The 456492-nt window shown below is 56.7% G+C and carries 425 protein-coding genes, 12 tRNA genes, 2 other RNA genes, 9 pseudogenes, 2 riboswitches and 1 other annotated feature (1 of these 451 only partly in view); of the genes and pseudogenes, 162 read left to right on the top strand and 286 right to left on the bottom strand.

Annotated features, from left to right (window positions below):
* The first annotated feature begins 55 nt into the window (after nt 1–55).
* The gene (locus ACNQFG_RS08830) at nt 56–1273 is read left to right on the top strand and encodes an MFS transporter (RefSeq protein WP_423404609.1); all 1218 of its coding nucleotides are present in this window, start codon (nt 56–58) and stop codon (nt 1271–1273) included.
* Between the two features lie 50 nt (nt 1274–1323).
* Here ACNQFG_RS08830 and ACNQFG_RS08825 read toward each other — a convergent pair whose 3' ends face one another.
* From ACNQFG_RS08825 to ACNQFG_RS08795, 7 genes are all read right to left on the bottom strand, one after another.
* Entirely contained in the window at nt 1324–2643 is a 1320-nt protein-coding gene (locus tag ACNQFG_RS08825) for a thymidine phosphorylase (RefSeq protein ID WP_423404608.1), read from the bottom strand.
* A gap of 172 nt (nt 2644–2815) precedes the next feature.
* Nucleotides 2816–3733 (bottom strand): ABC transporter permease, encoded by a 918-nt coding sequence (locus tag ACNQFG_RS08820; RefSeq protein ID WP_097774807.1) that lies wholly within the window; start codon nt 3731–3733, stop codon nt 2816–2818.
* 1 nt (nt 3734) lies between these two features.
* Nucleotides 3735–4904: an ABC transporter permease gene (locus ACNQFG_RS08815; RefSeq protein ID WP_005940077.1), complete on the bottom strand. Its 1170-nt coding sequence runs from the start codon at nt 4902–4904 to the stop codon at nt 3735–3737.
* Nucleotides 4905–4907: 3 nt separating this feature from the next.
* On the bottom strand, nt 4908–6422 hold the full coding sequence (locus tag ACNQFG_RS08810) for an ABC transporter ATP-binding protein (RefSeq protein WP_044953477.1): 1515 nt from the start codon (nt 6420–6422) through the stop codon (nt 4908–4910).
* A 373-nt stretch (nt 6423–6795) separates the two neighbouring features.
* Nucleotides 6796–7971 (bottom strand): BMP family lipoprotein, encoded by a 1176-nt coding sequence (locus tag ACNQFG_RS08805; protein WP_423404607.1) that lies wholly within the window; start codon nt 7969–7971, stop codon nt 6796–6798.
* A gap of 208 nt (nt 7972–8179) precedes the next feature.
* Nucleotides 8180–8629, bottom strand: coding sequence for a cytidine deaminase (locus tag ACNQFG_RS08800; protein ID WP_423404606.1), 450 nt, complete (start codon nt 8627–8629; stop codon nt 8180–8182).
* Between the two features lie 16 nt (nt 8630–8645).
* Nucleotides 8646–9104: a GNAT family N-acetyltransferase gene (locus tag ACNQFG_RS08795; RefSeq protein ID WP_423404605.1), complete on the bottom strand. Its 459-nt coding sequence runs from the start codon at nt 9102–9104 to the stop codon at nt 8646–8648.
* Between the two features lie 150 nt (nt 9105–9254).
* Here ACNQFG_RS08795 and ACNQFG_RS08790 point away from each other — a divergent pair, with 150 nt between their 5' ends.
* The gene (locus ACNQFG_RS08790; RefSeq protein ID WP_097792575.1) at nt 9255–9521 is read left to right on the top strand and encodes a type II toxin-antitoxin system RelB/DinJ family antitoxin; all 267 of its coding nucleotides are present in this window, start codon (nt 9255–9257) and stop codon (nt 9519–9521) included.
* A complete protein-coding gene (locus tag ACNQFG_RS08785) occupies nt 9522–9785 on the top strand; it encodes a Txe/YoeB family addiction module toxin (RefSeq protein ID WP_097792576.1) in 264 nt (87 codons plus the stop codon).
* Nucleotides 9786–9840: 55 nt separating this feature from the next.
* On the opposite strand, the gene deoD is transcribed toward ACNQFG_RS08785, so the two are convergent.
* The 3 genes from deoD to ACNQFG_RS08770 form a co-directional block, all read right to left on the bottom strand.
* Nucleotides 9841–10560, bottom strand: a complete 720-nt coding sequence (gene deoD, locus ACNQFG_RS08780; RefSeq protein WP_423404604.1) for a purine-nucleoside phosphorylase — start codon at nt 10558–10560, stop codon at nt 9841–9843.
* A 77-nt stretch (nt 10561–10637) separates the two neighbouring features.
* On the bottom strand, nt 10638–12527 hold the full coding sequence (locus ACNQFG_RS08775) for a peptidoglycan DD-metalloendopeptidase family protein (protein ID WP_423404603.1): 1890 nt from the start codon (nt 12525–12527) through the stop codon (nt 10638–10640).
* A gap of 130 nt (nt 12528–12657) precedes the next feature.
* Nucleotides 12658–13584: an RluA family pseudouridine synthase gene (locus tag ACNQFG_RS08770; protein ID WP_423404602.1), complete on the bottom strand. Its 927-nt coding sequence runs from the start codon at nt 13582–13584 to the stop codon at nt 12658–12660.
* Between the two features lie 107 nt (nt 13585–13691).
* Between ACNQFG_RS08770 and rnpB the strand changes: the two genes are divergently transcribed.
* From rnpB to ACNQFG_RS08750, 4 genes are all read left to right on the top strand, one after another.
* Nucleotides 13692–14029: RNase P RNA component class A (rnpB, locus tag ACNQFG_RS08765), an RNA gene on the top strand.
* A gap of 216 nt (nt 14030–14245) precedes the next feature.
* Nucleotides 14246–16174: an NAD(+) synthase gene (locus ACNQFG_RS08760; RefSeq protein WP_423404601.1), complete on the top strand. Its 1929-nt coding sequence runs from the start codon at nt 14246–14248 to the stop codon at nt 16172–16174.
* Nucleotides 16175–16177: 3 nt separating this feature from the next.
* Nucleotides 16178–16534, top strand: coding sequence for a NusG domain II-containing protein (locus ACNQFG_RS08755; protein ID WP_423404600.1), 357 nt, complete (start codon nt 16178–16180; stop codon nt 16532–16534).
* Between the two features lie 25 nt (nt 16535–16559).
* Nucleotides 16560–18251: an LCP family protein gene (locus ACNQFG_RS08750; RefSeq protein ID WP_423404599.1), complete on the top strand. Its 1692-nt coding sequence runs from the start codon at nt 16560–16562 to the stop codon at nt 18249–18251.
* Nucleotides 18252–18318: 67 nt separating this feature from the next.
* Here the strand turns inward: ACNQFG_RS08750 and ACNQFG_RS08745 are convergent, their stop codons facing one another.
* Nucleotides 18319–18807: a hypothetical protein gene (locus tag ACNQFG_RS08745; protein ID WP_423404598.1), complete on the bottom strand. Its 489-nt coding sequence runs from the start codon at nt 18805–18807 to the stop codon at nt 18319–18321.
* Between the two features lie 152 nt (nt 18808–18959).
* Entirely contained in the window at nt 18960–20138 is a 1179-nt protein-coding gene (locus tag ACNQFG_RS08740) for a phosphopentomutase (protein ID WP_423404597.1), read from the bottom strand.
* A gap of 323 nt (nt 20139–20461) precedes the next feature.
* Between ACNQFG_RS08740 and pyk the strand changes: the two are divergent.
* The 4 genes and pseudogenes from pyk (at nt 20462) to ACNQFG_RS08720 (ending at nt 24885) form a co-directional block, all read left to right on the top strand.
* Nucleotides 20462–22217: pseudogene (gene pyk, locus ACNQFG_RS08735) on the top strand (pyruvate kinase).
* A gap of 12 nt (nt 22218–22229) precedes the next feature.
* Nucleotides 22230–22682 (top strand): S-ribosylhomocysteine lyase, encoded by a 453-nt coding sequence (locus ACNQFG_RS08730; RefSeq protein ID WP_423404596.1) that lies wholly within the window; start codon nt 22230–22232, stop codon nt 22680–22682.
* Nucleotides 22683–23022: 340 nt separating this feature from the next.
* A complete protein-coding gene (locus ACNQFG_RS08725) occupies nt 23023–23877 on the top strand; it encodes a glycosyltransferase (protein ID WP_423404595.1) in 855 nt (284 codons plus the stop codon).
* Nucleotides 23878–24885, top strand: a complete 1008-nt coding sequence (locus tag ACNQFG_RS08720) for a glycosyltransferase family 2 protein (RefSeq protein ID WP_423404594.1) — start codon at nt 23878–23880, stop codon at nt 24883–24885.
* Here the strand turns inward: ACNQFG_RS08720 and ACNQFG_RS08715 are convergent.
* The 12 genes from ACNQFG_RS08715 to ACNQFG_RS08660 all read right to left on the bottom strand — a co-directional run bounded on the left by ACNQFG_RS08715 (nt 24878) and on the right by ACNQFG_RS08660 (nt 38917).
* Nucleotides 24878–25723, bottom strand: coding sequence for an HAD family hydrolase (locus ACNQFG_RS08715; protein WP_423404593.1), 846 nt, complete (start codon nt 25721–25723; stop codon nt 24878–24880). The genes ACNQFG_RS08720 and ACNQFG_RS08715 overlap by 8 nt on opposite strands.
* Nucleotides 25720–26532: a hypothetical protein gene (locus ACNQFG_RS08710; protein ID WP_423404592.1), complete on the bottom strand. Its 813-nt coding sequence runs from the start codon at nt 26530–26532 to the stop codon at nt 25720–25722. Before ACNQFG_RS08710 ends, ACNQFG_RS08715 begins: the two co-directional genes overlap by 4 nt.
* 60 nt (nt 26533–26592) lie before the next feature.
* Entirely contained in the window at nt 26593–27717 is a 1125-nt protein-coding gene (locus tag ACNQFG_RS08705; RefSeq protein WP_423404591.1) for a hypothetical protein, read from the bottom strand.
* 21 nt (nt 27718–27738) lie between these two features.
* Nucleotides 27739–29811: an ATP-dependent zinc metalloprotease FtsH gene (gene ftsH, locus ACNQFG_RS08700; protein WP_423406572.1), complete on the bottom strand. Its 2073-nt coding sequence runs from the start codon at nt 29809–29811 to the stop codon at nt 27739–27741.
* A 91-nt stretch (nt 29812–29902) separates the two neighbouring features.
* Nucleotides 29903–30451: a hypoxanthine phosphoribosyltransferase gene (hpt, locus tag ACNQFG_RS08695; RefSeq protein ID WP_423404590.1), complete on the bottom strand. Its 549-nt coding sequence runs from the start codon at nt 30449–30451 to the stop codon at nt 29903–29905.
* Nucleotides 30448–31902, bottom strand: a complete 1455-nt coding sequence (gene tilS, locus ACNQFG_RS08690; protein WP_423404589.1) for a tRNA lysidine(34) synthetase TilS — start codon at nt 31900–31902, stop codon at nt 30448–30450. The genes hpt and tilS overlap by 4 nt, the downstream gene beginning before the upstream one ends.
* Nucleotides 31902–33302: a replicative DNA helicase gene (gene dnaB, locus ACNQFG_RS08685; protein ID WP_005939997.1), complete on the bottom strand. Its 1401-nt coding sequence runs from the start codon at nt 33300–33302 to the stop codon at nt 31902–31904. The genes tilS and dnaB overlap by 1 nt, the downstream gene beginning before the upstream one ends.
* A gap of 71 nt (nt 33303–33373) precedes the next feature.
* On the bottom strand, nt 33374–33829 hold the full coding sequence (rplI, locus tag ACNQFG_RS08680; RefSeq protein ID WP_005939994.1) for a 50S ribosomal protein L9: 456 nt from the start codon (nt 33827–33829) through the stop codon (nt 33374–33376).
* A 139-nt stretch (nt 33830–33968) separates the two neighbouring features.
* Nucleotides 33969–35072 carry a UDP-galactopyranose mutase gene (glf, locus tag ACNQFG_RS08675; RefSeq protein WP_423404588.1) on the bottom strand — a complete coding sequence of 368 codons (1104 nt, stop codon included), beginning with the start codon at nt 35070–35072 and terminating at the stop codon, nt 33969–33971.
* 18 nt (nt 35073–35090) lie between these two features.
* Nucleotides 35091–35825, bottom strand: a complete 735-nt coding sequence (locus tag ACNQFG_RS08670; protein WP_423404587.1) for a DHHA1 domain-containing protein — start codon at nt 35823–35825, stop codon at nt 35091–35093.
* The gene (locus ACNQFG_RS08665; protein WP_423404586.1) at nt 35762–37075 is read right to left on the bottom strand and encodes a signaling protein consisting of a modified GGDEF domain and a DHH domain protein; all 1314 of its coding nucleotides are present in this window, start codon (nt 37073–37075) and stop codon (nt 35762–35764) included. Before ACNQFG_RS08665 ends, ACNQFG_RS08670 begins: the two co-directional genes overlap by 64 nt.
* A 42-nt stretch (nt 37076–37117) precedes the next feature.
* Nucleotides 37118–38917, bottom strand: a complete 1800-nt coding sequence (locus ACNQFG_RS08660; protein ID WP_423404585.1) for a ribonuclease J — start codon at nt 38915–38917, stop codon at nt 37118–37120.
* Between the two features lie 400 nt (nt 38918–39317).
* On the opposite strand from ACNQFG_RS08660, the gene rnhA reads away from it, so the two are divergent.
* Nucleotides 39318–39782, top strand: a complete 465-nt coding sequence (gene rnhA, locus ACNQFG_RS08655) for a ribonuclease HI (RefSeq protein WP_005939979.1) — start codon at nt 39318–39320, stop codon at nt 39780–39782.
* Entirely contained in the window at nt 39779–40303 is a 525-nt protein-coding gene (locus tag ACNQFG_RS08650; RefSeq protein WP_118551775.1) for a hypothetical protein, read from the top strand. Before rnhA ends, ACNQFG_RS08650 begins: the two co-directional genes overlap by 4 nt.
* 63 nt (nt 40304–40366) lie before the next feature.
* Here ACNQFG_RS08650 and mgsA read toward each other — a convergent pair whose 3' ends face one another.
* The 10 genes from mgsA to ACNQFG_RS08600 form a co-directional block, all read right to left on the bottom strand.
* Nucleotides 40367–40774: a methylglyoxal synthase gene (gene mgsA / locus ACNQFG_RS08645; RefSeq protein WP_423404584.1), complete on the bottom strand. Its 408-nt coding sequence runs from the start codon at nt 40772–40774 to the stop codon at nt 40367–40369.
* Between the two features lie 155 nt (nt 40775–40929).
* The gene (locus tag ACNQFG_RS08640; RefSeq protein ID WP_423404583.1) at nt 40930–43149 is read right to left on the bottom strand and encodes a peptidoglycan D,D-transpeptidase FtsI family protein; all 2220 of its coding nucleotides are present in this window, start codon (nt 43147–43149) and stop codon (nt 40930–40932) included.
* 25 nt (nt 43150–43174) lie between these two features.
* A complete protein-coding gene (gene mreD, locus ACNQFG_RS08635; RefSeq protein ID WP_423404582.1) occupies nt 43175–43708 on the bottom strand; it encodes a rod shape-determining protein MreD in 534 nt (177 codons plus the stop codon).
* A 12-nt stretch (nt 43709–43720) separates the two neighbouring features.
* A complete protein-coding gene (mreC, locus tag ACNQFG_RS08630; RefSeq protein WP_423404581.1) occupies nt 43721–44551 on the bottom strand; it encodes a rod shape-determining protein MreC in 831 nt (276 codons plus the stop codon).
* Between the two features lie 57 nt (nt 44552–44608).
* Nucleotides 44609–45631 carry a rod shape-determining protein gene (locus ACNQFG_RS08625; protein ID WP_423404580.1) on the bottom strand — a complete coding sequence of 341 codons (1023 nt, stop codon included), beginning with the start codon at nt 45629–45631 and terminating at the stop codon, nt 44609–44611.
* 169 nt (nt 45632–45800) lie between these two features.
* Nucleotides 45801–46355: a Maf family protein gene (locus ACNQFG_RS08620; protein ID WP_423404579.1), complete on the bottom strand. Its 555-nt coding sequence runs from the start codon at nt 46353–46355 to the stop codon at nt 45801–45803.
* 1 nt (nt 46356) lies between these two features.
* Nucleotides 46357–46803, bottom strand: a complete 447-nt coding sequence (gene dut / locus ACNQFG_RS08615) for a dUTP diphosphatase (RefSeq protein ID WP_423404578.1) — start codon at nt 46801–46803, stop codon at nt 46357–46359.
* A gap of 8 nt (nt 46804–46811) precedes the next feature.
* The gene (locus ACNQFG_RS08610; protein ID WP_423406571.1) at nt 46812–48839 is read right to left on the bottom strand and encodes a DUF3656 domain-containing U32 family peptidase; all 2028 of its coding nucleotides are present in this window, start codon (nt 48837–48839) and stop codon (nt 46812–46814) included.
* Nucleotides 48751–49293, bottom strand: a complete 543-nt coding sequence (gene zapA, locus ACNQFG_RS08605) for a cell division protein ZapA (RefSeq protein WP_423404577.1) — start codon at nt 49291–49293, stop codon at nt 48751–48753. Before zapA ends, ACNQFG_RS08610 begins: the two co-directional genes overlap by 89 nt.
* A 7-nt stretch (nt 49294–49300) precedes the next feature.
* Nucleotides 49301–49624, bottom strand: a complete 324-nt coding sequence (locus ACNQFG_RS08600) for a hypothetical protein (RefSeq protein ID WP_423404576.1) — start codon at nt 49622–49624, stop codon at nt 49301–49303.
* A 118-nt stretch (nt 49625–49742) separates the two neighbouring features.
* Between ACNQFG_RS08600 and ACNQFG_RS08595 the strand changes: the two genes are divergently transcribed.
* From ACNQFG_RS08595 to ACNQFG_RS08570, 6 genes are all read left to right on the top strand, one after another.
* Entirely contained in the window at nt 49743–52148 is a 2406-nt protein-coding gene (locus tag ACNQFG_RS08595; RefSeq protein WP_423404575.1) for a glycogen/starch/alpha-glucan phosphorylase, read from the top strand.
* A 75-nt stretch (nt 52149–52223) separates the two neighbouring features.
* Nucleotides 52224–54122 carry a glycoside hydrolase family 13 protein gene (locus ACNQFG_RS08590; protein ID WP_423404574.1) on the top strand — a complete coding sequence of 633 codons (1899 nt, stop codon included), beginning with the start codon at nt 52224–52226 and terminating at the stop codon, nt 54120–54122.
* Nucleotides 54123–54268: 146 nt separating this feature from the next.
* On the top strand, nt 54269–54718 hold the full coding sequence (locus tag ACNQFG_RS08585) for an NfeD family protein (protein ID WP_423404573.1): 450 nt from the start codon (nt 54269–54271) through the stop codon (nt 54716–54718).
* Nucleotides 54719–54734: 16 nt separating this feature from the next.
* Nucleotides 54735–55643, top strand: a complete 909-nt coding sequence (locus tag ACNQFG_RS08580) for an SPFH domain-containing protein (RefSeq protein ID WP_423404572.1) — start codon at nt 54735–54737, stop codon at nt 55641–55643.
* A gap of 11 nt (nt 55644–55654) precedes the next feature.
* The gene (locus tag ACNQFG_RS08575; protein WP_423404571.1) at nt 55655–56131 is read left to right on the top strand and encodes a YhcH/YjgK/YiaL family protein; all 477 of its coding nucleotides are present in this window, start codon (nt 55655–55657) and stop codon (nt 56129–56131) included.
* 88 nt (nt 56132–56219) lie between these two features.
* Nucleotides 56220–57365, top strand: a complete 1146-nt coding sequence (locus ACNQFG_RS08570) for a GNAT family N-acetyltransferase (RefSeq protein WP_423404570.1) — start codon at nt 56220–56222, stop codon at nt 57363–57365.
* A 97-nt stretch (nt 57366–57462) separates the two neighbouring features.
* On the opposite strand, the gene mgtE is transcribed toward ACNQFG_RS08570, so the two are convergent.
* The 6 genes from mgtE to acpP form a co-directional block, all read right to left on the bottom strand.
* Complete coding sequence (gene mgtE / locus ACNQFG_RS08565) at nt 57463–58842, bottom strand: magnesium transporter (RefSeq protein WP_423404569.1); 1380 nt, start codon at nt 58840–58842, stop codon at nt 57463–57465.
* Between the two features lie 334 nt (nt 58843–59176).
* Nucleotides 59177–59803, bottom strand: a complete 627-nt coding sequence (locus ACNQFG_RS08560; protein ID WP_207685489.1) for an ABC-2 transporter permease — start codon at nt 59801–59803, stop codon at nt 59177–59179.
* Entirely contained in the window at nt 59800–60648 is an 849-nt protein-coding gene (locus tag ACNQFG_RS08555; RefSeq protein WP_423404568.1) for an ABC transporter ATP-binding protein, read from the bottom strand. Before ACNQFG_RS08555 ends, ACNQFG_RS08560 begins: the two co-directional genes overlap by 4 nt.
* Nucleotides 60649–60650: 2 nt before the next feature.
* Entirely contained in the window at nt 60651–61022 is a 372-nt protein-coding gene (locus ACNQFG_RS08550; RefSeq protein WP_423404567.1) for a GntR family transcriptional regulator, read from the bottom strand.
* Nucleotides 61023–61162: 140 nt separating this feature from the next.
* Nucleotides 61163–62602 (bottom strand): proline--tRNA ligase, encoded by a 1440-nt coding sequence (gene proS / locus ACNQFG_RS08545; RefSeq protein WP_332376162.1) that lies wholly within the window; start codon nt 62600–62602, stop codon nt 61163–61165.
* Nucleotides 62603–62726: 124 nt separating this feature from the next.
* Nucleotides 62727–62960 (bottom strand): acyl carrier protein, encoded by a 234-nt coding sequence (gene acpP, locus ACNQFG_RS08540; protein ID WP_423404566.1) that lies wholly within the window; start codon nt 62958–62960, stop codon nt 62727–62729.
* A gap of 248 nt (nt 62961–63208) precedes the next feature.
* Between acpP and dapF the strand changes: the two genes are divergently transcribed.
* Nucleotides 63209–64057: a diaminopimelate epimerase gene (gene dapF, locus ACNQFG_RS08535; RefSeq protein ID WP_423404565.1), complete on the top strand. Its 849-nt coding sequence runs from the start codon at nt 63209–63211 to the stop codon at nt 64055–64057.
* A gap of 27 nt (nt 64058–64084) precedes the next feature.
* The gene (locus ACNQFG_RS08530; protein WP_423404564.1) at nt 64085–65272 is read left to right on the top strand and encodes an LL-diaminopimelate aminotransferase; all 1188 of its coding nucleotides are present in this window, start codon (nt 64085–64087) and stop codon (nt 65270–65272) included.
* Nucleotides 65273–65342: 70 nt separating this feature from the next.
* On the opposite strand, the gene ACNQFG_RS08525 is transcribed toward ACNQFG_RS08530, so the two are convergent.
* The 9 genes from ACNQFG_RS08525 to ACNQFG_RS08485 form a co-directional block, all read right to left on the bottom strand.
* Nucleotides 65343–65471, bottom strand: a complete 129-nt coding sequence (locus ACNQFG_RS08525; protein ID WP_423404563.1) for an oxaloacetate decarboxylase — start codon at nt 65469–65471, stop codon at nt 65343–65345.
* Between the two features lie 13 nt (nt 65472–65484).
* Nucleotides 65485–66615: a sodium ion-translocating decarboxylase subunit beta gene (locus tag ACNQFG_RS08520; protein ID WP_005939727.1), complete on the bottom strand. Its 1131-nt coding sequence runs from the start codon at nt 66613–66615 to the stop codon at nt 65485–65487.
* A 242-nt stretch (nt 66616–66857) separates the two neighbouring features.
* On the bottom strand, nt 66858–67739 hold the full coding sequence (locus tag ACNQFG_RS08515) for an aldose 1-epimerase family protein (protein WP_423404562.1): 882 nt from the start codon (nt 67737–67739) through the stop codon (nt 66858–66860).
* A 22-nt stretch (nt 67740–67761) separates the two neighbouring features.
* Nucleotides 67762–68724, bottom strand: a complete 963-nt coding sequence (locus tag ACNQFG_RS08510; protein WP_423404561.1) for a D-2-hydroxyacid dehydrogenase — start codon at nt 68722–68724, stop codon at nt 67762–67764.
* Complete coding sequence (locus tag ACNQFG_RS08505) at nt 68721–69452, bottom strand: NAD-dependent protein deacylase (RefSeq protein WP_423404560.1); 732 nt, start codon at nt 69450–69452, stop codon at nt 68721–68723. The genes ACNQFG_RS08510 and ACNQFG_RS08505 overlap by 4 nt, the downstream gene beginning before the upstream one ends.
* 91 nt (nt 69453–69543) lie before the next feature.
* Entirely contained in the window at nt 69544–70434 is an 891-nt protein-coding gene (locus ACNQFG_RS08500; RefSeq protein WP_423404559.1) for an NAD(P)H-hydrate dehydratase, read from the bottom strand.
* Nucleotides 70435–70439: 5 nt separating this feature from the next.
* On the bottom strand, nt 70440–73037 hold the full coding sequence (locus ACNQFG_RS08495; RefSeq protein ID WP_423404558.1) for an NYN domain-containing protein: 2598 nt from the start codon (nt 73035–73037) through the stop codon (nt 70440–70442).
* 15 nt (nt 73038–73052) lie between these two features.
* On the bottom strand, nt 73053–73472 hold the full coding sequence (locus tag ACNQFG_RS08490; RefSeq protein ID WP_097792631.1) for a hypothetical protein: 420 nt from the start codon (nt 73470–73472) through the stop codon (nt 73053–73055).
* Between the two features lie 31 nt (nt 73473–73503).
* Nucleotides 73504–73683, bottom strand: a complete 180-nt coding sequence (locus tag ACNQFG_RS08485; RefSeq protein ID WP_423404557.1) for a hypothetical protein — start codon at nt 73681–73683, stop codon at nt 73504–73506.
* 165 nt (nt 73684–73848) lie between these two features.
* Between ACNQFG_RS08485 and ACNQFG_RS08480 the strand changes: the two genes are divergently transcribed.
* The 6 genes from ACNQFG_RS08480 (at nt 73849) to ACNQFG_RS08455 (ending at nt 82324) form a co-directional block, all read left to right on the top strand.
* On the top strand, nt 73849–75879 hold the full coding sequence (locus ACNQFG_RS08480; protein ID WP_423404556.1) for a peptide ABC transporter substrate-binding protein: 2031 nt from the start codon (nt 73849–73851) through the stop codon (nt 75877–75879).
* 464 nt (nt 75880–76343) lie between these two features.
* Nucleotides 76344–78377, top strand: coding sequence for an ABC transporter substrate-binding protein (locus ACNQFG_RS08475; RefSeq protein ID WP_423404555.1), 2034 nt, complete (start codon nt 76344–76346; stop codon nt 78375–78377).
* Between the two features lie 118 nt (nt 78378–78495).
* On the top strand, nt 78496–79371 hold the full coding sequence (locus ACNQFG_RS08470) for an ABC transporter permease (protein WP_242960708.1): 876 nt from the start codon (nt 78496–78498) through the stop codon (nt 79369–79371).
* Nucleotides 79371–80312 (top strand): ABC transporter permease, encoded by a 942-nt coding sequence (locus ACNQFG_RS08465; protein ID WP_423404554.1) that lies wholly within the window; start codon nt 79371–79373, stop codon nt 80310–80312. The genes ACNQFG_RS08470 and ACNQFG_RS08465 overlap by 1 nt, the downstream gene beginning before the upstream one ends.
* A gap of 22 nt (nt 80313–80334) precedes the next feature.
* Nucleotides 80335–81390: an ABC transporter ATP-binding protein gene (locus ACNQFG_RS08460; protein WP_097792636.1), complete on the top strand. Its 1056-nt coding sequence runs from the start codon at nt 80335–80337 to the stop codon at nt 81388–81390.
* Nucleotides 81383–82324, top strand: a complete 942-nt coding sequence (locus ACNQFG_RS08455; RefSeq protein WP_423404553.1) for an ATP-binding cassette domain-containing protein — start codon at nt 81383–81385, stop codon at nt 82322–82324. The genes ACNQFG_RS08460 and ACNQFG_RS08455 overlap by 8 nt, the downstream gene beginning before the upstream one ends.
* 278 nt (nt 82325–82602) lie before the next feature.
* Here ACNQFG_RS08455 and gpmI read toward each other — a convergent pair whose 3' ends face one another.
* From gpmI to rpmG, 12 genes are all read right to left on the bottom strand, one after another.
* Entirely contained in the window at nt 82603–84129 is a 1527-nt protein-coding gene (gpmI, locus tag ACNQFG_RS08450) for a 2,3-bisphosphoglycerate-independent phosphoglycerate mutase (RefSeq protein ID WP_423404552.1), read from the bottom strand.
* A 120-nt stretch (nt 84130–84249) separates the two neighbouring features.
* Nucleotides 84250–85020, bottom strand: coding sequence for a triose-phosphate isomerase (gene tpiA, locus ACNQFG_RS08445; protein WP_005945612.1), 771 nt, complete (start codon nt 85018–85020; stop codon nt 84250–84252).
* A 104-nt stretch (nt 85021–85124) separates the two neighbouring features.
* Nucleotides 85125–86333 carry a phosphoglycerate kinase gene (locus ACNQFG_RS08440; RefSeq protein ID WP_005945608.1) on the bottom strand — a complete coding sequence of 403 codons (1209 nt, stop codon included), beginning with the start codon at nt 86331–86333 and terminating at the stop codon, nt 85125–85127.
* A gap of 251 nt (nt 86334–86584) precedes the next feature.
* Nucleotides 86585–86785 carry a PTS ascorbate transporter subunit IIC gene (locus ACNQFG_RS08435; protein ID WP_005940562.1) on the bottom strand — a complete coding sequence of 67 codons (201 nt, stop codon included), beginning with the start codon at nt 86783–86785 and terminating at the stop codon, nt 86585–86587.
* Nucleotides 86785–87786 carry an SPFH domain-containing protein gene (locus tag ACNQFG_RS08430; protein WP_423404551.1) on the bottom strand — a complete coding sequence of 334 codons (1002 nt, stop codon included), beginning with the start codon at nt 87784–87786 and terminating at the stop codon, nt 86785–86787. Before ACNQFG_RS08430 ends, ACNQFG_RS08435 begins: the two co-directional genes overlap by 1 nt.
* 171 nt (nt 87787–87957) lie before the next feature.
* Nucleotides 87958–88332, bottom strand: coding sequence for a 50S ribosomal protein L7/L12 (gene rplL / locus ACNQFG_RS08425; RefSeq protein WP_154255606.1), 375 nt, complete (start codon nt 88330–88332; stop codon nt 87958–87960).
* A 73-nt stretch (nt 88333–88405) separates the two neighbouring features.
* Complete coding sequence (gene rplJ, locus ACNQFG_RS08420; RefSeq protein WP_005944524.1) at nt 88406–88921, bottom strand: 50S ribosomal protein L10; 516 nt, start codon at nt 88919–88921, stop codon at nt 88406–88408.
* 277 nt (nt 88922–89198) lie between these two features.
* Nucleotides 89199–89891, bottom strand: coding sequence for a 50S ribosomal protein L1 (gene rplA / locus ACNQFG_RS08415; RefSeq protein ID WP_005920494.1), 693 nt, complete (start codon nt 89889–89891; stop codon nt 89199–89201).
* Nucleotides 89892–89948: 57 nt separating this feature from the next.
* Nucleotides 89949–90374, bottom strand: a complete 426-nt coding sequence (gene rplK / locus ACNQFG_RS08410) for a 50S ribosomal protein L11 (protein ID WP_005920496.1) — start codon at nt 90372–90374, stop codon at nt 89949–89951.
* A 136-nt stretch (nt 90375–90510) separates the two neighbouring features.
* Entirely contained in the window at nt 90511–91044 is a 534-nt protein-coding gene (gene nusG / locus ACNQFG_RS08405) for a transcription termination/antitermination protein NusG (RefSeq protein ID WP_005944521.1), read from the bottom strand.
* A gap of 30 nt (nt 91045–91074) precedes the next feature.
* Nucleotides 91075–91326 carry a preprotein translocase subunit SecE gene (gene secE / locus ACNQFG_RS08400; protein ID WP_005944520.1) on the bottom strand — a complete coding sequence of 84 codons (252 nt, stop codon included), beginning with the start codon at nt 91324–91326 and terminating at the stop codon, nt 91075–91077.
* Between the two features lie 16 nt (nt 91327–91342).
* A complete protein-coding gene (rpmG, locus tag ACNQFG_RS08395) occupies nt 91343–91492 on the bottom strand; it encodes a 50S ribosomal protein L33 (protein WP_005920501.1) in 150 nt (49 codons plus the stop codon).
* Between the two features lie 293 nt (nt 91493–91785).
* On the opposite strand from rpmG, the gene ACNQFG_RS08390 reads away from it, so the two are divergent.
* From ACNQFG_RS08390 to argS, 4 genes are all read left to right on the top strand, one after another.
* A complete protein-coding gene (locus ACNQFG_RS08390) occupies nt 91786–92880 on the top strand; it encodes a D-alanine--D-alanine ligase family protein (protein WP_423406570.1) in 1095 nt (364 codons plus the stop codon).
* Nucleotides 92873–93697 carry a glutamate racemase gene (gene murI / locus ACNQFG_RS08385; RefSeq protein ID WP_423404550.1) on the top strand — a complete coding sequence of 275 codons (825 nt, stop codon included), beginning with the start codon at nt 92873–92875 and terminating at the stop codon, nt 93695–93697. Before ACNQFG_RS08390 ends, murI begins: the two co-directional genes overlap by 8 nt.
* A gap of 18 nt (nt 93698–93715) precedes the next feature.
* A complete protein-coding gene (locus ACNQFG_RS08380) occupies nt 93716–94174 on the top strand; it encodes a DUF1934 domain-containing protein (RefSeq protein WP_423404549.1) in 459 nt (152 codons plus the stop codon).
* A 126-nt stretch (nt 94175–94300) separates the two neighbouring features.
* Nucleotides 94301–96115, top strand: a complete 1815-nt coding sequence (gene argS / locus ACNQFG_RS08375) for an arginine--tRNA ligase (RefSeq protein WP_005944513.1) — start codon at nt 94301–94303, stop codon at nt 96113–96115.
* A gap of 94 nt (nt 96116–96209) precedes the next feature.
* Here the strand turns inward: argS and ACNQFG_RS08370 are convergent, their stop codons facing one another.
* The 3 genes from ACNQFG_RS08370 to ACNQFG_RS08360 form a co-directional block, all read right to left on the bottom strand.
* Nucleotides 96210–97016 carry a lysostaphin resistance A-like protein gene (locus ACNQFG_RS08370; protein WP_423404548.1) on the bottom strand — a complete coding sequence of 269 codons (807 nt, stop codon included), beginning with the start codon at nt 97014–97016 and terminating at the stop codon, nt 96210–96212.
* Between the two features lie 249 nt (nt 97017–97265).
* A tRNA-Pro gene (locus ACNQFG_RS08365) sits at nt 97266–97341 on the bottom strand.
* 34 nt (nt 97342–97375) lie between these two features.
* Nucleotides 97376–97449: transfer RNA gene (locus ACNQFG_RS08360), tRNA-Gln, on the bottom strand.
* A gap of 241 nt (nt 97450–97690) precedes the next feature.
* On the opposite strand from ACNQFG_RS08360, the gene ACNQFG_RS08355 reads away from it, so the two are divergent.
* Nucleotides 97691–98770: a 6-phosphofructokinase gene (locus ACNQFG_RS08355; protein WP_423404547.1), complete on the top strand. Its 1080-nt coding sequence runs from the start codon at nt 97691–97693 to the stop codon at nt 98768–98770.
* Nucleotides 98771–98863: 93 nt separating this feature from the next.
* Here ACNQFG_RS08355 and rfbB read toward each other — a convergent pair whose 3' ends face one another.
* The 16 genes from rfbB to ACNQFG_RS08275 all read right to left on the bottom strand — a co-directional run bounded on the left by rfbB (nt 98864) and on the right by ACNQFG_RS08275 (nt 114747).
* Nucleotides 98864–99928 carry a dTDP-glucose 4,6-dehydratase gene (rfbB, locus tag ACNQFG_RS08350; protein WP_154259028.1) on the bottom strand — a complete coding sequence of 355 codons (1065 nt, stop codon included), beginning with the start codon at nt 99926–99928 and terminating at the stop codon, nt 98864–98866.
* An 18-nt stretch (nt 99929–99946) separates the two neighbouring features.
* On the bottom strand, nt 99947–100864 hold the full coding sequence (gene rfbD, locus ACNQFG_RS08345) for a dTDP-4-dehydrorhamnose reductase (protein ID WP_097775168.1): 918 nt from the start codon (nt 100862–100864) through the stop codon (nt 99947–99949).
* A 21-nt stretch (nt 100865–100885) separates the two neighbouring features.
* Nucleotides 100886–101773, bottom strand: coding sequence for a glucose-1-phosphate thymidylyltransferase RfbA (rfbA, locus tag ACNQFG_RS08340; RefSeq protein WP_005944568.1), 888 nt, complete (start codon nt 101771–101773; stop codon nt 100886–100888).
* A gap of 407 nt (nt 101774–102180) precedes the next feature.
* Complete coding sequence (locus tag ACNQFG_RS08335) at nt 102181–102972, bottom strand: glycosyltransferase family 2 protein (RefSeq protein WP_423404546.1); 792 nt, start codon at nt 102970–102972, stop codon at nt 102181–102183.
* A 105-nt stretch (nt 102973–103077) separates the two neighbouring features.
* Nucleotides 103078–105516: a glycosyltransferase family 2 protein gene (locus ACNQFG_RS08330; RefSeq protein ID WP_423404545.1), complete on the bottom strand. Its 2439-nt coding sequence runs from the start codon at nt 105514–105516 to the stop codon at nt 103078–103080.
* A gap of 128 nt (nt 105517–105644) precedes the next feature.
* Nucleotides 105645–106706: a SpoIID/LytB domain-containing protein gene (locus ACNQFG_RS08325; protein WP_423404544.1), complete on the bottom strand. Its 1062-nt coding sequence runs from the start codon at nt 106704–106706 to the stop codon at nt 105645–105647.
* Between the two features lie 294 nt (nt 106707–107000).
* Complete coding sequence (locus tag ACNQFG_RS08320; RefSeq protein WP_423404543.1) at nt 107001–108533, bottom strand: recombinase family protein; 1533 nt, start codon at nt 108531–108533, stop codon at nt 107001–107003.
* A 12-nt stretch (nt 108534–108545) separates the two neighbouring features.
* Complete coding sequence (locus ACNQFG_RS08315) at nt 108546–108866, bottom strand: type II toxin-antitoxin system RelE/ParE family toxin (protein ID WP_423404542.1); 321 nt, start codon at nt 108864–108866, stop codon at nt 108546–108548.
* Nucleotides 108863–109168, bottom strand: a complete 306-nt coding sequence (locus ACNQFG_RS08310; protein WP_035393314.1) for a type II toxin-antitoxin system RelB/DinJ family antitoxin — start codon at nt 109166–109168, stop codon at nt 108863–108865. Before ACNQFG_RS08310 ends, ACNQFG_RS08315 begins: the two co-directional genes overlap by 4 nt.
* Before the next feature lie 168 nt (nt 109169–109336).
* Nucleotides 109337–110077, bottom strand: coding sequence for a carbohydrate ABC transporter permease (locus ACNQFG_RS08305; protein ID WP_423404541.1), 741 nt, complete (start codon nt 110075–110077; stop codon nt 109337–109339).
* The gene (locus ACNQFG_RS08300) at nt 110077–110874 is read right to left on the bottom strand and encodes a carbohydrate ABC transporter permease (RefSeq protein ID WP_157774374.1); all 798 of its coding nucleotides are present in this window, start codon (nt 110872–110874) and stop codon (nt 110077–110079) included. Before ACNQFG_RS08300 ends, ACNQFG_RS08305 begins: the two co-directional genes overlap by 1 nt.
* A gap of 1 nt (nt 110875) precedes the next feature.
* Nucleotides 110876–112342, bottom strand: coding sequence for an ABC transporter substrate-binding protein (locus ACNQFG_RS08295; RefSeq protein WP_097786451.1), 1467 nt, complete (start codon nt 112340–112342; stop codon nt 110876–110878).
* 20 nt (nt 112343–112362) lie between these two features.
* The gene (locus ACNQFG_RS08290) at nt 112363–112794 is read right to left on the bottom strand and encodes a hypothetical protein (protein WP_143405465.1); all 432 of its coding nucleotides are present in this window, start codon (nt 112792–112794) and stop codon (nt 112363–112365) included.
* A 58-nt stretch (nt 112795–112852) separates the two neighbouring features.
* Nucleotides 112853–113101: a hypothetical protein gene (locus ACNQFG_RS08285; RefSeq protein WP_423404540.1), complete on the bottom strand. Its 249-nt coding sequence runs from the start codon at nt 113099–113101 to the stop codon at nt 112853–112855.
* Between the two features lie 166 nt (nt 113102–113267).
* Nucleotides 113268–113933: a sigma-70 family RNA polymerase sigma factor gene (locus ACNQFG_RS08280; protein WP_423404539.1), complete on the bottom strand. Its 666-nt coding sequence runs from the start codon at nt 113931–113933 to the stop codon at nt 113268–113270.
* Nucleotides 113917–114747 (bottom strand): helix-turn-helix domain-containing protein, encoded by an 831-nt coding sequence (locus ACNQFG_RS08275; protein ID WP_423404538.1) that lies wholly within the window; start codon nt 114745–114747, stop codon nt 113917–113919. The genes ACNQFG_RS08280 and ACNQFG_RS08275 overlap by 17 nt, the downstream gene beginning before the upstream one ends.
* A 250-nt stretch (nt 114748–114997) precedes the next feature.
* Between ACNQFG_RS08275 and ACNQFG_RS08270 the strand changes: the two genes are divergently transcribed.
* The 4 genes from ACNQFG_RS08270 (at nt 114998) to ACNQFG_RS08255 (ending at nt 118820) form a co-directional block, all read left to right on the top strand.
* Nucleotides 114998–115606, top strand: coding sequence for a CHC2 zinc finger domain-containing protein (locus ACNQFG_RS08270; protein WP_423404537.1), 609 nt, complete (start codon nt 114998–115000; stop codon nt 115604–115606).
* Between the two features lie 73 nt (nt 115607–115679).
* Entirely contained in the window at nt 115680–116996 is a 1317-nt protein-coding gene (locus tag ACNQFG_RS08265) for a DNA primase family protein (RefSeq protein ID WP_207685517.1), read from the top strand.
* Between the two features lie 364 nt (nt 116997–117360).
* Nucleotides 117361–118626: a plasmid recombination protein gene (locus tag ACNQFG_RS08260; RefSeq protein WP_423404536.1), complete on the top strand. Its 1266-nt coding sequence runs from the start codon at nt 117361–117363 to the stop codon at nt 118624–118626.
* 17 nt (nt 118627–118643) lie between these two features.
* A complete protein-coding gene (locus tag ACNQFG_RS08255) occupies nt 118644–118820 on the top strand; it encodes a hypothetical protein (protein ID WP_423404535.1) in 177 nt (58 codons plus the stop codon).
* A gap of 98 nt (nt 118821–118918) precedes the next feature.
* Here the strand turns inward: ACNQFG_RS08255 and ACNQFG_RS08250 are convergent, their stop codons facing one another.
* The 13 genes from ACNQFG_RS08250 to purD form a co-directional block, all read right to left on the bottom strand.
* Nucleotides 118919–119170: a DUF6061 family protein gene (locus tag ACNQFG_RS08250; RefSeq protein ID WP_423404534.1), complete on the bottom strand. Its 252-nt coding sequence runs from the start codon at nt 119168–119170 to the stop codon at nt 118919–118921.
* Nucleotides 119171–119322: 152 nt separating this feature from the next.
* Nucleotides 119323–119407 (bottom strand) — tRNA-Tyr (locus ACNQFG_RS08245).
* A 310-nt stretch (nt 119408–119717) separates the two neighbouring features.
* Nucleotides 119718–119792 (bottom strand) — tRNA-Thr (locus ACNQFG_RS08240).
* Between the two features lie 109 nt (nt 119793–119901).
* Nucleotides 119902–120759 carry a 16S rRNA (adenine(1518)-N(6)/adenine(1519)-N(6))-dimethyltransferase RsmA gene (gene rsmA / locus ACNQFG_RS08235; protein ID WP_423406569.1) on the bottom strand — a complete coding sequence of 286 codons (858 nt, stop codon included), beginning with the start codon at nt 120757–120759 and terminating at the stop codon, nt 119902–119904.
* Between the two features lie 73 nt (nt 120760–120832).
* The gene (locus ACNQFG_RS08230) at nt 120833–122212 is read right to left on the bottom strand and encodes a S41 family peptidase (RefSeq protein WP_423404533.1); all 1380 of its coding nucleotides are present in this window, start codon (nt 122210–122212) and stop codon (nt 120833–120835) included.
* Between the two features lie 161 nt (nt 122213–122373).
* Nucleotides 122374–123711, bottom strand: coding sequence for a murein hydrolase activator EnvC family protein (locus tag ACNQFG_RS08225; RefSeq protein WP_423404532.1), 1338 nt, complete (start codon nt 123709–123711; stop codon nt 122374–122376).
* An 18-nt stretch (nt 123712–123729) separates the two neighbouring features.
* Nucleotides 123730–124635: a cell division protein FtsX gene (locus ACNQFG_RS08220; RefSeq protein ID WP_423404531.1), complete on the bottom strand. Its 906-nt coding sequence runs from the start codon at nt 124633–124635 to the stop codon at nt 123730–123732.
* The gene (gene ftsE, locus ACNQFG_RS08215) at nt 124632–125393 is read right to left on the bottom strand and encodes a cell division ATP-binding protein FtsE (protein WP_423404530.1); all 762 of its coding nucleotides are present in this window, start codon (nt 125391–125393) and stop codon (nt 124632–124634) included. The genes ACNQFG_RS08220 and ftsE overlap by 4 nt, the downstream gene beginning before the upstream one ends.
* 112 nt (nt 125394–125505) lie before the next feature.
* A complete protein-coding gene (locus tag ACNQFG_RS08210) occupies nt 125506–126591 on the bottom strand; it encodes a PucR family transcriptional regulator (RefSeq protein WP_005944450.1) in 1086 nt (361 codons plus the stop codon).
* Nucleotides 126592–126856: 265 nt separating this feature from the next.
* Entirely contained in the window at nt 126857–127558 is a 702-nt protein-coding gene (locus ACNQFG_RS08205) for a pseudouridine synthase (RefSeq protein ID WP_423404529.1), read from the bottom strand.
* Nucleotides 127559–127682: 124 nt separating this feature from the next.
* Nucleotides 127683–129128, bottom strand: a complete 1446-nt coding sequence (purB, locus tag ACNQFG_RS08200) for an adenylosuccinate lyase (protein WP_423404528.1) — start codon at nt 129126–129128, stop codon at nt 127683–127685.
* A gap of 140 nt (nt 129129–129268) precedes the next feature.
* A complete protein-coding gene (locus ACNQFG_RS08195) occupies nt 129269–132961 on the bottom strand; it encodes a phosphoribosylformylglycinamidine synthase (protein ID WP_423404527.1) in 3693 nt (1230 codons plus the stop codon).
* A 281-nt stretch (nt 132962–133242) separates the two neighbouring features.
* Complete coding sequence (gene purD / locus ACNQFG_RS08190; RefSeq protein ID WP_423404526.1) at nt 133243–134544, bottom strand: phosphoribosylamine--glycine ligase; 1302 nt, start codon at nt 134542–134544, stop codon at nt 133243–133245.
* Between the two features lie 15 nt (nt 134545–134559).
* Between purD and ACNQFG_RS08185 the strand changes: the two genes are divergently transcribed.
* Entirely contained in the window at nt 134560–134697 is a 138-nt protein-coding gene (locus tag ACNQFG_RS08185) for a hypothetical protein (protein WP_005944458.1), read from the top strand.
* On the opposite strand, the gene ACNQFG_RS08180 is transcribed toward ACNQFG_RS08185, so the two are convergent.
* The 8 genes and pseudogenes from ACNQFG_RS08180 to ybaK all read right to left on the bottom strand — a co-directional run bounded on the left by ACNQFG_RS08180 (nt 134691) and on the right by ybaK (nt 141614).
* On the bottom strand, nt 134691–135872 hold the full coding sequence (locus tag ACNQFG_RS08180) for a phosphoribosylaminoimidazolecarboxamide formyltransferase (RefSeq protein ID WP_097775217.1): 1182 nt from the start codon (nt 135870–135872) through the stop codon (nt 134691–134693). The two genes, ACNQFG_RS08185 and ACNQFG_RS08180, sit on opposite strands and share 7 nt — an antisense overlap.
* A gap of 29 nt (nt 135873–135901) precedes the next feature.
* Nucleotides 135902–136710, bottom strand: a pseudogene (locus ACNQFG_RS08175) (IMP cyclohydrolase).
* Between the two features lie 120 nt (nt 136711–136830).
* Nucleotides 136831–137427 carry a phosphoribosylglycinamide formyltransferase gene (gene purN, locus ACNQFG_RS08170; RefSeq protein ID WP_423404525.1) on the bottom strand — a complete coding sequence of 199 codons (597 nt, stop codon included), beginning with the start codon at nt 137425–137427 and terminating at the stop codon, nt 136831–136833.
* Nucleotides 137421–138467, bottom strand: a complete 1047-nt coding sequence (gene purM, locus ACNQFG_RS08165) for a phosphoribosylformylglycinamidine cyclo-ligase (protein WP_423404524.1) — start codon at nt 138465–138467, stop codon at nt 137421–137423. The genes purN and purM overlap by 7 nt, the downstream gene beginning before the upstream one ends.
* Nucleotides 138468–138471: 4 nt before the next feature.
* Nucleotides 138472–139950 (bottom strand): amidophosphoribosyltransferase, encoded by a 1479-nt coding sequence (purF, locus tag ACNQFG_RS08160; protein ID WP_423404523.1) that lies wholly within the window; start codon nt 139948–139950, stop codon nt 138472–138474.
* On the bottom strand, nt 139950–140450 hold the full coding sequence (gene purE / locus ACNQFG_RS08155; protein ID WP_423404522.1) for a 5-(carboxyamino)imidazole ribonucleotide mutase: 501 nt from the start codon (nt 140448–140450) through the stop codon (nt 139950–139952). The genes purF and purE overlap by 1 nt, the downstream gene beginning before the upstream one ends.
* 83 nt (nt 140451–140533) lie before the next feature.
* Nucleotides 140534–140824: a hypothetical protein gene (locus ACNQFG_RS08150; protein ID WP_097792673.1), complete on the bottom strand. Its 291-nt coding sequence runs from the start codon at nt 140822–140824 to the stop codon at nt 140534–140536.
* Nucleotides 140825–141131: 307 nt separating this feature from the next.
* A complete protein-coding gene (gene ybaK, locus ACNQFG_RS08145) occupies nt 141132–141614 on the bottom strand; it encodes a Cys-tRNA(Pro) deacylase (protein ID WP_423404521.1) in 483 nt (160 codons plus the stop codon).
* A 461-nt stretch (nt 141615–142075) separates the two neighbouring features.
* Here ybaK and aroF point away from each other — a divergent pair, with 461 nt between their 5' ends.
* From aroF to ACNQFG_RS08130, 3 genes are all read left to right on the top strand, one after another.
* Nucleotides 142076–143089, top strand: a complete 1014-nt coding sequence (aroF, locus tag ACNQFG_RS08140; protein WP_097775212.1) for a 3-deoxy-7-phosphoheptulonate synthase — start codon at nt 142076–142078, stop codon at nt 143087–143089.
* Nucleotides 143090–143180: 91 nt separating this feature from the next.
* A complete protein-coding gene (locus ACNQFG_RS08135) occupies nt 143181–143603 on the top strand; it encodes a DUF3783 domain-containing protein (protein ID WP_423404520.1) in 423 nt (140 codons plus the stop codon).
* Nucleotides 143600–144697: an FAD:protein FMN transferase gene (locus tag ACNQFG_RS08130; RefSeq protein ID WP_423404519.1), complete on the top strand. Its 1098-nt coding sequence runs from the start codon at nt 143600–143602 to the stop codon at nt 144695–144697. The genes ACNQFG_RS08135 and ACNQFG_RS08130 overlap by 4 nt, the downstream gene beginning before the upstream one ends.
* 484 nt (nt 144698–145181) lie before the next feature.
* Here ACNQFG_RS08130 and ACNQFG_RS08125 read toward each other — a convergent pair whose 3' ends face one another.
* From ACNQFG_RS08125 to ACNQFG_RS08100, 6 genes and pseudogenes are all read right to left on the bottom strand, one after another.
* Complete coding sequence (locus ACNQFG_RS08125; RefSeq protein ID WP_423404518.1) at nt 145182–145616, bottom strand: hypothetical protein; 435 nt, start codon at nt 145614–145616, stop codon at nt 145182–145184.
* A 58-nt stretch (nt 145617–145674) separates the two neighbouring features.
* Nucleotides 145675–146358: a hypothetical protein gene (locus ACNQFG_RS08120; RefSeq protein WP_302275170.1), complete on the bottom strand. Its 684-nt coding sequence runs from the start codon at nt 146356–146358 to the stop codon at nt 145675–145677.
* Nucleotides 146300–147142 carry a hypothetical protein gene (locus tag ACNQFG_RS08115; protein ID WP_423404517.1) on the bottom strand — a complete coding sequence of 281 codons (843 nt, stop codon included), beginning with the start codon at nt 147140–147142 and terminating at the stop codon, nt 146300–146302. Before ACNQFG_RS08115 ends, ACNQFG_RS08120 begins: the two co-directional genes overlap by 59 nt.
* Nucleotides 147143–147194: 52 nt before the next feature.
* Nucleotides 147195–148250 (bottom strand): recombinase family protein, encoded by a 1056-nt coding sequence (locus tag ACNQFG_RS08110; RefSeq protein ID WP_423404516.1) that lies wholly within the window; start codon nt 148248–148250, stop codon nt 147195–147197.
* A gap of 9 nt (nt 148251–148259) precedes the next feature.
* Nucleotides 148260–149213 carry an AAA family ATPase gene (locus ACNQFG_RS08105; RefSeq protein WP_423404515.1) on the bottom strand — a complete coding sequence of 318 codons (954 nt, stop codon included), beginning with the start codon at nt 149211–149213 and terminating at the stop codon, nt 148260–148262.
* A gap of 386 nt (nt 149214–149599) precedes the next feature.
* Nucleotides 149600–150916, bottom strand: a pseudogene (locus ACNQFG_RS08100) (phage tail tape measure protein); the annotation flags it as partial.
* Nucleotides 150917–151118: 202 nt separating this feature from the next.
* Between ACNQFG_RS08100 and ACNQFG_RS08095 the strand changes: the two are divergent.
* From ACNQFG_RS08095 to ACNQFG_RS08080, 4 genes are read left to right on the top strand one after another with little or no spacing between them, the layout of a single operon-like run.
* Nucleotides 151119–151340, top strand: coding sequence for a DUF3791 domain-containing protein (locus ACNQFG_RS08095; RefSeq protein ID WP_302275165.1), 222 nt, complete (start codon nt 151119–151121; stop codon nt 151338–151340).
* The gene (locus ACNQFG_RS08090; RefSeq protein WP_302275164.1) at nt 151337–151921 is read left to right on the top strand and encodes a DUF3990 domain-containing protein; all 585 of its coding nucleotides are present in this window, start codon (nt 151337–151339) and stop codon (nt 151919–151921) included. Before ACNQFG_RS08095 ends, ACNQFG_RS08090 begins: the two co-directional genes overlap by 4 nt.
* Nucleotides 151922–151976: 55 nt before the next feature.
* Nucleotides 151977–152159, top strand: coding sequence for a hypothetical protein (locus ACNQFG_RS08085; protein WP_423404514.1), 183 nt, complete (start codon nt 151977–151979; stop codon nt 152157–152159).
* A 33-nt stretch (nt 152160–152192) separates the two neighbouring features.
* On the top strand, nt 152193–152438 hold the full coding sequence (locus ACNQFG_RS08080; RefSeq protein WP_302275161.1) for a hypothetical protein: 246 nt from the start codon (nt 152193–152195) through the stop codon (nt 152436–152438).
* 200 nt (nt 152439–152638) lie between these two features.
* Here the strand turns inward: ACNQFG_RS08080 and ACNQFG_RS08075 are convergent, their stop codons facing one another.
* The 38 genes from ACNQFG_RS08075 to ACNQFG_RS07890 form a co-directional block, all read right to left on the bottom strand.
* Nucleotides 152639–152803, bottom strand: a complete 165-nt coding sequence (locus ACNQFG_RS08075; protein ID WP_423404513.1) for a hypothetical protein — start codon at nt 152801–152803, stop codon at nt 152639–152641.
* Nucleotides 152803–153180 (bottom strand): hypothetical protein, encoded by a 378-nt coding sequence (locus ACNQFG_RS08070; RefSeq protein ID WP_423404512.1) that lies wholly within the window; start codon nt 153178–153180, stop codon nt 152803–152805. Before ACNQFG_RS08070 ends, ACNQFG_RS08075 begins: the two co-directional genes overlap by 1 nt.
* Nucleotides 153181–153247: 67 nt before the next feature.
* The gene (locus ACNQFG_RS08065) at nt 153248–154039 is read right to left on the bottom strand and encodes an SPFH domain-containing protein (RefSeq protein ID WP_423404511.1); all 792 of its coding nucleotides are present in this window, start codon (nt 154037–154039) and stop codon (nt 153248–153250) included.
* Nucleotides 153936–154496: a phage major capsid protein gene (locus tag ACNQFG_RS08060; RefSeq protein WP_423404510.1), complete on the bottom strand. Its 561-nt coding sequence runs from the start codon at nt 154494–154496 to the stop codon at nt 153936–153938. The genes ACNQFG_RS08065 and ACNQFG_RS08060 overlap by 104 nt, the downstream gene beginning before the upstream one ends.
* 52 nt (nt 154497–154548) lie before the next feature.
* Nucleotides 154549–155379, bottom strand: a complete 831-nt coding sequence (locus ACNQFG_RS08055) for a head maturation protease, ClpP-related (protein ID WP_423404509.1) — start codon at nt 155377–155379, stop codon at nt 154549–154551.
* A complete protein-coding gene (locus tag ACNQFG_RS08050) occupies nt 155376–155696 on the bottom strand; it encodes a hypothetical protein (protein ID WP_423404508.1) in 321 nt (106 codons plus the stop codon). Before ACNQFG_RS08050 ends, ACNQFG_RS08055 begins: the two co-directional genes overlap by 4 nt.
* Nucleotides 155674–156162, bottom strand: a complete 489-nt coding sequence (locus tag ACNQFG_RS08045) for a DUF2800 domain-containing protein (RefSeq protein WP_423404507.1) — start codon at nt 156160–156162, stop codon at nt 155674–155676. The genes ACNQFG_RS08050 and ACNQFG_RS08045 overlap by 23 nt, the downstream gene beginning before the upstream one ends.
* Before the next feature lie 12 nt (nt 156163–156174).
* Complete coding sequence (locus ACNQFG_RS08040) at nt 156175–156768, bottom strand: hypothetical protein (RefSeq protein ID WP_400246372.1); 594 nt, start codon at nt 156766–156768, stop codon at nt 156175–156177.
* Entirely contained in the window at nt 156761–157054 is a 294-nt protein-coding gene (locus tag ACNQFG_RS08035; protein ID WP_302275149.1) for a hypothetical protein, read from the bottom strand. The genes ACNQFG_RS08040 and ACNQFG_RS08035 overlap by 8 nt, the downstream gene beginning before the upstream one ends.
* On the bottom strand, nt 157041–157574 hold the full coding sequence (locus ACNQFG_RS08030) for a hypothetical protein (protein ID WP_423404506.1): 534 nt from the start codon (nt 157572–157574) through the stop codon (nt 157041–157043). Before ACNQFG_RS08030 ends, ACNQFG_RS08035 begins: the two co-directional genes overlap by 14 nt.
* 82 nt (nt 157575–157656) lie before the next feature.
* Entirely contained in the window at nt 157657–157986 is a 330-nt protein-coding gene (locus ACNQFG_RS08025) for a sigma-70 family RNA polymerase sigma factor (protein WP_423404505.1), read from the bottom strand.
* Between the two features lie 15 nt (nt 157987–158001).
* Nucleotides 158002–158394, bottom strand: coding sequence for a hypothetical protein (locus tag ACNQFG_RS08020; RefSeq protein ID WP_423404504.1), 393 nt, complete (start codon nt 158392–158394; stop codon nt 158002–158004).
* A gap of 544 nt (nt 158395–158938) precedes the next feature.
* The gene (locus tag ACNQFG_RS08015; protein WP_302275144.1) at nt 158939–159436 is read right to left on the bottom strand and encodes a helix-turn-helix domain-containing protein; all 498 of its coding nucleotides are present in this window, start codon (nt 159434–159436) and stop codon (nt 158939–158941) included.
* A 459-nt stretch (nt 159437–159895) separates the two neighbouring features.
* Nucleotides 159896–160117 carry a hypothetical protein gene (locus tag ACNQFG_RS08010; RefSeq protein ID WP_423404503.1) on the bottom strand — a complete coding sequence of 74 codons (222 nt, stop codon included), beginning with the start codon at nt 160115–160117 and terminating at the stop codon, nt 159896–159898.
* A gap of 405 nt (nt 160118–160522) precedes the next feature.
* Entirely contained in the window at nt 160523–160885 is a 363-nt protein-coding gene (locus ACNQFG_RS08005; RefSeq protein WP_302275141.1) for a helix-turn-helix domain-containing protein, read from the bottom strand.
* Between the two features lie 596 nt (nt 160886–161481).
* On the bottom strand, nt 161482–162246 hold the full coding sequence (locus ACNQFG_RS08000) for a hypothetical protein (RefSeq protein WP_302275138.1): 765 nt from the start codon (nt 162244–162246) through the stop codon (nt 161482–161484).
* A 104-nt stretch (nt 162247–162350) separates the two neighbouring features.
* The gene (locus ACNQFG_RS07995; RefSeq protein ID WP_423406568.1) at nt 162351–162743 is read right to left on the bottom strand and encodes a pyridoxamine 5'-phosphate oxidase family protein; all 393 of its coding nucleotides are present in this window, start codon (nt 162741–162743) and stop codon (nt 162351–162353) included.
* A gap of 773 nt (nt 162744–163516) precedes the next feature.
* The gene (locus tag ACNQFG_RS07990; RefSeq protein WP_302275137.1) at nt 163517–164053 is read right to left on the bottom strand and encodes a hypothetical protein; all 537 of its coding nucleotides are present in this window, start codon (nt 164051–164053) and stop codon (nt 163517–163519) included.
* Between the two features lie 467 nt (nt 164054–164520).
* Nucleotides 164521–165942: a VanZ family protein gene (locus ACNQFG_RS07985; protein ID WP_423404502.1), complete on the bottom strand. Its 1422-nt coding sequence runs from the start codon at nt 165940–165942 to the stop codon at nt 164521–164523.
* Nucleotides 165939–167324, bottom strand: coding sequence for a phosphoglucosamine mutase (gene glmM / locus ACNQFG_RS07980; protein WP_423404501.1), 1386 nt, complete (start codon nt 167322–167324; stop codon nt 165939–165941). The genes ACNQFG_RS07985 and glmM overlap by 4 nt, the downstream gene beginning before the upstream one ends.
* 148 nt (nt 167325–167472) lie before the next feature.
* Complete coding sequence (locus ACNQFG_RS07975) at nt 167473–168660, bottom strand: UDP-N-acetyl glucosamine 2-epimerase (RefSeq protein WP_423404500.1); 1188 nt, start codon at nt 168658–168660, stop codon at nt 167473–167475.
* Between the two features lie 32 nt (nt 168661–168692).
* Entirely contained in the window at nt 168693–169889 is a 1197-nt protein-coding gene (locus ACNQFG_RS07970) for an NAD-dependent epimerase/dehydratase family protein (protein ID WP_423404499.1), read from the bottom strand.
* An 11-nt stretch (nt 169890–169900) separates the two neighbouring features.
* Entirely contained in the window at nt 169901–170467 is a 567-nt protein-coding gene (locus tag ACNQFG_RS07965) for a lipid carrier--UDP-N-acetylgalactosaminyltransferase (RefSeq protein ID WP_302275132.1), read from the bottom strand.
* Nucleotides 170460–171506, bottom strand: a complete 1047-nt coding sequence (locus tag ACNQFG_RS07960; RefSeq protein WP_302275130.1) for a polysaccharide biosynthesis protein — start codon at nt 171504–171506, stop codon at nt 170460–170462. The genes ACNQFG_RS07965 and ACNQFG_RS07960 overlap by 8 nt, the downstream gene beginning before the upstream one ends.
* 2 nt (nt 171507–171508) lie before the next feature.
* The gene (locus ACNQFG_RS07955; RefSeq protein ID WP_302275128.1) at nt 171509–172921 is read right to left on the bottom strand and encodes an oligosaccharide flippase family protein; all 1413 of its coding nucleotides are present in this window, start codon (nt 172919–172921) and stop codon (nt 171509–171511) included.
* The gene (locus ACNQFG_RS07950) at nt 172918–174027 is read right to left on the bottom strand and encodes a polysaccharide pyruvyl transferase family protein (RefSeq protein WP_302275127.1); all 1110 of its coding nucleotides are present in this window, start codon (nt 174025–174027) and stop codon (nt 172918–172920) included. Before ACNQFG_RS07950 ends, ACNQFG_RS07955 begins: the two co-directional genes overlap by 4 nt.
* Nucleotides 174024–175211 carry a glycosyltransferase gene (locus ACNQFG_RS07945; RefSeq protein WP_423404498.1) on the bottom strand — a complete coding sequence of 396 codons (1188 nt, stop codon included), beginning with the start codon at nt 175209–175211 and terminating at the stop codon, nt 174024–174026. Before ACNQFG_RS07945 ends, ACNQFG_RS07950 begins: the two co-directional genes overlap by 4 nt.
* The gene (locus tag ACNQFG_RS07940; protein ID WP_423404497.1) at nt 175208–175864 is read right to left on the bottom strand and encodes an O-antigen ligase family protein; all 657 of its coding nucleotides are present in this window, start codon (nt 175862–175864) and stop codon (nt 175208–175210) included. Before ACNQFG_RS07940 ends, ACNQFG_RS07945 begins: the two co-directional genes overlap by 4 nt.
* Before the next feature lie 570 nt (nt 175865–176434).
* The gene (locus tag ACNQFG_RS07935) at nt 176435–177595 is read right to left on the bottom strand and encodes a glycosyltransferase (protein ID WP_302275123.1); all 1161 of its coding nucleotides are present in this window, start codon (nt 177593–177595) and stop codon (nt 176435–176437) included.
* 17 nt (nt 177596–177612) lie between these two features.
* Nucleotides 177613–178704, bottom strand: coding sequence for a hypothetical protein (locus ACNQFG_RS07930; protein ID WP_423404496.1), 1092 nt, complete (start codon nt 178702–178704; stop codon nt 177613–177615).
* Nucleotides 178701–179474, bottom strand: coding sequence for a glycosyltransferase family 4 protein (locus ACNQFG_RS07925; protein WP_423404495.1), 774 nt, complete (start codon nt 179472–179474; stop codon nt 178701–178703). Before ACNQFG_RS07925 ends, ACNQFG_RS07930 begins: the two co-directional genes overlap by 4 nt.
* Before the next feature lie 11 nt (nt 179475–179485).
* Complete coding sequence (locus ACNQFG_RS07920; protein WP_423404494.1) at nt 179486–179893, bottom strand: hypothetical protein; 408 nt, start codon at nt 179891–179893, stop codon at nt 179486–179488.
* A 42-nt stretch (nt 179894–179935) separates the two neighbouring features.
* A complete protein-coding gene (locus ACNQFG_RS07915; protein WP_423404493.1) occupies nt 179936–180994 on the bottom strand; it encodes a polysaccharide pyruvyl transferase family protein in 1059 nt (352 codons plus the stop codon).
* Between the two features lie 757 nt (nt 180995–181751).
* On the bottom strand, nt 181752–183110 hold the full coding sequence (locus ACNQFG_RS07910) for a sugar transferase (RefSeq protein WP_423404492.1): 1359 nt from the start codon (nt 183108–183110) through the stop codon (nt 181752–181754).
* Between the two features lie 265 nt (nt 183111–183375).
* Nucleotides 183376–184125 carry a DEAD/DEAH box helicase gene (locus ACNQFG_RS07905; protein ID WP_423404491.1) on the bottom strand — a complete coding sequence of 250 codons (750 nt, stop codon included), beginning with the start codon at nt 184123–184125 and terminating at the stop codon, nt 183376–183378.
* A gap of 1004 nt (nt 184126–185129) precedes the next feature.
* On the bottom strand, nt 185130–186161 hold the full coding sequence (gap, locus tag ACNQFG_RS07900; RefSeq protein ID WP_005945602.1) for a type I glyceraldehyde-3-phosphate dehydrogenase: 1032 nt from the start codon (nt 186159–186161) through the stop codon (nt 185130–185132).
* Nucleotides 186162–186354: 193 nt separating this feature from the next.
* Nucleotides 186355–187140, bottom strand: coding sequence for a hypothetical protein (locus tag ACNQFG_RS07895; RefSeq protein WP_423404490.1), 786 nt, complete (start codon nt 187138–187140; stop codon nt 186355–186357).
* On the bottom strand, nt 187140–188510 hold the full coding sequence (locus ACNQFG_RS07890; RefSeq protein WP_423404489.1) for a citrate synthase: 1371 nt from the start codon (nt 188508–188510) through the stop codon (nt 187140–187142). Before ACNQFG_RS07890 ends, ACNQFG_RS07895 begins: the two co-directional genes overlap by 1 nt.
* A gap of 182 nt (nt 188511–188692) precedes the next feature.
* Between ACNQFG_RS07890 and ACNQFG_RS07885 the strand changes: the two genes are divergently transcribed.
* A complete protein-coding gene (locus ACNQFG_RS07885; RefSeq protein ID WP_423404488.1) occupies nt 188693–189700 on the top strand; it encodes a SpoIID/LytB domain-containing protein in 1008 nt (335 codons plus the stop codon).
* 62 nt (nt 189701–189762) lie between these two features.
* Here ACNQFG_RS07885 and ACNQFG_RS07880 read toward each other — a convergent pair whose 3' ends face one another.
* The gene (locus tag ACNQFG_RS07880; RefSeq protein WP_423404487.1) at nt 189763–190473 is read right to left on the bottom strand and encodes a hypothetical protein; all 711 of its coding nucleotides are present in this window, start codon (nt 190471–190473) and stop codon (nt 189763–189765) included.
* Nucleotides 190474–190739: 266 nt separating this feature from the next.
* On the opposite strand from ACNQFG_RS07880, the gene ACNQFG_RS07875 reads away from it, so the two are divergent.
* Entirely contained in the window at nt 190740–191738 is a 999-nt protein-coding gene (locus ACNQFG_RS07875; protein WP_423404486.1) for a glycosyltransferase family 2 protein, read from the top strand.
* A gap of 69 nt (nt 191739–191807) precedes the next feature.
* On the opposite strand, the gene ACNQFG_RS07870 is transcribed toward ACNQFG_RS07875, so the two are convergent.
* A complete protein-coding gene (locus ACNQFG_RS07870; RefSeq protein ID WP_423404485.1) occupies nt 191808–193181 on the bottom strand; it encodes a leucine-rich repeat domain-containing protein in 1374 nt (457 codons plus the stop codon).
* A 176-nt stretch (nt 193182–193357) separates the two neighbouring features.
* On the opposite strand from ACNQFG_RS07870, the gene ACNQFG_RS07865 reads away from it, so the two are divergent.
* A complete protein-coding gene (locus ACNQFG_RS07865; protein ID WP_423404484.1) occupies nt 193358–193678 on the top strand; it encodes a helix-turn-helix domain-containing protein in 321 nt (106 codons plus the stop codon).
* 80 nt (nt 193679–193758) lie between these two features.
* On the opposite strand, the gene ACNQFG_RS07860 is transcribed toward ACNQFG_RS07865, so the two are convergent.
* Nucleotides 193759–194685 (bottom strand): Ice-structuring protein, encoded by a 927-nt coding sequence (locus tag ACNQFG_RS07860; protein ID WP_423404483.1) that lies wholly within the window; start codon nt 194683–194685, stop codon nt 193759–193761.
* A 111-nt stretch (nt 194686–194796) separates the two neighbouring features.
* Nucleotides 194797–195138 carry an arsenate reductase family protein gene (locus ACNQFG_RS07855; protein ID WP_005945436.1) on the bottom strand — a complete coding sequence of 114 codons (342 nt, stop codon included), beginning with the start codon at nt 195136–195138 and terminating at the stop codon, nt 194797–194799.
* 121 nt (nt 195139–195259) lie between these two features.
* Between ACNQFG_RS07855 and ACNQFG_RS07850 the strand changes: the two genes are divergently transcribed.
* The 3 genes from ACNQFG_RS07850 (at nt 195260) to tsaD (ending at nt 199249) form a co-directional block, all read left to right on the top strand.
* Nucleotides 195260–195448 carry a ferredoxin gene (locus ACNQFG_RS07850; RefSeq protein WP_423404482.1) on the top strand — a complete coding sequence of 63 codons (189 nt, stop codon included), beginning with the start codon at nt 195260–195262 and terminating at the stop codon, nt 195446–195448.
* A gap of 222 nt (nt 195449–195670) precedes the next feature.
* Nucleotides 195671–198238, top strand: a complete 2568-nt coding sequence (polA, locus tag ACNQFG_RS07845) for a DNA polymerase I (RefSeq protein WP_423404481.1) — start codon at nt 195671–195673, stop codon at nt 198236–198238.
* Nucleotides 198239–198241: 3 nt separating this feature from the next.
* Nucleotides 198242–199249, top strand: a complete 1008-nt coding sequence (gene tsaD / locus ACNQFG_RS07840; RefSeq protein WP_207699032.1) for a tRNA (adenosine(37)-N6)-threonylcarbamoyltransferase complex transferase subunit TsaD — start codon at nt 198242–198244, stop codon at nt 199247–199249.
* Between the two features lie 210 nt (nt 199250–199459).
* Here the strand turns inward: tsaD and ACNQFG_RS07835 are convergent.
* The 9 genes from ACNQFG_RS07835 to ACNQFG_RS07795 form a co-directional block, all read right to left on the bottom strand.
* Nucleotides 199460–199535, bottom strand: a tRNA-Ala gene (locus ACNQFG_RS07835).
* Nucleotides 199536–199616: 81 nt separating this feature from the next.
* Nucleotides 199617–200276 (bottom strand): glycerol-3-phosphate 1-O-acyltransferase PlsY, encoded by a 660-nt coding sequence (gene plsY, locus ACNQFG_RS07830; protein WP_423406567.1) that lies wholly within the window; start codon nt 200274–200276, stop codon nt 199617–199619.
* 15 nt (nt 200277–200291) lie between these two features.
* On the bottom strand, nt 200292–201635 hold the full coding sequence (gene der / locus ACNQFG_RS07825) for a ribosome biogenesis GTPase Der (RefSeq protein ID WP_423404480.1): 1344 nt from the start codon (nt 201633–201635) through the stop codon (nt 200292–200294).
* Nucleotides 201636–201791: 156 nt separating this feature from the next.
* Entirely contained in the window at nt 201792–203117 is a 1326-nt protein-coding gene (locus ACNQFG_RS07820) for a DUF512 domain-containing protein (protein ID WP_005944258.1), read from the bottom strand.
* Between the two features lie 98 nt (nt 203118–203215).
* The gene (gene rpmF / locus ACNQFG_RS07815; RefSeq protein ID WP_005920250.1) at nt 203216–203395 is read right to left on the bottom strand and encodes a 50S ribosomal protein L32; all 180 of its coding nucleotides are present in this window, start codon (nt 203393–203395) and stop codon (nt 203216–203218) included.
* Between the two features lie 26 nt (nt 203396–203421).
* A complete protein-coding gene (locus ACNQFG_RS07810) occupies nt 203422–203922 on the bottom strand; it encodes a YceD family protein (RefSeq protein ID WP_097781644.1) in 501 nt (166 codons plus the stop codon).
* A 141-nt stretch (nt 203923–204063) separates the two neighbouring features.
* Nucleotides 204064–204468 carry a hypothetical protein gene (locus ACNQFG_RS07805; protein WP_005944262.1) on the bottom strand — a complete coding sequence of 135 codons (405 nt, stop codon included), beginning with the start codon at nt 204466–204468 and terminating at the stop codon, nt 204064–204066.
* Nucleotides 204469–204519: 51 nt separating this feature from the next.
* Complete coding sequence (locus tag ACNQFG_RS07800) at nt 204520–205851, bottom strand: glucose-6-phosphate isomerase (protein WP_423404479.1); 1332 nt, start codon at nt 205849–205851, stop codon at nt 204520–204522.
* Nucleotides 205852–206073: 222 nt separating this feature from the next.
* Nucleotides 206074–207312 carry a D-alanyl-D-alanine carboxypeptidase family protein gene (locus tag ACNQFG_RS07795; RefSeq protein WP_423406527.1) on the bottom strand — a complete coding sequence of 413 codons (1239 nt, stop codon included), beginning with the start codon at nt 207310–207312 and terminating at the stop codon, nt 206074–206076.
* Between the two features lie 420 nt (nt 207313–207732).
* Here ACNQFG_RS07795 and mtaB point away from each other — a divergent pair, with 420 nt between their 5' ends.
* From mtaB to ACNQFG_RS07780, 3 genes are all read left to right on the top strand, one after another.
* Nucleotides 207733–209028 carry a tRNA (N(6)-L-threonylcarbamoyladenosine(37)-C(2))-methylthiotransferase MtaB gene (mtaB, locus tag ACNQFG_RS07790; protein WP_423406526.1) on the top strand — a complete coding sequence of 432 codons (1296 nt, stop codon included), beginning with the start codon at nt 207733–207735 and terminating at the stop codon, nt 209026–209028.
* A gap of 232 nt (nt 209029–209260) precedes the next feature.
* Nucleotides 209261–210811 carry a 4Fe-4S dicluster domain-containing protein gene (locus tag ACNQFG_RS07785; protein WP_005944276.1) on the top strand — a complete coding sequence of 517 codons (1551 nt, stop codon included), beginning with the start codon at nt 209261–209263 and terminating at the stop codon, nt 210809–210811.
* 241 nt (nt 210812–211052) lie between these two features.
* Nucleotides 211053–211529, top strand: a complete 477-nt coding sequence (locus ACNQFG_RS07780; RefSeq protein WP_423406525.1) for a pilin — start codon at nt 211053–211055, stop codon at nt 211527–211529.
* 63 nt (nt 211530–211592) lie between these two features.
* Here ACNQFG_RS07780 and ACNQFG_RS07775 read toward each other — a convergent pair whose 3' ends face one another.
* Nucleotides 211593–211805, bottom strand: coding sequence for a hypothetical protein (locus tag ACNQFG_RS07775; protein ID WP_097792699.1), 213 nt, complete (start codon nt 211803–211805; stop codon nt 211593–211595).
* Nucleotides 211806–211974: 169 nt separating this feature from the next.
* Here ACNQFG_RS07775 and ACNQFG_RS07770 point away from each other — a divergent pair, with 169 nt between their 5' ends.
* The 5 genes from ACNQFG_RS07770 (at nt 211975) to ACNQFG_RS07750 (ending at nt 215822) form a co-directional block, all read left to right on the top strand.
* Entirely contained in the window at nt 211975–212823 is an 849-nt protein-coding gene (locus ACNQFG_RS07770) for a bifunctional hydroxymethylpyrimidine kinase/phosphomethylpyrimidine kinase (RefSeq protein WP_423406524.1), read from the top strand.
* Nucleotides 212820–213326 carry a tRNA (cytidine(34)-2'-O)-methyltransferase gene (locus ACNQFG_RS07765; RefSeq protein WP_005944287.1) on the top strand — a complete coding sequence of 169 codons (507 nt, stop codon included), beginning with the start codon at nt 212820–212822 and terminating at the stop codon, nt 213324–213326. The genes ACNQFG_RS07770 and ACNQFG_RS07765 overlap by 4 nt, the downstream gene beginning before the upstream one ends.
* A complete protein-coding gene (locus tag ACNQFG_RS07760) occupies nt 213317–214207 on the top strand; it encodes a DegV family protein (protein ID WP_423406523.1) in 891 nt (296 codons plus the stop codon). Before ACNQFG_RS07765 ends, ACNQFG_RS07760 begins: the two co-directional genes overlap by 10 nt.
* A 158-nt stretch (nt 214208–214365) precedes the next feature.
* Nucleotides 214366–214468, top strand: a riboswitch (PreQ1-III riboswitch).
* A 9-nt stretch (nt 214469–214477) separates the two neighbouring features.
* A complete protein-coding gene (locus ACNQFG_RS07755; RefSeq protein WP_423406522.1) occupies nt 214478–215005 on the top strand; it encodes a QueT transporter family protein in 528 nt (175 codons plus the stop codon).
* Nucleotides 215006–215219: 214 nt separating this feature from the next.
* Nucleotides 215220–215822, top strand: a complete 603-nt coding sequence (locus tag ACNQFG_RS07750; RefSeq protein ID WP_015563755.1) for a Type 1 glutamine amidotransferase-like domain-containing protein — start codon at nt 215220–215222, stop codon at nt 215820–215822.
* 129 nt (nt 215823–215951) lie between these two features.
* Here the strand turns inward: ACNQFG_RS07750 and ACNQFG_RS07745 are convergent, their stop codons facing one another.
* From ACNQFG_RS07745 to ACNQFG_RS07710, 8 genes are all read right to left on the bottom strand, one after another.
* Complete coding sequence (locus ACNQFG_RS07745) at nt 215952–217166, bottom strand: M20 metallopeptidase family protein (RefSeq protein ID WP_423406566.1); 1215 nt, start codon at nt 217164–217166, stop codon at nt 215952–215954.
* A 22-nt stretch (nt 217167–217188) separates the two neighbouring features.
* The gene (locus ACNQFG_RS07740) at nt 217189–217527 is read right to left on the bottom strand and encodes a type II toxin-antitoxin system HicB family antitoxin (protein WP_097792707.1); all 339 of its coding nucleotides are present in this window, start codon (nt 217525–217527) and stop codon (nt 217189–217191) included.
* The gene (locus ACNQFG_RS07735; RefSeq protein ID WP_097792708.1) at nt 217524–217778 is read right to left on the bottom strand and encodes a type II toxin-antitoxin system HicA family toxin; all 255 of its coding nucleotides are present in this window, start codon (nt 217776–217778) and stop codon (nt 217524–217526) included. The genes ACNQFG_RS07740 and ACNQFG_RS07735 overlap by 4 nt, the downstream gene beginning before the upstream one ends.
* Before the next feature lie 80 nt (nt 217779–217858).
* Nucleotides 217859–220699, bottom strand: coding sequence for a preprotein translocase subunit SecA (secA, locus tag ACNQFG_RS07730; RefSeq protein ID WP_423406521.1), 2841 nt, complete (start codon nt 220697–220699; stop codon nt 217859–217861).
* Nucleotides 220700–221003: 304 nt separating this feature from the next.
* On the bottom strand, nt 221004–221909 hold the full coding sequence (locus ACNQFG_RS07725) for a hypothetical protein (RefSeq protein ID WP_423406520.1): 906 nt from the start codon (nt 221907–221909) through the stop codon (nt 221004–221006).
* Between the two features lie 21 nt (nt 221910–221930).
* Nucleotides 221931–223250 (bottom strand): competence/damage-inducible protein A, encoded by a 1320-nt coding sequence (locus ACNQFG_RS07720; RefSeq protein ID WP_423406519.1) that lies wholly within the window; start codon nt 223248–223250, stop codon nt 221931–221933.
* A gap of 5 nt (nt 223251–223255) precedes the next feature.
* Complete coding sequence (gene thiI, locus ACNQFG_RS07715) at nt 223256–224455, bottom strand: tRNA uracil 4-sulfurtransferase ThiI (protein WP_423406518.1); 1200 nt, start codon at nt 224453–224455, stop codon at nt 223256–223258.
* A 3-nt stretch (nt 224456–224458) separates the two neighbouring features.
* Nucleotides 224459–225610, bottom strand: a complete 1152-nt coding sequence (locus tag ACNQFG_RS07710; RefSeq protein WP_423406517.1) for a cysteine desulfurase family protein — start codon at nt 225608–225610, stop codon at nt 224459–224461.
* Nucleotides 225611–225801: 191 nt separating this feature from the next.
* Here ACNQFG_RS07710 and ACNQFG_RS07705 point away from each other — a divergent pair, with 191 nt between their 5' ends.
* The gene (locus ACNQFG_RS07705; RefSeq protein ID WP_423406516.1) at nt 225802–226716 is read left to right on the top strand and encodes a GDSL-type esterase/lipase family protein; all 915 of its coding nucleotides are present in this window, start codon (nt 225802–225804) and stop codon (nt 226714–226716) included.
* 64 nt (nt 226717–226780) lie between these two features.
* Here ACNQFG_RS07705 and ACNQFG_RS07700 read toward each other — a convergent pair whose 3' ends face one another.
* Complete coding sequence (locus ACNQFG_RS07700) at nt 226781–228442, bottom strand: formate--tetrahydrofolate ligase (protein ID WP_423406515.1); 1662 nt, start codon at nt 228440–228442, stop codon at nt 226781–226783.
* A 49-nt stretch (nt 228443–228491) separates the two neighbouring features.
* A riboswitch (ZMP/ZTP riboswitch) is annotated at nt 228492–228582 on the bottom strand.
* Between the two features lie 150 nt (nt 228583–228732).
* Between ACNQFG_RS07700 and ACNQFG_RS07695 the strand changes: the two genes are divergently transcribed.
* Nucleotides 228733–229020: a hypothetical protein gene (locus ACNQFG_RS07695; RefSeq protein ID WP_423406514.1), complete on the top strand. Its 288-nt coding sequence runs from the start codon at nt 228733–228735 to the stop codon at nt 229018–229020.
* 63 nt (nt 229021–229083) lie between these two features.
* Here ACNQFG_RS07695 and ACNQFG_RS07690 read toward each other — a convergent pair whose 3' ends face one another.
* From ACNQFG_RS07690 to ACNQFG_RS07560, 27 genes and pseudogenes are all read right to left on the bottom strand, one after another.
* Entirely contained in the window at nt 229084–229662 is a 579-nt protein-coding gene (locus tag ACNQFG_RS07690; RefSeq protein ID WP_423406513.1) for a CD1247 N-terminal domain-containing protein, read from the bottom strand.
* 206 nt (nt 229663–229868) lie between these two features.
* Entirely contained in the window at nt 229869–230426 is a 558-nt protein-coding gene (gene efp / locus ACNQFG_RS07685; RefSeq protein ID WP_005928281.1) for an elongation factor P, read from the bottom strand.
* Nucleotides 230427–230545: 119 nt separating this feature from the next.
* Entirely contained in the window at nt 230546–231412 is an 867-nt protein-coding gene (locus ACNQFG_RS07680; protein WP_097775265.1) for a TIM barrel protein, read from the bottom strand.
* Entirely contained in the window at nt 231409–231912 is a 504-nt protein-coding gene (locus ACNQFG_RS07675) for a YqeG family HAD IIIA-type phosphatase (RefSeq protein ID WP_097775264.1), read from the bottom strand. The genes ACNQFG_RS07680 and ACNQFG_RS07675 overlap by 4 nt, the downstream gene beginning before the upstream one ends.
* 108 nt (nt 231913–232020) lie before the next feature.
* Nucleotides 232021–232197, bottom strand: coding sequence for a 30S ribosomal protein S21 (rpsU, locus tag ACNQFG_RS07670; protein WP_005928271.1), 177 nt, complete (start codon nt 232195–232197; stop codon nt 232021–232023).
* Between the two features lie 221 nt (nt 232198–232418).
* Nucleotides 232419–234968 (bottom strand): leucine--tRNA ligase, encoded by a 2550-nt coding sequence (gene leuS / locus ACNQFG_RS07665; protein WP_423406565.1) that lies wholly within the window; start codon nt 234966–234968, stop codon nt 232419–232421.
* 247 nt (nt 234969–235215) lie between these two features.
* The gene (gene rsfS / locus ACNQFG_RS07660) at nt 235216–235596 is read right to left on the bottom strand and encodes a ribosome silencing factor (protein WP_423406512.1); all 381 of its coding nucleotides are present in this window, start codon (nt 235594–235596) and stop codon (nt 235216–235218) included.
* A gap of 26 nt (nt 235597–235622) precedes the next feature.
* On the bottom strand, nt 235623–236786 hold the full coding sequence (locus tag ACNQFG_RS07655) for an LCP family protein (protein ID WP_423406511.1): 1164 nt from the start codon (nt 236784–236786) through the stop codon (nt 235623–235625).
* Nucleotides 236765–237097 (bottom strand): hypothetical protein, encoded by a 333-nt coding sequence (locus tag ACNQFG_RS07650; RefSeq protein ID WP_423406510.1) that lies wholly within the window; start codon nt 237095–237097, stop codon nt 236765–236767. The genes ACNQFG_RS07655 and ACNQFG_RS07650 overlap by 22 nt, the downstream gene beginning before the upstream one ends.
* Before the next feature lie 103 nt (nt 237098–237200).
* Nucleotides 237201–237800 (bottom strand): bis(5'-nucleosyl)-tetraphosphatase (symmetrical) YqeK, encoded by a 600-nt coding sequence (yqeK, locus tag ACNQFG_RS07645; RefSeq protein ID WP_423406509.1) that lies wholly within the window; start codon nt 237798–237800, stop codon nt 237201–237203.
* Nucleotides 237751–238440 (bottom strand): nicotinate (nicotinamide) nucleotide adenylyltransferase, encoded by a 690-nt coding sequence (nadD, locus tag ACNQFG_RS07640; protein ID WP_423406508.1) that lies wholly within the window; start codon nt 238438–238440, stop codon nt 237751–237753. The genes yqeK and nadD overlap by 50 nt, the downstream gene beginning before the upstream one ends.
* Nucleotides 238437–238733, bottom strand: a complete 297-nt coding sequence (locus ACNQFG_RS07635) for a YhbY family RNA-binding protein (protein ID WP_005944364.1) — start codon at nt 238731–238733, stop codon at nt 238437–238439. Before ACNQFG_RS07635 ends, nadD begins: the two co-directional genes overlap by 4 nt.
* Nucleotides 238734–238885: 152 nt before the next feature.
* Nucleotides 238886–239521, bottom strand: a complete 636-nt coding sequence (gene rdgB / locus ACNQFG_RS07630; protein WP_332376488.1) for an RdgB/HAM1 family non-canonical purine NTP pyrophosphatase — start codon at nt 239519–239521, stop codon at nt 238886–238888.
* A 12-nt stretch (nt 239522–239533) separates the two neighbouring features.
* The gene (gene ftsY, locus ACNQFG_RS07625) at nt 239534–240475 is read right to left on the bottom strand and encodes a signal recognition particle-docking protein FtsY (protein WP_423406507.1); all 942 of its coding nucleotides are present in this window, start codon (nt 240473–240475) and stop codon (nt 239534–239536) included.
* 104 nt (nt 240476–240579) lie between these two features.
* Nucleotides 240580–244137 (bottom strand): chromosome segregation protein SMC, encoded by a 3558-nt coding sequence (gene smc, locus ACNQFG_RS07620; RefSeq protein ID WP_423406506.1) that lies wholly within the window; start codon nt 244135–244137, stop codon nt 240580–240582.
* Nucleotides 244138–244812: a ribonuclease III gene (gene rnc / locus ACNQFG_RS07615; RefSeq protein WP_423406505.1), complete on the bottom strand. Its 675-nt coding sequence runs from the start codon at nt 244810–244812 to the stop codon at nt 244138–244140.
* 18 nt (nt 244813–244830) lie between these two features.
* Entirely contained in the window at nt 244831–245283 is a 453-nt protein-coding gene (locus tag ACNQFG_RS07610; protein WP_423406504.1) for a hypothetical protein, read from the bottom strand.
* On the bottom strand, nt 245229–245843 hold the full coding sequence (locus ACNQFG_RS07605; protein ID WP_423406503.1) for a hypothetical protein: 615 nt from the start codon (nt 245841–245843) through the stop codon (nt 245229–245231). The genes ACNQFG_RS07610 and ACNQFG_RS07605 overlap by 55 nt, the downstream gene beginning before the upstream one ends.
* Nucleotides 245844–245858: 15 nt before the next feature.
* The gene (gene trmFO, locus ACNQFG_RS07600) at nt 245859–247232 is read right to left on the bottom strand and encodes a methylenetetrahydrofolate--tRNA-(uracil(54)-C(5))-methyltransferase (FADH(2)-oxidizing) TrmFO (protein ID WP_423406502.1); all 1374 of its coding nucleotides are present in this window, start codon (nt 247230–247232) and stop codon (nt 245859–245861) included.
* A gap of 12 nt (nt 247233–247244) precedes the next feature.
* Nucleotides 247245–249330 (bottom strand): annotated as a pseudogene (topA, locus tag ACNQFG_RS07595) (type I DNA topoisomerase).
* 127 nt (nt 249331–249457) lie between these two features.
* On the bottom strand, nt 249458–250612 hold the full coding sequence (gene dprA, locus ACNQFG_RS07590) for a DNA-processing protein DprA (RefSeq protein ID WP_423406501.1): 1155 nt from the start codon (nt 250610–250612) through the stop codon (nt 249458–249460).
* Entirely contained in the window at nt 250609–251391 is a 783-nt protein-coding gene (locus ACNQFG_RS07585) for a TrmH family RNA methyltransferase (protein ID WP_423406500.1), read from the bottom strand. Before ACNQFG_RS07585 ends, dprA begins: the two co-directional genes overlap by 4 nt.
* A gap of 75 nt (nt 251392–251466) precedes the next feature.
* On the bottom strand, nt 251467–251817 hold the full coding sequence (rplT, locus tag ACNQFG_RS07580; protein ID WP_005928218.1) for a 50S ribosomal protein L20: 351 nt from the start codon (nt 251815–251817) through the stop codon (nt 251467–251469).
* A 54-nt stretch (nt 251818–251871) separates the two neighbouring features.
* The gene (rpmI, locus tag ACNQFG_RS07575; protein WP_005928215.1) at nt 251872–252075 is read right to left on the bottom strand and encodes a 50S ribosomal protein L35; all 204 of its coding nucleotides are present in this window, start codon (nt 252073–252075) and stop codon (nt 251872–251874) included.
* Nucleotides 252076–252093: 18 nt separating this feature from the next.
* A complete protein-coding gene (gene infC, locus ACNQFG_RS07570; protein WP_101956507.1) occupies nt 252094–252645 on the bottom strand; it encodes a translation initiation factor IF-3 in 552 nt (183 codons plus the stop codon).
* 236 nt (nt 252646–252881) lie between these two features.
* The gene (locus ACNQFG_RS07565) at nt 252882–256628 is read right to left on the bottom strand and encodes a UvrD-helicase domain-containing protein (protein WP_423406499.1); all 3747 of its coding nucleotides are present in this window, start codon (nt 256626–256628) and stop codon (nt 252882–252884) included.
* On the bottom strand, nt 256625–259987 hold the full coding sequence (locus ACNQFG_RS07560) for a PD-(D/E)XK nuclease family protein (RefSeq protein ID WP_423406498.1): 3363 nt from the start codon (nt 259985–259987) through the stop codon (nt 256625–256627). Before ACNQFG_RS07560 ends, ACNQFG_RS07565 begins: the two co-directional genes overlap by 4 nt.
* Nucleotides 259988–260125: 138 nt before the next feature.
* Here ACNQFG_RS07560 and ruvX point away from each other — a divergent pair, with 138 nt between their 5' ends.
* A complete protein-coding gene (gene ruvX, locus ACNQFG_RS07555) occupies nt 260126–260557 on the top strand; it encodes a Holliday junction resolvase RuvX (protein ID WP_423406497.1) in 432 nt (143 codons plus the stop codon).
* A 51-nt stretch (nt 260558–260608) separates the two neighbouring features.
* On the opposite strand, the gene ACNQFG_RS07550 is transcribed toward ruvX, so the two are convergent.
* Nucleotides 260609–261343: a peptidylprolyl isomerase gene (locus ACNQFG_RS07550; RefSeq protein WP_423406496.1), complete on the bottom strand. Its 735-nt coding sequence runs from the start codon at nt 261341–261343 to the stop codon at nt 260609–260611.
* 269 nt (nt 261344–261612) lie between these two features.
* Here ACNQFG_RS07550 and ACNQFG_RS07545 point away from each other — a divergent pair, with 269 nt between their 5' ends.
* The 3 genes from ACNQFG_RS07545 to ACNQFG_RS07535 all read left to right on the top strand — a co-directional run bounded on the left by ACNQFG_RS07545 (nt 261613) and on the right by ACNQFG_RS07535 (nt 263049).
* The gene (locus ACNQFG_RS07545; protein ID WP_423406495.1) at nt 261613–261927 is read left to right on the top strand and encodes a DUF1292 domain-containing protein; all 315 of its coding nucleotides are present in this window, start codon (nt 261613–261615) and stop codon (nt 261925–261927) included.
* Between the two features lie 26 nt (nt 261928–261953).
* Nucleotides 261954–262158, top strand: a non-coding RNA gene (ssrS, locus tag ACNQFG_RS07540) — 6S RNA.
* 255 nt (nt 262159–262413) lie between these two features.
* Complete coding sequence (locus ACNQFG_RS07535) at nt 262414–263049, top strand: hypothetical protein (RefSeq protein ID WP_423406494.1); 636 nt, start codon at nt 262414–262416, stop codon at nt 263047–263049.
* A 47-nt stretch (nt 263050–263096) separates the two neighbouring features.
* On the opposite strand, the gene ACNQFG_RS07530 is transcribed toward ACNQFG_RS07535, so the two are convergent.
* The 5 genes from ACNQFG_RS07530 to ACNQFG_RS07510 form a co-directional block, all read right to left on the bottom strand.
* A complete protein-coding gene (locus ACNQFG_RS07530) occupies nt 263097–263300 on the bottom strand; it encodes a DUF378 domain-containing protein (protein WP_423406493.1) in 204 nt (67 codons plus the stop codon).
* Nucleotides 263301–263364: 64 nt separating this feature from the next.
* The gene (locus ACNQFG_RS07525; protein WP_423406492.1) at nt 263365–263967 is read right to left on the bottom strand and encodes a 4-(cytidine 5'-diphospho)-2-C-methyl-D-erythritol kinase; all 603 of its coding nucleotides are present in this window, start codon (nt 263965–263967) and stop codon (nt 263365–263367) included.
* Nucleotides 263910–264257: a hypothetical protein gene (locus ACNQFG_RS07520; protein WP_423406491.1), complete on the bottom strand. Its 348-nt coding sequence runs from the start codon at nt 264255–264257 to the stop codon at nt 263910–263912. Before ACNQFG_RS07520 ends, ACNQFG_RS07525 begins: the two co-directional genes overlap by 58 nt.
* 12 nt (nt 264258–264269) lie before the next feature.
* Nucleotides 264270–265454, bottom strand: a complete 1185-nt coding sequence (locus ACNQFG_RS07515) for a pyridoxal phosphate-dependent aminotransferase (RefSeq protein WP_423406490.1) — start codon at nt 265452–265454, stop codon at nt 264270–264272.
* On the bottom strand, nt 265454–265933 hold the full coding sequence (locus tag ACNQFG_RS07510) for an Lrp/AsnC family transcriptional regulator (RefSeq protein ID WP_005935606.1): 480 nt from the start codon (nt 265931–265933) through the stop codon (nt 265454–265456). The genes ACNQFG_RS07515 and ACNQFG_RS07510 overlap by 1 nt, the downstream gene beginning before the upstream one ends.
* 487 nt (nt 265934–266420) lie before the next feature.
* Between ACNQFG_RS07510 and ACNQFG_RS07505 the strand changes: the two genes are divergently transcribed.
* From ACNQFG_RS07505 to ACNQFG_RS07475, 7 genes are all read left to right on the top strand, one after another.
* The gene (locus ACNQFG_RS07505) at nt 266421–266690 is read left to right on the top strand and encodes an ACT domain-containing protein (RefSeq protein ID WP_423406489.1); all 270 of its coding nucleotides are present in this window, start codon (nt 266421–266423) and stop codon (nt 266688–266690) included.
* Between the two features lie 160 nt (nt 266691–266850).
* On the top strand, nt 266851–268212 hold the full coding sequence (locus tag ACNQFG_RS07500) for a PFL family protein (RefSeq protein ID WP_423406564.1): 1362 nt from the start codon (nt 266851–266853) through the stop codon (nt 268210–268212).
* A gap of 83 nt (nt 268213–268295) precedes the next feature.
* On the top strand, nt 268296–268661 hold the full coding sequence (locus tag ACNQFG_RS07495) for an endonuclease domain-containing protein (RefSeq protein WP_207685570.1): 366 nt from the start codon (nt 268296–268298) through the stop codon (nt 268659–268661).
* 135 nt (nt 268662–268796) lie between these two features.
* A complete protein-coding gene (locus ACNQFG_RS07490) occupies nt 268797–269432 on the top strand; it encodes a stage II sporulation protein R (RefSeq protein ID WP_423406488.1) in 636 nt (211 codons plus the stop codon).
* A 149-nt stretch (nt 269433–269581) separates the two neighbouring features.
* Nucleotides 269582–270052, top strand: coding sequence for a peptidoglycan-binding domain-containing protein (locus ACNQFG_RS07485; RefSeq protein ID WP_423406563.1), 471 nt, complete (start codon nt 269582–269584; stop codon nt 270050–270052).
* A gap of 167 nt (nt 270053–270219) precedes the next feature.
* The gene (locus ACNQFG_RS07480; RefSeq protein ID WP_423406487.1) at nt 270220–271362 is read left to right on the top strand and encodes an exonuclease SbcCD subunit D; all 1143 of its coding nucleotides are present in this window, start codon (nt 270220–270222) and stop codon (nt 271360–271362) included.
* Nucleotides 271359–274286, top strand: a complete 2928-nt coding sequence (locus ACNQFG_RS07475) for an AAA family ATPase (protein ID WP_423406486.1) — start codon at nt 271359–271361, stop codon at nt 274284–274286. The genes ACNQFG_RS07480 and ACNQFG_RS07475 overlap by 4 nt, the downstream gene beginning before the upstream one ends.
* On the opposite strand, the gene dnaK is transcribed toward ACNQFG_RS07475, so the two are convergent.
* Together dnaK and ACNQFG_RS07465 are read right to left on the bottom strand one after the other, a co-directional pair.
* Nucleotides 274233–276032: a molecular chaperone DnaK gene (gene dnaK, locus ACNQFG_RS07470; RefSeq protein ID WP_423406485.1), complete on the bottom strand. Its 1800-nt coding sequence runs from the start codon at nt 276030–276032 to the stop codon at nt 274233–274235. The two genes, ACNQFG_RS07475 and dnaK, sit on opposite strands and share 54 nt — an antisense overlap.
* Nucleotides 276033–276141: 109 nt before the next feature.
* Entirely contained in the window at nt 276142–277206 is a 1065-nt protein-coding gene (locus ACNQFG_RS07465) for an SseB family protein (RefSeq protein ID WP_118551563.1), read from the bottom strand.
* A 198-nt stretch (nt 277207–277404) separates the two neighbouring features.
* Between ACNQFG_RS07465 and ACNQFG_RS07460 the strand changes: the two genes are divergently transcribed.
* Together ACNQFG_RS07460 and ACNQFG_RS07455 are read left to right on the top strand one after the other, a co-directional pair.
* Nucleotides 277405–279144 (top strand): ABC transporter ATP-binding protein, encoded by a 1740-nt coding sequence (locus ACNQFG_RS07460; RefSeq protein ID WP_423406484.1) that lies wholly within the window; start codon nt 277405–277407, stop codon nt 279142–279144.
* A complete protein-coding gene (locus ACNQFG_RS07455; protein WP_423406483.1) occupies nt 279141–280916 on the top strand; it encodes an ABC transporter ATP-binding protein in 1776 nt (591 codons plus the stop codon). The genes ACNQFG_RS07460 and ACNQFG_RS07455 overlap by 4 nt, the downstream gene beginning before the upstream one ends.
* Nucleotides 280917–280991: 75 nt before the next feature.
* On the opposite strand, the gene ACNQFG_RS07450 is transcribed toward ACNQFG_RS07455, so the two are convergent.
* Together ACNQFG_RS07450 and ACNQFG_RS07445 are read right to left on the bottom strand one after the other, a co-directional pair.
* The gene (locus ACNQFG_RS07450) at nt 280992–281927 is read right to left on the bottom strand and encodes an FKBP-type peptidylprolyl isomerase (protein ID WP_423406482.1); all 936 of its coding nucleotides are present in this window, start codon (nt 281925–281927) and stop codon (nt 280992–280994) included.
* 12 nt (nt 281928–281939) lie between these two features.
* Nucleotides 281940–282329, bottom strand: coding sequence for a DUF3592 domain-containing protein (locus ACNQFG_RS07445; protein WP_423406481.1), 390 nt, complete (start codon nt 282327–282329; stop codon nt 281940–281942).
* Nucleotides 282330–282548: 219 nt separating this feature from the next.
* On the opposite strand from ACNQFG_RS07445, the gene ACNQFG_RS07440 reads away from it, so the two are divergent.
* The 4 genes from ACNQFG_RS07440 to ACNQFG_RS07425 all read left to right on the top strand — a co-directional run bounded on the left by ACNQFG_RS07440 (nt 282549) and on the right by ACNQFG_RS07425 (nt 284410).
* Nucleotides 282549–282632 (top strand) — tRNA-Leu (locus ACNQFG_RS07440).
* Nucleotides 282633–283102: 470 nt separating this feature from the next.
* Complete coding sequence (locus ACNQFG_RS07435) at nt 283103–283504, top strand: hypothetical protein (protein ID WP_423406480.1); 402 nt, start codon at nt 283103–283105, stop codon at nt 283502–283504.
* Between the two features lie 100 nt (nt 283505–283604).
* Complete coding sequence (locus tag ACNQFG_RS07430) at nt 283605–283826, top strand: YdbC family protein (RefSeq protein WP_120079997.1); 222 nt, start codon at nt 283605–283607, stop codon at nt 283824–283826.
* Between the two features lie 2 nt (nt 283827–283828).
* Nucleotides 283829–284410, top strand: coding sequence for a hydrolase (locus ACNQFG_RS07425; RefSeq protein WP_423406479.1), 582 nt, complete (start codon nt 283829–283831; stop codon nt 284408–284410).
* A gap of 60 nt (nt 284411–284470) precedes the next feature.
* On the opposite strand, the gene ACNQFG_RS07420 is transcribed toward ACNQFG_RS07425, so the two are convergent.
* From ACNQFG_RS07420 to ACNQFG_RS07400, 5 genes are all read right to left on the bottom strand, one after another.
* The gene (locus ACNQFG_RS07420; RefSeq protein WP_423406478.1) at nt 284471–284953 is read right to left on the bottom strand and encodes a hypothetical protein; all 483 of its coding nucleotides are present in this window, start codon (nt 284951–284953) and stop codon (nt 284471–284473) included.
* Nucleotides 284910–285128: a hypothetical protein gene (locus ACNQFG_RS07415; protein WP_423406477.1), complete on the bottom strand. Its 219-nt coding sequence runs from the start codon at nt 285126–285128 to the stop codon at nt 284910–284912. Before ACNQFG_RS07415 ends, ACNQFG_RS07420 begins: the two co-directional genes overlap by 44 nt.
* A gap of 52 nt (nt 285129–285180) precedes the next feature.
* On the bottom strand, nt 285181–286353 hold the full coding sequence (gene ftsZ, locus ACNQFG_RS07410) for a cell division protein FtsZ (protein WP_423406476.1): 1173 nt from the start codon (nt 286351–286353) through the stop codon (nt 285181–285183).
* Nucleotides 286354–286439: 86 nt separating this feature from the next.
* The gene (locus tag ACNQFG_RS07405; RefSeq protein WP_423406475.1) at nt 286440–287768 is read right to left on the bottom strand and encodes a UDP-N-acetylglucosamine 1-carboxyvinyltransferase; all 1329 of its coding nucleotides are present in this window, start codon (nt 287766–287768) and stop codon (nt 286440–286442) included.
* A 188-nt stretch (nt 287769–287956) separates the two neighbouring features.
* Nucleotides 287957–289105 carry an FtsW/RodA/SpoVE family cell cycle protein gene (locus tag ACNQFG_RS07400; RefSeq protein ID WP_423406474.1) on the bottom strand — a complete coding sequence of 383 codons (1149 nt, stop codon included), beginning with the start codon at nt 289103–289105 and terminating at the stop codon, nt 287957–287959.
* 98 nt (nt 289106–289203) lie between these two features.
* Here ACNQFG_RS07400 and ACNQFG_RS07395 point away from each other — a divergent pair, with 98 nt between their 5' ends.
* The gene (locus ACNQFG_RS07395; RefSeq protein WP_423406473.1) at nt 289204–291069 is read left to right on the top strand and encodes a peptidoglycan D,D-transpeptidase FtsI family protein; all 1866 of its coding nucleotides are present in this window, start codon (nt 289204–289206) and stop codon (nt 291067–291069) included.
* A gap of 202 nt (nt 291070–291271) precedes the next feature.
* Here ACNQFG_RS07395 and ACNQFG_RS07390 read toward each other — a convergent pair whose 3' ends face one another.
* Nucleotides 291272–291865: a xanthine phosphoribosyltransferase gene (locus tag ACNQFG_RS07390; protein WP_423406472.1), complete on the bottom strand. Its 594-nt coding sequence runs from the start codon at nt 291863–291865 to the stop codon at nt 291272–291274.
* Between the two features lie 223 nt (nt 291866–292088).
* Here ACNQFG_RS07390 and ACNQFG_RS07385 point away from each other — a divergent pair, with 223 nt between their 5' ends.
* Complete coding sequence (locus ACNQFG_RS07385) at nt 292089–292958, top strand: patatin-like phospholipase family protein (RefSeq protein WP_423406471.1); 870 nt, start codon at nt 292089–292091, stop codon at nt 292956–292958.
* A gap of 94 nt (nt 292959–293052) precedes the next feature.
* Here ACNQFG_RS07385 and ACNQFG_RS07380 read toward each other — a convergent pair whose 3' ends face one another.
* From ACNQFG_RS07380 to ACNQFG_RS07345, 8 genes are all read right to left on the bottom strand, one after another.
* Nucleotides 293053–293727 (bottom strand): recombinase zinc beta ribbon domain-containing protein, encoded by a 675-nt coding sequence (locus tag ACNQFG_RS07380; protein WP_423406470.1) that lies wholly within the window; start codon nt 293725–293727, stop codon nt 293053–293055.
* A 24-nt stretch (nt 293728–293751) separates the two neighbouring features.
* Nucleotides 293752–294057: a DUF6036 family nucleotidyltransferase gene (locus ACNQFG_RS07375; protein ID WP_423406562.1), complete on the bottom strand. Its 306-nt coding sequence runs from the start codon at nt 294055–294057 to the stop codon at nt 293752–293754.
* Between the two features lie 224 nt (nt 294058–294281).
* On the bottom strand, nt 294282–296441 hold the full coding sequence (gene gnpA / locus ACNQFG_RS07370; RefSeq protein ID WP_154258517.1) for a 1,3-beta-galactosyl-N-acetylhexosamine phosphorylase: 2160 nt from the start codon (nt 296439–296441) through the stop codon (nt 294282–294284).
* Nucleotides 296442–296480: 39 nt separating this feature from the next.
* Nucleotides 296481–296669 carry a DUF6903 family protein gene (locus tag ACNQFG_RS07365; protein WP_005946255.1) on the bottom strand — a complete coding sequence of 63 codons (189 nt, stop codon included), beginning with the start codon at nt 296667–296669 and terminating at the stop codon, nt 296481–296483.
* An 11-nt stretch (nt 296670–296680) separates the two neighbouring features.
* Nucleotides 296681–297577 (bottom strand): carbohydrate ABC transporter permease, encoded by an 897-nt coding sequence (locus tag ACNQFG_RS07360; RefSeq protein ID WP_005946252.1) that lies wholly within the window; start codon nt 297575–297577, stop codon nt 296681–296683.
* A 12-nt stretch (nt 297578–297589) separates the two neighbouring features.
* Nucleotides 297590–298474: a carbohydrate ABC transporter permease gene (locus ACNQFG_RS07355; RefSeq protein WP_005926926.1), complete on the bottom strand. Its 885-nt coding sequence runs from the start codon at nt 298472–298474 to the stop codon at nt 297590–297592.
* A gap of 87 nt (nt 298475–298561) precedes the next feature.
* On the bottom strand, nt 298562–299932 hold the full coding sequence (locus tag ACNQFG_RS07350; RefSeq protein ID WP_423406469.1) for a carbohydrate ABC transporter substrate-binding protein: 1371 nt from the start codon (nt 299930–299932) through the stop codon (nt 298562–298564).
* Nucleotides 299929–300156, bottom strand: coding sequence for a hypothetical protein (locus tag ACNQFG_RS07345; RefSeq protein WP_423406468.1), 228 nt, complete (start codon nt 300154–300156; stop codon nt 299929–299931). Before ACNQFG_RS07345 ends, ACNQFG_RS07350 begins: the two co-directional genes overlap by 4 nt.
* Nucleotides 300157–300347: 191 nt before the next feature.
* Here ACNQFG_RS07345 and ACNQFG_RS07340 point away from each other — a divergent pair, with 191 nt between their 5' ends.
* The 3 genes from ACNQFG_RS07340 (at nt 300348) to ACNQFG_RS07330 (ending at nt 302581) form a co-directional block, all read left to right on the top strand.
* A complete protein-coding gene (locus tag ACNQFG_RS07340) occupies nt 300348–301214 on the top strand; it encodes a helix-turn-helix domain-containing protein (RefSeq protein WP_423406467.1) in 867 nt (288 codons plus the stop codon).
* The gene (locus ACNQFG_RS07335) at nt 301204–302343 is read left to right on the top strand and encodes a phosphotransferase enzyme family protein (RefSeq protein ID WP_423406466.1); all 1140 of its coding nucleotides are present in this window, start codon (nt 301204–301206) and stop codon (nt 302341–302343) included. The genes ACNQFG_RS07340 and ACNQFG_RS07335 overlap by 11 nt, the downstream gene beginning before the upstream one ends.
* Nucleotides 302344–302407: 64 nt before the next feature.
* Complete coding sequence (locus ACNQFG_RS07330; RefSeq protein ID WP_423406465.1) at nt 302408–302581, top strand: hypothetical protein; 174 nt, start codon at nt 302408–302410, stop codon at nt 302579–302581.
* A gap of 98 nt (nt 302582–302679) precedes the next feature.
* On the opposite strand, the gene ACNQFG_RS07325 is transcribed toward ACNQFG_RS07330, so the two are convergent.
* The 6 genes from ACNQFG_RS07325 to ACNQFG_RS07300 all read right to left on the bottom strand — a co-directional run bounded on the left by ACNQFG_RS07325 (nt 302680) and on the right by ACNQFG_RS07300 (nt 308977).
* A complete protein-coding gene (locus ACNQFG_RS07325; protein ID WP_423406464.1) occupies nt 302680–303495 on the bottom strand; it encodes an alpha/beta fold hydrolase in 816 nt (271 codons plus the stop codon).
* A 201-nt stretch (nt 303496–303696) separates the two neighbouring features.
* Nucleotides 303697–304407, bottom strand: a complete 711-nt coding sequence (locus ACNQFG_RS07320; RefSeq protein ID WP_005943328.1) for a response regulator — start codon at nt 304405–304407, stop codon at nt 303697–303699.
* Nucleotides 304400–306283, bottom strand: a complete 1884-nt coding sequence (locus ACNQFG_RS07315; protein WP_337679439.1) for a DUF4118 domain-containing protein — start codon at nt 306281–306283, stop codon at nt 304400–304402. The genes ACNQFG_RS07320 and ACNQFG_RS07315 overlap by 8 nt, the downstream gene beginning before the upstream one ends.
* Before the next feature lie 279 nt (nt 306284–306562).
* The gene (locus ACNQFG_RS07310) at nt 306563–307210 is read right to left on the bottom strand and encodes a potassium channel family protein (protein ID WP_298638328.1); all 648 of its coding nucleotides are present in this window, start codon (nt 307208–307210) and stop codon (nt 306563–306565) included.
* Between the two features lie 11 nt (nt 307211–307221).
* Nucleotides 307222–308559: a TrkH family potassium uptake protein gene (locus tag ACNQFG_RS07305; protein WP_207698417.1), complete on the bottom strand. Its 1338-nt coding sequence runs from the start codon at nt 308557–308559 to the stop codon at nt 307222–307224.
* 166 nt (nt 308560–308725) lie between these two features.
* Complete coding sequence (locus ACNQFG_RS07300) at nt 308726–308977, bottom strand: DUF6061 family protein (RefSeq protein ID WP_423406463.1); 252 nt, start codon at nt 308975–308977, stop codon at nt 308726–308728.
* Between the two features lie 587 nt (nt 308978–309564).
* Between ACNQFG_RS07300 and ACNQFG_RS07295 the strand changes: the two genes are divergently transcribed.
* The 19 genes and pseudogenes from ACNQFG_RS07295 to ACNQFG_RS07205 all read left to right on the top strand — a co-directional run bounded on the left by ACNQFG_RS07295 (nt 309565) and on the right by ACNQFG_RS07205 (nt 326061).
* Nucleotides 309565–310434 (top strand): DUF6017 domain-containing protein, encoded by an 870-nt coding sequence (locus ACNQFG_RS07295; RefSeq protein WP_423406462.1) that lies wholly within the window; start codon nt 309565–309567, stop codon nt 310432–310434.
* Nucleotides 310434–311267 (top strand): ParA family protein, encoded by an 834-nt coding sequence (locus ACNQFG_RS07290; RefSeq protein WP_423406461.1) that lies wholly within the window; start codon nt 310434–310436, stop codon nt 311265–311267. Before ACNQFG_RS07295 ends, ACNQFG_RS07290 begins: the two co-directional genes overlap by 1 nt.
* On the top strand, nt 311224–312258 hold the full coding sequence (locus ACNQFG_RS07285; RefSeq protein ID WP_423406460.1) for a ParB/RepB/Spo0J family partition protein: 1035 nt from the start codon (nt 311224–311226) through the stop codon (nt 312256–312258). The genes ACNQFG_RS07290 and ACNQFG_RS07285 overlap by 44 nt, the downstream gene beginning before the upstream one ends.
* Before the next feature lie 65 nt (nt 312259–312323).
* Nucleotides 312324–312749, top strand: coding sequence for a hypothetical protein (locus ACNQFG_RS07280; protein WP_015565006.1), 426 nt, complete (start codon nt 312324–312326; stop codon nt 312747–312749).
* Nucleotides 312750–312857: 108 nt separating this feature from the next.
* Nucleotides 312858–313328: a PcfB family protein gene (locus ACNQFG_RS07275; RefSeq protein WP_373423749.1), complete on the top strand. Its 471-nt coding sequence runs from the start codon at nt 312858–312860 to the stop codon at nt 313326–313328.
* Nucleotides 313325–315091, top strand: coding sequence for a VirD4-like conjugal transfer protein, CD1115 family (locus ACNQFG_RS07270; protein ID WP_423406459.1), 1767 nt, complete (start codon nt 313325–313327; stop codon nt 315089–315091). Before ACNQFG_RS07275 ends, ACNQFG_RS07270 begins: the two co-directional genes overlap by 4 nt.
* 141 nt (nt 315092–315232) lie before the next feature.
* Nucleotides 315233–315448, top strand: coding sequence for a Maff2 family mobile element protein (locus ACNQFG_RS07265; protein WP_055186938.1), 216 nt, complete (start codon nt 315233–315235; stop codon nt 315446–315448).
* 84 nt (nt 315449–315532) lie between these two features.
* Nucleotides 315533–316015, top strand: coding sequence for a DUF3990 domain-containing protein (locus ACNQFG_RS07260; RefSeq protein ID WP_423406458.1), 483 nt, complete (start codon nt 315533–315535; stop codon nt 316013–316015).
* Nucleotides 315993–316436 (top strand): hypothetical protein, encoded by a 444-nt coding sequence (locus ACNQFG_RS07255; RefSeq protein ID WP_423406457.1) that lies wholly within the window; start codon nt 315993–315995, stop codon nt 316434–316436. The genes ACNQFG_RS07260 and ACNQFG_RS07255 overlap by 23 nt, the downstream gene beginning before the upstream one ends.
* Nucleotides 316437–316680: 244 nt before the next feature.
* Nucleotides 316681–317547: a VirB6/TrbL-like conjugal transfer protein, CD1112 family gene (locus ACNQFG_RS07250; protein ID WP_423405845.1), complete on the top strand. Its 867-nt coding sequence runs from the start codon at nt 316681–316683 to the stop codon at nt 317545–317547.
* Between the two features lie 13 nt (nt 317548–317560).
* A complete protein-coding gene (locus ACNQFG_RS07245; protein ID WP_423406456.1) occupies nt 317561–317926 on the top strand; it encodes a PrgI family protein in 366 nt (121 codons plus the stop codon).
* A pseudogene (locus ACNQFG_RS07240) lies at nt 317898–319346 on the top strand (VirB4-like conjugal transfer ATPase, CD1110 family); the annotation flags it as partial. The gene ACNQFG_RS07245 and the pseudogene ACNQFG_RS07240, both read left to right, overlap by 29 nt.
* Nucleotides 319347–319893: 547 nt before the next feature.
* Entirely contained in the window at nt 319894–321576 is a 1683-nt protein-coding gene (ltrA, locus tag ACNQFG_RS07235; RefSeq protein WP_149795379.1) for a group II intron reverse transcriptase/maturase, read from the top strand.
* Nucleotides 321577–321649: 73 nt separating this feature from the next.
* Nucleotides 321650–322582, top strand: a pseudogene (locus ACNQFG_RS07230) (VirB4-like conjugal transfer ATPase, CD1110 family); the annotation flags it as partial.
* Entirely contained in the window at nt 322579–324312 is a 1734-nt protein-coding gene (locus tag ACNQFG_RS07225) for a C40 family peptidase (RefSeq protein WP_423406455.1), read from the top strand. The pseudogene ACNQFG_RS07230 and the gene ACNQFG_RS07225, both read left to right, overlap by 4 nt.
* Nucleotides 324313–324328: 16 nt before the next feature.
* A complete protein-coding gene (locus ACNQFG_RS07220) occupies nt 324329–324595 on the top strand; it encodes a DUF4315 family protein (RefSeq protein ID WP_423406454.1) in 267 nt (88 codons plus the stop codon).
* Nucleotides 324579–325310, top strand: a complete 732-nt coding sequence (locus tag ACNQFG_RS07215) for a DUF4366 domain-containing protein (RefSeq protein ID WP_423406453.1) — start codon at nt 324579–324581, stop codon at nt 325308–325310. Before ACNQFG_RS07220 ends, ACNQFG_RS07215 begins: the two co-directional genes overlap by 17 nt.
* 62 nt (nt 325311–325372) lie before the next feature.
* A pseudogene (locus ACNQFG_RS07210) lies at nt 325373–325690 on the top strand (DNA topoisomerase III); the annotation flags it as partial.
* 89 nt (nt 325691–325779) lie between these two features.
* The gene (locus tag ACNQFG_RS07205) at nt 325780–326061 is read left to right on the top strand and encodes a DUF6061 family protein (protein WP_423406561.1); all 282 of its coding nucleotides are present in this window, start codon (nt 325780–325782) and stop codon (nt 326059–326061) included.
* 91 nt (nt 326062–326152) lie between these two features.
* Here the strand turns inward: ACNQFG_RS07205 and ACNQFG_RS07200 are convergent, their stop codons facing one another.
* The 7 genes from ACNQFG_RS07200 to ACNQFG_RS07170 all read right to left on the bottom strand — a co-directional run bounded on the left by ACNQFG_RS07200 (nt 326153) and on the right by ACNQFG_RS07170 (nt 331386).
* The gene (locus tag ACNQFG_RS07200) at nt 326153–327817 is read right to left on the bottom strand and encodes an ATP-binding cassette domain-containing protein (protein WP_423406452.1); all 1665 of its coding nucleotides are present in this window, start codon (nt 327815–327817) and stop codon (nt 326153–326155) included.
* Between the two features lie 4 nt (nt 327818–327821).
* Complete coding sequence (locus ACNQFG_RS07195) at nt 327822–328409, bottom strand: SdpI family protein (RefSeq protein ID WP_423406451.1); 588 nt, start codon at nt 328407–328409, stop codon at nt 327822–327824.
* A 23-nt stretch (nt 328410–328432) separates the two neighbouring features.
* Nucleotides 328433–329491 carry a radical SAM/SPASM domain-containing protein gene (locus ACNQFG_RS07190; protein ID WP_423406450.1) on the bottom strand — a complete coding sequence of 353 codons (1059 nt, stop codon included), beginning with the start codon at nt 329489–329491 and terminating at the stop codon, nt 328433–328435.
* A gap of 10 nt (nt 329492–329501) precedes the next feature.
* Nucleotides 329502–330299: a PqqD family peptide modification chaperone gene (locus ACNQFG_RS07185; RefSeq protein ID WP_278734205.1), complete on the bottom strand. Its 798-nt coding sequence runs from the start codon at nt 330297–330299 to the stop codon at nt 329502–329504.
* A 118-nt stretch (nt 330300–330417) separates the two neighbouring features.
* Nucleotides 330418–330600, bottom strand: coding sequence for a hypothetical protein (locus tag ACNQFG_RS07180; protein WP_423406449.1), 183 nt, complete (start codon nt 330598–330600; stop codon nt 330418–330420).
* Between the two features lie 19 nt (nt 330601–330619).
* Nucleotides 330620–330748 (bottom strand): cyclic lactone autoinducer peptide, encoded by a 129-nt coding sequence (locus ACNQFG_RS07175; protein ID WP_278251144.1) that lies wholly within the window; start codon nt 330746–330748, stop codon nt 330620–330622.
* A 62-nt stretch (nt 330749–330810) separates the two neighbouring features.
* Nucleotides 330811–331386 (bottom strand): accessory gene regulator B family protein, encoded by a 576-nt coding sequence (locus ACNQFG_RS07170; protein WP_350339873.1) that lies wholly within the window; start codon nt 331384–331386, stop codon nt 330811–330813.
* A gap of 171 nt (nt 331387–331557) precedes the next feature.
* Between ACNQFG_RS07170 and ACNQFG_RS07165 the strand changes: the two genes are divergently transcribed.
* The gene (locus tag ACNQFG_RS07165; protein WP_423406448.1) at nt 331558–331719 is read left to right on the top strand and encodes a hypothetical protein; all 162 of its coding nucleotides are present in this window, start codon (nt 331558–331560) and stop codon (nt 331717–331719) included.
* 2 nt (nt 331720–331721) lie between these two features.
* On the opposite strand, the gene ACNQFG_RS07160 is transcribed toward ACNQFG_RS07165, so the two are convergent.
* Nucleotides 331722–332219, bottom strand: coding sequence for a DUF5626 family protein (locus ACNQFG_RS07160; RefSeq protein WP_242915952.1), 498 nt, complete (start codon nt 332217–332219; stop codon nt 331722–331724).
* A 220-nt stretch (nt 332220–332439) separates the two neighbouring features.
* Between ACNQFG_RS07160 and ACNQFG_RS07155 the strand changes: the two genes are divergently transcribed.
* The 28 genes and pseudogenes from ACNQFG_RS07155 to ACNQFG_RS07020 all read left to right on the top strand — a co-directional run bounded on the left by ACNQFG_RS07155 (nt 332440) and on the right by ACNQFG_RS07020 (nt 361785).
* Entirely contained in the window at nt 332440–333138 is a 699-nt protein-coding gene (locus ACNQFG_RS07155) for a LytR/AlgR family response regulator transcription factor (protein WP_371293035.1), read from the top strand.
* Between the two features lies 1 nt (nt 333139).
* Nucleotides 333140–334402: an ATP-binding protein gene (locus ACNQFG_RS07150; protein ID WP_423406447.1), complete on the top strand. Its 1263-nt coding sequence runs from the start codon at nt 333140–333142 to the stop codon at nt 334400–334402.
* A 78-nt stretch (nt 334403–334480) separates the two neighbouring features.
* Nucleotides 334481–334798: a DUF3847 domain-containing protein gene (locus ACNQFG_RS07145; RefSeq protein ID WP_423406446.1), complete on the top strand. Its 318-nt coding sequence runs from the start codon at nt 334481–334483 to the stop codon at nt 334796–334798.
* 268 nt (nt 334799–335066) lie between these two features.
* Entirely contained in the window at nt 335067–336644 is a 1578-nt protein-coding gene (mobQ, locus tag ACNQFG_RS07140; protein WP_423406560.1) for a MobQ family relaxase, read from the top strand.
* A gap of 796 nt (nt 336645–337440) precedes the next feature.
* Nucleotides 337441–337782, top strand: a complete 342-nt coding sequence (locus tag ACNQFG_RS07135; RefSeq protein ID WP_097786354.1) for a replication initiator protein A — start codon at nt 337441–337443, stop codon at nt 337780–337782.
* A 223-nt stretch (nt 337783–338005) separates the two neighbouring features.
* Nucleotides 338006–338188 (top strand): hypothetical protein, encoded by a 183-nt coding sequence (locus ACNQFG_RS07130; RefSeq protein WP_005924684.1) that lies wholly within the window; start codon nt 338006–338008, stop codon nt 338186–338188.
* A gap of 81 nt (nt 338189–338269) precedes the next feature.
* Nucleotides 338270–339907: a recombinase family protein gene (locus ACNQFG_RS07125; protein WP_423406445.1), complete on the top strand. Its 1638-nt coding sequence runs from the start codon at nt 338270–338272 to the stop codon at nt 339905–339907.
* A complete protein-coding gene (locus ACNQFG_RS07120; RefSeq protein ID WP_423406444.1) occupies nt 339894–341696 on the top strand; it encodes a DNA topoisomerase in 1803 nt (600 codons plus the stop codon). Before ACNQFG_RS07125 ends, ACNQFG_RS07120 begins: the two co-directional genes overlap by 14 nt.
* Complete coding sequence (locus ACNQFG_RS07115) at nt 341696–342583, top strand: LPD16 domain-containing protein (RefSeq protein WP_423406443.1); 888 nt, start codon at nt 341696–341698, stop codon at nt 342581–342583. Before ACNQFG_RS07120 ends, ACNQFG_RS07115 begins: the two co-directional genes overlap by 1 nt.
* A gap of 8 nt (nt 342584–342591) precedes the next feature.
* A complete protein-coding gene (locus ACNQFG_RS07110; protein WP_423406442.1) occupies nt 342592–343107 on the top strand; it encodes a YodL domain-containing protein in 516 nt (171 codons plus the stop codon).
* On the top strand, nt 343097–343300 hold the full coding sequence (locus tag ACNQFG_RS07105) for a transposon-transfer assisting family protein (RefSeq protein ID WP_154244646.1): 204 nt from the start codon (nt 343097–343099) through the stop codon (nt 343298–343300). Before ACNQFG_RS07110 ends, ACNQFG_RS07105 begins: the two co-directional genes overlap by 11 nt.
* Before the next feature lie 103 nt (nt 343301–343403).
* Nucleotides 343404–343856, top strand: a complete 453-nt coding sequence (locus ACNQFG_RS07100; RefSeq protein ID WP_005945543.1) for a VOC family protein — start codon at nt 343404–343406, stop codon at nt 343854–343856.
* Nucleotides 343857–343910: 54 nt separating this feature from the next.
* On the top strand, nt 343911–345437 hold the full coding sequence (locus ACNQFG_RS07095; protein WP_217298113.1) for a sodium ion-translocating decarboxylase subunit beta: 1527 nt from the start codon (nt 343911–343913) through the stop codon (nt 345435–345437).
* A 213-nt stretch (nt 345438–345650) separates the two neighbouring features.
* Nucleotides 345651–352883: a DEAD/DEAH box helicase family protein gene (locus ACNQFG_RS07090; RefSeq protein ID WP_423406441.1), complete on the top strand. Its 7233-nt coding sequence runs from the start codon at nt 345651–345653 to the stop codon at nt 352881–352883.
* Nucleotides 352880–353212 carry a plasmid mobilization protein gene (locus ACNQFG_RS07085; RefSeq protein WP_097801784.1) on the top strand — a complete coding sequence of 111 codons (333 nt, stop codon included), beginning with the start codon at nt 352880–352882 and terminating at the stop codon, nt 353210–353212. Before ACNQFG_RS07090 ends, ACNQFG_RS07085 begins: the two co-directional genes overlap by 4 nt.
* A gap of 110 nt (nt 353213–353322) precedes the next feature.
* Nucleotides 353323–353598, top strand: coding sequence for a hypothetical protein (locus ACNQFG_RS07080; RefSeq protein ID WP_423406440.1), 276 nt, complete (start codon nt 353323–353325; stop codon nt 353596–353598).
* A 53-nt stretch (nt 353599–353651) separates the two neighbouring features.
* Nucleotides 353652–355036 (top strand): annotated as a pseudogene (locus tag ACNQFG_RS07075) (relaxase/mobilization nuclease domain-containing protein).
* 242 nt (nt 355037–355278) lie between these two features.
* Nucleotides 355279–355491: pseudogene (locus ACNQFG_RS07070) on the top strand (site-specific DNA-methyltransferase); the annotation flags it as partial.
* 131 nt (nt 355492–355622) lie between these two features.
* Nucleotides 355623–355811, top strand: coding sequence for a helix-turn-helix domain-containing protein (locus tag ACNQFG_RS07065; RefSeq protein ID WP_055186323.1), 189 nt, complete (start codon nt 355623–355625; stop codon nt 355809–355811).
* The gene (locus tag ACNQFG_RS07060; RefSeq protein WP_097773625.1) at nt 355804–356496 is read left to right on the top strand and encodes a response regulator transcription factor; all 693 of its coding nucleotides are present in this window, start codon (nt 355804–355806) and stop codon (nt 356494–356496) included. Before ACNQFG_RS07065 ends, ACNQFG_RS07060 begins: the two co-directional genes overlap by 8 nt.
* A gap of 5 nt (nt 356497–356501) precedes the next feature.
* Nucleotides 356502–357419 carry a sensor histidine kinase gene (locus ACNQFG_RS07055; protein WP_055186325.1) on the top strand — a complete coding sequence of 306 codons (918 nt, stop codon included), beginning with the start codon at nt 356502–356504 and terminating at the stop codon, nt 357417–357419.
* A gap of 134 nt (nt 357420–357553) precedes the next feature.
* Nucleotides 357554–358480, top strand: a complete 927-nt coding sequence (locus tag ACNQFG_RS07050; RefSeq protein WP_097773624.1) for an ABC transporter ATP-binding protein — start codon at nt 357554–357556, stop codon at nt 358478–358480.
* Nucleotides 358473–359258: an ABC transporter permease gene (locus ACNQFG_RS07045; protein WP_024738632.1), complete on the top strand. Its 786-nt coding sequence runs from the start codon at nt 358473–358475 to the stop codon at nt 359256–359258. Before ACNQFG_RS07050 ends, ACNQFG_RS07045 begins: the two co-directional genes overlap by 8 nt.
* Before the next feature lie 2 nt (nt 359259–359260).
* Nucleotides 359261–360040 carry an ABC transporter permease gene (locus tag ACNQFG_RS07040; RefSeq protein ID WP_097773623.1) on the top strand — a complete coding sequence of 260 codons (780 nt, stop codon included), beginning with the start codon at nt 359261–359263 and terminating at the stop codon, nt 360038–360040.
* Nucleotides 360041–360047: 7 nt separating this feature from the next.
* Nucleotides 360048–360509, top strand: a complete 462-nt coding sequence (locus ACNQFG_RS07035) for a hypothetical protein (RefSeq protein ID WP_055186328.1) — start codon at nt 360048–360050, stop codon at nt 360507–360509.
* Between the two features lie 207 nt (nt 360510–360716).
* Entirely contained in the window at nt 360717–360890 is a 174-nt protein-coding gene (locus ACNQFG_RS07030) for a hypothetical protein (protein WP_179859180.1), read from the top strand.
* Between the two features lie 105 nt (nt 360891–360995).
* Complete coding sequence (locus ACNQFG_RS07025; protein ID WP_005946641.1) at nt 360996–361427, top strand: winged helix-turn-helix domain-containing protein; 432 nt, start codon at nt 360996–360998, stop codon at nt 361425–361427.
* A 139-nt stretch (nt 361428–361566) separates the two neighbouring features.
* Nucleotides 361567–361785, top strand: a complete 219-nt coding sequence (locus tag ACNQFG_RS07020) for a hypothetical protein (protein WP_097773622.1) — start codon at nt 361567–361569, stop codon at nt 361783–361785.
* An 87-nt stretch (nt 361786–361872) separates the two neighbouring features.
* On the opposite strand, the gene ACNQFG_RS07015 is transcribed toward ACNQFG_RS07020, so the two are convergent.
* Nucleotides 361873–362232 carry a helix-turn-helix domain-containing protein gene (locus ACNQFG_RS07015; RefSeq protein WP_418268279.1) on the bottom strand — a complete coding sequence of 120 codons (360 nt, stop codon included), beginning with the start codon at nt 362230–362232 and terminating at the stop codon, nt 361873–361875.
* A gap of 889 nt (nt 362233–363121) precedes the next feature.
* On the opposite strand from ACNQFG_RS07015, the gene ACNQFG_RS07010 reads away from it, so the two are divergent.
* The 6 genes from ACNQFG_RS07010 (at nt 363122) to ACNQFG_RS06985 (ending at nt 367248) form a co-directional block, all read left to right on the top strand.
* Nucleotides 363122–363613: a sigma-70 family RNA polymerase sigma factor gene (locus ACNQFG_RS07010; protein WP_423406439.1), complete on the top strand. Its 492-nt coding sequence runs from the start codon at nt 363122–363124 to the stop codon at nt 363611–363613.
* Nucleotides 363614–363968: 355 nt separating this feature from the next.
* Nucleotides 363969–364196 carry a hypothetical protein gene (locus tag ACNQFG_RS07005; RefSeq protein ID WP_173015354.1) on the top strand — a complete coding sequence of 76 codons (228 nt, stop codon included), beginning with the start codon at nt 363969–363971 and terminating at the stop codon, nt 364194–364196.
* A 68-nt stretch (nt 364197–364264) separates the two neighbouring features.
* Nucleotides 364265–364939 carry a type II toxin-antitoxin system PemK/MazF family toxin gene (locus ACNQFG_RS07000; protein WP_423406438.1) on the top strand — a complete coding sequence of 225 codons (675 nt, stop codon included), beginning with the start codon at nt 364265–364267 and terminating at the stop codon, nt 364937–364939.
* The gene (locus ACNQFG_RS06995) at nt 364930–365742 is read left to right on the top strand and encodes a DUF6551 family protein (RefSeq protein ID WP_423406437.1); all 813 of its coding nucleotides are present in this window, start codon (nt 364930–364932) and stop codon (nt 365740–365742) included. The genes ACNQFG_RS07000 and ACNQFG_RS06995 overlap by 10 nt, the downstream gene beginning before the upstream one ends.
* Before the next feature lie 132 nt (nt 365743–365874).
* Nucleotides 365875–366075, top strand: coding sequence for a helix-turn-helix domain-containing protein (locus tag ACNQFG_RS06990; protein ID WP_223387377.1), 201 nt, complete (start codon nt 365875–365877; stop codon nt 366073–366075).
* 75 nt (nt 366076–366150) lie between these two features.
* Nucleotides 366151–367248 (top strand): tyrosine-type recombinase/integrase, encoded by a 1098-nt coding sequence (locus tag ACNQFG_RS06985; protein ID WP_227611936.1) that lies wholly within the window; start codon nt 366151–366153, stop codon nt 367246–367248.
* Between the two features lie 134 nt (nt 367249–367382).
* On the opposite strand, the gene ACNQFG_RS06980 is transcribed toward ACNQFG_RS06985, so the two are convergent.
* From ACNQFG_RS06980 to ACNQFG_RS06940, 9 genes are all read right to left on the bottom strand, one after another.
* A tRNA-Pro gene (locus tag ACNQFG_RS06980) sits at nt 367383–367460 on the bottom strand.
* Between the two features lie 72 nt (nt 367461–367532).
* Nucleotides 367533–368318: a ComF family protein gene (locus tag ACNQFG_RS06975; RefSeq protein ID WP_423406559.1), complete on the bottom strand. Its 786-nt coding sequence runs from the start codon at nt 368316–368318 to the stop codon at nt 367533–367535.
* Nucleotides 368318–370486: an S-layer homology domain-containing protein gene (locus tag ACNQFG_RS06970; RefSeq protein ID WP_423406436.1), complete on the bottom strand. Its 2169-nt coding sequence runs from the start codon at nt 370484–370486 to the stop codon at nt 368318–368320. The genes ACNQFG_RS06975 and ACNQFG_RS06970 overlap by 1 nt, the downstream gene beginning before the upstream one ends.
* Before the next feature lie 13 nt (nt 370487–370499).
* On the bottom strand, nt 370500–371705 hold the full coding sequence (locus ACNQFG_RS06965; protein ID WP_423406435.1) for an ABC transporter permease: 1206 nt from the start codon (nt 371703–371705) through the stop codon (nt 370500–370502).
* Complete coding sequence (locus tag ACNQFG_RS06960) at nt 371702–372463, bottom strand: ABC transporter ATP-binding protein (RefSeq protein ID WP_423406434.1); 762 nt, start codon at nt 372461–372463, stop codon at nt 371702–371704. Before ACNQFG_RS06960 ends, ACNQFG_RS06965 begins: the two co-directional genes overlap by 4 nt.
* A gap of 11 nt (nt 372464–372474) precedes the next feature.
* Complete coding sequence (locus ACNQFG_RS06955) at nt 372475–374106, bottom strand: efflux RND transporter periplasmic adaptor subunit (protein WP_423406433.1); 1632 nt, start codon at nt 374104–374106, stop codon at nt 372475–372477.
* Nucleotides 374107–374331: 225 nt separating this feature from the next.
* The gene (locus ACNQFG_RS06950) at nt 374332–375330 is read right to left on the bottom strand and encodes a GGGtGRT protein (protein WP_005935035.1); all 999 of its coding nucleotides are present in this window, start codon (nt 375328–375330) and stop codon (nt 374332–374334) included.
* Nucleotides 375331–375347: 17 nt separating this feature from the next.
* Entirely contained in the window at nt 375348–376049 is a 702-nt protein-coding gene (locus tag ACNQFG_RS06945) for an iron-sulfur cluster assembly scaffold protein (protein WP_044953520.1), read from the bottom strand.
* A 259-nt stretch (nt 376050–376308) separates the two neighbouring features.
* Nucleotides 376309–377529, bottom strand: coding sequence for an MFS transporter (locus ACNQFG_RS06940; RefSeq protein ID WP_423406432.1), 1221 nt, complete (start codon nt 377527–377529; stop codon nt 376309–376311).
* Nucleotides 377530–377885: 356 nt separating this feature from the next.
* Between ACNQFG_RS06940 and hisS the strand changes: the two genes are divergently transcribed.
* Nucleotides 377886–379127: a histidine--tRNA ligase gene (gene hisS, locus ACNQFG_RS06935; protein ID WP_423406431.1), complete on the top strand. Its 1242-nt coding sequence runs from the start codon at nt 377886–377888 to the stop codon at nt 379125–379127.
* 113 nt (nt 379128–379240) lie between these two features.
* Here the strand turns inward: hisS and ACNQFG_RS06930 are convergent, their stop codons facing one another.
* From ACNQFG_RS06930 to ACNQFG_RS06920, 3 genes are all read right to left on the bottom strand, one after another.
* Nucleotides 379241–380533 carry a putative ABC transporter permease gene (locus tag ACNQFG_RS06930; RefSeq protein ID WP_423406430.1) on the bottom strand — a complete coding sequence of 431 codons (1293 nt, stop codon included), beginning with the start codon at nt 380531–380533 and terminating at the stop codon, nt 379241–379243.
* Between the two features lie 153 nt (nt 380534–380686).
* Nucleotides 380687–381835 (bottom strand): lactaldehyde reductase, encoded by a 1149-nt coding sequence (gene fucO / locus ACNQFG_RS06925; protein WP_005944478.1) that lies wholly within the window; start codon nt 381833–381835, stop codon nt 380687–380689.
* A gap of 473 nt (nt 381836–382308) precedes the next feature.
* Nucleotides 382309–382968: a GntR family transcriptional regulator gene (locus ACNQFG_RS06920; RefSeq protein WP_423406429.1), complete on the bottom strand. Its 660-nt coding sequence runs from the start codon at nt 382966–382968 to the stop codon at nt 382309–382311.
* A 318-nt stretch (nt 382969–383286) separates the two neighbouring features.
* On the opposite strand from ACNQFG_RS06920, the gene ACNQFG_RS06915 reads away from it, so the two are divergent.
* Together ACNQFG_RS06915 and asnB are read left to right on the top strand one after the other, a co-directional pair.
* Nucleotides 383287–383772, top strand: coding sequence for a Fur family transcriptional regulator (locus tag ACNQFG_RS06915; protein ID WP_423406428.1), 486 nt, complete (start codon nt 383287–383289; stop codon nt 383770–383772).
* 14 nt (nt 383773–383786) lie between these two features.
* Nucleotides 383787–384049: a binding site (T-box leader), on the top strand.
* Between the two features lie 64 nt (nt 384050–384113).
* On the top strand, nt 384114–385688 hold the full coding sequence (asnB, locus tag ACNQFG_RS06910) for an asparagine synthase B (RefSeq protein WP_005944530.1): 1575 nt from the start codon (nt 384114–384116) through the stop codon (nt 385686–385688).
* A 62-nt stretch (nt 385689–385750) separates the two neighbouring features.
* Here the strand turns inward: asnB and ACNQFG_RS06905 are convergent, their stop codons facing one another.
* The 5 genes from ACNQFG_RS06905 to ACNQFG_RS06885 all read right to left on the bottom strand — a co-directional run bounded on the left by ACNQFG_RS06905 (nt 385751) and on the right by ACNQFG_RS06885 (nt 391178).
* On the bottom strand, nt 385751–387502 hold the full coding sequence (locus ACNQFG_RS06905) for a hypothetical protein (RefSeq protein WP_423406427.1): 1752 nt from the start codon (nt 387500–387502) through the stop codon (nt 385751–385753).
* A 17-nt stretch (nt 387503–387519) separates the two neighbouring features.
* Entirely contained in the window at nt 387520–388188 is a 669-nt protein-coding gene (locus tag ACNQFG_RS06900) for a hypothetical protein (protein ID WP_423406426.1), read from the bottom strand.
* Nucleotides 388189–388619: 431 nt separating this feature from the next.
* Entirely contained in the window at nt 388620–389156 is a 537-nt protein-coding gene (locus tag ACNQFG_RS06895; RefSeq protein ID WP_423406425.1) for a TetR/AcrR family transcriptional regulator, read from the bottom strand.
* A gap of 81 nt (nt 389157–389237) precedes the next feature.
* Nucleotides 389238–389756: a transcription repressor NadR gene (locus ACNQFG_RS06890; protein ID WP_423406424.1), complete on the bottom strand. Its 519-nt coding sequence runs from the start codon at nt 389754–389756 to the stop codon at nt 389238–389240.
* A 63-nt stretch (nt 389757–389819) separates the two neighbouring features.
* On the bottom strand, nt 389820–391178 hold the full coding sequence (locus ACNQFG_RS06885) for an alpha-amylase family glycosyl hydrolase (RefSeq protein WP_423406423.1): 1359 nt from the start codon (nt 391176–391178) through the stop codon (nt 389820–389822).
* Between the two features lie 310 nt (nt 391179–391488).
* Between ACNQFG_RS06885 and glgB the strand changes: the two genes are divergently transcribed.
* The 5 genes from glgB to ACNQFG_RS06860 all read left to right on the top strand — a co-directional run bounded on the left by glgB (nt 391489) and on the right by ACNQFG_RS06860 (nt 400009).
* Nucleotides 391489–393417: a 1,4-alpha-glucan branching protein GlgB gene (gene glgB, locus ACNQFG_RS06880; protein WP_423406422.1), complete on the top strand. Its 1929-nt coding sequence runs from the start codon at nt 391489–391491 to the stop codon at nt 393415–393417.
* Between the two features lie 138 nt (nt 393418–393555).
* Nucleotides 393556–395481 (top strand): hypothetical protein, encoded by a 1926-nt coding sequence (locus ACNQFG_RS06875; RefSeq protein WP_423406421.1) that lies wholly within the window; start codon nt 393556–393558, stop codon nt 395479–395481.
* A gap of 57 nt (nt 395482–395538) precedes the next feature.
* Entirely contained in the window at nt 395539–396519 is a 981-nt protein-coding gene (gene tig / locus ACNQFG_RS06870) for a trigger factor (RefSeq protein ID WP_423406420.1), read from the top strand.
* A gap of 4 nt (nt 396520–396523) precedes the next feature.
* Nucleotides 396524–397777: a 4Fe-4S dicluster domain-containing protein gene (locus tag ACNQFG_RS06865; RefSeq protein ID WP_423406419.1), complete on the top strand. Its 1254-nt coding sequence runs from the start codon at nt 396524–396526 to the stop codon at nt 397775–397777.
* Between the two features lie 192 nt (nt 397778–397969).
* Entirely contained in the window at nt 397970–400009 is a 2040-nt protein-coding gene (locus tag ACNQFG_RS06860; RefSeq protein WP_423406418.1) for an ABC transporter substrate-binding protein, read from the top strand.
* 60 nt (nt 400010–400069) lie between these two features.
* On the opposite strand, the gene ACNQFG_RS06855 is transcribed toward ACNQFG_RS06860, so the two are convergent.
* The 19 genes from ACNQFG_RS06855 to ACNQFG_RS06765 form a co-directional block, all read right to left on the bottom strand.
* On the bottom strand, nt 400070–400939 hold the full coding sequence (locus tag ACNQFG_RS06855; protein WP_423406417.1) for a hypothetical protein: 870 nt from the start codon (nt 400937–400939) through the stop codon (nt 400070–400072).
* Nucleotides 400933–401661 carry an ABC transporter ATP-binding protein gene (locus ACNQFG_RS06850; protein WP_423406416.1) on the bottom strand — a complete coding sequence of 243 codons (729 nt, stop codon included), beginning with the start codon at nt 401659–401661 and terminating at the stop codon, nt 400933–400935. The genes ACNQFG_RS06855 and ACNQFG_RS06850 overlap by 7 nt, the downstream gene beginning before the upstream one ends.
* Complete coding sequence (locus ACNQFG_RS06845; RefSeq protein WP_097792772.1) at nt 401654–402034, bottom strand: GntR family transcriptional regulator; 381 nt, start codon at nt 402032–402034, stop codon at nt 401654–401656. The genes ACNQFG_RS06850 and ACNQFG_RS06845 overlap by 8 nt, the downstream gene beginning before the upstream one ends.
* A 179-nt stretch (nt 402035–402213) precedes the next feature.
* Nucleotides 402214–404358, bottom strand: coding sequence for a polyribonucleotide nucleotidyltransferase (locus ACNQFG_RS06840; RefSeq protein ID WP_423406415.1), 2145 nt, complete (start codon nt 404356–404358; stop codon nt 402214–402216).
* Nucleotides 404359–404547: 189 nt separating this feature from the next.
* Entirely contained in the window at nt 404548–404802 is a 255-nt protein-coding gene (gene rpsO / locus ACNQFG_RS06835; protein WP_005933138.1) for a 30S ribosomal protein S15, read from the bottom strand.
* A 179-nt stretch (nt 404803–404981) separates the two neighbouring features.
* Nucleotides 404982–405905, bottom strand: coding sequence for a riboflavin biosynthesis protein RibF (gene ribF / locus ACNQFG_RS06830; protein ID WP_423406558.1), 924 nt, complete (start codon nt 405903–405905; stop codon nt 404982–404984).
* Nucleotides 405906–405926: 21 nt separating this feature from the next.
* Nucleotides 405927–406811 carry a tRNA pseudouridine(55) synthase TruB gene (gene truB, locus ACNQFG_RS06825; protein WP_423406414.1) on the bottom strand — a complete coding sequence of 295 codons (885 nt, stop codon included), beginning with the start codon at nt 406809–406811 and terminating at the stop codon, nt 405927–405929.
* Entirely contained in the window at nt 406812–407801 is a 990-nt protein-coding gene (locus tag ACNQFG_RS06820; protein ID WP_423406413.1) for a DHH family phosphoesterase, read from the bottom strand. It abuts the gene before it with no gap.
* A 16-nt stretch (nt 407802–407817) separates the two neighbouring features.
* On the bottom strand, nt 407818–408198 hold the full coding sequence (gene rbfA, locus ACNQFG_RS06815) for a 30S ribosome-binding factor RbfA (RefSeq protein WP_423406412.1): 381 nt from the start codon (nt 408196–408198) through the stop codon (nt 407818–407820).
* A 15-nt stretch (nt 408199–408213) separates the two neighbouring features.
* Entirely contained in the window at nt 408214–410673 is a 2460-nt protein-coding gene (infB, locus tag ACNQFG_RS06810; RefSeq protein WP_423406411.1) for a translation initiation factor IF-2, read from the bottom strand.
* Nucleotides 410670–411047 (bottom strand): L7Ae/L30e/S12e/Gadd45 family ribosomal protein, encoded by a 378-nt coding sequence (locus tag ACNQFG_RS06805; RefSeq protein ID WP_005945406.1) that lies wholly within the window; start codon nt 411045–411047, stop codon nt 410670–410672. Before ACNQFG_RS06805 ends, infB begins: the two co-directional genes overlap by 4 nt.
* Nucleotides 411031–411330, bottom strand: coding sequence for an RNase P modulator RnpM (gene rnpM / locus ACNQFG_RS06800; protein ID WP_005945403.1), 300 nt, complete (start codon nt 411328–411330; stop codon nt 411031–411033). The genes ACNQFG_RS06805 and rnpM overlap by 17 nt, the downstream gene beginning before the upstream one ends.
* Before the next feature lie 33 nt (nt 411331–411363).
* On the bottom strand, nt 411364–412470 hold the full coding sequence (gene nusA / locus ACNQFG_RS06795) for a transcription termination factor NusA (RefSeq protein ID WP_423406410.1): 1107 nt from the start codon (nt 412468–412470) through the stop codon (nt 411364–411366).
* Nucleotides 412471–412501: 31 nt separating this feature from the next.
* Nucleotides 412502–412987 carry a ribosome maturation factor RimP gene (gene rimP, locus ACNQFG_RS06790; protein WP_423406409.1) on the bottom strand — a complete coding sequence of 162 codons (486 nt, stop codon included), beginning with the start codon at nt 412985–412987 and terminating at the stop codon, nt 412502–412504.
* A 123-nt stretch (nt 412988–413110) separates the two neighbouring features.
* Nucleotides 413111–414352 (bottom strand): aminopeptidase, encoded by a 1242-nt coding sequence (locus tag ACNQFG_RS06785; protein ID WP_423406408.1) that lies wholly within the window; start codon nt 414350–414352, stop codon nt 413111–413113.
* Nucleotides 414353–414869: 517 nt separating this feature from the next.
* Nucleotides 414870–416291, bottom strand: coding sequence for a glycine--tRNA ligase (locus ACNQFG_RS06780; RefSeq protein WP_154256666.1), 1422 nt, complete (start codon nt 416289–416291; stop codon nt 414870–414872).
* Between the two features lie 156 nt (nt 416292–416447).
* Nucleotides 416448–416933 (bottom strand): 23S rRNA (pseudouridine(1915)-N(3))-methyltransferase RlmH, encoded by a 486-nt coding sequence (gene rlmH, locus ACNQFG_RS06775; RefSeq protein ID WP_423406407.1) that lies wholly within the window; start codon nt 416931–416933, stop codon nt 416448–416450.
* Nucleotides 416934–416946: 13 nt separating this feature from the next.
* Nucleotides 416947–419196, bottom strand: a complete 2250-nt coding sequence (locus ACNQFG_RS06770; protein ID WP_423406406.1) for a DNA gyrase subunit A — start codon at nt 419194–419196, stop codon at nt 416947–416949.
* A 95-nt stretch (nt 419197–419291) separates the two neighbouring features.
* Nucleotides 419292–421283 carry a DNA gyrase/topoisomerase IV subunit B gene (locus ACNQFG_RS06765; protein WP_423406405.1) on the bottom strand — a complete coding sequence of 664 codons (1992 nt, stop codon included), beginning with the start codon at nt 421281–421283 and terminating at the stop codon, nt 419292–419294.
* 272 nt (nt 421284–421555) lie between these two features.
* Here ACNQFG_RS06765 and ACNQFG_RS06760 point away from each other — a divergent pair.
* The 6 genes from ACNQFG_RS06760 (at nt 421556) to recG (ending at nt 424230) form a co-directional block, all read left to right on the top strand.
* Nucleotides 421556–421631 (top strand) — tRNA-Phe (locus ACNQFG_RS06760).
* A gap of 30 nt (nt 421632–421661) precedes the next feature.
* Nucleotides 421662–421737 (top strand) — tRNA-Gly (locus tag ACNQFG_RS06755).
* A 29-nt stretch (nt 421738–421766) separates the two neighbouring features.
* Nucleotides 421767–421840, top strand: a tRNA-Asp gene (locus tag ACNQFG_RS06750).
* Between the two features lie 37 nt (nt 421841–421877).
* Nucleotides 421878–421953: transfer RNA gene (locus tag ACNQFG_RS06745), tRNA-Gly, on the top strand.
* A 28-nt stretch (nt 421954–421981) separates the two neighbouring features.
* Nucleotides 421982–422056 (top strand) — tRNA-Cys (locus tag ACNQFG_RS06740).
* A gap of 104 nt (nt 422057–422160) precedes the next feature.
* Nucleotides 422161–424230 (top strand): ATP-dependent DNA helicase RecG, encoded by a 2070-nt coding sequence (gene recG, locus ACNQFG_RS06735; RefSeq protein WP_423406404.1) that lies wholly within the window; start codon nt 422161–422163, stop codon nt 424228–424230.
* Between the two features lie 54 nt (nt 424231–424284).
* Here recG and ACNQFG_RS06730 read toward each other — a convergent pair whose 3' ends face one another.
* A complete protein-coding gene (locus ACNQFG_RS06730) occupies nt 424285–424950 on the bottom strand; it encodes a calcineurin-like phosphoesterase (protein WP_423406403.1) in 666 nt (221 codons plus the stop codon).
* A gap of 163 nt (nt 424951–425113) precedes the next feature.
* Between ACNQFG_RS06730 and ACNQFG_RS06725 the strand changes: the two genes are divergently transcribed.
* The gene (locus ACNQFG_RS06725; RefSeq protein WP_423406402.1) at nt 425114–426454 is read left to right on the top strand and encodes a D-alanyl-D-alanine carboxypeptidase family protein; all 1341 of its coding nucleotides are present in this window, start codon (nt 425114–425116) and stop codon (nt 426452–426454) included.
* 44 nt (nt 426455–426498) lie between these two features.
* On the opposite strand, the gene ACNQFG_RS06720 is transcribed toward ACNQFG_RS06725, so the two are convergent.
* From ACNQFG_RS06720 to ACNQFG_RS06675, 10 genes are all read right to left on the bottom strand, one after another.
* Nucleotides 426499–427191, bottom strand: a complete 693-nt coding sequence (locus tag ACNQFG_RS06720; RefSeq protein WP_423406401.1) for a peptidoglycan-binding domain-containing protein — start codon at nt 427189–427191, stop codon at nt 426499–426501.
* Between the two features lie 4 nt (nt 427192–427195).
* Nucleotides 427196–429799: a peptidoglycan-binding protein gene (locus ACNQFG_RS06715; RefSeq protein ID WP_423406400.1), complete on the bottom strand. Its 2604-nt coding sequence runs from the start codon at nt 429797–429799 to the stop codon at nt 427196–427198.
* Nucleotides 429800–429976: 177 nt separating this feature from the next.
* On the bottom strand, nt 429977–430384 hold the full coding sequence (atpC, locus tag ACNQFG_RS06710; protein WP_423406399.1) for an ATP synthase F1 subunit epsilon: 408 nt from the start codon (nt 430382–430384) through the stop codon (nt 429977–429979).
* Nucleotides 430384–431796 (bottom strand): F0F1 ATP synthase subunit beta, encoded by a 1413-nt coding sequence (gene atpD / locus ACNQFG_RS06705; RefSeq protein ID WP_097775203.1) that lies wholly within the window; start codon nt 431794–431796, stop codon nt 430384–430386. Before atpD ends, atpC begins: the two co-directional genes overlap by 1 nt.
* 161 nt (nt 431797–431957) lie before the next feature.
* Nucleotides 431958–432842 (bottom strand): ATP synthase F1 subunit gamma, encoded by an 885-nt coding sequence (gene atpG / locus ACNQFG_RS06700; protein ID WP_423406398.1) that lies wholly within the window; start codon nt 432840–432842, stop codon nt 431958–431960.
* Nucleotides 432829–434583: a F0F1 ATP synthase subunit alpha gene (gene atpA, locus ACNQFG_RS06695; RefSeq protein ID WP_423406397.1), complete on the bottom strand. Its 1755-nt coding sequence runs from the start codon at nt 434581–434583 to the stop codon at nt 432829–432831. The genes atpG and atpA overlap by 14 nt, the downstream gene beginning before the upstream one ends.
* Nucleotides 434573–435064, bottom strand: a complete 492-nt coding sequence (locus tag ACNQFG_RS06690) for an ATP synthase F0 subunit B (protein WP_423406396.1) — start codon at nt 435062–435064, stop codon at nt 434573–434575. The genes atpA and ACNQFG_RS06690 overlap by 11 nt, the downstream gene beginning before the upstream one ends.
* 14 nt (nt 435065–435078) lie before the next feature.
* Nucleotides 435079–435306 (bottom strand): ATP synthase F0 subunit C, encoded by a 228-nt coding sequence (gene atpE, locus ACNQFG_RS06685; protein ID WP_423406395.1) that lies wholly within the window; start codon nt 435304–435306, stop codon nt 435079–435081.
* A gap of 96 nt (nt 435307–435402) precedes the next feature.
* Nucleotides 435403–436086 carry a F0F1 ATP synthase subunit A gene (locus tag ACNQFG_RS06680; protein WP_423406394.1) on the bottom strand — a complete coding sequence of 228 codons (684 nt, stop codon included), beginning with the start codon at nt 436084–436086 and terminating at the stop codon, nt 435403–435405.
* A gap of 462 nt (nt 436087–436548) precedes the next feature.
* The gene (locus tag ACNQFG_RS06675) at nt 436549–437007 is read right to left on the bottom strand and encodes a DUF2798 domain-containing protein (protein ID WP_423406393.1); all 459 of its coding nucleotides are present in this window, start codon (nt 437005–437007) and stop codon (nt 436549–436551) included.
* A 1071-nt stretch (nt 437008–438078) separates the two neighbouring features.
* On the opposite strand from ACNQFG_RS06675, the gene ACNQFG_RS06670 reads away from it, so the two are divergent.
* The 7 genes from ACNQFG_RS06670 to ACNQFG_RS06640 all read left to right on the top strand — a co-directional run bounded on the left by ACNQFG_RS06670 (nt 438079) and on the right by ACNQFG_RS06640 (nt 444397).
* Entirely contained in the window at nt 438079–438396 is a 318-nt protein-coding gene (locus ACNQFG_RS06670) for a hypothetical protein (RefSeq protein ID WP_423406392.1), read from the top strand.
* 92 nt (nt 438397–438488) lie between these two features.
* Nucleotides 438489–438791 (top strand): Dabb family protein, encoded by a 303-nt coding sequence (locus tag ACNQFG_RS06665; RefSeq protein ID WP_423406391.1) that lies wholly within the window; start codon nt 438489–438491, stop codon nt 438789–438791.
* 62 nt (nt 438792–438853) lie between these two features.
* Entirely contained in the window at nt 438854–439816 is a 963-nt protein-coding gene (locus ACNQFG_RS06660; protein ID WP_207685601.1) for a transglutaminase domain-containing protein, read from the top strand.
* Between the two features lie 385 nt (nt 439817–440201).
* Entirely contained in the window at nt 440202–442199 is a 1998-nt protein-coding gene (metG, locus tag ACNQFG_RS06655) for a methionine--tRNA ligase (RefSeq protein ID WP_005944502.1), read from the top strand.
* A gap of 6 nt (nt 442200–442205) precedes the next feature.
* The gene (locus ACNQFG_RS06650) at nt 442206–443171 is read left to right on the top strand and encodes a DMT family transporter (RefSeq protein WP_423406390.1); all 966 of its coding nucleotides are present in this window, start codon (nt 442206–442208) and stop codon (nt 443169–443171) included.
* Entirely contained in the window at nt 443168–443983 is an 816-nt protein-coding gene (locus ACNQFG_RS06645; RefSeq protein WP_423406389.1) for a TatD family hydrolase, read from the top strand. Before ACNQFG_RS06650 ends, ACNQFG_RS06645 begins: the two co-directional genes overlap by 4 nt.
* Nucleotides 443984–444163: 180 nt before the next feature.
* Nucleotides 444164–444397, top strand: a complete 234-nt coding sequence (locus ACNQFG_RS06640) for a methylenetetrahydrofolate dehydrogenase (RefSeq protein ID WP_423406388.1) — start codon at nt 444164–444166, stop codon at nt 444395–444397.
* Nucleotides 444398–444478: 81 nt separating this feature from the next.
* Here ACNQFG_RS06640 and ACNQFG_RS06635 read toward each other — a convergent pair whose 3' ends face one another.
* The 4 genes from ACNQFG_RS06635 to ACNQFG_RS06620 form a co-directional block, all read right to left on the bottom strand.
* Nucleotides 444479–444940 carry a GNAT family N-acetyltransferase gene (locus tag ACNQFG_RS06635; protein WP_223382087.1) on the bottom strand — a complete coding sequence of 154 codons (462 nt, stop codon included), beginning with the start codon at nt 444938–444940 and terminating at the stop codon, nt 444479–444481.
* A 78-nt stretch (nt 444941–445018) separates the two neighbouring features.
* Nucleotides 445019–445837, bottom strand: a complete 819-nt coding sequence (locus ACNQFG_RS06630; protein WP_423406557.1) for an ABC transporter ATP-binding protein — start codon at nt 445835–445837, stop codon at nt 445019–445021.
* Nucleotides 445838–445844: 7 nt separating this feature from the next.
* Nucleotides 445845–446771 (bottom strand): ABC transporter permease, encoded by a 927-nt coding sequence (locus ACNQFG_RS06625; protein WP_423406387.1) that lies wholly within the window; start codon nt 446769–446771, stop codon nt 445845–445847.
* 90 nt (nt 446772–446861) lie between these two features.
* Nucleotides 446862–447968, bottom strand: coding sequence for an ABC transporter substrate-binding protein (locus ACNQFG_RS06620; RefSeq protein ID WP_423406386.1), 1107 nt, complete (start codon nt 447966–447968; stop codon nt 446862–446864).
* Nucleotides 447969–448469: 501 nt separating this feature from the next.
* On the opposite strand from ACNQFG_RS06620, the gene ACNQFG_RS06615 reads away from it, so the two are divergent.
* The 4 genes from ACNQFG_RS06615 to ACNQFG_RS06600 all read left to right on the top strand — a co-directional run bounded on the left by ACNQFG_RS06615 (nt 448470) and on the right by ACNQFG_RS06600 (nt 454814).
* A complete protein-coding gene (locus ACNQFG_RS06615) occupies nt 448470–449795 on the top strand; it encodes an MATE family efflux transporter (RefSeq protein WP_423406385.1) in 1326 nt (441 codons plus the stop codon).
* Between the two features lie 421 nt (nt 449796–450216).
* Nucleotides 450217–451236, top strand: coding sequence for a tRNA dihydrouridine synthase DusB (dusB, locus tag ACNQFG_RS06610; protein ID WP_423406384.1), 1020 nt, complete (start codon nt 450217–450219; stop codon nt 451234–451236).
* Between the two features lie 47 nt (nt 451237–451283).
* Nucleotides 451284–453659, top strand: a complete 2376-nt coding sequence (locus ACNQFG_RS06605) for a YfhO family protein (protein ID WP_423406383.1) — start codon at nt 451284–451286, stop codon at nt 453657–453659.
* 18 nt (nt 453660–453677) lie between these two features.
* Nucleotides 453678–454814, top strand: coding sequence for an aldo/keto reductase (locus tag ACNQFG_RS06600; protein ID WP_423406382.1), 1137 nt, complete (start codon nt 453678–453680; stop codon nt 454812–454814).
* Nucleotides 454815–454877: 63 nt separating this feature from the next.
* Here ACNQFG_RS06600 and ACNQFG_RS06595 read toward each other — a convergent pair whose 3' ends face one another.
* Nucleotides 454878–456492 carry the 3' portion of a Helicase associated domain protein gene (locus ACNQFG_RS06595; protein WP_423406381.1) on the bottom strand. It continues 1130 nt past the right edge of the window, so the window shows 1615 of its 2745 coding nt (coding positions 1131–2745); the start codon falls outside the window, past its right edge — the gene reads right to left on this strand; its stop codon occupies nt 454878–454880.

Below are 456492 nucleotides of genomic sequence, written 5' to 3'. Positions count from 1 at the left end.
TGAGAGGTTGTACGAAGGATCATCAAAAAGGCGCACTTTCTATTTTGAAATCGATTTGTTCAATAGAAAGGGTGTTCCCATGAACCATCCGCTCAACCTGAAAAGACAGCTCCGTTGTATTTATCTTTCCGATTTCTTCTCCGGCCTGCGCATCACGGATGCGGTCTGGGTGGCCCTGCTGGCCGCGCGGGGCTTCTCACTGCTAGAGATCGGTCTTGCCAAAAGCATCTATTATACGGTCAGTCTGCTGGCCGAGATTCCCAGCGGGATGGCCGCTGACCTGTTCGGCCGTAAGCGCGCCCTCGTCTTGGGCGGTGTCCTGGTCGTGGCCTACAACTTATTGATAGCCTTTGCCCCGAACCTGTTTGTCATCTGCCTTGCTATGGCGTTGAACGCACTGTCCAACGCCCTGTTCTCCGGCACCAGTTCTGCACTGACCTACGACAGCTTGAAGCAAGCGGGCCGCGAACAAGATTACATTCAAGTGTCGGCCAATGAGTACCAGATCACAAATGTTACCAATGCCCTCGGTTCACTGACCAGTCTTCTGCACAAATTTCTGGGCTTTTCCGGATTTTATCTTCTGAGCGCCGCTTTTGAGAGCATTTCTACCCTTGCCATCACACGTTTAGAGGAACCCATCGTCACCGAAACGCAGGCCAGCCGGAAGCAGCATCCTCTGCGGGAGCTGCCCGCCCAATTTGCTCAGCTGATCCAGGACAGCCTGCGGGTTCTCCGCTCCTGCCCGTCAGTCGGGAGACTCATTCTGTCCAGCGCCGTCATCAGCGGCTCCAACTATCTGAGCATCATGTTCTTTCAACAGCGTCTGGTAGAACTGGGATATCCCACTTCGCTGCTGTTTCTTCCGTTACTGTTCAGCAATCTGGCTGCTATGCTGGGTACGGAATGGGGTCGTCGAATCCACTTGCACAGTTTCCGGCGGTTTTATACCCTCTGTGCCCTGCTCTGCGGCATCGGATGCCTCTGCGTGGGTGCCGCGCCTGCACTGGTGGGCATTTTGGGTTGTATGCTGGCCGAAGGCGTATTGGGTGCCTGGCTCCTGCACGAGAACCGACGGATGAACGATGCCATCCCCAGTGACCAGCGGGCCACTCTCATCAGCATGGACAACATAGCCTACAGTCTGCTGATGATTCCCGCCAGCCCGCTCGTGGGTGCAATCGGGGACATTTTCGGGCAGGCCGGAGCTGGACTCGTTCTTCTGGGGCTTGCCGTTGCCCTCAGTGGGCTGATCGTACAAAAGCAGAACTGACACAAAAGGCAGAGCCGGGATTTCTCCCGGCCCTGCCTTTTTTTGATCTCTTAATACCGTTCCACACCATCTTTGGTGACGAGGGCATACACCAGCGGGGCTTCCTCCGGCTTCTCAGGGCCGTATCCAAGGCCGCTGCGGTACTCGGCGGCGGCAGCGTCAAACTTATCGGCTGCGCCGTAGAAGGTAGCCAGACTCTCGCCCTTCTTTACGTAGTCGCCGCGCTTTTTATGCAGGGTGATGCCGGCGGCAAAATCCAGCGGGTCGCCCTTTTTCTGTCGGCCCGCACCCAGCAGTACGCTGGCAGAGCCGATCTTCTCGGCGTCATTGGCCGTGATGTAGCCATCCTGTTCGGCCAGCAGCTCATAGCGGGCAGCGGGCTTCTCGAACCGGTCGTAATCGTCCAGCACGCGGGTATCGCCGCCCTGCGCCGCAAACATCTCCTTGCACTTAGCAAAGGCAGAGCCATCGGCGATCGCCGTCTCGGCCATGGCGCGGCACTCGGCAGGAGTGCCCTTATCGGCCAGCACCAGCATGTTCGCCGCCAGCTGCAGGCAGACCTCGGTCAGGTCGGCGGGGCCATGGCCCTTGAGCACATCCATGCTTTCCATGACTTCCAGACTGTTGCCAATGTTATGGCCCAGCGGGGTGTCCATATCGGTGATCATGGCAGCCACCCGGCGGCCGTGATGGGTGCCAATGGATACCATCAGCTTGGCCAGCTCAATGCTCTGGTCTACCGTTTTCATAAAAGCTCCGGTGCCGGTGGTCACATCCAGCAGGATGGCATCCGAGCCGGAAGCCAGTTTCTTGGACATGATGCTGGATGCGATGAGTGGGATGCAGCTGACGGTTGCGGTCACATCCCGCAGGGCATACATTTTTTTATCTGCAATGGCAATGCCCTCGCTCTGGCCAATGACCGACAGACCGATCCTGTTCACCTGCGCAAAGAACTCCTCCTGTGAGAGGGCAGTTCTGGTGCCGGGCACGCTCTCCATCTTATCGATGGTGCCGCCGGTATGGCCAAGGCCCCGGCCGCTCATCTTGGCGATCTTCACGCCGCAGGCCGCCACGATGGGGGCAATGACCAGCGTGGTCTTGTCACCTACGCCGCCGGTGGAGTGCTTGTCCACCTTGATGCCCGGAATGGGCGAAAGATCCACCATCACACCGCTGTGAGCCATCACATCGGTCAGCTCTGCGGTCTCCTCATCGGTCATGCCGCGCAGATAGACAGCCATCATCCATGCAGCCATCTGGTAATCAGTCACTTCTCCGCTGACATAGCCATTGACGATCTGCTCCAGCTCCTCACGGCTGTGCGTACCGCCGTCACGCTTTTTTGCAATCAGATCATAAACGCGCATCGTATCACGCTCCTCGTTTTTTCAATAGTACGACATTGTAAGATATAGTATAGCAAAATTCCAAACAAAAGCAAGTATCATTCTGTAAACTTTGCCCAATTTCAAGCCAAAAAGGGCGCAGCCGCCCGGAAAAAGCAGCTGCGCCCTTGTTTTGGGAACACAAATCGTCGTTTTAGCGGGATCCCTTGTCGTAGGGGATGCCCTCTGCCTTGGGTGCCATGCTGTTCTTGGAGGTAAACGCCAGAATGATCATGGACGCCACGAACGGCATCATGTTGTAGATGTTGCTGGACCAGTGCAGCTGTGCCAGGAAGGTGGAGTCTGCAATGTTTGCCAGACTCTTGAACACAGCAAAGAACATGGCTGCGCCAAAGATGTTGAAGGGCTTCCACTGGCCAAAGATCATAACAGCCATGGCAAGGAAGCCTGCACCGGCCACGCCCACCTCAAAGTTCCAGGTCTGCACCGGGGGCACGATGTAGGCCATGCCGCCGATCGCGCCCAGTGCACCGGAAATGACAACACCGGCATAGCGCATCTTGTAGACATTGATGCCCACAGAGTCCGCTGCCTGCGGATGCTCGCCGCAGGCACGCAGGCGCAGGCCAAAGCGGGTCTTGTACAGCACCACATAGCTGATGATCAGCAGAATGATGCCCAGCGGCACAAAAATGCTCAGCTCCAGCCCGCCGATGCTGAACAGGAAGGGCCTGTTGGTGTAGTTCAGCTTTGCACTGCCGCTATCGCTGAAATTCTTGGCAAGGACCACCGCGATGGCCGTGGCCAGCAGGTTCAGGGCCGTGCCGCCGATAGTCTGATCCGCCTTCAGGTTGATGGAGGCAAAGGCCAGCAGCAGACTGTACACCATACCGGCCAGTGCCGCCACCAGAACAGAGATCAGCACCACGAGGAATACCGGCATTTCGGCAGGCAGCATGGTCAGGGTGAGAACACCCGCCACACCGCCAATGACCATGATGCCTTCCAGTGCGATGTTGATGATGCCGGAGTGCTCACTGAACATACCGCCCAGTGCCACCAGCATCAGAACGATGCCATACAGCAGCGTATATTTGATCAGAAGCAGCATATCACTTGCCCTCCTTTTCGGTTGCAGATTTTGCAGGAGCAGCAGGCTCTGCGTTCACATTGGTTTTATCGGCATTCTTGAACAGCAGTGCGTGGATCTTGCCGCGGAACAGCATGGAGAATGCACACAGGTAGATGATGATACCGCTGATCAAGTCCGAGATCTCAGTGGGGTAATACTTGGTGGAAAGGAAGGAGCCGCCCACCGAAATATGGGAAATGAAGATTGCCGAGAAAATGGTGCCAATGGGGTTGGAGCTTGCCAGCAGTGCAACGGAAATGCCGTTGAAGCCCATTGTCGGCAGGCTGGTGGAGTTCAGCGGGTTCCACTGGGACACATTGGACAGATAGTACAGGCCCGCACCAAAACCGGCCAGCGCACCGGCAATGGCCATGGAGAGGATGATGTTCTTCTTCTCGTTGATACCGGCGTAGCGGGCAGCGCTCTTGTTCAGGCCGACTGCCTTGAGCTCGTAGCCGAAGGTGGTCTTGTTCAGCACCACCCAGATCAGAACTGCCACTGCTGCCGCCAGGAAGATGGCAATGGTGGTGCTGTTGGTCTGGAACAGCTTGTTCAGGCCGAAATCCGGGATGATGGACTGAGCGTAATCGGCGTTCTTGCTGATGTTGATGGTACGGGTGTTGCGCACATCGTACATGGGGCCGGTGCCGTTCTGGTAAATGAGCTCATTGACCAGATACAGGCCGATCCAGTTGAACATGATGGAGGTAATGACCTCGTTGATGTTGAAGTAGGCCTTGAAGAAGCCGGGGATCGCACCCCAGATGCCGCCCAGAATGGTGGCTGCGATCAGACAGACGAACCACGGCAGCTTGAGCATGATGGCGCAGTACAGAGCGCCGTAAGCGCCCAGCGTATACTGACCCGCCGCACCGATGTTGAACAGGCCGGTCTTGAAGGCAAACGCCACAGACAGACCGGTCATAATGAGGGGAGCCGCATTTGCCAGCTCCTTGCCGACACCGTAGGGTGCGTCATGGAAGCCGCCCTTCAGGATGCGCACAAAGCCGTCGCCCCATGCGTGAGCCGGGTTGATGGCCAGCAGCACCAGAAAACCAACCACAAGGCCGATCAGGATGCACAGCAGAGCAGCCAGCACACTGGTGATGGAGCTGTTCAGACTGCTGTGGGAAAGTTTTTTCTTGTTCATGTGTTATTTGCTCTCCTTTCCCTGCTTGCGTGCGCCTGCCATATACAGGCCCAGCTCCTGCACGGTGGTGGTCTTGGGGTCAAATTCGCCCACGACCTCGCCCTCGTACATCACAAGGATGCGGTCGGACAGGTTCATCACCTCGTCCAGCTCCAGACTGACCAGCAGCACAGCCGTGCCCTTATCGCGCTCGGCCACGATCTGACGGTGGATGTATTCAATTGCACCAACGTCCAGACCGCGGGTTGGCTGGACTGCCACCAAGAGCTTTGGGTCCTTATCGATCTCACGGGCAATGATGGCCTTCTGCTGGTTGCCGCCGGACATGCTGCGCACGGTGGTCAGGCTGCCCTGACCGCTGCGCACATCATACTGCGCGATCAGCTTATCAGAGTATTCGCGCACCTTATCGCTGCGGATAAAGCCGCCCTTCTGGAACTCGGGCTGCCAGTAGCGCTGCAGCACCATGTTGTTTTCCAGACTGTAGTCCAGCACCAAACCGTGCTTGTGACGGTCCTCCGGGATGTGGCTCATGCCGTCCTTGGAACGCTGACGGATGGACTCGTTGGTGATGTCCTTGCCGTCCAGTGTGATCTTGCCGCTGCTGATCTTTTCCAGACCGGTCAGGCCGTAGACGAACTCGGTCTGACCGTTGCCCTCGATACCGGCAAGACAGACGATCTCACCGGCGTGCACCTGAAAAGAGACATTCCGGACTGCATCCTTCTTGTGCTGGGCGCTGTGCATGGTAACGTTTTCCACATCCAGCACCACTTCGCCGGGGTTGGCAGGCTTTTTGTCCACCTGCAGCTGCACATCACGGCCAACCATCATGCGGGAAAGCTCTTCCTTGGTGGTGTCCTTGATGTCCACGGTGCCCATATACTTGCCCTTGCGCAGAACAGTGCAGCGGTCTGCCACCGCCATGATCTCGTTGAGCTTGTGGGTAATGAACAGGATGGACTTGCCTTCCTTCTTGAACCCGCGCATGATCTCCATCAGTTCGTCGATCTCCTGCGGGGTCAGCACTGCGGTAGGCTCGTCGAAGATCAGGATCTCGTTGTCGCGGTACAGCATCTTCAGGATCTCAACACGCTGCTGCATACCAACAGAGATATCGCTGATCAGTGCATCCGGATCCACGCGCAGGCCGTACTTTTCGCTCAGGGCCATCACCTTTTTGCGTGCCTCGGCCTTCTGCAAAAAGCCCATCTTGTTGGGTTCCACCCCCAGAATGATGTTGTCCAGCACGCTGAAGCATTCCACCAGCTTGAAGTGCTGGTGCACCATGCCGATGCCCAGTGCGTTTGCATCATTGGGGTTGCGGATGACAACCTCCTTGCCGTTTTTGCGGATCTGACCAGCTTCCGGTTGGTACAGGCCAAACAGCACGCTCATCAGCGTACTTTTGCCGGCGCCGTTCTCGCCCAGCAGGGCATGTACCTCGCCTTTGCGCAGCTGCAGGGTGATATCGTCGTTTGCCTTGATTCCAGGGAACTCCTTGGTAATGTGGAGCATTTCGATCACAAAATCCTCTGCCAATCTGCTCACTCTCCTTTCGTGTCGTTTCGACACCGATACTATTCTGTCTCTCATTATACCGTATTTTTGCCGGTTTGCACACTTCTTTTTGAATTTTTAAGGATTTGTCCTGTCAAAAGTATGACTTTTGTGCAACCTGAACAGTTTTCTGCGAGACGTTTTTTCCAGAAATTGCAAAAAGAGGCTGCTGCACCCACTCCCTCCGTCACAGCCCCGCCGCGTCTGCTCCCTCTGGGAGGGAGCCTGAACGTGACGGCCCGCAATCAAAGCCTCCCTCATTGAGGGAAGTGGCATTGCGCAAGCAATGCCGGAAAGAGTGATGCAGGCAGCCTCGCAGACTACAGAAAAATTACTGGATGTAGTTGACGGTGGTGAACTCGCTGACGGTGGGCTTGGTAGCGTCGTCGGAGCTGTTATCAACAGTGATCTCGCCGCTCTTGATCTTGCCCTTGACTTCCTCGTACTCGTCGGTGGTGAAGGACTCGAAGTTCCAGCTGTCTGCATCGGTGGGCAGGCCGATATAATCGCCGTCCTCCAGACCGAAGTTGCCGTTGGTGGCAGCGATCTCGCTCCACTCGCCGCCCTCGATGTCGGTCAGAGCAGTCTCGACCGCAGCGGACAGGCCCTTCATAGCAGAGGTGATGAACGGGTTATAAGCGTAGGTGCCATCTGCAACGCCGTTTGCACCGATGTAGTTCTGGTCAACGTCAACGCCGATGACGTAGCCATTGTTCTTCAGAGCAGCCTCAACAGCGGAGGTGTAGATGCCGCCGCAGGCAAAGACGACCTGAGTGCCGTTGGAGTACCAGCCCTCCATACGGGAGGTGATGTTTGCATCGCCGTAGAACTGGCCGCCATAGAAGTAGTTGATCTCGATGTTCTGACCCAGCTCAGCAGCAGCAGCGTCAGCGCCCTGCACGAAGCCGTAGCCGTAACGGATAACAGCGGGAACAGCCATGCCGCCCAGGAAGCCCAGCTTGGTCTTGCCGTCCTTTGCGATGGCGTAGCCTGCCAGATAGCCTGCCTGCTCCTCCTTGAAGGTGATGCAGTAGCAGTTAGCAGGGATAGCGTCGGTGCCGATATCGCCCTGAGTCACATCGATGGCGATGAACTTGACATCGGGATACTGGTCAGCAGCCCATGCCAGAGAAGCGCCGTACAGGTAGCCGACGCAGACGATCACATCAGCGCCGTCGTTGACAGCCTGACGGATCATGGTCTCGCGGTCCTCATCGGAAGCGTCAGCCTCGGGAATGTAGTACTGGCAGTCATCGCCCATGTAGCCGGAAACAGCAGTCCAGCATGCCTGGTTGAAGCTCTCATCATCGATCGTGCCAGTATCGCAGGTCAGAGCGACCTTCGTGATCTTACCAGCAGCCTCAGAGCCAGCAGATGCTGCGGAAGAAGCAGCAGCGGAAGAAGCGGTGCTGGTGGAAGAAGCGGAAGAACCACCGCAAGCGGTCAGAGCAGCGGCAGCGGCAGCGGCACCAGCCACAGCCAGGAAATTACGACGAGAAATCATCATAATCAAACTCTCCTTTTATGTGATTTGAAAACTTTCGTTTTACGTTCCAAATGTGCACACTGGCACATTTATTGAACCAAGTATAGCCGGGATCTGTGACGAAAGCAAGGAATTTCTGATTACAAAATATTTACAGATTTTTTGTAAAATTCGCGTAAAAGTCTTGCTTTTTGTCCAATTTTGCGCTTTTCCTGCCCGGTCTGCGGCCTCATTCCTCCACCGCTTTGTTGCCCGCCACATTGGAGGGGCCAAAGCCGAAGGGCAGCAGTTCGTCCATGCTGCGCTCGATAAAGTCTTCCGGTGTCTTTGCCATGATAACGTTCAGTTCCGGCCCGCCGAATTCAAACAGAGCCTGGCGGCACACCCCGCAGGGAGAAGTGATCTGCTCGTTCACCTCGCCGCGGCGGGCCCCCACGACGGCAATGTCGGTGAACCGGGTCACGCCCTCACTCACTGCCTTGAACAGAGCCGTGCGCTCTGCACAGCTGGTGGGGGTAAAGGCAGCGTTCTCCACGTTGCAGCCGGTGAAGACGCGGCCGTCCTCCGCCCGCAGCGCCGCGCCGACCAGAAAGTCCGAATAGGGCGCATAGGCCCCCTCGCGGGCCTTCAGCGCCATGCGGATGAGCTCCTTCTTTTCTTCCAGGGTCAGATTCGTCATGGTGTAGTCCTCCTTTTTATCTCAGCGGATAAACAAACATTTCTGCATCCTTCTGCACAAATCCTATTGAGCGGAACATTGCCTGGGACTGTGCATTGAACGAATAGATCTCCGCAAAGCACTCCGGGTAGCCCTTTTCCCGTGCCAGCTCCAAGATCTTTTCTACCACAGCCCGCCCGATGTGCCGGTTCTGGTATGCCTTGCAGATCACAATGGCAATTTCTCCGCTGGTCTGTAAACAAACATCGCCGCAGAGGATTCCTTCATACTCGATGTAAAACAGATCGCCATGGGCGTTCAGATACTCATACATGTTTTTCAGAATGGATAGATCATAAACGCGTTCCTGATTATCCACCTGGTGGCACAGCTCTGCATCCTGATACCACGGAAGCGTAGTCTCGTAGGCTGGGTAATAGGGAACGAGGCGGAGCGATGGGGTGATGGGAATAGTTTTCCTTCCCTGCTTTTCCATTGTCCTTCCTCCTTTTTCATATCAATTAAAGTATACCCCATTCCTTCTTTTCCCGCAAGCGTTCCGTTTTTTTCACATTTTCTGTAATGAAATTTCTTGTATTTTTCATTACAAGTGCTTATAATAGGTTTAAGAAGGAGGCTGAGATATATGGCAAACGCAGTCAACGTGAATTTTCGAATGGACCCGGATCTGAAGCGCAGTATGGAAGAGGTCTGCGCCGAGATGGGCCTTTCCATGACGACCGCTTTCACGATCTTTGCAAAGAAAGTCTCGCGCGAGCACCGCATTCCGTTTGAGGTCTCTGCTGACCCGTTCTACGCAGAGAGCAACATCAATCACCTGCGTCAGATCGTACACGATATTGATACCGGAAAAGCCAAGCTGACCGAACATGACCTGATCGAGGTAGATTAAATGAGACTGCTTTGGGAAGAGGAAGCCTGGGAGGATTACTGTCTTTGGCAGACGCGGGACAAAAAGCTGCTGAAACGGATCAATACTCTATTGAAGGACATCCAGCGGAACACCTATGAGGGTATCGGAAAACCCGAACCGTTGAAGGGCGATCTGAGCGGCTGGTGGAGCCGCCGAATCGACGACACACACCGAATCGTTTATAAAGAGCAGGACGGAAACATCATCATCGCGTCCTGCTTCGGGCATTATGATGACACCTGAAAAGAGGGGCAGCTACCGTGTGGCAGCCGTCCCCCTCTTTCTTTTCAACCCATAATCAGTATTCTGCACCCAGTGCTACCTTCATCATATCGGTAAAGCTCTTCTGGCGCTGTTCTGCCGTGGTGATTTCCGGCGAAACAAAGCTGTCGGAAATGGTCAGCAGGCAGGCAGCGTTCTTGCCCAGCACCTGTGCATTGGCAAACAGGGCAAAGCTCTCCATCTCCACGCACAGGCAGCCGCGCTCGTCGCGCAGCTTTTCCCAGTAGGTGGGCTTTGCATCGGAGGGCTGACGGTAGAACACATCCGAAGAGTGGATGTTTCCCTCGATGAGGGGGATGCCCTGCTTTGCGGCAGAAGCGCGCAGCTTGTCGTTCAGGCTCTGGCTGGGCAGCGTGATGTCCCCTTCAAAGCCGCTCTGCACACGGGCATAGTTGCTTTCACTCACAGCACCGGCGGCCAGCACCACGTCAAACAGCTTGGCCTTGTCGGTATAGCTGCCGGCAGAGCCGATGCGGATGATGTTCTCTACATCGTAGAACTTGAACAGCTCATAGGAATAAATGCCAATGGACGGCATGCCCATGCCGCTGCCCATCACGCTGATGGGACGGCCCTCGTAAGTGCCGGTAAAGCCAAGCATGCCGCGCACGCCGGTCACCTGACGCACATCCTTGAGGAAGGTGTCCGCAATGAATTTTGCACGCAGAGGATCGCCCGGCATCAGGACGGTCTTTGCAAAATCGCCTTTTTCGGCGCCGATGTGGGGAGTTGCCATAGTAATCGTCTCCTTTTCTTTGGTTATGTTATAATGAACCTCTCAGGCATCACGCAGCAGAACGAGAGGTTTTTTCCTTATCTTTTGCCGGGGAAGAAGTTCTGCGGTGCCAGATACGAGCCGCTGCGGCGGATCTCAAAGTGGCAGTGGTTGCCGCTGGAGCGTCCGGTGCTGCCCACATAGCCGATCAGCTGGCCCTGACGGACTCTCTGGCCTGCACTGACGGTCAGCGACAGACAGTGCGCATACACCGTGGTGTAGCCGCTGCCGTGGCTGATGATGATGGAGTAGCCATAACCCGTACCGGCACCGGCCTTGTTGTAGCCGGCCTTGGTCACGGTGCCGCCCGCCGATGCGTAGATGGGCGTACCGGCAGCCGCACAGATATCCACACCCTTGTGGCTGCCGCCGTACCAGCGCGAGCAGTTCCGGTAGCCGGGCACCGGCCAGATGAACTGACCGCTGCCGGTGATGTAGGCGGTCTTGTTCGTCACCTTCTTGGTGCCGACGACCACCTTCTTGGGCACGGCCTCCTTGAGGGTCTGGGTGGAAACGACGGTCTGTTCCAACAGGGTGCCGTTCGCGTCGTAGACGTTTTGCAGCGTCACAAGACGCAGACCGTTCTCGCCCTCCTGCAAGGTTTTGGTCGTGCCCTTGGTATATTCGTTCGACTGGGTGGTCTCGGTGGTATAGGGGATCTCCTCCTGCCAGGTCTCCACCTTGGTGATGCGCACTTCCAGCGTAGCTTCCTGCTTGGTCACGATGAGGGTGTCGCCCTCCTGGATGTTGGAGCCTTCGGTCAGAGCTGCGCCCTTGAAGTTCGGATTCAGCGCACACAGCTCACGGAAGGTGAGGTCGTTTTTCTGGGCGATGGACCACAGGGTATCGCCGGTCTGGACCGTGTAGGTCTTCTCCTGCTGGCGGACGCCGGAGATCATATCCTCGATGGAATTGTCGTCCTCGAAGCTGTCGTTGAAGTAGATGCCGTCTTCGAGCAGAACGGTCTTGTTGAAGCCGACGGTGACGTTCCCGTCGTTCTTGTACTCTTCCTCGTAGGGGGCCAGCAGGCTGTTCAGGTAGCTGCGCAGAGCGTCGCCGTCTGCGCACACGGCCGTCAGCTCACCATCCAGATACAGGGCCGTGCCCTCGCTGATCTCGTCGCTGGCGCTCTTCAGGATCGCGTCGGCGGTCTCGCTCTCGTCCATGACCTGATGCGCCACCGTGATGGTATAGCTCGGCTCGATGGTCCAGTCGGTCTTGTCCGTACCGGCGTAATTGATACGCTCCATCACGTCCTCACGGGCAAGGTTGAAGACTTCTTCGTTGGCCACATAGCCGACGGTCTTCCCGTTGACCTGAACCGCCAAGGCATAGGGCTGCTGGATGGTGCGGTCAAACACCGTCACGAACACCGCCAGCATACACACCGGCAGGATGTACATGGCCATCCGGGGCAGCAGCCGAAGGTTGCGCCGGATGCCGCTGGTGAGATAATGGACGCTGGCTTTGACGGCCGTGCCGAAGCCTTTCTCCTTCCGGACCGCGCGGGCATGCACCAGCAGTGCCCCCATGCCCCGGAAAAAGAGGATCACCGGGCCGAACAGGTCCCGGAACATCTGGGCAGCGCCGGGGAACGCCAGCGCTGCCAGCTCATAGAACACATTGCGGATGCCGTGCGCCAGCCACCGCGCGACGGCGGAGATATTCCGGCACGTGCGCACCACAGCATATTCGGCGGCAAAGCCCAACGCATACAGGGTCTCGCCCACCCGCAGCACCAAAGCGCTCCCCCGCAGCTTCTGCGAAAGGTCGTTCATGCGGCGCTGCGTCTTCCGGCGGAAGCGGTGTTTCTGCAGCAGCCGGCTGCACTGGAGCTGTGCCCAGAGGGACCGCAGCGTCCGCTTGTGCTTCACCGGCGGTGCTGACGGAACCTCCTGCATCGGCTCCTTTGTCTTTTCATCAATCAAAAGGGGTTGCTCCTTCCTGACTGTAAGGATCAAAAATCACAAATTTATTTCAATTATACACGCCGTCCGCGCTGAAACAAGGTCCCTCACAAAAATTGGGCAGACCTTTCACGGACTTTTCACTTAGTTTTCATATTTCCAGGGGGTCTTCCCCGAAAAGTGCCCGCAGATCGGGCGGGAGCGGGCTTTTCACGGTGACGGCCCGGCTCTGTTCCAGAGGCGGCACCGTGATGCGGATGCCCTCCGGCGTCATCTCGTATTCCGGCACCCGGAAGCTCTGCCTTGCACAGTGCAGCGCCTGCCGCCCAATGCGCTTCCGGCTCCCGCCGTAAAGGTCATCCCCAGCCAGCGGGTGGCCGATGGACGCAAAATGCACCCGGATCTGATGGGTGCGGCCCGTTACCGGCACACAGGCTGCAAGGCTCAGGCCGTTTTCTGCTTTTAATATGGTATACTCGGTACGGCTGGGCTTGCCGTCCGGGGTCACGCAGCGGCCAATGATGCTCTCCGTCTGGCGGCCAATGGGCGCGTCGATCACGCCCGGACCCAGCGGCAGCTCTCCCTCCACAACGGCATAGTAGAGTTTTTCCACATTCCGGGCCAGCAGCGGCGCAGCGTAGGCGTGCTTTGCAGCCAGAACAAGGCCGCTGGTGTCCTTATCGATACGGTTCACCGGGCGGAACACCGGGCTCTCGCCCCGCGCCTCCATCCGGGCCGCATAGCCGTTGGCCAGCGTATCCAGCGGATAGTTCAGGGTGGGGTGCACGGCCAGATGCGGCGGCTTTTCCAGCACCACTGCAAAGGCATCCTCATAGACCACGTTTACCGGGATCTCCGGCTGCGGGGCCACACCGGCCCCGTCAGCAGGCAGCTCGAACCAAATGTCCTGCCCGGCTTCGACCCGGCGGTTCGCCAGGATGGGCTGTCCACCAGCCCAGAAGCCGCTGCCCCGGAACTTGACTGCACGGGCAAGGTCGGTAGAAACGGCACACTGGCGCAGAAAATTGCGCAGCAGCGCGCCGTCAGCTTCGGGCGGCACCGGAAAGATCAGTTTCATCCCTGTGCCACCTCCCCGAAATCTTTACGCCATATATAAATTATTATAACAAATTTTGCCTCCACTTGCAATTCTTGTTTTTTTATGGTATCATGAGGAGCGGAAAACGAGTGGAACATACGGCGGCGGGGCGGCTTTGACCGCTCTGAGGAAAGTCCGGGCCTCACAGAGCACGGTAACTGCTAACGGCAGCCGAGGGTGACCTTAGGGAAAGTGCAACAGAAAACAAACCGCCGCAGCAATGCGGTAAGGATGAAACGGCGAGGTAAGAGCTCACCAGCGCATGGGTGACCATGCGGCTTTGTAAACCCTACCGGAAGCAACGCCTATATGGGACGTACAGCGCTGCTCGCGTGTCCCGAAGGCGGCACGAACCTGTCAGCAATGGCAGGTCTAGACAGATCGTCGTTTAATACAGAACCCGGCTTACGGTCTATCTCGTTTTCCATTTTTCAGTCTTTGATTCCCGCACATTTTTGTGTGGGATTTTTTATTTTTTGTCTTGTCCGCTTTCTCCGTCGGGCAGTGCGAGATGGAGAGAGCGCGGCTGTTTTGTTTTTGTCATTGTTCTTTTACTTCCCGTTTGGGTCTGTTTGTGGTATACTATGTGCACTGCAGGAAATTGCAGTCAACTAAGAAAGACAGGATGTGAAATCCTCCGATGAAAGATGGTTTTTTGAAAGCAGCCGCCCTTTCTCCCGCACTGCGGGTGGCCGACTGCGCCTATAATGTCCGGCAGATCACGGATGCTTTGCACAAAGCTGCAGCCCGCGGCGTAAAGCTGGCCGTGTTCCCCGAGTTCTGCCTGACCGGCTATACCTGCGGCGACCTGTTTCTGCAGCGCACGCTGCAGACCGGTGCACTGGATGCCCTGAGCACCCTGCTTGATGAAACAAAAGCACTGGACGTTGTCACGCTGGTGGGCCTGCCGCTGCTGGTGCACGGCAAGCTGTACAACTGCGCCGCCGTGCTATGCCATGGCCGCATTCTGGGTCTTGTGCCCAAGACCTATTTGCCCAACTACGGCGAGTTCTACGAGAAGCGCCAGTTCACCTCGGGCAGCACCGAGGTGGAGCTGGTGGAGGTGTGTGGTCAGCAGGTGCCCTTTGGCACCTCCCTGCTGTTCCGCTGCCGCCAGATGCCCAGCTTTGTGCTGGGTGTGGAGATCTGCGAGGATCTGTGGAGCGCCCTGCCGCCCTCCACCTTCCACGCGCTGGCCGGTGCGACCGTGATCGCAAATCTTTCCGCCAGCGATGAGACCGTCGGCAAGGCCGAGTACCGCCGGGCGCTGGTGTCCAACCAGTCTGCCCGCCTGCTGTGCGGCTACCTGTATGCTTCCGCCGGGCACGGTGAGAGCACGCAGGACATGGTGTTCGCCGGCCACGACCTGATCGCCGAGAACGGCACCATCCTCTCTGAGAACGCCCCCTTTGACGGCGGCTGTGCTGAGACCGAGATCGACTGCCAGCGCATGGAAGCCGAGCGTGCCCGCAACACCAGTTTTGAGCTGAGCGGCGAGGGCTACCAGACCGTGGAGTTCGATCTGGAACCGGCAGAGACCACGCTGACCCGCTGGATCGATCCCGCGCCCTTTGTGCCCGGCGACCCCAAGCGCCGCGCCGAGCGCTGTGAGCTGATTCTGAAAATGCAGGCCGACGGCCTTGCAAAGCGGCTGGAACACGCCCACGCAAAGACCGCCGTTATCGGCATTTCCGGCGGCTTGGACAGCTGTCTTGCGCTGCTGGTGGCCGTGCGTGCCATGAAGCAGCTGGGCCGCCCCGCCCGGGATGTGCTGGCTGTGACCATGCCCTGCTTTGGCACCACGAAGCGCACCCGCAGCAATGCAGAGATCCTGTGCGATGAGCTGCAGGTCTCCTTTAAAGAGATCGATATCGCCAACACCGTGCACAGCCATTTTGCGGACATCGGTCAGGACGAGAGCGTGCTGGATGTCACCTTTGAAAACGGTCAGGCCCGCGTGCGCACGCTGGAGCTGATGGACACCGCCAACCGCACCGGAGGCCTTGTAGTGGGCACCGGCGACCTTTCGGAGCTGGCGCTGGGCTGGGCCACCTACAACGGCGACCACATGAGCATGTACGGTGTGAACGCCGGTGTGCCCAAAACGCTGGTGCGCCACCTTGTGCGCTACGAAGCCGACATTGCCGCCACCGATGCTCTGCGCACGGTGCTGCTGGATATTCTGGATACGCCCGTCTCCCCGGAGCTGCTGCCTGCCAAGGACGGCGAGATCGCGCAGAAGACCGAGGACCTTGTGGGACCCTACGAGCTGCACGATTTCTACCTGTATCAGGTGCTGCGCTTCGGCTTTGGCCCGGCCAAGATCTTCCGGCTGGCAAAGACTGCATTCGCAGGCCGGCCGGAGTACCCGGACAGCGTGCTGTACAAGTGGCTGCGCAACTTCTACTGGCGGTTCTTTGCCCAACAGTTCAAGCGCAGCTGCCTGCCCGACGGCCCCAAGGTGGGCAGCGTGACCCTTTCGCCCCGCGGCGACTGGCGGATGCCCAGCGATGCGGCGGCAGCGCTCTGGCTGGCCGAACTCGAACAACTGTTTCCGCACAAAGGATGACCCATGAACCAACATTCCAAGCTTTTCGTCAACCTGATCTTTGTTCTGGCCGTGCTGGCCATTGCGGGCGTTCTGTTCGCCCTGCGGGCCGCACACGCCACCGGCAGCACTCTGGAGGCCGAGCTCATTTACGGCGACGCCAACACGGTGCAGAAGTTTTCTCTGGACAACGACGCCACCTATGATGTGGACACCGGTTACTATACCGTCCACATTCAGATCAAGGACGGTGCAGCCCGGTTCGTGGATTCGCCCTGCCCGGATCACATCTGTGAAGGCTTTGGCTGGCTTTCCAACGAAGATCAGACCGCCACCTGCCTGCCCGCTCGCGCCGTGCTGACCATCGCGCCGCTGTCCTGAGGGCACAGTCAAAAGGAGAGTTCCCATGTTCGATGAAAAAGACACCACCCGGCACATCCACCGGGGCGCACGGAAGGACCCGGACCGCACCGTTGAGGTGGACAGCTCCGCATTTTTTGCGCCGGAGACTGCCCAGCCGGTGACGCCGCCGCCCTCCAAAAAGCCGCCCCGGCAGAACAGCTCCCCGGCCCGGCCGCCCCAAAAGCCTGGCAAAAAGAAAGGCTCCGGCTCGAAATTCGGGTCGTTCCTGCTGGTCTTGCAGGCCGTTCTCAGCGTGGCCGCCTTCGTGCAGCTCTGCCGCACCCGGATGCTCCCCGCGCTCTACCTCGTCATCATTGCAGCGCTGCTGGCGCTTTTGTGGCTGCTGGTAAAGCGCTGTCAGGAGTACAGGACCCCCGGCAGAGTCTCCCGCGTCTTCTCGGTCTTCCTGTGCGCGGCGCTGGCCCTCGGCTGCTTCTGGGCCCAGCAGGGCCTTTCTGCCCTGGGCAGCATGACCTCTGGCCTGCTCACCGGTGCCGAGGCCAACAAGATCACCAAGGAGCCGTTTGTGATCTACCTCAGCGGCGTGGACACCCGCGGCGAGCTGACCGAAAATGCCCGCAGCGACGTGAATATCCTTGCTGCCGTGAACCCTGTCACCAAGAGGGTGGCCCTGATCAACACCCCGCGCGACTACTACGTAGACCTTGCCGGCACTGACAGCAAGGATAAACTGACTCACGCCGGTCTGTACGGCGTGGAAACCAGCATGGCCACACTGGGCAATCTGTACGGCGTCAATGTGGACCATTACATCCGCATCAACTTTGCGGGCTTCATCAGCATCATCGATGCGCTGGGCGGCGTGGATGTCTACTCCGATCAGGCGTTCACCTCGGTGGGCAGCCCCGGCTACTATGACCCCACCACCTTTGTGGAGGGCTGGAACCATCTGGACGGCAAGGCCGCTCTGGCCTTTGCCCGTGAGCGTCACGCCTTTGCATCCGGCGATATCCAGCGCGGCATCAACCAGATGAAGGTGATCGATGCCATGCTGAACAAGATCAAGTCCCCTGCCCTGCTGATGGGCTTTTCCAAGATGATGGACGCCGTGTCGGACTGCTTCGTCACCAGCCTGTCGCAGGAGCAGATCTCCGCGCTGGTCCGGATGCAGCTGAGCGACCTCGCCAACTGGGATATCCAGAGCTACTCCGTCACCGGTTCCAGCGGCAAGAGCTCCCAGTGCTACTCTGCCAAGGGACAGAAGCTCTACGTCATGAAACCGGACGAAAGCTCGGTGGCGCAGGCCAAGGAGCTGATTGCCTCCGTGCTGGGCGGTGAGGGCACGGTCAGCGACACCCAGCAGACTCCGGAGAAGACCGAAGTCCACACGCCGACGGCAGACCCCAACGCCGCCGTTTCCGTGCCGGAGACCCCGGCGGACAGCGTCGTCCTGGATGAGCCTGCGGAGAGCGTCCCGGAAGAGACCCCTGCCAGCAGCGAGCAGCCCGCAGAGGCTCCGGCTGAGACCCCTGCCGAAACCCCGGCCGGCAACGAACCGTCGGCCTCCACCGAAGTGCCCGCCGAGGAGCCCCCTGCCGAGAGCAGCAGCTCCACCGAAGCACCGTCCATCTCCCTGCCCACACAGGAGCAGGTCGAGCAGGCCGCCTCCTCGCTCCATCAGGCGGCGTCCACCGTTCTGGATGCCCTGTTCGGTTCCAGCAGCTCCGCAGAATAAGACCCAGTTACAAAAAAAGTCCCGACCAGACCGGTCGGGACTTTTTCTTGTTTCATGTTGGAGCGAATTATTCAGCGGACTCCAGCTCGAAGGTCTTGACGGAGGCGGTGCCGTTGCGGCCAGCCTTGTCGGCGCGCAGATACTGGCGGGTGGTCTCGCCGTTTGCGGTCACGTCTGCCACATACACGGTGTTCTCCTCAGCCTCGATGGGGAACTCCTCAACCATGCCCTTCATGGGCAGGGCGCTCAGGTCGTCGTATGCGCCGTTCAGCTTCCACAGCTTCATGGTGTCGCCGTTGGAGAGGGTGAACTCGCCGTAGCAGTCGGCATCGTAGGTCTTGCCGTTCACTTCGAGGGACTCGGTGCTGACCACGCTGGCGGCGGCAGCCTCGCCGGATGCGGCCTCCGAAGTAGCCACAGAAGAGGCAGCCTCACTGGAAGCAGCAGAGGAAGCGGTGGAGGAAGCGGTGGAAGATGCGGTGCTGGAGCAGCCGGTCACAGCAAAAGCCAGAACAGCAGCGGCCAGTGCCAGACCCATTGCACGATTCAGTTTCATTGTATGATCTCCTTTGTTTGAACCAATCCTTTTTCTGTCCGGAAGCAGGAGCAGTTCTGCTCTTCCCTCACGAACAGGCACAGGGCCTAGTCTACCACAACCCCAACCATACTTCAAGCACCTTTGGCGTTTTTGTTTTCAAACTGTGACTTTTACTTCCGGATCTTCTCCCATACGCTCTGGCCGTCCAGGGTCGAAGCGTCTACACCGAGGTACTCGCAGATGGTCTGGGCGATGGTGCCAAAGCACAGACGGGTGCCAAGGTCAACGCCAGGCTTCACGCCCTTGCCGCAGATCAGGTACGGCACATACTCGCGGGTGTGGTCGGTGGTCTTGGTATAGGACGGGTCGCAGCCATGGTCAGCGGTGACCATGAGGAGATCGCCCTCCCGCATTCCGGGGATGAAGTCGGCCACGAACTTGTCAAACTCGGTGGCAGCGGCAGCATAGCCTGCTACATCGCGGCGGTGGCCGTAGAGCATATCGAAGTCCACCAGATTCACAAAGGCAAGGCCCTCAAAGTCGCGGGTCTGCAGCGCCTTGGTGAAGGCGATGCCATTGGTGTTGCCAGTGGTCTTGATCTTTTCGGTCACACCCTCACCGTCGAAGATGTCAAAGATCTTACCCACAGCGATCACATCCCTGCCAGCATCTTTCAGCAGATCCAGCATGGTAGCGCGGGGCGGCTTGAGGCTCAGGTCGTGGCGATTGGTGGTGCGGTAGAAGGTATCCGCAGTGTGGCCCAGGAAGGGGCGTGCGATCACGCGGCCCACGCCGTACTCGCCCTTGAGCATCTCGCGGGCGATCTCGCAGTAGCGGTACAGCTCATGCACCGGCACCAGCTCTTCGTTGGCGGCCACCTGAAATACACTGTCGGCACTGGTGTAGACGATAAGGGCATTTTCTTTCATGGCCTGCTCGCCGTAATCCTTCAGCACCTGCGTGCCGGAGTAAGGCTTGTTGCACAGCACCTTGTGGCCGGTCTTTTCCTCAAACTCGTGGATCAGCTCATCCGGGAAGCCGTTCGGGAAGGTGGGCAGCGGTTTGGGGCTTACCACACCGGCGATCTCCCAGTGACCAATGGTGGTATCCTTGCCCATGCTCTGCTCCTGCAGGCGGGCAAAGGCCCCTGCCGGGGCAGCGGTCTTCTCCCCTGCCGTCACACCGTCGATGTTAAACAGGCCGAGCTTCTGCAGATTGGGGCAGTGAAAGTTCGGGTGCTTTGCAATGGCACCCAGGGTGTTGGTGCCCTCATCGCCAAAGGCGGCGGCATCCGGCTCTGCGCCAATGCCAAAGCTGTCGAGGACGATCAGAAAAACACGCTTTTCCATATCGTTTTTTCTCCATTTCATTTCCAGAGCGTCCCACCCGAAAGTGAGACTTTTTCTGGTTCCATTATAAGCAGTTCCGCTCCCGGATGCAAGGGCTTTCCGGATGCAGGCATTCCTTACGAAATTTTAACCAATTCTTTGCCAACTCCCTCTTGCCCTATTGTATCCAAGCGTTTATAATATACTATGGTATGGTTTTGAGAACGACCATATTGGCGTCTTTCGCCGCGGCAGGCCCCGAATGCCGGAGCCTGCCAAATGCAGCCGATCGGGCTGCTGCGTTAAGATAGAGAGTAGCATAGAGAAAGTTCGAGGTAATCAACATGAGAAAAACAAAGATCATCTGCACTCTGGGCCCTTCCACCGACAAAGGGGATGTCCTGCGCGAGCTGGTCGCCAACGGCATGAATGTTGCCCGTTTTAATTTTTCCCACGGCTCCTATGAGGAGCACGGCGGCCGCCTGGCCAATCTGAAGGCACTGCGCGAGGAGCTGGGCAAGCCGGTCGCCGCCCTGCTGGACACCAAAGGCCCCGAGATCCGCCTGAAGGACTTCAAGAACGGCACTGAAATGCTGGAAGCCGGCCAGACCTTCACCCTGACCACCCGCGAGGTGGAAGGCACCAAGGAGATCTGCTCCATCACCTATAAGGACCTGCCGCAGGACGTGCAGCCTGGCGGCACCATCATGCTGGACGACGGCCTGATCAAGCTGCAGATCGTCACCGTGAACGACACCGACATCGTGTGCAAGGTGCTGAACAACGGCAAGATCAAGAACAAGAAGGGTGTCAATGTGCCCGGCGTGCATCTGTCCATGCCGTATATGAGCCAGCGCGACCGCGACGATATCATCTTTGGCGCACAGCAGGGCTTTGACTTCATCGCTGCTTCCTTCGTGCGCACCGCACAGGATGTGTACGATATCCGCAACCTGCTCAACGAGTATGATTCCGATATCCGCATCATCGCCAAGATCGAGAACCGTGAGGGCGTGAACAACATCGACAGCATTCTGGCTGCAGCCGATGCTGTCATGGTGGCCCGCGGCGATCTGGGCGTTGAGATCGACTTTACCGAGCTGCCCGGCATTCAGAAGAATATCATCGAGCGCTCCTTCTCCTTTGGCAAGCCCATCGTCACCGCTACCCAGATGCTGGACAGCATGATCGTGAACCCCCGCCCCACCCGCGCCGAGATCTCTGACGTGGCAAATGCCATCTACGACGGCACCTCTGCCATCATGCTTTCCGGCGAGACTGCTGCCCGGTGCTTACCCCGTGGAGGCCCTCAAGACCATGTCTGCCATTGCTGAGCGCACCGAGCAGGAGAATCACTCCCGCTTTGCGCCCCTCGCCGAGAACACCGGCAAGATCAGCGTGAGCGATGCAACTGCACATGCTGCCTGCCTGACCGCCAAGGACGTGAATGCTGCCGCCATCGTCACCGTGTCCGAGTCCGGCAACACCGCCCGTCTGCTGAGCAAGTACCGCCCGGAGCAGCCCATCATCGCCTGCGTGATGAAGGAGCAGGTGCAGCGTCAGCTGGCCCTGAGCTGGGGCATCACCCCGCTGATGATGCCTCTGGCACACAGCACCGATGAGCTGATCGAGATGTCCACCTCTCTGGCCAAGGAGAACGGCTACCTGCACAACGGCGAGCTGGCCGTTGTGACCGCAGGCGTGCCTGTGGGCGTGTCCGGCACCACCAACATGATCAAGATCCACATGGTGGGCAACTGTCTGGCTACCGGTGTGGGCGTTGGCCGCGAGAATGCCGACGTGACCAGCGCCACCGGCAAGGCCTGCGTCTGCCGCACGCTGGAAGAGGTGCGTGCAAAGTTCAAGCCCGGCATGGTTCTGGTGGTGCCCTCCACCAGCAACGAAATGCTGAGTTACGTGCGTGATGCCGCCGCTCTGGTGGTGGAAGAGCCGGGCCTGAACAGCCATGCCGCCATTGCCGGCAAGGCCCTGCTCAAGCCTACCGTTGTGGGTGCCGCCGGTGCTACCAGCCACATCCGCGACGGTCTGATGATCGCTGTAGACTGCGCTCACGGCAGCGTGCAGCGCCTGCAGGCCTGAGAGGTGCACGAGATGGAACGGATCTCAAGTTTCTGCGTGGACCATACCAAACTGGACCGCGGCATGTATCTGAGCCGTCAGGACGGCGATGTTCTCACATGGGACATCCGCATGAAAAGGCCCAATCACGGCGATTACCTGTCCACCGGTGCCGCCCACACGCTGGAGCATCTGTTTGCCACCTATGCACGCAACAGCGCCTTTCAGGACAACGTGATCTACGTTGGCCCCATGGGCTGCCGCACCGGCTTCTATCTGCTCACCCGCGGCCTGACTCCCGCCGAGGCACTGGAGCTGACGGTGGAATCCTTCCGCTTCATGGCTGGCTTTGAGGGCGCTGTGCCCGGGGCCAGCGAAGTGGAGTGCGGCAACTACCGCGATATGGATCTGCCCGCCGCCAAGGCCGAGGCCGCTGCCATGCTGCCGGTGCTGGAAGCACTGACCGCTGACCAGCTGCACTACTAATTTCAATCAAACCAACGACCGGGAAGTCTCTCACCAAAGAGGCTTCCCGGTTTTTTGATAAAAAGATGGATTTTTATGTGCAAATCCTTTATAATGATTTTAGTCTAATTTCCTCTTTTCACGGAGATCCCGATTCTGCGAGGAGCTGACAAGATCACATTGCGGAGGTTCAGGATATGGCAGAATACATTTTGCTGATCGACAGTAACCATGAGGAGGCCGAGGGCTTTGTGCGCGGGCTGGAAGAAGCGACCGCTTCCCCTGGGAAGTCGAGCTTTATCCCAACAACACGACCTACGGTCTGCGCCGCTACCTCAAGTTTTTCACGGTGGCGCTCCATGTGGTCACCCACCCGGCCCGGTATTCCGGCAAGACCCTGCTCTGCTGGCAGCAGTTCTACGGCATCGCCATCGCGTTTTTCTGCCGGTTGTTCCACCTCAAAAAGCGGTTCCGGCTCGTCATCATGACCTTTATCTACAAGCCGCGGTCCGGCTTTGCCGGGAGGCTGTTCGAGCGCTTTGTGCGGTACGCCGTCACTTCCGACGCAGTGGACCGCATCCTGCTGACCACCCGCGCCGAGGCCCCGCGCTACGCCGAGACCTTCGGTCTGCCCCTTTCCCGATTCGGTTTTGCCCACTGCGGCTCGATCCCGCACGACCCCGCCGCCTACGACGACCCGGCACTGAAAGCGCAGGGCTACTATTTTGCCACCGGCCGCAGCAACCGCGACTATGACTTCCTCATCCGGGCGTTCCGGGGCCGCCCGGAAACGCTCTGCATCGCCTGCGATGTCCTCGCCCCCTGCCCGGAACCCAACATCCAGGTCGAACAGAACCTGTTCGGCGAGGCCATGCTGCGCCGGATGCGGAACGCCAGAGCCGTTCTCTTCGCCTTTGAAAACGACCAGGTCGCCTCCGGGCAGCTGACCTTCCTCACGGCCATGGATCTCGGTGTACCCGTCATCGTGACCCAGACACAGGGCCTGACAGACGACTATCTCACCGATGGCGTCACCGGCCTTGTGGTGCCCAAGGAGGAAGCGGCTCTGCACGAGGCGATGGACCGGCTGGCCGCAGACCCTGCCTTTGCCGCCCGGCTCAGCGCCAACGCAGAGCAGGCGTTCCGCACCCGGTTCACCTATTACCATGCCGGCAAAGAAGTCGGCGCACAAGTTTCCGAAAGCGAGGTGGTCTGAATGCCCTGCATCAGCGTGATCGTCCCGACCTACAATGTTCTGCCCTATCTGGACCGCAGCATGACGTCCCTGCTGGGGCAGACCCACCGGGACCTTGATATCCTTCTCATCGACGATGGTGCCACCGACGGCTGCGCCGCCCGCTGCGACGCCTATGCCCGGCAGGACTCGCGCGTTCGGGTCGTCCACCAGCCCAACGGCGGCCTCAGTGCAGCCCGCAACACCGGGCTGGACCATGCAGTCGGCGATTTTGTCGCCTTCCTTGACCCGGATGACTACGCCGACCCCCACATGCTGGAACGGCTTCTGACCACGCTCACCCAGGCACAGGCCGACACCTGCTTCTGCCGCTATTACGATGTCTCCGCCGACGGCAGCGTCCGCCTTGCCCCGGAGGACTATGCGCGTTCCCTCTACACCGGTGCTGCGATCGACCAGCTCCTTCTCGGCATGGTCGGCTCCCGGCCGCACCATCCCCACGACGTGGAGATCGGAATGTCGGTCTGGAAGGGGCTCTACTCCCTGCCCATCCTCCGGGCGCACCACATCCGGTTCCTCTCCGAGCGGGAGTACCTGTCCGAAGATCTGCTGTTCCATCTGGACTATCTTGCCCACGCCGGGGCAGTCGCCATCGTACCGGAGCCTCTCTATTATTACTGCCAGAACCCTGCCTCCCTCACCGGTGTATACCGGGCCGACCGCTTTGCGCGGGAAAAGCGGTTCTACGAGAAGGTTTCGGCAGAGCTTGCCCTGCGCTTCCCGCCCGAAGTCTACCGTCCGCGGCTCGACAAGGCCTTTTTAGGCCGGGTCCGCCGCTGCATCGCGCAGGAGGCCGCACACAACAAAAACAGCCTGCGGAACATCGCGGCCATCTGCCGGGATCCTCTTGTGCAGGCTGTTCTCCGGGAGCTGGATGAGAGCCAGCTGCCCCGGCTCAAGCGGGTGCTCCACTGGGCTATCCAGCACCATTGTGCGCTCTTTTTGTATGGGGCATTCCGGCTCAGATAAGCCCCAGCGCCGCAAATTCCCGCGCAATGCCGTCGTCGGTGACGGCGGGGCAGATGCGGTCACAGAGTTTTTTCAGGTTTTCGGAGCCATTGGCCATGCACACACTGATGCCGACAACATCGGTCATCTGCAGGTCATTATCGCTGTCACCAAAGCCGATGGTATCCGCCAGCGTGCAGCCCAGGTGATTGCAAATGGCCCGGATGCCGCTGCCCTTGTTGAATTTGCGGTTGATGAGCTCTCCGTTCACGATGCCGCCGCCCTCGTCGCCAAGGCGAGATTCGCAGAAGACGAACTGGTCTTCGTACTGCCGCTTCACCTCCGTCAGGCAGGCTTCGTTGGGCGCAATGAAAACGATCTTGTAGACCGGCTCGCCGTGGTATTCCTCGATGGGTCGGATGGTCATCCCGAACTCCATCATCTTCCGCCAGCGCTCGGCCTCGCTGTTGGTCTGACCCGGCTTTTTGGGGAAGAGGTTGGCGAACCGCTCGATCATTTTGATGCCGCCATAAGTATCGTCCCGCACTTCCAGTGTGCACTCGGCCCCGCATGCTTGCAGCGCCGCCCGCAGGCCGCGCACCTGCTCCGGCTCCATGGGGAGGTCCACCAGGACCTTTCCCTCACAGCCCACATAGCCGCCTGCCGAGCAGACGAAGCCGTCGAACCCGTAGTGGAAGAGCGGTGCGGTCATCCGGAGGTTCCGTCCGGTGCAGAGAAAGAGCTTGTGCCCGTTGGCGCGGGCACGGCGGAGGGCCTCCACCGCGCTGTCCGGCACGGTCATCTCACCCGGCGGCAGCAGGGTGCCGTCGATATCCAGAAAGATCAGTTTTTGTTTCATTTTCCCATCCCCATCCAGCGGAAGATCAGGCCCAGCACCAGCATAGCCAGCAGCAGGCCCAGCACCGCGTAATTCGTGCGGGGCGTCCGGCTGCGTCTGCCGCCCCCCTGTTTGCGATTCGTCGTGTTTTTGCGGGCCGTGCCGTTCCGGCTGCCCGAAGTGCGGCCCGCGCTGCCGGAACGCGGTCTGCGGTTGGCCGCAGTGCCCGAACCCGACCCGTTCCGCTGGCTGGCGTTCCGGACTTTTCCGGTGCTGCGCGTCTCCTGTCCCTCCGGCTGCGATGCCCTGGCGACGGGCTTTCTTGCCCCGCAGCGGTCCAGAAATGCCTCCGCCTGCCGATAATACTGCTCCAGCTCACTGGTGCGCAGGGCTGTGCCCGCATAGCCCTCTTCCAGCGCCTCCACGGCTTCGTTGAAGAGGATGGCCGCCTGAGTCCCGGCGGTGCGGTCCGATGCGTGGGCGGCTTCGTTGCGGGCGGTGCGCACAGCATTGCAGGCGCGGCGGGCCGCACCCGGATTGCTGGTATTGCCCAGCAGGTCCAGCGGTTTGGCGGCATCCTTTTCCGGGTCCAGCAGAACCCGCATACAAATGGTGGTATCCAGCTGGCTCCAGCTCGTCTTGCCCGAAAGGTCGGGCATCCGCTCGTAATACTCCGGGCTCTCCTGCTGGCGCTGGGCGATGTGTTCCAGCAGGGCGTTCAGGCTGTGGGCACCGGGCTTTTGCTCCCAGTGCCAGCGCAGCAGGCGGCGGCTGATCTCATCGCAGGCCGTTTTGATTTCAAATGCCACTTGCAGTGTTTCGTCTGGCATAGTATCCTCCCTTGAGAAAACCAAAAACGGAGGAAGCGTTGGGCCTCCTCCGTTCGTTTTTTACATCATGAACTGATAGTACACAAAGCCCCACAGCGCGATGCCGGCGCAGATGATGGCCGTGAGCGGTGGCACCCAGCGGATCAGCGCTTCGGCCACGCCGTCGTGGGCTTCGGTCTGCTCTTCCTCTTCGGCGTCCTCCGGCTCGGCCGGGCGAACGTTCTCCCGCCCTCTGGCCGGGATGACGCGGGTCCCCTCGTCGTCCGCATGGGCCGGGCTGGTTTTGCCGGGAAATGCCGCACGGGTGGAAGCATCCAGCACACGGGTGCTCTCTGCATCCGGCGCGGTCTCCAGCGGCGGCGCAAAGGAAGCAGGCCTGTCCATTTCCTCAGCCGAAGGCCGCAGGGTCGTGCGCGGCGGCATCACGCGGGTGGCCTCCGCATCCGGTTCTGTCCGGGGCGGCACACTGCCCACGATGCGGGTCGGCTCTTCCGGCGGGACCGGGGCAGCGCCCACAACGCGGGTGCGCTCATCCGGCTCCGTCTGCACAGGCCGCACCGGCTCGGCGGCGGGCACAGGCTCCTTCTTTTCCGGCTGCAGCAGGGTGTTCAGCGCGTTCTGCAGCAGGATGCGGTCGCAGCCGCACTCCGAGCAGTACACGGTATCCTCCTCCTTCGGGTGGAAGGCACCGCAGGCGCAGTACCAACCGTTCTCGAAGACCTGGGGCATATACTTGAGGCCCTGACGGTTCATCCGGGCTTCCAGCGCCTTTTGCAGCTCCGGGCTCAGGCGGCGCGGGGCAGGCAGGCGCACGCGCTTGATGCCGTCCAGATGCACCACCCGCTTGCCGTTGTACACGTTGCACAGCGAAACATCCACGCTGGTGATGGCCTTTGCGGTAACGAACACCGCATCGTCCATGCCAAACAGTTCGCCGGGCTTTACTTCCAAGTCACGGTACTCGAACCGGTCCTCGCACAGGATCACGCCGTCCACGCCCTTGCACTTGAAGTGGATCTCCAGCGCGGTCAGGGTCACCTTGGAAATATTCTTGAAGGTCAGGCAGACCGCGTGCTCCCCGCTGACATCACCCTTGAGCAGCTCCACGCAGACGAACTGCACCGGGCTGCCGGGGGTGTAATAGTTTGCGCGGGTCCGTGCGACCGGGTTAAAATTTTCCTCCACGACACTCGCTCCCTTCGTGGTTTATTCTTCGCTCGTCGGAGCATCCTGCTCCGGGATGAATGCTTCGCCGAGCTGGGCATTCTCGGCATTCTCGGCAGGTTCTGCCGGTTCGGCCGACTCAGCAGGCTCCACCGGGGCCGTCTCGACCGGAGCCGCTGCCTCCGCCTTGGGTTCGTCCCCGTCACGCGGGGACAGCTTGCCGCCCGCCATAATGGTGTTGAACTCCTGCTCGTTGAGCTTCTCGCGTTCCATCAGGGCCTGTGCCAGCGCGTGCAGCTGATCGATGTGCTCGGTCAGGGTGCGGCGGCAGGTCTCGTAGGCTTCATCGATGATATCCCGCATCTCGCCGTCGATCTCGGCAGCGGTGGTCTCGCTGTAGCCCTTGCCCTGACCCAGATCGCGGCCCAGGAAGGTCTCCTCCTGCGAGGTACCGTACACCACAGGGCCAAGCCGCTCCGAGAAGCCGTACTTGGTAATCATCTGGCGGGCAATGTTGGTGGCCTGCTGCAGATCATTGGAAGCACCGGTGGAGATATCCTCCAGGATCAGCTGTTCGGCCACGCGGCCGCCCAGACTGGAAACGATATCCTCGAACATTTCGCCCTTTGTCACGTAACTGCGGTCTTTCTCGGGCAGGTACATGGTGTAGCCGCCAGCCTGACCACGCGGGATAATGGTGATCTCGTGCACACGGGGGTGATGCTTGCAGTAGAAGCCCGCCACAGCGTGGCCTGCCTCGTGGTAAGCAGTCAGCTTCTTTTCCTCCGGGGTCACAACGCGGCTCTTCTTCTCCGGGCCAGCCATCACCTTCATGGAAGCTTCCTCGATATCCTCCATGGTAATGGCCTTGCGGTTGCGGCGTGCAGCCAGCAGAGCCGCTTCGTTGACAAGGTTCTCAAGGTCTGCGCCCGCAAAGCCTGCGGTGCGCTGTGCAATGACCCTGAGAGAGACATCCGGGGCCAGCGGCTTCTTTTTGGTGTGGACCTTGAGGATCTCTTCACGGCCCTTGACATCCGGCAGGCCCACATAGACCTGACGGTCAAAACGGCCCGGACGCAGCAGGGCCTTATCCAGAATGTCGGCACGGTTGGTGGCCGCCATGACGATGATGCCGTCGTTGGCCTCAAAGCCGTCCATTTCCACCAGCAGCTGATTCAGGGTCTGCTCGCGTTCATCGTGGCCGCCGCCCAGACCGGCACCGCGCTGACGGCCCACAGCATCGATCTCGTCAATGAAGATGATGCAGGGCATGGACTTCTTGGCCTTATCGAACAGGTCACGCACGCGGGATGCACCCACGCCGACGTACATTTCCACAAAGTCAGAGCCGGAAATGGAATAGAAGGGCACACCGGCCTCGCCTGCGCAGGCGCGGGCCAGCAGGGTCTTGCCGGTGCCCGGAGGGCCTACCAGCAGCACGCCGTGGGGGATGCGGGCACCCAAAGTGTTGAACTTCTCCGGGCTTTTCAGGAACTCCACGACCTCTTTCAGCTCTTCCTTTTCCTCGTCCTCACCGGCAACATCGGCAAAGGTGGCTGTCTTTTGGTTCTCGTGCTCGTCCTTCACCTTGGCTTTGCCAACGTTCATGATCCCGCCGCCGCCAGCACCGCCGCGCATCATGGAGAACAGCAGGAAGCCGGTGCAGCCCAGCATTGCCAGATAGAACAGGATCTCCATCCATGGGATGGTCTCCTTGAGGGTGGTATAGTCGTAGGTCATCGGTGCGTCGGGGTTCGCCGCATCGTAGGAAGCAATATATTTGTCCACATTCTCAATGAAAACGTAGGCATAGGGCAGCTTGTAGCGCACAGTCACAGTGCCGTCGTCGTTCTTCACCGCGCCGACGGAAGCCGCCGAGGAGGTGGAGAACATCCCGCTGAGCAGGCCGCCGGTAGCCTGCGTGGTGCCGGCTGCGGACGCGGTGTCCGGCAGGGCCAGGTCGCCCTCCTTCAGCGTCAGGGTGATGATGCTGGTGTTCCGGTCCAGCGTGAAGTCCGTGACCTGATTGTGCTCAAAGTAATGCACCACGGTGGAGTAGCTCATGGTCGAGCCGCTCGTGCTGCCGCCGCTGGTGCCCAGCACCGACCAAACCATCAGCACCGCTGCCAGCGCCAGAGCAAGGATCAGGGGGTTAAAGCGAGGTCGTTTCGGTTGCAAAAGGGATCAACTCCAGTTCTATTCTTACTTATTTTTCGTAGACAGCGGGCTTGAGCACACCCACATAAGGCAGGTTGCGGTATTTTTCATCGTAGTCCAGACCGTAGCCCACCACGAACTCGTCCGGCACCTGGAAGCCCTCGTAGTCAGGCTGGATATCGGCCTTGCGGCGGCTGGGCTTGTCCAGAATGGTGCAGATCTTTACCGAGTTGGGGTTGCGCATCTTGAGCATGGGCACCAGATTCGAGAGGGTGACGCCGGTATCCAGAATATCCTCCACGATCAGCACATCCTTGCCGGACAGATCACCGTCCAGATCCTTGATGATCTTTACAAGGCCGCTGGTAACAGTGTTGCTGCCGCCGTAGCTGGACACCACCATAAAATCGATGCTGCAGGGAATGCTCACCGCACGCATCAGGTCGGCCATAAACACCACCGAGCCCTTGAGGATGGACACCAGAACAAGGTTCTTGCCCTCGTAATCCTTGCTGATCTGGGCACCCAGTTCCGCGACCTTGGCCTTCAGCTGTTCTTCGCTGACCAGGACTTTCTCGATATCGTCGTGCATACTCATTGTTGTTCCTCCATTTTTTGCGCTTCCATCTGCAAGACGTTTTCACTGTCCGCCGTGGGAGCCAGCCCGTCGGCAAAGCCCGCACCGCAGACCCACAGTACTTCGCTGCCCGCCGCCAGCAGCGGCAGACGGTCTCGTTCTTCGGGCGGGATGCCCGTTTCGTTCATCCACTTGCGCAGCTCTTTGCGGATGCCGCGTCCCGCCGGGCGGAACGTATCCCCCGGCTGGCGGCAGCGCAGCGTGAGCGCAGAATATAACATTATTATTCTAGCATAATCCGCCTGATTTTTTAAGTCTTTTTTATGAACACCCTGTGTTTTTTCTTGAAAACCGCCCGGAATCTGCCGGGCTGCGAGCATCCAGCCCCCCGGAAGGGCAATTTCCAGCGGTCCTGCCGGGTCAAACGGCAGCGGGAGCACCGCAGCCGCCGGGTCGTCCGGGGCTGCCGCGGTGGGCATTTTCTCCACCCAGAGCACCCCGCCGCCCGCACAGAAGCGGACGCTTCCGGTCAGCTGGACGGCCCCACTCCCCTGCTCCACCAGAGTGCTGAGCAGGCGGATGTATTTTTCCTCCGCGTCCCGCACCGGGGCCACCAGACTGTGCAGGGCAGCTTCCAGGATCAGCGGGTCGGCCTCCTGCAGCCCTTCCAGCCCCCAGACGGGCCGGCCGCTCTGCAGCGCATACCGCGCCCCTGCCGGGAGGGCGGGCGGCAGCAGGACTTCCGCGTCTTCCAGCAGCTCTTCCGCCCGCTGTGCAAAGTAGGCATCCGCGCGGGCGGCCTTTTCGCAGAAGCGGGCGAAATTCTCCTCCGCTGCCTCGTTCACCGAGCGCAGGGCCGGGAGCGCCGCGTGGCGCAGCCGGTTGCGGGCGTAGGCATCGGAGGCGTTCGTCTCGTCCGTCACCCAGCGCTGGCCGCATGCCGTGCAGACCTGCTCGGTCTCCGCGCGGGTCAGGCAGAGCAGCGGGCGGCAGAAACCAGGGCGGCTGGGCCGGATGCCCGCTGCGCCGTGGAGACCGGCCCCCCGCGCCAGCCGGAACAGCAGCGTCTCGGTCTGGTCAGTAGCAGTATGGGCGGTGGCGACCGCATCTATCCCACCGGCCCGCAGAGCATCGAAGCAGGCATAGCGGAGCTTCCGCGCCCAGTCCTCCCCCGGATGCGCCGGAACGGCAGCGCCCACGTCAGCCGGGTGGAACACCCGCAGCGGCACACCCAGCCGGGCGCATTCCGCCCGCACAAAAGCTTCGTCCCGGTCGGCGGTCTCGCCGCGCAGGCCGTGGTTCACATGGCAGGCCGTCAGCTCGTAGCCGAACACTGGCTGGACCCGCAGCAGCAGCCGGAGCAGCGCCATGCTGTCGGCCCCGCCCGAAACGGCGGCGCACAGCCGCTGCCCCGGCGCGAACAGCTCGTTTTCCTGCGCGAAGGCGCGCACTTTTTCCACGATCTCGTTCATCAGCGTTTAAAGTCCACATCCATAAAGCGGGTGTGGGCGCCATCCCAGCCCAGCGGCACCGTGCTGGTCTCGCCGTGACGGTTCTTCGCCACGATGCACTCTGCCGTATCGGCATCCACCTCAGCGCCGTCCGGGTTCTGGCTGGCATAGTAGGAATCGCGGTACAGGAACAGAACGCAGTCGGCATCCTGCTCGATGGAACCAGAATCGCGCAGGTCGGAAAGCTGGGGCCGGTGGCTGGAATTGTTGCCCTGCTTTTCCACCGCACGGGACAGCTGAGAAAGTGCGATGATGGGCACATTCATTTCCTTTGCCATGATCTTGAGGTTTCGGGTGATGGAGCTGATCTCCTGCACGCGGTTCTCGCTGCGCTGGCCGGTGGTCATCAGCTGCAGATAGTCGATGACGATGAGGCCCACATTCGGGCGGGTGGGATCCTGATTCACCCGGCGGATCTTCGCCTTCATTTCGGTGATGGTGATGCCGGAGGTGTCGTCCATATAGATGGGTGCATCGTGCAGCTTTTCGGTGGCAAGGGCCAGATATTCCCAGTCCTCGGCGCGCAGGGCACCGGTGCGGAAGGCCTGGCTGTCGATGCCGGCCTCGGCAGAAAGGATGCGGTTCGTAAGCTGTTCCTTGGTCATTTCCAAGCTGAAAATGGCCACCGGCACCTTCTGCTGCATGGCCACGCGGGTGGCGATGTTCAGCGCAAAGCTGGTCTTGCCCATACCGGGGCGGGCCGCAAGGATGATGAGGTCGCCGCGGCCAAGACCGGTGAGCACCGTATCCAGCAGGCGGAAACCTGTGGGGATGCCCTTGTATTTGTCCGCATCCGGGCCGCTGATCTTCTGCAGGTTGGTCAGGGTCTCCACCATGCTGGAGGAAAGCGGTGTCAGTGCGCTGGAATCGCGGCCGGAGCGGATCTCATAAATGCGCTGCTCCGCGTTTTCCAGCAGCAGGTCTGCATCCGGCTCATCTCCGGCATCCTGCAGGATGTCCTTTGCCACCCCCATCAGCTGGCGCACCAGATACTTTTCCTGCACGATCTGGGCATAGGCCTTCACATTGGAGATGCTGGGCACCGTCTCGGCAAGGCCGGTCAGGTACACCTTTGCTTCGTCGGCACTGGGGAACACGCCGTCCGAGATAACAGCGTCCAGCAACGTTACAAAGTCGATGGTCTGGTCGGCGGTGAACAGGCGCAGCATTTCGGAGTAGATCTGCGCGTTCTGCCGGGTGTAGAACATCTCCGGCCGGATGATCTCCACCAAGTCGGTGAGCGTTTCCGGTTTGAGCAGCACCGCACCCAGCACGCTCTGCTCTGCCTGCATGTTGTAGGGCAGGTTGATGCCCACGCTTTCCAGATTCAGTTCATTGGAATAATGTCGTTCGTTCGGCATGGTATCGTTTTCCTCTCAGAAACCCAAAAAGCGCCCCCTGCACTGAGGGGGCGCTGACAGGCATTTTGGAATTAGGCCTGTTCCACTTCCACCATGATCTTGAAAGAAGCGACCACACCAACGTGCAGACGGACCTTGCCGTTGAACACACCGGCATCCTTGATGTCCTTGGTCTCCAGCTCGATCTTCTTCTTATCGATGGGTGCGCCTGCCAGCTGAGCCAAAGCATCGGCAACTTCCTTGCCGGTGACTTTGCCGTGCAGACGGCCGGATGCACCGCCCTTGGCCTTGATGGTCACGGTCTTGCCCTCGATCTTTGCGGCCAGATCCTTGGCAGCAGCTACGGTCTCAGCCTCGTGGAAATCGGCAGCAGCTTCCTTGCTGCGGGCAACGTTCACAGCGCTGGCATCTGCCACAGCGGCCAGCTTGCGCGGGAACAGATAGTTGCGGGCGTAGCCGTCGGAGACCTCGTGGATCTCGTCCTTCTTTCCAATGCCCTTGATATCCTGCTTGAGAATCACTTTCATGATGTTATCCCTCACTTCTCACCGGAAAAACCGGTGCCGTTCTTGTAAGTTCTAGTATACAGCAATTGACCGCTTCCGTCAACTTGATATCAGGCCGCATCGCCGGGTGCTTTTCCCTCGTGCGGCCGGGAACCTGCTGTTATGCCAGTTCGTTTTCCGCCACCGACAGTGCCACCTCAATGACCTTGTCCATGTCGTAATACTTGTACTCACCCAGACGGCCGCCAAAGATTACGTCCGGCTCTGCATCGGCCAGCTTCTTGTACTCGGCATACAGGGCACCGTTCTTCTCGTCATTGACGGGGTAGTACGGCTCGTCGCCCTTCTTCCACTCAGCGCTGTACTCGCGGCTGATGACCGTTTTGGGCTGGGTGCCGAACTCAAAGTGCTTGTGCTCGATGATGCGGGTGTAGGGAGTTTCCGCATCGGTATAGTTGACCACTGCGTTGCCCTGATAGTTGTCGGTGTCCATCACCTCGGTCTCAAAGCGGACGCTGCGGTACTGCAGAGCACCCAGCTTGTAACCAAAGTAGGCATCCACCGGGCCGGTGTAGACCACCTTCTCGGCCAGCTTGTCCAGAGACGCCTTCTCGGCCAGATAGTCCACGTTCAGGCGGACTTCCACGCCGTCCAGCATTTTTTCCACCATGGCAGTGTAGCCGCCATTGGGAATGCCCTGATACAGTGCGTTGAAGTAGTTGTCGTCGTAGGTGAAGCGCACCGGCAGACGCTTGATAATGAAGGCCGGCAGTTCGGTGCAGGGGCGGCCCCACTGCTTGCCAGTGTAGCCCTTGATAAGCTTTTCGTAGATATCGGTGCCCACAAGGCTGATGGCCTGCTCTTCCAGATTCTGCGGGTCGGTGATGCCTGCTTCCTTCTTCTGCTCTTCGATCTTGGCCTTGGCTTCAGCAGGGGTAACAACGCCCCACATCTTATTAAAGGTGTTCATATTGAAGGGCAGGTTGTAGATCTCGCCGTGGTAGTTTGCCACCGGGCTGTTGGTGTAGCGGTTGAACTCTGCAAACTGGTTCACATACTGCCACACAGCCTTGTTGTTGGTGTGGAAGATATGTGCACCGTAGCGGTGGACGTTGATGCCCTCCACCGGCTCCGTGTAGATATTGCCTGCAATGTGGCTGCGCTTATCGATGACGAGGCAGCGCTTGCCGGCCTTCTTCGCCTCATGGGCAAACACCGCGCCGTACAGACCGGCACCCACGATGAGATAATCATATTGCTTCATGGGAAGATTCCCCTTTCCTCATTTTTTCGTATCCGGGGCGCTCTTTTTCTGCGACTCCCGGTACTGGTCGATGGCGGTCTGGATGCGCGCCCGCGCCGCCTCCGGCGTGATATGCTTGAGCTGTGCTGCTGCCATGGTCTGGTGGCCGCCGCCGCCCAAAGATTCCATGATCACCTGCACGTTCACGGCACCCAGACTGCGGGCCGAGATGTTCACGCCTGTGCCCACCTGCACTGCCACAAAGCTGGCATCCACGCCCTGAATGGTCAGCAGATCGTTTGCCGCCTGTGCAATGGCCACGCGGGCTTCCGGGGCGAGCTCGCCGCCCACCGAGATGGCACAGCCTTTGTACATCTGGGCGGCTTCCACCAGCGCAGCCTTGGCATTGTACTCCACCATGGTCACATCGAACAGTTGGCGCACCCGCTCCGTCTCCGCGCCATAGCGGCGCAGCGCAGCGGCAGCTTCAAAGGTACGCACACCGGTGTGCAGGGTAAAATCGCGGGTATCCAGCATGATGCCGGACAAAAGGCCCTCGGCCTCCACACGGTTGGGCTTGTCGTCGCGCTCGCCCACGTACTGCAAAAGCTCCGTGACCAGCTCACTGGCCGAGGAAGAATACGGCTCATGGCAGACCAGCGCCGGGTTCTCGATGTAGCCCACACCCTTGCGGTGGTGGTCGATCACGGCTACCTTGCCGCATTTTTCCAGAATATCCTTGCTTTCCACAAGGCCCACCTGATATGTATCCACCACGATGCAGAGCGTTTTTTCGAGACGATGGGCAGCGCCCCCTTGGGGTCGATGAAATCATCCTCCTGCCCGGCCCGGACCAGAGCGTCGATGAGGGAGCCTGCCAGCGTGGCGTCCCGGCGGACGGCGATGACGGCGGGCACATCGCATATTTTGCAGATGCGCAGCACGCCCTCGGCGGAGCCGATGGCATCCAGATCGCTCATGCGGTGGCCCATAATGACTACATGATCTGCTTCCTTGATCAGCTTCACCAGCTGATCGGCCACGATGCGGCTGCGCACCTTGCTGCGCTTTTCCACGCCGTGGCTCACGCCGCCGTAGAACGTAAAGCCGTCCGGTGTCATTTCAGCGGCCTGATCGCCGCCGCGGCCCTGCGCCATATCCAGCGCCTGCACGGCCATATCCTGGGCTTCCCGCAGAGTCTTGGCCCCGCGGCCAATGCCGATGGACAACGAAAGGTTCACGCTGGGATCCAGCGCACGGATCTTGTCCAGCACATCGTAGCCGCGGTTTGCGAACTGCTCCATCTGGCGCTCTTCCACCACAGCGATATAGCGGCCGCTGGCCACACGGCGCAAAAAGCCGCTGCCCCGGCCGATCATATCCTCCAGCGTGCGGTTGATGCCTTCCAGCAGGCGGGCACGCTCGCTGTCCAGCATGTCACCGAACACATCGTCGTAGCCGTCCACCAGAAAGACCATGTAGCCAGGGCGGCTGGCCTTGTACTCGGCCTCCACCCGGCGCAGCGCGGTCTCTTCGTTGAAGATCAGGAGCGTGACGCTCTCGCTCTGGCCCGGCACCGTGGAGCTGTGTACGCTCCACATGCCGTCGGCCAGGTTGAGCTGCTGGCCGTCCGCCGTGCGGCAGAGCTGCAGGTCCAGGCCGGGCAGCAGTTTCTGCGCCCGGCTGGCCAGACGGTCTTCGCCGCCCAGCAGCCGCTGGCGGAATGCGGTGTTGTACCACAGCACCGTCTCACCGGAAAGCAGCGCGGCCGGCTGAGACAGGGATTCCAGACTGTACTGGGTCTTGGAGTTTTCAAAGCTCCCGCCCGTTACCCAGCGCGCAAGCCAGCTGCGCAGCCGGTAACGGAAAAGCCCCATCCCGATGCCCCACAGCACCACCAGCACCGCCAGCACCGGCCAGCCCGCCGGGCGCTGGACGAGCAGCACCAGCACCAGCAGGCCGCACAGCACGGCCAGCGCGCCGGTCAGTATCTCAAGCGTCCATCTCGGTTTTCGTTTCATCAAATCTTCTGCCTCCTGATCTGCCGCCGCGTCGGGCGGCCTCTATCAGACCTCCATCAGGATGGGAAGGATCATCGGGCTGCGCTTGGTGCGCCGATAGATATAGCTGCTCAGTGCCTCGCGCACGCGGGTCTTGACGCTGTTCCAGTCGCGCACATGTTCATCCACGCAGCGGTCCAGCGCATTTTCCACGATGCTCTGTGCACCGTCCATCAGGCTCTCATTCTCGCGCACATACACAAAGCCGCGGCTCACAAGGTCCGGGCCGGCCAGCACCTTGCCGGTCTTGCTGTCCACGGTGGCCACAATGATCACCAGACCGTCCTCGGACAGGTGCTTGCGGTCGCGCAGGACCACATTTCCCACATCGCCCACGCCCAGACCGTCCACCATGACGGCACCGGCAGTCACCGGCTCGCCCAGCTTCATCTCATCCCTGAGGACGACATTGGAGCCATTCTCCGCAATGAGGATGTTGCTGGTGGGGATGCCGAGGCTTGCAGCGGTGAGGGCATGCTTTTTGAGCTGCTTGTACTCGCCGTGCACCGGCAGGAAATACTTGGGCTTCGTCAGGGTGAGCATGAGCTTCTGCTCTTCCTGACAGGCGTGGCCGGAAACATGCACATCGTACATGCTCTCGTAGATGACCTCTGCCCCCAGCAGCAGCAGACCGTTGACGATCTTGGTCACGCTCTTCTCGTTGCCGGGAATGGGATTTGCCGAAATGATAATGAAGTCGCCGGGGCCCACGCGCACCTGACGGTGGCTGCAGGATGCCATACGGGAAAGGGCACTCAAGGGTTCGCCCTGGCTGCCGGTGGTAATGAGCACTACCTGCTCCGGGGGATACTGGTTCAGCTCATCCACGCTGATGAGGGTGCCCTCCGGGATGTGCATATAGCCCAGCTCCTGCGCCATGGCGGTGTTGTTCACCATGCTGCGGCCGCTGAATGCCACCTTGCGGCCATCCTCCACGGCCAGATCGATGATCTGCTGCACGCGGTAGATGTTGGAAGCAAAGGTGGCAATGATGATCCGCTTGTTGCGGGCACGGGCGAACAGATTGCGCACGCCTGCAGCCACCTTCTGCTCGGTGGCGGTAAAGCCCGGACGCTCGGAGTTGGTGGAATCGCTCAGCAGGGCCAGCACGCCGTGCTGACCGTACTCGGCCAGCGTGGACAGGTCGGTGACGCCGCAGGCCAGCGGAGTGTAATCGATCTTGAAGTCACCGGTCTGGATGATGGTGCCCGCCGGACTGTCGATGGCAAAGGCCACCGCATCCGGGATGGAGTGGTTCACATGGATGGGCTCAATGGTAAAGCAGCCCAGCTTGATCTTCTGTCTGGGGGTGATCTCCACGAACTTGGTCTTGCCTGCCAGACCGAACTCTTCCAGCTTGTTGCGGATCAGGCCGCAGGTCAGGCGGGTGCCATAGATGGGCAGGTCAAGTTTCTGCAGCAGATACGGGATGCTGCCGATGTGGTCTTCGTGGCCGTGAGTGATGAGCAGGCCCTTGATCTTATCCTTGTTCTGCACCACAAAGGTGAAGTCCGGGATGACCATGTCCACGCCGTACATGTCGCTGTCCGGGAACACAAGGCCGCAGTCCACGATGATCATGTCGCCGTTGCACTCGTACACGGTCATGTTCTTGCCCACTTCGCCCAGACCGCCCAGCGGGTAGATGTGGATGGGCACAGCGGCCTCTCTGGGCTGCTGCGGGCGGCGGGGCCGACGGTTATAATAAGGGCGGCGGGTGGTGCGGGGGCGCTTTTCGCCGGTGGATTCCGTGTTTCTGTTCTGAGCCTGTGCCATGGTCTGGCTCTGTTCCTTTGCCTGTGCCATTCGTACCTCCAAAAATCAATCACAAAACGCAGGCTCGCTCGTTCTGCGGGCGGCCTGTCCTCACAAAGAAGCGGGCAAGCTCTGCCGCTTCCATCAAACCATCGTATAGAATTTATCGTTTCAGCGCCGTTTCACGAGCGCAGAGTCGGGTCTGCGCAGCACATTGCAGCCTGTCAGTCCATCTGTTCGATGCGACCGCGGCGCAGCCGTGCAGCCCCCTGAGCGCACCCCTCCGGTGCGCCCCTATACGCATTTTGTTAGGATAAGTATAGTATTTCCCGGCGTTTTTGTCAATTCCAAGGTTGGGCTGCGCGACAGCAAATTATGCGTCCCCCTCTTGACAGAAACGGAAAAATGGCTCTAAATAGAAGCATCTACAACAACACACCGGGAGAACCGCATGAAGCAGGTCGAAGTGTACACCGACGGCGCATGCAGCGGCAATCCCGGCCCGGGCGGCTGGGGTGCCGTGCTGCGCTACCGTTTTAACGGCAAAGTTTACGAAAAAGAGCTGAGCGGCGGCGACGACAGCACCACCAACAACCGCATGGAGCTGACAGCCTTTATCGAAGCACTGCGCCAGCTCAAGGAGCCGTGCGAGGTACGGCTGTGCTCCGACAGCCAGTATGTCATCAACGGGCTTCAGAAGGGCTGGGCCAAAAACTGGCAGCGCCGGGGCTGGAAAAAAGCAGATGGCTCCCCTGCCCTGAACCCGGACCTCTGGGCACAGGCACTGGAGCAGGAAGCCCGGCACAAGATCACCTACGTCTGGGTCAAGGGCCACGCAGGCCACCCGGAGAACGAACGCTGCGACCAGCTGGCCGTGGCCCAAAGCAAAGCACATGGCGGGAGGCAGGGAACATGAGCGACACATTTTTGCCCGGCAGTGGGTTCGACACCTACGAAGAACAGGATAAGGTCCTGGTGGGCCTGTGCGGCGGCAGAGGCTGCCGGGCCGCCGTCCGCATTTTACAGCAGCAGGGCTTTGCCGTGGCGGGCGCAGTGGTCCGCCTGACCGACGCCGACGACACCGTGCAGGCCGCAAAGGACGCGGCCAAGGCCCTCGGCATCGAGTGCGTCACCCTGAACGCTTCTGAGCTGGCAAGCCAGCTGGCCGAAGAAGCGCTGCCCGGCGATCTGCGCTTCCCTGCCCTGCTGGCCGCTGCCGACCGGCTGGGCATCCAGTACATCGCCACCGGCCACCATGCGCGGGTGGAGACGGATGCAGACGGCGTGAGCCACCTGCTGCCCGCCGCCGATGCAGCCAGCGACGAGAGCGCTGCTCTGGCCGCTCTGCCGCAGCAGACGCTGGCCCGGCTCATCCTGCCGCTGGGCGATTTCTCGCCCGATGAGCTTTCCGACCTGGCCGAAGAGCTCCAGTTCTGATCCTGCCCGAAAATGCACAAGAGGCCCTGGACCGTTCGGTCCAGAGCCTCTTTCTTTTTGATTTCAGCTGTTCTGGGGATGCACGATATCGCGCCAATCCAGATCGCCGCGCTCCAAGCCATGGATGAGCACTTCTGCAGTGGCAATGTTGGTGGCCATGGGGATATTGTGCACATCGCACAGGCGCAGCAGCGTCATTTCGTTGGGTTCGCTGGGCTTTGCGTTGATGGGATCACGAAAGAACAGCAACAGGTCGATCTCATTGCAGGCGATGCGGGATGCGATCTGCTGGTCGCCGCCCTGGATGCCCGCCAGGAATCGCTGGACCTGCAGGCCCGTTGCCTCGGCGATCATCTTGCCGGTGGTACCGGTCGCTACCAGTTTATGCTGGCTCAGGATGCGGCAGTACGCCGTACAAAACTGAACCATCAGCTCCTTTTTGGAGTCATGCGCAATGAGTGCAATCGTCATCGGTCAACCTCTCCTTTACGTTCCCCATGTGCTGGGCCATTTCCTTGCACATATCATAGTATCATAATTTCTCTCTTTTTACAACAGGTTTTTGGACAAAAGCGCCGATTTTTTCGGGAGTTTCTCCAATTTCCACCGAAATCCGCGCATTATCGTCACGCACCTGCCGTGGCTGCGGCATCCGCCGGAGCCGCAGCTGCGTCGTTCTGCCCGGCATCCTCTGCCTCCCCGGCGGCAGGGTCGGCTGTGCCGTCCGCAGGGGCCTCGGCCGCATCGGCTGCCGTTTCGGGCTGCGCCAGCGACTCTGCTGCCGCCTCGTCCACGGTCAGGGTGCCGTCCTTCATCGCATAGTAGGCGTTGAAGATATCCGCCACCAGTGTGCCGGTACGGGCACCGGCACCGCCGTATTCCACCACGATGCCGATGGCGATCTCCGGGTCTTCCGCCGGGCCATAGGCGATCATGGCGGCGTTGGTGTAGTGCTTGTAGGTGCTGCCCGCATAGTAACCCTCGCTGCGCTGGGGGCTGCCGGTCTTGCAGGCGATGGTGTGGGGGTAGCTGGCCAATGCCGGGATGGTCTGGGCCACCCCCAGCATTCCTTCCCTGACCAGGTCGAAGGTCTCTCCCTTGTCCTCGACGACATCCATGACCTCCGGCTGGGTCTCTTCCAGCGTCTTGCCGGTGTTGGTGTCCAGAATGGCCTTGACGAAATGGGTGCGGTAACGGGTGCCGTTGTTGGCCAGCGTTGCCGCGTAGGTAGCCAGCTGGATGGGCGAGACCACCGTGTTGCCCTGACCGATGGCGGCCTGCACATCCAGCGATGCCGTATAGTTGGAGTCGCTCTTGGTGGTCAGACGGCCCACGGCCTCGCCCACCTCCACACCGGTGCGCTGGCCAAGACCCAGCTTGTAGGCATAGGCATCGTACACATCGCTGGTCAGGCGGCGGCCAACATCATAGAAGAAGATGTTGCAGCTCCACTTGATGGCCGTTACCACATCGATGTTGCCGCTGTGGCCATGGCGGGTGCATTTGGGGTGATAATCCTTATAATAGGTATAGACGCCGTTGCACAGCACCGTGGAATACCGGTTGATCAGCCCCGTATCCAGCGCCGCCACCGCCACGCTGGGCTTGAAGGTAGAACCCGGCGTATACAGGCCCTGCAATGCGCGGTTGAACAGGGGCATGTTCTCGTCCTCGCTGTATGCGCTGTAATTGGCGGCATACAGGTTCTGGTCATAGCTGGGATAGTTGGAAGCAGCCAGCACACCGCCGGTCTTGACGTCGATGACGACGACCGCACCGGCGCTGGCCTGCTTGCTGTCCCCATAGCTGTTCCGGATCCACTCCACGTTCTTTGCCAGCGCCTGATCGACGGCCTTCTGGAACTCGCTGTCAATGGTCAGCTGCACGGTATGGCCCGGCTCCGGCACAGTGGTCAGGGCCGTGTTCACGATCACGCCGTCCGAATTGCGGGTGATGGTCTTCACGCCGTCCTTGCCGCGCAGCTCGTCCTCATAAACGGATTCCAGACCAGAAATGCCCAGAACATCGTTCATGTTATAGCCTTTTTCCCGCAGCGGATAGGTCACCTGACCGTTGGAATCGGTCACCTTCCACTTTTCCGCCGTGATCTTGCCCACACGGCCCAGCACATGGGGCAGAACCGTGCCCTGCTCGTAGCTGCGGGCGCTGGTCTCCACGATTTCCACACCTGGCAGCTGCAGGCTGTGCTCCTTGATGGTGGCCACGGTGGCCTCGCTGACGTTTTCCGCCAGAATGAAGTTGTTGACGTTGGAAAACGCCTGCCGGTCCATCTCGTAGTGGATGCCGCCCAGGATGCGCTGCCAGTAGAAAGAGAAATCGGCAAGGTCATAGTCCTCCACCAGCATTTCCATTACATCGTTGGCGGTGGCGTACTGCTGCAGGCCCAGGTTCTCCTTCATTGCGGCAAGGGAGCGCTGCTCGGCGGCGTTGTCGCTCTCCGCCGTGTACGCATAGTGCCCGGCGGCATCTGCCTGCCCGATGAGCAGGCTGTCGTTCCAGCTCTCGCCGTTCTCGCCCAGCAGGCCGACCAGCTTCTGGAGCAGGGCGTCCAGATCTTCGTCGCCCATCAGCAGCTTGTTCAGCACCACGTTGTAGCCCGTCACGCTGGAAGCGATGCGCTCGCCCTTGCTGTCCACGATATCGCCGCGGGCCGCCGTGACCGTAAAGTTATAGTCGGTGGTATTGGTGGCCTTGGCCTTGAAGTCGTCGCCGTTGACCAGCTGCAGAAAGATCAGCCGGAAGCCGTACAGCCCGATGATCACACCTGCGGCGGCGATGAGGAGCATCATCCGCCGCGCGGCCGTTTTGCGTTCGTCTTGGTTCATCCGTTCTCCTTTTGGCGCAGCCGGTTCAGACTACGCCGTTGTCGATTTTGAATTCCGCATGGATGCGGCGCACTGCCCCGAACAGCACCAGACAGACCGGGATGGTCAGCGCCGCCGTGGGCAGCACGAACCACAGATACCGCTCCACTGCCCCGCTGTAGCCGGGCATGTAGTAGAAGAACAGCCAGTCCAGCGAGAGCACCAGCAGCACCGCCGCCGTTTCCAGCAGGACAACATTCGCCGCCGAGGTCTTGAAGTAGAGCTGCATGACCGCCGAGAGCAGAAAGCAGAGCAGCAGCAGCTCAAAGGCCAGCAGCCCGGCGGTGCGGCCTGCGGTGTAGTCCCACATCAGGCCGCAGACGGCACCGAAGATGCCCCCCGCGAACTCGCCCTCCTCCACCGCGACGGCCAGCGCCAGCGGCAGCAGCCAGAGGGGCTTTGCCTCCCCCAGCCGGAACAGCCCCGGCAGGGTCTGCAAGACCGTGCACAGCAGCATCAGCAGCGCATAGCTGACCCATTTGGTGATCTGGCTGCGCTTACGCTTGCGGCGTGATTCCATGGCAGGGCCTCCTCAGAAATTGGTGATGATGAATGCGTGGCGCACCGTGCGCGGGTCTGCGCCCGGCTCGATGACCGCGATGGACGATTTGCCGCTGACCTCCGGCACCACTTCCCGGACCACGCCCACCAGCACATCCGCTGGGAAAACGCCGCCCAGCCCCGTGGTGATGACCTGGTCGCTCTTCTGCGTCAAGGTGTTGCGGTTCAGGTTGGTCAGCACACACAGGCCGTCGGCCGCATAGTCCGAGCTGCCGGTGATGATGCCGTTTTCCCGCGTGCGGGATACCACGCCCGCAGCGCTGAAGCTGGGGTGCAGAATGGTCATCACCTTGCAGCTGGTGGTGTCGGCTTCCACCACCATGCCGATCAGATAGCCCTCGTCGCTGACGACGGTGTCGTTCACCTCCACGCCGTCCACCGAGCCCTGATCCAGCGTGAAGCCGTAAAAGGCATCCAGCGGGTCGCGGCCGATCACAAAGGCTGAGACGCAGCTCATCTCCGGGCGGGTGTTCTGGATGTTGGCCAGTGCCTTGTAGGCTTCGTTCTCCGCCTTGATGCGGTCGTAGTCCACGATCTGCTGGCGCAGCTCGGCGTTTTCGGCCGTGAGCTGCTCATTCTCGTCCAGAATGGCCCCGATGTTGGTGTAGTTCTCCCACAGGGAGGCCACGCGGTCGCCCACCATGGCAGCCGCCTTCTGGAACGGGGCCACGGCCACGCCCAGCAGTTCCTGCGGGGCAGCAGTCAGCCGTCCGTTGGCACCGGCATAGGCCATAATGCCCACCAGAAACACCGCGATGCCGATGAGGATCTTAAATTTCCAGGTTTCGAAAAAATCTTTCAAGGGAACTTCCTCCGGTTGCAAAAAAGCGCGGACAGCCAGAGCCGTCCGCACTCTCTGTTACATATGGGGCCCGTCGGTGTCCAGCACGTCATGCAGGACATCCACATGATCCAGCACCGCACCGGCACCCTTGGCCACGCAGTCCAGCGGGTCTTCCGCAATGTGTACGTCGATGCCGGTCTCGCTTTGGATCAGCTGATCCAGACCGCGCAGCAGTGCGCCGCCGCCGGTCAGGGTGATGCCGCGGTCGATGATATCCGCACTCAGCTCCGGCGGGGTGCGCTCCAGCGTTTCCTTGATGGCGCTGGTGATCTTGACCAGACATTCCAGCAGAGCTTCGCGCACATCCTCCGAGTGGACGACGATGTTCTTGGGCAGGCCGTCCACGAGGTTACGGCCCTTGATCTCCATGGTCATTTCGGGGTCCAGCGCATAGGCGGAGCCGATCTCGATCTTGATCTGCTCTGCGGTGCGCTCACCGATCAGCAGGTTGTACTTGCGCTTGATGAAGGCGATGATGGCCTGATCGAACATATCGCCTGCCATGCGCACGCTGCGGGAGGCCACGATGCCGCCCAGAGAGATCACAGCGATCTCAGCCGTGCCGCCGCCGATATCCACGATCATGCTGCCGGTAGGCTCGCTGATGGGCAGGCCCGCACCGATGGCTGCTGCCATGGGTTCCTCAATGACGGACACCTGACGGGCACCGGCCTTCAGGGTAGCCTCGCGCACAGCGCGGCGCTCCACCTCGGTAACGCCGGACGGGATGCAGATGACCACGCGGGGGCGGGAGAACATGCTGTTGCCGCATGCCTTCTTGAGGAAATTTTCCAGCATGTTGGTGGTGATGTCAAAGTCAGCGATCACGCCATCCTTCAGCGGACGCACAGCCACGATGCTGCCGGGGGTACGGCCAATGACAGCCTTTGCCTCGGCACCCACACAGCGTACCTCGTCGGTCTTGGTATCCACAGCCACGACCGAAGGCTCCCGCATGATGATGCCCTTGCCCTTCATGTAAACCAGGGTGTTGGCTGTACCCAGATCAATGCCAACGTCTTTTGAAAACAAACTCATAATGAAGCTCTCCTTCGTATTTCCGGTCTATCCAAAACGCAGGGCGGCGCAAACCAGTCTGCCGCCGATCGCAGAATAACACGACTATATTATAGCCGCAAGCAGAAGTTTTCTCAAGCGTTTTTACAGGTTTTTCCGGATTTTTTCATAAATCTCCGCGCCAAGCCGCTCAAAATCGCTCCAGCAGCCGGATGGTGCGGCTCACCGGCAGACCCATGATGGTGTAGTAGTCGCCCTCAATACGGTCCAGCCAGAGGGCCGCCCGTCCCTGAATGGCATAGGCACCGGCTTTATCGTAGGGTTCTTCGGTGGCGGCATAGCGCTCGATCTCCGCTTCGGAGATGGGGAAGAACTTCACACGGCAGGTGTCCACGAAGCTCTCGGTGCGGGTGCCGTCCGAGATGCACACGCCGGTGTGCACCTCGTGGGTGGCACCGGAAAGGGCGCGCAGCATCCGCTTTGCGTCCTCTTCGCTGTGGGGCTTGCCAAACACCTCGCCGTTCACATCCACCACCGTATCACAGCCGATGACCACAGCGCCCGGGTGCTGGGCCGAAACGGCAAGGCACTTGCCCCGGGCCAGCTGTTCCACCAGCTCAGCAGGGGTGTCGGCGGTCACGGCACTTTCGTCAAAGTCACTGACGCAGACGGTGAAATTGGTGGTGTACAGGCTCAGCAGCTCTCTGCGCCGGGGGCTGCCGGAGGCCAAAATCAGTTGTTTCATTTTATTTTCCCGTCGAGCCAAAGCCGCCCTCGCCGCGCTGGGTATCGCCCAGCTCTTCGGCAGGCACAAAGGCAGCGGTGTACACCGGTGCGATGCACAGCTGGGCCACACGCTCACCGGGCTGAATGGTGTAGGCTTCCCTGCCCAGATTGACCATGGGCACCTTCAGCTCGCCGCGGTAATCGCTGTCCACCACGCCCACGCCGTTGGCCATGCACAGGCCGTGCTTGATGGAAAGGCCGCTGCGTGCGTACACCAGTGCCACGCTGTGGGGGCCGGGCAGCTCGATGGCAAGGCCAGTGGGCACCAGTGCCCGCTCCATGGGGGCCACGGTCAGGGGTTCATCCAGCACAGCGCACAGGTCGGCTGCGGCCGCGCCCGGCGTCGCGTAGGCGGGCACCTTCGCCCGCGTATCCAATACCTTATATTTTACTGTGATGGGTTCCATAGTATACCTCAATTCGTTCCTTTGAAATACAGCCCGCGGGTGAACTCGCCCTCGAACGGGGCATGCTGGCGGATGCTGTCCAGAATGGCGGCGGCTTCCTCGCGGGTCTCCAGCGTGAAATAGGCCACGCCGTAGTCCACTGTCAGGGCACCGGGCTTGTCGCCCATGTAGATGGGCACCGGATTATAAATAGTACGCACCCCCATGCCGCACCGCACCGGGAACTTCTTTGCCTTGCGGTCGGTCAGCACACCGGTCTTATCGCAGTGGGCGCAGTCGTGGATGTTCTGCAGCGGGCAGGCACGGGTGACCATCAGCGGCATGTGACCGTAGACGATCACGCCCGTGGGCACCGGCTGGCCGTTCTGCGCCGGGGCAATGGACGCGATGTCGCTGTCCTTCACCTCGGGCAGGATGAGGATGGCGTTCAGGCCGTGGTCGGCATAGAACTGAGCCGACAGCTGGTTGGTCACATTCAGGCCGAATCCGCCGGAGAGCGGCAGGCCCCGGCACAGGCGCAGGTGGGCGATATTGCTCACCTCATAGCCTGCAAAACCGGCATCCTGCGTGGCCGCGATGCGGCGGGCGGTATCCTCTTCCAGCTTGCCAAACATGACCCGGGGCAGTTCGAGGATGGTCTTGCTGCGCCACGCACGGGGGACGCGGTCTGCCTGTGCGATGGGCAGGATGAGCGCTTCGAGGCCGGAGAGTGCCTGTTCCGGCACCTGCTCCCAGCTCTCAAACCGGGCACGCAGGGTACGGTGGGGCGGCAAAGTGCGCAGCGGCAGCGGAGGCAGCTCCACCTCGTGCATCGGCCAGGGGCGCAGGGTCTCGCGCTTCTGCTGCAGGCCCTCCAGCGCGGTGCGGCGCAGCTCATTGACGGCGCTGCCCGGCACGAACCACGGCCCGCCGTCCATCTCCACGTCGATCTTTTCCACCGCGAACGGTGTGCCGCCCGTCTTGGACAGGCTGCGCTGCAAGCTCTCGGTGGGGTCGGTGCGGGCGGGCTGGGGTTCGGCGTCGCCGTAGGCAAAGGCACGGTTGCCGTCTGCATCGGTGACAGTGAGCTTTTCGCCGCCCTCTTCAATTTCCAGCTTCATCTTTACCGGCACGCGGCTGCGCTCACGGCGGTAAAGCTCCCGCAGGGCGGGCAGGGTCTTCCGGGTCAGTTCCGCGTCGGCCTCACTGCGCACGCCGAACATGGTGCCGTCGATCTTTCCATCCAGATAGCCGGAGGTGAAGCCGGAACGGCTGAAAGCATTCTTCAACAGGTCGCGGTCGTAGGCGCGGCCCTCGCGGCCTGCAAGACAGGCGCTGACTGCCGCCGCCACATACTCCGGCGTGCGCAGACGGCCCTCGATTTTTGCCGATGCCACGCCAAGCGTCTGCAGCTTGTCCAGCTTATCAATGACCGAATTATCCTTTAAGGACAGGTGGTGCAGGCGGCCCGGCTTGCCCTCCGGCAGGGCATTTGCCTCAAACGGCAGGCGGCACGGGCCGGCACAGGAACCTCGGTTGCCGCTGCGTCCGCCCAGAAAGGCCGACATGTAGCACTGGCCGCTGACGCACATGCACAGCGCGCCGTGCACGAAGCACTCGGTCTCGATGCCGCAATGCTTTGTGATATGCTCCACCTCGGGCATGCTCAGCTCACGGGCCAGCACCACGCGGGTGAAGCCCAGCTCCTTGAGCTCCAGCGCACCCTGCAGGCTGTGCACGCTCATCTGGGTGGAGCCGTGGCGCGGCAGTTCCGGGGCGATCTCCCCGATGAGCTTTGCCACCGCCAGGTCCTGGCAGATGACGGCATCCGCGCCGCTGGCGGCCACGGCCCGCACGGCATCCGCCAGTTGGGCCAGTTCGGTGCCGTAAACGGTGGTGTTCAGCGCCACATGCACCTTGACCCCGCGCACATGGCAGAAGCGGACGGCCTCCTTCAGGCTGTCCGCATCAAAGTTTCCCGCACTGGTGCGGGCATTGAAACCCGAAAAACCCAGATACACTGCGTCGGCACCGCTGAACACAGCGGCACGCAGCATTTCTTCGTTGCCCACCGGGGCAAGGATCTCGATCTTTGACATTCTGTTCCCTCTGTTTTTCCTGTTCCTGCTCGGTCTGCGCGGCCTTTTCGCGGTCCTGTTTTGCCTTCAGGCGGGCCAGCTGCTCCCGCAAGGCTGCATTTTCGCGCCGGAGCGTCTCATTCTCAGCTTTTGCCTTATCCTCCGCGAGCTTCGCATGGGCTGCATCCGCGATATAGCTCTGGATCTGGCTGCGCATATTCTCAGCACTGCCGGTGCTCTTGCGGTATTCGTCCAGATAATCCATGGCGCAGAACACCGCCGCCTTAGTCACCGAAAGATTTTCGTTTCCGTCCAGCAGCTTTGCGATATCCTCGTCCAGCTTTTTGGCCAGAGAGGTGATATACTTTTCCGAATCCGTCGTTGCGATCGCATAGGGCGCGCCCGCAATGTTCACTCGCACTTTATTAACCATCGTATCCTCACTTTGCACGCCGCGCGGCTTCTGCACGGCGGGAGCGGTTCCGAGTTTCCCGGTTTTTCGGACTCATTTTCGGGATTTTCGGGCACAAACCCGCCTGCGCCCGAAAACCGGGGCGCGGCTTTTTCGTTCTGAGCGGAATTTCTCTCCGAATTGCCGGGGTGCCGCCGTTCTCCTGCAGCAGCTCCCGGCCCGCTGTACCCTTATTATAATATAAATGGAGCGCAAGAAAAAGTGCTAAATCTGAATTTTTAGCAGATTTGTCAGAAAGACGGGTCCAAAAATAGCAGTAACGGCAAAAATTGGCTCTTTTCCTTGCATTCATGCGCAGAACTGATTATAATATCATTGTTGTGTAGCAGGGCTGAGGGAAAGAGGAGAGTTTCCCTGCTGCGTTCAAATTCAGAAAAAGCACCCGTGAGTGTGCGGATAGGAGTACCTTTATGACATCGAAAGAATTCGGTAAACTTCTTCAGGACAAGCTCACCAGCGAGTACGGCGTAGAGCTGAGCGTTGCTTCCAACCAGCAGATCTACCGCTCTCTGGCTCTGATCTGCCGCCAGATGATGAGTGAGAACCACAAGAAGTTCCAGTCCAAGGCCATTGGCACCGGCACCAAGCAGGTGTATTATCTGTGCATGGAGTTCCTGATGGGCCGCAGCCTGAAGACCAGCCTGCTGAACCTGGGTCTGGACGAGGTGGCAAAAAAGGCCCTGTCCGATGCTGATATCAATATTGACAGCATCTTTGAGGAAGAGCCGGATGCAGGTCTGGGCAACGGCGGTCTGGGCCGTCTGGCTGCCTGCTATCTGGACGGCATGGCCACCACCGGCATCTGCGGCACCGGCTACTCCATCCTGTACGAGTACGGCATCTTCAAGCAGAAGATCGTGGATGGCTGGCAGCAGGAGCGTGCCGACAACTGGCTGCCCGGCGGTCAGGTCTGGCTGAAGAGCCACCCCGATCAGGCTGTGGAAGTGCGCTTTGACGGCGAGATCCACGAGAACTGGGACAACGGCTTCCATTATATCCAGCACACCAACTACAACAGCGTCATGGCTGTTCCCTCTGATATGTATGTGCAGGGCTACGACGGCAAGGGCGTTGCAAAGCTGCGCCTGTGGCAGGCAAAGGCCCCGGACTTTGATATGTCCAGCTTCTCTCTTGGCAACTACAACACTGCAATGAGCAAGAACGCCAATGCAGAGCTGATCTCCAAGGTGCTGTACCCCAACGATAACCATGTTGAGGGCAAGATCCTGCGCCTGCGCCAGCAGTACTTCCTGTCTGCCGCATCCATCGGCGATATCGTCCAGAACCACCTGTCCAGCTATGCGACCCTCGAGAACCTGCCTGACAAGGTCGCCATCCAGCTGAACGACACCCACCCCACCCTCGCCATCCCCGAGATGATGCGCATTCTGCTGGATGAGTGCGGCTTTGGCTGGGACAAGGCATTCGACATCTGCCAGAAGGTCTTCTCCTACACCAACCACACCGTCATGGCTGAGGCTCTGGAAAAGTGGAACGTGGACATCTTCAAGATGACCCTGCCCCGCATCTACCAGATCGTGGTGGAGATGGACCGCCGCGCCCGCGCAGAGCTGGAGAAGGTCTTCCCCGGCGACAAGGGCAAGATTGACTATATGGCACTGATCGGCGACAATCAGGTGCGCATGGCAAACATCTGCGCCTACACCGCCAACAGCATCAACGGCGTGTCCAAGCTGCACAGCCAGATCATCAAAGACAGCGTCTTCCACGATTACTACCTGTTCAAGCCGCAGGCCTTCAAGAACGTGACCAACGGCATCGCTTACCGCCGCTGGCTGCTGGCCTCTAACCCCGGCCTGTGCAAGCTGCTGGACGAGACCATCGGCGACGGCTACAAGCATGATGCTTCCGATCTGTCCAAGCTGAACAAGTTCGAGAACGACAAAACCGTTCTCAAGCGCCTGAACGAGATCAAGCTGACGAACAAGACCAGCTTTGCCAACTATCTGGCAAAGAGCACCGGTCAGGTCATCGACCCGAACTCCATTTTTGACTGTCAGGTCAAGCGTATGCACGAGTATAAGCGCCAGCACCTGAACGCGCTGAACATTGCTGCCCAGTACCTGTACCTGAAGGAGAACCCCAACGCCGACTTCATCCCCAAGACCTATATCTTCGGTGCAAAGGCTGCTCCCGGCTACTACATGGCAAAGCAGATGATCCGCATGATCTGCAAGCTGGGCGACCTCATTAACAACGACCCCGCTGTGCGCGACAAGCTGCGCGTGGTCTATCTGGAAGAGTACTGCGTCTCTTTGAGCGAGCACCTGATGCCCGCCGCTGAGGTCTCTGAGCAGATCTCTCTGGCCGGCACCGAGGCTTCCGGTACCGGTAACATGAAGTTCATGCTGAACGGCGCTATCACTCTGGGCACTCTGGACGGCGCAAACGTGGAGATCGCAGACGCTGCCGGCAAGGAGAACGAGCTGATCTTCGGTATGCTGACCCCCGAGGTGAACAACCTCAAGCAGGTGGGCTACCATCCCAACGCTTTCATCATGGGCGACGATGTTGCCAACAACGCTCTGAACTTCCTGGAGCGCGGCTGGAACGGCGAGAACTTCCACGAAGTGACCGAGAACCTGCGCAGCAGCGACCCGTATATGGTCATGGCCGACTTCAAGGATTACCGCCGCGCACAGGCCGACCTGCAGAAGCTGTATGCCGACCGCGAAAAGTGGGCACACATGAGCCTGAAGAACATTGCCAACAGCGGCATCTTCAGCGCCGACCGCTCTGTGCTGGATTACGCACACGACATCTGGTACGCTTCCCCGGTGCCCATGGGCAAGTAATTTTCCCTTAAAAAATCCATCTGCCCCGGCGGCGTTTGGCCCGCCGGGGCTTTTTTGAGAAAGGACGACCCTGCTTTGTCTTGTCTGTTCAATAGCTACGACCCCTATTTCAAGCAGCCCTTTGGCGCACTGCGGGCCGGTCAGACCGTACGCCTGACCCTTTGCATCCCGGAAGAGCTGGGCTATGTCGATCCTCATCTGGTGCTCCAGAAGGAGGGAAAATATGACGTGCCGGTGCACTACCGCATGAAGTTCGACGGCCAGACCCCCCAGCAGAACCACTTTTCCGTAGAGCTGCCGCTGAATGACCCGGGCCTGTACTTCTACTACTTCGACCTCTACACCGACTTCCGCCGCATCTACCGCGGGCCGGACAACTGCGGCGTTGTCAGCTGGCAGGAAGGCGAAAAGTGGCAGATCACCGTCTACGATGCCGGTTTCCAGACCCCGGAGTGCATCAAGGGCAAGGTGTTCTATCAGATCTTCCCGGACCGGTTCTGCGAGGGCATTGAGAACAAGCCCATGCCTTTCCCGGACCGGCTGTATCAGGCCGACAAACACGCCGAACCCTTCTGGCAGCCCAACGAGACCGGCGGCCACCTGAACGAGGACTATTTCGGCGGCGACTTGGAAGGCATCCGCATCAAGCTGCCCTATCTGCGGGAGATGGGGGTGGACTACCTTTACCTCAACCCCATCTTTGAGGCGCACTCCAACCACCGCTACAACACCGCCGACTATCTCAACGTAGACCCGCTGCTGGGCACCAACGAGGAGTTCGAGGTGCTCTGCCGCGAGGCCGCCAAGTACGGCATCGGCATCGTGCTGGACGGTGTGTTCAGCCACACCGGTTCCGACAGCCGCTATTTCAACCGCGAAGGCCGCTATGGTGACGGCGGCGCTTACCGCGACCCCAACTCCCCCTACCGCAGCTGGTACGATTTTGACCCCAAGTATAAGGGCGGCTACCGCAGCTGGTACGATTTTGACCCCAAGTATAAGGGCGGCTACCGCAGCTGGTGGGGCTTCGAGACCCTGCCCGAGGTGAACGAAGAGAACCCATCCTATGTGGAGTTCATCACCGGCGAGGGCGGTGTCATTGACACATGGCTGCGGCGCGGTGCCGCAGGCTTCCGTCTGGATGTGGCCGACGAGCTGCCGGACGATTTTATTGAAAAGATCCGCGCCGCTGTCAAGCGGGTCAGCCCGGAGAAGTTCCTGCTGGGCGAGGTGTGGGAGGATGCCACCACCAAATACGGCTTTGGCCAGCGCCGCACCTATCTGCTGGGCAAGGGGCTGGACAGCGTGATGAATTACCCCTTCAAAAACGCTGTGCTGGACTTTGTAAAGGGTAAGCCCGCCGAGCAGGCCAAGGGCGAAATTCTGTCCATCTGTGAGCACTACCCCGCCCCTGCCATGGACACTGCGCTGAACTTTCTCTCCACCCACGACACCGAACGCGCCCTCACCGTGATCGCAGACGAGCCCGCCAACGGCCGGGGCCGCGAGTGGCAGAGCGGCCGCTGTGTGGCCGGCGAAGCCTACGAGGAAGGGATGCTGCGCCTGCGCATGGCATACGCCATCATCTACACGCTGCCCGGCGTGCCCTGCCTGTACTACGGCGATGAGATCGGGATGCAGGGCTACCGCGACCCCTTCAACCGTGCCTTCTTCTGCTGGGACAGCCACGAAAAGCGCCTGAAGCCGGTGCTGGCACAGCTGGCGCAGCTGCGCCACAGCTGCGAGGCCTTCCGCACCGGCAAGCTCAACGTCCTGCGGGCGCAGGACGGCATCCTGCACTACCAGCGCGTAGGCGAAGCGGAAACCGCCGAGATCATCGTGAACCGCTCGGAGCACATCATCGTGGAGCCGCTGGCTTCCGGCAAGCACACGGAGGTGAACCCCATGGGCTTTACCATCGTGGTGGAGGAGAACGGGCATAACCCGAACCACAGCTATTACGATTATATCTGACCCTCAACGAACAAGGCCCGTGGGATCGCAAGACCGCGGGCCTTGTTTTCTTAAATCAGGACATCTTGTAATCCCGCCCTCGTTATTATATAATAAACGAAAAGAGGCCCTTCGTCTCGTTTCCATCTGCAAGGGAGGGAGTATCTATGCCCATCGACCCCATCTTCTGGCTCATCGCAGCCATCGGCTTTCTGGTGCTGGAGGGAATGACCTTCAGCATGGTATCCATCTGGTTTGCGGCGGGCAGCGCGGCTGCTCTGCTGAGCTGCCTGTTCTGGCCGTCGTTCCGGGCGCAGGCCCTGGTGTTCATCGTGGTAAGCATCCTCTGCCTGGCGGCGTTCAAGCCGCTGGCCGACAAGCTGCGCCGGAAGCACACCCCCACCAATGGCGACCGAAACCTTGGCCGGGAGGCAAAGGTTCTGACCCCGGTCTCCGCCGGGAAGACCGGCCGTGTGCGACTGGACGGCGTGGACTGGAATGCCCGCTGCGCCACCCCTGGCGACGCACTGGAGCCGGGCCAGACCTGCCGTGTGACCGAACTGCACAGCACCCTGCTCATCGTGGAGCCTGTCCTGACCGAATCATCCACCCACTGAAAAAAGGAGCGTTCCTATGCCCATCATGCTGTTTGTGATCCTTGCACTGGTCTTCGTCATCCTTCTCATCGTCATCACCAATATCGTCATCGTGCCCCAGTCCAAGGTGTATGTCGTTGAGCGGCTGGGCAGCTACTCCGACAGCTGGAGCGCCGGCCTGCACGTCAAGATCCCGTTCGTGGAGCGGGTGGCCAAAAAGGTGAGCCTGAAGGAGCAGGTGGCAGACTTTCCCCCTCAGCCGGTCATCACCCGCGATAACGTTACCATGCAGATCGATACCGTGGTGTTCTTTCAGGTGATGGATGCCAAGCTCTACACCTACGGTGTCAACCAGCCCATTGCGGCAATCGAAAGCCTGTCCGCCACCACCCTGCGCAACATCATCGGCGAAATGGAGCTGGACCACACCCTGACCAGCCGCGATGTCATCAACGGCAAGATCACCGCCATCCTGGACGAAGCCACCGACAAGTGGGGCATCAAGGTGAACCGCGTGGAAGTGAAGAACATCATCCCGCCGCGTGAAATTCAGGAAGCCATGGAAAAACAGATGAAGGCTGAGCGCGAGAAGCGCGCCGTGATCCTGAAGGCCGACGGTGAAAAGCAGGCCGCCATTACCGCCGCTGAGGGCGAAAAGGAAGCCGCCATCCTGCGTGCAGATGCTGTGAAGCAGCAGCGCATTCTGGAAGCCGAGGGCGAAGCACAGGCCATTCTGGCCGTTCAGAAGGCCAATGCCGATGCCATCCATCTGCTGAACGAGGCCATGCCCAGCGATAAGGTTCTGGCCATCCGCAGTCTGGAAGCTCTGGCCAAGGTGGCCAACGGCAAGGCAACCAAGATCATCATTCCTTCGGAGCTTCAGAATCTGGGCGGCGTGGTGCCCAGCATCAAAGAGCTGATGACCGACCCGAAGGACGCAGAATAAGGAGCCTGTTTATGATCTACGATACCCTGAACAACCTGCCCAACTATCTGGGCGTGAGCGACAACCTCGACACCGTCATTGAGTATATCATGGCGCGGGACATCACCACCCTGCCCGCCGGACGGACCCGCATCCTCGGCGAGAAGGCCGTCGTCACGGTCAGCACCGTGACCCCGCAGCCCGGCGACAAGGCCCCCTTCGTCCGCCGGGACACCCACCTGACGCTGGAGACCGATCTGGACGGCAGCGAGCTGTTTGAAGTCTCGCTGGGTGAGTTCAGCCCCACCAAACCCACCGACGAGGCTGCTGACATCACGGTCGGCAGTGCAGGCACCAGCATTGCCGGAATGCTGTGCGAGGGGCGGTTTGCCCTGTATCTGGCCGGAGAGCCCTATAAATCCGGCCTGAAGGCGCAGGGCTGCGGCAAACTGAAGAAAGCCGTGTTCAGCATCGAGCTGGACGAGGACGCCGAAGAAACCGAAGCATAAACCAAGACCCCTCTACGCAGCGTAGGTTGCGCAGAGGGGTTTTCTATGCTATCCTGTCTGCAACGCAAACGAACAGGAGGAATCCATTATGAATACCTATGTGACCGGAAGCACCATCCGGCTGCTGCGGGAAGCCAAAGGCCTGACGCAGGCAGAGCTTGCCCGCCAGCTCCTGGTCAGCGCCAAAACGGTCTCCAAATGGGAGACCGCCAAGGGCCTGCCCGACATCTCCCTGCTGGAACCGCTGGCCGCTGCACTGGGCGTGTCGGTGCTGGAACTGATGCAGGGCGAACCGGTGGTCAACCGAAACCGTGCCGCCAATCTGCTGCGTTCCAAGCTCTACGTCTGCCCCCTCTGCGGGAACGTGCTCCACTCCACCGGTCAGGCCGTGGTGAGCTGCTGCGGCATCACGCTGCCCGCGTTGGATATCGCGGAGGCCGATGATGCCGACGAGAAGCACCAGCTGACCATTGAACGGGTGGAAGATGAACTTTTCGTTACCCTGCACCACCCCATGGAGAAGGGCCACTTCATTTCCTTCATCGCCTATCTCACCGGCGACAAGCTCCAGCTCGTCAAGCTCTACCCGGAGGGCGAAGCCAGCTGCCGGTTCCCGCTGCGGGGCGCCGGGGTGCTCTATTTTTACTGCAACCGCCACGGCCTGATGAAAGCCCCAGACCTCCGCACGGCCACCCGCTGCACCCCGCCCCAGAAGATCCACCTGCGGGAGCCGGACGAGCGCGACCGCGAACAGGTCATGGCTTATCGGGAGGAATTTCTCGCCCTCGGCTCCCGGATGGACGGCACCTCGGCGCTGGACCAGTTCGACGATTTCGACGCCTGGCTGGCCCAGATTCGGAAACTGACCGACCCCCGCACGACGCCCGCCGGGCTTGTTCCTGCCACCGAATATCTGGCGCTGGACGAGCACGAACGCCTTGTGGGCATGACCAACCTGCGCCATCACCTGAACGACTATCTGCTCACCTACGGCGGGCACATCGGCTACAGCGTCCGCCCCTCCGAGCGGCAGAACGGCTATGCCACCCAGATGCTCCGCCTGACGCTGGAACAGGCCAGAGCGCGCGGCATCGGGAAGGTGCGCATCTGCTGCGACCACTACAACGTCGCTTCCGCCAAAACCATCCGCGCCAACGGCGGCGTCCTCGAAGACGAACAGTTTGACCCGCAGGATGGAACCCTGACCCAGCGGTACTGGATCTCCAACCATTAAGAAACCCTCTCCGTCATTGCTTTTCGCAATGCCAGCTCGCCCTTCGGGAGAGGTGGCAAAGCCGACAGGCTTCGACGGAGAGGGTTTTGTATTGTGATCAACCCAGATGGAACAGATCAATGAGAACGACCATGGCAAGGCCGTAGTAGACCACGACGGCCACCAGATCGTTGATGGTGGTGATGAGCGGGCCGGAGGCCACAGCGGGGTCGATGTGGATCTTGTGGAACAGCATGGGGATGACCGTGCCCACCAGGCTGGAAACGACCATGGCGATGATCAGCGCCACGCCGACACAGCCGGACAGCAGGAAGGCTTCGCCCCAAGCATACGCCTTGAAGAAATGGATGTAGCAGCCCAGGAAGCCCAGCGCCATCACAGCCAGCAGTGCGCCGTTCACCAGACCGACCCGCATCTCCTTCCAGAGCAGCTGGAGCTTTTTGGCGGTGGTCAGGTTCTCGTCCACCAGCACACGGATGGTCACGGCCAGCGACTGGGTGCCCACGTTGCCGGCCATGTCCAGCACCATGGACTGGAAGCAGATGACGATGGGCAGCACCGCCACCACCGACTCGAACGCACCGACGACCGAGGAAACGAGCATTCCGAGGAAGAGCAGGGCGACCAGCCAGGGCAGGCGCTTCTTCACGCTCTCGAAGACGCCCTCGTTCAGGTCCTCTTCGCTGGTCAGACCGCCCAGTTTTGCGTAATCGTCGCCCATCTCGTCATCGACCAGTTCGACCACGTCGGACGAGGTGATGATGCCGACCAGCTTACCCGCATCGTTCAGCACCGGGAGCGAGCGCTCGGCGTAGTCCACGATGCGGTCGATGCAGTCGCTGATCTTCTCGTGGTCGGTCACATAGGGGTACGACCGCGCGATGAGCTTTTCGAGCTGGTCGTCCGCGCGGGCAATGATGAGGTCTTTCAGGTCGATGGCACCATAGAACTTGTCGTTCTCGTCCACGACGTACAGGGTGGAGATGTTGTCGTTCTCGCCCGCCTGCTTCACCAGCTCGCTCATCGCCTGCCGGATGGTCATATCCTTCCGGATGGAGATGTAGTTGGTGGTCATGCTGCTGCCGATCTCATCCTCGCCGTAGGAGAGCAGCATCCGGACGTCCTCAGCGGAGTCCCGGTCCAGCTGGCCGACGATCTTGGCCTTGTCCTCTTCTTCGAGGTCATCCAGCGCGTCCACCGCATCGTCCGAGTCCATATTGGAGACGACTTTCGCCGCCTTTTCCGAGGGCAGCTCTTTCAGATACGGCTCTGCATCGTCGAGGTAGGAGAAGATCTCCGCCACCCGCTCGATGCCCAGCACCGGGTACAGCTTCTGGCGCTCGTCCGGCGTCAGCGCCGTCAGCGCATCGGCCAGGTCGTTTTCGTGGTAGTCGGAAAGCTTTTCCGCCAGCTCTGCCTGCGGCAGACCGCTGTGGATGAGGTTCAGGATCTCTTCCTGGTAATTCTTCTTCTGCATCTTGGTTCCCTTCCTGCCCATTCCGGGCATAAAAAATACACCGCGTCGGTCATGCTTGACTCCTGCGGTGTATCATGGGCACATGCAGTTCAGGACGCGGCAGACTCATTCGCCTGGCCCGCATCGCAGGAGAAGCGTTGTTTGGGGTGATCCGTATGGTCACTGGACATGGAAATCAAACGCCTCCTGAAACTGAGATTTGCCGTTCGGCCTCGTTATGATACTACGGCCGGGCGGATTTTTCAAGCCCTTTTACAAAACTTTTACCGATTCTGAGCCGGATTTCAAGACATGATAAAACCGGAACGTATCGAAAGATACGTTCCGGTTTTTGTCACTTTTTGTATTTTCCGTACCACGCCACCGATACCCGCCACGACACGGCATACAGCACCAGTGCCGCCGCCAGCAGCCCGCTCACAAGAACCGTCGCACTGGCACCGGAAAAGGCATCCATCAGGGCAATTCCTCCGCCCAGCATGGCCCCCATTCCTGCAAACATCAGCATGTACAGCATTCGGGCTTTTTCCGGACCAAAACGATAATACAGCGGAAGCATAATGCCATTCATCAGCAGTATCGCCAGCACGCCAAACTCCATCCAGATGCTAACCGGGGCATCTGGAAGCGGTTTTCCGAGCAGAACAATCACGCCGCATGACACGCCGCTCAGCCCAACGGAGACCGCTGCACAGATCACCCCGATAAGATATTTTTCCGCGACCTGAATTTTTCTGCTCATTGGCAAGGTCAGGCCGTACTCTGTCCACCCGCTGGAATGATCATATGCCAACAGGGAGACCGGCAGGATGCCCAGAAAAATGGCCGCATAGTTCATGGCAAAGGTAGACGCTCCCGATGCGCTCAGAGTCCAGATCACCAGAACAGCCAGAACTGTAAGGTACATCGTCTTCATGTTGCTTTTTATCTGGTACCAATCTTTTAATAATAAGCCCTTCATGCGTTCTTCTCCCCTTTCACCATCAACACAAACAATTCCTCGATACTCACGGGCGTCAGGGCGCTTCCAGTGGGCACCCCGTCCCGTTTGACCAGCGCTTCGGCCCCGTAGGGTGTGACCCGCTGGCTGACCACGACGTCCGGAGCCAGCTCTTCCAGTTGAGCGGCGGTGCCGTGCCAGAGGGCGTATTCTTCCCGCAAGGTGTCCTTGTCCTCGCAGAGTAGGAGCCTGCCCTTGTGCAGGAATGCAATGGTATCGCACAGCTTTTCCAAGTCGCTGACGATGTGGGAGGAGATAAGGATGGAGTGGTTTTCGTCCCGGGCAAAATCCAGCAGGATATCCACCACCTCATCCCGCACCACCGGGTCCAGCCCATTGGTGGCTTCATCCAGCAGCAGCAGCTTCGGATGGTGGGACAGTGCCACTGCAAGGCAGAGTTTCATCTTCATGCCGGTGGAGTATTCGTTATACTTTTTCTTAGCAGGCAGTTCAAAGCGCTTGCAAAATCCGGCATAGACCCCGGCGTCCCAGTTGCGGTAGATGCCCGCCATCACCTTTCCCATCTGTTCGGCGGTCAGGCAGGTGGGAATACCATCGCCGCTCAGCACCACGCCGATGTCCTCCTTGGTGCAGGGGGATGCTTCCAGGTCATCTTTCCCCAGCACCCGGATGGTGCCGGACTCCGGTGGAAGTATTCCCAAAATCAGCTTCAGGGTCGTGCTTTTGCCTGCGCCGTTTTCACCGATCAGGCCGCAGATGGTGCCGCCGGGCAGGGTCAAATCGATAGGCCCCAGAGTGAAACCCGGATACGTTTTCTGTACGCCGTGCAGTTCCAGTGCGTTCATGTTCAGCCCTCCCACAGCAGTTCCAGCATTTCGACAAGGTCGTTCTTTGCCAGCCCGCAGGACGCCGCCAGCCGGACGGCCTCCGTCAGGTGCGATTCAATTTGCTTCAGATTCTCCTCCCGGAGCAGTTCCGTGTTTTTCGCCGCCACGAAGAAGCCTTTGGCCGGGATGGCATACAGAAAGCCCTCTTTTTCCAGTTCATCGTAGGCGCGTTTGGTCGTGATGACGCTGATGCGCAGATCCCGTGCCAGCCCCCGGATGGAGGGCATGGCCTCGTCCGGCTGCAGATTACCGTTCAATATCTCATTTTTGATCTGGGTATAGATCTGGTCATAGATCGGTGCTCCGCTTTTGTTGTCGATAAAAAGATTCACGTCGCTCCCCCCTCCGTTTCGTCTGTGCATATACAGTATATACAGTTGACACAGAGTTGTCAAGAGGTAACTGTAAAAAGCAGCCGCTCCCAACGGGAACGGCTGCTTTTGGTTTTTCTTATGCAGTTCCTGCGAACGGCTCAGTAGGCCACGCCCCAGTAGACCATGGTCTTGGCGGGCTTGCCGCAGCAGGGGCATACATCGCTCAGGTGTTCCTGCTCAAACGGCATGCAGCGGCTGGACAGGCCGACTTCTTCCTTCATCTTCATTTCGCAGGCAAGGTCGCCGCACCACATGGTCTTGATGTAGCCGGTGTTTGCCTTGGCCAGCTCCTTCACCTGGTCCATGGTGGTGGCAGCCCAGGTGCGCTTCTCGCGGTTGGCAAGAGCACGCTCGTACAGGTCCTTGCGCAGGGCCTCCAGCTGTGCGGGGATCGCAGTCTCCAGCTCGTCCAGAGAGACGAAGACTTTTTCGCGGGTATCGCGGCGCACCAGCACGCACTGGTTCTTTTCCAGATCCTTGGGGCCGATCTCCAGACGCAGAGGCACGCCCTTCATCTCCCACTGGGAGAACTTCCAGCCCGGGGCATTGTCGCTGTCGTCCAGCTTCACGCGGGCATACTTGCTGATCTTCTCGGCCAGCTCAGCAGCCTTCTCGGAAACGCCGGGCTTGTGGGCTGCGATGGGCACTACGACCACCTGAATGGGGGCCACTGCCGGGGGCAGGATCAGGCCGTCGTCGTCGCCGTGGGTCATGATGATAGCGCCCACCAGACGGGTGGAAACGCCCCAGCTGGTCTGGAACGGATGATGCAGCTGGTTGTCGCGGCCGGTAAAGGTCACGTCATAAGCCTTGCTGAACTTATCGCCAAAGTAGTGGCTGGTGCCGCTCTGCAGGGCCTTGCCGTCCTTCATCATGGCCTCGATGGTATAGGTGGCCTCGGCACCGGCAAACTTTTCCTTGTCGGTCTTGCGGCCCTTCACCACGGGGATGGCCAGATCCTGCTCGCAGACATCTGCGTAGCAGTTCAGCTGCTGCTGGGTCTCAGCCTCAGCCTCGGCGGCAGTCTCGTGGATGGTGTGGCCTTCCTGCCACCAGAACTCGCGGCTGCGCAGGAAGGGGCGGGTGGTCTTTTCCCAGCGGACAACGCTGCACCACTGGTTGTACTTCATGGGAAGCTCACGGTAGCTGTGCAGCACGCGGGACCAGTGGTCGCAGAACATGGTCTCGCTGGTGGGACGCACGGCCAGACGCTCTTCCAGCTTGTCGGAACCGCCCATCGTGACCCACGCCACCTCCGGCGCGAAGCCATTGACCAGTTCGCCTTCCTTCTGCAGCAGGCTTTCCGGGATCAGCACGGGCATTGCCACGTTCTCATGGCCGGTGGCCTTGAAGCGGGCATCCATGTCCTTCTGGATCAGCTCCCAGATGGCCTGACCGTAGGGGCGCAGGATGATGAAACCCTTCACGCTGGAGTACTCCACCAGCTCTGCCTTCACGCAGATATCGGTGTACCACTGTGCGAAGTTCTCTTCCTGGCTGGTGATCGCCTGTACGAGCTTCTTTGAATCTTTTGCCATTTTTGCTTTTTCCTCCTAAGGCCGTGCGCCAAACGGCTTGCGTTCCGCACGAACCATATTAAAAGCCCCGCCGCAGCACCGCCGTGTGCAGCGCCGGGAAACGGGGCCTTTTGCAATGTCCGGATCAGCCCTGATGGCTGTCCACAAAGTTTACCACATCGCCCACGGTGCGCAGGGACTCGATGGCATCGTCCGGCACCTCAATGCCAAACTCATCCTCCAGCGTCATCACCATATCCACGATATCCAGACTGTCGGCCTCAAAATCGCTCATGATGTCACTGTCCATCGTGATCTTTGCCGGGTCAACATCCAGCTGCTCCGCCAGCAATGCACGGATTTTTTCAAAAGTATCCATTGTCACGGTCTCCTTTTGTCATCGATTCTTTGTTGTCCGCCCCGCGCAGCTGACCGGCCGCGCAAAGCACTCTCTATTTTTTATATCCCATGGGCCGCATCTTGTCAAGCCCTGTTTTGGATTCCGGCACGGATGCGGCGGAAATTTCCGATAAAAATTGCGGAAAGCACAGTTTTCCGCTTGACAGAATCCCGTTTGCTTCTTATGATAATAAGAGGTTCGTTATAACTACCGAAAGGATGAACGCGATGAAGTTCTCATTTACCAAAATGCAGGGCTGCGCCAACGATTATATCTATCTGGACTGCCGGGCCTCCGGTGTGCCGGAGAACATCGTTCCGCTGGCCCGGAAGCTCTCGGCGCGGCACTTCTCGGTGGGTGCGGACGGCATCATCTGCATCTGTGCTGCGCAGACGGCGGGTGCGGACGGCATGATGCGCATTTTCAACGCCGATGGCAGTGAGGGCAGGATGTGCGGCAACGGCATCCGCTGCGTGGCCGAGTGGCTGCATGTGCATGAACCGACCTGCGCAGCAAAGCCCGTGCTGAAGATCGACACCCGCAGCGGCCAAAAGACGCTGACCCGGATGGGCGAGGAGCTGTGGCAGGTGGAGATGGGGGCCTATTCCACCCGCGCCGCCGACCTGCCCGCCGTGAACATGGGCGAAGGGCCGCTGGTCCGCTGCCCGCTGACGGTGGACGGCAAGACCTGGGAGGTCACCTGCATCAGTGTGGGCAACCCCCACTGCGTCACCCTTGTGCCGGAGGTGGACGGCCTCAAGCTGGAGGCCATCGGCCCGGCGTTCGAGTCCCACCCGAACTTCCCGGAGCGCATCAACACCGAGTTCGTGCAGGTGGTGGATGCCACCCATCTGAAGATGCGGGTGTGGGAGCGCGGCAGCGGCGAGACATGGGCCTGCGGCACCGGCACCTGCGCCACCGTGGCGGCCCTGACCGAGCTTGGCATCTGCCCGGCAGGCGAGGACATCCATGTGCAGCTGCGCGGCGGTGTGCTGACCATCCGGGTATTGCCCGGCAGACAGCTGCTGATGACCGGCGCGGCCTCCACCGTTTACGAAGCTGTGATCGAAGTCTAACGTTAGAAAGAATCGAGGGAACATACAATGAAAATGAATCATCATTACGGTGAGCTGAAGGCAAGCTACCTGTTTGTGGACATTGCCCACAAGGTGGCCGCTTATCAGGAGGCACACCCGGAGAAGGAGATCATCCGTCTGGGCATTGGCGATGTGACCCAGCCGCTGGCAAAGTGTGTGGTCAAGGCCATGCACGATGCAGCCGATGAGATGGGTACCAAGGAAGGCTTCCACGGCTATGGCCCGGAGCAGGGCTACCCCTTCCTCAAGCAGGCCATTCAGGGCTACTATGCAGGCCGCGGCACCCAGCTGGCAGAGGATGAAATTTTCATCTCTGATGGTGCAAAGAGCGATCTGGCCAACGTACTGGGCCTGTTCGATGTGGACAACACCGTGCTGGTGCCGGACCCCGTTTATCCCACCTACGTGGACGATAACGTGACCGATGGCCGCAAGATCATCTACAGCCGCACCAGTCAGGAGAACGGCTTCTTGGGAATGCCGGATGAGAATGTGAAGGCTGACATCATCTATATCTGCAGCCCCAATAACCCCACCGGTGCCGCCTACACCCGCGACCAGCTCAAGGCATGGGTGGACTACGCCAAGAAGAACGATGCCATCATCCTGTACGATGCTGCATACGAGTGCTTCATCTCCGACGAGAACCTCGCCCGCAGCATCTTCGAGATCGAGGGTGCACGGGAGTGTGCCATTGAAATTTGCTCCTTCTCCAAGATCGCAGGCTTCACCGGCACCCGCTGCGGCTACACCGTGGTGCCCAAGGAGCTGGAGCGCGAGGGAATGAACATCAATAAGCTGTGGCTGCGCCGCCAGACCACCAAGTTCAACGGTGTGCCTTACGTGGTGCAGCGCGCCGCCGCTGCGGTGTTCACCGAGAGCGGCATGGCCGAGATCCAGCAGAATTTGGACTACTACCGCAAGAATGCCAAGGTCATCGCGGACGCACTGGATGAGTGCGGCGTGTGGTACTGCGGCGGCAAGAACAGCCCCTACATCTGGCTGCGCTGCCCCGGTAACATGAAGAGCTGGGAGTTCTTCGACTGGCTGCTGGAAAACTGCGGCGTGGTCGGTACCCCGGGCGTGGGCTTCGGCGAGTGCGGCGAGGGCTACTTCCGCCTGACCGCTTTCGGTGACGCCGAAAAGACCAAGATGGCCGCCGAGCGCATCAAGACCGCCATCAAGGCACTGTAATTTCAGCAAGCAAAAAGGCGATGCAGTTTTTGTACGACTGCATCGCCTTTTCTGTTTTTCCGGTCCGGTCTTATTTCCGGCCCGTCAGCCGGTTGAGCAGCATCACAGCCAGGACAATGACACCAATGACGAGAAGAATGCCGACCATGCCGATGAGCATCATGGGCAGGGTGGTCATCCACGAAGAAAGATGAAGCATAAGTGTACCTCCGTTAAGCCATCAGGGTCAGAATTAGGCCGCCTGCAATGACGGATGCGATCTGCCCCGAAACGTTGACGCTGATGGAGTACATCAGCAGGAAATTCTGGTTATCTTCTTCCAATCCCATCTTGTTGACCACACGGCCGCTCATGGGGAAGGCGGAGATGCCGGCTGCACCGATCATCGGGTTCAGTTTTTTGCCTTCGGGCAGGAACAGGTTCAGCAGCTTTGCAAACAGCACGCCGCCTGCGGTATCAAAAACGAAGGCTACCAGACCCAGTGCAAGGATGAGCAGGGTATCGGGCCGGACAAACTTGTCAGCGGTCATCTGTCCGGCCACGGTCAGGCCCAGCACGATGGTGATGAGGTTTGCCAGCACATTCTGCGCGGTTTCGCTGAGGGCGTTCAGTACGCCGCACTCCCGCAGCAGGTTGCCGAACATCAGAAAACCAACTAGAGCTACACTGGCAGGAGCTACCATACCGGCAATGATGGTTACAACAATGGGGAACAGAATCTTCGTCAGCTGGCTGACATTGCCCTTTTCATAGGGCATCCGGATGCGGCGGTCCTTCTGAGTGGTCAGCAGTTTAATGACCGGCGGCTGCACGATGGGCACCAGAGCCATGTAACTGTACGCTGCCACCATGATGGCACCAAGGTACTGGGAGTTGAGGGTGTTAGCTACAAAAATGGCGGTGGGACCGTCCGCTGCACCAATGACAGCGATGGAAGCAGCATCCTTCAAATCAAAGAAGAAGCCTGCCAGAAACAGGGTGAAGAAAATACCAAACTGCGCTGCGGCACCAAAGAGCATGAGCCACGGTTTTTCCAGCAGGGGGCCAAAGTCGATCATAGCACCAATGCCGATGAAAAGCAGCAGGGGAAACAGCTCGTTGGACATGCCTGCTTCAAACAGGGCAGAAATGGGGCCTACGGTATCGCCCTGCGTGATGGCACCGGACAGCGGCAGATTGACCAGAATGGCACCAAAGCCCATGGGTAAAAGCAGGCTCGGCTCCATTTTTTTGGCGATGGCAAGGTAGATGAGCAATGCACCAATGCCCCACATCACCACCATCTGCCAAGTCAGGTTTCCAAAATTGGAAAACAGACTTGCGAATGTGTTCAGAAAGTTCATAGTTTTACCTCCTCGTGTTCCGGTGCCAAAGGCAAGAAAAAGAGACTCCTGCCACAGCACCTTGTCTGTGACAAAAGTCTCAAGCGAACACATGACATCGGGCATTTCTGCCGTGATGACGCTGCCATGCAGCACCCCGCAGACCCTGCGGAGCGCCCTTTACTCCCTTTTATCGGGCCTTATTAAATCAGACTGCGTCCCCGCTGTCAAGAGGTTTTCCGGATTCTTTGCCAAATTTTGCTTCAGCGCTCGAATGTCGTGCTCAGGGTCGTGGCCCAGTGCTGGCCGGGGGCGAGGCAGGCGGCGGCAGCGCGTTCGGTCCAGGCCTGCGGGTCGTTCTCGGCACCGGGCAGGGACTGCCACGGCTCAATGCACACAAACCGCACCGGCTTTGCAGGGGCCGACCAGATGAGCGCGTAGGGGTAGCCTTCCACATTGCAGGTGATCTTGCGGCCGGTGCCCTTCTCATAGATGCCAATGGTCTTGGTGCGCAGGCCCGCCATGCAGAAGCTGTCGTTTGCGAAGAGGTCGTCCGTGAGCGGGATGGCGGAGACGTTCTTCCACCGGTAGCCGCACCTGCCGGTCAGCAGGCCATTGGGGTAAGCATCCAAAATCATCGGGCTTTCCGGCTGGTCGAACCGGAACTCGTAATCCGTGGTGGTGTGCTGTGCATCAAAGGGGATGTTGAACGCCGGGTGATAGCCGATGCCAAAGCGCAGCTCTTCGGTGCCGGGGTTGCGCACCGTCAGCGTATGGTGCACGGTCTTGCCGTCCAGACGGAAGGTGCTGGTGAGCACAAAATCGAAGGGGAAGCGTTCGGCTTTGATGGCATCATCCGAGCGCAGCTCCAACTGGATGGTATCGCCCTCGGCCTTGAGCAGGGTGTGCTCCATGTCGCGGGCAAAACCGTGCTGACCGCCCTTGTAGGTCTTGCCGCCATGGGTGAAGGTACCGCCGGGCAGCTTGCCCGTCCACGGGAACAGAATGGGAGCGTGGCGCTTCCACACAGCCGGGTCGGCCTGCCAGAGCAGCTCTTCCCCCGCCGCATTTTTCAGGCTGACTGCTTCGGCACCGTGGGTGTCCACGGTCAAGGTCAAAAATTCGTTGTGAATGGTTGCCTGCATGATTCGTTCTCCTTTTTCATTGTTATCGGTTGACGATGTGCTCGCCGTTTCCGTCCAGGAAGGTGCGCAGGTTCCGGGTGGTGATGTCCATCAGGTTCTGCAGCGCTTCCTTTGTCGTCCATGCAATGTGCGGGGTGAGGAGGGCGTGGGGCTCCTTCCGGAGCGGGCTGTCCGCCGGGAGGGGTTCGGTGGCAAAGGCATCGGCCCCGTAAAAGCCCAGCTGCCCGCTGCGGAGCGCCGCCGTGACCGCTGTTTCGTCCACAAGGGCACCACGCGCGGTGTTCAGCAGGATGGCACCGGGCTTCATCTGCGCCAGTGCCTCCGCACCGATGAGCCCCCGCGTCTGGGGCGTGGCCGGGCAGTGCAGGCTGAGCACATCGCTCTCCTTCAGCAGGTCGGCAAATGGCACGAACTCCACACCGTCGGCGGCATATTCCGGCCGGACAGTCCGAGTGCAGACGAGCACCCGCATCCCGAATGCTCTGGCGATGCGGGCGGTCTGCCGGCCAATGCTGCCGTAGCCATAGATGCCAAAGGTCTTGCCGTACAGCTCCATCTGGGGCAGCAGGCCGTAGCCTGCCGGGATGTCCAGCTGCCACAGGCCGTCCTTGACGGCGCGGTCATACCGCTCGGCACACTGGACGATGGCCAGCAGCAGGCTGAAAGTCATCTGTGCCACACTGTAAGTAGAATAGCCCGGCACGTTGGCTACCGGCACGCCATGGCGGCGGCAGGCCTTCAGATCAAGGTTATCCGTGCCGGTGGCAATGATGCCCACCCACCTGAGCTTCGGGCACTGGGCCAGGATGGCTTCATCCATCCGGCATTTGTTGAGGAAGACGACCTCGGCATCCCCGATGCGGGGCGCGATCTCCTCGTAGGCCGTGCGGACGTAGCTGGTGGTATCCGGAATGAGGGCCTTGACCCCCGACCAGTCGAGGTCGCCCTCGTGCATGACATAGCGTTCCAGAATGACGGCTTTCATCGCTTCTCCTCCAAGTCCACGTCCTCGCGGAGCACCTGCCCGATGGGCTGGGCGATGCACAGGTCTGCGCTTTCGTCCGCCGGGGTGGGCTGCATGTTGATGACGACGAGATGCCGGCCCCGGAAATACCGCAGCAGCCCCGCCGCCGGGTAGACCACCAGACTGGTGCCGCCCACGATGAGGGTATCGGCCCGGCGGATGGCCTGCACGGCCCCGGAGACGACCTCCTCGTCCAGCCCTTCTTCATACAGCACCACATCCGGCTTGACGATGCCGCCGCACTCGATGCAGCGGGGCACGCCGGTGCTGTTGGCAATGAAATCCACATCGTAGAACTTACCGCAGCGGGTGCAGTAGTTGCGCAGGGTGCTGCCATGCAGCTCGTACACCGTGCGGCTGCCCGCCGCCTGATGCAGGCCGTCGATGTTCTGGGTGACGACCGCTTTCAGCCTGCCCTCCCGTTCCAGCTTTGCCAGCCGCAGGTGGGCCGCGTTGGGCTTTGCCCCCTTCACGATGAGCTTATCGCGGTAAAAACGGTAAAACTCCTCCGGATTCTCCTCCCAGAAAGTATGGCTCAGGATCGTTTCCGGCGGGTAGGCGTACTTCTGATGATAAAGTCCGTCCACACTGCGGAAGTCCGGGATGCCGCTCTCGGTGGAAACGCCCGCCCCGCCAAAGAACACGATGCTGTCGCTCTCCTGGATGATCTTTTCCAGCGCAGGAACCATAACAAAAAACGCCCCTTTCCAGCAGATTTGGTTACACGTCCAGTATAACACAAATCCGGCGGAAAGGAAGCGTTTCTTTTGGTTCTCTGGTTCAGCGGCCGTTCTCGGCAAACAGGGTGCCGAGGGCCGCAAAGAGGTCGTGCGGGAGCATCCCGGCTTCGCCGTGCACGGCGGCGGCGCGGTCGGCAGCGGCCCCGTGGAGGTAGACCGCGCAGACGGCAGCCTCAAAGGCAGGCAGCCCACAGGCCAGCAGAGCGCTGGTCATACCGGCCAGCACATCTCCGCTGCCGCCCCGGGCAAGGCCGGGGTTGCCGGTGGGATTCACCCGGCACCGGCCATCCGGGGCCGCAATGACCGTCTGCGCCCCCTTGAGCACGACCACGGCGTTCCATGCTCTGGCAAACCGCAGGGCGGTGCCCTCCCGGTCGGCGTGGGTGGCCGCAGCGGACAGCCCGGTGAGCCGGGCCATCTCGCCGGGGTGGGGTGTTAAAATCAGTTCACCCATCGGATGAAGCGTTTTTCCAGCTTGCAGCAGGTCGGCGGCGGCGTTCAGGCCGTCCGCATCCAGCACCGCGCTGCCTGCAAAGCCGGGCAGCAGCTTCTGCACCAGCGTGCGTGTCTCTGCCGCGCGGGCTGCACTCTGGGCCGTACCGCCAAGGCCCGGGCCCAGCAGCAGCACCGTCGCCTTCTGGCGCTGGAGCTGTGGAATGCTCTCCGGCGAGATGCCACCTTCGGCCCCCGCCACGCAGGGACACAGGCAGCATTCCGGCAGGCGGGCCACCGCAGCTGCCAATACCGGCTCCACGCTGGCCAGCGTTACAATGCCCGCACCGGTGCGCAGAGCTCCCTCCACCGCCAGCGCTGCCGCGCCCCGGTAGCTGGCGCTGCCTGCCACGGCCAGCACAGCCCCGAAGGTGCCCTTGTGGCTGTCGCGCGGGCGGGGGCGAAGACACGCCCAAACATACGCGGCATCTGTTTTCATAAGGTTTACACCTCTCCCTGCAAATAGTTCCGGATCTCCTTCTCGACCTCCTGCACTTCCTCATGGAACATGCGGGCGGAGACACGCAGCGCGCCGTGGCCCAGAATGATGATCTGCTCCATGCCGTCGGAAGTAGCCACACGCACTCGCCGCCCCTTGCCGATCTCATGAGTAACGTGCTCGATGAACATATCGGCGGTTTCGGCTTCCTTGGTGTAGACCACATGGATGTTATGGTACTGCTCAATGCTGCCGGGGCTGCCCGGCACACGATAGGCATCGAACACGAGGATGAGTACACACTTTTTGAACCCCTGATAGTTGCACAGGATGTCCATCAGCTTCTTGCGGGCGGCATCAAGGCTCTGTTTGGAGAGCTCGTTCAGCTCATCCCACGCAAAGATGATATTGTAGCCGTCCACCAGCAGATATTCGGGCAGGATCTCCCACTGCTGGGCATCAAAATCCGGGCGTTCCCGCTTTTGCACCGGGCGGAATGCCGCCAGCGGGTCCCGTTTGATGGGGCCATAGGTGCGCTCGAAGATTTTGAGCAGCTCGGCATCCTCTTCCAGTGTTGCGCGGTAGGCGGCCATCCGGCGGGGCCGGGTGGCGACCTCTTCCGCCGGGCGGGCGGTCTTGCCCCAGCCGCTGTCCACATGCATGTGGCTGCGCACCTGATCCCAAGGCACCACAAAGCCCGCGCCATGGGCACAGAACACCGAATCTGCCGGGTTGTCAAGGTCGTGCTCCGGCTCGTAGCCAATGGCCGCCAGCACCTCGTCGGTGTTGTGGCAGGGCCGGTAGCCGTCCAGCGTCAGGGTCAGGTGTCCCCGGCCCCGGGTATAGCCCACCACCTCCATGGGGTAGCTGCGCATCGTGGAGGCCGGGGCTGTGCCGGTCAGGGTGGCCGTCTGACCATCCGGAGCCGTCTGGGGCGGGTCGAAGCTGCCACCCATCTGCTGGACGTCGTTCATCGCGCGGCCCACATTCTCGGCCGGAAGTTCCAGCCGGAAAGCGTACCACGGCTCCAGCAGCTGTACTTTGTGGATCTGCGCGGCCAGCATCAGACCCTGCCGCACCGCGCGATAGGTGGCCTGCCGAAAATCTCCGCCCTCCGTGTGTTTAAGATGGGCGCGGCCCGCAATGAGGGTGATCTTCACGTCCGTCAGCGGCGCACCGGTCAGCACACCAAGGTGCTGCTTTTCTTCCAGATGGGTCAGCACAAGGCGCTGCCAGTTCTTGTCCAGCACTTCTTCCCGGCAGTCGGCGGCAAACTGCATCCCGCTGCCGCGGGGCAGGGGCTCCAGCTTGACATGCACCTCCGCATAGTGGCGCAGCGGCTCATAGTGGCCCACGCCCTCCATAGGCTCCGTGATGGTCTCCTTGTACAGAATGCCGCCGGGGCCGAAGCACACCTCCAGCCCATAGCGCTCTGCCAACAAACTGCGCAGCACTTCCAGCTGCACCTCGCCCATGAGCTGCACATGGATTTCGCCCAAAGTCTCGTTCCATACCACATGGAGCTGCGGCTCCTCTTCTTCCAGCCGGTGCAGCTTGCCCAGTGCCGCGTGCACATCAGCCCCCTCCGGCAGCAGCACCTGATAGCTCAGCACCGGTTCCAGAACCGGCACATCGCTGTCGCGTTCCGCGCCAAGGCCCTCGCCCGGGCGCGCCTTAGTCAGGCCGGTGACGGCGCACACCTGCCCCGGGCCGATGGCTTCCGCCAGCGTATACTTTACGCCGGAGTACAGCCGCAGCTGGTTTGCCTTTTCCTCCCACGGCTCACCATCTGCTTCGCCGGAGAGCTGGGCCTTTACCTTCAGTTCGCCGCCAGTCACGCGCAGCCATGTCAGGCGCGTGCCCTGCTCATCCTGCGACACCTTAAACACCTTGGCGCCAAAGGCATCCAGCGCGGGAGCCGGACGGGTGAAGCGGTCCAGCCCGGCCAGAAGTTCGTCCACCCCCTCCAGCCTGAGCGCTGCACCGAACCAGCACGGGAAGACATGCCGCCGGGCGATGGCCGGGAGAATGTCGGCATCGGTCAGCTCCCCTTTGTCGAGGACGGTTTCCATCAGCCGCTCATCGCAGAGGGCCAGCGCTTCGTCGCGGGCGGACGCATCGGCCCCGAAATCCACAAAGCCGTCCCCCAGCCGATGGTTGAGCTGTTCCAGCAGCGCCTCCCGGCCGGGGCCGGGCAGGTCCATCTTATTGAGGAAAACGAAGGTCGGGATGTGATACCGCCGCAGCAGCCGCCAGAGCGTCTCGGTGTGGCTCTGCACGCCGTCGGTGCCGCTTACCACCAGCACAGCATAGTCCAGCACCTGCAGGGTGCGCTCTGTCTCGGTGGAAAAATCCACATGTCCGGGGGTGTCCAACAATGTGATATCCGTATTGCCCGCCGTCAACAGGGCCTGCTTGGAAAAGATGGTGATGCCGCGCGCTTTTTCAAGCGTGTCGGTATCCAGAAAGGCATCCTTGTGATCCACACGGCCCAGCTTGCGGATCGCGCCGGAGCGGTAGAGCATGGCTTCCGAAAGGGTGGTCTTGCCGGAGTCCACATGGGCAAGGATGCCCACCACCAGCTGCTTGTGCGGGTTCTCCATGGTCTGCACCCTTCCTTATAAAAAGCTGATGCAGAGTGCCACCACCACCAGCGGCACCCCCAGCACCAGATTGGAGAGCATACTGCAATAGGTGCGCTCCTCCGGCTCCAGCTCCTCAAAGGAGACGATCTTCTCGTCAGCATAGTCCATGATGGAGCGGGTGGCGTGGAACTTTTTCTGCGGCTTGATCCCCTTGAACTCTTCGAGCAGATGGTGGATGGTCAGGCCGTCCAGCCGCATATAGTCCACCCACGCCCAGATGAGCAGCACCACGCCGCACAGAAAGCCCGGTGCCTCCCACATGGAGAAGGTGCCGTCGCTGACATACCGCTCCCACAGCAGCATCAGCACAGCCACGATGGAAGTGCGGGTCACAGTTTTATATAAGATGGGATGAAGCATATAGCCTTTGTACATCGCGCGTAGTTTTTTCATGGTTTGCTCCTTATTCCGATACAGATACATTTTATTGTAGCATGTTTTTATGAAAAAAGATAGCAGAATCGTCCGTGGTGAAAAAACAGTCCACTTTTTTCTTTTGAAGCCTGCCGCTTCCCGCAGCCACCCGGTGCTTTGGATTCTTTTGCATTTTTCCGCAGCTGCTTTTCATACAAAAGCAGCTGTCACCATTTTGTTTCCAATTCATTGCTTTAATCCATTGACTTCTTTTCAATACAGTGCTAAAATATCCGAAGTGCGACGTTTGCCCTTCCTGTGCATTTTTTCGTGGAGGACAGGCCACACTCGTTCAGGAATAGGAAAAAACGGCGCAGGCAGACCGCCTGTGCCAGAGATCTGGGAGGATCCATCCATGAGTATCAATTTTGAGTCTCACAAGCTCGACCGCCGCAGCTTCCTCAAGGGCGCAGGCATGGTCGGCGCAGCCAGCCTGCTGGCCGCATGCGGCGGCAAGTCCGACAACGGCAGCAGCGCTGCTTCCACCAGCGGTGCCGCAGCCCCCAACACCACCGGTGCCACCCCGCTGAAGGAGTTCATCTCCTTTGAGAGCGGCAACCGCGAGCTGGAGAGCTGGAACATGCTGTACACCCAGCAGGCTTCCGACGCCAACGTCATCACCAACCTGTGGGACGGCCTGCTGAGCTTCGACTGCTACGGCAAGGTCGTGCCCGCCATCGCTTCAACCTGGGAGCACAACGACGATTCCACCGTCTGGACCTTCCACCTGCGCGATGACGTCGATTGGGTCGATGCCAACGGCGAGGTGAAGGACCACCTGACCAGCAAGGATTTCCTGGTCGGCTTCGAGTGGGTCATGAACTCCTACAAGAATGAGGCCAACAACACCTCCATGCCCAACGATACCGTCGTGGGCGCTGCCGATTACTACGAGCAGACCAAGGCAGCCGGCGACGCTGCCGCCGACATGACCTATGAGGACATGCTGGCTGCTGGTGTCGGCATCGAGGCTCCCGATGACTACACTCTGGTCTTCACCTGCAAGGATCCCTGCCCGTACTTCGACACCGTGGCGGCTTACAACAGCTTCTACCCCGTCGCTCCCGCCCTGCTCGACGAGCTGGGCATCGAGGGCTTCCGCGGCTGTGACAACACCACCATGTGGTACAATGGCCCGTACGTCGTCGAGGAGTATATCCAGGGCAACACCAAGAGCTATATCCCCAACCCCAGCTACTACGATGCAGCCAACGTCAGCCGCTTTGAGCGCCTGACCATCACCATGATCTCCGATGGCTCCATCAGCCTGCAGCTGTACGAGAACCGTGAGCTGGACGAGGTCGATCTGGGCGAGAGCAGCATCGCCACCATCCAGGCCGATCCTTCCAACGTGTTCAACCAGCAGCTGTGCGAGAAGCGCCCCAAGAAGTTCAGCTACTGCTTTATCTTCAACTACGACAAGCGCAAGGCCGACGGCACCGCCGATGAGAACTGGAACAAGGCCATCGCCAACAAGGCATTCCGCCAGTGCTTCTCCAAGGGTCTGGAGCTGTCCAAGTTCTACGCTCGCTACAACCCCATCAACCCGCTGAAGTGCGAGAACGACTTCTTTACCATGAGCGGCCTGTGCTACACCACCGACGGCACCGATTACACCAGCCTGGTCGCCAAGGAGCTGGGTCTGGACGGCGAGAAGTATGATGGCAAGACCATGAAGCGTCTGCGCGCCAACAACGGCGACATCCCCGACCTGAAGAAGCAGGCCATGGACGAGCTGAGCGCCATCGGCGTCACCTTCCCGGTGCACTGCTCTTACTATATCCTGGCCGGTTCCACCACCGCTCTGGACAGCGCGACCGTCCTGAAGCAGTGCTTCACCGACAGCTTCGGCGATGACTTCATCGTGCTGGACATCGAGACCTTCGTCTCCTCCACCATGAAGGAGGTCGTGGCACCCAAGCTGCAGAGCTTCGTCCACATGGGCTGGGGCGCTGACTTCGGCGATCCCATCAACTTCCTGACCCAGATCATCGTCCACGACGACAACGCTTACTACAGCTGCAACATGACCAACATCGAGGGCATCGCCGAGAACGGTGCCGCCGATTACCAGAAGGATCTGGTGGCTGCCTACGAGCAGTTCACCGACCTGGTCAACGAGGGCCGCGTCATCGTCAACGACACCGATGCACGCTACGCTGCCTTCGCAAAGGCTGAGGCCTACTTCCTGGAGGAGAACCTGATCTTCCCCACCGTCTACGATGTGACCTGGTGCCTGACCCACGCCAACGAGTACAGCAAGATCAACGCCATGTACGGCCCCTGCAACTACAAGGCTGTCAACTGGGAGACCAGCGAAGAGGCTTACACCACCGAGCAGTACGAGGAGTTCGCCGCTGCTTTCGATGCAGCCACCCAGGCCTGATCGGTTTTTGAGCGCATTCTAAGTTAAGCACTTTTCCCCCGGCGGGAGCTGTTCGCAAAGCGGATGGCTCCCGCTCTTTTATTATGTAAAGCGTTTTGCACCTGTTCGTTTGTGAAGAACAATTTCGGTTGTTTTGTGTTTCAAAAACAGTGTTAAACTTTTTGCATCCTTAATCAGGCAAAAACAAATATATTTCATCATTTTCCACAGTCTGTCTTTCTTTTTTGAAGAGGTTCCTGTCCATGCTCCATTGACAGCTTATTCTTTTAATGGTATAATAATCAGCGTGTTAAGGTTTTGCGGGAGGAGCACAGGCACAGACAGAGGGGTCTGTATCTGCGCTCTTTTGTATTCCTCAGCAGTACAGGAGATGCGAAGCTCCCGCAAAGGAGTGGGAAACAAGCAGGACAACGCGCCCTGCACCATGCACCGAAGCACGGAAAAATTTTAGGGAGGATAACACAATGAACATCAATCACGAGTCTCATGCAATCAGCCGCCGCAGCTTTCTGAAGGCTTCCGGCGTTGTTGGTGCCGCCGGCATCCTGGCAGCCTGCGGCGGCGGCTCCAGCAGCTCCACCGCTGCTTCTGCTTCTTCCGGCGCAACCAGCGCCCCCAACACCACCGGCGCTGCCCCGCTGAAGGAGTTCATTTCCTGGGAGGCCACCAACCGTGAGCTGGAGAGCTGGAACATGCTGTACAGCCAGATGGCTTCCGACATGAATGTCACCACCAACCTGTGGGAGGGCCTGCTGAGCTTTGACTGCTACGGCAAGGCTGTGCCTTCCGTGGCCAAGGAGTGGAGCCACAACGAGGACTCCTCCGTCTGGACCTTCAACCTGCGCGACGATGTCGACTGGGTGGACGTCAACGGCGAGGTCAAGGCTCACCTGACCAGCAAGGACTTCCTCGTGGGTCTGGAGTGGGTGCTGAACGCAGCCAAGAACCAGGCCAACAACACCTCCATGCCCAACGAGACCCTGGTGGGCGCTGCGGACTACTACCAGAAGACCAGCGACATGGGCGACGCTGCTGCCGACCTGACCTACGAAGATATGCTGGCCGCCGGTGTGGGCGTTGAGGCTACCGATGATTACACCCTGGTCTTCACCTGCAAGGCTCCCTGCCCGTACTTCGATACCGTGGCTGCTTACACCAGCTTCTACCCCGTCTCTGAGGACCTGATCACCGAGCTGGGCATCGAGGGCTTCCGTGCCTGCGATTACACCAACATGTGGTACAACGGCCCGTATGTGGTGGAGGAGTTCATCAGCCAGAACACCAAGAGCTACATCCCCAACCCCAACTACTTTGGTGCAAACGATGTGTCCCGCTTCGACCGCTTCACCGTTACCATGATCAGCGACGGCACCGTTACCTTCCAGCTGTATCAGAACCGTGAGCTGGACGAGATGGATGTGGGCGAGAGCACCCTGACCACCATCCAGGCCGATCCCAACAGCGAGTACAATGCTCAGCTGTGTGAGAAGCGTCCCAAGAAGTACAGCTACCAGATGCACTTCAACTACCAGAAGAACAACGAGGACGGCACCCCCGACGACAACTGGAACAAGGCCATCGCCAACACCGCCTTCCGTCAGTGCTTCTACAAGGGCCTGGAGCTGACCAACTGGTATGCCCGCACCAACAAGATCAACCCCCTGAAGTGCGAGAACGACTACTACACCATGCCGGGCGTCTGCTACAACACCAAGGGCGAGGAGTACTCCACCCTGGTCGCCAAGGAGATGGGCTTCGACAAGGAGTCTTATGACGGCAAGACCATGATCCGCCTGCGCTCCAACAACGGCGACATCGCGGACCTGAAGAAGCAGGCTATGGACGAGCTGAGCGCCATCGGCGTCACCTTCCCCGTCCACGCTGCTTACCACATCATCGCCGGCAACTCCACCGCTCTGGACAGCGCAACCGTCCTGAAGCAGTGCTTCACCGACAGCTTCGGCGATGACTTCATCGTGCTGGACATCAAGACCTACGTTTCCTCCATCACCCAGGAAGTCCGCAATCCTCAGCTGCAGAGCTTCGTCATCAACGGCTGGGGCGCTGACTTCGGTGACCCCGTCAACTTCGTTGGTCAGGAGATCCTGCACGACGACAACGCCTACTACAGCTGGTACTACTCCAACATCGCCAAGGTCGTCGAGGCCGGCCCCGCTGACTGGCAGAAGGATCTGGTCGCTGCTTACGAGGAGTTCACCGATCTGGTCAACACCGCAAAGGCCATCGTCGATGATACCGATGCCCGCTATGCTGCCTTCGCAAAGGCTGAGGCCTGCATGCTGAACAACGTTCTGGCCTGCCCCTGCTACTTCGATGTGGCCTGGACTCTGACCCACGCCAACGAGTACAGCAAGATCAACGCCATGTACGGCCCCTGCAACTACAAGGCTGTCAACTGGGAGACCAGCGAAGAGGCTTACACCACCGAGCAGTACGAGGAGTTCGCTGCTGCATTCGATGCTGCCACCAAGGCCTGAGTTTTTCACCGCACCCCAAAATAAAAGTTAAAGGTTCGATAACATGTTAAAATACACGGTTAAGCGGCTGCTCCAGTCGCTTGTCACAATCTTTTTGATCGCAACAGCCGTCTTTTTGATGATGCGCTGTCTGCCGACGGACTACTACTTCACTGAGGAACAGCTCATGAAGTTCACCGATCAGCAGAAGACCGCTGCTCTGGAAGCAGCTGGCCTGACCGACCCCATCCCCACCCAGCTGATCAAGTTCTACAACGATCTGCTGCACCTGGACTTCGGCACATCCCGCCGCATCCAGAACGGTGCATCGGTGGTCAAGGTCATCGGCAAAAAGTTCGGCGTCTCGATGCGCCTGGGCCTCACCGCCTCCGGCATCTCTCTGGTGCTGGGTGTGCTGATGGGCATTCTGCAGGCCGCATTCAAGGACAAAGTGTTCGACTGGATCGGCACGGCTTACACCGTGTTCGTCAATGCAGTTCCTTCTCTGGTCTCGTATTCGCTGGTCCTGGTCTTCGGCTCCAAGTACCTGGGCTTCCCCACGCTGTACTCCACCCGCAATGTGAGTGCGTCCAGTGTGCTGCCCATCACCTGCCTGTCGCTGGCTTCCATTGCAGGCTATGCCCTGTGGACCCGCCGCTACATGGTCGATGAGCTCACCCGCGACTACATCAAACTGGCGCGTGTCAAGGGCCTGAGCTCCCGCGAGATCATGTTCAAGCACGTGCTGCGCAACGCCATGGTCCCCATGGTGCAGTATATCCCCCAGTCCATCCTGCTGACGGTCGGCGGCTCTCTGCTGATGGAGCGCTTCTTCTCCGTCCCCGGCATGGGCCCCCTGCTGACCGACGCCATCCAGCGTTATGACCTGAACGTCGTGCAGACGCTGGTCATCCTGTATGCCGTTCTGGGCATCGTGGGTGTTTTCCTGGGCGACGTGCTGATGATGGTGGTCGACCCGCGTATTACTCTGACCGGAAAGGAGGAAGCTCGCTGATGGCTAAGGCATCGGATTTTGAGGGCAAGAAGCAGGACGAACTGTTCTACTTCGTCGAATACTCTCCGGAAGAAGCCGAGCGCATCGGCTATTCCAACTATTCCTACTGGGGTTCCGTCATCCAGAACTTCCTCAAGCAGAAGGTTGCTGTCTTCTGCCTGATCCTGTTCCTGGCACTGAGCGTGTTCTCCTTCATCGCACTGGCCATTGGCAAGTACGATTACACCACCCTGATCTCGGATACGAGCAAGGCATTCATCACGCCGAACAGCGAATACTGGTTCGGTACCGACAACCTTGGCCGTGACTACTGGTGCCAGGTGTGGTACGCCACCCAGATCTCCATCCGTCTGGCTCTGGTCGTTGCCGTTGGCGAGAGCATCGTCGGCGTCATCTTCGGCCTGATCTGGGGCTACGTCCGCAGCCTGGACCGCTTCTTCACGGAGCTGTACAACCTGATCGACAATGTGCCCTATATCATCTATATGACCCTGATCGCCCTGATGGTCGGTCAGAGCTTCTGGATCATGGCCATCTCGATGATCGCCATCAACTGGCTGTCCATGGCGCGCCGTGTCCGCAACATGGTCTTCATGTACCGTGACCGCGAGTACAACCTCGCTTCCCGCTGCCTTGGCACCCCGCTGTGGCGTGTTCTGACCAAGAACATCCTGCCGTATCTGGTCTCTGTCATCATCCTGCGCATGGCGCTTTCCATCCCCGCCACCATCAACCTGGAGTCTACGCTGTCCTACCTGGGCCTGGGCCTGGGCATCGACACCCCGTCTTTGGGCCTGCTCCTGAGCAAGGTGCGCGGCTTCTTCCTGGATTACCCGTACCTGCTGGTCTTCCCTGCATCCATCGTGTCCATCATTTCGATTTCGTTCTACATCATGGGCAACGCTTTGTCGGATGCGGCAGACCCGCGCAACCACGTTTGATAGATTGGAGAGAGAAACGTAAATGGATAGAAAACCGATTATCTCTGCCAAAGACGTGGAGATCACTTTTAGCCTGCGCGGCCGCAAACTGAACGCCATCCGCAAGTGCTCGCTGGACCTGTATGAAGGCGAGACCCTCGCCATCGTCGGCGAGTCCGGCTCTGGCAAGTCCGTGTTCACCAAGACCTTTGTGGGTATGCTGGATGCCAACGGTACCATCACCGGCGGCTCCATCCTGTACGAAGGCCGCGATATGACCAAGTTCACCGAAAAGGACTGGCTTGGTGTCCGCGGTAAGAAGATCGCCATGGTCATGCAGGACCCGATGACCAGCCTGAACCCGCTGAAGAAGATCGGCAAGCAGATCCAGGAGAGCATCGAGCATCACCAGGGCCTGAAAGGCGAAGCCGCCAAGAAGGCCGCCATCGAGATGCTGGGCAAGGTCGGCATCCCCGACCCGGAGCGCCGCTACGAGCAGTATCCGCACGAGTTTTCCGGCGGTATGCGCCAGCGTGTCGTCATCGCCATTGCAGCGGCCTGCCGCCCGCAGATCCTGATCTGCGACGAGCCCACCACGGCACTGGATGTGACCATTCAGGCGCAGATCCTGCAGCTCATCCGCGATCTGCAGAAAGAGCTGGGCATGTCCGTCATCTACATCACCCATGACCTGGGTGTTGTGGCCAACGTGGCAGACCGCGTGGCCGTCATGTATGCCGGCCAGATCGTGGAATACGGCACCGTTCAGGAGATCTTCTACGACGCATGGCATCCCTACACCTGGGCGCTGCTGCAGGCTCTGCCGCAGCTGGGCACCAAGGGTGAGAGCCTGCCCACCGTGGATGGTACTCCCCCGAACCTGTTCAACGAGATTCATGGCGATGCTTTCGCCCCCCGCAACAAACACGCGCTGGCTATCGACTTCGTGGCAGAACCTCCGTTCTTCCAGGTGTCCGAGACCCATGCAGCAAAGACCTGGTATCTGGACCCGCGCGCGCCCAAGATCGAGCGCCCGCACTCCATCCAGAACCTTCGTGAGAAAATGGGAAAGATGGGAGGTTCCAACTTAAATGGCTGAGCGTGAAAAGCTGATTGAGCTGAAAGACCTTCAGATCACCTTTGGCTCTGGCAAAAAGAAATTTGTGGCTGTGGACCATGTCAATTTTGACATCTACAAGGGCGAGACCTTCTCGCTGGTGGGCGAGTCCGGCTCCGGCAAGTCCACCATTGGCCGTGCCATCTGCCGCATCAACCCGACCTCCGGCGGCGACATCTTCTTCAAAGGCCAGAAGATCAACGGCAAGATCTCCAAAGAGCTGGACCAGGAGGTCATCCGCAAGATCCAGATGATCTTTCAGGACCCCATGGCGTCCCTGAACGAGCGCGCCAAGGTCGAGTACATCGTGGCCGAAGGTCTGCTGAACCACCACCTGTACAAAGACCAGGACGACCTGCACAACAAGGTCATGGACGCGTTGCACGAAGTCGGCCTGCTGCCGGAGTTCGCTTCCCGCTTCCCGCACGAGTTCTCCGGCGGCCAGCGTCAGCGCATCGGCATCGCCCGTGCTCTGGTCATGCAGCCGGAGTTCATCGTGGCCGATGAGCCCATCTCGGCTCTGGACGTCTCCATCCGCGCACAGGTGCTGAACCTGCTGAACGAGATGAAGAAGAGCCGCGGCCTGACCTACCTGTTCATCGCACATGACCTGTCGGTCGTCCGGTTCATCTCGGACCGCATCGCCGTCATCAGCAAGGGCCGTATCGTGGAGCTGGCCGAGGCGGAGGAGCTGTTCCTCCATCCGCTGCACCCCTACACCAAAGCCCTGCTGAGTGCCGTTCCCATCCCCGACCCCGCTCTGGAGAAGAACAAGAAGCTGCTTGTTTATGATCCGTCCATCCACGATTACAGCGTGGAGAAGCCGGTCTGGGAAGAGATCGCCAACGGTCACTTCGTCTATGGCAACCAGCGCGAGCTGGAAGGCTACCGCAAGGAGTACGAAAGCCAGCTTTAAGCTGAACCGCTTTCCGGTATTTTAACACAAATGCCCCGCCGTTTGAGGGAGACCTCAGCGGCGGGGTTTTGTGCTGTTATCACCTCTCCGTCATCACTGCACGATGCCACCTCTCCTGGTAGGAGAGGCCTTGGCAGGCCGGGTAACCCCTGCTGGACGATGAAAGTCGTTTTCTATCGAAAACAGAAATGCTCCGCTGTCGAGACCAGCGGCATCTATACGATGCTGTGGATCTTAACAGCGGAGCACTCTATTTTATGAACGAGACGGAGAGGTTCTTACTCCACAATGATGCTCTTGCCGGTCATTTCAGCAGGCACGGGCAGACCGATATACGGCAGCATGGTGGGAGCGATATCGGCAAGGCAGCCGCCCTCACGCAGCTTCACATCGCCGCAGCCAACAGCCACAAAGGGCACCACATTGGTGGTGTGTGCGGTGAAGGGGGTGCCGTCCGGGTTCATCATCTTCTCGGCGTTGCCGTGGTCGGCGGTGATGAAGGCGCAGCCGCCTGCCTTCAGCACAGCGGACACCACCTGATCCACAGCGGTATCCACAGCCTCAACGGCCTTGACCGCAGCATCGAACACGCCGGTGTGGCCCACCATATCGCAGTTTGCGAAGTTCAGGATCACCACATCGTACTTGCCGCTCTCGATGCGCTTGACGCACTCGGCAGCAACCTCGGGGGCGCTCATCTCGGGCTTCAGGTCATAGGTGGCGACCTTCGGGCTGGGGATCACGCAGCGGTCCTCGCCCTCGTAGGGAGCCTCCACGCCGCCGTTGAAGAAGAAGGTGACATGAGCGTACTTCTCGGTCTCGGCAATGCGCAGCTGAGTCTTGCCATTCTCGGACAGGTACTGGCCCAGAACGTTCTTCAGCTCCACAGGCGGATAGGCGACCTCGCAGTTGGGCATGGTGGCATCGTATTCAGCCATGCAGACATAGTTCACCTGCTTGCGGCCGCCGCGGCGCTCAAAGCCGGTGAACGCATCGTCGCAGAAGATGCGGGTCATCTGGCGGGCACGATCGGGACGGAAGTTCATGAAGATCACAGTGTCGCCATCCTGCACGCGGCCACCCTCACAGGTGACGCAGGGCAGAACGAACTCGTCGGTCTTGTCTGCTGCATAGGATGCCTCGATGGCCTCGGCAGCGTTGGCGGCATGATTGCCCTCGCCGTAGACAAAGGCAGCATATGCCTTCTCTTCACGATCCCAGTTGTTATCGCGATCCATGGCGTAGTAACGGCCGGAGACGCTGGCGATCTTGCCGATGCCCAGCTCGTCCAGCTTGGCCTGCAGGTCGGCCAGGAAGCCCTTGCCGGAGTGCGGGTCGGTATCGCGGCCATCGGTGATGCAGTGCAGGTAAACGTTCTTTGCGCCCAGATGTTTTGCCATTTCCAGCACGCCGAACCAGTGGTCTGCGTGGCTGTGCACATCGCCGGTGCCCACCAGACCCATCAGATGGATGGCCTTGCCGGCATCGATGGCAGCCTTCATGTTCTTAACCAGAACCGGGTTCTGGAGCATCTCGCCGTCCTTGATGGACTTGGTAATGAGGGTGAGCTGCTGGTACACGATGCGGCCAGCGCCCATGTTGGTGTGGCCAACCTCAGAGTTGCCCATCTGGCCCTCGGGCAGACCGACGGCCATGCCGGAAGCGTTGATGGTGGTCATGGGATATTTTTCCATCAGAGAGTCGATAAACGGCTTGTTTGCGGCGGCCACAGCGTTGCCATAGGTCTCGTTGGGGGTCCAGCCAAAGCCGTCCATGATGCAGAGCATTACGGGTTTCTTGGACATAAATGGTATCTCCTTTGATTTTGAACTAAAAAGCGCCCGGCTTCAGCGCTTGCAAACGGCGCGGCCGGGCGCTGGGGTGATTTGCAAAAGGCAGTGTGCGACGCGGGGAAGCTCTGTTTCTCAGCCCTTGGTGGCTGCGTTGACGATCACTGCAAAGTCGGGAGCCTTCAGGGATGCGCCGCCGATCAGGCCGCCGTCCACATCCTTTTTGCTCAGCAGCTCCTCGCAGTTCTTGGCGTTCATACTGCCGCCGTACTGGACAGTGGTAGCCTCGGCAACTGCCTCGCCGTACACCTCGCCGATCACCTTGCGGATCTGGCCGCAGACTTCCTCAGCCTGATCGGCGGTAGCGGTCTTGCCGGTGCCGATGGCCCAGATGGGCTCGTAAGCGATCACGACATTTGCCATCTGCTCAGCGGTCACATCACGCAGAGCGATCTTGGTCTGCATACGCACCAGCTCTTCGGTCACGCCCTCTTCGCGCTGCTGCAGGCTCTCGCCCACGCAGATGATGACCTTCAGGCCGGCGTTCAGAGCAGCCAGAGCGCGCTTGTTCACGGTCTGGTCGGTCTCGGCGAAGTACTGGCGGCGCTCAGAGTGGCCCACAATGACGTACTCCACTCCCAGATCTACCAGCATGTCAGCGCTGATCTCGCCGGTGAAAGCGCCGGACTTCTCAAAGTGAACATTCTCAGCACCCACATGGATGTTGGTGCCCTTGGTCTTTTCCACAGCGGTGACCAGATCGGTATACGGGGTGCAGATAACCACCTCGCAGCCTGCGTCCTGCACGGCGGGGACCAGCTCATCCACCAGAACAGCAGCCTCGGAGGCAGTCTTGTTCATCTTCCAGTTGCCTGCAATGATAGCCTTACGCTTTGCCTTATCCATGATACTCTATCTCCTTTATTTACCTTCTATATGTGCAGTCTGTGCACAAACAAAAAGGTGCGGCGGCGCTGAAGCCGCCGCACCCATTTACGATGCCGGAAAAATTATGCGTTCTGAATAACTGCGATGCCGGGCAGCTCCTTGCCCTCCAGATACTCCAGAGAAGCGCCGCCGCCGGTGGAAATGTGGGTCATCTTGTCGCCCAGACCCATCTGCTGCACAGCTGCTGCGCTGTCGCCGCCGCCGATCACGGTGGTAGCGTCGCTCTCAGCCATAGCCTTAGCAACTGCCAGAGTGCCAGCTGCCAGAGTGGGGTTCTCGAACACGCCCATGGGGCCGTTCCACACAACGGTCTTGGATGCCTTGACAGCATCGGCAAACAGCTTCATGGTCTCGGGGCCGATGTCGCAGCCTTCCATGTCAGCCGGGATCGCGGTGACGGGAACAACAGTGGTCTCAACCGGAGCGTCGATGGGATCGGGGAAGTCCTTGATGCAGACAGCATCAACGGGCAGCAGCAGCTTCACGCCCTTCTCCTGAGCCTTGGCCATCATCTCCTTGCAGTAATCCAGCTTGGAATCGTCGCACAGGCTCTTGCCGACCTCGTAGCCCTGAGCCTTGACGAAGGTGTAAGCCATGCCGCCGCCGATGATCAGGGTATCGACCTTCTCCAGCAGGTTGGAGATAACATTCAGCTTGTCTGCGACCTTTGCGCCGCCCAGAATAGCGGTGAAGGGACGAACGGGATCGTTCACAGCGTTGCCCAGATACTTGATCTCCTTCTCCATCAGGTAGCCGACAGCGGTATCCTTGATGAAGTCGGTGACACCTGCAGTGGAGCAGTGTGCACGGTGGCAGCTGCCGAATGCATCGTCAACATATGCATCAGCCAGAGAAGCCAGCTCTTCGCTGAACTCAGGCATGTTCTTGGTCTCTTCCTTGCGGAAACGGGTGTTCTGCAGCAGAACGACATCGCCGTTGTTCATGGCAGCAACAGCAGCCTTTGCGTTCTCGCCCACAACGTTGTCGTCGTCAGCAAACACAACGGTCTTGCCCAGCTTTGCGCTCAGAGCCACAGCAACGGGTGCCAGGCTGAACTTTGCCTCGGGGCCGTTCTTGGGCTTGCCCAGATGGCTGCACAGGATGACCTTTGCGCCATCGTTGACCAGCTTCTGGATGGTGGGCAGAGCCGCGTTGATGCGGTTCTCGTTGGTGATCACGCCGTCCTTCATCGGGACGTTGAAATCGCAACGGACAAGCACCTTCTTGCCGCAGTAGTTCTGATCGTCGATCGTCTTCTTACCTAAACCCATGGTAATAAACTCCTCTCAAATTCTTTTCATCGGAATCGAATTTCACTCGTTATCGGGGCTTGCCTCCCCGTACACTCCTATTATAAACAAAAACTGTGTGGTTTGCAAGGACAGTCAATAGATAATTTATTAACAAACTTTCCCCGTATCCCGGTGGAAATGTGTCTATTTTGACTGAAAGGCGGAGCAACTCCCCTTTTTCATGAAAAAAAGAACCTCTGAAAAGCATTTTTTCCAAAGGTTCCCTTCTCTTATTTGATATCCAGTTCAGGCGGCACATCGATCTGGTCCGAGACATACTTGCCGTTCTTTTTGCGCTGCCGCACGCACTCCGTCAGCAGATATTCGATCTGCCCGTTCACCGAGCGGAAGTCATCTTCGGCCCAGGCGGCAAGGGCATCGTAGAGCTTCGCGTTCAGGCGCAGGGGCACCTGCTTTTTTGGTTCTGCCATCAGTACAGGCTGCCGCTGTTCACGATGGGCTGGGCATCACGGTTGCCGCACAGCACCACCAGCAGGTTGGAGACCATTGCCGCCTTGCGCTCGTCGTCCAGCTCCACTACCTTGTTCTCATTCAGGCGTTCAAGGGCCATTTCCACCATGCCCACAGCACCGTCCACGATCATCTTGCGGGCATCGATGATGGCACTTGCCTGCTGGCGCTGCAGCATCACGGCTGCGATCTCCGGCGCATAGGCCAGATAGGTGATGCGGGCTTCCACTACCTCGATGCCGGCCTCGGCTACATTCTTCTGGATCTCGTCCCGGATGCGGGCGGCTACCACCTCCGAGGAGCCGCGCAGACTGCCCTCATCGGCTACGCCGTCGCCGGTGGTGTCCACATTGGGAGCCACATCATAGGGGTAAACGCGCACCACATTGCGCAGAGCGCTGTCGCACTGCAGGGAGAGGTACTCCTTGTAGTTGTCCACATTGAATACGGCCTTTGCGGTATCGGTCACGCGCCAGATGACCGCAATGCCGATCTCCACCGGGTTGCCCAGACAATCGTTGATCTTCTGGCGGGAGTTGTTGAGGGTCATCATCTTGAGGGAGATTTTTTTGCCATCCTGCTCCCGGCTCGCCTGCACGACAGGCATCTTCTGGACGTCGCCGCTCTGGCTCAGCACTGTGCCCGCGGCGGGGTTGACGGAGGTGCAGAAGGGGTTCACCCAGTAAAACCCCTGTCCCTTCAGGGTGCCGATGTAATCGCCGAACAGGGTAAGCACCAGTGCTTCCTGGGGCTTTAACACCTTCAGGCCGCAGAGCAGGAAGATGCCGACGATGCCATAGACGATGCTCAGCACCAGCAAAATCACGCCCGGCACGTTATGTTCTGCCGTGAGCAGTATCCCACCCAGCACGAACACGATGATGGCCGCAACATAGCCGAGCAAGGTCAGCAGCAGCATCGTCATTCCGTTCTTCTTCGTTTGCAAGATCTTCTCTTCCATGTGAGATCCCTCCTTATCGGGTCTGGAAGTGTTTCTATCTGATATCAAAATCATATCATGTTGTGTTTCATCTGTCAAGAGGAAACAACAAAAAAGGCACCCTCGCCTTTCGACGAGAGTGCCTTCATTTCAAGAATCGAAATTCAAGAAAGAACGTTCAAGGGGATCAAATTACTTGATCTCGACCTTAGCGCCAGCCTCGGTCAGCTTCTTCTGGATGTCCTCAGCCTCAGCCTTGGAGACCTTCTCCTTGACAGCCTTGGGAGCGCCATCGACGATAGCCTTAGCTTCCTTCAGGCCCAGACCGGTGATCTCCTTCACCAGCTTGATGACCTGCATCTTGGTAGCGCCAGCCTCAGCCAGGATGACGTCGAACTCGGTCTTCTCTTCCTCAGCGGCAGCAGCAGCGCCAGCAGCAGCGGGAGCAGCAGCAGCAACAGCGGAAACACCGAACTCTTCGCAGTAAGCGTCGATCAGTTCCTTCAGCTCCAGAACGGACAGCTCCTTAACGGAGTCGATGATGGCAGTAATCTTCTCAGAAGCCATAGTAGTAACCCTCCAATATCAATGGTTTTGTTTGTTAGTTTCTTGTTTTGTTTAAGCAGCGGTCACGCGGCCATCAGGCAGCGGGCTCCTCCTGCTTGTCGGCATAAGCCTGCATTGCAACGGCCAGACCAGACAGAGTGCTGGTGAGGGCGCCTGCGAACATGGACAGCATGCCTTCGCGGTTGGGCAGCTTTGCGATTGCGTTGGTCTCGGCAGCGTCCATGACCTTGCCTTCCATGAAGCCAGCCTTCACGACGAACTTCTTGGACTTATCGCCATCCTGATACTTGCACAGGATGCGGGCAGCGGACATGGGATCCGCTTCGTGAGCAAAAGCGATAGCGGTATCGCCCTTGAACTGCTCAGCCAGGCCCTCCAGAGAGGTACCCTTGACAGCCAGACGCAGCATGGTGTTCTTCACGACCATGTAATCGACGCCTGCCTCACGCAGCTCCTTACGGAGCTTGGTGTCGTTCTCGACGTTAATGCCGCCGTAAGCGACGACGCAGCCGGAAACCGCACTCTCAAACTTTGCCTTCAGATCAGCGACATAAGCCTGCTTTTCAGAAAGAATCTTTGCACTGGGCATTCGGTTTCACCTCGTTTCAAAAACTTGTATCGAAAACCGGAGCAAGTATGAAAAAAGCCTCTTTCCCGCACTTGGCCGAGAAAGAAGCATAAAACAACTTTACGCACGTTTCTCGGCAGGCGGCATAGCCTTACACTGGACTCCAGTACCTGCTGTCTCAAAAACAGCATGATTATTTTACCGCAAACGTGCGGAGTTGTCAAGTCTTTTTTGAAATTTTCTGACAAAATTTTTCTGCCGCTCATACGAACGGCAGAAAAACGATCAGAACTTCAAATCAGACACCGTACTTCAGGGTGTTCAGACGGATGCCAGGGCCCATGGTGGTGGCGATGGTAGCGCTCTTGAAGTAGGTACCCTTTGCTGCAGCAGGCTTTGCCTTGGCAATAGCCTCCATCACAGTGTCCAGGTTGGTGTACAGCTTCTCTGCACCGAAAGAAGCCTTGCCCACGGGCACATGGATGATGTTCTGCTTGTCCAGACGGTACTCGATCTTACCAGCCTTGGCCTCGGAAACAGCCTTGCCCAGGTCGGGAGCAACGGTGCCGGCCTTGGGGTTCGGCATCAGGCCGCGGGGGCCCAGGACCTTACCGAGACGGCCAACGCGGCCCATCATATCGGGAGTGGTCACGACAACGTCGAAATCCATGAAGCCGCCGGCGATCTTTGCGATCAGCTCGTCATCACCGACGATATCAGCGCCAGCAGCCTCAGCAGCGGCAGCTGCGGGACCCTTGGCGATTGCGCAGACGCGGACGGTCTTGCCGGTGCCGTTGGGCAGAACGACAGCGCCGCGGACCTGCTGGTCAGCGTGACGGCCGTCAACGCCCAGACGGACGTGCAGCTCAACGGTCTCGTCGAACTTGGCAGAAGCGGTCTTGCAAGCCAGCTCCAGAGCCTCGTTCACATCATATGCCTTAGTAGAATCGACCAGCTTTGCAGCGTCGACATAGTGCTTGCCATGTTTCATTGTATATCCTCCTGTGTGGTCATGCGGGCAGTTTTATGCCCTCCCACTGTTTATGTCTCAGCCCTCGACGGTGACACCCATGGAACGGCAGGTGCCGCGAACCATGCTGCATGCAGCTTCCAGAGAAGCAGCGTTCAGGTCGGGCATCTTGGTCTTGGCAATCTCTTCCACCTGAGCGGCGGTCAGAGAAGCGACCTTTTCCTTGTTGGGCTTGCCGGAAGCGGTGTTGATGCCAGCTGCCTTCTTGATCAGAACGGCTGCCGGAGGAGTCTTGGTGATGAAGCTGAAGGAGCGGTCAGCATACACAGTGATGACGACGGGGATCACATAACCCATCTGGTTCTTGGTACGCTCGTTGAACTCCTTGGTGAATGCCATGATGTTGACACCCTTCTGACCCAGAGCAGGGCCAACAGGGGGAGCCGGAGTTGCCTTGCCGGCCTCGATCTGCAGCTTAATGTAGCCAGTAACTTTCTGTGCCATAATAAATGCACCTCCAAAAATCTGTGGTGAGTTGCGGCACGGTGTCTCCGTGCCTCCCACGAGCATGTGCACAGTGCACACGCTCTATAAGAACCGCACTGCGGTCTTACCTTGGTAAACGATTTGTGCCGGTTGGTTACGGCAGCTCGACCTGACCGATCTCCACCTCTGCGGGGGTCTCGCGGCCGAACATGTTGACCTTGAGCTTCACTTTGAAGTTCTCGGTATCGATCTCCTCCACAAGGCCCATAAAGCCTTCCAGAGGACCGGCGGTGATCTGCACGGTGTCGCCGACGTTGAAGTCGACTGCCAGAGGTGCAGCCTTTTCCACGCCCATCTTCTCTACTTCTTCAGCAGAGAGGGGAACGGGCTTGGATGCGGGGCCGACGAAGCCGGTGCAGCCGCGCGTATTGCGCACCACGTACCAGGTATCGTCGTTCATCACCATTTTGACCAGAACGTAGCCGGGGAAGAGCTTGTGCTCCACCATCTTCTGCTTGCCGTTCTTGTCAATTTCGGGAACCATCTCGACGGGAACCTTGATATCGCAGATCAGATCCTGCAGATGACGGTTCTCCACCATGGTCTGCAGGTCGTTCGCGACCTTGTTCTCATAGCCGGAATAGGTATGCACTACATACCAAAGTGCCTCATTGGATTGTTCTTCCATTTTGGTCTGCCCTCCGTTTCAAGATGATTCTCAGGCGCCGATGATCAGGCCCAGGATGCCGCCGAAGATGGCATCCAGCAGGATCATCACGACCGCTGCGATGGCGACGGTCACGAGCACGACGACGGTGTTGGTCTTAACGTCCTCTTTGGACGGCCACACCACCTTCTTCAGCTCGCTCTTGGTGTCGCGGAAGAACTTGGCACACTTGCCAAAGAAGTTCTTCACAGCGGCCTTTGCTCTGGCCACAAAGCCCGGCTTGTTCTCGGTTTTGTCTGCCATGATGCGTCCGCCTTTCTTACTTGGTTTCGCGATGAACGGTGTGCTTCTTGCAGAAACGGCAATACTTCTTCATCTCGAGACGATCGGGGTTGTTCTTCTTGTTCTTCGTGGTGTTGTAGTTGCGCTGCTTGCACTCGGTGCAGGCCAGAGTGATTTTAACGGTCATTTGTTGACACCTCCATTATAACGGTTGTTTTGAACCTCCCTCGGGTTGCGGGTGGTACCTGTAAAACAGGCGCACTTAATAACCCCGCAAAAGAGGTGATATCATTGTACCACGCACTTTTCCATCCGTCAAGCGGATTTTCTGCGGTTTTTCAACTTTTTTGAAAAATTTTTCTTTTGCTTCTTTCTGGTTCTGCCCGCTTGCATCGCGCGCATAGATATTGTATAATAACAGCGTCTATACCTATATAGAGAAATTCCGGCCTTCCGGCCGTACGATCAGGAGAGATCATGATGCAATCTGAAGAGAAACTCTGTGTCGTCGTGTTGTTCGGCGGTATGTCCAGCGAGCACGAGGTCAGCTGCGTGTCCGCCGGGACCTTCGTTGACAACCTCGACCCCAGCCGCTACGAAGTGCTGACCGTGGGCATCACCAAGGAGGGCCGTTGGCTGTACACCGAGGCCACGGCCGCCCAGATGGCCGATGGCAGCTGGGAAGATCTGGCAGGCAACATGGCCTGCGTCATCAGTCCGGACCGCGCCGACCACGGCATGATCCTGTTCACCCCGGAAGGCCATGTGGAAAAAGTGCATGTGGATGTGGTCATCCCGGTGCTGCACGGCCTGTGGGGCGAGGATGGCACGGTGCAGGGCCTGCTGGAGCTGGCCGGCATCCCCTACGTGGGCTGCGGCGTGCTGGCAAGCGCGGTGTGCATGGACAAAGCCGTGGCCAATGCTCTGTTCGAGGCCAACGGTGTGCCCCACACCAGATGGCTGGCTGCCGACCGCTGGGAAATCGAGTCCGATCTGGAAGGCGTGTGCGACGGTGTGGAAAGGAAGCTGGGCTGGCCCGTGTTCGTCAAGCCCGCAAACGCCGGTTCCAGCGTGGGCATCTCCAAGGCCCACGACCGTGCCGAGCTGAAGGACGCCATCCGGCTGGCTCTGGAAAACGACCGCAAGGTGGTGTTTGAAGCCTTTGTGGACGGTCAGGAAGTGGAGTGCGCCGTGATCGGCTCCGACCCCGCCGTGGCTACCCGTCCGGGCGAGATCCTTGCCGGTGCCGAGTTCTATACCTACGACGACAAGTACAAGAACGGCGTGAGCCAGACCGTCATCCCGGCTCACCTGCCGGAAGCAAAGCTGGACGAGGTGAAGACCTACGCCGCCATGGCCTACACTGCCCTGAACTGCGAGGGCCTTGCCCGCTGCGATTTCTTTGTGGAAAAGGGTACTGGCCGGGTGCTGATCAACGAGATCAACACCTTCCCGGGCTTCACGTCCATCAGCATGTACCCCAAGCTGATGGAGCACGAGGGCCTGCCGGTGCCGCAGCTCATCGACCGGCTGATCGCGCTGGCGCTGGAAAGGAAGGAAAAGCAGCATGGATAACCGCCCGATCGGCGTATTCGACAGCGGCCTTGGCGGCCTGACCGGTGTGCGGGAGCTGCGCAAGCGCCTGCCCCACGAGGAGATCATCTATTTTGGCGATACCGGCCGCGTGCCCTATGGCAGCCGCAGCCCGGAGACCATCCTGCAGTATGCCCGTCAGGACGTGGCATTCCTGCTTTCTAAAAATGTAAAGTGCATCATGGCGGCCTGCGGCACTGTGTCCAGTACCTACCCGGCTGCAGAAGCGGCAAAGCTGCCGGTGCCCTATCTGGGCGTGGTGGATGCTGCCGCCCGGGAAGCAGCCTTTGCTACCCGCAACCGCCGCATCGGCGTGATCGGCACCGCTGCCACCATCCGCTCCCGCAGCTACGAAAAGTTGCTGCGTCAGCTGGTACCGGGGGTGGAGATCACCGCGCAGGCCTGCCCGCTGTTCGTGCCGCTGGTGGAGGCCGGTTATGTGGACCACAGCGCGGAAGACAAGCAGGAAGTGACCCGGCTCGTCATCGCCCAGTATCTCACCGAGGTGCGTGAGGCCGGTGTGGACACCCTGATTTTGGGCTGCACCCACTACCCGCTGCTCAAGACCATGATCGGCGAGTTCATGGGCCAGAGCGTGACGCTGGTGGATCCGGCCAAGACCGCCGCCCACCATCTGGAACGCACCCTCAGCGAGCACGGCCTGCGGGCCAACCACCCCGCCGGGCAGGCGCATTTCTACGTGAGCGATGTGCCGGACAGCTTTGTGCAGACGGCAGACCTGTTCCTGGGTGAGTACAAGGGCGGCCCGGTGGATCAGATCGCCATCGACAAATACTAAAGCGAAGGACAAACGAACGTGAAGGAAGATTATATCATCCGCATCAAGAGCCGCTCGGAGCAGTTCGAGCACACCCAGCCCGTCCGGGTGGACGAGGATGACCGCATCGAACTGATGACCTACGGCAGCTTCGTGAAAAAGGGCGACACCTACTATATCACTTATAAAGAGACCGAGACCACCGGCTTTGCCGGCTGTACCACCACCATCAAGATCGCAGCCGACGGCAGCCGGGTGGGCCTGCTCCGGTTCGGCCCGGCCAACGCCCAGCTCATCATCGAGCGGGACCGCCGGAGCATCTGCCACTATGAGACCGAGGTCGGCTCCATGACGCTGGGCGTGACCGCCGACGAGATCGAGTGCGGCCTGACCGAGAAGGGCGGCACGGCCCGATTCAGCTATCTGCTGGACGCCGACGACCCTATCTCCATCATCAACCGCAACACGCTGGAAATTTCCGTGCAAAAGCCAAATTAAAGCGGTTCACCCTCTCCGTCCGTGCTTTCGAGTGCAAAGTTTCTCTCGTTTGCTAAAAGCGTTCCCCCTTTGGAAGAGCTGGACGCGAAGCGGCCTGAGAGGGTCAGCCCGTGAAAGGATAAAACAATGACTGAATTTGAAAAGATCTACCAGAACTATAACCCCCGTCAGGCTGCGCTGGACGAGGCACGCGCTCTGCTGACCGCTGCTGCCAAGGCCGCCATGGCCGATGGTGCTCTGCCGGAAGCTGAGCTGCCCGCCTTCATCGTGGAGATCCCCGCCGATACCAAGAACGGCGATATCGCCTCCAACATCGCCATGGCCGGTGCACGCAGCTGGCGCAAGGCTCCCAAGATGATCGCGGATGCGCTGCTGGCACATCTGCCCTCCATCGAGAACAGTGTGTTTGCCAAGGTGGAAGTGGCCGGCCCCGGCTTCATCAACCTGTTTTTGGCTCCGTCCTTCTGGGCCAGTGTGGTGCTGGGTGCCTGCTCCAACAAGGAGTATGGCCGCACCGATCACGGCAAGGGCGCCAAGTACAATGTGGAATTCGTTTCCGCCAACCCCACCGGCCCCATGCACATGGGCAACGCCCGCGGCGGTGCTCTGGGCGACTGTCTGTCCGCTGTGCTGGACTGGTCCGGCTATGATGTGACCCGTGAGTTCTATATCAACGATGCCGGCAACCAGATCCAGAAGTTCGGCAAGAGCCTTGCCGTGCGCTACCTGCAGAAGTACTGCGGCGAGGAAGCCTATCCGCTGCCCGCCGAGTGCTATCAGGGCGGCGACATCAAGGTGCTGGCCGGTGAGTTTGCCGAGCTGAACGGCGACAAGTACGTTGCCGCTTGCAAGGGGATGGACGAGGAGACTCTGTTCGAGAGCGAGGCCTTTGCCGCCCTGAAGGACGCACTGGTGGCCTACGCTCTGCCCAAGAACATTGCTGCCCTCAAGCGCGATCTGGGCAAGTACCGCATCGACTACGATGTGTGGTTCCATGAGAGCACCCTGCACGAGTCCGGCGCGGTGAAGGCCGTGGTGGATAAGCTGCTGGAGCTGGGCGCATGCTATAAGGCAGAGGACGGTGCCATCATGTACCGCAGCGCCCAGTACGCTGCCAAGTACGGCACGGTGAACAAGAAAAAGACCGAGGACGGAACCGAGGAGGAAGCCAAGGACGAAGTGCTCGTCCGTGCCAACGGCATCCCCACCTACTTTGCCGCCGATATCGCCTACCACTACAATAAGCTGGCCACCCGTGGCTTTGCCAAGGCCATCGATGTCTGGGGTGCAGACCATCACGGCCATGTGGCCCGCATGAAGGGTGCCATGGATGCCATCGGCCTGAACGGCGAAGATCTGGACGTTGTGCTGATGCAGATGGTCAACCTGATGCGCGACGGCCAGCCTGTGCGGATGTCCAAGCGCACCGGCAATGCCATCACTCTGACCGACCTGCTGGAAGAGGTGCCCATCGACAGCGCACGCTTCCTGTTCAATATGCACGACGCAGGCAGCGGCATCGATTTTGACCTCGATCAGGCTGTCAAGACCGACAACGATAACCCGGTGTACTATGTGCAGTATGCCCATGCCCGCATCTGCTCCATCCTGAAAAAGATGGAGAGCGAGGGCGTGCAGTTTGCCGGTGCCGAGAAGGTGGATGCCACCCTGCTCACCGAGCCTTCCGAGATGGATCTGATCCGGATGCTGGCAGCCTTCCCGCAGGAGATCGTCATGGCGGCCGAGAAGTACGACCCCAGCCGCATCAACCGCTTTGTCATTGATCTGGCCAGCGCCTTCCACCGCTTCTACGGCAGCTGCCGCATTCAGGGTGCAGACCCCGCTGTGCAGCAGGCACGTCTGGCTCTGTGCATCGGCGTGAAGAATGCCATCTTCAACGTGCTGACCATGTTCAAGATCAACGTGCCGGAGAAGATGTAACCGGAAGTTTTCCCGCATACGAAAAGACCCGCTCATCCGACACTTCATCGGGTGGGCGGGTCTTCGTTTGTCCCTTAATATTGGAAGTAGAGCTTCACTTCGCCGATCTTCTTTTCCGCAGCAGGATCGCCGCCGGGATGAGGTAGACCAGCACCGAAAGCAGCATGGATGCATCGTAGCCGCTCACGCTCTCGGCCACACTCTCGGTGCCGTAGAGCCCGCCGACGAGCATGGAGATGATGTCCATGCCGCCATGTAAGAACACCGTGACCCAGAGGTTGCCGGTGCGGAAGTAGATCGCCGCATACAGCACCCCCAGCGACGCTGCGAAGATACACTGCATCAGCACCCCCAGCGGCGCACTGGACAGCAGATTCGTCAGGTGGGCGCAGCCGAACAGCAGACCCGACAGCAGGCAGGCTTTCCAGATGCCGCCCCGGCTCGTGCCGAAGTGCTCCAGCAGCGTCTCCGCGATGACGCCACGGAACAAAAACTCCTCCGCGACGCCCACCAGCATCATATTGGCCAGAAAGCTCAGGATGCGCCAGAGCGGCAGCAGCGTGCCGTCTTCCGGCAGGCCGAACAGAATCTTTGTGTAGAGCGTGTACGCCAGCAGGGCCAGCGGATACATTCCCACCAGCAGGCCGTTGAAGAAGCCGCAGCCCCGCTTTCGCAGCAGCTGCGCCTTGCCGGTGCGCTTCAGCAGCAGCACGGCCACGCCGACGCCGACCAGCTCCTGGATGCAGCCCAGCAGATAGTCGTCCGCATAGGCCAGATCAAAGCGGAACAGCATCAGCAAAAACACCACAAGGATCGACGTTAGGATCAGACTTCCCAGAAACAGCACCTCCGCCCCGATACAGTAACCGAGCGGATGGTTTTTGCGCAGACGTTTGAGCATCGAATTTTCCTCCGTTGCAGATAGTGACTCTATTGTAACATATTGGGGGAAATTGTTCAAATCCCGCTTGCGGAGGCGGAAATACAGCAGCAGTCCCCTTGTTCGACATTCCTACTGGTCCAGGACCCGCGGGCTAAGCAACAGCCCTCAGGGCTGATTGCTTGCCTTGCTTTGCAAGGCCGCCCTGTTCAAATCCCGCTGCGAAGATGAAAAAAGACCAGACGGATTTTTATCCGTCTGGTCTTTTTTTGGTCGGAGCAGCGGGATTTGAACCCACGGCCTCCTCGTCCCGAACGAGGCGCGCTACCAACTGCGCTATGCCCCGAAAATACCGCAGCTAGTTGAGACTGCGGTTTTCTTGGTTGGGGATGAGAGAATCGAACTCCCACAAGTAGAGTCAGAGTCTACCGCACTACCACTATGCAAATCCCCAATATTTTGTTTTGTCAGGAGCGTTGCTCGCTGCTGACAAGGGATATTATACTATCAAACCACCTTCTTGTCAACACTTTTTCAGAACTTTTTTGCCGAAGTTTTTCCGGTAAATTCTCTGCGCGATTTCACGTGATTTTTACGTTCCAACTCTTGACACCGCCCCGCTTTGGGAATACTCTTATAGTACAAACTTCTCCTGCACGAGTGGGAAATTCAGAGAAAACGAGGGATATTACGAGATGAAAAAACGTGTTGGAATCCTGACTTCCGGCGGCGACTGTCCGGGTCTGAACGCCACCATCCGCGGCGTAGCAAAAGCACTGTATGCCCGCATGGGCGATAACGTGGAGATCGTTGGCATCCTGAACGGATACAGCGGCCTGATCAACGGCGACTACAAGGAGATGTGCGAGGACGATTTCCGCGGCATCCTGACGCTGGGCGGCACCATTCTGGGCACCAAGCGCACCCCCTTTAAAATGATGCGTGTGGTGGAGGACGACAACATTGATAAAGTTGCCGCCATGAAAAAGACCTACAAGGAAGCCAAGCTGGACTGCCTGCTGTGCCTGGGCGGCAATGGCACCCACAAAACCGCAAACCTGCTCTCGCAGGAGGGTCTGAACATCATCGGCCTGCCCAAGACCATTGATAACGATATCTATGGTACCGACGTAACCTTCGGCTTCCACACCGCCGTGGACATTGCCACCGATGTGATCGACCGCATTCACACCACCGCAGGCAGCCACAGCCGCGTGATGTGCATTGAGATCATGGGCAACAAGGCCGGCTGGCTGACGCTCTATTCCGGCATCGCCGGCGGCGCAGACATCATCCTTCTGCCCGAAATGCCCTACGACATCGACCGCGTCTGCGGTGCGGTGGAACGCCGCGCAAAGAAGGGTTCCAACTTTTCCATCATCGCTGTGGCCGAGGGTGCCCTGAACGAGGAAGAGGCCAAGCTGAAGCGCAAGGAATGGATGGCAAAGCGCGCCGAGGCAGGCTATGGCACCACCGCCACCAACCGCATTGCACAGGCCGTGCAGAAAAAAACCGGCATGGAGACCCGTGTGTGCATCCCGGGCCACATGCAGCGCGGCGGCAGCCCCAGCGCCTACGACCGTGTGCTGGCCACCCAGTTCGGCAGCTATGCGGCAAAGCTAGTGGAGATCGAGCGCTACGGCGTGACCGTTGCCATGGTGAACCGCCATGTCACCGAGAACCGTCTGGCCGACATTGCAGGCAAGACCCGCAACGTGCCGGAGAACTGCGACCTGCTCACCGTCGCCCGCCGCATGGGCGTGAGCCTGGGCTGAGATTTTCCTGAACCAACCAAAAAAGGAGCACTCCCCTGCATCATGCAGAGGGGTGCTCCTTTTGGTTTTGCGATTCCGAGGTCTTACAAGCGCTTACTTATTCTTGTACATATCCTGATAGTAGTTCTGGTAATCACCGCTGGTGACATGGTCCATCCACTCCTGATGGTTCAGGTACCAGTCGATGGTCAGCACGATGCCCTTTTCAAAGGGGGTCTCGGGGTACCAGCCCAGATCGTTCTTGATCTTGGTGGGGTCGATGCCGTAGCGGCGGTCGTGGCCCAAACGGTCGGCCACGTGCTTGATGAGGTCCTCGCTGATGCCCTCGTCCTGCAGGCGGTCGTGGAGCTGGTTGATGATGGTCTTGACGATGAAGATGTTGGGGCGCTCGTTGTGGCCGCCCACGTTGTACACCTCACCGATCTTGCCGCCGTTGGCTACCATGTCGATGGCCTTGCAGTGATCTTCCACATACAGCCAGTCGCGGATCTGCATACCGTCGCCGTAGATGGGCAGCTGCTTGTGGTGCTTGACGTTGTTGATCATCAGGGGGATCAGCTTCTCCGGGAACTGGTAGGGGCCGTAGTTGTTGGAGCAGCGGGTGATGTTCACGGGCATGCCGTAGGTATCGTGGAATGCCATAACGAACATATCGGCGCTGGCCTTGGAGGAAGAATAGGGGCTGTGGGGGCACAGGGGGGTGGTCTCCATAAAGTAGCCGTCCGCACCCAGTGCGCCGTACACCTCATCGGTGGACACCTGCAGGTACTTCTTGCCCTCTTTCCAAGTCTTGGCATCGGCATCATACCATGCTTCCTTGGCGCGCTGCAGCAGGTTGACGGTGCCCATCACGTTGCTCTGCACAAAAATTTCGGGGTTCTTGATGGAGCGGTCCACGTGGCTCTCGGCGGCAAAGTTGATGACGTAATCGAAATCGTACTTCTGGAACAGGCCTTCCACCAGCTCCTTGTCGCAGATATCGCCCTGCACGAACACATGGCGGGGGTCGCCCTCCACATCCTTCAGGTTTTCCAGATTGCCGGCGTAGGTCAGCTTATCCAGATTGACCAGCAGGATCTCCGGGTATTTCTTGAGCATATAATGCACAAAGTTGGAGCCAATAAAACCGGCGCAGCCGGTGATCAGATAGGTTTTCATAGGTTCAATTTCCTCTTTTCAGTCTTTCATCCCGTTGTCGCCGTCCCAGTGGGCGAAGAAGCAGGCCAGAGCGTCTCTCCAGTCGCGCACATCGTTGCCCACGGTGCAGCGCAGCATCCGGTTGTCCAGTGCGCTCCACTTGGGGCGGTCGGCGCTTTCCGGGTGCTTTGCCTTGTATTCCTCGCTGGTGCAGGGTGCCACAGCGGCATCCACGCCGGACAGGCGGATGATCTCGGACGCAAAATCATACCACGAGCAGATGCCCTCGCCGGTGCAGTGATACAGGCCGTACTCGTGGGTCACACACAGCTGCAGGATCTCGTGGGCCAGATCCACCGCATTGGTGGGGTTGCCGCACTGGTCATTGACCACTTCCAGCTTGCCAAACTTCTTGCCTGCGTTCACAATGGTCTTGACGAAGTTTTTGCCGTAGTAGCTGTAGAGCCACGCGGTGCGCACGATGAAGTGACGGTGGCAGAACTGCTCCACATACTTTTCGCCCATGAGCTTGGTAGAGCCATAGGCGCTGATGGGGCCGGGAATGGTGGCTTCGTCCTGTGCAACGCCGCCGTTCTCACGGCCGGAGAACACATAATCGGTGGAGACGTGTACCAGTCGTGCACCGGTCTTTTCCGCTGCCTGTGCCAGATTGCGGGGGCCGAGGGCGTTTGCCTTGAAGGCGGCATCATGGTTCACTTCGCAGCCGTCCACATTGGTGTAGGCAGCGCAGTTGATGATGACATCCGGGCGGTTGCGGCGGATGAACTCGTCCACCATTTTGTAGTTGGAGATATCCAGATCCGGCAGGTCCACGGCGATCACCGTGGCATTGAGCAGCTTTTCGGGGATGGGGCCGATCTCGCTGCGGCCTTCGCGCAGCTGCTTGAGGATCTCGGTGCCCAGCTGACCCTTGCAGCCGGTAACAATGATTTTCATATGGGTATGCCTTTCTTTTACTTAATAGCGCAGCTTGCCGTCTGCAACGTTCTTCAGGTGCTGGCCGTAAGGACTCTTGCCGTAGCGCTCAGCGCTTTCCAGCAGGGTGTCGCGGTCGATCCAGCCGTACTTGAAGGCGATCTCTTCCGGCGCACTGATCTTGATGCCCTGGCGCTTCTCGATCATGCGCACAAAGTCGGCTGCTTCCACCAGACTGTCCATGGTGCCGGTGTCCAGCCATGCAAAACCGCGGCCCAGCAGCTGAACATCCAGCTCGTCCTTCTTCAGATACATGTCGTTCAGGGTGGTGATCTCCAGCTCGCCGCGGGCAGAGGGCTTGACCTGCTTTGCCATCTTCACGACCTCTTTGTTATAGAAGTACAGGCCGGTGATGGCGTAGTTGGACTTGGGATGCTGAGGCTTTTCCTCCACGCTGAGCACCTTGCCGTCCTTGTCGAACTCCACGATGCCAAAGCGCTCCGGGTCCTGCACATAGTAGCCAAACACGGTGCAGCGGCCTTTGTTTTCCGCATTGGCGGCGGCGGTCTTGAGGATCTTGGAGAAGCCGTTGCCGTAGAAGATGTTATCGCCCAGGATCATGGCGCAGCAGTCGTCGCCAATGAACTCTTCGCCCAGAATGAAGGCCTGTGCCAGACCGTCCGGGGAGGGCTGAACTTTATACTGCAGATGGATGCCGTACTGGCTGCCATCACCCAGCAGCGCCTCAAAGCGAGGCGTATCGGTCGGGGTGGAGATGATCAGGATGTCCTGAATGCCTGCCAGCATCAGCGTGGACAGGGGGTAATAGATCATCGGCTTGTCGTAGACCGGCAGCAGCTGCTTGCTGGTGACCATGGTCAGCGGGTAAAGCCGGGTGCCGGCACCGCCGGCAAGAATGATACCTTTCATATTTGTGCACTCCTTTAATTAAAATGAAAAAAGTTGTGCAGCTATACGAAGCCTTCGTTTCCTCCGGCCTCGTAATATTCAAAGCGGAGCTGCGTCCGCTGTAAACAAAGTTGCAGAAAAACCGCTCTGCCGGGGGCATTCTGGCCACCGCAGATAGTTTTACACTTTATTTTACTATCAAATCACACAAAAAGCAAGAAAGAACGGCCCTTTACAGAAATTTTTCTGCAAAGGGACCGTTCTCCTGATGTCATTTGCGGGATGAACCTCTCAGTTACCGCGTAAGCGCTGGCGGAGAAGCTGTCCTTCGTACAACCTCTCAGTCATTGCTTCGCAATGCCAGCTCCCCTGGTAGGGGAGCCATTGGCAGGCCGGGCCAGCCCTGCTGTTCGCGTAGGTCCGAGGGTTCACCACCGGAATCCCCACTTGGAGAAGTACCGCAGCAGGTTGCTGGTCTGCCAGAGAGCAGGCTTCAGGCTGCGGTGCGCGGCGCGGTGCCATGCATGGATGGCCGTATACTGGGGCACCAGATACGCTTTGCCCCGGGTGCGCATCTTCTGGGTGAGGTCGGCATCCTCCACATACATGAAGTAGTCCTCGTCAAAGCCGCCCACTGCCCGGAAAGTGCGGGTGCGCACCGCCGAGAAGCTGCCAGTGCAGAACTCGATCTCGGTGGGTTTTGTCAGGTCTTTGTCCGCCATGAGATAGCGCTCGTTGTACTTTGCCCAGAACCTGAGCGCCGGCAGCTGACGGTAGACCATGGGGCGGAGCGCACACCGGCGCAGCGGCAGCTGCTGGGGGCGGCCATCCGGGAAGACAAGCGCAGGCCGGGCCATGACGACGTCCGGGTGCTGCTCCATCCAGTCGGCCAGGTCGCTCAGGGTGTCCGCCGTCAGCTGGATGTCCGGGTTGAGGATGAAGTGATAGTCGCTGTCCAGTTCCGGCAGGACCATATTGTGGCCGGTGCCAAAGCCGCCGTTCTCTGTGCGGCAGCGGACAACGACCTGCTGCCCCTCCCCTGCTGCCAGCAGGCCGCTGTGCAGCGCTGCTTCCAGCTTTTGGCCGCTGCCGTCCGGGCTGGCGTTGTCCACCAGATACAGTGTCAGCGGGTGGCGGCGGGTGAACCGCAAAACGGTCTGTGCCGCTTTCAGCGCCTCATCGTACCCGTTATAGACTACAATACAAGCTGATAGTTTCAAATGGATTCTCCTCTTCTCTGTCGCGGCGCTCGACACGTTCCGAACGGAACGGCCTGCGCCATCCCGCTCCGGCCTTGGCGGACACGCGAAGCATGACCGGGAGGGTCATTCCAGCGGCAGGATCTTCAGCGCGAAATCTTCCCGCTGGATGTCAAAGTTGGGGTTGGTGCAGGGGTCGCCCTTGGCCAGCAGATCACCCCAGCGGGCCTGGAAGCGGAGCACCTCGCCCTGGAAGCGCTTCTGCTTTTCGGGGTTGTCCTCCATGCCGCGGCTCTTGCTCTCGTAGTGGTACAGCTGTGCAAACGGGGTGAACACGTTGGTATAGCCCGCTTCACGCACGCGCACGCAGAAGTCCACATCGTTGAAGGCCACAGCAAAGCTCTCGTCCAGACCGTTCAGCTCCTGATAGATCTCACGGCGGATGAGCAGACAGGCAGCGGTGTCGCCGTAGACGTCCTGCACATAGTTCAGGCGGCCCATATAGCCATCGGATGCCGCCGGGAAGTATTTGTGCAGGTGGCCCGCCACGCCGCCGATGCCAAAGCCGATACCGGCATGCTGGATGGTGTTGTCCGGATAAAGCAGCTTTGCGCCCACGCAGCCCACACGGTCCTGCTGGGCGTACATGACCATCTCTTCCAGCCAGTTGGGGGTGATGACCTCGGTATCGTTGTTGAGCAGCAGCAGGTATTCGCCGGTGGCTTCCTTTGCGCCAAAGTTGTTCAGGGCGCTGTAGTTGAAGCCGGTGCCCTGCCAGGTGACGACGTGCAGGTTGGCATGCTCCTGCTCCATCCGCTTGTAAGCACGGAACGTCTCCGGCTGCCTGCTGTTGTTCTCGATGACGATGAGTTCAAAATCCGGGTAGGTGGTGCGGTCGTAGATGGATTCCACGCACAGCTCCAGATCCTTGATGTGGTCACAGGTGGGGATCAGGATGCTTACCCGGCCCGGATGCGCGATGGTGTAATCGGTCTTGTAATAGCCAGGTGTACCGGGGATGAGGGTCACATCATCCACCGCCACGCCGCAGCGCTCGTAATGCGCCTTGAGCGCCGCAATACCCGCCTCAATGCAGTAGGTCTTGGCGGAGATGTCCGCCGCCGTGCTGCCGGGACTGGAGCGCCAGTAGTACAGCAGATGCGGGATATGCACGATCTTGTGCGCCTTTTCGGTCAGGCGCAGGTAGAGGTCATAGTCCTGACTGCCGTTGTATTCCATCCGCTCACCGCCGCCGCTGCGCTCCATCAGGACGCGGCTGAAGACGGAAAGATGACAGATATAGTTGTTGGAGCGCAGATTATCCAGCATATAATCCGGCTTGAAATGGTAAAGCACCACATTCTCCACCTTGCCCTCAAAGGTGGCCTCGTCGGTATAGACGAAGTCTGCCTTCTGCTCGGCGATGGCTTTGGCCGCATACCACAGAGCACAGGGGTGCAGGATATCATCGTGGTCCAGCAGGGCGATGAACTCGCCCGTTGCCAGCGCAAAGCCCTGATTGGTGTTGCCCGCAATGCCCTCGTTCTTTTCCAGCTTCTGGTAGCGGATGCGCGGATCGGACGCAGCGCGGGCCTGGACCTTCTGGCCCACGGCGGGGTCCTGCCCAGCGTCCACGCAGCACAGCTCCCAGTTGCGGTAGGTCTGGTTCACGACGGAATCCAGCAGCTCTTCCAGAAAGTTCAGCGGGGTGTTGTACAGTGGCACCACGATGCTGATGCGCGGCGCGGCGGGCTGGTCGTTTGCCTGCCGGACCAGCAGCTCCACCGGGGCGAAGCGGTCGGCCCGCATCGTCATGCCGGGGAAGAGCGCCGCATACACACGGCGGGCACGGGCCTTTTCCAGCATACCGGAAACGCCCTCGGCGCGCAGCTCGTGCAGGAAGACAAAGAGCGGGAAGGTGTGCCAGAGCTGGCGGCTCTTGCTGACCGCATAGCGGGCGGGCCAGGTCATCTTCCAGAAGGTGGAGCCTGTGACCTCGTTCAGGGTCTGCTCCAGCTGCTTTTCGTGGCTGCGGCTCAGGGAGAGGTCGCTGCGCAGCCGCTCGATGAGCGCCGCTTCCTCGCCGCAGGTGCGCTCTGCACGGACCATCCGGTCCCGCAGGATGTCGAGTTCTTCCTCGTAACCGCGGACCATCCCCATGGCGCTGGGCTGGACAGTGCAGAACAGCGCCGCCTGCTGGGCACGGCCCCGGCTGCGCCACTGCAGATCACGGTAGTAGCCGCGCTCGGCCAGCTTTTCCGCCCATGCGGACAGGGCGGTGGTATCGGTGCACACCAGCAGGACCTGTTCGGCCAGTCGGGCGGGCAGTTCGACCCAGGCCGGGTCTTCCACCACCAGCAGCTCCGGCTGGGCCGTGGCGGCCGCCGTCCAGGGGTTGGCTCGGATGCCCGCACGGCGCAGCGCCTTTTCCAGCAGCGCACCGGACTCCTCATCGGCTGCAAGCACCGCAGCCGCCTCCGGTGCCAGCTCCTCCGCGATGCGCTGTGCCAGCAGGCGGCAGCGCTCTGCAGCCTCTCTCGTTTCCTTTTCTTTCTCCAACTGCATTTCTGATTTCTCCACTTCTCCGCAGGACGCAGATCCCGCGCTTCGCTTTCCTACAAACTAATATAGTATACCAGATTCCGCCCCGTTTGAGAAGCGCTTTTGCCCATTTTCCTGCGGATGCCAGTTCTTTAGCCGAACAGACTGCTCAGCCAGCCGAACAGGCCGGAAGTGCCGCGGCCTGCCTTGCCGATGGAGGTGCCGGGATAATAGTGCTTGAGGATCTTTTTATAATTCATTCCACGCTCGTTGGCATAGCCCACCGCGCCGCACTGGCTCATGCCAACGCCGTGGCCGTAGCCGTAGTAGTACATCACCGGGGTGCCGTTGGCATCGGTACCGAAATCGAAGCAGTAACGGGAGGAAACGAACTGGCCGATATAGCGGTAGCTGCGGCCATCGACCGTCAGGGTGTTGTACTGCACAAAGCCGCCCAGATCCTTGTGGGTGGTGTCTGCGCTCTGGTAAGCCTGCCCTGTCTTGCTGTTGGTGTATTCGGTGTAGCGGTAATCCCGGCCGATGATGCGGCGCATCAGGTTATGATACTGCTCCTCGTAGGGGCTCTCCACGCTCTGCAGATACGGCACATCGGTGCCCCAGGCATCCTGACCGGAACAGGTGCCATAGGTACCGGTCTGGGTGTTATAGCCCGCACTGGCCGACCACACCGCATCGATGACTGACCCATTGTAGGTCACGACCTCGTCTTTGACCGGCTCGATGGCCTTGCGCAGAGCCTCCCGCGTGGAGGACGGGATCTGATCCACCGGAGTATAGATGAGCGCATTGGCAGAGGAGCCGTACTGCTTGTGGTATTCCAGATAGGAATGGATGGCCACCGCCTGTGCCTTCCACGCCTGCTGGGCGGCGCTGGCGCTGACATAGCTGCCAATGGAGCCAAGCTCCGTGTAGGTAACGCCCACAAGGCAGTCCACCAGATCGAGCGTCACGTTCCGGCGCAGGCCTTTTCCCTTGATGTTGAGGTAAGGCATGGTGATCTTATTCCGCGAGCCGAACAGCCAGCTCAGGCAGTTTTCCTCCTCGGCAGGGATCAGGGTCGTGTCCGCGCCGCCCATAGTGGTGGGGTGGGCCGTCTCGCCCTCGGCAAATGCGGCGGGGGCCGCCGTGCACAGCAGCACCACTGCCAGTACCAGCGCCGCAATGCGGCGTGCAACCATCGAAATACGCTTCAAAGTCGGTTTCCTCCCAGAATGCACCTCATCAGTGCAATTTTTCTTCCAGTTTAACACACCCGGCGGGCCTGGGCAAGAACCGGACTTTGGTTTTCACATTTGCCTTCTTCCCGCCCGGCCCTGAAAAAGTTTCTACAAAACAGAAGATCCAGCACCCGGTTCGGATACTGGATTTTTGGTGGGCGCGGGTGGATGTCGCGAGCCGCGCATCTAAAAAAGCCCCGCAGGGGCTTTTTTGCCCGCCGGACTATTCGGCGGGCCGATGCTGTTCGAATCCACCCGCATTTGTGAGCCTCACGCACAAGCAAAACAAAAAGCTCCAACGTAGTAGTTACGTTGAAGCTTTTTTGGTGGAGCGAAGCAACCTAAATCCGAACCATTGCCCTCTGGGGCATCTTTCGCGGCGATCTCATCGAAAGTGATGGTTTTTGTGCCGTCTTTGTAGTTGAATGTAATCAAAACTTTTTCATCATAGAGATAAACAGCATTCACGAATGTATTGATAAGCGTTTCCCGGTGGCTTTTCACGTTCGGGTCGAGCTTGCGGAACCGGGTCAGCCAGAACCGAACCTGATTTTCGCTTAACCGAGGCCGAGCGATTTTTTCTTCGGCAATCCGAACTTCAAGTTCTTTCTGCTGGGCTTCCAGCTTTTCCAAACGCGATTTGGTGGAGTTGGTCAGCACACCTGCTTGAATGGCGTTCAGCATATTTTCAATGCCGTTCTCTACCTCGCGCATCTGCTTTTCCAGCAAAGGGAGCGTGGTGTTTTCCTGATCCTGCAACTCCATCACTTCCGCAACGATGGCATCAATCACGGCATCGTCCTGAATCAGCTTCATGGTTTCAGCTATGACCAAATCTTCCAGCCACTCTTTACGGACGGTCTTTTTCTTGCAGGTCTTGAAACGCTTCGCGGTGGCGCACTTATAATAATGATGAACGACCTTGTTTCTACCCGTACCGCACTCGCCGAACATCATCGCGCCGCACATTCCGCAGAACAGCTTGGTGGTGAGCAAGTAATCGTCCTCGGCCTTGTGACGGGCAGGAGCGCGGCTGTTCTTCTTGATTTTTTGCTGTACTTCTTCAAACAAGTCCTTGTCCACGATGGCCGGGATGCTGTCGGGCATCACGATATCCTTGAAGTGGTTTTCTCCGATGTACCGTTTGTTCGTCAGCAGCGTCTGAACACTGTTGTAGGTAAACTTCTGGTTGCGGTTGGTGGTCACGCCACTATCGTTCAGCCAGTTCATCAGCTCTTTCATGGTAGCACCATCGTTGTACCGCTGAAAGGCTTCCACCACAAAGGGGGCTTTCAGCGGGTCGATTTGAAAGAACTTCTCCTCATCCACCTTAAAACCAATGGGAATCGTGCCGCCGTTGTACTTGCCCTTCAGAACATTCTCGGTCATGCCGCGCACGACTTTTTCAGAAAGTTCTGCTGAATAGTATTCAGCCATGCCGGTGAGCATACTCTTGACCATAATACCCGCAGGGCTGTCAGAGATGGGCTCCGTGGCAGACACCAGCTTGACATGATTGCGCTCCAACTGGTACTCATAGTGCGCTGAATCGTAACGGTTTCGGGCAAAGCGGTCGAGTTTCCAGACCAGCACGATGTCAAACAGCCGTTTTTCGCTGTCCTTGATCATCTGCTGGAAGTCCGGGCGGTTATCGGTTTTGGCGGAAAGGGCACGGTCAATGTAGTGTTTGACCACGGTAATGCCGTTCTTTTCGGCGTAGGCCGTACATTCACGAATCTGCCCTTCGATGGATTCTTCGCGCTGGTTATCGCTGGAATAGCGGGCGTAAATCACGGCGGTCATGGCTGCACCTCCTTACTTCATTTTCCGCAGACGGCGCACAAGGTCGGATGCGCTGTACAGCACACGAGCCACCGAAACAGCATCCCCGCCCACAATGTAGAACACCGAGTAGTTGTCCACCAGCATCTGCCGCAGCCCTTGAGTGCGCTCCGGCTCACTTTCCACTAGCGCACAGCGCTCTGGCAGGATGTTCAGGGATTGGATGGCTTCTGCAATACGATTATACTGCCCCATAGCCGTGTCAGGCTCCAGCAGACGGTCAGCAATATAGCTGTAAATCTGCTCCATATCGCTGAGGGCTGCACGAGAAATTTTCACGTCATACTGCTTCATCTGTGCTGTTCCCTGAACTGTGCGAATGCGCTTGCCGCATCCACGGTATCACCGTTCTGAATTTCCTTAATGCCTACCTGCAAGGCTGCATGAAGCTGATCATCGGTCATGGTGTCAGCATTCAGAGCCGCAGGAGCTTTCGGCAGGGACAGAGAAAAGGGGATGCCGCCAGTCAGGGTGATCTGGCGCAGGTACATATCAATGGCAGTTGCCATCGGGATGCCGAGCTGCTTCAGCACATCCTCGGCTTGCTGCTTGACAGTAGGGTTCACACGGAGATTGAGTGTCATCGTTTTTTCCATGGTTATCACCTCGGATTTATTGTAACGTATTTTGCGTTGCAAATCAACAACTTCCAAACTTATAATTAAATTTCTCCATATTGCACAACATATTTATTGCAGAATTGTTCAAAGATCAAAATATCCACCCTGTTGCTGAAATGAAATCAAGCTAGTCATTCTTATTTTTCATGTATCGATTATCTTTTTTACCATTGTACCGAACAAAATCATCAGCGGAATCGCAAAAAGCAAACATAGGACATTTTTTAATTCAGCATTATCCGTTGAAAGCTGCATCAAAATCATAGAGAGCGGATACTTTTCTTTGCTCTGCAAAAATGTCATGGGTTGTTCCAAAAGATTCCAGCTCTCAGCGATAGAAAGGAATGCCGCAATCATAACATACGGTCGTACAATTGGAGCATAAATTTTCCTAAAAAGCCCCCAGTTGCTTGCGCCGTCACAAATTGCTGAATCGAACAGGCTACTGTCAATTCTTTTTGCTGCGAACCAAAAGAGTAAAATCATCCAAGGCTGGAAAGCCGTCATTATCAATAGCCCTTTCAGAGAATCCAACCATCCAATGTTCATCAGAACCAGATATTGAGGGAGCATAAGTGCTTGCTGTGGCAAAAGCAAAAAGAAAACACAGGTCAAAAGAAAAAATGTCTGCGCTTTCGGAGATGGGATTCTGGCAATCGCATAACCTGCAGGCAGTGCAATCACAATTTGAATAAGCACTCCGACAATTGCAAGAATCGCGGTATTTTTATAGGCGCAAATGAATTCCATCAGAGAATCCATCTGCCACAAGTCATCTGGGTTTATATCAAATATCGGGAAAACAAGAAATACGCATGGCAGCACAAAAATCACAGCAACTATCAAAGATAACATCCTATATGTAGCTTCTTTTCGTGGGTTCATCAGTTATTCCTCTTTTTTCTTGCCAAGTACATTCCGATCAGCACAACGGCCCCAACAAAAAGCACAACCAAAACAGATGCCGCTTCCAGTCGTGCATAGTTCATATTCATAAAATTGTTTTGTAGAAAGTGCTGAATACTATATAATTGTTCATTCGGATGACTTCCTCCAATCAAATAGGCTTCACGGAAACATCGAAAGCTATTGTAAATCGTCAAGATTCCACAAATCAATAAAGAACTCTTTATTATTGGAAGCTTTATGTACCAAAAACATTGTAAAGGGTTGACTCCATCCAGCATGGCGGCATCTATGATCTCAGATTCAATGGATTTCATAGCAACCATAAAAATTAAAATTGAGAATCCCAGCGTTTTCCATAACACAATTACAAGGAACACATAAAATGCAAATGGTGTTTCACCCCACTGGCTAGGAGATTTTCGTAAGATGCTTGATGCGATTGTCACAACACAAGCTGCCGGAAGTATTGAAGGAACAAGGAAGAACAGACAAAGTTTTTCTTGTCGGAACTTTATATAAACTTCCGCAATGAAAATGCCAATAACCAAATTGACGGGTATAATAATAGCCCACAAATGAAACAGATTTCTAACGGCAAGTGAAAATGCCTCATTTTCAAAAAGATCCACATAATTTTGTATGCCGACAAAATCAGTTCCTGTTCCAAGAAAGAGACTTTTCCAAAAAGCAATCAAGATTGGAAACAGATAGCAAAAAAATCCGGCAATAAGTGCCGGCAGAAGAAGGATATTGCTCTGAAGATTCTTTTTCATTTTATTCATCAAGGTACAATTTGAGCCGCGGAGTAAGTCGATCAACAAGCTCATCAAGGGTAATTTCATCATTCCAATACTGAACCATCGTTTCGCTTAGAAGATTTCCGCCATCCTCACTTTGATCAAGCTGCAAGGCACGGTACCAAATTGTGTGATATTGCGCTGCATTGATCTTGTCACATATTGTTTCAAGTTGATCTAGCTGTGCATCAGTCAAATTGTCACCATACATCTCTTTTCGGTTTTCAATATCTTCTTGCCCTATTTTTTCATGGGATGCATCATAGACACTGAATTGATATTGTGCTTCCATACATTTTTTAAGACATCCACGTCGGACAGGAAACATATCTTTATCTGCAAACGCCGAACTCGACTGGCATTCTTCACTAAGAAGATAAGCTAAAAGTGCTTTTACCTCTGCTGGATGCTTTGTGTTTCGATTTCCCATTGCGTAAGAACCGATTTCAGCAGTAACACCGCCTAGCTCATTGGGAATGGGAAGTGTTACGGTTTTGATTCCAAGAGCTGCACACTGCCGAAGAAGTCCCACCGTCATATAGCTTGGGTCAAGACTAGCAAAAGGTTCACCGTTTGCAAAATAATCTTGGACTACTTCTGGATTGAAACTGTCAAACAAACCATTTTGCATCTCATAAGAAATTTCACCCGTACGGAATTCTTTCTCGTATGCTAATGTTTGCCGACAACTAACTGTATCCAAGTTAATAGTGTGATTCTTGTAATCGATAATTGGCTGCGATAACGCGCTTGTCATGCTAAAGTCCATCACAACCAGCATTGGTTTTTCCTTGTAGACGCGCAGCAGTTCATCCATCGTGGCCGCAAGGCTTTTTGATGCGGCTTGCATATCAAATCCGCTGTCTTTCAGAACGCTTTCTGCACTTGTCAGAGCTGGAACTGAAAAGCACAAAGGTAAAATATACTGTTTTCCTTTTAGTTTTCCAGCATCTAAAAGAGGCATATAAAAATTCTCTGCTGTGAATTCGTTTGAATCCATTACATCGGTAAGATCGAGAAAAGCTCCATTCATCATACTCTTTTCAATATCTGGAAATAGATTAACATTCGTCAATCGGTTTCCTTCCATAATAAAAAGGTCGGGACCCTTGCCTGAAAGGATTTCCGTATTTAGCTGATGAATCTCTGCCTCACGCTCTGCGGTATCACCCTCTTTTGGCGATACGAATTGTATTGTGATATTCGGGTTCTCTTTTTGATAATCTAGCAGTTTTTCATAGATAGGACAATGTGTATCAGGATTTGCATAGTGAGCGGTAAGGTAGACTGTTAAAGTGACTGGATTTGAGCTATCCTCTGCAACGGGCTTAGCTAAATCAGTTTCCTTCTTGGTAGATGCGCATCCTGTGAGAAGAACCAGCAGGCTTACAATAATAGCGGCAATAAATATACTAAATCGGTTATTTCGTCTATTGTTATACATAACTTCAGGTTCTCCGACTTCTAAAATTTTGCTTCATACCAATACCAATGTGCTGCAATTCGTTCAGTATATTGTGTATTATCACCTTCTGATTCTGCCCACGACCATCCATTTCCACTTTTTACAAACTCAACCGGAACATCTTGAAAGCCATGTGGTTCATCATCTTCAGAATAGTAAAAGCCCTTATATGTAGTACTCGGAATGAGCCCGAAAGAGCCTGTACAAAATTCCACCATATCATCTGCGTAATAATATACTTTCCATCCATTCCACTCTAGCGGTCCCATTGGATGTTCTTCTATCACTTTCCGCGCATAGTTTGTCAGCTCATCCTGATTTCGCAGTACATAAGACTGGATGGATTTTTTGCTAAATGGCCGAACAATCAACGCCGTAGCTACAGCAATACACCCTAGTGCGGTCAAAAGTCCAATGCAAATTCTTTTCATGTTTTTCTCCAGTCAACTGAAAACATATCACGCTGTAAGAACTATGATATCGCAGACTTTACTTTAGCGTGTGTACAATATGCAGAGCCATATCAGCATTTTCTTTGTCCACAAACACCTCTGTGACATACTGCGGTTTTATGCCGAGGGTTCCAATTCTTGCTTGATCAAATGTGTTATGCCGATTGACATCTTTGGATTTACAATAGAATTTAATTCCAGCTGCCGCCAACGCATCCGTGATGCGATTGCATTGGTAAGGGTCAGAAACTGTTGCAACTAGCGATTTGAAAAAATGCTCTAACATAAAAAGGCCTCCTATATACGTTCTAAAAGAAGTTCTTACAAATCCTTTTTAAAACAACGAAATTTAAGCCCGCTTTATTTCATCCGTCCACAATTTTTTTCAAAATCGTATAGCTGCACATAAATTTCCAGAAAACTTGTAGCACAATCACGATTTTTCTTTTCACTCAGATAAACCACCACGGCAGTTCCAGCCAAAGGTTATCCATGGCCTGTTTCTCCGTCTTTTTTGCGCGGCCTTTTGTCAGGTGAAAGTATATCGCCGTGCCGATCAGAGGATGCTCCTCGCCATCGGTGAAGCCATAGCGGTACAGAAGATAGGTCTGCTCCCGCTGGCTCAGCCGTTTCAGAGCATCGTACAGTTCCCGGCGCGATTCCTGTTCTTCCATAATACTCTGCGGCTGCATGGCGTAGGGGTCGGCTATGGCTTCAATACGCCGCAGCTGCTCTTCTCCCGGCAGAACCTCATCCAGCGAAACGCGCTGGTAGCAGACGCCGTCCTTGTCTTCTGTCACCATCCGCTGCTCAAAAGCGGCAAAGGCATCCCGCACCATGTCCATCATGGCGTTGCGGATGGCCGGAGCTGCGTAGGTCAGGAACTTCATGCCGCGCGCCGCATCGAACTTCGGCACAGCTTTCCATAAGCCCAGATTGCCCGCTTGTTTCAAATCGTTCGTGTCAAGGTTCAGGCCAGACTGTGCCAGATTCATGCTGCGGAAGAGGTCATTTGCCACCTTGCCAATAAAGGACTTGTTGTTGTCGATCAGGCTGTCCAGCGCGGCAGCATCGCCTTTCTGTGCCAGCGCACAAAGCCGTTCATTCGTCTGCTTCATGGGCGTTTTCCTGCTCTGCGGCAGACTGCAAGATTCCCAACAGACCGCTTCGCAGCTGTTCCAGTGCTTCCGGCGTGGCTCCTTCCATACCCGAAACGCTGTCCAACATTGCATCCGTCAACTGCTCTGCCGTAATCGTTGGGTGCTGCACATCCTGCCCTTTGGTCAATTCGGTGAACATCTTCTCTGCCACTTTCTTGCTCATGGCTTCCTGTTCAGCGTAGTGGCTCCCGATGCCCTTTTTAATTTCCTTGACCGTTGCCATGAAGTACGTCTCAATATCATCAAGGTCGCCTTGGTACACCGGTTTTCTCCGAAGGCTGATGTCCTTTGCGGCTTTGGCTGCTTCCGGGGTCTTGACCTTTGTGCGCAGCAGGGTGCTCAATGTCGTGAGCATGGCATTCTGTGCTGCGATGCCAGACGCAAAAGTATCATCAAAATACTGCGCTATGCGGTAAGTAAGCTCTGCGAAACGGGCATTTTCCAGCAGCAGATTGACCACCTCTGTATTGACACGCCCTGTGTAGAGGTTCTTTGCGGCTTCTACGGACAAGCCCAGCTCGGCAATGTCGTAGTTCTTGCGGTCAGGGATGTTGGTTTCTCCCAGCAGGAAATCCGTGGACACTTTGAACAGCCTTGCAATCTTTAGCACCTGCTCATGGGTCAGGGTTCCTTTCGCGCCACTAATAAAACGGCTGATGGTGCTCTTGGAGCAGCCGATTTCCTTGGCAAGTTCTGGTTGGCTGATGTTGTGCTCTTTCATCAAGTCCGCAAGACGGATGTTGGATGGTGCGGGCAGATATTCCTGTGCCATGTGGTCGGCCCTCCTTTTTGAGCTTTTTCCTCATTATAATACGCTCTGCCGTTTTGTTCAATATACGGTTTCCTCTCTGCCCTTGCTGTTGCAGCCCTGCAACCAGTAAGGGCATTTTTCTTTTTCCGTTGCAGTTCTGCCGCTTTTTCGCCTTTCCTGCAAAATTTTCCGTATATTCAGGCAGGAAGCAAAAAACACCAGAGTTCCCACTTTGGGGATACTCTGGTGCAACACACGAAACAAAGGAGAAATGCCCTTGAGCCTGTATCAAACTGTCAAGTCCGCCATCACCGTTCGGCAGGTGGGAGAAATGTATGGTATGGAGCCAGACCGCCATGGCATGGTGTGCTGTCCGTTCCATTCCGACAGCGACCCCAGCATGAAGCTGAACGACACCTATTATTACTGTTTCGCTTGCGGGGCCAATGGAGATGCCATCGACCTCACCGCCAAGCTGTTCGACCTGAACCCCCGGCAAGCCGCCGAGAAGCTCGCAAGTGACTTCGGGCTTGACCCGGATAAGCCGCCCGCCAATGCCATCGCCCTGCCGCCGCCCAAGCGTGGCCTGACGGACGAGCAGTGGGCAGACATCGCCTACTGTCTGCGGGTGCTGACCGATTATCTCGACCTGCTGCACGACTGGCGAGAGCGTTACAAGCCCGCCAGCCCGGAAGAACCGCTGGACGAGCGGTTCGTGGAAGCCCTCCACATGACCGAAACCATCGAGCACCTGACGGACTGCGTTGCATTTGGGACGCCCCAGCAGAAGGCCGCTGCCGCCGCACAGCTGCTGTCCGGGTCGTACCTGCTGATGCTGGAGGAGCGCACCGACCGCCTTGCTCTGGCAAAGTGCGCCTGACGATTCATTCACCTAAAGTGGTGCTTATCATTATGATAATCACCACTTTACTTTTTTAAAGGAGAACCACCACATGAAGAAAAACATTTCCCGCAACCCCTTATGGCCGGACTGGTACAACGGCAAGAAGATCGATGAAGTCCAGTTTGGCCGCGCCTTTCTGGAACAGTGGCCGCTGAAATGCGTCAACGGTACGCTGTACACGCTGGACGGTCCGGTGGAGGACGAGAGCGAGATCAAGCAGCGCATCTTGGAGAACATCGAGGAATATGTCACCTCCGGCCTGTCCAAAAAGGTCACCAACATTCTGGAGACCATCAAGCTGCTGGCCTTTTCCGACCCGTTCCCCATCGAGCAGGACTGCATCCACCTCCAGAACGGCGTGTACCATCTGCCGGACGGCTCTTTTCAGGAGAGCCGCCTGTTCTGCCAGAACCGCCTGCCTGTGAAGTACGACCCGAAAGCACCCAGCCCTGACCGCTGGCTGACCTTTCTGCACGAGCTGCTGGACGATGCCGACATCCCCACCTTGCAGGAATATCTGGGCTATTGCCTTATCCCCAGCACCAAAGGCCAAAAGATGATGCTCATCGTTGGCAAGGGCGGCGAGGGTAAATCCAGAATCGGGCTGGTACTGAAACGGCTCATGGGGGATGCCGCCAGCAACGGCAGTGTCCAGAAAGTGGAGAACAATCGCTTTGCCCGTGCCGATCTGGAACGCCGCCTGCTGATGATCGACGATGACATGGACATGAACGCCCTGCCCAAGACCAATTATATCAAGACCATCGTGACCGCCGAAGCCAAGCTGGACTTGGAGCGCAAAGGTGTCCAGAGCTACCAGCGGGACATCTACGCCCGGTTCCTCTGCTTCGGCAACGGTGCGCTGACTTCGCTGTACGACCATTCGGACGGTTTCTTTCGCCGCCAGCTCATCCTGACCACCAAGGACAAGCCTGCTGACCGCACGGATGACCCTTTCCTTGTGGAGAAGATGTGCGCCGAGTTGGAGGGCATCCTGCTCTGGTGTCTGGAAGGGCTGCATCGGCTGGTGCAGAACGATTTCCGTTTCACGGTCAGCGAACGAGCCGCTGCCAACGTGGACACCATCAAGCGCAGCAGCAACAATGTCATCGACTTCATGGAGTCCGAGGGCTATTTCCGCTTCAAGGCGGACTACTCCATCAGCTCCAAGGAGTTCTACGACATTTATAAGCAGTGGTGCGAGGACAACGCCTGCCACAGCGTATCGGCGATCCGTTTCAGCGCGGAACTGCGCCAGAATGACCGCCGCTATAACCTTGAAGCCACCAACAACATCTACCTGCCCGGTGGCCGCAGGGTGCGGGGTTTTGTAGGCATCGAGCCGCTTGTCCACCCCTGCCCGTAAAAAGTGCATTTTTCACGGAAGAAGTTCGTACAACCTGTACGGTCTGTACTTGTACGCACCCGTACGGCAAATCGAGATAAATTAAGGCGTGTTATCGTTCATATTTCAGGTTTCCGTACACCGTACAGACCGTACAGGTTATTTGAAGTCCGTACGCAATTTTTTCAGATGCGTACGGAGCAATCAAGTTCGCATTGTGCGAACTTGATCGTAGCTCTCCCGCAGGAGACGTTCCCCCTCGGAGAGCCCACTACACTTTGCAGACCATAGGGATGAAAGTGTCATAGTGGGTTATTACACTTCCGCAGAAGTGCATCTCCGTTCCCCGTCACCTCCCGATGAACCCCGAAAGGAGGGATGCCCTTTGGCAAGAAATGATGGCATTGACCGCACCAGTGTCCGAAATCTCGCCGTTTCGGACAAGGCCGTTGGCAACACCCAGCAGCACAATGAACGTGAAAAGGACAGCTATCGGAACCCCGATATTATCCCCCAGCGCACCGCATGGAACGTCCATTTCAAAAAGCCTACCGCCAGCTACACCGACCTGTTCGCCCAACTGGAAGCCGCCGGAACCATCTCCACGCGCGGCCTGAAACCGGATGCCACCCACTACTGTGAGCTTGTCTTTGATGTCAACTCGGCCTACTTTGACAACCACGGCGGCTATGAGTTCGCCAAGCAGTTCTATGAGGATGCCTACAAAGCAGCCGTTCAGATCGTGGGTGGTGAGCAGTATATCCTCTCGGCAGTCATGCACGCCGATGAGATCAACCGCGCCATGACCGAAGCATTAGGCCGGGAGGTCTACCACTACCATCTTCATGTGGTCTATGTGCCTGTGGTGGAAAAGCAGATCCTCTGGTCGAAACGCTGCAAGGACAAGGCACTGGTCGGCACCGTCAAGGAGACTGTCATGCAGGTCAGCCGGAGCAAGAAGTGGGCATCCAAACCTCTGCTGGATGATGCCGGAAAACCGATCCTGCAAAAGAGCGGCAAGCCTATCCTGAAGAAGTCGTACAGCGTCTTGCAGGACAACTTCTTCAATTTTATGCGCGCTGCCGGGTACACCGATATAGAGCGCGGCGAGCGTGGCAGCACTGAAGAACACCTGACCGTCACCCAATTCAAAGTCCAGCGGGAGCAGGAGCGACTGGACACTCTGACCGCCCAGATTGACCAGAAAAAGCAGCACCTCACCCAAACCAACAAAACCCTCTCCAAGACCGAAAAGGAACTTGCCGCTGTGCAGAAAAAGGCCACGCTCACAAAAGAAGCCCTCATTCATGCGCGCGATCTGGATTATATCGGCAAGCGCACCTTTCTCGGTAACTACTCGCTGACCGAAGAAGAATTCTCCAAGCTGAAAAAACAGGCCGACCACGGCTATATGATGGATGTGGAGAACCGCCGCTTGAAAGAAGAACTTTCCACCGCCAAGAAAGAGGCCGTTCGTTGGAGCAACAAGTACCACGACCTGTGGTACGACGTGAAACCCTATCTGGATGCTCTCCACCGTGCGCCTGAACTGGTGCGCAGCTTTTTGGAAAAGATTCTTGCCCCCAAGCAGGAGCGCATCATGAATGTGCCGCAGCAAAACCGCAAGCATGGGCAAGATATGGAACTTTGATTTTCGGAGGATACCATTTGAACAAAAAGAAGAAGTTAAACAAATCCGGCTACCCGGATGAAGCAATCAAGACCCTTGCACGTTGCTTTTATCCCTCCATGGTTGAGTTTTTCAACAGCGAGGAAGGCCAGCGTGAATACGAGGAATGGCTGAAAGAGCAGGAAGCTTCACAAGCCTTGCCTGTTGCCGCATAAAAACAGCAGGACGCTCCCAGAAAAGGGAACGCCCTGCCTTACATAGATGTATCTCACCGAGGTGTGTCCAGTTGGGCACACCTCTTATTTTTTTGCCCTTAATCTTCTAGCCCATGGCTCCCGGCCACATTCTTCAAATATTCCTCCGGGTCACCGTTCAGAATCAAATCCGCATAGCCCAGCGGGTCATTGTAGATGAGGTAATCCAACTCCGACCTCTGCGCCATGGTCACGTCCAATTCATCCTCGACCCCGGTGCAGTCGATGGAAATTTTTCTTCCATCCCGGAGCAGCAGCTCCACGCAGCCGGTGTCCATGTTGAACTTGCAGGCTCTTTCATCGTACTTCATAATCATACCCTCCAAATCTTGTTATTGGCTTACGCTCTACGACAAGGCATCGGAGGTTTGCGCCGTCCACGGGAGCCTTCATTGTTGTACCCGAAGAAAACGAAAAATCCGAACCCTTCTCCAATCGGAAACAGGTTCGGATTTTTCTTGTTTGGTGGGCGCGGGTGGATTCGAACCACCGAAGCTGAAAGCAGCAGATTTACAGTCTGTCCCCATTGGCCACTCGGGAACACGCCCATATTCACTTTTTACAGCCACAGCTGACTGCCTGTATATCTTACCATCTCGCCTCGATTTTGTCAACCGATTTCTGAAAAAGATTTCTATAAAAGTACAACTTTTTCGCAAAACGCTGCGTTAGCATGGTTTTTGTTTCCTTCTCGCAAGCCCCATTCCTCTGATCGTATGCCGTTTTTCTCCATGTGTGTGCTTTATCATCACGGCCTCTTCAAATTTGTCGCACTTTCTGGGCATTTCACAACGCATACAAAAGCAAAAATCCCACGATACGCGCCGTTGCTTTAACGGTATATCGCAGGATTTTTCTTGGAGCTGGTGACAGGAGTTGAACCTGCAACCCACTGATTACAAATCAGTTGCGCTGCCATTGCGCCACACTAGCGAACATTACCAGATTAGTATACCACCAGCGGGCGGGTTTGGCAAGGCTGATTTTTTGATTTCCGGGTTTGTTTGCGGGCCGGTGTTCCCGCCGCAGACAAACGGTCTGCTCACTGCGCCGCAAGGGCCTGCTGGATCTTTGCAAAATCCTCCAGTGTGAGGGCTTCCGGGCGGATGCGGGCATCAAAACCGGCGGCTTCAATGGCGGCGATGACTGTCTCTTTGGAGCGGCCGAGGCCGCTGGCAATGGCGTTTGCAGCCGTTTTGCGGCGCTGTCCGAAGGCCGCGCGGATGAGGGCAAAGTAGCCGTCCTCATCTTCCACCTGCACTGCGGGGGTGGGGCGGATGTCCATCCGGACCACGGCGCTGGTCACCTTGGGGGCCGGGTAAAAACTGCCGGGCGCAGCGGTGAACATCATTTTGGAGGTGGCATAGTAGCTCACCGCGCAGCTGATGGCGCTGGATGCACGGGTGCCGGGCGCAGCAGCCAGACGGTCGGCAGCTTCCTTCTGTACCATGACGGTCAGGCTTTCAATGGGCAGGCGGTCGCCCAGCAGCTTCATGACAATGGGACTGGTGATGTAGTAGGGCAGGTTGGCGCACACAGCCACCGGCATACCGGGGAACTCCTCCTCGATGAGGGCGCGGAGGTCCACCTTGAGCACATCGTTCATGACCAGCTTGAAGTTGTCCACTCCGGCCATCGTTTCGGCCAGCAACGGCGGCAGGCGTTCGTCCACTTCAATGGACACCACCTTGGCGGCGCGCTTTGCCAGTTCCCGAGTCAGCACACCGATGCCGGGGCCGATTTCAATGACACCATAGCGCTTATCCACGCCGCTGGCATCCACGATCTTGGGCGGCAGACCCGGGTTGATGATAAAGTTCTGTCCAAAACCCTTGGAGAGTGCAAAATCGTATTTTTCACACAGGGCACGGACGTAAGACAGGTCGGTCAGCTCCGGCATAAGTTCCATCCTTTCTTCGGGCAAAAAGGCCTCCGGCAGGAGCGCCGGGGGCCTTTGCGGTATCTGGTTTCGTTTATTCTGCGGTGGAAGAGGCCGTTTCCTCGCTGGAAGCGGCACTTTCGGCAGCGGTCTCACTGGACGCAGCGGCCTCCGAAGAAGCTGCCTCGGCCGCCGCGCTGTCGGCTGCGGTGCTGTCGGAAGCAGCTTCGCTGGAAGCCGCCTCGTTGACACCGCTGACGGTGGTGGTGCCGCTCATCTGCTGCGCCGTGCTGACAGCGCGCTGGATCTGCGGATCGTTCTCAACGGTGTAGTCGTAATACGCGGTCTGCTCATCCGCCGTCAGCGGGCGGTCCACATCCACGCTCAGGCCGGTGCCATCAAAGCAGGAGCCGTCGCCGCAGATGAGCTTTGCCACCGTGATGCTCACGGCGCTGCCATCCGAAAGGCGCTGCGGGCTGCTCTGGATGGTTCCCTTGCCCATGGTGGTGGTGCCCACCAGACGTGCGCCGTTCATGGTGCGCAGGCTGGCAGCAAACAGCTCTGCTGCGCTGGCAGTGTTGCCGTTGACCAGACAGACGATGGGCAGGCTGACATACGAGTCGCCGGTGCTGCTGCCCAGCACGGTGCGGGTGCCGTTCCGATCCTCGGCATAGGCCAGCGTCCCTTCCGGGGCCACGAGGTCGATGCAGCTGAGGGCATCGTCCAGCAGGCCACCGCCGTTGTCGCGGAGGTCGAAGACCAGGCTCAGGGCATTGTTGGCGCTCAGGCTGCGGATGGCGTAGTCCAGCTCACTGGGGGTAGAGGCATCGAACTGACGGATCTTGATATACCCCACATTGCCCTGCAGCATCTGGAAATCCACCGTTGTGGTCGAGTAGCCGGAATGGGTCAGGTCTACGGTGTGCTCGGTCGCCTCGCTGTCCAGCCAGGTCACATTGACGCTCGTGCCGGACTCGCCGCGCAGGCGGGTCTGGATGGCATCCACACCGCTCAGGCTCTTGACATCGGTGCCGTCCACAGCGGTGATGTAGCAGCCCACCGTGATGCCAGCCTCCTTGGCCGGGGATTCGTCGTAGACCTTGGTCACCTTGGCGTAGCCGGACTGGTCCACGGCCAGCTCCACGCCGATGCCCAGCAGGGTGCCGTTCTGGGCGTTCATCAGGTCCGTGTATGCGGAGGCTGTATAATACCGGGCGTACTTGTCGCCGGTGCCCAGCAGATAGCCTGCGGTCAGGCGGTCGTACAGCACCGTTTCATCAATGGTGTAGTAGTCGTTGCTGCGCACATAGCGGTCCACCTCGGCCACTTTGTTGTACATGCTCTCCTTTTCCTTCACGCTGCTCACCGTGCTGTCAAACAGACGCATGGCAATGAGCATGGTAATGGAAAAGGTCACGGTCATGGCAAGGATCACAATAGTGACAGCCATGCCCACAGAGATTTTGCGATTCATTGTGTGGTTTCCTCCTCGGTCAGACCAGCAGCATCACGACCACGCTGCCCAGCAGAGAGAGGGTGAACACCCCTGCCAGGATCAGGCAGCCCCAGCGCAGGATGCGCTTGCGTTTTTCTTCGTTCATAGGACCGAACGGCCTCCTTTGATACCATCAGGAATTATCTCATGGGAATATAACTTCTAGGATTCACAGCATTGGCCTTGGAACCGCCCTTCCAGACCTCCAGATGCAGGTGGTTGCCGGTAGAGTTGCCGGTAGAGCCAACGTAGCCGATCAACTCGCCCTGCTTGACATACTTGCCTGCGCTGGTGGCGACCGACCTCATGTGGCCGTACAGGGTGCTGTAGGCATTGCCGTCCGACATGCTGCCGTGGTAGATGATGACATAGTTGCCATAGCCGCCGCTGGACCAGCCTGCCACCTGCACATAGCCACTGGCGGCTGCATAGATAGGCGTACCGCCCGGGGCCGCCAGATCGATGCCGGCATGCAGCCTGTTGACGCCGGACACCGGATTCTTACGCCAGCCGTACTCGCTGGAAACGCGGGTATAGCTCTTCAGCGGGCAGGCAAAGCCGGTAAAGCTCAGCTGCGGCTTGGATGCAGCCGCCGCGATCAGCTTCTGGATCTCTTTCTTGACGGCCTCATAGTTCATCTCATCCGACTCGATGGCTGCCTGCGCATCCTTCTGGGCCTGCTGAGCCTCGGCTGCGCTCATCTTGGCGGCAGCGACGCTGGAGTTCAGCTCCTTCTGCTTTGCGCTCATCTGGTTGTTCTGTGCATCCAGATCTGCCTTTTTGCTCTGCAGGTCTGCCTTCTGCGTCTTCAGCTCCGCTCTCTGTTCTTCGAGCTGGAGCTTGTCGTTTTCCAGCGCTTCCTTCGCGTTGCGCATATTGGTCAGGATCTCGGTATCCTTGACCGAGATGTCCTGCAATGCTTCATTGAAGGTCAACAGCTCATACAGGTTGGTGACCGAGGAGAGCATCGCCACGCTGCCGCCCTCCCGCAGCTCCTGCATGGCGGCCATGTGGCCCTTGAAGGCACTCCACTGGGCGTCGATCTCGCCCTGCTTGGCGGCGATCTCCTCCTGCTTGGCGGTGATCTCCTGCTCCTTGGCGGCGATCTCCTGCTCCTTGAGGCCGATGCTGTTCTGCACCTGGGCGATCTGCGTTTTGAGCACACTGATCTGCCCCTGGACCACCGTGACCTTTTCCTTCAGTTCGGATTCCAGAGCCTTGGCGGCCTGTTCTTTCTTTTTGGCGTCGGACAGTTCTTTTTTGTGTTGCTCGATGGATTGGCTCAGCTTGTTCAGCTTGTTCTGCAGGCTGGCCATGCTGGTCGCCGCCGCGGCCGGGTAGACCGAAACGGTCAGCAGCAGGCAGGCCATGGCCAGAAACAGGCTGGCCGCCCGCATCGCGCGGCCGGGGTAGCGGCTGGGTCTTGCGTGGGCGGGGCGGTGATACAGCCGGAACCCGGCCGAATGTTTTGCTTTCATCGCGGTCTCCCCCTTCGCTTACACATTCAGGTGCTTGCGGATGGAGAACATACTGCCCAAACCGCCGATGAGCGCACCCGCCGCCAGACTGTAGAGCAGGATCGTCTGCCAGACGTTCTCCACCGGAACGAGGGCCGCACCCATGAGCATCTCCCACAGGCCGCCGAAAGTGCCGGATACCTGCACGATGTAATAGTAGCCGCCGATACTCGCCGCCGAGGTGATCGCGCCGGAGATAAGGCCCATGGTCAGGCCCTCGATGAAGAAGGGCAGCGTGACCATGGCGTTGGTGGCGCCCACGTACTTCATGATCTCAATTTCGCGGCGGCGCGCAAACACGCTCAGGCGGATGGTGCTACCCACCGTGATGATGCTGACCGCCATCAGGACGAGGATGATGATCTGCCCGCCCTTGGTCACGGCCCGCTGGATCTCCACGAAGGTGTGCGTCATCTCCACCGGCGCCGAGACACTGTACACGCCGGGGATGGTCTGGAAGGTCTGGCTGATGGAAGCCATCTGGCTGAGGTCGCTCAGCGAGACCCGGTAGTTGGCCTTGAAGGGGTTGTCATTTTCAAATTCGTCCAGCAGGGAGGCATAATCTGACAGGAAGCCTTTATAGGCATTCAGGGTGTCCTGCTTGGACATGAACTGCACCCCGCTGACACCGGGGGTGGAGGCGATGCGCTCGCCCACAGCGGCGGTGGCGGCATCGTCGGCCTCCGGGTCCACGAAAACGACCATTTCGTTCTGCTGGCCCAGATAGTTGACCATGCTGTCCACATTGACCTCGGCCAGGTTTGCAAAGGTGTTCAGCGTCATGCAGACGCTCAGAGAGGCGATGCAGGCAATGGTCATGGCCCAGTGCTTGCCCAGGTTGCGCACACCGCGCCGGGTCAGGAATGCAAAGGTGGAAGGTTTCATACCAGTGCCTCCTTTCCGGTCTCCAGTGTGATCTCGCCGGTCTCCCCCAGGCTGTCCAGCGGCAGCGCCAGATCCGGCTCTGCCTCCCGGTCGGCCGGGATGTCAGAGACGATGCGGCCATCCTTCAGGGTCACGACCCGCCGGTGGAAGCGGTGGACCAGCTCGTGTTCGTGGGTGACGACCAGCACGGTGATGCCCATGCCGCTCACCCGCTCCAGAAGTTCCATCATCTCAAGGCTCAGTTCGGGGTCGATGTTGCCGGTGGGCTCGTCCGCAATGACCAGCTTGGGGCCGTGGGCAAGGGCGCGGGCCACAGCCACGCGCTGCTGTTCACCGCCGGAAAGGGTGTCCGGATAGGCCTTGGCCTTATCCTCCAGATGCACCAGCTCCAGCATGTAGGGCACACGCTCCTTGATCTGTCTGCGGCCGATGTTGGTCACATGCATGGCAAAGGCGATGTTCTCGTACACAGTCATGGTGGGGATCAGCCGGAAATCCTGAAAGATAATGCCCATCTGACGGCGCAGATAGGGGATCTTGTGGCGGCGGATCTTCGCAACATCCTTGCCGTTCACCAGGACACGGCCCTGGCTGGCCTTCTCCTCCCGGAGGATGAGCTTGAGCAGGGTGGATTTGCCTGCGCCGGAATGGCCCAGCAGGAACACGAACTCGCCGTCGTCCACATGGAGGTTGATGTCCTCCAGCGCGGGCTTCGTGCCCTTTTTATATTCCTTGGAAACGTGTTCTAAATCGATCATCAGTTTAGTTGCTCCTGACGTAGTTATTTGGTCAGTACCCAAAAAGAACCGGCCAGCATCGGTTTCGAGCGGCCGGTTCCAGCGCCGGCGGCTTTGTGCCGCACAGCAAACATCAATATTTGGCCGGATTGTTGGACAGGTACTTCTTGACCATCAGTGCTACCTTAAAGACGATAGCATCGTCGAACTCACGCAGATCCAGGCCAGTCAGCTTTTTGATCTTTTCCAGACGATACACCAGCGTGTTGCGGTGCACAAACAGGCCGCGGCTGGTTTCAGACACATTCAGGTTATTCTCGAAGAAGCGCTGGATGGTGAACAGGGTCTCCTGATCCAGGCTTTCGATGCTGCCCTGCTTGAACACCTCGCGCAGGAACATCTCGCACACGGTGGTGGGCAGCTGATAGATCAGGCGTGCAATGCCCAGATTATCGTAGCGGATGATCTGCTTTTCGGTGTCGAACACCTTGCTCACTTCCATGGCGATCTGTGCTTCCTTAAAGGAGGTAGCCAGATCCTTCACGTTGGAGATGGGGGTGCCGATGCCCACCACAGCCTTGATGTAATGCTCGCCGGACAGGGTATCCACGATGCTGGCAGCCAGCTTTTCCATATCGGTGCGGTCGATGCCCTTGCGGATCTCCTTGACCAGCACGGTATCCGTCTCGCTGATATTGAACACAAAGTCCTTCTGCTTGTCGGGGAACAGGCTGCTGACCACATCGTAGGCGGAGATATCGCCGCCGCTGGTAACACGCACGATGAACACCACGCGGGAAACATCGGTGGCAAAGTGCAGCTCACGGGCCTTGGCATAGATATCGCCGGGCAGGATGTTATCCAGCACCACATTCTTGATAAAGTTGGACTTATCAAACTTTTCGTCGTGGTACTGCTTGATGCTCTGCAGGCTGATGGACAGCATGGCGGCAAACTGACCAGCCGTCTCGTCCACGCCTTCCACGAATACTGCATAATCATTATGCTTGGCGCTGGAGAACTGCTGATAGGTGTAGCCATCGCGCACAAAGCGGTCGCCCGCGGTCAGACGCTCCGCCATGAAACCCTCGCGCACCTCGCCGATCAGGTTCAGTTCCGAGCAGGAAATAACAGCGCCGGTCTCATCCACCACGCCGACCACCCGGTTGATCGCGTCTTTCATCTGGTAGATCACGCTTTGAAATACTCTATTGGCCATAATGGATACCCCTTTTCCTCGTTTGTGCAAACCGCAGCGGCAGACGGTCGTGATTTTTAACAATTTAGCTGCATTACATTTTATATTTTACACAAAAGAATTTACTTTTGCAACATATTTCAACAAAAAATTTTTATTTTTCTTGTTGAAATTATCTTTCAGGGGTCTGACACGGCCTAAAAAGTGCCTTTTTGCGTGGTTCTTATCTGTATTTTACCGGGAAATTGTGATGTTTTTTTGAAAATGGGGTGAAAAGCCGACCCCTTCAGCCGGTAATTTCTGCCACCTCAGCGTCCGAAAGCTCCCGCCACTGGCCCGGTGCAAGGGCCGGGTCGAGTGCAAGGCCGCCGATGGCATCCCGGTGCAGGCCGTTCACACCTGCGCCGTACACGCCGAACATCCGCTTGATCTGGTGGTATACGCCCTGCTTGAGCAGTACCCGTACCGTCAGGCCGTCGGGCGTCAGGGCCTCCACCTCGGCGGGGGAAAGTGCCGTGCCGTCGGCAAGGGTCACGCCCGCCGCAAAGCCCGCTTTCATTTCAGCGGTCAGCGGCGTGTCCAACACCACAGTGTAGGTCTTGGAGACGTGGCGCTTTGGAGCAAGGATGTCGTGGGCAAAGGTGCCGTCATCGGTCAGCAGCACAAAGCCGGTGCTGGTCTTGTCCAGCCTTCCCGCCGGGAACAGCTGCCGCCGGGGATAGGCATCCCCCACCAGATCGACCACGGTGGTGTCGCGCTTGTCGGTGGAAGCGCTCACCACGCCCTCGGGCTTGTTGAGCATGATGTACACGAACTTCTGGTACGCCAGCGGTCTCCCTTCCACAGCCACCACATCCGTCTCCCGGAGCTGGGTGTCCCCTTTTTTGCAGAGCGTGCCGTTCACGGTCACTTTCCCCTTTTGCAGCAGCGTCTTCGCCTCGCTGCGGGTGCACTGGGCCGTCTCGGCTAAGTATTTATCCAATCGCATGGGTTCTCCTTGTGATAGCAAAGCTGCGCCCTGCCAAAACAGCAAGGCGCAGCAAATCTTATTTCACGCTTCTTCGCGCAGTCTTCCATTTTTGCCGGAAGGCGGCCGAACAGCCCGCCTGCTTTTACACGCTCAACGAAGCATGCTGCTCGATCGCATCGGGGTTAGCATCGAAGATGGGCTTGAGCACATTGGCGATGAACTCCTCCACCTGCTGCGGTGCACGGCCCACAAAGTTCTCCGGCACAAGGCCCGCCACGATCTCCTCGCGGGTCAGGCCAAAGGCAGGGTCGGCAGCAATACGGTCCACCATATCGTTGGGCAGTCCCTCTTCCTTGACCTGCTTGCCGGCGGCGATGGCGTGCTGGCGCAGACGCTCGTGCAGCTCCTGACGGTTGCCGCCCTTTTCCACAGCCTGCATCATGATGTTCTCGCTGGCCATGAAGGGCAGCTCTGCCATCAGACGGCTGCGCACCACCTTGGGATACACCACGATGCCGTCGGTGACGTTGAGCATGATGTTCAGGATAGCGTCGGTGGCAAGGAAGCCCTCAGCCATGGCGACACGCTTGTTGGCGCTGTCGTCCAGCGTGCGCTCAAACCACTGGGTGCCGGTGGTGAAGCTGGGGTTCAGCACATCTACCATCAGGTAGCGGCTCAGCGCGCAGATACGCTCGCAGCGCATGGGGTTGCGCTTGTAAGGCATGGCGGAGGAACCGATCTGGTTCTTTTCAAACGGCTCTTCCATCTCCTTGAAGTTAGCCAGCAGACGCAGGTCGGTGGCAAACTTCATGCAGCTCTGGCCAATGCCGGCAAGGGCGTTCAGGATGAAGGCATCCACCTTGCGGCTGTAGGTCTGGCCGGACACCGGAATGACGGCCTTGGGGTCAAAGCCCATCTCCTTGGCGATGGAAGCATCCACGGCGCGGATCTTATCGGCATCGCCCTTGAACAGCTCCATAAAGGAAGCCTGCGTGCCGGTGGTACCCTTGACACCGCGCAGCTGCAGAACAGCAAGACGGTGGTCGATCTCCTGCAGGTCCATCACCAGCTCGTTGGCCCACAGGGTGGCGCGCTTGCCCACAGTGGTGGGCTGAGCGGGCTGGCAGTGAGTGTAGGCCATGCAGGGCATGTCCTTGTATTCCTCGGCGAAGCGGCCCAGCTTTGCCAACACACCGATCAGCTTTTTGCGCACCAGTTCCAGACCCTGACGCATCACGATGATGTCGGTGTTGTCGCCCACATAGCAGCTGGTGGCACCCAGATGGATGATGCCGGCAGCCTTGGGGCATTGCTGGCCGTAGGCGTACACATGGCTCATCACATCGTGGCGCACCAGCTTTTCGCGCTCGATGGCCACTTCATAGTTGATATCGTCCACATGGGCTTCCAGCTCAGCCACCATATCGGGGGTGATGTTGGTCAGGCCCTGCTCCATTTCGGCCCGGGCCAGCGCCACCCACAGGCGGCGCCATGTGCGGAACTTGTTATCGTCCGAGAAGATATACTGCATCTCGTCCGAGGAATAGCGGGTGGAAAAGGGGCTGATATAACGATCATGCTGAGACATTGATTGTTTCCTCCTGAAAGTGACTCCCCCAGTCGCCTTCCGGCGACAGCCCCCTCGGGGAGGGGGCCTTTCAGCCTCCCTCTCCGAGGGAGGTGGCATCGCATCAGCGATGACGGAAGGAGTTTTTCTCTATTCTACCATCAAATCTTGAAATAGTCCACGCCGCCCTCAAAGATCGGCTGATATTTGTCACCGGTAACGTTCTTGTACAGGTACTCGCCGCTGCGCTCCGAGTGGCCCATCTTGCCGAACACACGACCATCCGGGCTGGTGATGCCTTCGATCGCCAGCACAGAGCCGTTGGGGTTATAGCTCTGATCCATGGTGGGGTTGCCCTCGATGTCCACATACTGGGTGGCGATCTGACCATTCTTCATGAGGGTGTCCAGCACCTCCTGCGGAGCCACGAAACGGCCCTCGCCGTGGCTGATGGCAACGGTGAACTGTTCGCCCACCTCGCACTTGGAGAGCCACGGGCTGCCGGTGGATGCAATGCGGGTGCGCACCAGCATGCTCTGGTGGCGGCCAATGGTGTTGAAGGTCAGGGTGGGGTCATAGGGAGTGATGGGGCGGATATCGCCGTAGGGGACCAGACCCAGCTTGATGAGGGCCTGGAAGCCGTTGCAGATGCCCAGCATCAGGCCGTCGCGCTGCTGCAGCAGACGGCGCACCGCCTCGGTGACTTCCGGGTTGCGGAAGAAGGAGGCAATGAACTTTGCGCTGCCGTCCGGCTCGTCGCCGCCGGAGAAGCCGCCGGGCAGCATGACGATCTGGCTGTTATCGATGGCCTTGACCAGTGCCTTGCAGCTCTCGGCCACGTCGGCGGGGGTCAGGTTGCGGATGACCAGGATCTCCGGGTCGGCACCGGCGCGGGCAAAGGCCTTGGCGGTGTCGTACTCGCAGTTGGTGCCTGGGAACACCGGAATGATGACCTTGGGCTTTGCCACACCGATCTTGGGTGCGGCGGGTGCGGTCAGCTTGCCGTTGATTTTTTCCACGGTGGGGCCTGCCTTGCGGTAGGGGTACACCGGCTCCAGCTTGCCTTCCCAGATCTCCTGCAGCTGGGCCATATCCAGCTTTTCGCCGCAGGCTTCAAAGACGTATTCCTTGGTGGTCTCGCCCAGGATCTCACCGGCGGGCGAATCGGACACCATTTCCAGAACGATGGAGCCGTACATGGGCTGGAACATCTCATGGGTGGTCTTATCCGCACGCATCTTGAAGCCGATGTGGTTGCCAAGGCCCATCTTGAACAGAGCCTCGGCAATGCCGCCGTAACCCACAGAGCAGGCGGATGCCACCATACCCTCTTCGATCATGTCCTCCACGATCTTGTAGTTGGCCTTCAGGGAGAAGAAGTTGGGGCAGCCGGTCTCGGGGTCGATGATGGGCCGTACCAGCACCACCGTGCTCTCCGGCTTCTTGAATTCGGTGGAGACCACCTTGCTTGCCTTGCCGATGGCGGTTGCAAAGGAGACCAGCGTGGGAGGCACATCCAGCTTTTCAAAGGAGCCGGACATACTGTCCTTGCCGCCGATGGATGCAATGCCCAGACCCATCTGAGCATCCAGTGCACCCAGCAGAGCGGCCAGCGGCTTGCCCCAGCGCTCCGGGGCGGTGCCCAGACGCTCGAAATATTCCTGGAAGGTGAGGTAAGCATCCTCATAGCGGAAGCCGGAGGCCACCAGCTTGGTAACGCTCTCGATGACAGCCATCTGAGCGCCCTTGTACTGGTCTGCGCTCATCAGGAAGGGGTTGAAGCCCCATGCCATGCCGGAGCAGGTGCTGGTCTCGCCGTCCACCGGCAGCTTTGCCACCATGGCGTTCTGCGGGGTCAGCTGATAGGCACCGCCAAAGGGCATGAGCACGGTGGCGGCACCAATGGTGGAGTCGAACCGCTCAGACAGGCCCTTCTTGCTGCAGATGTTCAAATCGCCCACCATGTTCTTCATCTTCTGGCTGAAGGTCAGGCCCTCCCACTGGGGCTGCCAGACCGTGGTCTTTTCCACATGGACCTTCTGGTGCTTCTCGGCACCGTTGGAGTTCAGGAACTCGCGGCTGATGTTCACGATGGACATGCCGTTCCACACCATGTTCAGGCGGGGCTCAGCCGTTACCTTTGCCACCGGAGTGGCCTCAAGGTTCTCTTCGTTGGCGAGGGCAATGAACTTGTCCACGTCCTCGGGGGCCAGCGCCACAGCCATGCGCTCCTGGCTCTCGCTGATAGCCAGCTCGGTGCCGTCCAGACCCTCGTACTTCTTGGTGACCTTGTTCAGGTCGATGTACAGGCCGTCGGCCAGCTCACCGATGGCAACGGACACACCGCCTGCACCAAAGTCGTTGCAGCGCTTGATCATCCTGCAGGCATCCTCGCGGCGGAACAGGCGCTGCAGCTTGCGCTCGATGGGAGCGTTGCCCTTCTGCACCTCGGCACCGCAGTGCTCAAGGCTGTCCAGCTTGTGGGCCTTGGAAGAACCAGTAGCACCGCCCACACCATCACGGCCGGTGCGGCCGCCCAGCAGCACGATGACATCGCCGGGGGCGGGGCACTCGCGGCGGACGTGGGAAGCGGGAGTAGCGCCTACAACGGCACCGATCTCCATGCGCTTTGCCACATAGCCGGGGTGGTAGATCTCATCCACCTGACCGGTAGCAAGGCCGATCTGGTTGCCGTAGGAGGAATAGCCTGCGGCAGCAGTGGTCACCAGCTTGCGCTGGGGCAGCTTGCCGGGCAACGTCTCACTGACCGGCTTGAGCGGGTCGCCTGCGCCGGTAACGCGCATGGCCTGATAGACGTAGCTGCGGCCGGACAGCGGGTCACGGATAGCACCGCCGATGCAGGTAGCTGCACCGCCGAAGGGCTCGATCTCGGTGGGGTGGTTGTGGGTCTCGTTCTTGAACAGGAACAGCCAGTCCTCGTCCTTGCCGTTCACATCGCACTTGATCTTGACGGTGCAGGCGTTGATCTCGTCGGACTCGTCCAGATTTTTCAGGATGCCCTGCTTCTTCAGCTCCTTGGCACCGATGGTGGCAAGATCCATCATGCAGCGAGGCTTGTTCTCGCGGCCCAGATCGGCGCGCATGGCCATGTAGCGGTCAAAGGCCTTCTGCACCACGGCATCGTCGATCTGCACATCGTCCAGAATGGTGCCGAAGGTGGTGTGGCGGCAGTGATCGGACCAGTAGGTGTCGATCATCTTGATCTCGGTGATGGTGGGGTCGCGGTGCTCCGAGCGGAAATACTTCTGGCAGAACTCGATATCGCCAAGATCCATGGCAAGGCCGTTGTCCGCAATGAACTTTTTCAGCTGCTCTTCGTCCAGCTGGTTAAAGCCCTCCAGCACCGCCACGGAGCTGGGGATGGGGTACTCCATCTTCAGGGTATCCTTCTTTTCCAGGCTTGCCTCGCGGGCCTCCACCGGGTTGATGACGTATTTCTTGATCTCGGCCACCTGCTCGTCGGTCAGGGTGCCTTCCAGCAGATAGACGCGGGCAGAGCGCACCAGCGGGCGCTCGCCCTGACTGATGAGCTGGATGCACTCAGCAGCGGAGTCTGCGCGCTGGTCGAACTGGCCGGGCAGATACTCCACTGCAAAGGACACGCCGTCGCTGACGGGCAGCTCGGCATAGGTGTTATCCACCGGCGGCTCACTGAACACGGTGTTTGCACACTGGTTGAACAGTTCTTCGTCGATGCCTTCCACGTCGTAGCGGTTCAGCAGACGCAGACCGGTCAGGCCAGACACGCCCAGCAGCGACACCAGTTCATTCTTCAGCCCCTCGGCTTCCACATCGAAGCCGGGCTTTTTTTCCACATAAATACGATAGACCATAGGAATTTATCCTCTCTTTCAGTGACTCACCCTCTCCGTCAGCGCTGGCGCGCTGCCACCTCTCCCAAAGGGCGAGGCATTGGCAGGACGGTCTTGAAACTGCTGGATGAATCACGCTTTATTTAACCCAAACGTTCGGGCTCCGCGACAGAGGTCAGCAACTGCTGCCAATCGGGACAAGGCCCGGCTGCATGAGAGCCACTGGCGACAACGCGCAGACCTGCCCGATATGCCAATGGCTCTCCCTCCGGGAGAGCTGGCGCGCAAGCGCCTGAGAGGGCTTACCCTTCTGCGATCGCCTTCAGGGCCCGCAGACCGATATCCGTCCGCTTGTGCAGCTTTTCGAAGGAGATTTTCTCGGCTGCCGCATAAGCCTGGGTGACGGCGGCGGTCAGCCGGGGTGCCGTAGCGGTGACACCCAGCACACGGCCGCCGGCCGTGACAAGGGCGCCGTCCTCGGTGATGGCGGTGCCGGAGTGGTAGACGGTGATGTTCTCCTCCCCTGCCAGCTGGCCGTTGGTCAGGCCGGAGATGGGCTTGCCCTTTTCATACTGGACGGGATAGCCGCCGGAAGCCAGAATGACGCAGGCGGCAGCACCGTCCGAGAACCGGACCTCGGTGTCGGCCAGCGTGCCGTTGGTGCAGGCCTGCATGATGTGCAGCAGGTCGCCTTCCAGCAGGGGCAGCACCACCTGCGTCTCCGGGTCACCAAAGCGGCAGTTGTACTCGATGACCTTCGGGCCGTCCGGGGTAAGCATCAGGCCGAAGTAGAGGCAGCCCTTGAAGGGGCAGCCCTCGGCGTTCATGGCCTTGATGGTGGGCAGGAAAATTTTCTCCATGCACTCAGCGGCCACTTCCGGGGTGTAGTAGGGGTTGGGAGCAATGGTGCCCATGCCGCCGGTGTTCAGGCCGGTGTCGTGGTCGTTGGCACGCTTGTGGTCCATGCTGGACACCATGGGCTTGACCACCTTGCCGTCCGTAAAGCTCAGCACACTGACCTCGGGGCCGGTGAGGAATTCCTCCACCACCACATGGTTGCCGGATGCGCCGAATTTCTTATCCAGCATGATCTCCTTCACGCCGTCCGCAGCCTGCTGCTCGTTTTCGCAGATGAGCACGCCCTTGCCCAGTGCCAGACCGTCGGCCTTGATGACCACCGGGTACTTGCCCTCGGCCTTGATGTACTCCATGACCTTGGCGGGGTCGTCAAAGGTCTCGTACTTTGCGGTGGGGATGCCGTATTTCTTCATCAGGTCCTTGGAGAACACCTTGGAGGCCTCGATGCGGGCAGCGGCCTTATCCGGGCCAAAGGCCGGGATGCCCACTGCTGCCAGCGCATCCACCATGCCCAGAGCCAGCGGGTCGTCCTGCGCCACCACAACGTAATCGAACTTTTCTTCTACGGCAAAGCCCACCATGGTGTCCACATCGGTAGACTTGATGTTTTTGCACTTTGCGTCATAGCTGATGCCGCCGTTGCCGGGTGCGCACCAGATCTCGCCGCAGTCAGGGCTTTTTTTCAGTGCCTTGATGATGGCGTGCTCGCGGCCACCGCCGCCGACAACCAGAATTTTTTTCTTCATAATTGCACCTTCTCTATGCATCGGCACGGCGGAAGTTTCTCCGAGGACCGTCCGCTGGGGTGGGACCCTGCCGCCGCAGGCCGCAGGGCGGGCGATGGAATGGCCCGATTCGTGTCCGAGGAGGAAGCTTCCGCTGTGCCGTACTATCAGTGATGGAACAGCCGCAGGCCGCAGAAGGCCATTGCGATGCCGTACTTGTTGCAGGTGTCAATGACCTGCTGGTCGCGGATGGAGCCGCCGGGCTGCACGATGGCGGTCACGCCGGAGCGGCGGGCACGCTCGATGTTGTCGCCGAAGGGGAAGAAAGCATCCGAGCCAAGGCACACGCCGGTCACTTTGCTCAGATATTCCTTCTTTTCCTCAGCGGTCAGCGGGGCGGGCTGCTCGGTAAAGGTCTCGGCCCACACATCGTCGCCAATCACATCCTCGGGCGTATCGCCGATGTAAACATCAATGGCGTTGTCGCGGTTGGGCTTTGCCACATCGTCGCGGAAGGGCAGGTTGAGCACCTTATCCATGTGGCGCAGCTGCCAGTTGTCGGCCTTCTGGCCTGCCAGACGGGTGCAGTGGATGCGGCTCTGCTGGCCTGCGCCCACGCCGATGGTCTGGCCGTGGTAGGTGTAGCACACGCTGTTGGACTGAGTATACTTCAGGGTGATGAGTGCAATGACCAGATCACGCTTCTGCTCTTCGGTCACATCCTTGTTCTCGGTGACCCAGTTGTTCAGCATGGTGTCGGCGTTGATGACCAGCTCGTTGCGGCCCTGCTCAAAGGTGATGCCGTACACCTGCTTGTGCTCGATGGGAGCGGGCTTGTAGGCCGGGTCGATGGCGACTACGTTGTAGTTGCCCTTTTTCTTGCCGGACAGGATAGCCAGTGCCTCCGGCTCGTAGCCCGGGGCGATGATGCCGTCGGACACCTCGTGCTGGATCAGCTTTGCGGTGGGCACATCGCAGATGTCCGAAAGGGCGATCCAGTCGCCAAAGGAGGACATGCGGTCCGCACCGCGTGCACGGGCGTAGGCATTTGCCAGCGGCGACAGCTCCATATCCGGGGCAATGTGGTACATTTTGCGTTCCACATCGGTCAGGGGCAGCCCCAGCGCTGCGCCTGCCGGGGAAACGTGCTTGAAGGAAGCTGCTGCGGGCAGACCACAGGCAGCTTTCAACTCCTTGACCAGCTGGATGGAGTTGAGCGCGTCCAGAAAATTGATGTAGCCGGGCTTGCCGTTCAGCACAGTGACCGGCAGGTCAGAGCCATCTTCCATATAAATGCGGCTGGGCTTCTGGTTGGGGTTGCAGCCGTACTTCAGTGCCAGTTCGTTCATTGGTGCATCCTCCTTATTTCTCTATTGTTTTAGTCCTGTTTTTCCTCTGCGTCAAGCTTTTTGAGCAGTTCCAGCTCTTCGGGCAGCAGCTCCGGCTCTTCGGGGTCGTCCAGATCGCTGCACACGGCATCGTACTTGTTAAAGATCATGTCGCCGGTCTCGCCGGAGTCCAGATCAATGACCCGGGCAAACAGGCTCACCTTGTTGTCCGGGTTCAGGCTGCTCTCCACAGACCCTGTGCAAAATCGCCGATGGTGCGGGGGCAGGCAAAGCGCAGCGGCTCACCCTCAAAGCTGGGGATGGGATTTCCGTTGTGCTTGTAGGTGCTGATGAAATGGCCCTCGCCTGCAACGGGCTGCGGGTAATCAAAGAAATAGCGCTGCACGCTGTCGCCATTGCCGTCCGCAGACTTGAGAATGCTCATCTGATAGCTGCCGTCGGCGTACACCACAGCGGAGATGCGGGGGGTGTAGTTGGGGCCGTCCGGCTCAAAGGTGCGGGTGCGCAGGGCATCGGCAAAGCTCTTGCCCTGACTCATCAGGTCATAAATGGTATCGGTCTGGTCGCCGTTGGTCACGATATGGGTCTTGCCCAGCGTCAGCACCGGATTGTAAATAATGAGGCTGGGGTCCTCCAGCTTTGCGGGGTCCGCTGCGATGGTGCAGATGCCGCCGCGCTCGGGCACGGGGTCAAACACGCGGTTGCGGCTGTTCTCACTGCGGCCCATGATAAAGTAGCCAATGAACATCTGGCGGCCATCCGGAGCCATTGCCACAGCAATGCCGCGGCCGGGATACTCGTTGGATGCCAGATACTCGTTCAGGTTGATCTTTTCCATGTCAAATACTCCTATTACGGAACTCCCCCAGTCGCCTGCGGCGACAGCCCCCTCGGAGAGGGAGCCTTGCCTCCCTCCTTGAGGGAGGTGGCACGCCGTCAGGCGTGACGGAAGGAGTTTTCACTCGATTTCTCCGCTGCACACCATAGCCACGGCCTTAGGCAGCAGCTTCCACTCGGCCTGCTCCATCACACGCTTCTGCAGCACCTCGGGGGTGTCGCCGGGCAGGATGTCCACGGCCTTCTGCAGCAGGATGGGCCCGCCGTCACACTCTTCGTTCACGAAGTGGACGGTGGCACCGGTCACCTTGCAGCCCCGGGCCAGAGCCGCCTCATGCGGACGCAGACCGTACATGCCAGGCCCGCAGAAAGACGGGATGAGTGCCGGGTGCACATTCAGGATTCGGCGGGGATACGCTTCAATGACACTGGGCCCCAGCACGGACAGAAAGCCTGCCAGCACCACCAGATCGATGTTGTGGTCTTTCAACGTCTTCAGCAGAGCTGCGTCGAACTCTTCGCTGTTCGGGTAATCCTTGCGGCGCACCACGCAGCCTTCCACACCGGCCTTTGCGGCGCGCTCCAGCGCATAGACACCGGGCTTGGAGGCCACCACAAGGGTGATCCTGCCGTTGGGGTTCTCGCCACGGGCTTCGCTGTCCAGCAGAGCCTGCAGGTTGGTGCCGCCGCCGGAGACTAAAACTGCAATGTTCAGCACAGCTCCACGCCCTCACCTTCTGCAATAACACCCAGACGGTAAGCTTCCGGCTCACCGTTTGCGTGCAGGATGTCCAGTGCCTTGTCGGCCTGCTCTGCGGGGACGGTGAGCACCATGCCAACGCCCATGTTGAAGGTGTTGAACATATCGTGCTCGGAGATATTGCCGGTCTTCTGCATCAGCTGGAACAGAGCCGGGGTGCGGACATCTGCCTTGTTGATGCGTGCGCAGCAGCCCTTTTTCAGGCTGCGGGGGATGTTCTCGTAGAAGCCACCGCCGGTGATGTGGGAAATGCCCTTCACATCCACCTCTTCCAGTACCTTGAGCACAGGCTTTACGTAGATCTTGGTGGGAGCCAGCAGGGCCTCGCCCAGGGTCTTGCCGCCCAGCTCTTCCGGCTTGGTGTGCAGCACATCGGGGTTTGCGTCAATGTCAAAGATCTTGCGCACCAGCGAGAAACCGTTGGAGTGCACACCGGTGGAAGGCAGGGCAAGGATCACATCACCGGCTGCCATGGTCTCATTGCTCAGGATCTTTTCCTTATCCACGACACCCACGGTGAAACCGGCCAGATCGTACTCCTCCTCCGGCATCATGCCCGGGTGCTCGGCAGTCTCGCCGCCCACCAGAGAGCAGTCGGCCTGCACGCAGCCCTCGGCCACGCCCTTGACGATCTCGGCGATCTTCTCGGGAATGTTGCGGCCGCAGGCGATGTAATCCAGGAACACCAGCGGCTTTGCACCGGCGCAGATGACATCGTTCACGCACATAGCCACGCAGTCGATGCCGATGGTATCGTGCTTGTCCATGATCATGGCAATTTTCAGCTTGGTGCCCACGCCGTCGGTGCCGGAGATCAGCACCGGGTGCTTGTAGCCGGTGCAGTCCAGCTCAAACAGGCCACCAAAGCCGCCCAGACCGCCAATGCAGTGCTCGTTCATGGTGCGGGCCACATACTGCTTCATCAGTTCAACAGAGCGATAACCGGCGGTGATATCCACACCGGCGGCTGCATAGCTTTCAGAATAGCTTTTTTCCATGGTCTTACTCTCCTAACTTTTTCTCGTCCTTGGGACGGTCGTTCAGGTGGCGTTCGTGAATATCGGTGGAAAGCACCTCGTCCGGCTTCACGGCATATTCGCCGGTAAAGCAGGCGGTGCAGAATCCGCATTTTGCGTTCTTTGTAAGCTGGACAACATGCTCAGTGGAAAGGTAGCCCAGCGTATCGGCCCCGATCACTTCATTGATCTGCTCGACCGTGCGGCCGGTGGCCACCAGCAGTTTCTGATCCGGGATGTCAGTGCCGAAGTAGCAGGGGTACTTGAACGGCGGTGCCGACACCATAAAGTGCACCTCGGTGGCACCGGCATCCCGCAGCAGCTTGATGATGCGGGCAGATGTGGTGCCGCGCACGATGGAGTCATCCACCAGCACCACGCGCTTGCCCTTGACCGTGCTGGAAACGACGTTCAGCTTGATGCGCACGCTGTTCTCGCGCTGCTTCTGGCTGCCCTGAATGAAGGTGCGGCCGATGTACTTATTCTTAATAAAGCCGATGCCATAGGGGATGCCGCTCTCCTGTGAGTAGCCGAGAGCTGCATCCAGACCGGAATCCGGCACGCCGATGACCACGTCCGCTTCCACGGGGTGTTCCTGTGCAAGGAACCGGCCTGCCTGCTTGCGGGCCTCGTGCACCGAGCTGCCCTCGATGATGCTGTCCGGGCGGGAGAAATAGATGAACTCGAACACGCACATCTGGGTGTCCGGCCGACCACAGTGATCCTTGATGCTGCGCAGCTCGCCGGTTTTTGCGTCTGCTACCACGATCTCGCCGGGCTCCACATCCCGCAGCAGAGTGGCACCAGCGGCATCCAGCGCACAGCTCTCGCTGGCAAATACGTAGCCGCCGCCGGGCAGGGTGCCGATGCACAGGGGCCGATAGCCGCGGGGGTCGCGCACGGCGATCAGCTTGGTAGCGGACATGATCACCAGACTGTAGGCACCTTCCAGCACATCCATCGTCTTGCTGATGGCGGTCTCGATGCTGCCCATGCGCAGGCGGTTGCGGGTGATCAGGTAGCAGATCACCTCGGTATCGGAGGAGCCGTGGAAGATGGCACCTTCATTTTCCAGCTGGCGGCGCAGCTCGATGGCGTTGGTCAGGTTGCCGTTGTGGCACAGTGCCATGGTGCCGCGGCCATGGCGCACGATCATGGGCTGTGCATTGGCGCGCACACGGCTTCCGGCGGTGGCATAGCGGACATGGCCGGTGGCCATGTGGGCCGTGGGGCTGGACACCGACGCCAGCACCGCCGGGGTGAACACCTCGTTCACAAGGCCGAGGTCGCGGTGGCCGTTGATCACGCCATCATCGTTCACGGCGATGCCGCAGCTCTCCTGACCACGGTGCTGCAGGGCATACAGAGCCGAGTAGGCCGCAGCGGCCACATCCTCGGTACCGGCACGGTCGTAAATGCCGAAAACGCCGCATTCTTCGTGCAGCGGATATGCAAAATCAGACATTAGAGTTCCTCAATTTCTTTCTGAAGTTTCTGTTCCTTGGCCGCGATCTGCTGCGCCATGGCAGCGCGCTCAGCGTCCAGCTTCCCGGCCAGCGCATCGTCGCTGAGGGCCAGGATCTCCGCAGCCAGCCATGCGGCGTTCTTGGCACCGTTCAGAGCCACCGTTGCCACCGGGATGCCGCTGGGCATCTGCACCGTGGCAAGCAGGGCATCCATGCCGTCCATGGCACCGCCCTTCATGGGAATGCCGATCACCGGCAGGGTGGTGTTGGCAGCAAAGACACCCGCCAGATGTGCTGCCATGCCTGCTGCGCACAGGATCACGCCGAAGCCGTTGGCCTTCGCGTTCCGGGCAAACTCCGCTGCCTCGGCAGGGGTGCGGTGTGCCGAAAGGATGTGCGCCTCAAAAGGGATGTCCAGCGCTTTCAGCTGGGCACATGCGCCCTTTACCACCGGCCAATCGCTGTCAGAACCCATGATCACAGCCACTTTACGAACCATATTTCCGAGCCTCTCTTTCTCTCTTTCCAGACTCCGTGCAAACAAAAAAGGCTGTGATGCAGCTACACCACGGCCTTTTGATCCTACGGTCTGTGCAGAACACGCCCGCATGAGGTTACACGGATGCCCTGGTATCCAGTCGCACACAGACGGCGAATGGTTCCAAGCAGCAGTTCCAGCATTCCGTATTCCTCCAAATTCTCTGCGGGGATTCCCTGTTCCATCCTCTGGAACGGTGCGCTCTGCGCCGCACCGTCCTTCTGATACATACAGTTTACGGCAAAAAATCCGCTTTGCAAAGGGTGTTTGGGCAAATTCTCCCTTGTGTTCTCTTGCTCCAAAAAACTTTCAAAAGTTTTGTGCAGTTTCGACATTGTTTTTCTTTTTAAGTATGACTTATTTGTGGAATATATTTTAGGGGGACAAACCCTCTCAGTCTCGCTTGCGCTCGACAGCTCTCCCAAAGGGAGAGCCACTGGCGAGCCGGTTTTGGCTCTACTGACCGCGCAGGCTCATCCTGCCGGAAGGCGGCGGGCTTCGCTGTTCAGGCTGGCAGCTGCTGCCAATGAGAACAAGGCCCTGCTGCGTGGGAGCCGTAAGGCGACAACGTGCAAACCTGCCCGGTCTGCCAATGGCTCCCCCTATGGGGGAGCTGCCGCCACAGGCGGCTGAGAGGGTTTCTCAAAAAATAATATGCGCCGTCGTGGCCCGTGCCGCCTTGATGAGGTCCGCCGGGGCACAGCACACCTGCGTGCCGATGCGCCCGCCGGAGACATAGACCTTCTCCTGCGTCAGCACGCTCTCATCGAACACAGTCTTATACTGCTTTTTCATGCCTACCGGGCTGCAGCCACCGCGCACATAGCCGGTGACCTTGTTGATATCGGCCACATGGATCATGGCAACGCTTTTTTCGCCCACACTGCGGGCAGCGGCTTTCAGATCCAGCTCTGCTGCCACCGGAATGACAAAGACGAAATAATTCCGGCTGGCCCCCTGCGTCACCAGCGTCTTATACACGCAGGCAGGGTCTTCGCCCATGCTCTGGGCCACATGGATGCCGTCCACGGCCACGCCCTCCTCGTGGGGATACTCATGCGCCGTATAGGCCACCTTGGCCCGCTCCAGAATGCGCATGGCATTGGTTTTTGCTTCTTTTCCCATAATCATGTTCTCCCTATAACATCCTTACCCTCTCAGTCGCCTACGGCGACAGCTCCCCGACAGGGGAGCTTTTCAGCAGATCAGGCAAGAATCTTCTTATCGCCTATCGCCTTTGGCTCCCATGCAGTCGGGTCTTGTCCAAATCGGCAGCAGCAGCTTGCCTCTGTCGCGAAGCCCGGCATGTTCTGAGATCCAAAGCTTTATTCGCCCCGCTCAAGCCTGCCCGACCTGCCAAGGGCTCCCCCTTTGGGGGAGCTGGCGCGCTAGCGCCTGAGAGGGTTCTGCTCTATTCTACCACTTTTCCCAAAAAATATCAAAAAGCCTCTTGACTTCAGGAAACTGAAGTGATATGATAAGCTCACGCTTCAGGAAACTGAAGTTTGATGAAACAAGCCGCGGCAACGGAGCCGGTCTCCTGTGCCGTTCCCAAAACCGTGTGAGAAGGTAAAGGAGACACCACCATGATCATCGTACTCAAACAGAACGCACCTGAGGTACAGGTACGCGAGTTCTGCCACGAACTGCAGGATATGGGCCTGCAGATCAACGATTCCAAGGGCAGTGAGAGCCACATTCTGGGCCTGATCGGCGACACCAAGGCCGTGGCCGAGAGCTGGGTGCTGGCAAACCCGGTGGTGGAGACCTGCCGCCGCGTGACCGAGCCTTATAAGAAGGCCAACCGCAAGTTCCACCCGGACGACAGCGTGATCGATGTGGACGGCGTAAAGATCGGCGGCGGAAACTTTGCGGTCATTGCAGGCCCCTGCAGCATTGAGAGCGAGGAGCAGATCACCTACTGCGCACAGCGCGTGAAGGCTGCGGGTGCTTCCCTGCTGCGCGGCGGCGCATTCAAGCCCCGCACCTCGCCCTACTCCTTTCAGGGTATGCGCAGCGAGGGCCTCGACCTGCTCAAGCTGGCACGCCGCGCCACCGGTGCTCCCATCGTGACCGAGATCATGAACACCGAGCACCTGCCCCTGTTCGAGAATGTAGACCTCATTCAGGTGGGTGCCCGCAACATGCAGAACTTTGAGCTGCTCAAGGCCGTTGGCCGTCAGAAGAAGCCGGTGCTGCTCAAGCGCGGCCTTGCCAATACGCTGGAAGAGTTCGTGATGAGCGCTGAGTACATCATGGCTGAGGGCAACGAGAACGTCATCCTCTGCGAGCGCGGCATCCGCACCTTTGAGACCAGCATGCGCAACACCCTCGACCTTGCCGGTGTGGTGATGCTGCACAAGATGACCCACCTGCCCGTTATTGTGGATCCCAGCCATGCCTGCGGCCACGCATGGATGGTGCCGGATCTGGCAAAGGCCGCTGTTGCTGCCGGTGCCGACGGCCTGATGATCGAGGTGCACAACAACCCCGCCAAGGCAAAGTGCGACGGTGCCCAGAGCCTGACCCCCGACCAGTTCGACGAGCTGATGCAGTTCATCGGCAAAGAAGTGGAGTTCTTTGGCAAGAAGCTGAACTGAACGGTTTGAAAAAGCGCTCTTTTCGCAAGAGCGCTTTTTCTTTGCCCGGAATTGTGGTATACTAAAGTATCTTTTTGAAAGAGGTTTCTATATGAAAGCACATATCGCACGCAACCAGAACGCCGGTGTCCCGCTGATTCTGGGCTGGAACCTTTCCCCCGCTGACCGCGGCAAGCTGGAAGGCATGGCTCCTGCTTTTGGCATGAAGCTGCTGCTCGTCTCCCCTGCCGATGCGGGCAAGACCGTGGCACAGCTGCTGGGCGAGGTGGAGACCAAGGCCGCCCGCACGCTGGTGCTGGAGCCGGGTGCCTACCCGCCGGCAGTGGTTCTGGCCAACTTCAAGGAGAAGGATGTGGACACCCTGCTGGATCTGATGAAGCAGGCACAGGTGACCGTGCCGCTCAAGGCTCTTGTCACCCCCTCCAACCGCAATTGGGTGTTCGGCGATCTGCTGGCCCACCTGCAGGAGGAGCACGCCGCCTTTACCGCCGCAAAGGAGACCGCCCACGCATGAAACGCATCCTGTCTGTTTTCCTGTCTGCCGCGCTCTGCCTGAGCCTGCTGGCAGGCTGCGGCAGTGCCGCTTCGTCCGGCGCTTCCAGCAGCACCGCCGACGGCCCGCAGCGCTACTCCACCGTGTTCTATGACGCCTTTGACACCGTGACCCAGGTGATCGCCTACTGCGAGAGCGAGGAGGAGTTCGCCGCTCAGATGGACGCTCTCCACGCCGACCTGCTGGAATATCACAAGCTCTACGACATCTACAACGACTACCCCGGCGTGACCAACGTCAAGACCATCAACGACAATGCCGGCCTTGCCCCCGTGATCGTGGACGACAAGATCCTGGGGATGCTGGAGCTGGCCGACCAGATGTACCAGACCACCAACGGCAAGCTGAACATTGCCATGGGCAGCGTGCTGAATATCTGGCATAATTACCGCGAAGCTGCCCTCGCCGACACCGACGACAGCAACAACCAGCTGCCCACGCAGGACGAACTGGATGCCGCCGCCCAGCACTGCGACATCCACGACCTCGTCATCGATGACGACGCCCGAACGGTCTACCTGACCGACCCGGAGATGTCTCTGGATGTGGGCAGCGTGGGCAAGGGCTACGCCGTGGAAATGGTGTGTCAGGCTGCCGAGGCCCGCGGCCTGACCAGCGCTCTGGTGAGCGTGGGCGGCAATCTGCGCGCCATCGGCACCAAGCCCGACGGCTCCCAGTGGGTCGGCGGTGTGGAAGACCCGTGGAACGCTTCGGACGTCTACACCGGCAGCTCCTCCTCGGTGGCCGCTGTCAAAATGAGCGACCTCTCCCTCGTCACCAGCGGCGACTACCAGCGCTACTATCTTGTCGATGGTGTGCGCTACCACCACCTGATCGACCCGGACACCCTGTTCCCCGCCGCCTACTTTAACGGCGTGACCGTGCTGTGCAGCGACTCCGGCCTTGCCGACTGCCTGACCACCGGCCTGTTCTGCCAGCCGCTGGAAGAAGGCCAGGCCATCGTCGAGAGCCTCGACGGCGTCGAGGCCCTCTGGTGCACCACCGATGGGCAGATCATCAAATCCAGCGGATGGGATGAAAAGGCCAATGGATGAAGGCTTGCAACGTAAATTCTTTCAACTGGTTCAATTAAAACAACGACCATATCAACGTCTGCAAGGAAAGCATCGAGATCGGAAATTCCCTCGGTACTTTCAGGCATAAACAAAATTCAATGCTGGTCGCAGAGCAAACCACCACATTTAGTGTGCGTCCATTTCTTCGTGTCAATATGTAGTATTTTGCCACGAGGACAGGGGGGCATCAGGAATAAACATCCGTTTAGACACGAGGCAGACTTCTGCCCCTCTCCCCGGCTCCGTCAATTCAGGCACGAGGAAATAGGTGCAGTCAGGCATAAACACCCTTTCAGACACGAGGCAATCTTCCCAGAAAACACAAAAAGCAGCCCACCGGGTCACCTTTCCTTCCGGCTGATCTCTCAGCTCGTCGGAAAGCAACCTGGTGGGCTGCTGCATTTTCTATTTAGTTTTCTCTGCGACTACGGAGTCTAACCGTTTCTTCTCTGGACTCTCACAGTCAGAATTTCTCTGTCTCAGAAGCCGCCTGAGCTGGCTCCTGCGTGCTTTCGTTCTCTTTGTCCATCTTTCCCTCGAAGATGGGAATGGCGTGGCACAAGTCGTAATTCACGAGCCTCTGCTGCGGATACTCGACACCCGGCAGCCGGTAGGATCTTGTTCTGTCCAAGCCACAGCTCTGATAAATCAGCCGCACAAGATTCTTGCTTTTGATCTCATATCGGTTATCCTGATTTTTCTTTGGGACTCGATTGGCCCCTTCTGCGTCCATCCCACACGCTTGTATTGCAAACGTCTGCTTGGTCGGATTGTAGATGAAATGGTAAAATTCAGGCCGCCCAATAGATTCAAGGGCACTCCGAAAGACCGTAATGCGTCCATCTGCATAGCGAAATGTAATCCCTAGCATATTCTGCTGCCACGTCTCTGCTGGCATGAATTTTCCTCCTTCCTAAAAAAGGGTAGACTTCCCCCTTGGTGCCAAAAAGCGATTTTTATAAATTTTGCTGCTGTCCAGGTATACCCGTAAGCATTCCAACTGAGACAAAACCATCCATTTGCCTCAGCTCCGACTCTTGGCGATGCTGCTCAACCGGCACGCCAAAGGTACCCGCGATATCCTCCGGGTAGTAACCCTTTCGAGGATTCACAGGCTGTTCTTCTTTGTTTTTTTCAACTACTGTCGTAGATTGATGATCAGCAGACTTCTTCTTACGCTCATGGAATACCTCGGCGGCCACAAGGTCGAACACGTAGAGGGCTTCACCCTCGAACTCAATCCGATATCCGAGGATTTTGTAGCGGCAGTCACCAGACCAGTCCATTTCCTTATAAAGCAACTCTGAAAACAGCCGACAGGACATTTTCCGACTTTTGCGCTTGTCCGGCTTTGCGACACACCAGCGTAAAGCATCCCTGTCATTTTCATTGCAGCCTTTGACCACAATCCGCTTTAATTCGCTGTTAAACATAATGTTGATATACACCACATCCTCCAGTCCTGCAATGCATACTGTGTTAAACGTGATGCTATCTCCCCTTATTATAATGGCCGGGTCCCGGAGATGGGTAAAAAGCTCCCGTCGTGCGACCTGATAGCCATCGTAATCAAAGGTCTGCTCAATCTCCGTTCTCCTCTGCTCCCGCTCCGACATCTGTTCCGCACTCAGTTGCAGCATCTGCTGATTCCTCAGTTCCGTCATCTGTTGATTTTCCAGTACCGTGCTCATCTGGTATAGGCCACCTTTCTATTATCGTTCGTGCTTCATATAAAAGTTCTTCAAGGTCTTCTGAAGTCAGTGCGCTGTATTCTGCCAGTTCCTTTGCTGGTCGCAGAACATCCCAATCAGCCGCATAATGTCTCTGCTCCAGTAGATTAACCTCTGCGATGCTGGTAATCTGTCTTCCAAATGTGTTCTCCCATTCTGGAGGAAGAATGTAAATAGTCTGCTTAACTGTCCTCCCTGTGATTTCCGCTTCGTTATCGAATTCCGCATCTTTGGGTGGAAGGACAATGTTCTCTGTCTTTACCATTTCAGGCTCGTCCAGTTGAAACAGTATAACCTTTTGGTCATCTTTCTCGATAAAGTCACCCCGGAAACGATATTTCAAATCCTTGTCCCAGTCCATAATGTCAAACAGAGTTTTCGCCAATCCACGGCACGACTTAGATAGAGCGCACCACCGCCCTTCGCGCAACCTTCCCCAGTGAATTGCATTTGGATTATTCTGATCACACGGGCGGACAGCAATACACCTGTTCACTGAATTCAGCAGCAGCTCTACATACTCCACATTCTCAAATTTCTTGAGACAGGACGTGTTAAAGCCCAGTTTTCCATCCGCTATTGTCATCGCAGGGTTTTTCATAGTAGCAAAATACTGAGACCGAACCACCTCATAGCCACGCATGTCTAATCCGACCTTATATTCTATCTGCCGTATGTTCTCCAACTCGCTCATAACACTTTCAGATGCCTTTTGATATTCATCCTTTGAGAATCCGGTCCAGTCCTTATCCAGTGGAACATAGCCGCGAAGAATTCCATTGTCGACAACACTTAGTACGGGCAGAGGTCTGGCTTTTTTTTGCATAGGAACGAGATGCTCGAAGATAATTTGCCGCATCATATACAGTTCGAGATACTATGGCTTCATGATGATTTTTTCTTCTAAACTGCGTTCTTTCACCGTTGTTCTTTTTAGCCTTGTGTGTCAAAAAATTAGGGGTAAATGTTTTCCACGCCCTAATGTCACCACAGTGACGTTCATTTGCAACAATCTCGGCAAGTGTGCTTGCGCTCCACTCATAACTTCCCTGCTTTGTCTTGCGTTTATAGGCTTTTAGCAACTCTGCAATTTCAGAAAAAGATACACCATTTAGGTAAAGATAGTAGATTGCTTTTACAGTTTCAGCTTCGTCATCGTTGACAATAAGGTCGCCTTCTTCGTCTCGGTCGTAGCCAAGTAGTTCTGGTGTTAAAAACAGTCCTTTCCTAAAGCGGCGCTCAATCGACCAATTCATAATAACCGATTTTGAATGCGATTCTTCTTCAGCAACCGAGGCCAAAATCGTCAAAATCATTCGGCCATTATTATCCAGCGTATAGATGTTGTCTGCTTCAAACTGAACGCCTACAGGTGGTTCAAGATTTTTCAGGAGATCAATAACTGAAAGGCAATCGACGATGTTTCTTGCAAATCGAGCAATCGACTTGGTCAAGATTAAATCTATTTTTCCGGCTTTGCAGTCCTCAATCATCTGAAGCATGCCCTTTCGGTGCGTAATAGATGTTCCGCTTATACCTTCATCCGCATAGATTCCAACAAATTCCCATCCCGGGTGCCCTGTAATGTACTCTGTATAATAATTCTTTTGAAGTTCATAAGATAAGGTCTGTTCATCATTATCAGTTGAAACCCGAACATACGCCGCCACCCGGCGAATTCCTCCGCTCTCTGTAAAGTCCACAATAGGCTTTGCTGGGATTATTTCGATTTCAGACACATCTGTGCCTTTATATTTATCACGAATTTTCTGCTTACGGTCTTGTCCACTGTTTTCCTTCACGGTTTCACCTTATTCTTTAAGCGTCCAGTCCCACTGGCGCATTTTTCTATAGCTCTGTATTCCTAACACACGTTTTGTCTCAGCTATGGTTCTGCGGCTAATTCCTGCCTCTCCAAGCCTTTCATAAATTTCTTTTGATGCCATATCACCTTTTACAAGATATTGCTTTAGAAGGGTGCAAGCCACTTCCGTTTTCGTCTTACACTCTATATCCTGTTTTTCTTCACAGCTTTCAGATACTGAGTCCAGCCACTGAAATCCATAATCTTCTGTTATCGAGAAGCTGATTTTGGATCCATCTGGGCCTAAGCTGTTTTTTATTTGGTGGATGATACGAACATCCAGGTTTTCTGCATCTCGCTCGATTTGCAAGACACTCCTTGCCGCTGCTACAACATCAATGCTCCCAAGACTTCTATACAAGCCTTTTATGCCTTTCTTTTTATTAAGGTGCCCTATTAGCACAATGGCACATTCATAAGCAGTCGCCCACATTCCAAGGTGCTGCATCAATCGCCTAGCTTTTCCTGAAATCTGCAAATCAGAGTCGCTCGCAAGGTATGCTTGAATTGGGTCAATTACAACCAGTCTAGGCCGAAATGCAACAATCGCATCTCGGATACGTTCATCATCAAGTGTCAGCCCACTGTTAACTTCCTCATTGATGAATGCCACCTTGCTACAGTCTGCTCCTTGTTCTTCCAGCCGGGGCTTAATCGTATCTGCAACCCCATCTTCTGAGCACTGGTAGATAACCCTCTGCGGTTGCTCCAATGGCTTGCCATCAGGAAAAGCACCGCCCGTGGTTATTTCAGCAATCAGATTCATCATCATTGTTGACTTTCCGTCGCCAGGATCACCCTGTAGCAAGGTTATTTTTCCTATTGCAATGTACGGATACCAAAGCCAGTGGATCGGCGACGCTTCAACCTCGCTATACAGAGTCAAAAGTCCTTCTTGCACTCGTCCCCATCCCCGTTCCTGTATTGTGTGACTCCTAGAGTTCTTCAGCTTTATTATACATCTACACTGGCGAGTTGACTGTTACCCATCAGACAACACGTTTTTCAAATTGTTACCTGTTAGATAACAATTCCGAGTTTTTTATTTTAAGGATGCAGTACCGCAGGAGGTATAGAATTGCATCCTTACTTTTGAAATTTGCTATGTATCACTTTCAGCGCAATAATTACTTTGTTCTTATGCGGGCCAGTTTAGAGGTAAGACCATGCCTATAAACTACCTTGCGCTCGGTAAACGCATCGCATTTTTTCGTAGCAAGTCTCATCTTACACAGGACGACCTTGCAGATAGACTCAATATGAGCAGAACCTTTTTAGCTCGAATCGAATGGTAAGCTGGCCGTTCAGATTATCCTGCATGGTTTCCGCCATGCTTTCCGCAGAACCATCGCAGTTTTCGATGGCACCACAGAGTTTATTGATATCCCCTTCCCCGGAGTTCATCAGGGCAAGGAAGCCGGACATGGCGTTCTTGCCGACCAGCGATTCTGCATTGGCAGCCTTTTCGGATTCCGTCAAGCCGGAGAATGCCACACGACAGTCTGCCAGAATGTCGTTCAGGCTTCTCATGCTGCCGTCAGCATTGCTGGCAGCAATGGTAACCTCACCGATGTTCTTACCCACAAAGGTCACTTCGCCGGCAAGATTGTTCATAATGGAGCGCAAAGAAGTACCAGCCTGCGAAGCCTTAATACCGGAGTTTGCCATAAGGCCGATGGCTTCCGCCGTATCCTCTGCACTGAAACCCAGCGCACCGGCGATAGGCGCACAGTACTTGAAGGTCTCGCCCATCATGCTGACGTTGGTGTTTGCATTGGACGATGCTGCCGCGAGGATGTCCGCAAAGTGACCGGAATCCGCAGCCGACAAACCAAAGGCAGTCAGCGCATCCGTGACGATATCTGAGGTAGTCGCCAAGTCCTCACCGGATGCAGCAGCAAGGTTCATGATGCCCTCGATACCATCCAGCATATCCCCGGTCTTCCAGCCGGCCATCGCCATGTATTCCATAGCGGAGGCAGCTTCGGAGGCAGAGAACTTTGTCTTGGCACCCATCTCACGAGCTTTGGCACGGAGCTGATCAAAGTCATCCCCTGTTGCACCGGAAATAGCGGAGACCTTGCTCATTTCCTGGTCGAAGTCTGCTGCGGTCTTTACCGCCGCTGTGCCTAAGCCAGTAACCGCCGCCGTAACCGACAGGAACTTCTTACCCACACCCTCGACCTGAGAGCCGACCGTCTGGAGCTTTTCACCCACCGCATCGATCTTGGCAAGGGTCGTATTGGTGACAGCAGCCTGTTCCTGCAGGGATTTGAGGTTCTGCTCCGTCTCCACGATCTCACGTTGGAGTGCATCGTACTGGTCCTGCGTGATCTTGCCGTCTGCAAGCTGCTGGTTGGCCTGTTCTGCCGCAGTCTTTAAGGTGGTGAGTTTCTCCTTGGTGGCTTCAATGGCATCCTTCAGCATCCGCTGCTTCTGGGTAACTGCCTCGGTATTGGAGGGGTCCAATTTCAGGAGCTTGTTAACATCCTTGAGCCCAGCCTGCGTTGTTTTAATGGACTTGTTAACGCCTTCCAGTGCCTTGGATAATTTTGTAGTATCGCCGCCGATCTCAACGGTGATGCCTGCGATTCTGGATGCCATGCGGAAAACCACCTCCTCCGGGGCATAAGTAAAGACCCATCCGCACAAGGCGAATAGGCCGAGAGAAATATGATACTCGTAAGCAAGCAACTCGTGAGTTACTTTTTATGTGGGCTTAAAAATTTACAATTCTATCGTTGATATGAGCCGGAAAAAGAGCTATACTTAAATTGAGGAATTGTATTCTAAGGAGGTACGCTCTATGAGTGAATATAACATCGACATTGCCGATATGCAGTGCTGGGTTTTCCGTATGGCTCAGTCCAAATGGAAAATGTCTCCCAGTGACTGTGCCAAACTATTCAAGAAATACGACATCCTTGGATTTATCGCTGATTGCTACGACATTCTTCATTTGAACAGTTACGAATGCGCTTTGCATGATGTCGAAACCCTGCTCAAGAATCGAGGTGTCACTGTATGATAGGACTCGAAGATGGCATGCTTCTTTACCACGGAAGCTATGTCAGTATTCCTAACATTGACTTAAGACGTTGTATGGGCGGGCTTGATTTTGGTCGTGGTTTTTACTTAACTTCGTCTTATGAACAGGCATATAACTATGTCCAGCTTTCCGTTCGTAAAGCAAAACATATCAGTGCTGTACCAGATGACTTTGACCCAGCGGACGGGCAAATTTCAGTCTACAAATTTCACTATGACCCGAATATCCTCGCTTACTTTTTTCAAGAGCCCAGTATCGAATGGCTGCATTTCGTGGCAGCCAACCGAAAGAAAGACCTCTTTCCGCAGCTACTGAAAAAATACAGCGTGATTGATATCATCGGCGGAAAGATTGCCGACGATCAGACAGCCCGTACCCTTCAGATTTATATCAATGGTGAAGTTTTCGGAAAACCCGGTGATCCAAAAGTAGACAAAGAAACTATTGAAAGACTTTTACCAAACCGTCTCAAGGATCAATTTTGTTTCAGAACTCAGGATGCCGTTGATCATCTTGAATTCATAAGGAGTGACCGTTATGGCGACATCAAATTGTGTTAATGCTACAAACCATACATCTACAGATTCCCAAAAAGAATGCTGCGCTGTAATTGCAATGCGTGAGGCAGTAGAGATGCTTGCTGCACGAGAAAAGATTCCTTATGAAGAAGCTCTTCTTCGCTTCACAAGTTCCTGTGCGTATGAAGCCCTCTTTGATTTCGATACAGAGATTTGGAAAGAAGGCTCCGATTATCTTCTGAACCTCTACGACTACTGCAATTCCAAAAAGACCGCATAAAAATCAGAAATTCATATACTGAAAAGATTCTTTATGAGCGAAACAGTTGTTGCTGACTCGCAACGTGAAGAGTGTGCCGACCTTGTCATGCGAGCAATGCTCGAAGATTACTGCACTGAAACGGGTGTTTCCTTCAATCAGGTGTTCTTTGAGTTTTCGAGCTCTCTCGCTTATAAGGAATTGTTCGATTACTCTACTGGTCTTTGGATGGAGGGACCCGATTACCTTCGCAATGTCTTTGAAGATACCCGCAAGCCCACCGATTCTGCTTCTGCATAAAATACTCGGTTGATTATCTGCGCCCAATCTGCTATAACTCAATCGCGATCAGGTTTCAGTAACCTTGCGAGGTCTGAGACCGGGAAGATGACCTTCGGGTCACCTTCTTTCTCCCCCAGTTGTGCACGGCTGGGGGATTTTTCTTTATCCTCACAAACTTTCGTGCTTATTTGGCAATCAATATAAGCACGAAAGTTTGGTTAGAACCGGTCAAAGTCAGCCTGCGATGCCAGCTCCTGATACGGATACTCATCGTTCTGCCGCTCTGTGAACATGTCATTGACCAACCCGATGGTCAGCAAGTCTAGGTCGGCTATGCTGATATCGAGCTGCACACAGCGCAGCATGAAGAGCGGGGTGGTCATTACCCGCTCACTTTTGCGAGGTTTTTTCTTGCCTCCACCTCCGTCTGCACGTTCAGGCCCCACAGTTCGATCAGCTGGGGCAGAATCTGGTAGATGGAGAAGGTGTTGAAGTTCTCCAGCCACTCATCCGGGGTGTCCGGCACCTGATCCGGATGGGCGTGCTTCGCCATAATATAGGCAATATTCTCGAACATCTCCAGACTGAACAGGTCAAGGCTGGAGCTTTCCTCATCGTTATCCCCCACGCTCTTTTCCAGAGATTGCAGGTCCTTATAGATGTCCCGGCCAAACTTGATGCGGTACAGACGAGGAACGGCTGCACTGGCTCGGAACTCCACCATCTGACCATCGATTTCGATTTTCTTCGTAACTGCCATAGTCTTTATCCTCCATTTCATGTAGAAAGGGCAGAGCCTCCGCCCTGCCCTCGGTTCGTGTACTTGCTTACTCTGTCGGGTCGATGCTGACCAGTGCATTACCGCCGCTGACGGTGGGCAGCTTGCCGTCCCATTTCTGGATCTTCTGGTACTCGATCAAGGTATCAGACAGGCTCTCTGCAATCTTGCGGTTCGCTTCGGCCTGTGCATCCGCAGCAATGGAAGTCTTCTGTGCCTCTGCCTCGGCGTTGGTGATCGCCACCTGCTTGTCCGCTTCTGCCTTAGCAATGGCGGCCTCGTTCTCGATCTTCTGCTTGTCAGCATTCTGCTGGGCGATGGACTTCTGCTGAATGGCCGTATTATAGGCTTCCTCAAAATCCATATCGTTGATGACCACCTTATTGATGAACACCGCATCCTCGCCGTACTTCTGGTCCAGGGATTCCGCCAGCTTCTGCTGGGCCAGAGGCTCAATCTTGATGCGGTTGGTCACTTCATTGGGGCCAAGCTCTGCCATCGCGGACTTGATGGCAGATGCCACCAGTTCGTCACCGACCAGATTCTTGGTGTCAGACACATTTGCGTACAACCATGCGCTCCTTTCGGGAAGCACCTGATAGGTCACAATGACATCCGCAGTGTAAACCGGAGTCTTGTCGGAGGCTTCACCCCAGATCTGCGCCTTGATATGCTTGTCTTGCTGCTTATTATTTACGGTGTGGATGCTCTGGACGAACGGAACGGTGAAGTTCAGCTTACCGCTTTGGATGGTCGTTTCCTGAATCTGACCGAAGCTGGTCTTCACGCCGGTATAACCAGTCGGGACAATGGTCACAGACCGGAACAGCAGGAAAGCCACAAAGATGACAGTAAACAGGGAAAACACACGATGCTTCCTGTGCCTCCACCAGCTTCTTCTCGAACTCATCGGGAACGGTAAAGCCGCCCTCGGTGTCCTCGCCCACAGACAGGGCATTGCGGACCTCACCGTAATGACCACGGTTGCGGATCATGTTCCAGAAGTTCTCGGCGTACTCGGCAGTAGCAGTCGGCCTCACATCCTTCTTGCTGCCGTTCTTGGGATCGGCATGGACAGGATTGGAAGTGGGCGCAGACAGCTGTGCCTCGATCTGTGCCTGCTGTTCCAGACGCTCGATCTCAGCACCCAGGTCCTTGACCTCCTGTGCCATCTCGTTGTACTGCTCCACAGCCTCGGCCTTGACCAGACCGTTATCGCCACGGTTCTTTTCCAGAAAATCCTTGGTCTGTTCCCAGAGGGTATTGCGCTTGGTGCGCAGTTCCAGAATCTTACTCATAGTCGTATACCTCCATAAAACTCGATTTCGGCATGAAAAAAGCCGGGGCGCATCATTTCATGCACTCCAGCTGTTTCATCAGGACGTTGTAAGAGTAATCCCCTTCCTCTGTCTTGCCGTCCATGTCAAGGACAGGACCGGCTTCCGCAGGGGGATCGCTGGGCGGCTCCGTTTGAGCCGCAGGGGTGTCAGGCTTGATTCCCAGACGATTCAGGACGATTAGATCCATCTGACGGCTGGAGAAAAGGTGCCCTGCCGCATCCTTTTGGATTGGCTGCTTTTCTTCGCCCTCGCCCGGTTCTTCATCGGGAGTCTGTTCCGGTTCTTCGGATGCTTTCTGCTTCGCTTCAAAGAGCACCTCATCCGCAAAGCCCAACTCCACGGCTTTCTTCGCATTCATCCACGTTTCGTTGGACATGAAGTTTGCGATTCGGGCATGGGACAGGCCACTTTTGGATGCATAGGCGTTGATGATGCTTTCCTTGACCTCGTTCAATACCTCGATGGCCTTTTCCATATCCTTGGTATTGCCCATCGCCACAGTGCTGGGGTCATAGATCATCAGCATGGCAACGGGGCTCATCTGAACGACATCGCCGGCCATGGCAACAACAGATGCCGCTGATGCAGCAATCGCATCGATCTTGACCGTGATGCTTCCCTTGTAGTCCTTGAGCATGGTATAGATTTCGGCAGCAGCAAACACATTGCCGCCCGGACTGTTGATCCAGACGGTCACATCACCCTCATCGGCATTCAGCTCATCCCGGAACATCTGCGGAGCGATCTCATCTCCCCAGAAGGATTCCTCATCGATGGGACCTTCCAGCCGGAGGATTCTGGTCTCGTCACTGTCCTTGATCCAGTTCCAGAACTTTTTCATCTTGCTCTCCTTTCTTTCTGTCGTTTTGACGTACTCTCACTCTGCCGGTTTTCGCTGTCAGGGGTTTCTTCCTCCGGCTGTGTCTGCTGTGGCTGATTCTGCTGGGCAGCGGCAGCTTTGTTCTGCTGCGCCAGTCCTGCGTCTTTCGACTTCACATAGCCGCCGTTCAGGTAGTAGTCGTCACCGCCCTGGTCTGCCGGGATCAGGTCCATGTTTTCCAGACGATGGATGTCGTTGGGAGACAGAAAACCGTTGCTGATGCCGGTGGCGTAGCCGTTCATCAGGCTCTGGTAATCACCACGGAGCAAACCATCCACATTGAATTTCGGGAAATAGCATCATCTGTGGGTTATGGTCACAGCTGACAAACACGCCTTTTCCGCTTTTATAGTCCATGACATAGAGGGTGCCGTCTGCGATGATCACGCAGTCGCCGGTACCGAATCCCTGCGGAACGAGATAGCTGTAGTCCAGCCGTTTCTCCACCATGACCAGAGGATGCGGGCAGGTTTCCTTGATGCGTTCGACTGTGGAGATGATGTACTCCGCATAGATGTCGGTATTGGCATCCATCTCATCGGTGTCGAACTCGGAAGTAGGCCGCCTCACACGCTCATGCAGGTACTTGCGGAGCTTGTACTCGCCCAGCGCGTGGGCGGCTGTCCCCTCCTCGGCGTACACCGAGGATTCATTGGGAAAATTCTGCTCCAGCCGAGCGGATGGCGTACAGTTGAGCCATCTTTTCGAGCTAGACGCAGAGAGGATCGCGTGTACTGCGGGCATACGACACCTCCGTTACAGCTGGGAGATGTCTGCGAGAAACGCCTCGTACTTCGCTGCCGGCAGTTCAGAAAGCTGATCTACGCCGTAGGTCTTCAGCAACTGACCGATTTTCTCGTTGTTGCTGCGCTTCTGCTTGATCTTCGCCACGATGACCGCCGTGATCTCATCCTTGGAGACGGTCACCGCAGGCTGCTCGGGTTCCGCCTTTTGGGCAGTATCCACATCAAAGGGCAAGTCATCTGCCGAGTCATCCGGGAAATCAGGAAGTTCCTCTTTCGCCTCCTCAGCAGGGCTTTCCTCTGCCTGAGCTTCTTCGGTCGGCTCCTTGGGCGTCTCATCCATCGTGGACGGAGTGTCCTGTTCCTGTTTGCGGGGACGCTTCCCCGGTTTCTTACGAGGGTGAGGCACATCCTGTACCCTTGGTGCTGTGTCCACAGCAGGGAGCTTGGTCGGAGGAAGCAGCTTATCCTCGTCCTCCGCATCCTCAGAAGTGAACTCCAGGAGTTCAATCTGCTCTGCCATGCCCTCGCACATCCGGGTCAGGCCGCGGAATACCTCCGTCAGCCCATCCACGATCTTCTTGGGACCGGTCAGCATCTCACTCATCCTCGTCCACCTCATCCTCACCGTAGACAGAATCCAGATACTCAGCCTGAGCATCCAGAACCATCACGACGGCATCCTTGCACAGACCGGTCTTGGTGCAGATGGTGGCGATCATGGCCTCGATGTCGATATCAGGCTCTTCGTCCTGATCCTCGACACCATTGAAATAGGTGTTGCTGGTGCTGCGCTCATCCAGATGGATGTGGAGGTTCTCGACCTTCAGCATCACCGGGAGAATACGGCGCACTTCCGGGGCATTGGTATTCTGGTTCTTATCGTTCATCATTGTGTTGCTCACTTTCCGCAGCCTTGGGCTGCATCTCCTGTTGACCGTCACCGGTCAGGGTGTACTTCTGTGCAAGGCTCTCGACGAGCAGTTCTGCCACTCGCCTGGATTCAAAAAGGATATGCACCGACTTTCCCAGTTCTTTCGCCTTGGCGATTTCCTGTGCCATGCCCTCCGACACCGTGTCGCCAAACACCCAAAGCTCATCTGCCTGTTCCAGCCATGACAGGCCAAACTGCATCCCGGCAGCACGTTCTGCCGCCAACTCATCCTTGAGAAAACGAGTGAAGTACAGATGTGGTGCCAGCGGTTGGATGCCCATCATAGCGAGGATGCGGCAGGCATTGAGTGCCCGTTCGATATTGGACCGCTGTTCTGCATCCCTGTCCGCCTCGGATACAGCGGTGGGTCGGAACGGAGAGCAGACATAAACGGTCTTTGGGGTGGTGCTGCCGCCGGGCGGTCGCACCGGAGCCGGATTCTTTAAGGGATTGTTCTGGGGATTCTTGATGTTACTCATGGGTTGTAACCTCCTTGGATGTATTCGTGAGAGGAAGTCCTCTCATAACGCTTACTGAAATTCGGGAAAAGGTACCCTATTTTCAAAAACTTTTCTTGAGCTTTTTAATTGCAGCAGTCATGATTTTGCTTACTACGGGTCTTGCAATCCCCAATTCTTCTGCAATCTCATACTGGGTCAGCCCTTTATAGAAGTAGAGCTGGATGATTTCCTGTTGCCGTTCTGTAAGCTTACTCATAGCGGCATACAGCTTGCGCAGTTCCTCTTCTGCCAACATTTCGACATTTTCTTCATCCATGAAGTCCACCATAACCGCATCCGACCAGTCGGAGCCATCGCAATCCAGGCTGGCAGCCTCATTGATGGCAACCGTCTTGCTGCGGTTGCTTTCCATCCGGCGTTCGCCTTCCATGACCAGACGCACCGATCATTCGGCATCCTCAAACACCACATCCGGAACGACCTCGTATGTGCCGTCATTGAAATCGTAGCGGTAGTCGCCGCAGCGGTCGATGGCCATAACCGTGTATGCGCAATCCTGCTCATAGACGGCATAACCATTCTCATAAGCCGTAAGCGTTGCTCCGTTCACCACGGTTCTGGCAACAATCACAGGATGCATCTCCATGAGCTGTGCGTATTTCGGCAGCTTTTTCTCGATAACTGTTGCAACCGTGTTCTTCAGCTCACGCAGAGAGATGTGTGCGTTGACGGCCGCATTCTCGACTGCCTGTGCCATGCTCTCCACTGTCTGCGGTAACGGCTGGCGAATCTCCATCACGCCTACGCCGCCATAGATTGCAACTGCCCCGTTCATCATGTTAGTCATTTTTCTTGTCCTTTCCCCCGGACTCTGGGAGGGAGAAGGATACCGATGACGGAAGCGGAACAGGGCTCACATTCTGAGCTGGGACATTCTGCAAAGCGCAAAAAGCCCGATTCCAGAGATGGGAGGTACACCCATAGACCGGCTGTTTCACCTCCAGCAGATGATATCTGCCAGCTGGTAGAACTCCGTTATGGTATCCTTCGCCTTCTCTAGAATCGGGCTTACGATATTATTTTTTATTCTCGGGACTTTCCTTTTTGGGGTTCGTCCCTTGAACTGACTACATGATAGCTGAAGACTGATCAAATCACCAGCTCACTAAGTGAGCTCTAAAAAGCAGCATGCAAACCATCGATATTCCGTTCTTTTTCAAAGTTCAAGGTCATATTTGATGGCTTTACACCACGGTTTTTCGCTCTTTTTCTACCATTTAGAGCTCACTTTCTGAGCCCTAACCTCAGAATAAATTTCAAAAAAGAGGCGACCAGACCGTTTTGTGGTCCAATCGCCTCATGGGTATTCTGTTGTAGGTACTTTAGCAGGCAGTTTTGAGTGGGGCGCATCCACAAGCTGCAAGATAGACGTTGACTTGCTCGATACCGTCTTTGTAATGGCCCGTCAGAATCATCTGATAGACCGTATTCCTTTGATTGTTAAAGTCCAGTGTGATTCCACACATTCTCAATAAATCACTGCTGACCATTGGCGGAAGCCGCAATGCCACCGAAATGGCAACGACTTGTTCCGTGCTTGCCTCCTGACCCGCACGAAGCCGCTTCACTGTGGACACAGAGAGTCCGGACTCAGACTCCATCTTCTCTACAGACATATCCCGGTCGTTCATCAGCAGCTTTAGAGCGTCTCCGAACTCAAGTTTTGCAATCATCTTCCGTATTGCCATGGACCACTGAACCTCTGCCATAAACTCATCTGGCGCAGCCATCCCCTGCTCAGCAGTATTCTGGCGGCAAACCGAGTTGGCACTGACGGTTTCCACCTTGGTATCCGTATTCTTATGTACATCGGATGCCACCTCGGTTCACCCCCTTCCATACTGCAAATGCAAACAAAAAAAGACCGGAGATGCTAAGACTCAGTGACTTGTTACAAGTACACTATCCTAGCTTCTCCGGTCTTTGTATATACAAAGATTCCGATTGCGAAGTCAGATTGAATTGAAATAACAGTCCAATTCTTGAATGAGCATACTTATCCCCTTACATAATTCACAAAAGCAGTTATTTTAGAGTTCTCTACCTAGAGTGTTTTTATAATCCTGTAAAAAATCCCGTTACTATTGCTTTTCCAATTATGTATTTGGGGTCTGTATGTCTTAAATCAAGAAATTTGTTTCAGTTTTTATCAAGCGCACACGTCTTCGCTGAAACATACAGACTACTTTGCTATTGCTATTTCATTTCAGAGTCCTCGATTTCGCATCTTCGGTTATCCCTTCTGTTCAATTATGTTGTATTGCATTTACACTATGGAATCAAGATGATGGGTCAAAGCCTCCTTTTGGCTCAAACCCCATGGTGATTATAGCACCAAAATTATCCAGCGTAAATATCTTTTCGACAAGTTTGGACAGAAATCCAAAACCGGAGTTTTTCCTTTGTGCAACTTTACTTGTACCTGCTTCTAAAAGGAACAAATTTGCTTCTTCCTCTCCTACGAGCGTAAAATTGTGTAAACAAAAAAAGCCTTTAGACACTGTATCACCTTTCCCTCAAGGAAACGGATTCTCAGACTCTGTCAGCTTTCATCTACATAATAGCAATGGACGTCCCCAAAAGAAAGACCATAGGCATGATGTTTCTTCATCCCAAGTTCCAACGCAATTCATCAAAAAAAGTCGAGGCAGACCTCGGACAACCTTGTAAAAGGTCACCTGAAGTCTACCTCGGCTTACCGCGCATTCGAACAGCACCAAACAGGCAGCAATTCAATTTTAAGCTGGCTCACACGGTCTCTTGATGAGCCAAGTGTGCAGATTCGCATCCGCCTTTTCCTGTCCTTATCCTCAAACAGTGCAAATGAGCCGTGTATCCTTCTCCGGCAGGGAGTTGAACACACGGCTCATCATTTTAGGTTCAGAATCTCAAGAAGCTCGACAATCCTATGCCGTTTCTCGGGACAGTGAATCAGTTCCTCTTTCCCTTAAGTACTCGTTCACCTCATCAATTGACCTCATATACATACAGTTTAGAATCATCAAATGTGCTAGCTGTTCTTTGGTCGCAGCCAAGCTAAAACCCGCTTTTTCTATGAGCGCAAACGAAAGCCATGGAGGAAGGTGCATAGCAACGCATAGTGCAACCACGTTTTTCTCAGAAAAACTTTCAACCTTTCCATTTCTGTAGCGACCGATCGTTGACTCCGACACCTTTGATTCAAAGGCCAAAGCCTCTTGCGTAAATCCGAAGCGTGTCATCACATATCGTAGTGCTGCCGGGAAGCAAGCAGGCATATTCTCTAACACCTTGCGTTCTTCTTCAGCCTTCTCATTCTCAGACAGCCTTTCCTCCGGGTCTATAATACGATAGTAGTTTTTGATCTCTGTTTGATTTTTTCAGCATGCGAGGGCATCCAAATCCCTCCCACGTCCGAAACTACTCAAGGTAGCCTCAAACGTGGGAGGAATGGGCATAGCGATGCTCATTGGATCAGTAGTCAAACCCGCAGTCGCGCGACTGGCCTTTTTGGCTCTATTAACCCATAGCATATGCAATTGCGCATAAATCTGTGCACACTTAGCCTTTCTAATGCGTCTGATTAGTTCTCGCATCCTTTCCAATTCGAGAATTCTTTCATAAACGCACCGATACTCCACAGAATCCGGTGCCAGATCATCAGCAATATGAAGCAATGACTGAATCCGCTTATTGATTCTGTTCTTTTCTTGCTTCAGCTCCAATAGACTTACTGCCTCAGCAATCGCCTCGATAGCTGATGAAAGGATTGAATCTTGACAAATGATGTACATTAGCACATTCACCTGCCCTTTTCATGTAGTACGGTAAACCGCCAGTTTTATTATATCACATTCCATCTTAAAACAAAATATGTCTCGTTTTCTTATCGCTTCGCCATCTTCTCTTTAACCTCGTCTGGCACGTCGATCAGACCAAAGCGGTAGAACAGCCCATAGATATACGACACACCCCGGATATCTCCCAGCGCCTTGGGTCTGTCCACTACCTCTCCAATTTTACCGATATTGTGATACGCCAGCATCACGGAACTCCAAGCAAGGCTCTTGCTGTCCTCTCTGCGGTCAATCCACAGCTCCTTGGTGAATTCATCTCCCCTGCCCTTCTTCAGCGTATATGCAAAAGGCAAGCCGAACATCGTCTTGAACTTGTACCCCCGAAAAGCCACCACACACTTCCAGAGGTTTTCTTCGCAGGGATCCTTCCTCAGCGCAACCACAGCCCGGTAGTGTCGCTGCCGCTCTGCCCCGGCACTGATGTTCGCCGCTTCAGCGTCCTCCGGGAAGTACACGCCTTTCTCATACGGCAGATAAGAGGTCACAGAAGGACGGGACAATCGCAAGGCAGACATCGTGGAGGTGACAGCAGCAGAATAACTCTGCGTGCTTCTAAAAGAACCGAACGTCTGCTGGACGAATTTTGCCGTGTCCGACTCATAGACCCCTGCTGTGATGAGCAGTTTGCGCACCTTGATGGGATTGAGGGACAGCGCGTCCGCGATAGCTTGCAGGGGCATGTTGTCCTTATAGAGTAGTACTGCCGCTTCCATCTGCTGTGCCAGATTTCTGTCAGCACTGTACTCCGGTTTTGATTTCTTTCGGCCACCGCCGGGTCTGCGTTGCTTACCCATTAGACCACACCTCCTCGCTATTATTTCCGTCATAAACTATAAAACGCACATCAAAAAATGCCGTGTGAACTCCTGGAGTTCAGTTTGTCCACACGGCTGCCTTATCAGAACTTGATTACTTTCGGCTCATGGGTAAAGGAACCAATGGTAGCCACACAATTCTTGAAGTAGAACACCTCGGTGTTGTCATCATCGGCGGCGTACATCTTCTTCAACCCAGAATACGCATCCAGCATGGACTGCCGTGCTTCAACACGGTCATCCTCTACCAGTTCACCGGCAACGCGAATCCACTCGCCACCCTTGAATGCACACAACTCTGCTTTCGGGTTGGCGTGCAGTTGCTTGGAAACATCCTTCTTCTTGCTCGTCTGGATGTACAGCTTGCCCTCAAAGATATGGGCTGTACCAAAGGGACGGACACGCGGCTGGTCGACCTCTACCGTTGCCAGATAATATGTTTCGGATTCTTTCAGAAACTTTTCTACTTCTTCCATGATGTGGACTCCTTCTTCCGATACCGATTTCGATTCGTTACATTCTATTTTATTGCCCAATCCATCAATGTGTTTCCACTTTGCAACTACGGCATCAAGGTTATCTATATCCCTCTTTACCTCATCATCTTTTGTAAATTCTTTCATTTCGCTTCTCAAAAAATCATTAATTTTCTTGGTAAAATCTATATAATTATTGACTCTATATGTGTCAATTAGTTCTATTTCCTTCGATGAAACATATAGGTCTATATGCCCATATATTTCTTCAAACAGGTCAGTCGATTTAGTCAAATGATGAATAATTTCATAAAAATAGAATTCCTTAACATAAGGTTTTTCTGTAAGGCCATATCTTTCCATATAGCTCTCACATATTAATAGACCATCACATGCAATATTGTCAAATCCGTCAATCATTCTTTGTTTTGCTTCATCAACAATATACTCTTCTCGACCTGATTCTTTCCTTTTCAAATGCCAATATTGCAATATTTTGTTGGAAATCCAAGAAACACCAATAAACAAAACAATTAATACAACAATCGTTATTAGTTTTATCAGTATTTCTTCGTCTATCCATTTTTTGCCAAAATCAATCCAGTTTTCGCTAAACAGAAAAACCACTAAAATATCTACCAGACTAGCAATGAAATATCCTTTTAATTCGCCTCGATTATCCTGAATGCTACTATCTATTTTCTGGAGATCTCTATTTAGATAGTATCTAAATAGTTCAAGGTTCTTATGTCCATTTGGATCAAAATCACCATTCATTCAATATCTCCTATCTTTACGGTAATATATCTCAAATCGTTAGCCAAGCTAATGACCTTCGCCCTGTTCCCCTTGCATGCAGCCTTGATTGCTCCATATTGTTCCGCAATCAAAATCTCTCTATATACTTCACTTTCGCTCTTCTTGAGGAAAGTACGTACACTCGCTTCACCTTCTTGTTCACGCAGTTTATCTATTACCTTCTGGATAATCTTAGCCGTTGTATAGGGAGTTTTAAACCAATATCCATATTTCCCCTTAACTTTTTTTCTTAAAATTTTAACTTGCCTTTTGGAAACCCCTACTGCATCAGCTATGTACTCCACACCTTTATGGTAATCGCTATTTTTAGATTCTCTATCCCCGTAGAGTTTTCCTACAAGAGCTATTGCAACTGCATAGTTAAAATTATAGTACGTCTCCTTTTTCCATCCGCAACTAAAATAATGCGGGCCAAAGGCCAAGATATCGTCTGCATCGAATTTACCGGCTTCTGCAATAGCGTGTCGCTCCGTATCAGTATAGCTGCTCATCTTTGTTTTATTCCTCTCTTTTCTAAAAATCTCTGTAATACAATAAGCTTAGGCCAGCAGAGCTGTTGCCAAAAGATTAGTGCCCACAGCCTGCAAAACAAACAGAACATCGGCGGTGACAGTGGCAGAAACTTTTATCATTTTAGCTTTCATAGACTTTTCCTCCTTGTATTTCACGGCGACACTTGTTAGATATCTCTGAAAGGGGCAAGACAGTACACAGACTATGGACACTAAAACTATGGCAAACAAACTCAGCGACCCCAGCTCGACTGGCCTAAACCTATTATTCTCTGCATCTTAGCCACAGCATCTATACTGTGTTGTCTGCCGCTCACCGCATAGAGGTGTGCAAAGTTTCGAGCGACAAAGCTGTGAGCATCCGTTGAGGATAACTCTCACAGCTCAAATATATACTATATAGGATCTGTTTTCAAGGATGACGGGAAAAAACAGATATGTATACTTCAATATGTCCTATTTTTCACACTCATTTTTCTGCTCAACCACGCCCATGCTGTCAGCACACCAATCCATCCGCCCGTCGTATTACCGAACACATCATCGAACTCTGCAATGCCAAGTCCCGTAATAAACTGGGTTGTTTCGATTGCCACAGACATCACGAAAGGAATCAGCAACACCCACTTCTTCTGAAACCACCTATACAGCCCCGTTCCAAGTGGAATGAACAGCCAGATGTTATTGATGACCCCTACTCTCACAGATTGCTCTTTCAAGAACTTCCCAGCATAGGAAAATAGAACAAAGTTCGTTCTTACATCCCCTGACTCACGAAACATCAGTGTTTCATAAAGGATGAAAGCCACATAAACAATCGTCAGTACTACGCTTAAACTCTTCGGAAAAACAATCATCAGCAAACAGACAACGCTGCCAAAAACAACTACCATGCATGGGAAACCATTCAGAAGGTTGTCCACACACAGCATAGTGTTGCCGTTTCTGTCAAGCAGAAGGTTCACCTTGCCACTGCGTTTGATACCGTACTGCCCTTTAGACAATGCCTTTGAATTGCCATTCGTATCAAAATACATATCCGTATCTGCTGTGCCATCTCTATGATAGGTACGTTTGAGGATAGTATAGCCTGCATTGGTAGGGGTGGGTTTGCCATCTGCACCAAGATAGGTAATCTGACCGATGTATCCTTGCTCGTTGCGTTGGTATAACTCGCCATACTGACCCAGCAAAGACCTCGCTGGGTTCCCTTCTGTGTCAAAATACTGCTCACCGACAATGGTACCATCCATATCACGCTGATATGTCTTAATCGCATATCCAGATGAAGTGCTCACCGCATGACCATCTTTATCGAAAAAGGTCAAACTAATGTTTTGACCATTAGAGTTATACCCACGATGAAGCCCATAGTATCCACCGGAGCACTGTACCTGCTGTCCGTTCAAATCGTAGTAGAAATCATCGGAAGCCCTGCCATCATCCTGCGTTCTGACAATAGTAGAGTATCCGTCACTGCGTATTATTGGATTACCCTCTGCGTCAAGATATGTGATGACCGTACTCGTTTCATCATATTCATATGACAACCCGTAATAATCGCCATACCTTGCCACAGAGTCTCCGTTTGCATCAAGATAACGTTCCTCCACAACTCGGCCGTTATCATCCCATATTCTACACACGGTCGCATAGCCCATATCAATAGCTTCTGTGATTACTCCATCAGGATTCACATAGCTTGTGCTGGTCACGCTTCCATCTACGGTTTCTCGGATACTCAGCTCTGAGGAAGTGTATCCTGCATCGTGGTCAACATCCGCATCAGGCAACAACGCCAAGATAGACAGAAGAACCACAGATGCAATCAGCAGGATTCCGCATCCTCGTTTCAGATTTGCACTCAAACTCCGTAGCCTCTGCTCTTAATGGTCTCCACGACCTGAGAAACGTACTTCTGGCAGGTGTCGTGATCGGGAGCTTCCACCATTACACGCACAACAGGTTCCGTGCCGGACTCGCGCACCAGAATGCGGCCGGTATCGCCCAGCGCCTCGGCTACGGCTTTGACTGCTGCCTGTACTGCTTCGTCATCCTGTGCGGCCTTCTTGTCGGTCACACGAACATTTTCCAGAACCTGCGGGTAGATCTTCAGGGGCTCAGCCAGCTTGCTCATGGGCATCTTCTTCGCCAGCATGACTTCCATCATCTTCAGACTGGTCAGGATACCATCACCCGTACTGGCGTACTTGCTGAAGATAATGTGACCACTCTGCTCACCGCCGATACGGCAGCCGTTCTTAGCCATGTACTCATAGACGTACTTGTCGCCCACAGCGGTCTTGGCGTAGCCGATGCCCTTCTCATCAAAAGCCTTATACAGGCCAAAGTTGGACATGACCGTGGTAACGACGGTATTGGTCAGCAGCTTGCCACGCTCCTTCATGTAGCAGCCGTAGATGTACAGGATATGGTCGCCAGTGATGACATTACCCTTTTCATCCACACACAGGCAACGATCAGCATCACCGTCATAGGCAAAACCGATGTCCAGCCCCTTCTCTACCACGAACTTCTGCAGACCCTCAATGTGGGTAGAGCCCGCATTGTTGTTGATGTTCAGACCGTTGGGCTGGTTGTTGATAACATAGGTGTCAGCTCCCAGAGCATCAAACACAGACTTAGCGATGTTCCAGGAACTGCCGTTGGCGCAGTCCAGACCAACCTTGACACCCTTGAAGGAATAGATACCAAGGCTGATCAGATAGCCCATGTAGCGGTTGCGGCCGGACACATAGTCCACCGTGCAGCCAATGTGTTCCCTGTGAGCGAAAGGCAGCTCCGGCCAGTCCTTATCGAACACATGGAGCTTTCCGTCAATGTAATCCTCGACCAACAGCAAAATCTCCTCCGGCATCTTCTCGCCATAGCAGTCGATCAGCTTGATGCCGTTATCGTAGTAGGGATTATGGCTGGCAGAGATCATAATGCCACAGTCAAAGTCATCCACGCGGGCGATGTAAGCCACAGAAGGGGTGGTAGTGACATGGAGCAGGTAGGCATCCGCACCGGAAGCGGTCAGACCTGCGACCAGGCTGTACTCGAACATATAGGAGCTGCGACGGGTATCCTTGCCAATGACGATGCGGGCAGGATTCGTATCACCGTTGCGCTCACGCAGGGCGTTGTAGTACCAGCCTAAGAAGCGACCTACCTTATAGGCATGGTCTGCAGTCAGAGTTATTCCAGCCTCACCACGGAAGCCATCGGTTCCAAAATACTTTCCCATTATAGTTTTTTCCTCATCCAAAGAGTGAATTAACGAATAGAAATGTGCCTTTAGCCGGATAATTATCCGTTGCCTGCTGCTCACCACGGAGAGGTAGCATATTTGAGCAGCACAGCCATGTGGTTGAACACATGGCTGCTGTAGAGAATCAGTATTTTCTCCACACCATCTTATTAACCACGTTGACATATCCCTGAATGATGCGAACCACCTTCATGGACACGGTTTCGTCCACATAGTCGGGGCAGGGCTTACCCAGAACGCCCTTCTGTTTCATTTCAATCGCCATATCGGTGGCGTTGAGCAGTTCCCGAGTGGTAATACCAGCCAAAATGAAGTCACCGGCTTCCAGCGCCTCAGGGCGTTCCGTACTGGTACGGATGCACACGGCGGCGATGGGATGACCAATGGACAGATAGAAGCTGCTCTCCTCGGGCAGAGTGCCAGAGTCGGAGACGATTGCTAAAGCGTTCATTTGCAGCTTGTTGTAGTCGTTGAAGCCCAGCGGCTCATTGACCCGGACACGAGGGTCAAGCTGGAAGCCGCTCTGTTCCAGACGGTGCTTGCTTCTGGGATGGCAGGAGTACAGGATGGGCATATCGTACTTCTCTGCCAGAGCGTTGATAGCGGTAAACAGGCTCAGGAAGTTCTTTTCGGAATCGATGTTTTCTTCCCGGTGGGCGGACAGCAAAATGTACTTATCCTTTTCCAGTCCCAGACGTTCCAGCACATCGCTCTTCTGGATCTTCTCCAGATTCATGTGCAGCACTTCTGCCATGGGAGAGCCGGTCTGGTAGGTACGCTCCTTGGGCAGGCCGGTATCCGCCAGATACTTCCGGGCGAACTCGGAATAGCACATATTCACATCAGAGATCACATCAACGATACGGCGGTTGGTCTCTTCCGGCAGGCACTCGTCCTTGCAGCGGTTGCCTGCCTCCATGTGAAACAGAGGGATATGCAACCGCTTTGCGCTGATTGCAGACAGGCAGGAGTTGGTATCACCCAGCACCAGATAGCCCTCCGGCTGCAATTCAGACAGAAGCTCATAGCTGCGGCCCATGATATTTCCGCAGGTTACGCCTAAATTCTCGCCCACCACGGGAACCAGAATGTCAGGGCCATACTCCCCGAAGGTGTTCTTCAGTTCAAAGTCTTCCCAGAAAACGGTGGAGAGGTTTCTGTCCCAGTTCTGGTTGTAGTACACCACGCAGCAGTCAAAATATTCCCGACAGCGTTTGATAACCGCAGCCAGACGGATGATCTCCGGACGGGTACCGCAGCCAATCATGACCTTGGTGCGCCCGTCGTTTTTCCATGTAAAATTGTGTTCCATAAAAATCTCCTATCGACAACCAGTATCCTCTCTTACACCGGCTCGAAGAAGGTGTCCGGGTGGTTCGGGTTGAAGATCTCGTTGCAAGTCATCACGGTTACCAGATTTTCCGTTTCCGACAGGTTGATGATGTTGTGGGTCCAGCCCGGAATCATATGGACGGCCTCGATCTTGTCCCCAGAAACCTCAAACTCCACCGTTTCTCCGGTGTTGATGTTCCGTTCCTGAATCAAGCCGTGCCCAGCCACCACAATGAACAGTTCCCACTTGGAGTTGTGCCAGTGCTGTCCTTTCGTGATGCCGGGCTTCGAGATGTTGACGCTCACCTGTCCACAGTCAGCGGTATGAACCAATTCCGTGAAAGAACCACGGTTGTCCACGTTCATCTTCAGGGCATACTTGAACTTGTCCGTCGGCAGATAGGTCAGGTACAGGGAATACAACTTCTTAGCAAAGGAACCGTCTGGCATCTTGGGCATCATAAGCGTACTCGGCTGCGCCTTGAACTCCTGCAGCAGATCTACGATCTCGCCCAGTGTTACCTTGTGTGTCACAGGGACGCAGCAGTAACGACCATCTGCTTGCAGAACAGTCTCCACACCGTCAAATTCACAGTGCTGCTCCTTGCCTTCCAGCAGGTCGAACATCCCTTCTACCAGGTCATCGATGTACAGCAGTTCCAACTCGGTACTGCGGTCATTAACGGTGAAGGGCTCGTCATTGGCAACCGCCCAGCAGAAGGTGCTGACGGCGCTGTTGTACTTGGGGCGGCTGTGGCCCATCAGGTTCACAAAACGGTAGATGGCAACCTTAGCCCCGGTCTCCTGAGCATACTGGAAGAATAGTTCCTCGCCAGCCTTCTTGCTGCGTCCGTACTCGCTGTTGCCGAAACGACCAGCCAGCGTGGCTTGAATGGAAGAAGACAGCATGATGGTTGCCTTGTTGTTGTGCTTTTTCAGGCAGTTCAGCAGGTCGGATGCAAAGCCGAAGTTTCCCTTCATGAAGTCTTCCGGGTTCTCCGGGCGATTCACGCCTGCCAGATTGAATACGAAGTCTGCTTTCTGGCAGTATTCGTCCAGCTCCTCCGGGGTGGAGTCCAAATCGTACTCGTAGATTTCTTTAATATCCAATGCCGGGCGAGTCTTGTTTTTCCCATCCCGGATGTTTTTCAGGTTGTTGCACAGGGCGGTTCCCACCATGCCCTTGGCACCTGTGACTAGAATGTTCATTCTCTCACCTCTTAGTGTACTGCGGTGCAGTCCGGAATATCTGCGCCGTCCGGCACAGTTGCATGATTGCAGATGGTGCAGTTGCTGCCAATGCGGGTAAAGTTGCCCACGGTCGCACCAGTGCGGATCACACTGTTAGTGTAAATCAGGGCGTAATCCCCTACCGCTGCATCACAGTGGACTTCCGTTCCGGCATTCAGCAAAACACCGTTTCCGACAGAGGCTCCATTTTGGATACAAGCGTTTTGCAGCACCACACAGCCACAGCCGACTTCAGCAAACGGACTGACATAGGCACTGGGAGCAACGATGTTTGGGAACGCATAACCAAGTAATTTTCCTTTCTCATACACCTGTGCCCGGAACTGATTGTTGCCGATGCCGACCACCAGCAAACTGTACTCTTTCCGCAGCTCCGGCAAATCGGCGAGGCCACCAACCACTGGAATGCCACAGATCTCAGCACCCACAGACTGTCCATCATCCACAAAAGCACAATCGTATTGGAGCATCGCCTGCTCCGCCACCATGCGCCCGAAACCACCGGCTCCAACCAGCAGCAGCTTTTCTTTAGACATTCGGGATACCCTTCAGTGCGTTCTGGACATACTCGGTGGTCAGAATCTTCTTGACAGTGCCTTCCACATCCAGTCGCTCGGTGTTGTGGCTGGTGTAAGACTCGTCCGCCATGGTATGTACCTCGCCCTTGACCACGAACTTATCGTAGTTCAGGTCACGGTTGTCAGCGGCAACACGGAAGTAATGACCCATATCCTGGCTGCGCAGACGCTCCTCACGGGTCATCAGGGTCTCGAACAGCTTCTCGCCGTGACGGGTGCCGATGATGTTCGTACCGGTATCGCCGAACAGCTGCTGGACTGCCTTTGCCAGATCGCCGATGGTGGAAGCGTCAGCCTTCTGGATGAACAGGTCGCCGGGGTTGGCGTGCTGGAAGGCGAACATCACCAGATCCACAGCCTCGTCCAGGTTCATCAGGAAGCGGGTCATGTTGGGGTCGGTGATGGTGATGGGGCTGCCAGCCTTGATCTGGTCAATGAACAGAGGGATGACAGAGCCACGGCTGCACATAACGTTGCCATAACGGGTGCAGCAGATGGTGGTGCCACCACGCTCAGCAGCTACACGGGCATTGGCGTAGATGACGTGCTCCATCATAGCCTTAGAGATGCCCATAGCGTTAATGGGGTAAGCTGCCTTATCGGTGGACAGGCAGACAACACGCTTGACACCGGCATCAATGGCGGCGTGCAGGACGTTATCGGTACCGATGATGTTGGTCTGAACGGCCTGCATGGGGAAGAACTCGCAGGAAGGAACCTGCTTCAGAGCAGCAGCGTGGAAGATGTAGTCAACACCGGGCATAGCGTCACGGATGGACTGGGGATTGCGGACATCGCCGATGTAGAACTTCACCTTTTTGGCGTTCTCCGGGTGCTTGGCCTGAAGCTCGTGACGCATATCATCCTGCTTCTTCTCATCGCGGGAGAAGATACGGATCTCCTTCAGGTCAGAGTCCAAGAAGTGCTTCAGAACGGTAGAACCAAAAGAACCAGTACCACCAGTGATCATAAGGGTTGCGTTATCAAATGCAGACATTTTTATTTCCTTCTTTCTATAATTGTCGTAATCTTATCATACAAAATACTATTCCTTAGTTTTTTGTATGCGGCAGCAATGACAAGTAGTACAATAACAAATGACAAAAACATTCTGTACTCAAGAGATGACAATTCAATCACTATTTGAAAAGCAATCAGAACCATTATTATCAGAGAGTTCCTGTCTATAAATCCTTTTTCCATTTGTTTTTTTGCAAGCAATGCACGAATGAGCCAAACGCATACATAGCTGACAAGCGTTGCAAATGCAGCTCCATACAAACCGTAGCCCGGAATAAGAATAATATTTAGTACTATATTCACACATGCTGCTGCCAAGGTTGAATAAAATAAAACGCTCGTCTTTTTTGTTGCAGTGTATATCGTACCAATAAGAGATGACAGTGAATTAAAAACAAATGCAAAAATTAGAATACAGCCAACCATCCAGGCGCTATAAAAACTATTTTTGTATAGAACAACTGCTAAATACTTAGATGCAAAAATAAGCATGGAGGCAGCCACAAGCAGTGCCATCATAACGCTTGTATATACAGTTTTGAAGAAATTCGAGCCATCTTCTTTTTTGAACTCGTCAAATATTGATATTTGAAAAGCAGAAACAAATAGAGACATAACCATCGTTAGTAGAGTAGGAATTTTATACGCAATCGAGTATAATCCAACTTCTGCAGATGACAGAAACCATAGTATTACATATTTATCCGACGAGTCACTTACCCACCAACTTATGGAGTTCGGGATCATAGGGACGGAAAAACGCAACATATCTTTATATACATTTCTCGGTATCGAAAGCGGATTGACTACATACGTCCACAATTTGTTATAGATGATAATTATGAGCGATACAAGCAGATGTGACATCGTTGCCGCTAGAAGATATCCAACAATTCCGTAATTTCTAATAACCAGAAAATAAATATTCAAACTCAAGGTTGTCATTGTACTAATAACACCCATTATCGAATATTGTGTCACCTTATTAATTCCCTTCAGGAACTGAATTAACACCGTGTGCAAATTCATCACAAAGAAAAAAACAACTATCCAGATTCTATACTTCGCTATTGAACTAACAAAGGAAAATATTGGTGACAGCAGGATAAGAACTCCACTACCCAGCACAACTAATGTTACACCAATAGTAAGTACATATCGATTGTCGTAATCATTGTCTATTGCGAAACGCAGGATAGCTTCAGATATTACAAGCGTCAGAAATGGTGTCATTAGTGTAACGGTCGTAACGATTATATCGTAAATTCCATACTCCTCTGTAGAAAGAATTGACGTATATAATGGTATAAGAAGGAAGCTAAGGATCTTACTAGAAAACTGGCCAACTGTCATTGCAGCTGTATTAGATAGGAGTTTTTTGTATTTATTCAATCAGTATCACCTCCTAGTGCTTCTCTCAAAAAGCTTTTAGAAGAAACCTCAATTTTTCTTATGCTATCTTCAATCGTTTCATAGTCAATATGTTCGAAATTCAATTCGCATTCATTTGCTGCCACAATACGGTTCATCAATCCTATTTCGTTTAGTAAATCAATAACGCGGCTTGTTCTTGTTCTTGGTAAAACCACGTTGAAATCTTTTTTGTAGATCAGCGAAAATGCTGTCCCGTGAAACGAATTTGTGAGAATATAATCAGCATTCTTTATAAGTGATAAAAACTCAGTCGGTCCTGCGTCTCGTATTTCATATGATTTCTTCCTAGAGTAACTTATATACCCGACAAGCATTCGAACTTTGAGATTTTTTTCATTTGCAATTCTAAACGCAAGTTTTTCCATTCCCTCATTCTTTTGCAATTCATATACGAGAATATACGGATCAGTTTCTTGCGCCTTATCTTGCACTAAGGTATTATAATCGTTGGCAGAAAGCAAGAAAGTTGGATCCAATGTACAGGTATTATTAACACCCTTTTCATGAAGAAACACAGAAAGACTTTTTTCTCTTACTCCCACATAATCCAATTTACTGGTATATTCAATTAGGTCATTAGTCTGAGCTTCAGATAAAGCAGAAACATCCCCACAACTTGCAGCATATGCCACATTAGTTTTTCCTTTGATAAGCTTTGACTGTCCAAAAAATTCTGCTTGAAATCCACCTGTAATATCCGGATTCCATATTTGATCACTACCAAGTACCACAGCATCATATATGTGAGTCATATCGTATGGAATCACCGATAGGTTACGTTTTTTAAATTCCTGAAATCGTAGATACTTTCTTCTGTAGCTTTTTTCGAAGTACAAAGACATCATCATTTTTTTATAAATTGATACGATTTTCTTCTTACTTTTACAAGCAATTTTTATAAACTCAGTTGGTTCAAACTCAGATCCATTTCCTTCACATTGAAAGTCCATAATATCTACATGATAGCCAAAATTCGCCTCAATATAATGCGCCAGGGCATATGTTTGAAGAACCGCACCATAATTAGGGACATTATGAAACGTAAAAATACACGCTTTTTTCACTTAATCACCTCCAAATACAAATTTTCATATGCTGTCGCCATCGCTTTATCAGAATACATATATTCAGCTTCAAGTGCTATTTGGTTTGAATGAATATCCTTATAGTCAATCCACTTGTTCCTTATTATGTCTGCCAGTTTCTTAACATCGCCAAACTCAACAAATTGTGTATGATTAGAAAGCGCAATGCTCTCGGACCCACCATTTTTAAACCCCACAACCGGAGTTCCGCAAAGCAGCGCCTCTGCAACAGTCATTCCATATGTTTCTCTCTGACTTAGTGCTAACGCCACATCTGCCTTACAATAGAAATCAGCTAATTCATTCTTATCATGCACGGGTCCAATTATTCGAACATTATCCTCTTCTACCTTTTTGCTTGCTGTTCTTCCTACAACTTCAAATCGTATTTTTTCATTTTTCAGGAGTCTTGCTAGTTCTAGCAAATAGAATCCACCCTTGCTGTACTTGTCTGTAATGCTGAAATCAGCTGTAACAAACAAAACTGTACGCCAATCATCCTCCTTCAAAAATCTCTTTTCATAGAAGATGCTTGCATCTATTCCATTCATTATGCAGCGTTGCTGCACGCCCGAAAATATTGGTGACTCCAACGCTCTCTTCTTTTGCCATGGGGAAACAGATACTACATAGCATTGTTTGGCTCCGGCAAATGCCTTTTTCATTTTCTGCCAAGCGTTTGCCGTTGTGTCTCTCCATGTATTTGCTGCAAACCTTAGCTGAGGACAGTTTCCGCAACCAGACTTCCACTTTTCACAATTGAATGCATGGCTACACGATCCCGTATAAAAGAACTCTGCATGATTGGTAATGATAAAAGGAATCTTATTCTGTTTAAGAAATCTTAATAAAGAGTATATATTAACAACATTGCAATTTGCCGAGTGAATATGAATAACGTTTGGATTCTCCTTTTCAATAATCCGTTTAATTTTAAGTGTTGATACAGGTGCAAATCCATACTGATAGCCCAAGACATACGCTATACGTTTGTACACTCCCAGTTCATGTGGAACACACACACCATACGTCTTCAACTTCTCGTGTTGCTTAGTAATATAAGGGGCACATAAAACATGCTCAAAATTGCTATATTTTGCAATGCTGTCAATTATTGCACCAGTACTCCCATAATCGGCACAATTAATATGCAAAACTTTCATTTAGTTGCCTCACCCCCTACTGAATTTTTCTGATTCTTTTCATACTCTGAAAATCCCATGGATATAATAAACAGTAAGAAAACATTATATGTTGGATATATAATCAAATGACTAACACAGGATAGAGTGATATAAATTAGTATCGAAGCTGTAACAGCAGCAAAGGATTCACATTGTGTTTTTCTCAGTTTTACTGCTTCAAAAATGAAATTAAATAAAAGTAAGACATAAAAAAGCAATCCGATTGCACCATAATCATAAAGCACTTCCAAAAAATCATTGTGCGCAGATGAAATCGATATTTTATCAAGATAAACAGCATTATATCCATGCCCGATTACCTGCTTAACAATGTTTGAACTCTTAAATGCATCCCAAACAAGTGCATAGGTTGTTGTCCGACCTGACCCCCCATCCTCCTGCAAACTCTGCATACGTTCAATAATAGTTATATTTATTGATTTAGATAGATACTCCGATACATACACAAGCATTATACACACGATCATCAAGAACACCATTGTCCCAGTTTTTTTCTTTCCTCTTTTATCGTCTTTTTCAAGCAGCGGTGGAAGAAATCCACAGAGAATAATGGAAATCAACGCTGTTCTTTTTCCGGAGATAATTGTCAACAATGCCGCGATGAAAATCATTGAGTATTTGATCGTCTTTTTATCAGCCAAATAACATAATGGCAAGAGGAGAACGCAATAATATATTGAGTTTATTCCCCCAGAGCTCCAATATCTATTTCCACTCAGAAGCCATATAGCATATCTTAGTGAGAACACATAAAATGCGATTACACCAATGTTAATTATCTTCTTTCTCTCATCATCCCTGACTCGTATGAGAAGTAGGTACGAAATGATCAAGAAAGATGCCCACCACATCTGGGTTAGAAAGTTTGTCAGTATATCTATTGCACCTGAATAGTTTTGTAGCCCTGTTAAGAAAAACCAAAAACTACTTCCCACTGTGAGAATGATCATGCTTTTATTCGGAATGAACCGTACACGAAAAATCAACAAAAACGAAAGTGCAATAATAGCAATCCTTCCAATAAGTAAGAATTGCTCGATAGTCGACCCTCTTGTAAAATAGGAGTTCATTCGAAAAAACAGATACACAAACACTATCAGTATATAGTCCCTGAGTTTTTTATAAGTCAAAGATTGATTCATATTTTGAATTTCCTCTCTCGTTACTGCAACATCGCCCTCTTACTTTGCCTCCAGCATTGAGAGAACACGTTTACTTTGAAATAAATTATTTTTCTCATTTAAAACAAATTCTTGTGCACTATATCCTTTTCTGTCTCTTTCGCTTCGCACAGTATCGAAAGTAGTCTTTATTGCTCTCGCAATCCCCTCTGCGGACTCATCCTCGATCAAGTAGACATACCGCTTATATTCTTCTGGCATACCGGGAAGATTCGTCGTAAGAACCGGTGTGCCAGATGCCATATATTCCATATTCTTTGAAGGGAACGAATACTTGGTAAACTCTTCATGAGTCGGGCGCGGATTGATAAGCAAGTCTGCCTCTATTTCTGCCTGAACCACTTCATCATTCATAGCAATTCCGTGGTAAATCACATTCGGATGCTCCTGCGTCACCCTCTGCAACTCATCCACATAAGGACCATTTCCATAGATATGCAGTTCTGAATCCGGTACATTGGCAAGGACAAATCCGTCCACCATAGCTTTTACTCCGTATCGAGCATCTAGTAAACCGGCATACATACACTTCTTCATGCAACTCGTATGCGTTTTTACTTCCGGCTGCGGTTTTATTGTTGAATCGCACAATGCTTCAACGATCACATAAGGTTTATGCTCAGGGTTTACCGGTTCATTCATCGCCTCTGTAAGGAGAACATACCCGGTACACTTCTGCATTATCTTCCGTACAAGTCTTACATGATTTTGATTAGTCCCAGTCACCATCAACTCTGGAAGATCGGTTACGATTCCGATACATGGTTTCTTTCGTAAACGAGCTGCTGTTACAGCGCCATAGGCTACCGAGGCATTCAGCACATCCGTAACGACTGCATCACAGCCGCCAAATAAAACTGTTACAAATGCAGAAAACGTCTGCCATAAGATCCTGATACCCTTTACATTCAGTACTGAACAATAATGATACCTTACCTTTCCCCTCTGGACACGATTGGCTGAGAGGAACTTGCTCGGGCAATTTGTTCCAGTCACAGGCCGTGCCGTTATTGCCCGTACTACTGCACCATTTTCTGCCAAGCCCTGTATCATCAGACGGTTGAATTTTTGCGCCTGCTGCCCCGGTGCTTTCGGACTATTCTCAAATAGGTTTGCGAAGTCTTGCGCATCCATTGCGCTGGACGCATAATCAATTCTCATCTGTGTTCCCCGCTCTATTAACCAATAAAATCTAAGAGCCTTGCCTTCGTCATTTTCTGTTCATTCAGAACGCTTTCTAAGGCATCCGCACATTTTGTTTCAAACTTTTCCCAATCGATATCGTGGTAATATGCCCAAATTTCATCGGCCATGTTATTACCGTCAAGCGACACCGCCATACCGACCTGTCGTTCCATAACAACATCGCCCATGTGGGAGCCTGCCGTACATATCTGGGGAATACCAAAAATAATACCGTCATAGTATTTATTTCCCATTGCATTCCCCATCGTGTGCCCACAGTCATAAACGTTATGGATCATATCCGTATTTTTAGCAAACTCATACCGATCGGTTGGCATATAAGCACCGTGGAAAAAAACGTTATTATATTTCTTATTCCGGGCATACTGTTCCATATCTCTTCCGTCCTGCTGCATTCTTCCGTAATAATGCAGTTCAAAACGAGGGTCACTTCCCAGAGCGTCCATCAGTTTTTTATTCACATCAACCTGTTGGACAAGCCCCCAATAGCTAATGCGAATCGCATTACGCTCTCTTGCATCCTGTTTACGGAGCATTTTATGATTCAGGGAGTCCTCCAGATAGTTATGAATCGTCCTAACATTTTCTTCAGTGGGAAGAAACTTCCGAAACGCATTAGAGCTAACAAAAGTCACGGCGCTGTTTTTAGAAAGGATGCCAACCAGCTTGCGATATACCGGGATATATTCGTAAGATACATCTCGAAAATCCAGAAGATACCGTCCTTTGTACTTTCGCACCAGATAGTCCAGCAAAGTCAATCCCGGTGTCGTATGCAGCACAATAATTCTGTCATAGGAGTTATTACTCAGAACATTCAATGCAAACCTACGATATTTTGCAAAATACTTCAGTTTTTTCTTGAACGGAAGTTGCTCTTCCAGATGCTCCTCGAACTTATATGCCTTTGAAATCCTTTGTGGCACTTCCGCATCAGGCTTTCCGTCGCGATCCCAGTAAATCAGTTCAAACTGAATATCCCGTTCCTTGAGCGTATCCAGATAAAAGTTCATATAAGGCATATATGCGATTTTCCCAAAGCCCAATAATAGAACTTTCATCATGCTTTTCCTCCAATTCTACGATACAAGTCCTCATAGAGCTTGGTGTTCACCGTTCTAGCGTAGACTGCTTTTCCATATTTCTGTGCGTTATCTGCATACTTCTCTCTCAAATCAGGGTTATCCCTTAACCTGATAATTCCATCTGCAATCCCTTCCGGATCATCTGTGGAACAAGCAATACCGATTTGCTCTCTCTCAAACATCTTGTTATACTCCGACCCTTCATCGGCCGAGGTAACAATAACGCGGTGACACGCCATCAGTAGTCCAGCTTTGCTTGGAACCGAATTACCGATAACGCCTTTGGGCAACGGTATCAAGCAAACTGAACATGCGCTATATACATGCGGCACCATTTCCTGCGGCTCAAGGGGAAGGAACACGATATTATCAAGCTTTTTTTCTTGAGCCGCATGAACGAAATCATCCTTCTGGCTTCCCTGACCAATCATCTGGAACACTATTTTCTTTTCCTGTTTCAATTTCTCGGCAACTTGGAGCACCATCTTATAATCAAAGTTCATGCCCATGGTTCCTGCAAACTGAACATAAAAGCAATCTTTTTTTAAGTCGTATTTTTTTACAAACAAATTATCTTCCCACGGAATTTCTCGAACGCTCTTATCGTCATACCAGTCCGGGATAACCGTAATTTTGGTAGCCGGAACGCCTTGCTCTATCACCTTTTGCTTCATATCCTCTGAAATCACCGAGATATGATCGGCTCTTCGATAGGCAACCTTCTGAAACATATAGAAAATCTTCTGCATCCATTTCTGCTTCATAGCACCATTCGCAATAGAAGCCCCGGGAACATATCTTGACTATTATAAATAACCGGGGTCTTCACGCAGTTTTTAGCAAATGTGATTGCAAAAGGAGCCCACGGACACGATTGAACCATCATTACATCAAAATCCTGCTGAGCCTTGAAAAGCTTCCGAGCCTTAAAACAATATTTAACACCCACCAGATATCTCTTGGCGAATGCTTTTTTGGCAACGGTTTCTATATTGATGGTTTCATAAGAGAAATTTTCAAGTTCTTTCAGTTTCTCAGGACAATCGGGATTAATTCCGGTAGAATGACTCTCGATCAGATGCACCTTATGTCCATAAGAGACAAGATCCTCGATTAGAGCTGTGTATAGATGCCATGAAGGACCCGGTGTATCAAGGCCACTGGACATGAACAATAAAATATTCATTAACTTCTCCTTTTTGATAGCACTTTATAGAAGCACAGTTTTTAACCACTGTACAAGTTTATGTTTCTCTTCCGAAACAAGTTCCATATCCAATTTGACAGGCTTCTTTGTTATTTCACCTGCTCCAACTCTCTCGATCAGCCCCACCCGATTAGTCTTCACAAAGAGCATTGCAGAATGACCGTATGCAAGTGTTACCGCACAGGAATGCACTCTATCGGACAGAGTTAACTGAGAATTTGCATACAGATTAATATACCCGTAAGGGATATCTGCACAGAAGGAGTTTTTGTATGCGTAGATTTTGCTCCTAAAATGCGGGTGGAATCTCTGATCCGTTCTTATCAGCTTGTACCGCCCGATTTCGTTTTCACGTTTTGGTGCTGGCAGAAGACTTCGAACATAAATCAATGCATCTGTAAACCGATCTGTTTTTGCTGCAACCGTAGAAGGTGAATTAACGAAAATCCTTTGATTTTCAAATTCAAATTCATGGGTGTGTTTACGGCTAGAATCATCGACCCAGATTTCCGGCTCAATAATTTTATCAAAATTGGAAATCCAGTACGGCTGCCCAAAATCAATCTTGCAGGGAGCATAGTAATCCGGGGTAAAGAAGGAGAAGCAGATTCCATCATACGCATTGGTTGCGTATTTCCCAAACGCCTCATAGGTTTCATGTTCTCTAGACGAAAAAACAAACGGAGGACACTGCTTAAAGAACTCTTCAACTTCACATCTGGCAGTAGCATCAAGCTTCATAGTGCCAGCACTCAAAATCATATAACCAACGCCACGTTCTTTGAGTTCCAACAGGATATCTTTCCACAGCGGGAGGAAATACTTAGAAATCACAGGGCCGGCAAGCACAATATAATCCACATCGAGCTTTGCGATGTACTCAAGCTGATTCTTATGAGGATACAGCCGCTTTCCGTAACTTGTTGTGTAAGTTTGATAATCTGAAACGACTGTCACATTCTCTGCGCCCAGAATTTTCTTAAGCACATACTCCACACCCAAGCTAAAAAAGCCGTTTCCGATATTCGTGCACCAGAATCCAGTGCAATACGCCACCTTCATATCTTTGTACTCCTCATCAATGAAATATTATCAACCACAAAACAGCCCAGACTCAATCTCAAAGAGTCTGAGCCGTTTATTCCCTATAAAGCTCTACCAATCGTCCTCAGCAGTGTGAATCACACGCTGCTATGTCTCTTGTACCGCCACAATGTCTTGTACCGCTACATTGATTCTCCACTACGCTCTAAATTGCACCATTTTTGACGTTACGGTAGCTCCCGTCTTTAGTCCTGATGACACTATCACTGGCTACGGTAGCTCCTGCCTTTATTTCCGATTCCACTCATCCACGCTACGGTAGCTCCCTTGCTTATGCCGGATTATCCCACACGAATGAGCATCTCTGCGACCATGTGTTTATCACCATCTTGCTCACAGCCGCCTTGTTATCTTCAAGACCGAGATGAAATCGCAGATGATGTTATCATCGTCAAGTCCCGAAACCGCTATGTGAAAGTCACCGTAATCTCGGTACATCCCCTCACGGTGCCATCCGGCATAAACCCGCGAGCTACGGTCGCATCCATAAAAGTGCTTTTTCGGGGCGTAAAAACCTCGAAATTACCTCGTTTTGCCCTTGCTCACGCTTGGATTCTCGGCATTTTGCACTATCAGGTGCGCTACATCGCCCATGTACAGGGCATTTTGCCGGTTTCTTACTACGACGCTACTGTAAGCGTCGCATTTATGCCTGACTCCACTCTGGAATTTCTTCCAATTTTCAGCAGCTTAAAATGTACAAAACCATCGATATTTAGTGGTTTTCTCCACTCATTGCAGTGGTTTGGCCCTCAGAAACTCCCTCGGTGCTTTCAGGCATAAACAGGATCTTCACCGTAGCCAGCATGATCTTCAGGTCCTCGACCAGGCTGGGGTGGGCAATATACATCAGATCCATTTGCAGCTTATCATACGGTGTGGTGTTATATTTTCCGTACACCTGTGCATAACCGGTGAGGCCAGCCTTTGCCTGCAGACGCAGCGCAAACTCCGGCATCTCTTCACAGTACTGTGCTGCGATCTCCGGACGCTCCGGGCGAGGACCTACAATGGACAGATCACCCTTCAGGATGTTCACCAGCTGCGGCAGCTCATCCAGACGGCAAGCACGGATAATATGGCCAACCTTCGTGATGCGGTCATCCTTGTCACCGGTGGAAAGGCGAGCCACGCCGTCCTTTTCAGCATCCACACGCATGGAGCGGAACTTCAGGATCTCGAAGGGCTTACCATCCTTGGTCAGGCGCACCTGCTTGTAGAAGGCGGGACCACCATCCGACTTCACCGCAATCGCCGTAATCAGAAACAGCGGACTCAGAATGATCAGTGCCACCAGCGAGATCACAATATCCATCATACGCTTGACGAACAAGAATTCCGGGCTTGCCATATAGCGGCCCACCCGCAGCATCGGCAGATGGAACATGTGCATCGGATGAGCGCCGCTCATGATAACGTCGCCAACGCGGGGGATGACGAACATATTGATGCCCTTCCCTACACAGTGCTTCAGGATAATGTTTCGCTCATGGCTGTGAACACCACTGACAAAAACCGTCTCCATGCCGTCCAGAATGCTCAGGTCCGCCAAGCACTCCGACACGCTCAGGGTGACCTGCACATCGTATTTCTTACTCAAGCCGTACTCGCCGATGAGCTTTTCCATGCCGTGTCGTACATCGTAGACAACTGCGGTCTTCTGCGGCGGGAAGGCCGTGTAGTACCATTTATGTGCGCAGGATGCCCAAATTGCAGACATCACCAGCTGCCCCGCAATTGCTGCAATTCCAGGCCACAAGTTGCAAAGCTTTGCCGACATCAGGCAGATCACAATGTACAAAATACCATCGGTTGCCATCGCGCCAAGGATCTGACTGTACACCAGCTCCGAGATCCGCTGCATCGACATCAAAAATGCGTCGTATACCTTACCCAAAATGATATACAGAACGAAAAACAGGCTCAAAATCGCCAGATTTCCCTTCCATGCCAGATTTGCGTAGGTCTGGTGCGAGTAGTACAGGAACCAGCAGGCCGAAAACGGCAGCTCGATCATCAGAACGTTCAAGATCTTTACGATCCGCAGCATCACATCATGCTGAAACTTTGACATAATCCTCTCCAATAACTCCTTTAGCTTTTCTTTACGACTCACTCAACTTCTTCAACGCACTTTTCCAATGCGCTTTACAGAAACCGTTTTGAGGCGCGCTATCATCCACACAAACCGACATCCTCTCCCGTTTTGTGGTTAGCTGAAACATTCAGATTTTCGCTTTTCCTCTTAGACCCCTGCGCCAGCTCCAACCGATGTGGCCTCGAATCCACCTTCTCCCACTGCATCCCGATGGCATCCAGCTTTGCTATCCGCTCTTCCGTCAGAACAGCGCAGCTTTTTTCAGGATTCTGGCGGGTATACCGCTGCCGCTTGACCCAATTTTCCGAGGTTGTAACCGCTCGGTGACAATTTTATCGCCCCCGCCGTTGGCATAGAGCCGGTGAACTGCCTCCTGCATCTCTCTTTGCAGACTGGAAATACTGGTCAGACCTTCGAAATTATAGACAACATCCAGGATAAGTGGTGTCGTATTATCCTCTGCGGTTAAAGCCCGGCCAATCTGCTGCTTGTAGATGATGGGCGAAATCGTTGGTCGGAACAGGATGACCCCGGAAATGCCCTCCACATGGACGCCTTCGTTGAGCATATCAATGCAGAACAGCAGCTTGAGCCAGTTGCCCGTATCCGTCTTGAAATCTGCAAAAGCCTTGTCCGTATTCGGGTCATCCGAGTAAGCCTGATACACCACAACGTCCGGGTTGACCCCGGCGAACCACTCCGGCACATGGGATACCATTTCGTCCATATGCTCCTTGTTGGCGCAGAACACGATGTATTTGCCAGTCTTATTCGTGATATGATGGGCAAAGACCCTGTCCAGACCGTCCGCCTGTTCCAGTGCCCGGCGCAGTGCGTCCAGATATTTCTGGTTCACATCCTGAATGCCTGATGCCCGCAGGTTGTCTACCCGTGCCTGATACTTTGCAAGCGTTTTCTGGCACTGGTAGACGGTGGTCACATACTTCGGGATAGGCAAAATGCCTCTGACAACGGCTTCGCCAAGGGTCATGTCGATTGCAATATGTCCACTGAAAAGTTCTTCGGCCGTGTCGCAGTTATTATCCAGGTATCGGATGTTTGTTGTCGTCAGCCTCAGCAGTTTTGCTTTCGGACATAACTTTAATAAAGCCAGATCACGACCTTCTCCGAGTTGTCCTCGATCAGCTTAAACGCAATGCCATACAACTCCCCCCCCCCGCAAATCAGAGGTATCCTCTAGATGGAAAATGGAGGATACCAATCTTTCAACATTGTTGTTTGGCCTCTTTTATTATTTTATCATGGTTATATCTGGGAATCAATAGAAATCCGAGGAAATGTATCCATCCACGTTTTAAAAAATTTGCGATTCAACCTAATCTTTTTTACATATTACCCAGTTTCGCATGAAAACTCCAGATGAAATCACCAGCAGCAAAAAGTATGGTCATATAGTTGTCCATAGTGCTGGGTCAGAGTTACTACACCCAGCGAGTACAGCCGCACACAAGACCACTGTTCCTGCTATTATAGCAATTCAGCTTTTTATAGCAGTTTGCGTTTTTAATGCACAAGCAACATCCGCAAACTGCATATCGCAAAGATGCCGTTCTGATTGGCACTATTTTTGAAGATTGCGATAATGCAACAGAAACATCGTTGAATTGCATATCGCAAATATGCGGTTTAAGTGTTGCGCTAATTTCTTAACTTGCGATAGTCGCCTATATCGTATCTCGCAAAGAATAACACCACAAGGGGGCGGTTGCATCTTTTTTGCAGCTGTCCCTTATTATGTTTATTGCTGATCGTTCTTCTGTGAATGCTTTCCGTATATCATTTACGTAACATACCGTGTTTCCCGGATTTTAACAACACAAAAAACACCCTTCCCTCTGCGGAAACCCGCAAAAGGAAGGGTGTTGAACTCGTTATCCTGTTGTCGTACCAATCACAGCATGTCCGTACCAGCAAAGCTGGTACCAGCCGTCATTCAGCACGGCACCTCAAGCACTTTTGAGCGTAAGAACGCAATTAGCAGTTCTCAGCGAAGTACTTAATGGTACGGACCATCTGAGAGGTGTAGGAGTTCTCGTTGTCGTACCAAGACACGACCTGAACCTGATAGGTGTCGTCGTCGATCTTAGCGACCATGGTCTGGGTAGCATCGAACAGAGAGCCGTAACGCATGCCGATGACATCGGAAGAAACGATCTGATCCTCGTTGTAGCCGAAGGACTCAGAAGTAGCAGCCTTCATAGCAGCATTGATGGACTCCTTGGTGACGTCCTTGCCCTTGACGACAGCAACCAGAATGGTGGTAGAGCCGGTGGGAACAGGCACACGCTGAGCAGAACCGATCAGCTTGCCGTTCAGCTCGGGGATGACCAGGCCGATAGCCTTAGCAGCGCCGGTGGTGTTGGGAACGATGTTCTGTGCGCCAGCACGAGCACGGCGCAGATCGCCCTTGCGCTGAGGACCATCCAGGATCATCTGGTCGCCGGTGTAAGCATGAACAGTGGTCATGATGCCGGAGACGATGGGGTAGGTCTTGTTCAGGGTGTTAGCCATGGGAGCCAGGCAGTTGGTGGTGCAGGAAGCAGCAGAAATGACCTGATCCTCAGCGGTCAGGGTCTTCTCGTTGACGGAGAAGACAATGGTCTTCAGATCGTTGCCTGCGGGAGCAGAGATAACGACCTTCTTTGCGCCAGCCTGAATGTGAGCCATGCTCTTCTCCTTGCTGGTGTAGAAGCCGGTGCACTCCAGAACGACATCAACGTTCAGTTCGCCCCAGGGAGCGTCCTTTGCGTCCTTAACAGCGTAGATCTTGATCTCCTTGCCGTCAACAATGATGGAGTCCTCGGTAGCCTCGACGGTGTGCTTGCCCTCGCCGATCTTGCCGCAGAAAGAACCCTGAGCAGTATCGTACTTCAGCAGGTGAGCCAGCATCTTGGGGCTGGTCAGGTCGTTGATTGCGACGACCTCGTAACCCTCAGCATCAAACATCTGACGGAAAGCCAGACGACCAATACGACCGAAACCATTGATAGCAACTCTAACAGCCATGTTAATAGTACCTCCTAATTATTTTACCCATAATCGGATAAATCACGGTATCTTTATTTTAGACCAAAACGCAGAAAGTTTCAAGTGTCTGCCAAAAAATTAACAACTTATTTGTTCACTTTTTGGCTTTTGTATGATTTTTGTCCCTTATCCGGGCCGGTTTTCAGCAATTCAGCCAACAGAGTGCTGGCCTTTACTTCTTTCTGGCCGCAGGCCCTGCGGTGCGCACGGTGCAGAACACGCCCAGCGTCCCAAGGCAGGCCATGCCCAGACCAAAAAAGATGGAGGGCAGCGCCGTGAGGACGAACTGTGAGGGCATCGCCAGCGTCAGGGTCTGGGGCAGCTCCCAGCAGAAGCCGAGGACAAAGGCTGCCAGACCGGAGGCGCACAGGGCTTTCCCATCCGACGTTTCGGGAAGCCAGAGCGCCCGCACCAGACTGGACAGAAAGACGAGCATCCCCAGCAGCACCCAGACCTGCGCCGTGGGTGAGACGCGGTGCCAACTGGAGCTGTTCTCCATGAAACGGCTCAGAACGCACCAGTAGAACACCAGTGTGCCCCAGATGCCGGAGGCCATGCTCTTTGTGGGCGGCTGCCAGTCCTTCCGCAGCCAGCTCTTCGCCAGCCGGGCCAGCCACTGGCCACACAGAATTTCCAGTATCGCGCGAACAAACGAGCCTGCGCCAGTCATTCCAACGGCGAAGCGCAAAAATCCCGCGGCAGTAAAGAACGCCCCTGCCATCGCCGTGACGATGCCGGACGGTTTGCAATGGCCCTGCAGATTTTTCGGCTCACAGGCCAGCTTCCGGCCCGCAAACAGGCTCACCAGCACCGCGATGCCCAGCGCAGCATACCGCAGCCAGACCGAACCGGCGATGCACAGGCCGCTTTCCAGGTCGGTCCAGAAGCCCAGATCCAGGCCCCGGCCAAGGGCCAGTGCCGTTCCTACAACAAAAACAAGTGTGAGTAATGGATTCATCAGCGTTCCTCGATCGGCTTATATTTCTGGCGCACGCCCAAATACTTGTAAGCGGGACGAATGATACGGTTGGCGAATACCACCTCTTCCACGCGGTGTGCACACCAGCCGGGCACACGGGCAATGGCGAACAGCGGGGTGTAGATATCCTCAGAGATGCCCAGCATGTTGTAGATCAGGCCGCTGAACAGGTCCACGTTGGCGCACACCGGCTTGGTGCTGCCCTTTTCCTCGGCAAAGATGCCGGGGGCCAGCCGTTCGATGCTGCACAGCATATTATACTCTTCCTCAAAGCCTTTGTCGTAGGCCAGATGGCGGGCGCGCTGCTTCAGGATCACCTCACGAGGGTCGCTGATGGTGTACACCGCGTGGCCCATGCCGTAGATCAGGCCGGAGCCATCGCCCGCCTGCTTGCGCAGGATGCGGCGCAGATACTCGCGCACCTCATCGTCGTCCTCGGGGTTTTCCACATGCTTGAGGATATCCTTCAGCTGACGGTTCACCATCAGGTTGGCACCGCCGTGCTTGGGGCCCTTCAGTGCACCGATGGCCGCCGCGATTGCGGAGTAGGTATCGGTGCCGGAGGAGGACAGCACACGGGCGGTAAAGGTGGAGCAGTTGCCGCCGCCGTGGTCGGCGTGCACCAGCAGGCACATATCCAGCAGCTTTGCTTCCTCGTGGGTGAACTTCTGGTCCGGACGGTAGGTGCTGAGGATGTGCTCTGCCGTGCTCTGGCCGGGCTTGGGCAGGTGGAAGAACATGCTCTGCTTATCGTAGTAGCGGCGCTTCATCTGGTAAGCGTTCACCATCATGGTGGGCATGCTGGCGATCAGATTGATGCTCTGGCTCAGGATGTTCTCCAGACTCAGATCCTCGGCGTGCTCATCATAAGAGTAAAGGCCCAGCACGCAGCGCTGCAGCTTATTCATGATATTGGGCGAGGGGGCGTTCATGGTGTCCATGAAGCCTTCCGGCAGGGCGCGGTGCTCTGCCAGGATCTCACAGAAATCGTCCAGCTGCTCCCGGTTGGGCAGACTGCCGAACAGCAGCAGCCAGATCACCTCTTCAAACACAAAGCGGTCATTGCGGTAGGCCTCGTCCACGATCTCGTTGATGTTCACACCGCGGTAGATCAGCTTGCCGGGAGTGGGGATCACATGGCCTTCCTGATCCTTTTTATAGCCCACAACGTCGCAGACGTTGGTCAGGCCGGCCAGCACACCGGTGCCATCCGGGTTGCGCAGGCCGCGCTTGACCCCCAGACGTTCGCTCGTCTCCGGATCGATGTAGTTGTTGGCAATGTACTCTTCGCAGAGTGTCTGCATCGTCTGCGGGTCCAGCGTTGCCACTTCTGCATGTTGATAGTTCATGCGCAGATTCCCCTTTCTGTTTCGAATTTCTTATACCTTTCCCTGCCATCCGCGCTGATGGCACATATCTATCATAGCGCTTTTGTGAAATAAATTCAAGAAGAAGATGAAATCTGCGCTTTTTCTCCGCATGTTCCTGCTACACTGGCCCAAACGAAACTGCCTGTCCGGGAGGGGCTGCTATGAAACGTTCCTTTTTTCTGCTCTGTGCCGTGCTGTTCGTGCTGGGCAGTCTGCTGCCGCTGGCCGGATACCGGCTGGCCAAAACCGTGCTGGGCCCTTCGGCACCGGCGTCGTCCGCCGCGGCCCCGGAACCGGAAACGCCCGATGCCGCCTCTCTGCCGCCCTCCGACAGGGACAGCGAGACCTTCCTCATTGCCGACCAGAGCGATGGCGCGGTCGTGTCGGTGCCCCGCCGGGACTACCTCATCGGGGCCGTGGCGGCGGAAATGCCCATCACCTGGCCGGACGAGGCGCTGAAAGCCCAGGCCATCGCGGCCCACAGCTACGCCCTCTACTGCCGGGACCACGCACAGGACACCGCCGCAGGCTGGCTCACCGCCGACCCAGCCCGGCGGCAGGGCTATCTGACCGATGCCGTTCTCCGCAGCTATTGGGGCACGGCCTATGAGGCCAACTACGCCCGGCTCTCGGCTCTGGTGGATTCGGTCCTGACGCAGGTGCTCTACTATGAGAACGCCCCCGCCGGGACCAGCTATTTCGCCATCTCCAACGGGCAGACCGAAGCCAGCGAGAACGTCTGGGGCACCGCCGTCCCCTATCTCATCCCGGTGGACAGCAGCACCGACCAGAACGCCGACAACTACATCTACACCGTCTCGTTTTCTGCCGCACAGCTACAGCAGCTCCTGACCGGGCTGGGCCTCACGCCCGACCTCGCCGCGCCGGAGGGCTGGTTCGGGGAGGCTGCCCTCACTCCCTCCGGCTATGTAGCCTCCCTGCCCGTCTGCGGGCAGACCGTGACCGGCCCGGCGCTGCGGAAGGCGCTGGGCCTGCGGAGCGCCTGCTTCACGGTGCAGTATCAGAACGGCAGCTTTTTCTTCACCACCAGAGGCTATGGCCACGGGGTCGGGATGAGCCAGTGGGGAGCCAGAGCGCTGGCCGAGCAGGGGCAGACGGCTTCGCAGATCCTCGCCCACTACTTTCCCGGCACCCAGCTGCGGCAGTGAGCCGCGCCGACAAAAAACCGCCGTGTGCATCTGATCTGCACCCGGCGGTTTTTCGGTATCTTTTACTGGAACAGACTGTCCAGCCAGCTCAACACGCTGCTCTGAGTCGTCGTCTCCGTCGTGGGGGTCTGTTCCACCACGGTGGTCTCGGTGGCCGTCTCCGCAGCCGTCTCTTCGGCCACGACTGCGGCCTCCAGCTCTTCCAGACCGATGCCGTCGTCGTTGGCATCGGAAGTGATGTACCAGTAGCAGGACGCCCCAGCGATCGAGATGCTGGCGCTGGACAGCGGCACACGGCCCGCAGAAACGCCGTTCGCCGGGTCTGAGCAGTAGAAGACGCCGTTGGTGTAGTCGGTGAGTAGCACTGCATGGGGCTGGCCGCGGTCATACAGCACGATGCCCTCCGGGTGCTCCTGCAAGATCCGGATGAGGGCTTCGGTCTTGGCCGCCTTGCCGGAAGGAAGGGTAGCGTAGCCAACGTGCATCGCATTGTATGTAAAACTGTGGGACAGACCGCCGGCCCACGCCGTGCTCTTGATGCTGTTCTCGGTCACATCGACCCAGCCGTCCAAACCATCGAAGTAAGCGCGGCGGCGCAGCATCATGGCTGCGGATGCCAGTGTGCAGGTGCCGCCGCGGCTCTGCTTGAAGTAGAACCCGGCGTCAACGTTTAAGTCCACAGCCAGAGCCGCAGGCAGAAGCGTCATCATCAGCGCCAGCGTCATGAGCAGCGCCGACAGTTTTTTCCATGCGTGATGCGGTGCAGTTTCCACGTTGTTCCATCTCCCTTGAATCGCGTCGTTATTCACTGCCGTAAAGTATACCAGTCTGTTACTCTTTTGTAAACAGTTGCTCGGCTTTTTTCTCATATTTTACACGTTTTGGTCACAATTCAGGAGCAGATTGCACAAAAGGCACTTTTGTCTGTTGTGGCTTTCGTACAAAAGTCTGTTTGTTCTTTCCGTTTTCTTTTTGTGCAGATTATGGTATACTTTCAAGCAGGACCAACGAAACCGAAACTTTGCAGGAGCAGGTAGATATGAAAGCAACCATCGTCATCCCGAATATCAACGGCAAGGGCTGGCTGAAGGATTCTATCGAGTCGGTCTATGCCCAGACCGAACAGAACTTCCGGCTCATTGTGGTGGACAACGGTTCCACCGACGAAAGCCTTGAGCAGGCCCGCAGCTATTGCAGCCGCGAAAATTTCACCCTCATCGAAAACGGCACCAATACCGGATTTTCCCATGCAGTGAATCAGGGCATCGCCCGCGCCAAGAGCGAGTTTGTGGTGCTATTCAACAACGATGCCTTTGCCGAACCCCAGTGGCTGGAAGAGCTGATCCGCACCGCTGAGACCGACCCGAAAATCTTTGCAGTGCAGAGCCTGATGATCCGCCACTTCGACCGGGAGCTGGCCGACGACGCGGGCGATTATGTCACCTGGATGGGCTTTGCCTGCAAGACCGGCGATGGCCGCCGCGCAAGCCGCTACACCCGGCAAAAGCGCATCTTCTCGGCCTGCGGCGGTGCGGCGCTCTACCGCAAGAGCATTCTGGACGAGATCGGCAATTTTGACGAGAACTTCTTTGCCTACTTTGAGGATGTGGACCTGAGCTGGCGCGCCAACAATGCAGGCTATAAAAACCTGCTCTGCCCCACCGCCAAGTGCTCCCACATCTGCGGTGCCAGCACCGGCGCGGTGAAGTACAACGCCTTCAAAAGCCAGCAGAGCGGCCGCAACAGCATCCTGCTGCCCCTCAAGAACGAACCGCTGCTGATGCTGATTTTAAACTTCATCCCGCTGGCCGTGGGCTACCTGCTCAAGTGCTACAAGTTCCACAAACAGGGCTTTGGCGAGGCATGGGACAAGGGGATGCACGAAGCCTTTGCCCTGCTGAAAAGCGGCAGGCTGGGCAAGCGGCCTTTCCGCCTGAAGGATCTGCCCAACTACATCCTGATGGAGCTGTGGATGATCTGGAACATGGTGCCGTACCTGTGGTACCGGCTGGTCATTGTACGGTTCGACCTGAAATAATTTTGATAAATCAACACCCCCGGCCTAAGACGTTTGCCGCGTCCCGGACCGGGGGTGTTGCTTATTTACTCAATAACCAATAACTGTCGCTGTCTGGTTCCAGTAACGTTTTATAAAAGAGTTCGTCAGATATTTATTGCCATTGTATGTATCATACGAAGGCATTCCATCACTGATAAGTATATTATTCCACGTTTCTTCACTACCACCAAAATATACATTGCTCAGCGATGTGCACTTATCAAATGCACAAGAGTTAATTTTCTTTACACTACTCGGAATATAAATATCCCGAAGCGAATTACAGAACTGGAATGTTTGACTACTGATTTCAGAAATATTTTCTGGAAGCGCTATTTTAACCAATGCCGTACAATGCCAAAATGCCACTTCGCGAATCGAAGACATTGACTTTGGAAGTTTAATAGTTACAAGCGCACTACAATTGTCAAATGCACCTTTTCCAAGAATTTTGACACTCTCCGGAATCGTTACATCACTTAGATTTTTGCATTCCTGGAAAGTCCAATCTTTGACTTCCGTCACACCTTTTGGAATTACGACCGATCTTAGTGAGGTACAGCAGGCAAAGGCATAACTCCCAATATCCGTAACAGAATCCGGCAGTATAATGTTTTCCAGCAATCTGCATCCATAGAAAATATAGTTTCCGAGTGTTTTCACCTCCGAAGGAAACACTATATTCTGAAGCTTTTCGCAATTCCTGAACATTTCACTTGGCAAACTGCGAATGCTGTTTTCGAATGTAACACTTCCTAAATTCTTGCAATTTCTAAATGTTGCCCCGGCAAACTCCGTTTTTCCCTTGATCGACACCTTAGATAAAGACGCATTCTCTTCAAACGCTGACGAACCAACGCTTACCAAACTCTTTGGTAAAGTCACTTCATCCAGATTTGTACCCTTAAACGCTATTGTTCCAATCTTTTTCAAGCCTTCCGGCAGAACAACACTCGTCAAATTTGTACATTGGTAAAAAGCCTGGTCACCAATACTCTGCACGCAGTTTGGGATAACAAGACTTTCTATGTCATTATTTTTATAGAGACATTGGTAGCCAATTGCACTCACTACATATCCATCGTATTTTTCCGGGATACGAAGCTCACCGGATGGCACCTTTTCGGCAGTTTTATCATAGCCTTTCAGTGTAATCGTTCCGTCCACATTTTTGCTGTACATCCACTTGATGCCATCCGTCTGTTCAGATTCCTGCGGTTCAGACGAAGTGCTTTCCGAGGAAGGCGCACTTGGTGCACTCTCCGATGTGGCCGGAGCCTCCGTACTACTGCTTGCACTGGACGGCATTGAATCAGCGGGGGCCTCCGGAACCTCACCACCGCCACTGCATCCCGTCAGAAACATTGCCGCAATGACAGCGCTGACCGACAAAGCATAGAACGTTCGAAGATGTAAACGCATAATTCCACTCCTTCACTGATTTTGTGATTCCAAAGCTTTTGGAGAAAACCATTTTCTCCTGTTTGATTTCATTATAGGCATATTGTTTTGTCAAGTCAAGTTAATCTATTAAATTATTATTCTTTCAGTTTAATCCTGTATTGTCAGTATAAGATACATACAGGAGGTCAACTTCTATGATTGACTATGCTACAATCGGCAAACGCATTCAAACCAGACGGCAGGAGCGGAACATCACGCAGGAAAAATTGGCCGAGCAGGTCGGCATTTCGGTGGTCTATCTGTCCAAAATAGAAAATGGCCGCGTATATCCCACCTTGGAAACACTCTCCAATATCTGTACCGAACTGGACACCGAATTGGCCGAGATCCTGACCAACACCGAAATCGCTCGCAAAGACTACGCCAATGACCGCGTGGTGGAATTATTCAATTCCTGCTCCATGCGTGTCAAACCCATTGCGCTGGCTCTGTTGGAGGATCTATCCAAACTATAACTGACAAGCAAAAAATCCCCGCCACGAGAGGAACATTCCTTCCATGGCGGGGACTCTGCTTTTCTATTCGGTTTTGGTGCTTACCCTGCCGCGCTCTGCGATGCGGCTTCACTGGCGGCAGCGCTGTCGGCATCGGCTGCGCTGCTCTCGGCGGCGGTGCTGTCGGCAGGCTCTGAATCGGGGGCTGCTTCCCCGGAAGCTGCTTCGCTGGCGGCAGCGGAGTCGCCCGCTGTGGCGAGGATGGCGTCCTGCACCTCGCTGTCCGCCAACGGCATCGGCTCGGCGGCAGCCGACGACGCGGTGCTCTCGGCCTTGGTCTCGCTCTCGGTCAGGCCGGTGAGATACCAGCTGCCGCTCTGGCGCTCGAACAGATAATCCATGTACTTGGTGGGCGTATCGGAGGCTGCGTTCAGGATGCTGTCATCCGCGCTCTGGGTGGGGATATAGCCCACCGTGACATGGAGCAGACCGTCCTTCTTGAACAGCCGGGTGACGGTGGCGCGGTAGGTGCCCACGCTGCCCGTGACCGGAATCTTATAGCACTGGGTGGCATCGTCAAACTCGATGGTCATATCCTCCATCTCAAAGCTGCGGTGGGTCAGCTTGAAGCTGGGGCCCACGAGCTTGGCCAGATAGGCGTCCACATCCACCGAGGGAAGCAGCAGCTGCTCGGTGTCGGGGTCGGTGTTGTAGTTGTCGAAGCCGCCCTGGGTCTCCTGGATGCTGTACACGCAGCCCCAGACCGCCGCTTCGCGCAGGGTCAGATCGTCGATGTTTTCGATGCCGTCAAAGGGAACGGGGTCGAACAGGACCAGGCCTTCGAGCTTGTCCTCATACTCCTGCCGCTGCTGGGTATCGTCGAACAGGTTTGCCACGGTGCGCACACCGGCGCGCACCACGGTCACGGCACCCACCAGCACCAGCACCGCCACCAGCAGGCCCAGTGCCTGCCGGGCGCGGCGGCGGTGGAGCCGGGCGTGTTCTTCCGGGGTCATATAGGTTTTCATATTATATTCGTCTCCTAATTGGATATCGTAGGGGCCACACTGTATTTTAGTATACCACGATTCGCCCCAAAGTGCAAAATCCGGCGCGTGGATTTTTTGTGAAAGCGCGTGTTATTCCCATGTCTTCCACACATCGGGCTGGTAGCCCACGGTGGCCTTGCGGCCATTGCGTACAATGGGCGTTAAAAACAGCTGCTGGTTCTCAAACAGCTTGTCCTCCTTCTGCCAGTCCACCAGTGCGTCCAGAAGTGCAAGGGTCTGCTTGTCCTTCGCATTGGGGTCCACCAGCTTTTCCCAGCCGCCAAGAGCGCGGGCCACGTTCTCGAACTCGCCGCGGCTCATCTCTTTTTCCTTCAGGTCGATCATCTGGAACTTGATGCCGCGCTCCTTGAAATAGCGCTGGGCCTTTTTGGTATCAAAGCACTTGCTTGTGCCAAAGATCTGAATATTCATCGTTTCATCCTCCCGGAAAGTCTCAGCCTATTGTACCATACTTGCACCGAAAAGCATAGGGATATTTCCACGCCCCGGCGGGAAAACTAGCAGCACCCCAAATTGGAAGGAGGAGCATTCCATGAAAGCATTCGTTGACCCAGACCTCTGCATCGGCTGCACCCAGTGTGCAGGGCTCTGCCCGGAGGTATTCACGATGGAGGGCACCCTGGCCGTGGCCCTTCTGGGTGAGATCCCCGCCGAGGCAGTGCCGCAGGCTGTGGACGCAGCCAACGCCTGCCCGGTAAGCGCGATCCGCATCGAGGCGTGAGGCGAAAACTCCCCCAGTCACGACTGCGCTGTGCCAGCCCCCTCAGTGAGGGGGCCTTCGCGTGGCGGTCTGCTGCAAATGCCTCCCTCTTAGAGGGAGGTGGCATCGCGCAAGCGATGACGAAGGGAGTTCTACATCAAAAATTTTCAAAAAATCCTCCGATATCCTCCGCTTTGTGCTATACTATAAGATGTGAAATTATGTTACGGAGGATCAAAGCCTATGCGTTTACTGGTCATTGACGGCAACAGCATTGCCAACCGTGCTTTTTTTGGCATCAAGCTGCTGACCACCAAGGACGGACGATACACCAACGCCATCTATGGCTTTCTGAATATCCTGCTCTCCCTGCTTAAGGAGTGCGAACCCGACGAGGTGGCTGTTGCCTTTGACCTGAAGGCTCCCACCTTCCGCCACAAAATGTACGATGGCTACAAGGCCACCCGCCATGGCATGCCCGAAGAGCTGGCCCAGCAGATGCCGGTGCTCAAGGAACTTCTGGCAGACCTCGGCTACCGGGAAGTGACGGCCGAGGGCTGGGAGGCCGACGACATCCTTGGCACGCTGGCCGCTGCCTGCGCCGCCCGGAGGGACGACTGCTTCCTTGCTACGGGAGACCGGGACAGCCTGCAGCTGGTCAGTGACACCACCACTGTGCTGCTTGCCGCCACTGTCATGGGACGCAGCAAGACGGTGACGATGGACGTGGACGCCATTCAGGAAAAATACGGCATCCAGCCCAGACAGCTCATTGAGGTGAAGAGCCTGATGGGCGACACGTCCGACAACATCCCCGGTGTGCGGGGCATCGGCGAAAAGACCGCTCTCGCGCTGGTGCAGAAGTTCGGCACACTGGAAAACGTGTATGCCAATATCGACGATAAGCTCATCAAGCCCAAACAGCGGGAACATTTGCTGGAATGCAAGGCCGATGCCGAGCTGAGCCATCTGCTGGGCACCATCCGCACCGATGCCCCCATCGACACGGCCGAGGGCGCTTACAAGGTGGGCGAGGGCAACAAGGCCGCTGCCGTGAAGCTCCTGCAGGAGTTGGAGATCCACTCCCTCATTCCCCGGTTCGGGCTGGACGGCGTCGCCCCGGCAGCCGACCCGGAGACGCTGCCCGCCGTGGAGGGCAGCGTGGACGTCCTGCCCCTGACGCCGTCCGGGCATTACCTGCTGGCCGCGCGCCCTGCAGTGACCGGCAAGCAGGGCACGAAAAACGTCGTGCTTCAGCCGGAAGCCTGGTATGCCGTGCAGGACACCACCGTCTATCCCCTGTCGGACGACGCGCTGGTCCGCCTGCTGGATGACCCCGCCGTGACGCTGGACGTCTTCGACTCCGCCCCGCTCTACGCGCTGGCCATGGCCCACGGCGGCTGGGGCAGCAGCATCGTGTGGGATGGCAAGCTTGCCGCCTACCTGCTGGATGCATCCGCTTCCAAGTATCAGGTCTCCGAGCTGCTGACAAGCTACAAGGCACAGGCCGCATTCACCTGTGAGGCCTGGCCCGATGCCGGTTCGCTGGCCGACCTCTTTGCCCGGATGAAGGCCGAGATCACCGCGCGGGACGAGGATGCGCTGTACAATGAGATCGAGTTCCCGCTGGCACAGGTGCTGGCCGATATGACCCGCACCGGCATCCTGGTGGACCGGGACGGCATTGAGGCGTTCGGCCTGCGGATGCGCAGCGAACTTTCGGAGGTGCTGGCCCGCATCCACATGGAGACCGGCAGCGCCAGCTTCAACCCCAACAGCCCCAAGCAGTTGGGCGAAATGCTGTTTGACACCATGGGCCTGCCCCACGGCAAAAAGACCCAGCGCGGCTGGTCCACGGATGCCGAAACACTGGAAAGCCTGCGGGATTACCCGCTGGTGGAGGACATTCTGCAGTACCGCGCCTACCAGAAACTGAACTCCACCTACGTGGAGGGCCTTTTGAAGGTGATCGGCGAGGATGGCCGCATCCACTCCACCTTCAACCAGACCGAGGCCCGCACCGGACGGCTCTCGTCCGATAACCCCAACCTGCAGAACATCCCCATCCGCACCGAGCTGGGCAGCCAGCTGCGCGCCTACTTTATTGCAAAGCCGGGCTGTGTGCTGGTGGATGCCGACTACAGCCAGATCGAGCTGCGCATCCTTGCCCACATTACCGGCGATGAGCACATGCAGCAGGCGTTTTTGAACGGCGAGGACATCCACCGCAGCACCGCCGCAAAAATTTACGGCATCCCGCAGGAAGAAGTCACCTCCCGGCTGCGCTCTTCTGCCAAGGCCATCAACTTTGGCATCATGTACGGCAAGGGCGCTTACAGCCTTGCCAAGGACATCGGCGTGACCGTGAAGGAGGCAGATGCCTTCCTCAAGAACTATCTGGCCGCGTTCCCCAAGGTGAGCGGCTACATGGATAAGACCATTGCCGATGCCAAGGCCGTGGGCTATGTATCCACCCTGTTCGGCCGCCGCCGTGCTCTGCCGGAGCTGGCAAGCAGCAACTTCAATGTGCGTTCCAGCGGCGAACGCATGGCCCGCAACACCCCCATTCAGGGCACTGCGGCCGACGTGATCAAGCTGGCCATGGTGCGGGTATGGAAGCGGCTGCGGGACGAAAAGATGGAAAGCCGCCTGATCCTGACCGTCCACGATGAACTGATCGTGGAAGCACCGCAGGCTGAAGCCGAAAAGGCTGCGCAGATCCTGCGGGAGGAAATGGAAGGCTGCGTGCAGTATGCCGTGCCCCTGAGCACCGATGTGCACGCAGGCAAAAACTGGCTGGAGGCCCACTAAAACATGATTATTTTGGGAATTGAATCCACCTGCGACGAGACCGCCGCAGCTCTGGTGGAGGACGGCCGGCACCTGCTGAGCAACATCATTTCCACCAGCGTAAAAGAACAGGCTCTTTACGGCGGCGTTGTGCCGGAGATCGCCAGCCGCCGCCACTGCGAATTTATCAGTGCTACGGTCAAAAAAGCCCTGCTGGATGCAGGCAAGACCATCGACGATGTGGATGCCGTGGCCGTCACCTTTGCGCCGGGCCTGATCGGTGCAGTGCTGGTGGGCGTGAATTTTGCCAAGGGTCTGGCCTACTCGGCTAATAAGCCTTTGGTGCCGGTGCACCACCTGCGCGGACACATTGCCGCACTGTACCTCACCCACCCGGAGCTGAAGCCGCCCTTCCTCTGCCTTGTGGCATCCGGCGGCCACAGCCACATCGTGGAGGTGCAGGACTACACCCATTACCACATCCTCGGTCACACGGTGGACGATGCCGCCGGTGAAGCCTTTGACAAGGTGGCCCGCACGCTGGGTCTGCCCTACCCCGGCGGCCCCAGCGTGGCCAATGCCGCCAAGACCGGCAACCCCAAGGCCTACCGCCTGCCGGTGCCCCATGTGGACGGCAAGTACAACGTAAGCTTTTCCGGCCTGAAAACCGCCGTGCTCAATGAGGTGAACAAGGCCCAGATGAAGGGCGAAGAAGTGAATGTGCCCGACCTTGCCGCCAGCTTTCAGGACCGCATTGCGGGCATTCTGGCCGAAAAGCTGCTGCTGGCCGCAGCGGACACCGGCGCAAAGCAGGTGTGTCTGGCAGGCGGCGTTGCCGCCAACGGACGGCTGCGCCAGCTGGTGAACGACGGTGCCCAGAAGCTGGGTGCAAAAGTTTATCTGCCGGAGCTGAAATTCTGCGGTGACAACGGCGCTATGATCGCCGCCCAGGGCTACTATCAGTACATCGCCGGGCACACCGCCGGGCTGGAGCTCAACGGCCTGCCCACCCTGCCCATTGACTACGAATAATACCGTCCAAAAAACGAAAAGAGAGGCGTTTCCGTCTGTGCTGTACCCAGACGAAGATGCCTCTCTTTTGTTGCATAGCGCGGAATCGCGGGGGCGTAACTTGACTGCCTGCAAAATCCTGAAAACCGTGCAGGCGAAGCAATGCAGCCCCAAAAATCGACTTCAGAAAAAAGAAAAGCACCATACTTCCTACGAAGTACAGTGCTTTTTTGGTGGAGAATACCGGGATCGAACCGGTGACCTCTTGCATGCCATGCAAGCGCTCTCCCAGCTGAGCTAATCCCCCAGATGTTTGGTTTCGTGTCTTGCGACGTGAGTTATTATACCAGCAATGGAGAGATTTGTCAACTTCTTTTTTCAAGTTTTTTTATTTTTTGTGTTTCCGGCCGAAGCGGTACTCCTGCCCTGCGCAGATGCGCTGGATATTGGCGCGGTGCATATAGATCACCATGCCGCCCATGATGGCCGCACCGGTCACGCAGACGACAAGGTCGCTCACGGCCAGCCCCTTGAGCAGACCGTAGAGGAGGGTCAGCACCGGGTAGGACGCGGCCATGACGATGCTGCCCAGCGACACCATGCCGGTGGGAATCAGGCACACCAGAAAGATAATGGCCAGAAACGGCAGCAGCACCGGCTGGATGGCCAGAATGGCACCAGCTGCCACCAGCACGCCCTTGCCGCCTTTGAAGCCAAAGTAGAGAGGCTTCAGGTGGCCGACCACGGCCAGGATGGCGGTCAGATAAACGCCGAGGTAGGGCGAAACGGCTGCGTTTTCGGGCAGGAAGCCAAACAGCCACCGGCCGATGCACACGGCCAGCACGCCCTTGAGCACATCGCCTGTCGCGGTCATGGCGGCAGCTTTCTTGCCAAAGGTGCGCAGCATGTTGGTCATGCCGGCCGCACCGCTGCCGTAGTTGCGGACGTCATCGTGGTAGAGGTACTTACTGACGAGGATGCCGGTATCCACACTGCCCAGCAGGTACGCCTGCGCCGCGGCAGCGAGGACGATCAGGATCGTCATCATCAACAGTCTGCCCCCTTACACATCTTTTGCACCGACCGAGCCGGAGCCGCGCTCGCGGATCACCAGACGGATGGGAGTGTGTTCCAGACCAAAGTTCTCGCGGATCTGGTTGATCAGATACCGCTGGTAGCTGAAATGGAACAGCTGCTTCGAATTCACAAAGGCCACGAACGTGGGCGGGCGGGTGGATGCCTGAGTCAGATAGAAGATCTTCAGGCGGCGGCCCTTGTCGCTGGGCGGCTGCATCCGGGCTGTGGCGCGGGCCAGCATCTCGTTCAGTACGCCGGTGGGCACGCGGGCACCGTTCTGGCTGTCCACATCGCGAATCAGCTGCATGAGCTTGTTCACGTTGTAGCCGGTCTGAGCCGAGATGAAGATGATAGGAGCATAGCCCATAAAGCTGAAGCACTCGGCATAATCGCGGCGCTGCAGCTCCATGGTGTTGGTCTCCTTGCCTTCCACCGCGTCCCACTTGTTGACGACGATGATGCACGCCTTGCCCTGATCGTGGGCATAACCGGCCACCTTGCTGTCCTGCTCGGTAAAACCGACGGTGGCATCCACAAGGATCAGCGCCACACGGCTGCGCTCCACAGCGGCCAGTGCGCGCACTACCATATAACGCTCCAGACCGTCGGTGATGTTGCTGCGCTTGCGCAGACCGGCGGTATCGGTAAAGATGAACTTGCCATAAGCGTTGTCCACCGGGGTGTCAATGGCATCACGGGTGGTGCCCGCCTCGTTTGCCACGATCATGCGGTTCTCGCCCAGAATGCGGTTGGTCAGGCTGGACTTGCCCACATTCGGGCGGCCGATGATGGCAACCGGGATGCGGTCCTCTTCCACCACCGTCTCGCTGAAGTCCAGATGGGCGCACACAGCGTCCAGCAGGTCGCCGGTGCCGTGGCCGTGCACGGACGAAATGGGCATCACCTCGTCAAAGCCGAGGTTGTAGAACTCGTACATCTCCATGGGGGCATCGCCCACCTTGTCGCACTTGTTCACGGCCAGAATAATGGGCTTGTGGCTGCGGCGCAGCATGTGGGCCACATCCTCGTCCGCGGCGGTCAGTCCGTCGCGCACGTCCACCACCATGATGATGCAGTCTGCAGTGTCAATGGCGATCTGGGCCTGCTCCCGCATGTGGGCCAGAATGCCCTCGGTAGCCTTGGGCTCAATACCGCCGGTGTCCACCAGCAGGAAGTCATGGCCGTTCCATTCGCAGTTGGCAAAAATGCGGTCACGGGTAATGCCCGGCGTGTCCTCCACAATGGCAAGGCGCTGACCGCACAGCTTGTTGAACAGGGTGGATTTGCCCACGTTAGGGCGGCCCACCACTGCTACGATCGGTTTGCTCATAGGGGTTCCTCCTTTCTTACAACCCTCTCAGGCACAGCTTACGCCGCGCCAGTTCCCCCGAAAGGGGGAGCTTTTATCACTTCTGCCGAAAGATGCATAAAACCTCGCCCTTCGGGAGAGGTGGCATCGCGCAGCGATGACGGAGAGGGTTTTCTTTTATGCTCTTCTTCTCCTTGCAATGTGCAGGCCGCTGCGCAGCAGGGCGCGGGCTTCGTCGCCGCCAGAGGTCGGCAGCACCTCCACCTTCACGCCAAGGCGCTGGGCCAGCTGGTCGGTGGTGATGTCGTCCAGAAAGGTGTCTTTTTCCTCCCGCAGCATCACGGCGGGCACGCCCAGCGTGCCGCTGGTCAGCTTGCCCTCGCACTGAGCAATGATATCGGTCGCCGTTACAAGCCCGGCCACACCCACATTTCCGCCGAAGAATTTGTTCTTGATGGTGTGCACCGTCACCTCGACCATGGGGTACTGGCGGTGCAGCTCAGCCATCATCTGGCGGATGAGCGGCGAAGCCATTTCGCCCGTGACCACGTCCATCTTTTTGGTGCCGTAGATGCGGTGGGGCTTTTCCAGCTCCGCCAGAAATTCCGAGGCATACAGGCGCATCATGCCCACGCCGTTTTCCAGCTGGTCGAAGTCCTCGTAGAACTCTTCCGGCGGGATGGGCCTGCCTGCCTTGAGGTACCATTCATCACTGGGATAAATGATGCGCTTGCCGTGGCGGCGCTTGCACTCATCGCCGAATTCTTCCATGATGTCGATGACTTCGGCGCTGGTCTTTGCATCATACGGTGTCTGCTTGAACAGCTTCTCGCGGTAGTCCGTCACACCGCAAGGCACCGCAGCGATGCTCTGCACCATAGGGGTCAGCTCCAAAAGGTCGGAGAGGGTACGGCGCAGCTCGTCGCCGTCGTTGATGCCGCGGCACAGCACCAGCTGACAGTTGACGGCGATGCCGCCCTCCACCAGACGGGGCAGATACTTGAGCACCTCGCCGCCGCGCTTGTTGGCCAGCATCCGCACACGGAGCTGCGGGTTCGTGGTGTGCACTGAAATGTTGATGGGCGAAATGTGCATCTTGATGATGCGGTCGATCTCGTGGTCCTGCATGTTCGTCATGGTGATATAGTTGCCGAACAAAAAGGAAAGCCGCTCGTCATCGTCTTTGAAGTAAAGGCTCTCGCGCATACCGGGGGGCAGCTGGTCGATGAAGCAGAACATGCAGTGGTTGGAGCAGGAGTGCTTCTGATCGCCCAGATAGGTCTGGAAATCGCAGCCAAAGGGACCGCGCTCCGTGCGCTGCACATCCCACTCGCGGATGCCGTCTGCCACCCTTGCTTTCAGGTGGAAGCTTTTGCTGTCGGTGTAGAAATCGTAGTCCAGACTGTCGTTCAGCTCGTTTTCGTCCACGCTCAAAAGCTCGTCACCCGGGCCAAGGCCCAGCACTTCCGCTTCGCTGCCAGGTTCCACCCGTGCGATTTTCATTGCCACCGCACCCACCTCCTTTCAGACAGAACAAGAAGGGGAAGGCAGCGCCCTCCCCTTCTGTACATAACACCATTATGCCACCAATTACGCGCAAATTAGGCCTTCTTGATGACTTCCTCGCCCTTGTAGTAACCGCAGTTGCCACATGCCTGGTGGGGGAGCTTCAGAGAGCCGCAGTTGCTGCACTTGACCAGTGCGGGGGCCTCCAGCTTCCAAACATTGCTGCGACGCTTGTCGCGGCGGGCCTTGGAAAGATGTCTCTTAGGTACTGCCATATTTTTGCACCTCCTTGATGGGTTTATCAGTTCAGCAGTGATTTAAGGATTGCGAGCCTTGTGTCTACGGGAGCTTCGGCATGCTCTGCCGGTTGGCAGGTGCATTCCGCCTTCTTTTTGCCGCACACGGGGCAAAGCCCGGCGCAGTCGGCACTGCAAAGCAGCACCGTGGGAATCTGGAACATAAACTCCTGATTGAGCCATTCATCTACATCCAGATGTCCTTTTTCGTCCAGCGGAAGGTCAAAATCCGGGTCATCCAGATCCCGTTCCTTTACCGTCCACTCCGTATCGACCGTCTCCTCCCGAATGACCGGGTCCAGACAGCGGGCGCACTCTCCGTGCACCGATGCGTTTGCCCGCAGTGTCATCCGGACCTCGTCGCCGTCCGTCTCCGCTTCAAAAACAGCGGTGACCGGCTGCGGGATCCTTGCCCCGGCATAATCATGTGCAGATAAATCACACTGAAACTCTGCATGATAGGGTTGTCTGCCGGTGGCGATAAACTTTCTCAGGTCAAATTGCATAGTACACCTCTAAAAGGCTGCTTTGTTAGTATAGCGCCAACGCAGCCCTTTGTCAACACCAAAACAGGCAGAAAACCGAAAAAATTTAAATTTCCCGGTTCTCTGCCTGTTCAAAGTGGTTCAGATCCCGATTTTCCGGAATTACAGGTACTTCTTCACATCGTGGGGCAGTGCAGCCTCGTCAGCGCTGACGGTAACAGTCACCTTCACGCTGTCGCCTGCAATGGCTGCCATCTCGTCCAGCACAACACCCAGACGGTTGATGTCATGATCCAGCACCTTCAGGATGCCGTCGATGTACAGGTCGGTGATATCGTAGTTGCTTGCCATCAGGCCGGCAACAAAGCCGTACAGCATTTCGCCGCCGGAGATCTTGTACTCGTCCAGGTCGATCAGACGTGCAGCAGGAGCGATGTCGTAGGTGAGCTTCATGCCCTTTTCAACGACGACCACGTTGCCCTTGGAGGTCTTGACCGCATCATTGATCTGGTCGATCATAGCCTTGGTCTTGCCGGAGCCCTTGGTACCAACAATCAGTTTAATCATAGTTCAGTCCTCCTGTATTTTCCACGCCTTGCGGCGGGAGATCATTTTTATTTACTTCAGCTTTGCTTCCAGCTCGGCGGTCAGGCCTTCGTAGCCCGGCTTGCCCAGCAGAGCAAACATATTCTTTTTATAGCTCTCAACGCCCGGCTGATTGAAGGGATTGACGCTGAGCAGATAACCGCTGCAGGCACATGCACGCCAGAAGAAGTAGATCAGGTAGCCCACATTGTAAGCGGTCAGGTCGTCCACCTCGATCAGCACCTCGGGCACGCCGCCGTCGGTGTGGGCGAGGATGGTACCCTCCATGGCCTTGCGGTTGACAATGCTCATGTTCTGGTTTGCCAGGAAGTTCAGGCCGTCAAAGTTGCCTTCCAGCGGGTCGATGAACAGATCCTGTGCAGGCTTCTTCACGTCCACGATGGTCTCGAACATGGTGCGGGAGCCTTCCTGAATGAACTGACCCATGGAGTGCAGATCAGTGGAGAAGATGCAACTTGCGGGGAACAGGCCCTTGTTGTCCTTGCCCTCGCTCTCGCCGAACAGCTGCTTGTACCACTCGTTCATCAGGGCGAAGTCCGGCTCGTAGCATTCCAGAATTTCAACGCTCTTGCCCTTGCGGTACAGGATGTTGCGGATGGCAGCATACTTGTAAGCGTCGTTGTCCTTGCTCAGAACGGAGAAGCGCTCCATGGAATCGGCAGCGCCCTTCATCAGGTCGTCGATGCTGATACCGGCAGCAGCAATGGGCAGCAGGCCCACAGCGCTCAGCACGGAGTAGCGGCCGCCCACGTCGTCGGGGACCACGAAGGTGGGCCAGCCCTGTGCGTCGGCCAGCTGCTTCAGGGTGCCCTTGGCACGGTCGGTGGTGGCGTAGATGCGCTTGTTGGCTTCTTCCACGCCCATCTCCTTTTCCAGCAGTTCACGCAGCACGCGGAATGCCAGAGAAGTCTCGGTGGTAGTGCCGGACTTGGAAATGACGTTGATGGAGAAGCGCTTGCCCTTGCACAGGCTGATGATGTTGTTCAGGTAGGTGGGGCTGATGCTGTTGCCACAGAAGTAGATCTTGGGGCCATTTTCCAGCTCGTTGTGGAACTGGCCCTTGACGGCCTCGATGACAGCGCGTGCGCCCAGATAGCTGCCGCCAATGCCGGCCACCACCAGCACATCGGAATCCTCGCGGATCTTTGCGGCGGCTTCCTTGATGCGGGCGAACTCTTTCTTATCATAATCACGGGGCAGATACATCCAGCCGAGGAAATCATTGCCCGGGCCATTCTTGGCTTCCAGCTGCCGGTGTGCGGCCTCCACCTGGGGGTAGATGGCCTTGTATTCCTCTTCGCTGATAAAGCTGGAGAGGTGTTTTGTGTTCAGTGCGACGCTCATTTTATTATAACCTCCAAACGATTTGCCGGGCCTTTGCCCTGCGAGGAAATATCTTGGTATAAGTGTACCGTTCCCTCCGGGCAAAGTCAAGGTCAAAATCCTTGGATTTCATACAATTTTAATAGTGTTTTTTTGGTCGTCCCGACATCTTTTGTTCAGCCCCGCCAAAGCCGATTTGCCGAAGCGAACCGCTTTTGGGCGCTGTTGTGTTTCTTTTGCGCTTCATGCGCCCAGCAGGCTCTGCCACAGCAGCTCCATTGCGCCGCCAAAGGTCAGCCGCGGCGCATCCGCAGCAGACTTCACCTCGGCCTCGGCCAGCAGCGTTTCGCCTGCATAAACTGCGGCCGTGCCCACCGTCTGCCCCCGCTCCACGGGCGCTTCCAGTGTTTCGGGCAGGGTCAGTTCGGTGCGCAGGTCGGCCCCGGCCCCCTTTTCCAGCAGCACGGTCTGGGGCAGAGCGCTGTAATCCAGCGGCACCGTCTGTTCCGTGCTTCCCTTCACAGTCAGCTCCAGCGGGCGGTTCGGCAGCTGCGGCACCGGAACAGCCGCATAGGCTGCGAACCCATAGTCCAGCAGGGCCGTCGCGGCCTGGAACCGCTCGGCGCTGGACGGCGCACCCAGGATGACCGCGATGAGGGTCAGCCCATCCCGCGTGGCGCTGGCCGAGATGCAGACTCCTGCCCCGCCGGTGGTGCCGGTCTTGAGCCCGGTGATGCCGCTGTATCGCTTGAGCAGCTTGTTCGTGTTCACAAGCTGGGTCTGGCCGTTGCGCAGGCTGTCGGTCCAGATCCCCGTATAATGCAGGATCTCCGGGCAGGTATTCAGGATATAACAGCTCAGCGCCGCCACATCCCGCGCGGTGGAAAGATGCCCTTCGGTGTCCAGCCCGCAGGCGTTCCGGAACGAGGTATTTTGCAGCCCCAGTTCGGCGGCGCGGGCGTTCATCATCTGCACAAAGCCCGGCTCGCTGCCGCCCACCAGCTCTGCCACAGCCACCGCAGCGTCGTTGGCAGAGGAAACGCAGATGGCCCGCAGCATCTCGTCCAGCGTGAACTGCTCCCCCGGCTCCAGCCAGATCTGACTGCCGCCCATGTGGTAGGCGTGTTCACTTACCGGCACCAGCGTGTCCAGCGTGAGTTTTCCATCGCGGACGGCTTCAAAGGTGAGCAGCAGGGTCATTACCTTGGTAATGGATGCAATGGGCATCTGCTGGTCGGCGTTCTTTTCATAGAGCACCCGGCCGCTCGCCGGTTCGATGAGGACGGCGGCGCGGCAGGGCAGCGACAGGCTGTCTGCCGGGGCGGCAGTCTGTGCAGCCGGGGCATCCGCCGCAGCGGCCTGTGCCGGGGCTTCCGTTTTCACCGCCCGCAATCCCGCGCCCTGCGCCGACCCGAACGCCAGCGCAAACAGCCAGAAACAGAGCACCCCCGCACAGAGCAGGGCCAGATTTTTCCGTTCCATTCCTCGTACCTCCCCGCAGTAAACTCTCTGGTTGCATTCTATGCAAAAAATTCGGGTGGGATGCTCTTTTCTCACGGGGAAAAATCTGCTATAATTAGATGGTTTCTGTTATTTGCAAATGAACTCACCCTCTCAGTCAAAGCCTGTCGGCTTTGCCAGCTCTCCCGAAGGGAGAGCCCTTGGCAGGCCGGTTTTGAAACTGCTGAACGAACAGGTTTTTTATTGGATCGAACATGTCCGGGCTCCGCGACAGAGGCCAGCATCTGCTGGCAATGAGGACAGGGCCCACTGCGTTCTGACAAATCAGGCCCATGCGAACAGCACCGATTTCCCGGTGTGCCAAAGGCTCCCACTTTGGGGGAGCTGGCGAGCGAAGCGAGACTGAGAGGGTTTTGTTCCCCATAGAAAGGATACCCCCTCATGCGAGTTTGTTTTTATACCCTTGGCTGCAAGGTCAACCTGAATGAGACCGGCGCGCTGGAACAGATGTTCCGGGGGGCCGGCTTCACCATCGTGCCGGAAGGCGAAGAGGCCGACGTCTTTGTGGTGAACAGCTGCACCGTGACCAACTTTGGCGACCAGAAAAGCCGCAAGTGGCTGCGCCGCAAAAAGCGCGAGAACCCCGGCGCGGTCACGGTGCTTACCGGCTGCTACCCGCAGGCTTTCCCCGAAGAGGCCGCGAATTTTCTGGAAGCAGACCTCGTCTGCGGCAACGGCGACCGCAAGGCCATTTTAGATAACGTTCTCAAGCTGCTGGACGGCCATGAGCGCATTGTGGCCATCACGCCCCACCAGCGCGGCGAAAAATTTGAAGAGCTGCCCGTGGAGCGGTTCGAGACCCACACCCGTGCCTTTATCAAGGTAGAGGACGGCTGCAACCGCCAGTGCGCCTACTGCGTCATCCCCCGCGCCCGCGGCCCAGTGCGCAGCCGCGACGAAGCCAGCATCCTTGCCGAGCTGCGCCAGCTGGCGGCTTCCGGCTACCGCGAGGTGGTGCTCAGTGCCATCTCCCTGCCCAGCTATGGTCTGGATACCGGCACCAACCTTGTGGAGCTGGTGGAGCACTGCGCTCAGGTGGAGGGCATCCAGCGCATCCGTCTGGGCAGTCTGGACCCGGATATGCTCACGCCGGAGTTCATCACCCGCCTTGCCGCCGTGGAAAAGCTCTGCCCGCAGTTCCACCTGAGCCTGCAGAGCGGCTGCACTGCCACCCTGCGCCGGATGCGCCGCGTTTACACTGCCGAGCAGTATGCACAGGTGGTGGACCAGCTACGCGCCGCCTACGGGGAGCGCCCGGTCAGCTTTACCACCGACTGCATCTGTGGCTTCCCCGGCGAGACGCAGGCCGATTTTGAAGAGAGCTGCGAATTCCTCAAGAAGATCGGCTTTCTCAAGGTGCATGTGTTCCCCTACTCCCGCCGCAGCGGCACCCCGGCCTACGATTTTCCGGAGCAGGTACACGAGCGGGAAAAGCAGGAGCGCAGCCGCACCATGAACGCCCTTGCCGAAGAACTCCGCCGGGACGTGCTCACGACGTATGAGGGCATGGAGGACGAGGTTCTGCTCGAAACGGCCCTCAGCGAGACGCTGTTCACCGGCTACACCCGGCTGTACATTCCGGTGGTGGTGTCCGCCCCCGGCCGCAAAAGCGGCGAGATCGTCCGCGTCCGGCTGGGCAGCTACGACGGCGAGCGCGTGCGTGCAGCACTTTGCTGAATTTCACGGTTGAATATCCTTCATCTTTGCCATTTGAGAATTCTTTAACATATTTTGGCGTTTGCTCTTTTCAGGCAGACGTCTTTGTGTTAAAATGAGGATGGAATCTTGGGGCCGGTGTGCCGATTGCAGCGGCGCAGTACCAGCAGGCCTGCAGGAGAGAAAGCCGCAGAGTGCGTTGCAAAGCCGCGCCGCTGCGGGATGTTTTGTATCTGTACAAGGAGAGTTTGGAATGAGTTTCAGAGGAATCAATACCACGGTCATCCAGATCCGCCGTCAGGTGTTCACCGAGGTGGCACGCATGGCTTACGCCAACGTCAAGGGCGAGCAGGCCAACCACCTGATGCGCAAGATTCCCTACACCATCATCCCCGGCGAGGAGGGCAAGCTGCGCAAGGACATCTTCCTGGAGCGCGCCATCGTTGAGGAGCGCGTGCGTCTGGCCATGGGCCTGCCCACCCGCCGCATGGACGAGCACAACAGCGTCGTCTCCGGTCTGGAGGATGCATCCATCGCCGATAAGTATTATGATCCCCCGCTGGTGAACGTGATCAAGTTTGCCTGCAACCGCTGCCCGGAAAAGCTGGTCAAGGTCTCCGACCTGTGTCAGGGCTGCCTTGCCCACCCCTGTATGGAAGTGTGCCCCAAGAAGGCCATCACATGGGAGAGCGGCCGTTCCATCATCGATCAGGACAAGTGCATCAAGTGCGGCCGCTGCGTCGGCGTGTGCCCCTACAACGCCATCGTCAAGACCGAGCGTCCCTGCGCTGCAGCCTGCGGCATGGGTGCCATCCACTCCGATGAGCTGGGCCGTGCCGAGATCGATTACAGCAAGTGCGTTTCCTGCGGCCAGTGTCTGGTCAACTGCCCCTTCGGTGCCATTGCCGACAAGGGCCAGATCTATCAGCTGATCCAGGGCTTCAACCGCGGCGACCGCATCTATGCGCTGGTAGCTCCCGCCTTCATCAACCAGTTCCCGGGTCTGGCTTCCACCGGCAAGCTCAAGGCCGCCCTGAAGGCCGTCGGCTTCTACGATGTGGTGGAGGTTGCCATTGGTGCCGACCTGTGCACCGTGGACGAAGCACACGACTTCCTGGAGGAAGTGCCCGGGAAGCTCAACTTCATGGCAACTTCCTGCTGCCCGGCATGGAGCATGATGGCAAAGACCGCTTTCCCGGATCTTGCCAAGAATATCTCCATGACCATGACCCCCATGGTGTTCACCGCCCGCATGATGAAGCAGAAGGACCCCGAGGCCCGTATGTGCTTCATTGGACCCTGCGCCGCAAAGAAGCTGGAAGCTTCCCGCCGCACCGTCCGCTCCGATGTGGACTTCGTGCTCACCTTTGAAGAGCTGGCCGGTATCATCGAGGCCAAGGATGTGGACACCAGCCTGCTGGAAGTGGACGAGGCCGAAGCTCTGCACGCTGCATCCGCAGCAGGCCGTGGCTTTGCACAGTCCGGCGGCGTTGCCAAGGCTGTTGCCGATAAGATCAAGGAATGGCACCCGGATATGGATGTCAAGATCGCATCCGCACAGGGCCTTGCCGAGTGCAAGAAGCTGCTCATGCTGGCCAAGGCCGGCAAGTACAACGGCTACCTGCTGGAAGGCATGGGCTGCCCGGGCGGCTGCATCGGCGGCGCAGGCACCATTGCCGACCCTGCACGCACGGCCATCCAGCTGAACAAGTACGTCAAGGAAGCTCCCTTCGCCGACCCGGAGCAGAGCCCCTTTATGAGCGAGATCCATGTGCTGAAGGACGACCCCGACTTTGAACTTTAAGCATTAACCTCTCCGTCATCGCTGCGCGATGCCAAAGGCTCTCCTGCCAGGAGAACTGTCGAGCGCATGCGAGACGGAGAAGTCGTGCAGAGCAGCCGCTTATCGTGACCGATAGGCGGTTGTTTTGTTTGGGTTGACATTTTGCTTCGTCTATGATATTTTAGCGGTGACAAACCGGTGGAAAATTTTTTTGTGCCGGTCCATGGGCCGCCTCTGCGGCGAAAGAAAGGCGATTTGTAGTATGACGACATTCCTGAAACGTTCCGGCGCAGCGCTGCTCTCGCTGGTGCTGCTGTGTGTACTGGCCATAGGTGCCGGTGCTGCGTCCAGCCAGACGGTGGGCGTCAAATTCTGGAAAGAAAGATCCGATAAGGAATCCATGGCCAACACCGGCATCGACGCCGACCGCACCGCCACCCTCACCCGCCAGTCCAACGGCACCTACACGCTCACCCTGCCCATCCAGCAGGTAAGCAAGATGGGTGTCACCGGCTGTCTGTCCGGCCTGACCATTGGTGATGTGACCTACGACGGCACCCTGACCGGCGACTTTGAAAAGAGCACCGCCTCCCTCACCATCAAGAACATGCCCGCCTCGGTGCTGACCGGCAGCGATGTGAACAAGGCACTCACCGTTACCTGCAACATTCAGATGGATCTGAGCGTGCTGGGCGAGATCAACACCTCGGCCCGCATGTGCATCTGGAACAAAAAGTGACCGTCTGCCCGACCCAAAAGGTGCTGCCGCACATCGAACCGTGCGGCAGCGCCTTTTTTGTTGTTACAGGTCCATCTTCCGTTCCACAAAGCCGCTGACCATCTCATCCAGCTGGGTCACAGCGTGTTCTGCGCCTTTGGCCAGCTTGCGGGCGGTCCGCTTGACCTGACGCGGGTTCTGGTTCATGGCCACGACGCTGGCGGCTCCCAGCGCCGCACCTGCCGCCATGCCCAGCAGCAGGCCGCTGCCTGCGCTCTGTCGGTGTTCATTTCTCATAAAAATTTCTCCTTTCGTTCCCTGCATTTTTGGCCGCTGAGGGTAGTATTTCCGTCAAAAGAACACACTATACGCTTTTTTTGTCCCGCAAAATGTGGTATACTGTATCATACGCTGATACACCGGGTTTGATACAGGCCCGCTTGATGGCGCGAAGGAGGCCACATTTTTGTTGAAACCAACTGAACCCAAAAAAGTCCTTTGCATCCACGATCTTTCCGGCATGGGCCGCTGCAGCCTTGCAGTGATCCTGCCGGTGCTGTCGGTCATGGGCGTGCAGCCGGTGGCCCTGCCCACGGTGGTGCTTTCCACCCACACCGGGGGCTTCGGCACCCCGGCCCGGATGGACGGTGCCGCCTACGGCATGGCTGCGCTGGAGCATTACCACGACCTGGGGCTGGACTTTGCGTGCATCTATACCGGCTATCTGGGCGGTGAGGATCAGGTGGCACTGGCCGAAAAAGCCTTTGCCCTCTGGCCTGCGGCCCGCAAGATCGTGGACCCTGTGATGGGCGACAACGGCCATGCTTATTCCACCGTGACCCCGGCCTTCATCGACCGGATGCGGGAGCTGGCCCGCCGGGCAGACCTCATCCTGCCCAACGCCACCGAGGCTGCACTGCTGCTGCAAAAGGATGCCGCAGCCGGGCCGCTGGACGACGCCGCAGCCCAGGCGCTGGCCGATGAACTGGCCGCACTGGCCCCCAATGCCGTCGTCACCGGGCTGCCCATGGGCAAATACATCGGCTGTGCCGGTTCCGGCCGGGACCGCTTCGTCATCCGGAAGCTGCACATCAGCCGCAGCTTTCCCGGCACCGGCGACCTGTACGGTGCGGTGCTCATCGGCTCGCTGCTGCAGGGCAACGCCCTGAGTGCCGCCGCCGACAACGCTGCCGAGTTCGTCTCACTGGCCATCCAGAAGACCCCTGCCGACCAGGACACCCGCTTCGGCGTCTGGTTCGAGCCGCTGCTGCCCGGCTCTGCCCGCAGCGCGAGTTCTGAGGAGGCCGGACGATGAACGAAAAGCCAACCTTGAACATCGTTCTGGTGGAGCCGCGCATCCCGCAGAACACCGGCAATGTGGCCCGCACCTGTGCCTGCACGGCCTGTCGGCTGCATCTGGTAGGCCCCATGGGCTTTGCCATCGATGATAAAAAGCTCAAGCATGCGGGTCTGGATTACTGGCACTACCTCGACATCAGCTATTACGACAGTCTGGACGAGTTCTTTGCCAAAAACAGCGGCCCCTATTACTATTTTACCACCAAGGCACCGCAGCGCTACACCGATGTGAGCTACCCGGACGGTGCATACCTCGTGTTCGGACGCGAAGATGCCGGCCTGCCCGAAGCCTTGCTTGCCGCCAATCAGGAGCACTGCATCCGAATGCCCATGCGCGACACCTGCCGCAGCCTGAACCTTTCCAACAGCGTGGCCGTGGGCGTGTATGAAGTGCTGCGCCAGTGGGACTTTCCGGAGCTTTTGGACCACGGACACTTACGAGACTACGAATGGAAATGAGGGACATTATGAGCAAGATCGCGATCCTGACCGATTCCTCCTGCGATATCCCGCAGGAGATGGCCGAAAAATACGGCATCGACATCATGAGCTTCCACATCCTGCTGGACAATGTGGACTACGTGGAGCGTGAAAGCTGCACCAACACCGAATTTTACGATAAGATGCGTGCCGCTAAGGGCGTGCCCTCCACTGCCGCCATCACCCCCATCCAGTTCTGCGAAAAATACTGCCAGTACGTGGACGAAGGCTATACGGATGTCATTCATGTACCCATCAACAAATCCGGCTCTTCCACCTACAATAACGCCCTCATGGCACAGGGGATGCTGCGGGAAGAGCGCCCGGAGCACCACTTGAAGATCCATCTGCTGGACCCCCACACCTATTCCATGGTGTTCGGTTGGTATCTGTGCGAAATGGCCCGCAAGCTGAAGAACGGTGCAGAGATCAGCCATGTGATCCGGGAGTTTGAAAAGCAGATGGACTGCATGGAGATCGTTCTGGGCCCCTACAGCCTGAAGCAGATGAAAAAGAGCGGACGCATCTCTGCCGCTGCTGCTGTTATGGGCGAGCTGATGGGCATTCGTCCCATCATCACCCTGATCGACGGCAAGACCAAGGTGGAAGCCAAGGTACGCGGCGATGACAAGGTGGTGCCCGCCATGGTGGAGTTGTGCAAACAGCGCAGCGAAGGCGTGGAGAACTTTGATTATATGATCGGCCACACCAACATCCCCCAGAAGGACGACCTCATCCGGGCCTGCCGCAAAGCCTTCGGCAAAGACCCGCTCATCGTCTTCCCGCTGGGCGGTGTCGTTTCCGCCAACACCGGCCCCGACACCATCGCGCTGGTCTACGTTGGCCACCCCAGAGGCTGATGTTCCCCCGAAGCTGCCGCATCCCGGCAGCTTCTTTTTTGCACTTCCGGCAGAAAGGTGCAGGCTTGCCGCTGATTTTCCGCATTTTCCGTTGCAATCCGTCCCAATTTATGCTATACTGCATTTCGTTGCGCGTCCCTGCGCACGGTATCCTTAAAGAGCAACTTAGGATTTTAGGCTCCCCGGCGTGTCTCGAACCATGCCGGGCCAAACCCACAGGGGCTGGCGGTCCCCGGATGGTCAAAATTCCATCCGCCGGAGTATTGTATTATGAATCAGAATTCGTCTGTCCGCAAGCTGGCCCGCTGCGCTGTGGTCGCAGCCATTTATGTTGTTCTCTGCATGGCTCTGCAGCCGCTCTCCTATGGTGCGGTACAGGTGCGTGTGGCTGAGGCGCTCTGCCTGCTGCCGGTGTTCGGTGCCGAGTACATTGCCGGTGTGGTACTGGGCTGCTTTTTGGCAAACCTGCTGGGCTCCACCATCGTGGATGTCATCTTTGGCACCCTTGCCACCCTGCTGGCCTGCCTTGTCACCTACAAGCTGCGCAATGTGCGCATCAAGGGTCTGGCTGTGGCGGCTTCCCTGCCGCCGGTGCTGTTCAATGCCGTGATCATCGGCATTGAGATCGCCGTCCTCTTCCCCGATCCGTCTTCTTCGGCCCCGCTGTGGCTGGCCTGCATCACCAACGGCATCTCCGTAGGTATCGGCGAGCTCATCAGCTGCACCGTTCTGGGTGTGCTGCTGGTGAAGATCATCGAGACCAAAGCCGCCCTGCGCAAGGTCTTCGTCTCCGAATAAGCGAAAAAAGCATCCGCCTGCTGATCGAGCAGCAGGCCCGGCATTGCTTCTAAAAAGGCTTCGTTTTGTTGCTCGGCCTTTACCAAAAAGAACCCCATGTCTCCACCGGATGGTGTTGGCATGGGGTTCTTTTTGTATTGGGGGTGTTTTTTGATTGAAAGTATGCTATACTCAGTTCAACAAATCGGAATTTATATATAAAAGGAGAATATTGATGAAACTGTTTTTATGTTCGCACTTTTCAAGTGTAGGAAGTCTGATAAAGGAAGAAATTGAAAATAAAAAAGTCGCATTTATTCCAACAGCTTCGCTGCGTGAAGGCTACACCGGTTATGTCGGCTCGGCTCGAAAATTATTCAAAAAGTTGGGAGCAATCGTAACTGAAATTGATATTTCAACGGAGGCTTATTCAACGATACAGTCTGTTTTTGAAGATGCGGATGTGATATATTTTACCGGCGGAAATTCTTTTTTCCTTATAGACCAGCTCCGTAAAACGGGAACGGATGAGCTGTTGAAGAAAGAATTGGCAAAGGGAAAACTTATGATTGGTGAATCGGCAGGTGCGATTATATGCGCTCCAAGCATCCAATATATCGAGCAAATGGATGAAAAGCCGGAGGACTACTCACAAGAAGATGATGCAGGGCTTGATTTGATTGATTTCTATGTTCTTCCGCATTATCTTACAGCACCATTTAAGAAAGTTACCGAGAAAATAATGACTGAGTTTTCGGATTTGAATCTATGCCCAATTAACAACCGTCAGGGAATTGTAATTGATGGTGAAGGTTCAAAGGTTATTTGCAAAGACTAATTTGAAAATTCCAGTTTGCCGCACTCGCTCACAAAAAGAATTTAGCGCAACATGCTCCAATAAGAAAACCAGAGTTGTTTGGCAGGTCTGCCTTGCAACTCTGGTTTTTGTTTTTTGTGTGATAATGAGTTATTTGTTCTCGCTCAGCCAGCGCAGGGCGAACCAGCTGTAGGCCGCGCTGCCCTCATAGAGGATGCTGTCATCGAACTTGACCTTCGGATGGTGCTGGCCGTAAACATAGCCCTCCTTGGCGTTGCCTGCGGAGAGAAACATGCTCACGGTAGGCACTTCATGACTGACAAAGGCAAAGTCCTCGCTGCCGCCGCCGGGCTTGCCGCCGGTGAGCTTGGACATATCCATTGCGCCCTGACCCACAAGCTCGGTCATATAGGTCATTGCGTTTCCGGCGAGGGCGTGGTCCACCACCATGCAGGGGCAGTGGTCGCTGAACTCCACATCAGCAGTGCAGCGATAGGCTGCCGCCACGCCCTGCGCGATCTCGGTCATGCGCTGGTGGATCAGCTCACCGACCTTGTTTTCGGGGTCGATGGTGCGGATGGTGCCCCACATCTCCGCCGTGTCGGGGATGACGTTGGAGGCGGCACCTGCCTGAAAGCGGCCGGTCGTAAAGACGCCGAAGCTGTGCGGGTCCAGCTCACGGCTGTTGATCTCCTGCAGGGCAATGTGGATGTGGGCCGCTGCGGTGATGGGGTCGATGCAGGCGTTGGGCATGGAGCCATGGCCGCCCTTGCCGTGTACGGTGATGTGGTACTGCTCACAGCTTGCCATGGTGATGCCGCCGCCCGGCACCAGCACGGTGCCCACGGGCAGAGGCATCCCGGCCAGAACATGGAACATGACCGCGGCGTCCACCTTCGGGTTTTCCAGCAGGCCGTTTTTCAGCATGTCCAGCGAACCCTGAAAGATCTCCTCTGCAGGCTGGAATTCCAGCTTGATGGTGCCCTCGATCTCGTCCTCGTGTTCTTTGAGCAGCTTTGCCGCACCCAGCATCATGGCGGTGTGCATATCGTGGCCGCAGCCGTGCATCTTGCCCGGCACCTCGGAAGCAAATTCTTCGCCGGATTCCTCCTGAAGGGGCAAAGCATCCATGTCACCGCGCAGCAGGATGGTCTTGCCGGGGCGCTTGCCGCCCGCTAGCGCGAGTACGCCGCACTTGCCGCAGTCCTGCGGGGTGTAGCCCATCTCGGTCAGGGCTTTTTTGACCAGCGCTTTTGTCTCGGGCAGGTCAAAGCCTACCTCCGGGTGGCGGTGCAGGGTGCGCCGCCAGTTTTGCAGCTGGGGTTCCAGCACGGCGGCTTCTGCCATCAGTTCCTTCGGGTCCATCATTTCAAATCAGCTCCCTTTTTTATCTTGTGTGCACAGCCTGTTGAATGGAATTTTCCACAAAGCTGTTCAGGCTCATGTTGTGTGCCGCAGCAAAGATCACGGCTTGCTTGTGCAGCTCCGGCGAGATGCGGACATTGAAGCTGCCCTTATACGCCCGCTCCGGTTCCTTGTGGGTCTCTTCGCACAGAGTCAGGTAATCATCGACGGCATTGTGGAAATCGCAGACCAGCTCCGCCGCCGTGGTCCCCTCATAGGAGAGCAGCGCACGGATGCCCATGACTTTTCCGTAAAAGAGGCCGTCTTCTTCCGAGAATTCCACGCTTCCCACATAGCCTTTGTATTCCATCGTGTTATTCATAGAAGTCCCTCCTGTTCCAAAATCTGGATGAGCTGCTTCACCTGATATTCCAGCAGCTCTTTTCTGGGGTGGGGTCGGTGCATCATGATGGGCGGATGTTCCTCAGATACGAACATAATCCGGGACCCGCTGGTTCGGCCTTTGTTGGAGCGCTCATAGGCGAAATACCGCAGCAGGCTTTCCGCATCATCAAATGTGAAGGTCTTCGGTTTCGATTTCAGGCGTTCGATCAGCTTTTCCTTCTGACCCATTGTACACTCACTCCCTGCTTATAGTATACCACGATCGGAGAGAATTGCAACTAAAAACAGTCGCGATTTTCTTTTACAGTTCACTGCTCCCCGCCGTCGGAACCATTGGGGTGGTACTTGGCGCAGGTGCACTTTTTCCACTTCAGGCCGCTGCCGCAGGGGCAGGGGTCGTTGCGGCCAATTTTGATGACACGCACAGGCTGGCCGTGGGGTGCACCCTTGGCACCGGGTGCACCGTTGCCGGGCACAAAGCCTTCGCCGGTGGGCTTTGCCACCTGCTCACGCTTGGGGGCAGCACCGGCCTGACGGATCTCGATGGTCAGCAGCATCTTCACACTGGACTCACGGATGGAATCCACCATCTGGTCGAACATGTCAAAGCCCTCGATGCGGTACTCCACAACGGGGTCCTTCTGGCCGTAGCCGCGCAGCGCAATGCCCTGACGCAGCTGGTCCATGTTGTCGATGTGGTCCATCCACATGCGGTCCACGCACTTGAGCAGGCAGATGCGCTCCAGCTCACGCATCAGCTGCGGGCCGTAGCGCTGTTCCTTGTCGTTCAGGATGTCCATCCCGCGGTCGTACAGCAGATCGGCGATGCCCTGGACCGAGAGGCTGTCGTAATCTGCCACAGTATAGTGGAAGTCGGCGTCGGTGGTCAGCCAGCCCAGATAGTGGCGGCGCAGGGCACCAAAGTCCCAGTCGTCCTTCACATCACCGGCCAGGAACTGGTCGCAGCTGGAATCGATGTTCTCGCGCAGCATCTTGTGCATTTCGGTGCTGATATCCTCGCCATCCAGCACCTTGCGGCGCTGACCATAGATGATCTCGCGCTGCTGGTTCATCACGTCGTCGTACTTCAGCACGTTCTTGCGGATCTCGAAGTTGCGACCTTCCAGCTTTTTCTGGGCGCTTTCCAGCGTGTTGGTGATCATGCGGTTCTCGATGGGAGTGTCCTCATCGATCTTGAGGGTATCCATCAGGCTGGAGACGCGGTCGCCGCCGAACAGGCGCATCAGGTCATCTTCCAAGCTCAGGTAGAAGCGGGAAGCACCCGGGTCGCCCTGACGGCCGGCACGGCCGCGCAGCTGGTTGTCGATGCGGCGGCTCTCGTGGCGTTCGGTGCCGATGATGAACAGGCCGCCTGCAGCGCGCACCTGCTCAGCTTCGGCATCGATCTGGGGCTTGCACTGGGCGTACAGATCATCGAAGCGCTTGCGGGCAGCAAGGATGTTGGCATCCTCGGTATCGCCGTGGCCGTTGGCTTCGGTCAGCAGCATTTCCACTGCAGCCGGGTCGGCATCCTCGGGCTTTTCCGGGTTCAGCAGGTTTTCACAGAAGTGTTCCTTGCGCATCTGGGCCTTGGCCATGAACTCGGCGTTGCCGCCCAGCATGATATCGGTACCACGGCCTGCCATGTTGGTGGCAATGGTAATGGCACCCTTTTTGCCGGCCTGCGCCACGATCTCGGCTTCACGCTCGTGGTTCTTTGCGTTCAGCACGTTGAAGTCGCGGGTGTATTTCTGCAGCATCTTGGCAAGGGTCTCACTCTTTTCCACGCTGACCGTACCCACCAGCACGGGCTGGCCCTTCTGGTGGCATTCCAGCACCTGCTGGATAACGGCATTGTATTTGCCGTTGACCGTCTTGTAGATGGCATCCGGATAATCGATGCGCTGACGGGGGCGGTTGGTGGGCACCGTAACGATGTTCAGGCCGTAGATCTCGGTGAACTCGGTGGCTTCTGTCTTGGCGGTACCGGTCATACCGGACAGCTTTTTGTACATGCGGAAGTAGTTCTGGAAGGTGATGGTAGCCAGCGTTTTACTCTCGGCGGCGATCTTCACGCCCTCCTTGGCTTCGATGGCCTGATGCAGGCCTTCGTTGTAGCGGCGGCCGATCATCAGACGGCCGGTGAATTCGTCCACGATGATGACCTGACCATCCTTGACCACGTAATCGATGTCCCGCTGCATCACGCCGTAAGCCTTGATGGCCTGATCGATGTGATGGGCAAGGGTCATGTTCTCGGCGGCGGCAAGGTTTTCGACCTTGAAGTAGGCTTCCGCTTTCTTGATGCCGCTGGCAGTCAGGGTACAGGTCTTGTGCTTTTCGTCCACGACGTAATCACCGTCGGTCTGCTCGTCGGTAGAGACTTTATCCTCCAGCTCTACCACCACGCTCTTGCGCAGGGTGCGCACAAAGCGGTCCACCTGTGTGTACAGGCTGGAAGAATCCTCGCCGCGGCCGGAAATGATCAGGGGCGTGCGGGCTTCATCGATCAGGATGGAGTCCACTTCATCGACGATGGCATAGGCGTGGCCGCGCTGCACCATGTTGGCCTTATAGGTCACCATGTTGTCGCGCAGGTAGTCGAAGCCGAACTCGTTGTTGGTACCGTAGGTGATGTCGGCAGCATAGGCGGCGCGGCGTGCATCGCCGTCCATGCCCTGTGCGATCAGGCCGACAGAAAGGCCCAGCCAGCGGTAGAGCTTGCCCATCCACTCGCTGTCGCGCTTGGCAAGGTAATCGTTGACGGTGACAACATGCACGCCCTCACCGGTTAGGGCATTCAGGTAGGCGGGCAGGGTAGCCACAAGAGTCTTGCCTTCACCGGTCTGCATCTCGGAAATATCGCCGCGGTGCAGGGCAATGCCGCCGATGACCTGCACAGGGAAGTGCTTCATGCCCAGCACGCGCCATGCGGCCTCGCGGCAGACGGCAAAGGCATCGGGCAGGATATCGTCCAGCGTCTCGCCGCCGGCCAGACGCGCCTTCAGTGCGGGGGTCTGGGCCTGCAGGTCGGCATCGGACAGTGCCTGGTATTTGGGTTCCAGGGCCAGCACCTTTTTGGTGATCGGGTTGATCTTTTTCAGCTCCCGGTCCGAGAAGGTACCGAAGATCTTTTCAGCTAGGGACATTCTTACACCTCATCTATTGAAATCTGGGCGGAGACCGCCCGGCAGGGGGAGTTCATCATACAGTTATATGATACACCAAAGCAGAAAACCCGTCAAACCCACAGGCTCCGTTTTGGGCCATTTTCCAATGAATTTTCTGTAAAATCAACAAAAAGGCCGCTGAAAACTCCCTTCGTCATCGCTGGCGCGATGCCACCTTCCTCAACGAGGGAGGCTTTCACAGCGTTCCGGCACGTCAAGGCTCCCTCTTGGAGGGAACTGGCACGGCGAATCCGTGACTGAAGGAGTATCCAGCAGCCTTTTATTACAACAGCACAGCCCCCGAATGCGGCAGGCCGTCGGCCCAGAGGGAACGCAGGCGCTGGGGCAGCGCGTAGAAGTTGCCGCCCGTGTACACCCATGCCCCGGCGGTGCAGAGCGCGGCCAGCACAGCCAGCACCAGCAGAACCACCAGCACCCGCCGGGCGCGGCGAGGCCTGCGGGCAGGCGGGGCCGCCTCCGGCTGGGCCGTCCGGGCGGCCTTGCGGGCGGGCAGAAAGCCGGTGCCTGCGGCCTGCGGCAGGTCACAGGCTGCGCGGCGGATCATGTCCAGCAGCCAGAGGGCAGGCCTGTCCGCCAGCGGGACCGTGCGCAGCCAGCAGCCTTTTTTGCAGCTGAGCACCAGTACACAGTCCCCTTCCCGCTCGGCGCACCCGGCGGCAAGGTCACAGCCCACCACCCGGCGGGCCGCCTGCGCTTTTGCCAGCGCACGGCGCACCGGGTCGGTGGTGTCGGCAGGCAGGTGCGCCGCCGCCTGCTGCTCGATTTTTGCGCCGGTCTTGGGGTGGGCATAGCTCAGCGCCCCAAAGTCAAAGACCCGTTCCGCCCCGGCGATGGTCTCCAGCCGGGCCTCCAGAAGGGTCCCGGCGGCAGCATCCGAACAGATGAGGAGTCGGTCGTGCCGTTCCAGTTCCTGCACGGCGGCCTCGGCCAGCGTAGTCTCCCCGGCCCCGTACAGGTCGGCGGAAAACTTCTCCCGCAGCGCCTGCGCGGCCTTTTTCAGGCCCGCCGGGTTCTGGGCCGAAAGCGCCACCAGAGTCTCTGCGCCCCGGCTCTTCCAGCGTGCCTCCGCCTTCCACTGGGGCGAAAACCCGCCCGCAGCCTCTTTCACGGCGGCGTCCGGCACTCCGAACAGCCGCAGCACACATTCGGCCTTCTTTTCTTCTGTCAATGCTGCTCACCCCTGCGTGTGTTATTCGCTCAAGAATGCCGCGTCCAGCGCATCGAGCACGGCCGTGTCGTGCTGCTGGGCTGCGGTCAGGGGCTTTGTGCCTGCGGGGGTCCTGCCCTGAGCCAGACGCAGCGCCAGTTCCAGTGCCGCCTGTGCCGCGCGGGCACGCACCAGCGCACGGTCGGGGCGGGAGACGAAGAGCTTTTTTACATAGACGGTCTCACCGCAGGCCGCACCCAGATACACCGTGCCCACCGGGCGGACGGCATCGCCGCCGTTGGGGCCTGCTACGCCGGTCACGCTGACGGCGATGTCCGAGCCGGACGCCTTCGCCGCGCCCAGTGCCATCTGTGCTGCCACCGGTGCGGACACCACATTGTATCGCGCGATGACGTCCGGGTCCACGCCGACGAGCTTCGCCTTGGCCTGCTCCCAGTAGGTAACAAAGCCGAAGCCGAACACCTCGCTGGAGCCTGACACTGCGGTGATACGCTCTGCGATCATGCCGCCTGTGCAGCTTTCTGCCGTGGCAATGGTGAGCCCCTTTTTCTTCAGGGTGTGCACCAGAGTCTCTTCCAGACCGGTCACATCCTCATCATACACCGCATCACCCAGCAGATCATAGAACTTTGTGGCGTATGCGCGGCACATTTTTTCGGCTGAACTGTCGGTTTCTGCCCGGGCAGTAATGCGGATCTCGCACTCGCCGGTCTTGCAGTAGATGGCGGCGGTGGGATTTGTGTTTTCCAGCAGATGCCGCACACGGTATTCGATATCGCTTTCGCCGCCCAGCACCCGCAGCGTGATGGAATGCAGGGTGCAGTTCTGGCGGGCCAGCAGCAGCGGGCGGATGCTCTCCGTCCACATCGCCTTCATCTCGCTGGGGACGCCCGGCATCAGAACGGCGCAGCGGCCGTCCTGCTCGAACCAGGCGCCGGGGGCGGTACCGTGGTGGTTGACGATCTTCCGCCCGTGCACCGGCACCATGGCCTGCTTGCGGTTGTTTGGGGTCGTCTCGCGGCCGGAACGGGCAAAATAGCCTGTGATCTTCGCCCACTCTTCTTCGTCAAAGGCCAACGTATCGCCGTAGCAGGCCGCCACGGTCTCCTTGGTCAGGTCATCCGCCGTGGGGCCAAGGCCGCCGGTGAACACCAGCAGGTCGCACCGCTGCTTTGCCTCGTTGACGAAATCTGCCAAACGGCCGTGGTTGTCGCCAATGGTGCTCTCGCGCTGGACGGTGATGCCCAGAGCCGCCAGCTCCCGGCTGAGGTACTGGGCGTTGGTGTTCAAAATGTTGCCGAGCAGCAGCTCGGTGCCCACACTGATGATCTCTGCTGTCATGGCTTTCACCCCTCAAATTCGACCTGATCGGTGATACGGATGCGGATGCGCTCGGCGCTCTCTGCTGCTTCGGCTTCCAGCGCGGCAAGGCCGGGCATGGCGGCTTCGGCTTCCAGAATTTCGGCCAGCTCCGGGCGGATCTTCGGGTGCGGCGGGGTGAAGATGGTGCAGCAGTCCTCGTAGGGCAGGATGCTGGTCTCAAAGGTGTTGATGTGGCGTGCCGTCTCCACGATCTCGGTCTTGTCCATGCCGATGAGCGGGCGCAGGATGGGCAGATCCTGCGCAGCATCGGTGCACTGCAGGGCCTTGACGGTCTGGCTGGCTACCTGAGCCAGACTCTCGCCGGTAACAAGGGCTTCGCAGCCCTGCTTTTTGGCAATGACGTTAGCAATGCGCATCATGCTGCGGCGCATCAGCACCGTGAACAGCACATCCGGAGCATTATCCCGGATGTACTCCTGCGGCTTGGTGTAGGGCACGACGAACAGATTGGAACTGCCCGTATAGATGCTGGTGAGCTGCGCCAGAGCCTTCACCTTGAGCTTTGCACGCTCCGAAGTGTACGGCGGAGACGCAAAGTGGATGTGGTCCAGTGCCAGACCGCGCTTTGCCATGCGGTAAGCTGCCACGGGACTGTCGATGCCGCCAGACAGCATGTTCAATGCACGGCCGCTGGTGCCCACGGGCAGACCGCCCTCACCGGGTACTTTCGGGCCGTGAATATACGCGCCGTAATCGCGAATTTCCACGATGACCTTGAAATCCGGGTTATGCACATCCACCTTGAGGTAGTTGTGTTTGCCCAGCAGATAGGCACCCAGCTCCCGCATCAATTCAGGGCTGGTCATGGGGTAGGTCTTGTCGGAGCGGCGGGCTTCCACCTTGAAGGTACGGATGCCGTGCAGGCTGGCGCCGAGGTAATCCTCAGCGGTCTGGCAGATGGTGTCAAAGTCCTTGTCGCAGACCACGGCGCGGCTGAGCGCCGCAAGGCCGAACACCTTGCTCACCCGGTCAAAGGCGAGGTCCATATCCACGTCCTCTTCCTCAGGCTCCATGTAAAAGGTGGACTGGGTGCAGTAGACCTTGAACTTGCCCACGGTCTTGAGCCGGTAGCGCAGAATTTTCATCATCGCCGACTCGAACTGGTTGCGGTTGAGGCCTTTCAGGGACATCTCACCCTGATAGCCCATAATGATCTCTCTCATATATTATCTCCTTATTCTCTGCAAATGCTTCATGCCATCCTCAAAGCGGTTGAGGAAAGCATCCACATCCTCCGGGGTGTTGTCGCCGCAGAAGGACACGCGGATGGCCGTGTCGATGGCAAGCGGGTCTTTGCCCATGGCCGCCAGCGTATGGCTGGGCTGGCCGCGGCCGCAGGCACTTGCCGAGGAAACATACACCTGTGCTTCGGCCAGCCATGCCAGCATGGTCTCGCTCTTGATGCACATCTCACTGAAGTTCAGCACCTCGGGCACGGCGTTTTCCGGGCTGTTGATCTCCACTTCGGGGAAAGCTTTCAGCCCCTCGCGCAGCTGCTGGTTCAGGGCGCGGACGGCGGTGTCCCGGCTCTTCATGTTCTTCGAAAGGCGGCTGACCGCAGCGGCCAGCCCCACCGCGTAGGGCAGGTTCTCGGTGCCGGGGCGCAGGCCGCGCTCCTGCTCACCGCCCAGATAGGGCGGCCGGAACGCCTGTGCCAGACTGTCGCTGAGGTAGAGCGCCCCCACGCCCTTGGGAGCGTGGATCTTGTGGCCGCTCACCGACAGGATGTCGATGTTCGTCAGCTTGATGGGCACACGCATCCACGCCTGCACTGCGTCCACATGGACAATGGTGCGGCTGTTGCGGCGCTTGACCTCGGCGGCAAGGCGTTCCACATCGTTGCGGGTGCCCACCTCGTTGTTCACCATCATGCAGGCCACGAGGATGGTGTTCTTGTCCACATGCTCCAGCATTTCGTTGATATCCAATGTGCCGTCCGGGCGGGGGGCCACGACCGTGACGTCATAGCCCATCGCGGCCAGACGTTCCAGCGGCTTTTGCACACTGGGGTGCTCAAAGCCGGACACCACGATGCCCTTGCCGAAAGTGCGGGTGCGCACCGCGCCCAGCAGGGCCAGATTGTTGCTCTCGCTGCCGCAGGAGGTAAAATACAGCTCCTTTGGCTTGCAGCCCAGTGTACGGGCCACAGCGGCACGGGCGGCGTTCAGCGCTTCCTCGCTGCGGGCACCGGGGCCGTACAGGCTGGACGGGTTTGCCCAGTGTTCCCGCATGGCCTTGTCGATGACATCCGCCACCTCGGGAGCCACCATGGTGGTAGCGGCGTTATCCAGATAATGCAATTCAGGGTTTTGCAGCATAAGATTCGATTCCTGCTTTCTTTGCTTGCCGTCGGCAGAGCGTTCTGCCCTGAACCGACGTTTTCTCATAATAAACCAGAATAATTATAGCACAAACCCTGTCCTAACGCAAAGGATTTGCGGCATGGCTTGCGCCGGGGCCTGCCATGCTGTATAATGAAGGAAATAAGCTACAGAAAGCAGGGTGTTTTATGGCTGATTATCAGGAATACCGCCGCCGTATCCTCCGCAAGCGCTGGTTCCGGACCTTCTCCGTTGCAGGGCTGCTCTTCCTGCTGGTGCTGGTGAGCGTCGTGGGCACACTGTGGAAACGGCTCCACCGGGAGCAGTCCCCCGCCGCCGTGCAGGGGCCGACCATCTTCCAGCAGGAGCTGCAGGGCAGCGAGTGGAACACCGTCAACTACACGCCCGCCCGGCGGCTGGCGGTGCAGCTCAGCGCCGACGGCACCACCGCCATGGATTTCCGTCTGGCCGCGCTGGCCGAAAGCCCGGCCGTGGACCGCAGCTATTTCAACGACGCCTGTTTTCTGGGCGACAGCCTGACGCAGGGCATGCAGATCTACAGCACCGGCCTGCCGGAAGCCTCCTTCTGCGCCTATAAAGGCATCGGCCCCAACGCCGTGGTCAACAGCACCACCTGCACCCGCCGGGATGGCGTCCAGGAGATTCCGATGGAGGTGCTGACGGCCCAGCAGCCAAAGGTGCTCTACATCCTGCTCGGCACCAACGTGCTCAACCGGGACGGCGATTATTCCAGCTTCCTCACCTACTACCGCCTCATGCTAGACATGATCGCACAGGCTCTGCCCAACACGCAGATCTATGTGCAGTCCATCACGCCGGTGCGGCCGGAAGTCCGGGCCTCTCACCCCGGCCTCTACAAAGAGCGCCTGTGCGAGATCAACGATGAGCTTTCCGCCATCGCGCTCGAAAAAGGCTGCGTCTTCCTCAACCTGTGGGAGGCCCTGGCCGACGAGAACGGCGACCTGAAGGCCGAATATGCCCAGAACGACGGTTACCACGTCAAGCCCGAAGGCTACACCGCCTGGGTCGATTACCTCCGCACCCACACCATCAACCCCGGCGTGACCTCCGCTGCGGCATGATACGATTACAAAAAAGGAAGGCTCCCCCGGCGGTTGTCGAGGGAGCCTTCCTTTTTGTGCAAAATCAGAACAGGCCGGTGATCTTGCCGTCGGCATCCACATCGATGTTCACAGCGGCGGGCTTTTTGGGCAGGCCCGGCATGGTCATGATATTACCGCAGATGACCACCACAAAGCCTGCACCGGCAGCAAGGCGCACCTCGCGCACCTCCATGGTAAAGCCGGTGGGGGCACCGATGAGCTTTGCGTTGTCGCTGAAGCTGTACTGGGTCTTGGCGATGCACACGGGCAGGTTCCCATAACCCATCTCAGTCAGCTCGGCCAGTGTCTTGCTGGCGGCGGCGCTGTAGTTCACACCGTCGGCCCGGTAAATTTTGGTGGCGATGGCGTTGATCTTGTCCTTCAGGGGCATTTCCAGCGGGTAGGTGTACTGGATGGGACGATCCTCCAGCACCTCCAGCACCTTCTCGGCCAGAGCTTTGCCGCCCTCGCCGCCCTTGACGAATACCTCGCTCAGCACGCAGGGAACACCCTGCTCGGCGCACACCTGCTCCACATAGGCCTGCTCTTCGGCGGTATCGGTGGGGAAGGCATTGATGGCGACCACCACCGGCAGGCCGAAGCCATTTTTCAGGTTGTCGATGTGGCGGATGAGGTTGGATGCACCGGCCTTGACGGCTTCGAGGTTGGGCTGGCTCAGGTCGGCCTTTGCCACGCCGCCGTGGCTCTTGAGGGCACGCACAGTGGCCACCAGCACGCAGGCAGAGGGAACGATACCGGCGTAGCGGCACTTGATATCCAAAAACTTCTCTGCGCCCAGATCAGCACCGAAACCGGCCTCAGTGATAGTGTAGTCGGCCAGAGAAAGGCTCAGCTTGGTAGCCAGCACGCTGTTGCAGCCGTGGGCGATGTTGGCAAAGGGACCGCCGTGGATGATGGCGGGGTTGTTTTCCAGCGTCTGTACAAGGTTCGGGTCCAGCGCGTCCTTCAGCAGGGCGGTCATGGCACCGGCAGCACCGATCTCACCGGCAGTGACGGGCTTGCCGTCGTAGGTGTAGGCGCACACGATCTTGGAAAGACGCTCCTTCAGATCGGAAATGCTGGTGGCAAGGCAGAAAATTGCCATCACCTCGCTGGCAACGGTGATATCAAAGCCGTCCTCGCGGGGGGTGCCGTTCACCTTGCCGCCCAGACCGTCCACGATGAACCGCAGCTGGCGGTCGTTCATGTCCATGCAGCGCTTCCATGTGATGCGGCGGGGGTCGATGTTCAGCGGGTTGCCCTGCTGGATGCTGTTGTCGATCATGGCAGCCAGCAGGTTGTTGGCTGTGCCGATGGCGTGCAGGTCGCCGGTGAAGTGCAGGTTGATATCCTCCATGGGCACCACCTGTGCATAGCCGCCGCCGGCTGCGCCGCCCTTGACACCGAACACGGGGCCGAGGGACGGCTCACGCAGGCAGAGCATGGTCTTCTTGCCCAGAGCGTTCATGGCATCGGCCAGACCCACGCTGGTGGTGGTCTTGCCCTCGCCCGCCGGGGTGGGGCTGATGGCAGTGACAAGGATCAGCTTGCCCTGCTTTTTGGCATCGTGGATCAGGCGGTGATCGATCTTGGCCTTGTAGCGGCCATAGGGGATCACGTGCTCATCGGAAAGGCCCAGCTGGGCGGCAATCTCGGTGATGGGTTTCATTTTGGCTTCCTGTGCGATCTCGATATCAGACTTCATGGAACATCCTCCTTCAAAACAAAAAAGGCAGCTTTGCACAGCAATTGCGCAAGGCTGCCCAGACGGTCGGCATTGACATCAAACCCGGTCTCTGCTGCACTGTGGTGCTCCACAAGGTTCCGTCAGCAACAAAAACCTCTTCTGACCGAATGATAACACACCCGAACGCCCTTTGTCAAGGAAAAACTTCCCGCGCCAAAAAAGTGCGTGTGAAGTGCCCATCTGGCTTGCATCCACCCCCGGATGTGTGATATACTAAAGTGAATCTAAACGATAGGGAGGCTTTCACGATGGCATTTACTCCAAAACTGACTTATAAAGGCAAGCCCCTCGTCCGCAAGGACAATGAGCTGTACTACGGCAATATGACCGACCCATATGTACTGCGTATGCAGATCTTGAGCACCAAGCCCGTGGGCGGGATGGAGGTGGCCGATAAGGTCCACATCCAGGTGTTCTCCACCAACGACAGCCTCGCCCCCGAAGCCCGCGTATTCCGCCAGACCACCAAGATCGGCCTGTACAACGCTTTGGACATCGGCAGCATCTGGCTGCAGAAGGCAAACGAGAGCCGCTGATCGTTCGGCGGCCGTCAAAAAAGGGCCTGTCTCCCATGGGAGACAGGCCCTTTTGCATCGGATTTACTCTTCGGTTACTTCAAAGTCCAGCGGTTTGCCGCAGTTGGGGCAGGTAGGCTCGCCGTCCAGCAGTTCGTCTTCCTCAAACACGGCGGTGGTGCCGCAGTCCGGGCAGGTCACTTCGTACTGCACGGGGCCGTCGTCCTCTTCGGGCTCCTCGTCGTCGGCCAGAGCCACCTCAAAGGCGACCTTGCAGCTGGGGCAGATGGCCTCGCCTGCATCCAGATCATCCTCGCTGACGTAAACGGTCTCGCCGCAGTTGGGGCAGGCCACTTCATAGAACGGCTCGCTGGCCACATCGGCGTTGTCGTCGGCGTCGTCCTCTGCTTCAGGCTCGTCGTCTTCCTCGTCGGCATCGTCGTCTTCGTACAGATCTGCTTCCAGATCTTCCAGCTCATCGCTCAGGTCGTTGATCTGGTCGTAAGCCTGGGTCACATCCTCGTCAATGCCGTCCACGGCCTGTGCCATCTCACACAGCAGCTCGCTCATGGCTTTGATGATTTTGCCCTCTTTGGTGGTATCATCAATGCCCAGACCATCGACCAGACCTTGCAGATAAGCTGCCTTTTTGTTCAGTTCCATACGAATGCCTCCTAGTCTATAAAATTTCTAAGCCGGTCAACGGGCTCACCCTCTCCGTCATCGCTGTGCGATGCCACCTCCCCCCGAAGCGGGAGGTTTTGGCTGTCCATGCAACGGACGCGAAGCGGCCTGAGAAGGCAAAGCCGTTTTCCTGAACAAAAAACCGGGCAAACGGTTGCCCGCAGCCCGGTTTGGCGTTAAAGGGATCAGACGCGCTCCATATACTCGCCGGTGCGGGTATCGATGCGGATGTGGTCGCCCTCGTTGATGAACAGAGGCACACGAATCTCAGCACCGGTCTCGACGGTAGCGGGCTTCAGGGTGTTGGTGGCAGTGTTGCCCTTGACACCCGGCTCGGTCTGGGTAACTTCCAGCTCGATGAAGTTGGGGATCTCGACGCTGAACACCTTGCCCTTGTAGCTCAGCAGCTTGCACAGCTCGTTCTCCTTGCAGAACTTGAAGTTATCGGGCACATCGGCTGCGTTGACGGGGATGTCATCGTAGGTCTCGTTGTCCATGAAGTGGTACAGATCGCCATCCTCGTAGCTATAGGTCACGTCCTTGCGCTCGATGAAAGCCTGCGGGAACTTTGCGGTCGGGTTGTAGCTGGTCTCAACCACAGAGCCGGTAATCACGTTCTTGGTCTTGGTACGGACAAAGGCAGCGCCCTTGCCGGGCTTCACGTGCTGGAACTCAACGACCTGAAGAACCTGGCCGTCCTGCTCAAAGGTCACGCCATTGCGAAACTCGCCTGCAGAAATCATAGGAATTCCTCCATTAGTTTAATCTCAAATGCTTAACGCATATCTCTATTTATTTTACCCAATCCGTTTGCATTTGGCAAGGGGTTTCGGCAAAAAAGACGATAAAAACACAAAATTTTTTACGTTTTGCACGCTGCATGGTACATCTGCTGCATAGTCCCGGCATCCTCAGCCTGCGTGCCCGCGCTCTCGCAGATGATAACCGGCTGCAGCTTCCGCTCAGCCAGCAGTTCCATCAGCGGCTGCGGCTCCGGGCCGAACTGGGTCTCGGCAAAGGTCCAGTGGCGCTTTTCGCCGCCCGCCGAATACTCGATGCGGGAAAAATGCACATGGAACCGTTCTGCCCGTTGGTCCCCCAGCTTTTCCGCCATGCGGTCAAGGATGGCAGCGTAGTCCTCTTTCGAGCGGATGCCGCCCAGAGTGCGGGCATTCAGGTGGCCGAAGTCGATGCAGGGCATAATGCGCTTATCCACGCTGCACAGCGCCAGCACCTCGTCCAGTGTGCCCAGCTGGCCGATCTTGCCCATGGTTTCCGGGCAGAGAGTCATATCGGCAAAGCCTGCTTCGTCCAGCGCTTCCACGGCACGGCGCATGGTATCCAATGCTTTTTCAAGGGCCGCTTCCCGGCTCTGCTTGCCGCAGCTGCCGGAGTGGAAGATGATGCGTCTGCCGCCCAGCGCTTTGCACACCGCCGCACTTTGCAGCAGATACTGGATGCTGTTGAGCCGCTTTTCCTCTTCCAGACTGGACATGCTGATATAATACGGTGCATGCACGCTGAACAGGATATCCTTTGGCCCGGCCAGTGCGGCCATTTTTGCAGCCTTGTCCAGCCCCAGACGCACGCCGCGCCCGCACTGGTACTCGAAGGCGTTCAGTCCCATCTTTGCGGTGTACTCCGGCACATCCAAGCTGCTTTTGTAGCCTTGGGCGGCAAAGCTGTCGCTGGTGCCTGCGGTGCCGAACCGGATCTTCCAATCGCTCACAGGGTCTTGCCTCCCCGGTCATAGTATTTCTGCCAGTGTTTTTTCTCCCACTTACGCTTGAGGATGACCTGCGCACCGAGGTCCGGGCCGCGGGGCACCACCATCAAGCCCGGAATGCCGTACAGCGCTGCCGCCATGCGGTCGGCATAGAGCTGGTCGCCCACCATCGCCATCTGACGGTGCTTCACGCCCATGCGGTGCTGCGCTGCCATCAGAGCAAAGGGCAGCGGCTTTGCGGAGCGGTACAGGTACGCAAGGCCCAGCTTCTGGGCAAAGGGCCGCACCCGCTTTTCCGCACCGTTGGACACGATGGTGAGCCTGACACCCGCCCTGCGCATAGTGTCCAACCACACGGCCACATCTTCCGGCAGCTCCTGACTGCGGTCGGCGGTGAGGGTGTTATCGATATCCAGCACCAGCGCAGTGATGCCTTTTGCCGCCAGCCATTCCGGCGTGATGTGGGTGACATCCTTGAAAACGTATTCGGGGGTGATGAGCATAGTATTTCTCCCTGCAATGAAAATAGGGGAGCCTGCAATACAGGCTCCCCTACATCGGCGTTAGCAACGCGTATGAAATCTAAAGCAACAGCGACTTCAAGTGATCAATTACTTGAACTTGCGCTTGCGGGCTGCTTCGGACTTCTTCTTGCGCTTGACAGACGGCTTCTCGTAAGCCTCGCGCTTACGGACCTCTGCGAGCACACCGCTGCGAGCGGTGCTGCGCTTGAAGCGACGCAGTGCGCTTTCCAGCGACTCGCCCTCTTTAACACGAATTTCCGACATCTTATTCCCTCCCTTGGACCGTGAGGCAGGAATTTCGTTGTTACATGGTAACTAACAGTAGACAGTATAGCGCATTTTCTCCGGTTCGTCAACCTTTTTTTGAAAGTTTTTTGCGCAAAATCTTTGAAAAGATTTTGAATAAACGTTCCCGGGTGTTTTATGCGCCAGTCCGCCTCTGCGGGTAGTTGTATATCCAGCCTTTCGGCAGGGTATCGGTTGGTTTAGCCCTTGACAGCCAGATTGACCAGACGGCCCTTGACGTAGATCTCCTTGACCAGCTGCTTGCCTTCCAGAGCGGCAGCAACAGCGGGGTCAGCCTTGGCGGCAGCAATGGCGGCAGCAGCGTCAATGTCGGCAGCCACCTTCAGGCGGGCCTTCACCTTGCCGTTCACCTGCACAGCGATCTCCACCGTGCTTTCCACGCACTTGGCCTCTTCGTACTTGGGCCAGGGGTAGTAAGCCAGCTGCTCGTCGTGGCTGTGGCCCAGCTTCTCCCACAGCTCTTCGGTCATGTGGGGAGCAAACGGGTTCAGCAGCTGAACAACGGTCTCCAGCTCGGCCTTGGTCGCGCCGCCGTTGTCGTACAGGGCGTTCACCAGCGTCATGAGCTGGGCAATGGCGGTGTTCATCTTCAGGGTCTCGATGTCAGCGCCCACCTTCTTGATGGTCTGGTGCATCAGGGTCTCGACCTGCGGGCGATAGCCCTCGCCCTCCACCAGCTTGTCGCTCAGCGCCCACACGCGGTCCAGGAAGCGGCTGCAGCCTGCAATGGCAGAGGTCTGCCACGGTGCAGCCTGCTCAAAGTCGCCCATGAACATCTCGTACAGACGCATGGTGTCAGCACCGTACTGGTCCACCACCTCGTCCGGGTTGATGACGTTGCCCAGAGACTTGGACATCTTCACGATGGGGTGGCGTGCCATTTCGCCGTACTTTTCTTCCAGAGCCTTTTCAGCGGCCTTCTGGCTGCCGTACTCCTTCAGCAGCTTTTCCTGCTCCTCAGCGGGCAGGTTGACAAAGCTGTGGGGGTTCAGGCCCAGGATCATGCCGTGAGCGGTGCGCTTCTGGTAGGGTTCCGGAGAAGGCACAGCGCCGATATCATACAGGAACTTATGCCAGAAACGGCTGTACAGCAGATGCAGGGTGGTGTGCTCCATGCCGCCGTTGTACCAGTCCACCGGAGACCAGTATTCCAGAGCTTCCTTGGAAGCAATGGCATCCTTGCAGTGGGGGTCCATGTAGCGCAGGAAGTACCAGGAAGAACCGGCCCACTGGGGCATGGTGTCAGTCTCGCGGGTAGCGGGGCCGCCGCAGCAGGGGCAGGTAGTCTTGACCCAGTCCTTGTGGCGGGCCAGCGGAGATTCTCCGTCCGGACCCGGCTCAAAATCGGTGATGTCCGGCAGGGTCAGGGGCAGGCTGCTCTCGGGCAGGGGCTGCCAGCCGCACTTTTCACACTTGACCATGGGGATGGGCTCGCCCCAGTAACGCTGACGGCTGAACACCCAGTCGCGCAGCTTGTAGTTGACCTTATCGCAGCCCTTGCCGTTTGCCTCCAGCCATTCGATCATCTTTTTCTTTGCATCGGTGACGGACAGGCCGTTCAGGAAACCGGAGTTGACCAGCGTGCCGGTGGCCACATCGGTGAAAGCGGCTTCGTCCAGATTGGACGGGGTATTGCCCTTGACCACCTCGATGATGGGCAGGCCGAACTTCTTGGCAAACTCCCAGTCGCGGGTATCGTGGGCGGGCACAGCCATGATGGCACCGGTGCCGTAGGTGGACAGAACGTAGTCGGAGATAAAGATGGGGATCTCGGTATCGTTGACCGGGTTGATGCCCATGACGCCTTCCAGCTTGACACCGGTCTTTTCCTTGTTCAGCTCGCTGCGCTCAAAGTCGCTTTTGCGGGCTGCCTCGGCCTGATAGGCCTTGACGGCATCGGCATTCTTGAGGATGCCCTTGTCCAGCCACTCCTTGACCATGGCGTGCTCCGGAGAAACGACCATGTAGGTGGCACCAAACAGGGTGTCACAGCGGGTGGTGTACACGGTCAGGGTATCGCCTGCGGTGGTGCCGAAGTTGACCTCTGCGCCGTGGCTGCGGCCGATCCAGTTCTTCTGCTGGGTGGCAACGCGCTCAATGTAGTCCAGACCGTCCAGACCATCGATCAGCTTATCGGCATAAGCGGTGATCTTGAGCATCCACTGGCTCTTGACGCGGTGAACGACCTCGCTGCCGCAGCGCTCGCACACGCCGTTGACAACTTCCTCGTTGGCCAGCACGCACTTGCAGCCGGTGCACCAGTTGACGTTCATTTCCTTCTTGTAAGCCAGACCATGCTTATACAGCTGCAGGAAGATCCACTGGGTCCACTTGTAGTACTCGGGGTCGGTGGTATTGATCTCGCGGTCCCAGTCAAAGGAGAAGCCCAAAGCCTTCAGCTGACTGCGGAAGTGGTCCACATTGTTCTTGGTGACAATGGCCGGGTGGATGTGGTTCTTCATGGCAAAGTTCTCAGTGGGCAGGCCAAAAGCGTCCCAGCCCATGGGATACAGCACATTGTAGCCGTTCTGACGGCGCTTGCGGCTGACCACGTCCAGCGCGGTGTAGCTGCGGGGATGGCCTACATGCAGGCCGGCACCCGACGGATACGGGAACTCGACCAGTGCATAGAACTTGGGTTTTTTGTGGTCGATCTCGACATGGAAGGTCTTTTCGTCCTCCCACACCTTCTGCCACTTGGCTTCAACTGCCTTGTAATCGTACTTCATGTTGTTAATCAGCTCCAGACTTTTCTTCACTACCAAAGATTCTTTTATGACAATCCCGGTCATTGTCCGGTGTTTCTCGATACAACCTCTCCGTCATTGCTTCGCAATGCCACCTCTCCTTGTAGGAGAGGCCTTGGCAGTCCTTGCAACGGTTCCGTTTTCGCCAGAGGTTCCCCTGCCAGGGAGCTGGTGAGCGGATGCGAGACGGAGAGAGCATCCGAAAAACATCGGGCCGGGATATGTTCCCTTACAGGCTGTGATCCGGCGTTAGATACTCCGAGATGTCAATGGGCTCACCATCTGCCCACAGGTGCTCCAGATCGTAATAGGTGCGGGTGTTGGGCACGAATACGTGCACGATGACGTTGGAATAATCCAGCAGCACCCAGTTCTTGGAATCGTAGCCCTCCGTGCTGTAGGGCTCCAGACCCTTCTGAGAAAGCTCGTACTCCACCTCGTCGGCCAGAGATGCCACCTGCGTGGTGGAAGTGCCGGAGGCAATAACGAAGTAATCTGTGAGCACGGTCAGGCTTTCCACCTTGAGCACGCGCACATCGTGGGCCTTTTTCTTATCCAGGATCTTTGCGATCTCAATGGCAAGCGCCTTGCTGTCGATGTTGTTCTCCATCTGATTTCTCCTATCTGTTGTTTGCGTTACTGCCCGGCCGCCTGGCCGTCGGTCGTGGTGGCACCCGCCACGTCGGTGTCGCCGCTGAGGATGGCGTCATCCGACTCTTTGTCGAGCTGGCCCACGAACTGGACGTTGGCGCTGGTGGAAGCCGTGCCGTGGGGCCAGTCGTTGGTCACAAGGTTGAGCTCCTCGGCGCTGACGGGGCCGGTATAATTGCGGAAGTAGGTGTTGAGCAGGTTTGCAATGGAACCCGCATCCGGCACCACGCAGGAGTAACCGGCAAAGGTGTCGGTCTTGCCCACGTTGGGCACGCCCATGAACACCGGTGTCTGCGCCAGAATGATGTTGGAGCTGTCGATCCGGGTAAAGGAGACCAGCATCTTGGCGATGGTGGTCAGGTCCATGTCGGTGTGGATATAATTGTTGAAGATCAGGGGCAGCTGGTTGATGACGTCGGTCACGCCCATGCTGCGCACCCGCTTGAACAGGCCGGCATAGAAATAGCGCTGCATGTTCAGGCGGTCGATATCGGAATTGGCGTAGCCGTCGCCGTGGCGGCAGCGCACAAAGAACTCTGCCGATGCACCGTTCAGATTGCGGTAGCCCTGCTTCAGGGCACTGCCTGCAAAGGACATGTCGTGGGGGATATACACCTCAATGCCGCCAAAGTTATCCACCATATCCACCAGTGCCTGCATGTCGATGGTGACATAGTAGTCGATGGGGAGCTTGTACTGGTCGTAGATGACCTCTGCCAGAGCCGCCACATTGCCGCCGTTGGAGAGAGCCACCGAGTTGACCTGGTAGTTCGAGACGGAATAGGTCTTGCCATTGGAAAGGGTGATCTTCCGGTTTTTGGTCGCCACCAGACTGTTGCGGGGGATCTGCAGCATCCGCAGTGCACCGTTCTTGATGTCGAACTGCACGTACAGGATCATATCGGTCATGCCGTCGTTGGTGCCATCGGAAGAATAGCCGCGGCCGTCCTCGTAGTCGATGCCGCAGACCAGAATGTTCACCACATCGCCCTTGTATTCCTCCAGCGTCTGGATCTCCTCCACCAGCGAAGCAGCGTTTTCCTCCGGCTTCAGGTTCTCCTCCACCCGGTTCACCATGCTGGCCGCATAGACCACGACGCCCGAAATGACGGCCAGCACCGCCAGCGTCACGGCCAGCGGAAGCCACATGGGGGCTCTTTTTTCTTCTTTCTGGGCTTGGCGCTGCGGCGGCGGGGCGGCTCACTGGGGGCCGCATGGGCACCGCCCCGGCGGGGCGGCGGGGTTCTGCCGCTGTTTCCACCGGTGCCTGCTGCCGGGGCCGGATGCGCCGGGGCAGCCGGACGGGGCCTCTGCTCCGGATGCGGCACAGACGGCTCTTCGAAGAAATCCGGCTGGCCCTGCAGCGGAGCCGGGCGGGAAGCAGGAGCCTCCGTCGGCCGCTGTTCCGTCGGGCGGTTCAGCGAGCGTTGGGTGTTGATGCGGCGCGGAGCTTGACTCATTCCTAGATTTCCTCCAGCTTTTTCATTCGGGGTCGGTTCACATTCATGATACCCTTTAGTATAGCATCCTTCCCCACAATCTGCAATCGGTTTTCATTTCCGGTCAGTCGGACGAACCGCAAGCCGTTCCGGCACGGGCCTCCACCTGCGCGTAAATGTCCTCGTAAGCGGCCTTGGACATCGGGTCAAGGGGCTTGCCCTGCGAGAGCACAAAATCGTTGGTCTGCTTGAGGGCCACCAGCATGGCTGCATCCAGATCGTTCCGTTCCAGCTTGCGCAGCTTTTCCACGCCGGGCCAGTCCCGCTCCGCACTGGTCATATCGGCCAGATACAAAATTTTGTCAAGCCGGGTCATGCCGGGTTTGCCCGCCGTGTGGCAGGCAATGGCCGAGAGGACGGCCTCATCCTCCACGCCCCACTGGGTGCGGGCCAGAATGGCGGCGCACACGCCGTGCCACACCGGGGCCGGGCGCTCTTCGCCGCCCTCGGCATACTGGGGGTAAGCGCGCAGGATCTCGCGCATCTCATCCTTGCTGATCTCCTTGGCCGAGTCGTGCAGCAGGGCTGCCAGCGCGGCCTGCTCTTCGTCGGCCCCATAGCGCTTCGCCAGCTTGACGGCCATTTTTTTCACATTCAAGGTATGCTCATAGCGCTTATCGCTCAAGCGGCCGCGCACAAGCTCCTTTGCCTGTTTCAGAGTCATTCCGATCTTCGTCTCCTTTTGTTTCCCGGTACAGCCCCTCGCGCTGGATGACACGGCGCACCAGGGGCGGGAGTTCGTTTTCACAGCGTTCCCCGGCGGCAAGGCGGGCGCGCAGGGCGCTGCTCGCCATGGGGAGCGCTTCCACCGGCGCGAACAGGATGCGTGCCCCGGTGGGGTCCAGCTGCTTTGCCTTTTCGTGGAGGAGCGGGTCGTCGCCGACATTCCGGCTTGTGACCACGAGGCGGGCCAGTCTGAGGATGTCCTGCCAGCGGTACCAGCCGTCAAAGCTCAGCAGCATATCGCTGCCGATGGCGAGGTAAAGCTCTGCGCCGGGGGATCCCGACGCCAGCATCTCCAGCGTGAGGACGGTGTAGTTCCGCTTCCCCTGCGCAGCCTGCTGCACCTCCCAGCCGCTCACGGTCAGAGCCGGGAAGCCGCCCTCCTCCGCCAGCGCGGAAAAGCAGCCGCACATCTCCAGCCGCAGCGCACCGGAAGCGCTCGTCCCCCGCTTGAAGGGAGACGTTCCGGCGGGCATGACCACGATCCGGTCCGGCCGGACCCGCGCCGCCGCCGCCCGCAGATTGTTCAGGTGGCCGTTATGGGGCGGGTCAAATGTACCGCCGTAGAGAAGAACTTTCATTTCAGCAGATCAGCGTAGGCGCTGTCCTTTTTTTTCTGCAGATACAGCACGAACTTGGAGCCGATCACCTGTACGCAGTCGGCACCGGTGGCCTCAGCCAGCTTGACCGAAGCTTCACGGGCATTGTACATGCTGTTTTCCAGCACCTTGAGCTTGATGAGCTCACGGGCATCCAGACAGTCCTTCACGCCCTGGATCATGGTCTCGTCGATCTCGCCCTTACCCACGATGAAAACGGGGTCCATGGTGTTTGCCTTGCCGCGCAGAATGGCGCGCTGTTTGCTTGTCAGCATAGTTTTTTCTCCTTTATTTTGAGGTTGATCTTTCGATAAAGAAACGATTTAGAATTGTCTCCGCTTGCGGTGAGGAACTCCTTCAGTCAAAGCCTTACGGCTTTGCCAGCCCCCTCGGAGAGGGGGCTGTCTGCGAAGCAGACTGGGGGAGTTCATTCTGCCAGAAATCCCGGCAGCTGCTGTTCCAGCACCGCCAGCGCATTGCCGCGGTGGCTGATGGCATCCTTTTCGTCCGGGGTCAGCTGGGCGTAGCTGCGGCCCTCGGTGTTGGGGCGCTTATCGTGCTTTCCCACGCCGCAGTCGGTGGGGATGAACAGCGGATCGTAGCCAAAGCCGTAGTCCCCGCACAGCCGCTCAAAGGCGATGCTGCCCGGGCACTCGCCCATGCAGGTCAGATGCCGCCCATCCGGCAGGATGAAGCACACCGCGGACACGAATTTTGCACCCCGCTGCCCGGCAGGCACAGCCTGCATAGCGTCCAGAAGCTTGTCGTTGTTGGCTTCGTCGTCGCCGTGGCGGCCGCAGTAGCGGGCACTGTAGACGCCAGGCGCACCGCCCAGCGCCTCCACGCACAGGCCGGAGTCATCGGCGATGGTGGGCAGACCGCATGCCTTGCAGATGGTTTCAGCCTTGATGAGGGCGTTCTCGGCAAAGGTGGTGCCGGTCTCCTCCGGCTCGATGGTGATGCCCAGCTGCTTCTGGCTGACCACCTCGTGGCCCTGCGCTTCCAGAATGCGGCGCAGTTCGCGGAGCTTTCCGGCGTTGCCGGTAGCTGCACAAATTTTCATGGGTGTACCTCCTCAGTGTTTCCAGCCGGTGCGGGGGATGAGTTCCTCCACAAAACCTTCCGGGGTAAAGGGCAGCAGGTCGTCGATGCCCTCGCCCACGCCGATGAAGCGCACCGGCAGTCCCAGACGCTGCTTGACCGCCACCACGCAGCCGCCCTTGGCGGTGCCGTCCAGCTTGGTCAGGATGATGCCGGTAGCATCTGCAGCCTTGCAGAATTCCTTGGCCTGACTGATGGCGTTCTGGCCGGTGATGGCATCCAGCACCAGCAGCGTTTCAAGGCTGGCTTCCGGGCTGGCCTTCTTGACGCTGCGGCTGATCTTGGAAAGTTCTGCCATCAGGTTTGCCTTGTTGTGCAGACGGCCTGCAGTGTCGGCAATGACCATGTCATAACCGCGTGCGGTGGCAGACTTTACGGTGTCGAAAATGACAGCCGCCGGGTCTGCGCCCTCGCCTGCGCTCACAATGGGCACACCGGCGCGGTCGGCCCAGATCTCCAGCTGTTCGCTGGCTGCAGCACGGAAAGTATCGCCTGCGGCCAGCATCACCTTTTTGCCCTCGCGGGTGTAGTGATCGGCCAGCTTTGCAATGCTGGTGGTCTTGCCCACGCCGTTCACGCCAATGACCAGAATGACGGCGGGGTGGCCGTCCAGCTGCATCTCCGCTTCGGGGCGCATCTCGTCCGCGATGAGCTCACGCAGCTCATCCGCTGCCTGCTCACCGGTCTTCAGGCCCTTTTCGTGCACACGGTCGCGCAGCTTATCCACCAGACGCACGGCCACCTCGCCGCCCACATCTGCAAGGATGAGCTGCTCTTCCAGATCATCGTACATATCATCGTCGATGACGCTGCCGGTGAGGGTGTTGAGGATATTGCCCCAGAAACCAGTGCGGGTCTTTTCGAGGCCGTCTTTCATCTTGTCTTTTTCTTTTTTACCAAATCCAAAAAGTCCCATATCGGCTTTTCTCCTACGTTTTACTCCGTGCGGCCTCTTTCGAGGGCAGGCTGAGAGGTTCGTTTCCAATGCCTCGCGCTCTGAGAGGGTTTCTTTTATTATACCTACGAAACCAGCGTTGCGTCAACCTGTTCCAGATCAAGCTTGAGCAGCTTGGACACGCCGTCCTCCTGCATGGTAACGCCGTAAAGCACATTCGCGGCTTCCATTGTGCCGCGGCGGTGGGTGATGACGATGAACTGGGTCTTGTCGCTCACCCGGCGTAAGTACTGGGCAAAACGCACCACATTGGCATCGTCCAGAGCGGCTTCGATCTCGTCCAGAATACAGAACGGGGCCGGGTTGACCGCCAGAATGGCAAAGTAGATGCTGATGGCCACCAGCGCCTGCTCGCCGCCGGAAAGCGCTTCCAGATTCTTGATCACCTTGCCCGGCGGTGCCACCCGGATGCCGATGCCGCAGGACAGCACATCGCTTTCATCCTCCAGCACAAGGCTGGCTTCGCCGCCGCCGAACAGCTCGGTAAATACGCGGCCAAAGTTTTCGTTGATGGCGCGGAAGCTGTCGGAGAAGATCTCCCGCATCTGGCTCGACAGCTGCGAGATCATCCGGCTCAGCTCGTTCCGGCTGCCCTCCACATCCGCCACCTGCACCCGCAGGGTGTCGTACCGGGCCTTGACTTCCCGGTACTCCTCAATGGCGCGGACGTTCACGCTGCCCAGCGCACGGATCTTGTTCCGCACCTCGGCCACCTGCGCCCGCAGGGCAGGCAGGCTGTCGAAGTCCACACAGAGCGCTTCGGCCTGCGAGACGGTCAGCTGGTATTCATCCCAGAGCTTGGCGGCGGTGGCATCGTACTCGCTCTCCGCTGCCGCTTTCCGCTCGGCCAGACGGGCCATCTCCCGGCTCATCTCCTCCCGCTCATCGGCGGCGGTGCGGGCCCTGGCCAGCGCTTCGGTCTCAGCCTTCTGGCGGGTCAGGCGCTCTTCGGTGGCCCGGCGGATCTCTGCTTCCTTCGCAGCGATCTGCTCTGCGCTCTCACTCTTGGCCTTCCGGATGGCTTCGATCTCCGCCCGGCAGACCGCACTGCGATCGGCCAGCGCAGTCAGGCTCTCTTCCAGCGATGCTTTGCGGGCAGCAGCGTCTCTGGTGCGCTGTTCCAGCGCGGCGATCTGCGCCTGAGCCAGCTCGGCGTCCTTCTGGCGGGTGATCTGTTCCAGCCGCTTTGCGCTGAGCTGGTCGGCCAGCTCCCGCTGGCGGGTCAGGAAGGCATCGTCGCCCTCGGCGATGCGCTGGAGTTCCGCCGACTTTTCCGCAAGGGCCGCAGCGCACTCCGCCTCCTGCCCCTCGGCCTCGGCCGCTCTGGTGCGGCTTTCGGTCCGCTGGGCGTTGAGGGTGTCGATCTCCTTCCGGCGGGCGGCGAGGGCCGTTTCGGCCTGCTCCACGGCGGCTTCCAGCCGCTTCTGCTCCGCTTCGGCCCGGACCCGGTCGTTCGCAGCCGTGATCTGTTCGCTGTTCGCGGCGGTCAGCTCGGCGGAAACGGCATCCATCTGCGCCTTGCACTGGTCGGTCTTTTCCTGTGCAGCAAGGCAGTCTTTTTGTAACTTGGCCGCTTTCACCCGCAGCTCTTCCATCTCCTGCTTGCGAGTGAACAGGCCTGCGCTGCGCTGGACGCTGCCGCCGGTAAAGCTGCCGCCTGCATTGACGACCTGACCGTCCAGCGTGACGACCTTATTGTGGTAGCCGAGGTCCCGCGCCACGCGAGAAGCTTCGTTGATGTCGTCCACCACGATGATGCGGCCCAGCAGGTTCGATACGATGTTGTCATACCGGCGGTCGGCCTGCACCAGACTGGAGGCAAGCCGTGCCGTACCGGAGAGTCGGCCACGGAACACGCCGGGCTGGACGGTATCCAGCGGCAGGAAGGTGGCGCGGCCTGCATTGTCATTGCGCAGCAGGGCAATGGCCGCTTTGGCAGCGGCTTCGTTCTCTACCACGATGTTCTGCAGCGCACCGCCCAGTGCGGTCTCGATGGCGACCTCCCGGCCCGGTTCCACACGCAGGATGGCGGACACCGGCCCGATGATGCCCCGCAGGCGGCGTGCACCGGCAGCACGCATGACGGTCTTGACCGAGTTCTGGTAGCCGTCCATGTTCTTTTCCAGTTCCCGCAGCACGGAAAGGCGCTGGCGGGCCGCATCCAGTGCGCGGCTGAGCTTCTGCTCGTCGTCGTCAGCGGCATCCAGCGCGGCGCGGCGGGCCTTGTGCTTCAGTTCTAGGCCCGCGCGGACATTGGCCAGCTGTGTTTCGTTCTCTGCCAGCATCGCGCGGTACTTCACAGTATCCGCAAGGTCCTGCTTGGCGTCGTCCCGCTGGGCCGTCAGCGCCCCGGCGGCTTCTTCCAGCGCAGGCAGGCGGCTCTTCGCCGTTTCGGCAGCGGCCTCGGCGGCGGCTCTGGCCACCTGCGCTTCGGTGCGCCGGGCTGTCAGCGCCGTGATCTCCGCCCGCAGGCTGTCCTTCCGTGCCCCGCTGCGGTCGTTGTCGTGGGTCAGGCGGTCCAGTGCTTCGTTCAGTGCCGCCAGTTCTGCGGCCAGCTGCTGCCCGGCGGCTTCCATGGAGGCGGCCACCGCGCGGTGGCGCTCCAATGCGGCGGCGGCTTCGGTGCTGTCCTGCTGACCGGCAGCAAGCTCGGCCCGCAGTTCTTCGGCGCTCTCCTCGTTGCGGAGGATGTCGTTTTCCAGCACAGCGATACGGCTCTCCGACCCGCTGATCTGCTCGGTGATGCTGCGGATATCCCCATTCAGGCGCTCAACAGCAACCGTAAGCTGCTGTGCCTGCATCCGGATCTCCTCAGCCTCGCTCTCAGCGGCTTTGACCTGCCGGTCGAAGCGTTCATAGTCGGCCTGGGCCGTCTCGTGATCCCGCACCTGGCGGCGGACGGCCTCTCTGGCGCGGTGGACGTCGTCGGTCCAGAGCGTGACTTCCAGCGTCTTACGCTGCGCGCTCAGGGCAAGAAAGGTCTCGGCCCTGGCGCTCTCTTTTTCCAGCGGGCCTACCCGGCTTTCCAGCTCGCCAAGGATGTCCCGCAGGCGTTCAAGGTTTTCGCCCGCCGCAGCAAGGCGGCGTTCCGCCTCGGTCTTGCGGTAGCGGTACTTGGCAATGCCGCAGGCTTCCTCAAAGATCTCGCGGCGCTCACTGCTTTTTGCGGCCACGATCTCCGCAATGCGGCCCTGCCCGATCACCGAGTAGCCGTCGCGGCCAATGCCGGTATCCAGCAAAAGTTCGTACACATCCTTCAACCGGCACACCTGCCCGTTGATGGTATACTCGCTGTCGCCGGAGCGGTAATACCTGCGGCCGATGACAGCTTCGTCGGCGTCCAGATCCAGCGTGTGGGCGCTGTTGTCCAGCGTCAGCCGCACCTGCGCAAAGCCCATGGCTCCGCGCCGCCGGGTGCCGCCGAAGATCACGTCCTCCATCTTGCCTGCCGCGCGCAGCTGGCGGGAGCTAGTCTCGCCCAGCACCCAGCGCACTGCGTCCGAAAGGTTCGACTTGCCGGAGCCGTTGGGACCCACCACACCGGTAACGCCTGCGTCGAACCGAATTTTGACTTTATCGGGAAAGCTCTTGAAGCCCTGGATCTCCAGTTCCTTGAATACCATTTACTTTTCCTTTATCACACCCAGCAGCTTGAGCGCCTCACGGGCGGCATGCTGCTCTGCCACTTTTTTGCTGCGGCCTTCGCCACGGGCCACGCGGTCAGAGTTGAACCGCACAGCCACCACGAAATGCTTGTCGTGATCCGGGCCGGACTCCTGCTCGACCACGTAGCTGAGCTTTTCCTCCGGGTTCTGCTGCACGATCTCCTGCAGGCGGGTCTTATAGTCAGCCTCGGCGTGCTTGCCCTCGGTGATAAAGGGCAGGATGAAGCTGCGGGCCACATCCATGCCGCCATCCAGATACAAAGCCGCGATCAGCGCTTCAAACGCATCGGACACAACGCTGGGGCGGTTGCGTCCGCCGCAGCGCTCTTCGCCGCGGCCAAGGCGCAGGTACTCGCCCAGATCGATCTCCTGCGCGAACTGGAACAGTGCACCCTCGCTGACAAGGCTGGCGCGGATGCGGGTCAAATCGCCCTCCGGCCGGTCGGCATAGGCGTGGAACAGATAGTCTGCCGAGACGATCTGCAGCACGCTGTCGCCCAGAAATTCCAGCCGCTCGTTGTGCTTGACCGGGGTGCGGCTCTCGTTGGCATAGCTGGTATGGGTGAGCGCGATCTCCAGCAGCTCCGGGTTTTTGAACTTATAACCAATAATTGTTTCCAACTGATGGCTCATGGTCGTTTTTACTCCCTTTTATTCCTCAGTTTTCTGTGCCGCAGCCAGCTCGTCCAGCGCAGACTGCATGGTGCCGCACAGATCGTTCTCCACGCAGATCTTTGCCTGACGGATGGCGTTCTTGATGCCCTTGGCCTTGGAAGAGCCGTGGGCCTTGATGACCGGCTGCTTGGCCCCCAGGAAGGGTGCGCCGCCGTACTCCTCGCTGTCCATCTGGTGCTTCAGGTCTGCCACGCTGCCCTTGAGCAGCAGATAGGCCAGCTTGCCGCCGAGGTTTGCGAGGAACATTTGTTTCAGCATGCCCAGCAGCATTTTTGCCACGCCCTCAGTCAGCTTGAGGATCACATTGCCGGTAAAGCCGTCGCACACCACAACGTCCACTTCGCCACCCGGCACATCGCGGGGCTCGATGTTGCCTACAAAGCGGATGCCGGGGGTGGTCTTGAGCAGCTGGTGTGCTTCCTTGAGCATGGGGGTGCCCTTGCTCTCCTCCGCACCGTTGTTGGCGAGCGCCACGCTGGGCGGCGGCCTTCCACCCTGTTCACATAGCAGCTGCCCATGACAGCGAACGCCGCCAGCATCTCGGGGCGGCACTCCACATTGGCACCGCAGTCCAGCAGCAGATAGGCCTGCTTTTTGGCGGGCACCATGGTAGCCAGAGCCGGGCGCTTGATGCCCTTGAGGGTGCGCACGATGAGGCTTGCGCCCACATGCAGCGCACCGGTGCTGCCGGCGGAAACAAAGGCGTCGCCCTTGCCGTCCTTGAGCATGTTCAGGCCCACCACGATGGAGGAATCCTTCTTCTGGCGGATGGCGCGGGCAGGCTCATCGCACATGTCGATGACCTCGGTGCAGTTCACCAGCTCAATGCCGTCCAGCGGGATGCTGTGCTCGGCAGCGGTCCTGCGCACCAGCGCCTCGTTACCCACACCTACGACGGTGATGCCGTACTCTTTCACGGCCTGTGCGGCACCCTCCAGCACCGCCAGAGGGGCGTTGTCGCCGCCCATCATATCCACGATAATCTTCATAGTTTTTCTCCCTTCTTAAAGAGAAGTTTCATCCAGCCAGTGCTGGAAGCTGGCAACAGCGCGCTGAGCCTGTGCCATGTAACGCAGGCGCTTGTCCCGCGGGCGGCTCTCCTCCGGCAGCGGAGGAAGGATGCCCATATTCGCGCCCATGGGCTGGAAGTGCTTGTTCTCGGTGGTCAGGTACTGCACCAGCGCACCGCACATGGTATCCACAGGCGGGGCGGGCAGTTCCTTTCCTTCCAGCCGGGCATACAGGCTGCGGGCCGCCAGCAGACCACAGGCAGCGCTTTCCATATAGCCCTCAAAGCCGGTGATCTGCCCTGCAAAGAACACATTGGGGTGTTCTTTCAGGCACAGCTGGGCGCTGAGCACCCGGGGCGCATCGAGGAAGGTGTTGCGGTGCATGACACCATACCGCACGAACTCGGCATTTTCCAGCCCGGGGATCATGCTGAACACCCGCTTCTGCTCTCCCCACTTGAGGTTTGTCTGGAAGCCCACGATGTTATACAGGGTGCGTTCCTTATTTTCGGCCCGCAGCTGGACATTGGCCCACGGACGGTGTCCGGTATTGGGATTCACAAGGCCCACCGGGCGCAGGGGACCGAACCGCATGGTGTCGGCACCGCGTGCGGCCATAATTTCGATGGGCATACAGCCCTCATACACGGTGACGGTATCGGCCTTTTTGCCGTGGGCATCCGGGTCGGGCTGAGCAGACTGCTCGGCCCCGGTGTCAAAGTCGTGCAGAGGGGCACGCTCTGCCGAAGCGAGAGCTGCGTGGAAATTCTCGTATTCTTCCTTGTTGAAAGGGCAGTTCAGGTAGTCGGCCTCGCCCCGGTCATAGCGGGAGGCGGCAAACACCTTGTTGTAATCAAGGCTTTCGGCGGTGACGATGGGGGCCACAGCATCGTAGAAGTGCAGCCGCTCGTCCCCGGTCAAGGCCCCGATCTCATCGGCCAGTGCGCCATCGGTCAGGGGGCCGGTAGCCACCAGAATGGGGGCAGTCTCGTCAATGTGCTCCACCCGTTCCCGGTGGACGGTGATATTTTCACAGCTTTCCACCATGCGGGTCACTTCGGCGCTGAATGCGTCGCGGTCCACCGCCAGCGCACCGCCAGCGGCCACGCGGGCTGTCTCGGCGGCGGTCAACAGCTGGCTGCCCATCCGGCGCATTTCTTCCTTCAGCAGGCCGGAAGCAGAGTCCAGCCGCTCAGCTTTCAGGCTGTTGGAGCAGATCAGCTCTGCAAAGCCTGCGCTTTTGTGTGCGGGCGAAAAATGCACGGGCTTCTGTTCGTACAGGTCTACCTGCACGCCCTTGCCCGCCAGCCAGAGGGTGGCTTCACAGCCCGCAAGACCAGCGCCCAGCACGGTTACTTTATAGTTCATAGTTTTATCCTTTTAGTCCTTTTTCGGCACTGGCATCTCGTAGCCGCAGCCTTCCTTTGCGCAATACAGCTTGGAGCCTTTGCGGAACATGGTGCTGCCGCACTTGGGGCACTTGGTGGGCACCGGCATGTCCCATGTCATAAAGTCGCAGTCCGGGTAGCGCTCGCAGCCATAATAGATGCGGCCCTTGGAGCTCTTGCGCTCCAGCATACGGCCCTTGCCGCACTTGGGGCAGATGCCGCCGGTATCCTTGACCAGCCGCTTTGTGCCCCGGCACTCCGGGAAGCCGCTGCAGGCCAAAAACTTGCCGTACTTGCCCACCTTGATGACCATGGGCCGGCCGCACAGGTCGCATACCTCACTGGAAGGCTCATCCGGCACCTTGACCTTCTTGCCTTCCATGTTCTTTTCGGCCTGCTCCAGACTGGCGGCAAAACCCTGATAGAAGTCATCCACCGTCTTGTGCCAGTCGGCCTTGCCGCTCTCGATCTTATCCAGATTCTTCTCCATCTGGGCAGAGAAGTCCACGTCCACGATGTGGGGGAACTGTTCCAGCATCAGGCCATCCACCGCCCGGCCCAGCAGAGTGGGCTTGAGCTTTTTCTGGTCGCGCTCCACATAGCCGCGGTCGATGATGGTGGTGATAATGGGTGCGTAGGTGGAAGGACGACCGATGCCGTTTTCTTCCAGTGCCTTGATGAGGGTCGCTTCGGTGTAGCGGGCGGGCGGCTGGGTGAACTTCTGCTCGCTCTTCAGGTCGCGCAGCTTCAGCACCTGACCCTGCTCCAGCGGAGGCAGGGCGGTCTCCTTCTTTTCCTTTTCGTCGGTAGCTTCCTCGTACAGGACGGTGAAGCCGTCAAAGGTAACGGTATAGCCGCTGGCCTTGAAACGGTAGTTCCGCCGCGCTGACCGTGACGGACACGGTGTCCTGCTGGCAGTCTGCCATCTGGCTGGCCATGAAGCGGCTCCAGATCATGCGGTAGAGCTTTGCGGTGTCGCCGCTGATGCTCTTGTCTACCTCGTCCGGTGTCAGGGACGGCACCGAGGGACGGATGGCCTCGTGGGCATCCTGTGCGGCAGTGGCGCTCTTGGTCTTCCATGTGCGCTTGTAGGGGCAGATATAGGCTTCACCGTAGGCCCCTGCGATATATTCCTTTGCGGCGGCAACGGCTTCATCCGAGATGCGCAGGCTGTCGGTACGCATGTAGGTGATCAGACCCATGGTGCCGTGGCCCGCAATGTCCACGCCTTCGTACAGGGTCTGGGCAGCGCGCATGGTGCGGGTGGCCGTAAAGCCCAAGCGGCGGGATGCCTCCTGCTGCAGGGTACTGGTGATAAAAGCCGGAGTGGGCTGCTTTGCCCGCTTGCCCTTTTTCAGCTCTGCCACCACGTACTCGGCCCCTTCCAGACCCTTTTCAATGGCGCGGGCCTCGGCTTCGCTTTTGGGCAGCAGCTTTTTGCCGCTGGCATCGGTGGCCAGCCGGGCGGTAAAACTCTTGTGGCCTGCGCCGAGGGTGGCATCCACGTTCCAGTATTCGTCGGGCTTGAAACTCTCGATCTCCTTTTCGCGGTCATCGATCAGGCGCACGGCCACGCTCTGCACGCGGCCTGCGGAAAGGCCCCGGCGCACCTTGCGCCAGAGGAACGGGCTGAGCTTGTAGCCCACCAGACGGTCCAGCACACGGCGGGCCTGCTGTGCGTTGAACAGATCTTCGTCGATGGCGCGGGGATGGGCCATGCCCTCCTTCACGCCCTTTTTGGTGATCTCGTCAAAGGTCACGCGGTTCGGCTCGTGGGGGTCCAGCCCCAGAATGTTTGCCAGATGCCAGCTGATGGCTTCGCCCTCACGGTCCGGGTCGGTTGCCAGCAGCACGCCGTCTGCGTGTTTGGCCTTGCTCTTCAATTCCTTGATGAGCTTTTCCTTGCCTTTGATGCTGATGTACTGTGGGGCATAGCCGTGCTCCACATCGATGCCCAGCTGGGAAGCGGGCAGGTCACGGATATGGCCCATGCTTGCGGTGACCTCGTAATCATCGCCCAGATACTTGCCAATGGTTTTCGCCTTAGCAGGCGACTCCACGATAACCAGTTTTGACATAGTTTCTCTCCTATATAAAAAACCTTGCCATCTGCTGCCCGGCCTGCCAAAGGCTCCCCGCTCCGGGGCACTGGCATCGCGCAGCGATGACTGAGAGGTTTGAATGCTCAACTTAACATGTGCGCACCTAGCGCAGAATATACCGTTTACCCGGCAGGCAGGCCACCCGGCCGGTCAGCTCCAATTTCATGAGCGTACCCAGCAGCAGCGCGGTGGGCAGGCCGCTTTGCAGGCCCAGTTCCTCCACGCCCTTTGCTTTGGCCCCGATGCAGGAAAGCACCTTCCGCTCGTTCTCGCTCATCGCGGCAGGTGCCGGGCGGGGCACCGCCGGGCGAAGCGCAGCCGGGGTCAGGTGGAGCGTCTCAAACAGATCTTCCGCCTTGCAGACGGCCTTTGCCCGCCCTTCCCGCAGCAGGCCGTTTGTGCCTGCGGAATTGGGCGAGTAGATGCTGCCTGGCACCGCGAACACCGGCTTGCCATAGCGTTCGGCGTGAGACACGGTGGACATGGTGCCGCTTTTTTCCTGCGCTTCCACCACCAGCAATGCAGACCTGAGCGCCGCAATGAGCCGGTTGCGCTGCAAAAAGCCCACGCGGCCAATGGCTGCGCTCTCCGGCGGATACTCGCTGATAACGCAGCCGTTGGCCTCGATCTTCCGGCGCAGTTCCCGGTTGGTGGCGGGATAGGTCTTGTCGATCGGGACGCCCAGCACCCCGATGGTAGGGCGGTCTTCCCGCACGGCAGCGCGGTGCCCAGCGCTGTCGAGGCCGTCGGCCAGACCGCTCACCACGATGGCACCGGCTCTGGCCAACCCCCGCCCGATGTCCTCTGCGGCCTGCAGGCCGTATTCGGTAGGCTTGCGGCTGCCCACGATGCCCACCGCGCCCGGCTCGTTGAGCCAGAGCGGATCGCCGGTGCAGTAGAGCACCAGCGGCATATCCGGGATGCGGGAAAACGCCAGCGGATAGTCCGGGTCTTCATAGGTCAGGATGCGGATATTCCGGGCCGCACACCGCCGCGCAAAGGCGCGGTAATGCTCCGGCGTGTGGTCGGGCAGGAGCGCCCGCTGCGCTGCCCCCGGCCCTGCCGCGCGGCGGAACGCATCGCTCCCCCGCTGCTCCCACGCCTCCTGCGCCCCGCCAAACGCATCCAGAACGCTGCCGTTGTGGCTGCTGCCCACGCCCAGCGTCCCGGCCAGCCAGAGCCAGCAGAGCAGCGGGTCGGGGGCCGGTTCGGGCGGGAAGAAGCTGGTCTGACCCCAGGCAGGGTCCGGCCCGCTCATAGGCTTTCCTCCCGGAAATGCCACAGCAGGATGCTGCCCGCAATGCCGGCGTTCAGGCTTTCCACCCGGTCGGTCATGGGGATGCGCACCGTGCTGCTGCAGGCAGCAATGGTCTCATCGGTCAGGCCCTGACCCTCGCTGCCGATGACGACGCAGACGCCGCCGGGGTAGCTTGCCTGCGCCGCGCTCAGCGGCTGAGACTTGTACAGCGCGGCAGCAAGGCAGGTGATCCCCTTTTCCCGCAGGGCTGCGATGGCCTCCGGCAGGGCTCCGGCCTCAATGACCGGCACCCGCACCGCCGCACCCATGGAAGCGCGCAGGGTCTTGGGGGCATACACACTGGCACAGCCGTCGCTCAGGATCACACCGTCAAAGCCAAAGGCCGCAGCAGAGCGCAGCAGGGTGCCCACATTGCCGGGGTCCTGCACTCGTTCCAGCGCCAGATACCGCCCACCGGCCTTCACTTCGTCCAGTGTGTGCACCGGGGTGCGGAACACGCCGAACACCCCCTGATGGGTGCCCACATCGGCCAGCTTATCAGCCACATGGTCTTCCACAAGGTAGTGTTCACCGGGCAGCGTGAGCAGCTCCGGGCATTTTTCGGCAGCGGCCCCGGTGTAGAACAGCGTTTCCAGCTCAGCCCCGCGGCAGAGCTCCGGGCAGAGCTTGCGGCCCTCGGCCAGAAAGCGGCCCTCGCTGCGGCGGAATGCCGCGCTGGAAGAAAGGCGGCAGGCGTATTTGATCTTTGCGTTTTCCCGGCTGGTGATTTTTTCGTCCATGCAGGCTCCTCCCGAATCCAGAAAGATACAAAACGGACGCCCGCGTATACGCGCGGGCGTCTTTGTCAAGTTCTATTAGGCGTTCTTGACGGTCTCGACCAGAGCTGCAAAGCTCTTGGGATCGTTAATAGCCATCTCAGACAGCATCTTGCGGTTCAGCTCGATGCCAGCCTTCTTCAGACCAGCCATGAAGGTGGAGTAGTTCATGCCCAGAGGACGAACTGCGTTGTTGATGCGGCAGATCCACAGGTTGCGGAACTGACGCTTCTTCATGCGGCGGCCAGCCAGAGCGTAGTTGCCGCTCTTCATGACCTGCTGCTTGGCCATCTTAAAGTGCTTGCTCTTGCAGCCGTAGAAGCCCTTGGCCAGCTTCAGCATCTTCTTACGACGTTTGTGAGTCATGGTTGCGCCCTTGATACGTGCCATTTTTTATATCTCCTTTAGTTGTCTCAATAGAATGTGTTTGCCTGCGGCTCGCTCTTAGGCGTAGGGCAGCATGCTCTTGATGGTAGCTGCGTTGGTCTTATCAACGTAGCTGGGCTGACGGTAGCCACGGGTCAGCTTGGTGGTCTTCTTGGTCAGGATGTGGCTGCGGAATGCGTGGCCGCGCTTGATCTTGCCGTTCTTGGTCAGCTTAAAGCGCTTCTTAGCGCCGGAGTGCGTCTTCAGTTTCATCTTAGCCATTTTAGTTTCCTCCTAAAATTAGTCCTTATTGGGTTTCGGGATCAGCAGAATGGACATCGTGCGGCCCTCGAGCACCGGCGGCTTATCGGTGGATGCCTGAGGCAGAGCCTCGGCAAAACGTTTCAGCACGTCTGCGCCCAGAGCACTGTGCGCCATTTCACGGCCGCGGAAGCGGATCGAAACCTTAACCTTGTGGCCAGCTGCCAGGAACTTGGCAGTCTGGTTCAGCTTGGTATTGAAGTCGTTGGTGTCAATGTTGAGCGAAAGGCGGGTCTCTTTAACTTCGACCACCTTCTGGTTCTTCTTGGCTTCCTTCTCCTTCTTCTGCTGTTCAAAACGGTACTTGCCGTAATCCAGCACCTTGCACACAGGCGGAACAGCCTGCGGTGCGATCTTGACCAGATCCAGACCAGCATCTTCAGCAGCGCGCATGGCCACCTGAATGGACACAACGCCCTTCTGCTCGCCGTCTGCACCGATCAGACGGACCTCACGGTCACGGATCTGACCGTTGATCTCCAGTTCCTTCGACTTTCCAGCGGTAGCGATAATGAATGCACCTCCAAACAAAATCCATTTTGTTGCAATATTTGGCATAGAAAACGCGGCCGCCCATTTTCAGGACAGCCGCGCAAAAATTCACTCAAAAGCGCAGTTCGCACAAAACGAACCGGTTTTCGTATAGCCCGGAGGATGTTGCCCCTCGCAAGGCGAGCGCGGCACAGGCCGTAGCTGCTTTCTTTACCGGAACAGTTTACCACACCCGGCAAAGCCTGTCAAGCATTTTTATGCGATTTTGCAGAAAATTATCCCTTCACCTCGATCAGCCTCCCCAGCTCCAGCGAGTAGATGCCCTTATACGTTACCTTCTTCGGCGCAAAGCGCTTATCGATGGCAAGAGCATAGAGGTTCAGCTGCGGGCGGTAGGCCCGCAGGAAGTCCGCTTCGGTCTTGCGGCGGTCGGTCTTGTAATCCAGCAGTTCCAGATGATCCGGGAAGATGAGTACGATGTCCGCAATGCCCTGCACGAGGACGCTGGCCTTCGCCGCTTCGCCCTCCGGGGCCGCGCTGCCCTGTGCCGTCAGCACGGCCGACGCGGGCAGCGCCGTGATGAAGGCCAGCTCCCGCAGCACGGCATCTGCCGCACAGATGCGGGCAAAGGCTTCGCTCTCGGCAAAGCGGCGGATGCGGCGGACGTCCAGCTTTTCCGCGATCTCCGGCGGGGTCAGCTGCACGGCCACCTGACGGTCCCGTTCGGCGCAGATGGCCTCATCGAGGGTGCCGGATGTCTTTGCAGCAGCAAGGGAGGCAAAGTCCGCGTGTTCCAGAAAAGCGTGCAGAGCCGTGCCCATCTCGGCGGCGGTCAGGCCGTCCTTGGAGAGAAAGGCAGGGCGTTCCAGCGTGGTCTGCTCGGCCTTGTGCACGATGCTGGTCACGCTGACCTTGGCGGGCACCTCCGCCAGCGAAGCCGCCGGGTACTGCCAGGCAAAGCCCTGCCGCAGCTGTTCCGTCAACACCGGGTCGGCGGCGGGGGCTTCCGGGGCCGGGGCTTCTTCCGCGGCGGGCTGGATCTCTTCCGGAGCCTCTTCAAAGGAAAAGTCGATGGTGCTGCGGGTGTCCGCAAACGGCAGTTCGAGGTTCTCGGCCAGGCGGCGCAGCGGCCCGCCGTTGGGATGGACGAGCAGGGCCGTGCGCAGCCAGTCGGCGAAGCTGTTGGCCTGCCGGTTCAGCGTCTCCCCTGCGCCCGCCGCGAGGAAGGCCGCCGCCTTCGCCAGCGGGTTGGTCGTTTTGGTCATGCCCAGCGGGATGGTCATGATCAATTTGTCCTGTGCGCGGGTGAGCGCTACATACAGCAGACGCATCTGCTCGCTGCGCAGTTCGGCAGCGTGGACATTGGCCAGCGCCGCGTAGGCCGCCGTTTTATAGGAACCTTCGCCGTCTTCGGGGCGTAGGCGCAGCCCGGCCCCGTACACCCGGTGGAGCAGCACCGGCTGGCGGGTATCGGCAGCATTGAACCGCCGGGCCGTATCCGCCACAAAGACCACCGGGAACTGCAGACCCTTGGAGCGATGGATGGTCATAATGGTCACACAGCCAGGTCGCGCACCGCCGGGCACAGTGTCCTGCCCGGTAGAACCGGCCTGCGCCGCCGCGTCGATGGCGCGGATGAGGCCGGAGATGCCGTTTGCCCCGGCCCCGGCGCAGAAGGACGCGAACCGCCGGGCATCTTCCCGGCGGTGCGCACCGTTTTCCAGTACGCCCAGCGCAGCAAGATAGCCGGTGGAGACAAAGATCTCTTCCAGCAGCTGTTCCACCGGTACGCTCCGGGCCATCCGGCGCAGCTCGGTCAGCCGGGCATAGAACGCCCGGACCTTCTGTTCAAAGGGGCTTTCTTCGGCGCTGTTCACGGTCAACAGCAGTGCCCCGTACAGGCTCATCCGCTGGCGGTGCTGCGGTGCAGGCGTCTCCCCTGCCGCCTCCTGTGCGGCACGGCGGGCCTCGTCCTGCTGTTTCTGCAATTCCTCCGCGCGGGCACGCAGGCGTACAAGGTCGTCGTCCGTAAAGCCGAACATCGGCCCCAGCATGGCGGCGGCAAGGTAGATATCCTGCGCCGGGTTGTCGATGACCTTCAAAAGCGAGATCAGCGGCCGGATGTGCGCTGCTTCCATCAAGTTTTCGCGCGCATCCGCATACACCGGGATGCCCCGGGCCGTGAGCGCTTCCTCATAAGCGAGGAAGTCGCCGCGCGCCGCCAGCAGGATGCAGCAATCCTCGTACTGCACCGGGCGGGTGGAGCTGCCGTCCCGCACCTGCTCCCCGGAGGCCATCAATACTTCGATCTTCCGGGCGATCCACGCCGCGTCGGTCTCAGCGGTGTCGTCGGGCAGGAAGTGCGCTTCCACGCTGCCGGCGTATTCGCCGGGTGCACCGCACACCAGCCGCTGGCCGTCACCGTAAGCCGTATCGCCCAGCTGGGGTGTCATGAGCTGCTCAAACAGGAAGTTGATGCCCCGCACCACTTCCGGCGCACTGCGGAAGTTCGCATCCAGCGCCAGCAGAGCGTTCTGGCCGGGCGTCCCTTCCGCCGGGCGGTGGCGGGTCGCGCCGCCGGGCAGGAGCGGCCAGGCATCCAGCTTTTCCCGGAAGATGCTGGGGTCGGCCTGACGGAAGCGGTAGATGCTCTGCTTCAGGTCGCCCACAAGGAACAGGTCATCCCCCGCCGGGGAAGCAAGGCAGCGGTAAATGGCATCCTGCAAAGCGTTCGTGTCCTGATATTCGTCCACCATCACGGCGGCATAGCTGTGCCGGATGCTCTGGCACAGCGGGGTGGGGGTGCCGTCCGGGCTGCGGAGGAGCCGGAGCGCCTGATGCTCGAAGTCACTGAACTCCAGCAGCTTCCGCTCCTGCTTTTTGGCCGCAAAGCGGGCATCAAAATCCCGCACGGCGGCAAACATCGCCCGCAGCCGGGGCAGGGCGGCGGCGCGGTCGGCTTCGGCCTCGTCTTCACTGCAAGAGATCAGTTCCAGGATCTGCCCGAACAGCGCAGCCGCTTCGTCGGCGCGGGTCTTGACGGCGGCTTTGTGCTCTCCGGTCAGCCGTTTTTTCATGCCCTTGAAGCCGGGCATCTCCTCCATGCCCAGCACATAGGGTGTCAGCTTATCGTACAGCGGTGTCCACTGCCCTGCCGCAGCCAGCCGTTCCACCTCGCCCAGCAGGGCGGCGGCCGCTTCGAGCCGTTCCAGCGGTTCGGCGAATTTATCGTTGACACCGGCCACGGCCTTGGCGCGGGCGGCATCGGTCTTTCCTTTATTCTCGGCCTCAATGCGGGCCAGGATGAGGTCTTCTTTGCAGTCGTTCCAGGCGGCGCAGAACAGCTCCCGCCCGGCTCTGGCAGCGCGGACTGCCTCGGCCAGCAGCAGGTCATGCCAGCAGGTCGCATCGAATCCATGCCCGGCCTGCCACGGTTCCAGAAATTCATCCAGCCTGCGGTCGTAGTCCGGCAGAGCGCGCAGAAAATCGTACACATGCAGGATGGTATTGCCTGCGGCCTGATCGGTGCGGCCCTTTCCGTAAAGGTCTGCAAAGGCACAGAAGTCCGGGTCGCGGTAGGCATTTTCCAGCGTTTCGGCCAGCGCCGAAGCCCGCAGCACCTCCACGCTGCCTGGGTCTGCCGGGGCAAAATCCGGCGGGATGTCCAGTGCCTGAAAGTGCTTGTGCAGCAGGTCCAGACAGAACGCGTCAATGGTGCAGATGGGTGCGCGCTGCAAAAGCATCCGCTGGCGGCGCAGGCTCGTGTTGTGGGGCTGCTGCTGGCTGAGCCGCAGCAGTGCCTGCCCGATGCGTGCCCGCAGCTCTGCCGCCGCCGCATTGGTAAAGGTGACGATGAGCAGTTTGTCCGCATCCACCGGGTGGTCCGGATCGGTGATGAGCCGCACCGCGCGTTCGGTCAGCACGGCCGTTTTGCCGCTGCCCGCCGCTGCGCTCACCAGCAGCGCACCACCCCGGTCGTCGATGGCGGCCTGCTGGGCGGCTGTCCATTTGGTTTCACTCACGGCTGTTCCTCCTTTCCTTCTTCCGGCGGAGTCTCAGGGACTTCAAAGGGTTTGGCCGGGGCTTCCAGTGCCCGCTCGCCGATGCCGGTCTCGTGGCAGCAGATAAAGCTGTAGTCGCACCACAGGCAGGGGCTTCGGCCCGTGACCAGCGGTTCCGCAGCGATCTGCCCATCGTAAAGCTGCTGGCCCATCTGGGTGACAAGATCATCCAGATGCAGCTGGATGCGGTCAAGCTTGGCGCTGTCGGCGCGTTTGTCCTTCTGGTAGGGGCTGGGCACACCGCGCAGATACGAGAAGGGCAGATACCGCCCCGTCTCGTCGGCGTCCATGGCGCGGAACAGCTTTTGCTCGTCCCGCACCAGGCCGTCCAGCTTGTATTCCACGCTGCGGGCTGCGTTGGCGCGGGTGGTGTTCTCCGGGGCCGGGTCTGCCAGCAGATACAGCACGCCTGCCGGTTCCGCGCCGGTAAAGCGGCCGCTCTTATCCCGCGTCAGGCTGAACAGATACAAAAGCATCTGGCAGTCCAGCCCACAGTATACCTCTTTCAGGTTCAGTTTTTTGGTGCCGGTCTTATAGTCCACCACCCGCACCCAGCGGGTGCCGTCTTCCTCCACCCACTCGTCGGCGCGGTCCACCGTGCCCACCAGCTGCACCGTGCGCCCATCCGAGAGATGATAGGTCTGGGCGCGGACGCCGTCCCCGCCGCTGCCGATCTTCAGCTCGCAGGCCACAGGCCGGAAGCTGGACTGGCGCTGTTCATCCCGCAGGTAGCACAGCAGGCTCGCCATGCTCTTTTTCAGGCGGGAGAGCAGGTAGGCAAAACGGGCTGTGTCTTCGGGCAGATAGCGGCGGGCGTATTCGTCCACCAGAAGCCCCGCCAGCTCCGCCATGGCGTCGTCGTCCAGCTCGATGAAGGGAGCCAGCATGGCGGCGCAGGGGTTGTCCGGCGCAGGGTCCGGGTCCAGCGCCATTTGCAGCACCCAGTGCATCAGGGTGCCGCTCTGGTCGGCAGAAAGCTCGGCCCGTCTGCGGGGCTTCAGGCCCAGCACATACTGCAAAAAATAGCCATACCGGCAGGTATAGTATTTTTCCAGCTGGCTGGGCGAGATGCGCAGCCGCTGCCCCAGCAGTTCTTCCAGTGCATCCAGGTCGCTGACCTGCCGGGGCGAAGCGTCCGCCATCCGGCGCAGCAGCTTCAGGCCCTCCGGCTCCTCGCCGCCGGGGGTGCGCAGCGCCTCGGTCAGGCTGGCGCGTTCCGTGTCGGTCATCGGCCAGCCGCCGCCCAGGCAGTCGAGGCCGTCGGCAGGGGTCGCGGCCAGGTCGGGCAGAGCCAGCTCCGGCGGAGCCGGTTCCAGCGCCTCCACGATGGGTTCCAGCGCTGCGCACAGGGTCTTGCCCTGCCCCTTGGGCCAGCTGAGCCACAACCCCTTTGCCGGTGCGGTGAGGGCTTTGTAAACGCACACCTGCTCGCGCACCACGCGGTTCTCAAAGCAGTCCGGCAGATCGATTTGCTTTGCCATCAGAACATCGCGGTCGGCGTGGGTCAGAAGGCCCGTCTCGGACGGTGCACAGGGAAATTCGCCCTCCGCAAGGCCCAGCACGAACACATAGTCCGGCGCGTCCAGACGCATTTTGCCCGCGCTTGCCAGCACCACGGCATCCAGCGTCTGCGGGATGTGCCCAAGGTCCGAAGAGCGCAGCAGCAGGCTGAACAGGTCCTCATATTCTGCAAAGGTCACACCCTGCCCGCCCAGCAGGTGGGCCATCTCGTTGAGCAGCTGCATCACCACGTTCCACTCGCGGGCCGCTTCCTCTGCCGCCGGGATGCCCCGGGCAGTGCGGACGGCTTCCACCAGCGCTGCCTGCTGCTCTTCTGCACCCAGCTTTTTCAGGCAGAAGTAGAGCGCCCGGCTGATGGCCTCGGCGTTGGCGTTCCGCACCTTGCCGCGCAGGGCATCGGCGGCGTTCACCAGCAGAGCGCGGGCCTTTTCGGCATCGGACAGATTCCGGGCGTCCTCTTCGGTCAGCTCCCGATCGCCGAAGCCTTTGGGATCGTTCCGGAACGCTGCCCGCCATGCCGCCGCATTGGGTGACCAGGTATAGGCATAGTTTTCCAGCGCGCAGACCTCTTCTTCGGTCAGGGCGCACAGGCCCGTTTTGGCCAGCGTGGTCAGATTCTCGGTCAGGTCGGCCCCGCGGGCCAGCGCCAGCAGTGCACGCACTGCCGTAGCCGGGGCGCTGAACTCCGGGGTGGTGGGTTCATCGCAGTAAAGCGGGATGCCCGCCATCCGGAACTCATACCGCACGGCGGCGCGGTACTTGCCGATGTCGCGGCAGACCACCGCGATCCTGCCGCAGCGCACGCCCTGCCGCATCAGGCGGCGGATGGCCGCAGCGGTGCAGCGGGCTTCCTCTTCCCGGCTGGCAGCGGCAAACAGCCGCACCTCGTCCGCTGGCGCTTCCAGCGGTGCACAGGTGCCGGTCTCCAGCAGCGCGGTCACTGCCGCAAGGCCGGGGGCCTCGGTGTGCCGCAGGTCCCGCCGGAGCAGCTGGGGCGCAGCCACCTCGGCCCCATTTTTGCGGGCCAGCTGCCGCAGCTGTGCGGCCACCTGCTTGGCCCCCGAAAACAGGCTCACATCGCCGGGCACGAGCGGTGCCCCATCGTCGCACAGGGCCACTGTGACGGTGGGCAGCGCCGCCAGCATCGCGCCCATCAGCCGCTTTTTGGGTGCGTTGAAGGTATCGAACTCGTCAATGAACACTTCCCGCTCCTTCAAAAATCCCGGCACTGCGCCGCAGGCCAGCGCCTCTTCGAGCCGCGCTCCGGCCAGCTCCAGCCGGTCGGCGGGGTCCATGCCGGTGCCCGCCAGCAGCGTTTCGTACCCCTGAAAGATCAGTGCCAGCTCCCCCAGTTTGCCGCTCTCAGCCCCGCAGCCTTTGGCAAGGTCGGCCAGCTGCCGGCCGGACAGGCCCGCGCTCTTGAGCTCGTCGATAGTCTGGGCCGCCATCTGGCAGAAGGCCGCACTGCGGCGGTGGCGGTAGTAGTAGTGCACATGATCCTGCAGCTCTTCCAGCGCGCGGCGCACCAGCACGGCCCGGCCCGCGTCCGAAAGGGTCTGCACCGCCGCGCCGCCCTCGGCAGAGAGGATGCGCTCGGCCAGACTGGTAAAGGAAAAGCTTTCCACCATGCCGGAAAGAGCATCGCCCAGCTCCCGGTAGATGCGGCCCTCCGTGCTGGAAGTGAACTGTTCCGGCACCAGAAGGATGCTCTTCTGACCCGCCTCAGCGCGGGCACGGATGCGGTGATACAGCAGCGTCGTCTTGCCGCTGCCGGAGCCGCCTAAAACCAGTTGTAACATAAAAACCTCTCTTTGCTTGCCCTCTCCGTCATCGCGAAGCGCCTGAGAGGGCGTGACCTGCTCTTATTGTAACACAAAATTGCAAGAACATCTATTCTGTGATACACTGGGGAAAACCGAATGGGAAAGGATGCCATTATGAAGATATTAGCTGTTGACTACGGCGACAGCCGCACCGGCCTTGCCACCTGTGACCGCACCGAGTTCCTTACAACGGCCATCACCCCGCAGATCACCCTGAAAGCCCGCAACAAGGTGGCGGCACGGGTGTGCGAGATTGCCGCCGAGATCCATGCCGAACTCATCGTGGTGGGCCTGCCGCTGAACATGGATGGTACCGAGGGCGAACGCGCCATCAAGAGCCGCAAGCTGGCAAAGACGGTCGAGATCTGGAGCGGCCTGCCGGTGCGCATGTGGGACGAGCGCCAGACCACCTGCGAAGCCGCCGATATCCTCTCCGAGACCGGCACCTTCGGTGCCCGGCGGAAAGAGATCCTCGACTCCGTCAGCGCCACCGTCATCCTCGAAGATTACCTCGCCTGGCGCAAAGAGCACCCCGGCGAGATCTGAGCAGCAAAAAGGCTCCCACTGCCACGGGAGCCTTTTTGCATTGCGCAGTTGTTATTGATAGGTCTCGATGCTCACGCTGTTGATGGTGATGTCCTCACGGGGCTTCTGGTTTTCGTCCACGGCGGTCTGGCCGATGGCATCCACCACGTCCATGCCCTCGTACACCTGGCCGAAGACGGTGTCGGTGTAATCGAGGTAGGGTGCGCCGCCTGCCGTCTGGTAGGCAGAAACGACCTCCGCGCGGTAGGAGGCCGCATTCATCTGATCCACAAGCTCCTGCGTCACGGAATCGCCGCCGGGCAGCGACTCCATCACATAGAAGACGCTGGCGCACTGGCCGGAGGCATCCGTGGCCGCACACAGCGCCCCGGCGTAGTGATGGAGCCGGTCGGTGGCCTCAATGGGGTAGCGGCTGCCGTTCCAGATGGTACTGCCCCTGCCGTCGGCCCCCTGCCCGGCTTCCACCACAAAGCCGCTCTCCACGCGGGAGAAGGTCAGGCCGTTGTAGTAGCCTGCCTGCACAAGGCCTGCAAAGTTATCATAGGCCTGCGGGGCCTTGTCCGGGAAAAGCACCGCCTTGAACACGCCTGCCGAGGTATCGAACACCGCAATGGTGTCCCCCGCCGCAGGGTGGGCAAACTGCAGCTCTGCCGATTCCACTGCCGGGCGGGAGATGGCTTTCGGCCCCGAAGTGCCGCTGAACTTGTCCTTGAGCGAACAGCCCGTCAGCGCCACACAGCCCAGGAGCGCCAGCACCGCCAGCGCTTTTTTATAAAAACGATTCATAACTCTGACCTCTCGGTGAATAGCATAGTAACAGCTTCCCGCTCGCCCGGAACCGAGCAGGCGGTACACAGAGTTCAGTATAGCATATTTCTGCGCCGGATGCGAGAGGGAAATGCGTGAAAATTTGTCCGCAGATTTCTGTGCGAAAAAGCATCTTGACGAGCAGGCAAAAAAACGCTACACTATAAGCACAGCAAGGGCCTGTGGGAGCACAGAAAGCCCCGGCTGCCCCAACTTTATTTTTCGTTTGTAACAGGAGAACGTATCTTATGGCAGAAGAGATCAAGAACCCGAACGCCGAAGAGGAATATCAGCCCGACCTGATGACCCTGGAGGATGAGGACGGCAACGAGATCACATTTGAGGTGATCGATGCGCTGGACCACAAGGGCGTGCATTATCTGGCTGCTGTGGAATACGCCGAGACCGAGGAAGACGTGAACGAGGATGCTCAGCTGGTCATTCTGAGCGTTGGCGAGGATGATGAAGGCGAATATCTGGATGTTGTGGACGACGACGAGACCCTGCTGGAAGTCAGCAAGCTGTTTGAGAAGCGGCTGAGCGACCAGTTCGAGATCGAATAAGTTTTTCAGACGATTGACCCGTGCAAAACTTCCTGCCCGGCTCGATTTGTTGCGGTTTATATGATCCTACTAATCATTCAACGGGAGCTTGGAGTTCCCCGGTGGATTGCAGACCTCCCCGTCATGGGGCGACCATGAAGGCTCGATGAGGAAGCGCGAACCCGGAGACAGGGCACCCACCTGTCCGTAAGGGTAGGTTTGATTGACCGCAGACGACCGGGCGGGATCTTTTTATAGCAATCCATCCACCGCTGTCCTCTGCCAGGAGGAACAGTGTGTGGATTTTTTTATACCCTCTCAGTCTCGCTGCGCTCGCCAGCTTATCCCCTTCTGGCGCAAATGTGCCACCTCCCCCGACCGGGGGAGTCTTTCGAAAGGGAGAGCCCTTGGCAAGCCGGTTTTGGCTATTGTTTTTCGCCCTGCGGGCTCTTTTGCAGCAGGGCTTCGCGGATTTGTCAGCGTGTTTGAAAGGATGTGCATTGCGGCATGAAGTCAGAACATCTGGTGGGGACGAACATCCCCCGATTCACCTACGACACCCCCACGGTACCGGAAAACGATTTTTATGCCCTGTGCGAGGGCAGTCGGCCCCTGTGCATGATCTTCCTGCCGGGGTTCGACCATCCCGTCAGCCGTGAGTACATCACCCGCTACCTCAAGACCCTGCCCGCCCTCAAGGGCGCACGGCTGGCCTGCGTGGTGCGGTCCAGCGCCAAGGCGGTGGCCACGGCCACCCGTGGGTCGGAGTTTCCCTTCACCCTCATCTGCGACGCGCCGGGGGTGCTGTACGGCTACCTTGGCGTAGAACAGGCCCGCGGCATCCTGAGCTGGAGCTTTGCGGCCCAGAAGATCTACAAGGCCGCCAAAGATGCCGGTTATCACTACGACAAGTCTGCCCCGCAGCTGCTGCCGCTGACGCTGGTGGTGGGCCATCAGGGCAGGATCCTGTTCACCCACTCCGGCCGCAGCCAGACCGACCTGCCCGAGGACTGCGCCGCCATCCACGAGGTCGTCCGGGCCGTAGAGGCAGCTACCGTTCAGGCCCGCACCGACGCGAACCCCCACTGCTCCGACGAAACGCTCACCCTGCCGGATCTGGTAGGCTGGGATGACGGGACCTGACCCAGCAAAAGAGCCACGGCTGCGGCCGTGGCCCTTTTTGGTTCGTCTCACTCGATGTCGTCGTCCGTGAACAAGCCCGGAATGCCGCAGACTGCGGCGATGCCGACCACGGTGAACACGATGCGCGACCAGATGGATGCGCTGCCGCCCAGCAGCCAGCCCACAAAATCGAATTGGAACAGCCCCACAAGGCCCCAGTTGATGCCGCCCACGATCATTAAGATCAGACAGATTTTATAAAAGGTCTGCACGAAAAGACCCCCTTTCCTTTGGGAATAGCATTTCCCAGGAAAGAGGGTCTTATTCCGTTTTGCGTTACAGCATCCACTTCGGGGCGGTGACCCGTGCACCGCCCTTGTCGGGCTGGGCCACATAGACCTGCGGCCAGCGGGTCTTCAGGGCCGCAGCCGCCGTGCGGGCTTCGGCTTCATCGGCAAAGATGCCGAACACCGCCGCACCGCTGCCGGTCATCAGAGCCGTGAGCGCACCGTGTTCGCAGAGCGCAGCCTTGATGGCCTCATTGTCCTTGGCACCGCTGCACTCTTCCAGCGCATTGCCGGCGGCGGCGCAAAGGGCATCCAGATCTCCGGCACGGATAGCGGCTTCCTGCGCTCCGCAGTCCGGGTGGATGCTGCTGCCCACCCGGTCATAGGCCGCAAAGGCCTCCGGGGTGGAAACGCCGTAGTCCGGCATCACCACCGTGAACCAGCACTCCGGCACCGGCGGCAGCGCCTTGAGAAAATCGCCCACACCCTGCACCCGGCAGGTGCCGCCCATCAGGGCAAAGGGCACATCCGCACCGATCTTTGCGCCCAGCGCGCACAGCTCACTCATGGACAGATGTGCCCCATACAAAGCATTCAGTCCCACGAGGACGGCGGCAGCATCGGCACTGCCGCCCGCCATGCCCGCCCGCACCGGGGCACGTCCTTATAGATGGTGATGTCCACGCCCGCCAGAAGGCCGGTGTAGCGGAAGAACGCGATGGCCGCCTTGATGGCGGTGTTGCTGTCGTTGGCGGCAACCGGGCTTCCGGGCAGAGAGAGGTTCAGGCCGCTGCTGCGGGCCAGCACCACCTTTTCATACAGGGTGATGGCCTGCATGGTCATGTCCAGATCATGGTAGCCGCTCGGCAGAAGGCCCACCACGTCCAGCGCCAGATTGAGCTTTGCGGGGGCCAGAACGGTCACGCAGTTCAGCCTTGCCATTTTCAACTCTCCTCACTGCGGCATTGCGATGCCGTTTTCCTCCAAAAAGGCGCGGATGCGCTTCATGGCTTCGGTCAGATGCTCCACCGAGTACGCATACGACACGCGGCAGTACCCCTCGCCGGAAGCGCCAAAGGCATCGCCGGGGATGATGGCCACATGCTTCTGTTCCAGCAGCTTCGTGCAGAAATCCTGACTGCTCATGCCCGTGCTCTTGATGCAGGGGAAGGCGTAGAACGCACCGCGCGGCTCAAAGCAGGTCAGGCCCATATCGTTAAAGGACTTCACCACAAGGCGGCGGCGCATATTGTACTCGTCGCGCATGCGGTCGATCTCGCCGTCGCACTCCTTCAGGGCAGTGATGGCGGCGTACTGGCTGGTGGTGGGAGCGCTCATGATGGCGCTCTGGTGGATCTTGGTCATGATCCGGATGATGGGTGCCGGGCCGCAGGCATAGCCCAGACGCCAACCGGTCATGGCGTAAGTCTTGGAGAAGCCGTTCACCACGATGGTGCGCTCGGCCATGCCGGGCAGGGTGGCAATGGAAACATGAGGCCGCAGGCCATAGTTCAGCTCTGCATAAATTTCATCGGAGAGCACCATGATGTTGGTACCGCGCAGCACCTCAGCTACCGCTTCCAGATCCTCGCGCTCCATCACCGCACCGGTGGGGTTGTTGGGAAACGGCATGATGAGCAGCTTTGTCTTGGGGGTGATGGCTGCTTTCAGCGCATCGGCACGCAGGCGGAACTCGTCCTCCTGACGGCAGGCCACATGCACCGGTACACCGCCGGACAGGGTGGTGATGGGCTCGTAGCACACAAAGCAGGGCTCCGGGATGATGACCTCGTCCCCGGGCTGCACCAGCGTGCGGATGCACATATCAATGGCTTCGCTGCCGCCCACCGTGATGAGCACCTCGTGCAGCGGGTCGTAGTGCAGGCCCATGCGGCGCTCCAGATACTTTGCCACCTCGGCGCGCAGCTCCTTCAGGCCTGCGTTGGAGGTGTAGCGGGTGCGGCCATGCTCCAGACTCTCGATGCCGGCTTCGCGCACGGCCCATGGCGTTTTAAAGTCCGGCTCGCCCACGCCCAGACTGATGCACTCGGGCATTTCGGCAGCCAGATCGAAAAATTTGCGGATGCCGGAGGGGCGCATGGCCTCAGCGGCAGGCGCGATCAATTTATCGTAGTCCATCACAGCACCGTGCACTCTCTTTCATCGATTTCTTCGTCCTGATACAGGCGGCCCTCTTTTTTATAGGTGCGCAGCACAAAATGGGTGGCGGTGGACAGCACATCGTCCAGCGGAGAAAGGCGCTTTGCCACGAACAGGGCGATCTCCTGGAAGGTCTGGCCCTTGATCACCAGCTGCAGGTCGTAGCCGCCGCTCATCAGCAGCACGCTCTCCACCTCGTCAAAGGCGGCAATGGTGGCTGCGATCTCGTCAAAGCCGCGGCTCTTCTTGGGGCTGACGTTCAGCTCGATGACGGCCTCCACACGGTTCACACCGGCCTTTTCCCAGTCCACAAGGGTCTTGTAGCCCTTGATGATGCCCTGCGCCCGGGCCAGATCGATCATGGCCGCCACCTCGGCGGGGGATTTATTCAGCATCGTGGCGATATCCTCAATGGGCAGCCGCGCATTGTCTTCCAGGATCTTCAAAAGCTGTTCCATCGTCGTTACTCCTTTGTATCCGCGGCGTACCGCGTCGATTTGTATCTTTCAGTATAGCACAAGCGCGCCGTATTTGCATCTTGTTTTTTGGATAGACCGTCTTTTCCGCTCAGTTCTCGTTCTTTTTTACAAAAAGTGTGTTCAAAAACCGGTAAATCTGCTATACTGGAAGGGAAATCTTGCCCTCTCAGGCGCTTCGCGCCAGCTCTCCCAGGGGGAGAGCCCTTGGCAGGCCGGGCAGGTCGGTGTGATTGCCTTGCGGCTCCCGCACAGCCGGGCCCTGTCCTCATTGGCAGCATCTGCCGACTTGACGCGCAAGGCAAGCTTCTGCTGACCGTTGCAGCGGAGCCCGGCAGCCTGTGCAGAATGAGGCTTCTTCATCCAGCACATCCAAAACCGACACGCCAGCGGCTCCCCCTTTGGGGAGCTGGCAAACCCAAAGGGTTTGACTGAGAGGGTTTTCCATCAACTATTGGGGGTAAGGAATATGAAAGCATTCATCACGGTCATCGGCCACGACACCGTCGGCGTCGTCGCAAAAGTTGCTGCCCTGTGCAGTGAGCTCAACATCAATATCGAGGACGTGACCCAGAGCATCCTGCAGGGCATGTTCGCCATGATCATGCTGGTGGATATCAGCAACTGCAATGTGAGCCACGAAGAGCTGCACAAGCGCACCGACGCGCTGGCTGCCGAGATGGGCATGCAGATCAATGTTACCCGTCAGGAAGTGTTCGACGCGATGCACACGATCTAACCTCTCCGTCATCGCTGACGCGATGCCACCTCCCCTATTGAGGGGAGGCCTTGGCAAGCCGGTTTTGAACGTGCCAATCGCCTGCGGCTCCAAAGCAGCCGGGCTTCGCGTTTTTGTCAGCGACAGAGGAATCTAAGAGAGAAGGGAATCTATTATGAGCATGATGAATACCGGTGACATTCTCGAGACCATCGAGATGTTCACTCAGGACAATCTGGACGTGCGCACCGTCACCATGGGCATCAGCCTGCTGGACTGCATCGACCCGGACCCGAAGAAGGCGTGCGAGAACATCTATAACAAGATCACCACCAAGGCCGCAAACCTTGTGCCCACGGTGGAGCATATCAGTGCCGAGTACGGTATTCCCATCATCAACAAACGCATCAGTGTCACACCCATCGCCATGCTGCTGGGTGCCTGCCCGGATGCCGACCCTGTGGAGTTTGCAAAAACTCTGGATGCCGCCGGTAAAAAGGTGGGTGTAAACTTTGTGGGCGGCTACAGTGCTTTGGTGCACAAGGGCTTTTCTGCCGGTGACCGCCGCCTGATCGAGTCCATTCCCCGCGCACTGGCCGAGACCGACATCGTGTGCAGCTCGGTGAACATTGGTGCCACCAAGGCAGGACTGAATATGGACGCTGTCAAGCTCATGGGCGAGGCCGTCAAGAAGGCCAGTGAGCTGACGGCTGGTCGTCAGTGCATCGGTGCCGCAAAGCTGGTGGTGTTCTGCAACGCACCGGAGGACAACCCCTTCATGGCCGGTGCATTCCACGGCCCCGGCGAGCCGGACTGTGAGATCCACGTGGGCGTTTCCGGCCCCGGCGCTGTGCGCGCTGCACTGGCCCGCCTGCCCAAGGATGCCCCCATCGACGAGGTGGCAGAGCTGGTCAAGCGCACCGCCTTCAAGATCACCCGCGTGGGCCAGCTGGTGGCCAATCTGGCTTCTCAGGCACTGGGCGTGCCCGCCGGCATCATCGACCTGTCGCTGGCACCTACCCCCGCCATCGGCGACAGTGTGGCCAATATTCTGGAAGAGATGGGCCTTGAGACCTGCGGCTGCTGCGGCACCACCGCCTGTCTGGCCCTGCTGAACGATGCCGTGAAGAAGGGCGGCGTGATGGCCTCCAACCACGTGGGCGGTCTGTCTGGTGCCTTCATCCCGGTCAGCGAGGATGCCGGCATGATCCACGCCGCCGAGACCGGATGCCTGACCATTGAAAAGCTGGAAGCCATGACCGCCGTCTGCTCGGTGGGCATCGATATGGTCATCATCCCGGGCGACACCACCCCGGCTGTCATCAGCGCCCTGATCGCTGACGAAGCCGCCATCGGCATGGTGAACAGCAAGACCACCGCCGTGCGCGTGATCCCTGCCATTGGCCGCAAGGCCGGCGAGGTGCTGGACTTTGGCGGTCTGCTGGGCTATGGCCCCATCATGGCCGTGAACCAGCACGACCCGTCCGTGTTCATCAACCGCGGCGGCCGCCTGCCTGCCCCCATGCAGTCGCTGAAGAACTAAAGGACCCTCTCAGTCAATGCTTCGCATTGCCAGCTCCCCCGAAGGGGGAGCTTCAGCAGTGACGTGTGTACGCTCTATTCATTATGAAACTTGATATTGTTCCCAAAAATCATGGTATGCTCCCGCAGGCTCGTGCGTTGCGCCGCAATATGACTCCACAGGAAGCAAAGTTGTGGTATCAATTTTTACGAAACTATCCTGTTAAAATCTACAAGCAGCGTATCATTGAATCCTTTATCGTCGATTTTTATTGTTCAAAGGCTCAATTGGTCATCGAAGTGGATGGCACACAGCATTTTTCTGAACAGGGACAGACTTATGACCGCGAACGAAGCGCTATTTTAGCGCAATACTATTTACAAGTCCTGCGTTTTTCGAATGCGGAAGTGGATTTTCATTTTGACTCTGTCTGCGAAAAGATTCATCAAACGATCCAATCTCGTTTATGATGTTTCCCTTTTCCATTCAAGCTCCCCCTTCGGGGGAGCTGTCGCCGCAGGCGACTGAGAGGGTTTCCGCTGTATAATCACACCCAAACAGACCCAGACTCTGGATAGTATTTCCAGAGAAAGGGTCTGTTTTTTATGTACAGCCGCATTTTATCCCGCCGCCAGATGACTGTCTGGTGCATCACACTCAGCGGTGCGCTCGCGCTCTGCATCGGTCTGCAGGGCCTGCTGGGCTGGGGCCGCACCCAGCTCGACACCGGAGCCGCGCTTGCCGCCGACACTCTGCGGCTCCACATCCGCGCTGCCAGTGATACCACTGCCGACCAGACCGACAAGCTGGCCGTGCGGGACGCCGTGCTCGCGTATCTGGACACGGCCTGCCCGGCGGCAGACCAGCCCGCCGCCCTCCGCTGGGCTGCGGCCCACCTGTCCGAGCTGCAGCGGGTCGCCCGCACCGTGCTGGCCGGGCGCGGCAGTTTTGCACCGGTGCGGGTGTGTCTGGTGGAAATGTACTTCGGCACCACCCGCTACTCTGCCTCGGCCCTGCCCGCCGGGCGGTATCAGGCCCTGCGCATCGACATCGGCGCAGCCCCCTATGGCCGGAACTGGTGGTGTGTGCTCTACCCCGGCCTCTGCCGCACCGCCTGCGGCGGCTATGCCACCCCCGCCGAGAACGACCTCGTCTGCGGGCGGTATCTCCTGCGGTTCAAATGCGTGGAGTGGTGGCAGAAGCACACCGCCCGCCGGGAAGATGTCATCCTGCTGGGATAACCTCTCCGTCATCGCATCCGCGATGCCGCCTCTCCCGGCAGGAGAGGCCCTGGCCGTCGGGTATTGCCTGCTGGATCCGACAAAGGTTCCCACGAACACTTCCACCTTCCGCCGCATAAGCTCCTAGTGGAAGGAGTGTGAGTTTGACCATGGCAATTCCTGCCTATTATTCCCTCATCCAGCGCGGCTCCACCGGCCCCGATGTAGCACTGGTGCAGACCTGGCTCAACGGTGTGCGCGACGCCTGCACATGGTACCACGAGCTAACCACGGACGGGCGGTTCGGCACCAAGAGCGTGAACGCCGTGAAGGAGTTCCAGCTCAAAAACAAGATGAATGTGGACGGCAAGGTGGGCGCGAACACATGGAACGTGCTCTACACCCGCTACACGGCCAAGCACGGCCTGCATGTGCCCTACCCCGGCATTGCCCTGCGCAGCGGCTCTTCCGGCGGCACGGTGCGTCTGGTGCAGCAGAAGCTCAACTCTCTGGGTGAAAAGCTCTCCACCGACGGCAAATACGGTGCTTCCACCGCAGCCGCCGTGGAGCGCTACCAGCGCCGCAACGGCCTCACTGCCGACGGCGCAGTCGGCAAAGCCACCTGGGAGAAGATGTTCTAGCTCCCCCAGCCGCCTTCGGCGGCAGCCCCCTCGGTGAGGGGGCCAGACAGCCTCCCTCTCAGAGGGAGGTGGATGTGAGCGAAGCGAGCAGACAGAAGGAGTTTCCTCTTCTGCTCGCTTCTTCTTCATGTTATAATAGAACCATTCAACTGAAAGGCGGTGCTCCCATGCGTTTTCTGCATCTTTCCGACCTGCATCTGGGCAAGCGGGTGTGCGAGTTCTCCATGCTGGACGACCAGCGGTACATTCTGGAACAGATCCTCTCCCTGCTGGACAGCAAGCCCGTGGACGGTGTGCTGCTGGCGGGCGACCTCTACGATAAGCCCGTTCCCCCTGCCGAAGCCGTGCGCCTGCTGGACTGGTTCCTCACCCAGCTGGCCGAACGCAGGCTGCCCGTGTTCGCCATCAGCGGCAACCACGACTCCGCCGAGCGGGTCGCGTTCGGTGCCCATCTGCTGGCGGGGAGCCAGGTCTACGTCAGCCCGGTGTTCGAAGGGGCCCCGGCCCCCATCCCCCTCACCGACGAGTACGGCACGCTGGACGTGTACCTTCTGCCCTTCCTCAAGCCCGCCATGGTGCGCCACATCTACCCGGACGAGCCCATCGAAAGCTACAGCGACGCCCTGGGCTGTGTGCTGCGTCGCTGTGCCCCCGACCCGGCCCACCGCAGCGTGCTGGTGGCCCATCAGTTCGTGGCCGGTGCCGCCTGCTGTGAGAGCGAGGAAGTCTCGGTGGGCGGTGTGGACAGCGTGGATGCCAGCCTGTTCGATGCCTTTGACTACGTGGCGCTGGGCCACCTGCACAGCCCCCAGAAGGTGAGCCGCGATGCCGTGCGCTATTGCGGCACCCCGCTGAAATACTCCTTTTCGGAAGCAGACCAGCACAAGAGCGCCACCTTTGTGGAGCTTGGACCGAAGGGAGAGGTCACGCTTTCCACCGCGCCGCTTACCCCGAAGCACGACCTGCGGGAAGTGCGCGGCAGCTACATGGAGCTGACCGACCGCCGCAATTACGACGGCACTGCGGTGGACGACTACCTGCACATTACCCTGACCGATGAGCAGGACGTGCCGGACGCGCTGGCCCGCCTGCGGGTGATCTACCCCAACCTGATGCGGTTGGACTACGATAACCTCCGCACCCGCACCCAGGCCGACCTCGACGCCCCGGCCCAGACCGAGCAGAAAACGCCGCTGGAACACTTTGCGGCCTTTTATGCGCTGCAAAACAATCAGCCCCTGAGCGCCGAGCAGGCGGCATTCTGCCAGCAGCTCATTGAGGAGATCTGGAAGGAGGGCGAAGACGCATGAGACCGCTGAAGCTCACTCTTTCGGCCTTCGGGCCATACGCCAGCGCCGTCACGCTAGAACTGGAGCGCCTAGGCAAAGGCGGCCTGTATCTCGTCACCGGCGATACCGGCGCAGGCAAGACCACCCTGTTCGATGCCATTACATATGCGCTGTACGATCATTCCAGCGGCGGCGTGCGCGAGGGCGCCATGCTGCGCTGCAAATATGCTGATCTTAAAACGCCCACCTTTGTGGAGCTGGAATTTGAGGTGAACGGCCAGCGCTATACCGTACGCCGCAACCCGGAGTACCAGCGCCCCAAAAACCGCGGCGAGGGCATGACCACCGAAAAGGCGGACGCCGTCCTCACCTACCCGGACGGACGCCCGCCCGTGACCCGGTCGAAGGATGTCACCGCCGCCGTCACCGCCATCATCGGGCTGGACTACAGCCAGTTCTGCCAGATTGCCATGATCGCGCAGGGTCAGTTCACAAAGCTGCTCAACGCTTCCACCGAGGAGCGCAGCCGCATTTTCCGCAAGCTGTTCCGCACCCAGCGCTACCAGAAATTGCAGGACGCGCTGCAAGAGGAGAACGCCCGCCTCACGGCCCAGCGCACAGCCCAGAACGTCCAGCTGGACGCGGTGCTCTCCGGCATCCGCTATCCGGAGACCGACCCCGACGCCGAAGCACTGAGCGGGCTTTCGGCGCAGCGCCCCGCCGAGGAAGTCACTGCCCTGCTGGACGGGCTCCTCACCCGGCAGGAAGCGGAACTCTCCGCTGCTGCCGCCGCCCACACCGCCGCGCAGACGCAGCTGGACGCTTTGCAGCAGACGCTGGGCCGGGCCGAGCAGGCCGAAGCCCTCCGCCGCCAGCGGGTCGAAAAGCAGGCCGAGCTTGCCGCCCTGCTCCCCCGCCGGGACGCAGCCCGCGCCGATGCGGCCCGCCATGCAGGCGATGCCGCCGCACTGGACGCTCTGACCGCCCAGCTTGAGCGGGCCAGAGCGGGCCTTGACGCCTGCGACGCGCTGGACAAGCTCTGCCGCGCACAGACCGCCGCCCGCAGCGAGGCCGACCTCGAACAGGCCAAAGCCCGCAAGGCGCGGGCCCAGCTGACCGCGCTGGATGCAGAACTCGCCGCACTGGACGCCGAAGCGGCCGCCCTCGGCGACCCGGAGACCCGGAACGTGGCCCTGACTGCTCAGGCCGAGCAGCTCACCCGCCGGGAGACCGCCCTCACCGCGCTGGCCCAGAGCCTGACCGAAGACCAGCGCCGCACCCACGCAGCCCGACAGGCACAGGACGCCTACCGCACCGCAGCCGCCGCGCAGGAAGCCGCCCACGCGGAACGGGACGCCTGCGAGCGGGCGTTTCTGGACGCACAGGCCGGACTGCTGGCGCAGGCGCTGGCCGAGGGTGCGCCCTGCCCCGTGTGCGGCAGCGTCCACCACCCGGCCAAAGCAGCTCTGCCCCACACAGCCCCCACGCAGGCGCAGGTGGATGCCGCCAAGCAGGCGGCCGAAGCAGCAGACCGTGAAGCGCAGGATCGCGCGGCCGCAGCCCGCGAAGCCCTCGCCGCCCAGCGGGAGGGCAAAGCCACCCTCCGCCGGGACGCCGAAAGCCTTTTGCCCGAACGCTTCACCTCGCCGGAGGGGCCGGTCGCTCTGACCGTGGCCCTGCTGAAAACGGCCCTTGCCGAGGAGACTGCCGCGCTCCAGACCGCACAGGCCGAGAACCGCGCAGCCCTGCAAAAGGCCGCCGCCGACTGTGCCCGCCGCACCCGGCTGGATACCACCCGCAAGACCAAAACGGCCCAGCGCATTGCGCTGGAAGCAGCAGCGGCCTCTGCCGAACAGACTGCCGCCGCCCGCGAAGCCACGGCTGCGGCGCTGGAACAGCAGATCACCGAAGCCCGGCAGAGCGCACCGGCCAGCCGCGCCGAGGCCCAGCAGACGGTCGCCGACCTGACGGCCCAGCGCACCGCCCTGCGCACCGGCATGGAGCAGGCCGAAGCCGCCCGCAGCGCCGCGGAAAACGCCGTCGCTGCCGCCGAAGCCGCCGTGCAGGCCCTGCAAGACCAGCAGGCCCCGGAGACCGGGGCCGCAGACCTCGACGCTTTGCGCACCCAGCTCACTGCACTGCAAGCGGCCCGCCAGCAGGCCGCCGAGCGGGAAAAAGCCCTGACGGCCCAGCTCGTGCCCAACCGCCGCGCCGCCGCCGACTACCGCCGCCTGGCCGCGGCCCGGCAGGTGCTGGAGACCCGCTGGCAGTGGGTCAACGCGCTGGCCTCCACAGCGGGCGGCACCTTGACCAGCAAACAGAAGATCAAATTGGAAGCCTACATCCAGATGAACTATCTGGACCGCATCCTGCGCCACGCCAACACCCGCCTGATGCAGATGACCGCCGGGCAGTACGAGCTGGAGCGCATTGGTGCCGAGAACCAGCGCAGCCAGTCCGGCTTGGACCTTGGCATCATCGACCACTACAACGGCACCCGCCGCAGCGTCAAGACCCTTTCCGGCGGCGAAAGCTTCAAGGCATCGCTGGCGCTGGCACTGGGCCTTTCGGACGAAGTACAGAGCGCGGCAGGCGGCATCCGTCTGGACACGCTCTTCCTCGATGAGGGCTTCGGTTCCCTCGACGACGAAAGTCTGGAGCAGGCCATCCGGGTCCTCTCCGGCCTGACCGAGGGCGACCGGCTGGTGGGCATCATCTCCCACGTAGGTGCTCTGAAAGACCGCATCGACCATCAGGTCCTCGTCAAAAAGGCCCGCAGCGGGGAGCACGGTGGAGCTGATCGTGTAAACATGTCCGTTTCTCCACCCTCCGTTCCGGCCCTGCCGAAAAAAATCTCCGCGCAGCTGCGCGGAGATTTTTTGTTTGTCTTCTTATTGTTCTTTCTGTTCTTCGCTCGTGTAGAGCATCATCAGGTGGTTGGCTGAGGCTTCCAGCTGCTCTTTGGCCTGACGGAGATTGGCTTCCTCGTTTTCATTCATCTTTTCCGGCTTATCCTTGCGCAGGCAGCGGCGGAGGTTGGCGAGGTCGGTTTTGATGCGGTTCTTCTCGTCCTTGTCCAGCTCCTTTTTGCATTTGGAAAGAGCCTCGTCCACCTTGTAGGCCAGCACCTCGGCCTGATTGTGCAGGTCCAGCCGCTCCTTGCGGCGGCTGTCCTCGGCCTCGTAGGCGGCAGCGTCTGCCATGGCGCGCTGGATCTCATTTTCCGAAAGGTTGGTGCTGCCGGTGATGGTGATGTTCTGCTCCCGGCCGGTGCCAAGGTCTTTGGCAGACACCTTCACCACGCCGTTCACGTCGATATCGAAGGTAACTTCGATCTGCGGTTTGGAGGAGAAGCTTGCCCGAATGCCGGTGAGCTTGAATTTGCCCAGACTCTTGTTGTCGCGGGCAAAGTGGCGCTCGCCCTGCAGCACGTTGATCTCCACACTGGTCTGCATGGGCCGTGCGGTGGTGAAGATCTGGCTCTTGCGGGTGGGGATCATGCTGTTGCGGGTGATCAGCGGGGTGGCCACGCCGCCCAGCGTCTCAATGGAGAGGGTCAGCGGGGTCACATCCATCAGCACAAGGCCCTGCGCCGCTGCGCCGGTGGCACCGGCCAGCTTGCCGCCGCCCTGCAGCAGACCGCCCTGCACAGCCGCACCCATGGCAACACACTCGTCCGGGTTCAGGCTGTGGCTGGGTTCGCAGCCCAGCAGCTCCTTCACCTGACGCTCCACCGCAGGCATCCGGGTGCTGCCGCCCACCAGCAGCACCTTGCCCAGCTGGCTGGCAGAAATGCCTGCATCCCGCAGCGCATTCTGCACAGGAGCCACTGTGCGGGCCAGCAGGTCGCCGGTCATCATTTCGAACTGCGGGCGGGAAAGCGAGATATCCAAGTGGTGAGGGCCGTCCTTGCCCACTGCGATAAAGGGCAGGTTCAGCTGTGCCGACGGCGCGGCAGAAAGCTCCTTTTTTGCCTTTTCGGCTTCCTCTTTCAGCCGGCCCATAGCCGCCGGGTCGCGGGAGAGGTCGATGCGATCCGACTTTTTGAACTCGGCCACGGCATATTCCACGATGCGCTGATCGAAGTCGTCACCGCCCAGATGGGTGTCGCCGCCGGTGGCAAGCACCGTAAAAGTCCCGTCCTCGATCTCGATGATGGACACATCAAAGGTGCCGCCGCCGAGGTCGTAGACGAGGATCTTCTGCGCCGCTTCGTTATCCAAACCATAGGCCACAGCGGCAGCAGTAGGCTCGTTGATGATGCGCAGCACGTTCAGGCCTGCAATGCGGCCTGCATCCTGCGTAGCCTTGCGCTGGCTGTCGTCGAAGTAGGCGGGCACCGTGATGACCGCTTCGGTCACCGGCTCGCCCAGATAGCTCTCGGCATCGCGGCGGATCTTGGCCAAGATCATGGCGCTGATCTCCTGCGGGGTCAGGTCTTTGCCGTCGATGTGCACCCGGTAGTCACTGCCCATATGGCGCTTGATGCTGGAGATGGTGCGCCCGGAATTTGTGGCGATCTGTCGCTTGGCCGCACCGCCCACCAGACGTTCACCGTCCTTCGTGAAGGCCACAACGCTGGGGGTGGTGCGCTCACCCTCCGCATTGGTGATGACCACGGGCTTGCCGCCCTCCACCACTGCCACGCAGGAATTGGTCGTGCCGAGATCGATGCCGATTACTTTGCTCATAGTGCTTGTCCTCTTTTCTTGCAGCACAGATTTTTTTCCAGAATCATCTTACTGATTTCCTATGACGATTTCATAGAACAAATGTAAAGATTTTGTGTTCCTGCCGATTTCATCGGTTCTCCAGCCCTTCGTTCATCAGCTCCGCCACGGTCTTCCGGGTCTCGTCCAGCCAGATCTCCGCGTCCGGTGCCCCCTCTTCCAGCTGGATGCAGAAGCCCTGCTCGGCCTCCGCCAGCTCCATCAGCGCCTTTTTGCGGGAGACATACCGCGTTTCGCACTGGGCGATGCGGAGCCGGATCTGCGGCGTATAGGAGACATCCGGCATCCCGCGGGCGGCACTCTGGGCGCGGCGGTAGTATTGCAGCGCGGCGGCGGCTTCCTGCCCGGAGGCCGCTGCGTCATCGCCAAGGGCGATCATGGCCTGCACTTCCCCGGCCTTGGCGGCTTTTTTCCACATCCGCCGGGCCTGTACCTTGCTGCGCCGGGCACCCCGGCCCTGATACAGGCAGTCGCCCAACAGCGCCAGCGCTTCGGCGCTGCCCGCCTCGGCGGCTTTTTCATAGTGCTGCACCGCCTCGGCCCAGCTGCCCTGCCGCGCGGCATCGTAGCCCGCATCCAGTTCTTCCAGACCGGGGCCTTCGCTGCCCCGCTCCGACTTGAGCAGCCCGTTCAGGATGGAGCCATCCAGCGTAGCGGAATTGGTCCACGGGTCGATGACCACACCGTCGATGCCGTCGGTGTTCAGGGCATATTCCATGGCCTCCCGCATCCCGCGCTCGGCCATGGGCCGGGTGGCCGTGGCGCGCTCGGCTTCCGCCGTCTTCACCGACGTGAACAGGGGCAGGTAGCTGCGCTCCTTCCGGGTGTGGAGCAGCCAGGGGTCCAGCCCTTCTGCCTTTTCCGCCGGGATGGGCATGGAAGCCCACGGGGCCGGGCCGCTCTGCGGGTCGGCTGCGGCATCCAGCGGCACCAGCACCCGCGTTTTCAGCTCCAGTGCATAGTTCAGGGCGTTCATCAGGTTCCAGAAATGCGTCTCGTTCTGCTCCCGGTAGAGCCGCTCCACGGCCTGCTCCACCACCGGGCAGCCCGTGCCCGCCGGGCTGTATTGGGGGGCGGCCTTTTTCTTCCGGCTGCCCACCGGGCGGAACCGCCGTGCGCTTTTCTCGTATGCCATTTGCATCACCCTTCTTTTTCCATCCGTCATAATAGTTTATTATAGCAGGATTTCCCAAGTTTCACAATGGGGAAGACGCACCGCATTTTTCCGCAAAACAATAGCATTCCGACCCCGGTTGTATTATAATATGCGATGGGAAAGTTTCCCCCGATTTACATTTCAGAAATTTACATTTCAGAAAAGGAGTCTTTCGCCTTGAACAAAATGCTTACCCACCTGAACGGCTACAAGCGCGAGAGCGTGCTTGCGCCCCTTTTCAAGATGCTGGAAGCCACGTTCGACCTGTTCGTGCCGCTGGTCATGGCGGATATCGTGAACATTGGCATTGCCGCCCACGACTTCCACTATATTCTTGTGCGGTGCGGCATTTTGCTGCTGCTGGCCATGATCGGCCTTGCCTGCAGCCTGACGGCACAGTATTTTTCCGCAAAGGCGGCCGTGGGCTATTCCACAGCTCTGCGCCACGCCCTGTTTGAGCACATCCAGACCCTGAGCTTTACCGAGATGGACACCCTCGGCACCAGCACCCTGATCACCCGTATGACCAGCGACGTGAATCAGGTGCAGAGCGGCCTGAACCTGTTTTTACGCCTGTTCCTGCGCAGCCCGTTCGTGGTGATCGGTGCCATGGTCATGGCCTTTACGGTCAATGCGCGGGCCGCATGGATCTTCGTGGTGGCCATCCCGCCGCTGTCCATCGTGGTCTTCGGTGTCATGGTCCTGACCAACCCGCTGTATAAGACCGCCCAGACCCGTCTGGACCGGGTGCTGGGCCTGACCCGCGAAAACCTGACCGGCGTGCGCGTGGTGCGCGCCTTTGATAAGGAAAAGAGCGAGGTAGAGCGCTTTGAGAATGCCAACGACCTGCTGACCAAGATGCAGCTCCATGTAGGCCATATCTCTGCCCTGATGAACCCGCTGACCTATGTGCTCATCAACATTGCCATTGTGGCACTGCTATATGTGGGCAGCATTGAGATCAATGTGGGTGGCATGGCCTCCGGCGACGTGATCGCGCTGGTGAACTACATGAACCAGATCCTTGTGGAGCTGGTCAAGCTGGCAAACCTGATCGTGCAGGTGAGCAAGGCGCTGGCCTGCGCAGGCCGCGTGCAGGCTGTGCTGGACACGGAACCGGGGATGGCGTTCCCTGCTGCCCTTCCGGATGCCGTGGAGGCCGGCAAGGCCGACGACGCCGTCCGGTTCGACCATGTCAGCCTGACCTATGCGGGTGCCGGTGCACCCAGCCTTTCCGACATCAGCTTCACTGCAAAGCGCGGCCAGACCATTGGTGTCATCGGCGGTACCGGCAGCGGCAAATCCAGCCTTGTCAACCTGATTCCCCGCTTCTACGATGCCACCGAGGGCACGGTGGAGATCATGGGCCGTCCGGCGCAGGCATACCCGCGGGACGTTCTGCGCGGCAGCGTCAGCGTCGTCATGCAGAAGGCCCAGCTCTTTGGCGGCACCATCCGCTCCAACCTGCTGTGGGGCAACAAGAATGCCACCGATGCGGACCTGTGGGCTGCACTGGAAACAGCACAGGCTGCGGAGTTCGTCAAAGCCAAGCCCCTTGGGCTGGACGAGCCTGTGGAGCAGGGCGGTCGCAACCTGTCCGGCGGACAGAAGCAGCGCCTGACCATCGCCCGCGCCCTTGTGGGCAAGCCGGAAATTCTGATCCTTGACGACAGCGCCAGCGCACTGGACTACGCCACCGATGCCGCCCTGCGCAAGGCACTGGCTGCTCTGCCCGGCAGCCTGACCGTGTTCATCGTGAGCCAGCGCGCCGCCAGCCTGCAGCACGCCGACCAGATCCTCGTTCTGGACGACGGCAAACTCGTCGGCCTCGGCAAACACGCCGACCTGCTGGCCTCCTGCCCCGTCTACGAGGAGATCTACGAGAGCCAGTTCAAGAAAGGGGATGCGCAGAAATGAGTGCAAAAGCAAAGAGCAGCCTGACCCCGGAACAGCGCAAGGCAACGCTCCGCCGGGTGCTGGAAAAGATCCGCCCCTACCGCTTTTTCGTGGGGTGCAGCCTCATGGTGGCCGCTGTGAGCGTGGGCGCACAGCTGTATATCCCCATCCTCTGCGGCAGCGCCATTGATATGATGCTGGGCAAGGGCCATGTGGACTTTACTGGTGTGATGCAGATCATCGTACAGATCGTGGCCGTAGCCATCCTCGCAGCCTTTGCGCAGTGGCTGCTGAGCGTGTGCAACAACCGCATCACCTTCCTTGTCAGCCGCGACCTGCGCAACGAAGCCCTGCGCAAAATTCAGACCCTGCCGCTTTCCTACCTCGACAGCCATCCCTCCGGCGATATCGTCAGCCGCATGGTGGCCGATGTGGATACCTTTGCGGACGGCCTGCTGATGGGCTTTACACAGCTGTTCAGCGGCGTGCTGACCATCCTCGGCACCCTTCTGTTCATGCTCAGCGAGAATGTACCCATCACGCTGGTGGTGGTGTGCATCACCCCGCTGAGTCTCGTGGTGGCAAGCTTCCTTGCCAAGCGCAGCTATGGTTACTTCCAGAGCCAGAGCGCCGTGCGCGGCGAGCAGACCGCGCTGGTCAACGAGATGATCGAGGGCCAGAAGGTGGTGCAGGCCTTCGGCCACGAGGCCGAGAGCCTTACCGCCTTTGACGAGGTGAATGGCCGTCTGCAGGACGTGAGCCTGAAGGCCATCTTCTTTTCCAGCCTGACCAACCCCGCCACCCGCTTTGTGAATAACATCGTGTACGCAGGCGTGGGCCTTGTGGGTGCCGTGTACGCGGTGCGGGGCGGCATCACCATCGGCCAGCTGAGCGTGTTTTTGAGCTATGCCAACCAGTACACCAAGCCCTTCAATGAAATTTCCGGTGTAGTCACCGAGCTGCAGAATGCTCTGGCCTGCGCCGCCCGCGTGTTTGAGCTGCTGGATGCCGACGATCAGGTGCCGGAAGTCGAGAACGCCTCCGTGCTGCAGCCGGACGGCCATGTGCAGCTGGAGGATGTTTCCTTCCGCTACCTGCCCGACCGCCCGCTGATCGAGGGCCTTTCCCTCGACGTAAAGCCCGGCCAGCGCATTGCCATCGTCGGCCCTACCGGCTGCGGCAAGACCACCCTCATCAACCTGCTCATGCGCTTCTATGATGTGAACGGCGGTTCCATCAAGGTGTCCGGCACCGACATCCGGGATGTGACCCGCGCTTCCCTGCGCGGCAGCTACGGCATGGTGCTGCAGGATACATGGCTGCGGGCCGGTACCGTGCGGGAAAACATTGCCTACGGCAAGCCGGATGCAAGCCTTGAAGAGATCGTGGCAGCAGCCAAAGCCGCCCATGCAGACAGCTTCATCCGCCGCCTGCCGGAGGGCTACGATACCGTCATCGCCGAGGACGGCGGCAACATCAGTCAGGGCCAGAAGCAGTTGCTGTGCATTGCCCGCGTGATGCTCTGCCTGCCGCCGATGCTGATCCTGGACGAAGCAACATCCTCCATCGATACCCGCACCGAGGTGCGTATCCAGAAAGCTTTTGCCCGCATGATGCAGGGCCGTACCAGCTTTATTGTGGCGCACCGCCTTTCCACCATCCGCGAGGCGGACGTGATCCTTGTGATGAAGGACGGCCACATTGTGGAGCAGGGCAGCCACGACGAGCTGCTTGCTGCAAACGGCTTCTACGCCAAGCTCTACAACAGCCAGTTCGAGGGCGTGGAGACCTGACCGGCACAAACAAAAAATGGGATGCTTGAAACAAGCATCCCATTTTTGTTTTCCAGAATCCTGCCGCCCGTCGTTTCAGACCGTCTCGACCACCACTGGCTCCTCCGGCGGCGGGGTCAGCGTGGAGTGCGCCCGAACAAAGGCAGCTGCGCGCTGGCTGGCAATGCCCTGCCGCAGCTTCCGCAGGTCGTTGGACGGGAAGGTCCGCTCCCCGTTCCAGCCCTCCAGCGCAGCCTGCACCTCGGCCTCTGTGGGCCAGAGATGCTCCGTTTCGGCGACCAGCAGAAGCCCCAGACGCCCCCGCAGTTTCTGTTCTGCCTGCGCGTGAAGCTCCGCCCGGAACTGTTCCACCGTCTGGCCCTGCACCTTCAGGTATTGGTCAAAGTTGATGTTGTTCGCCTGCATCCGCAGGTTGAACTCCCGCTGCTCGGCAAAGTAGTTGCCCGCCACCAATTGCTTCGGCAGCGCGCCCTTCACCTCGCCGCCGAGCTGGTAGACCAGCTCCCGCTCGGCCAGCGTCTCGGCCTGGGCGCAGCGGGTCTTGTAGATTTCCCGCGCCACACGGTCCCGCAGGGCTTTTTTGCCCGCCTCGTCGGCGGCGCGGTCCTCGTCGCCGTGGTGACGGTTGATCTCCAGTTCAATGGTCAGTTTCCGGATAGGCCGGGGCCGGATGGGCTGCACAAAGCCGGTGTACCGCCCCAGCTCCAGCGGCGGCAGGCAGAAGAACTGCGCACCCGCCCGGAAGCCCTCGGCCCGGTTCACCGCCAGCAATTCAAAATCCGGGTCGGTCACCGGGACGAGCCGGTGCTCTTCCATCAGCTGCGCGAACAGCGGCGAAAAGCCTTCCAGAATGGCGCGGTTCACCGCTGCCGTCAGCAGGTCTTCTTCCTCTTTGGGCGCATCCGGTGCCGCCTGCTCGGCCTGCACCGCTGCTTCCAGCTCCTCGGCACTAGCCGAAAAGACCACCCGGCAGTCGCCCGGCTCAGCCATGCCAAAATGTTCCAGTTTCATGGCATTTCCTCCTCACCGCACAAATCCGGCCATCAGCAGCACCAGAACCACCGCCAGAGCAAAGTACAGCACCTCGGCTCCCAGCGTGGCCCGGTCGCCTTCCACGTACATCTTCTCCGGGTCGTCGGGGTCATAGTATAAGGTGACGGTATCCCCCACCGCAAAGCTCTTGCCCTTGGCCGCTTTCGGGTAATGGAGGCGGTGGCTGCCGCCTGCCGTCTCAAATTCCAGCACATAGGCCTGACCGTCCCGGCCCTGCGCGGTGCCCGCAACGCGGGCGGTGACCTTTTCGCCTTTTGTCTGCAAGCGCCGCCGCGCAAGCACACTGCGCACCCCCATGCCGAGCATGAGCGCCGCCCCGATGATAAAGATCAGAAAGTTGAACATGTGTGGTTCCCTCATTCCATCGTATTTTGCCGCAGGGCCTCCGGCCCCGGACAGCTCAGGTCTTATTGTATCATATTTCACCGAAAATTTCGCCCCATCGTCCTCATTCCAGTGCCAAAATTTCATCCGGAATTTTTGTCAGAAAAATTCGAAAAAAGCGCTTGACATTTCCGGTTTCCATGGTATAATTACTATCGTTCCGAGCGACACGGCTCACGAACGAAAACAAAATATGCGGATATGGCGGAATTGGCAGACGCGTTAGATTCAGGTTCTAATCGGGGCAACTCGGTGGAGGTTCAAGTCCTCTTATCCGCACTCTCAAACGACAGCTTTCAAAAAGGCTGTCGTTTTTCTTTTTGTATCCGTCCTTTTGGAAACGCTCCGCTATGCGGATAAGAGGACTTGAACAGCACGGCCCCACCGCAGGCGGGGCAACAAAAGCCCCAGTGGGGCTTTTGTTAGTGCGCGGTTCCCAACCTGTAGGAATGTCTACCGGGAGAACTCCCTCTGATTTGTTTTTTCCTTGCGCTCTTCTATGCGGATAAGAGGACTTGAACAGCAACGACGACGACCGCAGCCTGCGGCTGAAACAGGGAGGAGTTGTTGGGGCCGCGTTCTGATTTTTCAAAGCCCTGCCAAGGGGCTGCAGAAAAATCAGCAAACGCAACCCGTAAGGCCCTGCCGCACAGTGCCGCAAGCAGCCCCAGTGGGGCTTTTGTTCGTGCGCGGAGGTTCCGCGCATATCTGCACCTCCAACGGGCACCCTACCGTTGGAGGTGTTTTTTATGGATTCTCTGACGCCCTTCATCCGGCACGAGCTGGAAGACAGGCCCGGCGTTTCGGCGGCCCCGGAGGCCGCGTGCAGCCGGTGTTCCCCGCCGCTGGGCAAGGAGCCGGGCCCGGTCCAGCCGCCCAGCCCGCCCGACGGCCCGGACGTGCAGCTCCCACCGCCGGAGATCCCGCCCAACGAGCCGTCCGGAGTGCCCATGACCGACGGCACCCCCGTGGCCTGCCGCCAGAAGAATGCGGCGGCGTTCCTCAAAGGGCAGGTGCCCGGCGTGATGGCCGAATACGCGCCGGGGCTGTTCTCCACCGAGCAGCGGCTCCACAGCCGCCAGCCCGCCCCGGACGACTCCGAGGGCGTTCAGGACCTTGTCGACTGGCGGGAAGATGCCCCCTACGGTTAAGCGACTGTAAATTTTTCAAAGAATTTTCAATTAGTGGTTGAAATCTGCGCCGTGTTCTTTTATTATGGTAGCAAACAAAGCAAAGGCAGGTAAAGGAACTATGGCAGAGATCAAATATGAAGTTGTTCAGCGCATTGCAGTTCTCTCGGAGCGTCCCCGCGGCTGGGAGCGTCAGCTGAACCTCATCAGCTGGAACGACGGCGAACCCAAGTACGACATCCGCGACTGGTCCCCGGACGGCACCCGCATGGGCAAGGGCATTTCCCTGAGCCACGACGAAATGGCCATCCTCAAGGGCCTTCTGGACGAGCTGGAGCTGTAAGCATGGGCGGCCGCGAAGAGTTTTTGCAGATCTGGCAGCAGCACATCACCCGCCCCGGCAGCGAAAAGCTGCTGGACTGGCTGGACCATAAGACCGATTTCTTTACGGCACCGGCCTCCACCCGGTTCCACGGTGCCTGTGAGGGCGGGCTGTGCATGCACAGCCTGAACGTCTACCATGCACTGCACGATACCTTTTTTACCGAGGGCGACAGCGAGGAGACCTTTGCCATCTGTGCACTGCTGCACGATCTGTGCAAGGCCAACTACTACAAGCCCGGCACCCGCAACGTGAAAAACGAAGCCACCGGCCAGTGGGAAAAGGTGCCCAGCTACAGCGTGGAGGATCTGTTCCCCTACGGCCACGGCGAAAAGAGCGTATTCCTCATCGAGCGGTTCATGAAGCTGCGGGTCGAGGAGGCCGTTGCCATCCGCTGGCACATGGGCGGCTTTGACGATGCGGCCCGGGGCGGCTGCTTTGCCATCTCGGAAGCCTACGACAAGTATCCCCTTGCCGTCAAGCTGCACATCGCTGATCTGGAAGCCACCTATCTGATGGAGCACCGCACCAGCAGCGTAAGATAACAGACATGACAAAAGACGACCGGAAGCGCAGTGCGTTTCCGGTCGTCTTTGTGTTTTGTATTATCCCATCAGTGCTTCCAGCTGATGCACGATGTCCACCGAAAGGTAGTCCAGCCGGGTGGTAGGTTTCCAATCCTTCTGTGCAAAGGGGGATTCCCGCACTTCTTCCGGTTCGGGTGCTTCGGCGGCTTTGGGAGCCGGTGCAGGCTCTGCCGCCTGCGGGGCGGGGGTGCTCTGCGGAGCAGCCTCCGGGAGCGCCGTTTCCTGCTCTGCCTGGCCGGGGAACACGATCACCGGCAGGCCGGGCTGGTCCAGCACCGGGGGCTGAGGCGTCTTGGGCGGCAACAGCTCATTTTTGCGCGCCTGATCGCAGAGTGCTTCCAGTTCCGCATTCTCCTGCCGCAGCGCGACCACTTCGCGCTCACAGGCAAAAAGGCGGGTCTGATAACGCCGGATCTCGGCATTTGCTGCCGACAGGCGGCGGTTCAAGGCTTCCACTTCACCCGACTGCCAGCCGTGCAGCGGGCTGAGAGGCCGTGCCATGGGGCCCGGTCTCTGTTCCAACCTGCGCCATAGTTTCCTCCACTTCCTGCACCTTGCGCAGAGCGCGGCGGTATTCGCTGGCCGCAGCGGCACTGTACCGCTCCACACAGCGCAACACGCTGTTCCTGCGGCAGCTCAGCCATTCGGTGCGCAGCCATACGTCCTGCGGTAGCATCCTCCTGCCCTCCTCACACCTCCGTGCAAAGAGCTCACGCCATTTGCTGTTTTTACTTGCGCTTGTTCAGGATCGCCAGCAGCTCGTCATAATAACGGTTGTCGCTACTCTCCTCTTCCACGGGCTTTTCAGCACCGGCAGCGGGAGCCGAAGCGGCAGCTGCGCTGTTCTTGGCTGCCGCCACATCCGAACTGAACACAGCCGACGGAGCAGAGCTGACGGAAGCGGCGGCACCGTTCAGGGTGCTGCGCAGGCCTTCGGGGATCTTGTTGTCAAAACCGGTAGCAACCACAGTCACACGCATCTCGTCCGAGAGGTTCTCGTCGAACGCAGTACCCCAGATGATGTTTGCATCGGGATGTGCGCTCTGGGTAATGAGACCTGCTGCGGTCTCCACATCCTCCAGACCGATGTCCGGGCTGGAAGTGATGTTGATGATCACGCCGTGTGCACCGGCAATGCTGGTCTCCAGCAGCGGAGAAGAAATGGCAGCCTTTGCGGCGTTCTCGGCCTTGCCTGCGCCCTTGGCGCTGCCCACGCCCATGTGTGCGTAGCCGGCATCCTTCATGATGGAGCGCACGTCGGCGAAGTCCAGGTTGATGAAGGCAGGCACATTGATCAGAGCGGAAATGGACTCAACGCCCTGACGCAGCACGTTATCGGCTGCCTGGAAGGCATTCATCAGGGTGATCTTTTCCTGGCTGATCATCTTCAGGCGCTCATTGGGAATGACGATCAGACTGTCCACATGCATGAGCAGGTTTGCAATGCCCTGCTCTGCCAGACCCATCTTGCGCTTGCCCTCAAAGGAGAAGGGCTTGGTGACGATGCCAACGGTCAGGATGCCCAGATCATGTGCCACCTCGGCCACAACGGGTGCTGCACCGGTGCCGGTGCCGCCGCCCATACCGGCAGTGATAAACACCATCTGGGAACCCTTGAGCGCATTTGCGATCTCGTCCTTGCTCTCTTCAGCGGCGCGCTGGCCGATCTCGGGGTCTGCACCGGCACCGCGGCCCTTGGTCAGCTTGGAACCCAGCTGCACCTTGGTGGCAGCGTGGTTCTTGGCCAGAGCCTGCTGGTCGGTGTTCATTGCGATAAATTCGACGCCCTGCAGGCCGTCGCTGACCATGCGGTTGACAGCGTTGCCGCCGCCGCCGCCCACGCCAATCACCTTGATCGTCGTAACGTTTTCGTCCATTTCTTCATCGAGCATGAGTGCCATAACTTTGTCCTCCATCGGATTTTATCGTAGACCTGAGCATTTCGCACAGAATTATATCAAACCTACATTTATATAACTGTATCGTATCATCTTTTTGTTCCGATTGCAAGATGATTTTGCTTTTTTGAAGAGGTTTTTTTCGCAGATGAGTTTCGGGAGCGCTCTTCACGGCGAATTTGTGCCCCTAAAGATGACAAAATCTCCGTAAAAGCGGCATACCCCCGGTCGATATGTTCCGGGTGGCCGATCACGCTGGTCCCGGACGCGGCCAGCGCCGCCACCACCAGCGCAGCCCCGCCCCGCAGGTCCGGCGCAGCCAGCTCCGTGCCCCGCAGCACCCCGCCCGGCCGGATACACAGCGTTCGTCCATTGACCTGAACCTTCGCGCCAAGACGTTCAAAACCGGCCGCGCAGCCGAACCGCCGCTCAAAGATGACGTCTTCGATGCTGCTCCCTCCCTCGGCGCAGAGCATAGCCGCCGCCAGCAGCGGGGCCGCATCCGTGGCAAGGGCCGGGTAAACGCCCGTGAACACCCGCCCGGCCCCATACAGCCGCCCGAAGCGGGAGAGTCGGACGCTGTCACCGCCCTTCTCCACCCGGCACCCCATTTGTTCCAGAATTTCCAGTACCGGCGCATAGAGCAAAGCCGGGCAGCCGCTCAGTTCAGCGCGCCCGCCCGCTGCCGCCACCGCGCAGGCCAGCGTGGAGGCAAAAATGCGGTCCGGCAGCGGCGAAAACACGCAGCCGGAAAGGTTCCGCCGCCCCTCGATGCAAAGGGTGGAACTTCCCGCCCCCTGGATGTGTGCGCCGCAGCGGTTCAGAAATGCGGCCAGGTCTGCGATCTCCGGCTCCCGCGCCGCACCCCGCAGCACGGTGGTGCCTCTGGCGCAGGCCGCTGCCAGCACGAGCGTCTCCGTGGCCCCCACGCTGGGGAAGCGCAGGGTGATCTCTGCCCCGTGCAGGCCGGACGGAGCCGTCAGCACCAGCCGGCCGGGGCCTGCCTCCCACTCCACCGCCCCCATCTGGCGCAGCCCGGCCAGATGCAGGTCGATGGGCCGCGCCCCGATGTTGCACCCGCCGGGCAGGCTCGTCTCGGCACGGCCCAGCTTTGCCAGCAGCGGCGCACAGAAGAGGATGGACGCCCGCATTTGTTCGGCAGTTTGCCCCGGAAGGCTGCTGTTCTGCGGGGTACCAGAGACAAGGATATCCTCCCCTTCCCACCGGGCCGCACAGCCTGCGCCCCGCAAAAGCGCCAGGCTCGCCGCCACATCCGAAAGGCGCGGCACGGCCCGCAGGCGCACATCGCCGCAGAGCATCGACGCCGCAAGCAGCGGCAGCACGCTGTTTTTGGCTGCCGGGATGCGCACTGCACCGTTCAGCGGGCGGCCGCCCATCACCACGATCCGGTTTTCCATAAATGCAGCCCCCATTTCGCAAAAGATACCCCACGGTATGCGAAATGAGGGCTGCATGTGCATTGGAATTTGTCGTTTTGTTTGTCCTTCTCCGTCCCGCTTCGCGTACCAGCGCCCCCAAAGGGGGAGCCTTTGGCAGGCCGGAAGCACAGCGTGGTTTCCGGAAACAGGCGGGTCCTGCACTCTTTTTACGTCTCGCCCCTCGAAACGGACAGAACAATGCCCATTTCGCCCAGCAGCATCATCAGACTGGTGCCGCCGGAGGAAAAAAACGGCAGGCTGATGCCGGTATTGGGGATGGTGTTGGTGACTACCGCCATATTCAGCACTGCCTGCAGGGCCACCTGCACCACAAAGCCCACTACCAGCAGCGCACCGAACCGGTCGGGCGCTCTGGCTGCGATGGTGATGCCCCGCCACAGCAGCAGCACGAACAGCCCCACCACTGCACAGGCCCCGATGAAGCCCAGTTCCTCGCACAGGATGGAAAAGATGAAGTCGTTCTGCGGTTCGGGCACGAACAGGTGCTTCTGGCGGCTGCTGCCAAGGCCAAGGCCCGCCGCGCCCCCGGAGCCGATGGCATACAGGCTCTGGATGGTCTGGTGGCCGTCGCCCAGCGGATCGGCAAAGGGGTCCTGCCAGGAGCGGAGGCGGTCTGCCGCATAGGGCACCAGATCCGGCATGATGACCACCGCCGCCGCGATGGCTCCGGCACCGCCCACGCCCGCCAGCACGAACCACTTGAGGCCGGTGCCGCCCACGAACATGAGCACCGCGCCGATGCCCAAAATGAGCACGGTGCCGGAAAGGTGCGGTTCCAGCAGCATGAGCACCGCCACCGCTCCCAGCACCAGTGCAAAGGGCAGCACCCCCACCGCAAAGCTGCCCATGCGGTCGTGGTTGAGCGCAATGATATGCGCAAACACCAGCACCACCGCAAATTTGGCGATCTCGCTGGGCTGCAGTGTACCCAGGCCCGGCAGCACCAGCCAGCGCTTGCAGCCGTTGTACTCCGGCATGAACAGCACCGCCGTCAACAAGAGCAGCGAAACGCCCAGCAGCGGCCACGCCAGTTTGTGGAAGATGTGGTAATCCACCCGGCTGGCAAGGCCCATCCCGGCGATGCCCAGCGCAGCATACAGCAGCTGCGGCCGCAGGTAGGCAAAAGCATCGCCCCGCCGGTACAGCGCCACTGCACTGCTGGCACTGCCCAGCATTACAAGGCCAAAGCCCACCAGCGTGAGCACCAGCATCAGAAACGGCAGGTCCGGCGCAGGCAACGCCCGCAGCCCGACCCGGTGCCGCCCGCCGGGCCGGGCCGCAGCAGTTTCTTTCATCCGTTCACCCCCTGTCCTCTTATTGTACGCCGGAGGCCGGGGCGTTAGTCTTTTTGGAGCCGCCGGTACATAAAATAGCGGCGAAGGGAGATGATGTCATGCCTCTCCGCACCCTCCCGGAGAAGGCCTTCCGCCGCCGGGCGCGGATGGTGGCCGTGGTATTCTGCGCCGTCTGCCTGGGGCTGGCAGCGCGGCTGTTTTATTTGCAGCTGCGCACCAGCCGCTGGTACACCGACCGCGCCCTCGGCCAGCAATTGCGCGATACTGTGGTGCCTGCCGACCGGGGCCGTATCTACAGCGCCGACGGTGTACTGCTTGCCGCCAACAGCAGCTGCTGGACGCTCCGCGCCTCGCCCCGCGAGATGCCAGACGACAAGCTCTCCCTCGCCGCCGAGGGCCTTGCGGACATCCTGGACCTCGACGCGGCCAGCCTGCTGGAATCGTTCCGCGACCGCCGCTCCAACGACTGCCTTTTGCGCTACCGCGTGGAGCGCGACACCGCCGACCGCGTGCGGGATTTTTGTGAAGAGAACGGCATCACCGGCATCCGCATCAATCAGGACTCCAAACGGTGGTATCCGCAGGGGCAGTTCCTCGCGTCGGTGCTGGGGTTCACCAATGTGGACAACGCCGGGGTCTCCGGGCTGGAGCTGCAATACGACGGCCTGCTCACCGGCGAGAACGGCGTGGTGCTCACCGCCGTCAACGCTTGGGGCTACACACTGGAGCAGAGCTACGAGACCGAGCGTTTCCCCACCGAGGGCGACGGCCTGCGGCTGACCATCGACACCCAGATCCAGCACTATCTGGAAAACGCACTGGGGTACGCGGTGCAGGAACACCATGTGGCGGCGCGCGCCGTGGGCATCGTGATGGACGTGAACACCGGGGCCGTGCTGGCCATGTCCACCACGCCTGCCTACGACCCCAACGAGCCCCGCGTCATCGCAGACGAAGCCGCACGGAATCAGGTGGAGGGCCTTTCCAGCGAGGCGCGCCGTGCCGCCCTGCAGCTGGCCCAGCAGACCCAGTGGCGCAACAAGGCCGTCAGCGACCTGTACGAGCCGGGCAGCGTGTTCAAGCTCATCACCTGCGCCGCCGCGCTGGATGCCGGGGCTGTGAACAAAAACTCCACCTTTTACTGCGGCGAGTCCATCTCGGTGGCGGGCACACGGTTCCACTGCGCCAACCACAAGCGCCACGGCAGCCAGACCGTGACCCAGGCGCTGGAAAATTCCTGCAACCAGAGCTTTATCCAGATTGGCGCGCGGCTGGGCAAGAAAGCCTTCTGCGATTACTTTGCCGCTTTCGGCCTGCGGGAGCCAACCGGGGTCGATCTGCCCGCCGAGCCCAAAAAGAGTCTGTACTACACCGCCGACCGCATGGGACCGGTGGAGCTGGCCTCCTGCGCCTTCGGCCAGAGCAGCAAGATCTCCTACCTCGAAATGGCAGCGGCCATCTGCGCCGTAGTCAACGGCGGGAAGCTGATGCGGCCCTACGTGGTCTCCGACATCCTTGCGCCGGATGGGAGCCTCATTGAACACATCGGCCCCGCCTGCACCCGGCAGGTGCTCAAGGCCGAGACCAGCGCCGTCATGCGTGAGATGATGGAAGCCGTGGTGCTCTACGGCGGCGGACGGAACGCACAGATTGCGGGCTACCGGGTAGGCGGCAAGAGCGGCACCAGCCAGAAGCTGGACAGCGCCGACGAAAAAGCCCGTATTGCCAGCTTTGTGGCCGTGGCTTCCATCGACGACCCGCAGTTTTTGTGTCTGGTGTGCTTGGACGAACCCCACAGCTGGACGACTGCCGGCGGCAGCCTTTCAGCCCCGGTGTGCGCCGAGGTTCTGGAACAGACGCTGGTGTACAAGGGCGTGCCCCGCGCCGCTGTGCCGGATGCAGCTGCCTCCGAGCCCACCGCTGCCGACCTGCCCGCCGACGGTGACAGCTTCGATGGTGCCTAAGGTGTGTCTGAAAACAAAGAAAATGACGAATATTTCGCAAGCACAAGCAGGATTTAAGGCAAAGAGCCGCAGGAATCCTTTGTGGATTTCAAGGCTGTTTCACGCAAGATCCGGCTGTGCTTGTAGAAATAGACTAAATTTTCGACTTTTCAGATACACCCTAACAAAAAAAGACCGCCGAAGCGGTCTGAAAGGTTCGTGGTTAATTCTGCTGCGGCTGCTCGCGGAACCGGATCTCACCGGTGGCCGCATCCATGGACTCCACAATGGCAAGGCTCTCCAGCTGGATGCCCTTGCTGCGGATCAGCTCGCCGCCCTGCTGGAAGCCCTTTTCCACAGCAATGCCGATGCCCTCCACTGTGGCACCGGCTTCCTTGGCCAGATCCAGCAGGCCCATCAGGGCACAGCCGTTGGCAAGGAAATCGTCAATGATCAGCACATGGTCTTCCGGGGTGAGGAACTTTTTGGAGACGATCACATTGTAGATCTTTTTGTGGGTGAAGGACTGGATCTTGGTTTCGTAGTTGTTGTAGTCCAGATTGATGCTCATGGACTTTTTGGCAAATACCACCGGCACGTTGAACTCGCTGGCCACGATGGCTGCAATGCCAATGCCGCTGGCCTCGATGGTGAGCACCTTGTTGATGGGCTTGCCTGCAAACAGGCGCTTCCACTCCTTTGCCATCTCCCGGAACAGCGGAATGTCCATCTGGTGGTTGATAAAGCTATCCACCTTGAGCACATTGCCCTCGCGTACGATACCATCTTTGCGAATACGATCTTCCAGCAGTTTCATTTCAGTCTCTTCCTCCAAGCTTTTGATACAGCATTTCGATTTCACCTAGTATACCGGATTCCCCTACCGGATTTCAAGGTCTTTTGGGCAATTTCTCTCTTGTTTTCTCCAAAAATTCGAGTATACTGAAGGTAATCCTCGGAATACGAGGCCGAGGAGCTGCGGAGGTTGTGGAGAGCCTCCCGCACTGTGGGATACGAAGGACAAGAAGGAGCAACACCATATGAAAACAGGATTGGTCTTGGAAGGCGGCGCGATGCGGGGTATGTTCACCGCAGGCGTTCTGGATGTGCTGATGGAACATGACATCACGGTAGACGGTGCCATTGGCGTTTCGGCCGGTGCGGTGTTCGGCTGCAACTACAAGTCCCATCAGATCGGCCGTGTGATCCGCTACAACACCCAGTATTGCAACGATAAGCGCTACGCAAGCTTCGGCAACCTGCTGCGCACCGGCAACCTGTACAGTGAGCAGTTCTGCTATCACGATGTCCCCGAAAAGCTGGACCCGTTCGACGAAACGGCCTTTGCGGCCTCGCCCATGGATTTCTTCGTCGTCTGCACGGACGTGAAGACCGGCGAACCCATTTACCACAAATGCCGCAAGGGTGACGCCGAGGATGTCCGCTGGATGCAGGCATCCGCCTCCATGCCGCTGGCGGCCAAGATCGTAAAGATCGGCCACTACGGCCTGCTGGACGGCGGCATTGCCGATTCCATCCCCGTGCGGTTCTTCGAGTCCATCGGCTACAAACGCAACCTCATTGTGCTGACCCAGCCCAAGGGCTTTGTGAAAAAGAAGAACCCCCTGCTGCCCGCCATCCGGGCGCGGTATCTGCGCTATCCGGCCTTTGTGGAAGCCGTTGCCGACCGTCACGAACGCTACAACGAGACGCTGAGCTACATCTCCATGCTGGAGCAGGCCGGTGCCGATTACGTCATCCGCCCGCCCATCCCGCTGGAGATCGGCTCCATGGAGCGCGATCCGGTCCAGCTGCGCCGCGTCTACGAGACCGGCCGTGCCGTGGCACAGATCCAGATCGACAAGATCAAAGCCTTCCTCGACGCCGCCAAGGCGGAACCGGAAACTTAACAAGCAGCAAGCCCCGCCCTGCATCGCACACATTCCCGTGCGGCGCAGGGCGGGGCTTTGTTCGTGATTGGCGGGCATTATAAGCCAAATAAAATCAAGGTAGAAAACAAATAATCCGAACTTTTTCCTCCACCGAATCGGTGGTCAGAGTGTCCTCAAAACGGACGGTTTGGGTGCCATCCTTGTAGTTGAACGTGATCAGCATCCGGTCATCGTACAGGAAAATGGCATTGACAAAAATTTCAATCAACGCTTTTCGTTGCTTTTTCTGCGAAATATCGAACTTTCTGAATTTCATCAGCCAGAACCGGATGAAATCCTCATTGAAGCTGGGCTTCTTCAATTTTTCATCTGCAATTTTTGCAGTCAGCTCATCTTTCTGGTTCTCCAGTGCTTCCAGACGCTCTTTCGTTGTCCGGGTGTACAAGCCGTCCTCGATCGCCTTCATCAGGTTGTCCAGCTTTTTGTTAACCTCTCGCAGTTGCTTTTCCAGCAGCGGGATCGTGGTGTTCTCCTGATTCTGGACATCCATGACCAGTTGAACGATCTTGTCGATCACCGCATCGTCCTGAATCAGCTTCATGGTCTCCCGGACGACCAGATCTTCCAGCCAATCCTTCTGCACGGTCTTTTTGTTGCAGCCCTTACGCCGCTTGACGTTGGCGCATTTATAACAATAGTAGGTGCGCCCGGTGGCACTGGTTCCGCTTTCGCCGAACATCAGCGCACCGCATACTAGCCGTCTGTACCCCGGAAAGCTCTGCCACATACTGCTTCAAGAAACCTTCAAATGTCAGCTTTCACATGGTCTCCACCTCTCTACATACTCCTGATAGCGGATATAGAAATCCCGATACCGCCAGTCATTCAGAATGCTGGCTCTCAACTCATCCTCACCCGTTGCAAGGTGTTCCAATACATTCCAATCCAAGGAGTTCCGCACAACCTCGCTCTCTACGTCTGCCTTGTCGGTGTCCCGGAAAGAGCACAGCTTTGCAATCACCAAGTCCTCCAGACTGGGTGTATAGAACTGCACCTTTGTACCACCAAAGGGTAGCGGCTGAAGCCGGTCTTGGAAGTTGTACGGAAAATTGTCGATACTTAAATTTTTTCAGTAAGTGTTTCACCATCTTACGCATACTCGCACGGGCAGTTTCTTTTTTCTGCAGGTCTATTACGCTCGCATTACTGAATTTCTGCGTTTCCAGCCATCTCCATTGCGCGTTCGATTGACACAGGTTGAGTTATCGGCAGATACAGCAAACACAACGGGCGGCTCTGATAACAGAGCTGCCCGTTGTGTTCGTTTATGAAAAGGAGAACTTAGATCTCATACCACTTGATCTCGTTGGCATCCAGATGCAGAGCAAAGCTGCTGCCGTCTGTGGTGTAAACGGTGGTGTCCTGCGGCTCGTAGGTGTTGTTCACCACGCAGTACTTGCCGTTCTTGACGTAGGCGTGAACTTCTACATTATAATTGGAGCTGAACCATGTATGCAGTTCCTCCTCGCTGTGGGCACTCCACAGGATAGCGCGGTAAAGGGTGCGGCTGTTGGCAAAACTGTAAGGCACACCGCTGATGTACACGGCACGACCCTTGCCGAAGTCGTGTGCCGCCATCTGCACTTCTTTGTTTCGCTGCACCAGTACTTCGGTGCCTTCCAGCGCATAGATGTTCTTCTTGCCTTCGCCAAAGTCCACGGGTTGGTCGGCATCCTGCAGAATGAAATGGTCCGGGTGTTCTTCCCAGTTGTACTTGTCGTAGTTGAGGGTGAAGCCGTTTTCTTCCTCCACGCCCAGCACGCTGGCAAGCTGGAGAATGTGGCCCTGATACGGGTGACCGGAAGGCTCACCCACGCCGATAAAGCCGCCGCCGTTCCAGACGAACTTGCGGATAGCGGAGGAGATCTCCGGATCTTCCCACCAGATGCCGCCGGTGTGTGCGGTGTCGGCATCGCCGACATTGATAATGACATCCAACGAATCCAGCAGATGCGGGTCGTTCTTGATATCCTCAAAGCTGATAAACTTCACATCAAAGGGCGCACCGGACAGCATCTCAATGACACCGGCATAGCTATAGTTCTGCTTGTAATAGAGGGCGTGATGCACCATGTGACAGCCCCAAGCCCGCATTTTACCCCAACAGTTCAGCACGGCCACCCGCTTGACACAGTAGGGTGTGGTGCCCTTGATGTTCTCGTACAGTTCGCGGAACTCGTTGCAGACGCTCTCCACGTAGTCCACGAACTCCGGGAACTGCAAGGCCAGTTTCAGATAGCCGCCATAGCCGATGCGGTCGATGGGCTTGCGCAGGATAGCGCGGCGGGCTGTAACCCAGTTCTCCTTGGCTTCCCGCACCGGGTCGCCGCCCTCGTGGAAGGTGTCGGGGAAGAAGTACGGCAGGAAACGGCCCTCGGTGTACTTCACGCCCTCAATGTCAGAGATCAGGCGCAGGGTGGAGCCGTTGCCCACGCTGCCCACTACGGCATCCAGTCCGATGGTCTTGAACTCCGGCATGAAAGGTTCGGTGCCGATCCAGTGATCGCCGAGGAACATCATGGCTTCGCACCCGCACGCGTGGGTGATATCCACCATCTCCTTGGCAAGCTTTGCCACCTCGCGGCGCTGGAAGGCCTGAAAATCCCGAAATTCCTTGCTGGGCACCCGATACTGGTTGTTATAGTAGCCCTGATCGATGATGTACTCCGGGCGGAACTTGTAGCCCACTTCCTGCTCAAACTGGTTGAGGATATAAGGGCTGACCGAAGCAGAGTATCCATACCAGTCCACGAACTTCTCCCGCTTCAGCTCGTCGAAGATCAGGGTGAACTGGTGGAAGAAGGTGGTGTAGCGGATGACGTTTACATAGGGGTGCTCTGCAATGAACTTGCGCAGGCGCTCCATGGAATACTTGTGGGTCTTGGGCTGACGCACGTCAAAGGTGATCTGGTGCTCAAAATTCGTCCAGCCGTTGGTGGTAGCGTTGTACATATGCACCGGGTCCCAGATGAGGTAAGCCAGAAAACTGACGGTATACTCATGGAACGGTACGGCCTGTACGGTCACACTGCCGTCGGCGTAACTCCACTGCTCCGGCGGCACGGGCTGACCGGTGGTTCGATCCATGACCTCCCACCAGCGGGTGATGTCGTCGTTGGTGTTCACCTGCATCAGCTCCGGGCTGATGCCCTTCATCAGCGGGATGGTCACGGTGTCGCCGGGGGCGGTGTAAAAGCCGGTCATGATGTAGCACTGCTGTACCTCGTCCGGGTTTGCCTTTGCCCATGCGTTGTCCTTGCGGGTGGTATAGTAGGTGGAGTAGATCTTGGCGTCCGCATTCTTGAGCTGTTGCGGGAAGTCGGTGCCGTCGCAGTCGCGGATGGCATCAGCACCCCACTTTTTTAAGATTTCCAGCGTTTCGGGCACAACGTCCAGGTCTGTGGGAATGGTCACGCGCCCGGTCTTTCTTATTTCATCCATGGGAAACTCTCCTTTTGCCTCTCTTTGAATCGTAGGGGATCAATCGTAGGCGGCGTTATACAGCGCCAGCACAGCCAGCAGCAGCGCTACGCCCACCAGCATGATGCCAAGCCCTGCCAGCTGTCCGGTCATTTTCCAGCCGGACACCACCAGCACCAGTGCCAGCACGAACAGCACCAGCATCAGGACCATGCGCAGGGCGGGATGGTTTTTCCAGTATGCTTTCATCGTTTGTCACCTTAACCTTTCAGGCCGCCCACGGTCATGCCCTGCGTCAGCTGCCGCTGCACGCAGATGTACAAAATCAGGGTGGGCAGCATCACCAGCACAAGACCTGCATACATCGTGCCGTACTGGGCGGCGCTCTGCTGCGCCTGCATCAGGTTCAAAAGACCGACCGGCAGGGTGCGGGGTGCCTTGGTGGAGCTCATCAGGGTCATGGAGATGATATACTCGTTCCAGAAGGACAGGAAGTTGAACAGGATAATGGTGATGATGGAGGGCTTTGCCATGGGGAAGATGATGCGGGTCATGGTGGAAAAATAGCTTGCACCGTCGATATAGGCGGCCTCCTCAAAATCGTGGGGCAGGGTGGCAAAGTAGCCCGACAGCAGGTAGATGGTAAAGGGCAGCGCGGTGGCGGCGTATACCACCGCCAGCACCACCAGATTGTTCAGCAGAAAGCCGCTACCAAAATGGCTTTTCAGCCACACATCGCCGTCCCGCAGCATCAGGAAGATGGGCACCACGATGTAGTTCACGTTGATGAACAAGCCCGCCATGAACAGGGTGTTCAGCACCTTGCACCCCTTGAAGTGAAAGCGGGACAGGCAGTAGGCGGCGGGCAGGGCAACGACCAGCAGCAGCGCCAGCGCCAGCGCGGTGACGATGACCGAGTTGAGCATATATTCGCCCATTTTCGCGCCGTTCCATGCGTTGACAAAGTTCTGCCAGTAGAACCCGGCGGGCAGTGCCCACGGGTTGCCGTAGAACTCTGCATTCTGCTTGATGGAGGCCATGAACACCCATGCCACCGGCACGATGATGGTAACGGCCAGCAGAACCAGCACAAAATAGATGAAAAACTTGTACAGACCTTCCGCAGAGCGGGAAGATTTTTCGGTGGTATTCTGCATCTTCTTCCCTCCTTAAAATTCCAGCGTATCGCGGTTGGTGACCTTGTTGACACAGGCGGACAGGGCAAACGAGAACAGGAAGATTACCACGCCGATGGCCATGCTGTAACCGTAAAGACCGGCGTCCTTCTGGCTGTACATATAGCTTAGCGCCACATCCGATGCGCCGTTGGGGCCGCCGCTTGTCATGGCCTTGACGAAGAGGAAGGCCATGTTGATGGTGGAGATGATGAAGAAGGTCAAAGTGGTGCGGATATTCGTCCAGATGAGGGGGATGGTGATCTGGAAGAACTGGGTCAGCCGCCCGGCACCGTCCAGATTGGCGCTCTCGTACAGGCTGATGGGCACGGCAGACATGGAGGCCATATACATGACCATGTAGTAGCCGATGGCCTGCCACACCATGGCAATGATGATGGAGGGAATGACCAGCTTTTCACCCTTCCACAAAATGGGGTCGCTCATGTTGCGGAACAGACCGATGATGCTGTTCAGCATGCCGTTTTCCGGCTTATAGATGGCAGAGAAGATGCCGGAGATGACGACCACCGACAGGATGTTGGGGATATAGAAGATGATGCGGAAAAAGTTCTGTCCTTTGATTTTCTCCCGGGTGAGGATGGCGGCAAATACCAGTGCAAAGGCGAAGGTGATCAGGGTGACCGTTACCACCAGCAGGATCATATTCTGCATGGAGCGGATGAACTGGGCGTCCCGCAGCAGATGCTGGAAGTTTTTAAGCCCCACAAAGGTCTCGTTGGGAGAATAGGCACCCCGCTCATACAAACTCATGCGGAACACGTTGAGGGTGGGCAGGATCATAAAGAGGAAAAACAGGATGGTAGCCGGTGCCACACAGAGGAATACGAACCGTTTGCGGCTTTTATCCGTTCTCATAGGGGATTGACCGCTCCTTTCTTGATGGTACTGTACAGCCCAAAAAAGCGGAGGCGGTAAAAACCGCCCCCGCTGGGCAGGGCTTAATTACTCGATGATGTTGGCGCGCATCTGGTCGCTGGCGGACTTGATGCCGTCGATCCACTGCTGCTCGGTCATGCTGCCGGACACCAGAGAGTTAACAGGGTCGAAGAACACGGTGCGCACTTCCACGCCGGGGATGGCACTGAAGGCTGCAAAGTTGCCCATGGCGGCCTTTGCGCCGTTGTCGTAGATGGAGTAGAACATCTTGTTGTCGCCTTCCAGACTGTCGGCGATGCCCAGCACAGGCTGGATAGCGCCGCTCTCGGCAAACAGCTTGCAGGCTTCGTCGCTGTACAGGTAAGCTACGAACTGCTTGGCGGCATCCTGATGCTCGGCACCGGCGGGGATCCATGCCTGCTCGAACCAGGTGTAGCTGTAACCATCGCCGCCGGCCTTGACAGCGGGCAGGGCGGTCATGCCCCACTCAAAGCCGTCTGCACGGGGAGCCTCGGCCATCTCGCCCACGATCCAGGTGCCGTTGGGCATGAACAGGGCCTTGTTGTCCAGCACCAGCTGCTGGTTCTGGGTAAAGTCCTGATCGTTGGCCTGTGCGGGGGTAATGGGGTTGGTGTAGGAAGCCAGCTTTGCCACGATATCAAAGCAGGTCTTTGCCTCGGGGGTGTCCCAGATGCCCTCGGTGTAGTGGGTGGCCTTGTTGAAGAACTCCGGGCCGCCGGCAGCGTACATCAGCGCATAGAAGAATGCGTCGAAGTAGCCGGTGGTGGGGTAGGTGAACAGGTAGGTGCCCTCAGCGGCAGCCTTGTCGCCCAGTGCCCACATCTCGTCCCAGGTCTTGGGCACGTCCCAGCCCTTTTCCTTCAGGAAACCGGCGTTGTAGAACAGGCCGCAGGGGCTGTAGAACATGGGAGCCAGATAGGTTTTGCCGTCGCCGTAGGGGTTGGTCAGGGAGGTGTCGGTAAAGCCGCCGGCGATCTTCTCGCTCACCTTCTTGCTCTCGCCGGGCACGGTCATGCTCAGCACATCGGTGATGTCGGCGATCAGGTTGCCCTTGATGAACTGCTCGGTCAAGGCAGCTTCACGGCCGGTGGCCAGATGGACCACGTCGGGGTAGTCGCCGCCCTGCATGGAGGGGCCGATGACGTCCTCCAGCTTCTTGTCGGTGGTCAGGTCCACCTTGATGCCGGTCTGTGCGGTAAAGGCCTCGGCGACCTTCTTCCACATCTCAGCGCCATAGCCGGTCTCGATGGCGGCTACCTTGATGGTGACGTCCGCAGCCACTGCGGAAGAAGTAGCGGCAGAAGATGCCGTGCTGGACGCGGTGGAGCTGGAAGAGCCGCCGCAGGCAGCCAGACCCAGTGCAGCGGCGCCAACGCCGGCCGCCTTCAGGAAATTACGACGAGAAATGCGTTTCATAGTGTATCCTCCATCATAAAATTCCGTTCAAAACACAGCCGGGGCAAACAGGCTTCGTCCGAGAGGGCTGTGGTTTTTTCTGGTTCCAATATAGAGGTTTTTACGGTTCGCAACAAGGTCTTTGTTGTTTCATTTTTTAGAAATATTGCTTTTTTGGAAATTCTTTCAGCAAAAGCACTAAAATTGGTCGGATTGTTTTGGAACATTTCCCCATCTGTAACCAATTTGACATATTTTTCACGCAATCAAAGGCAAAAGTATTGATCCTATCCAAAAATCAGGGCTTGCATTTTTTCTTCATTGCCTCTATAATAAGAAAAAACGTACGAATCAACGCATCGTTTTTAAGCTCGTATTTTTAGTATCTTGCTTTTATTTTTATGTTTTTTGTTCTTCGCCTCAAAAGGAGCCATTTATGAGTACCCAGCGCTTTGATATCCGCCACGCGCCCGCTCCGCGGGAATCCTTCCGGCTGCTGTACATCAGCAAAAGCAAATTTGGCGGCGATTGGAACAGTACCACCCACACCCACTCCTGCACGGAGCTGTTCTACTGTCTGAGCGGAGAAGGTCAGTTTTATTTAAGCGGTCAGCTTTATCCGGTCAAACCGGATGATATGATTATCGTCAATCCGCAGGTAGAGCATACCGAGTTGAGCCTGAATGCTTCACCGCTGGAATACATTGTATTGGGCGTTGCTGGCATCGAGATCTTATTTGGAAAATCAGATTCTTCCTACGCCATCTTCAATTGCCGGGAGAACCGGGAGCGGATGGTCACGTTGCTGCACATGCTGCTGGCCGAGGCCGACCGCAGCTTAGACGGCTGCGAGACCGTTTGTCAGGACCTGCTGGAGGTACTGCTGATCTGGCTAGTGCGGTGTACCACGCTTTCTTTGCAGGTAGAGGAAACGCCCTGCTCCGACAGCCGGGAGTGTGTGGAGATCAAGCGGTATCTGGACACCAACTACCGCGAGGATATCTCGCTGGATATCCTTGCTGAAATCGCCCACATCAACAAATACTATCTGGCCCACACCTTCCAGCGGGAGTACGGCATTTCCCCCATTACTTACCTGAACCGCCGCCGCATTGAGGAGAGCAAGCATATGCTAGGCAACACCAGCTACAGTCTGGCGCAGATCAGCGAGCTGATGGGCTTTTCCTCCCCCAGCTATTTCTCCCAGTGCTTCCGCAAGGCGGAGGGCATGACCCCCAACGAATACCGCCGTCAGACGCGGCAGGGAAAACGCCCCGCCCCGACAAAACGGCATGAAGTATAACGAAAACGAGGAATTTATGATGAAATCCGTTACCCTTTCTTTGCTCCAGTCTGCTGCAAATGCCTTTGATTTTGGCGGGCCTGTGCTCTGCGATGCTCACCACTATGGTGAGGGGCATATCAACGACACCTTTGTGGTCTGGCGGGAAGATCATTCCAAACGCTTTATTTTGCAGCGCATCAACACAGATACCTTTACTAACCCGGTGGGCCTGATGGAGAATGTCTGCGGCGTGACCCGGCATCTGCGGGCGAAAATTCTTGCCGAGGGCGGCGACCCCATACGGGAAACGTTGAACGTCATCCCCACCCTGACCGGCGGCTGCTGCTATCTGGATGCCGATGGCGGTGCATGGCGTGCCTATGACTTTGTAGAAGATACCATCTGTTTGCAGCGGGTCGGCAGCGAAGCCGATTTCTGCACCGTGGCCGAGACGCTGGGCAAGTTCCAGAACCAGCTGGCGGATTACCCGGCCTCCACCCTCCACGAGACAATTGCCCGTTTCCACGACACGCCCAACCGCTATGCCAATTTTGAAAAAGCCCTCGCCGCCGATGCACTGGGCCGCGCAAAGAACATTGCGCCGGAAATCGAATTTATCCATGCGCGGGAGAAAGACTGCCATGTCCTGCTGGATCAGCTGGCAGCTGGCGAAATTCCTCTGCGCGTCACCCACAATGACACCAAGATCAACAATGTCCTCATCGATGCCGCTACCGGAAAAGGCATCTGTGTCATTGACCTCGACACCGTGATGCCGGGACTTTCGGCCTACGACTTCGGCGATTCCATCCGCACCGGTGCCAACGACTGCGCTGAGGACGAACCTGACCAGAGCAAAGTCCATTTTGACCTGCATCTGTACGAAGTGTTCGCCAAAGGGTATCTCTCCACTGCCGGGGCATCCATGAGCATGGCAGAAAAAAAGAGTCTTGCATGGGGTGCAAGGCTCATGACGCTGGAATGCGGCATCCGTTTTCTGACTGACTATCTGGAGGGCGACCATTATTTCCATATTGCTCGCCCGGATCACAACCTCGACCGCGCCCGCACCCAGTTCACACTGGTGCGGCAGATGGAAGAGGTTTTCGATCAGATGCTGGAAATCGTCTGCCCGGACAATCACTGATTTCGCAATCTCCTCCATTCGGATACAGCAAGAAGCATGGACGCTCTCCTTTTCGGGGGCGTCCATGCTTCTTTTTACAGCTTATCCCTACACACCCATCAAATCGTCCTTTGAGGACGCTGGGAGCGTAGAGGAGATGATGCGCTGCAGCAAATTACCGTGCCATGACCTCACGCTTTCTGTGGGCGAGCCGGACAACGCCCCTCCATCTGCTGTCGCAGACCGCGCTACCGCTTAAAAGCCCCACTGGGGCTTTCATTGCTCCGCTGCGCTTCGCAAACGCGGTCCCACCCCAAACCCTGCTAAGATTGTTTACGGCAAACTGGAAGTTGTCTATTATAAAATATCAGCAACAAATTCCTCTATCAAACGATTCACCTGTTCGGGTTTGTCTGTATTGGAATTGTGCCCTGCTCCTTCTATCCACGTCAAAGGAATTTTCGTATTGCGATGCCATGCTTTGTTGTACCGTATACACGAACCCGCGTGATCTTGTGTGCCGCATATCAGCAACACCGGACACTTGATCTCATACGGCAGGTCCTTCTCCATAGCCGCTGCCAAAATACGAAAACCATGTCCGGCAATTTGTGCATAGCGTTTCTGATTGCCGTCATAAGTCAGCATTATTTCACGCATGAGATTTCTACCGTAATCAGACGTGGCAACGCCTTCCGACCCCGATTTCAGGAGCCATTTCCACGGATAGTGAGCATATACCGGTTCCATCCGTTTCAAAAGCCAAATTTCAACTGCCGTCACATAGCTTCGTTGCAGCGGTGCAGAATCAATGGAGACAAAGCCTGTCATTTTGTCTGGGTAAAGCTGCGCATAAGCCTGTCCCACATATCCACCCATAGACTGCCCGACAATGACAGGCTTTGTGATTCCTTCTTGGTTTAAGATATCGTTCAGCCATTTTGCCTTATCGAACAGATCAAAATCAAATTGAAACGGCCATGAGGAACCGTGTGCCGGCGTATCCCAGACGATAACATTATACCTGTTCTCAAAATACTGAATCTGCTTATCAAACAATCGATGATCCGCAGTCAATCCCGGCAGAAAAACAAGCGTAATTGCATCCGGGTTTGACACACTCACCCAATAGCGAATCGTTCCGCAACGGGTCTGATATGTCCGTTCCTCCATTGAGCTTCCCTCCCATAACTTCCGATTTAGATGCTCCCTCGGTCTAGCCGGGTACTCGTAACCAATCCTGACCGGCAGTTGCCGTGTTGGTTCTCAAAAACTGTTTTACGAACACCCAGCACGGGGAACGCCCTGTTGTACATATCGCTTGTCTGTGGTCTTTTGCAGGGTGCGTCCGCAGGGCGCACCCTGTTTTTTTTACTATGCTTCATCATTTTCTGCGCGCAGCATCCGGTATCCGACACCAACATGGGTCTGGATCAGATGCGGCGCATCCGGGTATCGTTCCAATTTTTTGCGCAGGGATGCCATGTAAACTCGCAAGGAAGCAATGTCATTTTCCTGCGTACTGCCCCATACTTTCTGCGTGAGGGAGGTATGCGTCAGCACCTTGCCCACATTATGCGCCAGCACACACAGCAGTTTGTACTCGATGGGGGTCAGATGCAATTCATTCTCACCCAGCCAGACGCACCCGGCCGAGAAGTCGATCTTTAAAGGACCATTGACAAAAACCGGACTGTTTATGCCGTCAGAAGCCAGCAGATTCAATCGGCGCTGCGTTACACGCAGTCTTGCCAGCAGCTCGTCCACGGAAAACGGCTTTGTCAGATAATCGTCTGCGCCGTTGTCCAGTGCCTCGATCTTATCAGAATCTTCGCTCCGGGCACTCAGGACAATGATGGGCAGGTTCGACCATGTGCGGACGCTGCGGATGACCTCGATGCCGTCTATATCGGGCAGCCCAAGATCCAGCAGCATGATGTCCGGATTGTGGCTGGTAGTCATCATGATCGCCGTTTCCCCATTGGAAGCAGTCAGATATTTATAGCCGTGGGTCTTCAGGGTCGTTGTGATCAGACACCGTACAGGAACATCATCCTCTACGACCAGAATGGACGGCTTATTCATGAATATTCACCTCGCTTTGCGGCAATGCAAAGGAAAAGACACTGCCATTGGGAATGTTGTCACGCAGGGTCAATGTTCCACCGTGAGCCGTCAAGATTGCACGGCAGAGGGGCAAGCCCAGTCCAAGGCTGCGGTGGCTGTCTGCGATGCGGCTCTGCCCGGTATAAAACATCTCGAACACCTGTGCTTTTGCTCGATCCGGAATACCGGGGCCGTTATCTGCCACTTCCACTACGACCTGATGGTCTTTCCGGTAAGCCGAAATCTGAATGACCGAGCCCACGGGGGTGTATTTGATAGCGTTATCCACCAAATTGACAACGACCTGCATGATCAGCCGTGCATCCACATTGACCAGAAGGATCTCGTCCCCATACTGTGTTGTGATGGTGTGTTCGCAGCTTTTCCGGTTGACATGGTGCAGCGCTTCTTCGATCATTTCGTCCATCAGCTGCGGCGAGATCTGCAGATTCATCCGCCCATCCTCAATGCGGGTGATAGAAAGCAGATTTTCCACCAGACCAATCAGCCATTGTGCATCGTCAAAAATATCGGTGCAGATCTTGTTCCGGGTCTCTGTATCCAGCGTTTCTCCGTTGGAAAGCAGATTGCTGGCATTGCCGGAAATGGAGGTCAGCGGGGTGCGCAGATCATGCGAGATCGTGCGCAGCAGATTTGCCCGCAGCTCTTCATTTTTTGCCTGCACGGTTGCCTGCTCTTTTTCCAGCGCATTTCTGCGGTTTTCAATGGCCAGCGCACCTTCGCCCAGAATGGAAAGCAGCACACTGTTTTCAAAGGCATCCAGCGGTTTTTCGGACAGATCGATCCCGATCACTCCAAACACGCCGCCTCCGGTCCGAAGTGCAAGATAAAGTCCCTTTGCATCCGGGTAGCTATCCGTGCCTGCACCGGAACGCTTTTTGTTGGCAAACGTCCAATTTGCTGCATCCCGTTCTTCCGGTGCAGAAAAGATGTTTTGCGCCGTTTCCCCGTCAACTCCAAAAACCTGTTCTGCCCCAAGACCTCCGTTTTGTTCCAGGTAGACGATCAGACTCCGGTTCAGCAGCTTCATCAGCTGGGAAGCTGTCAGCGAAAAGATTTCTTCTTCACTTTTGGCTTTCTGTAAAAGCTGATTCGTATCAAATAGTACTTTTGTCCGGAATGCTGCCTGCGCAGACATTTTTGCATGGTCTTTCAACCGTGTCGTCAACGTACAGGTAATCATTGCAGAGGTCAGCATCAGGGCAAACGTAACCTGATAACCGGGGTCATACGCATGGAATGTCAGGCGCGGTTCCGTCAGAAAAAAATTGTACAGCGCAACACTGGCAACGGACCCCAGCACACCGCAGGTGTAACCGCTGGTACACAATGCGGTGAACAGCATCCCCAGCATATAGAGCATAATAATGTTATAACGCGCAAAGTCCAGCTGCAGGAAAAAGAAGCCGATGAGCGTGATGCAGCTCAGGATGCCTGCGGTAATCAGAAGATCACGGACAGACGGCAGAAGCGGACGGGTGAACAGCTTCCGTCCTGAACCGTAGCCGTTCTCTGCAGAAGCATCCGGGATGATGTAAATATCCAGATTAGGCGCAGTCATCGTCAATTTTTCAGTCAGTGACGGTCCACTCCAGAAATGGCGGCGATGTACGCTGGAGCTCCCCAGTACGATTTTTGTAATGCCGGAGATGCGGGCAAACTCTGCGATCTGCTGCGGAATGTCATCCCCATAGATCGTAGAAATGTCGGCACCTGCCTGCTCTGCCATACGAATGTGCTGCTGCAAGCGCCGACAGTCTTCTTGTCCCATCTGATCCGAATCCGGAGTCCGGACATACAGAGCTGTAAAGGTCCCTCCAAACGCCTTTGCCATCGTTGCTGCCGTCCGCACGATCTTTGCATTGGAGGGAGAGGACGACAGACACGCCAGAATATGTTCAGTGGGTGGGTCGTTCTGATTCATAAAAATCACCTGCCTTGCCCACAGTATAGCACAATTTGATGGTCACGACCACCAGCCACGTCTTTTTCCTTCCTGTTGAAGGATCTCCTTCCGCATGTGATCCAGCGCATCTGCTGCCCAAAAACCACTCAACATGACTCCAAGAACCATCAGTAACAAAACGACATCCATATGATCCGTCCTATCTTTTCAGAGCCGGAAACACTTCTGGATCGATGCGTATTTTCCCAAAACCAGCATACTTTCATCCCGGCACAGCTGCGTATCCGGCGTGATGCTCATATCGAGCTTTCCGTCTTTTTTCAGCGCAAGAATGTTGATGTTATACTTTTTTCGGATATTGATCTCACCGATCGTGCGATCCATCCATTCCGGCGGAATGGTCACTTCCATGATAGCGTGGTCGTCCTGCAGCTCGATATAATCCAGAATGTGTTCGGAGCTGTATCGGATCGCCGCCCACTTTGCCAGCTGCTTTTCCGGGTAGACCACTTCATCCGCACCGTTGCGCAGCAGAAACTTGGCTTGTACATCCCGCTCTGCACGCGAGACCACAAGCTTTGCCCCCAATTCTTTGAGCAGTGAAGTGGTTTCCAGCGAGTTTTGAAAATTACCGCCGATGGTTACGATGCACACATCAAAATTGCCGACACCAAGGGAACGCAGAAAGTATTCGCTGGTGCTGTCACCGATCTGTGCATTCGTCACATAGGAAAGCACGGCGTTCACACGGTCTTCGTTGTTGTCGATTGCCATGACCTGATGACCCAGCTCATTCAGTTCCTGCGCAATATGGCGGCCAAAACGGCCAAGCCCAATCAAAAGAATCGATTTCATACTTGTCTCCTTTATCCGATTGCGATCTTCTCCTGCGGCAGACGAGAGTGGGCAGGGCTGCTGCCAAATGCCGCATAGATCAACGTCAATCCACCAACACGTCCCAAAAACATCAGTGCGATCAGCACCCCCTGCGAAAGGATGCCCAACTGCGGCGTGATGCCCAATGTCAGACCCACCGTTGCCACAGCCGAAGCAGTCTCATACAGACAGACTGACATCGGCAGCTGCTCGGCCGCAGCAATGACAAAGGCTCCGAGGAAGAACAGCGTCAAATACATCCCTGCGATCGTGGCAGCATTCTTGACCGCAGAACCATCTATGCGCCGCCCGAAAAATTCGGCATCTTCTCTGCGGCGGAAGGTCGCCCACATATTGGCCAGCAGAACGGCAAATGTTGTGGTTTTCATGCCGCCTGCCGTAGAGCCGGGCGAACCGCCTAACAGCATCAGAACCACCATCAATGCCTGTGAAGTGCTGCCCATCGCAGCAAGATCGGCGGTGTTAAAACCGGCAGTACGGGGGGTAACGGATTGAAACATCGACAATAAAATGCGCTGCCGGGCAGAGCCTGCCGTGAACTCGAAGCAATAAAAGTACAGCGTCGGCAGTACCAGAAGAAATGCCGTTGTGACAAGGATCACCTTGCTCTGCATCCGATAGCGGTGAAAATCAAGGCGATATGTACAAATATCCTCCCATGTCAGAAAGCCAAGTCCGCCAAAGACGATCAGGGCCGCGATCACTGTGGTAAGCAATGGGTTTCCTGCATACCGTGTCAGCGAAACAAATTTTGCACCCTCTGTTCCCAGCAGGTCAAAGCCGGCATTGCAGAACGCCGAAATGGAATGAAACAACGCGTACCAGATCCCGCGCAAACCATAATCGGCGCAGAACGTCGGCAGCAGCAGTGCAGCACCGACCAATTCAAACAGGGCGGTGATCCGCAGAATAAAGCCTGTCAGCCGCACGATGCCGCCCATCTGCGGGGCAGCAGTAGCTTCCTGCATCGTGCTACGCTGCTTGAGGGAGATCTTTCGCCCGGAAAGCAGCGCAAAGGCAGCGCCCACCGTAATGACGCCCAATCCTCCGATCTGGATCAGAAGAAGGATCACGCTTTGCCCAAAAGCCGACCAGTAGCTGCCGGTATCCTGAACCACAAGTCCGGTCACACAAAGGGCAGAGGTGGAGGTAAACAGTGCCTCATGGAACGGTGTGACGCACCGCTGCTGTGCAGCGATCGGGAGCATCAGAAGCAATGCGCCCACCAGATCGACTGCCGCAAAGCCTGCAATAATAACCTGAAAAGAAGAAAAACGGTGCCGCTTGTAACGAGGATATTGAATCATAAAAGCTCCTTTACCTATCCGTGTGCATAAAGATTAGCATGGAATAGATAAAAGAGCCGTAAAGAAAATTGTAGAAGTATAAAGATTCCATTAAAATGGATCGATCAACACCAAATAATAAATGCTGGACATCACCAGTTAAAAAACAGTAATATCCAGCATTCATTTAGATTTCTAGTCCATGGCTTCCAGCCACATTCTTCAAATATTCCTCCGGGTCACCGTTCAGAATCAAATCCGCATAGCCCAGCGGGTCATTGTAGATGAGGTAGTCTAACTCCGACCTCTGCGCCATGGTCACGTCCAGCGCATCCTCGACCCCGGTGCAGTCGATGGAAATTTTTCTCCCATCCCGGAGCAGCAGTTCCACGCACCCGGTGTCCATGTTGAATTTGCAAGCTCTTGCATCGTACTTCATGTTCATGTCCTCCTGAAATCATGTTGTGGCTTATGTCGGTCAATCTATGATTTCGGATTTCATCTTCCACGGACACCTGCATGGAACTTGTCGGGGCAAAGCCCCTCCATCTGCTAACGCAGACCGTTCCGTCGCTTAAAAGCCCCACTGGGGCTTTCATTGCTTCGCAAACGCTAATTTTCCGAAGAAAACAAATAATCCGAACCCATCTCCTATCGGAAACAAGTTCGGATTATTTTTGTTTGGTCCGAGTGGCGAGAATCGAACTCACGGCCTCTTGAACCCCATTGTGCTTCTCTCAAAAACGCAATGGACACTCCGATACCACTTGTACGCAGTATCATCAAATTTCAAAATTATTTTATCATTCTGTTTCGTTAGATGTCAAGATGTTTCGTTTCTTTTGTGGTCAAATTGTGGTCAACCGACCCTGACAAATGACCATTCTCCCCTACTAAGTTACATGGCGCAATTCCGATTTTCAAAAATCGAGATTGCGCTTTTTTGTTTGCACGAATTATTCATAAGGAGGATTTGTCAACCATGTCAATGAAACATCGTCATTTTTTCATCCTTGACAGAACTGTATGACGCTCGACTACTTCTATGGACAGGCCGGAAAACTTTTTTCGTTCTATCGCATCCCCAAAGCACTGTTTCAGGAGCAGCGGTTTCAAAATCTGTCAACCGATGCCAAAACCCTGTATGGTATCCTGCTGGACCGCATGAGCCTGTCGGTGAAAAACGGCTGGCTGGACAAGCAAAACCGGGTGTTCATCATCTTCACGATCGAGGATGTCAAGAGGGCATTGTGTTGCGCAGACAACAAAGCGACCAAGCTGCTCCGGGAACTTGAAAAGTTTGGTCTGATTGAACGAAAACGCCGAGGTCTGGGAAAGCCAAGTTTGGTGTATGTGAAAAACTTTTCGTCAGACCTTTCAAATGAGCGTGTCCAGAATCGTGAAAATCACGATTCTGGAAGTCCTAAAAACGCTTGTCAAGACCCGCCCAAATCACGATGTAATAAGAATAAAAAGAGTAAGACAGAGCGGAATAATACGAATCCTATCCTTTCCGATGAATTGGAGAAAATGAAGAATCGTAAACTGCTCGAAGAATATTTTTCACGTTCTTTGGAGATAGAACTTCTTCTCCGGCTTTACCCGGATGATGAAGATACCATCTATCAGATCGTAGATTTGCTGGTGGACACCTGTGACAGCAAGCGTAACCTCATAAGAATCGCTGGCGATGATAAGCCCGCCGAAGTTGTGCTCAGTCGGCTAAAAAAGTTGAATGCAGACCACATCCGCTTCGTACTGGACTGTCTGGCAGCGAACACTTCCCCGATACGGAATATGAAGCAGTACCTTCTGGCCGCACTATTCAATGCTCCAACCACAATACAGCTCTATTATCAAAACAAAGTCAACCATGATTTAGCAGCTCGGAGGTGATGAAAATTTCCAAAAAGGCAACAACGATAGCCGTTATCAACCAGAAAGGCGGCACGGGCAAAACCACCACCTGTGAAAATTTGGGCGTAGGGCTTGCAATGGAGGGCAAGAAAGTTCTGCTTGTGGACGCTGACCCACAGGGTTCGCTTACTGTCAGTATGGGCTGGCAAGACCCGGATGCACTGCCCACTACACTCTCCACTCTTATGCAGAAAGCCATGAACGACCAGTGTATTCCACCCGGCGAAGGGATTCTGCACCATGCGGAGGGCGTTGACCTTATCCCGGCCAACATCGAACTGGCCGGACTGGAAGTGGCTCTGGTGAATACCATGAGCCGGGAGAAAGTGATGAAACAGGTGTTGGAAAGCGCAAAACGCGAGTACGACTATATTCTGATTGACTGCACTCCCTCTCTCGGTATGCTGACGGTCAATGCGCTGGCAGCGGCAGATTCCGCACTGATTCCGGTGCAAGCACAATATCTTTCGGCAAAAGGGCTGGAGCAGTTGCTTCAAACAGTGCAGAAAGTAAGGCGGCAGATAAACCCGAAACTGAAAATTGAGGGCATCCTGCTCACCATGACGGACAGCCGCACCATCTATGGGCAGCAAATCAGCAATCTAATTCGGCAAGCCTACGGAAAGCATTTGAAAGTGTTCGACCAGACAATTCCCCGTTCTGTCCGCGCTGCCGAAACCAGCACGACCGGAAAAAGCATTTTCCAGTATGACCCGAAAGGCAAAGTGGCAGAAGCCTATAAATCTCTGACGAAGGAGGTGCTGGCCGATGCCGAAAAGCAGCGTAAACGCCAGTCTGAGCAGCTACGATGATATTTTTTCCACCGAAGAATCCCGGCAGGAAGAACAGCGCGAGCAGGTGCAGCAGATTCCCATTGATGAGTTGTATCCGTTCAAAGACCATCCCTTTAAGGTGCTTGATGATGAAGCTATGCAGCGCACAGTAGAAAGCATAAAGCAGTTGGGTGTCACAAATCCGCTGATTGCTCGTCCGCGCCCGGATGGTGGCTACGAAATCATTTCCGGCCATCGCCGCCAACACGCTGCACAGCTTGCTAGACTGAAAACCCTACCGGTTATCGTCCGTGATATGTCGGACGATGCCGCCGTTCTGCTCATGGTTGATTCCAATCTTCAGCGCGAACAGATTTTGCCGAGTGAGCGGGCATTTGCCTATAAGATGAAACTGGATGCACTGAAAAGGCAAGGTGCTAGGTCGGATTTAACTTCATCCCAAGTTGGGATGAAGTTGCAAGCCCTTGATATTGTTGGTCAGGAAGCTGGCGATAGTCGAAATCAAGTGCACCGCTTTATCCGCCTGACCAGCCTTATCCCTGAGCTGCTGGACATGGTAGACGAAAAGAAAATCTCATTTAACCCTGCGGTGGAACTCTCTTATCTTGATGAAAGCCAGCAGCGAGATTTTCTTGAAGCTATGGCTGACACGCAAAACGCCCCATCGCTTTCACAGGCGCAACGGCTCAAAAAGCTGGCGCAGGAAGGTCATTTCTCGTATGACGTTGCCTTTGCCGTGATGGGTGAACCGAAAAAGGACGAATTGGACAAAGTTGTTATAAAAAACGATACCCTGCGGAAATATTTTCCCGAAAGCTCTACTCCGAGAGAGATGGAAGAAAAAATCATTGGGCTTTTGGAAGAAAGTAAAACCGAAAAAGTTGTATTCAGGAGCGATTCTATCAAAAAATATTTTCCGAGCAACTATTCGTCAGAACAAATCGAAAATTCAATTCTCAAGATGCTCGACCAGCGCATGAAAAAGCGCAAGCATGAAGCTGAACGCTGACGATCAGATAAAACGCAAGACCCACTTTGGGTCTTTTTCTTTTGCAAACATGGAGGAAAAAGCCTATGAACAACACCGCTACTCGTATGATTCGTTCCGAGGAGATCACCATTGATATGCGCATCTGCACCATTCTGGCAGGTGGCAAGAAGCCCGGTGAAGTCTACTTTGCCGCCATTGCGCCAGATATGGAACTGACGGTTATTACTCTGGATGAAGCCCCTGACATTCTGCCCTGCTTCGATGAAAGCGATGCCAGCATCCATCTTCCCGACACTTCGCTGCTGCTCTGCTACAATCCGGCACAGGTTCTGAAGATGGCGGGCAAGCGTTACCTGACTGGCCCGGTCATTCTGGTACGCACCAACATGGACGGGAACTTCATTTCGCTTACCATTGATGACGTGTACCGTTTCCAGAAGTTTCTGGCGAGCCACAGCGTTACACTCATGGCAGACGATCAGAAGCTGCCCTGCATTTGCATCGTCTGAGGTGTGTTATGCTGAATTTTTTCATCGGTTTCGCATTTTTTGAGTTCGGCGCACTCTGCGGCTTCTTCGTGGCTGCGCTGATGCAGGCGGCAAGGGATGGTGGTGAAATTGCAGGAAGAAGTCGAGCAGAAAACATTCAACATCGTGGTGTCCACCACGAAGCTGACCGCCCGGACAATTCTGAACGCTGGACGAACGGCACTTCAGCAGTATCAGTCAAAATTACTGGCCGATAAATCCAGCGGCAAGCAGAGTGTCCGTATGCTTCTGCGGCAGAACCGGGGTGTTTCCAGCGTGGAAATCGACAAAACCAACATTAAGGGCTTTGAGCGGTACGCCAAAAAGTACGGCATCGACTACGCCATCCGTAAGGACAGTTCCGAAGTGCCGCCCCGGTATCTGGTCTTTTTCAAAGCCCCGGATGTGGAAGCGTTCAATGCCGCTTTCAAAGAATATTCGGCATCCCTGCTGAGCAAAACCAAGCGTCCCTCCGTGCTGGAAAAGCTGCACGAACTGGTGCAGGCCGCAGCGGAACTTCCCGGCAAAGTCCGGCACAAGCAGGAGGAACGCGGCTTATGACCACGAAAAAGCTGACGAAGCTGATTGCGCTGTATCTGCCCTATATCCTGCTGGGGCTGGTGGCAACGAACCTTGGTGAAGCATGGCGGCTTGCCGAGGGCAAAGAGTTGGGCGATAAAATCATGGCGATGATGGGAACTTTCCCGGTGGCATTTGTGAACCCGCTGCCCAGTCTGCATCCGCTGGATTTGCTTATTGGCTTTTCCTGCGGCGCAGGACTACGGCTTGCCGTATATTTGCGGAGCAAAAATGCAAAGAAGTACCGACACGGCATGGAGTACGGCTCTGCCCGGTGGGGCAATGCCAAGGACATCGAGCCGTTCATGGCTCCCAAATTTTCCGACAATATCATTTTAACCAAAACAGAACGGTTGATGATGAGCAACCGTCCACCTGACCCCAAAAATGCACGAAACAAAAACGTGCTGGTGGTCGGCGGCTCCGGCTCTGGCAAAACGAGATTTTGGCTGAAGCCGAACCTCCTGCAATGCCACAGCTCCTATGTGGTCACCGATCCAAAAGGTACTATCGTGCTTGAATGTGGACAGGCCATGCTGAAGAACGGCTATAAGGTGAAAATCCTGAACACCATCAACTTCAAAAAGTCGATGCACTACAACCCCTTCGCCTATGTCCACAGCGAAAAGGACATTCTGAAACTGGTCACGACCCTGATGACCAACACCAAGGGCGAAGGGTCCGGCGGGGACCCTTTCTGGGAAAAAAGCGAACGTCTTTTGTTGACAGCACTTATCGCTTATCTGCATTATGAAGCCCCGGTAGAGGAACAAAACTTTGCTACGCTGCTGGAAATGCTCAACACCATGCAGGTGCTGGAGGAGGACGAGGAATATCAGAACCCGGTGGATCTGCTGTTTGAAGAACTGGCAAAAAAGAAGCCAAACAGCTTTGCCGGGCGGCAGTACAAACTTTACAAGCTGGCTGCAGGTAAGACCGCAAAATCCATCCTGATTTCCTGCGGTGCCAGGCTTGCGCCCTTCAACATCCAAGAACTGCGTGATCTCACCATGTACGATGAGCTGGAACTGGACAAGCTGGGTGATAAGAAAACAGCTCTGTTCCTCATTATGTCGGACACGGATTCCACCTTTAATTTCCTTATCAGCATGATCTACTCCCAGCTTTTCAATTTGCTCTGTGACAAGGCAGATGATGTGTACGGCGGAAAGCTGCCCATCCATGTGCGGTGTCTGATTGATGAGTGTGCCAACATCGGGCAGATTCCGCAGCTGGAAAAGCTGGTGGCGACCATCCGCAGCCGTGAAATCTCTGCCTGCCTTGTTTTGCAGGCGAGAAGCCAGTTGAAAGCCATCTACAAAGACAATGCGGACACCATCGTAGGCAACATGGACAGCCAGATTTTCCTCGGCGGCAGTGAGCCTACCACCCTGAAAGACCTGTCCGAAATGCTAGGCAAGGAGACCATCGATGCCTTCAATACCTCAGATACCCGTGGCAACAGCCCCAGCTACGGCACTACGTTCCAGAAGATGGGGCACGAATTATTGAGCCGGGACGAGCTGGCGGTGCTGGACGGCGGCAAGTGTATTTTGCAGCTGCGTGGCGTCAGACCGTTTCTCTCGGACAAATACGACCTGACCCAGCACCCCAACTACAAGTTGACCTCGGACTACGACTCCAAAAACACCTTCGATATAGAAAAATATCTGAACCGAAAAGAAAAAATCAATCCCAATGATGAATTTGTTGTGATTGATGCTGATTCACTCCCGTCTGCCTGACCCGGTAGGCGGTTTTATTTTTATCCCGGCTAGAAAGGTGCACCAGAAAATCAGCCTTGCTGCGGTTATGCAGCGTAAAACTACAAGATTTCGGGTGTGTACAAATGACCGAAAACGCTTTATAATAAAGGAGAAAAGACTATGGAATTCTTCAACTCTGCTATCGAAGTTCTTCAGACTCTGGTCGTGGCTCTGGGTGCCGGTCTCGGCGTTTGGGGTGCTATCAATCTGCTGGAGGGTTATGGTAACGACAACCCCGGCTCCAAGTCTCAGGGCATGAAGCAGCTCATGGCTGGCGGCGGCGTTGCGCTGGTCGGCATTACCCTGATTCCCCTGCTGAGCGGTCTGTTCGGTTAAGAACGGCGGGCGGCGATTGCCGCCCGGTACATACTATAATAAGGAAAGCCATAGTAACGATCTCACATAGAGAAGGTGAAGCAGATGAGCGAGATTTTATTGTATCATGGCAGTAAAGAAGAAGTTGTCTATCCCGAAATCCGCATCACACGGTATACAAAAGACTTTTCTTGGGGATTCTACTGCACGAACAACTATCAGCAAGCCTACCGCTGGGCAGACCGCCGTTCTGCCGATGGCCTTGTGAACGTCTATCGCTATGTAGAAAATCCCGACCTAAAAATCCTGCGTTTCCCTGAAATGTCGGACGAATGGCTGGATTTTATTGCAAAATGTCGTGCAGGCGAAACCCATCCCTACGATATTGTTGAGGGACCCATGGCAGACGACACCATTTGGGATTACGTCAACGGATTTACGTCCGGGCAGATCAGCCGTGAAGCATTTTGGGCATTGGCGAAATTCAAGCATCCGACACACCAGATTAGTTTTCACACTGCCAATGCTCTGCGCTGCCTAACATTCGAGAGGAGTGAACACATTCATGACGGAAAAACAGATGAATGATATTTTTTATGTATGCAGCCTGATCGAATACATTGCCCGCAAGACCAAAAATCATCGGCAGGATGTGATACGCTGCTTCTCCAAAAAGGATATTGAACACCAGCTCTATGCTGCTGAGGTAAACCACTGCTTATCCTTTGAACAGGTGTCGGAAGAACTGATTGATTGGTTCAACATTCCGAACGGTAATTTTGATACCGTAGCCGAGTGCCGCTACGAAGTTCCTTCTGCAACCTCCATCGGAATGCTGTACCAGGGGCTGGTGCTGTCCACCATGAAGGATGATGATGCAGCACAGGCAATTCTGGACGTTTTTTCGTCGTTTATCACGGATGAGATTTCCGATTTCAATTCCAATGTATACTACACTAATCCTGATTATCTCCGCTGCTCCTATCTGGAGGGCAAGATGCTCGCTTAACTGAATTTTTACTATGCCGATTGCCGAAAAGCAGTCGGCATTTTTTGTTTCCATAGCACGATTTTTCGTCACAACAGCCCCCTGCGGTTTGCAGTTTTTGAATGTTGTCTGCAAAAATCGTGCTTTTAGTTTATCCACCCATCAACGAAAGGCGGTGCTTTTATGCAGTTTTTGACCCACATTATTTTTCTCCTGAACCTTCTCAAGACCCTCATCAACCACTTCAGCTAAGGACGGTGACTGAATGGAAACCGTTCTTAAAGCCATTGCCGACTGGATCAAAGGCATCCTGACGGCAGGCATTATGTCAAACCTTTCCGGTTTGTTCGACGATGTGAACACGCAGGTCGGCAATATCGCCCAGCAGGTGGGCACCAAGCCCTCCAGCTTTGAACCGCGCGTTTTCGCCATGATCGAAGCCCTCTCCCGGAATGTGGTGCTGCCCATTGCAGGCATCATCCTGACCTTCATCGCCTGTTATGAGTTGATCGAGATGATCACCCAGCACAACAACATGGCGCAGTTCGAGCCTGCCCTCATCATGCGCTGGATTTTCAAGACCGCTGTTTCGGTGTGGCTCATCAGCAACACCTTCGATATTGTGATGGCAGTCTTTGACCTTACGCAGAAAGTTGTGTCCGATTCCAGCGGCATCATCGCCGGAAACACCCGCGTCAACGACATTGGTTTGTCCATGCTGCAATCCAGCCTGATGCAGATGGATGTAGGACCCCTGTTCGGGCTGTTTTTGCAGTCCTTCTTCATCGGAATCACCATGCGGATATTGAGCATCATCATTTTTGTGATCGTCTACGGGCGTATGATTGAAATCTACTGCATGGTAAGCCTTGCACCCATCCCGATGGCGACCTTCGGCAACCACCAGCAATCGCACATGGGGCAGAACTACCTGAGATGCCTGTTTGCGCTGGGCTTTCAGGGCTTTCTCATCCTCATCTGCGTGGCGATTTACGCGGTGCTGATCCAGAGCGTGGCAATTTCCGGGGATGCAATCAATTCCATCTGGAGCATTGTCGGCTACACCGTTCTGCTCTGTTTCAGCCTATTTAAGACCAGCTCCGTAACCAAATCCGTCCTCGGAGCGCACTAAAGGAGGTGCTTTATTGGCTGCGTATATCTCTGTGCCTCGTGATTTGACCAAGGTTAAGTCTAAAGTGGCATTCAACCTGACCAAACGGCAGCTTGTCTGCTTTGGCACAGCGGCTCTCATTGGAGTGCCGCTGTTTTTTGTTCTCCGGGATTCCGGCGGAAACACTGCCGCCACCCTCGGTATGATGGCGGTGATGCTGCCGGCGTTCTTCCTTGGGATGTACGAGAAAAACGGTCAGCCCATGGAAAAGCTGCTGTCGTACTATGTGCAGTCCCGATTTCTCCGCCCGAAGATTCGCCCCTATAAGACCAACAACTACTATGCGATTTTGATGAAGGGAGGCATGACCAATGATTCCGTTTTGGAAAAAGACCGATAAAAGCGGCAAGAAAAAGCCGCCGAAGCCTGCTGTGCCCCGGACCGCCCAGCAATCCATCCCCATGCAGCGGATGTTTGAGGATGGCACCTGCCGGGTGAAAGCAAACTACTACACCCGCACCATCCAGTATCAGGACATCAATTATCAGCTCGCCCAGCAGGAGGACAGGACCGCCATTTTCGAGGAATGGTGCAGTTTTCTGAACTTCTTTGATAGCTCCATCAAATTTGAGCTGTCCTTCGTGAACATGGCAACCGACAGCACCGAGTTTGAAAAGAGCATCCGCATTCCGTTCCAGAAGGACGGCTTTGACGATGTTCGTGCGGAGTATTCCCAGATGCTGCGCCAGCAGCTTGCCAAGGGCAATAATGGTTTGACCAAGACCAAATTCATCACCTTTGGTGTGGAGGGCGAAAGCATGGCACAGGTCAAGCCCCGGCTTGACCACATCCAAAACGATTTGCTCAACAACTTTCACCGACTGGGGGTGCAGGCAAAGCCCCTGAACGGTGCCCAGCGGCTGAAACTCATGCACGATATGTTCAATATGGACGGTGCCAGCAAGTTCCACTTTGACTGGAAGGACCTTGTAAAAAGCGGCCTTTCGGTGAAGGATGCCATTGCACCCACCGCCTTTGCCTTCAAAAACTCCCGGACGTTCCAGATGGGCGGCATTTTTTGCGCCGCCAGTTTCTTGAGCATCACGGCATCCGACATCAGCGACCAGCTGCTGAAGGACTTTCTGGACATGGATTCCTCGCAAATCGTTACCATGCACATTCAGAGTGTCGATCAGAACCGTGCCATCAAGACCGTCAAGCGCACCATTACGGAACTGGATCGCAGCAAGATCGAGGAGCAGAAAAAGGCAATCCGCGCCGGGTATGATATCGACATCATTCCGTCGGATTTGGCAACCTACGGCAGAGATGCAAAAGCCCTGCTGAAAGAATTGCAGAGCCAGAACGAGCGGATGTTCCTTGTCACCTTTCTGGTGCTGAACACCGGGCGCACGGAGCAGGAACTGGAAAACAACGTCTTTCAGGCATCCAGCATTGCACAGAAACACAACTGCAACCTGTGCCGGCTTGACTTTCAGCAGGAGCAGGGCTTGATGAGCAGCCTGCCGCTGGCTGACTGCCAGATCGAAATTCAGCGCGGCCTGACCACCAGCAGTACAGCCATCTTCATTCCGTTCACCACACAGGAACTGTACCAGTCCGGTAAAGAAAGCCTGTACTATGGGCTGAATGCCCTGTCCAACAACTTGATCATGGTGGACCGGAAGAAGCTGAAGAACCCCAATGGCTTGATTTTGGGCACTCCGGGAAGCGGCAAAAGTTTCTCGGCAAAGCGTGAGATTGCAAACGCTTTTCTGGTGACGGATGATGATATCATCATCTGCGACCCAGAATGTGAGGTGCGACACGAAGTCGCGTAATGTATTGTGTATAAACACTGCTCTATCCATTTGGAGTAACCCTACTGTGACCTGCACTGGTCAAAAGCCGGCGTTGGGAAGCTCACAGGACAATATGGGAAATCTGCCAGCCTAAAGCGGATGTACTGTTAGGGTAAAGAATGCTATGTCGAACGTAATGTGAATCATCGTAAGGATCGTTACAGGGAATAGGTGAAATAAGGCTGATACACCTACACCAAAAGGTGTTGGAGGTGACCGAGGGGCCTTTCGCTACCCCGAAGCAAATGGACACAAATCCTCCCGGTTCAAAGATGGCGGCTAAGGCATTCGAGAATTATGCATTACGTGGAACGTGGAAAACCCTATGCGTTCCTTGAACAAAGGTATCGACCTCGCAAGAGGAAGAAATGGCGCAGAGGGTATGAGATGGAATAAAAAGCGAAAGGTTCACTGTAACGGTGAGCATAGGGGTTCAAAATTTGCCCTGACCTGAAAGGGTGCTGACTTATTCCGGGTATTTCATGGCAAGATTGGAGGTATTCCTGTGAACGATAAGTATTCAACGACGGAAGGTAAAACTTCTGAGAAGCTGTCGGACGAAGCTATGTTGAGTGCCCAATGGAAAAACATTGACTGGCATAAGGCAGAGCGGGAAGTCAACAGGCTACAAATCAGGATTGTCAAGGCAACTCAGCAAAAAGACTACAACGCAGTAAAACGACTTCAGTATCTTCTGACACATTCCTTTTACGCCAAAGCACTGGCTGTCAAGCGTGTCGTAACCAACGACGGGCGCAGAACTCCCGGTGTGGATGGTGTTCTCTGGAACACTCCGGCGAAGAAAATGGCAGCGGCTCTATCGCTGACAGATAAAAGGTATCGTGCACGTCCTCTCCGTAGAGTGTATATCGAAAAGAAGGACAAGAAGAAAAAACGTCCGTTGGGGATTCCCACGATGTATGACCGCGCAATGCAGGCTCTTTATGCTTTGGCACTGGAACCGGTGGCGGAAACAACAGCAGATGGGAAATCCTTTGGTTTCCGAAAAGGAAGATGCGCACAGGATGCCTGCGAATATCTGTTCAATGCACTGTCGCGCAAGCACATTTCTCCGAAGTGGGTTTTGGAGGGTGACATCAAAGGTTGCTTCGACCATATCAGCCATGATTGGCTTCTGGCGAACATCCCCATGGACAAGAACATTTTGAAGCAGTTCTTAAAGGCGGGATTTATCTATCAGCGCGAACTCTTTCCTACCGAGGAAGGAACTCCGCAAGGTGGTATTATCTCCCCCATTCTGGCGAACATGACGCTGGATGGTATCGAGAAGAAGCTGGTCGAACGCTTTCACACGAACGCGCTCGGTAAGGTCGATTTAAGATTTAAGAATGCCCACAAAGTAAACTTCGTCCGCTATGCAGACGATTTTGTGGTCACAGCGGCAACACCTGAACTGGCTCTTGAAGCAAAGGAGCTGATTCGAGAGTTTCTCGCTGAACGCGGATTGGAACTTTCTGATGAAAAGACCGTTGTCACCAACATTGACGATGGTTTCGACTTCCTCGGCTGGAACTTCAGAAAGTATAACGAAAAGCTGATTATCAAGCCTTCCAAAAAGGCGGTCAAGGCTATCGTTTCCAATATCTCTGACACGATTCTCCGCAGAGGAAAAGCGTGGCAGCAAGATGTTCTGATTATGAAGTTGAATGAACAAATTCGAGGTTGGACTAATTACCACCAGTCCGTATGCGCAAGTGATGCGTTCGCGCATCTGGACTATGTCCTGTACGAACTGCTGTGGCGATGGGCTAAAAGACGGCACCCAAAGAAGAACAAGTGGTGGATTTCCACGAGATACTGGCATCGTGTCGGTAATCGGAACTGGGTGTTCTCTACGGAAAACAAGGAGCTGATACGGGTGGACAGCACAGCCATTGTGCGACATACCAAGATAAAAGCTACTGCAAATCCGTTCCTCGATGAGGCGTATTTCCAAAAAAGGAAATTCGATAAAGGAATGCACCGGCTGACTGGAAAATTCAAGATGATTTGGAAAAACCAGAACGGACTGTGCTACCACTGCGGAATGCCGATGGATGTAACGGAAGAAAGAGAAATCTTCTACCTTGCACCAAAGGCAAAGGCTGGCATGGAAGATGTTCGCAATATGCGCTACGTTCATTGCACCTGTCAGCGTATTTATGCTGAGAACCGCTTGAAGAAGTGATGAAATGCTTGAGCCGTATGACGGGAAACTGTCACGTACGGTTCTTAGGCGGGAAGGCGGTGGTAACACCGCTGACCCAGCCGATTATTCTCCGCTGGTGAATCGGCTGAAGGGGCAGGTCATCAAAATCAGCCCCAACAGTACCCAGTTCATCAACCCCATGGACATCAACGCCAACTACTCCGAGGAGGATAATCCGCTTTCCCTGAAAGCTGACTTTATCCTTTCCCTGTGCGAACTTGTGGTGGGTGGCAAGGAGGGTCTGCTGCCGGTGGAGAAAACCGTCATTGACCGCTGTGTGCATCTCATTTATCGCAAATATTTTGCGGACCCCTGCCCGGAGAATATGCCCATCCTTGAGGATTTGTACAACGCCCTGCTCCAACAGGACGAAAAAGAAGCCCACCATGTTGCCACGGCTCTGGAAATCTATGTGAAAGGCTCCCTGAATCTGTTCAACCACCGCACCAATGTGAACGTCAACAACCGCATCGTCTGCTATGACATCAAGGAACTGGGCAAGCAGATGAAAAAGCTCGGAATGCTCATCGTGCAGGATCAGGTGTGGGGGCGTGTTACGGCAAACCGCAGCAGCGGAAAGTCCACACGGTATTATATGGACGAGATGCACCTGCTTCTGAAAGAGGAGCAGACTGCGGCGTATTCCGTGGAGATCTGGAAGCGTTTCCGCAAGTGGGGTGGTATTCCCACGGGGCTGACCCAGAACGTGAAAGACCTTCTTTCTTCCCGTGAAGTCGAGAATATTTTCGAGAACAGTGACATGATCATCATGCTGAATCAGGCGGCAGGAGATCGGCAGATTCTCGCAAAGCAGCTCAACATCTCTCCTCACCAGCTTTCCTATGTGACCCACTCCGGCGAGGGCGAGGGGCTGCTTTTTTTCGGCAATGTCATTCTTCCGTTCGTTGACCGTTTCCCCACCGATCTGGAACTCTACCGCATTATGACCACCAAGTTGGGTGAGGTTTCGGAGGGGCAGAAATGAGCAAGCCGAAACTGAACATCAAAGAGGAAACGTCTGCCAAAAAGACCCGTTCGCCCCCGAAAAAAGCCAAAGTGGAGCAGTCGGTGCCCAAAAAGAAAAAGCTGAAAACCGATGCGGATAAAGCTGCGGAAAAGGCACAGCATCTACGGTTTGGCAAGGCGGAACTGACCCCGGACGAGTTGAGCCGGTTGAGCAAAGCGCAGAAGCGAGAAATGTACGCCGCCCATGCCGCCCGGTCTGCGGTGCATCGGGAGGTTGACCAGTACGAGGATGAAAACGTCGGTGTGCAGGCGTTGAGCGAGGGCGAAAAAGCCGCCGAGACCACCCACGATATTGCCAAGAGCCGCTATGCCCGGAAGCTGAAAAAGAAAGCCAAAATGCAGGGCAAGAAAGGCACCAAAACCGCAAGATCTTCTGCACAGAATCCGACTTCGGCACAAGATGCAGGCGCATCCGGCACCGGTGAGGGCGGCTCCAACTGGCTTTCACGTTGGAAACAACGGCAAGAAATTCACAAAAGCTATTATACCGCCGCCCGGTCGGGCACGGCGGAGCAGACCACAGGCGGCAAAGCGGCATCCAACGGTGCATCTGCTGCCCGGTCCAGCGTGGAACAGGCGGTGGAGAAAGGCAAAACTGCCGTCAGCACCGCCGTAAAAGGGCTGATGAATGCCGCCAAGGGCAACGCGCACGTTCTGGTAATTGTGGGCGTTTTTCTTTTGCTCATCCTCATGGTGATGTCCGGCTTCTCGTCTTGCGGCATCCTCTTTTCCGGCGGCACACAGGTGTCCGGGCAGACCATGTACTCTGCCGAGGACCGGGACATCCGGGGTGCAGAACAGGACTACAAAAAACTGGAAAAAGAGTTGGACAAAAAGATCAAGCGCACCCCCACCGACCATCCCGGCTACAACGAGTACCAGTACCACCTCGACCCCATCGAGCATGACCCATGGCAGCTGACTTCGTTCCTGACCACCTTGTATGACGATTACACCCGGTCAGAGGTGCAGGGCAAGTTGAAGGAGACCTTCAAAAAGCAGTACAAGCTGACCACATGGGTAGAGGTGCAGATACGGTATAAGACCGTCTGGGTCATCAGCCCGGCAGGAATCCCGGTTCCCACGCAGGTGCCCTACGAGTACCGCATCTTCCACACCAAGCTGGTGAACCGTGGCTTGGAAGTAGTTATCCGGGAGGAACTGGACAACGACCAATGGAAACGGTACGAGATCTTTCAGGATACTCTGGGCGGCAGACCCTACCTGTTCAATGGAGGGTTACCGCCCGGTGGCTCCGATGGCTCCGGCACACCGGGCATCGACTATCAGGTTCCAGCGGAAGCCTTGACGGATGAGGAATTTGCCGCCATCTACAAGGAAGCCCAAAAGTATGTGGGTACGCCCTATGTGTGGGGCGGCTCTACCCCGGAAACTGGCTTTGACTGTTCAGGCTACGTTTGTTGGGTCTACAACCAGAACGGCTACGATGTGGGACGCACCACCGCCAACGGCCTGTGGAACAAGAGCCAGCACATCTGCGAAGCCGAAGCAAAGCCCGGTGACCTTGTTTTCTTCGAGGGAACGTATGATACCCCCGGAAAAAGTCACGTTGGAATCTACCTCGGCAATGGCATGATGGTCAGTGCCGGAGACCCCATCAAGTACGCAAACATTCACTCGTCCTACTGGCAGAAATACCTGTCCGGTTTTGGACGGCTTTCAAAATGAAATGGAGGGTTCAACTATGAGTGAAAAATCGGATAAGCTGCGGGCGATGCTGGAAAAAGAGAAGGAGCGGCGCATCAAGCTCAACAACCGCATCGAAAGTCTGGAGCGGCGGATTCAGGAGGCCGAAGCCGCCGAGGTCAACGAGATGGTTCGGACGGCAAAGGTCACACCGGAACAGCTTGCCGCCCTGCTGCGGCAGTCGGCTACCGTCACCCCGACCCCGGCTGCGCTGTCTGCCGTGGGTGCAACTTTTGAGAAGGAGGTCGATGCTGATGAAGATTAAGAAACTGGGCGCACTGCTGGTATCGGCGGCACTGTGCGCTGGCATGACGGCTCCCGCCTTTGCCTTTGAGGGCAAAGCTGACCCGGTGGAGCAGCCGGTTCTGCCGGAAGTCGTGGAGGAAGATGTTGTCACCGTCACGGACGAAACCTCTGGTGCCCTGACCCCGGAGGGCAATCTGACACTGGTAGATGACTACCACACCGACTATTCCGATGGCAGCGGGCAGCAGTTTATCACGCTGGTGTCGAAGTCCGGCAACACCTTCTATCTGGTGATTGACCGCAATGCCAAAGGGCAGCAGACCGTCCACTTTATGAACCTTGTGGACGAAGCCGACCTTCTGGCTCTGATGGAGGAAGATGCCGCCGATGCTTACACCGCCGAAAAAGAAGCGGCGACGCAGGCTGAACAGGACAGGCTGAAAGCCGAGGAAGAAGCCAAGAAAGCCGCAGAAGAAGCGGCAGCATCCGGCACGGAACAGCCCAAGGAAAACAAGGTCACAAAGATCGCATCCGGCTTTCTGGGTGTGGTCGTGCTGATTGCGCTGGCGGCAGGCGGCGGCTTCTATGCTTTCGCGAAGCAGAAGCAGAAAAAGCAGGCAGAAAAAGAAGCCCTCGACCCCGATGCAAACTACACCGAGGAGAAGGGCGATTTTGAAATTCCCACCGAGGACGAGCCGGAGGACACCGGCGAGGAGGATACCGAACCCATCTGATTTTAAGGCGGCATTTGCCGCCTTACATATCTAAATCTGAAAAGAACAGGAGTTGATGCTTATTGTCTTATCAGCTTGTGGTCAGCGAGAAACCCTCTGTCGGGGCAGCTTACGCAAAGGTCCTCGGTGCGACCAATCGACAGGATGGTTATTGGGAGGGCAACGGCTATCTGGTCAGTTGGTGCGTCGGGCATCTGGTAGAGCTTGCGCCACCCAATATCTACGATGAGAAGTTCGTTAAGTGGAGCATCGCTGACCTGCCTATCCTGCCGCAGAAGTGGCAGTATCTCGTGTCTGCTGGCACCAAAAAGCAGTTTGGCATCCTGCAAAAACTGATGCACCGCCCGGATGTGGATATCATCGTCAATGCCTGTGATGCAAGGTAGTGCGGTTAGGTGACTTAAGAGAGAAAAAAGAGACCTCATCTCGTTGAAAATTAAATTCTATGATCATTAAAGGAGTAATTCAAATGAAACGAAATCAGAATTCTGACCATAATCCCCCTCAAAAAGTGCTTTCCTGCCGCTACAACATGGACACCAACCGGCTGGAAGCCCAATTTAATGATGGCACTATTCTTTCCATCGACTGTATCGCCGTTGAGGACGAATACGGCAACACCCCTACGCAGCGAGCAGAGCTAGATTGGCTGCTCTACAACAAGCCCTTGGAGTACGCCCAGCTTGTGCTGATTGGTGAGATTGAGCACTATCTCTCACTTGGTTGTGACCACGGTAGAATGGAAGACTAACCTTTAATTAAAATATCCAAAGCCAAATAGCAGCCCTCTACTTGCAGTCGTTGCAAATAGAGGGCTATTATAAAGCTCAGCTTCTTATGAGTTATAGATATAAAATTTCTTCTCCATAGGATAATATTCTCTCGTCATGTGTTGTGATAACAACAATAACGTCCTTTTTGATAGAATTCAATTCATTAAGTAAAATTTCAGCACTTGTTTGATCCATAGACGCCGTTGGTTCATCCAACAAAAGTAACGATGGCTGTTTCAGTAATTCGCGGATTATTGCTATCTTTTGCCTTTCTCCTCCTGAAAGCAGATGATTCTTCTCGTCTATTCTCATGTTTAGTCCATCACATGATTTTGAGATACGATCGTGGAGGCCAAATATGTCAACCATTTCTTTTGCACGAAGAATTTCATTAGCCGAATAATCTTCTTGCGTTTTTGATGGGTAAAGATTATATAAAATTGTGCCTTCAATAAGTGGCGCATCCTGTTCGACAAAACCAATTTTGGATTGACGCAACATCTCCATATCCAGTTTTCTTATATCAATATTATTGTATTTAATACTTCCCAGATATAGGTCATTATATAGTCCGGCCATTGTATGTAACAGGGTTGATTTTCCACTACCATTTGCTCCTGCAATGATATACATTTTCCCTTGGATAAATTCTTTATGAAATTCGCTTATGACAATTTTGGAGTCAAACTGGATTTTCAAATTTTCAATTGACACGTTAATAATGCTATCGATGGTTTCACTTCCATTTTCAATACATGGAATTTTTAAGAATTCATAAATTCGATTAAATGAAACTCGCATATTCTGAAAAGATGTGCCGACTGAATAAAAATATCGAATAGTTGTAATGATAGATGAAAAATAAAGATTAATGACTGAAAATTCTCCGACCGATAATTTTTGACTGAGAACCAAATAGCCGCCCAATATAAAGAGCATTATTTGTCCAATCGTTAGAATAATTGAATCAATCCCTGAAAATTGAAATTGAAGAATTTGATTCTCTAACATTTTTTCATATAGGCTCTTAAACGGAAGATTGAGTCGATTAATAAAAGAACTTAAAAGGCCGTGTCTTTTTACATAAGATGAAAACTGAATCTGTTCAAACAGCTTTGAAAAAAATTTTGACTGAACGTTTTTCAACTCTTTGATTGACTTAAAGAGTTTTGGTTTTAATGTTGCATAAAAAAAGACATACACGAAAACCAAGAGGAGAATAATCAGCAATACACTCTTGCTCAAAAAATATAGCATTATAATGGAAAAAAGAAGTTTACATGTATTTAGTGGAAAATTCTGAAAAATCCCCAGCGAAAAGGAAACGATCTCATTGGCATCAACCTGAAGTTGATGTGTGATTTTTGAAGAGTTGAATTTAATTTCTTTGTACAAAGATATGCTTTGTATATGATGTGAAACAGTTCTTGTGATCGAGTAAAAAGTGTTTGAATAAAGAATAGTAACCATCCGGTTAATCGCAAAGTTTATTAACACAGCTGTTAAATTCAAAATCACAAAAAGAACACTATAGTCTAGAAGCGTTTTATATGTGGACATGTCATTTTGAGTGGTTGTCAAAAAATCCACAAATTTTCCAGAAATATACACAGAACTTTGGGAAAGTAAAGCGACAACCATCGAAAAACAAGTCACAAAAAGAATTTTGGATGTTTGTCCAAAAAAATGTTTCTGCAAAAAGCATATTATGGTTTTCATATTTGAATCGTGCATCTTATTAATGCCTTTTTCTGCAGTAAAAATAAGAAAGAATGGACGGAGTGCCAATATATAATAGTATTGACCAAATCATGACCGTTTTCGATTTATTGGGCAGAGCAAAAAGAATTGTAATACCTAAAAGTATGGTAGGAAAAGTTAATTCATATAAAAGCATGTGTGCATATCTCCATGTTTGACAATCATCTAATGTCCATGGTAAACGCAAACCAACATACTTATTGAATGGAAGTTTTTTAGAGCAATTTCCAAAGATAGCCATAAAGCCAAACACGAGAATCTCTGAAAGAAAAATTTCCTGCGAATCAGATAGCACAATGACTCGCAACTCTTTTAATATTATATAACCAACGATAATAAATAAAAGTAGGATAACGCTAATACATATTATAGAAATTGAATAATTGGTTTTTCTGTCAATTTCTTCCAAAATTATATCATTCTTGTGCATCAACAAAAAAGCAACACTTATTATTGCAAAAAACAGACCAAATAACATACGAATGATATTATTGGGAATCAATAATTCTCCTGCAATTCCGATCAAACACAAAATTCTTATAAGGAACAGTTTGTCGTGTTTCATCTTTTCTCACCTCAAACCTAAAATCATTCCATAAGATGTTCATCAATAATATCGCAAGAATAGTCCCTATCGATCCAGGTGTTATAGCCCATTGAATCACATTGCATATCATCTACGGTGTTTAATGTACTGGCCATTTTCTTCAAAATTGGGAGCTTCCAAATTTTGGGATAACCGGAGTCCCAATATTCTTGAAGCGTATGACAACGAATATTTCCAATCGAAAGTGGCAAATATGGTGAAGGAGCAATATCTCCATTTGCTTTAATCGACATTGTAGTATAACAACTATCATTCCCTTCACGATACCTGAAAATATGATCTAGTGGATCACCCCATTCAATACAAATAGGATTTTTATATAGAACATGTTTTTTTTCGTTGGAAACAACTTGAATAGAACTTTTGTTCAGTTCATAGATTTTCCTTATTAATTGTACATATTGTTCATCCGAGGGTTTGATTTCTTCCACATGCTTGCTTGCACGACCGATAATCATCAATGGTTGGACTCGCAATTGACGTACACCATTAGCTTTACAAAAATTATATACGGCTTCAAACTCTCCAGTATTGAATTTTGTGGGGCAAAAAGCCACACCGATTGAAATCTTGTCCCTATATTTTGATAGAATTTCGATTGCCCTAACCGCTCGACTAAATGCATCAACATTTTGTCTTAATTCAAAACAACTATTTTTTGAAAACCCATCAAGGCTTATTTGAATTCCAGATACATGAGCCTGTACTAACTCATCTGCTATTTCCTCGGTTAAATAGTAACCATTTGATACAGCTGATATTGCGGAAACCCCATTTCTGTAGAGAATCTCAGCGCAATTTACAATTAAATCTTTGCGCAAAAGCGGTTCTCCTCCACAGAAGCAAAAAGTGTGCGGCTTGATTTTTGAAATTTGATTAATAAGCTCTAGGACTTCTTCATCAGTCAATTCATTATCAACAACACAATTTTCACCGCTGGCATTATAGCAATGCAGACAACGATAATTGCATTTGTTGGTTATATCCAAAGCCAAATGCAGTGGACCCGTCACCGAGTCTTTTGTTTTTGAAACTCCCATATACTTATCCTCACACGAAATAATCCATCATACAAACATCAATTTTTCCATACTCTTCTTTTAAAAATGCAGCTTTTTCAAATCCGGAATGCGAGAAGCTTTCTATTGCTTCAGGTTGATCTACTGGGATATATGTTCGAATTTTTGTTGTACGGCAAAGAGCTACTTTGTTAATAAGAGATGCACAGCCTTTTACAAATTCATCCAGATTTTTAGATGGGCAGCTCACATATGACAGAATCGCAACACTATTAGTTATATATCTGGATATCGCAGATGTTTCAAATTCTGCAATTCCACGGATAGTTTCCGTGTCATCCAGGAGTAAAAAATAAATTTTTCCGAGTTCAAATACAGAAGATCTTAATTGTAGAAGATCTGGAATAGCATTATATGCAAGGGGACTAGAAAACGTGAAATTATCCGATGTTTTAACTGAATCAAGAGCAAGCACGATATTTTTTAAATCGTGCTCAAATGCAAACTTGACGACCAGTTTATCATTGAGAGGCATTGTTATCCCATCCATAGTTGGAAATTCTCCTTTTTTAAAAATAATAAGTTTCAAACTTAAAAAAGTCGAAAGCACTATGCCCATATCGGCTGTTATAGCGGTGCGATGATTTTCGCCGTATTTTTTTGCGAGTAAGTCTAAAATCATTTGTACCGTATTGGTCCCATCCATAAGATTGGAAAATTCAACAGCACTTTTATTTAAGATTTTATATTGTGGGATACGCTTTTCCGGAAGTGCTATAGTAATGCAACCATTATTTTCGTTTCTTATATATGGAATACGATTCTTCACGAATATAGGTGTCAGTTTCAAATTTTCCTTATTATTCAAATTAATCGAGATCATATTTTCACCTAAAAACCGTCAGCCTTGACGAGACCACTCACAACGGCTGACGGTTTCTCCTCTATTATGCTACGGGCTTACCATCTGCATCAAGCGGAACCATCTCTATCAAAACTGCCCCAAAGGTTATTGCGACTACTCCTACGACTGCGAGGATAGCATAGGTATAGACAAATTCATTGTCTTTAAAAGTATCAGTGGGATCATCGAATTCTTCGATTATCGGAGAAGTGTACTCAGTATCCATAATATTTCTCTCCTTCATTTTATTTTAGATCTTCGGGAACGTCCGGCTGATATGCGGTGAAGAAGCAGGTGCTATTTACACTTGCTACTGCCATGCCCATTGCAACAACGCAAGTGAGCTTACTCAGCCAATATATTATTTTTTTCATTTTTTTCTCCTTTCTCCTTTCTTTTGATTTTTGAAAACGGTCACCCAAAAGGAAAACCGAGTTCATCTTTGAAATTTTCGTGTCAGGCAAGGAATGACTGCAAATATAATCAATGCCCACTTCGAAAAATAGTAAATTGTTGTAAATCTTGAGAGTGGTAGAATATCAGTTGTCACAAGGATGACATCAAAACCAGTCAAACAGATGCTAATATGCCTATACTTTCGCTTCTTTTCTGTGGGAAGTCTCTTGTTTTTGGCTTCAACAGGGGCATACAAAAATGCAATTATGAATAGTAAACAAGTCGTCATCAACCGAAATCCATATGTCGCCACAATTTGATAACTTAAAACGACACTTGCAAGAAAGACAGATAAGAAAGCCAAGTAGCAGTTAAAATGTGAGGATGCATGATATCCTCCTAGGTATATTCGAAGTGGGATGAAGCCGAGGAGAAAAGCCAATGAGTACCATATATTACCGCAAACACATGATGCGATAAGAATGAGGAAAATACTTATTGTTGATGAAATCAACAATTCATAGGCATATACATAAATATTTGATTCACTGCGTTCAATAATTTCATGACCATATAGCCATTCGACGACTTTTCGAGAGATAGTACGCTCTAACATAAAATTTTCATTTATAAAAAGAAACAGACGGGCATCCTCCTTGTATTGTCGGATGCCCGTCTGTTCACAAGAAGTTAACAAGAATGAAACTTTTTAACTAAGCGAGTAGATAGCAGTAATTGATTTTATTTCGAGTTTCGCCAATGAAGCCATTTCCTTATCAACAGTATAATGGCAATGATCATCACCACGATAAAAGTAGAAATGGAAAGCTGGGTTAAAAAGATGCTTTGCGAAAAGAAAAAAAGAACCAACAATCGAAACGCTACGGCTATTAGTAACAGAATTCCAGTTGATTTTTCCATTATTATATCTCCCGGTAGCGTATGTTGAAATCACATGTTTGTTTCAACATAGATTTTTCCGTTTCGGATTACAAAATTAAGGTATGCATTAGCAGTTCCTGCAACGCTGAAATATTTGAATTCAATTTTCAGGCTCGCCATAGTCGATGTGTGTGTAAGACTATGAGAGAGAATCTCATGAACCGTCGTATAGTCCAAGTCATAGGCGGCTGTGATTTTATAGCTACTGTTAGTGTCAACCTTGTACTCAAAATGCGAACCGATGGAGTTGTATTCAACCGTATAAGTACCGTGGATAACGGGATCACCATTTGCTCGTCCCTGAATCGGAGTGTCTGGACGAATCGTAATGGTTCCGTGTTCGCTGTTGTCCAACTGAATCGTACCAGATTCACCGATGGGTGCAACATAATAGGACTTTAGTTCCGGCTCGGTGATTGCGGCGTTTGCCATTAAAGGATTTACTGCCATCAAAAGGGCAGCACTACCGGATAGTGCAAGGAAGCTACGCCGAGAAAGCTTTTTCATGGTGATCGACCTTCTAAAATGAAATTTACAAATCATAGACATATAGCTAACGCTATACATCATAATTTTTAGTTGATGATACCATAATTTCAAACAAAAGCAATCTATTTGTCGTGAATGGTTAGCTTTCTGGCACGAACGGTCAATTTGGAGACTTGCTGATTCCTATCCTACCATTTATAATGGTTGTAAACACCAAATCTAATTGGAGGATCTTCAGATGGCAAAATATACAGTCGCGGTCTGCGATGATGAAAAAGAAGACTTAAGTTTCATCGTAAGAAAAATCACAGAATATGACACACACCAGCTCTTTGAGATCAAAACCTATACAGATGGAGAACTACTTTTTGACGAATTAAAATCACAAAAAACATCCATTGATCTCTTGCTTTTGGACATAGAGATGCCATCCAATGGATTTCAGCTTGCACGAACTCTACAAGCTTTGCCAAAACATCCAATGGTGATTTTTGTGACTAGACAACATGAGTATGCCGTCCAAGGTTATGGAATAGCTTTTCGCTATTTGACAAAGCCATTAAACGACCTATTGTTTAAATCCGCAATGGATGCGGCAACTCAAGAACTTGCATCACGCCGATTCCTTGTTGAATGTGATGGTGGAACATTATCGCTGGAAACTGCAAATATTTACTATATTGAAAGTTATGGACATACAATCTTAGTTCACAGTAAAGGTAAAGACTTTCAGCTTCGGATGAATATTCAAGATGCAGCCAAGCAGCTTCCTAAACGCTGTTTTACAGCACCCCATAGGTGCTATCTTGTTAATATGGAACACATCCTTTATACTTCATCGGACGAAATTATGCTTTCCAACGGGGCAAAGCTGCCTATTAGCCGAAGGAAACGTCAGGAATTCAATCAAGCGTTTAACACATATTTAGGACGGTAAAATGTATTATTTTATAGAATTAGCCGGAAGTGTTACAAACATTGCACTGCTCAGTCTGTTTATGAGTCGATTGTTTGTGCGAAACAAGATTCAAAGCAAATGGTACTTCGCCTTTCTTATTTTACTATGCACAGGACAGTGCGTTCTAAGTCTTTTTCCGAATTGGGTGATACCGAGGACGCTTTACTTACTGCTTGGAGGTTTTTTACTAGCAAGGCTGTTCTATGAAGTTCAGACTTGGCCAGCGGCTTTCGCAAGCGGTTCATTTTTTGTCTTGGGTTCCGTGGTAGAGATTCTTGCGATGTTATTGATTGGCGTTCGTCTGCCAGATACAGATCTTTTAATGCAGGCCGGAGCAGCGCGAGTGATTTATGTTGTGTTCTCTAATCTGATTCAAATACCACTTCTTATTTTAGTGTCGCATTTTTTCAACCGCGAAGAAAGTGATTTACGGATTGTATGGCTTCTTCCTCTAATCAGTATTCAACTTGCAAGTATCTCCGTGTGCTATGTCGTACAGTGCCATGCAGCAGATAAAGACTTTCCGGACTATATGGTTTTCTTTATGGCTGTCCTGCTTTTTGTGAATATTATGATCGTTTTCTATGTGGAAGCCCTGCGGAAAAATGAAAAAGAAAAGTATTTGGCAGAACTAACAGAACAGCACTATCATTTACAAATAGAGTACTATCAGCAACTTCTGGAAAAACAACAGGAAACAAAAGCCCTTTGGCATGACATTAAAAAATATACCGCCGCAATGCAAGCGGTTGCAGCGCAAAATGACTCCGAACAACTCCGTCAGATTGCTCAAGCAGCTGCGGATGCTTATGAACGTGTGAAAGACATCTCTGCTGTTGGCAATCCTGTGGTCGATGCTTTACTAAATCAATATCTCCGTTCTGCAAAAGAGAACCAAATCCAAGTTCTTTTGGATATAACAATTCCAGAAGTTCTCGCTATCTCAACGTTGTTGTTAAGTGTTGTTATTGGTAATACATTCGATAATGCAATTGAAGCTTGCCGACTTATCGCTCCAGAGAAAAGGATGATTCACTTGCAACTACGAAAACAGAACCGAATCCTGTTTTACAGTATCGAAAATCCATATATAGATGCTGTCACCCAACTGCGCGTAGGAAAACATCATGGTTACGGGCTGAAAAACGTAGAACGCGCTGTGAATCAAAACAATGGTAATTTTCAGCTGGAGAAAGTTGATGGAAATTTTATTGTGCAAATCCGTTTAAACTGTGAGAATTAAATATGTTCCCCAGCCAAATAATCAGTGTACATCCATACTGATTGTTTGGCTTTTTATTTTGCAAAGGAGCGTGATACCATGACCCAACCGAAAACAGACTTCGCCTACCTCTGCAACGAAAAAGCCAAAGCAGAGCAGAAGCTGCGCGCTTGTCAGCACCGTGAGAAGATCCTTGAACGCCAGATGTCAGAGCTGAATCGGAGAGAGCGTGTGCACCGTCTTTGCACTCGTGCCGGAATGCTGGAAAGTTTTCTGGTCTGTCCGGGAGAGCTGACCGATGATCAGGTGATGGAGCTTCTGAAAATCTCGTTCCGTCAACCGGAAGTCGTGCTGGCACTTGCAAAGATGGTGCATGATGTTCACGAACGCAGCAACGTCCAAAACCCTTTAGAATAAAGGGCGCAATTATACACCGTTCCGGTGAAATTGCGGTCTTGCAGACGGCTCGATGAAATCGAAGCTGGCGTTTGTGCGCCAGCCCGATTCCATCCCAAGGAAAACTGCATTTTCCTTGCGCTGCTTTGCAGCTATCCTTTTGCGGCTCCCGCCTAAGACCGAAGCGCATGGCACTCCGGTCCAAGGCGGCGAGCACAACCGAATACGATTCCAGACCGTTCACAAGAGCAATCTTGCTGGGCGGTCTTTTTGTTTGGGGGTGATGCCTATTCCGTGTCCGCATTTCAAAATTACCATCGTTAAGCGCAGCCAAGGGCAGTCCGCTGTTGCCGGGGCCGCTTACCAGAGCGGCGAACGGCTGTTCAGCGAGTACGACCAGAAAACAAAATTCTACAACAAGAAGAAAGAGCTTGTCCACGCCGAGATCATGCTGCCGTCCCATGCGCCGCCCGGATATGCAGACAGGGCAACCCTCTGGAACGCCGTAGAAGCCGTGGAGAACCAGTGGAACTCCCAGCTTGCCCGGCGCATCGTGCTGGCGTTCCCGGTGGAGGTGCCGAAAGAGCAGTATTTGTCCATGATAAAAGAGTTTTGTCAGGAGCAGTTTGTTTCCAAGGGCATGATTGCCGATTTTGCCATCCACGACAAGGGAGATGGAAACCCACACGCCCACATTCTGCTGACGCTCCGGGCAATGGACGAACACGGCAAGTGGCTTCCAAAAGCCCGAAAGGTGTACGACCTTGACGAGAACGGCGAGCGCATCCAACTCCCTTCCGGGAACTGGAAGTGCCACAAGGAAAACACCGTGGACTGGAACGACCAGAAGTACGCCGAGGTCTGGCGGCATAGCTGGGAAACCATCACCAACCGCTATCTGGAGGCTGCGGGCAGACCGGAGCGTGTTGACCTGCGCTCCTTTGAGCGGCAGGGCATCCAGCAGATACCGACCGTCCATCTCGGCCCCGCTGCACATCAGATGGAAAAGCGTGGGATAGAAACCTTTCTCGGCAACCTGAACCGGGATATTCGAACCGCCAACAGCCTGATGCAGTCCATCCGCAGTGCCATCCGTGGTCTGCAACGCTGGATCGCAGACCTGAACGAAAAGAAGCAGCTTCTTCTGGACGCTCTGGAAAAGGCGAAAGAACCCACGCTGTCCGACTTGCTGGTGGATTACTTCAACCTTCGCAACGAGCAGCGGAGCGATTGGTCTGGCAAGGCAAAACTGAAATGCACTGTCCGAGACTTTGAGGAAGTCAAACAGGCGGTGGACTATTTGAAAGCCCATTCCCTGAACACCGTTGAGGATTTGAACCAAGCCATTGACAGCTTAAACCAGACCGCTGCTCCTCTCCGCGGGCAGTTGAAGCAGAACGAAAACCGTATACGGGCAATCGCCCAGATCAAGGACGCTGCTGCCGTCCATGCCAAGCTGAAGCCGATCCATGATACCTTTATCAAGAAGAACTTCAAGCTGACCAAGGACGCTTATGCCGCCCAGCACAAGGAGGAGCTGGACACCTTTAATAAAGCTGTCCGCACCCTGATGAAGCTGAACGGCAGCACAGCGGTGGATTTTTCGGCATTGGATGCCGAATTTTCTGCGCTGCAATCCAGCAGCGCAGAACTGCGTACCCAACTGGAAACCTTGCAGCCGGACGTCTCTGCCCTGAAAAATATCCGCAAGTATATTGACATGGTGCTGAATAAGCAGCAGCTTTCTGCACCGGGCGGTAAGATGCCGGAGAAGGAATCGGTGCTGAAACAGTTGGAGCAGTTTCAGCAGAAAAAGTCCCACCACAAAACGACTTCCACTACCCCAAACCGCGAAGAATCGCTCTAAACGATCTTTCTGTCACCGATATGCCGTTGCAATCAGTGGCAGAAATACATAATTCATTTGTTTTTTGCTGGCTTTTGGCTATTCTCGCTGGCTAGTGAGTAGAGGCGTACTTTTAAGGCAGAAATTTTCTCCAACACCCCCCATTTTAGGCCACTTTTTCTGTTAATAGTAGAAGCGCCTCTTTGAAAGCCGGTCATTTGTGACCTTTTTGTTAATTCTCAAAAAGATGGTTGTCTTTGGGCTGTTTTCGTTGCCTACCTATTGAGAGGATTTTTTCAAAAGCGGAGATTTGGTCTCAAGAATTACAATTCAATTACAAGTTTCTCACCAATGCTACGAAACAGGCGTTCTCGATGCCTACCAAGTGTAGGGCATCTTTTTCAAGACCATTCTCGGACTATTATGACGTTTTGTTTACAAAATTGCTTGCAATGCTACGAAATGGCCTTTTTCATCGGCTACCAAGTAGAAGGATGTTTTTCGTCCGTCAAAGTCCAGAAATCTTCCATATGTTCCTTGACAAGTGAATAGTTCAATCGTCCGGCACTTCACAAAAGGTACTTCTGTAACTCGCAGCCCGGTCATAACGAAGACGGGGTGGCTGAAATGCCAATGGTGCGGTGCAAGCCCGCCGCCGGACGATTCCCCACTCCTAGGGAAGTCGAGGACCAATATGGGAGACCTTAACTTATTAACGCAGTTGAGCACTTGTTTCGTGCTTTTCTGCGACTGGAGAATTGGAACCCACCAATTCTCGTTACATACTCTTTGTTCCTGATTTCTGCTTCAGCTGGAGGTGATCAACATTTCAGAATATCTTACCACGCAAACTCTGCTGCCGCCGTTTCTCCCATACCCACGCTTCCTTTTGGAACTTGACCTGAGCCAGACTGCAAAAATGACTTATGTGCTGCTGCTCGACCGTGCCACGCTCTCGCAGAAAAATCTCTGGATAGATGAACGTGGTTTCGTGTTTGTCATTTTTACGATTTGCTCTTTGGCTGAGCAGCTAGGGCGCAGCACTGTCAGTGTTTCCAGTGCGCTTAAGGAATTGGACGCTGCGGGATTGATCGAGCGCAGACGAACGCGGTTTTCTTCGCCCAATCACATCTTTGTGAAAATTCCAAATGTTGAATAGTTCTGCGTTTTTCACGATTCAAGAACCGCCAAAATCACGATTCTGTGATGCAGATTCTTAATGGCATCTGCAAAAGATATTTTTCCTATGCAGTATAGCAGCCTTAAAGACTGTATCAAAGAAAACTTTTACCTAACCAACGTAATAAAACAAAAAGAGAAAAACGAATAGAATCCATCCATTCCTTTCCGTATTTGCACCACATGAATGAGGAGGTCTGCCCTTGAACAAAGAAAAATCTGAGAAGAAGCCCACCACACGTAAACGTGCGCCGAGAAGTCCGAAGTCCGTGCGCCTGATCGTGGAACGCCATTATATCGGCAATGTGCCGATGAATACGCTTTTTCAGCGGCTTGCGGAAGAAGAAATTCGTAAAACTGCCGAATCGTATCTCGCCGCTGGCTAATTGGACGTTTTACTGCGGAAAAGGGCTTGCATCATCACGCAGCATCCGCTACAATGTGATTGATGAGGTCTCTTTTCCATTATGGAGGTACACATGGAAAAGGACAAAAAAGTAACTGCTTTATACTGCCGACTGTCAAAAGATGACGGTTCAAACAGCGAAAGCCTGAGCATCCGCACTCAAAAGGCGATGCTTATGGAGTATGCCACACGCAACGGTTTCGGGAATTGCCAGTTCTATGTCGATGATGGTTACAGCGGTACGAATTCTGACCGCCCTGCCTTTCAGGAACTTCTGGATGATATCCGGGAAGGAAAGGTGGCAACAGTCATTACCAAAGACCAGTCCCGACTTGGACGCAACCACATCGAAACCGGAACGTATATGGAAATCTTCTTTCCTGAACACGGTGTCCGCTATATTGCAATCAATGATGGTTATGATTCCAACGAGCAATCCCAGATGGATATTGCTCCGTTCAGAAACATCATCAATGAAATGTACGCCAAAGACACTTCCCGAAAAATCAAGAGTGCCCTTCGGACACGCAAGAAAAGCGGAAAGTATATCTCCAGCAACGCACCGTTTGGCTACCAGAAAGACCCTGCCGACCACAATCACCTTGTGATTGACCCGAACACCGCCCCTGTTGTTGAGTACATCTATTCAATGGCAGAGGAAGGGCTGGGGCTTCACCGCATCGCCAAGCGGCTCCACGATGAAAAAGTTCTGAAGCCGTGTTACTACAAGAAAGAGATGTTTGGCCGCTTTATTGATGATGAAAAGATGTATGATTGGGATAATGCCTATATCAGTCAGGTTCTGCACAGCCCGGTCTACGCCGGACACATCATCTACGAAGCCAAGCCCACCGTGTCCATGAAATCCAAAAAGCGACGTTATATTCCGTTTGAAGAACGTGCCATCGTTCCGAATACACATGAAGCAATCATCCCACAAGACCGCTGGGAAAACGTGCAGCGAATCCTTTACAGCCGTTCTGGCTGCTTTATGTGTGATAAGACCGACTACGACAATATTTTCAAGGGAATTATCCGCTGTGCAGACTGCGGCAGAACGATGTTAGTCAAGGTTGAGCACAGGCGCAAACGCAACAGCGTTCTGGAACAGACCTTTTATTGTTGCAGCACTTATCGGAAATATGGTGCGAAAGCCTGTGACTCTCACAATTTGGAAGCCCGTGTTCTGCATGAAGCTGTCTTTGCAGACATTCAGGCACACGCAAAGGCCGCTGTGAACAATCGGGAAGCCCTTGTGAAGAAGATTGCAAATCAGATGCACCTCCGGGTGTCCTCTGACCGGGCGCAGCACAAACGGGATTTGAAGCAGTGTAAAGCACGAATCGCAGAAATCGAAGACCTGTATGCAAAACTTTATGAGGACGTATCAAAGGGACTTCTCCCGGAGAAACGTTTTCAAATGCTTGCGGATCGCTACGACAAAGAACAGGCTGAACTGACCGACAAGATTGAGCAGTACGAGCGGGAAGGCCGTGCTGAACACGATCAGCTGGACAAGATTCAGGATTTTATTGATGAAGTCAGCAAGTGCGCTGGCATCACCGAACTGAACTATAAGATTCTGCATCAGCTGATTGACAAGATTCTGGTATCCAGAGCGGAAAAGGTCGATGGCGAATACGTCCAGAAAATCCAGATTTTCTACCGCTTTATCGGCCCATTGGATGCCATCGAGTAACAAAGTCAGAAAAGTCACCTCCGAGAACTATCCTACAGACGCAGGGCGCGAGGGAGAACTTATCTTCCGCTTGGTGTACCAGCAAGCGGGATGCAAAAAGCCCTTTACCCGCCTGTGGCTGTCTAGCATGGAGGAAAACGCCATCCGGGAGGGCTTTGCCCACCTGAAACCGTCAACTGAATACGATGCGCTGTACAACGCAGCACTCTGCCGGGAACGTGCCGACTGGATGGTCGGTATCAATGCGTCCCGGCTTTTTTCATGCCTGTACAACCAGCCTTTGGCGGTGGGGCGTGTTATGACCCCGGTGCTTGCCATGACGGTGGTGCGGGAAGCTGCCATTGCCGCCTTTGTGCCGGAGAAATTCTACACGGTTGCCCTGACCCTTGCGGACGGCGGCACCGCATCCAGCAAGCGGTTTGCCCAGAAAGCGGATGCCGAACTGCTGCTTTCCAAATGCCGAAAGGAGGGGCGTGTCACGGTACAGAAGATGGAACGCAAGGAGAAATCCGAAAGCCCGCCGCAGCTCTATGACCTTACCGCATTGCAGCGGGATGCAAACCGTCTGTTGGGATTTACGGCGCAGCAGACCTTGGATTATGCCCAAAGTCTTTACGAAAAACGGCTCATCACCTACCCCCGCACGGACAGCCGCTTTTTGACGGAGGATATGGCAGCATCCCTTCCGGGGCTGGTGATGGACACGGGCCGGGTGTTTGCCATGGAAGAGCCGTTTCCCATCCATGTGCAGCAGGTCATCAACGGCAGCAAAGTCACCGACCACCATGCGCTGCTGCCTACGAAAAGCATGGCAAACGCAGGCCTTGCCGCCCTCCCTGCCGGGGAGCGGAATATCCTGCGGCTGATTGCTGCACGGCTGCTCTGTGCCGTGGGTGAGCCTTACTGCTATGCAGAAACCACCTTGACTACCATCTGCGCAGGCGAAAAATTTACCGCAAAAGGCAAAGTTGTGCTGTCCGAGGGATGGAAAGCCATGGAACGGAAAATGCTGGGCAAGCAGAAAGAACCGGCTGTTCTGCCCGATGTGCAGGAGCAGAGCCAGTGCAGCGTTGCCGGTGCCGAACTGAAAGAGGGTCAAACGTCCCCGCCGAAGCATTTCACCGAGGACCTTCTACTTCATGCGATGGAAACCGCCAGTGCAGACAGTATGCCGGAGGGCGTGGAGCGTCAGGGCATCGGCACCCCGGCAACCAGAGCCGCCACCATTGAAAAGCTGGTGCAGAAGGGCTTTCTGGAACGCAAGGGCAACAAGAAAACCAAGGTGCTGCTGCCCACCGACAAGGGCAAAGCCCTTATTACCGTGATGCCCGAAGAAATCCAATCCCCGGAAATGACCGCCGACTGGGAAACAAAGCTGCTGCAAATCGAGCGCAGCGAAATGGAGCCGGAAACTTTTATGACTGAAATCAAAGAGATGATTTCCTCGTTGGTAACGACCACCGAGGCTGCGAAAGGAGCGAATGCGCTTATGAAAAACAAAATCATTGGTGTCTGCCCGAACTGCGGTGCAAATGTTGTGGAGCGTGAAAAAGGCTGGTTCTGTGAATCCAACCCTTGCCGTTTCGTGCTGTGGAAGGACAATGCGTTCTTCAAGCGTCTGGGCAAGCGGCTGGATGCCCATGTGGCGGACAAGCTGCTGCGGGATGGCCGTGTCCGGCTGAAGGACTGCAAGAGTGCCAAGGGCAAGACCTACAACGCCACCGTGCTGCTGTCCTCCGAGGCCGATGGCCGCAGCAAGTTTTCGCTGGAATTTGAGGGTGGGCGCTGATGGAGCAGAAGAAGGAAGCAATCTACCTCATCAACAATGAACGCTATCTGCACCTCCGGGAGAACGGCGCAGGTGTCGGCTTTGCTACCTATAATAAGGTGACGGGCGAACCTCTGGAAAGCGGGCAAATCTCCGAAAAAAATCTGCCGCCGGATGGCAGGAACATGATGTCTGCTGCCCGGAACTGGTATCTGTTTGAACTTTCGGACGATGACCGCAAGGCCATTCAGCAGGAAAGCGTAAAAATCCTTGAAACCATCCCGCAGGCTGGCATCGGCAGACGGCGTATCTGGGAACCAGAAACAATACCGCCAGATATTCGGCTCATCAACAGCTATTATGATGATCTCCACCGCGTTCCCGATGGCGGTGTGATTCAGGTGGACTACCCAGATGGCCGCAGCTTTACGTCACGGCTGGAATATTTGGACGATTACCATTTTGACATGGGTGGTTTTGGCAATGTGTTCCACATCTGCCAGTTTGCTGAGGTGATGGAACGCAATGGAGCCGACTATTACCCGGAAATTCAGACACAAGACGAGCAGGCTGCATGGGAACTGGGCGGCAAGGGCTATCTTGCCATCCAGTCCTGTGAGGATGGATGGGACTACACCCTCTACCACAGCGATTATTCTGTGATGGACGGCGGGCAGCTGGATGCCCCGGAACTGACCATTCAGGAAGCCCGTGAGCAGATTCTGGAAGCACACCACATGGAAAAGGGCCGGCGGCTACTGCAGGACTACGATGCAGTCATGGATAAAGTTGCGGAAGCCGAGGAACTGAGTGCAGACCATCGCCCTTCCACACTGGAAAAGCTGGCAGAACTGGCAAGTGATACGTCTGCGCCAAAATCCTCTGCACGTTCTGCACCGGAACTGTGAGGTGGACGATGCAGCAAAAATGGAACCAGAATTTTGACGGTGAACCCATGACGGACATCCCGCAGAAATTTCTGAACGCAGGGTGCGATGTTTATATGGTGATGCAGCTGCGGCATGACGAAAAAATCCTCGACGAAAGATTTGCTTCCATGCGGGAACTGCATCGTTGGGGCAAAACGCCCGACCCGGAGCATTACGAGGTCACCTACTATGCTGATTTGCCCGTCATGTGGCAGGATGTGCCGGACAACGAGGTTCTGGAAGAACTGTTTCAGATGTTCAACCTCTCCCGTCCGCAGGATTTTGAGGGGCACAGCCTGTCGGTCAGCGATGTGATCGCACTCAAACGCAATGGCGAGGTGTCTGTGCATTATGTGGACAGCATCGGCTTCAAAGATTTACAGGGGTTTCTGGACAAGCAGCCGGAACGCCCTTCGGTGCTGATGAATCTCAAAGAAAAGTGCGATGCCCCGGAGTGCAATCCTACCGTCTGCCGGAAAGCGAGGGATGAACATGAACTTTGACCACGAGGAATTGACCCTGATGATGCTCTACAATACCGGCACCCGACTGGGGCTTATCCACGAGTTGCGGCTGATGCAGTGCTACCTGATGCCCGACGAAACCGCCCTGCGGGAACTGTCGGAGGGTGTTATCGAAAAGCTGAAACTGCTGACCGATGCAGAGTTTGCCGAACTGGAATTTCCACTGGACTGATCTTTGCCGCCTGCGGGCGGCATACATATTCTCTTTTACAATGCCATTTGGTGTGGTATACTGAACTCGACAACTCGGAATTTTCTCAGGAGGCTATAAAAATATGATTGGAAGAATTTATCATGTTGGATTGACCGTTTCTGACTTGGATCGCTCGGTTGCTTTCTACAGAGACATCCTTGGACTTGCGTTTCAAGGAGAGATTTTTATGGAAGGCAAAGAAACCGATAAAATGTTTCGCAAGTCGAATTGCAAAGCAAGGGTCGCTTATTTGAACGGTTCTAAGGCTATTGAAACGCCACCGGTCGAGCTGATTCAGTTCGTAGATAGCGAGATCCATAAAGAACAATCAGATTTGTTTACGACATCCATCTCGGAAGTATGTTTCTATACGGATGACATTGATTCTGTCTATAAAACCCTTATCGAAAACCATGTTGAGTGCTTATCTGAACCGCAGTATTTCGACTTTAGAGCAAATGGATTTGGGGAGAGCCGAGCTTTTTATTTCAGAGACCCGGATGGCATTATCCTTGAAATGATGCAAACTCTTTGATAAGAAATCATAGGTATAGGAAATTGCCAACTTCCTGTTTAAGAGGATCAGCCGATGGACAAAACATTTCAGAAATTATTACAGACTGACATTGATCTTTCATCCTTAGGCGTAGAACGCCGTACAGATAACGAACCGTATTTTTGCACACCAAAGGGTGCGTCTGTATTTGGTTGGACCGGTGTGGATGGAATCCACTTCTGTTTTGTTCGTGGCTTTGGCGGTATGGTTTTTGCTGTCAGCCCGGCGAACACATTTCCAAACTATGTTCATCCGTTGGCAAAAAATTTCGCTGATTTTCTGCGGCTACTGCTTGCCTGCGGCGATGTGGCAGCATTGGAGCAGGCATGGATGTGGGATAAGGCACAATTTGAAACCTTCTTACAGGACAACCCTCCCACGCAGGAGCAGCAGGAAACCCTTGCGCTTGTCGCTACGAAATTAAAGCTGATGCCAATGGAGCGGCCATGGGCATATATCAAAGAGCTTCAGGCATCTTTTGATTACAGCAAAATCAAGTACACCAAAGAATATTACGATGTTGTGGACCAGAACGCAAAACCAGCTATCCCGGAGTGGAAAGTCTACTTTGAGGGAAACTTCTGGGGACATTCGGGAAAAGAACGTGCCGGAACAGAAGTCCCCTTGAATCAGCAATTTGAATGGGCCGGGCATCATTGGATCATTCCTGCGGCGTATTCGTGCAGCAAGGGGTTCGTTGTGGACTTTTGTATGCGTACCCCGGAGGAAGACATTCGCAAGTTCATGACTAAATGGGATTTACACCCCGAAAACGACTCTTGTGAATACTTCACGCAGGAGCAGCAACTGCAAATAGATTTAGAAAATCCACTTTGTCTTGACTTTATTCCTCGTTTGGAATTGAACGGGAAAACAATGCCGACCTCCCACGGTTGCTCGGTGGTCTTTAATCCATGTTTGCCAGACGGGATGATCAATGAAGCGGAAGCAAAGTGGGCATTGGAACACTATGATTTGGATACATCCTATGGGTGGATGATTTTTCGGGCGGCATTTCCGTGGACAAGCAAACGCCGTCCTGAAATAAAATCCCTCTCCCTTACGATGGAGCAACGGCCATGCCGTGTGCCGGGACCACATTTCCAGACACACGCTCCCGGTGATTCGTTTTCTTTCCTCCATCCGGTCAGCGGAACAAACTATACATTGACCGTGCAGGAAATAGAGCAACAAACAATTCCTCAAAAGTGTTTCGGTTCTGACCGCTGGGTTTATCCGACACACTTTACCGTCATGCGTTATACGCTTTTCCCTGAATCGGAGGAAGATATCTCGATTTGTGATTGCTGCGATGGAGATAAGCCTATGGAAATTGCTGTGGAGGGAGACACCTTCACGCCGGAAACCCAAAATAATGCTTGCGTAGGCATTATCGGTGGAGCTGACGGACCAACAGTGATTATGCCTGGAGAAAAATCACAAGGCAGGCTTCATGCTGCTTGCTCAGCACTGCACTTTGAGCCGGTTCGGGATGATGTAGAGTGGTGCACAATGTTCAGTATTAAGAATTTTGATGAAACGACGATCAACCTTATATAACAGGAATACGATGACGACTTTCAGCTTGTCGATGGTTGTCAACTGGGATAATTGTCATAAGCCATCACTCCGAAAAATTTTCATAACCCGCAAGAAAGTGGGCTTGATAGAATACTTTCATTCATGCTATAAACTACCATAGATTCCATAAGCGAGTGACCTGAAAAGGCCGCTCGCTTTTTTGTTTACAACGAGATTGAAGGGAGGAACGCTATGCCAAGCAAAACCGAAGAATATCTCGCCCTTGCCCAGCGCACGGCGAATGGTCTGACCCGGTACTGGGAAAGCTGGACGGACTATTTGACCACTGCATCCCGGCTGTACAAGTACCCCTTTGCAGACCAGCTCATGATCTACGCCCAGCGGCCTGATGCCACTGCCTGCGCCAGCTTCGACATCTGGAACAATCGCATGAACCGCTATGTCCGGCGCGGCTCCAAGGGCATCGCACTGTTAGACCAGTCCAGCAGTGTGCCGCGTCTGCACTATGTCTTTGATGTGAGCGACACCGGGGTGCGCCGCAATTCCCGTGACCCGGAGGTGTGGCAGCTCGGCCCCGATCTGGTGCAGCCTGTGTCGGAAATGATTGCCAGAGAGTACGGCGTTTGCCATGAAAGGCTCAGCCAGCAGATTTCTGACCTGACGGGCAAGCTGGTGGATTCCTATTGGGACAACAACAGCGGCGACATTCTCGACATCGTTGACGGTTCGTTCCTGATAGATTATGATGAAGCCGGACAGGAGTTCCAGTTCAAATCTGCCGCCGCAATCAGCATCCTGTATACGGTTCTGGAACGCTGCGGCCTTGAGCCGGACGGTCATTTTGACCGTGACGATTTTCAGGCCATCTTCTCTTTTTCCACGCCTGCCGCCGTGTATGCGCTGGGCACCGCAGTCAGCGAATGCAGCCGGGATGTGCTGCGCAACATCGAACGAACCGTAAAAACGACAATCCGCCGCCGCAATGTAGAAAGGAGCCAGTATGAATACGAACAGCAGGAACGTGACCTACTCGACCGTCGGGGACTACCAGCTCCCGAACCTGACCCTGCCCCAGCAGGAGAAAGCACTGGGCAAATACGGCAGACTGCGCCGGACTTACCTGATGAAGCATCGCCCGGTGCTGTACAATTCGATGCTCCTGTCGGGGACTCTGCATCCGCACCTGTTGGAAGTGGAGCAGACGGCAGAGAGCCGGATGCAGCAGACCATGGAGCAGCTTCTGAAGCAGGACCCAGCTCCGAACAAAGAGCGGCATCAGATGGCGTGGGTGCAGCACATGAACAGCCTGCGGGCACAGGCCGAGGAACTGGTGCTGAACGAACTGATTTACAGTTAAGTTTCTTCGATGCCCACATTCCCACCGAAGCCAAACAAATTGAATCCATCGACCAAGCGGAGAGCAAAAAATCGCCCTCCGCTTTTGTTTTGTCGCAGGCTGAGATTGAAAACGCGCTGCGGAGAGGTTCCAATGTTGAAGGCAGCAAACTTCGGATATGGAAAATTTATCAGTTGCAGCCTGACCGAAAACTCCGGGCAAAAGCTCTTGCCAAAGAATATGCACCGTATGGCCCCGGCGGTTCTTCACACACTTATCTGGACGGAAGCAGTGGTTGGCTTGACCATGACAACAAGGGTCTAACGTTTGAGCATTATCCCGACCATCAGAAAGTGCTTCTCCGCTGGGATCGGGTCGAGAAATACATCGACCTGATGATTCAGTCTGACCGCTACCTGTCGGACAAAGAAAGAAGAACCATCGACTTTCCCCTTGAACTGAACGCCGCCAGTGCAGCCGAATACACTGCATTAAAGGCGCAGCACCCGGATACTCTGGTTGGATTTGAAGCTGGCGGCAATTTTATGTTCTATGGAGAAGATGCTGCCAAGGTCGCAAAAGTTCTCAACAGTGCTTTGTTTACGAGAGAAACAGCACTGGGCGAAGTTCAGGTCACAGGCTTTCCACCTAGCTTATGGGCAAGAAAGTCAAAAGAATTGTGGTCTGCGGGCAATAATGTTTACCTTGCCGGATTGAACGAAGATGGGACTCATCACCAGACTAAACATCTGCACAAAGAGGACTATCTGCCCATCGGCTCCATCATCAATATGGATGGCCGGAAATTTCGGATTGACGGAGTGGATTTTGATAAGGGCAAGGTTTCCTTGCAGGATATGGCACTGGCCGACCTGCGGATGCCAATTTTTCGGGAAGAACCGCTATCTGTTGTCCGGGAATTATACGAACAGCAGGACGAGGCCCTTGACGCTGCTCCCGAAAAGGTCGTTGATTACAAGGTCGGTGACGAAGTTGTTGTTGACCTTCCCACCCGAACCATCGAGGGCAAAATCGGCTATGTAGGTGAAACCGATGTTCGCATCGACACCAGCGCGCAGGGGCAGTCGTGGGATAACGAACTTATCAATAAGCAACAATTCGAGGACGGTCTGCGGCAGGTTGAGCCTGAACTTTCCGACGAAGAACTGGACGAACTGCCCATCTCTACCGTGATGGACGGAAAGGTGCAGACCTTCCCGGATGCCGCTGCCTTGGACGAAGCCCTGAATGCTATGCCTGCCGGGAACTTCCACATCACGGATGATGATTTGGGTGTCGGAGGCCCCAAGCAGAAATTCGCCCGGAACATCGAAGCCATCCGTACCCTGTTCCAGTTGGAGCAGGAGCATCGTGGTGCCACCGCCGAGGAACAGCAGGTGCTTTCCCAGTATGTAGGCTGGGGCGGTCTGGCAGATGCCTTTGACCCCGGTAAAGACAGTTGGGCAAAGGAATACGCCCAACTGAAAGGGTTGCTCACCGAAGAGGAGTATGCCGCCGCCCGTTCCAGCACTCTGAATGCCCACTATACCTCTCCGGTGGTGATTCGCTCTATTTATGATGCAGTCGAAAAGATGGGCTTCCAGTCTGGCAACATCTTGGAGCCGTCCATGGGTGTGGGCAACTTCTTCGGAATGCTGCCGGACACCATGCAGGACAGCCGCTTGTACGGCGTGGAACTGGACAGCATCACCGGGCGTATTGCGAAAAAACTGTATCCGCAGGCTGACATTACCGTGGCTGGCTTTGAGACCACCGACCGCCGTGATTTCTACGATTTGGCGGTGGGCAACGTGCCCTTCGGTCAGTACAAGGTCAACGATAAGGCGTACAACAAGCTGGGATTTTCCATCCACAATTATTTCTTTGCGAAAGCCATCGACCAAGTGCGTCCGGGCGGCATTGTGGCGTTTGTGACTTCTCGTTATACCATGGACAGCAAGGACAGCACCGCCCGCAAGCACATGGCAGAGCGTGCCGATCTGCTGGGTGCTATCCGTCTACCGAATAATGCGTTCAAGGCCAATGCAGGCACGGATGTTGTCAGCGACATTATCTTTTTGCAAAAGCGTGACCGCCCTGCGGACATCGAACCTGCATGGGTGCAGTTGGGCAAGACCGAGGACGGCTTTGCCATCAACCAGTATTTCGTGGACCACCCGGAGATGATTCTGGGCGAACTGACCACCGAAAGCACCCAGTACGGACGAGAGGAACTGACCGTTGCTCCCATCGAGGGTGCAATCCTGGCAGACCAGCTTGCCGAAGCGGTACAGCATATTGAGGGCCAGTATGTTGAAGTCGAGGTGGAAACACCAGATGTTGCGGATGCAGAAGTCGAGCGCAAGACGCTCCCCGCTGACCCGGATGTAAAGAATTTCTCCTATGCCGTGGTGGACGGTGAGGTGTACTACCGGGAAAATTCCATGATGACGCAGGTGGAATTGTCCGATAACGCCAAGGGCCGTGTCACCGGCATGGTGGAACTGCGGCAGATCGTCAATGACCTGATTCAGCAGCAGTTGGAGGATTACCCGGATGAGGACATTAAGGCAACGCAGGAGCATTTGAACGCCACCTACGATGCCTTTGCCGCCAAATACGGCTTGCTGAACGACCGCAAAAATGGGCGTTTGTTTGAGGATGATTCTTCCTACTATCTGCTCTGCTCTTTGGAAAATCTGGACGAGCAGGGGCAGCTTAAATCCAAGGCTGCAATGTTCACCAAGCGCACCATTCGCCCGGAGCGCACTGTCACCAGCGTGGATACCCCCAGCGAAGCACTGGCGGTATCTATTGGTGAGCATGGCAAAGTGGATTTGCCCTATATGGCAGAACTGCTGGGCACTCCCGGTGAGTACGGGCGCATTACCACCGAACTTTCCGGCGTGATCTTCAAAGACCCTGCCGCCGACCCCACTGACCCGGAAGCCGGCTGGCAGATGGCAGACGAGTACCTTTCCGGCGATGTCCGGGCAAAGCTGCGGATGGCGCAGTTTGCGGCAGAGACCAACCCGGAATTTGCCGTCAATGTGGATGCGCTGACCAAGGCACAGCCCAGAGAACTGGAAGCCTCCGAAATTGATGTGCGCTTGGGTGCAACGTGGCTCGACCCGGATATTATCCAAAAGTTTATGACCGAGACCTTCCAGATTCCCTACTATCTGCGCCATGCAGTCAAGGTGAGATATTCTCCGTATACCGCAGAGTGGCGTGTGGAGGGCAAGACTGCTACGGGGCGGGGCGACATTATCTCCTCCGAGACCTATGGCACCAGTCGTGCCAATGCCTATAAGATTCTGGAGGAGACCCTGAACCTGAAAGATGTCCGTATCTACGACACCATCGAGGATGCCGACGGCAAGCCCAAGCGTGTGCTGAACAAGCGGGAGACCATGCTGGCGCAGCAGAAACAGCAGGTCATCAAGGATGCTTTCGCCAACTGGGTCTGGCAGGACCCCCAGCGGCGCATTGCGCTGGTAAAACAGTATAACGAACTGTTCAACTCTACCCGCCCCCGTGAGTATGACGGCAGCCACATTCATTTTGTTGGCATGAACCCGGAGATCACCCTTCGGGAACACCAGCGAAATGCCATCGCTCATGTGCTTTATGGCGGTAACACGCTGCTTGCACACGAAGTTGGTGCGGGCAAGACCTACGAAATGGCGGCATCTGCCATGGAAGCAAAACGGCTGGGGCTGTGCCAGAAATCCCTCTTTGTGGTGCCCAACCATTTGACAGAACAGTGGGCAAGCGAGTTTCTGAACCTCTACCCTAACGCAAAACTTTTGGTAGCACGGCGCAAGGACTTTGAGACCGCCAATCGTAAAAAATTCTGTGCCCGCATCGCCACCGGCGACTACGATGCCGTCATCATCGGGCACAGCCAGTTTGAGCGCATACCGCTGTCCTTTGAACGGCAGGAGCGCATCATTCAGGAGCAAATTGATGAAACGCTTGCCGCCATCAACGAACTGAAAGCCCACGCAGGTGAGAATTTCTCCATTAAGCAGATGGAAAAGACCCGAAAAACGTTGGAAACCAAGCTGGAAAAACTGCGCTCCGATGAGCGCAAGGACCATGTGATCACCTTTGAACAGCTTGGCGTTGACAGGCTGTTTGTGGACGAGTCACACGCGTTCAAAAATTTGTTCCTCACAACAAAAATGCGGAATGTCGCAGGATTATCCACCAGCGAGGCACAAAAATCCAGCGATATGTTCGGCAAGTGTCGCTATCTGGATGAAATCACCGGTGGCCGTGGCGTGGTGTTTGCGACCGGCACCCCGGTGTCTAACTCCATGACCGAACTGTACACGGTCATGCGGTATTTGCAGTACAGCACCTTGCAGCAGAAAAAGCTGACCCACTTCGACTGCTGGGCATCCACTTTTGGAGAGACCACCACTGCAATCGAGCTTGCGCCGGAAGGTACAGGGTATCGGGCGAGGACGAGATTTGCCAAGTTCTTTAACCTGCCGGAGCTGATGAATATGTTCAAGGAGGTTGCGGACATTAAAACCAGCGACCAGCTTCATCTGCCTGTGCCCGAAGCAAAGTTTGAGACCGTGGTGGCAAAGCCGTCCGAGATTCAGAAAGAAATGGTGCAAGAACTGAGCAAACGTGCTGCAAAGATCCACTCCGGCACCGTGGATGCCTCCGAGGACAATATGCTCTGCGTCACCAACGATGGGCGCAAAATCGGCTTGGACGTTCGCCTGATGAACCCCATGCTGCCGGACGACCCCAACAGCAAGCTGAACGTCTGTGTGCAGAACGTGTTGAAGATCTGGGAGGAGGGCAAAGACCAGAAGCTGACCCAGCTTTTGTTTTGCGACCTCTCGACACCAAAGAACGATGGCAACTTCAATGTCTATGAGGACATTCGCAAAAAGCTGGTTGCTGCCGGTGTGCCGGAAAACGAGATCGAGTTTATCCACAACGCCGATACCGAAGCAAAAAAGGCAGCATTGTTCTCCAAAGTGCGCTCCGGCGATGTGCGGGTTTTACTCGGAAGCACTGCAAAAATGGGAGCGGACACCAACGTCCAATCCCGACTTGTGGCAGTGCATCATCTGGATGTTGGCTGGAAGCCCAGCGACATGACCCAGCGCAATGGTCGCATCATCCGGCAGGGCAACATGAATAAGGAAGTCAAGGTGTTCAATTACGTTACGGAAGGGACATTTGACAGCTACCTCTATCAGACCCTTGAGAATAAACAGCGGTTTATCTCGCAGATCATGACCAGTAAATCCCCGGTTCGCTCCTGCGAGGATGTGGACGAGCAGGCACTTTCTTATGCGGAGATCAAGGCACTGTGCGCCGGAAATCCGCTCATCAAGGAGAAGATGGATTTGGATGTGCAGGTGGCAAAGCTGAAGGTGCTGAAAGCCGACCACCAGAGCCAGAAATTCCGCTTGCAGGACAAGCTGCTGACCAAGTTCCCGGCAGACATTCAGGAAACGAACGCCCACATTGCGGGGCTGAAAGCGGACGCACAGCTTGCCGCCGCCCACCCGCAGGGCAAGGAGGAGTTCTGCGGCATGACCATCAAGGGCGTGACCTACGATGAGAAAAAGACCGCCGGTGAGCGTCTGGTGCTTGCCTGTTCCGAACTGCCCAACGCCGAAGAAAAAGTGATCGGCAGCTACCGGGGCTTTGAGTTGTCCCTGCGGTTCGACACCTTCCGCACGGAGTATCAGGCACTTTTGAATGGGCAGCGAAAGTACACGGTGCCCTTGGGCACCGACCCTCTGGGCAACATTATCCGTCTGGACAACTCCTTGAACAACTTCCCGGAGCGCATCACCGCCGCAGAAAACGAACTGGATACCCTGCATCAGCAGCAGGCGGCGGCACAGATTGAGGTAGAAAAGCCCTTCCCACAGGAGGAAGAACTGGCAGAGAAGTCAGCCCGCCTTGCCGAATTAAACGCCCAGTTGGATGTGGACGAAAAGAGCCACGAGCCGGAACAGGAGGAAGAACCAGACGAGGATGCATCCCGCCGCCCCTCGGTGCTGGCGGCACTGGAGGAAAAGTCGGACAAGCCGGAGCCGGTGAAGCCCTTCCGCAGTTATTACGACAAGGACGGTGATGCCCGGTGAGGGAAAAGCGGGATGAAATCATTATCCTGAGAACAACAAAAGCTGAGAAAAGCCACATTTATGAAAAGATGTTGGGCATGGGCATCCGCAGCCTGAGCGCCTATATCCGCAAGATGGCACTGGACGGCTACTGCCTGAACCTTGACCTGCCGCAACTGCGGCGCATGGCGTATCTTTTGCAGATGTGCAGCAACAACCTGAACCAGTATGCCAAAGCTGCCAATGAAAATGGTCGGGTCTATGCTGCGGACATGGAGGACCTGCGGCAGAGGCTGGATGAGCTGATTGACATTGGCAGAAAAATTCTCGCACGGCTGGCAGAACTCTAAAATTTTCCCCCCGCAGTTGGAGGGTTGCGGGGGTACATAAGGGTTGACATCCTTGCAAAGCGGTGGTTGCCACCTTTATAATAGGGGTGAAAGAAAGGCAGGTGCTAGATATGAGGTTCGTTTTTAAGATGATCGTTTTCCCGTTTTGGCTGCTTACGGCTTTCCTTGCGCTGATGCTGAAATGGACGCTGAACCTGTCAGCGTTTGTGCTGGCGCTGCCCATGCTGTATATTTTCGGCTGCGGCCTTTATACGCTGTACTGCCGGGAGTGGATGCAGTTTTTGATTTTGCTGGTGGCAGAGTTTGGCTGCTTCCTGCTCATCACCGCCGGAACGGTCATTGTGGAAGCCGTAGAATGGCTCAGCGGTTGGATTGCAGAATTATAAAATTTTTATGCCGCCATTGTGCGGCATTTTCTTTTTGCCGGGAGGTGGTAGAATTGGCTGCAACACGTTTGATCGCGCTGCACAAAAACAAGGGCAAGTCGGTTGCGGCCTGCCTGAAAAGCCGCACGGACTATGCGCAGAATCCTGACAAAACGAACAAGGGAGAGTTGGTCAGCAGCTATGAGTGCAGCCCATTGACCGCAGACGAAGAATTTATGCTCTCCAAACGCCAGTATGAACTGATGACTGGGCGCAGACAAAAAAATGATGTGATCGCCTATCAGATTCGACAGTCCTTCAAACCCGGAGAGATCACCGCCGAAGAAGCCAACAAGGTGGGCTACGAACTGGCAATGCGTTTCACCAAAGGCAAGTATGCGTTTATCGTTGCCACCCACACGGACCGGGAGCACATCCACAACCACATTATTTATAACTCCACTGCGCTGGACAGCACCCGGAAATTCCGGGATTTTTTATTGTCCGGGCTGGCTGTGCAACGGTTGAGCGATTTGATTTGTCTGGAACATCAACTGTCTGCCATTGAAATCAAGCCGTACCGAGAGCGGCAGAAGAGCACCCTTTATCCACCCAGAGAAAGTAATCGAGATAAGTTGTGTGCCGTAATTGACAACGTCCTACTGAACGAGAAACCTGCAAGTTTCGAGGGCTTCCTTCAAAAGCTGGAACAGCAGGGCTACGAAATCAAACGGGGAAAGTACACTTCGGTCAAAGGAACACGGCAGAAACGCTTTATCCGTTTTCGGACACTGGGCGCAGGATACAGTGAAGATGAAATCAAGGCGGTCATTGCCGGAGAAGCCGACACCGCCCGCATCAGAAGCAGCCACCGAAAGAGCAGCCGTTCCACCTGTTGGTGGACATTCAGGCAAAGCTCTCCGAGGGCAAAAGCGAAGGCTATGCACGGTGGGCGAAACGCTACAATTTGAAAGAGATGTCCAAGACCCTGATTTTTTTGCAGGAAAATAAAATCGGCAGCATCGAAGAAATGCAGGAGCGTGTGGATGCCGCTACTTCTCACTATCACGAACTGGGCGATTCCATTAAAGCCTCTGAGAAGCGGTTGGCAGAAATTGCGGTGCTGAAAGCGCACATCATCAACTACGCCAAAACTCGACCAGTCTACGATGCCTACCGCAAGACCGGATATAGCAAACGCTTTCTGGAAACGCACCGCACGGAGATCACACTGCACAAGGCAGCGAAAGCAGCGTTTGATGAAGCTAATTTGAAAATGCTCCCCAAGGTCAAGGAGCTGGACGCGGAATATTCCAAACTGCTGACAGAAAAGAAAGCACGCTACCCGGACTACCGCAAAGCGAAAGAAGAAATGCAGGAGCTTCTTCGTGCAAAGAGAAACGTAGAAATGTTCTTTGCAGAGGAAAAGAGCATTGCCGAAAAAATGAAGTCCCGATAAATGAAGATAGCCTAGGATTCTTCCCTCATGGAAGAACCCTAGGCTATCTTTTTTGTTATAAAAGTGTTTGGAACAAACGCGCCGCCTGCATCGGCACGATGCAGAACAAATGGGGTTTGGGCATAGCCCAACAAGCATTTTTGCAAAGCAAAATAGCATTTGTATAGACGAATGCACTGCTTGCCACAACAATGCGTCCTTTTTGTCCGCAATTTGTAATTTTCAGATTGGAGAAAAAAGCCATGCTAACCTTGGAATGGATCGGTAAAAATAAAGTCGTGAACCATCATCAGGAAGTTCCCTTCCGGGTGCTGGAGCGGCAATACAGTTTTGGTGAGCAGGGGCAGCACACCGAGAACAACGACAGTGAGAACATGATCATCCACGGCGATAATCTTGAAGCACTGAAAGCCCTGTTGCCGCAGTATGAGGGCAAGGTGAAGTGCATCTATATCGTTATCTTAACCCCCATTCTAATGAGTATCCTAAGTTCAGAGAATGCAGTAAGATTAAACTTTATAATTCATATTATGTTTCTTGCATTATTCGAGATGAGGAACTATAATGTACTTTGTGGAGGTGCGAAATGGACTATATGACATTGAAAGAGGCCGCCGAGAAGTGGGGCGTGACACCTCGTAGAGTAAATTACTATTGCGCTGCTGGGCGTATCCCCGGCGCTGTAAAGATGGCTGGTGTTTGGCTGATCCCAAAGAACGCAGAAAAGCCGATTGACGGAAGGACAAAACAAGGGAAGGAGTTGCGCCATGAATAAAATCCTGATTATAGATGATGACAGAGAGCTGTGCGCTTTGATTAAACGTAGCGTACAAGCAGAAAACATAGAAGCTGATTTTTGTAATACCGGGAAAGAAGGCTTGCAAAAATTAAGAGAGCAGGAATACCAGCTTGTAGTGCTGGATGTGATGATGCCCGGTATGGATGGCTTTGAAACGCTGGAAGAAATCCGCAATGAGAACAGTCTGCCGATTTTGATGTTCACATCTAAAAATGACAGCATTTCTAAAGTACGGGGCTTACGGGCCGGAGCGGACGATTATCTGACAAAACCGTTTGATATGGACGAACTGATTGCCCGTATTGCGTCCCTCATTCGCCGCTACACCCGTTTTAATCATCAAGCCGGAGCTGTGCAAAAACTGGATTTTGATGGATTGCAAATTGACCTTGAAAATCGTTCTGTTACGACGGAAAATGGCACTTTTGAACTTCCACCAAAGGAATTCGATCTGCTCCTGTACTGTGCAAAGCATCAAGGGAAAATTTTGACAAAACAGCAGATTTATGAGGAAGTTTGGGGCGAAGAATATTTCTATGATGACAGTAACATTATGGCGATTATCAGCCGACTTCGTAAAAAATTAGAAGTCAATCCTTCAAGCCCAAAGTATATACAAACGGTCAAAGGGATTGGCTACCGGTTTAATAAGGAGGTGTAGTCAGTATGGAAATCATTGTATTCTTGTCCATTGTGATTGCTGTTGGGGCTGTATTGACTTCCATCGTTCTCGTTCGGCGTGTAAAAAAACAAATAGCAGAAATGACCGATGTGCTGGTTGATGTGAAAAACGGAAATGGCAACCGGCGTATTCTATCTGCAACAAATGAACTGACAGCACCTCTTGCCTATGAAATCAACGAGATCGTTGTGGCCTATGAAAGCAGACTTTCAACTGTACGGCAGACAGAAGAAACCAACCGCCAGCTTATGACGAGCCTTTCACATGATGTGCGAACGCCCCTTACTACTCTGATTGGGTATCTTGACGCTGCACACAAAGGACTGGTCACAGGAAAAGACCGGGATGATTATATTGAAACCGCCCGCCGGAAAGCCCATGATCTGAAAGAATATATTGATGTACTCTTTGACTGGTTCAAATTAAATTCAAACGAGTTTGCTTTGGAGATCCAGAGCGTTGAGGCCGCAGAGCTGACAAGAAATATCCTCATTGACTGGATACCGATTTTTGAGGATAAACAGGTTGAGTATGACATCGATATTCCCGAACAGCCTGTCCGGGTAAGATTGGATATGGACAGCTATATGAGGATTGTCAATAATCTCATTCAAAATGTAATCACTCACAGCCATGCAGACAAAATCAAAATTGCCCTGTCAAAGAAGGAAAATAACATGGAGCTGCTGCTGGCGGATAATGGAGTGGGAATTGAGAAGGAAGATTTGAAACACATTTTTGAACGGCTCTATAAGTGTGACAAAGGACGGTCTGAAAAAGGAAGCGGTCTTGGTCTTTCTATTGTCCATCAGCTTGTAGAAAAGATGGGTGGGAGTATAACAGTTGAAAGTTTGCCGGGAAAAGGAACTGAATTTATGTTGCTTTTTCCTTTGGAGAGTTAAGCGGGTTCCCGTCTTTATGGCGGGAGCCTTTGTCATTTTACTGGATTTCAAATTGCAAGGTTAATGCAAGGTTGCGGCAAGGTTAATGCAAGGTTGGCATGATAGAATACCTTACAGAACAGGAGGTTTTGAATATGGATACAAATTATATCATTGAAACAAAAAATCTGACGAAGCAATACGGCTCACAAAAGAGTGTGGCTGACTTAAATATCCATGTGAAGTTTGGGAGAATTTACGGTCTGCTGGGCAGAAACGGAGCCGGAAAAACCACTACCATGAAAATGCTGTTGGGCTTAACGAAGCCGACTTCCGGGGAGGTCAAAATCTGGGGAAAGTCTTTGCAAGGGAACGAAAAGAAGCTGTTGCCCCGTATCGGAAGCCTGATTGAGTCCCCCGGTTTTTATCCCAATCTGACCGGCACAGAGAACCTGCGTATCTTTGCTACTCTGCGGGGCGTACCAAACAATCATGCTATCAAAGATGCTCTGGATCTGGTAGGACTGCCCTACAAAGATAAAAAGCTCTTTTCACAGTATTCTCTTGGTATGAAGCAGCGGCTTGCCATCGCCCTTGCCGTTATGCACGATCCGGAGCTTTTGATTTTGGATGAGCCGATCAACGGCCTCGATCCCATCGGTATTGCAGAAGTACGCTCCTTTATTCGGGAGCTTTGCGACGCAAGAGGAAAAACTATTTTGATTTCCAGTCACATTCTTTCGGAGATTTCTTTGCTGGCTGACGATATTGGAATTATCGACCACGGCGCGTTGCTGGAAGAAGAAAGCCTTGCGGAGCTGGAGCAAAAAAGCAGTAAGCATATCCGTTTTACGCTCTCTGATACTGCACAGGCAGCAAGAATTTTGGAACGCAATTTCCATGAAAACCATTTTTCCATACAGGACGACCACAATCTGCGTCTACACAATATGGAGCTACCCGTGGGGAAAATTGTAACTGCTTTTGTAGAAAACGGATTGGAGGTATCAGAAGCACATACCTGTGAAGAAAGTCTTGAAGATTACTTCAAGCGTGTGACAGGGGGCGAAGGAATTGCTTAAACTAATCAAATGCGAATTTTTGAAATTGAAACGGAAGAAATTTATTCCGCTGATTATTTTGGCTGCGTTCCTGTTTCCAATCCCGCTGACTTATCTGATGACAACGCCCTCTATGATGGAGCGATATACGGATCGGGCAGATGCTTTCGATGGACTATTTAACATGGTGTTGGGATATGGTATCCAGTTTTTACTGCCCTGCATTATCGGAGTGATTGCCGCTATTCTGTTTTTTATGGAACGCGACAACGATACATTCAAAAATCTGCGTACAATTCCCGTAACCAGCACGCAAATGGTACTTGCAAAGATTATTGTCCTGTTTATCTTTGGAATTGTTTTTTGCGTGGCTTCTACCATTGCAACAATTCTTTGCGGAATTGGAACATTAGAAGTTTATGGAATTGGTTATAAGCTGTTTTTGGCGGTTGAAACGGGGATCTTCATTACGGCAGGAACACTCCCGTTGATTGTCCTTGTTGTCTTTTTCAGTAAGACCTATGTTTTTTCCATTTTGTTGTGTGTCTTTTACAGCGTTCTGAACATGAGTGCTACGGCATTGTTTGACACACTGCCTAAAACTATGTTATGGCTTCTGCCCACGCCACTGACTACATTTTGGAGTGCGGGAGATATGGCGGCTCATGGAATAAAAATGGACTTGGAGCAAATGACAGGGCTAATTCCCTCAACATTTCAAGTTGTATTCATTCTTGGGATTATGGCATTCGTTTCGTTCTTACTGATTGACAGATTATATAAGCAGAGGGGGGAATAAACATGGTTCGCATTGTAAAAACAGAATTTTATAAATTGAAAAGGTATCATATCCTTTGGGCGGGCGTTGCACTCATGCTCCTATCCGTCCTGCTGACCTTGTTTACCTCTATGGCGAATGATGGTTCCGTTTGGGATTTTGCCTATCTTACAGAACAGGTCATCAAAAACAATATGTCCATGATTTTTCCGATGTGTATCAGCCTAATTGCTGGATATATGATTTCTCGTGAGCAGACGGATGACACATTGAAAAATATTCTGACTGTGCCGATTTCTTTTAAAAAACTGTTGACCGGAAAATTGATTGTGTGCGGCGTATTGTCTATTATTTTCGGGCTGATATGCAGTCTGTTTACAATCATAGCAGAAATGATTGTGGGATTTCCCGGCTTTGAGATTTCCTTAGCTCTAAAAGCAACCTTGCAGATTACTGCGGTTAATTTCTTTTTATATCTTGCGGTTCTGCCGATTATCGCTCTTACTTGTCGGAGGGCAGGCAGCTTTTTAGTCGGTGTAATCATTGCTTTTGTCTATGGATATGGAGGGATGTTTGCCGCAGGAAATATGACATTAGCAAACCTTTATCCGATTACCGCAAGTCTTGGAATGGTAGGCTACCGTAGCTATGATACCGCAGTCAACTGGAATATCGGAACCTGTTCTTGCAGTCTTGCGCTTGCTGTCGTTATTTCTGCCATCTTGATTTTGTGCATGAAAGAACGAGAATCAACCCAAACAAAGAAAAAGGCCAAAAAGGTAGCTCCAAAGAAAGGCTGGTGATGATTTTATGAAGAAAATAGTTTTAGCATTGGCATTTGTCCTTTTGGGAAGTTTTATGCTTTCTGACTGTTCAAAAGATGAAATTCTCGATCATTATAATAATATCGTTCAGTCGGCTGGAGCCATAGAGCTTACAGGAAAGTCATCTTTGGAAGGAACAAAAGAAAAAGGAATCGATGATTATACGGGAACTTATACGGCTGATTATGAGGATTTTTCAGATACAGAGTATTTGTTCGGAGGAACTTCCATAAAAAGAGAAGCCGGTAAGGAACTGTCTATTGACTGCACTTTGGAGGTTACGGAAGGTACTGCAAAAGTATTTTGGATTTCTGGATCTGATAAAGCAGTCACTTTGATTGAAACAACCGGAACTTATAGTGACACAATTACACTTCCTGATGGTGGAAATTATATCGGAATTGAATGCGAGAGTTTCACAGGAAGCATTGAATTAAATATTGAATAACATTCTGCCGGACGACGGCAAAAGAAAAAAAGCCGTCGTATGGCGAAAACAATATTCCCTACAAGGTGCGGGCGGCACTGCTTCTGGTGCCGCTGAATACACCAATGCCTACCGGAGCAGTGACTCAATCCTTGTGGTACATTGCAGTTCGTTCTGGGGACGTCCACCGGGTGCAGCACTATCTTCGCACAGAAAGGGATACCTAAGATGGAGCTGTTATCGGCACGTCTGCTGTTAACGGCTGGCATCCTGCTGCTGATCGCAGGGGGGATTTTCGCCATTCTCCAAGGATGGCTCTATACCGGCCTTCTCTGGGCGGGTGCGTTTGGATGCCTGATGGCAGCTCTGAACTTTCGGGATTCCAAAAACGACGGCGGCTAAAGCACACGGCATCGTAGTGCACGGTCAATGCGGAAATGCGAGCTACACCCGATTTTCCATATCGAGTGATATAGATTTGGCTTTGGGGGGAGGATTGTCTATTGTATGCAAAAAATCGAAGTTGTTGTTCGCATCACGAAGGATCACTGCCCACCGCAAGAGCAGACGATTTTTGAATGGTTCGATTTGATGCGAAATCCCACAGACGCTCTGAGCCGTCCCGATCTGGAAATCAACTTGGAACACCACCGTGTTTTCAAACACGGAACAGAGGTGTACATGAGTCGTTATGAATACGGTGTTTTGAGTTTGATGGCACAGCATCCGGGCAAACTGTTTACAAAGGAGCAAATCTTTGAAGCAGTCTGGCATAAGGACAGCGAAAGCTATTTGAGAGCCGTCACCAGCACGATCGGTCGAATCCGCCAGAAAATAGAGGATGACAAAGATCACCCCCGTTATATTAAAACGGTTTCCAACATTGGATATCAATTTGTCCCATCATCGGAATCGGTGCGATTGAATCGCAATCTGTAATAAAAGCCATACCGTGAGATCCTAGTAGGATTCTTCGGTATGGCTTTTATCGTTTTCTGTGCTGTACAAAATCGGCATCCTTGCATAGATGACCAAGAATATTCTAAAATAGAGATGACTTAATTCAGGAGGTCAAACCATGCAAACATTTGAAGAAGTATTGACCCACTTCCATAGCTTTTTAGAGTCTGCGACCTATTTGGACGTTGTTCCATGCCGCTGGGGATATGTAAGGCTTTTCAATGAGGGCGACCCTATCAATTTCAATGCAATTCTTTGCCGCACACCACAAGAACTATATACGGCATTGGCAAATGATTTGGAAACAGAGATTCAGATCAGCTTGGGAATCGACTGAATTGGTATGAAATTGGTTTGTTTTTGGGTTCGTTTTGGTATAGTGACTTTGAAAAATGTGCTATACTGTACCACAAGCAAAACATTTTCAGGGATTTTCAATCTTACTGTAAAACTCTGTCAGATGCTTTGCCAGTGTGCGGGTCGAGTCCATTAAGGTTTCTCGCACCGCTTCTGGACAGGAAAGATAGATTCGGTTGAACTCTTTTAATTCTACTTCCGTCTTGTCCATTCCCGGAGTAATCAGTGCATCAAGCGAAATCGGCAGAACGCGAGCAATCGCCAAAAGAATTTCGTAAGATGGATTCATGCTACCTTTTTCAATGTTGGCAATATGCTTTGTTGAAACATGGCAACGTTCAGCAAGCTGTTCTTGTGTTAAACCTGCCAGCTTGCGCTCCGTGCGAACCTTTTCTCCAAGTAACTTCAAGTCGGAATTCGGCATCATCGTTCACCTCAATAGTATTGTATCGTTCTGGTGAATGATGCGGTATAACCTTGTATTTCCTGCGAGCAGGAAGTATAATGCCGATTTTTGCGTTTCCCGGTCGAGTTATAAAAAAACGGTAACTCGTCCGGGCGATTCCTTGCGCCACAAGATCACAGTTACCGTCTATGGAGGGTACTGTGATTTTTTATTGGGGTAACGCATCAAAAAAAGCCTGTCTGCTGCCGTAGACCAGACCGCTCCGAAACAGGCACAATCGTTCCATTCTGCCACCCACAATCGTGCCGATATGCTGTACTGCGCCAGCTTCCCTCAATGGGAGGCTGGCGTTTTTGCGCTTTTGGAACAAAAGTGCCGCAGTCCGCCGTTTCTCCCATAATACCGCAGCAAACTTTATATTTGGGAGGGAAAGTCATGCTCGATCATAAGAAGGTAGCAATTACAGAACTCTGGCAGTTTTGCCCCAAGTGCAATATAAAGCTCTATCGAATGACCGCCGACTGCACTGGATTCATCCACATAAAATGCTGGCGTTGCCGGGAAATGTTATGGCTCAACCTTTCCATTCGAGCCAAGTAAGCATTGGTTTCATAAGAATCGGGTGCAAAGCACTCTGAATATGGACTGTTCGCACCGAGCAACGGGCCGTCACCTCCGGGTGATGTATGAAACGTAGCACCAAATAGCCGGGCAGCAGCTTGACTGAAAGATCTTCAATCTTTCGGTCGGCTGTTGTCCGGCTATTTTTTATAGCTTCAGATGGCCTGCTCCCGAAAAGGAGCAGGTTTTATGTTTACCCTCTTTTCATGGCTGCCCCAGATGGCGAAATATCCGTAGTGTTTCCAAATTTTCGACATTTCACGTTTTATCGAAAATTTGGAGGTTACACATGGGCTTTAATTATGGTTTGGAAAAGAAGAACTTTGACCGTCAGTGGGCTATCATGCGCAAGCAGTATGAGGACGCTGGCATGAGCATTGAAGTGATTCAGGCAATGTATGAGTATGACTGGTCTGTTTTCAATGCTACGCGTTCTTACCAGAACCACACACAGGAAATCGCTGCCCCGTCCTTTGAGCAGGGCGAAGAAGCCTACTCGCCCCTTATGAACAAGTATCAGGAAGCCATTTCTATTACCGAACACTACCGTGAAACCAAGAGCCGCTTCACATGGATCGGCGAAATTGAGCACGAGCGTTTGCTGTCTGCTCTTGAAAATTTATCGGATGCAGACCTCAATCTCGTCACCATGTACGCCTATGAGGGCTACACGGTTACTGAAATTTCTAAAGTATTAGGGGTGTCGCAGCCAACTATTAGCATAAAAATCAAGAGAATTACTAATTTTCTGAAAAAGTTTGATTTTGATGCTATGGATTGACCATTCTCGATGCCTACCAAGTGAGAGGGCAATTCACCAGACGGCACAAGCCGCAGAGTGAAACGTCCGAACAGCCGTTCCTTGAAAACTGAATAGTTCCGTCATCTGGTACTCCGATAATGATACTTCCGTAATTCGCGGCCCGGTCAGAAAGTAGACGGGGTGGTTGAGATGCCAATGGAGCGGTACAAGCCCGCCGCCAGATGATTCCCCACTCTCAGGGAGCCGAGGGCGAATATGAGAGACCTTAACTTATTAAATCAGGCGTGGCCGAATGCTGTTTTCGGTCTTCGTCCACGTCTGTTCTTTTTACTTATTCCATATATCCACATTTTTGTCCTACATAGGAGGTTTTATGAACGAGAACGACCGTACCATCTTAGAGCAAGCGATCTACGAGGAAATGGAACTGACCCCGGAAATGATCCGTTCCATCCGTACCCTCTGCGGTGTCTGCCTTTGCAGTTTTGTAGAATCCAAAGCGTTCAAAATCGCCATTGTTCCCAGCGCAGACCGGAGCATGGACACTTGCACTGTCTGCCAGACCCGGCGCGGTCATGACTACGTTGTGATGAACCGCTGAACAAACACACCGCACACTGCCAAGGAGGTGCAGCGGGCGGTGTACATATTGTAAAAGGAGGGCAGCTTTTGATTCAAAACTGGAAATTCCAGCGTGGAGACATTTTCTTCACCCGTTTCGACAACGCCATCGGTTCAGAGCAAAGCGGGAATCGTCCCGCAGTCGTTCTCCAGAACAATGTGGGAAATTTTTACTCGCCCACGCTGATCGTGGCCACATTGACAAGCAAGTCTGCAAAAAAGTATACCCAGCCGACCCACTGCCTGCTGGTGAACGATTTTCTCTCCGTTCCGTCCATCGTTCAGGCAGAGCAGATCTTTACCATAGACAAAAGCAGGGTGCTGAAATTCCTCGGACACCTCACCCCGGAGGAAATGAACCGGGTGGATGATGCCGTCCGTGCCAGCCTTGCCCTGAACCCGATGGGGAGCATTCAGCGGCTTCCACCCATCATCCGCTCTACGGCGGCTTACGCGCCGCCTGAGGTGGTTGACGGCAAGCCGCCCCTCTATCCCTACACACCCATCAAATCGTCCTTTGAGGACGCTGGGAGCGTAGAGGAGATGATGGTGTATACCGAACTGGAAGCTGCGGTACACGCAATGATCCAGCGGCTGGAATACAGCTTCACATTCAACCCAAGTCTGCTCACCATCCCGAAGCGTAAGCAGCAGGTCGCTGAGATTCTGGAAGAAGCTGAAAAATACATCTGGCGAATCAAGGAGGAAATGAGATGCGCCTGAAAGACAACACCAATCCCTTCATCCATGTCAACCCGCCGTACCAGCTCATGGTCATCCACAGCAGCAAGCTGGTCTACCCCCGCGAACTGTATCAGCGCGGTGTGGAGCGCAAGCGTGTGGAACTGATTGCCGCCCACTTCAACGAATATGTGGCAAATGAGCCGAAGGTCAGTTTCCGCAACGGTCAGTTCATCGTAACGGATGGGCAGCACACCATCGAGGGGCGCATCCTCCGCAACGGCGGCAAGGATCTGCCGATTCTCTGCAAGGTGTACACGGGCATGACCGTGGAGCAGGAAGCCCTGCTCTTTGCCGAACAGAACGGCTTTTCCGCTCCGCTGACTGCTGGCATCAAGCTCCGCGCCAAGGTCGTAGGCGGCGATGCTATTTCCAAGGCTTTCCTCGCAGCCACCAACCGGGTGGGGTTGAGTCTCAATTATGACAGCCAGCAGCTGACCGATTACCGCATCGGCTGCGTTGGTACGGCTTTCCGACTCTACAAGCAGATGGGCGAACCGCTCTACTGTGAAACGATGCGGCTGATCGTGGCTGCATGGGAGGGCAAGCCTGATTCGTTCCGGGCATCTGTCCTGCGGGGCATGATGCACTTTGTGGAACTGTATCACGGTGAGTTCAGCGAGGAACGGCTGATCCGTGCTCTGCGCAACATCCACCCGGTCGATATTTACCGCATCGGGCAGGACGACCCCGCAAAGCTGCGCGGATGGAAGAAATACGTTTTTCCCATCTATATGGCCTACAACGGCAAGTGCCGCAAGGATGCCCTGCCGATGAAATTCTGACATTCACAGGCATTCCTCCCATATACACAAGGGGCATCCGCAAACCGCAGATGCCCCTTGTTACATATCAAAGTGCAATATATAGTGTTCCTGTATTCATTCAACACAACATATAGAGAAAAGAGGTATTCTATGCGCTCTCAGTTCACTTCGTATGAGCAGCTTCCCATCACCCTGACAGCCGATCATATCGCTGCTGCGCTGGGCATCTCCCGCGCCAACGCTTACATCCTGCTCCGTTCGGACGGCTTTCCCACGCTCCACATCGGTAAGCGGATGGTTGTACCCAAAGACCGTTTTCTTCAGTGGATCACGGACAGCGTAAATGGCTGATTTGACATCCTTGATTCAAGAGGTTTCTTTTTCTATACTATTCCCGAAACGACTTGACATCAGGAAGGAGGCAATATGCCAAGCAAACGTTCACACGGCGAGGGTACGCTTCGCCACCGCAGCGATGGTCGCTGGGAATTACGTATGATGGACGGCTACCAGAAAGATGGTTCGCCGCGCTTCAAGACCTTCTATGGCAAGACTCAGAAGGAGGTCAAGCTCAAACTGAAAGAGTATCAGGATGCGCTTATCAGCGGTGTCCAGCTGGACACGATCCTGTACTTCGAGGATTGGGCGGATACATGGTTCGAGGGTCACAGGGATAATATCGCTCCCACGACACAGGAAAGCTATAAATACTGCCTGAAAATGCTCAAAGAGGGATTTTACCATCGCCCCTTGACCGTCATACGCCCCATCGACATTGAAAACTTTCTGAAAGGGATGCGGCGTGATGGCCGCTCGGATTCTTACATCAGCAAGGCACGAGGGATGCTCTACCAGATCTTTCAAAAGGCAGAGGCCAATGACCTTGTGCGCCGCAACCCGGTTCGGCTTGCTGAAAAGATGCGGGCATCCGGCACTGCAAAACGCAAGGAAGCCTTCACCACAGCGGAAGTCGCGCACCTGATGAAGGTGCTGCCCGATGACCGCATGGGCTTGAGCATCCGGCTTTTGCTCGGCACTGGAATGAGAATGCAGGAACTTCTGGCTTTGGAGCCGCAGTTTATTGAAGAAGATGGCTCTGTCATTCACATCCGGCAGGCAGTAAAGGTCGTAAAAGGTACAGTCAGCATCGGCAGTCCGAAATCCAAAGACAGTATCCGGGATATTCCGGTGCCGCTGAATGTTCGCCCGTGTGCCATCAAGCTGCGGGATACCACCGACCAGTTCATCTGGGAAAGCCCCAAGACCGGCTTGCCCTGCAACCCCACCCATTTCCGGGATGTGTTCCGCAAATCTCTGGAAGAAGCGGGCGATGTCCGCTTGCTCACACCGCACAGCTGCCGCCACACCTATGTATCGCAGATGCAGGCGTTGGGCGTGGATATCCAGACCATCCAGAGCATCGTAGGCCATGCCGACACCGAGATGACTGAGCATTATCTCCATGTTCAGGAATCCATTCGGCAGAGTGCGATCCAGTTGTTCAGTGAGGCGTTTTCGGCCTGAAAATTGGATGGAACGGCACTAATTAGACCAGATAAAATCGTTGGCATTGTGGTCAAAATTGTGGTCAAAACCAAATGAGGTCAGCCTATAAACAAAAAAATCCAACGATTTCTAACGTGAAATCGTTGGATTTATGGTCCGAGTGGCGAGAATCGAACTCACGGCCTCTTGAACCCCATTCAAGCGCGCTACCAAAACTGCGCTACACCCGGATATCTGCAAGCGGTTATCGCTCACAGCTCAATTAGTATACCCGACGAGGGCGGTTTTGTCAAGCACTTTTTTCAAAAATCCTCCTCAGAATTTTCCAAGATGGCTTCGGTCGGGCTTCGCGGGGTGTCGAGTTCCACGGTCGCCAGCGCCACGGCGAAAACACTCTCGGCACCGGCTGCCAGCAGGGCCTGGGTGCAGGCGGTCACGGTGGCACCGGTGGTGATGACATCATCCACGAGAAGGATGCGCTTCCCTGCCACGCGTTCCGGGTCTGTCACACGGAACGCGCCAGATACATTCACCAGCCGCTCATCGAAGGAGAGGCCCTCCTGCCGCTTGCCGGAGCGGGCGCGGACCAGCAGCTTCGGCTCCAGCGGGACACCCACTGCGCGGGCCACGGACCGGGCCATCCGCTCCGGCACGTTGTACCCGCGCACCCGGCTGGAAGCCGGCACCGGCACCACGCAGTTGTAGCCGATGGCAAGGCCTGGTACGGTCTCCACCTCCGGCCCGAAGCTGCGCATCCGGACTTCGCTCCCGAACAGAAGCCGTGCCATCTCCACGCCCAGCTCATCGGCAGCCCACGGGGCAGCCTGGAACTTCGCCCGCAGCACGCCCCGCCGGACGCAGCCCGCATAGCGGTAGGGCGCGGCGGCACCTTCCAGATTTTTGATGTAGTGTCGCTCCCTGGCCAGACGAAAGGTCGGGCGGCGGCGCAGCGTTTCCAGTTCCTCTTTGCAGTCAGGGCAGGCGCTCACCGACCCCAGCACCCGGTCACAAAAAGGGCAGCGGCGCGGGTAAAGCACCCAGCGCAGCTGCCGCAGAATGCGGCCAACGCCGCCGTTTTCGATTTGCATCAATCGTTCTTGACCGCAATGATGACCCGCACCTTTTTGCCTGCCGTGCAGCCGAAGTTGTCGTACCAGCCGGTGAGCTTGTACTCGTCGGTGTTCACGGAGGCCAGTCTGGTGGGGTAATACTGGCCCTTGTACCACAGGTAGACCTGGGCATCGTCGGCCATCTCATAGCGGGTATTGCCCGACAGCACCGACGCTGCACCCACGCGGTCGATCTTCAGCGGCATCAGCTGGACCATGCTCTTGACCGAGCCGGTGGTCTCCTGCCGCACTGCAACGCCGCCCGCGATGACCGGGTACTTGATGGCGGTGCTGAAGCTGGCGGGCGAGCCGTTCACGTAGCACACGTAGGTCGCGCCGCCGCCGATGAACTGAAGGATCTGCTTGAAGGGGGTGCCGGTGATCTCGGCCACCTGCTTGAAGCCGATGCTCAGCAGCGAACCGGTGTTGCTGGTCAGCTTCTGCCAGGCCGTGGAGAGGATATCGCCGGAGACGATGCCCCACAGGATCTCGCTCGTCGTGGGCACCAGAAGGCTCGTGACCTGGTCGGTCACGGTCCCCTGCGTCGTGGAATCGGCAGACCCCGTTGTCCCGTTCTTGTTACCGGTGGTGGTTCCGCCCGCCGCGGACGAACCGCCGGACGAATTTGCATCGGCGTTGAAGCTGGTGATGAAGCTCTTGAGGTCGGTGTAATTGGCCGCGAGGTTTTTCACGTCATCCAGCACGCCGTAGGTCCACAGGTCGCCGGTGACATCATTCAGGATCAGGCGGTCGATCTGGCCAGCCTCATTGACGGTGTAGTAGCGGACGTCCGAACTGCTCAGTGTGACCCCCGCTAGGCGGCTGGGACGAACCGTCCCAGCCACACCCTCCGCAGTTGTATCCAGAATCTGTACATCGTCGGCAAGGGCGGCATCGCCCAGGGCCGTGGCGTTCTCGTTGATGGTGCCGCTGGTCGAGCGGCCTCTGACGTGCTCCACATTCTCGCCGTCCGGGCCTACGGTGATCTCCACCAGCCAGCCCGCCGGGAAATTCAGGCTCTTATCCACATTCACGGTGCGGGTGATGCCATCGGTGCAGAGGACGGCCACTTTTTGCAGCACGTCCGCGCCGTTCTCCTCGATGAGGCTGCGGGCGGAGGACTGGACGACGCCGTAGAAGACACTGTCGGCCTCCTCGCCGGTCACGATGCCGGCAGCCTCATTGTTCATGCCCAGCAGCAGGGTCACGACCTGACCCACGCCGCCGCCGTTCAGGGAGGACACCTGCGAGGCCACGGCCGCGGAACCGAGGGTGTAGGTGCTGCCCGCCACGGTAATGGCCGTGGGTGCGCTGGCGCTGGGCGAAACGGCAGTGATGCGGCCTGCTGCTTTGCGGGTGTAGATCCATACAGTCTGCAGACTTTCGCTGTAATAATACACATCGTACTTCGTCAGCTCCGCGGAAGAAGAGACTTTGTCGTTGCGGTAGACGCTCACAGGGGCAAAGGGCAGCTGTGTAATACCGTCCGCGATGAAGGGGCCTTTCAGGCTGCTCAGCATGACGCTGGACGTATCCACCTGACCGTTCGAAACCGTAAAGCCCAGCGAGGTGCCGTAGGCGCTGCCGCTGGCGGCGTTGGCCGTGAGCGCATTGTAGAACAGGATGGCGCACTCCTCATAATTCAGAGCCTCGCCCTGCTGACGCTCCAGCTGATTGCGCAGACCCAGCTCGCTGGCCTTGTTTAGCTGCGCCAGCGGGAAAGAGCCGCTCAGGTCGGTCATTTTATAGCCCAGCAGCTTGAGCGCTGCGGTGCAGGCTTCTTCCAGCGTGACCGTATTATCCGGGCGGAATGTACCATCAGTATAGCCGTTCATCCAGCCCTGCTGCACCGCAATGCGCACATAGGGCGCATACGCCGAGCTGCCGGGCAGGTCCTTGTACAGGGTGCCCACGGCCCCCTGCGAGCCTACGCTCTCCCGGAAGGCGGAATAGGCCACCAGCATCCGGGCAAAGGCCCCGCGGGTGACCACGGCGTTCAGCGCCGCCGTCTGGCTGGAGTCCATGCCGTCCAGCGTGATGGACAGCTGCACGGCAGTGTTGGCATTGCCCGCCGCTGCGGCCGGGAGCGCCAGCATCGACACGGCCATGCTGACCGCGAGAAGGAATGCGAGAAGACGTTTTTTCATCTGGGGAACCTCCTTAATCATACCGCAGGGCTTCAATGGGGTTGAGCCGCGCTGCGCGCTTTGCGGGCAGGTAGCCGAACAGCACGCCAATCCCCACCGAGATGCCAAAGGCCACTGCGATGGAATTGAAGGACGGGCTGACCGTGACATCCACGCCGGATGCGACCATGGGCAGGATGCGGTTGGCCGCCATCGAGACGACATAGCCCAGCACGATGCCGAGGAAACCGCCCAGCGCCGAGGTGGTGGCTGCTTCCACCACGAACTGCGACAGAATGGTGCGTTCCTTGGCACCCAGTGCCTTGCGAATGCCGATCTCGCGGGTGCGCTCAGTCACCGACACCAGCATGATGTTCATGATGCCAATGCCGCCCACCAGCAGCGAAATGCTGGCAATGCCGGTCAGGATCACAATGACCATGTTGATCATGTTGTTCATTTCCTCCAGCCACTCGCTGGCGCTGTAGACATAGTAGGCGTTCTCGCTCTTGAACAGGTTGTACAGGCTTGCCTCCATCACGGCCTTGGCATCGTTGGCCTTGCTCTCGTCGGTCATGATGGCGATGTAGCTCTGAGCCGTGGACGTGTTGGACAGGCGCATCACCGTGGTGTAGGGCAGATAGACGCAGGCGTCATCCGAGCCCTCCTGCAGGCTGGGGTCGCTGACTTTGGCCGCCAGCACGCCCACGATGCGGAACTTGTTGGCACCGATCTTGAGCGTCTGGCCAAGGCCGTTGCCGCCAAAGGCCACACGGTTGAGGTAATCGCCGATGACACACACATGCTTGTTATCCTTCATATCCATGTACTGCAGGCCGCGCCCCTTGGCAATGGTGTAGTTCTTCAGGGTGGTGTAGTCTTCATCCACGCCGTAGATGCTGAGCCAGCGGTAGCTGGTAGTGCCGATCTTCAGCGTGCCGCTGCCGCTGAAATCGATCTGCGGCGAAATGGACTGGATCAGCTCCGGGTTCTTTTCGGCGATGGCATAGACGTCGTCCACCGAGATGGTGCGGGAGCCATAGCCCCAGACGTTGATGTTCAGGGTGTTGGTACCCAGTGCCGAAAAGCTGTCGCGCATGCTTTTGGTCATGCCGTTGCCCAAGCCCACGATGACGATGACTGCCATAACGCCGATGATGATGCCCAACATGGTAAGGAAGGTGCGCAGTTTGTTGCTCCACACGTTCTGGATGGCCTGACGGAAGGTTTCAATAATCATGCTTTCTCCTCCTCATCCGGCGTTTTTTCCGGGGTCTCCGGCAGCAGCGTGGGCTGCACTATGGCTTCCGGTGCATGGGCATCGCCATCGTAGACCACCCGCCCGTCCTCCAGACGGATGATGCGGTCTGCCTGCACCGCAATGGAATTATCGTGGGTGATGAGCACCACGGTGTGGCCCTCATCGTGCATCTGCTGCAGCATTCCCAGCACTTCGCGGCCGGTGTGGCTGTCCAGTGCGCCGGTAGGCTCGTCGGCCAGAATGACCGCCGGGTTCCGCACCAGCGCCCGAGCGATGGAAACACGCTGCTGCTGGCCGCCGGAAAGCTGGTTGGGGCGGTTCCTGAGCTTATCGCCCAGACCCACCTGCTCCAGCACCTCTTTGGCCCGGGCGTGGCGCTCGGCGCGGCCGATGCCCGCATACACCAGCGGCACCTCCACGTTCTCCATCAGGTTGAGCCTTGGCAAAAGGTTGTACTGCTGGAAGATGAAACCCAGCATCTCGTTGCGGACGGATGCCAGCTCATTGCGGCTCATCCTGCCAACGTCTTTTCCGTTCAGGCGGTAGGTTCCGTGGGTGGGCACATCCAGACATCCGATGATGTTCATGCAGGTGGATTTGCCGGAGCCGGACTGGCCCACGATGGCCACGAACTCGCCTTTTTCGATTTTCATGGTGATGTGGTCTGCAGCTTTTACCGTGGTGTCACCCATCTGGTAATACTTGCACACCTCATCAAACTCGATCAGAGCGCTCATCGTTCCTCCTATCAGAATGGCACGATATATCCGCCGTCGTCATAGTAGCTGTCGCTGCTGACGGAGCTGGGGTCGTAGCCGATGGTGTCGCCCTCCTGGATGCCGCTGACGATCTGGGTGTAGTTGTCATCGCTGACGCCGGTCTTGACCGGCACATAGACAAAGCCCTCCGGGGCCTCCATCGCCGTGTCTGCGTTGGCGGCGCTGGGGGAATCCTTTGTGACGAGCACATAGCTTCCGCGCACCACCGCCGCGTTGGGCACGACGAGGGCGTTGTCCGCCTGTGCCACCACGATCTCAGCATTGGCGTTCATGCCCGGGCGCAGGCCATCGGTCTCATCAATGCGCACCTTGACCGGGTAGGTGGTGGTGCCGCCGTTGGAGGTACCCTTCATGGAAACGCGGGTCACGGTGCCCACATAGGTCTTATCCGGCACTGCGTCGGCGGTGATCTGGACCTTCTGGCCCACCGAGATAGAGCTGATCTGCAGCTCATCCACGTTGATGTTCATTTCCAGATAGCTCAGGTCATAGACGATGCAGAGGGTGTCGCCGGCCTTGACGGCATCGCCCACCTTGGCGTCCTTTTCGATGATGGTGCCGCTGATGGGGGCGGTGACGGTGTAGTTGTTCATGGCGTCTTGCAGGTTCTGCATCGAGATCTCCGCGCTGCGCAGGGATTCGGACGCCGACTGGATGGACTCGGTCAGGTCGTCGCCGGACAGGCCGAGGATGATGTCATCCTTCGCCACGTCCGAGCCTTCCTGCACATTGATGGACGTCACCGTGCCGGCCGCCTGCGCCGTCAGAGTGCGCTCAGCCTGATAGGCAAAGGTGGCCGAGCCGATGGAACTGACCCCGTTGATGGAGGCGGTGGCCGCCTGCGCAGTGGTCAGGCCGCCTGCGTTCTTCACCGTGATGGTCACGGTGCGGGTGAGCAGGTTGCCGGTGCTCAGGGCATCGGTGCCGGTCACAGCGGTCACGGTGCCAGTCAGCATTTCAAAGGTGCCGTCCAGCGTCACCTCTGCGCTCTGGCCCACCGAGAAGGTGGCGGCATCTGCTGCCGGGAACTCCAGCCGCAGCACCATTTTGGAGCTGTCACGGATGACCGCCACTTCCTGACCGCTGGTCACTTCGTCACCCTTGGCCACCTTGAGGGCACTCACAACACCTGCCACCTCGGCGCGGACATACTGGCGGTCTGCCGTCTTGTCGTAGCTGCGCTGTGCCTGCTGCATGGCGATCTCGGCCTTTTCAAAGTTGGTGGAAGCGTCCGAGCTGTCGATGGTGTAGAGCACATTGCTCTCCTCCACGATGTCCCCTTCCTCAAAGCTGCTGGTCAACACCTTGCCATCCACCAGGCTCTTGACGGTGTAGGTATTGGCAGGGTTCAGAGTGCCGGTTCCGCTGAGGGTGTTGGACACATCCCGGCGCTCCGGGGCGGCCTCCGTGTAGCTGGCATCCACACTCGCAGGCTTGGCCTGCTGGGGCCGGAGCAGGAACACGCCGCCTGCCACTGCCACGCAGAGCACCGGCACCAGCCACTTCCAGTTCTTTTTCAGGAACGGGACCGGGCCCTTCCCTGCGGCAGCCGCTTCGGGCGTCTGCGCTTCCGGGGTGTCCTTCTTCTTTTTCCAGTTCATGTTGCTATGCTCCTCCTATATGTCCGGGCAGACCACCCGGCAGGTTGCAGACTTGTATAAGTGTAGTGTATCGCATTTTCCCAGCTTGCACAAGCGTCCAAATTTCATTTCCCCACATTTTTAACAAAAAGGGAAGTTTTTGTGGAGTTTTGGCCCCTGAAAATGCAAAAACGGTCTCCCGGAGTGTTCCGGGAGACCGCTGAAACGCTTATTTCAAAAACGAACTTAGGCGTTAGCCTGAGCTGCAGCAACAGCGCATGCGACGGTAGCGCCGACCATGGGGTTGTTGCCCATGCCGATCAGGCCCATCATCTCAACGTGTGCAGGCACAGAAGAAGAACCTGCAAACTGAGCATCGCCGTGCACACGGCCCAGAGAGTCGGTCAGGCCGTAGCTTGCGGGGCCTGCAGCCACGTTATCGGGATGCAGGGTACGGCCCGTGCCGCCGCCGGAAGCGACAGAGAAGTACTTCTTGCCGTTCTCGATGGCCCACTTCTTGTAGGTGCCGGCAACCAGATGCTGGAAGCGGACGGGGTTGGTGGAGTTGCCGGTGATGGAGCACTGAACGTCCTCCTTCTTCATGATGGCAACGCCTTCCATAACGTCGTTTGCACCGTAGCACTTGACGGCAGCACGCTCGCCCTCAGAGAAGGGGATTTCCTTGACGACGGTCAGGGTCTGAGTGGGGATGTCGTACTCAGTCTGAACATAGGTGAAGCCGTTGATACGAGAAATGATGTAAGCTGCATCCTTGCCCAGGCCGTTCAGGATGACGCGCAGGGGGGTCTTGCGGACCTTGTTTGCAGTGCGGGCGATGCCGATAGCACCCTCAGCAGCAGCAAAGGACTCGTGGCCTGCCAGGAAAGCGAAGCAGGTGGTGTCCTCGCTCAGCAGACGAGCGCCCAGATTGCCGTGACCCAGACCGACCTGACGCTGCTCAGCGACAGAGCCGGGGATGGTGAAGGCTTCCAGACCTTCGCCGATGGCAGCAGCGCACTCGGCAGCATCGGTCAGGCCGCGCTTGACGGCGATAGCGGTGCCCAGGGTGTATGCCCAGACAGCGTTATCAAAGCAGATGGGCTGAACGCCGCGCACGATCTTGTCGCAGTCGATGCCCTTAGCGAGGAGCATCTCGTTGCAAGCGTCCAGAGACTCCAGACCGTTAGCCTTCAGGCATGCCTCGATTTTCGGCATGCGGCGATCCATAGATTCAAAAGTTGCCATGAGTTGTTCCTCCTCTCTTATTCCTCACGCGGGTCAATGTACTTCACAGCACCCTGCTCCTTGCTGAAGCGGCCGTAAGTACCCACGTTCTTCTCATAAGCCTCGTTGGGGGTCTTGCCGTGACGGATATCCTCCATCATCTTGCCCAGCTTGACGAACTGATAGCCGATGACCTCATCGTTGGCATCCACAGCCAGCTTGTTGATGTAGCCCTCGGTCAGCTCCAGATAACGGACGCCCTTTGCCTTGGTGGAGAAGATGGTGCCGGTCATGGAGCGCAGGCCCTTGCCCAGGTCGTCCAGACCTGCGCCGATGGGCAGACCGTCCTCAGAGAAAGCGGTCTGGCTGCGGCCGTAGACGATCTGCAGGAACAGCTCGCGCATAGCAACGTTGATGGCGTCGCACACCAGGTCGGTGTTCAGAGCTTCCAGAATGGTCTTGCCGGGCAGGATCTCGCCTGCCATAGCAGCAGAGTGGGTCATACCGGAGCAGCCGATGGTCTCCACCAGAGCCTCCTCGATGACACCGTTCTTGATGTTCAGGGACAGCTTGCAGGTACCCTGCTGAGGTGCGCACCAGCCCACACCGTGGGTGTAGCCGCTGATGTCCTTGATCTCATAGGCCTTGACCCATGCGCCCTCTTCGGGGATGGGAGCCGGACCATGCTTAGGACCTTTGGTGATCGGGCACATATTCTGTACTTGCTGCGAATAGGTCATAATCATACTCTCCTTTTGACAAATTGATGCCACGCAGCAGGGGGGCTCCCCTGCCGTTTGCATTCGACCGGGCCCGCCGCTCTCATCGGTACGCCCAGTACTACCACGCATAGCTTCATTATAGAGGACATTTTCGCAATTTTCAAGACGTTTCCGACAATTTTTCTACAAAGTTTTTGACTGTTATTTGTAACTAACTGCCACATTTTATGCTTTTCCCGTTTCGTTTGATATTTTTTTGTCAGGTCTGCCAAAAGGTTCAGTTTTTCTTTGGTGGTTTTTGCCGTTGGACTGGCTGCAAGGCCCAGATGGCTGCAAAACCTGCCGCCGCCCCGCCGATGGCCAGCCCGTGCCGCCCGGCTTCCAACCCCCAGAGATTTGCTGCAAACGGAAAGGCCAGACTGCCCACGCTCTGCCCCAGTGCCAGAAAACCGTAGTTCACCCCTGCGTGCGGCAGGCCGAACAGATCGGTGGAAAGGGCGGGCAGCACCGCCGCCAGCGCCGAGTAACAGAAGGTCAGGCTGGCATACACTGCCGCCACGGCCCACCCCTGCGCAAACAGAAACACGCCGGACAGCACGAACGACGCCGCGAACAGCAGCAGATCGGTGGGCCTGCGGCCAATTTTATCGCTGAGCATGGGCATCAGCAGGCGGCCCGCCGCACTGCCCACGCTGCCCAGCACCACACTCCACAATGCAGCGTTCTCGTCCAGCCCCCGCTCCACGCCCAGCTTCAGGATGATGGGGCTGAACAGAAGCACCGCCGGGGTGGAGCAGCAGACCGCCCCCGCGCAGAGCCAGTATTGCTTCGTGCCCAGCATCTGCAAGGGGGCCAGGTCGAGCGGCGGGGTGTTCCTGCCCCGGCCCTGTTCGTCCGGCCGCTGCTTTTCGGGTGGCGGGTCGATGAGCAGCAGACTGCCCGCCAGACAGACCGGAAGGGTCAATGCCCCCAGTGCCCAGAACGCGCCCCGGATGCCCTGCACGATTCCAAAGCCGCTGACCGCCGTGCGCACGAACACGGTGAGGAACGCACCGGAAAGGCCCACCGCCCCGCCGATCACGCCGGTGGCAAGGCCCTTGCGCCCGGCATACCACTTCTGTGCGCAGGACTGGATGGATGGGTACAGAAACGCCGTGCCCAGCCCCGCCGGGATGCTGAACGTCCCAAAGAAAAAGCCGCCCTTCTCCCCCGGCAGCAGCGCCGCCGCAAAGAAACCGCCGCAGAGCAGGGCCGTGCCCCAGAGCGCAGCACACCGGGGGCCTCGGCTGTCCTGCAGAAAGCCGCCGAGGACGCACCCCACGCCGAACGCCGCAATGAGGATGCCGAAGGCATAGCCTGCCCCCTGCTCGCTCAGGCCGTACTCGTCCATGACCGGCTGCTGGAATACGCCCCACGCCGCCGGGATGCCCGTGAGCACCTGAATGGCTGCGCCCGCCGCAAGGATGGTCCATGGATGTTTTGCAGAAAACTGCTGCATTTTTGCATCACCTCTGCCCTTAGTCTGCCCTTTTTGATTGACAAACGAGCAGATTCTTTTATAATTGGAGGTACTATGAAAAGAATAACCCTCTCAGGCGCTTACGCGCCAGCTCTCCCAAAGGGAGAGCCTCTGGCGGGCCGTTTCTGGCCCTGCTGGCTGCTCAGGCCCATCCTTCCGAAAAGCCGTGGGCCTTGCGGCAAAGGGCAGGCAGATGCTGCCCATGAGGACAAGGCTCAGCCGCGTAAGAGCCGAAGGCGACAACGTGCAGACCTGCCCGACATGCCAATGGCTCCCCCTTTGGGGGGAGCTGGCACGCGAAGCGTGACTGAGAGGGTATAGAGAGAGGATCATCCATGAAAACACAGGCATTGAAGGGCATGCGCGACCTGCTGCCCGCTGAGCAGACCCTGCGCGATTACATTCAGGGCAAAATTCTGGAGACCTACCGTGCGTCCGGCTTCGAGCGCATTTCCACCCCCATGCTGGAGGATATGGAGAATCTGGACAAATCCGACGGCGGCGACAACCTGAACCTGATCTTCAAGGTGCTCAAGCGCGGCGATAAGCTCACCGCTGCCCTGAACACCGGCGATCCCAAGCAGCTTTCCGATATGGGCCTGCGCTATGACCTGACCCTGCCGCTGAGCCGCTACTATGCCGCCAACAAGGATAAACTGCCCAGTCCCTTCAAGGTGATCCAGACCGACCGTGTGTTCCGCGCCGAGCGCCCGCAGAAGGGCCGTCTGCGCGAGTTCGTACAGTGCGATATCGACATTCTGGGCGATTCTTCCCCCAATGCCGAGGTGGAGCTGATCGACGTGACCACCCGCGCTCTGCTGAACATCGGCTTCACCGGCTTCACCGTCAACATCAATGACCGCCGCATCCTGCGCGGGATGCTGGAGAGCATGGGTTTTTCCGCTGATACGCTGGATTCCGTCTGCATCACCTTTGATAAGATGGACAAGATCGGCGCCGATGGTGTGAAGGCTGAGCTGACCGAAAAGCAGCTGCCGGAAAATGCCATCAACGCACTGGCCGACTTCATTGCCGCAGGCGAAGTCACGCTGGATGCCGTGGCTGCCCGCTGCGCAGACCCCGCCATTGCCGACGACCTCAAGTATGTCCTTGCTACCGCCAACGCCATGGCTGCAGGCCGCTATCAGGTAGCCTACTGCCCCAGTCTGGTGCGCGGTCAGGGCTACTACACTGGCATGGTGTTTGAGATCACCTGCCCGCAGTTCAGCGGTGCCGTGGCCGGCGGCGGCCGCTACGACAACATGGTGGGCAAGTTCCTGGGCACTCAGGTGCCCGCCGTGGGCTTCTCCATCGGCTTCGAGCGGGTGTGTGGCATCCTGCTGGAGCAGGGCTACCAGATCCCCGGCGCAAAGCAGAAGATCGCCCTGCTGTACGGCAAGGAGGCAGATTTCCCCGCCGTCCTCGCCAAAGCCGCCGCTCTGCGCGACAACTACGAAGTCACCATCCTGCCCCAGGGCAAGAAGCTGGGCAAACAGTTGGGCCAGCTGGAAGCTTCCGGTTTTTCCGGTGCCGCCTTTATGGATAAGGATGACGTAAAGATCTTCGCACAGCAGTAACTTTTCCTGCGACACAGAAAGCCCCCGCCGTTCGTCGGCGGGGGCTTTCATGTTATCGGGCAGCGGTCAGCCCATCGTGAACTGTGCGGCGCAGAAGGCGGCATAGATGCAGATCATGAAGAGACTTTTTTCGCATTGGGATAGATGCGCTCCATCCGGGCATTGTCAAAGTGCGCATCCAGAACCACATCGACGGGGTTCGCCGCCTCCACGCCGCTGGTGCGGGCATCGTACCGGGCCAGCGCCAGCGCTGACACCAGCATGTTCACTGCCATAAAGACGGCCAGCGCCGCCGTCATCCAGGGGCGGATGCGGGATTTCAGCTTTCCCATGCACTTTGCCACCAGCGGATAGCCGTAGCGCATCCACATCACCGCCGCAATGCCCCAGAAAAAGCAGTACAGCAGGTTGATGCGCCCGCCCAGATTGAACTTGAACTTGCTGTAGTCCCAGAACACGGTGCCGAACAGCAGCTCGGTGACGGCGCTGCACACATACTCATACGCACCGCCGAGGATGACGCCGAACCAGAAGATGCGGCTCTCACTCTGGTGCTCGCTGCCCCGCAGAAGGACGGCGGCCAGCACCAGCGCCAGACCCCACACCACGCTGAACGGCCCCCAGACCAGACTGGAGCGGCTCATCCAGACACCAGCCGTGATGCGGCAGAACAGGGTTTCCACCACATCACCGAGGAAGGCCCCCACCACGAACAGCCAGACCAGGTCGGATACACTCATCGCCTTTTCGGCGCTGGTGGTCGGCTCCGGGCGGGCCGCTGCGGGGTAGGCCCGCTGGATGCGGCGCTCGACGCGGGCGGCGATCTTCTGCTGCAGCCGGTCGGTGCCCTTGCCCAGCTCCTGCCCCAGCTGTTCCAGCCGGGGGTGTCTGGCGGCATACTGCCCCACGACCACCACCGCACCGATCTGGTCCAGCACGGCGACCGTCATGCTGACCCATACCGCGATGTGGAGCAGCAGCGGCGGCAGCCAGGCACAGAACCGCAGCAGCAGGTCATTGCCCCAGCGGACTGCTACTGCGCCCAGCACGCCCCACAGGGCAGAATATTGCAGGCAGACGTAGCCGTCCAGGTTGAATTTTTTATCGGAGTAATCCCACCAGCGGCGGTGGTGCACCCGTTCCAGCAGCTTCGCCGTGATCCACTCGACCACGGTCGCGATCAGAAAACTGCCCGCGAACAGCGCGAACCAGTTGTTGCGCAGGTCGGCCAGACCCACGGCCAGCAGAACGCCCGCCGTGCCGTAGACGAAGCAGAACGGGCCGGAAGCCACACCGCGGTTGGTGAACCGGCGGCCTTTGGCGGTGGCTACGACCGTCTCCCCCACCCAGCCCAAAAACGAGTAGACCAGATAGATGACGCTGAGGGTATATAAATTCAATTCCATCGGCTGCTGCCCTCCTGAAACAAAGTATACTCTGATTGTACCCGGTTTCGGGGCGCTTGACAAGCCCAAACCGCAAAAATGCCACCTCCGGCACTGCGGCCGAAGATGGCATGTTCAGGTTTTGGATGTTACTGCAGGCCGGACCGGAGCGGGTTACAGCTGGCTCTTATACAGCTCCACGATCTCCTCCACGCTGGTGTCGCGGGGATTGCCGGGACGGCAGGCATCCGCAAATGCGGACTCGGCGAGGAACTGGATATCCTCTTCCTTCAGGATGCCGTGCAGATTTGTGGGGATGCCCACGTCTGCGCTCAGCTGCTTGACGGCGGCGATGGTTGCGTCAGCGGCTTCCACATCGTTCATCTCGTCGATGCCCACAACGCCCATGGCCTTGCCCACGGCGCGGTAGCGCTCACCGGCAACGCTCTTGTTGTACTCCAAACCCACCGGCAGCAGGATGGCGCAGGCCACACCGTGCGGGGTGTCGTACAGAGCGGACAGACCATGTGCCATGGAGTGGACGATGCCCAGACCCACATTGGAGAAGCCCATGCCGGCGATGTACTGGCCCAGAGCCATGCCCTCGCGGCCTTCCGGGGTGTTCTGCACTGCGCCGCGCAGGCTCTGGCTGATGAGCTTGATGGCTTCCAGATGGAACATATCGGAGATGACGCAGTGGCCCTTGGTGATGTAGCCCTCGATGGCGTGGGTCAGAGCGTCCATGCCGGTGGCAGCGGTCAGGCCCTTGGGCATGGAGGACATCATATCGGGATCGACCACGGCGATCTCGGGGATATCGTTGGTATCCACGCAGACGAACTTGCGCTTCTTCTCCACATCGGTGATGACGTAGTTGATGGTGACCTCGGCAGCAGTGCCGGCGGTGGTGGGAACAGCGATGGTGAACACAGCGTGCTTCTTGGTGGGAGCAACGCCTTCCAGAGAGCGGACATCCGCAAACTCGGGGTTATTGATGATGATGCCGATGGCCTTTGCGGTATCCATGGAGGAGCCGCCGCCGATGGTCACGATGCAGTCAGCTTCAGCAGCCTTGAAAGCGGCCACGCCGTCCTGCACGTTGGCGATGGTGGGGTTGGGCTTGATCTCGCTGTAAACAGCATAGGCAAAGTTTGCAGCATCCAGCAGATCGGTGACCTTCTTGGTGACGCCGAACTTGATCAGGTCGGGGTCGGAGCAGACGAATGCCTTCTTGTAGCCGCGGGCGGTCAGTTCGGGAACGATGTTCTCAATGGCACCGTGGCCATGGTAGGAGATGGTATTCAGAACGATGCGGTCAGCCATAATTACGATCCTCCAAATCATTGTACCCGTTTTCAGCCGGGTCTCTCTGCCTTTTACTTTACCATATTGTTAAAAACTATGCAATGTCAAATTCTTATGATTTTTATGAATTTTTTATACATAGTACACTGTTTCTGGACAAATATGCTGTTTTTGTGCAAAAAAACACCCTCTCAGTCAAACCCTGTGGGTTTGACAGCTCCCCGATGGGGGAGCCCTTGGCAGGCCGGACAGGCTCTGCTGGATGCTGAAAGCAGTTTGAATTGGAAACAAAAGTGCTCCGTCGTCAAGACCAACGGCATCAATACAATGGCTCTGACAAAAGAGCGTTTGTACGGATGCTGTAAATCGAAACAGCGGAGCACTCTATTTTATGGTTTCAAGAAATGTTGCTCATCCAGCACGACCAAAACCGGCTCGCCAGTGGCTCGCCCTCTGGGAGAGCTGGCGCGGAGCGCCTGAGAGGATAAGTCTTACCACAGCCGGATGACCTTGATCACACTTTCAGCCTTATCGCGGGCCAGCTCCAGATGGTGCTGCAGGGAATCTGCAGCACTGTCCCAGTTGTCGGCCAGAGCGGCATCCAGAATTTCCAGATGTTCGTCACAGGTCTGCTCCTGATTGATCATGCTCACCTTGCCGGTCATGATGCGGAAGCGGGTGTTCAGACCGGTGATGCGGTCATACGCCGAACGCAGGTACTTGTTGGGCAAAGTGCTCATGAGCAGTTCGTGGAACTCATCGTCCGACTCGCAGAAGTCGGTGATGCTGTCCGGGTGATGCATCAGTTCCTTATAGTCTTCCAGTGCCTGCCGGGGGATCAGGTTGCCGTAATTGCGCAGCGCATACGGCTCCACCAGCAGGCGCATCTCGAACATGCTGTGCACGTCCTCCTCGGTGATGCCGGAAACCATCAGGCCCTTCTTGGGCAGAATGGTGATCAGGCCTTCCTGCTCCAAGCGGCCAAGAGCATCCCGCATGGGGGTGCGGCTGATGTTGCCCATCTCGGCACAAAGCTTCTGCTCGTTCAAAAACTCGTTGGGCCGGTACTCGCAGTTCAGGATCTTGGTCTTAAGGTACTGGTATGCCTGCAGCTTCAAGCTCTGCTTTGCCTGCTGTTCCATCTCTTTCATCTTTCCAATCTCCTAACCGAACAGATCATTTCATTCCGATGTTCCGATGTTCGTCTCAAACAACGCAAAGCCGCCCAAAAGGCAGCTTGTATCCCTGAAATAATCCAACTCATCTCATACGAATATTATCACACAACTTGTCAATCTTTACAAGAGTTTTTCCAAAAGATTGGGAGCTTTTCCGTTTTGCACAGATATTCTGCCGTATTTTCTCGCATTATTCACAAAGTTTTTTGTGCTTGTCACCAACTCTCCCATCTTGTTTTGCATCGAAGGATAAATTGTGATACACTTGATGCGGAAAGGAAGGCGGATATCATGGCAGGTCGCGGCGGATACAACACCAAAACCCGGCAGCTCATCCTGGATTATCTCATCAACAACCGGCAGCACGCGGTGAGTGCTTCCAACATTCTGGAGCATCTGGAAGAGCAGGGCGCAAGCCCCAACCCCACCACGGTGTACCGCTATCTGGACAAGCTGGCCGGGGAGCAGCGCATCATGAAATACGTTGCCGACAAGGGCGAAAAAGCTGTGTTCCAGTACGTGGACGAGGGCCGCCACTGCCGGGAGCATCTGCACCTCAAATGCGTACAGTGCGGGCGCATCTATCATCTGGACTGCCACTTCATGGACGAGGTGCGCGCCCACCTGATGGCAGAGCATGGCTTTACCCTGCAGTGCGAGGGCAGCGTTCTGTATGGTTTGTGCCGCCACTGCGCCCAAAAAGAGGAACAGTCTGACTCTGATGGTCAAACCGCACAAAAATGCGCCTGCTGTGTTGACACGGACAAAAAGCCGTGATACAATGCATGCAAGAAAAAGCGTTGACCGGGAAAAGTAAGGTTTCAATGTCCTCTTTCAGAGAGTGCGGGTAGGTGGAAGCCGCGCAGAGAGCGAAACCCGAACGAACACCCGCAAGCTTCCCCCTGAACCTGTTTGTGCAGCAGTAGGGGCCGACGTGCGCCGCTCGTTATCGCGGCAGTGCTTTCAACGGGGAGAGCGCACAAAAGTGACTGGCATGGTTTTATGCCGGTAATTTAGGTGGCACCACGGATACGGCAGCATATTCGTCCTAGCGATTGGGATGAATGAGCTGCCGTATTTTTTATTTAAAAAGAGGGGTAAGAAATATGTGTTGTGTTATGGGCTATACCGGGCACGATCTGAGTGCCGCCAAATTCAAGGAATACCTGCTGCGCACGGTCATGCGCGGCCCGGACGACCAACGTGTGGTGGAAGGGCCTTTTGGTCTGATGGGCTTTGGCCGCCTTGCCATCATGGGCCTGACGCCGGAAGGCATGCAGCCCTTCTACCGCGGTGCCGACTGTGTGGTGTGCAACGGCGAGCTGTACGGCTTCCGCTTTGAGAAAGAGATCCTCAAGCGCCGCGGCTACAAGTTCCAGTCCGACTGCGACTGTGAGATCCTGCTGCCGCTGTACTATGAGTACGGTCTGGATATGTTCCGCCACATGGACTCCGAGTTCGCGCTTATCATGTACGATTCCCGCAAGGACCGGCTCATCGCCGCCCGCGACCCCATCGGCATCCGTCCGCTGTTCTACGGCTACTCCAAGTCCAGCCACCAGATCGCATTCGCCTCCGAGATGCAGAACCTCATTGGCTGGTGCGACGACATCCGGCCCTTCCCCATTGGCAGCTACTACTGCGATGGCCGCTTCGTCCGCTATGAGGACATTGCCGATGTGCCCGCCCCCATGCAGGACGACATGGACACCGTGCTGCGGAACATCCGCGAAAAGCTGATCGCCGGCGTAGAGAAGCGTCTGGACGCAGATGCCCCTGTGGGCTTCCTGCTCTCCGGCGGTCTGGATTCCTCGCTGGTGTGCTCCATTGCCGCCAAGAAGCTTGGCAAGCCCATCCGCACCTTTGCCATTGGCATGGACACCGATGCCATTGATCTGAAATATGCGCGCCAGACCGCAGAATATCTGGGCAGCGAGCACCACGAGATCATCATCAACCGGGATATGGTCATCAACAGTCTGGAAGAGGTCATCCGCCTGCTGGGCACCTGGGACATCACCACCATCCGCGCCAGCATGGGCATGTACCTGCTGTGCAAGGCCATCCACGAGCAGACCGATGTCCGGGTGCTGCTGACCGGCGAGATTTCCGATGAGCTGTTCGGCTACAAGTACACCGACTACGCCCCCACCGCCGATGCCTTCCAGCAGGAGAGCCAGAAGCGCATCCGTGAGCTGTACATGTACGATGTGCTGCGCGCCGACCGCTGCATCTCCTCCAACAGCATCGAGGCCCGCGTGCCCTTTGGTGATCTGGATTTTGTGCGTTACGTCATGGCCATTGACCCGGAAAAGAAGCTGAACAGCTACGGCAAGGGCAAGTACCTGCTGCGCAAGGCCTTTGAGGGCGATTGGCTGCCGCCGGAGATCCTGTGGCGCGAAAAGGCCGCCTTCTCGGATGCTGTAGGCCACAGCATGGTGGACGATATCAAAGAGTATGCCGAAAGTCTTTACACCGACGAGGAGTTCCAGCTGCGCCGGGCAAACTATTCGGCCCACTGCATGCCGTTCACCAAGGAAAGCCTGTTTTACCGCGAAATTTTCGAGAAGTACTACCACGACCAGAGCCGCACCATCGTGGGCTTCTGGATGCCCAACAAGGCATGGCCGAACTGCAACGTCAACGACCCCTCGGCCCGCGTGCTGGCAAACTACGGCGCATCGGGGGTGTAACTCTCCCACAGATACAAAGAGCTTCCGGCACCGTTTGGGATGCCGGAAGCTCTTTGTGCATCTTACCATTTTTTCCTTATGCCGTTTTTGAACACATTGCGATCGAATGCCTTGAACGGCTTCCAATCTTGAATCACTCCATTCAGCCTTTCAAACAGCATTGCACTCGGTTCATCGGGATATCTGAAACCAAGCCGATAAGGGTATTGCATCAAAACAATACTTCCTTGTTCTGCATTCGGCGATGCCGTTCCGTCCAGAACGATTTCTCCGACCGCTTTTTGTTCATCATAGGAGCATTGTGTATACAGTTCACAGACCCATACAAAATGTGGCAGTGGAAGATGCGCATAAACATCCCGCATTCCTAAATGTTCTGTTGCCTCCACACGTTGTTTCCTATAAGTTGCTGCCGAAGTAAGAAACAGACGAATAATCAATGGATTCTCATCCATTTTTCCCAGCGTTTCATATCCTCTATCTGCCCCGTCAATCTTATGGGGATCAATCTGTTGATAAAGTGTAGCGACATTCAGCTCTGCGCTTGCCAAAAACGTCAGGCACAATGATTCCGCCTGTTCCGCATCAATGACCATTCTCGTATGAAGTGGGACAGCAAATCCATAGATGACCTGCTCTCCCATACAGTAAACACTCTTTTTCCGCTTTCCTTTGTCATTCGGAATCATCTTCGGAACAATTTCAACTGGTTGATACGGAACACAGTTATCATCCATGATCACATACTCGGTATACGCATCCGCTGCATCACAGAAATGGAGAACGCTTTTACTCTGATCCTCTTCTGTAATCAAAGAGTACCTCCGAATAATGCTCCCTACCACATCCATTGCCGTCTTTCTGTTTTCTCGGCCAATGCAAATTACCGAATGATATACTCCTGTCCAGGGATTTTTCAGTTCCACTGCTACTGGAATACCTGACTCCACATATCTGCTAAGACATCGCCGGATATCCCATGTTGCACGCTTTTGCTTAGACATATACAGTTTCGGCTCAAATCCCTGATCCGAAAGCACTTTTGACAGCATCTCATAATTCAGGCCTCTAGACGGAAGGCTTCTTTCAAAGCTATGCCGTGAAACGATTTTTTGAATTTCACTTGGACAGAGATATCGATAATCGGTATATTGTGCACTGAAATAATCAAAAAGGTTGACCAGCGTCACCTCTGCACAGGTAACTGTTTCGCCATCCTGCATCATATAGGGAAATGCTTCTACGGTCAGCGAAATTCCAAGTGGCGAAATCCGGTATGTTGAAGTTCTGATGTAGTAATCTTTTCCTTTCTGGCATAAGATGTATCGCGGAGAGATCAACGACCTTCCAATCGCCCCCACTTGTAAAGGGCGAAGGACACAGCTACCAATAAAACATCTCTGGAGAGCATCTGAGTGATAGTTTTCAATTTCTGACATCACATCTCCATCAAAGATAATAATACGCATCGTAAAGCGTTCATAGTCTGAATGTTTTCGTGCATAATACATGTAGTAGCTATCCCGATACTCACGATCCACATAGTAAAGCTCCGTCATAACGGTTCTTTCATGTTCGTCCCATTTTTTCAGTTCAAAGTTATCCGGTCCTTCTCTTACGATATGATATCCAAGAAGATTTGCAAGGATTTGCTGCTCAACCGTATCTTGAATCTCAAATCTCCCATAGCTTGCCGTTTTCTCATCTGGTTCCTCAATCAGATACCAGTCGCGTAGACAATACTGCATCAATTCAGCCGCATCCATCTCGTTTTTGACAACCTTAACATAATCCAATAAAGAGGATTGATCCATGATATCTTCATCCCCTTTCAAAATACGATTTGATAAATAACCTGTTTTACTCCGTCATTGCCAATTGTTTCTGCTCTTTTCTTAATTAGTTTCTTTTCTTCAAACAATTTAAAATCTTTTTCAAGTCCTTTGCCCGCATCTGGATTTTCAGGTATTTCATCCTGCATCCACTTCTGGATATCCTCCAGCGTAAATTGAACATCATAAATAGAGCTTTGGATTCCCTTCGCTACTTGGCATCCAGTATAATCCATCAGCGCAACAAATGAATCTCTTTGGATTAGCTCCTTACCAAGCCATGTTGTATGTTGCTGCATTACATCAAAAACAGCTCCCAAAACTTCTGCTATCACAGTAGCCTTTTTCACATTCTCTAACGACAAACTGCCTGTCACAATTTGAATTGCTGAATACTTGATCAACTTTTGAACACACTTTTTCACAATATCTGGCAAAATTCCCGTTATCTGAATTGTCAAAGGAACCCCACGAATCACTGCAGAAGCTTTTTCCTGATCCAAACTCCCTATAAAATTTCTTACTGCAACCTCATCTACTACTTCTTCATCTTGGTTATAAAGCAGACTCATCACAATCAGTTCTGCTTCTGCTTTTGTCACACTAAAAATCGACTGGACATTCTCTACAACTTGACTGGGCGTTCCGGTAACTTCATAGTTCATCATTTGTAAACGTCTCCTTTCGTTGAAAACCTTTATCCCCTATTTTTTACCAAATTTTCTTGATGTATAGTAGATTTTTATCTTGACAATTCATAGTTCATTCTGTATACTATATCTATGTTTTATCAATTCATTATTTTGAAAGGGTGTTAATTAGTCATGCGATATGCAACACTGTCCGGCAAAAGATCCGTTCCTTCGTTAAAAACGGCATTGCCTCGACAAAACATTACTATCACTTCTGCATCTCTGTCTGCAATGGCTAAGTCCACCGCTTCTTACTTGGACCGCATTGCTCAGGAGCAGGAATATAGCAAACAGCAGGCTCGTTCTGGTGTTCTATCTCGTTAAACTTATAATAAGTCTTTATCTTAACTTCTAATACGTTCAATCGTATTAGGAGTTTTTTTGTGCTATTGAAGCCGTCTCACCTTTTACATCATCACCTTCTGCGCCGCCCTGGCGATCTCTGCCAGAAGATCCACGAGGTGTCTCTCGTCCATCCGGCTGCTGTTGTTGGTAAAGGCATAGAAACAGCCCTGCACACAGAACGACAGCAGGATGCCACGCTTGGGGTCGTTGGCGAAGGTGGGGTCCTGCGCGGTCAGGCGCTCCCGCAGGCCCTTTTCGATGCGGTTGGCAAAGATGCCCTGACGGGAATCGGCGAAGAGGATGTTCACCGCCGTTTTGTTCTGGACAAAGGCCCGGAACAGCTCGCGGGTCAGCGCCTCCGTCCGGACCGGGTGCAGCTCCACCGCCGAGACACTGGCCAGAATGTCGGCAATGAGCTTGTCCTCCAACCGGCTGGACAGTGCATAGATATCCTCATAATGGGCATAGAACGTCGATTTGTTCACGCAGGCCAGTGCGCACAGGTCTTTGATCTTGATCTTTTCCAGCGGCATTTTGCTGCGCAGTTCCAGAAACGCTTTTTCGATGGCGCGGTCGGTCTTTTCGATGCGGATGTCCAAAAATAATCCACCTCTTTCGGTATTTTGTCGGATACCCAACCCTTTTCGGATTTTGTTGATAGACAGAATCTGCGGGTTTTGTTACTCTTTTTTATACAGGACACCCGCGTTTTCCAACGCTGCTTCAATGCGGTGGAACGTTTTCTCGTCCGGGCAGCGGAGGGTATGCAGATGCACCCCGCCGGTCATCCGGCTGAGCAGGCATTCGGGGGTATCCGCCGCCTGCTGGATGAAGTTGTCCACATCGTAGCGGCTGGCAAGGTTCAGGTTGCCGCGCAGCTCGCCATACAGGCTGTTCTCCACGGCCACATCCACCACGATGCCGCCCTGATCCACCACGGTGTACAGCTCGGTGCGCATCTCGTCCTCGGTGCTGTGCACGCAGGCCAGGATGCCGGTGTAGCCGCCGGGGGCCGGGTGGAACTGATATCCCCGCGGCGTGGCTTCGATGGCCGCACCGCCTGCCCGCAGCAGAGCCACATCCCCCACCACGATCTGGCGCGAGACCCCCAGCTCCGCCGCCATCACACTGGCGCTGACCGGTGCGTCGGCGTTGCTCAGCCGCTCCAATATCACTTCTCTGCGCTGTACAGCATTCATCCGAATGCCCCCCTGTTTTCTGATTTTACCTTATAATAACAGACCCCGCAGGAATGTGCAAGTTTATTTCAGGCGGAGGAGCGTAGCATAATTGGAGGGCAGCTGTACTTTCATGCGGCCCCACTCGATCTCCGTCAGGATCGGTTGGCTGCCCACGCAGTCGGCCAGCAGGTCTTCAGCACCGGTGGCCTCCACCGGCAGCTGGAACTCCAGCTGTGCGGGACTGTCGCCGTTGTTCAGCACCACGACGCAGGCCTTTCCATCCAGCACCCGGGCAAAGGCATAGCACTGGGTGGTGAGCTGCAGCTCTTTCACCTCGCCGCAGGTCAGCTCCGGGCACGCGGCCTTCAGTCGGCCCAGCGCTGCGTATACGCTGGTGACCGGGTTGGTGGTCAGCGCATCCTTGAAGTCATCCAATTCCAGGCAGGGGCGCAGCGGCCAGTCGCTTCCCCACTCTTTTTTGCCTTCAATGCCAAATTCTGAGCCATAATAGATGGACGGAATGCCCCAAAGCGTATATACTAGAATTGCAATGTGGCGGATGTGCTCCCGGTTGCGCAGCTTGTTTGGCAGGCGCTCCACATCGTGGTTGTCCGAGAACAGATACAGCCGGGTATCATGGCACAGCCCCTGCAGACGGCGCATGGTGTGGGCGATCTCGAAATAGTTGTGGTCGTTGTGGCCGCTCCACAGGCCCTTGTGCAGCTCATAGTTGGTCACCGAGTGCAGCATCTCCGGGTTTGCCCAGCGGCTGTAATCGCCGTGGATCACCTCGCCCATGAGCCAGAACTCTGGCTTTACCTCGTTGGCAAGGCGGCGCAGACCGCGCATAAAGTCAAAGTCCAGCACATCGGCTGCGTCCAGACGGATGCCGTCAATGTCAAATTCATCCACCCAGAAGCGGATGGTATCGTAGTGGTAGTTCTGCACCTCCGGGTTGCGCTGGTTCAGCTTGACCAGCAGATTGAAGCCGCCCCAGTTTCCGTAGGAAAAGCCGTCGTTGTACTCGTTGTTGCCCCAGAAATTCACATCGCAGAACCAGTCCTTATAGCGGGCGTTCTCGCGGTTTGCCTTCAGGTCCTGAAACGCAAAGAAATCGCGCCCCACATGGTTGAACACGCCGTCCACGATCACCTTCTGGCCCCGGGCATGGCACCGGGCCACAAAGTCCTTGAACTCTGCGTTCGTGCCAAGGCGGCGGTCTACCAGCCGGTAATCGATGGTGTCGTAGCCATGGGAACCGCTCTCGAACAGCGGGCCGATATAAATGGCCGTGCAGCCAAGGTCCTCATAAGCGTGTTCGGCCCAGGCGTTCAGTTTTGCAAAGGCACCGGGTGTGGGCTGGCCGTCGTTCTCATGTGCGCAGCCGCACAGCCCCAGAGGATAGATGTGATAAAATACCGCGTTGTCATACCAAGCCATCGTTACAGTCTCTCCCATTCTAGCAGTTTTTCCTGCGCCCGCCGCATACGGGCGACAGAGATAGTATAGCATAGTTCCGGACCAAAGTGTGGAACTTTGCTAATTTTCATACAAAGTCTCCTGCAAAATCAGCAGGTTTGACGATTTCGATTTGGTTTTCTTAGTAACAATGACAAAAAGGAAAGGTGCCTCGCCCTCTCCGGCCGCTTCGTGTCTGCATGGACTGCCAAACCCTCCCACTTTGTGGGAGGCGGCATTGCGAAGCAATGGCGGAGGGGGCAGGGCTGTGAATAGAAAAGGAGTTTTTGGCATGGAATTTCCTTCGATCGATCGTTCGTTCTTTCTGGGCGACTGCTTTGACGCCTACCGCACACTGGGTGCACATCCCTTCCGGGACGGCTGGCGGTTCGCGGTGTGGGCCCCCAGCGCCGTAGCCGTGGAGATCTGCGGCGGCTTTGACGGCTGGGGCCCCGGTGTGCCCATGCAGCGGGCCGAGACCGGCATCTGGAACGGCTTCGTCCCCGGTCTGCAGGAGGGCGAGATGTACAAGTTCCGCATCCACGGGCGGGACGGCAGCACCGTGATGCGGGCCGACCCCTACGCCTTTGCCACCGAGCTGCGCCCCGGCACGGCCAGCATCCTGACCAAGCTGGACTTCCCGTTCGACGACCACACCTGGATGGAGCGCCGCGACAAATGCCGCAACCGCCCGCTGAACATCTACGAGCTCCATGCGGGCAGCTGGAAGCACAAGCCCAACGCCACCTGCGAGGACGGCTCAGACGGCTGGTACAACTATGAGGAGCTGGCCAAGGAGCTGATCCCATGGCTGCTGGACCATCACTTTACCCATGTGGAGCTGCTGCCGCTGGCCGAACATCCCTTCGATGGCAGCTGGGGCTACCAGACCACCGGCTACTTTTCCGTTACCAGCCGCTACGGCACCCCCGCCCAGTTTGCCGGCTTCGTCAACGCCTGCCACCGCATGGGCATCGGCGTCATCATGGACTTTGTGCCGGTGCACTTTGCCGCCAACGCCGACGCTCTGGCAAAGTTTGACGGCACCTACCTCTACGAGTACGACAGCGATGTGGGCCACAGCGAGTGGGGCACCTGCAACTTCAACTACTACCGCCGGGAGGTGTGCAGCTTTTTGAACAGTGCCGCTGCCCTGTGGATGGACGTATACCACTGCGACGGTATCCGTATGGATGCCATCTCCCGCGCGCTGTACTGGCAGGGCGACCCGAACCGCGGCGTGAACGAGGGTGCCGTGAACTTTCTGCGCAGCCTGAACCACGGCCTGAACGAGCGCTGGCCCACCGGCATCTACACCGCCGAGGACTCCACCAACTTCCTCAAGGTGACAGCTCCCACCCGCTACGACGGCGTGGGCTTCGACTACAAGTGGGACATGGGCTGGATGCACGACACACTGGACTATTTTGCCACCCCCTTCGGTGAGCGGCCGAATGCCTACGGCAAGATCGTTTTCAGCATGCACTACTTCTACAACGAGCTGTATCTGCTGGCCTTGAGCCACGACGAGGTGGTGCACGGCAAAAAGACCATCATTGATAAGCTGTGGGGCACCTATGCGGAAAAATGCGCCCAGCTGCGCACCCTCTATTTTTATATGTACATGCACCCGGGCAAGAAGCTGAACTTCATGGGCAACGAAATGGGACACTTCCGGGAGTGGGACGAAAAACGAGAGCTGGACTGGGACCTGCTGAAATACCCCTTCCACGACAGCTTCCAGAAATACTTCGCCGAACTCGGCCGCCTTTACGCCACCGAGCCCGCCCTCTACGATGGCGAGTACAATCCCGACTGCTTTGAGTGGGTGGCCTGCGAGAGCCGCAGCGAGGGCGTGTACGCATGGCTGCGCAAGGGCGCAGGCCAGACTCTGCTCTGTGTGATGAACACCCAGAACACCGCCCACAAAAAGTTCCCGCTCTACCTCAAGTTCCCCTGCGGGGCCGAAGAGCTGCTGAACAGCGAGGCCTCCCGCTGGAACGGTGCCGACAAGAGCCGGACCCGGAGCTTCCACACCACCGATGGCGGCGTCTATGGCCGGGATTACACCCTCACCATCGACCTGCCCGCCATGGGCAGCCGACTGCTCCGTCTGACGCCGGAGGCTCCCCATGCCGAGGCCGCACAGGCTTCGGCCCGGAAGGCTGCTGCTGCCCGGCGCAAGGCCGCTGCAAAGCCCGCAATCCATTCCAAAAAGTAATTTTTTGTTTGAAATATCCCGTCTGCTGAAAATGCAGCGGGATATTTTGCGTTTTGCCGCTGCTGCGGCCTTGCCAGCGCCGGGCAGAACCGTTATACTGTAACATGAAATATCAGGTTTTGTGAAAGGTTTTGTGTTATGGAACAAACACGTTCGTCCCTGCTGAAACGCGGCCTCATCCCCTGGGGCAAAGCGGGGGCCGCGCTCGGCATCGGGGTACTGGTCCTGGCAGCCGTCGGGCTGCTCTTCCCCACCGGGGCGGCATTCTTCCCGCTGGTGAGCCTGTGGTGCAGCTGTGCGCTGTTCTACGGGGTGCTGTGGGTGTTGCGGGTGTCCGGCGTTACGCTGGACTTCTTCCACCGGGCCGTCCTTGTGGGCTGCTGGGCGGCGGCGGTGCTCTATTTCTACTGGGCGCTGGGGCGGCGCGATTTCGTCTACGCCTGGGACTACGCCAACTACCTCGTCAAGCAGTACAGCGCCGAGGCGGCCTTTGCTGCCGGCCCGGCGGCGGGCTTCGCATACATCTTCGGCTCCTTCGCAGAGGACTATACGAATTTCATCACCCTGTTCACCGAGTTTCCGTTCTGCCTGAGCGGCAAGACCGGCGACGACTACGCATTCTGTCAGGTATTCAGCGTACTGCCCAGCCTGCTGGTGCTGCTGGCGGGCCTGACGGTCAAGGTGGGCCGGATGCTACGGGTAAAGAACCGGTTCTGGTATTTCCTCATCGGCTTTTCGTGGCTGCTCACCTTCCCGTTTCTGCGGATGAGCGCGATGCTGGCCCAGCCGGACTGGTTCGGCCTCATCTTCGCCTTCGCCATCCTGGTGCTGACGCTGGACTACCGCTTTGAACAGCTGGAGCCGGGCCGGTTCGCCCTCCTCTTTCTGGCCACGGCAGCGGTCATTCTGACCCGCCGGTGGTATCTCTACTTCGTGGTCGGCTACTACTTTTCCTACGCACTGCTGCTTCTGATCAGCAGCGCAAAGCTCGCCAGGACCAACAAAGCGCTGGCCGTCCGCCGGGTGCGCAACCTCATCGCCTTCGGCCTCTGCGCCCTGGCCGCAATGGTCGCCCTGCTCTGGCCCATGGTCCGCAAGATTCTGGCCTTTGACTACGCCGGGCGCTACTCTTACTACAACTTCGGCGGCATGGCCACCGAGCTTTACTACCACATCCTCCGCATCGGCCTGCTAAACTTCATCCTCATCGGGCTGGGCATCGCAGATGCCTTCCGCCGCAAGCGGTTCGCCCTGCCCGCGCTGGGTGCCTGTGAGCTGGCGGTCAGCCTCGTGCTCTTCACGCGGGTACAGAACACCGGCTCCCACCAGATGCTCCTCTTCCTCCCCGCCTACTTCCTGCTCTTTCTGGCAGGCGCTGCGGCGCTGGCGGAGGGCATCGAGCGCCGCAAGGCCCTCAAGCTGGGCTACTGGGCGTTCACGCTGGTGTTTGCGGTGTCCGTGCGCTGCTCGCCGCTGACGGTGGTGGCCCTGCCCGATTTTCTCATCGATCGCTTTCCGCTCAAGAGCACCGCAGACTTTGTCCGGCTCGACGGCCTGACCTGCGACCGCAGGGACCTGAGCCAGCTGCAGACTGTGACCGAGTGGCTCAGCGTCCACCTCGGCGACGGCGAGACCGCGTACATGATCACCGACGACATGCTCTACAACCCCGGCCATCTGCGCAACTGCCTGCTGCCGGAGCAGCCGCTGGACGGCAAACTGCCGGACAGCTTCTCGGTGCCGGGCACCCACAACTTCCCCATGAGCTTCTTTGAGGCAAAGTATGTCGTCACCGTTGACCCCTACCCCCTGTCCTACGCATCGGACACGGAGCTGGGCCACAAGCTGAACGCCAAATTCGCCGAGCTGCGGGATGGCACCCACACCCTTGCCGCCACATTCGATATGGGCAACGGCTACACCTTCACCATCTGGGAGCGGGTCGCCGCCCCCACCCGTGCCGAAGTGGAGACCTACCTCCACGTCTTCGACGCCGAAAATGCCCAATACCCCGAAATGTTCTCGCAGGTCGCCGAGAGCTGGCTTGCCGCCCACGGGTTATAACACCGCACCCTCCCATTTTTTGAATAAACGTTCTATCGTCAGAAGGAGTATTGCAAAATGGAAAATCAGCAGAACAATTTCCCTGAAGTAAAGCTCGGACCGTATAAAGGGCTGGCCGTCACCCGCCATGTGCGCGGCATTTCCGAGAAGACGCTGGACATCGAGATGGTCCACCAGACCCGGATGCGCGCCACCTACCACAACTCCACCGAGGCCGCGAAGCGCGGCAGCCGGGTGCTGCTGGATTTCGCCGGTTTCATGGACGGCAAGGAGATCCCCGACAGCCGGATGGAGAAGGTCATGGTCGTGCTGGGCGACGGCAAGCTGATGCCTGCCGCTGAGCAGGCCATCTATGGCCACAAGGCCGGTGAGACCTTCCGATTCGATTTTACCTATCCCGCCGAGTTCCGGGTGCCGGAGCTTTCCGGCAAGACGGCGCAGTTCGAGATCACGCTCCACTCTGTGGCCGAGAAGACCACCCCGGAGCTGACCGAGGAGTTCGCACAGTCTGCCGGTTATGCGTCCCTCGCCGCCATGCGGGAGGCCGTCCGCGCCAAAAAGCAGAAGATCCACGAAGACGGTGCCGACCGCGCCGCCGGGCAGAAGCTGCTGGAGATGGCCGGTGCCAACCTGACCGTCACCGTACCGGAGGCCGTGCTCGACCGCACCGCCGACAACGAGATGAAGCTGCTGAGCCAGCGCCTGAGCCGCAGCGGCATCAGCATGGAGCAGCACTGCAAGAACAGCCGCACCACCGCCGAGGCCCTGCGGGCAGGCTACCGCGCCGACGCTGAGCGGAAGATCCGCACCATGTACGCGGCCCGCGCCATCGCAGAGGCCGAGAACATCACCGTCCGGCCCGAAGAGGTCAACGCCGAATACCGCCGCCTCTCCGTGCAGCAGGACACCCCCGAAGCCGACATCCGCCGTGTGCTGGCCCCGGAGACCGTGGCCGCTGCTCTGGCTGCCCAGAAGGTCCAGCGCTTTTTGCTGGACAATGCCGTCGTGACTTCGGTCATGGACCCGGATAAGGAGTGATTCGATGAGTTTCTTTACGCGCTACGCCATGGATGCGCTGATGAAAACTACCCATCCCGAGATCAACCGCCGCCAGTGCTGGAACCTGCACCCGCACCGCACCCCCTGCACGGCCTGCAAGGACATCTGCCCCTTTGGGGATGCGATCTTTACCCGCCCGAACCTTGTGAAGGACTGGGACCCCTGTACCGAGTGCGGCCTGTGTGTCTCTGCCTGCCGCAGCGGCTGCATCATCCCTTCGCCGGAGCAGGTGCAGCGGGATACGGCCCCCGCTGACAGCGACAATGACACCATCTGGATCGGCTGCGAGAAGAGCACCCGCAAGAACACCCTCGTCCGGGCCTGCGTATCGGCCCTCTCGTGGGAAGCGCTGGCCTACCTTGCCCTGAACAAAAAGATCGTGCTGGACCTGACCCCCTGCGGTGAATGTGAGAACGACCTGTGCGCCGCCCAGCTGCGCAAGGAGCTGACAAGGCTTGTGGATTTCTTTGGCCAGCCCATGTTCGAGGCACGGTTCACTCTGGCCTACGAGCAGGATGCGGCCCCCTTCCACAGCAAGGAATACTCCCGCCGCGAGATGATGGAGCAGGTGACGGCCGGCTCCAAGGCGGGCACGAAGCAGCTGCTCCGGATGCTGCCCGGCCTGCGGGACGATGACCAGAGCGCGGTGGATTTCCGCCTTTTGCTGCACCAGCGCACAAAGCAGCTGAAGGCATCCATGGAAACGCCGCTGAAGTACGGCTACTACCTGCCCAACTTTACCGATAAATGCTTTGGCTGCGGCAAGTGCGAAAAGGCCTGCCGCGCCGGTGCGCTGAAGCTGGAGGACCTGCCCGACGGCCAGACCCGCATCGTCATCACGCCGTGGAAGTGCAGCGAGTGCGAGGTGTGCGTGGCCTCCTGCTCCAACGGCGGTCTGGACGGGCTGAAGCTGCGCCAGCTCACCACCCTTGGCCCGGTAAGTGTACACAAATGCACCAAGACCCTGTGCAAGGAATGCGGCAAGCCCATCGCCCCCACCTGCAAGGACGGCATCTGCTCGGTCTGCCGCATCAAGGCCCGCACCAAAAAGCGGCAGGAAGAAGCCGTGGCCAAGGCCAAGGAGCGCCAGGCCGAGCGTGAGGCCAAGCGCGCCGCCGAGGAAGCCGCCAAGGCACTGTCGGCGGAAGTCCAGGCCGAGTCGGCTGCCGCAGCCGCAGAAACGGCCCCCGCCGCCGCTGTGCCGGAAGCGCCCGCTGCCGAAACCAAAATGAATTAAAGAATTGACGTCCGCCCGAAAGGATGCTATACTTTTTGTAACCACACGGCTGTGGTCGGGAGGGACTGTTACAAAGGCGTAACGGAAGGATTCTGTTGCGCCTTTTTTGCAATTCCCCGCTGATGGGAAACAGTGCACCCCAGCCGCTGGCGCACACAAAAACACGAAATACGAAGAAAGAGGGATTTTATCATGGATCATTCGATTTCTCGCCGCCAGTTCCTCAAAGCCAGCGGTCTGGCAGCCGCAGGCGCATGTGCAGCCGGTCTGCTGACCAGCTGCGGCGGCAGCTCCTCTGCCGGCAGCACCGGCAGCGCGGCTTCCGGCACGGTGGACACCTCCAAGTACACCATCCTGTACTCCAGCCAGCCGGCCACCCTGAACTACCTGACCACCGCCACCGACCTGGAAATGGTCGTGGGTGCCAACTGCGTGGATACGCTGGTCGAGTACGACAACAAGGGCGTCATGCGCGAAGGTCTGGCCACCAGCTGGGAGTGGGATGCCGACAGCCTGACCTGGACGTTCCACCTGCGGGATGAGAACTGGGTGGACTGCAACGGCGAGGTGCTTGGCCCTGTGACCGCGCAGGACTTTGTGGATGCGCTGGCCTATGTGCTGAACCCGGACTACGCTTCCTCCAACGTCGGTCTGGTCACCGCCTACATCGCCGGTGCCGATGACTACTACAACTACTACGTCTACCTGAACAACGCCAACACCGGCGTTGTGGACGACGACGGCACCACCTACACTGCCGACGCCAGCGGTCTGGTCACCGTGACCGCCCCGGACGGCACCGCCAGCACTTATGAGCCGCTGGACTTCGACACCGTGGGCGTGAAGGCTGTGGACGACCACACCCTGACCTACACGTTGAACTTCGACTTTCCCGGCTTCCTCAGCCTGTTGAGCTACGCTCCCTACGAGCCTGCCTACGGCCCGCTGCTGGACGAGCTGGGCGACCAGTACGCCACCTCTGCCGAGACCATGTACAGCTGCGGCGCGTTCTATCTGGCGGATTACGAGTCTCTGGAGACCTGGATCATGAAGAAGAACCCCGAAAACTACGATGCCGACAACGTCTTCATCGAGACCATCAGCCGCATCTACAACGCCGAAGCCGCCGTCAACGGCCCGGAGATGGTCAAGCGCGGCGAGATCGATCAGGCTACCATCAGCTCCGACATTCTGGACAGCTGGCTGGCCGACGACACCACCAAGGACATGGTTTCCATGGAGCGCCCCAACACCAACTACACCTACTTCTACATGTTCAACTTCATGCCCTACGCCCACGAGTTCTCCAACTGGAGCGTCGAGGGTGTGGACGCCGAGTATGAGCCGGACAATTGGGCCAAGGCCATCAACTCCACCAACTTCCGCAGGGCTTTCCTGTACGGCATCAACAACGCCGTCACGCTGGCTGTTTCTGCCCCGGAAGGCTATGACGGCTACAAGCTGAACACCATCACGCCCCCGAACTTCTGCGCCACCACTGCCGGTGTGGACTACACCCAGTGCGGCGACCTGGCCAACATCACCGAGTTCTTCGATGAGGCCAAGGCCAAAGAGTACCGTGATGCCGCCGTGGAAGAGCTGACCGCCGCCGGTGTCACCTTCCCCATCAAGGTGCAGCTGCCCTACAACCCCTCTTCCACCGACTGGGACAAGCAGTGTCAGGTGTTCAAGCAGCAGGTGGAAGCTGTGCTGAACGACGGCTTCGACTTTATTGATGTCATCATCACCGAAGGCCCTGCGGACAGCTTCCTGTCCGCCGTCCGCCGCAACGGCAAATTCGAGTTCCTGCTCTGCAACTGGGGTGCCGATTACTCCGACCCCGAGACCGAGACCGACCCGTTCTATCAGGCCGAGGATTCCCGCGGAATGCGCTATGCGTATCTGCGCACCGGCGTGGAGGACGGCTTCATCACCGGCGATACTGCGGACACCATCATGCAGTATATGACCGCCATCGAGGCTGCCAAGCAGATCACCGATGACATCGACGCCCGCTACAAGGCCTTCGCCGATGCCGAGGCCCTGCTCATCAACAACGCGCTGGTCATCCCGCGCGGCATGAGCGTGCCCGCCTATCTGGCCACCCGCCTGAACTACTGGGAGGGCCAGTACGCTTCCATCGGCTTCTCCAACAAGCGCCTGAAGGGCATCCATGTGCTGGACCACTACGTCTCCATGGAGGAGTACGAGGCCAACCGCGACGCCCGCTGATCTTTAACACCTGACAAAAAATGGCTTCCGGCAACTGCCGGAAGCCATTTTTGTTGTCCATCATTCGAGATTCAGTTTATGCTTCATCAGCCAGCGGGTCAGGCAGAAGTAGGCTGCCGCGAAGGCCGAGGTCACAACAAAGCAGAACAGGTAGCCGGAGACGGCCCCGAACGCTGTGGTCATGGTCTGCATCGGGGTCATTCCATAGGTCACACCGGTCACGTCCACATCGGCCACCCGATAGGTAATGTCCATGAACAGGTTCACGTGGTTCGTGCCCAGCAGCTTGTCGATCTGGTTCTCCACAACGTTCAGGCCGATAAAGGCGAGGATGCCGGAGACCATCCTATACTTCTGGAATGGATGGGCGATCATGCAGGCGGCGTAAACGCAGAGGATGAGGTCGGCCAGCCGGGCCAGATTGATGAGGATGGTCCAGAACGTCACCAGCCAGAACTTCGCGCCCAGTTCCCCATACAGCATCCCCCACAGCTGCTTCCAGCTGTCCCAGTCCACCATGCCGAAGGTCTCCGGGTCGAACACGCCGACAGCAACCATGACCGTGATGCAGACGATGCCCACCAGGCCGCTGCAAAGCATCCACACCACGCTGGAGATCAGCTTGGAAAGGATGAGCTGGCTTTCCGTCACCGGCAGGGTGTGCATCAGGTAGCCTTCACGCCACAGCAGATTTTTATAAAAGCGCTGGACCGTGCTGACAAAGCAGAGCACCGCAATGGCGAAGATGACAGAGAGATAGAGGACCATCAGAATGACTTCGAGCCGCCCGAAATTCGTATTGTCGGCCCATGCATTTTCCTGCCGGAACGAAACGCCCAGCACCACGCTCAGCAGCGCCAGCGCCAGATACAGCCCGAAGTACAGGCTTTTGGTGGCCTTGAATTCATATTTTAACAGCTGTTTCAGCATTTGAATACCTCCCGGAAATATGCATCCACGCTCATACCCTCGGTCTCGCGGATGTCGTCCACGGCGCGGTGGGCAAAGATTTTGCCGTCCTTCAGGAACACGGCCTCGTCCAGCACCGGCTCGATGTCCTCGATGAGATGAGTGGAGATGACGACCGTTGCGTCCTTGCTGTAGTTGGAAATGATCGTGTTCAGGATATAGTCCCGGGCGGCAGGGTCCACGCCGCCAATGGGCTCATCCAGCAGGTAGAGCTTTGCGGCGCGGCTCATGGCCAGGATCAGCTGCACCTTTTCCTTGCTGCCCTTGGAGAGGGTCTTGAGCCGCGCCTTGGGGTCGATGTTCAGCCGGGCCAGCATCTCGTTGGCTTTGGCGGCATCGAACCCGATGTACGCTTTGGCTTCGCAGGGCGTCCCGTAGAAATCCCGGAACATGTTCACCAGCTCTTCCACCCGCATCCAGTCGGGGAGCCAATCGGCATCCGGCAGGTAGGAGACGATCTCCTTCGTCTCCGGGCCGGGGATCATGCCCGCGATCTTCACCACGCCCTCGGTGGGCTGCAGCAGACCGTTCGCCAGCTTGATGAGGGTGGTCTTGCCGCTGCCGTTGGGGCCAAGCAGCCCCACGATGCGGCCAAAATCAAGGTTCAGATCGATGCCGTTCAGGGCGGTCTTCTCTTTCCCGTAGGCCTTGGTCAGATGTTCACAGGTCAGGATCTTACTCATGCTGTTTTCCCTCCGTTTCATTCCAGCTGCGCAGCAGCTCTGCCGCCTGCTGGGGCGTATAGCCGATGCTGCGCATTTTTTCCAAAAAATCTGCTGCGATGTTCCGGGCCGCAGACGCCCGCAGTTGTTCGATCAAATCGGTATCCTCCGTTACAAACCGGCCGCTCGTCCGCTCGGTGCGGACCAGGCCCTCGGCTTCCAGCTGGGCCAGCGCCCGCTGCATCGTGTTGGGGTTGACCCCTGCCGCTGCGGCAAGGTCCCGCACCGAGTCGAGGTGCCCGCCGGGCTGGTAGGTGCCCGCCAGAATCCTGGCTTTGAGCCGTTCCACCAGCTGGGCATAGATCGGCCGGCTGGAATCAAACTGTTCGCTCATGGTCTTCTCTCCTTGTGTTGTTGTGTTAAGCGCTTAATACAATAATATACAATTTCGGTTTTTTGTCAAGGGGGTTTCTGCATTTTCTTCATTCAAAACGAAAAAAAGCCCCGAAGAGGCCGAACGCTTTTGCGTTCGATTCCCTTCGGGGGCTTTGGTTCTTTACGATTCAGCGCGAATCAGCCCTGCTCCTGTGCGGCGCGCTTGGCTTCCAGCGCCAGAATGGCATCGCGGCGGCTCAGGTTGATACGGCCCTGCTGGTCGATGTCGGTCACCTTGACCACGATGGCATCACCCACGGCCACCACATCCTCCACGCGCTCCACACGCTTGGTGTCCAGCTTGGAGATGTGCACCAGACCTTCCTTGCCCGGTGCGATCTCAACGAAGGCACCAAAGTTCATCAGGCGGGTCACTTTGCCCTTGTAGATGGCACCGATCTCGGGGTCCTCCACAATGGTCTTGATGGTAAAGATGGCGCGCTTTGCGTCCTCCTGATCCACAGCAGAGACGAACACATGGCCGTCCTCCTGCACGTCGATCTTGCAGTTGCAGGTAGCGCAGATGTCCTGAATGACCTTGCCGCCCTTACCGATCACGTCCTTGATCTTATCGGTGGGGATCATCATGCTGAACATCTTGGGTGCGTAGCGGCTCAGCTCGTGGCGGGGCTCTGCGATCACCGGCTTGATGATCTCGTCCAGAATATACAGGCGGCCCTTGCGGCACTTCTCGAAAGCCTCAGCAATGATGTCGTAGGTCAGGCCATCGATCTTGATGTCCATCTGGATGGCAGTGATGCCCTTGCGGGTGCCGCCCACCTTGAAGTCCATATCGCCGTGGAAGTCCTCCACGCCCTGAATGTCCAGCATGGTCATCCAGCGGTCGCCCTCGGTGATCAGACCACAGGAAATGCCGGCAACGGGTGCCTTGATGGGCACGCCTGCATCCATCAGGGCCAGCGTAGAGCCGCAGATGGATGCCTGAGAGGTGGAACCGTTGGAGGAGAGCACCTCAGACACGCAGCGGATGGTGTAGGGGAACTCTTCCAGAGAGGGCAGCACGGGCACCAGAGCACGCTCTGCCAATGCGCCATGGCCGATCTCGCGGCGGCCGGGGCTGCGCGGTGCGCGGGCCTCGCCCACAGAGTACGGCGGGAAGTTGTAGTGATGGATATAGCGCTTGGTCTGCTCATCGGTCAGGTCGTCCATGAGCTGGTTGTCCTTGGTGCCGCCCAGAGTGCAGGTGGTCAGCACCTGCGTCTGGCCGCGGGTGAACATGCCGGAGCCGTGCACGCGGGGCAGGATGCCCACTTCGGCAGCCAGCGGGCGGATCTCGTTGATGCCGCGGCCGTCCACGCGCTTGCCCTCGTCCAGCAGCCAGCGGCGCACCACGAACTTCTGCATCTTGTAGCTGACCAGATCAAGGTCTGCAGCGGTCAGATCGGGGTACTCCTCGGCGATCTTGTCCATGATGGGCAGCAGAGCGGCATCGCGCACATTCTTGTCGTCGGTGTCCATAGCGGCCTTGAAGTCGTCCAGATACTTGTTCTGGATGGCGTGGAACACGTCCATATCCAGACCCACCACCTGAAAATCGATCTTCGGCTTACCGCGCTCGGCCACGATGCGGTTGATGAACTCAATGGTCTTTTTGATCTCCACGTGAGCGGCCTTGATGGCGTTCAGCATGGTGTCCTCGTCCACCTCGTTGGCACCGGCCTCGATCATGACGATCTTATCCATGGTGGCGGCAACGGTCAGGGCAAGGTCGCTCACCTTGCGCTGTTCCTGCGTGGGGTTCAGCACGATCTCGCCGTCCACCAGACCCACCTGCACGCCGCCGATGGGGCCGTTCCACGGGATGTCGGACACGGCAGTGACCAGAGAAGCACCGATCATACCGGCGATCTCAGGGCTGCAGTCGGGGTCCAGACTCATGACGGTCATGGTGATGCACACGTCGTTGCGCATTTCCTTGGGGAACAGCGGGCGCATGGGGCGGTCCACCACACGGCTGGTCAGGATGGCGCGCTCACCGGGGCGGCCCTCACGGCGCATAAAGCTGCCGGGGATGCGGCCTGCGGCGTAGAGCTTTTCCTCATACTCCACGTTCAGCGGGAAGAAATCCACGCCTTCGCGGGGTTTGGGGCTCATGACCACATTGCACAGAACGCAGGTCTCGCCGTAGCGGATCATGGCGCTGGCGTTGGACAGGCCGCACATCTTGCCCATCTCGACCTTGAACGGGCGGCCTGCCAGCATGGTTTCGTAGACCTTGAAATTCTCAAAGGTCTCTCTGCGGGAACCAAATTCAATTGCCATTGTTTTTGCCTCCTTGTTTTTCCGGATTTTTCTATCCAAAAAGGCCGTGGCGCGCGCATCATAGCAATAAATCCAGCGTCCGTACCCGGGGCACAGGCGTTCGATTTACTGCTGCAATACGCTGCCGCCGCCATTTTGTACATAAAAGCAAAAGGCAGGCACCTTTGCGGTACCTGCCCTCTGTTTAAATTACTTACGCAGACCCAGAGTTGCGATCAGAGCACGGTAACGCTCGATGTCCTTCTTCTGGAGATAAGCCAGCAGATTGCGGCGGCGGCCAACCATCTTCATCAGGCCGCGGCGGCTGTGGTGATCGTTCGGGTTCTTCTTCAGGTGCTCGTTCAGCTCGTTGATGTGAGCGGTCAGCAGAGCGACCTGCACTTCGGGAGAGCCAGTGTCCTTCTCGGTCAGAGCGACTTTGGCCATAACTTCCTGCTTGTTCATAGTTACATACCTCTTTATAAAATTTTATTTGCCGTCGGCACAGAATGCGGGAAAAACGGTACTCCCAAAAATGGGCATACTCCCAGCCCCGTGCTGCGGTAACAAGGCTAGTATAACAGAAACCAACGTAAAAAGCAAGAAAAAATTCTCCATTCTGTGCTTTCTTTTCCGGCTCACGCTCAGGCCTCTGCCCGGAAATACGCCTGCGCCCGCTCGGCTGCATGGTTGATGCAGGCTTTCAGCTCGTCCAGCGTATCAAACTTTTTGCTGGGGCTGAGGTAGGCGTGGAACTCCACCACCGGGTCGGTGCCGTAGAGGTCGCCGGAAAATCCCGGGATAAAGGTCTCGCAGGTCACCTTGGTGGCATCATCGTTGACGGTAGGGCGGCTGCCAAGGCCGGTGGCCGAAGGATACCAGACATCACCGATCTTCGTGCGGGTGATATAGATGCCGCTGCGGGGCAGCTGAAAGCCCTCGGGATACAGCTGGTTGATGGTGGGCACCCCCAGCGTGTGGCCCAGACCTGCACCGTGCTGCACCTCGAACCGGATGGCGTAGGGCATCCCCAGCATGGCGTTTGCTGCCGGGATGTCGCCGCCTTCCAGCGCGGTGCGGATGCGGGTGGAAGACACCGGCTTTTCCTCAAACTGCGCCATGGGCACCACGATCACCTCCACGCCCAACGGAGCGCAGAGGGTGCGCAGCAGCTCCGGGTCGCCTGCTGCCTTTGCCCCGAAGGTGAAGTTCTCGCCGCAGAACAGTGCCCTTGCATGGCAGTCCTGCACGATGCCGTACACGAACTGTTCCGGCGTCATCGCGCGGATCTCCTCAAAGTCCGGCGTGAGGTAATACTCCACGCCAAGGCTTGCGATCAGAGCATGCTTATCCGCTGTGGAAAGCAGGCGCTTGCCCTTCATCTTATTCACCATCGGCAGCTTGAAGGTAAACACCGCCGGGGCGGCATCGTGTTCTTTGGCCCACTGCACGGCGCTTTCGATCACCGCACGGTGGCCGATGTGGATGCCGTCAAAAAAGCCCATGGCGACGGCGGTGCCGCCCTCGTGTTCCAGCGCCAGCGGCGAAAGAGAGGATAAGATCTGCATCAAATTTTGTTCCTTCTTGTGTTAGTTTCGCTCCACAAAGAGCTTTTCGACTCGGAGCACTCCGCCCACGATGTTGGCAAGGCCCAGAAACTGCCCGGCCTCGTTCCGGACGCGGTAGCGCCCGTCGGCGGCGGGGTAGCGGCTGGTGGGGCAGCCGTTGTACAAATGCTGTTCCACCCAAGGCTCCACCACCAGCAGCGGCAGGCTTTCAAACACGCTTTCCACCGGCAGCATCAGCGCTTCCAGTGCCGCAGGGCCTGCGTCCTTTGCCGCCTGGATCTCCTCCAGCGTGTGGGCGTCGGCCTCGGTGTAAACACCGGCGGCCACCCGGCGCAGTGCGCTCATGGTGCCCTTCTGGCCCATGGCGGCGGCAATGTCTTCCAGCAATGTGCGGATATAGGTGCCCTTGGAGCAGCGCACCGTCAGGGTGTATTCGTTCTCTGCCGGGCTACCCTCGTACTCGATGTGCAGGATCTCGATGGGGCGGGCCTTCCGCTCCACCTCGATGCCCTGCCGCGCCATTTTATACAGCGGCTGACCGTTCAGCTTGATGGCCGAGTACATGGGCGGCACCTGCATCTGCGGGCCAATGAACTGCGGCAGCACGGCCAGCAGTTCCCCTTCGCCCGCCGTGACCGGAGCCGTTTCCAGCACAGTGCCGGTGCTGTCGCCGGTATCGGTGCGGGCCCCCAGCCGCAGCACGGCGCGGTAGGCCTTGGTGTGGTTCAGCTGTAGGTCCACTGCCTTGCTGGCACCGCCGCAGAACACCGGCAGCACGCCGGTGGCCATGGGGTCCAGCGTGCCGCTGTGGCCCAGCTTGCGGGTGCCCAGCACGCCGCGCAGCTTTGCCACCACATCAAAGCTGGTCCAGTCCATGGGCTTGTCAACAATCAGGATGCCCTGCATTTATGCTTCCTCCTGCGGTGCGTCCAGCTCGGCTTCCACCTCTGCCAGAATTGCATTTTTTGTGTTTTCCAGATTGCCCAGCAGCTCACAGCCTGCAGCGCGGCTGTGACCGCCTCCGCCCAGACGCCGGGCGATAGCGCAGGCGTCCACGCCCTTTGCGGTGCGCACACTGATACGATAGCTGCCGCCGGGCTGCTGCCGCAGAGTCAGGCCCACCTTTACGCCCTCAATGCTCACAGGCAGGCTGGTCAGTTCTTCCAGATCGGCCGGGTCCACCCCGCTCTGCTCGATCTCGTCCCGGGTGAGGTAGATGAGCGCGCACCGGCCATCCAGATAGTATTCCAGATGGTTGCGGGCAATGCGCTCGGCCTCCATGCGCTCACGGGGCTTGGTATCGAACAGCAGGGTGTTCAGCTCTTCCACCCGCGCCCCTGCTTCCATCAGTTTGGCCGCCACGATGTGGGTGTTTGCCGTGGTGGAAGAGAACCGGAAGCAGCCGGTGTCGGTTGCAAGGCCGGTGTAAAGGCAGTCTGCAATGTGCGGCGTAATGGCAACGCCCATGGCGTTGATCACCTCGTACAGCAGCTCTGCCGCCGCTGCGGCGCTGCCATTGAGCAGGGTGAAGTCGGCATAGCCGCTGTTGCCTGCGTGGTGGTCGATGCACAGGTCCACATGGCGTGAGAACTGCGTCATCCCGTTGTTCTCGCCGAAGAGCTGGAGGCTTGCCACGTCCACGGCCACGACGATCTGGGGTTCGAACTCGCCCTTGTACAGACGCGGGTTGGTAAACGCATACCGGTTGGGAATGGGGTCAGAGCAGAGCACCGCCGCTGTTTTGTCCAGCGCACTGAGCGCGTAGTACAGCGCGCTGCCGCAGCCAATGGTATCGCCATCCGGGTTTTTGTGACACAGAATCAAAATGTTGTCCGCCGTCATCAGGCGCTGGGCCATCTGCTGCACATTCAACTGTTCTGTCATTCCATGATCCATCCTTTCCGCAGGCTGTTTATTCCTCGGTCTGCGACGGCTGTTCGCTGTCGCCGTTCACGTTCAGCGTGCGGAGCAGCTCGTTGATGTGGGCTGCATAGGCGGCACCGTCATCCTCTACGAAGATGAAGCGGGGAGCCTTGCGGATGTGCATTTTCTTGCTCACTTCAGTGCGCACATGGCCTGCCGCGCGGTTCAGTGCCTCGATGGCGGGCTTTGGGCCGTCCTCGCGGCCCATCACGCTCACATACACCTTGGCCACATCCAGATCAGGGGTCACATCCAGACGGGTGACGGTGAGCAGGCCGCCCTCCAGACGCGGGTCCTTCAGCCTGCCGATGATGGCAATGATCTCGCGCTTCATATCCTGCGCCAGACGGCCCATATTCTTCTGAGACATTCGGTTTCTCCTTATTTAGTCGCGGTACTCTTCCATCTTGAAGGCTTCGTACACGTCGCCTTCCTTAACGTCGGCAAACTTTGCCAGAGTAACGCCGCACTCGTAGCCCTCGGCCACTTCCTTGGCATCATCCTTGAAGCGCTTCAGGGATGCGATCTCGTCCTCGGCAATGACGATGCCGTCACGGACCACACGGACCTGGCTGTCGCGGGTGATCTTGCCGCTGGTCACGCGGCAGCCTGCAACGGTGCCCACATTGGAGATCTTGTACACCTGACGGACCTGCAGCTCGCCCAGAGACACCTCGCGGAACTTGGGAGCCAGCATGCCCTTCATAGCGTCGGTGACATCGTTGATGGCATCATAGATGACGCGGTACATACGCATTTCCACCTTGGTGGCAGCAGCTTCTTCCTTGGCCACATTGTCCGGGCGGACGTTGAAGCCGATGATGATGGCGTTGGAGGCATCGGCCAGATCCACGTCGGACTTGCTGATGGCACCGACACCGGCATGGATGACACGCACGCGCACCTCTTCGTTGGAGATCTTCTCCAGACTCTGCTTCACAGCCTCGGCAGAGCCCTGCACATCGGCCTTGACCACGATGGCCAGTTCCTTCATGTCGTTCTGTGCCATCTGGCTGAACAGGTTATCCAGAGTGACCTTCTGGAAGGAGGAGAACTGCTTTTCCTTGGCGGCAGCAACGCGCTGTTCGGCCAGCTCACGGGCCAGACGTTCGTCCTCAACAGCCTCGAACAGATCGCCTGCTTCGGGCACAGCGGTCAGGCCGGTGATCTCCACAGGGGTAGAGGGGCCGGCATCGCTCAGCAGCTGGCCCTTGTCGCTGCGCATGGTGCGCACGCGGCCCACAGCGGTACCGGCAATGATGACGTCGCCGGAGTGCAGGGTGCCGTTCTGCACCAGAATGGTGGCAATGGGGCCCTGGCCCTTGTCCAGACGGGCCTCGACGACCGCACCCTTGGCGCGGCGGTTGGGGTTTGCCTTCAGCTCCATGACCTCAGCTTCCAGAGCAATGCGCTCCAGCAGGTCGTTGATGCCCATGCCGGTCAGGGCAGACACCGGGATGCAGGCCACATCGCCGCCCCAGTCCTCGGTGATGATGCCGTACTTGGTCAGGCCTTCCATCACGCGCTCGGGGTTTGCGGTGGGCTTATCCATCTTGTTCATTGCCACGATAATCTTGACATTTGCAGCCTTGGCGTGGTTGATGGACTCGATGGTCTGGGGCATGATGCCGTCGTCGGCAGCAACCACCAGAACGGCAATATCGGTCATGTTGGCACCGCGGGCACGCATGGAGGTGAATGCCTCATGGCCCGGGGTATCCAGGAAGGTGATGAGGCTGTCGTTGACCTTGACCTGATATGCACCGATGGCCTGCGTGATGCCGCCGGCCTCGCCTGCGGTAACGTTGGTCTTGCGGATGGCATCCAGAATACTGGTCTTGCCGTGGTCAACGTGGCCCATAACGCAGACCACCGGGGGACGCTCCACCAGATCCTCCTGCGAATCCTCTTCCTGCGTGAACAGGCGCTCCTCGATGGTCACATGCACCTCGTGCTCGACCTTTGCGTGGAACTCCTCTGCCAGCAGAGAAGCGGTATCAAAATCGATCACGTCGTTGATGGCGTGCATCTCACCCATCTGCATGAACTTGGCAATGACCTTGCCGGCCTGCTGCTTCAGGCGGGCAGCCAGCTCGCCCACAGTGATCTCGTCGGGGATCATCACCTTCAGCTGTGCGCTGCGGGCCTTTTCCAGCTGGATGCGCTGCAGACGCTCGAACTCGGTCTCGCGCTTGCCCTTCTGGAACTGCTGGCGCTGGCGCTGACCGCGCTGGGTGAACTTTTGCTTGTTGCCCTGCGGGGTGGGCTTGCGGCGGTTCTCGGTGTTCTTGGTGGAAGCCAGATCATCGTAACGGGCATCGAAGCGGTCCACGTTCATATCCACAGTGCGGGTATCCACGGTGACCTGATTGTCCTCGCGGCGCACGGACACAGCCTGTGCCGGAGCAGCGGATGCCTTGGCACCGGTCTCACGAGCCAGTTCGCTGAGAGAAACGGTCTTTTCCTCGCGCTTCTTGTGCTGCTCGTTCTTCTTGTTCTTCTGGTTCTGGCTGTTCTGGTTGTTCTGAGGCTCTGCCTTCTTTGCAGGCTGCGCGGACTGGGCTGCGGGCTTTTCAGCCTTGGGCTCTACCTTCTTTTCGGCCTTTCTGGGCTGCTCGGCCTTCTTCTCCGGGGCCGGCTGCCGGGCGCTGTTCAGGTAGGCAGACAGGTCTGCCTCGCTGTTATCCTTGCTGAACTTTTCCAGCAGGTAGTTCAGCTCGTTCTCTTCCAGATTGGAGCTGTTCTTCTTGCCGGTGCTGCCCATGGCGTTCAGCTCATCCAGGACCTTCTTGGCGGAAAGGTTCAGGTCCTTTGCAAAATCACTCACTTTATATTTTACGATCATTCGGTCATATCCTCCTCATTTTTGATTGCTCCGCAGTCCGACAGGCGGTCAAAGCAGAGCTTTGCGAGGTTGCGGTCAGTCACCGCGTAAACAGCCACAGGCTTGCGGCTGATATCGGCCAGTTTATCCTGCGTAAGCGGCATGGTGATCACATCCACCAGATCGCCCACAGAATAGTCGAGGCGCTGCACGGTCTTGGCGCTGGCATCGCTTGCCACCATCACCAGCCATGCCTTGCTCTTGACGCAGGCATCTTCCACGGCATCAAAGCCCATGGTCAGTGCGCCCGCCTTGCGGCACAGGCTCAGCGCCTGAAACAGCGCTTCCTCCGGCGGCAGCTTGGGCTTTGCGGGGGTGTTATTCTTCTTTGCCATTTGCTGCTGCCTCCTTTGCGGCTTCGGCCAGCTGTGCGGCCAGAGCCTCGTAAACTTCGGCGGGAACCGGCTGCTCAAAGCAGCGCTCCAGCGCCTTTTTCTTTTTTGCCTTGGTCAGGCAGTCGGGGTTCGGGCAGAGATACGCGCCGCGGCCCGGCTTTTTGCCGACCAGATCAATGCTGATCTCTCCGCTAGGTGCACGCACCACACGCACCAGCTCCTTTTTGGGGCGGCTGGTCATGCAGCCGATGCACTGGCGGGAAGGGATCTTTTTCTGTGCCATCCGGTTTCCCTCCTTTGGCCATCTGCGCCAGAATTACTCGGTGTCGGTCTCGGCTTCCTTCTTCGGTTCTTCCTCGCCATAATAGCCGCTCTCGGGGCGGATATCAATGTTGTAGCCGGTCAGGCGTGCGCACAGGCGTGCGTTCTGGCCCTTGTTGCCAATGGCAAGGCTCAGCTGCTGGTCGGGCACGGTCACACGGCAGGAACGGGTCTCGCCGGGCAGCAGTTCCACCTTGACCACCTTGGCCGGGCTGAGTGCTGCGGAGATGAACTCGGAGATATCCTCGCTCCACTTCACAATGTCGATCTTTTCGCCGCCCAGCTTTTCCACAACAGCAGCTACACGGGCACCGTGCTCGCCGATGCAGGCGGAAACAGGGTTCACGTTGGGGTCCTTGCTCCAAACAGCCATCTTGGTGCGGGCACCGGCCTCGCGGCTGATGGCCTTGACCTCCACAGTGCCGTCAAAAATTTCGGGCACTTCCAGCTCAAACAGGCGCTTGACAAGGCCGGGATGAGTGCGGCTGATCATAACGCGGGGGCCGCGCTCAGTGCTGACCACGTCCACAACGTAGACCTGCAGGGTCTGGCCCTCGGTGTACACCTCGCCGGGCACCTGCTCGTTGTGGGGCAGGATGGCCTCGCCGCCCTTGCCCAGATCCAGAGCAACGATGCCCTTCTCCGGGTCCACGCGGGTAACGGTGGCCTGCACGATGTCGTGTGCACGGGACTGGATCTCGCTCAGCTGCTGGCTGCGCTCAGCCTCGCGGATGCCCTGACGGATCACGTGCTTTGCGGTCTGGGCTGCAATGCGGCCGAAGTCCTTGGTCTTGAGGGGGGTCACGATGCGGTCGCCCACTTCGTAACTCTTGCGGATCTTCTGTGCCTCGGTAATGCCGATCTCAGAGTGCTCGTCGTACCAGTCCTCGTCGGCCACAACGTCCTGGATCAGGGCCACATTGAACTTGCCGGTGGCGGGGTCGATCTCGACCATGACGTTGTCGTCCTCGACCTCATAGTTCTTCTTGACGGCAATGATGATCGCAGCCTTGATCTTTTCGATCAGGTATTCTGCGGTGATGCCGCGCTCGTGCTCCAGCATGGAGAGAGCTTCAAAAAATTCATTGTTCGCTGCTGCCATTTTTCGGGTTCCTCCTAATTCTTTCTCTTTTTCAGTCAAACAGATCCTCGTCGTCGCACAGACGCACGGTGCTGGCGGCCGACGCTTCAAAGTTCACGGTGCCTTTCTCCGTCTCGACCGTGATGGTGCTGCCCTCGCGGCCTGTCAGGATACCGGAAAACTCCTTGGTGCCGTTCTCGTTGGCGCGGAACAGCTTGACGCTGACCTTCTGCCCCTTGACGGCCTCGTAATGTTCCGGGCGGGTCAGCTTACGGCCAAGGCCGGGGCTGCCCACTTCCAGATAATAGCTCTGGTCGATGGGGTCTGCCTCGTCAAGGATGGGGTCCAGCGCATGGGAAACATCCGCGCAGGTGTCGGTATCCATGGTGCCGTCCTTGTCGATGAGCACGCGAAGATACCAGTCTGGACCTTCCTTTTCAAAAACCACATCCCACAGGCGCAGGCCCATGCCCTCCACGGTGGGGCGGACAAGCGCTTCGACTCTCTGGGCGGTGTTGCCGCCAGACTGCTTCGCCATAAAAAACCTCCAAACAAACAAGAAACGCGGACCTTGCGGCCCACGTTCCATAAAAGTTATATCGTACAAATAGAATATACCATACTCCGGCAAAATATGCAAGAGATTTCGTTGAAAAATCTCTTACAGCGCCCAGACACCGTTTTGGAAGAGGGTCACGGTGCGGCCATCGCGGCATTTGCCGGTGATATGGCTGTCCTCTGCACCGATCATCACATCCTCATGCAGGCGGGACTGGTTCATGCCGCGGGCCAGCAGCTCCTCCTTGGAAAGGCGGGTGCCGTCGGCCGTGGTGCCGGGGTAGCTGGCACCAAAAGCGATGTGGCAGGCGGCATTTTCGTCAAACAACGTGCTGTAGAACAGCTTGCCGCTGCGGTTGATGGGGCTGCTTGCCGGCACCAGTGCCACTTCGCCAATGCTGCGGGCACCCTCATCGGTGTCCAGCAGCTGACCCAGCAGGTCAGCGCCCTCCTCAGCGCCATGCTCCACGACCTTGCCGTCTTTGAAGGTAACATGGAAGTCCTTGATGAGCTGGCCGTTGAACACATAGGGCTTTGTGCCGTAGACAACGCCCTCTACCCTGTCCTTGTGGGGCGCAGTGAACACTTCCTCCGTGGGGATGTTGGGCAGGAACACCACGCCCTTTTCGCTCTTGCTGGCGGCGCTTTCCCAGCTGGCCTTGTCGGCCAGACCCACGGTCAGGTCCGTGCCATTGCTGCTCTTGAAGTGGACGCTTTCGAGGTCGAAGGCGTTCATCTTGTCGCGCAGGGTCATCAGGCGGTCGAGGTGTGCTTTCCACTCGCCCACCGGGTCGCCGCCGGTGACCCGGCACACGTCAAAGATCAGCTTCCACAGCTTCTCGATGGCGGCATCGGTATCGAGGTCGGGGAACATCTTCTTCGCCCACGGCGCGCTCGGCATGGCAGCAATGGACCACTGCACCCGGTCGTTCATGGTGTACTCCTGCCACGGAGCCATGAATTTCCGGTTGGCGGCGTTCACCCGGCTGATCTTGGCGCTGTCCAGCCCGGCGTAGACCTCCGGATCATCGGCGATGAGATGCAGTACACACACGCCGCCCTCGCTTTCGGCATAGTCAAGATAGCGGCGCAGCTGCCATGGCTTGAGGTCGGTCAGGGCCTCCTCGCTGCCCAGCTCCATGCGGCTGCGGGAAACGGCATTGTCGTTCCAGTTCACCTGCACATCCCGGGCACCGGCTTCGTAGGCACTGCGCACGCACAGCCGCGCCAGCGGCGCGCCCTCCAGCGGGCAGTTGATGATGAGGGTCTGTCCGGGCTGTGGGTTCACCCCCACCCGGACGATGAAATCGGCATATTTTTTCAGCAGTTCGTCAAAGTTTTCCACTAAAGTTCCTTTCCGCCGTGCAAAAACGGCACACAGTTGATCTTGTGTCCAGTATACCTTTTTTCCGAGGAGATGTCCACCCAGAATCTTTTTATGGCGTTGCATTTTCTGCGGTGCTGTGCTATACTACAGGTAGAAAGAGAATGCTGCCCGGCAAACGGTCAGCACCTTTCAACCTGTCATACAAAAATGACCGCTAAGTGTGCTAGACTTGGGGCGGTCATTTTTTGTTGCCAAAGATTTTCCAAGCTACATCGAACATGCCAAAGCCTACCGTTGCAAGCAGCGTAAGCAGTGCCAACGTTTCTAAAAGCGTCATGGATCATCCCCCCTTTCGCAAGAAAGCGTCAGGGGTGCAGCAATGCAGACCTTCCTGACGCCAAGTCCGAAAGGTGCAAGACCGCCTGCCGTATGTGGGCAGCATTCTCGGATATCAGTATACCAGACATTCCGCGTTTTTTCAACGCAAAAAGCCCTTCCATTTGCATTTCTGCAAACGGAAGGGCTTCTCTTTTTATCAGAACTCGATCTTGCTCTCGATATAAGCTTTCAGCTCGGAGATGGGCATACGCACCTGCTCCATGGTATCGCGGTCACGGACGGTGACGCAGTTGTCGGCGGCAATGCCCTTGGCCTCGTCGCCCACGGTATCAAAGTCCACAGTGATGCAGTACGGGGTGCCGATCTCGTCCTCGCGGCGGTAACGCTTGCCGATGGAACCGGTATCGTCGTAATCCACCATAAAGTACTTGCTCAGCTCGTTGCGGATCTCCATAGCCTTCTCGCCCAGCTTCTTGCTCAAGGGCAGCACGGCGCACTTGTAGGGAGCCAGAGCCGGATGCAGATGCAGCACGGTGCGGATATCCTCCTTGCCCTTGCTGTCGGTCAGGTGCTCCTCGTCGTAGGCTTCGCACAGGAAAGCCAGAGCCACACGGTCACAGCCCAGAGACGGCTCAATGACGTAGGGGATGTAGTGCTCGTTGGTCTCGCTGTCGAAGTACTCCAGGCTCTTGCCGGAAGCTTCCTGATGGCGGGTCAGGTCGTAGTTGGTACGATCCGCGATGCCCCACAGCTCACCCCAGTCGGTGAACGGGAAGGCGTACTCGATATCGGTGGTAGCGCGGCTGTAGAAGGCCAGCTCTGCAGGCTCGTGGTCACGCAGGCGCAGGTGCTCCTTCTTGATGCCAAGGCTCAGCAGCCAGTTCTCGCAATAGTCCTTCCAGTAAGCGAACCATTTCAGATCGGTGCCGGGCTTGCAGAAGAACTCGCACTCCATCTGCTCGAACTCACGGGTGCGGAAGGTGAAGTTGCCCGGGGTGATCTCGTTGCGGAAAGCCTTGCCCACCTGGCACACGCCGAAGGGCAGCTTGCGGCGGGTGGTGCGCTGGATGTTGGCAAAGTTGACAAAGATGCCCTGTGCGGTCTCAGGACGCAGATAGCAGGTGGAAGAGCTGTCCTCAGTAACGCCGATGGCAGTCTTGAACATCAGGTTGAACTTGCGGATGGGGGTGAAGTCATGCTTGCCGCACACCGGGCACACGATGTCCTCATGCTCTGCGATGAAAGCATCCATCTCGTCAAAGCTCATGGCATCCACATTCACCTCGGGGTGCTCCTCGCCGATCAGCTTGTCGGCGCGGTGGCGTGCCTTGCAGGCACGGCAGTCCAGCAGGGGATCCGAGAAGCTGGACACATGACCGGTGGTCACCCAGGTCTGAGGGTTCATGATGATGGCTGCATCCAGACCCACATTATAGGGGCTCTCCTGCACGAATTTCTTCAGCCATGCCTTTTTGACATTGTTCTTGAACTCGACGCCCAGCGGGCCGTAGTCCCAGCTGTTGGCCAGACCGCCGTAGATCTCGGAACCGGGGAACACATAACCACGGTTCTTGCAGAGATTGACGATCATATCAAGGGTCTTTTCGCTCTGTTCCATTGTAGTACATCCTTTCCGTCCGCGGCTGGTTTGCCGTGTCGTTGTTGTATCGTTCCGGCAGCTTTCCCCACTGCCGTATATCTTTATGCTACCATGTTTTGCCCGCTCCGTCAATGCTTTGCGCCCCCAAATATGGGGGCCGGGCGCTGCGGGCCGTCACTTGTGGTATTTCATTCCTGCATTGATGGTGCAGGCACGGTAGATCTGTTCCGTGAGCACAAGGCGGGCCAGCTGGTGGGGCATGGTGATGCGTCCCATGCTGAACTTGAGCGCCGCCGCCCGCTTGACCTCCTCGGCCAGCCCGCGGGACGAGCCGATCACAAAGGCCACGTCTCCTGCCCCACTGTTTGCGCGGTCCGCAAGGAACTGCGCCAGCTCGTCGGAGGAGATCTGCCTGCCCTCGATGCACATGGCCACGATGGCAGCACCCTTGCGCACGTTGGACAGGATGGCCTTGCCCTCCTTGTCCAGTGCCTTTTTTACCACGGCATCCGAGGCGTTTTTCTCCTCGATCTTTTCCTCCGGCAGCTCGATGATGCGGAAGGACGCGAAGGCGGCAAGGCGCTTCTGGTACTCGGCCACGCCCTCGGCGAAATATTTGGCATTCAGCTTGCCCACACAGATCAGGTCGATGTTTTGCATAACGTCGTCTCCTTTACAGAAGCGTCAGCTGCTCGCCCTCGTCCTCGGCGCGGAGCAGCGCACCGGTGGCGGGCAGGCTGCGCACACGGTAGCGGTGGGGGTTCGCCAGTTCCAGCGTGTCCGCCGGCACCACCGAAGCAATGGTCTGGTTCTTTTTCAGGGTGACCACCGCCACGCCCTGACTGTCGCGGGTGGCCTTGGCGGCGATCTGTGCCGTGCCAACCAGCAGCATCCGGCTGGCACTGGTGCGGATGGCAAGCTCGGTCTCCTCCGGCAGGAAGAAGAGCTTTGCCAGCGGTTCCTTGTCGCAGTAGGCCTTGAGCAGCTTGCGACGGTTCTGCTTGGTGGCGTAGGAGCTGAGGGGGATTTTCGCGCACTTGCCGCTGGCAAAGAAGAACAGCATAAAGCCGCTGTAGTCGCTGGTGATCACCATGGAGAGCACGTTCTCGCCCTCGTCCATGCCCAGACGGCCCGGGATGAAAATGCCCATCTGGGCCACCTTGCCGTCCTCCAGCTCTGCCAGACGCACCTTGTACACCTGCTGGCGGTCGGTAAAGAACAGCGCCTCCACGTTGTTGCGGGTCTCGATCTGCTGCACGATCTCGTCGCCTTCTTTCAGCTTGTGGGCACCGGCGGTGCGCAGACCCTGCGGCGGGATCTTTTTGAAGTAGCCCTCGCGGGTAAAGAACACCGTCACGGGGTAATCCGGCGCTTCTTCCTCCTCGGAGCCGTTCTCATCCTCAGGCAGATCGTACAGGATCTCGCTGCGGCGGGGCTGGCCGTACTTCTTGGCAACATCGTTCAGCTCATTGATGATGATGCGGCGAATGCGGGCGGGCTTTGCAAGGATATCGTTCAGGTCGGCAATGTCCTTCTCCAGCTGTTCGATCTCGCTGGTGCGCTTGAGGATATATTCCCGGTTCAAATGACGCAGCTTGATCTCGGCCACATAGTCGGCCTGCACTTCATCGATGCCAAAACCGATCATCAGGTTGGGCACCACTTCGGTCTCTTCCTCGGTGGTGCGGATAATTTTGATTGCCTTGTCAATGTCCAGCAGGATAGCAGCAAGACCCTTGAGCAGGTGCAGGCGCTTTTCCTTGCCGTGCAGGTCGTAGTAGGTGCGGCGGCGCACGCACTCCACGCGGAAGGCCGTCCACTCCTTGAGAATTTCGCGCACGCCCATCACGCGGGGCTGGCCGGACACCAGAATGTTGAAGTTTGCGCTGAAACTGTCCTCCAGCGGGGTAACCTTAAACAGCTTTGCCATCAGCTTGTCGGCATCCACGCCGCGCTTGAGGTCCAGTGTCAGCTTCAGGCCGTTCAGGTCGGTCTCGTCACGCATGTCGCTGATCTCCTTGACCTTGCCGGCCTTGACCAGCTCCGCGATCTTATCCATGATGGCCTCCACCGTGGTGGTTGGCGGGATCTGGGTGACCTCGATCATGTTCTCGCCCGGCACCACATTGTAGCGGGCGCGTACCTTCACGCTGCCGCGGCCGTTCTCGTAAATTTCACGCATCTGCGCTTCATCGTACAAGATCTGGCCGCCGCCCACGAAGTCCGGGGCAGGCATGGTGGTGGAGATGTCGTGCTTTTCATCCTTCATCAGGGCCACGGTGGTGGCGCACAGCTCTGCCAGATTGAACGAGCAGATGTTGCAGGCCATGCCCACCGCGATGCCCAGCGTGTTGTTGGCCAGAATGGTGGGGAAGGTGACCGGCAGCAAGGTAGGCTCGGTGGTGGTGCTGTCGTAGTTGGGCACAAAGTCCACGGTCTCCTTGTCGATATCCCGGAACAGCTCCTCGCACACACCCTCGAGCTTTGCCTCCGTGTAACGGGCAGCAGCGCAGGACATATCCCGGCTGTAGGCCTTGCCGAAGTTGCCCTTGCTGTCCACAAAGGGCACCAGCAGGCTCTCGTTGCCGCGGCCCATGCGCACCATGGTGTCGTAGATGGCGGCATCACCGTGGGGGTTCAGGTGCATGGTGCTGCCCACGATGTTGGCAGACTTGGTGCGTGCGCCCTTGAGCAGGCCCATCTCGTACATGGTGTACAGCAGCTTGCGGTGCGCCGGTTTGAAGCCGTCGATCTCTGGCAGCGCGCGGCTGACGATGACGCTCATGGCGTAGGGCATATAGTTGGTTTCCAGCGTGCGGGTGATGGGGTCCTCCAGCACACTGCCGGCATTTAAAATTTCAACGCCGTCGCCCAGCTGCGGGCGCACCGGCTTGAGTGTTTTCTTTGTTGTTCGTTTTGCCATTCTTCTTTTATCCTCTAAATAAACCTCTCAGTCTCGCTCACGCTCGACAGCTCTCCTGTCAGGAGCAGCGACACTGCGCAGCATGGACGGAGAGGTCAAGACACATCCAGATCGTCCAGATATTCTGCGCCGTGCTCTGCGATGTGCTCCTTGCGTCCGGCGAGGTTGTCGCCCAGCAGCAGGTCGAACACGCGGGCGGTCTCCTCCACATCAGTGGGCATCACTTTAATAAGGCGGCGGCTCTCCGGGTTCATGGTGGTCAGCCACATCATCTCGGGGTCGTTCTCACCCAGACCTTTGGAGCGCTGGATGGTGTATTTTTTCTCGCCGATCTCTTCCAGAAACGCTGTCTTTTCCGGCTCGGTGTATGCAAAATAAGTGCGGTCTTTCGTTGTAATTTCATACAACGGCGACTCTGCGATATACACATAGCCCTTCTCGATCAGGGTCGGGGTCAGGCGGTAGAGCATGGTGAGCACCAGCGTACGGATCTGGTAGCCGTCCACATCGGCATCGGTACAAATGACGATTTTATTGAACCGCAGATTATCGAGATTGAAGGTGGCCAGCTCCTTGTTGTGTTTGCCGCCCAGTTCCACGCCGCAGCCCATCACCTTGATGAGATCCACGATGACATCCGATTTAAAGATGCGGGCATAGTCGGCCTTCAGGCAGTTCAAAATTTTGCCGCGGATGGGCATGATGGCCTGATATTCACTGTCGCGGCTGGACTTGACCGCACCCATAGCGGAATCGCCCTCCACGATATACAGCTCGCGGCGGGATGCATCCTTGGTGCGGCAGTCCACGAATTTCTGCACCCGGTTGGCAAGGTCGATCTGGGTGGACAGCGTTTTTTTGATGCTCTGGCGCGTTTTTTCCGCATGCTCACGGCTCTGCTTGTTCACCAGCACCTGCTGGCAGATCTTCTGGGCCTCGTCCGGCTTTTCCAGAAAATACACTTCCAGATAATGCTTGAGGAAGTCGGTCATAGCCTGCGAGACGAATTTGTTGGTGATGGCCTTTTTGGTCTGGTTCTCGTAGCTGGTGCGGGTGGAAAAACTGGACGAGACATACACCAAGCAGTCCTGCACATCCTGAAAGCTGATGGCGCTCTCACCTTTTTTATAGAGGTTCTTTTCCTTCAGGTACTTGTTGATCTGGTAGACAAAGGCGGTGCGCACCGCGTGCTCCGGGCTGCCGCCGTGCTCCAGCCAGGAAGAGTTGTGGTAATATTCCAGCATCTGCACCTTATTGGAGAAGCAGAACGCCGCGCTCATGCGCACCTTGTAATCCGGCTGGTCCTCGCGGTCTCGGCCGGATGCCTCACTCTCGCAGCTGAACACCGGGGTCAGGGTATCCTCCCCTGCCACCTCGGCCACATAGTCCGCGATGCCGTGCTCATAGCACCAGCTCTCGTACCACGCCTTGCCAGTGGCAGGGTCTTTCTCTTTTTCATCGGTGAAGTTCAGGGTCAGGCCTGCGTTGACCACCGCTTGACGGCGCAGGGTATCCTTATAGTAGCTGCCAGGCACATCGATGTCGGTGAACACCTCGTCGTCCGGCTTCCAGTGAATGATGCTGCCGGTGCGGCGGCCCTTGTAGGCTTCCTTCTGCAGGCCGCCCACATTCTCGCCCTTTTTAAAATCAAGGTGATAGTGGTATCCGTCACGGTAGATATCGGCGGTCATCCATGCAGAAGCATACTGGGTAGCGCACAGGCCCAGACCGTTCAAGCCAAGGCTGAACTCGTAGTTATCCTCACCCTCGCCATACTTGCCGCCTGCATACATCTCGCAGAACAACAGCTCCCAATTGTAGCGCCCCTCGCCGTTGTTCCAGTCCACGGGCATACCGCGGCCAAAGTCCTCAACGATGACGCTGCCATCCTTACAGCGGGTCACGTTGATGGTATCGCCGTGGCCGTCGCGGGCTTCGTCGATGGAGTTGGAGACGATCTCAAAGATGGAGTGGGCGCAGCCCTCCACGCCGTCTGAGCCAAAGATAACGGCCGGGCGCTTACGCACACGGTCGGCACCCTTCAAAGAAGTAATGCTCTCGTTGCCATATTCCTGTTTTTTTGCCATGTTCACCCTCCCGGTCTGCACGGATACGCCCCGTACCCTTTGCCGGCCGAATCGTTTTCTAGTTTTCTATTAAACCATAGGTTGTTGTCAATGTCAATTTTGCGTTTCGTCCCCCGCCGTCGGCCCGGCCCGGCCGGAGAGCATCAAAAATCCACTTCTATTATTTATCGTCCGGACGCATTTTTCAAGAAAAGTCTGATTTTTTTCGAAAAAATTTGCATTTTCCTCTTTACAAATCCAGAATTTCAGGTATAATAATCATCGTCCGGTGCGCCTCTGTAGCTCAGTCGGTAGAGCAGGGGACTGAAAATCCCCGTGTCATTGGTTCGATTCCGATCGGAGGCACCAGTCAAGGAAACCCAGCAGGGTTTCCAATATGCGGCCGTAGCTCATCTGGTAGAGCGCCACCTTGCCAAGGTGGAGGTAGCGAGTTCGAGCCTCGTCGGCCGCTCCATAACGGAGCAGCAACGGTTGCTCCAATATGGCCCGGTAGCTCAGTTGGTTAGAGCACCAGCCTGTCACGCTGGGGGTCGTCGGTTCGAGCCCGATCCGGGTCGCTCATCCTAATGGTGCAGGGACAAATGCACCGAATATGCGGCCGTAGCTCATCTGGTAGAGCGCCACCTTGCCAAGGTGGAGGTAGCGAGTTCGAGCCTCGTCGGCCGCTCCAACAGGAGTGGAAATTCACTCCTAAATATGGTGACGTGGCCAAGTGGTAAGGCAAGGGTCTGCAAAACCCTCATCCACCAGTTCAAATCTGGTCGTCACCTCCAAAAGATTCCCGAACGTGAAAGCGTTCGGGATTTTTTTGTTTTATTGCATCCTCCCCTTCCCCGTGTTACAATAGCGGTATCCTGTGCAGAAAGGAGCGTATGCCATGCCCGCTCAAACCACCGAGACCCACACCACCCTCACCCCGGATACGCCGGTGCGCTACCTGAAGGGCGTTGGCCCCAAGACCGCTGAGCGGTTCGAGAAGCTGGGCATCGTGACGCTGGCCGACCTGCTGTGCCACTACCCGCGCAGATATATGGATTTTTCAAAGCCCTACTCCCTTGCCGAGGCACCGTGCGACACCGAGTGCGTCGTCAGGGCCGAGGTGTTCGCCAAACCCGGCGGGCGTATCCTGCCGGGTGGGCGGCGGATGGAGCGCATCACTGCCGGGGACGATGTGTCCAGTCTGGAGATCACATGGTTCAATAATCCCTATGCCGCCCAGAAGCTGCAGCTTGGGCAGGAATATTATTTTCAGGGCATCGTTACCGGCGGGATGCTGCGCCGCCAGATGGTCAACCCGCAGGTGCGCACCGAGGCGCAGATCGCTGCCGCCCCTTTTGAGGCTGTCTACCCCCAGACCGATGGGCTTTCGAGCAGCGTCATCGCCCGGTGTGTCCGCCAGCTGCTGCCCCATGCAGAGCTTCTGCCCGACCCTCTTCCGCCGGAAATGCGGCAAAAATACCGTCTGCTCTCCAAGGCAGATGCCGTGCGGGCCATCCATTGCCCGGAGAGCGAGGAAGCCGCCTTTGCGGCCCGGCGGCGGCTGATCTATGAAGAACTTCTGGTTTTGCAGCTGGGCATTGGCCGGATGAAAAACCGGGGCAGCGCCGCCACCGGGGCACCGATGCAGCTTCTCGACCCGCAGCCGTTCTGGGACGCGCTGCCCTTCGCCCCCACCGGAGCCCAGCGCCGGGCCGTGAGCGAGATTCTGGCCGACATGGCGGGCGAGACTTCCATGAACCGCCTTTTGCAGGGCGATGTGGGCAGCGGAAAAACGCTGGTGGCGGCTGCCGCCATCTGGGCGTGCATCCGGGCGGGGTATCAGGCCGCGCTGCTGGCCCCGACAGAAATTCTGGCCGCCCAGCATGCCGAAGGCCTGAACCGGATGCTTGCCCCCTTCGGGATGCGAGTGGCGCTGCTGACCGGCGGCATGAAGGCCGCTGCACGCCGCACCACCCTTGCCGCCATCCGGAACGACGAAGCCGACCTTGTGGTGGGCACCCACGCCATCCTCAGCGAAGGCGTAGAATTTGCCCGGCTGGGTCTTGCCGTGATCGACGAGCAGCACCGCTTTGGGGTACGGCAGCGCGGAATGCTGGCCGAAAAGGCCGCGAATCCGCACCTGCTGGTGATGAGCGCAACGCCCATTCCCCGCACGCTGGGCCTGCTCATCTACGGCGATTTGGACATCTCCATTCTGGACGAGCTGCCGCCGGGCCGCACACCGGTCAAGACCCGCTGCATCACCGGCAAAAAGCGGCGCGACCTCTACCATTTTCTCGATCAGGAGATCGGGCGCGGGCGGCAAGTGTATCTGGTCTGCCCCGCCATCGAGGACACACCGGATGGCGGGCTGAACGCCGTTAAGAGCTACTACGAGGACATTGCCAAAGCCCTGCTGCCGGAGCGCCGGGTAGGCCTGATGCACGGCAAGCTCAAACCCAAGGAGAAAGCTGCCGTGATGGAGGACTTCAAAGCCGGACGGCTGGACGCACTGGTGTCCACCACCGTCATTGAGGTGGGTGTGGATGTGCCCAATGCCAGCGTAATGGTGATCGAAAACGCAGAGCGCTACGGTCTGAGCGCCCTGCACCAGCTGCGCGGCCGCGTGGGACGCGGTGCAGCGGAGAGCTGGTGCTTTCTTGTCAGCGACAACACGAGCGAGCAAGTCCAGAAGCGGCTCAAATTCCTCTGCTCCACGGCAGACGGCTTTGCAGTGGCGCAGTACGACCTGGAGACCCGCGGCCCCGGCGACTTTTTCGGCAGCCGCCAGCACGGCCTGCCCACCCTGCAGATCGCCGACCTGATGAACGACACCCGCACCCTGCACGCTGCGCAGGCGGAAGCCGTTGCCATGCTGGCCGACGACCCGCTCCTCACCGCACCAGACCACGCACTTCTGGCCGCGCAGGTCGAGCAGATGTTCGAAAAGGCCGGTGCGATGAACTGAACCAACAGCGAAGGGCAGGCCAAAAGCGGCCTGCCCCTCGTTTTCTATCTTCTATTATTTCATGGGAATGATCTCGCAGAAAACGCACCGGCTCTTGGTGGAAAGGGCCACATCCTTGTGGTAGCAGCCAAAGAACCATTTTTCATAGTGCAGTTTCAGCAGGATCTTGTCGAGGAAGAGGTGCAGCCGGTTCGACTCGCCCAGCGCCAGCGCAGTAAAATCCAGGAACCTGCTTGGCGCATCGTGGGTCAGCACATAATCTACCTGCCAGCCGTTTTCTTCCAGCGTCTTTTCGCAGAAGGCATATTCCTCATCCGAGGGCATCTCCTGCGGCCACCAGTTGACCCCAGGCTCCCGTTCCTCTTTGTCCTGACTTTCGGCCCCGCCGAAGCAGAGATATTTTTTGCCCTCCAGCGTCAGCACGCTGCCGCGGCACACATGGTACACATTGCCGCCCAGTGCCTGGACCGTTCCGCCGAACCGCTCCTCGGTCGGGTACTGGGCCAGCAGGTCGTAGTTTTCGTGGCTGCCGTCCAGAAACAGCAGGGTATACGGGCGCTTGCGCAGCCAATCCAGCTTTTTCTGTTCCTCCTTGCTGCCGTCCCACACAAAGCCAAAGTCGCCCAGTACCACCACGGTATCCCGTTTGCCCAGCCAGCGCAGCTTGCCGTGCTTGAAGCGGTCGATGTCGCCGTGGGTGTCCCCTGTCAGATATACCATTCGTTTCCTCCCGCCCTGTGTGAAAGCTGTAAAAGCCCTTGTCTCCGCAGGGCAAACCTGTTATTATAAAAGAATGAAGCTCCGGCTTCTTCCTGTTGTCCTATCCGGCCGCATCCTGCGCCCCGGTCTTTCTATTTTATCGCTTTTTAAAGGAATTGTCCACATGAAACGTATTTTTGCCCTCTTTTTGTCTCTGGCGGTCCTGTTCAGCTGTTTGGCTGTGACGGCAGGCGCCATGTTCGACCCCACCCCGGTCTATCAGGTGCAGGCACAGAGTGCCTATATCGTCAACACCGATACCAATATCATCGTCTATGATAAGGACAGCCAGAAGCAGGTGCCGGCCGGCGGCCTGACGAAATACATGACCATCGCTCTGGTGATGTCCAACTACGCCGACCAGCTCGACAACACCTTTACCATGCCGTTCGCCATCTCGGATTACGTTTATAACACCAACAACGCCGATATGCGCTCCAACGAGACCTTTACCTACCGCGAAGCCATGTACGCCATGCTGACCCGCAACGCCAACGAAGCCGCCATGGGCCTTGCCTATGCCCTTTCCGGCGGCGACCTCGCGGGCTGGGTGAGCCAGATGAACACCCTGTCCCAGCGCATCGGCACCACCGGCAGCACCTGGACGGATGCCTGCGGCATCGACAGCGGCAACGTGACCTGTGCCGTGGATATGTACCTGATCCTGCGCTATCTGATGAGCTTTGATGCCTTCCGGGAGATCTCCAGTGCACCGACCTTCACGATGCCCGCCAAGGAAAAACACGCCAAGAGCTTCGTTCTGGTCAGCCAGAACGCCGCGCTGAGCAAATCCAGCGGCGGCAAATACTACCGCAGCGCCATGCAGGGCGGCCTCTGCGACGTGATGGCCTACAAGAACGACAACGGCGACCAGAGCTATGTTTCATGGGCCAATAAGGATGGTGCCACCTATATTTTCTGCGTGATGCAAAGCCCGGACACCTGCGACGATTTCGGCTACGCCAACCGTCGCCCGGCCCTGTGCGAGACCGTGAAGCTGATGGACTGGGTGTTCGACAGCTTTTCCATTCAGGCCGCGCTGGACACCGACCTTACGCTGGCCGAGATCCCGGTGAAGTATTCCTCCGATACCAGCTCCCTGCAGCTGTATCCCGCCGACAGCATGATGACCCTGCTGCCTTCCACCGGCGACGGCAGCGTGACCCAGAAATATTTCCACCTGCCCGATTATGCCGCCGCCCCCATCCATCAGGGCGACGTCATCGGCACGGTGGAGCTGAAGCTTGCCGGTGAGACCATTGGCGTGGTGGACCTGATCGCCGGGCAGGATGTCCGCCAGAACGTCCTGCTCTTCACCGTCTCGAAGGTGCAGGACTTTTTCCACAGCCTCTACCTGAAGGTCGTGATCGTCATGAGCCTGCTCGCCCTCGCCATCTATGGCCTGTGGTGGCTGCTCAATGTCTGGCATGGCCGCAGACCGACCAAGAAGATCCATCGCCGCTGACAGACGAGGGCAGGAACCAGACCGGTTCCTGCCCTCGTTTTCGTTCAGTCGATCGTCGTTTTTGTCCGTCCCACGCCGATGACGGCAGTGCTGATCTTTTTCCAGCTGCTGCAGCCGCACACACCGTCCACCGCGAGGCTGGTGCGGCGCTGATAGCCCCGGAGCGCCTCTTCCGTCCGGGTGCCGAACAGGCCGTCGATGCGGCTCCCGGTCTGGTAGCCCAGCGTGGAAAGCGCGTCCTGCAGAATCATCACATAGCAGCCGCGGCTTCCCCGCCTCAGGGTAGGATACCCGGCGGTGGTGCCGCTGCAGGCGGGCGTGCCGTAGCGGCGGTCCATGTGCACCCATGTGGGGGTCTGGCTCAGCGGCTCCACATAGCCCCATGCCCCGGTGCCCCGGGCTGCGTTGTAGATGGCCGTGCGGGCGGTCTGGGTCAGGCTTTGGCCCACGTCAAAGGATACGCCCGCGTAGTGCTGGCTGCGGGTGCCGTGGCCGCCCTCCCAGATGCGGCGGAAGGCATACCCCACCGGGATGCCCTTGCCGTACTTGCGGCGGGTCAGGTTCCACGCTTCCATGGCCGCAATGGTGGTCCAGAGCACCGGGCTGTTCGATCTGCCCCGGAACTCCCGCAGGGTCAGGGTCCGGCCGGTGCTGTAGGGCATGGGGTCGTTCTCGTTCAGGTTTGCATAGGTGTATACCTTGTTCTCGTAGGCATCGTAAATAAGCAGCCGTGCCATTGGGTCATCCCTCCTCCAAATCACATGCGCAGCTCTGCGCCCGCAGTGCCGCCCAGGTCTCGCGGCCAACGGTGCCGGTCTGCTGCAGGCCCGCCCGCGCCTGCGCGGCCTTCACAGCCACCGTCTCCGCCGGGCCGAAGGACGAATTATCCCGCACGAAGCCCTCCCCGCAGCAGAGGTTCGCCCGGCCGTTAATCCACTGTTCGATCTGCATCACATCCGGGCCGACGCTCCCCTCCTTCATGGCACGGCCCGGATATGCCATCTCCCGTGCCGCATCCCGGTCGGGGTTGGGCATCCCGGTCGCCAATTGCAGGCTCAGCGCCTCCACCGCCGTCCAGGTCTCAGCGTCTGCGATGCCGGTCTCCGGCAGGCCGAGCAGCGCCTGGGCACTGCGGGTCGCAGCGGCAGTCTCCCCGGTGTAGCCGGTGGCCAGCGGCGGTGTCTCCACGCTCTCGAAGTAATAGGCGATCCGCCGCAGCAGGATGGTGTAATACAGCACGTCGCTGCCCTCGCTGCCCACCGTCAGCGGCTGGCCGGGGTAGGGCAGGCGTTTCAGGGTGACCACCGGGCCGCTGCTGCGCAGGGCCGAGGCTTTGCCGTAGAGCGACTCCCAGGTCGCCCGCCCCACGATGCCATCTACAGTCAGCCTCGCAAAGCGCTGGTAGGCCCGCACGGCGTTCTCGGTGGCCGCGCCAAAGCTGCCGTCGATGCCCACCGCCGGGATGCTGGATTCATAGGCGCTCATGAGGTAGAGGTAGAACTGCAGCTCCCGCACCGCTGTGCCGCTGCTGCCCCGCCGGAGGATGCCCGGGTACTCGCCGGGGCGCAGGCTGGACGACAGCAGCTTGTTGGCGATGTCGTTGTACACCTCGTATAGCTTGTTCCATGTTGTGCGGCCCACCACACCGTCGCTGGTCAGGCCAAAGTAGGTCTGGAACCGCTTGACTGCCGCTGTGGTCGCCGCACCGAACCTGCCATCCACGGTGAGGTCGTTCAGTCTGGAATAGACGGTGTGGGCGATCTTGAGCCAGAACTGCACCAGCCGCACATTCTGTCCGCTTGCACCCTCCCGCAGGGCGGTGCCGGGGTAGGCATTGGGGGTGCCGTTGTCGGACTGGATGCTGCGGAACTGGTCGTACAGCGCGGTCCATGTGTCACGGCCCACCACGCCGTCCACGGTCAGGCCGTATTTGCGCTGGAAGGCCCGCACCGCGCTGGCCGTGGCCGCGCCGTAGCTGCCGTCCACCGCAAGGGACGGGATGGCGGATTCGTACTGTGCCAGCGTATTCAGCCAGAACTGCAGCTGTTCCACGGCGCTGCCGGTGGAGCCGGTGCGCAGTACGGTGCCGCCCCATGTGCCGTCCGAGAGAGTGCCGCTGGACACCTCGCCCTCGCTGGTCAGCTCCGCAAGATCCTTGACCGACACATAGATATAGCTGATCTTGTACCATGTCTGTCGTCCGACTGCACCGTCGGCGGTCAGGTTGAACTGCTTCTGGAACGCCCTGACCGTGGACACCATGCGGGGGCCGAATACGCCGTCCACAGTCAGCAGGCCGAGGAAGGGATAGTCCTTGGTGATGCGGTTCAGCTGGCGCTGCAGGGTGAACACCGCTGTGCCGCTGTCGCCCTGCCGGATGGGCGAACCGGGGTAGCTCTGGGGGATGGACTGGATGTTCGAGGTGCGGATGATCTCGATGTCGTTGCCGTAGTAATACTTCAGGATCTGAAGCGGTGTTTTGCCCTGCTTTGCCAGCGTCACGGTGCCCCACTGCTTGAGACCCGGGCAGGTGACCGATTTACCGTCGCAGTATTCAGAGTAGTAGGGGTTTACGGTGCCGGTCTTGCGGATATAGGTGTTGAAGATGTCGTCGGTGATGCGCACCATCACATCGAACACCGTGCGTCCGTGAACGTAATACTGGTCGTAGCTGGTGGAGTTGGTAATGTTGAAGGTGTAGCCTTTGCTGGGGTACCACTCGGTGTAGATGCGGTTGAGTGCCAGCGAGATCTGGCAGTGGATGTTGGCCCGCAGGGCGCTTTCCGGCCAGGTAGGGTAGACTTCGCTGGATGCAACATTGGCGATATAATCCCGGAAGGAGACAGTCACATTGCGGGCGGATGCCGCAGGCTTGCCCAGATGCACCGTGATGTTTTTGGGAATGATGACTCTGTCCAGCACCCGGGGCGCACACGGATCGGCAGGCGCTCTGCCGCTGCCCCCGCCGCCCGCAAACAGCGGGTGGGGCGGGATGACTATGGGCGGGTTTACCACGTCGCGATCCTCTTCGGTCTCGGGGATCATCTCCGGCTGGGCCAGTGTGACCTGCCCCGCAAAGACCTGGATGCCCTGGATGCGGACGGTGCGGTACCCCGCCTTCGAAGCCGTCAGGCTGCACACCGCATAGGGCAGACGGGTGGTATTGTCCTCCTCCAGTGAGAGGGCACAGTCCGGGGCGGTCAGGGTCACGTCCGCGGCATTGCCCTCGGCGTCGGTCATCCGGGCCGCGGTGAAGCCGTCGCCGACGATGTTCACCGTGACCCCCTCCACCGGTGCCGACTGCCGGGCCGCAAATGCCTGAATGCGCAGAATTCCAGTCGCCATAAACAAAAACTCCTTTGCCGAAATGTTCGCTTGGTTCACTCACAGCGTATTCGGCAAGGAGTCGGAAGGTGCATGAAACAAACGCCCCCTGTCCGTTCGGAGGCATAGGCTCCGGAACCGGGCAGGGGGCGTTCATTGTTTGTTATATCTTGGAAGGGAAAAACGGAACGGCCTGATTTACCGCTTGTACTTTGCGGCAGTCTGCAGGCGCTGCATCGCACGGTCGAGCGCGATCTTGCTCTGATAATATTCATGCATGCTCTGCTGATGCTGCAAACGCTCCTCGGCACGGATGCGGGCAGCCTCGGCACGGTTCTTGTCGATATCCTCCGGACGCTCGGCGCTGTCCACCAGCAGCAGAACGAAGGTGGGGGTCACTTCGGCAATGCCGTCGCCCACCAGCACATCGCGGGTCTCACCGTTCACGGTGAACTGCAGCATCCCCATGTGGATGGCCACCAGCACCGGGCTGTGTCCGGCCTGCACACCGTACACACCGTCGCCGGTGGGCAGGGTCAGGCTCTCACAATCGCCCTGATAGTACTCACCGCTGGACGCAGTGATGTTCAGCATGAACTTGTTCATCAGACGGCACCGCCCTTTTCCTCAGCCAGCTTTTCCGCTGCCTTCTGGCGGGCATCTTCCAGCGTACCAACGTTGAAGAAAGCCCACTCCGGCAGATCATCGGCCTCGCCGTCCACAATGGCGGCAAAGCCGCGCACGGTATCCTGCAGCGGCACATACTTGCCCTTCAGGCCGGTAAAGTTCTCGGCCACAGCAAAGGGCTGGGACAGGAACTTCTGCAGCTTGCGGGCGCGGGCAACGGTGAGCTTGTCGTTCTCGTCCAGCTCGTCCATGCCCAGAATGGCGATGATGTCCTGCAGTTCCTGATAGCGCTGCAGAATGGACTGCACCTTGCGGGCCACGCGATAGTGCTCCTCGCCCACGATATCCGCTTCCAGAATGCGGGAGGTGGATGCCAGCGGGTCCACGGCCGGGTAAATGCCCTGCTCCACGATCTTACGGGACAGCACGGTAGTGGCATCCAGATGTGCAAAGGTGGTGGCGGGGGCCGGGTCGGTCAGGTCGTCGGCGGGGACGTAGACGGCCTGCACAGAGGTGATGGAGCCTTCCTTGGTGGAGGTGATGCGCTCCTGCAGAGCGCCCAGCTCGTTGGCCAGAGTGGGCTGGTAGCCCACAGCAGAAGGCATACGGCCCATCAGAGCGGACACCTCGGAGCCTGCCTGCACGAAACGGAAGATGTTATCAATGAACAGCAGCACGTCCTTGTGGGTCTCCTCACGGAAGTACTCTGCCATGGTCAGGCCGGTCTCGGCAACACGCATACGTGCTCCTGGGGGCTCGTTCATCTGACCAAAGACCAGTGCGGTCTTATTCAGAACACCGGACTCGTTCATCTCGCCCCAAAGGTCGCAGCCCTCGCGGGAGCGCTCGCCGACGCCGGTGAAGATGGAGTAGCCGCCGTGCTCGGTGGCCACGTTATGGATCAGTTCCTGGATCAGCACGGTCTTGCCGACGCCTGCACCGCCGAACAGACCGATCTTGCCGCCCTTTGCATAGGGGGCCAGCAGGTCGATGACCTTGATGCCGGTCTCCAGGATCTCGGTCGCGGGCTTCTGCTCTGCAAAGCTGGGGGCCTTGCGGTGGATGGGCCAATGCGGCACATCATCCACAGAGCCCTTGCCGTCGATGGGTCTGCCCAGCGGGTCGAACATGCGGCCCAGCGTGGCTTCGCCCACCGGTGCGGTCAGGCCGTGGCCGGTAGCGGTCACGGTCATGCCCTTGCCCAGACCCTCGCTGGCGGAAAGCATGATGCAGCGCACAGTGGTCTCGTTGACATGCTGTGTCACTTCCATCGTGCGCTCGGTGCCCTCGGCGGTCACGGTAAGCGCTTCCTGCAGGGCAGGCAGCTTGCCTGCGGTGAACTGCACGTCCACCACAGGGCCGGCTACGCGAATAATAGTTCCCTGTATCATACGATTGCCTCTTACTTACTGATTGTATAAACCCTCTCAGTCTCGCTTCGCTCGCCAGCTCCCCCGAAAGGGGGAGCTTTTTCAAGTGATACGATTCTGCTCAAAACCTCGCCCTTCGGGAGAGGTGGCCGTGCGCCAGCACGGACGGAGAGGGTTCCTGGTTATTCGTTACTTTGCACCGCCGCAGCGCCGCCGATGATCTCGGTGATCTCCTGTGTAATGGAGCCCTGACGGGTGCGGTTGTATTCCAGCTGCAGCTCCCGGATCATATCGTTGGCGTTCTTGGTGGCGGAATCCATGGCGGTCATGCGGGCGCTCTGCTCTGCGCAGAAGCTCTCGGTCATGGCACCAAAGATCATGCCGTGCATGTAGATGGGGGCCGTCTGCTCGAACACCGTTTTGGCGTCCGGGAACATCTCCACCTCGCCGCGGGGGTCACCCAGACCTTTCGGGGCGGGCTTCAGATGCTCACGGTCCAGCGGAAGCAGACGCTCCATCACCGGCTCACTGGTCAGCGCGTTCTGGATCTTGGTGTAGATGAGGTAGATCTCATCCAGTTTGCCGGTCTTGAAATCATCGATGGCATCCATCGTGATATCGCGGGCACGCTGCAGCGTAGGCTCCGTGGCACCGTAGTGGAAATCCTCCACCAGCCGCGGGTCCTTGTGGTACAGGGCGCGGTAGCCGGTCTGACCAATGACGTAGAAGCGGGCATTGGGGTCGCTGCCGCACTGCTCTTTCAGGAACTTGAGCAGGTTCTGGTTGTAAGCGCCTGCCATGCCCTTATCTGCCGTCAGCACGACATAGGCACGGATGGGGGCTTCCTTCTCCCGCTCATGGAAGAACGGATGCACCGGCTCTTCCGGCAGGTGGGGCACCACGCGGGAAATGGTATCGCGCATACGGTTGAAGTAGGGCGATACATTCTGGTAGTTCTTACGTGCCTTGCGCAGCTTGGACGAGGAGATCAGGTACATGGCGTTCGTGATCTTCATGGTGTCCTGAATGCTCTCGATGCGCTCCTTCAGCAGCTTACTGGACGGCATGGCTGTCGCCTCCCGCATAGGTCTTCCACGCGGTCAGGATGGCGTCCACCTGCTCCGGCGTGATCTTGCCGGTGGAAGCGATGGCATCCATCGCGCCGGAAACATCGGCGTGGAAGGACCGCACAAAGGCGTTGACCTTTGCGCGCTGCTCAGCCAGCGGGAGCGTGTCCAGCATCCCGTGGGAGGCCAGCGTCAGGATGACGACCTGCTCGGCGTCGGACTTGGGCTGATACAGCGGCTGCTTGAGCATTTCCATCAGAGCCTTGCCGTGATCCAGCTGGCGGCGGGTCTCCGCGTCCAGATCCGAGCTGAACTGTGCAAAGGACTCCATATCCTTGTACTGTGCCAGCTCGATACGCAGGTTGGCGTTGGCCTTCTTCATGGCCTTGGTCTGGGCAGCGCCGCCCACACGGGACACCGACAGACCCACATTGACGGCCGGGCGGTTGCCTGCATTGAACAGGGCGCTCTCGAGGAAGATCTGACCATCGGTGATGGAAATGACATTGGTGGGGATGTAGGCCGAAACGTCGCCTGCCTGCGTCTCTACGATAGGCAGTGCGGTGATGGAACCGCCGCCCAGATCGTCGCGCATCCGGCAGGAGCGCTCCAGCAGACGGGAGTGCAGATAGAACACATCGCCGGGGTAAGCCTCACGGCCCGGAGAGCGGCGCAGCAGCAGAGAAATGGCACGGTAGGCCACTGCATGCTTGGACAGATCGTCGTAAACGATCAGCACGCTCTTGCCCTGACTCATGAAGTACTCGGCCAGTGCGGTGCCGGCATAGGGTGCGATGTACTGCAGGGGAGCGGAATCCGAAGCAGTAGCCGCCACGATGGTGGTGTAGCTCATGGCACCGTGCTTCTGCAGATCGCCTGCCACACGGGCAATGGAAGAAGCCTTCTGGCCGATGGCCACATAAATGCACAGCACACCAGTGTTTTTCTGGTTCAGGATGGCGTCCGTGGCGATGGAGGTCTTGCCGGTCTGGCGGTCGCCGATGATCAGTTCACGCTGGCCGCGGCCGATGGGGAACATGGAATCGATGGCGAGGATGCCGGTGTGGAGCGGGGTATCCACGCTCTGACGCTCCAGAATGCCGGGGGCCTGCTTTTCGATGGGGTTGTAGCCCACAGCTTCAATGGGGCCCTTGCCATCGATGGGCTCGCCCAGCGGGCTGATGACACGGCCCAGGAAGGCATCGCCCACCGGGATGCCGGCACGCTTGCCGCTGCGGGTCACCATGGTGCCCACACCGACGGTCTCAGCTCCGTCGAACAGCATGATGCCCAGCTGTTCGGGGTCCACGCTCTCCACCATGCCCTTGGCACCGTTGTCGAAGGTGACGATCTCGCCGTACACGGCGCGGTTCATGCCTTCGACGTGCACGATGCCGTCGGCAGAGGAGATGACCACACCGCCCTCGGCAGAGGTCTCGGCGGGCTTGTAGTCCTCAATGCGGGTCTTGAGGGTAGCCAGCGAGGGCTTGCCCTCCATCATCTTGTCCAGCTGATGACGGCCGGAGTTATCGAACACGCGGTCGCCCACCTGCAGGACATAGCCGGACAGCAGGCTCTCGTCCACCGTCACGTTCAGGATGACCTCGGTGGCGTCGTAGAGCTTCTTTACCTCGTTCTTGATGCGGGCGATGTCCTCTTCGCGCAGCTGGTGGGCAGCGCGCAGCTCGGCCTTGACGATGCGGTTGTCCGCAAAAAATTCACGACTGAATTCAGTTGCCATTGCCTGCACCTGCTTTCTCCAGCAGATCGTCCAGCAGACGTGCGTCGTCCTGGGCGGTCAGATTGCGGGCCAGCAGCTTCTCGCACATCGCACGGGCCAGTGCCGTGGTCTGGGCATCGGCTTCCCGCAGCTTGTGCTGGCGCTCTGCCTCAGCCGCGGTCTTGCCCTCGGCAAGGATGGCGTCAGCCTGCTTCTGGGCGTCCAGCAGCAGCTGCTGCTTTTCCTTCTCCGCCTGCTGCTCGTAAGCCTTGCGGCGGGCAGCGGCCTCATTGTCCACATTGCGCAGCTTATCCTGCGCAGCATTCAGTGCCGCAGCGGCTTCGCTCTTGGAAGTCTCGGCAGCAGCAAGGGCGGCGTCCACCTGCTTCTGGCGCTCTGCGATGATGTTCATGACAGGCCTGTACAGGAACTTGCGCAGCAGCAAAAACAGGACCAGAACGTTGACGACCGTCCACAAAAGGTTCAGATTCAGTGTCAGCATTCGTCATGCCTCCGTTATTGACCCAGGAACAGGATGATCAGCAGTGCAACGACGAAGCCGAAAATTGCAGTACCTTCTGCCAGAGCAGCGCCCAGCAGCAGGTTGGTCTGGATCTTGCCGGATGCCTCGGGCTGACGGGAGATAGCCTCCGTTGCCTTACCCGTTGCGATGCCGATGCCGATACCGCCGCCAATGCCGGTCAGCGCTGCAATGCCAGCGCCCAGAGCTACGAGTCCGTTCATAATAAAATCTCCTATCTTTTTATCGTTTTTCTTGTACAACTTCTCCGTCCCTGCTCCGCAATGCCAGGGGAGCTGTCTGCGCAGCAGACTGAGAGGTTACTCTTCGTCTCCCAGGCTCTCCTTCATAAAGAGGGAGGTCAGGAACACGAACACGTAGGTCTGGATCAGACCGTCGAACAGGTCAAAATACAGGCTGAACACCGCCGGGACGAACACAGGCACCACGAGCTTGATCAGCTCCATGATGACGAATGCGCCCAGCACGTTGCCGAACAGTCGCATGCAGAGGCTGGTGGGGCGGATGGCGATCTCGAGGATGTTCATAGGGGTCATGACCGGAGTGGGGGCAGCCAGACTCTTGAAGAAGCCTTTCCCGCCGCGCGCGTGGATGCCGGAGTATTCGATGAGCACGATGCTCATCAGCGCCAGCGCTGCGGTCACATCCAGATCCTTTGTGGGGGGCTTGATGCCGAACACACCAATGAGGTTGGAGCACGCGATATACAGCGCCACGCTCATCAGATACGGCACATACCGTTTGCCGTTCTCGCCCAGCAGCCCGACAAAGAAATCGTTGATAAGAGTCACGACCGTTTCCAGGATGGCCTGGCGCCTGGTGATGTGATCGACCCGCAGATTCCGCGTCAGCAGGATCGAACCGAGCACCAGAAACACCATGATGCCCCAGCTGATGACCACGGATTCCGGGATCTGCAGCCCAAACACCGAGACCATCTCCACGTTCAACTCTTCTTTCAAAGCAGCAGTCAACGCATTCATTCTTTTGCTCTATCTCCTTTCCTTGTTATCGTTTTTCCGAAAAAGTGCTGCAATGCGCGAAAAAAAGCAGGAGGCCGAGACGTCCTCGTCCCACATCCTCCTTCGCTCACGCCTTGCCCGGCGCTTTTTACGTGACGTATCATAGCACGATTGTGCCGAATTTTGTAGCCCCCGGCCCAACATTCTACGTTTTGTTATATTCCATTTCACAACAGCCGAAGAAGTGTTGTGTATTTTGTGCAAATTTCCGATCTTGTCTTATGCCAATTGCACAATTTCCAAGTGGATTCTCTTCCTTTCGCTTCGTTTTCCGAGTCAAAAACGGGGCAAAATCGGCATATTATTCACTATATGTATATCCGGTATATCAAATTTATATAGGCAGACCGACTGCGATGCAGCCCCCAAACGCGGCTGTGATACTGCCCTTATATAATTGTAATACAGATTTAATATGGCCGTTTACTGCTTTTCGCCCCGGCGGAACACCAGCCGGAAGATGGCACGGGCAAGCGGCCCGCAGTACAGCATCTGCCAGCACAGGGCCATGGGCATATTGCAGCCCCATGTATGCACCCAAGTGCCAAAGCCGGGTTCTTTAAACAGCACCGTTGCGATCAGGCTCATCACCGGGCACATGATGCACACGATCATCAGCGAGATGGCATAGGTGATGAACTGCGGACGATCTGTGGGCCGCATAAAGCGGAAGGCCAGCCGGGTGGCCAGCTTCTCGACCACAAAGAACTCCAGGATAAAGGCAGCAGGCACCATGATCGGCATCTCGTGCAGAGCCATAACAAAGGTGGCATTGGTGACACCGCCTGTGTTCAGCGCCACATTGTAAACGATCATGCCATAGACCATAATTGCAGCCATGACAATGGTGAAGACGATCTTTTCAAGCAGAGTTTTCGGCATTGTTATAAGCTCCTTTTTATCGGTTGTGGAAAACGTTCACCGCACCAAAACAAAAAAAGAAGCCGGACGAGGGAACCTTCGTCTGACTTCTTTGCGCGACTACCATTCATTGTCTGCTATGATAGCACAAATTTTCGCTGCACATAAGAGTCCGCCGTCGGTTTCTCGCTTTTTTCCACAAATCATCCACAAACGGCCCGAACTTTTTGGCGCAGTTGATGTATCCCAGTTTTTTGGATTTTTGGTGCAAAAATGCGTCTCATTTGTTGTACACTCTGCGAATAGACAACTCCGCCTTTGTCGTGTATAATAAAGCCAGAAACCAGAGAAGTACAGCAGAAGCTCAAGAGAGAGCTAATCCCGCTGACTTGAAGCAGAAAGGAGCGAGACCGATGGTCGATATGGAACCCGCACAGCAGGGACAGGCTGTCGGGATTCGCTGAGAAGCAAAATAGAGGCTCACCACAAACGGGATGTTTCCCCCGTATAAAAACACAACAACAATGAGCCAGTCTTGAGCATCAATCACGCGAAAACAGAACAGTCTGTCGAGTATAAATCCCCTGGCGATTCAAATAGATCCGCATGAGGTGATCCCCATGATGAAAGCTTTTGCGCGGACGAGAATATTTGAATGACCGAAAAGGAGCAACTCCAATGTACTAAGCAATGGAATCCCCCGCAAATCTAACTCGAAAGAATGTGGTAATATGAAATTCATCTTCCGAATCTCGGTGCCGCACTCCATCAGTTAAGAGAAGGGTCAATCCAATGTACACGAGTAACGAGTAGTTCCCCTTGAACCAGATTCCCAGTTTCTGATCGTTTCTAAGGAGAGTCACCCTATGAAACGTTTACTCCGAAAATGAGGAACCCCAAGGAGAAGAGGCTTATGACTCCGAAGAAGTAAGTATCCAGCCGGACGAGGGCTTGCAACCGCCTCGTCCGGCTGGTTTTTTATTTGTTCCTTCGCACATTTTCCGGGCAGGATGTTCCGTTCCGGGTTGAATCCCGTCCTTGCTTTTTCACTCTCCTATGTTATACTTGTGGAAAAAGATGGAGGTGTATCGTATGGATTCGTTCTTCTCGTCTTCCACTCTGTTCAACCTTGTGCTGACCGTTATCTGGTTCATCTCCGGCATTCGGGATCTTCAAGGCAAAGACCCGTTCCTCGATCTGCCGTTCAACCAGTATCACCGCGACCCGGAGTACCGCGCCTTCTGGCAGAAAAAGAACGGCGTGTTTTACATTCTCAACAGCATCGCCTTTCTGATCTTAGCCTTCACACCTGTTACATCGCTGATCTACCGCATCCTCTTCGGTGTTGCCATCGGGGGCGATCTTCTTTATCTCGTTGCGTATGAGAGTTGGAACCATAGCGCCGATTGAATCGTTCTGCTCTGGTTCCATTCCAAAATTTTTCTTGCTCCTTCTGCCGTTCTCTGCTACAATGGAGAAAAAACGCAGGAGGTTTTTTCATTATGGTCAAGCATGTGATCCTGTGGCAGCTGAAGGACGAACTGTCCGATGCCGAAAAAGCCGCCGTCAAGGCAGGCATCAAGGAGGGTCTGGAAGGTCTGGCCGGTCAGATCCCCGGTCTGGTGGACATCCGCGTCAACATCGACGCTCTCCCCTCTTCCACCGCCGACCTGATGCTGGACACCACCTTTGAAAGCGCCGAGGCCCTCAAGGGCTACTCCGTCCATCCCGCCCATGTCGCCGTCGCCAACAGCAAAGTGCGGCCTTATTACAAGAACCGCGTTTGCCTGGATTACGAGGTCTAACATGCTTACACCAGCTGCATCCTCCCGGAGATGCAGCCATAGCACGAAATGAGGATGGCATCATGAATAAAGCACTTCGGAATGTTACAGCCCTTTTCCTTGCAATGCTCCTTTGTCTTTGTCCGCTTTCGGTTCAGGCCGCTGGTGTCACCGGCGATACGGTCCTGGCCAGCTACCGGACACTGATCGACGCTTACAACAACTTCGCCGACCTGCACGAGTCCTATCTGGTCATGCTGGGTACACAGAATGTTTCAGATTCTGTCCGCGCCTACTACGACGGTGTTGACCTTGTGTTGGATAACCTCTACGCCACCGGCTCCGCAAAGGGGAATCTTGCCACGCTGGATGCCGGCACGCTGACCGAGATCAACAACATCCTCACCGAGGACATCGCTTTTATGAATGCGGCCAGCGCCACGGTACAGGCCCAGATGGGCAACGGTTACCCTGCCGGGAACTATACACCGGGAACGGTCTACGGCCCCAAGCTGAACCAGACTGAACTTGATCAGGTGGCCGGTGTCGTCAGCCGCTTTGCTTCCAGCCTGCCGCTTTCTTCCATGAGCGACGTTGATAAGGTCATGGCTGCGCGGGACTACCTCATCCAGTTCTGCTCCTATGCCCCCGACTGGTCGAAGAACCGTGCCAACACGGCGTGGGGTGCGCTGGTCTACCGGCAGGCGCAGTGTTCCGGCTATGCCCGCGCCATGAAAGCTCTCTGCGACTCCATCGGAGTGGAATGCTGCTACGTTCATGCGGACGCGGCAGCTTCCAATCCAAGCCACCAGTGGAACACCGTAAAGATCGACGGCCAGTGGTACATTCTGGATGTGCAGGGCGATGACTCTTCCGGCTTCGAGGCATTCTTCCTGCTGTCGGATAACAGTTATGCCGCATCCACCGGCCTGTCATGGGATCGTTCCGCCGTTCCCGCCTGCCCCGCCGACTATACCGGCACGCATTACCACTACGTTTTCTTCCAGCGCATGGATCAGAGCCTGTTCGCCGCGCGGATGATTTGAGCGTTTCTCATTGACAAACCCACCGTTTTTGCGTATTATAATGTCAAAGGGGATTTTATGCCCCTTTGACACACACAAACTGGCTTTGACGAGAAGAGTATGCACAGCAGGCACCTGACAGAAAGCCCGAAGGATGGAACCGGGCAGGCCGCGCGATGCCGAAGATGGTCTCGGAGCTGCGCAGGTGAAAATTGAGCCTGCGACGGGTGCGCCCGTTACTGCGCGTGGGCTGGTCTTTCATCAGCCCACAAGGCCCCGCTTGCAAGGGCGCGGCGAAGCAAGGTGGTACCACGAAAGTTTCAGGCTCTCGTCCTTGTCCGGCACATCCGGCAGGGCGGGAGCTTTTTTGTGACACAGCCACGATAGAAAGGAAGAGCATATCCCCATGAGTGAGCACAAGACATTCTACATCACCACTCCCATCTACTACCCCAGCGACAAGCTGCACATCGGCCACAGCTATACCACTGTCGCCTGCGACGCACTGGCACGCTTCAAGCGGATGCAGGGCTATGATGTCATGTTCCTGACCGGCACCGACGAGCACGGCCAGAAAATTCAGGACAAGGCTGCCGATGCCGGTGTGACCCCCAAGGAGTATGTGGACAAGATCGTAGCCACCGTCAAGGATCTGTGGAAGCTGCTGGACGTCAGCTACGACCGCTTCATCCGCACCACCGACGACTACCACATGGAGTCCTGCCAGAAAATTTTCACCAAGCTGTATGAGCAGGGCGACATCTACAAGGGCGAGTACATCGGCCACTACTGCAAGCCCTGCGAGAGCTTCTGGACCGACAGCCAGCTGGTGGACGGCAAGTGCCCCGACTGCGGCCGCGAAGTGTACGACGCCCACGAGGAAGCCTACTTCTTCAAGACCAGCAAGTATGCCGACCGCCTGCTGAAGCTCTACGAGGAGAACCCCCAGTTCATCCAGCCCGAGAGCCGCAAGAACGAGATGATCGCCTTCATCAAGCAGGGCCTGCAGGATACCTGCGTGTCCCGTACCTCGGTCAAGTGGGGCATCCCCGTGCCCTTCGACCCCAAGCACACCATGTATGTGTGGGTGGATGCCCTGAGCAACTATATCTCCGCGCTGGGCTACGGCAACGAAAAATATCACGACTACGACAAGTTCTGGCCTGCCGACCTGCACATGGTGGGCAAGGAGATCCTGCGTTTCCACACCATTCTGTGGCCCGCCATGCTGATGGCTCTGGATCTGCCCCTGCCCAAACGGGTGTTCGGCCACGGCTGGCTGCTGATGAACGGCGGCAAGATGTCCAAGTCCGTGGGCAACGTGGTGGACCCCGTGATCCTGTGCGACCGCTACGGCGTGGATGCCATCCGCTACTTCCTGCTGCGTGAGATTCCCTTCGGCAACGATGGCATGTTCACCAACGAAGCTCTGATCACCCGCATCAACAGCGATCTGGCGAACGACCTGGGCAACCTGCTCAGCCGCACCGTCGCCATGTGCGAGAAGTACTTCGGCGGCACCGTGCATAACGTTGCCGGTACCGAAGCCATCGACACCGAGCTGGAGACCATGGTCAACGAGCTGACCGCCAAGGTCACGGCCGACATGGACAGCCTGACCATCCCGCAGGCCCTGATGGAGATCTTTGCGGTCATCCAGCGCGCCAACAAGTACATCGACGAGACCGCTCCCTGGGCGCTGGCCAAAGACGAGGCCAACAAGGCCCGTCTGGAGAGCGTGCTGTACCACCTGTGCGAGGCACTGCGCGTGTGCGGCATCCTGCTGAACGCCTACCTGCCCACCACTGCCCCCAAGATGATGGAACAGCTGGGTCTGGACGCATCTGCTCTGGACCTGACCAAGACCACCTACGGCGCACAGGAGACCTACACCGTGCACAAGGGCGAGGCACTGTTCCCCCGCATCGATGTGGCAAAGGAAATTGCCCACCTGAAGGAAGAGGACGAGAAGCGCAAGGCTGCTGCCGAAGCTGCCAACAAGGCCAAGGCTGAAGCTGAGAAGAAGGCTGCCGCCCCCGCCGAGGAGAGCACCGTGGACTTTACCCACGAGGAAGAGATCGACTTTGACACCTTCTGCAAGGTGGAACTGCGTGTGGCCGAAGTGCGCGCCTGCGAGAACCTGAAGGAAAGCAAGAAGCTGCTGCACCTGACCGTGTTTGACGGCGAGCGGGAGCGCTGCATCCTTTCCGGCATTGCAAAGTGGTTCAAGCCGGAAGACCTGATCGGTAAGAAGATCGGCATTGTGTGCAATCTGGCACCTCGCCCCATGATGAAGGGCAAGTATGTCAGCGAGGGCATGATCTTTGCTGCTGATACCGCCGACGGCGGCTGCTCCATCGCTTTCTACGGCGACGACACCCCCGTAGGCAGCCGCATCCACTGAGCCGCCATGCAGGAAAACAAAACGCTTTCCCGCGCGGAATGGCTGGATAAGATCTTCGGCACGCCGGTGTTCGCCGTGCTGCTGGCCATCTTCTGCAATGTGCTGTGGGGCTCGGCATTCCCCTTCATCAAGCTGGGCTACCGGCTGTTCTCCATTGAGACCGGCAACACCGCCTCCATCTTCTGCTTTGCCGGTGTGCGGTTCATGCTGGGCAGCTTTCTGGTGCTGCTGGGCAGTGTTCTGCTGCAGAGCCGCCTGCCCAAGTTCCCCCGCGGCAAAGTGGCAGCGGAGTGCTGTGCTCTGGGCCTGTGGCAGACCACGACCCAGTACGCATTCTATTACATTGCTGTTGCCATGCTCACGGGTGCCTTTGGCGGCATCCTGAACAGCACCCAGAGCTTTCTGGGCGTGATCTTTGCCCACTTCATCTACGGCAACGCCGACCGCATGACCCCTGCCAAAACGCTGGGCTGTGTCATCGGCTTTGCGGGCGTGCTCATCGGCACGCTGGGCAACCACGGCAGCGGCAGCGGCTGGGGCGTGTTCTGCATGATGGCCGCTACCATCATCTTTACCCTGTCCGGCCCGTGGAACAAATCCGTGACCAAAAAAGCAGACAGCTTTGCCGTCTGCTTCATCAACCTGTTCGTGGGCGGTCTGGCACTGTTCGTGCTGGGCACTGTGCTGGGCGGCAGTCTCCATGTGCAGAGCGCACTGGCGATGGTGGTCATGCTGTATCTGGCCTTCATCTGCGGGGCAGGCTATGTGCTGTGGGCTCTGCTGATGAAGAACAACCCGGTCAGCCGCATTGCCATCTTTGGCTTCGTGAACCCGGTGGTCAACGTACTGCTGAGCGCCGTGCTCAACGGCGAACCCCTGTTCCGCTGGCAGTATCTGGCGGCGCTGGTGTTCGTGTGTGTTGGCATCTGGCTGGTGAACAAGGCCCCCGCCAAAAAGGAGGGCGGCAAATGACCGGCCCCATTTTTGACACCCACGCGCACTACAGTGCCCGCGCTTTTGACGCAGACCGCGATTTCCTGCTGGACAGCCTGCCCGGCAAAGGCGTGGTGGGCGTGTGTGAACAGGCCACCCACTCCGGGGATGCACCCCGGGTGCTGGAGCTGGCGCACCGCTACCCGTGGGTGGTGGCTGCCGTTGGCATCCATCCGGAAAGCCTGCTGCCCGCCGCCGACTGCGGCGAGGAAGGCCCGGCTCCTACGGTCTCGGTGTACGGCGGGGACTGGGCCGCAGAGATGCGCGCTCTGGCCCCATATTACGAGGACCCCAAGGTGGTAGCTGTGGGTGAGTGCGGGCTGGACTACCACTGGCCTGTGCCCAAGGATGCCCAGCTGGCCATGTTTGAGGCGCACATCCGGCTGGCGCTGGAACTGGACAAGCCCATCATCGTGCACGACCGCAACGCCCACGCCGACGTTTACGCCCTGCTGAAAAAATACCAGCCCAAGGGCATCGTCCACTGCTATTCCGGCAGTGCCGACGATGCGGCGTGGCTGGCAAAGCAGGGACTGTTCATCGGTTTTGGCGGGGCGTGTACCTTCAAGGGTGCCAAGCGGGCGGCAAAAGCCATCAGCGCCCTGCCGCTGGAAAGCATCGTGCTGGAGACCGACTGCCCCTACATGGCACCGGAGCCGGTGCGCGGCACCCGCTGTGACAGCTCCCTCATCCGCTATGTGGGCGAATACATCGCACAGGTCAAGGGAGTTTCCGCTGAGGAAGTGTTCCGGCAGACCGCTGAGAATGCAAGGCGGGTCTACCAGTTGTAAAGTTTAACGCCGTATAACCTCTCAGTCATCGCTTCGCGATGCCAGCCCCCCTGGTAGGGGAGCTGGCGCGAAGCGCCTGAGAGGTTGTACCCCATCATTTCACCTGCAAAAGCTGAAGTTTACATCAGCTTCTGTATAAATCAACAATCAAAATCCAAACTGTTATAAGGAGAACCTACCATGAAAGCACGTATTCCTAAGCACCGCGAGTTCATCATCAACTTCCCCGACAGCATCGACCAGAACAAGGCCAACGAGGGCTGGGCAAAGCTGCAGCAGATCGTTGAGGACTACAAGAAGGCCCACAATGGCGCTTCCGTCTACGCCCCCACCTTCATCGAGGACTGCGAGGCCGAGGTGAAGAAGCTGCAGGAAGAGTACGGCTTCGAGTACACGGTTGAATACGTGAAGTAAGTTCTGAGTTTTCAGTATATTGCATTAAAAAGAGCAGAGCGTTCCAGCCAGCTGGCTGGAACGCTCTGCTCTTTTTGTTGCTTATTTCAGTTCCATATTGATGGACTTTTCCGTAAAGCCGTAGTTCCGGTACATCTCATACGCCTTTTTATTTCTGGCGTTCACCTGCAGCTCGATGGTGTCACATCCCTTTTCCGCCTTGAGCTGCTTCACTTTTTCAAAGAACTGGTGGCCGATGCCTTTGCCCCTGTACGCTTCCTCCACCGCCATGGTGCTGACAAACAAAACATCCTTTGTTACCTGCGCCGGGCCTTCCACATGGCGCTTGAAGACTTCCAGAACACCAACAACGATGCCGTCCGTCTCGGCAATATACCAGCTGTCCCCTTTCAGGAGCTCAGCAAACAACCCTTTTGTGATCAACGGACTAGCCGGTTTGTAGACATCCGGCCGCCACTCGACATGCATCTGCTGCACCTGATCCATAATAGCAGAAAATCGGTCATAATCCTGCATTTGCGGGGTACGGATCGTTATTTTCATCTCGCTTTCTCCTTGTTGTATCAAAAATACCCTGTCTGACACGCTTTCGGGTCCAGACAAGGCATTTTGAGTTTCTTTTCAGTTGTTCGCTTCCACCTTGCTGAGCAGGATGCGGTCATTGTCCAGATTCTTGCCGGCATTCTCGCGGAACTTTTCAAGCAGGCCGTCCACGGTCATCCGGCTGCGTTCCTCGCCCTTCACATCAAAGACGATGCGGCCGGAATCCATCATCAGGGTGCGGTTGCCCAGCTCCAGTGCCTGATGCATGTTGTGGGTGACCATCAGGCAGGTGATCTTCTTTTCAGCCACGATGCTCCTAGTCAGCTCCAGTACCTTTTCGGCGGTGGCGGGGTCCAGTGCTGCGGTGTGCTCGTCCAGCAGCAGCAGCTTGGGGGTGACGAGGGTGGCCATGAGCAGGGTCAGCGCCTGCCGCTGACCGCCGGAAAGCAGTCCCACCGGCTGCTTCATGCGGTCCTCAAGGCCCATATCCAGCAGCGCCAGCTTTTCGCGGAACACTTCCTTGTCCTTGCGGGAGATGCGGGAGAAGATGGCGTGGGGCGCGGTGCCGGCACGCAGATAGGCCAGTGCAAGGTTTTCCTCAATGGTCATGTTGGGTGCCGTGCCCTTGAGCGGGTCCTGAAACAGGTGGCCGATGACCTTGCTGCGCTGGTGCTCCGGCTCAAAGGTGATATCCTGTCCGCCCAGCAGGATGCTGCCCTCGTCGGCGATGAAGCCGCCGGTGATGGCGTTGAACAGGGTGGATTTGCCCGCGCCGTTGGAGCCCACGATGGTGGCAAAGTCCCCGGCTTCCATGTGCAGGCTGACACCGTTCAGGGCCACTTTTTCATTGACTGTGCCGGGGTTGAAAGTCTTGTGCAGATCGTTCAGCTGAAGCATTTCCATCTCAGACCGCCTCCTTCTTCTGGGCTGCGTGCTTCCGCTTTTCAAAGGCCAGGCGGTTCTGGATGGCCGGCATCGAAATGGCGATGGCCACGATGATGGCGGACACCAGCTTCATGGCGGCGGCGGGCACATTGAAGCGCAGGGCCACAGCCACGATAAAACGGTACAGGCAGCTGCCGAACACCACGCCGATGATCCGGCGCAGCATGGTGCGCTTACCAAGCAGAGTCTCGCCGATGATGAGGGAAGCCAGTGCGATGGTCACCATGCCGGTGCCCACATTGATATCGCAGCTCTTCTGATACTGTGCCAGCAGGCCGCCGGACAGAGCCGTCAGCGCACCGGAAATGCACAGGCCCACCGTAATGGTGAAAGCCGGGTTAATACTGGAAGCACGCACCATGGCAGCGTTGTCACCGGTGGCGCGGATGGACAGGCCCAGCCGGGTGCCCAGAAAGCCCACCATCCCGGCACAAGCCAGCGCAATGACCACCACGGCCAGCACCAGCTTATACCAGCCGCCCGTAAAGGCCAGCGCTGTTTTGGCCAGCGAGAAAACAGTGTCGGTCTTGACCAGCGACATGGTGGAGGAAAAGCCCATCACGGCCAGATTGATGGTGTAAAGGCCGGTGTTGACGATGATGCCTGCCATGATGCTCTCCACCCCAAGGCGGGTCTGCAAAAAGGCTGTGATGAAACCGGAGCACACGCCAGCCACCATCGCCGCCAGCAGAGCCAGAATGGGATGGCCGGTCAAAGCCACCTGACAGGCCACGGCGCAGCCCAGCGTGAAGCAGCCGTCAGTGGAAAGGTCTGCGATGTTCAGGATGGAATAGCTCAGGAACAGTGCCAGCGCCACCAGGGCATAGATACAGCCCAGTTCCAGCGCCGTCTGTAGGACGTTGAGCGAAAAGATACTCGCCAGCATGGTGTGTACTCCTTATTTTTTAATAACAGACGATTCCGTCACAGCTGCACTGTGACGGAATCGCTCTTGTTTTTATGAAATGAGATGGATTTAGAAGTTCTCCTGCGTGGTCACTGCCACGATCTCGGTGCAGTAGGGCTTGAAGGCCTCCTTGATCATGTCCAAAGTCTTATCATCCATGCCCAATGCTGCGGCCGTCTCTGTATTGATGGTGACGATGCCGTTATCAAAGGTCTGGTAGGGCAGGTCTGCGGTAGTCTTTCCGTCGCAGAGGATCTCTGCCACCATGTCGGCAGTGGCTTCGCCCAGCTGGACGTAATCCACGCCGTAGCCTACGAACGCACCGTTCAGTGCAAAGCTGTCGGCACCGGTGTAGTGCTGCACGCCTGCCTCGGTAAAGGTCTCGTAGATGGACAGCTCTGCGGTCATCACGGTGTTGTCGGTGGGGGTGAACACGGCCTTGACACCGGCGGCGATCAGAGCCTCAGCCGCCATCTGCACCTCAGCGGTGGTGGTGCCGTTCTTCTCAATGTACTTGATGCCGTTGGCGTCGCAGAAGGCCTTTGCGTCTGCAATGGCCTGCGTGGAGGCATCCTGACTCAGGTCGTACAGCAGGCCGATGGTGTCAATGTCCGGGTTGACGGCAGTGATCAGCTTCATGATGGCCTCGGTGTTCAGTGCGTCGGAGGTGCCGGTGATGTTCTCCTCGCCGTCAAAGCCTGCAGCGGCGGGGTCGGTGACAGCAGAGTAGACAACGGGGATATCGGTATCCTCCACAGCGGCCAGCATGGTTGCGGCGGTGGGGGTAGCCACAGCCACGATCACATCCACGCCGTCCCCTACGAGGTCGGCACCGATCTGGTTCAGGTTGGACTGGTCAGCCTGTGCATTTGCGTAGTAGTCGGCATAATCAAAGGTCACGCCTTTTTCCTTGCCCACCTCATCCAGACGGCTCTCCACAGATTCCACGATCTGGTTGAGGGAAGCATGATCCACATAGTTGACGATGCCAACCTTGAAGGTCTGGCCCGCTTCTGCCGAAGCAGCTGCCGACGAGGCGGCGGCGCTGGAGGCGGTGCCGGAGGCAGCGGACGAGGCCGAACCACCACAGCCAGTCAGGCTGAATGCAGAGACAGCGGCAGCGCCCAGAGCGGCCTTGAGGAAGCTGCGGCGGGAGATCATGTTCATGGTTTTCATAGCGGTTGCTCCTTCCCTGGAGCGGGCGGCAGTAAAAAAGACCCGCTCCACTTGCGGAACGGGCCTTTTTATGGTAACAAAAGATCCCGTCCCTGTGTGTTATCCACAAGGACAGGATCGGTAAAGTTCGATTCTGCGGTGCCACCTTGCTTGCCCTGCTTTGCAAACTGCAGAGCCTCTCACGGAGAGCCAACACTCCCCTGTCCTGTAACGGAGACTTCCGTCCAAAGCTACTAAGGCTTGCTGCCCATTTGCCCGGCCCTCGGCGGCCCACGAAGCTCTGCCCCGCTCTCGCCCGTTTTCACTGTCCGGGCTCACTGAAGATGCGCTGTGCAGGTTCTCTTCCGCCTCATCGGTTTGATTGCATTATACGCTTTATTCGTGTAAAGTCAAGAGGGAATTTTTCATCTATGCAATGGTTCAGATGAATCCGGTTTTCGTTTCCTTGACTTCTTTTGTGAAACAACGTACACTGTGTGCATTATAGTTTTCCGAAAGAAGGTGTTCTTCACGAATCCGACCGAAAACACCCTGCTGCATGGGCCGGTGCGTCCGGCGCTGCTGCGGTACGCCCTGCCCATCATCCTGAGCATGGTGGCCACCCAGTTCTATTCGGTGGCCGATACCATGATCATCGGCCTGCGGCTGGATGCCGACGCGCTGGCGGCGGTCTCCAATGCTTCCACCATCCTGATGCTCTTTCTGTTCATCTCCGGCGGCATGGAGCTGGGCGGCGGCCTGCTGGTGGCAGCGGGCCGGCCCACGGCCACCCGGCAGGAGATGGCCGAGCTGCTCTATAACCTGCTGTTCGTCGATCTTGTACTGGCGCTGGGCCTGACCGCACTGGGCTTTTTCACCCTGCCCGCCCTGCTCCGGCTCATCCGGACGCCGGAGCAGATCCTGGCCGAGGCGGTGCTTTATGGGCGGGTGTATCTGGTCGGCCTGCCCTTTCTGATGCTCTATGACCTGACCAAAGAGTGCATCATGGGCTGCGGAGACTCGAAAACGCCGCTCCGGGCCGTGGTCGCCACCAGCGTGATGAACATTGTGCTGGACCTGGCGCTCGTCGGCCCCTTCGGGGTCGCCGGTGCGGCCGGTGCTACCGCCGCCGCACAGATCACCGGAGCGGGGTACATGCTGGCCCACCTGCGCAGGACCGAACTGAGCCTGCCCTTCCGCCGGGAGATGCTCAAGGCAAACTACGCGAAGGACATCTTCCGCCTTTCTGCCCCCAACTCCCTGCAGCAGGCCAGCGGCACCATCATCACGACAGTCAAACAGGGGCTTTTGGGCGGGCTGGGCGTCGCGGCCATCGCGGGCTTTTCCTGCGCGGGCAAGCTCTCCAGCCTGCTGATGATGCCGGTGTACGGTTTCGTGCAGTCCATCGTCTTTTTCATTGCCCAGAACACCACTGCCCAGCAGCCGGACCGGGTGCACACCGGCCTGCGGGAGGGGCGGCGCATCCTGTTCTTTTACTCGCTGCTGGTGGCAGCGCTCTGCATCGGGCTGAACGGCCCGCTGCTTCGGCTCTTCACCACCGACGCTGCTGCCGCCGCCTACGGCTCCACCATGCTGGCCTTTGAGGGCATCTCGTATGTGTTCACCGCGCAGAAGCATCTGTGCGAGGCCCGGCTGCGCGGTGCCCAGAAGATGGGGCTGTATCTGGTCTCGAACCTGGGGCAGATTGGGCTGAATCTGGCCGCCTGCGTTCTGCTGGTGCCCCGCATCGGCTTTTCGGGCTTCTGGCTGTCCACCTGGATCAGCGCCCCCGTCGGCCTTGCGCTGGCCGCGCTGCTGGCAAGGATCGGCGCAAAACAACAGAGCTAACACAAAAAGCACAGTGCTTGTACTGTGCTTTCATTTATGATATACTGTTTTTGCAGCCATCTGGCTGACAGGCGCTGTCTGCAAATGCAGGTGGTCACGCTCCTCTCCCCGGCGAAGCGTTGGGGGGAACGCGTTCTTCTTTGCTTCCCCTGACGCAAACGCGGAAGGGGGGATGTTCTATGACGCTGAGTGAAGTGCTTCAGCTGCTCGCCGTGATCGGCGGTGCAGTTTTTGTGACGTTTCAGATTACATGGACGATTTCCAACAGCAAAAAGAAATGACCGCCTCTGCCCTCACAAAGCAAGCGGTCATTCTTTTTGACACCTGAGCCGAGGAGGAGCTGACCATTTTGCAGCCAGCGTCTTTCTCTATTTGTAGTATAGTAATTTTTTATCGTTTTGTCAAGCAGAAGAGGAACACAATGGAACCTTTGAAGATTCAACACATCACCCTGCCGCACCGGGCGGTGTTCGGCCCGATGGCGGGCTTTACGGATGCACCCTGCCGCCGCCTGATGGCCCAGCACGGTGCAGGCTTTACTGTGAGCGAAATGGTGTCCAGTCGGGCGCTGGTGTACGGCGACCACAAGACGGTGAGCCTGCTCAAGGCCGAACCCAACGGTGCACCCTATGGTGTGCAGATCTTTGGCGAAGTGCCTGAGATCATGGGCGAAGCCACCGCCGCCATCGAACAGTACGAGTTCGACTTTGTGGATATCAACATGGGCTGCCCGGCCCCCAAAATCGTTTCCGGCGGCGCAGGCAGCAAGCTGATGCTGGACCCGGACCGCTGCGGCAGGATCGTCGAGCAGGTAGTGGCGCACACCTCCCGGCCCGTCACGGTCAAGATGCGCAAGGGCTGGGATGCCGACCACATCACTGCAGTGGAGTGTGCCAAGGCCTGTGAGCAGGCCGGCGCAGCCCTCATTGCGGTGCACGCCCGTACCCGGGAGCAGATGTACACCCCCGGCATCGACCCGGAGATCATTGCCCGGGTGAAGGATGCCGTCAGAGTGCCGGTGCTGGGCAACGGCGACATCCACTCGGCTGAAGACGCCGTCGCTCTGGTCAAAGAGACCGGCTGTGACGGCGTGATGATCGCCCGGGGCGCGCTGGGCGACCCGTGGCTCTTTGAGCGGGTGAACGCCGCGCTGGAGGGCACCCCGGCCCCCAAAGAGCCGAATCTGCAGGCCCGCATGAATGCGCTGCACCGTCAGGTGGAGGAGATGGTGGAGCAGAAGGGCGAGTTCGTCGCCATGCCGCAGGCCCGCTCTCAGACCATGCACTATATGAAGGGGCTGAAAGGTGCGGCCAATCTGCGCCGCTACTGCTGCACCCTGACCCATCTGGAAGACATCGACCGCCTCATCGAGGCAGTGTTCGACCAGCAGCGCAAAGCGGGCATCGACCCGGACGACGTGCGCGAGGTGCCGTTCCCCTGATCTTCCCGGACGATCCGGACTTTTTTTGAAACAAGAGGTTCTCTGCCATGACTTCATCTCACAGCCCCCGGCTTCTGGGGCAAAAACAGAACAAATTCCTGCTCACGGTCTGCCTGTGTGCGCTGACGGCGGCGCTGATCTTCCTGCCATTCTATCTTCTGGACGGCGGCTTTTTCCACTATGCAGGCGATTTCAACAGCCAGCAGATCAGCTTTTACCGCTATATGAACGGCTTCCTCAAGGGGCTAGGCTACCCGGACGGCGCAGGCAGTGTCCACAATACCTTCTCATGGGCTACTGACCTTGGCAGCGGCGTGATGAACGCCTATTCGTTCTACCTGTACGGCTCGCCGTTCTTCTGGTTCTCGCTGCTCTTCCCGCAGGGGTGGCTGCCCTACCTCATGGTACCGCTGCTGGTGCTCAAGTTTGCCGTGGCGGGCGGCGGTGCGTACCTGTATCTGCGCCGTTACGTGAAAGACCAAAACTATGCCGTGCTGGGCGCGGTGCTCTATGCCTTTTCCGGCTGGGGGCTCTACAACATCTTCTTCAACCACTTCATTGATGTGCTGGCCCTCTTCCCGTGGATGCTCTGGGCGCTGGACGAGGCCGTCTACCATGGGCGGCACGGGCTGTTCGCGTTCTGGGTCGGCGTCAACCTGCTGAACAACTACTTCTTCTTTGTGGGGCAGGTGCTCTTCCTGCTCCTCTACTTCATCTGTAAAGTCAGCGCGGGGGATTTCAAGCTCACGCCCCGGCTGTTCGTCCATCTGGCCTTCGAAAGCCTCCTCGGTGTGGGGCTGGGGGCCGTCATCCTCTGGCCCGCCGTCCTCTCGCTGTTGCAGAACCCGCGCACCATCGACCTTTCCTCCGGCTGGGGCTTTCTGACCTACGCAAAGCCCCAGCAGTACCTTGCCATCCTGCTGAGCTGGATTTTGCCGCCCGACTCGCCCTATATGACCTCCATCTGGTCGGAGGGCGTGATCAAGTGGACCAGCATGTCGGCCTATCTGCCGCTGTGCAGTCTGGCCGGTGCTCTGGCTTACTGGCGCGACCGGCAGGGCGACAGCAAAAAGCGGATCGTTGCCACCTGCGCTGTCTTTGCGCTGGTGCCGGTGTTGAACAGTGCGTTCTACGCCCTCAATTCCAGCTACTATGCGCGCTGGTACTATATGCCGGTGCTGGTGCTGGCCGCAATGACCGTGAACGCGCTGGAAGACCCCGCCGTCGAGCTGGACCGCCCGGCCCGGAACATCAGTGGGCTCGTCATTGCCACGGTGGCCTTTGCGGTGGTGCCGGTGCAGGATGCCAGCACCAAAGAATGGTCGCTGGGCGTCCTGCAAAATCCCGGCCAGTACGCCGCCGTGTTCGGCTTTGCCCTCATCGGGCTGCTGGTCTACCGCTGGGTCGCGCAGCGGTGGCGGGCCGACAAGCGCCTGCCCCAGCGGATGCTGGCGGCAGTGCTGGCGTTCAGCTGCCTGTTCGGCATCACCCACATCGGCATTGGCAAGTTCGGCCAGTGGTATACCGACAGCGACCTGGTGGAAGAGTACACCAGCGCCCTGGCCCTGAAGGAAGACCTGCCGGAGGGCGACTGGCGCATCGACACCTACAAGATCCACGACAACATCGGTATGTGGCTGGATAAGAGCTGCCTGCAGTATTTTGGCAGCACGGCGGCCCCCAGCATCCTCAGCTTCTACCCGGCGCTGGGGGTCAAGCGGGATGTGCGCAGTGAGCCGGAGCTTTCCAATTATGCACTGCGGGGCCTTTTGAGTGTGGAGTACCTTATCACCAAGCCCGACCGGCAGGCCGACTTCCTCGAAGAGGCCGATGAGGGCTGGGCCTATTACGACACGCAGGATGGCTACACCCTCTACGAGAACACCAACTACGTCCCCATGGGCTTCACCTACGACTACTACCTCACCGAGGACGATTACGAGTCCACCGTGACGGTCACCCGCTCCAATCTACTGATGCGGGCGCTGGTGCTCTCCGATGCGGATGCCGCCGCATACAGCCAGTATTTGCAGCCGCTGCCCGCCGCTGAGCTGAACGACCTGACCTACGACCGCTACGTGCAGGATTGCGCCGACCGCCGGACCTCGGCCTGTTCGGTGTTCCAGATGACCAATTCCGGCTTCCACGCTGAGATCACGCTAGACGCCCCGAACCTCGTCTTCTTCTCGGTGCCTTACGACGACGGCTTCACGGCCACGGTCAACGGCAAAGAGACCGACATCCTGCGGGTGGACGAGGGCCTGATGGCGGTGCTCTGCCCCGCCGGGGAAAACACCCTTGATTTTGTCTACCAGCCGGACGGCATCCGGCTGGGCAAGCCTGTCACGCTGCTTTCGCTCGTGGTCTTCGTATTCTACACCAGATATTTTGCCTGGGACGATCGGAAAAAGCGGAAGCACTGAAGAAAAGGAGAGCGTTCTATGGAACAGCGTCATTGGAAAAAATCCGGCATCACCACCTCCCTGCTGGGCTACGGCTGCATGCGCCTGCCCACCCTGCCGGACGGCCGCATCGACGAAGTGCGGGCCGAAGCCCTGCTGAACACCGCGCGGGACGCGGGCGTCAACTACTTTGACACCGCCTACCCCTACCACGGCGGCGAGAGCGAGCCGTTCGTGGGGCGGGTCATCGCAAAATGGCCCCGCGAGAGCTTTTATCTGGCCACCAAACTGCCCCTGTGGCTGTGCGATTCGCTGGAAAAAGCCCAGCAGATCTACCGCAGTCAGTTCGAGCGGCTGGGCGTGGACTACATCGACTTCTACCTGCTGCACTCCCTGCACCGGGCACGGTACGACAAGGCCAAGGCGCTGGGCATCGTGGACTGGCTCTGGGAGGAGAAGAAGGCCGGGCGCATCCGGAACTTCGGCTTCTCCTGCCACGACAACGCGGACGGGCTGGAACACATCCTGCGCGACCAGCCGTGGGATTTCTGCCAGCTGCAATACAATTATCTGGACCGGGACGACCGTGCCGAGGAGATCTCCGGTGACCGGGGCTATCAGCTGACCGAAGAATGCGGCGTGCCGCTTATCATCATGGAGCCCATCAAGGGCGGCACGCTGGCCAACCTTCCGCCGGACGCTGCGGCACCGCTGACCGCCCTCGACCCCGCCGCCAGTGCGGCTTCCTGGGCGCTGCGCTGGGTGGGCAGCCACAAAAATGTGCATGTGATCCTCTCCGGCATGAGTGCTGAGGATCAGCTGACCGACAACCTTGCCACCTTTGCGCCCTTCCGCCCCCTGAACGCGGCGGAAGATGCCGCTGTGGCCGAGACGGCCCGCATCCTGCACCGCCGCATCAAGATTGGCTGCACCGGCTGCCGGTACTGTATGCCCTGCCCCATGGGGGTGGACATCCCGGACAATTTCAGCATCTGGAACAAGCTGGGCATGTTCGGCCAGCCGGACGCCGTCCGGCACCAGTGGACCGCCCAATTCCCGGATGCCGAAAAGGCCAGCCACTGCGTCCGCTGCGGCAAGTGCGAGGCCGCCTGCCCCCAGCACCTGCCCATCCGCACTGCGCTGGCCCAGCTGCAAACGGAACTGGATGCACTCTGATCTTCCCGCAAGCAAAAAATACCGTGTCCCCGGCGTGGGGACACGGTATTTTTGCTTTATGGTTTACCACTTCATGCCGATGGCATCCAGACGGCGGATGCGGTCCTCGGTCAGCTTCGGGTCATTTTCCGCGCGGGCCGTGCGCATCCGGCGGACCCAGTCGCCCAGACCGAAGCCATCTTCGCTGCGGTAGGTGGCCGACGGCAGCAGGTCGCCGTTGGCCTTGGCATAGGCCGCTGCGTGTTCATAGGCCAGGTCCCACTTGGCTATGCGGGCGTCCCACTCCATGCCGATGCCGTCCAGCCGTTTCACATGCTCCGGCGTCACCTGGAAGGAGTCGGGCCGGGTCTTGCGGGCAACGCGGAGGTTCGACATCCAGACGCCCAGCCGGAACCCACCGGCCGTGACGTAATTGGAGGGCACCAGCAGGTTGCCGTGCTCTTCGGCATAGCGGGCGGCTTCCTCAAAGTTGTGCTCCCAGTTCTTCTCCCGCAGGCTCTCCTTGCCGGAGGGTGCCGCACTCTGCTTGTGGGGCTTTTCGTCCTTGAGCAGCTCGTCCAGCTCGCGGCGGTGCACCTCACCCAGGCGCGGGTCGCCGGTGCGGCGGTACTGACGCTGACGGTAGAGCCAGCTGCCCAGCCAGATGCCGTTCTCGGTCTTATAATTCAGCGGGATCTCCAGATCTCCGTGCTCTGCCCGATACTTCTGGGCCAGCTCGAAGCGCTCCCGCCAGGGGTCGTATTTGTCCCAGACCATCCCGATCTCGTCCAGCTGGGCCTTGCGTTCCGGCGTGACGCGGGCGCTGGAATTGTCCGGGTTCTGCCAGGCATAGCGCTGGCGGGCGATCCATTTGCCCAGCAGGATGCCGTCCGGTGTGACATAATTGGAGGGCACTTCCAGATCCCCGAACTGCTCGGCGTACCGCTTAGCGGCCTCGAAGTTCTCCTGCCACTTGCGGACATTCCGGTTGACCCAGTTGATGCCGATGGCTTCCAGCCGCTCGACCTGCTCCAGGGTCAGCTCGCCGTTCTTATAGGCGCTGCGCTGGCTGCTGAGCCAGACGCCCAGCGCGAAGCCATCCGGCGTAACGTACTTGATGGGCGCTTCGAGGTCTTTGTGTTCGAGATAATAGCGGGCGGCTGCGGCGTAGCTCTGCTCCCACAGGTCGGTGGAAGCGTTCCACACCATGCCGATGCTCTCCAGCCGCTCGATGCGGGCGCGGCTCAGGTTGCCGCTGACGTAGCGCTGGCGGTTATAGACGATCCACTCGCCCAGGGCAAAGCCGCTGCGGTCGCGGTAGCGCACCGGCACCAGCAGGTCGCCGTGGTCGTCGCGGTACTTCTGCGCCGAGGCAAAGGCCTTTTCCCAGGCCAGCTCCGAGCGCTGCTTCCAACCGATGTTCAGCTTGTCCAGCCGGGCGATGCGGTCTGCATCCAGACGGCCCGGCTTCTGCCCGGCCCGGACCTGGCGCTGCGTTTCCAGCCAGCGGCCCAAGGGCAGGCCGTCCTCGGTCAGATAGTTATAGGGCAGTTGTAAATCGCCCCGCTCTGCAGCCACAGCCGCCGCCGCTGCATAAAAAGCCTCCCACCGGGCTTCCAGTTCCTTTTTCAGGCGGCAGTACAGGTGATAGCTCTGGCGCATGGGCTTCTGCTGCTGGAAACCGGGGTGTTCGCTGCCT

Origin of the sequence: Faecalibacterium prausnitzii (assembly GCF_049532945.1) — a bacterium.
Lineage (GTDB): Bacteria > Bacillota > Clostridia > Oscillospirales > Ruminococcaceae > Faecalibacterium > Faecalibacterium prausnitzii_N.
This window is presented reverse-complemented; position numbering and strand designations above follow the sequence as displayed.

What these genes read in the sequence shown, in the direction of transcription:
- ACNQFG_RS07465 (WP_118551563.1), bottom strand. Translation starts at nt 277,206, where the DNA reads ATGGCATACGAGAAAAGCGCACGGCGGTTCCGCCCGGTGGGCAGCCGG.
- rpmG (WP_005920501.1), bottom strand. Translation starts at nt 91,492, where the DNA reads ATGACCGTTAAAATCACTCTGGCCTGCACCGAGTGCAAGCAGCGCAAC.
- ftsH (WP_423406572.1), bottom strand. Translation starts at nt 29,811, where the DNA reads ATGGTTTGGTCGGTGCTGGGCACCAGCGGCGGCAGCACGAGCGGCTCG.
- ACNQFG_RS08750 (WP_423404599.1), top strand. Translation starts at nt 16,560, where the DNA reads ATGTTCGATGAAAAAGACACCACCCGGCACATCCACCGGGGCGCACGG.
- glgB (WP_423406422.1), top strand. Translation starts at nt 391,489, where the DNA reads ATGGAATTTCCTTCGATCGATCGTTCGTTCTTTCTGGGCGACTGCTTT.
- der (WP_423404480.1), bottom strand. Translation starts at nt 201,635, where the DNA reads ATGAGCAAACCGATCGTAGCAGTGGTGGGCCGCCCTAACGTGGGCAAA.
- ACNQFG_RS07720 (WP_423406519.1), bottom strand. Translation starts at nt 223,250, where the DNA reads ATGACAGCAGAGATCATCAGTGTGGGCACCGAGCTGCTGCTCGGCAAC.
- ACNQFG_RS07110 (WP_423406442.1), top strand. Translation starts at nt 342,592, where the DNA reads ATGCAGCAAAAATGGAACCAGAATTTTGACGGTGAACCCATGACGGAC.
- rpsO (WP_005933138.1), bottom strand. Translation starts at nt 404,802, where the DNA reads ATGAACAAGCAGGAAGTTATGGCCAAAGTCGCTCTGACCGAGAAGGAC.
- ACNQFG_RS07890 (WP_423404489.1), bottom strand. Translation starts at nt 188,510, where the DNA reads ATGAACTATCAACATGCAGAAGTGGCAACGCTGGACCCGCAGACGATG.
- ACNQFG_RS07280 (WP_015565006.1), top strand. Translation starts at nt 312,324, where the DNA reads ATGAACAACACCGCTACTCGTATGATTCGTTCCGAGGAGATCACCATT.
- proS (WP_332376162.1), bottom strand. Translation starts at nt 62,602, where the DNA reads ATGGCAAAAGATTCAAAGAAGCTCGTACAGGCGATCACCAGCCAGGAA.
- ACNQFG_RS06725 (WP_423406402.1), top strand. Translation starts at nt 425,114, where the DNA reads ATGAAACGTATTTTTGCCCTCTTTTTGTCTCTGGCGGTCCTGTTCAGC.
- ACNQFG_RS07975 (WP_423404500.1), bottom strand. Translation starts at nt 168,660, where the DNA reads ATGGAACACAATTTTACATGGAAAAACGACGGGCGCACCAAGGTCATG.
- ACNQFG_RS07760 (WP_423406523.1), top strand. Translation starts at nt 213,317, where the DNA reads ATGGAAATGAGGGACATTATGAGCAAGATCGCGATCCTGACCGATTCC.
- ACNQFG_RS08035 (WP_302275149.1), bottom strand. Translation starts at nt 157,054, where the DNA reads ATGATGAACGATAAGAACCAGAATACCAATGCCCCGGAAGTGCGCCGT.
- ftsZ (WP_423406476.1), bottom strand. Translation starts at nt 286,353, where the DNA reads ATGGCACTCATGCTCGATGAAGAAATGGACGAAAACGTTACGACGATC.
- ACNQFG_RS06660 (WP_207685601.1), top strand. Translation starts at nt 438,854, where the DNA reads ATGAATAAAGCACTTCGGAATGTTACAGCCCTTTTCCTTGCAATGCTC.
- ACNQFG_RS07780 (WP_423406525.1), top strand. Translation starts at nt 211,053, where the DNA reads ATGACGACATTCCTGAAACGTTCCGGCGCAGCGCTGCTCTCGCTGGTG.
- rplI (WP_005939994.1), bottom strand. Translation starts at nt 33,829, where the DNA reads ATGAAAGTGATTCTCAAGCAGGATATCAAGGGCATTGGAAAGAAGGAC.
- mreD (WP_423404582.1), bottom strand. Translation starts at nt 43,708, where the DNA reads ATGGAATCACGCCGCAAGCGTAAGCGCAGCCAGATCACCAAATGGGTC.
- rnpM (WP_005945403.1), bottom strand. Translation starts at nt 411,330, where the DNA reads ATGGCACAGAAAAAGATCCCTTCCCGCCAGTGCATCGGCTGCATGACC.
- ACNQFG_RS06645 (WP_423406389.1), top strand. Translation starts at nt 443,168, where the DNA reads ATGACCGGCCCCATTTTTGACACCCACGCGCACTACAGTGCCCGCGCT.
- ACNQFG_RS08770 (WP_423404602.1), bottom strand. Translation starts at nt 13,584, where the DNA reads ATGAAACTGATCTTTCCGGTGCCGCCCGAAGCTGACGGCGCGCTGCTG.
- ACNQFG_RS08205 (WP_423404529.1), bottom strand. Translation starts at nt 127,558, where the DNA reads ATGCGATTGGATAAATACTTAGCCGAGACGGCCCAGTGCACCCGCAGC.
- ACNQFG_RS08570 (WP_423404570.1), top strand. Translation starts at nt 56,220, where the DNA reads ATGAATACCTATGTGACCGGAAGCACCATCCGGCTGCTGCGGGAAGCC.
- ACNQFG_RS08825 (WP_423404608.1), bottom strand. Translation starts at nt 2,643, where the DNA reads ATGCGCGTTTATGATCTGATTGCAAAAAAGCGTGACGGCGGTACGCAC.
- ACNQFG_RS07795 (WP_423406527.1), bottom strand. Translation starts at nt 207,312, where the DNA reads ATGGAACGGAAAAATCTGGCCCTGCTCTGTGCGGGGGTGCTCTGTTTC.
- atpA (WP_423406397.1), bottom strand. Translation starts at nt 434,583, where the DNA reads ATGGCAACTGAATTCAGTCGTGAATTTTTTGCGGACAACCGCATCGTC.
- ACNQFG_RS08560 (WP_207685489.1), bottom strand. Translation starts at nt 59,803, where the DNA reads ATGAAGGGCTTATTATTAAAAGATTGGTACCAGATAAAAAGCAACATG.
- ACNQFG_RS07865 (WP_423404484.1), top strand. Translation starts at nt 193,358, where the DNA reads ATGATTGACTATGCTACAATCGGCAAACGCATTCAAACCAGACGGCAG.
- ACNQFG_RS08285 (WP_423404540.1), bottom strand. Translation starts at nt 113,101, where the DNA reads ATGTTAGAGCATTTTTTCAAATCGCTAGTTGCAACAGTTTCTGACCCT.
- asnB (WP_005944530.1), top strand. Translation starts at nt 384,114, where the DNA reads ATGGGCTATACCGGGCACGATCTGAGTGCCGCCAAATTCAAGGAATAC.
- ACNQFG_RS06900 (WP_423406426.1), bottom strand. Translation starts at nt 388,188, where the DNA reads ATGATGAACTATGAAGTTACCGGAACGCCCAGTCAAGTTGTAGAGAAT.
- efp (WP_005928281.1), bottom strand. Translation starts at nt 230,426, where the DNA reads ATGATTTCTGCAGGCGAGTTTCGCAATGGCGTGACCTTTGAGCAGGAC.
- ACNQFG_RS07050 (WP_097773624.1), top strand. Translation starts at nt 357,554, where the DNA reads ATGGATACAAATTATATCATTGAAACAAAAAATCTGACGAAGCAATAC.
- ACNQFG_RS07415 (WP_423406477.1), bottom strand. Translation starts at nt 285,128, where the DNA reads ATGCTACCGCAGGACGTATGGCTGCGCACCGAATGGCTGAGCTGCCGC.
- ACNQFG_RS08120 (WP_302275170.1), bottom strand. Translation starts at nt 146,358, where the DNA reads ATGCTGCAACTGAGTGCGGAACAGATGTCGGAGCGGGAGCAGAGGAGA.
- ACNQFG_RS08130 (WP_423404519.1), top strand. Translation starts at nt 143,600, where the DNA reads ATGAAACGCATCCTGTCTGTTTTCCTGTCTGCCGCGCTCTGCCTGAGC.
- ACNQFG_RS07855 (WP_005945436.1), bottom strand. Translation starts at nt 195,138, where the DNA reads ATGAATATTCAGATCTTTGGCACAAGCAAGTGCTTTGATACCAAAAAG.
- ACNQFG_RS08595 (WP_423404575.1), top strand. Translation starts at nt 49,743, where the DNA reads ATGACATCGAAAGAATTCGGTAAACTTCTTCAGGACAAGCTCACCAGC.
- recG (WP_423406404.1), top strand. Translation starts at nt 422,161, where the DNA reads ATGCCCGCTCAAACCACCGAGACCCACACCACCCTCACCCCGGATACG.
- ACNQFG_RS07485 (WP_423406563.1), top strand. Translation starts at nt 269,582, where the DNA reads ATGGCAATTCCTGCCTATTATTCCCTCATCCAGCGCGGCTCCACCGGC.
- ACNQFG_RS07695 (WP_423406514.1), top strand. Translation starts at nt 228,733, where the DNA reads ATGGCATTTACTCCAAAACTGACTTATAAAGGCAAGCCCCTCGTCCGC.
- ACNQFG_RS08355 (WP_423404547.1), top strand. Translation starts at nt 97,691, where the DNA reads ATGAAAAAACGTGTTGGAATCCTGACTTCCGGCGGCGACTGTCCGGGT.
- ACNQFG_RS08760 (WP_423404601.1), top strand. Translation starts at nt 14,246, where the DNA reads ATGAAAGATGGTTTTTTGAAAGCAGCCGCCCTTTCTCCCGCACTGCGG.
- ACNQFG_RS07935 (WP_302275123.1), bottom strand. Translation starts at nt 177,595, where the DNA reads ATGAGAATTGATTATGCGTCCAGCGCAATGGATGCGCAAGACTTCGCA.
- ACNQFG_RS08800 (WP_423404606.1), bottom strand. Translation starts at nt 8,629, where the DNA reads ATGACGAATCTGACCCTGGAAGAAAAGAAGGAGCTCATCCGCATGGCG.
- ACNQFG_RS07155 (WP_371293035.1), top strand. Translation starts at nt 332,440, where the DNA reads ATGGCAAAATATACAGTCGCGGTCTGCGATGATGAAAAAGAAGACTTA.
- ACNQFG_RS07445 (WP_423406481.1), bottom strand. Translation starts at nt 282,329, where the DNA reads ATGAGGGAACCACACATGTTCAACTTTCTGATCTTTATCATCGGGGCG.
- ACNQFG_RS07095 (WP_217298113.1), top strand. Translation starts at nt 343,911, where the DNA reads ATGGACAAAACATTTCAGAAATTATTACAGACTGACATTGATCTTTCA.
- ACNQFG_RS08125 (WP_423404518.1), bottom strand. Translation starts at nt 145,616, where the DNA reads ATGCCAGCAGAGACGTGGCAGCAGAATATGCTAGGGATTACATTTCGC.
- ACNQFG_RS08610 (WP_423406571.1), bottom strand. Translation starts at nt 48,839, where the DNA reads ATGCTGCGTGCCGCTGTGTTCAGCGGTGCCGACGCAGTGTATCTGGGT.
- ACNQFG_RS07005 (WP_173015354.1), top strand. Translation starts at nt 363,969, where the DNA reads ATGAACGAGAACGACCGTACCATCTTAGAGCAAGCGATCTACGAGGAA.
- ACNQFG_RS07365 (WP_005946255.1), bottom strand. Translation starts at nt 296,669, where the DNA reads ATGAAAGCATACTGGAAAAACCATCCCGCCCTGCGCATGGTCCTGATG.
- ACNQFG_RS07225 (WP_423406455.1), top strand. Translation starts at nt 322,579, where the DNA reads ATGAGCAAGCCGAAACTGAACATCAAAGAGGAAACGTCTGCCAAAAAG.
- ACNQFG_RS08270 (WP_423404537.1), top strand. Translation starts at nt 114,998, where the DNA reads ATGCCCTTGAGCCTGTATCAAACTGTCAAGTCCGCCATCACCGTTCGG.
- ACNQFG_RS08265 (WP_207685517.1), top strand. Translation starts at nt 115,680, where the DNA reads ATGAAGAAAAACATTTCCCGCAACCCCTTATGGCCGGACTGGTACAAC.
- ACNQFG_RS08730 (WP_423404596.1), top strand. Translation starts at nt 22,230, where the DNA reads ATGGAACGGATCTCAAGTTTCTGCGTGGACCATACCAAACTGGACCGC.
- ACNQFG_RS08225 (WP_423404532.1), bottom strand. Translation starts at nt 123,711, where the DNA reads ATGAAAGCAAAACATTCGGCCGGGTTCCGGCTGTATCACCGCCCCGCC.
- polA (WP_423404481.1), top strand. Translation starts at nt 195,671, where the DNA reads ATGCGTTTACTGGTCATTGACGGCAACAGCATTGCCAACCGTGCTTTT.
- tilS (WP_423404589.1), bottom strand. Translation starts at nt 31,902, where the DNA reads ATGAACGAGATCGTGGAAAAAGTGCGCGCCTTCGCGCAGGAAAACGAG.
- rsmA (WP_423406569.1), bottom strand. Translation starts at nt 120,759, where the DNA reads ATGCCGGAGCTGACCGACCTGTCTTACGTCCGTGCCCTGTGTGAAAAA.
- ACNQFG_RS06920 (WP_423406429.1), bottom strand. Translation starts at nt 382,968, where the DNA reads ATGAAAGAGATGGAACAGCAGGCAAAGCAGAGCTTGAAGCTGCAGGCA.
- ACNQFG_RS07205 (WP_423406561.1), top strand. Translation starts at nt 325,780, where the DNA reads ATGAAACGAAATCAGAATTCTGACCATAATCCCCCTCAAAAAGTGCTT.
- ACNQFG_RS07910 (WP_423404492.1), bottom strand. Translation starts at nt 183,110, where the DNA reads ATGTCAAAGTTTCAGCATGATGTGATGCTGCGGATCGTAAAGATCTTG.
- rdgB (WP_332376488.1), bottom strand. Translation starts at nt 239,521, where the DNA reads ATGAAAATTTGTGCAGCTACCGGCAACGCCGGAAAGCTCCGCGAACTG.
- ACNQFG_RS08210 (WP_005944450.1), bottom strand. Translation starts at nt 126,591, where the DNA reads ATGGCCAATAGAGTATTTCAAAGCGTGATCTACCAGATGAAAGACGCG.
- ACNQFG_RS08755 (WP_423404600.1), top strand. Translation starts at nt 16,178, where the DNA reads ATGAACCAACATTCCAAGCTTTTCGTCAACCTGATCTTTGTTCTGGCC.
- ACNQFG_RS07960 (WP_302275130.1), bottom strand. Translation starts at nt 171,506, where the DNA reads ATGTCTGCATTTGATAACGCAACCCTTATGATCACTGGTGGTACTGGT.
- atpC (WP_423406399.1), bottom strand. Translation starts at nt 430,384, where the DNA reads ATGAACAAGTTCATGCTGAACATCACTGCGTCCAGCGGTGAGTACTAT.
- ACNQFG_RS06865 (WP_423406419.1), top strand. Translation starts at nt 396,524, where the DNA reads ATGAGTTTCTTTACGCGCTACGCCATGGATGCGCTGATGAAAACTACC.
- ACNQFG_RS07125 (WP_423406445.1), top strand. Translation starts at nt 338,270, where the DNA reads ATGGAGGTACACATGGAAAAGGACAAAAAAGTAACTGCTTTATACTGC.
- dapF (WP_423404565.1), top strand. Translation starts at nt 63,209, where the DNA reads ATGAAGTTCTCATTTACCAAAATGCAGGGCTGCGCCAACGATTATATC.
- purB (WP_423404528.1), bottom strand. Translation starts at nt 129,128, where the DNA reads ATGTCTCAGCATGATCGTTATATCAGCCCCTTTTCCACCCGCTATTCC.
- ACNQFG_RS07405 (WP_423406475.1), bottom strand. Translation starts at nt 287,768, where the DNA reads ATGGAAAACCGGATCGTGGTGATGGGCGGCCGCCCGCTGAACGGTGCA.
- ACNQFG_RS07340 (WP_423406467.1), top strand. Translation starts at nt 300,348, where the DNA reads ATGAGTACCCAGCGCTTTGATATCCGCCACGCGCCCGCTCCGCGGGAA.
- ACNQFG_RS08460 (WP_097792636.1), top strand. Translation starts at nt 80,335, where the DNA reads ATGGATAGAAAACCGATTATCTCTGCCAAAGACGTGGAGATCACTTTT.
- ACNQFG_RS06975 (WP_423406559.1), bottom strand. Translation starts at nt 368,318, where the DNA reads ATGCAAATCGAAAACGGCGGCGTTGGCCGCATTCTGCGGCAGCTGCGC.
- ACNQFG_RS07060 (WP_097773625.1), top strand. Translation starts at nt 355,804, where the DNA reads ATGAATAAAATCCTGATTATAGATGATGACAGAGAGCTGTGCGCTTTG.
- ACNQFG_RS07290 (WP_423406461.1), top strand. Translation starts at nt 310,434, where the DNA reads ATGAAAATTTCCAAAAAGGCAACAACGATAGCCGTTATCAACCAGAAA.
- ACNQFG_RS08030 (WP_423404506.1), bottom strand. Translation starts at nt 157,574, where the DNA reads ATGAGTAACATCAAGAATCCCCAGAACAATCCCTTAAAGAATCCGGCT.
- ACNQFG_RS08500 (WP_423404559.1), bottom strand. Translation starts at nt 70,434, where the DNA reads ATGAAAACAGATGCCGCGTATGTTTGGGCGTGTCTTCGCCCCCGCCCG.
- ACNQFG_RS08430 (WP_423404551.1), bottom strand. Translation starts at nt 87,786, where the DNA reads ATGGAAGAGAAGATCTTGCAAACGAAGAAGAACGGAATGACGATGCTG.
- ACNQFG_RS07675 (WP_097775264.1), bottom strand. Translation starts at nt 231,912, where the DNA reads ATGCTCATCACCCCCGAATACGTTTTCAAGGATGTCACCCACATCACG.
- ACNQFG_RS06850 (WP_423406416.1), bottom strand. Translation starts at nt 401,661, where the DNA reads ATGAGTAAGATCCTGACCTGTGAACATCTGACCAAGGCCTACGGGAAA.
- ACNQFG_RS08740 (WP_423404597.1), bottom strand. Translation starts at nt 20,138, where the DNA reads ATGGAAAAGCGTGTTTTTCTGATCGTCCTCGACAGCTTTGGCATTGGC.
- rlmH (WP_423406407.1), bottom strand. Translation starts at nt 416,933, where the DNA reads ATGCAAAACATCGACCTGATCTGTGTGGGCAAGCTGAATGCCAAATAT.
- ACNQFG_RS08020 (WP_423404504.1), bottom strand. Translation starts at nt 158,394, where the DNA reads ATGATGAACGGGGCAGTTGCAATCTATGGCGGCGTAGGCGTGATGGAG.
- purF (WP_423404523.1), bottom strand. Translation starts at nt 139,950, where the DNA reads ATGTCTGATTTTGCATATCCGCTGCACGAAGAATGCGGCGTTTTCGGC.
- rpmF (WP_005920250.1), bottom strand. Translation starts at nt 203,395, where the DNA reads ATGGCAGTACCTAAGAGACATCTTTCCAAGGCCCGCCGCGACAAGCGT.
- ACNQFG_RS07315 (WP_337679439.1), bottom strand. Translation starts at nt 306,283, where the DNA reads ATGGCAAAGGCGTTTGGAGGGACCTTTACAGCTCTGTATGTCCGGACT.
- ACNQFG_RS07040 (WP_097773623.1), top strand. Translation starts at nt 359,261, where the DNA reads ATGGTTCGCATTGTAAAAACAGAATTTTATAAATTGAAAAGGTATCAT.
- ACNQFG_RS07200 (WP_423406452.1), bottom strand. Translation starts at nt 327,817, where the DNA reads ATGCACGATTCAAATATGAAAACCATAATATGCTTTTTGCAGAAACAT.
- ACNQFG_RS06990 (WP_223387377.1), top strand. Translation starts at nt 365,875, where the DNA reads ATGCGCTCTCAGTTCACTTCGTATGAGCAGCTTCCCATCACCCTGACA.
- ACNQFG_RS07115 (WP_423406443.1), top strand. Translation starts at nt 341,696, where the DNA reads ATGGAGCAGAAGAAGGAAGCAATCTACCTCATCAACAATGAACGCTAT.
- rpsU (WP_005928271.1), bottom strand. Translation starts at nt 232,197, where the DNA reads ATGTCGGAAATTCGTGTTAAAGAGGGCGAGTCGCTGGAAAGCGCACTG.
- ACNQFG_RS08715 (WP_423404593.1), bottom strand. Translation starts at nt 25,723, where the DNA reads ATGAAACAAAAACTGATCTTTCTGGATATCGACGGCACCCTGCTGCCG.
- ACNQFG_RS07190 (WP_423406450.1), bottom strand. Translation starts at nt 329,491, where the DNA reads ATGGGAGTTTCAAAAACAAAAGACTCGGTGACGGGTCCACTGCATTTG.
- ACNQFG_RS08480 (WP_423404556.1), top strand. Translation starts at nt 73,849, where the DNA reads ATGAGTATCAATTTTGAGTCTCACAAGCTCGACCGCCGCAGCTTCCTC.
- rplL (WP_154255606.1), bottom strand. Translation starts at nt 88,332, where the DNA reads ATGGCTTCTGAGAAGATTACTGCCATCATCGACTCCGTTAAGGAGCTG.
- ACNQFG_RS07915 (WP_423404493.1), bottom strand. Translation starts at nt 180,994, where the DNA reads ATGAAGGTGGCGTATTGCACTGGATTCTGGTGCACGAATATCGGAAAC.
- ACNQFG_RS07255 (WP_423406457.1), top strand. Translation starts at nt 315,993, where the DNA reads ATGACGGAAAAACAGATGAATGATATTTTTTATGTATGCAGCCTGATC.
- ACNQFG_RS07765 (WP_005944287.1), top strand. Translation starts at nt 212,820, where the DNA reads ATGAACGAAAAGCCAACCTTGAACATCGTTCTGGTGGAGCCGCGCATC.
- ACNQFG_RS08620 (WP_423404579.1), bottom strand. Translation starts at nt 46,355, where the DNA reads ATGAAACAACTGATTTTGGCCTCCGGCAGCCCCCGGCGCAGAGAGCTG.
- ACNQFG_RS06715 (WP_423406400.1), bottom strand. Translation starts at nt 429,799, where the DNA reads ATGGCGACTGGAATTCTGCGCATTCAGGCATTTGCGGCCCGGCAGTCG.
- ACNQFG_RS07015 (WP_418268279.1), bottom strand. Translation starts at nt 362,232, where the DNA reads ATGATGCCGAATTCCGACTTGAAGTTACTTGGAGAAAAGGTTCGCACG.
- ftsE (WP_423404530.1), bottom strand. Translation starts at nt 125,393, where the DNA reads ATGATCGATTTAGAACACGTTTCCAAGGAATATAAAAAGGGCACGAAG.
- acpP (WP_423404566.1), bottom strand. Translation starts at nt 62,960, where the DNA reads ATGGATACTTTTGAAAAAATCCGTGCATTGCTGGCGGAGCAGCTGGAT.
- atpE (WP_423406395.1), bottom strand. Translation starts at nt 435,306, where the DNA reads ATGAACGGACTCGTAGCTCTGGGCGCTGGCATTGCAGCGCTGACCGGC.
- ACNQFG_RS07320 (WP_005943328.1), bottom strand. Translation starts at nt 304,407, where the DNA reads ATGAATAAGCCGTCCATTCTGGTCGTAGAGGATGATGTTCCTGTACGG.
- ACNQFG_RS08040 (WP_400246372.1), bottom strand. Translation starts at nt 156,768, where the DNA reads ATGAGTGAGATGCTGACCGGTCCCAAGAAGATCGTGGATGGGCTGACG.
- ACNQFG_RS07020 (WP_097773622.1), top strand. Translation starts at nt 361,567, where the DNA reads ATGCAAACATTTGAAGAAGTATTGACCCACTTCCATAGCTTTTTAGAG.
- ACNQFG_RS07750 (WP_015563755.1), top strand. Translation starts at nt 215,220, where the DNA reads ATGAAACTGTTTTTATGTTCGCACTTTTCAAGTGTAGGAAGTCTGATA.
- tig (WP_423406420.1), top strand. Translation starts at nt 395,539, where the DNA reads ATGGAAAATCAGCAGAACAATTTCCCTGAAGTAAAGCTCGGACCGTAT.
- ACNQFG_RS07965 (WP_302275132.1), bottom strand. Translation starts at nt 170,467, where the DNA reads ATGTCTAAAGAAAAGCTGCTGCTGGTTGGAGCCGGTGGTTTCGGGCGC.
- mgtE (WP_423404569.1), bottom strand. Translation starts at nt 58,842, where the DNA reads ATGCAGAAGAAGAATTACCAGGAAGAGATCCTGAACCTCATCCACAGC.
- ACNQFG_RS06960 (WP_423406434.1), bottom strand. Translation starts at nt 372,463, where the DNA reads ATGAGCGCTCTGATCGAGTTTGATGAGGTGTGCAAGTATTACCAGATG.
- ACNQFG_RS07735 (WP_097792708.1), bottom strand. Translation starts at nt 217,778, where the DNA reads ATGGGTCAGAAGGAAAAGCTGATCGAACGCCTGAAATCGAAACCGAAG.
- ACNQFG_RS08810 (WP_044953477.1), bottom strand. Translation starts at nt 6,422, where the DNA reads ATGCTCCACATTACCAAGGAGTTCCCTGGAATCAAGGCAAACGACGAT.
- ACNQFG_RS08470 (WP_242960708.1), top strand. Translation starts at nt 78,496, where the DNA reads ATGATGCGCTGTCTGCCGACGGACTACTACTTCACTGAGGAACAGCTC.
- nusA (WP_423406410.1), bottom strand. Translation starts at nt 412,470, where the DNA reads ATGGCAGCAGCGAACAATGAATTTTTTGAAGCTCTCTCCATGCTGGAG.
- ACNQFG_RS07300 (WP_423406463.1), bottom strand. Translation starts at nt 308,977, where the DNA reads ATGAAGTACGATGCAAGAGCTTGCAAATTCAACATGGACACCGGGTGC.
- mtaB (WP_423406526.1), top strand. Translation starts at nt 207,733, where the DNA reads ATGCGAGTTTGTTTTTATACCCTTGGCTGCAAGGTCAACCTGAATGAG.
- rpmI (WP_005928215.1), bottom strand. Translation starts at nt 252,075, where the DNA reads ATGGCTAAGATGAAACTGAAGACGCACTCCGGCGCTAAGAAGCGCTTT.
- ACNQFG_RS08370 (WP_423404548.1), bottom strand. Translation starts at nt 97,016, where the DNA reads ATGCTCAAACGTCTGCGCAAAAACCATCCGCTCGGTTACTGTATCGGG.
- infB (WP_423406411.1), bottom strand. Translation starts at nt 410,673, where the DNA reads ATGATCGTAAAATATAAAGTGAGTGATTTTGCAAAGGACCTGAACCTT.
- ACNQFG_RS06860 (WP_423406418.1), top strand. Translation starts at nt 397,970, where the DNA reads ATGGATCATTCGATTTCTCGCCGCCAGTTCCTCAAAGCCAGCGGTCTG.
- truB (WP_423406414.1), bottom strand. Translation starts at nt 406,811, where the DNA reads ATGCAGGGCATCCTGATTGTTGACAAGCCCATGGACTGGACCAGCTTT.
- ACNQFG_RS06945 (WP_044953520.1), bottom strand. Translation starts at nt 376,049, where the DNA reads ATGACCTATTCGCAGCAAGTACAGAATATGTGCCCGATCACCAAAGGT.
- ACNQFG_RS07995 (WP_423406568.1), bottom strand. Translation starts at nt 162,743, where the DNA reads ATGGAAGAAGTAGAAAAGTTTCTGAAAGAATCCGAAACATATTATCTG.
- ACNQFG_RS06625 (WP_423406387.1), bottom strand. Translation starts at nt 446,771, where the DNA reads ATGCTGGCGAGTATCTTTTCGCTCAACGTCCTACAGACGGCGCTGGAA.
- ACNQFG_RS07310 (WP_298638328.1), bottom strand. Translation starts at nt 307,210, where the DNA reads ATGAAATCGATTCTTTTGATTGGGCTTGGCCGTTTTGGCCGCCATATT.
- ACNQFG_RS07940 (WP_423404497.1), bottom strand. Translation starts at nt 175,864, where the DNA reads ATGATTTTCATCGCGGCATTGTTGACAATTATCTCCGGAAAAAGAACA.
- tsaD (WP_207699032.1), top strand. Translation starts at nt 198,242, where the DNA reads ATGATTATTTTGGGAATTGAATCCACCTGCGACGAGACCGCCGCAGCT.
- ACNQFG_RS07295 (WP_423406462.1), top strand. Translation starts at nt 309,565, where the DNA reads ATGACGCTCGACTACTTCTATGGACAGGCCGGAAAACTTTTTTCGTTC.
- glf (WP_423404588.1), bottom strand. Translation starts at nt 35,072, where the DNA reads ATGAAGCAATATGATTATCTCATCGTGGGTGCCGGTCTGTACGGCGCG.
- ACNQFG_RS07740 (WP_097792707.1), bottom strand. Translation starts at nt 217,527, where the DNA reads ATGAATAACACGATGGAATACAAAGGCTATGTGGGAAGCGTGGAATTC.
- ACNQFG_RS07165 (WP_423406448.1), top strand. Translation starts at nt 331,558, where the DNA reads ATGGCAATGATCATCACCACGATAAAAGTAGAAATGGAAAGCTGGGTT.
- ACNQFG_RS08785 (WP_097792576.1), top strand. Translation starts at nt 9,522, where the DNA reads ATGAGACTGCTTTGGGAAGAGGAAGCCTGGGAGGATTACTGTCTTTGG.
- ACNQFG_RS07510 (WP_005935606.1), bottom strand. Translation starts at nt 265,933, where the DNA reads ATGGAACAGCTTTTGAAGATCCTGGAAGACAATGCGCGGCTGCCCATT.
- argS (WP_005944513.1), top strand. Translation starts at nt 94,301, where the DNA reads ATGACTGAATTTGAAAAGATCTACCAGAACTATAACCCCCGTCAGGCT.
- gap (WP_005945602.1), bottom strand. Translation starts at nt 186,161, where the DNA reads ATGGCTGTTAGAGTTGCTATCAATGGTTTCGGTCGTATTGGTCGTCTG.
- ACNQFG_RS06890 (WP_423406424.1), bottom strand. Translation starts at nt 389,756, where the DNA reads ATGAATGCTGTACAGCGCAGAGAAGTGATATTGGAGCGGCTGAGCAAC.
- ACNQFG_RS07895 (WP_423404490.1), bottom strand. Translation starts at nt 187,140, where the DNA reads ATGAATCCATTACTCACACTTGTTTTTGTTGTAGGAACGGCACTGGCC.
- ACNQFG_RS07515 (WP_423406490.1), bottom strand. Translation starts at nt 265,454, where the DNA reads ATGGACTACGATAAATTGATCGCGCCTGCCGCTGAGGCCATGCGCCCC.
- ACNQFG_RS08475 (WP_423404555.1), top strand. Translation starts at nt 76,344, where the DNA reads ATGAACATCAATCACGAGTCTCATGCAATCAGCCGCCGCAGCTTTCTG.
- zapA (WP_423404577.1), bottom strand. Translation starts at nt 49,293, where the DNA reads ATGGTTAATAAAGTGCGAGTGAACATTGCGGGCGCGCCCTATGCGATC.
- ACNQFG_RS08275 (WP_423404538.1), bottom strand. Translation starts at nt 114,747, where the DNA reads ATGGCACAGGAATATCTGCCCGCACCATCCAACATCCGTCTTGCGGAC.
- ACNQFG_RS07905 (WP_423404491.1), bottom strand. Translation starts at nt 184,125, where the DNA reads ATGACCCTTGGCGAAGCCGTTGTCAGAGGCATTTTGCCTATCCCGAAG.
- ACNQFG_RS07195 (WP_423406451.1), bottom strand. Translation starts at nt 328,409, where the DNA reads ATGAAACACGACAAACTGTTCCTTATAAGAATTTTGTGTTTGATCGGA.
- ACNQFG_RS06650 (WP_423406390.1), top strand. Translation starts at nt 442,206, where the DNA reads ATGCAGGAAAACAAAACGCTTTCCCGCGCGGAATGGCTGGATAAGATC.
- ACNQFG_RS07635 (WP_005944364.1), bottom strand. Translation starts at nt 238,733, where the DNA reads ATGCTGACAAGCAAACAGCGCGCCATTCTGCGCGGCAAGGCAAACACC.
- ACNQFG_RS08135 (WP_423404520.1), top strand. Translation starts at nt 143,181, where the DNA reads ATGAAAGCACATATCGCACGCAACCAGAACGCCGGTGTCCCGCTGATT.
- ACNQFG_RS07325 (WP_423406464.1), bottom strand. Translation starts at nt 303,495, where the DNA reads ATGGAGGAACGGACATATCAGACCCGTTGCGGAACGATTCGCTATTGG.
- ACNQFG_RS08465 (WP_423404554.1), top strand. Translation starts at nt 79,371, where the DNA reads ATGGCTAAGGCATCGGATTTTGAGGGCAAGAAGCAGGACGAACTGTTC.
- ACNQFG_RS06875 (WP_423406421.1), top strand. Translation starts at nt 393,556, where the DNA reads ATGGAACAAACACGTTCGTCCCTGCTGAAACGCGGCCTCATCCCCTGG.
- ACNQFG_RS07970 (WP_423404499.1), bottom strand. Translation starts at nt 169,889, where the DNA reads ATGAACATTCTAGTCACAGGTGCCAAGGGCATGGTGGGAACCGCCCTG.
- rplJ (WP_005944524.1), bottom strand. Translation starts at nt 88,921, where the DNA reads ATGCCCAGTGCAAAGATTCTTTCTGAAAAGCAGGCTTATGTCGCTGAT.
- ACNQFG_RS08045 (WP_423404507.1), bottom strand. Translation starts at nt 156,162, where the DNA reads ATGCCCGCAGTACACGCGATCCTCTCTGCGTCTAGCTCGAAAAGATGG.
- ACNQFG_RS07350 (WP_423406469.1), bottom strand. Translation starts at nt 299,932, where the DNA reads ATGAAACGCATTTCTCGTCGTAATTTCCTGAAGGCGGCCGGCGTTGGC.
- ACNQFG_RS07870 (WP_423404485.1), bottom strand. Translation starts at nt 193,181, where the DNA reads ATGCGTTTACATCTTCGAACGTTCTATGCTTTGTCGGTCAGCGCTGTC.
- ACNQFG_RS07425 (WP_423406479.1), top strand. Translation starts at nt 283,829, where the DNA reads ATGGGCGGCCGCGAAGAGTTTTTGCAGATCTGGCAGCAGCACATCACC.
- ACNQFG_RS06885 (WP_423406423.1), bottom strand. Translation starts at nt 391,178, where the DNA reads ATGGCTTGGTATGACAACGCGGTATTTTATCACATCTATCCTCTGGGG.
- rplT (WP_005928218.1), bottom strand. Translation starts at nt 251,817, where the DNA reads ATGGCACGTATCAAGGGCGCAACCATGACTCACAAACGTCGTAAGAAG.
- murI (WP_423404550.1), top strand. Translation starts at nt 92,873, where the DNA reads ATGGATAACCGCCCGATCGGCGTATTCGACAGCGGCCTTGGCGGCCTG.
- ACNQFG_RS08320 (WP_423404543.1), bottom strand. Translation starts at nt 108,533, where the DNA reads ATGACCGCCGTGATTTACGCCCGCTATTCCAGCGATAACCAGCGCGAA.
- ACNQFG_RS06995 (WP_423406437.1), top strand. Translation starts at nt 364,930, where the DNA reads ATGCGCCTGAAAGACAACACCAATCCCTTCATCCATGTCAACCCGCCG.
- dnaB (WP_005939997.1), bottom strand. Translation starts at nt 33,302, where the DNA reads ATGCCGAACGAACGACATTATTCCAATGAACTGAATCTGGAAAGCGTG.
- ACNQFG_RS07145 (WP_423406446.1), top strand. Translation starts at nt 334,481, where the DNA reads ATGACCCAACCGAAAACAGACTTCGCCTACCTCTGCAACGAAAAAGCC.
- ACNQFG_RS08280 (WP_423404539.1), bottom strand. Translation starts at nt 113,933, where the DNA reads ATGAAGCAGACGAATGAACGGCTTTGTGCGCTGGCACAGAAAGGCGAT.
- ACNQFG_RS08795 (WP_423404605.1), bottom strand. Translation starts at nt 9,104, where the DNA reads ATGGAAAAGCAGGGAAGGAAAACTATTCCCATCACCCCATCGCTCCGC.
- ACNQFG_RS07360 (WP_005946252.1), bottom strand. Translation starts at nt 297,577, where the DNA reads ATGCAGAATACCACCGAAAAATCTTCCCGCTCTGCGGAAGGTCTGTAC.
- ACNQFG_RS07330 (WP_423406465.1), top strand. Translation starts at nt 302,408, where the DNA reads ATGCTTCTTTTTACAGCTTATCCCTACACACCCATCAAATCGTCCTTT.
- ACNQFG_RS08025 (WP_423404505.1), bottom strand. Translation starts at nt 157,986, where the DNA reads ATGGAAGGCGAACGCCGGATGGAAAGCAACCGCAGCAAGACGGTTGCC.
- metG (WP_005944502.1), top strand. Translation starts at nt 440,202, where the DNA reads ATGAGTGAGCACAAGACATTCTACATCACCACTCCCATCTACTACCCC.
- ACNQFG_RS06780 (WP_154256666.1), bottom strand. Translation starts at nt 416,291, where the DNA reads ATGGAACAGAGCGAAAAGACCCTTGATATGATCGTCAATCTCTGCAAG.
- ACNQFG_RS07650 (WP_423406510.1), bottom strand. Translation starts at nt 237,097, where the DNA reads ATGAGTCAAGCTCCGCGCCGCATCAACACCCAACGCTCGCTGAACCGC.
- ACNQFG_RS07930 (WP_423404496.1), bottom strand. Translation starts at nt 178,704, where the DNA reads ATGATGAAAGTTCTATTATTGGGCTTTGGGAAAATCGCATATATGCCT.
- ACNQFG_RS07055 (WP_055186325.1), top strand. Translation starts at nt 356,502, where the DNA reads ATGGAAATCATTGTATTCTTGTCCATTGTGATTGCTGTTGGGGCTGTA.
- ACNQFG_RS07180 (WP_423406449.1), bottom strand. Translation starts at nt 330,600, where the DNA reads ATGGATACTGAGTACACTTCTCCGATAATCGAAGAATTCGATGATCCC.
- ACNQFG_RS07030 (WP_179859180.1), top strand. Translation starts at nt 360,717, where the DNA reads ATGGAGCTGTTATCGGCACGTCTGCTGTTAACGGCTGGCATCCTGCTG.
- ACNQFG_RS08085 (WP_423404514.1), top strand. Translation starts at nt 151,977, where the DNA reads ATGCGTGAGGCAGTAGAGATGCTTGCTGCACGAGAAAAGATTCCTTAT.
- nusG (WP_005944521.1), bottom strand. Translation starts at nt 91,044, where the DNA reads ATGGAAGAACAATCCAATGAGGCACTTTGGTATGTAGTGCATACCTAT.
- ACNQFG_RS07170 (WP_350339873.1), bottom strand. Translation starts at nt 331,386, where the DNA reads ATGTTAGAGCGTACTATCTCTCGAAAAGTCGTCGAATGGCTATATGGT.
- ACNQFG_RS08435 (WP_005940562.1), bottom strand. Translation starts at nt 86,785, where the DNA reads ATGGCAGAACCAAAAAAGCAGGTGCCCCTGCGCCTGAACGCGAAGCTC.
- ACNQFG_RS07820 (WP_005944258.1), bottom strand. Translation starts at nt 203,117, where the DNA reads ATGAAAATCGCACGGGTGGAACCTGGCAGCGAAGCGGAAGTGCTGGGC.
- ACNQFG_RS08290 (WP_143405465.1), bottom strand. Translation starts at nt 112,794, where the DNA reads ATGAAAAGAATTTGCATTGGACTTTTGACCGCACTAGGGTGTATTGCT.
- leuS (WP_423406565.1), bottom strand. Translation starts at nt 234,968, where the DNA reads ATGAAGTACGATTACAAGGCAGTTGAAGCCAAGTGGCAGAAGGTGTGG.
- ACNQFG_RS07150 (WP_423406447.1), top strand. Translation starts at nt 333,140, where the DNA reads ATGTATTATTTTATAGAATTAGCCGGAAGTGTTACAAACATTGCACTG.
- ACNQFG_RS08075 (WP_423404513.1), bottom strand. Translation starts at nt 152,803, where the DNA reads ATGACCACCCCGCTCTTCATGCTGCGCTGTGTGCAGCTCGATATCAGC.
- ACNQFG_RS07080 (WP_423406440.1), top strand. Translation starts at nt 353,323, where the DNA reads ATGAGGTTCGTTTTTAAGATGATCGTTTTCCCGTTTTGGCTGCTTACG.
- ACNQFG_RS08300 (WP_157774374.1), bottom strand. Translation starts at nt 110,874, where the DNA reads ATGAAAAAGAATCTTCAGAGCAATATCCTTCTTCTGCCGGCACTTATT.
- ACNQFG_RS06965 (WP_423406435.1), bottom strand. Translation starts at nt 371,705, where the DNA reads ATGATTATTGAAACCTTCCGTCAGGCCATCCAGAACGTGTGGAGCAAC.
- ACNQFG_RS08555 (WP_423404568.1), bottom strand. Translation starts at nt 60,648, where the DNA reads ATGAACGCACTGGAACTGCACGGCGTACAGAAAACGTATCCGGGTTTC.
- ACNQFG_RS07745 (WP_423406566.1), bottom strand. Translation starts at nt 217,166, where the DNA reads ATGGACCCGAAGGAACTGATGGCAGAAGCCGCCGTGCTGGAACCCCAG.
- gpmI (WP_423404552.1), bottom strand. Translation starts at nt 84,129, where the DNA reads ATGTCCAAGAAACCCGTAATGCTCTGCATCATGGACGGCTTTGGCTGG.
- ACNQFG_RS08485 (WP_423404557.1), bottom strand. Translation starts at nt 73,683, where the DNA reads ATGAATTGGAAACAAAATGGTGACAGCTGCTTTTGTATGAAAAGCAGC.
- ACNQFG_RS08055 (WP_423404509.1), bottom strand. Translation starts at nt 155,379, where the DNA reads ATGAAAAAGTTCTGGAACTGGATCAAGGACAGTGACGAGACCAGAATC.
- ACNQFG_RS07105 (WP_154244646.1), top strand. Translation starts at nt 343,097, where the DNA reads ATGAACTTTGACCACGAGGAATTGACCCTGATGATGCTCTACAATACC.
- ACNQFG_RS07610 (WP_423406504.1), bottom strand. Translation starts at nt 245,283, where the DNA reads ATGCTCAAGGAAGCACACCAGCTGCTCAAGACCACCCCCGGCATCCGC.
- ACNQFG_RS06680 (WP_423406394.1), bottom strand. Translation starts at nt 436,086, where the DNA reads ATGAATGCGTTGACTGCTGCTTTGAAAGAAGAGTTGAACGTGGAGATG.
- ACNQFG_RS07220 (WP_423406454.1), top strand. Translation starts at nt 324,329, where the DNA reads ATGAGTGAAAAATCGGATAAGCTGCGGGCGATGCTGGAAAAAGAGAAG.
- ACNQFG_RS07785 (WP_005944276.1), top strand. Translation starts at nt 209,261, where the DNA reads ATGAGTTTCAGAGGAATCAATACCACGGTCATCCAGATCCGCCGTCAG.
- ACNQFG_RS07500 (WP_423406564.1), top strand. Translation starts at nt 266,851, where the DNA reads ATGATGAATACCGGTGACATTCTCGAGACCATCGAGATGTTCACTCAG.
- ACNQFG_RS08710 (WP_423404592.1), bottom strand. Translation starts at nt 26,532, where the DNA reads ATGCCAGACGAAACACTGCAAGTGGCATTTGAAATCAAAACGGCCTGC.
- ACNQFG_RS06630 (WP_423406557.1), bottom strand. Translation starts at nt 445,837, where the DNA reads ATGCTTCAGCTGAACGATCTGCACAAGACTTTCAACCCCGGCACAGTC.
- ACNQFG_RS06670 (WP_423406392.1), top strand. Translation starts at nt 438,079, where the DNA reads ATGGATTCGTTCTTCTCGTCTTCCACTCTGTTCAACCTTGTGCTGACC.
- ACNQFG_RS07380 (WP_423406470.1), bottom strand. Translation starts at nt 293,727, where the DNA reads ATGTGGCAGAGCTTTCCGGGGTACAGACGGCTAGTATGCGGTGCGCTG.
- ACNQFG_RS07545 (WP_423406495.1), top strand. Translation starts at nt 261,613, where the DNA reads ATGGCAGAAGAGATCAAGAACCCGAACGCCGAAGAGGAATATCAGCCC.
- ACNQFG_RS06605 (WP_423406383.1), top strand. Translation starts at nt 451,284, where the DNA reads ATGACTTCATCTCACAGCCCCCGGCTTCTGGGGCAAAAACAGAACAAA.
- ACNQFG_RS07655 (WP_423406511.1), bottom strand. Translation starts at nt 236,786, where the DNA reads ATGTGGCTTCCGCTGGCCGTGACGCTGGCGGTGCTGGCCGTCATTTCG.
- ACNQFG_RS06675 (WP_423406393.1), bottom strand. Translation starts at nt 437,007, where the DNA reads ATGCCGAAAACTCTGCTTGAAAAGATCGTCTTCACCATTGTCATGGCT.
- ACNQFG_RS07430 (WP_120079997.1), top strand. Translation starts at nt 283,605, where the DNA reads ATGGCAGAGATCAAATATGAAGTTGTTCAGCGCATTGCAGTTCTCTCG.
- ACNQFG_RS08745 (WP_423404598.1), bottom strand. Translation starts at nt 18,807, where the DNA reads ATGAAACTGAATCGTGCAATGGGTCTGGCACTGGCCGCTGCTGTTCTG.
- ACNQFG_RS07850 (WP_423404482.1), top strand. Translation starts at nt 195,260, where the DNA reads ATGAAAGCATTCGTTGACCCAGACCTCTGCATCGGCTGCACCCAGTGT.
- ACNQFG_RS07065 (WP_055186323.1), top strand. Translation starts at nt 355,623, where the DNA reads ATGGACTATATGACATTGAAAGAGGCCGCCGAGAAGTGGGGCGTGACA.
- ACNQFG_RS06985 (WP_227611936.1), top strand. Translation starts at nt 366,151, where the DNA reads ATGCCAAGCAAACGTTCACACGGCGAGGGTACGCTTCGCCACCGCAGC.
- ACNQFG_RS06840 (WP_423406415.1), bottom strand. Translation starts at nt 404,358, where the DNA reads ATGGCAATTGAATTTGGTTCCCGCAGAGAGACCTTTGAGAATTTCAAG.
- rfbA (WP_005944568.1), bottom strand. Translation starts at nt 101,773, where the DNA reads ATGAAAGGTATCATTCTTGCCGGCGGTGCCGGCACCCGGCTTTACCCG.
- ACNQFG_RS08315 (WP_423404542.1), bottom strand. Translation starts at nt 108,866, where the DNA reads ATGAAGCAGTATGACGTGAAAATTTCTCGTGCAGCCCTCAGCGATATG.
- ACNQFG_RS06970 (WP_423406436.1), bottom strand. Translation starts at nt 370,486, where the DNA reads ATGAAAAAACGTCTTCTCGCATTCCTTCTCGCGGTCAGCATGGCCGTG.
- ACNQFG_RS08440 (WP_005945608.1), bottom strand. Translation starts at nt 86,333, where the DNA reads ATGGGTTTAGGTAAGAAGACGATCGACGATCAGAACTACTGCGGCAAG.
- ACNQFG_RS08080 (WP_302275161.1), top strand. Translation starts at nt 152,193, where the DNA reads ATGAGCGAAACAGTTGTTGCTGACTCGCAACGTGAAGAGTGTGCCGAC.
- atpG (WP_423406398.1), bottom strand. Translation starts at nt 432,842, where the DNA reads ATGCCGTCCAGTAAGCTGCTGAAGGAGCGCATCGAGAGCATTCAGGAC.
- dnaK (WP_423406485.1), bottom strand. Translation starts at nt 276,032, where the DNA reads ATGAGCAAAGTAATCGGCATCGATCTCGGCACGACCAATTCCTGCGTG.
- ACNQFG_RS07260 (WP_423406458.1), top strand. Translation starts at nt 315,533, where the DNA reads ATGAGCGAGATTTTATTGTATCATGGCAGTAAAGAAGAAGTTGTCTAT.
- ACNQFG_RS07775 (WP_097792699.1), bottom strand. Translation starts at nt 211,805, where the DNA reads ATGAGAAATGAACACCGACAGAGCGCAGGCAGCGGCCTGCTGCTGGGC.
- ACNQFG_RS06665 (WP_423406391.1), top strand. Translation starts at nt 438,489, where the DNA reads ATGGTCAAGCATGTGATCCTGTGGCAGCTGAAGGACGAACTGTCCGAT.
- ACNQFG_RS07120 (WP_423406444.1), top strand. Translation starts at nt 339,894, where the DNA reads ATGCCATCGAGTAACAAAGTCAGAAAAGTCACCTCCGAGAACTATCCT.
- ACNQFG_RS07560 (WP_423406498.1), bottom strand. Translation starts at nt 259,987, where the DNA reads ATGTTACAACTGGTTTTAGGCGGCTCCGGCAGCGGCAAGACGACGCTG.
- ACNQFG_RS08510 (WP_423404561.1), bottom strand. Translation starts at nt 68,724, where the DNA reads ATGAAAGCCGTCATTCTGGAACGCTATGTCATGCACGAGGGCGACCTC.
- ACNQFG_RS07550 (WP_423406496.1), bottom strand. Translation starts at nt 261,343, where the DNA reads ATGAATCGTTTTTATAAAAAAGCGCTGGCGGTGCTGGCGCTCCTGGGC.
- ACNQFG_RS06820 (WP_423406413.1), bottom strand. Translation starts at nt 407,801, where the DNA reads ATGGATCATGGAATGACAGAACAGTTGAATGTGCAGCAGATGGCCCAG.
- ACNQFG_RS08330 (WP_423404545.1), bottom strand. Translation starts at nt 105,516, where the DNA reads ATGCAGTTGGAGAAAGAAAAGGAAACGAGAGAGGCTGCAGAGCGCTGC.
- ACNQFG_RS07990 (WP_302275137.1), bottom strand. Translation starts at nt 164,053, where the DNA reads ATGAGCAGCTATACTGATACGGAGCGACACGCTATTGCAGAAGCCGGT.
- rfbD (WP_097775168.1), bottom strand. Translation starts at nt 100,864, where the DNA reads ATGAAAATCATTGTTACCGGCTGCAAGGGTCAGCTGGGCACCGAGATC.
- ACNQFG_RS07705 (WP_423406516.1), top strand. Translation starts at nt 225,802, where the DNA reads ATGGCTGATTATCAGGAATACCGCCGCCGTATCCTCCGCAAGCGCTGG.
- dusB (WP_423406384.1), top strand. Translation starts at nt 450,217, where the DNA reads ATGGAACCTTTGAAGATTCAACACATCACCCTGCCGCACCGGGCGGTG.
- ACNQFG_RS08530 (WP_423404564.1), top strand. Translation starts at nt 64,085, where the DNA reads ATGAAAATGAATCATCATTACGGTGAGCTGAAGGCAAGCTACCTGTTT.
- ACNQFG_RS08150 (WP_097792673.1), bottom strand. Translation starts at nt 140,824, where the DNA reads ATGTCGAAACTGCACAAAACTTTTGAAAGTTTTTTGGAGCAAGAGAAC.
- ACNQFG_RS08490 (WP_097792631.1), bottom strand. Translation starts at nt 73,472, where the DNA reads ATGAAAAAACTACGCGCGATGTACAAAGGCTATATGCTTCATCCCATC.
- ACNQFG_RS07400 (WP_423406474.1), bottom strand. Translation starts at nt 289,105, where the DNA reads ATGAAAGAAACTGCTGCGGCCCGGCCCGGCGGGCGGCACCGGGTCGGG.
- rimP (WP_423406409.1), bottom strand. Translation starts at nt 412,987, where the DNA reads ATGGCGAAGCAGTCTGGCGGCAACACCGCCCAGAGAGTCGAAGCGCTT.
- ACNQFG_RS06620 (WP_423406386.1), bottom strand. Translation starts at nt 447,968, where the DNA reads ATGAAAACCATGAACATGATCTCCCGCCGCAGCTTCCTCAAGGCCGCT.
- ACNQFG_RS08060 (WP_423404510.1), bottom strand. Translation starts at nt 154,496, where the DNA reads ATGAGTAAGATTCTGGAACTGCGCACCAAGCGCAATACCCTCTGGGAA.
- trmFO (WP_423406502.1), bottom strand. Translation starts at nt 247,232, where the DNA reads ATGAACTATAAAGTAACCGTGCTGGGCGCTGGTCTTGCGGGCTGTGAA.
- rnhA (WP_005939979.1), top strand. Translation starts at nt 39,318, where the DNA reads ATGAAGCAGGTCGAAGTGTACACCGACGGCGCATGCAGCGGCAATCCC.
- ACNQFG_RS07010 (WP_423406439.1), top strand. Translation starts at nt 363,122, where the DNA reads ATGGGCTTTAATTATGGTTTGGAAAAGAAGAACTTTGACCGTCAGTGG.
- rsfS (WP_423406512.1), bottom strand. Translation starts at nt 235,596, where the DNA reads ATGGAGAACAACATCGACAGCAAGGCGCTTGCCATTGAGATCGCAAAG.
- ACNQFG_RS06855 (WP_423406417.1), bottom strand. Translation starts at nt 400,939, where the DNA reads ATGCTGAAACAGCTGTTAAAATATGAATTCAAGGCCACCAAAAGCCTG.
- ACNQFG_RS07535 (WP_423406494.1), top strand. Translation starts at nt 262,414, where the DNA reads ATGAAGTCAGAACATCTGGTGGGGACGAACATCCCCCGATTCACCTAC.
- ACNQFG_RS06955 (WP_423406433.1), bottom strand. Translation starts at nt 374,106, where the DNA reads ATGAACTGGAAAAAGAAGAAGGACACCCCGGAAGCGCAGACGCCCGAA.
- rbfA (WP_423406412.1), bottom strand. Translation starts at nt 408,198, where the DNA reads ATGTCTCAGAAGAATATGGGCCGTCTGGCGCAGGATATGAAGCGCGAG.
- ACNQFG_RS08095 (WP_302275165.1), top strand. Translation starts at nt 151,119, where the DNA reads ATGAGTGAATATAACATCGACATTGCCGATATGCAGTGCTGGGTTTTC.
- ACNQFG_RS06600 (WP_423406382.1), top strand. Translation starts at nt 453,678, where the DNA reads ATGGAACAGCGTCATTGGAAAAAATCCGGCATCACCACCTCCCTGCTG.
- ACNQFG_RS07390 (WP_423406472.1), bottom strand. Translation starts at nt 291,865, where the DNA reads ATGAAACTGCTGGAAGATCGTATTCGCAAAGATGGTATCGTACGCGAG.
- ACNQFG_RS08090 (WP_302275164.1), top strand. Translation starts at nt 151,337, where the DNA reads ATGATAGGACTCGAAGATGGCATGCTTCTTTACCACGGAAGCTATGTC.
- dprA (WP_423406501.1), bottom strand. Translation starts at nt 250,612, where the DNA reads ATGAGCGGGCCGGACCCTGCCTGGGGTCAGACCAGCTTCTTCCCGCCC.
- ACNQFG_RS08790 (WP_097792575.1), top strand. Translation starts at nt 9,255, where the DNA reads ATGGCAAACGCAGTCAACGTGAATTTTCGAATGGACCCGGATCTGAAG.
- ACNQFG_RS07520 (WP_423406491.1), bottom strand. Translation starts at nt 264,257, where the DNA reads ATGGCAAGGCTGAACTGCGTGACCGTTCTGGCCCCCGCAAAGCTCAAT.
- atpD (WP_097775203.1), bottom strand. Translation starts at nt 431,796, where the DNA reads ATGATACAGGGAACTATTATTCGCGTAGCCGGCCCTGTGGTGGACGTG.
- ACNQFG_RS06805 (WP_005945406.1), bottom strand. Translation starts at nt 411,047, where the DNA reads ATGGCAAAGAAGAATAACACCCCCGCAAAGCCCAAGCTGCCGCCGGAG.
- ACNQFG_RS06905 (WP_423406427.1), bottom strand. Translation starts at nt 387,502, where the DNA reads ATGGATCAATCCTCTTTATTGGATTATGTTAAGGTTGTCAAAAACGAG.
- ACNQFG_RS07700 (WP_423406515.1), bottom strand. Translation starts at nt 228,442, where the DNA reads ATGAAGTCTGATATCGAGATCGCACAGGAAGCCAAAATGAAACCCATC.
- ACNQFG_RS07395 (WP_423406473.1), top strand. Translation starts at nt 289,204, where the DNA reads ATGCCTCTCCGCACCCTCCCGGAGAAGGCCTTCCGCCGCCGGGCGCGG.
- ACNQFG_RS07385 (WP_423406471.1), top strand. Translation starts at nt 292,089, where the DNA reads ATGAAAACAGGATTGGTCTTGGAAGGCGGCGCGATGCGGGGTATGTTC.
- ACNQFG_RS06930 (WP_423406430.1), bottom strand. Translation starts at nt 380,533, where the DNA reads ATGGAATTGAATTTATATACCCTCAGCGTCATCTATCTGGTCTACTCG.
- ACNQFG_RS07480 (WP_423406487.1), top strand. Translation starts at nt 270,220, where the DNA reads ATGCGTTTTCTGCATCTTTCCGACCTGCATCTGGGCAAGCGGGTGTGC.
- ACNQFG_RS08600 (WP_423404576.1), bottom strand. Translation starts at nt 49,624, where the DNA reads ATGAATGCAAGGAAAAGAGCCAATTTTTGCCGTTACTGCTATTTTTGG.
- rfbB (WP_154259028.1), bottom strand. Translation starts at nt 99,928, where the DNA reads ATGAAAACCTATCTGATCACCGGCTGCGCCGGTTTTATTGGCTCCAAC.
- smc (WP_423406506.1), bottom strand. Translation starts at nt 244,137, where the DNA reads ATGGTATTCAAGGAACTGGAGATCCAGGGCTTCAAGAGCTTTCCCGAT.
- ACNQFG_RS07860 (WP_423404483.1), bottom strand. Translation starts at nt 194,685, where the DNA reads ATGAAAACCTATATGACCCCGGAAGAACACGCCCGGCTCCACCGCCGC.
- ACNQFG_RS07490 (WP_423406488.1), top strand. Translation starts at nt 268,797, where the DNA reads ATGTACAGCCGCATTTTATCCCGCCGCCAGATGACTGTCTGGTGCATC.
- ACNQFG_RS07285 (WP_423406460.1), top strand. Translation starts at nt 311,224, where the DNA reads ATGCCGAAAAGCAGCGTAAACGCCAGTCTGAGCAGCTACGATGATATT.
- ACNQFG_RS08195 (WP_423404527.1), bottom strand. Translation starts at nt 132,961, where the DNA reads ATGGTCTATCGTATTTATGTGGAAAAAAAGCCCGGCTTCGATGTGGAA.
- nadD (WP_423406508.1), bottom strand. Translation starts at nt 238,440, where the DNA reads ATGAAAGTTCTTCTCTACGGCGGTACATTTGACCCGCCCCATAACGGC.
- ACNQFG_RS07435 (WP_423406480.1), top strand. Translation starts at nt 283,103, where the DNA reads ATGGATTCTCTGACGCCCTTCATCCGGCACGAGCTGGAAGACAGGCCC.
- tpiA (WP_005945612.1), bottom strand. Translation starts at nt 85,020, where the DNA reads ATGGATAAGGCAAAGCGTAAGGCTATCATTGCAGGCAACTGGAAGATG.
- rnc (WP_423406505.1), bottom strand. Translation starts at nt 244,812, where the DNA reads ATGAGCCATCAGTTGGAAACAATTATTGGTTATAAGTTCAAAAACCCG.
- ACNQFG_RS06770 (WP_423406406.1), bottom strand. Translation starts at nt 419,196, where the DNA reads ATGGCAAAACGAACAACAAAGAAAACACTCAAGCCGGTGCGCCCGCAG.
- ACNQFG_RS06915 (WP_423406428.1), top strand. Translation starts at nt 383,287, where the DNA reads ATGGCAGGTCGCGGCGGATACAACACCAAAACCCGGCAGCTCATCCTG.
- ACNQFG_RS06765 (WP_423406405.1), bottom strand. Translation starts at nt 421,283, where the DNA reads ATGGCAAAAAAACAGGAATATGGCAACGAGAGCATTACTTCTTTGAAG.
- glmM (WP_423404501.1), bottom strand. Translation starts at nt 167,324, where the DNA reads ATGGGAAAGTATTTTGGAACCGATGGCTTCCGTGGTGAGGCTGGAATA.
- ACNQFG_RS08520 (WP_005939727.1), bottom strand. Translation starts at nt 66,615, where the DNA reads ATGAACTTTCTGAACACATTCGCAAGTCTGTTTTCCAATTTTGGAAAC.
- ACNQFG_RS08820 (WP_097774807.1), bottom strand. Translation starts at nt 3,733, where the DNA reads ATGCTGCTTCTGATCAAATATACGCTGCTGTATGGCATCGTTCTGATG.
- ACNQFG_RS07690 (WP_423406513.1), bottom strand. Translation starts at nt 229,662, where the DNA reads ATGGAACTGAACAAAAAGGCAGCTTATCTGCAAGGTCTGGTCGATGGT.
- ACNQFG_RS07450 (WP_423406482.1), bottom strand. Translation starts at nt 281,927, where the DNA reads ATGAAACTGGAACATTTTGGCATGGCTGAGCCGGGCGACTGCCGGGTG.
- ftsY (WP_423406507.1), bottom strand. Translation starts at nt 240,475, where the DNA reads ATGGGACTTTTTGGATTTGGTAAAAAAGAAAAAGACAAGATGAAAGAC.
- ACNQFG_RS07755 (WP_423406522.1), top strand. Translation starts at nt 214,478, where the DNA reads ATGAATCAGAATTCGTCTGTCCGCAAGCTGGCCCGCTGCGCTGTGGTC.
- ACNQFG_RS06640 (WP_423406388.1), top strand. Translation starts at nt 444,164, where the DNA reads ATGAAAGCACGTATTCCTAAGCACCGCGAGTTCATCATCAACTTCCCC.
- ACNQFG_RS08230 (WP_423404533.1), bottom strand. Translation starts at nt 122,212, where the DNA reads ATGAATCGCAAAATCTCTGTGGGCATGGCTGTCACTATTGTGATCCTT.
- ACNQFG_RS06950 (WP_005935035.1), bottom strand. Translation starts at nt 375,330, where the DNA reads ATGGCAACTTTTGAATCTATGGATCGCCGCATGCCGAAAATCGAGGCA.
- hisS (WP_423406431.1), top strand. Translation starts at nt 377,886, where the DNA reads ATGAAAACACAGGCATTGAAGGGCATGCGCGACCTGCTGCCCGCTGAG.
- ACNQFG_RS08000 (WP_302275138.1), bottom strand. Translation starts at nt 162,246, where the DNA reads ATGGGTAAGCAACGCAGACCCGGCGGTGGCCGAAAGAAATCAAAACCG.
- ACNQFG_RS07175 (WP_278251144.1), bottom strand. Translation starts at nt 330,748, where the DNA reads ATGAAAAAAATAATATATTGGCTGAGTAAGCTCACTTGCGTTGTTGCA.
- ACNQFG_RS07805 (WP_005944262.1), bottom strand. Translation starts at nt 204,468, where the DNA reads ATGATTAAACTGATTGTTGGTACCAAGGGCTCCGGCAAGACCAAGGCT.
- gnpA (WP_154258517.1), bottom strand. Translation starts at nt 296,441, where the DNA reads ATGGATGAAATAAGAAAGACCGGGCGCGTGACCATTCCCACAGACCTG.
- ACNQFG_RS06940 (WP_423406432.1), bottom strand. Translation starts at nt 377,529, where the DNA reads ATGCAGCAGTTTTCTGCAAAACATCCATGGACCATCCTTGCGGCGGGC.
- secE (WP_005944520.1), bottom strand. Translation starts at nt 91,326, where the DNA reads ATGGCAGACAAAACCGAGAACAAGCCGGGCTTTGTGGCCAGAGCAAAG.
- ACNQFG_RS07025 (WP_005946641.1), top strand. Translation starts at nt 360,996, where the DNA reads ATGCAAAAAATCGAAGTTGTTGTTCGCATCACGAAGGATCACTGCCCA.
- ybaK (WP_423404521.1), bottom strand. Translation starts at nt 141,614, where the DNA reads ATGGGAAAAGAAGCAAAAACCAATGCCATGCGCATTCTGGAGCGGGCC.
- aroF (WP_097775212.1), top strand. Translation starts at nt 142,076, where the DNA reads ATGATCATCGTACTCAAACAGAACGCACCTGAGGTACAGGTACGCGAG.
- rplA (WP_005920494.1), bottom strand. Translation starts at nt 89,891, where the DNA reads ATGAAACATGGCAAGCACTATGTCGACGCTGCAAAGCTGGTCGATTCT.
- ACNQFG_RS08815 (WP_005940077.1), bottom strand. Translation starts at nt 4,904, where the DNA reads ATGAACAAGAAAAAACTTTCCCACAGCAGTCTGAACAGCTCCATCACC.
- ACNQFG_RS07505 (WP_423406489.1), top strand. Translation starts at nt 266,421, where the DNA reads ATGAAAGCATTCATCACGGTCATCGGCCACGACACCGTCGGCGTCGTC.
- mgsA (WP_423404584.1), bottom strand. Translation starts at nt 40,774, where the DNA reads ATGACGATTGCACTCATTGCGCATGACTCCAAAAAGGAGCTGATGGTT.
- dut (WP_423404578.1), bottom strand. Translation starts at nt 46,803, where the DNA reads ATGGAACCCATCACAGTAAAATATAAGGTATTGGATACGCGGGCGAAG.
- ACNQFG_RS08525 (WP_423404563.1), bottom strand. Translation starts at nt 65,471, where the DNA reads ATGCTTCATCTTTCTTCGTGGATGACCACCCTGCCCATGATGCTCATC.
- ACNQFG_RS08585 (WP_423404573.1), top strand. Translation starts at nt 54,269, where the DNA reads ATGCCCATCGACCCCATCTTCTGGCTCATCGCAGCCATCGGCTTTCTG.
- ACNQFG_RS08805 (WP_423404607.1), bottom strand. Translation starts at nt 7,971, where the DNA reads ATGATGATTTCTCGTCGTAATTTCCTGGCTGTGGCTGGTGCCGCTGCC.
- ACNQFG_RS08295 (WP_097786451.1), bottom strand. Translation starts at nt 112,342, where the DNA reads ATGTATAACAATAGACGAAATAACCGATTTAGTATATTTATTGCCGCT.
- ACNQFG_RS07335 (WP_423406466.1), top strand. Translation starts at nt 301,204, where the DNA reads ATGAAGTATAACGAAAACGAGGAATTTATGATGAAATCCGTTACCCTT.
- ACNQFG_RS07160 (WP_242915952.1), bottom strand. Translation starts at nt 332,219, where the DNA reads ATGAAAAAGCTTTCTCGGCGTAGCTTCCTTGCACTATCCGGTAGTGCT.
- plsY (WP_423406567.1), bottom strand. Translation starts at nt 200,276, where the DNA reads ATGATGACGATCCTGATCGTCCTCGCTGCCGCGGCGCAGGCGTACCTG.
- ACNQFG_RS07455 (WP_423406483.1), top strand. Translation starts at nt 279,141, where the DNA reads ATGAGTGCAAAAGCAAAGAGCAGCCTGACCCCGGAACAGCGCAAGGCA.
- ACNQFG_RS07945 (WP_423404498.1), bottom strand. Translation starts at nt 175,211, where the DNA reads ATGAAAGTTTTGCATATTAATTGTGCCGATTATGGGAGTACTGGTGCA.
- ACNQFG_RS08390 (WP_423406570.1), top strand. Translation starts at nt 91,786, where the DNA reads ATGCAATCTGAAGAGAAACTCTGTGTCGTCGTGTTGTTCGGCGGTATG.
- ACNQFG_RS07925 (WP_423404495.1), bottom strand. Translation starts at nt 179,474, where the DNA reads ATGCAGAAGATTTTCTATATGTTTCAGAAGGTTGCCTATCGAAGAGCC.
- ACNQFG_RS08580 (WP_423404572.1), top strand. Translation starts at nt 54,735, where the DNA reads ATGCCCATCATGCTGTTTGTGATCCTTGCACTGGTCTTCGTCATCCTT.
- ACNQFG_RS07355 (WP_005926926.1), bottom strand. Translation starts at nt 298,474, where the DNA reads ATGAGAACGGATAAAAGCCGCAAACGGTTCGTATTCCTCTGTGTGGCA.
- ACNQFG_RS08495 (WP_423404558.1), bottom strand. Translation starts at nt 73,037, where the DNA reads ATGGAGAACCCGCACAAGCAGCTGGTGGTGGGCATCCTTGCCCATGTG.
- purD (WP_423404526.1), bottom strand. Translation starts at nt 134,544, where the DNA reads ATGAAGAAAAAAATTCTGGTTGTCGGCGGCGGTGGCCGCGAGCACGCC.
- ACNQFG_RS06720 (WP_423406401.1), bottom strand. Translation starts at nt 427,191, where the DNA reads ATGGCACGGCTGCTTATTTACGATGCCTACGAGAACAAGGTATACACC.
- ACNQFG_RS07035 (WP_055186328.1), top strand. Translation starts at nt 360,048, where the DNA reads ATGAAGAAAATAGTTTTAGCATTGGCATTTGTCCTTTTGGGAAGTTTT.
- ACNQFG_RS08305 (WP_423404541.1), bottom strand. Translation starts at nt 110,077, where the DNA reads ATGAACCCACGAAAAGAAGCTACATATAGGATGTTATCTTTGATAGTT.
- ACNQFG_RS08220 (WP_423404531.1), bottom strand. Translation starts at nt 124,635, where the DNA reads ATGAAACCTTCCACCTTTGCATTCCTGACCCGGCGCGGTGTGCGCAAC.
- ACNQFG_RS07420 (WP_423406478.1), bottom strand. Translation starts at nt 284,953, where the DNA reads ATGGCACGGCCTCTCAGCCCGCTGCACGGCTGGCAGTCGGGTGAAGTG.
- ACNQFG_RS07875 (WP_423404486.1), top strand. Translation starts at nt 190,740, where the DNA reads ATGAAAGCAACCATCGTCATCCCGAATATCAACGGCAAGGGCTGGCTG.
- ACNQFG_RS07710 (WP_423406517.1), bottom strand. Translation starts at nt 225,610, where the DNA reads ATGCTGCAAAACCCTGAATTGCATTATCTGGATAACGCCGCTACCACC.
- purM (WP_423404524.1), bottom strand. Translation starts at nt 138,467, where the DNA reads ATGGAAAAAAGCTATTCTGAAAGCTATGCAGCCGCCGGTGTGGATATC.
- secA (WP_423406521.1), bottom strand. Translation starts at nt 220,699, where the DNA reads ATGTCCCTAGCTGAAAAGATCTTCGGTACCTTCTCGGACCGGGAGCTG.
- ACNQFG_RS06845 (WP_097792772.1), bottom strand. Translation starts at nt 402,034, where the DNA reads ATGAGCGAACAGTTTGATTCCAGCCGGCCGATCTATGCCCAGCTGGTG.
- ribF (WP_423406558.1), bottom strand. Translation starts at nt 405,905, where the DNA reads ATGCAGATCTTATCCTCTCTTTCGCCGCTGGCGCTGGAACACGAGGGC.
- ACNQFG_RS08180 (WP_097775217.1), bottom strand. Translation starts at nt 135,872, where the DNA reads ATGAACGAACTGGCACTGAAGTACGGCTGCAACCCCAACCAGAAGCCC.
- ACNQFG_RS06635 (WP_223382087.1), bottom strand. Translation starts at nt 444,940, where the DNA reads ATGAAAATAACGATCCGTACCCCGCAAATGCAGGATTATGACCGATTT.
- ACNQFG_RS08455 (WP_423404553.1), top strand. Translation starts at nt 81,383, where the DNA reads ATGGCTGAGCGTGAAAAGCTGATTGAGCTGAAAGACCTTCAGATCACC.
- ACNQFG_RS08720 (WP_423404594.1), top strand. Translation starts at nt 23,878, where the DNA reads ATGCCCTGCATCAGCGTGATCGTCCCGACCTACAATGTTCTGCCCTAT.
- ACNQFG_RS07475 (WP_423406486.1), top strand. Translation starts at nt 271,359, where the DNA reads ATGAGACCGCTGAAGCTCACTCTTTCGGCCTTCGGGCCATACGCCAGC.
- ACNQFG_RS07250 (WP_423405845.1), top strand. Translation starts at nt 316,681, where the DNA reads ATGGAAACCGTTCTTAAAGCCATTGCCGACTGGATCAAAGGCATCCTG.
- ACNQFG_RS07810 (WP_097781644.1), bottom strand. Translation starts at nt 203,922, where the DNA reads ATGCAATTTGACCTGAGAAAGTTTATCGCCACCGGCAGACAACCCTAT.
- ACNQFG_RS08505 (WP_423404560.1), bottom strand. Translation starts at nt 69,452, where the DNA reads ATGGTTCCTGCGCTGGAAAAGATCATCCAGGAGAGCGACAGCATCGTG.
- ACNQFG_RS07305 (WP_207698417.1), bottom strand. Translation starts at nt 308,559, where the DNA reads ATGATTCAATATCCTCGTTACAAGCGGCACCGTTTTTCTTCTTTTCAG.
- ACNQFG_RS07090 (WP_423406441.1), top strand. Translation starts at nt 345,651, where the DNA reads ATGCCAAGCAAAACCGAAGAATATCTCGCCCTTGCCCAGCGCACGGCG.
- ACNQFG_RS08185 (WP_005944458.1), top strand. Translation starts at nt 134,560, where the DNA reads ATGCATCGGCACGGCGGAAGTTTCTCCGAGGACCGTCCGCTGGGGTGG.
- ACNQFG_RS08115 (WP_423404517.1), bottom strand. Translation starts at nt 147,142, where the DNA reads ATGAGCGAGTTGGAGAACATACGGCAGATAGAATATAAGGTCGGATTA.
- ACNQFG_RS08310 (WP_035393314.1), bottom strand. Translation starts at nt 109,168, where the DNA reads ATGGAAAAAACGATGACACTCAATCTCCGTGTGAACCCTACTGTCAAG.
- deoD (WP_423404604.1), bottom strand. Translation starts at nt 10,560, where the DNA reads ATGGCAACTCCCCACATCGGCGCCGAAAAAGGCGATTTTGCAAAGACC.
- yqeK (WP_423406509.1), bottom strand. Translation starts at nt 237,800, where the DNA reads ATGACTCTGAAACAGGCAAAGGAGCTTGTGCGCGGCCGCTTGAGCGAT.
- ACNQFG_RS07920 (WP_423404494.1), bottom strand. Translation starts at nt 179,893, where the DNA reads ATGTCCAGTGGCCTTGATACACCGGGTCCTTCATGGCATCTATACACA.
- fucO (WP_005944478.1), bottom strand. Translation starts at nt 381,835, where the DNA reads ATGGCTGACCGCATCGTTCTGAATACCATCTCCTACCATGGCCACGGT.
- ACNQFG_RS07270 (WP_423406459.1), top strand. Translation starts at nt 313,325, where the DNA reads ATGACCACGAAAAAGCTGACGAAGCTGATTGCGCTGTATCTGCCCTAT.
- ACNQFG_RS07605 (WP_423406503.1), bottom strand. Translation starts at nt 245,843, where the DNA reads ATGAAGATTATCGTGGATATGATGGGCGGCGACAACGCCCCTCTGGCG.
- ACNQFG_RS07495 (WP_207685570.1), top strand. Translation starts at nt 268,296, where the DNA reads ATGAAACTTGATATTGTTCCCAAAAATCATGGTATGCTCCCGCAGGCT.
- hpt (WP_423404590.1), bottom strand. Translation starts at nt 30,451, where the DNA reads ATGAGTATGCACGACGATATCGAGAAAGTCCTGGTCAGCGAAGAACAG.
- ACNQFG_RS07215 (WP_423406453.1), top strand. Translation starts at nt 324,579, where the DNA reads ATGCTGATGAAGATTAAGAAACTGGGCGCACTGCTGGTATCGGCGGCA.
- purE (WP_423404522.1), bottom strand. Translation starts at nt 140,450, where the DNA reads ATGGTTCGTAAAGTGGCTGTGATCATGGGTTCTGACAGCGATTGGCCG.
- ACNQFG_RS07585 (WP_423406500.1), bottom strand. Translation starts at nt 251,391, where the DNA reads ATGGACGAAAAAATCACCAGCCGGGAAAACGCAAAGATCAAATACGCC.
- ACNQFG_RS08515 (WP_423404562.1), bottom strand. Translation starts at nt 67,739, where the DNA reads ATGCAGGCAACCATTCACAACGAATTTTTGACCTTGACCGTGGACACC.
- ACNQFG_RS08640 (WP_423404583.1), bottom strand. Translation starts at nt 43,149, where the DNA reads ATGAACCAAGACGAACGCAAAACGGCCGCGCGGCGGATGATGCTCCTC.
- ACNQFG_RS08250 (WP_423404534.1), bottom strand. Translation starts at nt 119,170, where the DNA reads ATGAAGTACGATGAAAGAGCCTGCAAGTTCAACATGGACACCGGCTGC.
- ACNQFG_RS08650 (WP_118551775.1), top strand. Translation starts at nt 39,779, where the DNA reads ATGAGCGACACATTTTTGCCCGGCAGTGGGTTCGACACCTACGAAGAA.
- rplK (WP_005920496.1), bottom strand. Translation starts at nt 90,374, where the DNA reads ATGGCACAGAAAGTTACTGGCTACATTAAGCTGCAGATCGAGGCCGGC.
- ACNQFG_RS07800 (WP_423404479.1), bottom strand. Translation starts at nt 205,851, where the DNA reads ATGAGCGTCGCACTGAACACAAAACACCTCTCCAGCTTTATCAGCGAA.
- ACNQFG_RS08070 (WP_423404512.1), bottom strand. Translation starts at nt 153,180, where the DNA reads ATGGCAGTTACGAAGAAAATCGAAATCGATGGTCAGATGGTGGAGTTC.
- ACNQFG_RS07100 (WP_005945543.1), top strand. Translation starts at nt 343,404, where the DNA reads ATGATTGGAAGAATTTATCATGTTGGATTGACCGTTTCTGACTTGGAT.
- ACNQFG_RS08625 (WP_423404580.1), bottom strand. Translation starts at nt 45,631, where the DNA reads ATGAGTTTGTTTTCAAAAGACGTTGGCATTGATCTGGGTACAGCCAAC.
- ruvX (WP_423406497.1), top strand. Translation starts at nt 260,126, where the DNA reads ATGAAGATATTAGCTGTTGACTACGGCGACAGCCGCACCGGCCTTGCC.
- thiI (WP_423406518.1), bottom strand. Translation starts at nt 224,455, where the DNA reads ATGAGAGAGATCATTATGGGCTATCAGGGTGAGATGTCCCTGAAAGGC.
- ACNQFG_RS08575 (WP_423404571.1), top strand. Translation starts at nt 55,655, where the DNA reads ATGATCTACGATACCCTGAACAACCTGCCCAACTATCTGGGCGTGAGC.
- ACNQFG_RS08660 (WP_423404585.1), bottom strand. Translation starts at nt 38,917, where the DNA reads ATGGCACAGGCAAAGGAACAGAGCCAGACCATGGCACAGGCTCAGAAC.
- ACNQFG_RS06730 (WP_423406403.1), bottom strand. Translation starts at nt 424,950, where the DNA reads ATGGTATATCTGACAGGGGACACCCACGGCGACATCGACCGCTTCAAG.
- ACNQFG_RS07885 (WP_423404488.1), top strand. Translation starts at nt 188,693, where the DNA reads ATGAAACGTTCCTTTTTTCTGCTCTGTGCCGTGCTGTTCGTGCTGGGC.
- ACNQFG_RS07265 (WP_055186938.1), top strand. Translation starts at nt 315,233, where the DNA reads ATGGAATTCTTCAACTCTGCTATCGAAGTTCTTCAGACTCTGGTCGTG.
- ACNQFG_RS06690 (WP_423406396.1), bottom strand. Translation starts at nt 435,064, where the DNA reads ATGCTGACACTGAATCTGAACCTTTTGTGGACGGTCGTCAACGTTCTG.